This window comes from Xanthomonas sp. 10-10, from assembly GCF_040182365.1.
Classification (GTDB): Bacteria; Pseudomonadota; Gammaproteobacteria; order Xanthomonadales; family Xanthomonadaceae; genus Xanthomonas; species Xanthomonas arboricola_F.
The window spans coordinates 2,588,133-3,049,505 of sequence record NZ_CP144460.1 but is presented as its reverse complement, the minus strand read 5'-3'; the positions used below and the strand labels follow the sequence as shown (position 1 = coordinate 3,049,505).

Below are 461,373 nucleotides of genomic sequence, written 5' to 3'. Positions count from 1 at the left end.
GGGCAACGCAGGCATCCTGCAACAGGCACAGCACGCAGGCCGGTTTGGCGCGTGTGCACAGCGTGGCGCCGAAATCCATCTGTGCCTGCGTGTAGTCGGCCAGGCGGCCGTCGGGTACATGCGCGACATGCGTTGCCGCCAGCTGCCACAGCTGCTTTTCGACGGCCGGCAGGCCGGGGTAGCCGGCAATGCCGTGGAAGCGCGTCATGACGCGTTTGACGTTGCCATCCATGATGGGAAAACGGTCGTTCCACGCCTGGCTCAGGATCGCACCGGCGGTGCTGCGGCCGATGCCGGGCAGCGCGAGCAGTGCATCGAGGTCGCGCGGCAGCTCGCCATCGTGCAAGGCGACGCATTGCTTGGCGGCCGCATGCAGATTGCGTGCGCGTGCGTAGTAACCCAGCCCTGCCCAGTGGGCCATCACCGTGTCGTTGTCGGCTGCCGCCAGGTCGGCAAGTGTCGGGAAGCGTGCGACAAACTTCTGGAAGTAGGGAATGACCACTGCAACCTGGGTCTGCTGCAGCATGATTTCCGACAGCCAGACCCGATACGGCGCCCGTGGATGTTGCCAGGGCAGATCGTGACGCCCGTGGCCGTCGAACCAGTGCAGCAACGGGGCGACGAAAGCGTCGACGGATGAAGTGGCGAGATCTGCGGGCATGAGGTCTGCTGGCGGTGAAGGAGGGCGGTGCAAGGCACAAGCGCATTGGTGCGGTGGCGAGCTCAGTGCAGTGGAAACGCCATGCCCACCCGGCACTGCCGGCAGAACAAGCCTGCATCACCAGCCCAATGCGGGGACCGAGGTACATGGGAGTCAGACACCGCCACACCGCTGCACTGCGTTGCACGTAGCGAGGCGGGCATGCCGTGCGCGAACTCCAGCACGCGTTTGGCGCGCAACCAGCCGTGCGGCACCTGCGGCACCGTGCAGCCGGCCTGCCACGCGCTTGCGTACAGGGGCTGCAGATGCGGGCAGGCGTCAGCCACTCAGCTGCCCAAGGCGTCCGGCAGCAAGGCGTCGACGAAGGCGACCGGGTCGAACACGCGCAGATCTTCCGGGCGTTCGCCGATGCCGGCAAACCGGATCGGAATGTTGAACTCGCGCGCCAGTGCGAAGACCACGCCGCCCTTGGCGGTGCCATCGAGCTTGGTCACCACCAGGCCGGTGACGCCGACGGCGGCATGGAACTGGCGCAGCTGCGAAATGGCGTTCTGGCCGGTGGTGCCGTCGATGACCATCAGCACTTCGTGCGGTGCGGCGGGGTCGATCTTGCCGAGCACGCGGCGGATCTTGCCCAGCTCGTTCATCAGCCCGGTCTGGGTATGCAGGCGGCCGGCGGTGTCGGCGATCAGCACATCCGTACCGCGCGCCTTGGCGGCCTGCAGCGCATCGAAGGCCACCGAGGCGGCATCGGCGTTCTGCCCTTGCGCGATCACCGCCACGCCATTGCGATCGCCCCAGGCCTGCAGCTGCGCCACCGCGGCGGCGCGGAAGGTGTCGCCGGCGGCCAGCATCAGGCTATTGCCCTCATCCTTGAAGCGCTTGGCCAGCTTGCCGATGGTGGTGGTCTTGCCGACGCCGTTGACGCCGACGGTGAGCACCACGAACGGCTTGACCGAGCGGTCGATCACCAGCGGTTGTGACACCGGCTGCAGCAACGCGATGAGATCGGTGCGCAGCGCCTTGAACATGGCCTGCGCGTCGACGAATTCGCGCGACTTCATGCGCTTGCGCAGGCCTTCGATCAAGGCGGTGGTGGCGCCGATGCCGACGTCGGCGGTGATCAGCGCGGTTTCGATCTCGTCGAGCAGATCGTCGTCGAGCTTGGGGTTGCGCGAAAACAGGCCGCCGAAGCTGCGTGCGAAGGTGCTGTTGCGCAGCCGCTCGCGCCAGCCCGGTTTGCCGGCGGGTGCGGCAGGTAGTGCGTCGTGCTGGCCGACGATGCTGTCGGTGTCCTGCGTCGCAGGCGTCGGGCTGCCGACGATGACCGGTGCGGTCACGGTCGGTGTCGCGCTTGCCGCAGGGACTGCGGCGGGCGGAGTGGGCGCGGTCGGCGTTGCGGCAGGCGGCACCACCACCACCGGCGGGGCGGCGACCGGCGCGGCAGTCACCGGTGCCGGCGCCGACGGCGTGGTCGCCTGCGATGGCGTTGCAGGGTGCATGGGGGGAGCGACAGGCGTCGTCGGTGCGCCCTGAGGCTGCACAACGACGGGCGCCACCACCACCGGGGTGGGTGCGGTGGGCGCGGCAGCCGGGGCCGGGTCCGGCAATGCCTGCAACGCAGACGGCGCGGCAGGTGTGGGTGCGGCGGGCGCGCTCGGCACGGCGGCGATGCTCTGCGCCTGGCCGGTACGGGCTGCAATGTCGCGTGCAAGCGTATCGGCCGGTGCCGCCGGTGCGGCGGTTTCCGCTGCCGGGGCAGGCGTCATGGGCGGCGCTGCGGCAGGCACTGTGCCGGACTGCGCAGGCGGCGTGGACTCGACCGGCGCTGCGGGCGTGGCGGCCGAGGGTGCGGTGGGGAATGCGGCTGCCAGTTCTTCCAGGCTATAGCGCGAGGTGCGCGAGCTGTCGGGCGCGGTGGGCTTGTTGCGGCGGAAAAAACTGGCCATTGGCAACGCAGTAGGGGAAACCCGGAATTCTACCATCCGGGTCCCGGATCACCTTGACGCGTCTTTCAGCGATGCACTGCTCCAGGGCGACCGGAACGCACTGCGAGGGCGCTCCCAATCCTGCCGAATTCGGCATTTGTGCCAGCTATGTGTCAGCGTCCGATTGCAGCGTCCAACCAGCTCTTCACAGCTGACCCTTGAGCGCACGGTAATCGCGCGGGGTCATGCCGACGGTGGCCTTGAACTGGCGGGCGAACGCGCTCTGGTCGGCGAACCCGCAGCGTTGGCCGATGCTGGCGATGCTGTCGTCGCCGTACAGCAGGCGCATGGCCGACTCGATGCGCAGCTTGGTCAGCAGTTGCTGCGGGGTGACCTGGAACACGCGACGGAAGTGCCGCTCCAGCTGCGCGACCGAGAGCCCGGCAAGATCGGCCAGCGCCTGCACGCGCAGGTTGTCGCCGAAGTTGGACTGCATGTGTTCCATGACCTGGCTCAGCCGCTCATACGCCGAATGCCGGCTATCGGGCTGACCCAGATCGCGCGAAATACCCACCACACCAATCACCTCGTTGGCCTCGCACAGCGGGCGTTTGAAGGTCAGGCACCAGCCCGGCAAGCGGTTGGGATACAGATGCACCTCCAGCTGGTTGTCGATGAGCTCGCCCTGCAGTACGCGGCGGTCCTGCATCATGTAGCTGCCGCCCAGCGGCAACGGAAACACTTCCAGCGGCGAGCGGCCGATGATCTCGCTGCGCAGCTTGCGCCCGAGCCGCCGTACCAGGGTGAGGTTGCAATGGGTGTAGCGGCCCTCGCTGTCCTTGATGAAGAACACCACGTCCGGCAGTGCATCGAACAGCGTCTGCATTTCCAGTGCGGGAAGGTTGAGGTCCATCAGGGTCATGGTAGCGATCACGATTTGACGGCTGCACGGTGGTGCAACCCAGGCTTGATCCTAGCGTAAACGCGCGGCCGTGAAGCGGGTTGGCGATTGTGCAGATTTCCGCATTTTCACTTCGCATTGAACGCTAGTCGTCCGCGGGCCGGCAATGGGAGCATGAGCCATGCACACCATCGACGTCATCGACTCCCATACGGCCGGCGAACCCACCCGCGTGGTCCTGGCCGGCTTCCCCGATCTGGGCGATGGCGACCTGGCGCATTGCCGCGAACGCTTCCGCCAGGACTTCGACCACTGGCGCAGCGCGGTCGCCTGCGAGCCGCGCGGCTCGGACACCATGGTCGGCGCCTTGCTGTTGCCGGCGCGCGACCCTGCCGCCTGCACCGGGGTGATCTTCTTCAACAACGTCGGCTACCTGGGCATGTGCGGCCACGGCACCATCGGGGTGGTGCGCACGCTGGCCGAACTGGGGCGCATCGCGCCGGGCCAGCACCGTATCGAAACCCCGGTGGGCACCGTTGGGGTGGAACTGGCCGACGATGGCACGGTGTCGGTGGACAACGTCGAGAGTTACCGCGCGGCCGCCGGTGTGGAAGTGGACGTGCCCGGCCACGGCCGGGTGCGCGGCGATGTGGCCTGGGGCGGCAACTGGTTCTTCATCACCGAGCAGGCGCCGTGTGCGCTCGACCTGGCGCATCAGCGCGAGCTCACCGCCTATACCGAAGCGATCCGGCTGGCGCTGGAAGCGGCCGGGATCACGGGTGAGGCGGGTGGCGAAATCGACCATATCGAAGTCAATGGCGCCGCCCCGGACGGCAGCGGCGTGGCGCGCAACTTCGTGCTATGCCCCGGGCTGGCGTACGACCGTTCGCCCTGCGGCACCGGCACCAGCGCCAAGCTGGCCTGCCTGGCCGCAGACGGCAAGCTGGGCGAAGGCGAGCGCTGGGTGCAGCAAGGCATTCTGGGCAGCGCGTTCGAGGGTAGCTATCGCCTGAGCGGCCGCGGCATCGCGCCACGCATCAGCGGGCAGGCGTACATCACCGCGCGCTCGCAGCTGATCGTCGATCCGGCCGATCCGTTCGCCTGGGGCATCGTGGCCTGATGCAGGCGTCGCCGCCCGCGCCGGATGCGTTGGCTGCGCCGTCGAACGGTTCGGCGGCGGCTGCACCGCATCGCGCTGCCGGTGCGGGTTGCAAGCCATCTGCCGCCTCCACGCGACGCAGCTACGACCTGATCGTGATCGGTGCCGGCATCGTCGGCGCTGCCTGTGCCGAAGCCGCGGCAGGCGAGGGCCTGCGTGTGGCGATCGTCGAGCCGGGACCGATCGGCGGCGGTTCGACCGCCGCGGCGATGGGGCATCTGGTGGCGATGGACGACGATCCGGCCGAGCTGGCGCTATCGGCGTATTCGCTGCGCTTGTGGGAGCGCTTCGCGCAGTTGAGCGAGGCCGAATTCAGTCGCTGCGGCACGCTGTGGGTGGCGCGCGATGCGCGCGAACTGGCGGCGGTGCCGGCCAAGATCGCGCGGCTGGCGGCGGCCGACCTGCACGCAGAAGCCATCGATGCGCAGCAGTTGTATGCCCTGGAGCCGCAGCTGGTGGCCGGGCTGGCCGGCGGCATGCGGGTGCCCAACGAGGCGGTGGTGTATCCGCCGCGGGTGGCGCGCCACCTGGTGGGCCTGGCCTGCAAGGCCGGTGCGCAGCTGTTTGCCGGCCGTCGGGTGACGCAACTGCAAACCCGGGGCGTGTGCCTGGACGATGGCCAGCTGCTGTCCGGGCCGGTGCTGGTCGCCAGCGGTGTCGCCTTGCCGGGGTTGCTGCCCGAGCTGGCGTTGCGCCCGCGCAAGGGCCATCTGGTCATCACCGACCGGCATCCCGGTTTGATCCGGCATCAATTGCTGGAGCTGGGCTATGCCGATTCGGCGCATGGGGCCGACACCACCAGCGTGGCCTTCAATGTGCAGCCGCGGCCGACCGGGCAGATCCTGATCGGCTCCTCGCGCCAGTTCGGCGAACACGATCGCGCGCTGTCGATGCCGGTGCTGCAGCGGATGCTGCAGCGGGCATTTGCGTATCTGCCGGTGTTGCGCGAGCTGCAGGCGATCCGGGTGTGGACGGGTCTGCGTCCGGCCACCCCGGACGGGCGCCCGTATCTCGGGGCGGTGCCCGGCCGGGCCGATGTGTGGGTGGCAGCGGGGCATGAAGGGCTGGGGGTCACCACGGCGCTGGGGAGCGCACGGGTGATCGTGGATAGCCTGCTCGGGCGCACGCCGGCCATCGACCCGGCGCCGTATGCCCCGGCGCGCGCCGTGCAGGGGGCCGTGGCATGAGCGCCATGGTCCGCCTGTACGTGGATGCGCAGCCGGTGGACGTGCCCGCCGGCGCCAGCGTGGCAGCCGCGTTGGCGCAGGCGACGCTGCAGTTTCGCCAGTCCAGCAGCGGTCAGCCGCGGGCACCGTTATGCGGCATGGGCGTGTGCTTCGAATGCCGCGTCCGCATCGACGGCGTTGCGCAGCAACGCGCATGCCTGGTGGATGTGCACGAGGGCATGCAGGTGCGTACCGATGGCTGAGCGCGTGCTGCATTTCGATGTGCTGGTGATCGGCGCCGGACCGGCCGGTCTGGCGGCGGCGCAGGCCGCCGCCGGCCATGGCGCGCGCGTGGGCGTGGTGGACATGCAGCCGCGCGCGGGCGGGCAGGTATGGCGCAGCGACGTGCACCACGGTGCGCCGGCCGATGCGCGTGCGCTGCTGCGGCAGGTGCAGGGCAATGCCGCAATCAGCCTGCTGACCCGCACGCAGATCCTGCTTGCCCAGCCAGGCTGGCTCTTGGCCGATGGCCCGGATGGCGCGCTGCAACTGCATTATGCCGCGCTGGTGCTGGCCACCGGCGCACGCGAATTGCTGTTGCCGTTTCCGGGCTGGACCTTGCCCGGCGTTACCGGCGCAGGCGCGGCGCAGGCGCTGGCCAAACAAGGCTGGCCATTGCGCGGCAAGCGGGTGCTGGTGGCCGGCAGCGGGCCGTTGCTGCTGGCCAGTGCGGCCACCTTGCAGCGACATGGCGCGCAGGTGCTCGGCATCCACGAGCAGACCGGCGCTGCAGCGTTGCGTACCTTCGCTGCGCAGTTGTGGCGCTGGCCAGGCAAGGCTGCGCAGGCGGTGGCGCTGCGGCTGCAATTGCATCGCGTTGCCTATCGCGCCGGCAGCGTGGTGGTGGCCGCCTATGGCGATACGCAGCTGCGCGAGGTCGAGATCGACGGCCCTGCCGGGCGTACCCGCGTGGCCTGCGATCAGCTCGCCGTGGGGTACGGGCTGGTGCCGAATGTCGAACTGGCGCAGTTGCTGGGTTGCCAGTTGGAGCCGTGCGGTGCGCATCAGCAGGTGCAGGTCGATGCGTTGCTGCGCACCAGTGTCGTGCAGATCTTCGCAGCCGGCGAAGCCTGCGGCATCGGCGGGCGCGATTGCGCGCTGGTCGAAGGTGCGATGGCCGGGCACATGGCCGCCGGCGCACCCGATCATGCACTGCGGCTGCAGCCGCGTCGGCGCGCCGTTCGCGCGTTTGCGCAGCTGCTGCAACAGCAGTTCGCGCTGCATCCACGCATCCGCGCGCTGGCGCAACCGGACACGCTGGTCTGCCGCTGCGAAGACGTGCCGCTGGGCGCGCTGGACGCGTTCGACGATGCTCGCGATGCCAAGCTGGCCTCGCGCTGCGGCATGGGCGCCTGTCAGGGCCGCATCTGCGGCAGCGCACTGGCCGAACTCGGCCGTTGCCCGCCCGATCTTTCCACCGACGCCGGCCGCCGGCCGCCGTTGTTCCCGGTCCGCCTCGCGGCGCTGGCCGACTCGTTCACTTCCGACTCGCAAGGGAATCATCCATGAGCATCGCTACGTTCTGGCACGGCGTGTTGCCGGCCATCACCACCCCGTTCACCGCCTCCGGTGAGATCGATCACGACTTCCTCGGCAAGCACGCCAACCAGCTGGTGGATGCCGGCTGCACCGCGATCGTGCCGTTGGGCTCGTTGGGCGAAGCGGCCACCCTGAGCGTGGACGACAAGCTGGCGATCCTGCGCACCCTGGTCGCTGCCTTGAACGGCCGCGTGCCGGTGGTGCCGGGCATCGCCAGCCTGGCGACCGGCGAAGCGGTGGCGCTGGCCAAGGCCGCCAAGGAGATCGGATGCGGCGGCTTGATGGTGCTGCCGCCCTACGTCTACTCCACCGACTGGCGCGAGATGGGCGCGCACGTGCGCGCGGTGATCGGCGCGACCGATCTGCCGGTGATCCTGTACAACAACCCGGTCGCCTACAAGACCGATTTCGGCCCGGCGCAGATCGCCGAGCTGGCGGCCGAATTCCCCAACCTGCAGGCGGTAAAGGAATCTTCAGGCGATGTGCGCCGTTTCGCGGCGTTGCAGGAATTGCTGGGCGATCGGCTGGCGCTGCTGGTCGGCATGGACGATGCCATCGTCGAAGGCCTGAGCATGGGCGCCAAGGGCTGGATCGCCGGCCTGGTCAACGCCTATCCCGCTGAATCGGTACGGCTGTTCGAGCTGGCACGCGATGGCGGTTACCCGGCCGCCAAGGAGTTGTACAACTGGTTCCTGCCGCTGCTGCGCCTGGATACCGTGCCCACCTTCGTGCAGCTGATCAAACTGGTGCAGGCAAAGGTCGGCCTGGGGAGCGAGCATGTGCGCGCACCGCGGCTGGTGGTGGCCGGCGCCGAGCGCGAGGCTGCGCTCAAGGTGATCGACCATGCGATCGCCACCGCGCCTACGTTGTCCTGATCACGCAGGCACCATGACGCTGCGCGACACGCCGATCTGTCAGCGTGTCGCGCAACCACGTCGCCGTGTGCGCAGCGACGTGCGCTGATCGATGCGGATGTCGCGTTTGCTGCGGCATCCGCATCGGCCCCTTGGTCGGCCGCTGTCGCATGCTGCGCGCAGGCCGATTCCATGCAATGAAGGTGCCGCAATGAACGAGACGATCCAACCCATTCTGCTGGCCGGCCAATGGCAGCCCAGCCATGCTGCGACGGGCAGTTTCCGCGCCGCCAACCCGGCGACGGGCGAGCCGATCGGGCCGCTGTTTCCGGTCAGCAGTGCCGAGGACATCGAAACCGCGCTCACCGCCGCGCAAGCGGTCGCCGCCGAGCTGGCTGCCGCACCGGTCGAGCGTATTGCCGCGTTTCTGGACGCTTACGCCGATGCGCTGGATGCCGATGCCGACACCCTGGTCGCACTCGCGCATGCAGAAACCGCATTGCCAGCGCCCACGCGCCTGCGCGGCAACGAGCTGCCGCGCACCAGCGGCCAGTTGCGCCAGGCCGCAAACGCGGTGCGCAGCTACAGCTGGACCACCCCCATCATCGACAGCGGCGCCGATCTGCGCTCGCATCTGGCGCCGCTGGGCAAACCGGTGCTGGTGTTTGGCCCCAACAATTTCCCGTTCGCGTTCAATGCGATCGCCGGCAGCGATTTCGCCTCGGCCATTGCCGCGCGCAACCCGGTGATCGCCAAGGCGCACCCGCTGCATCCGGCCACCAGCCAGCGCATGGCGCAGCTTGCGCATACAGCCTTGCTTGCGGCGGGCCTGCCGGCAGCGGCAGTGCAGTTGCTGTATCACTTCGACAACGCGGTCGGCGTTCGGCTGGCTGGCGATGCGCGCCTGGGCGCGATCGGGTTTACCGGTAGCCGCGCGGGCGGCCTGGCGTTGAAGGCTGCTGCCGATGCGGCTGGCGTGCCGTTCTATGCCGAGCTATCGAGTGTCAACCCGGTGTTCCTGTTGCCGGGCGCACTGGCCGAGCGCGGCGAAGCCCTGGCGCAGGAATTTTTTGCCTCATGCACCTTGGGCAGCGGCCAGTTCTGCACCAATCCCGGCGTGGTGGTGGTGCCGCACGGAACGGCGGGCGATGCATTCGTCGCGGCCACCAAGGCGCATTTCGAAGCGGCCCTGCCGATGGTGCTGTTCTCGGCCGCAGGGGTGGATGGCGTGCAACGTGGCGTGGCGAGCTTGCGCGCCGCCGGCGCGGCGGTGCTGGCGGGGGGGCACACCGGCGAGGACGGCTACCGCTATGCGCCAACCTTGCTGAGCGTGGAGGCACCGGCGTTTCTGGCTAATCCACACGCGCTGCAGACCGAGGCATTCGGCCCGGTGAGCCTGCTGGTGCGTGCGCAGGACGGCGCGCAGATGGCGCAGCTGGCCGCCGCATTCGAAGGCAACCTGACCGGCACGCTGTATCGCGCCGTCGACGGCAGCGACGATGCGGCATGGCAGGCCATCGCCCCCGCGCTGCGTGCGCGGGTGGGGCGGTTGATCAACAGCAAGATGCCGACCGGCGTGGCGGTGAGCGCGGCGCAAAACCACGGTGGCCCGTTCCCGAGCACCGGGCATCCGGGATTCACCGCAGTGGGCATGCCGGGCGCGATCCGCCGCTTTGCCGCCTTGCACAGCTACGACGCCGTGCCCGATGCCTTGCTGCCGCCGGAACTGCGCCAGCGCAATCCGGGCGGCGTCGCGCGGCTGGTCGATGGGCAGTGGAGCACGGCCGATCTTGGAGCGGGCACATGAGCGCGCAGATCGGTGGCCTGTCGCTGGAACAGGCGCATGCGCAACTGGTGCCGTGGGCGCAGCGCGCCGCGCCGATCGCTGCGGCCGAGTACGCGCAGCGCATCGAACGCGCACGTGCGCTGATGCGCGCGCACGGCGTGGATGCGTTGTTGATCGGCGCCGGCACCTCATTACGGTATTTCACCGGCGTGCCATGGGGCGCCAGCGAGCGGCTGGTCGCCGCGTTGCTGACCCTGCAGGGCGACCCGGTGCTGCTCTGCCCGGCATTCGAGGAAGGCTCGCTGGACGCGGTGCTGCAGGTTCCGGTGGCCAAATACCTGTGGGAAGAACACGAAGACCCCTACGCGCTGGTGGTGCAGGCGATGGACGATCGCCATGCGCACGCACTGGCGCTGGACCCGGGCATCGCCTTCGCCGTGCATACCGGTTTGCGTGCGCATCTGGGCACGGCCATCCGCGATGCCGGCGCCATCATCGACGGCTGCCGCATGTGCAAGTCGCCGGCCGAACTGGCGCTGATGCAGCAGGCCTGCGACATGACCTTGCTGGTGCAGCGGCTGGCCGCCGGCATCGCGCACGAGGGGATCGGCACCGATCAGCTGGTGCGCTTCATCGATCAGGCGCATCGCGCGCTGGGCGCGGACAACGGCTCGACCTTCTGCATCGTGCAGTTCGGCCATGCCACCGCCTTCCCGCACGGCATCCCCGGCGTGCAGCATCTGCGCGAAGGCGAGCTGGTGCTGATCGACACCGGCTGCACCGTGCAGGGCTACCACTCCGATATCACCCGCACCTGGAGCTACGGCACGCCCAACGACGCGCAACGGCGCATCTGGGACCTGGAGCAGGCCGCGCAGGCGGCGGCGTTTGCGGCGATCCGCCCAGGCCTGGCCTGCGAGGCAGTGGACCAGGCCGCGCGCACGGTGCTGGAGGCGGCCGGGCTCGGCCCCGATTATCGTTTGCCCGGCCTGCCGCATCGCACCGGCCATGGCTGCGGCCTGGCGATCCATGAAGCGCCGTACCTGGTGCGCGGCAATGCGCAGCCGCTGCGGCCGGGCATGTGCGCCAGCAACGAGCCGATGATCGTGGTGCCCGGCGAGTTCGGCGTGCGCCTGGAAGACCACTTTCATGTCACCGATGCCGGCGCGCAGTGGTTTACGCCACCGTCGCCGGCGATCGATCAACCGTTTGCGTGAACCTGTATGGCCCCACGCACCCGTAGGAGCGCACCCGGGCGCGACGGGCTTTATCGATAACGCCTCTCGCGCGCCAGCGCGCTCCTACGGCCGCCATTGCATCTTGGAGCAACTGCATGAACCACCTGCGTCCTGTCGCCATCGGCCTGCTGGCCGCCGCCTTGTTCACTGCCTGCAAGCCGGCGCCGCCGGCAACGGAAACGGCGGTGGCGGCCACCTCCGCGCCGACCGGCGAACAGGCCGCCACAGCCTTCGATGCGCTGCTGGACAAACAGTGGCAATACCAGCTGCAGCACAACCCCGAGTTCGCCAGCATCATCGGCGACAAGCGCTATAACGACCGCTGGAGCGATTACTCGCTGGAGGCAGTACAGGCCGACCGCAGCGCCACCGCCGAGCTGCTCAAGCAATTCGAAGCGATCGACAGCAAGACGCTGGACGCGCAACGCCAGCTCAGCCTGCAGATGATGCTCGGCCAGTTGCGCGACAAGCTCGAAGGCATCGACCTGAAAACCTATGCGATGCCGCTGGAGCCGATCGGCGGCGTCCAGCTGGGGCTGGCCGGCTACGGCGATGCGTTTCCGTTCGAAAACCCCAAGGACTACCAGGATTACATCAAGCGCCTGCAGACGATTCCGACGGTGATCGATCAGGTGATCGCGGTGTCGCGGCAGGGTGCGAAGGAGGGACTGGTGCAACCGCGGTACCTGCTGGAGCGCCTGCCCGAGCAGATCGACAAGATCGCCGCACTGACCGGCGAGCAGAGCCCGTTCGCTTCGCCGCTGAAAAAGCTCGATGCCGCCGTGCCGGCCGATCAACGCGCTGCGCTGCGCACGCAGCTGCTTGCGGCGATCGAGCAACAGGTGCGTCCGGCCTACGCCAGGCTGGCGGCGTTCGTGCGCGACGAATACGCCGCTCAAGGCCGCAGTTCCGAAGGCATCTGGTCGCTGCCCGACGGCGAACGCCGCTATCGCTACGCCATTCATACCCAGACCACCACCGACATGGCGCCGGAGCAGATCCATCAGATCGGCCTGCAGGAAGTGGCGCGTATCGAAGGCGAGATGGCGGTGATTGCCAAGGCGCAGGGCTTTGCAGACCTGGCCAGCTTCCGCAAGGCGGTGGACACCGACAAGCGCCACTTCGCCAGCTCCGGCGAACAGATCCTGCAGCAGTACCGCCAGTACATCGCCGCGATGGAGCCGGAGTTGCCCAAGCTGTTCGGCCATCTGCCCAAGACCGCGCTGGAGGTACAGGCGATGCCGGCGTTCCGGCGGGCTGCGCCCGGCGCCGAATACTGGCAAAGCAATCCGGAAGGCACCAAGCCGGCGATCGTGAAGGTCAACACCAGCGACTACGCCAGCCGCACGCTGGTCAACATCGAAACCACTGCCTATCACGAGGGCGTGCCCGGCCATCACCTGCAGATCTCGCTTGCGCAGACGCTGCCGTTGCCGCCGTTCCGCCAGCAGGCCGGCTACAACGCCTATATCGAAGGCTGGGCGCTGTACGCCGAACGCCTGGGCAAGGAGATCGGTTTCTTCAAGGACCCGTACAACGACTACGGCCGGCTGTCCGGCGAGTTGCTGCGCGCCAATCGGCTGGTGCTCGATACCGGCGTGCATTACAAGCGCTGGAATCGCCAGCAGATGGTGGATTTCTTCCACGCCCATCCATCCGACGATGAGCCCAGCATCCAGTCCGAAACCGATCGCTACATCGTCTGGCCGGGGCAGGCGCTGGGTTACAAACTGGGGCAGCTGCAGATCCTGGCACTGCGTGCGGAGGCGGAAAAAGAACTCGGCGACCGCTTCGATGTGCGCGCCTTCCACGATGCGGTGCTTGGCGGCGGCGCAATGCCGCTGGCGATGCTGCAGCAGCGCGTGCGCCAGTGGATCGCGCAGGCCAAGGCGGCGCCGGAGGCACGCGGATGAAGACCAGCAGCGTCTGGCGCGCGAGCGCATTGAGTGTGTTGATCGCTGCCAGCCTGGGCGGCACCGCAGTGCAGGCGCAGGCCGCAGCGCCCGCAGCCACTGCGCAAGACAGTGCAGCGGCACGCTTCAAGGCGCTGTACACGCGCGAATGGCGCTGGCGCCAGGCGCAGCTCTCCGGCGCGGTGGACGAAGACAATCAGGCCACGCAGGGGCAGCAGGCCGATCATCTGCCCAAGGTGGACGTGGCCACGCAAAACCTGCGCACCGCTTACTGGCAAAAGGCCTTGGCCGAGCTGGATGCGATTCCGGCAGCGCAGTTGCCGGCCGAAGATCAGGTGAGCTACCAGGTGTACCGCCAGCAACTGCAGGTGCTGCTGGATCAGCAACGCTTTCGCGCCTGGGAAATGCCGTTCAACAGCGACTCGGCGTTCTGGAGCGACCTGGGCTTCAGTGCCGAAGCCAAGCTGCGCACGCGCGAGGACTACCAGCGTTATCTGACGATGCTGGCCGATATCCCGCGTTACTTCGCCGAGCACACCGACAATATGCGTGCCGGTCTTGCGCGGGGATTCAGCCAACCCAAGGTCACGCTGACCGGGCGCGATGCGTCCATCGCCGATGTGGCGCAGGCCAAGGGCGAGGCCAATGCGTTCTACGCGCCGTTCAAACAGATGCCGGCGACGCTGCCCGCCGATGTGCAGGCGCAGTTGCGGCAGCAGGCAGTGCAGACCATCGACGCGCAGGTGGTGCCGGCCTATGCGCGATTGCTGGACTTCATCCGCACCGAGTACCAGCCGCGCGCACGTCCCACGCTTGCCGGTGAGGCCTTGCCAGATGGCCAGGCCTATTACCGCGCGCAGATCCGCGAATTCACCACGCTGGACCTGAGCCCCGAGCAGATCCACCAGATCGGCCTGGAAGAAGTCGCCAAGCTGCGCAAGCAGATGGATGCCACCATCGCCGAGAGCGGCTTCAAGCCGCCGGCCGGGCAGGCGGTGTTTCCGGCGTTCCTGCACTTTCTGCGGACCGACCCGCAGTTTTATGCCAAGACGCCGGAAGAGCTGCTCAAGCAGGCCGCGTGGATCGCCAAGCGGGTGGATGCCAAGGTGGGCGATTACATCGGCCGCCTGCCGCGCCGGCGTTTTGCGATCAAGCCGGTGCCACCGGAACTGGCGCCGTTCTACACCGGTGGCCGTGGCGGTCCGGGCATCTACCTGGTCAACACCTACAACCTGCCATCGCGGCCGTTCTACAACCTCACTGCGTTGACCTTGCACGAATCCTCGCCCGGCCACGCGCTGCAGATGCCGCTGGCCGCAGAAACGCGGGGGCTGCCGGAGTTTCGCCGCTACGCCTACATCTCCGCCTACGGCGAAGGCTGGGCGCTGTATTCGGAGTACCTGGGGCAGGAAATGGGCATGTACGACACGCCCTACGACCGCTTCGGCTATCTCACCTACCAGATGTGGCGCGCGTGCCGGCTGGTGATCGACACCGGCATCCACCACAAGGGCTGGACGCGCGAACAGGCGCAAGCCTATCTGCGCGACAACACCGCGCTGAGCGAGCACGAAGTCACCACCGAGGTGGACCGCTATATCGCCTGGCCCGGGCAGGCGCTGTCGTATTACCTGGGCGAGTTGAAGATCCTGGAGCTGCGCCGCAAGGCCGAAGCGGCGTTGGACGAAAAATTCGACCTGCGCCATTTCCACGATGCGGTGCTGCAGACCGGCTCGGTGCCTCTGCCGGTGCTGGAGGCGCGTATTGATCGCTTCATCGCCGATGGCGGCGTGTCGCCGTATCCGGAGGACGCTGCGGCAGATACGGCCGATGCAGGGGCAGGGGCCGCTGCCGATGATTGAGTTCCTCCACGCCTGTCTTCACCCAGGTGCCAGGCGCGTCTGGCTGTTGCCGGCATGCGCCCGCCTGCGCAAGACCACCGTGCAGTGCTGAGCACAGTGCAAACCCATTGACCGCCACACCGCACGCACGACCACGCCATCTTCCGCAGCACGCGCACTTTCCATTCGTTCGGGGCCAGCTATGACCACACACGGTGCGACCACGCAAGGCAAGTTCCACAAGCGACTGAGCCTGACCGACCTGACCTTCATCGGCCTGGGTTCCATCTTCGGCTCGGGGTGGTTGTTTTCCGCAAGCCATGTGTCTTCTATCGCCGGCCCGGCCGGCATCCTGTCGTGGATACTTGGCGGCATTGCGGTGTTGTTGCTGGGGCTGGTGTATTGCGAACTCGGTGCCGCGCTGCCGCGCGCCGGCGGGGTGGTGCGCTATCCGGAGTATTCGCACGGTGGCTTGCTGGGTTCGTTGACCGGCTTCATCACCCTGATCGCGTTTTCCAGCCTGATTGCGATCGAAGTGGAAGCGGCGCGGCAATATGCGGCGGCGTGGTTCCCGTGGCTGAGTCAGCCAGGCAGCAGTCATCCCAGCGTCTGGGGCTGGTTGGTGCAATTGGCCTTGCTGTTGCTGTTCTTCGTGCTGAACTACTTCAGCGTCAAGAAGTTTGCGCTGGCCAACAACATCGTCAGCATCTTCAAGTTTCTGGTGCCGATCCTGGTGATCGTGCTGCTGATGAAGCACTTCAATCCCGGCAATCTCACCGTGCACGGGTTTGCGCCGTCGGGCATGGCCGGGGTGGAAGCGGCGATCTCGGCAGGCGGCATCATCTTTGCGTACCTGGGGCTGACGCCGATCGTGTCGGTGGCCAGCGAGGTGCGCGACCCGCAGCGCAATATTCCCATCGCGCTGATCCTGTCGGTGGCGCTGTCCACGGTGATCTACGTGCTGCTGCAACTGGCCTTTCTGGGCAGCATCCCGGCGGCGCAACTGGCGCAGGGCTGGAGCGGTATCGACAAGGCGTTTTCGTTGCCGTACCACGACATCGCACTTGCCCTTGGAATGGCGTGGCTGGCGGCGCTGGTGATCTGCGATGCGATGGTTTCGCCCAGCGGCACCGGCAACATCTACATGAATGCCACGCCGCGCGTGGTGTATGGCTGGGCGCGCAGCGGCGGGTTCCTGCCGGTGCTGACGCGGGTGGATCCGCAATCGGGGATCCCGCGTCCGGCGTTGTGGCTGAGCCTGGGCCTCTCGATCTTCTGGACGCTGCCGTTCCCGTCATGGGAGACGCTGATCGGTGTGGTGTCGGCGGCCCTGGTGCTGAGCTATGCGGTGGCGCCGGTGACGGTGGCTGCGTTACGTCGCAGCGCGCCGGACTTGCCGCGGCCTTTCTTCGTGCGCGGGCTGAGCGTGCTGGGGCCGCTGTCGTTCATGGTGGCCGCGTTGATCGTGTACTGGTCCACCTGGCCGACCTTGTCGTGGCTGCTTGGCCTGCAAGTGCTCGCCTTTGTCCTGTACGTGCTGTATCGGCTGCCAGCGCGCGAGGGCAGGGCGCGCTTGCTGCGGCAGGTGCGCGCGTCGTTGTGGTTGATCGTGTTCTTCGTGCTGGTGATGGCGGTGTCCTGGGCCGGTACGTTCGGCGGGCACGGCTGGATCGCGCATCCGTTCGATACGCTGAGCGTGGCGGTGATTGCGTTCTTCATCTATCACTGGGGCGCACGCAGCGGCCTGCGCAGCGATGAACTGGCATTGGAAGAAGACGATGGCGAATGAGGCGCGGCGTGCTGCACGGGTCAGGCAGGCGGCGCGCGTCGTGGCCGCATGCATGCTGTGGCTCACGGCCAATGCGCAAGCCGCGCCAACGGTGGCCGACTACCAACGCTCGCTCGGCCTGCGCGCGCACTGGAGCACGCTGACCGAAAACGTCGCCTGGCCGGCGCAATGGCAGGACGACGGCACGTTCTATTACCGCAAGACCGTACCCGGCGGATTTGCCTTCGTCCGCGTAGATGTGGCCACGCTGCACAAGCAACCGGCCTTCGACCAGGCGCGCGTGGCGCAGGCGCTGCAGGCCGCTACCGGCACCGCCTATGCGGCGTTGGCGTTGCCGTTCGAGCGGTTTGCTTACTCGCAGGAAGGCGCGCGCGAAGACGGCGCGATCGTGTTCGCCATCGACGATGCTCCCTGGCGCTGCACGTTGACCACGTATCAGTGCGCGCCCGATGCCCCCAGCCGGCAGCCGCAGCTGCCGCAGCGACCGCGCGGCTTCGGCGTGGTGCGCGACCCGGACGTGGCGGCCGATACCACCCCGCGCCGCTCGCCCGACGGGCAGTGGGAGACGCTGGCCGACGGCTGGAACCTGATCGTGCGCCGGGTGGCCGATGGCCGACTCGTGCAGCGCACCGACGATGGCCGCGCCGAGGATTATTTCGATCCGGACAGCATTGCCTGGTCGCCCGATTCGCAACAGCTGGCGGTGTATCGGGTGCGGCCGGGCACTGCGCGCCGGGTGACGCGTGTGGAGGCCGCGCCGGCCGGACGCCTTCAGCCGGTGGTGCATACCCAGCTGTATCCCAAGCCGGGCGATGCGGTGGATGTGGAACGGCCGGTGCTGCTGGCGATGAATGGCACGCGGCGCGTGGTGGACAACGCGCTGTTTGCCACGCCGTATTCGTTGTCGCCGCTGCAATGGCGGGCAGATGGGCGCAGCGTGAGCTTTGAGTATGTGCAGCGCGGCTTTCAGCACATGCGCGTGATTGCGGTGGATGCCCGCAGCGGGCGGGCGCATGTGGCCGTGGCCGAAGACGCGCGTACCTTCGTGTATGCGGACCGCAGCTTTCGTCACGATGTGGACGCGCATGGCAACGAGATCGTGTGGATCTCCGAGCGCGATGGCTGGCGGCATCTGTATCTGTTCGATGGACGCAGTGGCAAGCCCAGGCGCCAACTGACCCGCGGACCCTGGGTGGTGCGCGATGTGCTGAAGGTCGACGATGCACAGCGCCGCATCTGGTTCACTGCCAGCGGCATGGATGCGGGCAAGGACCCGTACTACCGGCAGCTCTACAGCGTGGATTTCGATGGGCGGAACCTTCACCGATTGACCACCACCGATGCCGATCACGATGTGGCCATTGCAGACGATGGGCGGCATTACGTCGATGTCTATTCGCGCCCGGACCTGCCGCCGGTGATGGAGCTGCATGCCATCGATGGCCGGCTGTTGCAGCAGGTGGAGCGCGGCAACATCGAGCGCTTGCTTGCCGCCGGCTGGCGTGCGCCGGAAACCTTCGTTGCCAAGGGCCGCGACGGCAGCACCGACATCTGGGGCATGGTGGTGCGGCCGCGCGATTACGACCCGCGCAAAAAGTATCCGGTGATCGAAAACATCTACGCCGGCCCGCACGACTCCTTCGTGCCGAAGACGTTCTGGCCGTTCGGCTATCACTCCGGCGGCGACAAGCAGATCGGCATGCAGGCGCAGGCCGATCTCGGCTTTATCGTGGTGATGATCGACGGCATGGGCACCGCCAACCGTTCCAAGGCCTTTCATGACGTGGCGTGGAAGAACCTGGGCGATTCCGGCTTTCCCGATCGTATCGCCTGGCATCGTGCGCTCGCTGCAAGGGACCCGTCCTACGACATCAGCCGGGTCGGCATCTACGGTGCGTCGGCTGGCGGGCAGAGCACCTTGGGCGCGCTGGAACGTCACCCGGACTTCTACAAGGTGGGCGTGGCGTTTGCCGGGTGCTACGACAACCGCATGGACAAGATCAGCTGGAACGAGCAGTGGATGGGCTGGCCGGTGGACGCCAGCTATGCCGCTGCCTCGGGCGTGGTGAACGCGGCCAGGCTGCAGGGCGACCTGCTGCTGATCGTCGGCGAGCAGGACAGCAACGTGGATCCGGCGTCCACCGCGCAGGTGGTGGACGCCCTGGTCAAGGCCGGCAAGGACTTCGACCTGCTCAATGTGCCGGGCGGCGAACATTCGGTGGGCCGCTCCAGCGGGCCGATCGACTACGTGCAGCGTCGCCAGTACGACTTCTTCGTGCGCCACCTGCTTGGGCAGCCCACGCCGCACTGGAATTCATCCGCCCCGGAGGCTCGCTGATGCTGTTTTCCCGTTTATTCACCTTGCGCCGGCGTGACCGCGCGGTTGTCTGCCTGTTTGTGCTGTCGCTGCTGACAGCCGCGATGGCACCGGCAGCGTGCGCAGAAGAAATGCCGCGCTTCGTCAGCCAGAACGGCCGCCACGCGGTCTTCGTCGATGGGGCGCCGTACACCATCCTGGCCGCGCAGCTGCACAACTCCAGTGCGTGGCCGGCGGTGCTGCCCAAGGCGCTGGACGAGGTGGTGGCGCTGCATGCCAACACCGTGGAAGCGCCGGTGTACTGGGAGCAGTTCGAGCCGGCGCCGGGCCGCTTCGACACCACCAATGTGGATGCGTTGATCGCCGGCGCACGCAAGCGCGGCCTGCGCGTGGCCTTGCTGTGGTTCGGCAGCTGGAAGAACGGCCAGATGCATTACGTGCCGGAGTGGATCAAGCGCGACGACGCCACCTACCCGCGCATGCGCGATGCCAATGGCGAGCCGGTGGATGTGCTGTCGCCGCATGTGGATGCCAACGTGCAGGCCGATGCGCGTGCGTTCACCGCGTTGATGCAGCATCTGCGCAAGGTCGATGGCGAGCGCCACACGGTGATCCTGGTGCAGGTGGAAAACGAGCCCGGCGCGATCGGCACGGTGCGCGACCATGGCCCGGCCGGCGAGGCGGCATTCGCGCATCCGGTACCTGCCGCGATCGCGCAGGCGCTGGGCAAGCCGCAGGGCAGCTGGCAGCAGGTGTTCGGTGCCGAGGCGGCAGAAGCCTTCAACGCGCATGCCACCGCCGCGTATATCGAACAGGTGGCCGCGGCCGGCAAGCGTGCGTATCCGCTGCCGCTCTACGTGAACACCTGGCTGCGCTACAAGGGCAAGCGTTATCCGGGCATGGATTACCCGTCCGGCGGCGCCACGGTGAATGTGTTCGCGCTTTGGCGTGCGGCCACCCCGTCGATCGACTTCATTGGCACCGACATCTACACCAGCGATTACAACGAATACACCAAGGTCATCGGCCAGTACGCGCGGCCGGACAACCCGGCCTGGGTGTCGGAGACCGGCTTCGAGGCGGCGACGGCGCCATACCTGTTTCATGTACTGGGGCAGGGCGGGGTGGGCTTCTCGATCTTCGGCATGGATGGCAACCCGGACAGCGAGGCCAATCGGGCCGCCACCGCCGCGCATGCGGCCAACTTCCAGTTGCTGGCGCCGTTGCAGCGCGTGTTGGCGCAGGCCGCATTCGAAGGCCGCCTGCAAGGCGTGGCCGAGCAGCCTGGCATGCCGCAGCGCACGCTGCGCTTTGGCGATTGGCAGGCCAAGGTGTCGTTCGGGGCGCCGATGTGGGGCGATGCGCCGGCGATCCTGCCCGGCAACGACGACCACGCCGGGCGGCTGCTGGTGGCGCAGCTGGGGCCGGAGGAGTTTCTGGTCACCGGCATGGCCGCGCGCATTGAATTTTTCCGCGAGGCGGCCGATACCCGTCATGGACAACTGTTGCGGGTGGAGCAGGGGCGGTATGTGGACGGGCGCTGGCAGGTGGAAAAACAGCTCAACGGCGACCAGACCGACTACGGGCTCAACTTCGGCCGCGGTGGTTCCACCAGTCCCGAACCGGTGGTGTTGCGGGTGCGGGTCGGAACCTATTGACGGATGCAGGCGCTGCGGCGACTTCGTTCGTAGGTTTGCCAGCATGCCCTTGCCCGCAGTGCCTCACTCCATTGAATTGCCCGCGGTCCCTCACTCACTTGCGTAACGGAGCCACCATGAGCATCAGCAGCATCGCCAGTTCCGGAATGCAGGTCGCCGCGCTGCGTCAGCAGGTGGCCGCCAGCAATGTCGCCCGTCAACCGGTGGACGGCAGCCCGCGTCAGTCCGTGACCGCCAGCACGCAGGCCAATGGCGGTGTGGCGGCCAGCGTGGTCGATGCCGCGTCCGATCCGTCGGCGCCGGTCACCGATCTGGTCGACGGGCTGTCGGCGCGCAACGATTTCCAGGCCAATGCCACTGTATTGCGGCGCTCCGACCAGATGCTGGGCAGCTTGCTGGACGTGCTGACCTGAGCAGCTGGATGGGACAAACGCCGGTTGTCGATCTGGTGCTTGGGGTACACGGCCGGCGAGCTAGTCCCGCCTGGTGACACCTGGGTAGATGCACGCTCTGCATGTCTGAGTCAGCAGATTGATGGCTGCTGCTGATGCGGGTATCGAGAAACGACTCAATAGTGCGCTTGTCTTGTCTGCGGACGAAAGGACAATGCGGATAGCCTGCAAACGTAGAGCGGCTGATCTGTCACTTGGCTGCAGGGCCCTTGCCCGCCCACCATCGCGGGACACGCCGTGAATCCGTCCATGGAGGCTCTTACGCGGCATCCATGCCGCGTAAGGTCCCGCGACGGTGGGCGGGCAAGGACCAGTCGAGAGGGTCGGTGTGCATGGTTTTCAGTAAAGCAGCCAGCAAACTGTCTGGCGCGGTGTCCTCGCCGCACCGAGCTGTTGATTCAAACATCCGAGCGGGGCCAAACAACGCCACCATTCCAGGTCTCGACTGCGTTGTGGGTTGCGTATCGAGGGCTTGGAAGTGCGGATGGATCAGCGGTAGAGCAGTCGATCTGGTGCTTGGCTGCCGGGCCCTTGCCCGCCCACCATCGCGGGACACGCTGCAAGTACGTCCATGTAAGCTCTTACGCGGCATCCATGCCGCGTAAGGTCCCGCGACGGTGAGCGGGCAAGGACCAGTCACGATGGTCGGCGTGCATGGTTTCCAACAAGGTAGCCAAGCGACTCTTAGCTGCGGTGTCCTGCTGGTTGTGGGACCGTGTGGCGGCATGGATGCCGCCACACAGCCCCCAGGGACGGTTTCACGGCGTGTCCCGCGAGCGGCGAGAGCACCGCGCCCTCGACGCACCGAGCTGTTGATTCAAACATCCGAGCGCGGCCAAACAACGCCACCATTGCAGGTCTCGACTGCGTTGTGGGTTGTGTATCGAGGGCTTGGAAGTGCGGACGGATGAGCGGTAGAGCAGTCGATCTGGCGCTTGGCTGCCGGGCCCTTGTCCGCCCACCGCCACGGGACACGCTGCTCCCGCAAGCGGCGAGGGCGTCGCACGCTCGACCGACCAGGTGCTTGATTCAGGGCGTCACGCTGAAGTCGTTGTACGCACTGCCGGTCACTTCCCGTCGGTGCCCAGCACCTTCTCCGCGTCGACAATATCCACGCCCTGCAGTTGCCCCAGCAGATTGTCTAACCAGGGCTTGTGCATGGCGCCGACGACTGCCAGCACGCGCGCACCGGGTTGCTCGGCAAAGCTGGCGCGGACATTCGACACCATGCGCAGGTTGCGGATCTCCCAGCCGGATACATAGCGATAGCCGTAGTGTTGCGGCGAGTTTTCGCTCAATGCGGCGCGAAAATCCACCGCAATCGCCAACTGCTGACTGGCCGGCAGGTTGATTGCGCGATAGAGCTCCAGCAACTTGCCTTCGCTGGCAAGTTGGTCTTCGCGCTCACGCATGGCCTGCGCACGCGGCGCAGCTTTGTCCCACGCGGCCTGGATCGCCTTGCCATAGGCGACAGGGTCACCCAGGTCCACGTTGTCGCCGGTGTGATCGTCCACCGGGTAGACGCGCTGCAGGCCAAGGCGTGCCGCCAGGCGTGCAGCAATCTGCTGACTTTCGTTTGGGCGTTTCTCTGCGCTGCGCAGCTGTGCCACCAGCGCGACATCCAACCCGTCGCCGGCCCGCTGCTCGGCCTGCGCAAGCTGCAACCACTGCACCAACGCAGACGCCGGATCGCCCGAGGCCAGGAACAGCGCGGTGAGTTGTCGGCGTTGCGCCGCTGTGGGCACGCGCGGCCAGGTCTTGAGCATTGCACGCACCTTGCCGATGGCGGCGGGAGCATCCAGCCCGGTCGCGTGCGCTGCCTCGCTGGTGTCCGGGCAATAGCTTGCAGTGTCCTCGGGCAGATACACCGCAGGATGCCGTCGCATCAGGTCGCAGGTTTCCCCGGACAGGTTTTCGATGGTGATGATGGTCGGCTTGTAGGCCGCCAACCGGTCCAGCACCGGTTGCAGCCGTGCTGTACTGATGTCGCTACCGGCGGGCAACTGCGACAGGTGCACGCTGCCGAGGACCAGCACCTGGGTGCGTGGCGCGGCCATCTCGGCATCCAGCTGCGACAGGTCCACCTGCGCTTGCGCGATACCGGGTGCGATGAGCGCCAGCAACGCGATGCACAATCGGCGGGAGTGCAGCAACGTGGTCGACATGGATGCTGTAGCAGGACGCGACGCTGCCGCGTCGACGCGGTTCGACTTGCGGGGTGCTCGGGGCTGCATGACGGTCCTTGCGGGTAATCGTATTTGCGCCGCCGCAGGCCCACCCTGCGGCAGTAAACGGGCAGGAAGTGTGGCCGATACCGCCGCACCGAACCCGGCCGGAAAGTCATGCAGCCAAATGGCAGGGATGGCGCGGTCGCATCCTTCGGTCGTGCCTGCCCGGTGCCGGAGCATCCACCGCGGCTTGCTTCAAGCACCGTGTGCAACAGCTCGGTGGCTACGTCAGGCAAGTCTGGATGACTTGCTCCCAACCACGTGCCGACTGGTAGTGCGTCGTGCATCGCGCATGTGGGCGAACGGCAACGCAGCACACGCTGTTTGCAGTGACCGCCAAGGTCGATTCATCGCCGGCAGGCAGGATCGATGCGCCATGCAATGCAGTACGAACTCAGCGGCTGTGCGGCATTGAGAGATGCCGGTGAGCCCATCAACGCAGCCGGTCCAGCGGCGTCCATGCACGCCTCAGACCATGTGACTGAGGCCAACGTTGCCCGCATGCCGCAAGGTCGTAGCAGGCACCCCGGTACCCGCCAACGGCTTGGTCGGTATGCAGATTTCCGCACCTGCGTCGGAGCGCTGCCACAAGACGTCGCGGGCGCGGGCGCGCAGGATGCGTCAAGACCATTCAAGGGCGCGACGATGGACCGGAGAACCTTTCTGCGGCAGGGCATGGCAGCGACCGCGGCCGTGGGTGCAGGCGCGGCGCTGGCGGGTCATGCGGTGTCGGCCAACGTGGCCGCATCGCCCGCAGCATTGCGACCGCGGCTGGAGGCCTTGCCTTCAGCCGCGCACGTGGCCAGCAAGCTGTGCAGTTTTGAACACCTGCAGCAGCAGTGGAGCGTCTACGAGCATCTCGACGACCCGCAGGGCCAGCTCACGCTGTGGACCGATAGCGGCATGCTGCGCCTGGACAAATACACCGAAGCCGCCTATCCGGCTGCAGCGGCCCCGTACTTCGGCATGCCGCTGGCACAGGTGGCGATGGCCGATGCCGACCTGCTCGCCGACCGCCTGCTGCGCGATGGCGACCCGGACGAGGCGCAGGTGCGCGATGTCGCGCCGCCGCCGGCCTCGCTGCTCGATCCCAAGGACAATGGTGGCCGCTGGCCGTGGACCACCTTCGTCGGCACGCGCGAAAGCCTGGACACGATGCCGATCCTGCCCAACGGCCGTAGCCGCACTTCGCGGCCGGAACATGCCTTCACCGAACTTGGCGAAGACGCGCTGATCAAACGGCGCGAAGAAGGCATGTTGGGCGGCTGGATGCCGGCGGTGCGCAAGGTGATGCGTCGCGAAGGCGAGGCCGATGCCTGGTACGACGTGCTGGTATTTGCCGATGTGCGTGCCAGCGACCGCTTCGTGGTGCAGACCTGGCACCGCACGATGCACGTGCGCGGTGGCGAGATCGTGGGCGTGCACTACACGCACAGCTATCCCGCGTTCGCACCGTCGCGCAAGCCCGCCACTGCCGAACAGTTCTACGCGGCGTTGCTCGATTTCGCCGCGTATTGGCAGCAGGCCATGGAGGGCACGGTGCAGGCGCAACTCCCCGATGCCAGCTGGAACGCCATGGCGCAGTTCGCCTTCGCGCGCGAACTGGTGGTGCGCCCGGGTGGCGACTACCCGAAGTACGGTGCGGTGGAGCGCGACTATTACGGCAACGAGTACGACGGCTTCCAGGACACCTTTACCAGCTCGCTCTACGCCAATCTGGAATGGGGCCGTTTTGCCCAGGCCGCTGCGGTGCTGGACAACTATTTCGATGCGTTCGTGCAGGACGACGGCCTGCCGAACATGCGTGGGCCGGAGGTGGGGCAATTCGGCCTGACCTTGTCGCTGTTGGCGCGCTACCTGCGCTACACCGGCGATGCGGCGCGCTTGCGTCGATTGCTGCCCAAGATCGCGGCCACTGCGCAGGTGTTGTGCACGTTGCACGACCAGGCCTTGGCGTTGCCGCGCAACGCGCATGGTCACGGCTTGTTGCATGGCTGGAACGAATCCGATGCCTGCCTGTTCCCCGATCCGTCGCTGTGGTGGAAGCCGTACTACGCCAACAGCGCGCTGACCATTCGCGGGTGGGAAGACATCGCGCAGGTCTGGGGCACGCTGGGTGGCGATGCGGCGGTGGCAACGCAATGGCAGCGCCGCGCAAAGCAACTGCGCACACGGCTGCACGCCAGCCTGCGCGCCAATGTACGGCGCGATATGTCGCCACCGTATGTCGGCCCGTTGCCGGGCACCCGACTGACGTTTCGCCAATCGTTGCTGCAGGAAAAACCCAGCGAGCAGCAGTGGCCGCATCGCGCCTATGCCGAGTTGCTGCAGGCCGATGTGCTGCCCGACGATCTGGCTCACCTGGTGATCGACTGCCTGCGCGGCCATGGCGGCACCAGCATCGGCGTGGTGGCCAACATCGCGCCACCGGAGCCGGGCAGCCGCGATCTGCTGGGCTTCATTTCCTACGGGTATGCGCAGCAGCTGTTGCGCCTGGATCGCATCGAAGAGTATCTGTTGTTCGTCTACGCGCACCGGTACCAGGTGCATACGCGTGGCAGTTGGACGGCAGGCGAGGTCAGCGGTATCACCGGTGGCATGCCGCTGTTCTGCATGCCGGCGCAGATGACCATCCCGCTGCTGTTGCGCTGGATGCTGGTCAGCGACGATAGCGCGGGCGAGCAATTGTTTCTGGCGCGCGCCGTGCCGCGTGCATGGCTGGCTAGCGGCGAAGCGGTGGGCATGACGGCGGCACCGACGCGCTGGGGTGCCGTCACGCTGCGCTTGCGCACCGATACCACCGCACGCCGCATCGATGCCCAGGTGCAACTGCCCGAGCGCGCTCCAGAGCGCACCTGGCTGACGCTGCGCGCGCCAGCCGGTACGCGGCTGCAACGCGTGCTGGTCGATGGCCAACCAGCCCGTCTGCAGGGCCCGCATGCGGATCGGGTTGGGTTGTCGCACAGCGCTGCAGCGGTGCAGGTGCAGGTGCAGGCTTGGTACGGGTGATGCACGGCGTTGCCGTGCCGACATCCAGGCGCGGCGCTTGCTGAGTGCGGCGCTCGGCATCGAATGCCGGATCCTGCGCGGTCAGTAACAAGGTTACTTTTCATGGTGTCTGCAGGGGGCATGCCATAACGCTCGCCCTGTAGCGATCGATACCGCCACTGCGCTGCCATCAGGCGCGCATGGTCGATCCGGCAGTTGTCGGTTATAAGCGACAACCGCTTGCCCTGCGTCGCCGCGCTTTATGTCGACAGTGTGGCAAAAGCACGTGAATTTCCGCACGCGTGCCGGATAAATTCGTCAAGACGCTGGCGCGTCGTTGCTGCAAGATTTTTTTGCGTGGCTTGCGCTGCATTGGTTACGTGCTCTCAGGGGGAGAGCAGCAGCATCGTCGTCCTGCCTTGCCGGTTGCCGCGTCGCGCGGCAATTCACTGATGTCGTCCGTGTCGTGATTCGTCTCTGGTCTTGCGCTGCTGCAGTGCGGCGTGACCGTGCGCGCAGGTTGCCGTTTTCCCCTAAAGCACAAGGAATTCCGATGTCGCCACGCCGCTCCGCCCTGTTGTCGCAGTGCCGTGTCTCCAGGCGTCGTCCGTTGATCGATGCGATCGTGCTGGTCTTGTCCATCGCTACCGCGCCGGCGTTCGCGCAGCAAGTCGGCCAGACCGACGACGATGCCACCCAGACGCTGGACCGCGTCAATGTCACCGGCACCCACCTGCGTCGCGTGGATGCGGAAACCGCCAGCCCGGTCATCGTGATCGACCGCCAGCGCATCGAAGACAGCGGGCAAAACACGCTCGGCCAGTTGCTGCAGCAGCTCCCGGCGATGTCCGGCTTCATGCCGGGCCCGGCGCTCAACTCCGGCTTCAGCCATGGCCGCGCGCTGGTGTCGCTGCGCAACCTGGGACCCGAGCGCACCCTGGTGCTGGTCAACGGCCATCGCATGGCCGGGCCGGCCAGCAGCGTGGCGTCCGCACCGGGCGTGGATGTCAACGCGATCCCGGTGGCGATGGTGGAGCGGGTGGAGGTGCTCACCGACGGTGCCTCGTCGGTGTATGGCTCCGATGCGATCGGCGGGGTGGTCAACATCATCCTCAAGGACAAGTACGACGGCTTTGCGGCGACGGCCGATTACGCGCAGAGCACGCACGGCGATGCCAACAGCCGCACGCTGGGCGTGGAGTGGGGCAAGACCTGGGACCGCGGCGGGCTGATCGTGGGGCTCTCGCAAAACTCGATGAACCCGGTGTTCAACGGCGACCGCCGCTACGCCGCCAAGTTGGTGGAGTTCTTCAACGGGCAGGTCAGCGAGGTCCGCGGCGGCAATACCCGTGCATTCCTCAACGATGGGCGTCGCGTGACGCCGGCCGACGGGGTGCCGCCCGGCCCGGTCGACCAAACCGCGTTCCGCCCCTACGATCCGGCGACCGACAGCTACAACGCCTACGACGGGCAGTATCTGATCACGCCGATCAAGCGCACCAACGCGTCCTTGCACGGCAGCTTCGACATCACCCCGGACATCCAGGCATACACCGACGTGTTCTGGACGCGCAGCAAGACCACCTCGCAGCTGCCTGCGTTCGGCATGGAAATGGAGGGGGCGGTCGACAATTACTACAACCCGTTCGGCGATCAGCTAGACCGCTACGTGCTGCGCTCCACCCAGGCCAACACGCGCGTCTATACCGCCACGATGTTCCAGACCAACATCGTGGCCGGCCTGCGTGGGCGCGTGCAAGGCACCAGTTGGCAGTGGGATGCGGCGGCGGGGTATGCACGCTACAAGGACACGCTGGTGCGCACCGGTTTCTCCATCACCTCGGCATTGAACAACGCCACCGGTGCCTCGTTCCTGGACAGCGATGGTGTGGTCAAGTGCGGCACGCCCGGCGCAGTGATCGCCGGCTGCACGCCGATCAACATCTTCAACCCCAACGACCCGGCCACCATCGCCGCGCTGCGCGGCACCCAGCGGCCGGTGGACCTGATCGACGAGAGCCAGATGCGGTTTGTCGACATCAGCGCCAACGGCGATCTGTTCAAGCTTCCTGCCGGCGCGGTGCAGGCAGCGGTGGGTCTGGTCTATCGCAGCAACAAATTCGCGCAGGGCACCAGCAGCGAGGTGGCCGCCGCCGACGCCGATGGCAACTGCGATTACAACGATGGCTGCATCCTCAAGCAAGGACGCGACGAATCGGTGCGCGAGGCCTACGCCGAGTTGTTGGTGCCGTTGCTCAAGGACGTGCCGTTTGCCAGCAGCTTGAATCTCAATCTGGGCTCGCGTTATTCCAAATACGATGCCTGGGGCAACACGACCAATAGCAAGGTGGCAATCGAGTGGCGGCCGATCGCCAATCTGCTGGTGCGCGCCACCGGCTCGCAGGTCTTCCGCGCCCCCGCGCTGGGCGATCTGTACGGCTCGCCCTATAACGCGGTGATCGACACCACCGGCGATTTCGAGGACCCCTGCAACGGCTATGCCGGCGCTGCACCCAATCCGGCCTGCGCCAACGTGCCCAACGATGGCAGCTTCAGCAACACTGCGCAGTTCAACGTGGTGACCTCCGGCGCCAACAATGTCGGCTTTCAGCTCAAGCCCGAGCGTGGCCGCTCCTACAACGTGGGGGCGGTGTACGACCCGGACCAGGTGCGCGGCCTGTCGCTCAACGTGGACAGCTGGCGCGTGCTGCTGGAGGACATGCTGACCGGCGTGAGCCTGCAGCAAGTGGTCAGCGATTGTTTCGAAGGGCGAGAAGCAGCGTTTTGTCCGCTGATCCAGCGCGATGCGACCGGGCAGCTGACGCGCGTGTCGGTACCGTTCGCCTATAACACCGGCAAGGTCGATATTCGCGGCTACGATGCCGGCATCCACTACACGCTGCCCGGCACGGCGTGGGGCAGTTTCGCTGCCGGTCTGGATGCGACGTTCTTTTCCGATTATCGCTTCGCTGGCGATGCGCACAATTACGTCGGCGAAAATTCCAGCTGGGGCAACATGCCGCGCTGGCGCGCGGTGGCCAATCTTGCCTGGGACCAGGGGCCGTGGCACGCGAGCTGGAGCACCCGTTACCTGGGCCACACCGTCAACGGAAGCCAGTACGAGGATTTCTGCCTGGATACCAATGCCGACGGCAGCTGCCGCTATTTCCGGATCGGCTCGATGGTCTATCACGATGCGTCGCTGAGCCGAAAGCTGGAAACCCTGCACAGCACGCTGGCGATGGGCGTGGACAACCTGGGCAATCGCGCGCCGCCGCGGTTCTACAGCTACTCCAACGCCGCCAATACCGATGCCACGACCTACGACACCCTGGGACGCTCGTTCTGGGCGCGGCTGCGGGTGGAATTTTGAGCAGGATGGGAGCTGCATCCCGAGCGTGCTGGAAGGCGAGCAGTGCTGCTGTCGTGCGCGAGGCCGAGCGCAGGCAGTGGCCCTGCGGCAAGCGCTTGTGGATGCCTCGCCCGACATCCGGCCAGCGTGGGAGTACGCGCGACTTTAGCCGGGGCCGTCGTCGCCACATCGGGCCTGAGGTTGCATGCCCAGGACCCTGCGCAAGCAGGGCCTGGCAGGTGGTCATCGCCCGGGCGTGGTGGTTAGCGCAGCTTTCCCAACGACAGGCCAATCAGTTGCCCAGCGCCTTCTACGAAGCCATTGCATGCGCACGTTGCGTGTGTTGATGTCGTTGTGCCGCAACGGGCGCGGCATGCGTGCGGGTTTGGCCGGGTTGCTCTGGGCCGGCGCGGTGGCAGGGATGGCGGTGGCGATCGCAAAGCCGGCACAAGACGCGCCCATGGCTGTCGCCAATGCGGACATCGGCTACCCGCATTTCCGTGGGCTGGCGCATCCGGTGCCCGACAGCGGCGTGGCCTTCGCACCCGGTGGGCAACTTGCCAGGATCTACGCTGCCGATCTCGCGCGAGGGGCAGGGCAGGCTGCGGGCAACGATTTCTGGATCGACCGCATGCTGGTGCGCGAAGGCACCGGCGGCGGCTACGATGACAAGAACGATTGGCTGTTCACCCGTGGCCGCGCGGCCTTTCTGGCCACGCACAAGCCCGAGATTCCCGGCTTCGTCGGCCAGGTCGCGTACTGGCATGCCGCCGACTACGACGCCTTGTTGCGCATCCTCTCCACGCAAGGCGACCGTGCAGTGCAGTGGACCGAGCGCCCGCAACAGCGCCGCCAGACGCCCAGCTACTTCAGCACCGTGTTCGAGGATGCTGCGGCAGGCGTACGGATGCATCTGGTCAAGTACATCACCGAGCAGAACGTGGCGGTGGCCAGCATCGTGCTGTCCAGCCTGGACGGCGCGGCGCATACGCTGTCGGTGCAGGCGCTCTCGCCGCTGGCCCCGCATGCCGATGGCACGGAGCTGACCGGCGCGTTCGATGCCTACAACGCCATCACCACGGTGTTTGCGCGCCTGTCCGGCGATGGCTTCCGGGTGGACGGCAACCAGCTGGTACGCGAGGTGGCGGTGCCTGCCAGCGGCCAGGCGCCGGCGCTGAAGCTGCAACTGGGCCTGCTCACGCACGAACTGCCGCAGGCGCAGGCCGAGTACACCCGCATCGCCGCGCAGTCGCCGCAACAGGCCTACCAACAGCACGTCGCCAGCTACAACCGCTGGTGGGTGGACAACGTGCCGTATCTGGACACGCCAGAGCAGAACATCACCAAGAGCCTGTTCTATCGCTGGTGGGTGCTGCGCTTCAACTTTCTCGATGCCAACGTGCCGGGCAACGACTACCAGTTTCCGGTCGCCATCGAGGGCGTGCTGGGCTACAACAACGCCATCGTGCTGACCACCGGGATGTTCCTGGACGATCTGAAATACCTGCGCGACCCGAGCTACGCCTACGGCAGCTGGCTCAGCGCAGGCGAGACCGCGGGCGGCGGCAAGTACACCGACAACCCCGGTTCGCCGGAAAACTGGTCCAACTCCTACGCGCAATACATCACCGCCGCTGCCTGGCGCTCGATGCAGCTGCATGGCGGCCCGCGCGCACTGGCCGCAAAGCTGGCCCGCTATGGCAGCGGCGATGTGGACGGCGTACTGGCTGCCTACGATCTCAACCACAACGGCCTGATCGAATACGACTGGGCAGCGATGACCGGCAACGATGCCGATGCAGTGTCGTTCGACTGGGCGGCCAAGCACGGCGAAATCCGCATGGATCGCACCGAAAGCGCCTATGTGTACGCCAATGCGCAGGCCGCGGCGCAGGCAGCGCAACTGGCCGGCGACAGCGCAACCGCGCAGCGCATGCAGGCGACCGCACAACGCATCCGCCAGGCGGTGCTGGACGTGTTGTGGCAGGACCACAGCGACAGCGCCGACTCGGTGGGCTTGCACGGCGAGCTGCTCAAGCATCGCCAGGCGAAAGGGCCGCGCCTGCCGGTGGACTGGAAGGAAACCAACAACTATTACCCTTTCAGCGTGGGCCTGATGCCCAAGCAGGGGGAGCCGGACTACGACCCCAAGTATGCGCGCGCATTGCGGCTGTTCGCCGATGCAGCGCATTACCCGCTGTTTCCGTTCTATACCGCCAACCAGGTCGATCTGCAGGCGCGCGGCAGCGGCGCCGATTCGGGCAGTAACAACTTTTCCACCATCAACGCCACCGTGGCGTTCCGCCTGTTCGGCGAGGCGCTGCGCGATTACCCCAGCCCGTTCCTGAGCGCGCGCAGCTACCGCAAGCTGCTGTACTGGAATGCATGGGCGCCCTATATCGACGGCGACAACCGCTACCCGGACCAGAACGAATTCTGGGCCAGGGGCAGTGCCGGCGATGGCGGCAAGATCGGGTACCGCTCGTGGATTCACCACACCCAGCTGGGGGCGACCAACTTCACGATGATCGAGGACGCGATGGGCCTGCGCCCACGCAACGACGACAGGATCGAGCTGTATCCCATCGACATCGGCTGGGACCATTTCGCCGCCGACAACCTGCGCTACCGCGATCGCAATCTGAGCATCGTCTGGGACCGCGACGGGCGCCATTACAACGGCAGGGCCGCGCAGGGCTATAGCGTGTATCTGGATGGCACGCTGGCGTTTCGCGTGGACCGGCTTGCGCATGTGATCTACGACCCGGCCAGCGGGCAGGTGAGCGCAGCGCCGGACGCGGTCAATGGCAACGGCGCGGCGCAGGTGCTGGATGCGCACCCGGCGCAACTGGCGTCGATGGCGCAGGTGCCGATCGCTGCCGATTCGCGCCTTGCCCGACTGCTGGGCAAGGCCGGCGTGGATGCGACGCTGCCGGCCACCGCCACCATGAATCTCGCAGAAGGCGCACAGGTCACCGCCAGTTTTGCCACCCCAGGGTTTGCCGCTACTGCGGCGGTGGATGGCAGTACCGCGAATACCCCGTTCTGGGGCACCGCCGGTTCGCCGTCTGCCAGCGACTGGATCGCGCTGGACCTGGGCCAGCCGCGGCAGGTGGATCAGGTGGTGCTGTATTTCTATCGCAGCTCCGCCCCGGCAGGCGTGCAGCATGGTTTTCCGTCGGGCACCCATCCCGGCTACGCCGCGCCATGGATCTATGCCGTGCAATACCAGGACGGCGCCGGCAACTGGAAGACCGTTCCCGGGCAGGTGCGCGATGCGGCGATCGCCGTGGGCAACCGCAACCGGGTGCGCTTTCCGGCGCTGCGTGCGCAGGCGCTGCGCGTGGTGGTGACCCATGCCGGCAGTGCACGCACCGGCATCAAGGAACTCCAGGTCTTCGACAGTGGCCTGGCCGCGCCTGCGGTTGCCGGCAATGCACCGCCGCAGGTGCAGGCATGGCAGCTGGACGATCCCGGTGCCGATGGCGCGGTGATGGTGAACGGCCGGGTGGGCGATGACGGCTTGCCCAACGGCGCGTTGCAGGTGCGCTGGCAGATGCTGCAAGGCCCGCAGGGTGGCGATGCGGTGTTCGAAGATCCTGCCGCAGTGCATACGGCGGTGCGCTTCACGCGTCCGGGTGCGTACACGGTGCGGCTGGCGGCCAACGACGGTGCGTTGGACGGCCACGCCGACGTGCAGCTGCTCGTGCCCGCGGCGCCAGTGCTGCAGAGCGTGGCCCTGCACGTGCTGGCCACGGTCAGCGCGCAACTGACCGGCTCGCAGTACCGCGTGCAGGCGCTCAACGACGGGTTCGTTCCCGCAGCGGGCAGCCAGCCGAAGGGCAGCCGGCGCTGGGGCAGTTACGGGAGCGAACAACCGGCCACGCTCTGGCTGCAGTACCAGTGGCCGCGGCCGGTGCGGCTGTCGTCCAGCACGCTGTACTTCTGGAACGACCAGCCCCGCGGCGGGGTGGCCGCACCCGCCAGCTGGACGTTGCAGGCACTGCACGACGGCCGCTGGCAGGACATCGTCGCCGACGGCGGCTACCCGATTGCCGCCGCTGTCAGCGGTGCCGCCAGCACCGCCCGCTTTGCGCCGGTGGTCGCCACCGCGGTGCGTGCGGTGCTCGCCACCCAGCCCGGCGCCGACGGGCGCATGCCCATCGGCGTAGACGAATGGCAGGTGCACTCGGAGTTGCCCACGCGCGTGGAAGCGATCGACCTGCGTACCGCGCCCGGCCAGCTGCCGGTGTTCCCGCCGCAGGTCGATGCCTTCTTCGCCGATGGCAGCGTGCTGCCGGTGGCGGTGCAGTGGCCGGAGTTGGCGGTCGAGCGGTTGGGCAGCGAGGGTACGGTGGAGGTGCAGGGGCTGGTGGAGGGGGTGGTTCCGGTCAAGGCCATGGTCTGGGTACGCGCCACGCCGCCGGGGCAGATCAACACCGTGCAGGCCTTGCCCGAGGTGAGCGCAGTGGCCGGGCAGGCGCCCACGCTGCCGGGCTTTGTGAGCGTGCAATACAACGACGGCTCGCGCGAGCGCCTGCCGGTGCAATGGCCGGTGCTGGCGCCGGCGCGTTACGCGCAACCCGGGCAGATCGGCCTGACCGGCACCGCGCAAGGGCGTGCGCCCACCGGGGCGGTGTCGGTTCCCCTCAAGGTGCAGATCAAGCCAGCCAGCACGCCGACCCGGCGCCAGGGATCGACCCGGTGATCGGCAGCCTGGCGCGCACCTTGGCGCTGGCCGGCGCGTTGTGGTTGGCCGCCTTGGCCGCCTATGCGGTGCCGCCGCGGGGTGTGCCGCTGCATGCGCCGGGCAACCCGATCCTCGCCGATGGCAGCACCTATTCGGCCGACCCAGCGCCGTTGGTGGCCGATGGCAAGCTGTACATCCTGGCCGGGCGCGACACCGCGCCACCGGATCGCAACGCCTTCGTCATGCCCGGCTGGCAGATGTTCGTCAGCAGCGACCCGGCCAGCGGCCAGTGGACGCATTACCGTGATCTGCTGCGCCCGCAACAGGTGTTCGCCTGGGCCGACCAGCGCCATGCCTACGCAGCGCAGATCGTGCGCGGGCCGGATGGCCGCTATTACCTGTATGCGCCGGTGCAGCAGCGCAACGCATCCAGTCCGGATCCCTTCGCGATCGGCGTGGCGGTGGCCGACAGCCCGCTCGGCCCGTGGACCGATGCGCATCCGCAAGGGCCGGTGGTGTCGCAGTCGGTGCCCAACCGCAACACCATCCAGAACATCGACCCCACGGTGCTGGTCGACGACGATGGCCGCGTGTATCTGTACTGGGGCACCTTCGGTGCGTTGTTCGGGGTGGAGCTGGAGCGCGACATGGTGAGCTTCAAGGGCACGCCTGTCGCGGTGGACACGCTCAAGGGCTATTTCGAAGCGCCATGGCTGTTCAAGCGCAACGGTGTCTATTACCTGGCCTACGCGGCCAACACTGCCGGCCGCGCGTCGGCGTGTACGCCCACGCTGTATCACGCGTGCATCGCCTATGCGAGCGCACCCACGCCGCTGGGGCCGTGGACCTATCGCGGCATCGTGCTGCCGCCGGTGTCCTCGACCACCTCGCATCCGGGCATCGTCGCCTTCAAGGGGCAGTGGTATCTGGTCTATCACACCGCCGATGCGCGTGGCGGCGGGCATTTCCGCCGCAGCGTGGCGATCGATCCGCTGCAGTGGGACGACAGCACCCAGCCGGCCGGCATCCGCACCGTCATCCCGAGCCGGCGCACGCAGCCAGCGCTGCCGCCACAGCGCAATCAGGCGCCATCCGCCGTGGCCACCGCCTCCAACGGCCCGGATATTCCGCTGCAGTATTGGATGGCCGCGCTCAACGATGGGGTGGTCAAGGCCAATCCGCTGCCGCCGCAGCTGTGGGGCAGCTGGACGCCCGACAATCCGCCACGGCACTGGCTCCAGTACAGCTGGGCGCAGCCGGTCACGCTGGACAGCAGCCGCGTGATGTTCTGGGCCGATCACCCGGCCGGCGCGCAGGTCGGTGTGGCGCCGCCGGCGCGCTGGCACCTGGAATACCGCCAGGGCGGGCAATGGCATCCGGTGCAGACGCGCGAGCGCTACGGCACCCGCACCGATCGCTACCAGGCGGTGTCGTTTGCGGCAGTCAGCACGCGCTGCGTGCGCCTGCTGATGGATGCCTCCGGTCAACCCGGCAGTTACGCCGCGCTGGCCGTGCAGGAGTGGGAAGTGCTGGCACCGCACCCGCAACCTTTGCCGGCTGCCGGCGACACCGACAGCAGCCGCTGCGATGCGCCGTGAGCGTCGTGACCCAACCAGAATGAGGCCTGTCGTGCGTACGATCCCCGCGTTGTCCCTCCGTTGCCGCGCGCTGTTGCGGCTTGTCGTCGTGCGCTGGCCGTTGCAGTTGGCGTTGGCTGCCGCATCGGTCATGCCGGCGGCTGCAACATCCGCGCCTGCATCCGCAGCGATGCCCGCTGCCGCAGCGACCTCGTCAGCCAGTCCTACCACCGCAGCCGCAGCGGCTCCCACTGTCGCGGACTACACGCGTGCGCTCGGCCTGTCGCAGCACTACGCCGCGCTGGTCGAGCATGCGCCCAGTGCGCCGACCTGGGTCGATGCCGGGCGCTTCCTTTATAGGCGCGGGGTTGCGCGCAGCGGTCGGCCGCCGGCCATCGAGTACCGCATGGTGGAGGCCGCCAGCGGCCGCAATACGCTGGCCTTCGACCATGCACGCCTGGCGGCGGCACTGACCCAGGCCGGCGCGCAGAAGGTGGATGCGGCAGCGCTGGCGCTGCAGGCACCAACCCTGCAGCAGGACCGTCTGGCGTTCCAGCTCGCCGACGTCGGCTGGCAGTGCACGTTGTCGCGTTATTCCTGCGTGCATCTGCACGACCGCGATGCGCCGCCGGAGTCGATGGATATGCGGCTTCCGCTCAAACAGGGCGAGCGCGATGCCAAGCTGTCGCCGGATGGACGCTGGCGTGCCTGGGTGGAGCAGGCCAACGTGGTGATCGCCCCGGCGAGCGGCGGCGAGCGCAGCGTGCTCAGTCGCGATGGCAGTGCGCAGGACTACTACGCGCTGGACAGCCTGGTGTGGTCGCCGGATTCGCAGCATCTGGCCGCCTATCGGGTCAAGGCGCCACCGCCGCGCATGGTCTACTACATCGAATCGGCACCGGCCGATCAGGTGCAGCCCAAGTTGCACCAGCAGGTCTATCCCAAGCCCGGCGATGTGTTGCCGGTGATGCAGCCGGTACTGTTCGACATCGCCACGCGCGCGGCGCATCCGGTGGCGATGACCCTGCTGCCCGATGCCTTCAGCTTGAGCGAGATGGTGTGGTGGAAGGACAGCCGCGGTCTCACCTTCGAGTACAACGCACGCGGGCATCAGCTGTACCGTGTCATCGAGGTGGATGCACGCAGCGCCGCCGCGCGCACGCTGATCGAAGAAACCTCGCCTACCTTCATCGAATATTCCGAGCTCAGCGGCGAGCACGAGGACGGCGGCAAGCATGCGCGGCGCGATCTGGCCGATGGCGCGCAGATCGTATGGGCCTCCGAGCGCGATGGCTGGGAGCATCTGTATCTGTACGACGGCCGCACCGGCGCAGTGGTCCGCCAGGTCACGCGTGGCGACTGGGTGGTGCGCAAGCTCGATCGCATCGACGAGACAGCCGGGCAGCTGTACTTCAGCGCCTCCGGCATGCAGCCCGGCGAAGATCCGTATTATCGCCACGCCTATCGCATCGGCCTGGACGGTAGCGGTCTCACGGCGTTGACGCCGCAGCAGGCCGACCATGCCGTGCAGTACTCGCCAGACGGAACGTGGTTGCTGGATATGTACTCGCGCGTGGATCTGGGGCCGGTGCTCGAGCTGCGGCGCAACGTCGACGGCAGCGTGGCACGCACCATCGAGCGCACCGATCTGAGCCGCCTGCTGGCGGCCGGTTGGCAGGCGCCGTTGCCGTTCCATACCACCGGGCGCGATGGCAAGACCGAGATCTGGGGGGTGATCCATCGCCCGCAACAGCTGGATCCGCAGCAGCGCTACCGCGTGGTCGAAGACATCTATGCCGGCCCGCAAGGCTCCTTCGTGCCGAAGGGTTTCACCACGGCGGTGCCTTCGCTGACCGCGCTGGGCTTTGCGGTGGCGCAGATCGATGGCATGGGTACCAACAATCGCGCGCGCGCTTTCCACGACGTGGCCTGGCGCAACCTCAAGGATGCCGGCCTGCCGGATCGCATCGCCTGGCACAAGGCCGCTGCCGCGCAGTATCCGTGGTACGCCATCAATGGCGGCGTCGGCATCTACGGCACCTCGGCTGGCGGCCAGAATGCCTTGGGCGCGTTGCTGTTCCATCCTGAGTTCTATGTGGCGGGCGTGGCCAACTCCGGTTGTCACGACAACCGCATGGACAAGATCTGGTGGAACGAACAATGGATGGGCTGGCCGGTGGGGCCGTGGTATGCCGAATCGTCCAACGTGGAAAACGCCGCGCGCCTGCAAGGGCATTTGCTGCTGGTCACCGGCGACATGGACATGAATGTCGATCCCGCCAGCACCTTCCAGGTGGCCGATCGCCTGATCAAGGCCGGCAAGGAGTTCGACCTGCTGGTGGTGCCCGGTGGCGACCATGGCGCCGGTGGCGAGTATGGCCGCCGGCGCCTGCTGGATTTCTTCATGCGCTGGATGCAGCAGGCACCGACGCCGGAGTGGAATCGCACATCGTCCACCCTATCGGTCACACAGCCGCCAGCGTGATCGCACGCGCGTGTCACGGTCAGCGGGGCCGGTGCAGGCAGCGAGCGCAGCTTCATTTCAAAGGCCGCCATTCCGGCGAGTCCCGTTGGAGAACCTCATGCAGCATCGAACACGCGGCATCGTCAGAGCGATTCTTGCAACCGTCTTATCGGCGGCACTCCCCGGCATTGCCGCAGCCGCGGAGGCTGTGGGGTGCCAGTCGCTGTCCAACGACGCTCCCTGGGGCGCCGCCCAGCCATTGCGTACCTGGACGCCGGTCCGCAGTTCGGCGGCATTGAATGCGGTCGGCGCTGCCGACGGGGCGCCGTTTCAGGCCAGATTGATCACTGCGTTCGGCGAGGATTCGGCGGTGTCGGTGCGATCGGTGGTGCTCGAGTACCCCGATGGTTGCCGACGGCGGTATCAACTGCTCTCGTTCGCCGCGTCCGACCGGCAATACGTCGCCACCGTCGCCAAGGCGCATCCGGCGCGGGTGGATCGACGCACGTATCTGACCAAGGCCGAACCGGACACCATTACCGCCGCGATGCTGGCGACTGGATCCGCGAAGAGATACGAAACGCAGCACTTCGCATTCTGGTACGGAGTGAATACGGCCGCGGAGAGTTATCGCGATGTGGCCACGCGCGGCGTCGCGTGGACAACTTTCGTTACCCGGAGCGCCGCCTGGTTCGAAAAGGTCTGGCAGATGAATGCCGACCTGCTCGGCGCACCGATGCCCTATGCGGCAGCGACGGCGCCCAAACGTATCAATGTCTACCTGTGCGGCACCGGGCTGCCGTATGCGCAGGGCGGCGATCTCACTGAATGCGGTGCCAGTGGAGGGCAGGCGATCGGTATCTCGTCCTGGGCGCTTGGGTACGGCTCGCATTCGGTCGCGCATGAGTTCATGCACACCTTGCAGTACTACAGTGGCGGCTACCGCAATTTGCAGGCCGCCGGCTGGTTCTGGGAAACCCATGCCAACTGGAGCGCGTTTCAGACCGCGCGGATGGACGATTCTGCAGTGGCGTACTACCAGTCGAACCTGGAGAACGGACCGCTCTTTCCGGAGAGCCGCTATGGTGCGCATCCATTGTTGATGTTTCTGGCCGAAACCGATGCAACCCGCTCGCTGGTCTGGGAGATGTGGCTGAAAAATCAGCGCAATGCCGCTGGCGATACCCTGGAGCTGCCGATTCAGACAGTGGTTCGCCTCGGCCAGCAACAGGGCGTGTTTCCGCAGGGTTTTCGTTCGTTTGCAGATTCCATCGGGCGCTATGGCGCTCGGCTTGCCGCATTCGATTTCGTCAGCCAGAAGGCCTTGCTCGACATCAGCAAGGATCGTGCGGCCGCCAAGCGCTATGTACCGTTGAAGGCATTGGCCACGCGCGGCCGCTATGCCTCCTCACCGGAGCGGCCATTGAACATCTATGGCACCCACGTCATTCCGCTGACCCCGCAGACTGGAGCAAAGGCGATCAGCGTGAGCCTGCAGGGAAAGACCGTGGCTGATCAGGCTGCGTGGCGCTTCACCCTGGTCAGCCTGGATGCGCAGTCCCATCCCACGTACGCACCGCTGGGCGCAGTGGACGGCACGGCGAAGAGCGCGGTGACCTTGACGCTGCCTGCCGGCAGCACGCAGACCTATCTGGTCGTGACTGCCACGCCGTATCGCTACAGCGTTGTGCCGACCGCCGTCGAACAGCTGGCAGGCAAGAGGCCGTTGCAGTTTCCGTACGAAGTCAGCATCACCGGGGCCACGCCGCTAGCGGGCCTGGCCACCACCTGCTACGCCTATGCAGGAACCGATGGGCTGGATCAGAACTGGAATACCAACGGACATCGCACCGATGACAAGCCGTGCAGATGAGGCGCTGATCTTTCGGCAGTGAGCGTACCCGACGGCAGGTTCAGCGTCTGGATCTGCCGCCGGGGCGGACGATGGCCAACGCGACGATGCCAACACCTGTGGGGTGAGTGCAGGTGTCGCTGCGACGCCGCCGTGTAAGCGCGATATGCCGCTATGAGCACCCCATGATTGTCTGGCGCGGGCAGGGTTTCTGCAGTCGCTCGCGGTCTGGCGGCAGGCGGCATCTGCATGCAGTCATGCTGCAGCGATGTGTCCGCGCACGCCAGTGCGCATGCCAACCATGCTGTTTTCCGCATGCACTGTCGCCAAATGCGACAAGACGCGGCGCGTGCGCACAGGCACATTGTGACCAGCTGATGAAACTGGAGCGCATGGGCGCCTCCATTAACGAACCAACCTCCATCTGACGACGCGTGGTGACGCGATCGATGCCGATCGCGTGCGTCGCCGGGTGTCTGCGTCTGCGTTGTCGTCATGGCGAAGCATCTCGCCGTGGCTGTTTCCGCCTTCGATGTTTCCCGCACTGGTGCATGCCGGTACGGACGTGTGTTGCCCGTCGGTTACCCGCTTTTTTTTAATCAGGAGCCTTGCATGTCGATGTTGTCGCTGCCCATCCATCGCCGTCCCGTCACGGGGCCGCGCCCGCTGCGCAGCACGCTTGCCGCCGCGCTGGTCGTGGCGCTTTCCGTAGGCACGGTGGTTCCCGCGCTGGCGCAGCAAGCCGGCAACGGCGATGCAACGCAGACGCTCGACAGCGTTGTGGTCACCGGCTCGCGCCTGCGCCGCGTGGATACCGAAACCGCCAATCCGGTGGTCACGGTCAGCCAGGAACAGATCGCGGCGACCGGCAAGGCGACGGTGGGCGATCTGTTGCAGGAACTGCCATCGATCGCCGGCAACGCCACCAATCCCTACACCAACAACGGCGGCGGCACCGGGGCCTCGGCGATTTCGCTGCGCGGCCTGGGCGAAAAGCGCACCCTGGTGCTGGTCAACGGCATCCGCCTGGCCTACAACGACGTCAACGCCATTCCGTCCAGCATGATCGAGCGCATCGAGGTGCTCAGCGATGGCGCCTCGGCGGTGTACGGCTCCGATGCCATCGGTGGCGTGGTCAACTTCATCCTGCGCACGCACTTCGATGGCGTGCAGTTCAGCAGCGACTTCGGCACCAGCAGCGAGCGCGACGGCAATCGTCGCAACTTCGCCCTTACCGCCGGCAAGACCTGGGAGCGCGGCAGCCTGATCGGTGGGCTGTCGTATCACAACATCGACCCGGTCTCGGCCGGTGCGCGCGACTATTCGAAGGATGCGCTGGCGCTGACCGATGGCGTGCCGGTGAAGCAGGGCTCGTCTGCCACCCCGACCGGCACGGTCAACTTCAACGATGGCTCGGATCAATCCAATCAGCTCCGGCAGGTCAACGGCTGCGCGCGCGTCACGCTCAATGGCGGCGTCAGCGGCCGCGCGGGCCCTGGCGATTTCCACTGTTACAACGCCAGCGCCGACTCCTACAACTACCAGCCGTTCAACCTGCTGCAGACCCCGCAAAAGCGCACCAATGCCTTCCTGCTGGGTACGTTCCGCTTCAGCGACAGCGTCGAGGGTTACCTCAACACCTGGTTCAGTAAAACCGAGTCGGCCTCGATCATCGCGCCGATCCCGATCTTCTCCAACGGCGACAACATCCTGGTGTCGTCGCAGAGTTACTACAACCCGTTCGGGGTCAACTTCGGCACCGATCGCACCACGGGTACCTCGTACAACGACCTCAACACGCGCGCCACGGTGCTCGGCAACCGCAGTTATCAATACAACACCTACAACTTCCAGATCAGCCCCGGCCTGCGTGGCCGCTTCGGCGACAGTTCCTGGCAGTGGGATGCAAACTTCAACTACGGCAAGGTCAAGCAGAAGTCGATCAACAACGGCTTCCTGGACTATGCCGCGTTCAACCAGGCCATCGGGCCGTCGTTTCTGGACAGCGATGGTGTGGTCAAGTGCGGTAGCGCGGGCGCGGCGATTGCAGGGTGCACACCGCTGAACTTCTTCAACCTCAACGACAGCTCCAACCTGGCCACGTTGCAGGGCATGGTGGTCAACCCGATCGTGACCAGCGTGTACACGGTCAAGCAATTCGAAGCCAACGCCAACGGCACGTTGTTCGAACTGCCGGCTGGCGCGGCGAGCCTGGCGGCCGGGCTTTCGTATCGCAAGGAGCGCTCGACGACGGCGTCGGATGCGCTGTGGACCGGCGACGAGAACGGCCTGTGCGGGGTGATCGAGTACTGTTCGTCCACACTGAGCGGCAGCTTCGACGTCAAGGAAGCGTACGCCGAAGCGTTGTTCCCGCTGCTCAAGGAGCTGCCTGGCATCAACGCGCTCAATATCACCCTGGGCACGCGTTTTTCCGATTACAGCTCGGTGGGCAGCAAGACCAACAGCAAGGTGTCGCTGGAGTATCGGCCGATCGAAAACCTGCTGGTGCGCGGCACCGTCTCGCAGGTGTTCCGCGCGCCCAACATCAATGAACTGTATGCCGGTGTCGCAGGCGATGCAGCCACCGTCAACGACCCCTGCAACGGCTACACCGGCGGCAACAACGTCGCCTGCGCCAATGTGCCCACCGACGGCAGCTACCAGCAATCGGACGGGCAGGTGTCGGGCAAGGTGTCCGGCGCGGCAGTGGCCGGCTACCAGCTCAAGCCGGAAACCGGCAAGTCGTACGACGTGGGCCTGGTCTATGACCCGCAGTGGATCGACGGCCTGTCGATCAGCGCCGACTGGTGGCGCATCGATCTGGAAGACACCATCACCACCGTCTCCGCGCAAACCGTGCTCAACCAGTGCTACGCGAACTCGGCAAGCGCGTTCTGCGCGTTGATCCATCGCAACGGTAACGGCACCATCAATTACATCGCCGAGCCCACCGTCAACCTGGGCAAGCTGTGGGCCAAGGGCATGGACTTCAATCTGACCTACCGGTTGCCGTCCACGCCATGGGGCAACATCACCGCCGGCCTCAACGGCACCTATCTCACCCGCTACGACGTGCTGCCCGACACCACCGACCCCAGCTCGGTCACCATCCACAATGTCGGCCGCTACACGCAGGCGTACGGCAACTTCCCGCGCTGGCGCGCGCTGGGGACGGTGAGTTGGGCCTTGGACGACTGGAGCGCCACCTGGCGCATCCGCTATGTCGGCCACACCGCCATCGGCAATTCGGATCCGGACCAGAGCCTGTCGGCCGATTCCAGCACGCCGACAGTGGTGCGCAACATCGGTGCGTACGTCTACAACAACCTGCAGCTCGGCTACAACGTGGAGCCCTGGCATACGCGCTTCGAGGTGGGCGTGGACAATATCGCCAACAAGCAGCCGCCGTTGTATTACTCCAACAACGTGGGCAATGCGAACACCGATGTAGCGACCTACGATCTGCTCGGCCGGTTCTACTGGGCGCGTGCAACGGTGAAGTTTTGAGTGCGGCCATGGCGCCACCGCTGCCCGATCGCACTGCTGCTCTCCGATCCGGCCGGGCGGCAGCAGACCACGTCACCGACTGCTTTGCAGTGCGAGTGTCGGCCTGTGCTGTAACCGCGCGCGCAGTCCGCAAGCAGCGGCAGGAGCTAAGCTGAGCCCATGACAGAGCCATCCCGCACCGAGCGCGTCACCGATCACACCTTGTCCCTGTCGCGGCGGCGCTTTCTGGCCTGGAGCAGTCTGGCAGTGGCTGCGGGCTTCCTGCGCTTCCCCGCCGATGCCAGCGCCGCCCAGCCTGGCCGCATGCGCGCGGTGCCGCTGGCCCAGGTGCGCCTGACGCCGTCGCTGTTCCTGGATGCGCTCGACACCAATCGCCGCTACCTGATGCGGCTGCAGCCGGACCGGCTATTGCACAACTTCGTGCTGTACGCCGGTCTCGACCCCAAGGCGCCTGCCTATGGCGGTTGGGAAGCGGACACCATCGCAGGCCATACGCTGGGCCACTATCTCAGTGCGTTGGCCTTGATGCATGCGCAAACCGGCGATGCGCAATGCGCCACGCGTGCCGCTTATCTGGTGAGCGAGCTGGCGCGTTGCCAGGCACATGGAGGCGATGGTTATGTGGCCGGCTTCACCCGCAAGAACGCCGCAGGCAAGATCGAAAGCGGGCGTGCGGTCTTCGATGAACTCAAGCGCGGCAAGATCGACCCCGCACCGTTCTATCTCAATGGCAGCTGGGCGCCGCTGTACACCTGGCACAAGCTGTTTGCCGGCCTGCTGGACGTGCATGCGCATTGCGACAATGCACAGGCGCTGCAGGTGGCGGTGGGGCTGGCCGGTTATCTGCAAGGCATTTTTGCGGCGTTGGACGGTGCGCAGCTGCAGAAGGTGCTGTCCTGCGAATTCGGTGGCCTCAACGAATCGTTCGTCGAGTTGCATGTGCAAACCGGCGATGCGCAGTGGTTGGCACTGGCGCAGCGCCTGCATCATCACGCCGTGCTCGACCCGCTGATCGCCCAGCGCGACGAACTGGTGCACCAGCATTCCAATACCAATATTCCCAAACTGATCGGCCTGGCACGCGAGTACGAAGTCACCGGCGATGCCGCATCCGGCGCGGCCGCGCGCTTCTTCTGGCACACCGTCACCGACCACCACACCTACGTGATCGGCGGCAACGGCGACCGCGAGTACTTCCAGCAGCCGGACAGCATTTCAAAGTTTCTCACCGAGCAGACCTGCGAGCACTGCGCCAGCTACAACATGCTCAAGCTCACCCGGCATCTGTATCATTGGGGGCCGCAGGCTGCATATTTCGACTATTACGAACGCACGCTGCTCAACCACGTGATGGCGCAGCAGCATCCGCGCACCGGCATGTTCACCTACATGACACCGCTGCTGGCCGGCGAAGCGCGCGGCTGGTCCACACCGTTCGACGATTTCTGGTGCTGCGTCGGCAGCGGCATGGAGGCGCATGCGCAGTTCGGCGACTCCATCTACTGGGAAGACGGGCAGGGCGTCTACGTCAATCTGTATGTGCCCTCCACGGTGCGCGATGCAGCCGGGTTTGCGCTAAGCCTGCGCAGCACGCTGCCCGAACAGGGCCAGGTCACACTGCAGATCGCCGCAGCGCCCGCAACGGCGCGTACCCTTGCGCTGCGCGTGCCTGGCTGGGCCGGCGCGTTCACCTTGCAGGTCAATGGTCAGCTGCAGAACCTGCAACCGATGGATGGGTATTTGCGCATCGAACGGGTATGGGCCGCTGGCGACACCGTGTCCCTGCAGCTGGAGATGCCGCTGCGCCTGGAACCCACAGCGGACGATCCGGCATGGGTCGCGATCATGCGCGGCCCGCTGGTGCTGGCGGCCGACCTCGGCGATGCCGCAACGCCGTGGAGCAACAAGACCCCGGCGCTGATCGGTGGTGACGATATTCTGCAACGCCTGCGGCCGCTGCCGGCGCACGGCCACTACGCCTATGCCGATGGCGCCCAGCAATGGCAATTTTCCCCGTTCTATGCCCAGTTCGATCGCCGCAGCGCCGTCTACCTGGAGCACCGCGACGCCTCCGCCTGGCAACAACGCCAGGCCGAGCTGGCGGCGGCGGATGCGGCGCAACGCGCACTCGACGCGCGTGCCCTGGATCGCATCGCCCTGGGCGAGGAAGCATCGGAAAAGGCGCACGCCCTCACCAGCGACAGCTCCTATGCACTGAGCTACCGCCGCCGCGCCGGCCGCGACGCCCGCACCGGTGGTTTCATTGCCTTCACCCTGCGCAACACCGCTAAGGCCCGCATTCTGCGCCTACGCTACTGGGGCGACGAAACCCGCCGCCGCTTCCGCATCCTCGCCGACGGCGAACTCATCGCCAACGAACGCCTGGACGGCAACCGCGGCCTGGACTTCGTCGATGTGGATTACGCCTTGCCCGCAGCGGTGGCAGGCCGCGCCACCCTGCAGATCCGCATCGAACCGGAGACCGGCTACTCGGCAGGGCCGGCGTTCGGGTGTTGGGTGTTGGCGTCGGTGTGAGCGTTGGGGCGAGTGCCCCCGGGGTGCAACGAGATTCTTGCGATGTATCAAAAAACAGGTTGCCAACAACTAAACAAATCCTAGAAGTGTGCAGAAAAATCAAGCGAGAAATCAGCCGCACTCTCTTCTTTTTACAGGAAAAAGAGGGGCTGTTTTTTTGGGGGTGGCTTAAAGCCTATTTTGTAATTTAATTTACTATTTTGTTATTAATTTTTCTAGCCTTTAATGCTTTCTATGAAATTGATATCATTGTTAAATTGAACGACAATGACGTCAGTTTCCAGGCATATGCAAAAGAACACCGAATCAGAGCTCTGAGGGGCAGGTGTTGCGGCTAATTTTATGACTTGGGTTACTTTATATCCACTTATTGCATTCAAAATATCATCCATGATGCGAAATGAAAAATAGTTCTGAAGCTTATTAGTTTCTTCGGCATTTCCGTAGCGAAAGTCTCTAACAAGGAACGGTCTAATCTCAACTTCAAGGTCGCGAAGTCCGTTTTGAAGAACTTGAATATTTGAAAACTCCAGATCAGGAAGCCAGCTGAAGTGGTCTCTAATGGCGGCTTCACAGGATTTTTCATCCTTCAGTGGAGCAATAAAGGCATAGGCTGAATAGTCTCTGATGTTGCCGCTGTAGGTTGCTATTCCTGAAAGAAATCCGTCCAATCTAGAAACGCTTTTTTCAATATCTAATTCGCGCATTTTTTATCCTGGGCAATTGCCGCCACAAATGTTCCTATACGATGACTCAAGTTTTGCAAGAGCCGCTGATAATATTGCAATTCGTGTGGAGTGTCCTTTATAACTTGCGGAGCGCGGATTCAAGTCAGTTCGCCTCCACGAAATTTGTGCCCGCAACACTCTAGTTGCATGAGCGAGCTTTCTACATGCTTCGTCACCGCCGAACGGATCTGGAGTAAAGTAAGGGGCCGCGTTTTCTTGGTAGTGATCATAGGGGGCTGGGCCAGCGGCAAGTCCGCTTTCAGACAACGCTCCAAGCTGCTCATCTAACCAGTTTCCAGCAGACTGTGCTGCCCTTTGGTATGCACCGGTGACGTAGCAGGTGCCAACTTCCATCGTGGCTCCAACAAGCGCACAACCACCCCAGCCAATTCCAGGTATTAAGCATGCGCCAGCGGCAACTGGATTTTGGCCAGTTGGGTCCATCAAACTCAAAGGTTGCCCGGCAACATAACCATAAATATTGATGCCACCTTCTAGCCCAATCGGATCACTCTGCCCATACCGTCCAGTAGCCGCCTCGTAGTCACGGAAGTAATTCTGATTCCATCCACTCGCTGCATCAAACCGCTGCCCCGGAAACCGCATATCCAGCACCAACGCTGCACCATCGCCATCCGGGTCCTGATTCGGCGCGGTGTTGCCGAAGGCTTCGCCCTTCAAGCTCCACGTCCACACCGCCACATCGCGGGTGGGGTCGGTCACCACGCGCGGGCTGCCCAGGTGGTCCGGTTCGATGTAGTGCAGCGTGTTGGCGTTGGCCAGCAGGCCGACCGGCAAATCGTCTAGCCAGATCGCCTGCTGCTTGGCCGCGCCATTGGTGTCGTAGTCGCCCAGCCAGTGGCCGGCTTCATCGTAAAGCATGTAGGTGTTGGTGGTGCCGAGGAAGCGGCGCACCTGCTCGCCTTTACCGTTGTAGCGGTAGTTCATCACCAGCACGCCTGCACGCTTGACCATGCTCATGCGGCCAGATGAGTCGTAGGGGAACTCCCGCGCCTTGCCACCGATGCTCAGCGTATTGCCCGTTTTGTCGTAGGTGCGCGCCACGCCAGCTACTGTACTCAGGCGATGATTGGTCGTTGGATAGGTGTAAGCGTGTGTCACGCTGCCGACCTTGGCGCTGAGGCGATTGCCGGTGGCGTCATAGCTATAAAGGCGCACGCACTCACCAGCGATAGCTCCTACGCACTGAGCTACCGCCGCCGCGCCGGCCGCGACGCTCGCATCGGTGGTCTCATCGCCTTCACCCTGCGCAACACCGCCCAGTCCCGCATCCTGCGCCTGCGTTACTGGGGCGACGAAACCCGCCGCCGCTTCCGCATCCTCGCCGACGGCGAACTCATCTCCAACGAACGCCTCGACGGCAACCGCGGCCTGGACTTCGTCGATGTGGATTACGCCTTGCCCGCAGCAGTGGCCGGCCGTACCACCTTGCAGATCCGCATCGAACCGGAGACCGGCTACTCGGCCGGGCCGGCGTTTGGGTGTTGGGTGTTGGCGTCAGCGCGGTGAGATTGCCGGCCGGCTCAAAGCCAAAGCCGATCTCCAGCCCGCCTGGTCGGGTGTCCTGGATGGGCTGCGAGCGGTAATCCAGATGATAGAGGCGGGCGAGTGTGCGGCCATTGCCATAGGTGTAGGCGGCCACAGGGCCGAGCCCAGAAAAACCTGCCGCGTGCCGCCGGCGGTGGTGACGCCCACTTCTGCGGTCTCACCTTGGGCATTGCGAACATAGTCCACCGCTGCACCATCGGGATAGGTTGGCCGGCTTGGTGTAGGCGTAGCGCAGCACAAAAACGCCTTGCCGTTGGTGGTCTGCACCTTGAGCTTCAGATCGAAGAAGCGTCGTAGCAGTAGTCAATGCTGCTGCTGCCGTCCTGCATTGGGCCAGGCGGTAGATGGGGTGGGTCTCGCCGCTGGCGCAGGTGGTCTGGCTGAATTGTTAGGTGTAGATGCTGGTTGTCGGATGGTCCACGTAGTCAGCTTGCCCAGGGCATTGGGGCTGCATGAGATATTCCCCACAGCTTTTTCCTTTATCTTTATCCTGGTGAAATTTTAAAACCAATTACTTTCTTCCCGCGGACTTTCAATTATCTTTATAAGCTCGTCGTGCTTTCTGGTGTATTTCATTGTTGCGAACGTCCCCATATAGGTCATCGCACCAGATTCAGGGCTGGCGGAGAATATAAAAAAATTATCATTTTTTGGACGCGCTCCAATTTTCCCCAGAAATACCTGGATATCAAGTATCTGCGAAAGTTTTGCTCGTGGACTTGCTAGAATCACAGTTTTGCGAGCGCAATGCTTAAAAAAAACTTCGAATGAATCTCGCCCCTTGACAAGGTGCTCATTCACTTTCATGACTTCAATATTTTTAACTAGGTCAAGTTCCACTATGACTAAATCCCGAGCATCGCAAGAGGTTGAAGCTGCAGCGTATGAAGTATGAAGAATCCCGGCGACCCCGATAGCTACAACAGCTAAGTGCCTCATTTTAGTCTCCTATGTAACGTAAGACGGTGGATCCTTCGGGGAACTGATCAACCCCGGCAGGTCCAACGTATATATCATGCGCCCCCATCGTAGTGACGCCGCCATTCACGCCTGGAACTACTATAGCAGTATGGCCTGTCGAATTTGGACCCGCATTTCTATTTGCTGCAATGTCCCCAGGCATGCGTTCTTCGTACTTGCCTAGTTGCCTCCAATTTGGAATATATCCTTTTGCCAGTTCGACGGCGGTAGCGCATCTATCTATCTGTTGGTCATTTTTACCTCTGATCGTAACAGTTGTTGGGGCTCCTGCATTCGAGGCCGCATCACAGACAAATGACGAGCATTTCCAGGAATTTGCAGGATATTGCGTAGACCTAGACTGGTAGAATCCGTAAGCAGTTGATCTTACATTTTGCATCGCCCAACTCGAGATGGCGTTACGCTTCTGTAAATTGGTTAAGCTTCCCTCCATAAGATCAAGCACATCAAATTTTTCAAGGGAGCTACTGCCAGCATATGAAAAAGTGCTAAGTCCGCCCAAAAGACCGATTGGGTCACTCTGCGCGTATCGCCCGGTAGCAGGGTCGTAATCCCGGAGGTAATTCTGATTTAAGCCACTGGCCGCATCAAACCGCTGCCCCGGAAACCGCATATCCAGCACCAACGCTGCACCATCGCTATCCGGATCCTGATTCGGCGCGGTGTTGCCGAAGGCTTCGCCCTTCAAGCTCCACGTCCACACTGCCACATCGCGGGTGGGGTCGATCACTACGCGCGGGCTGCCCAGGTGGTCCGGTTCGATGTAATGCAGCGTGTTGGCGTTGGCCAGCAGGCCGACCGGTAGGTCGTCCAGCCAGATCGCCTGCTGCTTGGGCACGCCATTGGTGTCGTAGTCACCGAGCCAGTGGCCGGCTTCATCGTAGAGCGTGTAGGTGTTGGTGGTGCCAAGGAAGCGGCGCACCTGCTCGCCTTTACCGTTGTAGCGATAATTCATCACCACCGCGCCTGCACGCTTGACCAAGCTCATGCGGCCGGATGCGTCGTAGGGGAACTCCCGCGCCTTGCCACCGATGCTCAGCGTATTGCCTGTCTTGTCGTAGGTGCGCGCCACGCCAGCTACTGCACTCAGGCGATGATTGGTCGTTGGATAGGTGTAAGCGTGTGTCACGCTGCCGACCTTGGCGCTGAGGCGATTGCCGGTGGCGTCATAGCTATAAAGGCGCACGCCCTCACCAGCGACAGCTCCTACGCACTGAGCTACCGCCGCCGCGCCGGCCGCGACGCCCGCACCGGCGGTTTCATTGCCTTCACCCTGCGCAACACCGCCCAGGCCCGCATCCTGCGCCTACGCTACTGGGGCGACGAAACCCGCCGCCGCTTCCGCATCCTCGCCGACGGCGAACTCATCGCCAACGAACGCCTCGACGGCAACCGCGGCCTGGACTTCGTCGATGTGGATTACGCCTTGCCCGCAGCAGTGGCCGGCCGTACCACCTTGCAGATCCGCATCGAACCGGAGACCGGCTATTCGGCCGGGCCGGCGTTCGGGTGTTGGGTGTTGGAGTCGGCTTGAATATTGCGCCGGCCTAAGCTCACGATGAGAGTGAGTCGTCCCCCGTCGGCGGCCCGACGCACGCGGTGCGGCATGTGGACGAGCCAATCGATTGGACGAGCCAATCGATGCACCTACGCCGCAGCAGCTTGGGCTATTCCATAGGAGCGCCACACATCCAGGCACGGGGTGGAACCAATGCATCACTTGCCTAGCGACTGTTCCCGAGCCCGTTCTATCTCCTGGCTGAGCACGCGCTTATTCTCGTCGGTATTGATCGAGCCAAGCCCGACGCCGTCTGCATTATCGACTGGAGCAGACATGCGGGCCTGTTTTTCCAGCTTGGGTAGACGCTTGGTCAGGTAGTAGCTGGGATGGTACGCGCTGACATCCTCCAGCGTGGCCGATCTGAGTTCCAGAAGTCGCTGTTCTCTGGCGCTTGCGGTAGACCCTTTGTATTCCCCGATGAAACGGTCTGCGACAATCAACTTCTTCGGGCTTTCAGGTTCTGTAACGATGCGCTCGCCCAGGCGATCCATGTTGGCGCCGTTGCTGCGGTAGGTCACCACGACCGGCTTTGCAGCGCTGGTCGTGATGACAATCATCGTGCTGAAAAACTGTCGTCCCGAGTAGTCGACCAGCGCAACAAGCTCCAACGTGCCGTCGTCATCAAGATCGATGAATTGCGCTTCTCCGACGGTTGCGGGGACGGTTTCGCCATCGGGATCGAGCCTGGCGATCAATGCTTCGGTCAATTTCGGCAAGTCGCGGGTTCCATTGAGTTCAGCCGATCGCGATGCTTGCCAAGTTACTGGGTCGCCGATATCCGAGCTCCATGCCGGAAACGAGGCCGCCGAAGCGGCGAGCAGTGCAAGTAGGAAACGATGGTTCATCATTGCAGTTCTGCCTTGTTGCATTGTCGCAGTCAGGTCAATTCAATTGTTTCGTGGACTGGCCATGTCGCGAGTACGGGTTGGCATGCCTGCTGCACTCACGGTGGTGGCTGGCGCGCGTTCAACGCTCTGGTGATGAATTTCAACTCGGTAAGTGATCTGTAACGCAGGTAAGGCGTCTGCCATAAGCCAGCATAGACATAAAAAAAGACCGGCGCATGCGCCGGTCTTGGTGTATCGCAAATGCGTCGTAAGCCTTAAGCCGACAGCTCCAGCAACAACTTGTTCAAGCGCTTCACATAGCCGGCCGGATCCTTGAGGCTATCGCCCGCCGCCAATGCGGCCTGGTCGAACAGCACCCGGCTCAGGTCGCCGAAGCGGTCCATGTCGGCTTCCGCATCCAGCTTTTCGATCAGCGGGTGGGCGGGGTTGAACTCGAACACCGGCTTGGTTTCCGGCACGGCCTGGCCGCTGGCTTCCAACAGCTGGCGCATCTGCAGGCCCAGGTCGCCCTGGCCGATGGCCAGGATTGCCGGGGAATCGGTCAGGCGGTGCGAGACGCGGACTTCGGCCACGTCGTCGCCCAGGGCGGCCTTGATCCGCGAGGCCAGGCCTTCCTTGGACTTGGCGACTTCTTCCTGCGCCTTCTTGTCTTCTTCCGAATCCAGCTTGCCCAAGTCCAGGTCGCCGCGTGCCACGTCCACAAACGACTTGCCGTCGAATTCGGTGAGATAGCTCATCAACCATTCGTCGATGCGGTCGGTGAGCAGCAACACTTCGATGCCCTTCTTGCGGAACACTTCCAGATGCGGGCTGTCCTTGATCTGCGCATAGCTTTCGCCGGTGAGGTAGTACAGCTTGTCCTGACCTTCGGCCAACCGACCGACGTAATCGGTCAGGCCCACGCTCTGCGCGCCGGTGGTGTCGTGCGTGGAAGAAAAGCGCAGCAGACCGGCGATCTTTTCGCGGTTTGCGTAATCTTCGGCCGGTCCTTCCTTCAACGCCTGGCCGAAGTTGCGCCAGAACGTGGCGTAGTCGTCCGGTTTGTCCTTGGCCAGCTTCTCCAGCATGTCCAGCGAGCGCTTGGTCAGTGCGGACTTCATCGAGTCCACCACCGGGCCCGATTGCAGGATTTCGCGCGAGACGTTGAGCGACAGGTCCGACGAATCCACCACGCCCTTGATGAAACGCAGGTACAGCGGCAGGAACTGCTCGGCCTGGTCCATGATGAAAACGCGCTGCACGTACAGCTTCAGGCCCTTGGCCGAATCGCGGTGATACAGGTCGAACGGGGCACGGCCTGGCACGAACAGCAGCGAGGTGTAGTCCAGCTTTCCTTCGACCTTGTTATGGCTCCACGCCAGCGGGTTGCCCGCGTCGTGCGCGACGTGCTTGTAGAACTCCTGATACTCCTCGTCCTTGATCTCGGACTTGGGGCGCGTCCACAGCGCGCTGGCGCGGTTCACCGATTCCCACTCCGGCTCGGCGGCCTTGTCGGCGTCTTCGCCGTAATGCTCCTTGCGCATTTCGATCGGCAGGCCGATGTGGTCGGAGTACTTCTTGAGGATGTTGCGCAGGGTCCAGCCGTCGGCGAAGGAGTCTTCGCCTTCCTTCAGCTGCAGCACGATGCGGGTGCCGCGCTCGGGCTTGTCGATGCTGGCGATTTCGAATTCGCCTTCGCCGCGCGAGGACCAATGCACGCCCTCGTTGGCGGGCAGGCCGGCGCGGCGCGAGTACACGTCCACCTGGTCGGCGACGATGAAGGCGCTGTAGAAACCGACGCCGAACTGGCCGATCAGGTTGGCGTCCTTCTTCTGGTCGCCGCTCAGGTGCTTGAGGAAGTCGGCGGTGCCGGACTTGGCGATGGTGCCCAGATGCGAGACCGCATCCTCGCGGCTCATGCCGATGCCGTTGTCGTCGATGGTGACGGTGCGCGCGTCCTTGTCGTAGTCGACGCGGATACGCAGCTCGCTGCCGCCTTCCAGCAGCTCGGGCTTGACCAAGGCTTCGAAGCGCAGCTTGTCGGCGGCGTCGGCAGCGTTGGAAACCAGCTCGCGCAGGAAGATTTCCTTGTTCGAGTACAACGAATGGATCATCAGCTGCAGCAGCTGCTTGACCTCGGTCTGGAAGCCCAGCGTCTGCTTGTCGGTGTCAACGGTCATTGGGGTCGTGCTCCATGGTGGTCCGGGCCGCACTGCGGCCGATGGCCTGGGGGATGAGGCCGTCGGCGGATTTTTTCAAGGCGTGCCCGCGCAAGATGTGGCGCGTGGGTGTCCGGTCAGGGCAGGGCGGGCATGTCGGCGGCAGCGGTATCATGGGCGGCCATCGCCTGCACTCCGAACCATGCTGCCACTCGTACCACCTGTACTCCCCCGTCGTCCGCCTGCCACAGGCGCGCTGCGATGAGCCGCCCGGCGCGGCCGGCGCCGCGTGGCGCGGAAGGGCAGGTGCGCATCGTGGGCGGGCGCTGGCGCAACACGCGGCTGGCGGTGCCCGACGCGCCGGGGCTGCGCCCCAGCAGCGACCGTGTGCGCGAAACTGTGTTCAACTGGTTGATGCCGCGCCTGCGCGGTGCGCGCGTGCTGGACCTGTTTGCCGGCTCCGGCGCGCTGGGGCTGGAATCGGTCTCGCGCGGGGCCGCGCATGCCACGTTGATCGAGCGCGACCCCGGCCTGGCGCAGCGGCTGCGCGAGCTGGTGACCAAGCTCGATGCGGCCGATCAGGTGCAGGTGCTGCAGGAGGACGCGCTGCGCTGGCTGGAGCGCGCGCCTGCGGCCCAGGCCGATATCGTGTTTGTCGACCCGCCGTTCGCCGCCGGCCTGTGGCCGAGCGTGCTCGAACGCCTGCCCGCGCATCTGGCCGCCGAGGCCTGGCTGTATCTGGAAGCGCCGGCCGACGCGGCGCTGCAGCTGCCGGCCGGCTGGCACCTGCACCGCGAGGGCGGCACCCGGCAGGTGCGCTATGCGCTGTATCGCCGGGCCGCTGCTACACTGAACGGCGATCCAGCCCCGGTAGTTTCCGTATGAGCGTGGCCAGCAGCCGCACCGCCGTCTATCCCGGTACCTTCGACCCGATCACCAACGGGCATATCGATCTGGTGAACCGCGCCGCGCCGTTGTTCGAGCGCGTGGTGGTGGGCGTGGCGTACAGCCCGTCCAAAGGCCCGGCCTTGCCGCTGGAAAAGCGCGTCGCGCTGGCGCAGGAAGCCCTGGCGGCGCACAAGAACGTGGAGGTGCGCGGCTTCGACACGCTGCTGGCGCACTTCGTGCGCGACATGAACGCCGGGGTGCTGCTGCGCGGCCTGCGTGCGGTGTCGGACTTCGAGTACGAATTCCAGATGGCCAGCATGAACCGCCATCTGATCCCGGAAGTGGAAACCCTGTTCCTCACCCCGGCCGAGCAATACAGCTTCATCTCGTCGTCGCTGGTGCGCGAAATCGCGCGGCTGGGCGGCGACGTCTCCGGCTTCGTGCCGGCCTCTGTGGTCGAAGCCTTGCGGCAGGTGCGCGAGTCCCGCGCGCAGGCCTGATCTCATCTGTCGTTCCATCACCACGCTTTTCAAAGGGAGGAGTTTCATGAAACACACCATGCGCGCTCTGGCGCTCGCTTCGATCGCCGCTCTGGCGGTCACCGCCTGCAAGAAGGAAGAGCCGGCGCCGACCGCCGCTGCCGCCCCGGCAGCGCTGAAGGCCCCGGCCAAGGACGACAACGCCGGCTGGAAGAAGTATCTGCAGGAAGTGGTCGGCCAGAACCTGGGCGCGACCACCAACAGCCCGTTCCTGTACTACTTGCCGCCGGAGTCCGATGCCGAGTTCGCCGGCAGCTACGAGCGTCAGCTGGAAAGCGTCAAGACCGCGCTGGCGCGTGGCGTGCAGCCGGGCAACATGCTGGCCTTCGGTTCGTCCGCATCCACCAAGATGGCCGACCTGATCGACGCCGCGTTCAAGGACGTGCAGCCGGATTCGATGAAGGGCGTGCGCGTGCTGTTCATCGGCGACGCCGCCGAGAATGCGCGCGTGCAGACCATCGTCCAGCCCAAGGGCGCGGAATACACCTTCGTTGAAGCCAAGTAATGCCGTACCAGGCCGGATGCGCGGGAGGGCGCAGCCGGCCGCCGTGTGCGGAGCCAGCAGCATGCTGACTTCGCACATCGCCGGAGCTGGCCGTGTCAGGCCGGTGTCCGACAGCGCCCACGGCGTTGTCCATTTGCTGATCATCTGCGCCGTGTGCGCCTGCCTGCAGCAGTACGTTGCGTTCCAGCGCCTGCAGTTGAATCGCGCTGCCTTGCATCGCATGGTGTTGTCGATATGTCGCTGAAAATCAACGAGCTCTGCGTCAACTGCGACGTCTGCGAACCGGCCTGCCCGAATCAGGCGATCTCGATGGGCGAGACCATCTACGTGATCGATCCGGCGCGTTGCACCGAGTGCGTGGGCCATTTCGACGAGGCGCAGTGCGTGGTGGTGTGCCCGGTCGAATGCATCGACCCGGATCCGGACATCCCGGAAACCCACGATCAATTGCTGGCCAAGCTCATGCAGCTGCAGCGCGATCATCCCGAACTGTACGAACAGGAGCCTCCCGTCCCGTGAGCACTTTGTCCCGACGTTTTTCGACACGCGGCCTGCTGTTGCTGGCCTTGGTGCTGGCGCCGCCGGCCTGGTCCGCCGACGGCGCCAAGCCGTCCGCCGGCGCAGCTGCGGCGGTCGCCGCGCATCCGCCCGGTGCGGCCGTGGCCAGCGGTCATGCCCTGGCCACCGATGCCGGCCTGCAGATCCTGCGCGAGGGCGGCAACGCGTTCGATGCGGCGATTGCGGTGTCGTCCACGCTGGCGGTGGTCGAGCCGATCAGCTCGGGGCTGGGCGGTGGCGGCTTCTTCCTGCTGCACGATGCCAAGACCGGCAAGGACGTGATGCTGGATGCGCGCGAATACGCGCCCGAATCGGCCACGCCGGAAAAATTCCTCAACAAGCAGGGCGAGCTCGACCGTGACCGCTCGGTCAACGGGCCGTGGTCGGCCGGTATTCCCGGGCTGCCCGCCGCGCTGGTGGAGCTGGCGGCCAAACACGGCCGGCTGCCGTTGAAGCAATCGCTGGCACCGTCGATCCGCATCGCCACCGAGGGCTTTCCGGTGTATGCGCGCATGGCCAAGGGCTACGCCTCGCGGCGCGAGGTGATGGAGCGCTATCCCGGCACGCGCGAGGTGTACTTGCGCGGCGGAAAACCGATTGCCGAAGGCGACCTCTTCAAGCAGCCCGAGCTGGCGCACACCTTGACGCTGCTCGGCGACAAGGGCTTCGATGGGTTCTACAAGGGCGAGACCGCCAAGAAGCTGATCGCCGGCGTCAAGCAGGCCGGTGGCCATTGGACCGCGGCGGAGCTGGCCGGTTATGCGGTCAAAGAGCGCGCGCCGATCCAGTTCAATTACCGCGGCTGGAAGATCACCACCGCGCCGCCGCCGTCGTCCGGCGGCATCGCGCTGGCTGCGATGCTGCAGATTCTGGAAGGCTGGGATCTGAGCAAGCTCGACGACGTGCATCGCACCCATCTGGTGGTGGAATCGATGCGCCGTGCCTACCGCGACCGCACGTTCTTCCTGGGCGACCCGGACTTTGTCGACGTGCCGCAGCGTGTGCTGACCAGCAAGGATTATGCGCAAGGCCTGCGTGCCACCATCAATCCGGAAAGGGCCACGCCCAGCGATCTGTTGTCGGGCAACCCCACGCCGCTGGAAGACGACGAGACCACCCACTTTTCCATCATCGATGGCGAAGGCAACCGCGTCGGCGCCACCCAGACCGTCAACCTGCTGTATGGCTCGGGCCTGATCCCCAAGGGCACCGGCGTGCTGCTCAACGACGAGATGGACGACTTTGCGCTCAAGCCGGGCACGCCGAATGCGTTCGGCGTGATGGGCTATGCCGCCAACGCGCCCAAGCCGGGCAAGCGCATGCTCAGCTCGATGACGCCCACCTTCATGGAATCGGCCGACAAGGCGGTCGTGCTGGGGACGCCGGGCGGCAGCCGCATCATCACCATGGTGCTGCTGGGCATCCTGGGTTACGACGCCGGGCTGGATGCGCAGGCGGTCAGCGCCTTGCCGCGCTATCACCATCAGTGGCTGCCGGACGTCATCGACGCCGAAACCGACGCGTTCTCGCCGCAGACCGCCAAGGGCCTGCAAGCGATGGGCCACGCGCTCAAGCTGCCGGGCGACACCGCCGAGGGCGGGCGCGGTTCCAGCCACGTGTGGGGCAACCTGCAGACCGTGGAATGGGACAAGCGCAGCAACGTGCTCAGCGGCGGCAGCGACCCGCGCAATCCGGTGGGCAAGGCAGAAGTGCAGTTGGCTGCACCGGCGCGATGAGTCCGTCCTGCCTGCTCCGTGCGCCGGAGCAGGCAAGCCGAAGCGGACGGCCGGACATGCCCTCTGCTGCGGTGGCGTCTTGTCAGCGGGGTCGGCTCGCGCGGCAGCGTTGCCAGCTGTTGCGCTGCGAAACGTCTCAGGCGCGTGCGTGCAAGGTGCTGGCCTGCGTTGGCGCGATGGCTTGCCCGTCGCGGCTTCGCCAGCATCAATGCGATTTGCCGCGGTGGCTTATGTCGATATTGGACTTGTCGCTGTGCGTCGATTTGGCGACCATCGTGGCATGACCATTTTCCAGACCTTGATTGCCGCCATGGTGATCGCATCGCCCATCGCCGCCTGTGCAGCCGATACCACCGGCACTGCCGGCACCGCAACGGCGACCGGCGCTGCCATCCACGTCAATCAGCTCGGCTATCTGCCCGGCTCAGCCAAGCTGGCGGTGGTCGGGTTGCCGCAGGGCGTGGCGCCGGGGGCGGACCGTTTCACGGTCGAAGATGCACAGGGCCGCAAGGTGCTGCAAGGCAGCTTGCTACCGCCAGCGCTGTGGTCGCCGGCTGGTCAGCAGGCGTGTGTGGCGGATTTCTCCAGCGTGCGTGCGCCGGGCACCTACCGGTTGAAGATCGACGGGCTGCCGGCCTCGGATGCATTTGTGATCGATGCGCGTGCGTATCAGCCGGTAGTCGATGCGTCGCTGAAGGCGTTCTACTACAACCGTGCCAGCACCGCGTTGCCGGCGCAGTTCGCCGGGCGTTACGCGCGTGCGGCCGGACATCCGGACACGCAGGTGCGCATCCATCCTTCCGCCGCGTCTGCCACGCGTCCGGCCGACAGCGTGATCAGCGCACCCAAGGGCTGGTACGACGCCGGCGATTACAACAAGTACATCGTCAATTCCGGCATCAGCACCTACACCTTGCTGGCGGCCTACGAGCACTACCCGGCGCTGTTCAACGCGCAGGCCCTGACCATCCCCAACGACGCGCCCGGCGTGCCCGGCATCCTTCAGGAAACCTGGTGGAACCTGGAATGGATGCTGGCCATGCAGGACCCGGCCGATGGCGGGGTGTACCACAAGCTCACCGACAAGCAGTTCGATGGACTGGTGATGCCGGCGCAGGCCGGGCAGCAGCGCTATGTGGTGATGAAGGCCACCGCGGCCACGCTGGATTTTGCGGCCGTGATGGCGGCCGCCAGCCGCGTCTATGCGCCGTTCGAAAAACAATATCCCGGGGTGTCGGCACGCATGTTGAAGGCCGCGCGCGCTGCCTGGAGCTGGGCGCAGCAACATCCGGACGTGATCTATCGCCAGCCCGACGACGTGCGCACCGGCGGTTATGACGATGCGCAGGTCGACGACGAGTTCGCGTGGGCGGCAGCGGAGCTGTATGTCACCACCGGCGAGGATGCTTTCTACGACGCGATGCTGGCGCGCAACGTGCCGGCCAGCGTACCTGGCTGGAGCAATGTGGGCGGGCTGGCGTGGATGTCGCTGGCCGCGCATCGCGACACGCTGACCGCGCATGCGGACCGTGTGCGCATCACGCGCGAGATCACCGGTCTGGCGCAGCAGTTGACCGACCAGTGGCAGGCGTCTCCGTGGCGCCTGGCCATGGCCGACAAGGATTTCGTATGGGGCAGCAATGCGTCCGTACTCAACCGCGCGATGATGCTGCTGCAGGGCTATCGGCTGACCCGGCAACAGGCGACGCTGGATGCCGCGCAATCGCACCTGGATTACATCCTGGGCCGCAATCCGCTGGGGCTATCGTTCGTCACCGGCGTGGGCCAGCGCACGCCGATGCATATCCATCATCGCCCATCGGAGGCCGACGGCATCGAGGCGCCGGTGCCGGGTTGGCTGGCCGGCGGCCCGCAACCGGGACAGCAGGACGCCAAGGACTGCAAGATGCCGTATCCGTCCAGATTGCCGGCGCTGTCGTACCTGGACGACACCTGCAGTTACGCGAGCAATGAAGTCGCCATCAACTGGAATGCGCCGCTGGTATATGTGAGTGCGGCAATCGAGGCGTTGACACCCTGAGGCAGGCTTCAGCGCGTCGACGCGGTTTTTCCTGCTCCCGTCGGGAGACGGTGGCGCATAGCGCCGGGTGAGGGTACGGCGTGTGCACGAACACTGACACACCGTCCCCTCACCCCAATGCCTCTCCTGTAGGAAAGGGGCTTGAAGCCGCCGATTCATCTGATCGGCGCGGTTGCAGCGCGGTCGGATAGTGCAGCGCGCATCGGCCTTGATCTGGACGCTTGGGGCGCTCATCTCAGCTGGGAAACTCACTTCAGCTGGAAAGCTCACTCCACCCGCGTACCAAAAATCCGGTCGCCGGCATCGCCCAGCCCGGGCAGGATGTAGCCCTTTTCGTTGAGATGATCGTCGATTGCGGCGGTATACACCTCCACGTCCGGATGCACCGCTTCCAGCGCTTTCAGGCCTTCCGGTGCGGCGACCAGGAAGATGCCCTTGATGCGCCGCGCACCGGCACGCTTGAGCATGTCGATGGTGGCGATCAACGTGCCGCCGGTGGCCAGCATCGGGTCCAGGATCAGTGCGTCGCGCTCTTCCAGGCGCCCGGTGAGGCGTTCGAAGTAGGGCACCGGCTGCAGGGTTTCTTCGTCGCGCTGCAGGCCGACCACACTCACGCGTGCGGCCGGAATCAGCGCCAGCACGCCGGGCAGCATGCCCAAGCCGGCACGCAGGATCGGCACCAGGGTGATCTTGGCACCGGCGATGCGCTGCACGTCGACCGGGCCGGCCCAGCCTTGTTGCACGTGCGATTCGGTGTCCAGATTGGCGGTGGCCTCGTAAGCCAGTAGCGTGCCCAGTTCGGTGACCAATTCGCGAAATCCCTTGGTGCTCAAGGCGGCATCGCGCAGCAGGCCGATTTTGTGCTGGACGAGAGGGTGGCGGACTTCGACGATTTTCATGGGCAGCGACAGGCGGGAGAGACGCACAGTGTGCCGCAGCCATGCGTTGCGCTGCCACACGTCCGGTGTGATCGCGCTTGCATATGTCATGTCGTTGAAACGTCGCAGACATAGTGTGCACACCCATTCTTAACCGATTGGGGAAGCACTCGTGTCCAACAAGACTCCGCTCTGCCTGGCGATCACGCTGACGCTGGCATCGGCCGGCTGGGGCCCGCGGGCACATGCGGCAGAGGCGGCGGCCGCATCCGGCGCGGCCAGCGGTGCGGCGGCCATTGATCTGGAACGTCTGGAGGTGCGCCCGCAGCTGGAAGCGCAGGAGCGCGCAGTCGATCTCAAGCGTGCGTCCGATGCCATCCAGGATGCCGTGGCCTCCGATGCGATGGGGCGTTACCCCGACAAGAATGTTGCAGAATCCTTGCAGCGCCTGCCCGGTGTCAGCGTCACCCGCGATCAGGGCGAGGGGCGTTTTGTGGTGATCCGCGGCCTGGATTCGTCGCTCAACAGCGTGACCATCGACGGCATGAGCATGGGCACGCCGGAAGACGGCACCCGCTCGGCGCCGCTGGACGTGATTCCGTCCGATTCCACCGAGCGCTTGAAGGTGGTGAAGTCGCCCACACCGGACATGCCGGGCGATTCGATCGGCGGCGCCATCCAGGTGGAATCCACCTCTGCGTTCGATCGAGACGGGCGCACCCTGCGCGGTTCGATCGAAGGCAGCCACCAGTCGCTGTCGGGCAAGACCAGCCCCAAGGGCGCGTTCAACTACAGCGACATCTACAACGGCACCTTCGGTGTGGCGGTGGGTGTGAACTATCAGGACCGCGAGTTCGAATCGGACAACACCGAAGTGGCGTACGACCGCTTCGACGGTGGCGCTGCCGACGACCTGTTCGCCGGCGAAGTACAGCGCCGCAAGTACTTCATCGAGCGCACCCGCATGGGCGCCAACCTCAATCTGGACTGGCGCCCGGACGCCGACAACCGCTACTACCTGCGCTCGCTGTACAGCCGTTTCGACGATGCCGAAACACGCCAGCGCACCATCTTCGGCCTGGGCGACGGTGAGGTCGGCGCCAACGGCGATGGCACCTACAACGTGGCCGATCTGCCGGCCGACAGCATCTCCAAGCGGGTGCGCTACCGCACCAAGAAGGAAGACAACACGGCGATCAGCTTTGGCGGCGAAAATCGCCTGAGCAGCGCCACCGTCGATTACAAGGTGGGCTACACCAAGACCACCGAGCGGGTGAACGATGAGATGGAAGCGCGCTTCAACTACGACGGCGACGACCTGTCGGCCAGCGTGGATCAGCGCAGCGGCATCCCGCGGTTGGGCTTCTCGGACAACCGATGGCAGAGCAACCAGGATTTCGTGTTCGACCGCTTCGTGCTGGCGCCCAAGACGGTGGATGATAGCGAGCACAGCGCGCAGGTCAATGTGCGTTTCGATGGCGAACATTCCAGCCTGAAGATGGGCGTGCTCGGTCGCTGGCGCGAACGCGATGTGGACGTCGACGAACAGGAGCTGCGGCGTGGTCCTGCGATCGATCTGAGCAGCTGGACCACCGCCGCACCGGAGCACCGCGGCGGTACGCTGGGCGAAAGCATCGGCTCGGACGGCATGCGCCGCTACTGGCGCGCGTCGGGCGGGTTGTACAGCGCACGGCCGCAGGATGTGGGCGGCAACCAGCAGGTCTCGCTGCAGGACGACTACACCGCAACCGAAGACGTGTTCGCCACCTATGCGATGGGCACCTGGGATATCGGTGCATTGCGCATGATTGCCGGCGTCCGCGTGGAGAACACCCAGTTCAACGCCACCGGCAACCAGGTCGACGTTGCCGAAAACGGCCGTACTGCGACGGTCACGCCGCGCGAGGCGTCCAGCAGCTACACCAACGTGCTGCCGGGCCTGCACCTGCGTTACGATAGCGGCAACGACTGGGTGTTGCGGTTTGCAGCCAACAAGACCTTGTCGCGCCCGTCGTTCGGCGATGTGTCGCCACGCGTGAGCATCAACCGCGGCGATGAGGAAGTGAGCATCGGCAACCCGGATCTCAACCCGTATCGCTCCACCAATCTGGATCTGTCGTTCGAAAAATACATCGGCAGCACCGGCCTGGTGTCGCTGGGCGTGTTCAACAAGTCGATCGACGATTACATCGTGCAGACCATCAGCACCACCGATGTCGAGTTCCCCGGTTTGCAGGTGACGCGCTCGATCAATGGCGACACCGCCAAGGTGCGCGGCGCCGAGTTCAATTGGCAGCAGACGCTGGACTTCCTGCCCGAAGGCTGGAATGGCTTGCTGGTCGGTGCCAGCGCCACCGCGCTGGACAGCGACTTCGACCCGGGCCTGAGCGATCGCGCCGGCGACGACTTCATGCTGCCGCGCTCGTCCAAGCGCATCTACAGCGGCCATCTGGGCTATGAAAAATACGGCTTCAGTGCGCGCGTGGCTGCGGTGTATCGCAGCGAGTACCTGGACACCATCGGCCAGAGCCGTGCGTACGATATCTATGTCGCCCCGCACACCCAGCTGGATGTCAGCATGAGTTATCAGTTCAACAGCCACATCAGCCTGTACCTGGAAGCGCAGAACCTGCTGGATGAGCCATTGGAGCTGTACCAGGGCGTGCCCTCGCGCACGCTGCAGAACGAAGAGTACGGCCGCACCTATGCGCTGGGCCTGAAGGTGGCGCTGTGATGCGGGCTGGCGGGCTGCTGCACTCCACAGTGTTTGCGAGCGCGTTGCTGCTGGCCGGGTGTGCGACCAAGCCTGTCGACCGCGAAGCCGACGAAGCGCTGCTCACCGACCCCACGCTGAGCGACGCGAAGGTTGCGCACGAAGTGGTGCCGGAAGCCTTCATCACCGCGCTGACGCCGTCCGACAATCTGGATTCGCCGGCCAGCTGGATCGCGCCCGATGGCAGCCGCTGGGTGATCGCCACGGCCAAGGCCACGCATGCGCTGGTGGTGTTCGACGGCGACAGCGGCAAGCGGCTGCGCGTGGTCGGCGGCAAGGGCAAGGCATTGGGCAAGCTGGACCGGCCCAACGGGATTTCGGTGGTCGACGATCTGGTCTTCGTGGTCGAGCGCGACAACCGCCGCGTGCAGGTGTTTTCGCTGCCGGATTTCAAACCGCTGACCGCGTTCGGCCAGGAAGACCTGCGCGAGCCTTACGGGCTATGGGTGCGCAAGCATGACGGCGGCTACGAGGTGGTGGTCAGCGACAACTACATGTCGCCGGCCAACAAGGATCAGCCGCCGCCGCTGGCCGAACTGGGCCAGCGTTTTCGTCGTTATCAGTTGAATGCGGCAGGGCAGGGCTGGCAGGCGCGGCTGACGCAGAGTTTTGGCGACACCACCGCCGCTGGCGCGGTGCGCATCGCCGAATCGGTGTTTGGCGATGAGGCCAATGCGCGGCTGCTGATTGCCGAAGAAGACGTGGCGGTGGGCACGCAGTTGCGCGAGTACGGCATGGACGGGCGCTACCGCGGGCGCGATGTCGGCGCCGGGCTGTTCAAGGCGCAGGCCGAGGGCTTGACCTTGCTGCAGTGCGCCGATGGCAGCGGCTACTGGATCGCCACCGATCAGTTCAAGGATCGCAGCGTGTTCCAGGTGTTCGATCGCAACACGCTGGCGCATGTGGGCGCCTTCGCCGGCCGCGTCACCGCCAATACCGATGGCGTGTGGCTGGATCAGCGTGGCGATGCGCGCTTCCCTGGCGGCGTGTTCTACGCGCTGCACGACGACCAGGCCGTGGCCGCTTTCGATTGGCGCGACATCGCAAGCACCCTGCGGTTGAAGGACTGCGCGCCATGAGCGTGGCGCGTGCAGCGTGTTATGCAGCGCTCCTGTCGATCGCACTGGCGGGTACCCAGGCGCTGGCTGGCGAGCGGGCGGCCGAGCCGAATACGCAGGTGCCGGCCGGTTCCACCCATTACGTGGCCGATGGCTTTCCGGACCGGATCGTCGCCACACCCGCACAGGACGCGGCGACCGGTTTCGCGGTGGCCTGGCGCACCGATGCCAGCGTCGATCAGCCGTGGCTGGAACTGGTGATTGCCGGCGATTCGCCCGACGTCGGTACGCCACGGCGCATCCGCGCCAGCACCGCCACGCTGAGCAGCGAAAACGGCAGCTCGCATCACCATCGTGCCGATATCGACGGCTTGCAGCCCGACACCTTGTACGCCTACCGCGTGCAGGGGCACGACACCTGGGGCGCATGGAACCACTTCCGCACCGCGGCCACGCCGCAGACACCGCTGACGCTGCTGTACTTCGGCGATACCCAGAACAAGAATCTCAGCCTGGTCTCGCGGGTGATCCGCCAGGCCTGGCGCTCGGCGCCGGACGCGCGTCTGGCGCTGTTTGCCGGCGATCTGGTCAGCGGCAAGGACGGCCAGGACGACAACGAATGGGCGGAATGGTTCGAAGCCGGGCGCTGGTTGCTGGAAGGCACCGCGGTGGCGCCGGCACCGGGCAATCACGAGTACCACGAAGAGGGCGAAGACACCCCGCAGGCCACCCGCACGCTTGGCAGCCACTGGCCGGTAACCTTCGCCCTGCCGCGTAACGGGCCCTCGGCCACGGCGCGCACCAGTTACTGGTTCGACTATCAGGGCGTGCGCATCGCCGTGCTCGATGGCACCTCGGTACTGGACCTGGGCACCGGGCCGGCGCAGGCGCAATGGCTGGACACGGTGCTGGCCGACAACCCGCACCCGTGGTCGATCGTGCTGATCCATCAGCCGTTCTTTTCGCCGCGCGCCGATCGCGAGAACGAAAAGCTGGTCGAACAGGTGCTGCCGGTGATCCGCCGGCACAAGGTGGATCTGGTGCTGCAAGGGCACGACCACACCTATGGCCGGCGCGGCGACCAGGCCGGGCAGGCCACGCCGGTGTTCGTGGTATCGGTCGCCGGGCCCAAGCAATACCGGCTTTCGGACATGGCCCGCAAGACCATGCGCCCGGTGGGTGAAGACACCCAGCTGTATCAGGTGCTGCGCATCGACGGCCAGCATCTGGTCTACGAATCGCGCACCGCCACCGGCCGCCTGTATGACGCCTTCGAGCTGCGGCGCGACGCGCACGGCGACAAACGACTGATCGAGCACCCGCAAGGGCGTATCGCACCACGCGATTGCCCGCGCGATGCCACGCTCAAGGGCCGTGCGGATCGTTGCTGGGAGTGAGCCGGGCAGGGCGCGGGAATGGGGGCAGCCAGCGATTGCGCACTCTCGAAGATGGCGGCGCTGCCCCGATGATGTGCAAGGCGCGAACCTTGCACAGGTACGCCTTGTGCTGCGATCTGACGGTTATCGCCGGGTCCCGATCACGCAAAGATGACAAAGCGGCGAAAGGTTGAATCGGCATCCGCCAAGATTTATGCGTCGTTGCAAAACTTCGCATCGCCATAGATTTTATGGATGGGGAGTGCGCTGCATGATCAGATACTGTGGATTACATCACGTCGATAGTGAGACTACGGTTGCTGCGGCCAAGTCGCCAGCCGAGTGACCCGCTCCAACGCGGTGCTGCGGTGACGGCTCTGGCTCCCCCAGCCCACCGAGTCGCCCCCCATGATTCCCCAACTCATTCACCTGACCGCACCCACTAAGCAGCTGCTGTGGGAGGAGCGCAGGGTTTGCGATCGCCTGCAGCGGTTGTTGCCCGGATGGACCTGTCACCTCTGGGACGATGCCGATAACTCGGAATTGATGCGACGTGCGTTTCCGCAGTTTGCGCAGCGCTACGAGCGCATCCGTTTTGGCGTGATGAAAGCCGACATCGCGCGCTGTGCATACATGCATGCGCATGGCGGTTTCTACTTCGACACCGACTACAAGCTACTGCGCCCGCTAGGTGCCGACGTGCTGTCGCAGCGATGCGTGCTGCCCATCGAGGAGGGCACGCCCGGCAACGACGACTTCAAGATCGGTAATGCCGTGTTCGGCTCCGAAGCGGGGCATCCGTTCTGGCGCGCGTTCATCGAGCACATCTTCAACGTGCATGCACCGGAGGCGCTGGAAGACCACCGCGAGATTCCGATGATCTCCGGCCCGCGCGGGCTCACTCGCTTCTACAACGCGCATGGCGGACAGTTCGCCGGCATCGTGTTCCCGCCGCGCAATGCCTTCCATCCAGATCGCACCTGGTTCGGGCTTGGCCATCGTGGCGGCCAGATCGCAGTCGGCTCGCACTTGTGCTGGGCATCGTGGCGCGGCAAATCGCCACACCGCGCAGTGAGCAATTACCTGCGCCGCAAGTTGAGTGCGGTGCCGATCTGATTGGTGCTTGTCCGTTGTGGCACGGCGACCGACGTGGGCGCATGCGGTGCAGGACGAGGGTGTTCAGCCAATCCAACAAGCATGTTGCTGGCGATTCATGCAAGCGAACGCTTGCACGCCGGTTTGGCTTCGCAGTGCGCCTTGTACTTATGCTGCAAGGCGCGGCGATCCAGATGAGATGCGCCTGGCCACGGCATGGCATCTGTCTGCATGCGGACGATGCCTTGCGCGACGCCCGCCGGTGCGGCTCAGGGTGTCAACCCAGACAGCACCGCGCGGGTGGCGCTCCAATACCCAAGCGGGCGCCGCGTCGGCGGCACCTGCGCGGCCGATGTACCGCCCGGCACGGATCAGGCCGCCTCGGCCTGCATCTGGCGCGGGCCTTCCTTCAAGGCGCGTGCGATCAGACCGACCAGCAGATCCAGCTCTTCTTCGTCCATCGCAAAGTGCGGCGTGAAGCGCAGCGAGTTCTCGCCGCCGTGGATCACGTTGACGCCGCGATGGCGCAGCCACTCCTCGGTGGAGCCGGCTCCGTAGCACTTGAACTGCGGCGCCAGTTCGCAGGAAAACAGCAGCCCGGTGCCTTGCACCTTGGTGATCAGGCCGCCCAGTTCCGCCTGCAGCGCCTGCAGCTTGGCAATCGCCTGCGCGCCGCGGGTGCGGATGTTGTCGCGCACTGCAGGCGTGAACAACGCCAGCGTGGCGCAGGCGACATCGAGCGCGCGCGGGTTGGTGGTCATGGTGTTGCCGTAGGTGCCCTTGCGGTACACCTGCGCGGCGTGCTCGGTGACGGCCAGCACCGACAACGGGTACTGGGCTGCGTTGAGCGCCTTGGAATAGGTCTCCAGATCCGGCGGGTCCAGCTGCTCGAAACCGGGGTAGTCCACCACCGACAGCACACCGTGCGCGCGCAACCCAGCCTGGATGGAATCCACCAGCAGCAGGCTGCCGTGCGAGCGGGTGAGCGCCCGTGCGGCGGCGTAGAACTCAGCCGGCAGGGCACGCCCCGGGTCGCCTTCGCCCATCACCGGCTCCAGGAACACCGCTTCGATAAACCAATGGTTATGCGCGGCCTCTTCGAAGGCGCGCTCCAGGGCGGCCACGTCATAGGGCGCGATCGCGATCACCGACGCTTCGTCGCGGTAGCTGGCCAGATACTTGGTGTAGGTCTTGCGGCTGGAGTCCGAATACAGCCCCGGTCGGTCGGTGCGGCCATGGAAGCTGCCCTTGACCACCAGGCGCTTGATGGTGGCCCCGGCGTGCCGCGCGCCCGGGTCGGTGTGCAGCTTGGCATTGGTATCGACGATGCGCGCAGCCAGGCCCACCGCTTCGGAGCCGGAGTTGAGGCACATGAAACGTGCGAACGGGCAGCCGCCGCGGCTGTGGCCGATCTCGGCGCGCAGGGCACGGTCCAGCCGGCGCTGCGCCAGGCTGGGCGTCATCACATTCGCCATCACCTGCGGGCGTGCCATCGCCTCCAGCACCGCTGCGGGGGTGTGGCCGAAGCCGAGCATGCCGTAGCCACCGGCGTCGTAGAGCACCGCGCCCTTGAGCGTGACCACCCACGGCCCGCGTGCGGCCAGCGCCACGTAGGGCGTCACCGCATCGTCGGCGTAGAAGTTGATGAAGCCATCCTGCACCGCGGCGATCTGGGCGTCTTCGTCCAGGTCGAGCAGGTCGGCGGCGTCTTCGCGCACCTGCGCGTATTCGGCGGAAGCGGCGTCGATGGCGTGGGCCAGGTCCGGGTGATTGGCGGCCAGACGCACGATGGCGGCATCGTCCAGGCCATCGGTCAGGCGGCGGCCGGCGTGGGCACGCAGCGGGGCGAGCGGGGCGAGGACGGACATGGCGCATCTCCTGCAGGTGACGTTGTCCTTCCTATTATCGGCAGACGATCGGCGTTTGGCAGCGTGAATCTGGGCACGATGTGCGGTATTTTCGTCGATTCGCCGAACCGGATGCGCATTGTGAAGATCACCCCGTCCGATGAACGCCTGTTGTCGCTGCTGCGCGAGGACGCGCGAGCGTCCACTGCCCAGATCGCACGCCGGCTCGGGCTGTCGCGCACCACGGTGCAAAGCCGCATCGAAAAGCTCGAACGCGATGGCGTGATCAGCGGCTACACCGTGCGCACCCACGACGACTACGAACATGGCCGCATCCGCGCCCACATCCTGATCACCGTGCTGCCCAAGAAGATGCCTGCGGTGGTCAAGGCCTTGCGCGACATCGCCGAGGTGCGCCTGCTGCATTCGGTCAGCGGCGCCTACGACCTGATCGCGCTGGGTGTGGTCGGCGGCGTCAACGAGATGGACGTGCTCACCGACGCGATCGGCGCGATCGACGGGGTGGAGCGCACCACGACCTCGATCATTTTGTCGACGAAGTTCGAGCGGTGAGGGGGGCCGGGATTCGGCATTGGGGATTGGGGATTCGTCAAAGCGGGCTGGCTTGGTTTCTACACGTTCCGGGCTGCGGATCCTGCTCTTGCCAATCCCGAATCCCGAATCCCGAATCCCGAATCCCGAATCCCGAATCCCGGCCACTAGGCCAAGTCTGTCGACGAAGTTTGCGCAGTGAGGAGACCGGGAATCGGCATTGGGCATCGGGGATTCGTCAAAGCAGGCCGGCTCCTGTCCTACACGTTACGGCCTACGGATCCTGCTCTTACGAATCCCGAATCCCGAATCCCCAATCCACCGCAGTTACACTACCCGGCTCCTTAGCCATCTAATCCCGCGGCCTTGAAGAAGTCCGATTTCAACTATGCGTTGCCCGACGAGCTGATCGCCCAGGCGCCGCTGGCCGAGCGTGCGGCCAGCCGCTTGCTGGTCGTTCCGCCGTCGCCGCAGGCATTCGCCGACCGCCAGGTCCGCGATCTGCCCGAACTGTTGCAGCCGGGCGATCTGTTGATCTTCAACGACACCCGCGTCATCCCGGCGCGGCTGTTCGGGCAGAAGGCCAGCGGTGGGCGGGTGGAAATCCTGATCGAGCGCCTGCTGGGTGAACGCGAGGCGCGGGTGCAGATCGGCGCCAGCAAGTCGCCCAAGGCCGGCAGCCTGATCGCGCTCGATGCCGGCGGCCAGGCCGAGGTGCTGGGGCGCGACGGCGAGTTCTATCTGCTGCGCTTCCAGATCCCGCTGCCGCTGGAGCAGTGGCTGCCCGAGGCCGGCCGCCTGCCGCTGCCGCCGTACATCCGGCGCGAGCCGGGGGGGGAAGACCGCGAGCGCTATCAGACGGTGTTTGCGCGCCAGGTCGGTGCGGTGGCCGCGCCGACCGCCGGCCTGCATTTCGACGAGCAGCTGCTGGCGCGCCTGCGCGAGCGCGGTGTCGAGTTCGGCCACGTCACGCTGCATGTCGGTGCCGGCACGTTTCAGCCGGTACGCGTGGATGCGCTCGACCAGCACGTGATGCACAAGGAGTGCCTCAATGTCGGTGCCGCGCTGGTCGAGCAGGTGCGCCGCACGCGTGCCCGCGGCGGCCGCGTCATCGCGGTGGGCACCACGGTGGTGCGCTCGCTGGAAAGCGCCTGGCGCACCACCGACGCCGCGCCCGAGGGCGAGTTGCTGCCGTTCGCCGGCGAAACCCAGATCTTCATCCTGCCCGGCTACCGCATCCGCAGTGTCGATGCGATGGTCACCAACTTCCATCTGCCCGAAAGCACGCTGCTGATGATGGTCTCGGCCTTCGCCGGACGCGAGCGCATTTTCGAGGCCTACCAGCACGCCATCGCGCAGCGCTATCGCTTCTTTTCGTACGGCGATGCGATGCTGTTGTGGGGCAGGGATTGGGGAGTGGGGATTGGGGATTCGTAACAGCACTCCGCTCGCCGCCTTTTCGCTTTTGCCAATCCCGAATCCCCAATTCCAAATCCCGGCCCCTCAATGTCCCGACTCCAGTTCCAGCTCCAAGCCACCGACGGCCACGCGCGCCGTGGCCGTCTGACCTTTCCGCGCGGCACGGTGGAGACCCCGGCGTTCATGCCAGTGGGCACCTATGGCTCGGTCAAGGGCATCCTGCCCGAGCAGATCCGCGCGCTGGGGGCGGAGATCATCCTGGGCAATACCTTCCATCTGTATCTGCGCCCGGGCCTGGATGTGATCGGCGACCATGGCGGCTTGCACGGGTTTGCGCGCTGGGATGGGCCGATCCTCACCGACTCCGGCGGGTTCCAGGTGTTCTCGCTGGCGCATCGCCGCAAGATCACCGAGCAGGGCGTGACCTTTTCCTCGCCCACCGACGGCGCACGGGTGTTCCTCGGGCCGGAAGAGAGCATGCAGATCCAGAAGGTGCTCGATTCGGACATCGTGATGATCTTCGACGAGTGCACGCCGTACCCGGCCACCGAAGAGGTGGCGCGGCGCTCGATGGAGCTGAGCCTGCGCTGGGCCCAGCGCTCGCGCGATGCGCACGACGGGTTGGGCAACGATGCGGCGCTGTTCGGCATCGTGCAGGGCGGGGTGCATCCGGACCTGCGCAGCCGCTCGCTGGACGGACTGCAGGGCATCGGTTTCGACGGTTATGCCATCGGCGGCCTGGCAGTGGGCGAGCCCGAGCACGAGCGCAACGCCATGCTCGAACACCTGCATCCACGGCTGCCGGCCGACCGCCCGCGCTACCTGATGGGCGTGGGCCGCCCGGAAGACCTGGTCGAAGGCGTGGCGCGTGGGGTGGACATGTTCGACTGCGTGATGCCCACCCGCAATGCGCGCAACGGCCACTATTTCACCTCGTTCGGCACCGTGCGCATCCGCAATGCCAAGTACGAGCGCGATCTGGACACCATCGAGCCCGGCTGCGGCTGCCACGCCTGCAGCAGTGGCTACACGCGTTCGTATCTGCGTCACCTGGACCGCTGCAACGAGATGCTGGCACCGATGCTGGGAACCCTGCACAACCTCTGGTACTACGAAAAACTGATGGCCGACCTGCGTGCGGCGATCGCGGCGGGAACCTTTGTGCAGTTCCGGCGGTCCTTCTATGCGGCACGCGGCGCCACCACGCCGCCGTTGCCGGGGGAAGCCAGCTGAGCCCTGCCGTCCATGCCCTCAGCGCGGACGGGGTGGAACCTGCGTGGCATAATTCCCGGCTGTTCCGCCCTGGCGGTACCTGAATAGCGAGTGGGCCCGTGAGGGCGTGCTGGCACCAAACTAGGATGCACTGAATGAATTTGCTCGATTTCCTGATCCCGGTCGCCCAGGCGCAGGCCACTGGCGGCGCACCGGCGCCCGGCCCGATGGGTAGCCTGTCTACCTTCGCGCTGCCGATCATCCTGATCGCGGTCATGTATTTCTTGATGATCCGCCCGCAGATGAAGCGTCAGAAGGAGCACAAGTCGCTGCTGGACAAGCTGGCGCGCGGCGATGAAGTCATCACTTCCGGCGGCGTCGCCGGCGTGATCACCGACATCGGCGACAACTTCATCACCGTGGAAGTAGCCGACAACGTCCGCATCCGCGTGCAGAAGAGCGCCGTGGGCCATGTGCTGCCGAAGGGCACGCTCAAGTCCGCCAGCTGAGTCGCGCCATCGGCATCGGGCACCGTCTGGCACTGCCGGCCGGTGCTCGAAAACGCCAGCGGCCGCTCGTACACTCCGCTGTCGTCGTGCTGCCGATGCGTGCTTGGGGCTGCTCAAGACGTCGCTGCACATGAACACCTGCAACACCACAACTGCGCGCACCGTCAGGCGGGCGCAGTCGGTGCACGAAGTCGGAACTCGCCCTTCGGGCGCTTTCGCTCCGCGTACTGCCCGTATCCACCGGATGACCGCTCGCGACGCTGTATCGGCCGCTTGAAGTCGTTCTCACTGCTAGGCGCGGCGCCGGGATGGTGCTGTGCGGGACTGTCGCAATGCTCGAATTTCCCCGCTGGAAGTATTTCCTGATCCTGCTGGTGCTGGCGGTCAGCGCGTTGTATGCGCTGCCCAACATCTACCAGAAAGACCCGTCCGTGCAGATCACCGCCAGCCGCGGTGCGCAGCTCGACGACGCATTGCGCAGCCGCATCGACGGTGAGCTCAAGGGTGCGGGCATCACGCCCAAGGCCGTCACCAAGGAAGGCGACAGTCTGATGGTGCGCCTGCCTTCGTTGCAGGCGCAGACCCGCGCCAACGACGTGCTGCGCCAGCAGCTGGGCGAGAACTACACGGTGGCGCTGAACCTGGCGTCCACCGTGCCGGAGTGGCTGGCCAAGCTGGGCGGCAAGCCGATGGTGCTGGGCCTGGACCTGGTCGGCGGCGTCCACTTCGCCATGCAGGTCGATCAGAAGGCCGCAGTGGAAAAGCGGATCGAAGGCTTTGCCGAAGACATCCGCACCACCTTGCGTGACAGTCGCATTGCCTATCGGGCGGTCGAGCGTCGCGGCGACAACAGCATCCAGGTCAGCCTGGGCGAGGGCGCCAGCGCCGACGCGGCGCGCACCGCGCTGGCCAAGGCGCAGCCGACGCTGACCTACGACGTCAGCGGCCAGAACATCGCAGTGAAGGTGCCCGAGGCCGAGCTCAAGCAGATCGCCAGCGGCGCGATCGAGCAGAACCTCACCACCTTGCGCAACCGCGTCAACGCGCTGGGCGTGTCCGAGCCGACCATCCAGCGCCAGGGCGAAGACCGCATCGTGGTCGAATTGCCCGGCTTGCAGGACACCGCCGAGGCCAAACGCCTGATCGGCGCCACCGCCTCGCTGGAATTCCGTGCGGTGGTCGAAGGCAATGCCGAAGACGCGGTGCGCAGCGGCAGCATTCCGCCGGAAGCCAAGGTCTACCGCGTGCGCGATACCGGCGCGCCGGTGCTGCTCAACAAGCGCGCGCTGGTGACCGGCGATCAGATGGTCAGCGCCAGCGTCAGTAACGACCAGAACGGCATGCCGGCGGTGTCGGTGACGCTCAACAACGTTGCCGGCCAGCGCATGCTCGACTACACCAGCGCCAACGTCGGCAAGCTGATGTCGGTGGTGTATATCGAGCGCATCCCCACCGTGACCATGGTCGACGGCAAGGAAGTGCGCAGCGTTCGGGTCAAGGAAGAAGCCCTGTCGCCGACCCGCATTGCCGGCGTGTTCGGCAAGAACTTCCAGACCACCGGTCTGGAGAAGGTGGAAGCGGAGAACCTGGCCAAGCTGCTGAAGTCCGGCTCGCTGGCTGCGCCGATGGATTTTGTCGAGGAATACGTGATCGGCCCGAGCCTGGGCGCGGAGAACGTGGAGCGTGGCGTCACTGCCGTGGTCTACTCGTTCCTGTTCACGCTGGTGTTCTTCACGATCTATTACCGCGTGTTCGGTGCGATCACCTCGGTGGCGCTGCTGTTCAACCTGCTGATCGTGGTGGCGGTGATGTCGCTGTTCGGCGCCACCATGACGCTGCCGGGTTTTGCCGGCCTTGCCCTGTCGGTGGGTCTGTCGGTGGACGCCAACGTGCTGATCAACGAGCGTATCCGCGAAGAATTGCGGCTGGGCGTGCCTGCCAAATCGGCAATTGCCGCAGGGTATGAAAAGGCCGGCGGCACCATCCTGGACGCCAACCTCACCGGTCTGATCGTGGCGGTGGCCTTGTACGCGTTCGGCACCGGCCCGTTGAAGGGCTTCGCGCTGACCATGATGATCGGTATCTTCGCCTCGATGTTCACCGCGATCACCGTGTCGCGTGCGCTGGCGGTGTTGATCTACGGCAGCCGCAAGAAGCTGAAGACCGTGGCTATTTGATGCGAGTCCCTCGCAAGAGCCCGTCTGTAACGCGAGTCCCTCGCAAGAGCCCGCACATCCATGTGCGGACTTCTTAGGAAGATCTTTCAATGAAAATTTTTCCGCTTCACCTGATTCCCAACGACACCAGGATCGACTTCATGCGCCCGCGCAAGCCGGTGCTGATCCTGATGCTGATCCTGGCGGTTGCGTCGGTCGGCATCATCGTCGGCAAGGGCTTCAATTACGCGCTGGAGTTCACTGGCGGCACGCTGGTGCAGACCAGCTTCCAGAAAACGGTGGACGTGGACCAGGTGCGCGAGCAGCTGTCCAGGGCCGGCTTCGAAAACGCCCAGGTGCAAAACGCCCGCGGCGGCAACGAAGTGATGATCCGTCTGCAGGCGCGCGAGCAGCACAATAACCGCGACGATGCGGCGCGCACCGTTGCCGAAGAAGTGCGCAAGGCCGTGAGCACCGAACAGAACCCGGCCACCGTGCAGCCGGGCGAATTCGTCGGACCGCAGGTTGGCAAGGACCTGGCCTTGAACGGCGTGTACGCCACGGTGTTCATGCTGGTGGGCTTTCTGATCTACATCGCCTTCCGCTTCGAGTGGAAATTTGCGGTGGTGGCCAGCCTGACGGCCTTGTTCGACTTGCTGGTGACGGTGGCCTTCGTATCGCTGACCGGTCGCGAGTTCGATCTGACCGTGCTGGCCGGCCTGTTGTCGGTGATGGGCTTTGCGATCAACGACATCATCGTGGTCTTCGACCGCGTGCGCGAAAACTTCCGTGCGCTGCGTGTGGAACCGCTGGAAGTGCTCAACCGTTCGATCAACCAGACGCTGTCGCGCACGATCATCACCGCGGTGATGTTCTTCCTCTCGGCATTGGCGCTGTACATGTACGGCGGCGAGTCGATGGAAGGCCTGGCCGAGACCCACATGATCGGCGCGGTGATCGTGGTGATCTCCTCGGTGATCGTGGCCGTGCCGATGCTGAGCATCGGCCCGTTTGCGGTGACCAAGCAGGATCTGCTGCCCAAGGCCAAGGACGTGGAGGCGCTGGCGCGTCGTCCTTGATCGGCTGGCAAAAGGTGTGACGAAAAAACCGCGCAGTGCGCGGTTTTTTCGTTTCTGGCGTTGGACCTTGTGACTGCACTGTTGTTCACCGTGACGCCACGACTCAAGATCGTGAACATTAGGGATTTCGCCGCATACGTGATGCCGATCGATACGCAATACGTTGCGGCAGAGAAACAACAGCGCCGCCAAACGCCTGGTTCTGTCTGCCCGCAGTCACCTGCGCATCGGTCACCAAGCGGGTGAGGAACGCCTCGACCTCCGCCTGGCCCATCTGCGCCGGATGGCGCTTGCCGCTGGCCAGGATGGAGTGCGGTATCCGGCTCGGATAGGCCTGCTTGGTGCGCAGGCTGTAGTGCCGAATCCGCAGGCGGTCGCGCACCCGATCGAGTAGCCGGAGCGGTGGAGATCCTGTTACGCCATTGTTTTGGGGGTGTATTTCATACGGCTGCTTCCTTGCTGGATAACACCGCAAGCATTCGCATGGTCGCGGCCGCTTACCATCGTGCAATCCGTTACCCCGGCTAGGATTTCCCCCGTTCACAAAGCGCTAGCGATCGAAGATACTCAGCGCAACGCCGCATTTCGGCGGTCCAATAGGTGTTAGGGGGCGGAATGGAGTCTCTCGCGATTCAAAGAACCATCGAGAAGTACTTCGGATCGACTACGGAGTGCTTAGGAGACTTGTCCGAGAAGAACCACATCGGGCAAGCGCTTGTGATTGCGTACTCAGCAGTCGATACATTTGGTCTCTTAGACGCACCACCAGCTCAAGTTTCTTCTAGTGGCAGTTCCTTCAAGGACTGGACTACCAAATACTTGCTTCCTCAGTGTGGCATCAACTTCACAGCGGTCGACTTCTGGGCTGCTCGGTGCGCCGTTCTACACACATCAACTTCAGAGTCAGACTTGTCGCGCGCAGGTCACGCCAAAGAGTTGGTTTACTACAATGGTGACAGCACGCACCCTGCTGCAATCGACTTCATCCAGAGAACTGCAAAAATCGAGAGCGGGCGCTATCTTGCGGTAAACATCGCAGATCTATTCATTGGCATTCTTGCAGCAATGAGCGCGTTCGCACCGGATCTACATATGAAGTGCGAGTCAAATCCTCAGATGGCAGCGCGACTTAGAAAGGTGTTGCAGCTCCACGCTTGGCCGTCCCCTAACAATTCATTCAAGCCGAACCCGCTTCGTGGGTCGGCTTAATTCAGTCGTTAGGCCGTGGTGGAGCGAATGCGTTGGTGGTTGCCGCTTCGGTGAGTTCGCAGGCATGCATGCGGTTGGCTCCGGACAGCAGTCATCACCGTTGCTGGTTGCGGTAAGTTCGGTGCTTCGCCTTGGCAAATCGTTCCCGCGCTGCGCTCGTTGCAGTTGGCTTCGGTGGCATCACACGCCACTGCATCGCTGGGCAAGCTCCGTCTCGCAAGCTGTGGCACACTCGGTCCAGGCGGCAGTGCTGGGGAGCATGGTTGCACCATCCAACCGTTGCGGCCACTCACTGCCTAACAACTCATTCAAGCCGAAGTTGCTTCGCAACTCGGCTTGATTCAAGCGTTAGCCTGCACAGGAGTGTTTCGTGGAAGTCACGATAAATTCGCTAATTGAGAATACCGTTGCGAACTATCTCGCATCCACGGTTGGCTATGAAAACTTCAGACCGCTAAGAGCTGGTGCGGACTTTGAGGTAAGAAAGGGGGGGCAGCGTTACATTCTTGAGATCAAGGCCAGGAAGCCTGGGGAAGCTCAACTCGTCAGTCTATTAAAGAATCTTTCCCGCCTCGACCTCAAAGGGGCGAAAATTGCCCTAATCACAACCAACAAATCAGAGGTAAATGACAAAGATCGAGAGCGCTTCTCGCTAAAAGCCTCCGCCATGGGATATGACGCGACTTGGATTGACCTTAGTGAACTTGCTGACTTTCTTGGCACTGAGCCCATGGGTGATCTTTCGTCACCAGAAACGATGTCGCGGGTCCAGACAAGATCCCTCATTAAGAGCGTTGAGAGGTACTCTGGATCTCCTATCGGGGTCTTGCCGTTTGATACAAAAGCAGACCAGCAACTATCCTCTTTGGCCAGACAGTTCAACCACCACAGCGTAGCTGATCTGTACCAAGAGCCCTCTTTGCTTGAAGAGAAGCTACGCTTAGGTAAGCGCGTTGAGCAGGTCACGGTAGTACTGACAGACATCGTCAACTTTTCAAGCCTTGTAACGGCATCTCGACCCGAAGACCTTCGGTCCGCTATGGAAAAGTACTATCGCTTAGCGCGGGAGGCAGTTTTTAGCCACGGCGGGATGCTCGATAAGTTTATCGGCGACGCAGTGCTAGCAGTATTTGGCTACCCGCAAGCAGGAGGCAGTGCCTCCACGAACGCGATCAAGTTTGGTAATGAGCTCATATCGATCGGACAAGAAGTCCTCTCGACTTGGCAAGATGACTTAAATGCCAACATCCCAACTGGCACGCGGGTTGGCATTGCCACTGGCGACATCTGGCCAATTAATATCGGCGCCGATCAGTTGGAGATCACCTTGTTAGGCGACACCATCAATCTTGCCGCTCGCCTTGAGAAGAATTGCTCCCACAACGGAGTCCTAATAGATAACAGGACGAAGACTAAAGCAGAGCGCGAGGGGCAGGATATTCTGGCCAAGTTCGCCATGGCAGAGCGGCTTCTGAACGCAAGTGAGGCAAAAGGCCAAGTATTCGATGTCCGGTGCTGGCAACTATCAGAAGGTGGCGGTGCAGGCTAAAAACTCATTCAAGCCGAAGCCGCTTCGCGGCTCGGCTTAATTCAGGCGTTAGTCCTCATGAAGCGATCAAAGGTGTCCGTTGGAGAAAAGCTAGCGCTTACGCTTTCTGCCATTGCGCTGCTTGTTTCCATGTGGTCCCTTGTTGAGAGTCGGAGGGCTTCAGTTCAATCGCGATGGTCCGCGTTTCGGAGCGACGCACTTGCAACACTTGAGGCTCATCGACGCACATACAGCGAAGTCACTTGCCTCTTCCAGGCAACAAATACGCGGCACGGACTTGAGGAGTTTGGAGGCTTCAAGTCCAATCTGGATAACCTTGTGAGCACCCTTCATAAGCTACGAGACGCTGATGAGGCCACACTGGCTGAGTTCGAGACACGTCTGGACGCAAGTCAATCGTCTTTTCGCAAGCTCAGAGACGCAGTTTCAGAATTCAAGACCCATCTCGCGCCCGATGAGCTCAGCAGGGCCAACTCAATCTGCGGCACTGAGGGCTAACAACTCATTCAAGCCGACGCCGCTCCGCGGCGCGGCTTAATTCAAGCGTTAGGCCATTAAAAAGTAGAATGCCGTGAGCGGATGTTTGTCCACTCACAGCATCGTTCGCATTACTCTTCGGCAACGATCGTGATGCCACGTTTAGTCACTTGAACTCGTGCTTTCTGGCCTACCCTAAAACCTGCCGCTTGCAACCAATCGCCGCTCAACCGTAAAAACGGAACTTGTCGTGGCTGGGTGCGACGCTCTATGTCTTTGTGCTGGCTTTGTCTTTGTGCTGGCTTTCGTAGTACTGATAGCCAATTGTCAAAAAGCGCGGCTTCGGCGCTGTGCGGTGTTGCTTAGCCATGATGGCATCCTTCGAGATTGTCCAATTTTCGCCTCCTGTTCAGAGAGGCGGCCGGGCGCTTGAACACCGCTCGAAGACGGCCCGCAGATTTCCCCTTTCGGGTGTTGTATAGCTGCGCGCCGCCCGGCCATAAAAACAATGGACAAAAAAAAACCGCATGGCTTTCGGGCGCGGTTGCCGCTTCGAGAAGGTGTGTTCAGCACCAGCTGACAACTTAGCCGGATGCGAGCTAGCGGTCAACTCGCAGGCACAGGCCTAACAATTCGTTCAAGCCGACCCCGCATCGTGGCGGTGCCAGGGTGCGATACGCTACGCTAGCATGCAGTCGCCGCCCCGCTGCGGGGCGGCTTAACTTAGGCGTTAGGTGCTATGGAAGATACTCATCTCCTCGGAGCTATGTACCTTGGTCACGCTGGAGCCTTTCGACACTGCATCAACGTGCTTCTCGCAGATATGGACAAAGACAAAAATGGCCTACCCGCAAAAATGGCCTGTCTTCCAGTCTATTACCTGGCTTCGCATGTGATTGAGCTTCTTCTAAAGGCTGCTTTGCTCAAACGCGACGTTACTTCGCAGGAACTTAAAGCGGCTGATACTAGGCACAACCTTGCAAAGCTTGCAGAAATGCTTTCCGGCCTCGTCACAATCAGCAGCCAAACTCGGGCGTTGATTACCACCCTCAGCGATCAGCACAAACGTCATTTTCTACGCTACGGCGGACCCACGGCATTACCTCACCCGGAATGGCTAATGGAGGGTCTAGATGAGATCCTGCAGCTTTGCGCAGTTTCTGGAACTTCTGGGGTCGCGCCTAACAATTCATTCAAGCCGAACCCGCCTCGCGGGTCGGCTTAACTCAGGCGTTAGATGCCGCAATTGAGAGAGCCATGTCTGATCCATCTGACCTCTTAGTACAAGCATTTCGCAAATTCCAGACGGCCGGATACGACATTACTGCTGCCAAGAACGGGCTGCATGGCTTTTGGGTTGAGCGCTCAGTAGAGGCTACAGTTGCGCACAGCGCTCTCGAGAGGGTAATGGTGTCTTCAAAGATGTGGGCACAAAAACACCCTTCGCTTAGCAATCCCTATCAAGATGTTGCGAGATTGTTTTCAGCTGGCGCAACTCTAGGTCGATGGGAGAACAACGTACTTGATGTATTCCTGCCTGATGGGCAAAAGTACGGCATGCCGTTAGCAAGCCTCATGCGTGCGGCATCTAACAATTCATTCAAGCCGAACCCGCTTCGCGGGTCGGCTTAATTCCGGTGTTAGGCAGACAAGGATAGACCATGGCAGACGAAGTTGATAAGCGGACAAAGCTGGCTCTTGATGCAATCCGAAAAGCGCATGGAACAGAGGCAGGCGAGTTCAGCACCACTATGTTCGTCGGGCACCACCTAGAAGAACTCCCTCAGGACTACTGGCAAGAGCACACCGGTACTGGCGCTCCGGATCCAGCTGCTGTACTCGGGCTACTTGAGCTCAAGTCCAACTGGGGCGAGGGTAATATTGAAAACTTTGACTTCTCACTCCCTGGGGACGTGACGGACTACGTTCTCTCTGTCCGCTTTGACGGCGCCGGAGAGATCGATGAAATTTCAATGGAGAGTTGATCGTGTTTCTGCCTAACAACTCAATCAAGCCGAAGCCGCTTCGCGGCTCGGCTTATTTCGGGCGTTAGGCCCATGATCGTTTCTTTCAAAGGTCCAACATTCTTTGTCCCTGAGGATGAGGATCGATTCTTCAACTGGCTATACTCGCTACCCGAGTACAAGAACATCCTTGGTGCGGGCACCACCTTGGACTTGGAGTTAGTCTCACCAGTCAGCGCTGACACAGTTCGGCAACTCCTGGTAGTCTTTAGGCGTTGGGGCGTCGACCCAAGCCCACTCACGTCCTTGAGGTCGGCAGAGACGGATAACTTCGTACTTTGGGATACTTGCCTCCAAGTGGCTTCGGCTGGAGCCTAACAATTCATTCAAGCCGAACCCGCTTCGCGGGTCGGCTTAACCCAGGTGTTAGGCGGCATGAACAGCAATCTCGTTCGTCTGATCTCAGACTATCAAACCGCCGTTCGTGAGGCCGTTGCGGTCATGCGCGATTCGGGCATAGAACTGCCTGCCTCTAATGCAGATTGGACGGCTAACGGCATCCCTCAGCGCGGCACGCTCAAAGGTGGCATTCCGTACTTCAAGCATGGCTACGGCTGCTCGGTCAGATTGCTTGGCGGGGCGGTGGACTTTGACTTCGGCGAGCGAGGAGAGATTGATGGATTTGACGTTTGGCTGCTGGCAAGCTTTGCCGGCCCAAGGCTGTCGGAGTACGGCTTCGCTAGTGAGGCTGCGCTCAATGATTGTTTCAAAGCAGAAGTGGCGGCTAGTTCGCTGGTGTACTCGGGGTACATCCTTCACTACATCGCGCATGCCGCCTAACAATTCATTCAAGCCGACGCCGCTTCGCGGCGCGGCTTAATTCAGGCGTTAGATTGCACATGGAAACAATCTCGTTCTCAGGCATTCCAACAGCAAATGCTGATGCATTGACGCGCGCATTCGAGCTCATTAAGAGTGGCAAAGAGAGCGGCGAGATTGACGAGGGTACGCTGCGCGAGGTGCTCGGGGAGCATATAAGGCAGTTCATAAGCGACCCAGAGCTTATTCAACACTTGCTAGAGAAGTGGCAGAAAGATCGAGGCACACCGCTACCTTAGGAGTTCGGCTCATGGGTGGATGCTCTAGCCGACCGTGGGCTACTGTTCCATTCGCTCATCCTAAATCCTGACGGGTCTGGACAACTGCACTTTGAGCAACTTGCTTGGCCTAGCGGTGGCCTAGAGGCTACTGAGGAAATCATCAAAGTCTTTGGCGGCCGAATTGTCTCGAGCAGTGCAATCTAACAATTCATTCAAGCCGAAGCCGCTTCGCGGCTCGGCTTAATTCAGGCGTTAGGCCGTATGCAGACACTTCTAAAACCTGTCGGCTCCGAGATCGAATGGCAAGTAGGTTCGGACGTTACCGAGATCAGCAACACCAGGTCCGGCCTGCGCATTGTTCTAGCCGCACAGAAAAGTATTGACCGCTATCTTGAGATCCACTTCCCCTTCGTCCGGGCATTCCAGGTCATGGATGAGGGAGACATGCTTGAGTATTGGCAGAATCCTCTCACTACGGGCCATGTTCTTTACAAGGTCGCCTCTGGGGGCTGGCGGGAGCGTGCCGCAGGCCAGTTCCTACACGTGACTGCGTCGTTAACCACTATGCAAGAATGGCTCATAGTCTCAGAGTGCCTCTGCATTTCGGTTATTTCAGCGTATGTGCCGCATGTCCGGGAGTTCGGTGACACGGCCTAACAATTCATTCAAGCTGAAGCCGCTTCGCGTCTCTGCTTAATTCAAGCGTTAGATTGCAATTGAGGATTCAATGCACTGGTACGTTTACCACAGTCAAAAATCCATGGGCCACGCTTATGCTGAGCTTGGTGCGTCCACTGTATTCAGCACCAAGAGCAAGCCAAAACTCTGTCATGGTGATGTTGTCTGGGTAATTGAAGGCAACACGGATATCCCAACTGGGTACGCTATCGCTGACTGCTTCAAGGTTGAAAGCACCGATCTTCCACCCTTCTCGGGGAGTTACTCTGACTTTAAACTCAAGGTCAACGGTGAGCAGTCTTTGTTTGGGGGCCGCCGTGCCTCTGGACAGTTCCACGCCCTGGTTCACAGAGCTCCGAGATCGGTTCATTACCAAGCAGCGCTTCTTCTGCGCCCTGACGGAACACCAGCACATACAAGATGGGCTTATTGCAACATCCGGGACTGCGATCTAACAATTCGTCCAAGCCGACACCGCTGCGCGGCTTGGCTTAACTCAGGTGTTAGGCCGCGGAGCAAATGCGTTGTCGGTTGCCGCTTCGGTGAGTTCGCAGGCGTGCATGCGGTTGGCTCCGGACAGCAGTCATCACCGTTGCTGGTTGCGGTAAGTTCGGTGCTTCGCCTTGGTACGTCGTTCCCGCGCTGCGCTCGGTGCACTTGGCCTCGGAGGCATCACGCGCCGCTGCATCGCTGGGTAAGCTCCATCCGGCAAGCTGTGGCACACTGGGTCCAGGCGGCAGTGCTGGGGAGCATGGTTGCGCCATCCAACCTTTGCGGCCACTCACTGCCTAACAACTCTTCAAGCCGAAGTTGCTTCGCAACTCGGCTTAATTCCAGCGTTAGGGCCCATACCAAACTTCAAGGAGAGTCCATTGAGCAGGCCGGTCATTCCAAACATGAGATTGTGGCCTCGCAACTTGAGTACATCTCAAGGCGGTGGGCTGTCCACATCCCAGTACGGCGGTATGTCGACTTCACAGTACGGTGGCATGTCTACATCGCAGTACGGCGGCATGTCCACGTCGCAGTATGGCGGCATGTCCACATCGCAGTACGGTGGCCTCTCCACCTCGCAGTATGGTGGCTTGTCCACTTCCCAGTACGGAGGCTTGTCGACCTCACAGTACGGCGGTCTATCTACTTCACAGTACGGCGGTCTATCCAGCTCTCAAGGCGGCGGCATGTCCACGTCTGCTACCAACGTGTACATGAGCAACATTCCGCCATGGCCTGTATTCCTCCGCGAGCTCGAGGCGCGCGGGTACCAGACTCAGGCTGACTTAATCCGGCAGCGTCTGCCAGATTTTCTGTGGCCCGAGAACTTCTTCCGCTAATGGGCCCTAACAATTCATTCAAGCCGAACCCGCTTCGCGGGTCGGCTTAATTCAGGCGTTAGACCGCTTAAGGAAATCTGATGCGTCTCTCGGAAAAGACATTAGAGTTGAACTTCTGCAAGGGCCTGCCAAGTGTTCTTGGACTTAACGTCTTTTGGCTGGGTCTAACGCAACAAGAAGAGAAGAAATTTGGCTTTGACCATTGCACGAGCGCTGGTGGAATGCTTCTCATCATTCAGATGAAGCGCTTCCACAAAACTTTAAAGAAAACTGGTGCCAGACGCTTTGATGCACCACACCACCAGATGCAAGCGTTGAAGAACATCGATCTGCTTCTGCAGTCAGCCGGCGTCCCTCGTTTCGTGGCTTACGCTGTCCCTGAGGCAAGCGACTCTTCCCACCTTTGTAACTTGGATTGTCCATCCACTTGCGTCAACTATCTTGATCTAGTCCACTTCCCTGCTGTTATCCCGCCAACCGGGCGCGCGAACAATCTGCACTACGTAGATGTGTTAGGGGCTAGCGCTCTTGTGCATTCCGACGAGTTCAGAGTCCAAGTCACGCGCGCCCCTGACCTTATGTCGAGTCTCCAGCAGTCCGAGAGGATTGGGGGCAGCCCTCTAGATCGTGACTTTCCACGCGAGCAACTAGAAGAGCTACTTCCCCGCTTAGGTCGCACCACCGCATTTGGGATCGCGGTCTAACAATTCATTCAAGCTGACACCGCTTCGCGGCGCGGCTTAATTCAAACGTTAGGCAGTGGTGGTTCATTACAGCTTCGGCATCCGCTGTCGCGTGATCTTGCGTGCCCAGCAACTGGCTTGCGCGGCCAGGTGGGCAGATAACGCCTCATTACGTGCGATTGCCAACCGAGTCGACGCAATGCGTTGCACTGCAGTCAAATGCAACGCACCCGCCACTCCCTTCAGGCAATGGTGGCGGTCAATCATGCGAGCAACGCGCGCAGCCTCTCTATGGGTCACAGATTCCAGTCGATCCGCATGCCCGCAATCAATGCATTCTTCAGATCGCTGGTGCGGGTGGGTTCGTTGAACTGGTCGGGGTTGATCACGTAGTGCAGGTTGGGAGCGATGCGCAGGCGCTTGGTGACCTGGATGCCGTAGCTGAGCTCCATCATGATCTGGTTGTCGGCCGGGGTGCCGGTTCCGCCGGCGGAGGCGCGCGCCAGGCGCAGGTTTTCGATGGCTTCGTCGCTGTACTTCTGCTGGGTGATCACAAACGCGATGTTGTCCTGCGGGCGGCTGGCGAAGGTGCCTTTCTGCACCAGGCCCAGTTGCACGAAGTGGTCTTCGATCGCCTGGCCGCCGGTGCTCTTGAGCATGGCGGCGAATACGGTCAGGCCGCGGGTGCCGGACGGGTCGGGGTTGGTGACCTGCTGCTCGAAGCGGCCGAACAGGCCCGAGCGGCCCTGCTTGTTTTCATAGCCCAGGCCGCTGAGGACGGCGGGGTTGCCGTTGCGGTCGCGTAGCGGGTCGGTGTAGTCGGAGTTGTCCTGCCAGCCGCCGAGTTCGTACATCGCCGCCAAGGTGCCGTCGCCGCCCTTGTTCTTGTAGCCGATGGCGTAGGGCACCACCACGCCGGTGGTGTCGTCGGTGCTCCACTTCAAACCGTGCTGGCCGTCCTGGGCCTGCACCGGGTTCACTTCATACGCGCCCACATGCACATAGACCTTGGGCGTGACCCAGGCGGTGGCGTGCGCGGCCCAGCTGGACACCGGCCAATAGGTGAAGTTGCTGGTGCGGAACACGAAGGTGGGGTTGCCGCAGGCCGAGTTGCCCTGGAAGTACTGGCACAGGTCCGAGCCGAGGAAGTGGATGTTGGCCACGCTGCGGCCGGCTTCCAGTTCCAGGCGGTCGTTGAACAGTTTTTGCAGTAGGGTGAAGTTGGCCAGGCGCGTGCCCTGGCCGCCGTAGATTTCCTGCACCGATGTGCTGTTGCCGATGCTGCTGTTGGCCAGGTTGGTGCCGTGGCGGTTGGTGACATAGAGCTTGACCGTGGCACCGTTCCAGCCGAACAGGCGGTCCATGTCGACATCGGTGCCGACCATCAGCTGGCCGGCGTAGGCGTCGCCGCTCTTACGACCACCGTCGATCATCGAGGCGGCTTCGCCGGTGTAACCCAGCTTGAGTTTGAAGGCATCGGCGGCCTCCTGTGCGTGGGCCAAGGGGGCCAGCGCCATGGCAAGCGACAGGCACAGCAGACGATGGGAAGCGCGGTGGGAGAGCAGGGCGGACATGGCAGGACTCCGAACAAAGAGGGTGCGCCCGAGATGGCGGACGCGACAGCAAGGGGATGGGCAAGCCGCTGGCGGCGCGCGATCAATGCGCGGCGCGGCGGTAACAGCAATCAGCGGTGACGCGCGTCCGGCGCGTCGGATGCGGCGGCAGATGCCTGCCACCGCGGGTTGGCTCAGGCGACGACGTCGGCCACCGGCTTCTTGAGCACGCGCAGGGCGATGGCGGTGACCACCACGCCGGCCAGCAAGGCCAGCACATACATCGCCAGATGGGTGACGGCATTGGGGATCAGCAGCACGAAGATGCCGCCGTGCGGCGCCTTCAGTTCGGCGCCGACCGACATCGAGATCGCACCGGCCACGGCCGAGCCGATCACCAGCGCCGGGATGGTGCGCAGCGGGTCGCGGGCGGCATACGGGATGGCACCCTCGGTGACGAAGGCCAGCCCGAGCACGCCGGCAGCGGTAGCCGAGCCGCGCTCTTCGACGGTGAAACGGTTGCGGAACACCCAGGTAGCCAGCGCGATACCCAGCGGCGGGGTCATGCCGGCGACCATGGCGGCGGCCATCGGGGTGTAGACCTGGCTGGCGATCAGGCCGGTGGAGAACGCATAGGCGGCCTTGTTGACCGGCCCGCCCATGTCGAAGGCCATCATGCCGCCAAGCAACAGGCCCAGCAGCAGCGCGCTGCTGCCCTGCATGCCGCGCAGCCAGGCGGTGAGCCAGGCCAGCAGGTCGGCGACCGGCTGGCCGAACACGTACATCATCGCCAGGCCGACCAGCAGCGTGCCCAGCACCGGCAGGATCAGCACCGGCTTGAGCCCTTCCAGGTTGCGCGGCAGGCGGATGTAGCGGTTGAGCGCGGCCACACCGTAGCCGGCGATGAAGCCCGCAATAATTCCGCCGAGGAAACCCGCATTGAGATTGGCCGCGACCAGCCCGCCGATCATGCCGGGCGCGATGCCGGGGCGGTCGGCAATGGAGTAGGCGATATAGCCGGCCAGCGCGGGCACCATCAGGGTGAAGCCGGCCTTGGCACCGATCTGGAACAGCGACCAGGCCAGCGTGCCCTGGTGCGCATCGTCGCCGGCATAGATGCCGCCAAGCGCGAATGCCAAGGCGATCAACAGGCCCCCGGCGGTGACGAAGGGCAGCATGAACGACACGCCGGTCATCAGGTGCTTGTAGGCGCCGGTGCGGCCGTTGCCCTTGCTTGCGGTCGTGCTGGCGGCGGTGCCGGTGGCCGGTGCCGCGCCGCCGTGCACGCCGGCCTCGGCCAGCGCCTTGTTGATCAGGGCCGGGCCGTCGTTGATGGCCGGCTTGGTGCCGCTCTTGAGCACGCGCTTGCCGGCGAAACGGGCCAGGTCCACTTCGCGGTCGGCGGCGATGATGACCACATCGGCCGCGCGGATTTCCTCGTCGGTCAATGCGTCCTGCGCACCCACCGAACCTTGCGTTTCCACGCGCATCTGGTGGCCAAGCTTCTTGGCGGCCTGCTGCAGGCCTTCGGCGGCCATGAAGGTGTGCGCGATGCCGGTGGGGCAGGAGGTGATCGCAACGATGCGCTTGCCGCCTGCGCCGGATGCGTCGGTCGCTGCCGGTGTGCTGGCTGGTGCGGTGGGGGCAGCGAGCTGGCTGACGGCGGCGACCGGATCGTCCAGCACCGCACCCAGGCTCAGGTGCAGCAGTTGCGCATCGCCGAAGCGAGCGGTGTCGGCATCGGCATCGCCGACGACCAGCACCTGCGCGGCGCCGCTGGTCAGCTCGGTCGGCAGCGCGCCGAGCACGCCCTGGTCGCTGCGGATTTCGATCGTCACGCTGCGTCCGGCGGCGGTGGCCGCGCGGCGCAGCGCTTCGGCCGCCAGGACGGCTTCGGTACTGCGTTCGCCGGCGGCGATGACCACGATGGAAGAGGACATGGCAAAACTCCTGCTGTATTGCGGTCGCCGGTGAGGCCGGCGGGGGAATTGGGGCGTTACGCGTACGGGTGACGCGTGCCGGGACGGCGGCGGTCGGAACGACGCGCGGAGACCTGCGTGGCGGTCGCCGCCTGGTGCAAGGCCGCGCTCACGACAGCGTCTCGATCACGACCTGGCTTGCAGCACGTCGCACGCCGTCGGCGCTGAGCCTGCGCGCGTCGCCGCTTTCCAGCCGGCACATCGAAAACGCCGTGGCCAGCCGTGCGCACTGCTCCAGATCGGTGGCCGTATCCAGCAGTGCGGCGGCCAGGCCGGCCACCATCGCATCGCCTGCGCCCACGCTGCTGCCCTGCGCCAGCCGCGGCGGACGCGCGATCAGTCGCTGGTCGCGCTGCACGAACAACGCACCGTCGGTGCCCATCGAAATCACCACCAGCTGGATGCCGCGCGCGAGCAGTTCGTGCGCAGCGGCGCTGAGCGCGGCGCGTCCGGTGAGCGGTCGGCCGGTCCAGGCTTCCAGTTCGTGGCGGTTCGGCTTGACCGCGTACGGCAGGGCCTCGCGGGCGGCGCCCAATGCGGCCACCAGCGGCGCACCGCTGGTATCGAGCAGGACGCGTGCGCCGGCGGCGCTGGCCTGCGCCTGCAGCTGCGCCCAGCTGTCGTCCGGCAGGCCGGCAGGCAGGCTGCCGGACAGCACCACCGGCAGGCCGGGGCGCAGCAGCGGGGCGAGTTGATCGGCCACGCCCTGCAGATGCGCGCTGCTTAGCTGCAGGCCGGGCAGGTTGATGTCGGTGGTGTCGTTGCTGCGCGCCTCCACCAGCTTGAGATTGGTGCGGGTTTCGCCGGCCACGCGCTGGCAGTGGTCGACGATGCCGCGCTCGCGGAACAGCGCTTCGAACACGCCGGCATTGCCGCCGCCGAGCACGCCGAGTGCGGCGACATCGGTGCCCCAATCGGCCAGGCAGGCAGCCACGTTGATGCCCTTGCCGCCGGCATCGTTGCGCACGCTGCTGGCGCGATGCACGGCGCCGGGGTGCAGGCTGTCGAGCCGGATGGTCTGGTCGATTGCCGGATTCAGCGTAACGGTGATGGCCTGCAGGCTCATGCCACGTCCCCGCGCTGCGCTTCCAGTGCGCGCACCTGCTCGGCGGTTTCGCAGTCCAGCGCCCGTTCTGCCAACTGCCGCAACTGGCCGATCGACGACGCGCGCAGGCGCGCTTTCACCGAGGGGATGTCGTTGGGCGTCATCGACAGTTCCTGCACGCCCAGGCCGGCCAACAGGCTGGCGCCGAACGCATCGCCGGCCAGGCCGCCGCACACGCCGACCCAGCGGTCGTGCTTGCGCGCGCCCTCGATCGTGCTGCGGATCATGCGCAGCACCGCCGGATGCAGGCTGTCGGCCTCGGCGGCCAGCTCCGGGTTCTGGCGGTCGATCGCCAGCACGTACTGGGTGAGGTCGTTGGTGCCGATCGAAAAGAAGTCCGCATGCCGCGCCAGCACGTCGGCCTGCGCGGCGGCGGCGGGCACTTCGATCATGATGCCGATCGGAACCTCGGGCGCGTCGAGTTCGGCGCGTAGGCGTTCACAGATCTCGCGCAAGGCGATCAGCTCCGGCACCGAGGTGATCATCGGGAACATGATCGACAGCCGCGCACCATCTTTTGCAGCGCGATAAAGCGCACGCAGTTGCGGTTCGAGCAGGTCGGGGCGACGCAGCAGCAGGCGCGCGCCACGCACGCCCAGGAACGGGTTTTCTTCGTGCGGCAGTTCCAGATGCGCCACCTGCTTGTCGCCGCCGATATCCAGCGCACGCACGATCAGCGGGCGGCCTTCCAGTGCCTGCGCCATCGCCAGGTAGGTGGCGTGTTGTTCGTCTTCGCTGGGCGTGCGGCCGCTTTCCAGGAACAGGAATTCGGTGCGCATCAGGCCGACGCCTTCGGCGCCCTGGGTGAGTGCCATCGCCACTTGGTCGGGCAGGTTGACGTTGGCGCCGATGTCGATGTGGTGGCCGTCGGTGGTTTCGGCCGGCAAGGCGCGCTGTGCGGCTTCGCGCTCGCGGATCGCCAGCTGCTCGGCAATATGCGTGCGGGCCGCGTCCAGATCCTGCGCGGACGGGTTGACGTACAGGCGCCCGCTGCTGCCGTCGATGATGGCGGTGGCGCCGTCCTCGATCTCCAGCAACTGGCCGCCAGCGGCGACCAGCGCCGGCAGTCCCAGGGTGCGCGACAGGATCGCGGTGTGCGAGGTCGGGCCGCCCTGCGCGGTGGCCAGGCCGAACACGCGTGCGGTGTCCAGGTTGGCGGTATCCGACGGCGACAGGTCGCTGGCGAGCAGGATGCAGGGTTGGTCGGGCAGGTCGGTGAGGCCGGCGCCCGCCGCAGACGGGTCGAGCTGGGCCAGCACGCGGCGGCCGACGTCGCGCAGGTCGGCCGCGCGCCCGGCCAGCACCGGGTTGCCCAGCGCCGCCAGGCCCGAGGCGATCTGTTCCACCGCCTGATGCCACGACCATGCCACACCGTGGCCTTCGACCATCAGCTGGCAGGTGCGGGTGATCAGGTCGGTGTCGTTGAGCAGCTCGGCCTGGGCCTTGAAGATCGCCGCGTCCGAAGCACCGAGCCGGCGCTGGGTGTCGTCCTGGATCGCCGCCAGCTGCTGGCGGGTGCGGGTCAGCGCGTCGTGCAGCAGCGCGCCGCCATCGCCCAGGCCGACCGGTTGATCGGCCACTTCGGTCTGCGCCGCGCGCAGCCGGTGCACGATGCCGATCGCCACGCCCGGGCTGGCGCCGATGCCGACGATGGCCGGCTGCGCCTGCGGCGGCGTCCAGCCCGCCACCGGCGCGGCGCGGCGTTGCGCGGCGCGTTCGGCATCGGCCTTTTCCTGCGCGGTCAGGCTGTCCATCACCGCGCGTAGGCGCTTGAGCAGGGCAGCGGCATCGGGGCCTTCGGCCGAGACGGTGATGCTGTCGCCGGCACGCAGGCCCAGCTGCAGCAGGCCGACCAGGCTCTTGGCATCGGCGGCCTGGTCGCCGGCGCGCACCTGCGCACGCGCCGAGAAGCCGCGTGCGGTCTCGGCCCAGCGGGTGGCGGGGCGGGCGTGCAGGCCGCTGGGGTAGGCGATGGTCCACGCGAAGGTTTCGGCCAGGTCGGTGGCCGGTGCGGCGCTGGTGTCCGGCGCGCGGTCGCCGGTGAGCGCGGCCACGATCACGCCGGGGTCGTCGGTGGTGAACAGCGCTTCCAGCTGCGCCGGGTCCTGGATCAGGCGGGTCAGCCGGCGCAGCAGGGTGATATGGGTGTCGGACTGGGCGGCGATGCCCACCACCAGCCGGGTGGTCTGGCCGGGATTCCACTCCACGCCCTCAGGCAGCTGCAGCACCGCAATCCCGTCGCGGCGCACCAGGTGACGGTCTTCGCCGACGCCGTGCGGGATCGCCAGGCCGTGACCGAGGAAGGTATTGGCCAGGCCTTCGCGGCGCCGCATGCTGGCGTCGTAGCCCGGCGCCACGCAGCCGGCGGCGACCAGCAACTGGGCGGCCTGGGCGATGGCATCGTCCTTGTCGCGGGCCTGCGCACGCAGACGGATGAGCTCGGGAGTGACGGGGGCAGGCGACGGAGAAGACAAGGCGGGCTCCGATTGGGGGATCAGGCTGGGAAGTATAGTGGGAACGTTCCCACGATCTAGGTCAATGTGCAGTGCACAAAATCCTTGTAGTGCTTTCGGGTTAGCATCGGAGTAGACACGGCGCCTAGGTCAGGTGCGCAAATGGAGCGGGAACGGTCCCAGTGAGTATCAGCATCAATGACGTGGCCCGGGTGGCCGGTGTGTCCAAGTCCACGGTCTCGCGCGCGTTGGGCACTGGCCCGGTGAGCGAGGAAGTGCGCGCCAAGGTCGAGGCGGCTGTGCGTCAGACCGGTTACCGCCCCAACCTGATGGCGCGGCGGCTGCGATCGCAGCAGTCCGGCATCCTGGGCGTGATCGTTGCCGACATCCGCAACCCGTACTTCACTGCCTTGATCCGAGCGGTGGAAGAGGTCGCTTACCGTGCCGGTATGCGCGTCACGCTGTGCAATACCGATGAAGATCCCGAGCGCGAGGCGCTATATCTGGAGCTGATGCAGGAAGAACGCATCACCGGACTGATCTTCGCTCCGACCCGGGTGACCGTGGGGCGGATGCATGAGCTGGCGCTGGATTACCCCACCGTGCTGGTCGATCGCGCCGGCCCCGGCAGCCGTTACGACAGCGTGGTGCTGGACAATGCGGCAGCGATGGGTGAGCTGGTCGCGCATCTGCAGGCGCAGGGGTATCGACGCATCGGCGGGTTGTTCGGCAGCACCAGCACCACCGCGGCCGAGCGTCGCGACGGCTATCTGGCCGCGATGCGTGCGCAGGGGCTGGAGCCTGACTACCGCGAAGTGGCGCCGACTGCCGAAGCAGCGATTGCCGAGCTAGGCCATTGGCTTGCCAGCGATCACCGCCCGGAAGCCATCGTCACCAGTAACAGCCTGCTGCTGATGGGCGCATTGAAAGCCGCGCGCACCGCCGGCCTGCGGTTGCCGCAGGATCTCGCCCTGGCGGGCTTCGATAACGAGCGCTGGACCGACCTGGTCGAGCCGGGCATCACCGTGGTGGAACAGCCGGTGGAGGACATGGGCCGCGCGGCGATGTCGCTGCTGCTGGAACGCCTGGGCAACCCGCAGCTGCCGATCCGCCGCATGGTGATGACCGGGCGTTGCGTGGTGCGTGGCTCCACAGGTGCACGCACGCGCATCTAGCTGACGATGTAGGAGCGCCCTTGGGCGCGATGGGATTTACCGGTAAGGCCCATCGCGCCCAAGGGCGCTCCTACAACGGCGTGGCGTTTGTCGTGGATCACGCTGTGCCGTTGGTCAACAGCCTGCACGTGAAGCGGGTCCTGCCCAAGCGCGGAATGTCACCAATCCCCGTCACGCCGTAGGAGCGCACCCGGGCGCAACAGGGCCTTGCCGATAGCCCGATCGCGATCGATGGAGCCCCGTCGCGCCCAGGTGCGCTCCTACAGTGGCGTTGCGCTCCGGCGTCAGTAGCGCATCTGTATTGCTACTCGCTTGCCAACCAACGCCGCGCACCGCCGCAGCGATCCGTAGGAGCGCACCCGGGCGCGACAGGGACTTGCCGATAGCGTGATCACGATCGATAAGGCCTGTCGCGCCCGGGTGCGCTCCTACGGGGTCCTTGGTGGGTGGCACAAAAAAGCCCCGGCACTGCCGGGGCTTTTGGTTTGCAACAAACGCCTTGGCTTAGCGATCCGGACGATGCGTACCCGAGTCGTTCTGTGCGGTCAGGTATTCCTTGGACTGTTCGTCCAGCTTGTCGCCCAGCATGCGCCGCACCACCACGAAGAACAGCGGGATGAAGATCACGCCGAGCACGGTGGCGAACACCATGCCGCCGATCACGCCGGTACCGATGGAGTGACGCGAGTTGGCGCCGGCACCGGTGGAAATCGCCAGCGGCAACACACCCAGGATGAAGGCGAACGAGGTCATCAGGATCGGGCGGAAGCGCAGGTGCGCCGCCTCCAGCGTCGCCTCGCGCAGGGTCTTGCCCGCCGCACGCTGCTCCACCGCAAATTCCACGATCAGGATCGCGTTCTTCGCCGCCAGGCCGATCACCGTGATCATGCCGATCTTGAAGTACAGATCGTTCGGCAGGCCACGCAGCATCGAGAACACGATCGCACCCAGCACGCCGATCGGCACCACCATCAGCACCGCCACCGGAATCGACCAGCTCTCATAGAGCGCGGCCAGGCACAGGAACACCACCACCACCGACAACGCCAGCAGCAGCGTCGCCGCATTACCGGCAATGATTTCCTGGTACGACATGCCGCTCCAGTCGAAGCCGAAGCCTGGCGGCAGATCGTTGTTGACGATCTCTTCCATCGCCGTCATCGCCTGGCCGGAGCTGCCGCCCGGGGCAGGGTTGCCGACGATGTTCACCGCCGAATAGCCGTTGTAGCGATTCAGCGCCGGCGAGGCGTAGGTCCATTCGGCCTTGACCACATTGCTCAGCGGAATCATGCCGGGCTGCCCGTCCGCACCGGTGGCGGTGCTGCTGGGAGTGAAGAAGTTGCGCAACGACTCGGGGCCGGTACGGAACTGATCGTCGGCACGGATGTTGACGCGCTTGATGCGGCCTTCGGAGAAGTAATCGTTGACATAGACCGGCGCCAGCATCAGCTGGATCGAGCTGTAGATGTCGCTGACTTCCAGGCCCATCGACTGCGCCTGCACGCGGTCCACATGCAACTGCAGCTGCGGCGAATTTTCCAGGCCGTTCGGGCGCACGCCCACCATGGTGTCGGCCTTTTGCGCCGCCTTGCCCAGCACGATGTTGCGCGCCTGGGTCAATGCTTCCTGGCCTGCGCCGGAACGGTCCTGCAGCCACATGTCGAAGCCGCCGAACTGGCCAAGGCCCTGCACGGTGGGCAGGTTGACCACGAAGATCTGCGCGCCCTTGATGCCGTAGAAGGCACCGTTGAGTTGCTGGATCAACTGCTCGGCAGTGACGTCGCGGTCTTCCCACGGCTTGAGCCGGATGAAGCCCATGCCGACGTTTTCGCCCGAGCCCAGGAAGCTGAAACCGGCGATCTGCAGCATGCCTTCCACCGCCGGCTGCTTTTCCAGCACCGCACGCATCTGCGCAAACGTTTCGTTGGTAAGGATCTTGGTGGCGCCCGGCGGCAGCTGCACGATGGCCACCGCAAACCCCTGGTCTTCTTCCGGCAGGAAGCTGCCCGGCATGCGGGTAAACAGGAAGCCGCACAGCACCACCAGCACCACGAACACGATCATCCACGGCGGCGAGCGCTTCAGCGTGTGACCCACCACGCCGACATAGCGATGCGCCAGCTTGTCGTAGTACTTGTCGAAGGTGCGGTAGACCCAGTTCTTCTTGTCCGAATGGGTGGGCTTGAGGAAGCTGGCGCACAACGCCGGGGTGAAGGTCAGCGCCAGGAACGCGGAGAAGCCCATCGACATGGCGATGGTCAGCGCGAACTGCTTGTAGATCGCACCGGAGGCACCGGGCTGCAGCGAGGAGGGGATGAACACCGCCGCCAGCACCACGGTGATGGCCACCACCGCACCGGTGATCTGGGTCATCGCCTTCTGCGTGGCGGCCTTCGGCTCCAGATGTTCCTCGCTCATGATGCGCTCGACGTTCTCGATCACCACGATCGCGTCGTCCACCACGATGCCGATCGCCAGCACCATCGCAAACAGCGTCAGCTGGTTGATGGTGAAGCCGATGGCGTACATGCCGAAGAACGTGCCCAGCAGCGCCACCGGAATCACCAGGGTCGGGATGACCGTGGCGCGGAAGTTCTGCAGGAACAGCAACATCACCAGGAACACCAGCACGATGGCTTCCACCAGCGTGTGCACCACTTCCTCGATGGAGATGCGCACGAAGGTGGTCGACTCGTACGGTGCAAACCAGGTCACGCCCTGCGGGAAGGTGGGCTGCAGCTCGTCGAGCTTGGCCCCGACCGCCTCGGACACGTTCAGTGCGTTGGCGCCCGGCAGCAGCTGGATGCCGAAGGCACCGGTGGGCTTGCCGTTGTACTGGGTGTCGAAGCCGTAGTTGCTCGGCCCCACGGTGACGCGCGCCACATCCTTCAGGCGCACGGTGGCACCGTTGTTGTCGGTGCGCAGGATGATGTTCTCGAACTCTTCCGGCGAGCTGAAGCGGCCTTCCGCCGACACCGTGGCGGTGAAACTGATGCCGTCCGGCGTGGGGTCGGCACCGACCGAGCCGGCCGCGAACTGCACGTTCTGGTTGCGCACCGCGGTCAGCACCTGGGTGGCCGACAGGTTGTAGCCCTGCAGCTTTTCCGGGTTCAACCAGATGTTCATCGCGTACTCGGCGCCGAACTGGTTGGTGCTGCCGACGCCGGGCACGCGCGAGATCTGCTCGAGCACGCGCGAGCCGACGATGTCGTTGAGCGCGTCGCGGTTGATCGACGGGTTGTCCGAACGCAGCGCGGCCACCATCAGGAAGCCGGCGTTGGCCTTGGCCACCACCACACCCTGCTGGGTGACTTCCGAGGGCAGGCGCGGCGTGGCCAGCGACACCTTGTTCTGCACCTGCACCTGCGCGATATCTGCGTCGGTGCCGGTTTCGAAGGTCAGCGTGATGGTCACGCGGCCGTTGGAGGCCGACGAGGAGTTGAAGTACAGCAGGTGGTCGATACCGGTGAGCTGCTGCTCGATGACCTGGGTCACCGCCTTTTCGGCGGTATCGGCACTGGCGCCGGGGAAGTTGGCGGTGACGGTGACCTGCGGCGGGGCGATCGTCGGGTACGACTCGATACCCAGATTCAGGATCGAGATCACGCCGGCAAGCGAGATCAGGATCGCCACCACCCAGGCAAAGATCGGGTGTTCGATAAAAAACTTAGGCATGTCCGGGTTCCGTCACTGCTGCTTGGACTGGGAGTCGGCCGGCTGCGCCGCCGCATCCTGCTTGGGCTGCTCCTGCGCTGCCGGTGCTGCGGCATCGGCAGCGTTGGCAGCCGGTGCGGCCTTGGCATCGCCGGCCTGGCCTGCGGCGGGCGCCGCGCCAGCTGCACCGGGCTGACCCGGCTGGGCGCCGGCGGCCGGCTTGTTCGGATCCCACGGCACGCCCTTGGCGGGCTGACCTTCCTTGGCCTTCTGCACGCCATCGACGATGACCTGGTCGCCCGGGGTGACGCCGCCGGTCACGATCCACTGGCCCTTCTGCTGGCCGTCGACGGTGAGGTTCTTGCGCACCACCTTGCCGTCCTTGCCCAGCACCAGCGCATAGGCGCCGGTGGCATCGCGCTGCAGCGCCTGCTGCGGCAGCAGGTAGGCGTTGTTGCGCTGGCCCAGGCTGGCCTTGAAGGTCACGAACGCGCCCGGCAGCAGCGCCAGTTCCGGGTTGGGCAGGGTCGCGCGCAGCGACACCGCGCCGGTGCTCGGGTCCACCGTCACCGCCGACACGTCCAGCGTACCGGGGTGCGGGTACAGGGTGCCGTTGCCCAGCTCCACGTTGATGGCGGACTTGCCGTCGCCGCTGAGCTGCACGTTGCCGCTGCTCTGCGCCTGGCGCAGCGCGGCGAGTTCTTCGCTACTCATCGCAAAATTGACGTACAACGGGTCGATCTGGTCCACCGTAGTCAGCAGGGTCGCTTCGCCGGAGCCGACCAGCGCGCCTTCGGTCACCCGCTGGATGCCGGCGCGGCCGGTGATCGGCGAGGTGACGCTGGCGAAGCTGAGCTGGATCCGGGCGGCCTGGACCGCGCCGCGCGCCTGCTGCACGCTGGCGCCGGAAGAGCGCTCGGTGGCTTCGGCGTTATCGATGTCGGCACGCGAGACGTACTGCTGCGGCGCCAGGCTGCGCGCGCGCTTGGCGGCGATCTGGGCGTTGGCGTAGGTCGCCTCGGCGGCGGCCAGCTGGCCCTGGGCCTGCAGCAACGAGGCACGCAGCGGCATGGGATCGATCTCGAACAGCGGCTGGCCTTCCTTGACGTCGGTGCCTTCGGTGTACAGGCGCTTGAGCAGCACCCCGTCCACGCGGGCACGCACGTCGGCCGAGCGGAACGCCGACAGGCGGCCCACCAGGTCGCGTTCCAGCGGCAGCGTCTGCGGTTTCATTTCCAGCACCGACACTTCCGGCGGCGGGGGCGCCTGCTGTTGTTCGGGCTTGCTGCAGGCAGCGAGCGCCACGGTGATGGCCAAGGCCAGGCCGAAGGTGCGGAGCGGGGCAATCATCAGGAGGAACTCCGTTAGGGTCTTGAAGAGAGAAGAGCAAGCGGGGCCGGCGCAGGCGCGGCATTGGCCGCGGCAAACGCCCGCAAAAAGGTCTCGACGGCGAACTGCGCCCACTGCTGCCTGGCGGCAAGGCCGGCGCGGTGGGGTACCTGGAAGCGTTGGCGATCGAAATCCAGGCCGACGATCATGCTGAGCAGCAGTTCGGCCATGAAGTGCGGATCGTCATGGCGCAGCTGGCCGGCGGCCATCGCTTGCTCAAAGCGATGCGCCAGGCGTTGCTGCATGCCGACGACGCCCTCATGGAAGATCTGCTGCGACTGATCGGGGAACCGGTGCGACTCGGCCTCCACCAAACGACAGGTCTGTAACACATCCGGGCTGTTGAGGCGGTCAAGATGGGCCAGTGCAAAGGCCAGCAGATCCTCGCGTAGATCGCCGGACACTGCGCCCAGCGGCACCGTGGCCAGGTGCACGTGGTCCTGAAGGACATCGCGCAGCAGATTCTCTTTACATCCGTAATAACTGTAGAGCGTCTGCTTGGAACAACCGGCGCGTTCGGCCACCGCGTCCATGCTCAGCCGCATTCCGCGCTCGGCAAGCAAGGTATGCACGGCAGCATGGATGCGGCGATCGCAGTCCGAACGCCGGGCAGCACGGGGGGAACGAGGGGTCATGGCGGTAGACTATACCGTCCAGTTTAGTTTTTAAACAGCCTTGACGATCGCAGTTTGGTCTGCGCAACGCCTTGTGTGCCAAGCATCGGGCCGGACTTTGCCGGATCTGGCGATCCAGCGACCCGCCAACCGGCCAAGCGTGTGGAAACTACAGAGCCATATTGCTTTGGCGCCGCTGTCGCGCCTGCTGGAGGCTCGGCATTTGCGCTATGCAGCAAGGCGTTGTCACGGTGCATCGGTACAATTCAGGTTTTCCACCGAGCATCCCAGCTCTCTCATGACAGCCAAGAAAGCCGCTTCGAAATCGTCCACGACGTCGGTCAAACCGGTCGCCGAACGTGCCGTCCCCGTGCTCGCCACCGAACCGCAGGCGGTCACCCTGGAGCCGGTGTTTGCCGCGTTGCGCAAGCGCTACCCGGCCGCCCGCCAGGCCGAAGTGCAGGCGTTCGCCGCCGACTTCTACCGGCGGATGGAAGAGGACGAGTTCCCGAACCATCCGCCGGAGCAGTGGGCGGCGCTGGCGGCCGACATGCTGGAATTTGCGCGCGTGCGCAAGGCCGGTACGGTCAATGTACGGGTGTTCAACCCCACCCTGAAGAGCCACGGCTACGAGTCGCCGCACACGCTGCTGCAGATCGTCAACGACGACATGCCGTTCCTGGTGGATTCGGTGAGCATGACCTTGTCGGACCTGGGCATCGGCGTGCATGTGCTCGGCCATCCGGTGCTGCGCATCGCGCGCGACAAGGCCGGCAAGCTGACCGCCGTGGGCGAGGGCAAGAGCGAGTCGCTGATGGTGCTGGAGATCGACCGTCAGCCCGCCGATGAGATGGCCAAGGTGGAAGCGGCGGTGCGCAAGGTGCTGGGCGAAGTGCGCGCCATCGTGCACGACTGGGCATCGATGCGCGAAAAGATGGTGATGCTGGCCGACGACCTGGCCACCCGCCGCCTGCCGATCGACGACATCAGCCGTCACGAAGCGCAGGAGTTCCTGCGCTGGGCCGCTGCCGACCATTTCACCTTCTTCGGCTACCGCGAATACCGCGTGGAAAAGCAGGATGGCCAGGACGTGCTGGCACCGGTGGAAGAAACCGGCCTGGGCCTGATGCGCGGCCACGACACCTCGCCGGCACGCCCGGTCACCACGCTGGCGGCACACGGCCTGAACGCCTCGTCCAAGCTCAAGGACGCGTTGATCCTGACCAAGACCAATGCGCGCTCGCGCGTGCACCGTGTTGGCTACATGGATTACATCGGCATCCTGGAATTCGACGCCAAGGGCCGCATCGTCGGCGAGCAGCGTTTCCTGGGCCTGTTCACCTCCAGCGCCTACAACCGCCGCCCGTGGGAAATTCCACTGGTGCGGCAGCGCCACGAATATGTGATGAGCAAGTCCGGGCTGACCCCGAGCAGCCACAGCGGCAAGGCGCTGCGGCACATCCTTGAGACGCTGCCGCGCGAGGAGCTGTTCCAGTCCAACGAGGAAGAGCTGTATCGCACCGCGATCGGCATTCTCGGCCTGCAGGAGCGCGTGCGCAGCCGCATGTTCCTGCGCCGCGACAAGTACAGCCGCTTCATCTCGGCGCTGGTGTACATCCCACGCGAGCGTTTCAACACCGATGTGCGTCTGCGCATCGAAGCCTTGTTGAAAGATGCGTTGCACGGCGAATACATCGACTCGTCGGTGGTGCTGGGCGAGTCGCCGCTGGCGCAGCTGCATTTGATCGTGCGGCCCAAGAGCGGCGAAGCGCTGGAATTCAATACCACCGAGCTCGAATCGCGGCTGGCGCATCTGCTGCGCAACTGGCGCGACGCCTTGCGCGAGGCGCTGGTGGCGCGGCATGGCGAAGCCAACGGCCTGCGCATGGCGGCCAATTTCGGCCGTGCGTTGCCGGCCGGCTATATCGAAGACTCCTCGATCGAATCGGCGGTGTCCGACGTCGAACATCTGGCAACCCTGGATGGCCCGGACGATCTGCATCTGAGCCTGCAGGAAATCCGCCGCGATGACGGTATGCGGCTGGATGCCGGCGAAGGCCTGCGTTTGAAGCTGTATCGCCAGCTCGACGACATCCCGTTGTCCGATGCGATGCCGATGATGGAAAACATGGGCTTGCGCGTGATCTCCGAGCGGCCGTATCGGCTGCAGGTAGGCGAGACGCCGGTGTATATCCAGGATTTCGAGGTCGAATCGACCGCCGGCAAGATCAATGCAGCAAGCGCCGATGCCAGCTTCGGCGAAGCGTTCGAGCGGATCTGGAATGGCGACGCCGAAAACGACGGCTTCAACCGTCTGATCCTGGCCGCCGGCCTGCACTGGCGCCAGGTCGCGCTGCTGCGCGGTTACTGCAAGTACCTGCTGCAGACCGCAGTACCGTTCTCGCAGGCCTATGTGGAAGCCACGTTCACCCGCTATCCGCTGCTGGCACGCCTGCTGGTGGAGCTGTTCGAAGCGCGCTTCGACCCGTCCACCGGCTCGGAAACCAAGGCGCAGATCTTCGCCGGCCAGGAGCGCCTGCGCGAAGAATTGTCCGCACTGGCAGGCAGCGACGAAGCCACGCTCAAGGCACTGGAGCCGGTGCTGGAAGCACGCGGCAGCGACCGCGCCGCGCAGCAGGAGGCCACCCGCGCCACCTTGCTCAAGTTGATGGACCGCGTGTCCAGCCTGGACGAAGACCGCATCCTGCGCAGCTTCATCGACGTGATCGATGCGACCTTGCGCACCAACTATTACCAGACCGACAAATACGGCAAGCACGGCCATTGCATCAGCTTCAAGCTGGATTCGGCACTGGTGCCGGACCTGCCCAAGCCGCGCCCGTACCGCGAGATTTTCGTCTACGGCCCGCGCGTGGAAGGTGTGCACCTGCGCTTTGGAGCGGTCGCGCGTGGCGGCCTGCGCTGGTCGGACCGACGCGAGGATTTCCGCACCGAGGTGCTGGGCCTGGTCAAGGCGCAGATGGTCAAGAACACGGTCATCGTGCCGGTCGGCGCCAAGGGCGGTTTCTACGTCAAGCGCTCGCCGGTGGGTGGCGACCGCGATGCGATCCAGGCCGAAGGCATCGCCTGCTACAAGCTGTTCATCCAGGGCCTGCTCGACATCACCGACAACATCGTCGGCGGCAAGCTCGTGCCGCCGCCGCAGGTGGTGCGCCATGACCAGGACGACCCGTATCTGGTGGTTGCCGCCGACAAGGGCACCGCCACGTTCTCCGACATCGCCAACGGGCTGGCGCTGGATCATGGCTTCTGGCTCGGCGATGCGTTCGCCTCCGGCGGCTCGGTGGGCTACGACCACAAGGGCATGGGCATCACCGCGCGCGGCGCGTGGGAATCGGTCAAGCGCCATTTCCGCGCGATGGGCCGCGATTGCCAGAGCCAGGATTTCAGCGTCGTCGGCATCGGCGACATGTCCGGCGACGTGTTCGGCAACGGCATGCTGCTTTCAAGGCATATCCGCCTGCTGGCCGCGTTCGATCACCGGCATATCTTCCTCGACCCGTCGCCGGATGCGGCTGCCTCGTTCGCCGAGCGCGAGCGCCTGTTCAAGCTGCCGCGTTCCAGCTGGGCCGATTACGATGCCAGGCTGATCAGCGCCGGCGGCGGCATCTATCCGCGTACGCTCAAGTCGATCGACATCAGCGCGCCGGTACGCGAGGCGCTTGGGCTGGAGTCCAACGTCAAGCAGCTTTCGCCCAACGAGCTGATGAATGCCATCCTCAAGGCGCCGGTGGACCTGTTCTGGAACGGCGGCATCGGCACCTATGTCAAGGCGTCCAGCGAGTCGCACGCCGATGTGGGCGACCGCGCCAACAACGGCCTGCGCGTCAATGGCGGCGAATTGCGCTGCAAGGTGGTGGGCGAGGGCGGCAACCTGGGCCTGACCCAGCTCGGCCGCATCGAAGCGGCGCAGACCGGCGTGTTGCTCAATACCGACTTCATCGACAACTCGGCCGGCGTGGACACCTCCGATCACGAGGTGAACATCAAGATCCTGCTCAACGACATGGTGCAGGCCAAGAAGCTCACCTACGACGCGCGCAACACACTGCTCGCATCGATGACCGACGAAGTGGCCGATCTGGTGCTGTGGGACAACTACCGCCAGAACCAGGCGATCAGCCTGATGGAGCGCATGAGCGTCAAGCGCCTGGGTTCCAAGCAGCACTTCATCCGCACGCTGGAGCTGCAGGGCCTGCTGGACCGCCAGATCGAGTTCCTGCCGTCCGATGCCGAACTCTCCGCACGCAAGGCGCGCGGGCAGGGCCTGACCCGGCCGGAGCTGTCGGTGCTGTTGTCGTACTCCAAGCTGGTGGCGTTCCAGCAGCTGCTGGAATCGGATATTCCCGAAGACCCGTACCTGTCCAAGGAATTGCAGCGCTACTTCCCGCAGCCGCTGCAGAAGAAGTACGCCGATGCGATGGAGCGCCATCGCCTCAAGCGCGAGATCATCGCCACTGCGGTCACCAACACCACCATCAACCGCATGGGCGCCACCTTCCTGATGCGCATGCAGGAAGACACCGGTCGCAGCATCGGCGAGGTCGCCAAGGCCTACACCATCAGCCGCGAAACGCTGGATGCGCGCGCGCTGTGGACGCAGATCGATGCGCTGGACGGCAAGGTGCCCGAGTCGGTGCAGATCGATGCACTGGAAGTGATCTGGCGCCTGCAACGCTCGTTCGTGCGTTGGTTGTTGCTGCGTCCGGGCCAGATGCCGGGCATCACTGCGGCGGTGGAGCGTTATCACGGCCCGTTCAACGATATCCGCGTGGCCTCGGGCGTGTTGTCGGATGCGCAGCGTCCGCAGTACGAAGGCAGCGTGAGGGAGTGGCAGGACAAGGGCCTGCCGCCGCAACTGGCGCAGCAACTGTGCGAGTTGCGTTATCTGGAACCGGCCTTCGACATCATCGAGACCGCGCGCACCCGCAAGCTCAAGCCGGTGGAAGTGTCCAAGGTGCATTTCCGCCTGGGCGATGCGCTGCGGCTGCCGTGGTTGTTCGAGCAGATCGACGCGCTCGAGGTCAACGGCCGCTGGCATGCAGTGGCACGTGGCGTGCTGCGCGACGAACTGGCCGCGCATCAGCGTGCGCTGGTGGGCCAGGTGCTGACCATGTCCGGCAGCAGTGCCGAGGACAAGGTGGCCAACTGGCTGGCGCGCGACGATTCTAGCCTGCGCTTCACCCTGGCCATGCTCGCCGACGTGGCCGAGCAGAAGACGCTGGACTATCCGACCGTCTCGGTGGCGGTGCAGCGGCTGGGCCAGTTGGCCGCGCACGGGGTGTGATTGCGTGCCGCGACGCGACGGTGGAGCGCTCGCTCTACCGTCGCGTTGTCGGTCAGCATGATGTTGTTGCCTGTGACGCAAAAGGCCGCCCGAGGGCGGCCTTTTGCGTCATTGCATGCGGACTGGTGCGGGTCATGAGTCGTGCAGCGCTGCGCGTGCATGGCCGATGCCGCAGGCGCGCAGCGCTGGCCATCGAGACCGGCGCTGCGTCAAAGTCGCTCAGGCCGCCGGTTGATAACGCTCTGCGGCATTGGCCTGCCGGATGTCCGACAACAACCCCTGGCGCGCGCCATCCAGTGCGTCCCAGCGTTCGGCCACGTGCAACGGCGGAATGGTGACCAGTTCGCGGCGATCGAAGCCGACCAGCGCGGCATCGACCAGTTCGCCAACGTCCATCAAGTCGCTGAGCGTGTTGATGTCGATACCGGCGCGCTCCCAGATCTCGGTGCGGGTGCCGGCCGGCAGGACAGCCTGTACGTACACGCCCTTGGCTCCAAGCTCCACGTGCAGGCCCTGCGACAGGAACAGCACGAAGGCCTTGGTGGCGCCATAGACGCTCATGCCGAATTCGGGCGCCAGCCCCACGACCGATCCGAGGTTGACGATGGCGCCGCTGCCGGATTGCGCAAAGCGCGGCGCAACGGCGGCGGAAAGGCGTGTCAACGCGGTGATGTTGAGTGCGATCAGGCGATCGATCGCCGTAGCGTCCTGCTGCACGATGCCGCCCGATTGCGCGATGCCGGCGTTGTTGACCAGGATCCCGATCAGCGCATCGTCGCGCAGGCGGGTTTCCACGGCAGTCAGGTCGGCGGGCTGGGTCAGGTCGGCCTGCAGCACATCGACGCTGACGCGGTGGCTGTCGCGCAGGCGCGCTGCCAGGGTGTCCAGGCGCTGCTTGTCGCGAGCGACCAGCACGAGGTTGTGGCCGCGTTGGGCGAAGCGCTCGGCATAGACCGCACCGATACCGGTGGAGGCGCCAGTGATGAGGACAGCGGGAAGTGTGGGCATGGAAGTTCCTTGCGGTTGGCCAGGGGCAGGTTGCCCATGGCGTGGGATCGAATGGCCGAACGTGGCGCCGTGGCAACGCGTGGAAGAAGCGCATCAAAGATTACGACCAAAATCTAAAATGTCAATGCTTTGATGATAGGTGACATCAAAGTATGCTGGAGCTCTCCCCAGCCCGAACACCCCACGGAGGGTCCAACGATGAAAGTGACCAAGGCACAGGCGCAGGCCAATCGCGCGCACGTCGTCGAAACAGCCTCGTTGCTGTTTCGCGAGCGCGGTTATGAAGGGATCGGCATCGCCGACTTGATGGCCGCTGCCGGGTTCACCCACGGTGGGTTCTACAAGCAGTTCCGCTCCAAGGCGGATCTGATGGCCGAGTCGGCCGCCTGCGGTCTGGCCAACATCGCCGCGCAGTCCGAGCACGTGGACAAGCCCGATTTCGTGAACTTCTATCTGTCGCGCGGGCATCGCGATAGCCCTGCCACCGGTTGCACGATGGCTGCGCTGGGCGCCGACGCCGCACGTCAGCCACAGGAAGTGCGCGAAGCGTTTGCTGTGGGGGTCGAAAACCTGTTGGCTGCGCTCGACCGCAGCGGCGCTGCGCCCGGCACTGCCGAGGCGACGCAGGAGCGCGCCAGCAACCTGGACATGATGGCGCACGCCATCGGCGCCATCGTGCTGTCGCGGTCGTGCCCGGACGATTCGCCACTGGCCGACGAAATCATTGCGGTGTGCCGCGACCGGGTGCTGTCGTCGTTGCAACCGTCCAACTAGCCGAGAGCGATCCATCAGCGCGCCGCGTATCGCGGGTTTGGCCGGTAAGGAGCGTTTGAGCAATACACACATGCCTGACACGCCACGTAACGCGAGAGCGTTCGTGCAGATCCCTCGGGAGCGTCATCTGCCTGGCGCGCCGCCGCTGCATCGCGAACCTGCAAACACGCAAACGACCCTGGCAAGCGTTGCAGGCGATCGACACCGTCCATTTCAGGCCGACGCGGGCACGCCTGCTGCCGCAACAACTCAAGAAGCCTTGCACCGCAATCGCCGCTGGATTCCGCACCGCTCAGCCATCTCACTCAGCCGCAGCGCGACGCCAACCGGTCACTCACCGCTATCAGGGGCGCCGTGATCGGCGGCGTTCATCCAGACAGGAGAAGACAATGACCTTCACTGCATTGCTCGCCACGCAAACCAACGACATCGTCGTGACCAAGCGCGTGCAGTTCGACGACGACGACCTCATGCCAGGCGAGGTGACGATCGCCGTCGAGTACTCGACCGTCAACTACAAGGATGCCTTGGCGATCACCGGACGTGGCCCGATCATTCGCCGCTTTCCGCTGATTCCCGGTATCGATCTTGCCGGTGTGGTCGACGCGTCCAGCTACCCCGGGATTGCGACGGGAGACCGGGTACTGGTCAATGGTTGGGGCCTGAGCCAGACCCATCACGGCGGCTATGCGCAAAAGGCGCGGCTGCCCGGCGACTGGCTGATCAAGATTCCAGCGGCGTTCTCCACCCACGATGCGATGGCGATCGGCACGGCCGGCTATACCGCCATGCTGGCGGTGATGGCGCTGGAGCACGGCGGGCTGACGCCCGAACGCGGCGACATCCTGGTCACCGGCGCAAATGGAGGCGCCGGTTCGGTGGCCATCGCCTTGCTGGCAGGGTTGGGGTATCGCGTGGTCGCTTCCACCGGCCGGCCGGAACAGGCCGCATATCTGCACAGCCTGGGCGCTGCCGAGGTCATCGACCGCAGCACTCTGTCCGAACCCGGCGCGCCGATCAGCAAGGAGCGCTGGGCAGGCGTGGTGGATGGGGTGGGCAGCCACACGCTGGCCAATGCGCTTGCGCAGACGCAGTACCGCGGCGTGGTGACCTCGTTCGGCATGGCACAAGGCGTTCAATTGCCCGCCTCGGTGCTGCCTTTCATCCTGCGCAACGTCACGCTGGCCGGCATCGATTCGGTCAACGCGCCGCAGGCGGTACGCCTGCAGGCGTGGTCGCGTCTGGCGCACGACCTGGAGCTGGGCAAGCTGGCATTGACCACCACGACCATCGCTCTGGCGGAGGTGGCGCAGACTGCCGCCCAGCTGCTGGACGGCAAGGTGAAGGGGCGCACGGTCGTGGATGTGAACGCATGAGCGCGCCAACTGCATCGCGTGCATTCCGCTACCTGGCCACGCTGTCGGCACTGTTGTTTTTTGCATTGGGCGCGGCCTGGCTGCTGGCGCCTGCAAGCATGCTCGCCAACTGGGGCGTCGCCTTCGACAGCGATGCGCTGGGCGTGGTCGGCCGACGCGCCGCGCCGATGTATGCGGCCATCGGCGTGATGCTGTTGCTGGTGCGCGCTGCGCCGCCATCGCCGGGGCGCAGCGCGGTGATTGCCGGCTTTGCCACCGCGTGCCTGTTGCTGGCAGTGTTGGGCGTGTCGGAATGGGCGGCCGGGCATGTCAACGCCGGTATCTTCCCGGCGGTTGCCATCGAAATCGCGTTTCCGCTGGCGTTTTTGCTGGTGACGCGTGCCGAAGCGGTGCAGCGACGCGCCAACCACGCGCGTTGATCGAGGCATGACGGCACCCGGTGGGTACCGTCATGCAATCGATGGGCATGCGCAGGTGCCATGGGTGGCTGACCCACGGTGCTGGGCACCCGGCAATCCAGGATGCTGGCGGAGTGCAGCAGCTGCGGAGGACGCGCGAAGGCCGGCTGACCGCACCGCAGCCCACCGTTTACGCAACAGCTGTGTCAGCCACGCGAAGCGCGGTGTCCGCTCATTTCCTGCCCGGCGTTCTTGTCGAAGCGCACATGCCACCAGGTGGCGCTGAGCGAAATCAGGCTGACCACGCAGAACGCGAGCGAAAAATCGCGTTGCGCCGGTTGGGTGTGATCGCCGGCCAGCATCGCCAGCTTGAGGATCATCGCGCCGGCGCACACGCCCACCGACAGCATCAGTTGCTGCAAGGTGGTGTACAGGCTGCTTGCGCGGCTCATGCGCGCGCCGGGCACGTTTTCGTAGGCGATGGTGTTGTAGGCGGCGAACTGGAACGACATGAAGGCGCCGCAGCACAGCAGCAGGCCGAACATCAGCGCCGGCGGCCAGTCGGGCCGGAACAGCGCACACACCATGTAGCCCAGGCTGGCGAGGATGCCGTTGCCGATCAGGCTGTTGCGGTAGCCGAAGCGGCGCAGCAATTGCGGAGTGACGCTGCGCATCAGCAACGCGCCGAGTGCGGTGGCCAGAATCAGCCGCCCGCTGTGTGCGGCGCTGAACCCGAAGCTGATCTGGAACAGCAACGGCAGCAGGAACGGGTGCGCCCCCTGGGTGATGCGCATCAGCGCACCGCCGATCACCGACAGCCGGAACGAGTCGATGCGCAGCAGGGTCAGATCCAGCAGCGGCGCCGGGTGGTGACGCGCATGCCACAGATAACCCACGGACGCGGCGGCGCCGATGGCCAGCAACCAGCTTGCCATGCCGATGCCGTCCTGCTGGCTGACCATTTCCAGGCCGAACAGCAGGCAGCCCAGCGCCGTGCCGCACAGCACGAAACCACGCAGGTCGAAACGTGCCGGCGCGGTTTCGGTGGGAATTTCCGGGATGAAACGGCGTACCAGCAAAAAGCCGGCAATGCCGATCGGCACGTTGATGTAGAAGATCCAGCGCCAATCCAGATACGACACGAAAAAGCCGCCCAGCGGCGGGCCCAGCATCGGGCCGATGAAGGCGGGGACGAGCGTCCATGCCATCGCCGACACCAGATGGCGGCGCTCCACGGTGCGCAGCAGGATCAGCCGTCCCAGCGGGGCCATCATCGCGCCGCCGGCGCCTTGCAGCACGCGTGCGGCCACCATGGTGGGCAGGCTGTCGGCCAGCGAACACAGGATCGAGCCACCCACGAACACCCAGATCGAGGCGCCGAACACGCGGCGCAGGCCGAAGCGGTCGGCGATGGCGCCGCTGGCCGGGATCAGCACCGCCAGCGCCAGCAGATAGCTGGTCATGGCGATGCTCATCGCCGGCGCGGCCACGCCGAAGTCGCGCGCCAGCGTCGGCAGCGCGGTCGCCAGCACCGTGGCGTCCATCTGCTCCATGAAGATGGCGCACGCCAGGATCAGCGAAATGATGCGGTAATCGGGATAACGCGGCGGCGTCACGCCGGCCTCGGACACGCTGGAAGACATCGGACTCTCGGTTGCCGGGCCGTGTCCACGGCACCTGACAGCGCTGGATCGGCCCGCGTCGCACGGTGTTGTGCGGCGCAACATATGCATTGTCCGCCGGTGTGGCGCGCGGTTCAAGCGCGTGTCGGCAACGCTGCGTGCGTTTGAGAGCGCGGTTGCACGCTGGCTGGCGGGCGAGCCGCTGGGTGGCGTAGGCACGGTGGGTCGGTCTTCAAGGGCTTGATGAAGCGCGCTGGATCGCTGGCTCTTTGTCGCCATGGTCCTGTTCTCAGCCGAAATGGAGCTGCCAGCGTTCGTCGTGCGGCAGCGTGTACGGCGAAGCGACCGTATTGCGTGAGGGCGATGTCGGGGGACGAGGGGGACGATGGTTGAGTCGTACCCTCATCCGGCGCTACGCGCCACCTTCTCCCGTGGGAGAAGGGAAGTGATGTGCATGCCGATCGTGGCTCGCTCGCGAGCACTCACCGCCCAGCATCTTGCACCATGTAACAAGCAGCAAGTACCAAGCAGCAAGTACTACGTACCACGCAATATGCAGCTTGAAGCGCTGGATCAGCGCTGCGCGCTCCGGCTGTCCCAGGCGTCCTTGATCTCCAGGATGCGTGGCAGGGCATTGCGGAAGTGCTGCACCAGGCGCGGTTCCAGTTGCTTGCCCGACATGCTTTCGAGCTTGCGCATTGCGTCTTCTACCGTCCACGGCGCCTTGTATGCGCGCCGTCCGCACAGTGCGTCGAAGACATCGGCCACTGCGATGATGCGGGCCGATTCCGGAATTGCCTCGCCGGCCAGGCCGCTGGGGTAGCCGCTGCCGTCCCAGCATTCGTGGTGATGCAGCGCGATTTCGGCGGCTAGCTGGAAAACCGGTCCACGGCCGTGCCGCAGCAGGTCGTGCCCGGCCTGCGGGTGCTGCCGCACCACCGAGCGTTCGTGTTCGTCCAGTGCGTCAGGCTTGTGCAGGATGCTGCCGGGCACGGCGATCTTGCCGGCGTCGTGCAGCGGCGCGGCATCCTGCAGTGTCTGCGCCTGTTGCGGCGACCAGCCGGCGGCTTCGGCCAGCACGCGTGCATACACCGCCATGCGCCAGATATGCGCGCCGGTGTCAGCGTCCTGACCCTGGCCTGCAGTGCCCAGCAGATGGATCGCATCGCGGTATTGCTGTGCCAGGCGCGCGTTTTCGGCCAGCCTGAGCTGGGTGTTGATGCGTGCCTTGAGCAGGGCCGGCGAGTATGGCTTGCTGACGTAATCGGCCGCGCCGGCGTCCAGCCCGGCACGCTCGTCGTGTTCGCTGTTGCGCGAGGTCACGAACAGGATCGGGATGGCATTGCTGGAGGGATGTTGTTTGAGCGTGCGTGCCACCGCGTAGCCATCCATGTCCGGTAGCTCGACGTCCAGCAGGATCAACGCAGGCGCATGCCGCGCCACCGCATCCAGCGCTTCGCCGCCGGTCTTGGCGAACACCAGCGGGAAGTCGTCACGCAACAGCTGGCGCAGGGTCGCCAGGTTGCTGGATTCGTCGTCGACACACAGCAGGGGACGGGACGGCATGGGAAGTCCTTGCCGACGGCACGCGAGATCGCCGTCAGCGTGGGTGGGTGGCCTGCCAGTCGTGCAGGGTGGCCTGGGCACGGCGGAAGTCGAAATCTTCCACGGCGCGTTGCAGTTCTTCCTGCAACGTCGGTGGCAGATGCGGCGCACACGTCAGCAGCGCCTGGTCGATCTTGTCGGCGTCGTCGGTGGACAGGGCGGCCTCCAGGATCTGCAGGCTGCTGGCGTCCAGTGCGACATCGTCTTCGTTGGCTGCTGCAGTGGCTTGGTCGTGTTGCAGAAAGGCGCCAATCGCCTCGGCGGTGCGGCGCATGACGTCCTTGAGCGCGATCAGCGACGCACTGATGTCGTGACCGTCTTCGATGCGCGTTTCCAGGTCGCTTGCCGCCCCGGCCAGTGCCGGCAGCGCCAGCGACCCCGCCGCACCGCGCAACTTGTGCGCCATTGCGCCGATGGCCGACAACTCGTTGCGGCGCAGGTGCTCGGCCGCGACCTCGGCCGGGTCCGGATTGTCGCGCAGCAGCTTGCTCAGGTAACGCGCATACGGCTCGCGCTCGCGCCACAGGCTGCGCGCGCGCGCAGCGTCCAGCAGCTCGGGGTCGTCGTGCTGCCACTCGGGGCCGTTGGCCAGGTCGGTTTCGTGCGGCAGCGAGGGAATGCGCTTGATCCCGGGATGCATGAAGTGACGAATGGCGGTGACCAGTTCCTCGACGTTGAATGGCTTGGCGATGAAACCGTTCATGCCTGCCTCCAGCGCTTTTTCCTGCTGCGGGCGGAACGCGCCGGCGGTCAACGCGATCACCGGCAGGCTGGCCAGGGCAGGGATCTGCCGTAGCCGCCGGGTGGCCTCGTAGCCATCCACCACCGGCATCTGCACATCCATTAACACCAGATGGAACAGATCCGGCGCGCGCTTGAGCGTGCTGACCGCCTGCTCGCCGTCGTGGGCGACGGTGACCATGGCGCCTTCGCCTTCGAGAATGCGCTGCGCCACTTCGCAGTTGATCTCGCTGTCGTCGACCAGCAACAGGTGCGTGCCTTCGAGCCGTCGGCTCACGAAGGTAGGCGTGACCGGGCGCGCGCCCGGGCGCTCGTCGACCAATTGCTCCACCAGGCGATGCAGTGCGGCGCTGGTCACCGGCTTGGTCATCACCGCGTCCAGATCCTGTTGTTCGGGATGCTGCTCCAGCAGCCGCCGCTCGTAGGCGGTGACCATCACGATCACCGGATGCGGGCCAGGGGCGGCACGTGCACGGATTTCGCGTGCGATCGCCACACCGTCGATGTCGGGCATGCGCCAGTCGAGCAGGAAGATGTCGTACGGCTCGCTGGCCTTTTCGATCGCCTGCAGCGCGGCCTGGCCGCTGGCCACTGCGTCCACGCGCCAGCCCAGGTCGGTGGTGATGCGCACCAGATTGCTGAGCGCGGCATCGTGGTCGTCGGCGATCAGCACGCGCGGCATCGCTTCCGGCGGCAGCGCAGGCAGGTCCTGCTGCGTCTTGGGTGGCGCGGCCTTTTCCAGGGTCACCACGAAATAGAACTCGCTGCCGCGGCCGGGCACGCTTTCCACTTCCAGCTCGCCGCCCATCAGTTCGATCAGGCGTCGGCTGATGGTCAGCCCCAGCCCGCTGCCGCCATAGCGCCGGCTGGTAGAGGTGTCGGCCTGCAGAAACGGCGAGAAGATCAGGCTCTGCTTTTCCTTGGAAATGCCGATGCCGGTGTCGCGCACCGAGAACAGCAGCTTGACCTTGTTCGGATCGCCGCTGGGGAAGCGTCGCACCGACAGCACCACTTCGCCCTGCTCGGTGAACTTGATCGCGTTGCCGACCAGATTGACCAGCACCTGGTTGATCCGCAGCGCATCGCCCAATAGCCAGCGGCTGTCGCGCGGCAACGGCTCGACGATCATCTCCACCGGTTTGGCGCTGAGCGAGGAGCGCATCAGGTCGGCGATGTTGTCGAACAACTGATTGAGATCGAACGGTGCGCGTTCCAGATCGATGCGCCCGGCCTCGATCTTGGAAAAGTCCAGGATGTCGTTGATGATTTCCAGCAAGGTACGTGCGGAGCGGTCGATCTTGGTGACCATGTCCTGCGCCGCGCCAGGCAGCTCGCTGCGCTGAAGCAGGTATAGCATGCCCAGGATGGCGTTCATCGGCGTGCGGATTTCGTGGCTCATGTTGGCCAGGAAATCGGACTTGGACTGATTGGCGCTCTTGGCCGCATCCATCGCCAGACGCAGCTGTTGTTCGTGCATCTTCTGCTCGGTGAGATCCACCGCAACGCCGAGGTAACCGATCACCTGATCGTTGTCGTCGCGCAGCGTGCTCAAGGTCAGCAGCACCGGCAGGCGGCGACCGTCGTGACCGACATAGGTCCATTCGCTGGTGTCGCTGCGGCCCAGGCTGGTGAGGGCGGCCACCGCTTCCAGCGTGTGCGCCACCGGCACCCCGGTCTGCTCGGACAGCAGGTGCGCGCGTTCCTGCAGTTCTTCCGGTTCGACGAACTGGCTGGCCTTGCGCCGGCCGATCACGTCCTCTGCGTGATAGCCGAGCAGCTTTTCTGCGGCGCGATTGAACAGCGTGACAAAACCGCTGGAATCGGTGGCGATGATGGCGTACCCGGCATGCGCCAGGATCGCGCGCTGCAGGACCGAGAACTTCACCAGTTCGCTGGTGCGCTCGGCCACCTGATGTTCGAGCGAGGCATTGAGGTCGAGGATGCGTTGATGCGAGCGCACCCGCTCGGAAATGTCGCGGAAAAAATGCGAGTGCCCGCTGAGCGTGCCATCCGGTTCGATGATCGGCGCCTTGCTCGCCAGCACATGCACGTGATGACCATCGCGGTGCCGCATGCTCTGCGCAGCCGAGGGATTGGCCGGGAACGCTTCATCGGCGTGGTCGATGCGCGGCATCGCATACGGTTGCGGCGACAGCAGCAGGGTCAGGTCCTGGTCGATCGCATCCTCGGCGGTGTAACCGAACATCGCTTCCGCGGCCGGATTCCAGTGCGTGATGCGGCCATCCGGGGTTTCGGCCACGATGGCTTCGCTGGAGTGGCTGACCAGTGCGGCCAGCTCCATCTGCTTGCGCAAGACTTCTTCGCGGCGCAGCCCGTTGCTGAAGTACAGCCCCAGCAACGCAGCAAACAAGGCGGACGCTGCCATGACCAGGCTGCCCACCAGCCACGGCGAGGTCTGATTGAGCGATGCCACAAAGCTGGCCGTGGGGTGGGCGGTGATGATCCAGGTGCGCCCATAGATGGGCAACTGTTGCACCACCGGCCGCCAGCGCGCGCTGGCGGCGGCCGGGGTGCCGCTGCGGTAGAAGTTGTGCGTGGGCTCGTTGCGGTCGGACAGGTCCAGCGCTACGTCGTCGCGTTCGCCCAGCGCGCTTTGCACCATCTGCTCGACGCTGAAAGGCGCGTACACCCAGCCGTTGGTGGCAGCCATGCGCTGCTGCGGCGTTTGCAACGGCATGCCTTCGCGATACACCGGCAACACCACCAGAAACCCGCTCTCGGTGGGGACGCGATAGCCCGAGAGCGAGATCGGCGAGGTCATGATCGGCTCGCCGCTGCGCGCGGCCTGCAATGCGGCGGCGCGGCGGCGGGGTTCTGACGCGATGTCCAGGCCGATGGGACGGTTACCCGAGGACTCCGGTTCGAAGTACAGCACGATGTAGCGCTCCCCATCCCACGGTGCCAGCACGCGGCGATGGATATCCGGCGCACCGTCGGCGCGCGCGGTCTGCAGAAACGCCTCTTCATCGGCAGGCGCAACCCGATGGATATAGCCATAGCCCAGTACGCCGGGAAACTCGCGTGCGTAATCGCGCGAACGGCTGTACAGGGTGAAGCGTTCTCGACTGATCACCCCGCTGCCGGCACCGATCACCGCGCCGCGGGCGCCGCGCAAGCCGTGCTCGAAGGTGTACATGCGTTCGCTGATGTTGCGCGCCAGGGCACGCACGACATACTGGAAGCGTTGCTCGCGCTCGAGCTCGTTATGCCGCTGCAGCCAGACACCGGTCACGATGGCGGCGATCAAACCTGCGGTAAGGATCAGCAGTGCGCTGATAAAGGCGCGGCGCCCGTATTTCCTGCGCAGATCCCAGCGGCCATTCGGCATTTTCGTTCCTTCGCCTTGCCTGTTGCGTGCCCAGTGTGCTGGCCGACGGCAACGTCGACCTCGTGGTACCGCCTGACGATCATCCGGCTGCGTGCAGTGTCCCCCAGTCGCTGCATGCCGGCCTGTTGGGCGATCAACGTCATTTCAATGCATCAGAACGATAGCCAGATCGATAATGCGTGAAGGGCAAGGCCGATCAATCCACCGACCAAGGTCCCATTGAAGCGAATGTATTGCAGATCGCGGCCCACACCCAATTCCAATTGTTCGACGAGGTGACGTTCGTCCCAACTTTTCACTGTCGATGCAATATGGTCGGTCACCGATGCACGCAGGCGCGTGGTGAGTTTGTCGGCTGCCTGCAGCATATGCTGGTTGAGTGCGTCACGCAGCGACGGATCCTGCGCCAAGGCCTGGCCGAGCGATTGCATGGAGCGCTCCATGTGCGCGGCCATCGACGAGTCCTCACGTGCCAGATCGTTGCGCAGCGCATCGCGGATCTCGCCCCACAGGCCCTGCACGTATTCCTGCAGCGCGGGATGTTCGATCGCACGTTGCTTGAGTTCTTCGACGCGCGCAGCCATGTCCGGCTCGTCGCGCAGGCGCGCGATGTAGCCTTGCAACCACGCTTCGTAGTCGAGCCTGATTGGATGCTCGGGCGTTTTGAGGATGTCCTGCAGTTCTTCGATGGCCGCCCGCGCCATGCGGTCGGCCAGGCTGTCGCCGATCTCCTCGATCGGCTTGACCCAGTTCACCGTGCCGACCAGCTTGGGCCACTCGCGGCGCGCATACCGCACGATCAACGCAGACGCGCGCGTCTTGACCTGCTCCTGGTCCAGCCATTCGCCCAGCCGCAGCAGCACTTCGTCCAGCAACTTCTGATGGCGCCCGTCGGTGGTCAGCAAGGCCAGCACATCGCCGACAGTGGCGGCGGCATTCCATTTGCGCAGGCGGTCGACCACGAAGCGCTGGATGGCGCGGCGTACCGCGGCTTCGTCCAGCAGCTCCAGCGCCTGCAACATCCAGCCGCGCGCCATCTGCGCGAGCATGCGCGCCTGCTCGGGCTTGGCCAGCCATTCGCCAAGGCGGGTGGCGGGGTCGAACACGCGCAGTTTTTCCATCAACGCGGCCGGGGCGAGGAATTGGTCGCGCACGAATACCGCCAACCCGTCGGCCAATCGTTCCTTGCCGCGCGGCAGGATGGCGGTGTGCGGGATCGGCAGCCCCATCGGGCGGCGAAACAGCGCCACCACCGCAAACCAGTCGGCCAATGCGCCGACGGTGGCCGCTTCGCAGAAGGCCGACACCCACGCCCAGATGCCTTGCTCGCCCATCAGGTGACTGACGACGAAGCCGGCGAACATCGCCAGCAGCAAGGCCACCGCCAGCAGCTTCATGCGCTGCAGCTGGGCGCGACGGGGATCGATGGGGCGGGGAGTGCCGAGACTGGGTTCCATCCCCGAAGTGTACCCAGTCGTTTGACCAGGGCATGTCCACGGCAGATGGCGCGGTCGCACGCGGTTGGTGGTGGCCGAGCATCCTGTGCCTGTGCTCCAGCTGCGCTCGCAACGGGGCGAGCAGGTATCTGTTGCCTTTGTAGGAGCGCACCCGGGCGCGAGGGGCTTTATCGGGACTGCCTGTCGCGCCCAGGTGCGCTCCTACGGGATGCGGTTGGCGGGAGGGGGCGCTCAGCCGCACAGGTGTAATCGCTGCGCTTGCAACGGAACGACCACGAGACTCTTGCCGTTGTAGGAGCGCACCCGGGCGCGAGGGGCTTTATCGGTACTGCCTATCGCGCCCAGGTGCGCTCCTACGGGATGCGGTTGGCGGGAGGGGGCGCTCAGCCGCACAGGTGTAATCGCTGCGCTTGCAACGGAACGACCACGAGACTCTTGCCGTTGTAGGAGCGCACCTGGGCGCGAGGGGCTTTATCGGGACTGCCTGTCGCGCCCAGGTGCGCTCCTCCGGGATGCGGTTGGCGGGCGGGGGCGTGCTCAGCCGCACAGATGTAATCGCTGCGCTTGCAACGGAGCGACCACGAGACTCTTGCCGTTGTAGGAGCGCACCTGGGAGCGAGGGGCTTTATCGGGACTGCCTGTCGCGCCCAGGTGCGCTCCCACGGGATGCGGTTGGCCGGTGGGCGCGCGCTCAGCCGCGCAGGCGCTCCAGCTGCGCCTGCAATGCCGTTACCTTGGCCTGCAACGCGGCGTTTTCGTTTTCCAGTTCGGTGACGCGGCGCTGCAAGGCCTTGACGTCGCGGCGCTCGGCTTCGCCGCCTTCGGCCTCGTCCGGCTTGGGCTTGCGCTTGGCGTCGCGCACGCGCTTGGCGGCCTGCTTGAGTTCGGCCTTGCCGGCCTGCGCGGCGGCGCGCTGTTCGTCTTCCGACAAGGTGGCCACGGCGGCCGCGGCGCTGATCGAGATCTCACCGGCCTTCACTGCCTGCACCACTTCCGGTGCGGCCTGTTTGTGGATGCGCTCGATCATCACCACCTGGTTGCTGCTCAGGCGCGCTTCGCGTGCCAGCTCGGCGCGGCTCACCGGGGTGGAGGTTTCCTCCCACGGTGGGCTGTCGGTGTCGTCGGCCACACGGGCCGCGCTGTCGTCCAGGCCGGTGTCGGCTTGTTCGGCGTCCACCACCGGCGCTTCGGCGGCGGCATCGGCGTCGCGCTGGCTGCGCTGGCGTGCGGCCAGGATCTCGCGCTTGCGCAGCGCCAGTACGCCGCGCTGGAAGTCCGACACGCTGCGCCGGCCAAGATGCTGTTCGATCATCCACAGGTGCACGTCCTGCATCGAGGTAAAGCGCGGGTTCTGCACGGTCTGGAACGGCAGCCCGTGCTTTTGACAGATGCCGTAGCGGTTGTGGCCGTCCACCAGTACATCGCCCCACAACACCAAGGCATCGCGACAGCCTTCGGCCAGCAGGCTGCGCTCCAGCGCCTCGTGCTCGTCGGGGGTCAGCGGGTCGATGTAGGCCTTGAGTTCTTCTTTGACAACGAGGTTCATGTGGCAACTGCGGGGGAGTACGGGGCCGGCATTGTAGAGAGCCTGCTCCGGCTTTGCGCGCTTGACGTGGTACCCGCGCCGTGACACGCGAGCGACGTCGGGCGCGGCCTCGACGCGCCGCGGTGGGGCTGGCCAGCAAATCGGCGCGTGTGCCGGGAGCCAGTGCGACGCGGCCATGCGGCCTCGATCAGTGACCGCCTGTCACCGGCTGCAGCGCACTCCTGCCGGCCGCCGCACTAGTCCACCTGGCGCAGGATGCCGGCCAGGATCTCGACCATCTGCCCGATCTGCTCGGCGGTGACGATCAACGGTGGCGACAGTGCGATCACATCGCCGGTGACGCGCACCAGCAGGCCGCCGTCGTGGAAGCAGCGCTCGAAGACCTCATAGCCGCGTGCGCCGGGCGCGCCATCGCGTGGCGCCAGCTCGATCGCACCGATCAGGCCGATGTTGCGGATATCGATCACGTGCGGCAGCCCGCGCAAGCTGTGCAGCGCGTCTTCCCACTGCGGCCCCAGCGTGATCGCACGCGAAAACAACCCTTCCTCGGCATAGGTGTCCAGGGTCGCAATCGCGGCCGCGCAGGCCAGCGGATGGCCGGAGTAGGTATAGCCATGAAACAACTCGATGGCGTTTTGCGGCCCGTGCATGAAGGCGTCATGGATCGCATCGGCCACCAGCACCGCGCCCATCGGCACCGTGCCGCTGGTCAGCCCTTTGGCGGCGGTGATGATGTCGGGCGTGACGCCGAAGCGCTGCGCGGCAAACGCCTCGCCCACGCGGCCGAAGCCGGTGATCACCTCGTCGAACACCAGGATGATGCCGTGGCGGTCGCAGATGGCGCGCAGCCGTTGCAGGTAGCCGTCCGGCGGCAGGATCACCCCGGCCGAGCCGGACACCGGTTCGACGAACACCGCGGCGATGGTGGAGGCGTCGTGCAGGGTGATCAGCCGCTCCAGGTCGTCGGCCAGTTCAGCGCCGTGCGCCGGCAGCCCCCGACAGTAGGCGTTGCGCTGCAGGTCCAGGGTGTGGCGCAGATGGTCGGTGCCGGCCAGCAGCGGGCCGAACCACTTACGGTTGTTGGGCAGCCCGCCGATCGACATGCCGCCGAAGCCGACCCCGTGGTACGCCTTCTCGCGGCCGATGAAACGGGTGCGCTGGCCTTCGCCGCGCAGGCGGTGGTAGGCCAGCACGATCTTCATCGCGCTATCCACCGCCTCCGAGCCGGAGTTGGTGAAGAACACATGGCCCAGGCCGGGCGGTGCGATGGCGGCCAGGCGTTGTGCCAGTTCGAACGGTAGCGGGGAGCCCATCTGGAAGGTCGGGGCGAAATCCAGCGTGCCGGCCTGTGCGCGAATCGCCGCCACGATGCGCTCGCGCGCATGTCCGGCATTGCAGCACCACAGGCCGGCGGTGCCATCCAGGATCTGCCGGCCGTCGACATCGCGGTAATGCATGCCCGCGGCGGAGGCGAGCAGGCGAGGACGCGCCTTGAACTGGCGGTTGGCGGTGAACGGCATCCAGAATGCATCCAGCTGCGGCGTCGCCGCCAGCGCGCCGGCGGTATCGTGCGAAGGGTGGTCGTGCATCGCGGTCTTCGTGACATGGATGCCACGACTCTACGGCAGCCTGTGCGGTGGCGGTCACCCTGGCCGACCGCGGCACCGCACCAGCCGGGCCGGGCGGGGCGCGCGATCTAGTCCATAAGAACTAGTCAATTAGTCGCAAGGCCTGCCGCTAACGTCAAGGAAGGCTTGCGTGGCGCGGCTGTGGCAGCGCGATGGAACGCTGCGAGGCGATGCCGAGCATTGCAATGACGCGAGGATCGCCGATGATGCGCCAGACCGGCGCCCGTCGGGGCTGATTGTTGTCGCCGGCCTGATCGCAGCACGCCACTCCATCGCAGCCGTCAATCGTATTCATCGCAGTTCATCGCACTTTTATTTGGGGGAAATGGGAATGACGCAAGGGTCCACCGTGGCGACAGCCAGCGGCGCTGACGCCGGTCTGCTGTCCAAGGAGCGCATCGTTGCGCGTCCGGGGTTCAATCGTTGGCTGGTGCCGCCGGCTGCATTGGCGATCCACCTGTGCATCGGCATGGCCTATGGCTTCAGTGTGTTCTGGCTGCCGTTGTCCAAGGCGCTGGGCATCACCGAGTCGATCGCGTGTCCGGCCGACATGGGCCTGTTCGCGCGCATGGTGGCGACCACCTGCGACTGGAAGATCAGCGAGCTGCAGTGGATGTACACGCTGTTCTTCGTGCTGCTGGGCTGTTCGGCGGCGATCTGGGGCGGCTGGCTGGAACGCGCCGGTCCGCGCAAGGCCGGCGTGGTCTCGGCGCTGTGCTGGTGCGGCGGCCTGGTGATCTCGGCAGCCGGCATCCACTTCCATCAGATCTGGATGCTGTGGCTGGGCTCGGGCGTGATCGGCGGCATCGGTCTGGGTCTGGGCTACATCTCGCCGGTGTCCACCCTGATCAAATGGTTCCCGGACCGCCGCGGCATGGCGACCGGCATGGCCATCATGGGCTTCGGTGGCGGCGCGATGATCGGCAGCCCGCTGGCCGATGCGCTGATGCGCCACTTCGCCACGCCGACCTCGGTGGGCGTGATGGAAACCTTCCTGGTGATGGCTGCGCTGTATTTCGTGTTCATGATGGCCGGCGCCTTCGGTTACCGCGTGCCGCCGAGCGGCTGGACGCCCGCCGGCTGGACCGCGCCGGTAGCCAGCAACAACGCCATGATCACCGCCAATCACGTGCACGTGAAAAAGGTCTGGGGCATCCCGCAGTTCTGGCTGTTGTGGGGCGTGTTGTGCCTGAACGTCTCGGCCGGTATCGGCGTGATCGGCATGTCCTCGCCGATGCTGCAGGAAGTGTTCGGCGGCCGCCTGATCGGCGTGGATATCGGCTTCGGCAGCCTGGATCCGACCCAGCTGGCCAGCATCGCGGCGATCGCGGCCGGCTTCACCGGCCTGCTCAGCCTGTTCAACATCGGCGGCCGTTTCTTCTGGGCCAGCATGTCCGACAAGCTCGGCCGCAAGAACACCTATACGCTGTTCTTCGTGCTGGGCATCTGCCTGTATGCGGCGGCGCCGTCGGCCGGTGGCGTGGGCGGCATTGCGCTGTTCGTGGGCATCTTCTGCATCATCCTGTCGATGTATGGCGGCGGCTTCGCCACCATTCCGGCGTATCTGGCCGACCTGTTCGGCACCCAGATGGTGGGCGCCATCCATGGCCGTCTGCTGACCGCCTGGGCCACCGCCGGCATCCTGGGCCCGGTGGTAGTGGGGTACATGCGCGAGTACCAGCTGGCGCACGGCAGCCCGCCGTCACAGGTCTACAACACCACCATGTACATCCTCGCCGGCATGCTCGTGCTCGGCCTGATCTGCAATCTGTTGGTGCGCCCGGTGGCCGCGCGTCATTTCATGACGCCGGAAGAACTGGCACGCGAAAAGCAGCTGGCGCACGAGAAGGTCGACCGCAGCGGGCATGCGGTGCTGCCGCCGGAACAGATGGCGCGCATCGGGCATGGCGGCAATCCCGCGCTGGTCGCGTTCGCTTGGCTGGCGGTCGGCATCCCGATGGCGTTCGGTATCTGGGTGACGCTGCAGAAAGCCTTCGTGCTGTTCCATTGAGGTGAGATGACCAGTCCGTCTTCCCGCGCAGTGCGCCCCGGTAGTGTGGTGCGCACGGTGGTGCGCCACCGTGGCGGTCGCGGTGCCACGGTGCAGGACATGGTGGCGGCCGAAATGCCGGTTGCCCTGATCTATAACCAGGTGCCGTTCGCGGTGATGATGGCCACGCCGGAGGACCTGGAGGATTTCGCGCTCGGCTTCTCATTGAGCGAGGGCATCGTTAACCATGCGCAGGACCTGCGCGTGGTCGCGGTGGAAACCTTTCTGGAAGGCGCTTCGTTGCAGATCGAAATCCCGCCCGAGCGCGCGGCCGCGTTGGATCAGCGGCGGCGCAACCTGGATGGACGCAGCGGTTGCGGCGTGTGCGGCAACGAATCGATCGAGGCGGTGCTGCGCGTGCCGCCGCGGCTGCAGTCGACGCTGCAGATCGATGCCGATGCATTGGCGCGTGCGCTGGACGCGTTGCATGCGCAGCAGCCGATTGCCGCGCAGACCGGCGCGGTGCATGCGGCCGGCTGGGCCGATGCGCACGGGGTGGTGCAGCTCGTGCGCGAAGACGTCGGGCGCCACAACGCCCTGGACAAATTGATCGGTGCATTGGCGCGCGCGCGCATCGATGCATCGCAAGGGTTTGCGGTGGTCACCAGCCGCGCCAGTTACGAAATGGCCATGAAAGCCGCGCAGGCCCGGATTCCGCTGCTGGCAGCGATTTCCGCGCCGACCGCGCTGGCGATCAACCTGGCCGACAGCGCGGGACTGACCCTGATCGGGTTTGCCCGCAATCACGATTGTGTCGTTTACAGCCATCCACAACGCCTGGATCTGGGCGTTGCCGTGGGAGAGCCCGCATGAGCAAGAAAACCATCAAGCAGTACGACAATCCCGCGGGCGGCTGGGGCGCATTGCGCTCGGTGGCCAAGCACCTGATGGAACAGGACATCGCGGTGCAGGGCGCCAAGACGCTGCTGCACGCCAACCAGCCGGACGGCTTCGATTGCCCGGGCTGCGCCTGGCCGGATCGCGACCATACCTCCACCTTCGAATTCTGCGAAAACGGCGCCAAGGCCGTGGCCGCTGAATCCACCGCGCGCCGCGCCGGGCCGGAACTGTTCGCCTCGCACAGCGTCAGCCTGTTGTCGCAGTACAGCGACTACTGGCTGGAAGGGCAGGGCCGGCTGACCCAGCCGATGCGCTACGACGCCGCCACCGACCACTACGTGCCGGTGAGCTGGGACGACGCGTTTGCGCAGATCGCCGGCCATCTCAACGGACTGGCGACGCCGGACGAGGCGATCTTCTACACGTCCGGGCGTACCAGCAACGAAGCGGCGTTTTTGTATCAATTGTTCGTGCGCGAATTCGGCACCAACAACTTCCCGGACTGCTCCAACATGTGCCACGAACCGTCCGGCACCGCGCTGCGTTCGCAGATCGGCGTGGGCAAGGGCACGGTGTCGCTGCACGATTTCGAACTGGCCGATGCCATCTTCATCTTCGGCCAGAATCCCGGCACCAATCACCCGCGCATGCTCGGCGAGTTGCGCCAGGCCTCCAAGCGCGGCGCGGCGATTGCGGCGTTCAATCCGCTGCGCGAGCGCGGGCTGGAGAAGTTCGCCGACCCGCAGGACAAGCTGGAGATGCTGCACAACGGCTCCACCCGCATCGCCTCGGATTATTTCCAGCTCAAGATCGGCGGCGACCTGGCGGCATTGAAGGGCATCATCAAGCATGTGCTGGAGCGCGATGCGCAGGCCCAGCGCGACGGCACGCCGCGTCTGCTGGATCTGGATTTCATCGCCGAGCACACTGCCAATTTCGAGGCATTCGCTGCCGATGTGCATGCAGAAAGCTGGAGCACCATCGTCGAAGAGTCCGGTCTGGACGAGGCGGCGCTGCGCAAGGCCGGCGAGATCTATCTGAAGGCCGAGCGCGTGATCGCCTGCTGGGGCATGGGCATCACCCAGCACAAGCACTCGGTGGCCACCATCCACATGATCACCAACCTGCTGCTGCTGCGCGGCCACCTGGGTCGTCCCGGCGCAGGCGTGTGCCCGGTGCGCGGGCACAGCAACGTGCAGGGCGACCGCACGATGATGATTTACGAAAAACCGCCGGCCGCATTCCTGGACAAGCTGCAGTCGGTGTTCGGCTTTGCGCCGCCACGCGAAGACGGCTTCGACACCGTCGGCGCGATCGAAGCGATGCTGGACGGGCGCGGCAAGGTGTTCTTCGCGATGGGCGGCAACTTTGCCGCCGCCACGCCGGATACCGACGCCACGCATCGTGCGCTGCGTAACTGCAAGCTCACCGTCCACGTCACCACCAAGCTCAATCGCAGCCATCTGGTACATGGACGCGATGCGCTGATCCTGCCGTGCCTGGGGCGTACCGAAATCGATATCCAGGACGCCGGCTCGCAGGGCGTGACGGTGGAAGACTCGATGAGCATGGTGCACCTGTCGGCCGGCATCAATCCGCCAGCCTCGCCGGACCTGCTGTCCGAGCCGGCGATCGTGGCGCGCATGGCCGAAGCCACCCTGGGGGCGCGCAGTGCGATCCGCTGGCGCTGGCTGGTGGGCGACTACGATCGCATCCGCGACCTGATCGCCCAGGTGTTCCCGGACTTTGCCGACTTCAACCAGCGCGTGCGCACGCCGGGCGGCTTCCGCCTGTCCAACACTGCGCGCGACCGCAACTGGATCACGCCCGAACAGCGTGCGGTGTTCAAATCGCATGCGGTGCCCACCGACAACCCGATCCATCGTGCGCGGCGTTCGCGTGGCGATCAGATGGTGTTTACGCTGGCCACCACGCGCTCGCACGACCAATACAACACCACCATCTACGGCCTGGACGACCGCTACCGCGGTGTGTTCGGCGAGCGCCGCGTGCTGTTCATCAATGGTGCCGACATCGCGGCACTGAACATGAAGGCCGGCGACTGGGTGGACCTGGAAAGCCTGTGCGAGGACGGCGTACGCCGCGAGGCGCGGCGTTTCCTGCTGGTGGACTACAACATCCCGCGTGGCTGCCTGGCGGCGTACTACCCGGAAACCAACGCGTTGGTGCCGCTGTCCAGCTTCGCCGACGAAGCGCGCACGCCCACCTCCAAGTCGATTCCGGTGATCGTGCTGCCGCATCGCGCCGAGACTGCCGATGCGGCGCCGCGCGATATCGGAGCGGTGCTTGTCCGCTGATCCACAGCTCACAGCACAGTTGCTCACCGCGCTGGCTGACACGCCCGACGGCGTGTCGCTGGCGCGGCTGTGCAAACAGCTAGGCGTGCGCATGAGCGTGCTGTTGCGAACACTGGCCTGGCTGGGCAGTGCCAGTCTGGATGGGCAGCCCGGTCCGGGCTGGATTCGGGTGGAAGACCGCAATGAGCGGCAATTTGCAGTGTTGACGTCCGCTGGGTTGGCAGCGCATGTGCAGCGCGGGATGGCGCCAGCGCCGAACGTCGACTAAGCAATGTGCTGGTTGCCCAGCCACCATCGTGGGATCGTTGGCGGCTAGGGTTGAAAGCTTGGTCAGTTGAAGGCGCGGTGCCCTCACCGCTTGCGGGACACGCCGTGAATCCGTCCGTGGAGGCTCGATGGCGGCATCCATGCCGCCAACGATCCCGCAAGCGGCGAGGACACCGCACCAGACAGTTGGCTGGCAGCTTTACTGAAAACCCTGCACACCGACCATCTTGACTGGCCCTTGCCCGCTCACCGTCGCGGGACCTTACGCGGCATGGATGCCGCGTAAGAGCTTACAAGGACGTACTTGCAGCGTGTCCTGCGATGGTGGGCGGGCAAGGGCCCTGCAGCAAAGTTACAGCGGTGAGGGCGCGGTGCCCTCGCCGCTCGCGGGACACGCCGTAAACCCGTCCATGGGGGCTCGATGGCGGCATCCATGCCGCCAACGGTCCCGCAATCGGCGAGGACATCGCGCCAGACAGTTTGCTGGCTGTTTTGTTGAAAGCCATGCATACCGACCATCTTGACCAGCTCTTGCCCGCCCACCGTCGCGGGACCTTACGCGGCATGGATGCCGCGTAAGAGCTTACAAGGACGTACTTGCAGCGTGTCCCGCGATGGTGGACGGGTGAAGGCCCTGCAGCAAACTCACAGCGTCGAGGGCGCGATGCCCTCACCGCTTGCGGGACACGCCGTGAATCCGTCCGTGGAGGCTCGATGGCGGCATCCATGCCGCCAACGGTCCCGCAATCGGCGAGGACATCGCGCCAGACAGTTTGCTGGCTGTTTTGTTGAAAGCCATGCATACCGACCCTCTCGACTGGTCCTTGCCCGCCCACCGTCGCGGGACCTTACGCGGCATGGATGCCGCGTAAGAGCTTACAAGGACGTACTTGCAGCGTGTCCTGCGATGGTGGGCGGGCAAGGGCCTTGCAGCCAAACCGCAGATCATCGGCTCTACAAGTGACCTATCTGCTTTGTATAAACGCCTCTTACGTGCGGCGGGTCCCGCGATGCTAGGCGGCAGACGAGGACCCTGCAGCCAGGTCGCAGACCATCCGCTTCGCAAGTGATCTATCCGCACTCCGATTACCCCCAAGACAACCGAGATCTCATTGCCTTGCTGTCGACAAAACAAGCGGTCACGTCTGTAACTTTTTGCAGGCAGGTTGGCCTGCGCAAACCACTGCTGTGATCTGCCAGAATCGGCCGTCTTGTCTTGTCTGGATGCCGATCAACGATGACTGCCGCCGCGCCGCTCGCCACACCCATCAATTCACCCGCGCGCGTGCTGTTCGCCAGCCTGATCGGCACCACCATCGAGTTCTTCGATTTCTACATCTATGCCACCGCTGCGGTGCTGGTGTTCCCGACCTTGTTCTTTCCTGCCGGCGACGGCAGTGCGGCGATGCTGCAGTCGCTGGCGACCTTTGCGGTGGCCTTCATCGCGCGTCCGGTGGGCTCGGCCGTCTTTGGCCACTTCGGCGATCGGGTAGGCCGCAAGGCCACCTTGGTGGCGGCGCTGTTGACCATGGGCCTGTCCACGGTCGCCATTGGTCTGTTGCCCGGCTATGCGCAGATCGGGGTCTGGGCTCCGCTGCTGCTGGCGCTGTGCCGGTTCGGTCAGGGGTTGGGCCTGGGCGGCGAGTGGGGCGGAGCGGTGTTGCTCGCCACCGAGAACGCACCGCCGGGCAAGCGCGTGTGGTACGGCATGTTTCCGCAGCTGGGTGCGCCGTTGGGCTTTCTGCTGTCCACCGGCACCTTCCTGGGGATGGGCGCGCTGCTGGACGATGCGGCCTTCATGCAATGGGGGTGGCGGGTGCCGTTTCTGGCCAGCGCCCTGTTGGTGATCACCGGCCTGTGGGTACGCCTGAGCATCACCGAAACGCCGGACTTTCAACAAGCCCTGGATCGCAAGACGCGCGTGCGGCTGCCGCTGGGTACCGTGATCTCGCAGCACTGGCCGGCGTTGATCATTGGCACGTTGGGCGCGTTCGCCACCTTCGTGCTGTTCTATCTGATGACCGTGTTCGCGTTGGGCTATGGCACAAAGACGCTGGGCTACGACAAGGAACAATTCCTGCTGCTGCAGATGGCCGGTATCGTGTTCTTTGCGCTGGGCATCCCGCTGTCGGCCAGGTTCGGCGATCGGCACGGCGCACCGTTGGCGATGATGCTGGCCAGCGTCGCCATCATTGCGTTCGGGCTGGCGTTTGCGCCGTTGTTCCAGGCCCATCACCCATTGCAGGTGTTGGCCTTCCTTGGGCTGGGCTTCTTCTTCATGGGGCTGACCTATGGTCCCTGCGGCACCTTGCTGGCGGAGTTGTATCCCACCGAGGTGCGCTACACCGGCGCGTCGTTGTCCTTCAATCTGGCCAGCATCCTTGGCGCGGCACCGGCGCCGTACGTGGCCACGCAATTGGCGGGACGCTACGGGGTGCAGGCGGTGGGTTACTACCTTGGCGCAGCCGCGGTGCTGAGCCTGCTCGCGCTGATGGTGGCGCGGCGTTCGCGTCGCTCGATGCTCTTCGATACGCGATTGCGGTAAGCGCGGGTGTCGGCCTGAGATGGTGGGTGATCGCTAACGCCTGGTCGCGCCCCGCTGCGTTCCTGCGGTGCTGGAGAAGACGCACTTTGAGCTGCGTCCAGGCCAGCGGCCTTGTTGGTGCGGGCGTGCGGCGCTCAGCTCGCCAGGCGCACCTGGTTGCGCCCGCCGGCCTTGGCCAGGTACAGATATTTGTCGGCTTCGTTCAACAGGTGGTGCAGCGACTGGTCGCCTTCGGTCGCGATGCACACGCCGATGCTCACCGTCATGCTCAGCGTGTCGTCGCCGATGCGCACACGTAGCGCACTGATGCTTTCGCGCAGGGCTTCGAAGTAGCTGGTGGCATTGGCTGCATCCAGCCCTGGCACCAGCAGGCAGAATTCTTCGCCCCCGAAACGCGCCACCAGGTCCTGCGGGCGGGCATGCCCGGACACCGATGCGGCCACCGCGCGCAACGCCTGGTCGCCGGCTTCGTGGCCCCAGGTGTCGTTGATGTGCTTGAAGTGGTCGATGTCCAGCATGGCCGCGGTCACCGTCTGGTCCTGCGACAGCAACTGCGGGATCACCCGCTGGCTCTGTTCCAGGAAATAACGCCGATTGGGCAGGCCGGTGAGGAAATCGCGGGTGGCCAGGTCCTGCAGCGTACCGATCAATTCCAGCTGGTCCACGTTCTGCGAGACGCGGCAGAAGAATTCTTCACGCGAGAACGGCTTGCGCAGGAAGTCGTTGGCGCCGTTCTTCAGGAAGCGCGGGATCAGCGACGAGTCGCTGTTGCCGGAAATGCCGATCACCGCAACCTTGTCGCGCGAGCGCAGCGCCCGCAACCGGCGGGTGAATTCCACGCCTTCCATGCCCGGCATTTCCTGGTCGACGATGGTCAGGCGGATGCCGGGGTCGCGTTCGATCGCTTCCAGGCCGGCGGCGCCGTCGGCGGCCAGCACCACGCGGTAGCCGTACATCGACAGCAGGGCGGCGGCATACGTGCGAGCAGACAAGGAATCGTCCACCACCAGCGCGCCGATACGGCGATTACGTTCAAGGCGCTGCACCAGCCAGGCCAGATATTCGATGCTGCCCGGTGCGTTTTTGAGCACGTAGTCGATGATCTGCTGCTGCAGCACGCGCTGGCGCAGATCCTCGTCGTACACGCCGCTGACCACCACGGTCGGCAGGTTGCGCGAGAGGAAGAACTCCACCACCTTGTCACGGTCGCCGTCGACCAGCACCAGGCCGGTCAGGACCAGGAACCAACCGTCTTCTTCGTCGAGCACGCGTGCGGCTTCGGCCAGGGTCGATACGACCGTGACCGGCAGTTCCACACGTTGCTCGATGGCTTCGCGCAGCATGCTGGTGAACGTGCGCGAGTTCTCCACCAGCAACACGCGTTGCGGCAGGACTGCGCTCTCACTATTGCGATGTAGGGTACCTGGGGACATCGGCTGGCCGTGTGGATCGAACCGTCAGATCAGCTAACGGCTCTGCTCGTCAAAACTTGAGCGCTTCGTCGCAGCTTGCGATTCTCCCGGTGGCGGTCACCACAGCGCATCGCGCAGGCGGTACCAGCTCATGGCCGCCACCAGCAGCGGGGTGCGCAGCCGCTGCCCGCCAGGGAACGGGCGGTGCGGGATACGTGCAAACACATCCAGTCGTTGGCTCTGGCCGGCGATGGCTTCGGCGATCACCTGGCCGGCCAGACCCGTGGCCGCCACGCCGTGGCCGGAGAAGCCCTGGGCGAAATACACATTCGGCGCGAGCCGCCCCCAATGCGGCGCGCGGTTGCGCGAGATGTCCACATAGCCGCCCCAGACGGTCTCCAGCTCCACATCGCGCAGCTGCGGGAAGACGGTGTGCATGCGCCGGGTCATCAGGCGCTGCAGGCCTGGTGGCGGGCGCGAGGAATAACTGGCACGCCCGCCGAACAGCAGCCGGTGATCGGCGCTGAGCCGGTAATAGTCCAGCGCCCAGTTGGTATCGGCCACCGCCATGTCGTTGCCGATCAGGGCACGCGCACGCGCCTGGCCCAGCGGCGGGGTGGCACCGACATAGGTGCCGACCGGCATGATGCGCTGCTCCAGCGGCGCGGCGATGCCGTGCAGCAGGGCGTTGCCGGCAATCACACCGAAGTCCGCGGTGACGCTGCCCTCGGCGGTGTGCATCGTCACCTGTGCACCAGCGTCCTGCCGGGTCACCGCCGCGTCCTCGAAGATGCGCACGCCGGCCGCCAGCGCCGCCCGCGCCAGGCCGAAGGCGTAGGCCAGCGGATGCAGATGGCCGCTGGCGGGGTCGAACATCGCACCCAGATACAGCGGGCTGTCCAGCATCTGGCGGGTGCGGGCGCGGTCCCACCACTCCAGCGGATAGTCGTAGCGCTCGGCCATGCGCACGATGCCGTGCTGCAGTGCCCGCACCTGGCGCGGCTTGAGCGGGACATGGGCATGACCATCGCGCCAGTCGCAGGCGATGGCATGGCGCGCGATGCGCTGGCGCAGCAGGCGCATGCCATCGCGCGAGAAATCGAACAGCAGCCGCGCATCTGCATCGCCGACCAGTGCTTCCAGGGTTTCCTGTTCGCAGCCGTAGCCGACGATGGCCTGGCCGCCGTTGCGACCGGAAGCGCCCCAGCCGATGCGCCGTGCCTCCAGCACGACGACCCGGTAGCCGGCTTCGGCCAGTACAAGCGCTGCGGTCAGGCCGGTATAGCCGGCACCGAGAATGCAGACGTCGGCGTGTTCGGCGCCGCGCAGGCGTGGCTGCGCGGGCAGGGCAGGTGCGCTGTGCGCGTACCAGCTGTCCGGATAGCCGCCAACCGCGGTGTCGGCATGCGGCAGCGGGTTGGCCGGGCTGCCCATCACACGGTCCGCAGATACCGGGCGTAATCGATGTCCGGCACCAACGCCTGATAGTCGAGCAGCTCGCGTTGCTTCTGCTGCCCGAACACATGCCGGAACTGTGTGCCCAACTGCGTGCCGATGAACTCGCTGGACACGAACGCATCGACCGCGCCCTGCCAGGTGCGTGGCTCGAAGACCTCTTGCGCATAGGCATTGCCGCTGATGGGCGGCGTGGGCTCGGCGGGTTGCTGCAGGCCATCCAGGATCGCCGCCAGCACCGCGGCCGCGGCCAGATACGGGTTGGCATCGGCGCCGGCGATGCGATGTTCGATACGCGTGTTGCGGGCATCGCTATGCGGGATACGCAGCGCCACGGTGCGGTTGTTGAAGCCCCAGCTGGCATCCAGCGGCACGAAGGCGTTGCTGACGAAGCGTCGGTAACTGTTGGCGTGCGGGGCAAACAACAGCAGCGACGCGTCTGCATGCCGTTGCAGCCCGGCAATGGCGTGGCGCAGGCTCTCGGCAGGCATCCGGGCCGGGCCGGCCAGCACGTTGTGCCCGTCGGCATCGAGCAGGCTGACATGCAGGTGCAGGCCGCTGCCAGCCTGCCCGGGAAAGGGCTTGGCCATGAAGCTGGCCAGCATGCGTTGCTGCTGTGCGATGGCCTTGATGGTGCGTTTGAGCAGGATCGCCTCGTCGCAGGCGGCCACCGCATCGGCGCGATGCTGCAGGTTGATCTCGAACTGGCCCGGTGCGTACTCGGCCACGGCAGTATCGGCGGGAATGCCTTGCTGGCGGCATGCAGCGGTGACCGCATCGGTAAAGCCACGGTGATCGTCCAGGTCCTGCAACGCATACACCTGCGTGCTGTCGCTGCGGATGCCGGTGACCGGGTCGCGCGGCGTCTGCGGGCGTCCCTGCGCATCGGGCACCGCATCGAACAGGTAGAACTCCAGCTCCACCGCCACCACCGGGGTCAGCCCGAGTGCGGCAAAGCCGTGCACCACCCGCTGCAATACTGCGCGCGGTGCGACCTCGAACAGGCTGCCGTCCGGCGTGTGCATCGCCAGCAGCAGCTGCGCCATGGGCTGCGGCGCCCACGGTACCGGGCGCAGCGAGCCGGGGATCGGCCGGCAGATGCGGTCGGCATCGCCGATGGCATAGCCAAGCCCGGTTTCTTCCACGGTGTTGCCGGTGATGTCGGTGGCGATCAGCGACATCGGCAGGCACACGCCATCGCGGTAGACCTTGTGCAGCGCATCGGCAGTGACGCGCTTGCCGCGCAGCACGCCGTTGGTGTCGGGCAACAACAGGTCGACGGAATGGCAGCCTGCGATGCGCGCCAGGGTGGCGGCATCGGCAGCGGGCAGCGATGCGACGGAAGTCTCGGAAGCCATGGGCACCACCTGCGAAGTCGCCGCCCAGCCTAGCAAAGCACGCGTGATCTTTTGCGGCCATGCAAGGGCGCGGCCGGTGGCAATGGCAGCAGCGGCGCGGTAAGTTCGAACGCATCTGCCGTTCAACGCACCGCATCGGGATGTCTGCATGGCTGTCGTACCGCTGGTCGGATTGCCGACCGATCGCATCGCGCAAGGGCCGCATCCGTTTCTGGCGGCCGGCGAAAAATACATCCGCGCGGTCGTGGACGCGGCCGGTGCCATGCCGGTGCTGCTGCCGAGCCTGCAGCCCAGCCTGGATGCCGGCGTGTGGCTGGATCGGCTGGACGGCGTGTTGCTGACCGGGGCGGTCAGCAATATCGAACCGCACCACTACAGCGACCAATCCAGCTGGGAGGGCAATCCGCACGATGCGGCGCGCGATGCCACCAGCCTGGGGCTGATTCCGCAGGCGCTGGCGCGCGGCCTGCCGGTGCTGGCGATCTGCCGTGGCCTGCAGGAGGTCAATGTCGCGCTTGGCGGGCGCCTGCATCAACGCGTACATGCGGTGCTAGGACTGGCCGACCATCGCGAAGACCGCAACGCGGCGCTGGAGGTGCAATACGGCCCCGCGCATCCGCTGCGGCTGCAGCCCGGCGGCTGGCTGGCCGGGATGAGCGACGGAGCCGAGGTGTGGGTCAATTCCCTGCACGGGCAGGGCATCGCCACGCTGGCCGATGGCCTGCTGGTCGAGGCGACCGCTCCCGATGGCCTGATCGAGGCCTTTCGCGGCCCGGGACCGGGATTCTTGCTCGCCGTGCAGTGGCATCCGGAATGGCATGTCACACAGCATCCGTTCTACCGTGCCATCTTCCAGTCCTTCGGCGAGGCCTGTCGCCGTTATGCCGCTCAGCGCGGTCAGTGAGGTTGTATGTCGATCCGCACACGTTCGCGCAAATCCACACCCAAGCAGCCGGAAAGCGCACTGCGCCGCTGGCTCAAGGACCGCCACATCACCGAGGTCGAATGCCTGGTGCCGGACATCACCGGCAATGCGCGCGGCAAGATCATTCCGGCAGACAAGTTCTCGCACGACTACGGCACGCGCTTGCCGGAAGGCATCTTCGCCACCACCGTCACCGGCGATTTCCCAGACGATTATTACGCGCTGACCTCGCCATCGGATTCGGACATGCATCTGCGCCCGGACGCGTCCACCGTGCGCATGGTGCCGTGGGCAGCCGATCCGACCGCGCAGGTCATCCACGATTGCTACACCAAGGATGGCCAGCCGCACGAGCTGGCACCGCGCAATGTGCTGCGTCGCGTGCTCGATGCGTATGCGCAGGTCAAGCTGCAACCGGTAGTGGCGCCGGAGCTGGAATTCTTTCTGGTGCAGAAGAACACTGATCCGGATTTCCCCTTGCTGCCGCCGGCCGGGCGCTCCGGACGCCCGGAAACCGCGCGGCAGTCGTACTCGATCGATGCGGTCAACGAGTTCGACCCGATCCTGGACCTGATGTACGACTACTGCGATGCGATGGAGCTGGACGTGGATACCTTGATCCACGAATCCGGCGCCGCGCAGCTGGAAGTCAATTTCACCCACGCCGATGCCTTGTCGCGCGCCGATCAGGTATTCCTGTTCAAGCGCACCATGCGCGAGGCCGCGTTGCGACACGGCGTCTATGCCACGTTTCTGGCCAAGCCGATGGAAACCGAGCCGGGCAGTGCGATGCATATCCACCAGAGCCTGCTGCATGCCGGCACCGGCAAGAACGTGTTCAGCGGCAAGCGCGAGGGCGGGTTCAGCGACACCTTCGCGCACTATCTGGGCGGGCTGCAGAAATACATTCCGCTGGCGATGGGGCTGCTGGCGCCCAACGTCAATTCGTACCGGCGGCTGATGTTCGGCGAAGTCTCGCCAAGCAATGTGCTGTGGGGCTTCGACAATCGTACCTGCGGGTTGCGGGTGCCGATCGATGCGCCGCAGAACATGCGGGTGGAAAGCCGGTTTGCCGGTTCCGATGCCAATCCGTATCTGGCGATGGCGGCGACCCTGGCCTGCGGGTTGCTGGGCATCCGCGAAAAGCTGGAGCCGACCGCGCCGATCAGCAGCAACGGCAAGGAGCAGGGCTACGATCTGCCGCGCTCCTTGGGCGAGGCGCTGGATGGGCTGGAGCGGTGCGATGCGTTGCAGGAGATGTTGGGGCGACGGTTTGTGCGGGCCTATATCTCGGTGAAGCGGAAGGAATATGAGACGTTCTTCCGGGTGATCAGCTCGTGGGAGCGCGAATTCCTGTTGTTGAATGTGTGAGCAACGTAGTCGAAGCCCGTGCCGGGCGTTTCCCTTCTCCCGCCGGGAAAAGGTGCCCGAAGGACGGATGAGGGTACGGCGCTGGGTGATGTTGAAGCGTGGCGTGGTTTGTGTGCTTGCGCGGTTCTGGGGGTTTAAAACAGAGCAGGGCTTCACCTCCGTTGGGATGTTCTGGATAGTTGAACCCAAAGCAGAGCTTTCACGCCCTTCGGGCGCGAGTTGCTTTTTCTTTGCTTGTGCAAAGAAAAAGTAACCAAAAAGAAAGCACACCCCGTCCTCGCGACCTGCGCGCCTTCGGCGCTGCGGGTGCGCAAGTCCGGCAGAAATTTTTGTAAGGGACATCCATGTCCCTTACAAAAACGTCGCGCATCCATGCGCGCCGCCCTGCGGGTTGTATCTGCCGGCCTTGCCGCTGCGGTATGGGGCCCCGGAAAAGCGCAAGCAAAGCAAGGCAAGGCAGGGCGAAGCAAGGCGAGGCAAGGCAAGCGCTGCAACGGGCGCAGCTCGAAGGTGCGGCGATGCCATACGCATGCCAGGCAGTGCCGGGCAGGAGGCCGGAAGCGTAGTCGAAATGTGCAGGCCACCTACGTCGTCAGACGTTTCCTTCTCCCATCGGGACATTGTCCTCCTTCATGGGGGAGAAGGTGCCCCCAAGGGCGGATGAGGGCGACGTCGGTGGCAGGGCAAGTTCTCGCGGCCCACCTGTCTGTCGGGCACGCAGGGGATTGGCAGGGCACTCTGCAGAGCCGTCCACGGTCCGGCAACAGGGCGTGGGTATGCTCCTGGTTCCTCATGCGTGGAGCAGGTCGTGGATTCTTCTGTGCTCAGGTCGTTGCAGCAGCTCGATGCCGCGCATCATCTGCATCCGTTCAACGACAACGCGGTCTTGGCGGGCAAGGGCACGCGCATCCTCACGCGCGGTGAGGGCGTGTATGTGTGGGATGCCGACGGCAACAAACTGCTGGATGCGTTCGGAGGGTTGTGGTGCGTCAATGTGGGGTATGGGCGTATCGAACTGGCGCAGGCCGCGGCGCGGCAGATGGAGCAGCTGGCCTACTACAACAGCTTTTTCCAGTGCACCACCGAGCCCACCATCCATCTGGCCGCCAAGCTGGCGGAGCTGACGCCGGGCGACTTGAATCATGCCTTTTTCGCCAATTCCGGATCGGAGGCCAACGACACCATCCTGCGCCTGGTGCGGCATTTCTGGGCGGTGCAGGGGCAGCCGCAGAAACAGGTCTTCATCGGTCGCCACAATGGCTATCACGGCACCACCATGGGCGGTGCCAGCCTGGGTGGCATGCAGGGCATGCACAAGCAGGGCGGGTTGCCGATACCGGGCATCGTGCATATCGAGCCGCCCAATCATTTCGGCGATGGCGGGGACATGGCGCCGGAGGACTACGGGCTGCTTGCCGCGCGCCGTCTGGAAGCCAGGATTCTCGAGATCGGTCCGGAAAACGTGGCGGCCTTCATCGGCGAACCCATCATGGGTGCGATCGGGGTGTACATCCCGCCGCGCAGTTATTGGCCGGAAATCCAGCGCATCTGCCGGCACTATGATGTGTTGCTGGTGGCCGATGAGGTGATCTGCGGGTTCGGACGTACCGGCGAATGGTTCGGCGCCGATTACTTCGGCTTCCAGCCCGATGTGATGACGCTGGCCAAGGGCATCACCTCCGGCTACATCCCGCTGGCGGCGGCGATGTTCAGCGATCGCGTGGCCGGGGTGCTCAAGCAGCAAGGCGGCGAATTGGCGCATGGCGGCACCTATGCCGGGCATCCGGTGTGCGCGGCGGTGGCGCTGGAGAATCTGCGCCTGCTGCAGGACGAAGGCATCGTGGACACCGCACGCACGCAGATCGCGCCGTATCTGGCGCAGCGCTGGGCCGAGCTGGGCGCGCATCGGCTGGTCGGTGAGGCGCGGATTGCGGGCCTGGTCGGGGCGCTGGAACTGGTGCCGGACAAGCGCCGGCGCGGCAGGTATTTCCCCGGGCGCGGACGGGTCGGCGCGATGTGTCGCGACTTCGCGCTGCGGCGGGGCCTGATCCTGCGCGCGACCTACGATGCGATGCTGCTGTCGCCGCCGTTGATCATCACCTGCGACCAGGTCGATGAGCTGTTCGACAAGGCCTGGGCGGCGTTGGACGATACCGCCCAGGCCTTGGGCAGGTAAGCCGTGGCGGCATGCCTTCGGCCCCAGGGCCGCGCAGCTGCCGTGCAGCAAGCGCCACCGACGGCAATGACCTTCGCCAATCACGACGCTGCAGCGCATCGCACCCGCGCACCGCCGCCCACACACCGCACGCTGTGCAAACCCGGGCGCGGTGGGTAGGCTGGGCGCAGACCGGCCGCGATGCCGGGCCGCCCCATCGCGCTGCCCTGGAGACCCACATGACGCTGCGACTGCTCGCACTGACCCTGTCCATCACCCTGTTCTCCGGCTGCGGCGGCGGTGGCGCCCCGGGCAAGGCCGAGGCGCAGGCCAAGGTGCTCAACGTCTACAACTACTCCGACTACATCGCAGAAGACACCATCCCCGCGTTCGAAAAGAGCACCGGCATCAAGGTCACCTACGACGTGTTCGATAGCGACGAGATGGTGGAAACCAAGTTGCTGGCCGGTGGCAGCGATTACGACGTGGTGGTGCCCACGCTCAACTTCTTCGGCCGGCAGATCCAGGCCGGTGTGTTCCTGCCATTGGACAAAAGCAAGATCCCGAATCTGGCCAATCTGGATCCTGACGTGATGCGCCGCATCGCCGCACAGGACCCCAACAATGCCTATGGCGTGCCGTACATGATCGGCACCACCGGCATCGGCTACAACGTCGACAAGCTCAAGGCGATCTTCGGCAGCACCGATGTCGCCAACAGCTGGGATCTGGTGTTCAAGCCAGAGAATCTGTCCAGGCTGAAGGATTGCGGTGTGACCATTCTGGACACGCCCTCGGACATGATCCCGATCGCGCTGAACTACCTGGGCCTGGACCCGCACAGCAGCGTGCCGGCCGAGATCGAGAAAGCCGCGGCGCTGATCAAGACCATCCGCCCGTACGTGCAGAACTTCCACTCCAGCCAATACGTCACCTCGTTGGCCAACGGCAATACCTGCCTGGCGGTGGGGTGGTCGGGCGACATCATCCAGGCGCGCGACCGTGCCAAGGAGGCCGGCAACAACGTCAATGTGGCCTACGCCATTCCGAAGGAAGGCGCGCCGCAATGGTTCGACATGCTGGCCATCCCCAAGGATGCCAAGCATCCTGACAACGCCTACGCCTTCATCAATTACCTGCTGAAGCCGGAGGTGGCCGCGGCCAACAGCAACTTCATCCACTACGCCAACCCGGTGCGCACCGCCACGCCGCTGGTGGATGCGGCGATCCGCAACGACCCCACCATCTACCCGCCGCCGGAGGTGACCGCCAAGATGTTCACCTATGCGATCAATTCGCCGGACGTCGATCGCCTGTACACGCGGCTGTGGACCGAGATCAAGACCGGCCGTTGAGACGGGGCGGGGCGACGATGCGGCGCAGGTGGCCGCATCTTCATCAATCGCCAATCATTGGCTGAGAGACTGCAAACCCGGTCGCGGCAGCGCGCAGCTGGGCCATCGTCATCGATTGCACTGCGAGCGCGTGCTGGCGCGCAGCACGCGGCTGGCCGACGTGAATCAACCGGCCGATAGCGCACGTCCGGCCAGCCTCAGCACCAGCTGACTGGGCTCGTCACGCAACCTGTACTGACGGGTTCAAATAATTGTATGGTTCTGCCGCTTTCGCCCTGCCGCTGATCCGGCATGCCGCCGCGCGCCTCGCCCACGACCTACAGGACGCTTCCTTTGAGCAACCAAGAAGACCGCCAGTCCAACGATGGCCGCAGCCAGGCCGCAGACGCGCACGACGACCAGGAGCAGAAGCCTTCACCCTTGAAGAACCCCAAGGTCAAGTGGACGCTGATCCTGGTGGGCGTGCTGGTGCTGGTCTTGCTGGTGGTCTGGCTGGCCTATTACCTGATCAAGGGCCGCTACATGCAGGACACCAACAACGCCTATCTGCAGGCCGATTCGGTGGCGGTGGCGCCGCGCGTCAGCGGCTACGTGACCCGGGTGATGGTGGGCGACAACCAGATCGTGGACGCCGGCCAGCCGTTGCTGCAGATCGATGACCGCACCTACCAGGCCACGCTGCAGCAGGCCGAGGCCGCGATCGCCGCGCGCCAGGCCGACATCGCTGCCGCCACGGCCAATGTGTCCGCGCAGGAATCGTCGCTGGTGCAGGCGCGCACCCAGGTCGCTGCCGCCGCTGCCAGCCTCACGTTCGCCCAGGCCGAGGTGAAGCGCTTCGCGCCGCTGGCGGCCTCCGGCGCGGACACGCACGAGCACCAGGAAAGCCTGCAGCACGACCTGGCCCGCGCCCGCGCCCAGTACGACGCCGCCCAGGCGCAGGCCAAGGCAGCGCAGAGTCAGATCCAGGCCAGCACCGCGCAACTGGAGCAGGCTCAGGCCGGCGTGAAGCAGGCCACCGCCGACGCCGACCAGGCCCGCATCGCGGTGGAAGACACCCGCCTGACCAGCCGTATCCACGGCCGCGTCGGCGACAAGACCGTGCAGGTTGGGCAGTTCCTGGCCGCAGGCACCCGCACCATGACCATCGTGCCGCAGGAATCGCTGTACCTGATCGCCAACTTCAAGGAAACCCAGGTCGGCCTGATGCGTCCCGGCCAGCCGGCCGAAATCGAGGTCGATGCGCTGTCCGGCGTGAAGCTGCACGGCAAGGTCGAAAGCCTCTCGCCCGGTACCGGCTCGCAGTTCGCGCTGTTGCCGCCGGAAAATGCCACCGGCAACTTCACCAAGGTGGTGCAGCGCGTGCCGGTGCGCATTCGTGTGCTGGCCGGCGAAGAGGCACGCAAGGTATTGGTGCCGGGCATGTCGGTGGAGGTGACGGTGGATACGCGCTCGGCCAAGGACGCCAAGCAGCGGGCCGAAGCAGAATCCGACCGCGTGCAGGAGCAGGAGCGCGCGCAGTGAGTGCAGCGGCAGCCACCGGCCAGAGCGCCGGCGGCAGCGCTGCCAGCGAAAAGGCCGAGCCGGGCGCCTGGCTGGCGGTGCTGGCCGGCACCATCGGCTCGTTCATGGCGACGCTGGATATCTCCATCGTCAACGCGGCGCTGCCCACCATCCAGGGCGAGGTCGGCGCCAGCGGTACCGAAGGCACCTGGATCTCCACCGCTTACCTGGTCGCCGAGATCATCATGATCCCGCTGACCGGCTGGTTCGTGCGCACGCTGGGCCTGCGCAACTTCCTGCTGATCTGCGCGGTGATGTTCACCGCGTTTTCGGTGGTGTGCGGGCTGTCGACCTCGTTGACGATGATGATCATCGGCCGCGTGGGGCAGGGCCTGGCCGGTGGCGCGCTGATTCCCACCGCGCTGACCATCGTTGCGACCCGGCTGCCGCCGAGCCAGCAGACCATGGGCACGGCCTTGTTCGGCATGACCGTGATCATGGGCCCGGTGATCGGCCCGCTGCTCGGCGGCTGGCTCACCGAGAACGTCAGCTGGCACTACGCGTTCTTCATCAACGTGCCGATCTGCGTGGGCCTGGTGGCCTTGCTGCTGCTCGGCCTGAAGCATGAAAAAGGCGACTGGGCCGGCCTGCTCAATGCGGACTGGCTGGGCATCTACGGCCTGACCGCCGGCCTGGGCGGGCTTACCGTGGTGCTGGAAGAAGGCCAGCGTGAGCGCTGGTTCGAATCCAGCGAGATCAACATGCTGAGCGTGATCGCCTTGAGCGGCTTCATCGCCCTGGTGATCGGCCAGTTCCGCAAGCGGCCGCCGGTGATTCACCTGTCGCTGCTGCTGCACCGCAGTTTCGGCGCAGTGTTCATCATGATCATGGCAGTGGGCATGATCCTGTTCGGCGTCATGTACATGATTCCGCAGTTCCTGGCGGTGATCTCCGGCTACAACACCGAGCAGGCCGGCTATGTGCTGCTGCTGTCGGGCCTGCCGACCGTGCTGCTGATGCCGATGATGCCCAAGCTGCTGGAGGTGGTGGACGTACGCATCCTGGTGATCGCCGGGCTGATCTGTTTTGCCGCGGCCTGTTTCGTCAACCTGTCGCTGACCGCCGACACCGTCGGCACGCATTTTGTCGCCGGGCAGTTGCTGCAGGGCTGCGGCCTGGCGCTGGCGATGATGTCGCTGAACCAGGCGGCCATCTCTTCGGTACCGCCGGAGCTGGCCGGCGATGCGTCAGGCCTGTTCAACGCCGGCCGCAACCTGGGCGGCTCGGTGGGGCTTGCGCTGATCTCCACCTTCCAGGAGCGCCGCATGACCTTCCACACCGAAACCATCGGCAGCGCGATCACCGCCAATGCGACACGCGCGCAGGAGTTTCTGTCCGGCCTGACCGCGCAGATGCAGGGCAGCGCCGGCGGCGAGGCGGCCATCCGCTCGGTTGCGCAGCTGGCGCGCCTGGTGCAGCAGCAGGCGCTGGTGATGACCTATAGCGACCTGTTCTGGATCTTCGGCGTGATCGTGGTCTGCACGATTCCGCTGGCCTTTTTGCTCAAGCCGTTACCCAAGGGGGCGCACCTTGCAATGCACTGATTCCATGCGCCTGGTCCGCATGCCGCTGGCGGCGGCGTTGAGCGCCGTGTTGCTCGGCGGCTGCATGCTCGGCCCCAACTACACCAAGGCACCGCCCGTGGCCGATGCGGCGATTCAGGCGCCCGCATTGCATCGCGCCGGTGGCGCCGACGTGGTTGCCGCCGCTCCGTTGAATCACTGGTGGGAGCAGCTCAACGATGCGCAGCTTACCCAGCTGGTGACCCAGGCCCTGGCCGACAGTCCCAACCTGCGTGCGGCGCAGGCACGGCTGCGCGCCAACCGTGCACTGGCCAGCCAGCGCCGTGCAGAGCGTCTGCCCAAGCTCAACGCGAGCGCGGTGTATGCGTATGCCGAGCCGCCGCAGACCATCGTCGACACGTTGGGCGGCTTGCAGAACGGTGAGAACGGCCAGCCACCGGCACAGGGCAGCGAGGCGCTGGATCTGGACAAGACCCAGATCTACAGCGCCGGCTTCGATGCCAGCTGGGAGCTGGACTTCTTTGGCCGCCGCCGTCGTGCCGCCGAAGGTGCGCTGGCGCAAGCGCAGGCCTCCGAAGCCGAGCTGGCCGATGCGCAGGTGCAACTGGCTGCCGAAGTGGGGCAGGTGTATCTGAACTACCGCGGGCTGCAGGCACGGCTGGCCATTGCCGATGCCAACCTGGACAAGATCGGCCAATCGCTGGCGCTGACCCGGCAGCGCCGCGAGCGCGGTGCGGCCTCGGACCTGCAGGTCGACCAGATCGCCACCCAGGTGCAGCAGCAGCAAGCCCAGCGCCTGCCGCTGGACATGCAGTTGCAGGAAGCGCTGGACCAGCTCGCCTTGATGGTCGGCCGCGAGCCGGGTGCGCTGGACGCGCAACTGGCTGCGGTGCGGCCGCTGCCGATGTTGCCCACCGACGTGCGCGTGGACGATGCCGGCGCGTTGATCCGCCGCCGCCCCGATGTGCGCAAGGCCGAGCGCGAGCTGGCGGCGTCCAGCGCGCAGATCGGCGAGGCGTTGAATGGCTATTTCCCGCAGGTGACCTTGCTGGGCGGCCTGAGCTGGGTCGCCGGCTCGCCCAGCGACTTCAACTCCGACGCGTTGACCACGCTGGCGGTGCCGATGCTGCGTTGGTCGATCTTCGATTTCGGCAAGACCCGCGCGCAGGTGGAGCAGGCGCGTGCCGGCAACGCCGGCCGCGAGGCGGCTTACGAGGGTGCGGTGCTGGCGGCGTTGCAGGACGCCAACTCCGCGCTGTCGCGTTTCGGCTCGGCGCGCAAGCAACTGGTGGTCGCACGCCAGGCCGAAGCGTCGGCCACGCGCTCGGCCGGGCTGATGCAACAACGGCGCGATGCCGGAGCGACGTCGTCGATCGATCTGCTCGACGTACAGCGCCAGCAACTGTCCGCGCAGGACGCCGCCGCGCAGGCGCAGGTGCAGCTGCTGGTCAATTATGTCGCGCTACAGAAGAGCCTGGGCCTGGGTTGGAGCCAGGCGCCGGAGCAGACGCGTTGAGTGCCGATTGTCGATGAAGCGCTCCAGTATGGATGCCTGCGCTCCCAAACCCATTGCCGCCCGTCCGTGATGGTTGCGCGTGCGGTCGACAGTGCGGTCTTTGGTCGCACGGATGCCGTCGGTTGATGGGGGGGCAGACGTCGCGTCAATCAGTGGTCGGGCCTGGACGTTGCTGGAGTCAACCACGCACGGACGATGACGACCTACATGCCGGTCTGCGCATCGCCATAGGCTCGGACGGCGTGCGGTTTGCATCCGGGCAGGCGGTTGATCAGACCAACTTCAGCGCTGGCTGCGCTTGATTGACTGGCATGCCCGTCGATGTCTGCGGCAATCGAGGCAGGGCACCAACGAGACAGTCACGTGCTCTTGCCGCAATGCCGCCTGACCGTCACTCTCAGCCGTAGACGCGCAGACCTGCACGCGCCCGGCAGCCGACACACGCTTTTGCCATCATGGCGCGCAGGCTCTGGCCCCGGAGTCTGCGCTCGCCGTCATCGAGAGGAACCATGTCACTGACCGACGCCCTGCCGCCCCTGTCCAGCCCTGCGGATGCCGGCTACCTGTCCATCAGCGAGGTCCGCAAGGAGTTCGATGGTTTTGTCGCGGTGGACGATGTCAGCCTGCAGATCCGCAAGGGCGAGATCTTCGCGTTGCTGGGCGGGTCGGGCAGCGGCAAATCCACCTTGCTGCGCTGTCTGGCCGGCTTCGAGCGACCCACCAAGGGGCGCATCGTGCTCGATGGCCAGCCGATCGACGCGCTGCCGCCGTACGAGCGTCCGATCAACATGATGTTCCAGTCCTACGCGCTGTTTCCGCACATGAGCGTGGAGCAGAACATCGCCTTCGGCCTGAAGCAGGAAGGCTTGGCGAAGGCCGCCATCGCCACGCGCGTCGGCGAGATGCTGGAGCTGGTGCAGCTGGGCGCGTTGGCCAGGCGCAAGCCGCATCAGCTCTCCGGCGGCCAGCAGCAGCGCGTTGCGCTCGCGCGCTCGCTGGCCAAGCGGCCCAAGCTGCTGCTGCTGGACGAACCGATGGGCGCGCTGGACAAGAAACTGCGCTCGCAGATGCAACTGGAACTGGTCAACATCATCGAAACCTCCGGCGTTACCTGCGTGATGGTCACCCACGACCAGGAAGAGGCGATGACCATGGCCACACGCATCGCGCTGATGGATCAGGGCTGGATCCAGCAAGTCGGCACGCCCGATGAAATCTACGAACAACCGGCCAATCGCTTTGCCGCCGAATTCATCGGCTCGGTCAATCTGGTCGACGCCGTCATCGCCGAAGACGCGCCCGACTACGTCACCTTGAAGACGCCGGCCTTCGACGCCCGTATCCGCATCGGCCACGGCATCACCGGGTTCGAAGGACAGGCGGTGGCGTTTGCGCTGCGCCCGGAAAAATTGTCCATCGGCAAGGATGAGCCGGCGCAGGCCTGCAACAAGGCGCAGGGCGTGATCGAAGATATCGCCTATTTCGGCAGCCATTCGGTCTACCACGTGCGCCTGCCCAGTGGGGTCAAGCTGATGGCCAACTTCGCCAATCGCCAGCGCTGGGCCAGCGAAGCGCTGACCTGGGGCGATGCGGTGTGGGTGGGGTGGGGCGAGGACGATGGCGTGGTGCTCACCGCATGAGACCGCGTCTTTTCCGTCGCGGCTTGCCGGGTGCGCGTTGGGGCGTGATCGCCGCGCCCTACCTGTGGCTGCTGGTGTTCTTCGCGATTCCGTTCCTGATCGTGCTGAAGATTTCGTTTGCCGAACGCGCCACTGCGATGCCGCCGTATACGCCGCTGTTCGCGTATGCGGCCGATGGCGCAGTCAGCGTCAAGCTGCATCTGGGCAATTACCTGGCACTGCTGCGCGACAGCCAGTACGTGGCCGCTTACCTGAGCTCGATCAGGATCGCGGCCATCTCCACCGCACTGGCGCTGCTGCTCGGCTATCCGATGGCGTATGTGATCGCGCGCCTGCCGCTGGCCACGCGCAACGTGGCGATGATGCTGGTGGTGCTGCCGTCGTGGACCTCGTTCCTGATTCGCGTCTACGCGTGGATCGGCATACTCGATGGCAACGGCCTGCTCAATCAGGCGCTGCTGGCACTGGGCGTGATCAAGCAGCCATTGCAGTTGCTGTATACGCCCATCGCCGCCTACATCGGCATCGTCTACTGCTATCTGCCCTTCATGGTGTTGCCGCTGTACGCCAATCTGGTCAAGCACGACAACCGCTTGCTGGAAGCGGCCTACGATCTGGGCGCGCGTCCGTGGCAGGCGTTTGTGCGCATCACCTTGCCGCTGTCGCGCAACGGCATCGTGGCAGGCTGCATGCTGGTGATGATCCCGGCGGTGGGCGAGTTCGTGATTCCCGAGATGCTGGGCGGCCCGAACACCTTGATGATCGGCCGCGTGCTGTGGGGCGAGTTCTTCAATAATCGCGATTGGCCGGTGGCTGCTGCAGTGGCCACCGTCATGCTGGTGCTGTTGCTCGCGCCGATCGTGATCTTCCACCGTTACCAGCAGCGCGAGCTGGAAGGGCGGCTGACATGATGCGCGCCTCGCGCGGTGGGCGCGTGCTGGGCGGCAGCGTGCTCGCGCTGGGGTTCGGCTTTTTGTATCTGCCGATCCTGTTGCTGATGGTGTACTCGTTCAATGCCTCGCGCCTGGCCACGGTATGGGGCGGATTTTCGACACGTTGGTATGGCGAGCTGCTGCGCGACCGCCAGTTGCTGGAGGCGGCCTGGGTCAGCCTGGAAGTCGCGTTCTGGACCGCCTGTGCGTCGACGGTGCTGGGCACGATGGCCGCGATGGCGATGGTGCGCATGCGACGGTTTCCCGGCAAGACGTTGTTCGGCGCGCTGATTACCGCACCGTTGGTGATGCCGGAGGTGATCATCGGCTTGTCGATCCTGTTGTTGCTGGTCTCGATGGGCGGCGTGCTCGGTATCGCCCCGCGCGGTGCGGTGGCGATCTGGGTGGCGCATGTCACCTTCACCGTCTCGTTCGTCACCGTGGTGATTTCCTCGCGTCTGCAGGAGCTGGATCGCTCGCTGGAAGAAGCCGCGATGGACCTGGGTGCCACCCCACTGAAGGTGTTCTTCCTGATCACCTTGCCGATCATTGCTCCCGCGCTGGCGTCAGGCTGGCTGCTCGCGTTCACGCTGTCGCTGGACGATGTGGTGATCGCCAGCTTCCTGGCCGGGCCCAGTTCCACCACGCTGCCGATCAAGGTGTTCTCCTCGGTGCGGCTGGGCATCAGCCCCAAGATCAACGCACTGGCCACGGTCATGGTGCTGGCGGTGTCGGTTGCCGCTGTCATCGGGTGGTGGCTGCTGGCACGCAGCGAAAAGCGCCGGCAGCGCGATGCGCAACTGGCGCAGCAAGCTATTCCCTGAGCGCGCGCCAGCGCCAGGCTGCCGATGAACCGCGGAGGCCCGCTGCCGGATAGACGCAAACGCTTGAGCCACCTACGTGTGCGAAGGCTGCACGTCGCGTCAGGCCGCTCGACGTGTCTGCTGGCCGATGCGCGCAACAATTCGATGTGCGGCTCTTACCTGGCTGGTGGCGTGTAACCGTTGTCCCAGGGCTCCGGTTTGGTCAGGTAGCACTGATATTCGGCCCGGATGTCATAGCCGTGTTGCTCGACTCGGGGTTGTTCGTCGGCGCGGTCCTTGCGGTCGTTCTTGTTGTCGTCCTTGGACTTTCGCTTATCTGGAAAGATCGTGACCAAGTTCGGCGACGACTGCGCGGTGATGAGTTGGCGGATGGCCGTGTCCGAGCACGCACGCAGTGCTTCGTCCTCGCAGGGTTGCGCGGGATCGGCCTGCAGGCTGGTGCAGCTCACAGTGACAAACCCGGCCGGGCCGGGACGCGGGCCACCCAACAGGTCCTGGAAGGCGGCGCATCCAGGCAGGCACGCGCTGCTGCCAAGTACAACCAGAACAATGAGATCCCTGCGCATCGTGGTGGTCTTCCATGAATGAATAGCTATGCCACTGCGCAATGCTAGAGCATCTTGCACCGTTGCACCGTTGCACCGTTGGACCGTTGGACCGTTGGAACAGGGCAGGGCGGTTTTCATGGCCTTGTCCGGAGTGTGATCCCCGCTGCTGTTCGTGCGCGGGCTGCGCGCTGGAGGTGCGGCATTGCGTCGCGGCGCCGGTAAACACAGCGTTGCACAGATTTCAGGGAGTTGTGACGCGGCTGCAACTTCCCGGCGACTAGCATGAGGGGTCTGTAACAGGAGACCATCATGTCCTACGACACCGTCAACCCGGCCAATGGCCAGGTCGAACACACCCAGCAGACGCTGGACGCCGCCGCCATCGAGGCGCGTCTTGCTGCTTCGGCCAAGGCGTTTCCGCAGTGGGCAGCGCTGCCCTTGGTCGAGCGCGGTGCACTGCTGCGCCGGGTCGGCGAAGAGTTGACCAAGCGGCGCGAGGATCTGCAGCGCATCATGACCGCCGAGATGGGCAAACTGCGCGGTGAGGCGCTGGCCGAGGTCGACAAGTGCGCGCAGGCCTGCGCGTATTACGCCGAGCATGCCGCCGCGTACCTGGCGCCGCGCGAGATTCCGACCGAAGCGCAGTCCAGCTATGTGCGTTACGAACCGCTGGGCTGCGTGTTTGCGGTGATGCCGTGGAATTTCCCGCTGTGGCAGGCGTTTCGCTTTCTTGCACCGGGTCTGATGGCCGGCAATGTGGCGCTGCTCAAGCATGCCAGCAACGTGCCGCGTTGCGCCGATGCAATGAAGCAGGTGCTCGATGCTGCCGGGATTCCGCCGGGTGTGTTCGACGTGCTGCATATCGACAATGATCAGGCCGCCGATGTGCTGCGCGATGACCGCATTGCCGCAGTCACGCTGACCGGCAGCGAACGTGCTGGCCGCTCGCTGGCCGCCAATGCCGGCGATCAGCTGAAGAAATGCGTGATGGAGCTGGGCGGTAGCGATGCTTTCGTGGTGCTGGAAGACGCCGACCTTGAGCACACCGTGCAATCGGCAGTGCAGTCGCGCTTCGACAACAGCGGGCAGACCTGCATCGCAGCCAAGCGCTTCATAGTGGTCGATGCCATCGCCGACCAGTTCATCGAACGCTTCGTCGCCGCTGCCTCCAAGCGCGTGCTCGGCGACCCGCAGCAGGAAGCCACCACGCTCGCACCGATGGCACGCGCCGACCTGCGCGACGAATTGCACAAGCAGGTGCAGGCCAGCGTGCAGAAGGGCGCCAAGGTATTGCTTGGCGGCGAACCAGTACCGGGCTCGCATGCGGGCTACCCGGCCACGATCCTCGACCAGGTCGCCCCCGGCATGCCGGCGTACGACGAAGAATTCTTCGGCCCGGTGGCCTCGATCATCCGCGTGGCCGACGAAGCCGACGCGGTACGCGTGGCCAACGACACCACCTTCGGCCTGGGCGGCAGCGTGTGGACCGCAGATGCCAAGCGCGGCGAACGCGTGGCGCAGCAACTGCAGTGCGGCGCCGCCTTCGTCAATTCGGTGGTCAAGAGCGATGTACGGCTGCCGTTCGGCGGCATCAAACGCTCAGGCTTTGGCCGCGAGCTCGCCGATCACGGCATCCACGAGTTCATGAACATCAAGACGATCTATGTGGCTTGAGGGCCGGGATTGGGGATTCGGGATTCGTAAGAGCAGGCCTTCCTTCTCCCCTCGGGAGAAGGTGCCCGAAGGGCGGATGAGGGCACGGGCAGCACACGATGATGCCGATGCCTTCAAATCAGCCAGTACAGAGCTGGCGCGCCCTTGCAGTGCGGGAACCTCAAGCAGTTCAGTGCCAAAACAACAATCAGCAGTCAGTAACCCGCTCTAACCAATCCCGAATCCCAACTCTCGAATCCCGGGCCGCAAAGCGGCCTAAAGCCACCGCGCCCGCTTGAACAGTCGATACAGCACCAGACACGAGGCCACCACACCGCCTACCAGCAACGGGTAGGCGTAGGGCTTGTCCAGTTCGGGCATGTGGGTGAAATTCATCCCGTACCAGCTGGTGATGAGCGTGGGCGCGGCGAGCAGGGCGGCCCAGGCGCCCAGGCGCTTGACGGTTTCGCCCTGTGCCAGCGTCACCATCGACAGGTTGACGCTCAAGGCGGTGCCCAGCATCTCGCGCAAGGTATCGATGGCATCGTTGATGCGCACGGCGTGATCGAGCACGTCGCGCAGGTAGATGCCGACCTCGTCATGGATCAGCGAGCCCGGATTGCGCTTGAGGTGCGACAACACGTCCTGCAGCGGGGCGACCACCAGGCGCATCTTGTTGAGTTCGCGCTTGAGCTCATACAGGCGCACCACGGTTTCGCGCTTGTAATTGTCGGCAAAGATGTCTTTTTCCAGGCCTTCCAGCGTGTCGCGGAACTCGTCCATGATCGGCAGATAGTTGTCGACCACAAAGTCCAGCACGCCGTACAGGCAGAACGACGCGCCCATGCGCAGCATCGCCGGTTCGCGTTCGACCCGGTGCCGCACCGGCGTGTAAGACAGCGACGCGCCGTGGCGCACGGTGAGCAAAAAGCGTGCGCCCAGAAACGCATGCGTTTCGCCGTAGCGGATGCGTTCGTTGACCAGTTGCGCGGTGTTGACCACCACGAACAACGAATTGCCGTAGCTCTCGGCCTTGGGGCGTTGATGCGCCTTGAGCGCATCCTCGATGGCCAGGTCGTGCAGGCCGAATTCCTCCTGCAGCTTGTGCAGCACCGACTCCTGCGGCTCGTACAAGCCAACCCAGACGAAGCCGTCCGGGCGCTGCAGCACATCGCTGATCTGCTCCAGGCTGATGTCGTGCCGCTTGCCGTCGCCGTCGTAGTAGGCGCAGGTGATGACGCAGGACGGGTTGTCTGGATGGCGACCGTGATTGTTCATGGGCGCATCCTGGATCAGCGCGTACGCAGCGACAAGTCGCGCGGCTGCAGAGCGATCGCGAGCGCGACATGGATCGGCAACAGCAGCATCACCCATTGCAGGTTGTCCTGCGCCTGGAATGAGAGCCAGTGAATGACCAGAGCCAGCAAAGCCCCGGCAGCCACCACCCAGCGCAGCCCATCGAACCAGCGTCCGGGCCGGAGACCACGCAGCGACTGCAGGCTGCCGATCAACAGCAACGCGCACAGCGGATTGACCAGCAACAGATTGCGATTGGCCCATGCGGACTGATGCGCTGTGAAGCCCCACAGATACACCAGCAAGCTGCCGCCGATGGCGCACAGTAGCCAGAATGGCAGCGCAAGGCCGGCCAGTAATCGGGGTTTGCGGCGCAGCGCCAGCATGCCGGCGGCAACGATCAGCCCGGTCAACAACCACGGCCACCAATGGCGCTGTTGTTCGGCAGGCTCCGGCGCGATGCGATGCGGCAGCAGCACCTGCGTGGCTTGCACCAAGGGGCGGCCGGCGCTGTTGTGCACCTGGGTCAGGCTGTCGGCCAAGCGCATCGGCACGAAGGCTTCTTCCCAGCGCGACAAGGGGCGATCGGCATACGGCCCCAGCCCCAGGTCGAAGCCCAGCCACATCCACGGGGCAGGGGAGGCCAGGCGCACCGCTTCGCTGCGGAAGGTATTGCCGCGCGAGCGCCCGGCCAGTTGCGACTTGAGCGCGCCGCCCATCGCACGGTCCAGGGTGTCGCGCACCATGGTGGCGCAGTTGGCTTCGAAATAATCGTAGTGATACCGGGCGTTTTCCGGCCGGCTGCGGACCGCCAACCCATCGGCAAGCGCGCGCGCCTGCTCCGGCGGCAGATCCAGCCACTGGATGCTGACGCCCCTGCCAACGTTGCGGTACTGCGACAGGTCTTCTTGCAGCGGCAGCGCCACCAGGTAGTACATCATTTCGCCACGCGCAAAGCGCGGCACGAAGTCCGGTTCGCTCGGGTCGAAGAAGCCGAAGTTGTACGAGGTGGCCTGCTGGGTGAGCGGGTCGACTACCACGATGGCGTCATGCCCGAAGCGTTCGAAGAACACCTCGCCCGGTTGCATGGTGACCACGCCGACGCGTGGTGGCGGTGCGCTGGTCGGCACAGCAGTGGGCAGAGCCTGCGCCGAGGCAAGCGGTGCCACCAGCAGTGTCAGCAGGAGCAGCGCCCAGCACGCGACCCATTGCCAGGCACCACGGCGGTAGCGCACCGTGGCGGAACGGCGTGCGAGGTTCAAGCGTCGTCCTGCGGGTCGGGCGGCAGGATGGTGACGTGGAAGGCGTGCACGCGGCGCGCGTCGGCCTTGGCCACGCGGAACGCAAACCGGCCCAGGGTCAGCTCTTCACCGGTCTCCGGCAGGTGCCCGATCGCATCGGTGACCAAACCACCGACGGTGTCGTACTCGTCGTCCGGGAACTCGGCGCCGAAGCGCTCGTTGAAGTCCTCGATCGGCGTCAGCGCATCGACCACGTAGCGGCCATCGGCCTGGATCGCGATCAGCGAATTTTCTTCTTCGGCATCGTCGTGCTCGTCGTCGATCTGGCCGACGATCTGCTCCAGCACGTCTTCGATGGTGACCAGGCCGGCGACGCCGCCGTACTCGTCCACCACGATCGCCATGTGGTTGCGCGACAGGCGAAATTCCTTGAGCAGCACGTTGAGCTTCTTGGACTCGGGGATCAGCACCGCCGGGCGCAGCAGCTCGCGCACGTTGCCGGGCCCGTTGTCGGCGACCACGCCGCGCAACAGGTCCTTGGCCAGCAGGATGCCGAGCACTTCGTCCTTGTTCTCGCCGTGCACCGGGAAGCGCGAATGGCCGGATTCGACCACCTGCTTCATCAGGTCGATGAAGCGCGCTTCCACCGGCAGCGAGACCATTTGCGAGCGTGAAATCATCACGTCGCCCACGGTGAGCTCTGACACGGAAATCGCGCCTTCCATCATGCGCAAGGTGTCGGCGGCGATGAGACCGTCTTGCTCGGCAGTCCGCAGCAGCGCGACCAGTTCGTCGCGGGTGTGGGGTTCGCCGGAGAAGGCCGCGCTCAGGCGTTCGAGCCAGCTGCGGCGTTTTTCGGAGGGTTCTGAGGTATGGCTACTGTCGTCTTCGGACATCGTGACGGGGAACGGCACCCGGCAAACCAGGCGTTAGGCTGCAGTCTAGCAGGAAGCCGGCAAGGCGCTGTGGATCCGCTGCCGGGCGCCGGGGTGTCAGGGCAGGTCCAGGCTATAGCCGCAGCCGACCACGGTCTTGCCCGGATGCGATTTGACGTTGGTCACGCTGAGCACGACCGATTCGATCATCGCCTCGCCGGTTTTCGGGTTGGTGGTGTCTTCGCTGACCAGCTCGCGGCCGTACATCACCTTGTCGGCGTTATCCACGCCCAGCTCCAGGTTCAGCTGTTTGGCCAGCGGGCGCGGGTCGGGCAGGTCCAGCAGCGCCATGATGCTGGCGCCGGAAAACGCGATATGCGTGGTGCTGTGGCCGAACACGCTGATCGGCGTGTTGAGCGTGTATTCGGTCATGAACAGGTTGGACTGATCCAGCGGCGTCCAGCCCAGCGCGACCGCCTTGAGCGGGTCGGCCAGCACCGGCGCCAGGGCATTGAAGTCGCCGATGCGCTGGCGGCATTCGATCAGCGCCGGCAGGTCCGGACGCACCGGCGCGGTCTGGGCAACAGCCGCCGACGGGCTCAGCAGCAGGACGCTCATGGCCAGCAACGCGCGCATCAGCGCTCCCCCGCATACGGGTCGTCGATGCCTAGATCGGCCAGGATCTCCCGCTCCAGTTGCTCCATGGCATCGGCCTCCTTGTCGTCTTCGTGGTCCCAGCCCAGCAGGTGCAAGGTGCCGTGCACGGTCAGATGCGCGTAATGCGACGCCAGCGATTTGCCCTGTTCGGCCGCCTCGCGCGCCACCACCGGCGCACAGATCACCAGATCGCCTAGCAGCGGCATCTTAATGCCCTTGGGCAAGCCTTCGGGCAGTTCGGCCGGGAAGCTCAGCACATTGGTGGCGTAATCCTTGCCGCGGTAATGATGATTGAGCGAGCAGCCTTCCTTCTCGTCGACCACGCGCACTGCCAGGTCGGCTTCGCGGATGCGCCCCTTCAGCGCCGCAGCCACCCACTTGCGAAAACTTACCGCCGACGGCAGGCCGGCGCGCGGCAACGCGTAACTGACGGCGACGTCGAGGCGGATGGGGCCTTTGGTCATGGCGATACCAGCATTGAGCTCAGACGGGAGCCACAGTATCGCGCGTGCGTTGCCTCACTGCGACTTCCACTCGCTGGGGTCATAGCCGATTTCGATCACCTCGGCTGTCTTGACCAGCTCTTCGATGCCGGCTTGCTTGGTCGAGCCGTGGCAATTGAAGCCCAGATGAGTCTTGATTTGGCGCGCCATCTCTACGGCGCCTTGATCGGGCGTCGCTTTGGCATCGAGGTGGACGGTCAGGTCCGCGCACCCGCCAACATTGCTGACCTGGATGGCAGGTACGAGCGCGCGCGCAGCCTGGTCGGCGAGTGCGTCGAACCTGGCCTGCGCGATTGCTTGCTGTGCTGCCGATACCCGCACCTTGATGTAGTACAGCTGCTTGTAGAACAGGTAGCCGTTGGACAGTAGCGGCATGCCGGACGACGACAGGTCCATGCTGAGCTGCAACTTTTCCCCAACGATGCGTTCGGCATCCGCGATGGCCGCGATCACCTTAGCATCCACTGCATTGGCCGGGATGTTTTTCGGGGCATCGTCGCTGGTCAATACGAACCTGCTCTGGTCCAGCTCGTCCAGCCGCGAATAAGTGCCTTGTGTGCGCGCCGCGGCGAGGTCCTTGCGAAAGGCGATCATGCCGTGCTCGATGGCCTCGGCTTGAGCGCGTTGCCCGGCTGGGTAAACGAACACATCGATATTCAATTCCGGATGCTCAGCCATCGCGTAATGGAATCCAGCCCCAGAGACCTTGGCTGCCGGGTTGTAGGAGCTGCGGGCGAGCGTAAATGGACCAACGTTCCTCGGCGCGGCCAGGTAACTGGTTTCGATGTAAGCGCGCGAGGCTGCCGGGGGCTCATCCGGCGCGGCCGATAACGCAACTGGAGCAACACCCAGCATGCAGGCGAAGAACAACACGCGACATCCGACCATGTGCACCTCCTGTGCAGAACAATGCCGCAAGTGTATCGCCGTGACGCGGCCGGTTGGTGTGTGGGGCTCGGTACCGCTGTAGACCAACCGGCGCGAGAGGCTGTGCGATGACCGCGCGCTACCTGAGGTTTCCCGGCTTGCCCTGCGTTGCACCGAGTCGTGCCGAGCAGGGTATCCGCGGTTACCTCCCACCAGCTTGCTTCATGCCGCAGGTTCGACAGGCTTTTCGGCCAGATCGCGCTTTTCATAAGCAGTGACGATGCGTTGCACCAGCGGGTGGCGTACCACGTCGCGCGCTTCGAAGAAGGTGAAGCTGGCGCCTTCCACGTCACGCAGCACCTCGATCGCATCGCGCAGGCCGGATTTGACGTGCTTGGGCAGGTCGATCTGGGTCAGGTCGCCGGTGACCACTGCGGTGGAGCCGAAGCCTAGCCGGGTCAGGAACATCTTCATCTGTTCGATGGTGGTGTTCTGCGCCTCGTCCAGGATCACGTACGCATCGTTCAGCGTGCGGCCGCGCATATACGCCAGCGGTGCGATCTCGATCACGTTGCGCTCCAGCAGCTTGATCACCTTTTCCACGCCCAGCATTTCGTATAGCGCGTCGTACAGCGGGCGCAGGTAGGGGTCCACCTTCTGGCTGAGGTCGCCGGGCAGGAAGCCGAGCTTTTCGCCGGCTTCCACTGCCGGGCGCACCAGGATCAGCCGTTGCACGCGCGATTCGTTCAAGGCTTCCACCGCGCTGGCCACCGCCAGGAAGGTCTTGCCGGTGCCGGCCGGGCCGATGCCGAAATTGATGTCGTGGGTGGTGATCGCGTGCAGGTACTTGGCCTGGTTGGCGCCACGGCCACGCACGGTGCCGCGCTTGACCTTGATCGCCACGTCCTGTGCCACATAGGAACGATCGACCACATGCTCGACATTGGCATCGTTCAGGCGCAGGTGGATCGCGTGGTTATCGAAGGTGGTGGAGGCGGCTTCGTCGTACAACGCGGTCAACAGCGTCTGCGCGGCGGTGATCGCCGGCTCCGGCCCGGTGATGCGGAAGATATTGCCGCGGTTGGCGATCTCCACGCCAAGCTTGAGTTCGATCTGGCGCAGGTGCGCGTCGAACGGGCCGGCCAGATTGGCCAGGCGCTCGGTGTCGTCGGGTTCCAGGGTGAAATCGCGGGAGGCAGGTGAGTTCATGGTCGGATCGGACAGCGCGCGCAGCGTCGGTAGGGCGGCAGGTGAGGGTAGCGCGCAGGATGTGATCCCACCAACATGCCGGGCGTCGCGGCGTGGTCGATACGGGGCGAGCAGCTTTTCCACAAGCGCTGTGGAGTCACGCATCACTAACCTGTGGATAGATTGCGTCAGCCCTACTGGCATAAGGTCTGATGGGTGAGTGGTGAAAAAGTCGCCACTGCGCGCAGGGTTGTCCACACGCGGTGTGGATCGAATTCGGCAAAGCCTGTGGGTAAGTGTCACCACGCCTTGCGCTGCAAGGTGTTGAACCTGTGTGGTGAATTTTTGATCACTGCCGCAACCAGGCCATGCGCTCCTGGCCACACGATGCAGTCGCTGCACAGGCAGCGTCGGATACGTGGGGCGGGGCCTTGCTGTTCTGCGGCAACACGGCTGCACTCCCGCGTGCATCGACCACCAGTCACCGTAGGCAGCGAGTGCACCGGGTTGCATCGACGCGGGCGCAACGCGTGTCAATGCATGGGTCGCACAGCGCGGCGCAGGCACGCACTACTCCGAGCAGCCTGCATGCAACGTTCAACCGTTGCGCACGAGGCATCACGCCTGCAGCGCAGGCACGACGTAGGTGCGCTGCGATCGCATCTTCAATGCAGCGCCGCACAGATGCGGCGCGTATGTCAGCTGGTGCTGTCGTCCAGCTGGATGCGGCCCCGCAGCGAGTTGCTCATCGCCTCGGTGATCAGTACATCCACAAACTGCCCGATCAGGCGCGGGCTGCCGGGGAAGTTCACCGGGCGCATGTTCTCGCTCTTGCCGGTCAGTTCGTTCGGGTCGCGGCGCGACGGGCCTTCCACCAGCACCCGCTGCACGCTGCCCACCATGGACTGCGAAATGGTCGCCGCATGTGCGCTGATATGCGCCTGCAAGCGGGCCAGGCGCGCCTGCTTGACCGCCTCGGGCGTGTCGTCTTCCAGATCCGCGGCCGGCGTGCCGGGGCGACGCGAATACACGAACGAAAAGCTCTGGTCAAAACCGACGTCTTCGATCAGTTTCATGGTCTTTTCGAAATCCGCTTCGGTCTCGCCGGGAAAGCCGACGATGAAGTCCGAGCTGATCGAGATATCCGGACGCACCGCGCGCAACTTGCGGATCTTGGACTTGAATTCCAGCGCGGTGTAGCCACGCTTCATCGCCGACAGGATGCGGTCGCTGCCGGCCTGCACCGGCAGATGCAGATAGTTGGCCAGCTGTGGCACATCGCGATACGCATCCACCAGCGAATCGGAAAATTCCAGCGGATGCGAGGTAGTGAAGCGAATGCGGCCGATGCCCTCGATCTGCGCGATGGTGCGGATCAACAGGCCCAGATCGGCGTACTGCGGCGCTTCACCCGCATCGGCGCCATACGCACCGCGATACGCGTTGACGTTCTGGCCCAGCAGGTTGATCTCGCGCACGCCTTGCGCTGCCAGTTGCGCCACTTCCACCAGCACATCCTCGAACGGGCGGCTGACTTCTTCGCCGCGCGTGTAGGGCACCACGCAGAACGAGCAGTACTTGGAGCAGCCTTCCATGATCGACACGAAGGCAGATGGACCATCGGCGCGCGGTTCGGGCAGGCGATCGAACTTCTCGATTTCCGGGAAGCTGATATCCACCTGCGACTTGCCGGACTGGCGCCGTGCACGGATCAGTTCCGGCAGGCGATGCAGGGTTTGCGGCCCGAACACCAGATCCACATACGGCGCACGCTTGACGATGGCCTCGCCTTCCTGCGAAGCCACGCAGCCACCCACGCCGATGATCACCGGCGTGCCGCCGGCCTTGGCCCGGCTTTCCTTGAGCAAGCGCCAGCGCCCCAGTTGGCTGAACACCTTTTCCTGCGCCTTTTCGCGGATGGAGCAGGTGTTGACCAGCACCACGTCGGCGTCTTCGGGGTTGTCGGTCAGCTCCAACCCTTCGGAGGCGGCAAGCACGTCGGCCATCTTGGCCGAATCGTACTCGTTCATCTGGCAACCGTGGGTCTTGATGTACAGCTTGCCGCGCACCACGGCAGGCGCCGCCGGGCGGGCGACCGGCAACGGCAGCAGGGCAGGGGCGCCCACGGCGGTGGCCGCAGACAGATCGGAAACGGATGTCCCGGGCATGGCGCTTATTCCAGGCGGGTGAGATAGCCGCCCAGTTTACCCGCTGATGCCCGTGCCTGCGCTGTCGGCTGCCTGCCCATCGATGGCGGTGGCACGCGCGACCGCCGGGCGGTCCGCCATCCGTGCGATGTAGGCGCGGGTCGGGGCTGGCGGGTCGATCAGGCCGAACTGCACCATCCATGCCAATGCGCCGCCCCACAGCACGTCGGCTGCACTGCAGCGCGGGCCCAGCAGGTAGTCGCCCTGCGCCAGCTGTGTGTAGACCACGTTCAATACGGTGTCGCAGTCCGCATAGGGCGAGAGCGAGCGCGGTGGGGGCGTGCGCTTGAGCGCAAGGTCGACGATCGCCGGCTCGAACGCCGCACCGTAGAAGGCCAGCCAGCGCAGGTAGCCGCCGCGGTCGGCATCGCCCGGCGCGGGCGACAGGCCGGCCTCGGGGTACAGCTCGGCCAGATACTGGTAGATGGCGCCCTGTTCGGTCACCACGCTGTCGCCGTGCACGATCGTCGGAATCTTGCCCATTGGGTTGATCGCAAGGAAGTCCGGCGCAAGCTGCTGCTCCTTTTCCAGATCGATGACCTGCAGGCTGTAGCTGGCGCGCAACTCCTCCAGCAGCACCAGGACACCGCGCGAGCGCGAACGGGGATTGTGGAACAGGGTGATATGGCGGTCGTCGGGCATGGCTGTCTCCTTGGGATCAGGTGGTGATGGGGCGGGTGCAGGGTCATTGCTGGTATGACGATCCTACGGAGCTATTGCGGACAGCTTCTGTCCGCAATACCGTCTGGGCATGGCCTCGACCGCTGCTCGTCTGTTGCGACTGCTTTCCTTGCTGCAAGGTGGGCGCAGCTGGCCGGGCGCTGCGCTTGCCGAGCGCCTGGAGGTCCACCCGCGCAGCCTGCGGCGCGATATCGAGCGGTTGCGCGAGCTCGGCTACCCGGTGCATGCGGCGCCGGGATCCGGCGGCGGTTACCGACTCGGGCAGGGGGCGGCCGCCTTGCCGCTGCTGTTCGAGGAGGAAGAGGCGCTGACCGTGGCGATCGCCTTGCGCGCGGCGGCGCCGGCCATCGCCGGCATGGATGCCGCCGCCGCCCGCGTGCTGGCAAAACTGGACCCGCTGCTGCCGCGGCGCAGCGGTCAACGCGCCAGCGCGGCGCACGCGGCCATGGCAAGCATGCCGATCGCCGAGCCGGGAACCCGGGTGGATGCGGCCTTGCTGGCCCAGCTTGCCGGCGCCTGTCGCGACCGCACCACGCTTCGGCTGGACTATCGGCGTCACTCTGGCGCGGCCATCACCCGCTGCGTCGAGCCGGCGCTGCTGGTCAACTACGGCCGGCGCTGGTACCTGCTGGCCTGGGACTGCGAACGACAGGACTGGCGCACGCTGCGCGCCGACCGTATCGATCTGGCGGTGCCCACCGGCGCCAGGTTCGAGGCCCGGGCGCTGCCGGAAGATCCGCTGCAACTGCTGCGCAAGGCCATCGGCGAAGCGCCGTTTCCGTGTCGTGCGCGGGTGCGGTTGCCTGGCACGCTGGAGATGCTGGCCGCGCAGGTTCCACCCTGGCTGGGTGCGCTGGAGGCAGACGGCGCTGACCACTGCTGGCTGGGGCTGGGCGCGCCGACCATGCCGGCGCTTGCCGCCAATCTGCTGCTGCTCGAGCTGCCCTTCGAGGCGATTACACCGGCCGCCATGCGGCAACCGCTGCTCGATGCGCTGGACGCCTTGCGGACGCGACTGCACCGGCCGTCGGCCTGAGCGCTACTGCCTCTTGGCAAGCCCGGGGCAAGCTGGGACACTCCGCCGCATGAAGGGGACGTCAAGATTGCTGGGGCTGTTGTTTGTCGCGTTGTCGGCTGCGCCGGCCAGCGCCGGCACGCTGTACAAGTGTGTCAGCGGCGACGGCATCACCAGCTACCTCAGTAAGCGCCAGAGCGGTGCGGCCTGCAGCGTCATCAGCAGCTTCACCCCCGAGCGCTCGGCCCGCCGTGTGCCAGTTGCGCCACTGCCTCCGGCAGCGGCAGTGTCCACCACGTCGGCCCGTTCCGTCGCCACGATCGACAGCGGTGCACCTGCCACCATCATCAGCCCGCCACCACGCCGCGCTGCCGGGACGGCTATGGCCGCGCCGCCTACGCTGCCGGTGGCAGAGCGTGCGACATCGATCATGCCCGCCGCTGCGCCGGCCGCTGCGGTCAACCCGCGCCGCGTGGTTAGCGGACAGGTCTACTCTTATATGAAGGACGGCGTGCGCCACTACACCAGCGCACGTCCGCGCCAGGTGGCCAGCATCGAAGGGCTGCGCACCATCCACTACAGCTTCATCGAGACCTGTTACGCCTGCGGCGCCAAGCCGGGCGTAAACTTCGGCGCAATCCGGCTCAACACCGCGGCCTATCAGCAGGAGATCGCGTCGGCGGCGCGCGAGTTCGGGGTCGAAGAGGCGATCGTGCGCGCCATCATCCATGCCGAGTCGGCATATAACCCGCTGGCGCTCAGTCGCGCCGGTGCGCAGGGTTTGATGCAGTTGATGCCGGGCACTGCGCGCCGCTTCGGCGTCAGCGATGCTTATGACGCATCGCAAAATATCCGCGGTGGCGTGCAATATCTTTCGTGGTTGCTGAAGCGCTTCAATGGCGACCTCACGCTAGCGGCCGCTGGCTACAACGCCGGCGAGGGGGCCGTGGATCGTTATGGCGGTGTGCCGCCTTACAGCGAGACCCAGCGCTATGTGCAACGCGTCGGCCTGCTGGCCGGCCGTTATCGCGGTCAAAGCACCACTGCCAACTGAGCAACGCGTTGGTCCCGGCGCTTGCAGATGCGGCATGCGGCGCTGTGGTGGCCACTCCATGAGGTCTTGTCATTCGCGTGGTCGCCAATGCTGCACATGCGTTGCGATGCCGCCGCTGCGTCATCCCCCCTCGAACGAATGCGCTGCGCGCGCGTACTGCGTCACAGCCACTGCATAAGCCATCGCGCTTGGCCTGCATCGTCCCAGGCGCCCGCACACATCGGCCATTGCATCGCACATGCCCGACTGCGTACATTGCATTGTCTGTGCATTAAGCGTTCCGCTACACTGCGGTCGATTCATCGCGGCTGGACCCCCCGCCAGCCGTTGGCAGCCTCACGCTACCTAATCAAGATCGGAGAGCCGGATGGCCAACGATGGGGTTAACGCACCTGCTGATATCGGGCGTCGCCGGTTTTTGACCGCGACGACGGCCGTGGTCGGTGCGGTCGGAGCAGGATTTGTTGCAGTTCCGTTCGTGAAGTCGTGGAATCCCAGTGCACGCGCCAAGTTGGCCGGCGCACCGGTGACCGCCGACATCAGCGCCTTGCAGGAAGGGCAACGGCTGGTTCTGGAATGGCGCGGTCAGCCGATCTGGATCGTCAAACGCTCCAAGGCGATGCTCGACGCATTGCCGTCGCTGGACGACCGGCTCAAGGACCCCAAGTCCGAGAACAAGGACCAACAGCCCGACTACGTGCTGAAGAACCCCGAGTACCGCTCGATCAAGTCCGATATCTCGGTGCTGGTCGGGCTGTGCACGCATCTGGGGTGCTCGCCGGAAATGGTGGCCGAAATCCGGCCCGAGCCCTACGACCCGCAGTGGAAGGGCGGCTACTTCTGTCCGTGCCATAAATCGCGCTTCGACATGTCCGGCCGCGTCTTCGACGGCGTGCCCGCACCGATCAATCTGCTGGTGCCCCCGCATCACTATGTGGACGACAACACCCTGGTGATCGGCGTCGATCCGGATGGTGCCGGTACGTCGGCCAAAAGCACGGGGGCTGCCTGATGAGCAATATCCTGGTTCGTACCGCCAACGGCGTGTTCGAGTGGGTCAACGAACGCGCACCCGGGCTGATGCCCACGTACCGCAAGCACATCAGCGAGTACTACGCGCCGAAGAACTTCAACCTCTGGTACTACTTCGGCTCGCTGGCCATCGTGGTGCTGGTGAATCAGATCGTCACCGGCATCTTCCTGACGATGCATTACAAGACCAGTGCGGCCGATGCGTTCGCGTCGGTCGAATACATCATGCGCGACGTGGAGTGGGGCTGGCTGATCCGCTACATGCACAGCACTGGCGCCTCGCTGTTCTTCATCGTGGTGTATCTGCACATGTTCCGCGGGCTGATGTACGGCAGTTACCAGAAGCCGCGCGAGCTGGTGTGGATCCTGGGCATGCTGATCTACCTGGTGCTGATGGCCGAAGCCTTCATGGGCTACGTGCTGCCGTGGGGCCAGATGTCGTTCTGGGGCGCGAAGGTCATCATCTCCCTGTTCGGCGCCATTCCGGTGATCGGCAACGGGCTGACCGAGTGGATCATGGGCGACTACCTGCCCGGCGATGCCACGCTCAACCGCTTCTTCGCGCTGCACGTGATCGCACTGCCGCTGGTGCTGTTGCTGCTGATCGTGCTGCACATCGGCGCACTGCACGAGGTGGGCTCCAACAATCCCGATGGCGTGGAGATCAAGAAGGGACCCAAGGGCAATCGCTGGGATGCGCACAAGCCCGCCGACGGCATTCCGTTCCATCCGTATTACACGGTGAAGGATCTGGTCGGTGTCGGCTTTTTGCTGCTGATCGCTGCCTTCATCATCTTCTTCGCCCCCGCGTTCGGCGGCCTGTTCCTGGAACACGACAACTTCACCGAGGCCAATCGACTGGTCACGCCCGAGCACATCAAACCGGTCTGGTACTACACCCCGTACTACGCGATGTTGCGCGTGGTGCCCAACAAGCTGGGCGGCGTGCTGGTGATGTTCTCGGCAATCGCCATCCTGTTCCTGGTGCCGTGGCTGGATCGCGCCAAGGTGCGGTCGGTGCGCTATCGCGGCTGGATCTCGAAGGTGGCGCTGGGCGTGCTGGTGGTGTGCTTCGTGTGGCTGGGTGTGATCGGCTCCGGGCCGGGCACCGACGCGCACGAGACCTACGTCGGGCGGGTGCTGACCTTCCTGTACTTCGCCTTCTTCATCACAATGCCGGTGTGGACCCGGCTGGACAAGACCAAGCCGGTACCGGAGCGGGTGACGACCCATGACTAAGCGCATCGTGATGTCATGGAAGTCGCGCGTGGCGGTTGTGCTCTGCGGACTGACACTGGCCCTTGGCGCAATGGCGGCCGAGGGCGGAAAGGTGCAGCAGGCCGGCAATGATCTGGGCGACCGCGCATCGCTGCAACGCGGCGCGCAGTTGTTCATGAACTACTGCTCCGGCTGCCACTCGTTGAAGTACCTGCGCTATTCGCGCATGGCCAGCGATCTGGGATTGAGCGAAGCCGAGGTCATGGCCAACCTCAACTTCACCGGGGCCAAGATCGGCGAGCATATCGAAGGCACCATGCCGCACGATGCGGCGACCAAGTGGTTCGGCAAGGCGCCGCCGGATCTGACCTTGATCGCGCGCGTCCGCGGCACCGACTGGGTCTATACCTATCTCAAGTCGTTCTATCTGGATCAGACCCGTCCGCTGGGCTGGAACAACCAGTTGTTCCCGAACGCATCCATGCCCAATCCGCTCTGGGAACTGCAAGGTCTGCAGCAGGCGCAATTCGGCCCGGCCGACAAGGCCACCGGCGACAAACCGGTGGAGGCACTGAAGCTTGGGCAGCCGGGACGACAAACGCCGGTGGAGTTCGATCAGACCGTGCGCGATATCGCCAACTTCCTCGAGTACGCGGGCGAACCGGCGGCGCTGAAACGGCAGAGCATGGGCGTGTGGGTGATCCTGTTCCTGGTGTTCCTCACCTTCATGGCGTACCTGCTGAAGAAGGAATACTGGAAGGACGTGCATTGATCGTGCTGTGAACCCGAGGCGGCCGCGCAATGCCGCGGCCGCCTAGGAGCAGCAGACTGGTCGCCCGGTGCATGCAAGCCCCGCGCAGGACCAGGGTGTATGCATGCTGCTTGCCGATTTCGAGCATGGGCCGCGTCTGTCGGCGGTCGTGCAGTCGTTGAGCGGCATGGACGCCGTTCAGGAGCCTACTTCGACGTACTTGCGGCGTGTCCCGCGATGGTGGGCGGGCAAGGGCCTTGCAGCAAACTCGCAGCGTCGAGGGCGCTGCGCCCTCACCGCTTGCGGGACACGCCGTGAACCCGTCCCTGGGGGCTCGGTGGCGGCATCCATGCCGCCACACGGTCCCGCAAGCGGCGAGGACACCGCACCAGACAGATTGGTCGGTGCTCATTCGAAAAGCCGTCTGTCGCGCGCTGCGCATCAGGCGTGGTGCCGATGCTTCACGATCGAACAAGGCGCACCCAGCACTGCTCTTACTTCGCGTACCGACCATCTCGACTGGTCCTTGCCCGCTCACCGTCGCGGGACCCTGAGCGGCATGGATGCCGCGCCGGAGCCTACAAGGACGTACTTGCGGCGTGTCCCGCGATGGTGGGCGGACAAGGGCCCTGCACAGAATCCGCAGATAAGCCGCGGACCTACTTGCCGATGATGCGTCAGCGCCGGCCGCGCCCGACATGGGAGGCGACAATATGGCTTGTTGGTGTTTTTGAGGCCCTATCACCCTTGGCTTTTGCGTGACGTGATTGCACACTCGAAGGACCGTGGTGACGGTCGGCGTTGGGCCGGCCGCGCCGATGCGGCCGGCGGATTCCGGTCGTCGGAGAGCCTTGAATGGCGACGAGTGTGCGTATGCGGAATACCTTGACTTTGTTTTCGTCCAACGACGACGTGTTGTGCCACCGGGTCCGTCTGGTCCTGGCGGCGAAAGGGGTGACCTACGACCTGGTGCCGGTCGACCCGCAAAACCCCCCGGAAGATCTGATCGATCTCAATCCCTATCATTCGGTGCCGACCCTGGTCGAGCGCGATCTGGTGCTGTACGCCGCATCGGTGGTCAGCGAGTATCTGGACGAGCGCTACCCGCATCCGCCGCTGATGCCGGTCGACCCGCTGTCGCGGGCGCGCCTTCGCCTTGCGATGCTGCGGATCGAACACGACTGGGTGCCGCAGGTGCAGGCGATCCAGCTCGGCAACAAGACCCAGGCCGAGGCCGGCCGCAAGCGCCTGAAGGAACTGCTCACCGCCTCGGTGCCGCTGTTCAAGGCCAGCAAGTTCTTCCTCAATCCGGAAATGAGTCTGGCCGATTGCGCGATGGCGCCGATCATCTGGCGACTGGATGCACTGGAGATCGGCCTGCCCAAGGATGGCAAGGCGATCGAGGACTACGGCAACCGGATCTTCCGCAATCCCGGTTTCATTCGCAGCCTCACCGAGCAGGAAAAAAAGCTGCGTGATTTGCCGGGCTGATGTGACGGCTGTATGCCAACAGACCGACGCCCCATCTCGTCGCCGCCGTTGCGGGCCATGTCCGGGTAAAATGACGTCATGAGCGAAGATTTCCCCCGCATGACCAGCCATCGCCCGTATCTGTTGCGGGCCTTGGTCGAATGGATCAACGACAACGGCATGACCCCGCACGTTCTGGTGGACGCAGGACTGCCCGGCGTGCAAGTACCGGCCAGTGCCGTCAAGGACGGCCGCGTGGTGTTGAACATCGCCGAGCGCGCCGTGGTCGGGCTGCAGGTCGACAATGAGAGCGTGAGTTTCACTGCGCGCTTCGGCGGTGTCAGCTATCCGGTGATGGTGCCGATGTCTGCCGTGCTGGCGGTCTACGCGCGCGAAACCGGGCAGGGCATGGCATTGCCGGACGACATCCCCGGTACCAGCAGCGAGCCGCCGGATCCCGGCGCACCGCCGCCTAGCGCGCCGACGCCCGACGAGCCGCCCGGCGGTGGCAAGCGCCCGCACCTGCGCGTGGTCAAGTAAGCGCGCACGGTGGCTGACAGCCGCGTTCCCGTGTGGGTGGAACGCGCCCGTCATGTCGATTGCAGTGCGCCGGATGCGTCCGGCGCAGTCGATTACCACTACGAGTACGACATTTATCGTTTCGTGCAAGGCAGGCGCTGTCTTGTCGCGCGCAGCTACGTCGATACGCCCGATGAAGCGCACTTTCTCAGCATCGAGATAAATGGCAGGTCGCGCCTGTTGAAGAAGGCCGACATGCTGCGCCCGCTGTGCCTGTTCGCACAGGCGCAGCTGCGTCGCGAGGGCAAGCAGCAGCTACGCTGGTTGAGCGGCCGGGGCAACGGATACGAGCCGGTGCCGGACGGCCCGGCAGCGGCCGGATCCGGGTGGATGGATGCACTTCGTCGGCTGATGGAGTGAGCCAAGGGCAACCGACGACGACAGCGCGCCTAAGAACGGCTGACACAGGACTGCGCTCGTCGCCACGCGGGCGGCGGCCGGAATCCTGTTCGGCAGCGTCACGCAGACCCTGCGGTTCCTGGCGCGTCGTCCACACCGGGCTGGCGACTGCTCACTGCGTCTGCCACCCGCTCTAAGCCGGCATCAGCCACAGACATCGGCACCTGCCAGATGCAGGTGCCAGCGCAGCCTGCTCACTCCAGCCGCTCATGCTCCGGATGCAGCGCCCGCACCGTCGCGACCTGCGGCCCGGTGAACGCAATCAACTGATCGCCGCGCAGCACCAGTTTGCCGCTGTGGCGATCGGCGCCATCGTAGGAATACTCGAAGCGGAACGTGCGCTCGAAGCCCAGCCAGCCATTGGGCAGTCTGCAGACGCGCAGATTGGTGGAATGCACGCTCTGGTCCAGCCACTGCACATCGGCCGCACGGCAGGCATTGCGGCCGAGGATGTCGGCACGTTCGGCTGCGGCACGCGACGAGTTCCAGAACGCGAACAGCGCTGCGCCGGCAATCATGAAGAGGATGAGGCTGGGCATGTCGCCAATGTGCCACGGCGTCGCCTGCCCGACAATCGCATGACGGCCGCTGTTCTCAATCAGCGTGCGGAGGAGGTCACCCCATGTTTCCGTGAATGTGCGTGAATGGGTTCACCAGCCTTGCCGACGCCGGCTTGCATCCGCGCCACAGAAGCGCCATCTGACAGTACATCTACGGGTTGAACGCATTTGGCCGGCCATCCGTTACTGACATCGCCCATGCATCCTGTTCTGCAGCATTTCCATCCCGTGGTCGCTGCGTGGTTCGCGCAGACCTTCGCTGCGCCCACGCCGGCGCAGGTTGCTGCGTGGCCGGCGATCCAGGCCGGCCGGCATACGCTGGTGGCCGCGCCCACCGGTTCGGGCAAGACGCTCACCGCGTTCCTTGCGGCGATCGATGCGCTGATCCGCGACGGGCTGGACAATGGCGGTGCGCTGCCCGACCAGACGCGGGTGGTGTATGTGTCGCCGTTGAAGGCGCTGTCCAACGACATCCATCTCAATCTGGAAGCGCCGCTGCAGGGCATCCGCACCGCCCTGGCTGCCGACGGCCTGCCGGATGTGGCAGTGCGCACGGCGGTCCGCACCGGCGATACGCCGCAGCGCGAGCGGGCTCAGGCGCGGCGGGTGCCGCCGCACATCCTGGTGACCACGCCCGAATCGTTGTACGTGTTGCTGGGCTCGGCATCCGGGCGCAGTGCGTTGCGGCATGTGCGCACGGTCATCGTCGATGAAATCCATGCGGTGGCGGCGGACAAGCGTGGCAGCCATCTGAGCCTGACGTTGGAGCGGCTGCAGCGACTTGCCGATCAGCCGATCACGCGGGTCGGTTTGTCGGCAACCCAGAAACCCATCGAAACCGTCGCGCAATTTCTGGTCGGCGTTGACGAAGACGGCGCGGCGCCGCCCTGCGAGATCGTCGATATCGGCTACACGCGTGAGCGCGATCTGGCGTTGGCGTTGCCGCCTACGCCGCTGAGCGTGGTGATGTCCAACGACCAATGGCTGCAGGTCTATGCCGACGTGGCCGCGCTAGCGCAGCAGCATCGCACCACACTGGTGTTCGTCAACACGCGGCGCATGGCCGAGCGTGCGGCGCGGCATCTGGGCGATCTATTGGGCAAGCAGCGCGTTGCCGCCCATCACGGCAGTCTGTCGCGCGAGACCCGTCTGCTGGCCGAGCAACGGCTCAAGGCAGGCGAACTCACCGTGCTGGTGGCCACCGCCTCGCTGGAGCTGGGCCTGGATATCGGCGACGTGGATCTGGTCTGCCAGCTCGGGTCGCCGCGCTCGATCGCCACCTTCCTGCAGCGCGCCGGCCGCTCCGGTCACAAGGTCGGCGGCACGCCGAAGGCGCGGCTGTTTCCGCAGACCCGCGACGAGCTGGTCGAATGCGCGGCATTGCTGGACGGCATCCGGCGTGGCGAACTGGATGCGCTGCGCATTCCAGTGGCGCCGGTGGATGTGCTTGCACAGCAGATCGTGGCTGAGGCGGCATGCGAAGACTGGGACGAGGACGCGCTGTTCGCATTGATGCGGCGCGCATGGCCGTTCGCTCAGTTGAGTCGCGCCACCTTCGACAGTGTGGTGCGCATGCTGTGCGAGGGTTTCAGCACGCGGCTGGGGCCGCGTGCCGGGTATCTGCATCGCGATGCGGTGCACCGGCGGCTGCATGCGCGCCGCGGTGCGCGCATGACCGCGCTGACCTCCGGCGGCACCATTCCCGAAACCGGCGACTACAGTGTGGTGCTGGAGCCGCAGGCCGAAAAGATCGGCACGGTGAACGAAGATTTTGCGGTCGAAAGTCTCACCGGCGACGTGTTCCAGCTCGGCAATGCCAGCTACCGCATCCTGCGTGTGGAGGCCGGGCGCGTGCGCGTGGAAGATGCCAAAGGCGCACCGCCGAATATCCCGTTCTGGTTGGGCGAAGCGCCTGGCCGCAGCGACGAGTTGTCGGCGGCGGTGTCGCGCCTGCGCGGCGAGATTGCTTCCCGACTCGACAATGCACCGCACCGGGCGGCACGCGATTGGCTATGCAGTGCGCTTGGCTGTTCTGCAGAATCAGCGCAGCAGTTGGTGGACTATCTGGCGCATGCCAGTGCGGCGCTGGGCGCCATGCCCACGCAGCAGTGCCTGGTGATGGAGCGATTCTTCGATGCCAGCGGCGGCACGCAACTGGTGATCCACTCGCCCTATGGGAGCCGCATCAATCGTGCCTGGGGGCTGGCACTGCGCAAGCGCTTCTGTCGCACCTTCAATTTCGAATTGCAGGCAGCCGCGACCGAGGATGCGATCGTGTTGTCGCTGTCCACCAGCCACAGTTTTGCGCTGGAAGAGGTTGGCCGCTACCTGCATTCGTCGTCGGCCGAACATGTACTGATCCAGGCGCTGCTGGATGCGCCATTGTTCGGCGTGCGCTGGCGCTGGAACGCCACCAATGCGATGGCGTTGCCGCGTTTCACCGGCGGCAACAAGGTCGCCCCGCAGTTGCAGCGGATGAAGTCCGAAGACCTGTTGGCGACCGTGTTTCCGGATCAGGTGGCCTGTGCGGAGAACCTGGTCGGCGAGCGCGAGGTGCCGGACCATCCGTTGGTCACGCAGACGCTGGACGATTGCCTGCACCAGGCGATGGACAGTGAAGGCTGGCTGCAGGTGTTGCGTGGGCTGGAATCGGGCGCCATCACCCTGGTGGCGCACGATCTGGCGGCGCCCTCTCCGCTGGCGGCGGAAGCCTTGAATGCGCGTCCGTACGCATTCCTGGACGACGCGCCGCTGGAAGAGCGCCGCACCCAGGCCGTGCAGAGCCGCCGCTACAGCCCGCAGAGCGGCGACGATCTTGGGCGGCTGGACCCATTGGCCATCGCGTCGGTGCGCGAGGAAGCCTGGCCGCAGCCCCGCGATGCCGAAGAGATGCACGAGGCCCTGGTCGGGCTGGGCGTGCTGCCGGTCGCCGAGGCGGCAGATGTGCAGTGGCAGGCATGGTTGAGCGTGCTTGCCGCCGATGGCCGCGCCAGCTGCCTGCTCATGCAAGGCGCGCCGGCGCTGTGGATCAGCGCCGAGCGCATCGATTGGTTCATGCGCCTGTATCCGCATGCAGCGGCGCAGCCGCCGTTGCAGGCACCGGATGACTGCCGCGTGGCCGACTGGGAGCGCGACTGGGCGGTGTGCGAGCTGTTGCGCGGGCGCCTGTCGGCGGTTGGCCCGGCGCAGGTGCCGGCATTGGCCGCCGCATTGCGCTTGCCCGAGGACGAAATCGCGCTGGCGTTGCTGACACTGCAGCGCGAGGGCTATGTCATGGCCGGCCAGTTCAGTGCGCACGCGCACTCGGAAGAGTGGTGCGAACGCCATCTGCTGGCGCGCATCCACCGCTACACGCTGGGGCGTCTGCGGCGCGAGATCGAGCCGGTGTCGCAGCGCGATTACGCGCGCTTCCTGTTCGAGTGGCAGCATCTGGACAGCGATAGCCGGGTTGCCGGACCGGACGCGTTGGCTGGCGTTGTCGGGCAACTGGAAGGTTTCGAAGCGCCGGCCGTGCTGTGGGAAAGCGAAGTGCTGCCGGCGCGTGTGCGCGACTATCAACCCGCGTGGCTGGACGAACTGTGCACCGCCGGACGTACCACGTGGGCGCGCCTGCGCCCCGGCGGCGGGCGCAGCGGCGCCGCGCTGCGGGCCACTCCGATCGTGCTGTTGCCACGCCGCGAGGCGCAGCGCTGGAGCGGGCTGGCACGCGCAGCAGACGACGCGCCGCTGGGGTCGCGCGCGCAGCGCGTGGTGGAGGTGCTGCAGCAGCAGGGCGCGTTGTTCTTCGACGAGATCGCCGATGCCGCACACCTGATGAGCACCGAACTGGAAGATGCCTTGAGCGAACTGGTGATGCGTGGCCGTGCGCATTGCGACAGTTATGCCGGACTGCGCGCGCTGCTGGTACCGGCGTCCAAGCGGCCGTCGGCGCTCTCGCGTCAGCGGCGGCGTAGCGGCGCCCTGGGTATCCGCGATGCCGGGCGCTGGGCGCCGGTGCGTACGCCGGCCGATCTGCCGCAGGCCGAAGCCGGCGAGCGGCATCAGGAGATGCTCGAACACGTTGCGCGCACGCTGCTACGCCGCTACGGCGTGGTGTGCTGGCGCTTGCTCGAACGCGAGGCGGCATGGTTGCCGCCCTGGCGCGAACTGCTGCGCATGTATCAACGCCTGGAAGCGCGCGGCGAAATCCGTGGCGGCCGCTTCATCGCCGGCCTGTCTGGCGAGCAGTTCGCGTTGCCGGATGCGATCGCGGCCTTGCGTCGCGTGCGCGCACAGGTGCCGCAGCAGCGCTGGGTGTGCGTGAGCGCAAGCGACCCGAGCAATCTGTTGGGCAGCATCCTGCCCGGCGAGCGCGTGGCGCGTGTGCCGGGCAATCGCGTCGCATCGCTAGATGGCCTGCCGATGGCGGTGTGGGTGGCTGATCGCTTCCAGCCGTTGCACGCGCTCACTGCCGAACAGGGCGAGCAGGCATTGCGCATCCTGCAACGCGGGCCGGGTGCGGCCGAGCTGACGCCGATGGAGCAGTGGCTGGCTCAGTCGCCTGTCAGCGCTGCCCGCGTGCCGGTCACGCGCGGGAGCGGACGCGACACATAGGCGCTGTCGGGCACCACCCAGCGCCATGGCTGATCGATGGCCTTGCGGATACCGATGCGCGGCGTCGCGAGCGGCACAGTCGGCGGCAGGGTGCCATCGTCCTCGATCCACAGCCGCGCGTCGGCATCGGTCAGGTCCAGCCCGTTGTCGGCCGCAGTTACGCCGAACGCCTGCGCCAGACGGCCGGGCCCGGTGGTCAGTGCCTTGGCCGGCGCCGTGCCGCGTGCAGCCTGCATGGCTTCCACCCCGGCCAACGGCTGCAGTGCGCGGATCAGCACAGCGTGCCCAGGCGCGCCCCCGCAGACCGCATTGATCGCCCAGTGCATGCCATAGATGAAATACACATACAGATGTCCGGGTGGACCGAACATCACCTGGGTGCGCGGGGTGATGCCGCGGAACGAATGGGCGGCGGGATCTTCGCTGCCGCAATAGGCCTCGACCTCGGTAATGCGGCCGCGGCGGCCATCGGCGCTGACCAGCACCTTGTTGAGCAGGCGCGGCGCAACCTGGCGCGCATCTTGGGTGTAGAACGCGCGGGGCAGGGTCCTGTACGGCATCGCGCCAGTCTAGCCACACGCTCGTGATGTCTCTGCGGACTGTCCCGGACGGTCCGTTAATCAGGGGTAGGGTTTTTCCGAACAAGCCAGGTCAGGAGCGCAAGCCCTGTCACAAAACCGCATATCCGTCTGCATAAATGGGCGCTGTACGAGGGGCTACATCTCAAGCGTGTTTCGCCATCGCCGATAGCTATCAACGATTGGTTAGACGAGTCCGCAGCGTGCGATCGGCACGCGCAGCACCGTCGATTGCCCATGCACCGCATGCAGCCCACGCATCACTCAAGAGAACTCCCCAATGTTAGGCAACTTCAAAATCGGAACCCGGCTGATCGTGGCGTTTCTGATCGTCTCGGCGATCGGCGCTTGCATCGGGTGGGTGGGCTATTCGAACTCTGGACGCATCAGCGACCTGTCGACCTCGCTGTACGAGCGCGAATTGCTGGGCCTGTCCAACGTCAAGGAAGCCAACATCAACCTGATCTATGCCGGCCGCGCGCGCGCCAACCTGCTGCTGGCCAGCAGCGCGGAAGAGCGCCAGTCGCATGTGCAGAACATCGACAAGTACACCGCCAAGGTGGTCGATTACATGACCCGTGCGCGCGGCAGCTTCCAGACCGAAGAGGGCAAGAACAAGCTCGCGCAGTTCGACCGCGCCTGGCAGAAGTATCTGGACGAGCGCGGCCGTTTCATCGAGGCCGCCAACCGTGAGGCCTTGCGCGAAGCCAATCCGGAACTGGCCGCGTTGTCGCGTGCGGTCCGCGCAAGCTCGGATGAGGTGGATAACCTGATGACGGACCTGAGCGGCCTGCGCGAGCGCAGCGCGGCCTCGGCCAACGCCGAAACCGGCGCCATCCACGCGCGCAGTTCCAAACTGCTGGTAGCCATCATCTGCGGCGGCGTGCTGCTCGGCGCGGTGCTTGGCGTGGTGATCAGCCGCAGCGTCACCGGCCCGATCCGGCGCGCCGTCACGGTCGCCAACGGCTTGTCCGAGGGCGATCTGACCATGCGCATCGACGTGCATGGTCGCGACGAGACCGCGCAGCTGCTCGAAGCCATGCGCACCATGGTGCAGAAGCTGTCGCAGGTGGTGGGCGAGGTCAATACCAGCGCCGAGACCCTGGCCAGCGCCTCCGAAGAAGTCAGCGCCACTGCGCAGTCGTTGTCGCAGGCCGCCAGCGAACAGGCGGCCGGCGTGGAAGAAACCAGCGCCTCGCTGGAGCAGATGACCGCATCGATCAGCCAAAACACCGAGAACGCCCGCATCACCGATGGCATGGCCACCCAGGCTGCCAGGGAAACCATCGAAGGTGGCGAAGCGGTGGTCGCCACCACCCAGGCGATGAAGCAGATCGCGCAGAAGATCGGCATCATCGACGACATCGCCTATCAGACCAATCTGCTGGCGCTCAATGCCGCCATCGAAGCGGCGCGTGCCGGCGAGCATGGCAAGGGATTTGCGGTGGTTGCCGCCGAAGTGCGCAAGCTGGCCGAACGCAGCCAGGTGGCCGCGCAGGAAATCGGCGAGGTGGCCAGTTCCAGTGTGGAGCTGGCCGACCGCGCCGGCCGCCTGCTCGACACCATCGTGCCCAGCATCAAGCGCACCTCGGATCTGGTGCAGGAAATTTCCGCCGCATCCGAAGAACAATCCTCGGGCGTGAGCCAGATCAACTCGGCGGTGGTGCAGTTGAGCCAGACCACCCAGCAGAACGCCAGCGCGTCCGAGGAGCTGGCCGCCACCGCCGAAGAAATGAGCGCGCAGGCCGAGCAGCTGCAGCAGAGCATGGCGTTCTTCCGCCTGGGCGGGCAGGGGCCTGCGAGCACGCCGCCCAAGCGCGGCAAGGCGGCGGTCGCACGCCCGGTACGTGCGACCGGTGCGCGCGGCTGGCGCAGCAATGCCGCACCGGCGTACGCGATGTCCGAGGGCCCGGACGAAGGCCAGTTCGCCCGCTTCTGAGAGACCGATCGATGACTGCACAGACCCCCGATGTGATGCCTGGCGACGCCGACGCGGCGGCCCAGTACCTGACCTTCCAGCTGGACGGCGAAACCTTCGCCACCAGCATTCTTGGCATTCGCGAAATCATCCAGTACCGCGCCCCGACGCCGGTGCCATCGATGCCGGCCTGCGTGCGCGGGGTGATCAACCTGCGCGGCGCAGTGGTGCCGGTGGTGGACCTGCAGGCGCGGCTCGGGCGTGCCGACAGCGCCATCAACAAGCGCAGCTGCATCGTGATCCTGGCCACCGAACAGGCGCAGGGACCGCAGGTGATCGGGGTGCTGGTCGATGCGGTCAACGCGGTGATCGAACTGGCCGATCAGGACATCGAAGCGGCGCCGGCCTTCGGCACGCATATCCGCCGCGACCTGCTGCGTGGCATGGGCAAGGTGGGCGAGCGCTTCGTGGTGCTGCTGGAGATGGAGCAGGTGCTACAGGTGGACGAGATTGCCGGCAACGCCGACGCGCTGGCTGCCTGAGGGTCGCGTGAGTCATGGCGCGCCATGCCGGTCGATTGAGCGTGCAGGCGACTGTCAGCGTGCAGGGAGCAGACTGCGCAGCGTGAGTCGCCTTGAGCCGTGACCGGGTCGCGTCGGTTGGGCAGCGTACGCAGGCAACAGGTCGCCCGTCGTTTTTCGCCCACGCAACTGGCGACGTACGGTGGCACTCTGGCTCAGATCTCCGAGGGCGCGTCGATGCACGCGTCACGCAGCTGCGTGTGTGGGCGGTCCGGCGTGCCTGGCGTGCGCCCACTGCCGCTCACTGCACGAAGTAAGGTTAGTTCAGGCAATGCAGCGCGAGCGGGTATCAGCCTTGCAGATGCCAGCCGCTGAACCGCTGCACGCGATTGCGTCCAGCGCAGATCGCGCCCTGCAGCGCATGCCGTGCACGTGCCAGCAAGGTGTTGCTGTCGAGCGTCTCGCCGGCGGGCACATCGACCACCCCGATGCTGACGGTCAGCGTACCGGTGGGCCAGCGTGCGGTCTCGACCGCCTGGCGGATGTCTTCGGCAGCCTGCATGGCAGCAGGCGCTGCCGCAGCCGGCAGCGCCACGCACAACCGATCGCAGTCGAGCCGCGCCACGATGGAGGCAGGCGGCAGCTGCGCTTCGACCAGTCTCGCTGCCTGCATCAGCGTCGCTTCCGCTGCGGCAACGCCGGCTTGCAGCTTGTGCCGCTTGAAGCCATCCAGATCGATCAGCAAACAGCCCAGCGACTGCTCCGACCCTGCGGCGCATGGGTCTTGCAGCATTTGCAAGCCATGCTCCAACCCTGCACGGTTCCAGAGACCGGTGAGCGTATCGCGCAACCCATCCAGCTCAACCAGCTCGGCCGCACGCCGTAATTCGATAGTGTCAACCACCTGCCGCGCCAGTGCCCGTAACGCATCGCGCTCGGCACCGGACAGCCGCCGCGGCGTGCGATCGAGCACGCACAAGGTACCCAGCGCAATGCCATCGGACGTCAGCAACGGGGCGCCGGCGTAGAAGCGGATCTGCGGCTCGCCGGTGACCAGCGCGTTGTTGACGAAGCGCGCATCCAGATGCGTGTCGGCCACTTCCATCAGCTGATCGGGCGCAAGGATGGCGTGGGCGCAGAACGACAGCGTGCGTGGCGTCTCGCTCGGCTGCATCCCAATTCTGGACTTGAACCACTGCCGCTGCGTGTCGACCAGCGAGATCAGCGCCATCGGCGTGCGGCATAGCGCAGCGGCATCGGCGGCCAGCGCGTCGTACTGCGGCTCGGGCGCGGTATCCAGCAGCCGGTAGGCGTGCAGCGTGGCCAGGCGCTCGTCTTCATTGGCCGGTGCGCGCGCACCCAGCAAGGCGCCAACGTCGCCCGGCAACAAGGTCGCGTGGATCAGGTGCAACGCGGGTGCGTCTGGAAGCTGCATGCAAGGCCTTTGCAACAAGCGCCGTCAAGGCGATCAAATGTCTGCATCAATGGTCGCTGCCATCGCGTGCGCCATCCCGTCAGTTGAAACGTCGGCTACCCCCGGCGGCCGACGTTTGAAGATCTTGCCACATCGGCAGGCGGCGGTAAGCGCTGGCGATTCCACTCCGACGCCGCAGTCCTGCCAGCCTCGGGCATGGCAGTCATTCGCCCTGGCCGGCATTGCCCTTGGGGCGGCGGCTGTGCTCGTCATGCACTTTCAGGTCTTCCTGGCCCGGACGCTGCTTGGCCGCCTCGTCCTGCTTGCGCGATTCCTGGCTGTCGGAAACGCCGCTGGCGTCGTCGCCGGCATTGTCGGGTTGGCGCTGTTGGTTGCTCATGGCGAAGGGTCCGCTGTGATGGAGAGGCGGACGTTAGCGCGCGCGATGTGATACCGGCGGCATGGCCTGCACCCCGGCCGTCCGGCTGGCTTGCATCGGCAGAAACGAAAGAGCCCCGGACGTGGATGTCCGAGGCTCTTGGTTTGATGCGGTGGTGGAGCGGAAGGGGATCGAACCCTCGACCTTCGCGATGCGAACGCGACGCTCTCCCAGCTGAGCTACCGCCCCACGTGCTTGGATTCTAACCACATGCCGCGCGGTTCGCCAATGCGGCCGGCAGCGGACCACGCCAACCGACGCACCAGCGCCAGGAATTACTCGCGCACCAGCGGGAACTTGAGGTCCGGGTTCTTGGCCTTCCATTCCTTGTACGACACCGAGCCTTCCCAGGCCGCGAAGGCCTTCGGGGTACGGCCACGGCCGGACCAGGTCTCGCCGGTGTGCGGCAGTTCGTACTTCGGCTTCACTTCGCTACGGCCGCTCTTGACCACTTCCTTGCGCGCAGAGGTGGCGCCCAGATACGCCGCGATATCGTTGCGCTGCTTGGTGTTGAAATGGCCGGCAAACTGCTCGAGCAGCGACACGATGGTGGCATGCGCAGAGGATGCCTCGCTCGCGCGCTCGGTTTTCTCCTGTTCTTCCAGCTTCTGCAGCTCGTCCAGCAGCTTGGCTTTGGCTTGCGCGATGGAATCCAGTTTCGAAGAAGTATTGCTCACAGAGGTATGGCCTCGGAATAAAGAGTGGAGACGCCGCCCTAGGGCGAGCGCCATTATGGCATGCGGCCCGGGGGAGACCGCTGCGTGTGCTGGTGCTTGCACGTGGCGTGAACAGCCTTTTCACAAGCGCTGCTCGGCCGCTTTCGCATTGTCGTTGCGGGCGCTGCCCAGCTTACACGCAGGCCAGCGACCCCGGCCATGAAGATACAGGAGCACGCAACGAGCGAGGACACGTGAAGCACCGGCTTACGCGCCTGCGATCGCTTTGTTGTCGACGGAATCGATGCGCTGCGGTTCCGGAGCAAGGCGCATGCGATGAACACTTGGGGACGGTGCGTCGGTCGCATTGCCGCTGCCGTGGTCGGAATGATCCAGGCTGCACCGTATCGATGGCTTCAGCTTGCGCGATGTGCCGGAGAAGTCGCGGCGTCGGCGCAAGGGCCCGGGGGCAGGGATCGATCGTCTTCAGCAAGACCTGGCCCGTTGGGCAAGGCAAGGATTGACCCGAACGCGTCGCCAGCAGCGCACCGCACCTGGGAACAGCCCGCATCGCTGCGGGCTGTTGTCGTCTGCGTTCGCCTCAGGCGGGGCTTATGGCGCCGTAGTGTCGGCCAGCAGCGGCATCAGCTGCGCTTCCAGCATCTGGCGACGCCACTGGCCCAGTGCGGCGGGCCAGCTGTGCTGCTCGATCAGGGTTTCCAGATGCCGGCGCGAGGCGAGCAGACCATCCGGTAAGCCAAGCTCGCGGCTGCGCTGCGCCACCGCATCCTGCAAGCGCCTGAGCACGGCCTTGTTGCCGTCGGTGGCGGCCTGCGCCAGCGGTGCGGCGTCTTCGTCGGGCAACGGCGTGTTGAGCGCGTCCCACACCGCATTGGCGAGCTTGCGTGGCGCCTTGGGAAACTTGTCGAACTGGCGCAGCAGGGCGTCCAGATCGGCCGGCGGAAACCGTGCCAGCTGGCTGGCCAGTTCGTTGTCCAGGATCCAGCTGCGCGGGCGGTCGCTCTGACGCGCCTGCAGGTCGCGCCAGCGCAATAGCCGCAGCAGCCGACGTTGCGCCGCCGGCTCCAGAAACTGTGCAGTGCGCAGGCTCACATGCGGCCAGCGCTCGCCGTCATCGTGCTCGACCGTGGCGAGCAGGCGCTCGGCGTCTTCGGCCAGCCAGCCCAGGCGATCCTGTTCGGTAAGGCGGGCGGTGAGCTCGTCGTGAATCGCGAACAGGTAACGCACATCATCGGCGGCGTATTCCAGTTGCGATGCCGACAGCGGGCGACGCATCCAGTCCGAGCGCGTCTCGCCCTTGCTCAGCAAGGTGCCGGTCACTTCCTGCACCAGCTTCTGGTAGCCCATGCCGCCGCCTATACCGGCCAGCGCGGCAGCGATCTGGGTGTCGAACAACGGACGCGGCAAGACGCCGCATGCGCACTTGAAGGTGACCAGGTCCTCGCTGGCGCTATGCATCACCTTGACGATGTCGGTGGCGGTCAACCACTCCTTGAGCGCTTCGTTCATGCCCGGGATCAGCGGGTCGATCAACAGGATCTCCTCGCCGATGGCCATCTGCACCAGCGCCAGTTGCGGCCAGTAGGTGCGTTCGCGAATGAACTCGGTATCCAGGCCAATGCGGGACGGACGCGATGCCTGCAGGCGTTCGCTCAGCTCGGAGGGGTGGGTGATCCAATGGGGCACGTGATTTCCGTCGACAGCGAGGTTTGCGCAGAACGCGCAGAATAGCCTAACGTCGCGATCGCCTGTCGTGCGGCAGAGCACTGGAAGGAGCAGGTGGTGGGCAAGTGCGGCAACCGGATCGCGGCGTGGGCATTGGTCGTGCTGAGCATATGCGCCTGTTCGCGTGCCCCCGCGCCGGCGCCTGCCGCTGCGCGACAGCCGGTAGCGCCCGCGCAAGCGAGCAAGCCGAATGTGTCCATCGGTGGCGAAGAATCCGCCGAGACGGTCGCGCAGTGGCAACCGCCGACGGTGGATCTGGGCGAGGAGCCAGTGGCGCAGGCACGCAAGCGCGCCGACCAGGCCTTGCAGGACGACCGCCTGTATCGCGATGCGGACGCTGCGATCCCGTTGTACCTGGCAATCGAACAACGCAGCGGCGGCAAGGATGCGGCCAGTCGGCGCGGCCTGGAACAGGCGCGCGCCCGCTTGATCGAACGCGGCCGGGCGCTGGTTGCACAGACCGATCGGCAGGACGATGCGCTCGAACAGGCGCGCGAGCTCGCCATCGTGGCCCTGGCGCTCGCACCCAAGGACCCGAAGGTGCGCGCCTTGCAGAGCGATGTGGAAACTGCGCAACGCGTGCTCGGTTTCAATCGCGCCGGTGAAGAAGACCTGCGCGGTGGTCGCCTGGGCGAAGACGGCAATGGCGCGCTGGCGAATTTTCGCGACGCCGCGCAGCTGGACCCGGACAACCCACGCACACGCCAGGGACTGGCTGCCGTGGAAAGCGGCCTGCTGGAACGTGCCGAACTGGCTGCCGACGCCGCCGATTTCATCGGCGCGCGCTATTGGCTGCAGATGGCCGGGCAGGTGCGCGACCGCGCGCCCACCATCGCCGACGCACGCGCGCGCATCGAGCGCACCCGGCGCGGGCAGATCGCGGCCTTGCACGATGCCGGGCTTCACGATCTGACCTCGCCGCGCGGGCTCAAGGCCGCAGGCGAGAAACTCGCCGAAGTGCTGCGCATTGCCGACCCCGGCGACCCGATGGCCGGCGATCTGCGGCGTCGCCTGGAATTGGCCACCCACTACGGCAGCTTCCGCCCCGGACAGGTCTTCACCGACGGGCTCAAGGTCGGTGGCCGCGGGCCGCAGATGATCGTGGTGCCGCATGGCGCGTTCCAGATGGGGGCGGGCGATGCCGAACCGGGCGCATCCGACACCGAGCGCCCGGCGCATTACGTGCGCTTTGCGCGCGGCTTCGCGCTCTCGATCACCGAGGTGACGGTGGCCGAGTTCCGTCAATTCGTCGAAGCCACCGGCGCGCGTCCTCGCGCCACCCGGCGCGGCCATTCAGTGGTGTACGACGAGCGCAGCGGCAATTTCATCCGCCGCAGCGGCGTGGACTGGCAGTCCGACTACAACGGCGCGCAGGCCGCGCCCAACAGCCCGGTCATGCATGTCAGCATCCGCGACGCCGAAGCCTATGCGTCATGGCTGTCCGAACAGACCGGACGTCATTACCACGTGCCCAGCGAGGCCGAGTTCGAGTACGCGGTGCGCGCCGGCACCACCGGGCGCTATCCCTGGGGCAATGCCGGCTCGCCACCGCGCGATGCGGGCAATTTCACCGGCGGCAACGACGTCTCGCGCAGCGGCCGGCACTGGAATAACGGCTTTGTCGGCTACGGCGATGGCTTCTGGGGCCCGGCACCGGTGGGCAGCTTCCGCGCCAACGCCTGGGGCCTGCACGACATGGGCGGCAACCTGAGCGAGTGGGTGGCCGATTGCTGGCACGCCAGTTACCGGCGGGCACCGGCCGATGGCGCGGCGTGGTTCAACCCGGGCTGCCGGCAGCGCATGATCCGTGGCGGCAGCTGGGCCAATTCGCCGCAGCAGACGCGTGCGGCCTGGCGGCAATCGCAGGACTCCGATACCACCAGTGCGCGCATCGGCTTCCGGCTGGCACGCGGGATCTAGGCGCGCGGGGTGCGGGGAATGTTGCGCCGGAGTGGCGCTGGATCGCATGGCTTAACCGCAGCGAACACTCGCCTGCTCCAGGCCGGAACCGTTGGCGCGGACCGAGGTCGAAGCGCCAGCGCTTCTGAAGGACTGCTGCGATGGGCATGGGGATCAAACTGTTTCGTTGGGTCGTGGCAATCCTGCTGATCGGCGGCAGTGGCTTCGCCGTGGCGCGGCATATGCAGGACGGCAACATCGCCGGGCATTACCGCTCGGTGGAAGTGGTCCGTCCGGAAGGCGCGCCCAAGGCAATGGTGGTGCTGTTGCCCGATAGCGGCCATCCGCAGCAGGCGCAGCAGCTGGCCGACATGCTGAGCAACGACGGCGCGCTGGTGGCAGTGATCGATACCGCCAGCTACCGCGAACGCGTGCGCTCGCACCGCGCCGCGTGCAGCTCGCTGGCCGACGACGCCGAGCGGCTGGGCAAGAAAGTGCTGCGTGCCGAACACGTGGATGCGTTCCTGCCGCCGGTGCTGGTGGGACAGGGCGATGGCGCCGTGCTGGCGCGTCAGGCTCTGGCGTCTGCGGCGCCGGACGTGCTCGGCGGCGCGGTGGTGGCCGACGCCGGCACCAAGGATGCGGGCCTGGCCTGTTCGCGCGATATGCCCGATGCCAACCAGGGCTTCCTGGACGATCTGGTCGACGATGCCAGCCCGATGCAGATTGCTGCAGCCACGCGCGGCCATTTCCAGGCAGCGCAGGCGCAGGGTCTTGGCGATCTGCCGCTGGTCGAAATGCGCGCACCCGGCAGCGACAGGCTGGTGTTGATGCTGTCCGGCGATGGCGGCTGGCGCGAGCTGGACAAGGGCATTGCCGCGCAGTTGCAGCAGCAGGGCGTGTCCGTCGTGGGCTGGAACAGCCTGCGCTACTTCTGGGCCAGCCGTACCCCGCAGCAGGTCGGCGCGGATCTGGACCGGGTGATCGCCACCTACCAGCAACGCTGGCATATCCATCACGTGGCGCTGGTCGGTTACTCGTTCGGCGCCGACGTGCTGCCGTTCGCCTATCCGGAAATCTCGCCTCAGCGGCGCGCCTCGGTACAGTTCGTCAGCCTGCTGGGGCTTGCCCACCAGGCCGACTTCAAGGTCCGTGTCGGCGGCTGGCTGGGCTGGCATAACGATGCCGAGCGCGATGTCGAGCCTGCGATCCAGTCGCTGGATGCGCAGCGTCTGCAGTGCATCTACGGCAGCGAAGAAAAAGACACGCTGTGCCCGGAGCTGCGTACGCGCGGCGTGGAAGTCGTGATGCGGCCCGGTGGGCATCACTTCGATCACGATCCGGTGGTGCTGGCCGGCGTGCTGATGCAGGGCTGGCAGCATGCGGTGCAGACGCCCAGGCCCAGCCGGGGGTGAGGGGCGACGCGATGCCAACGGCACACGAGACTCACTACTCACTGACGGGCAAGCGCTCGCTAGGTTTTTCAGCCGCTCTCAGTCATCGCCGCGTTCGACGCGCACCTGGATGCTGCCATCGGCCAGTTGCGCACGCAGGCGCTCGCCAGGCGTCACGTCGGCGGCGCTGCGCACCACGCCGCCATCGGCGGAGCGGGTCACGATGGCGTAACCGCGCGCCACGGTGGCGAGCGGGCTGACCGCTTCCAGCGAGCGCGCCAGCCCGCGCAATCGCAATTGATCGTGCTGCAGCCGCCGTTGCATGGCCGCCTGCGGGTGCAATGCGCGCAGCCGCTGCTGCAAACTGGCCAGATTGCGTTGCGGGTTGTGCGCCTGCAGGTGCGTCTGCCCGCGCTGCATGCGGGCCTGCAGACGTTCCAGCAGCTGGGTCATGCGCGCTCGCAACTGCCGGCCGGCCTCTTCCTGGCGGCGCTGCAGCAGCTGCAAGCGCGCTTGCGGGCTATGCGCACGCAAGCGCAATGCCAGCCGGTCGGCGCGTTGCATCGCATCGCCCAAGGCATGTTGCTGCAGCTGGGCGATGCGCGCGTGCGCGCGCCGCACCCGTGCCACCAGTTCGCGCTGGTCGGGCACCAGCAATTCGGCCGCCACCGACGGCGTCGGTGCACGCACGTCGGCGACAAAATCGCTCAGGCTGAAGTCGGTCTCGTGGCCGACCGCCGACACCACCGGCGTCTGCGCGGCGGCAATCGCACGCGCCAGGCGTTCGTCGTTGAACGCCCACAGATCCTCCAGCGAGCCGCCGCCACGGGTGATCAGGATGACGTCGTAGCGCCCGGAGGCATCGGCGCGCTGCAGCAGCGAGGTAACTTGCGCTGCGGCACTGTCGCCTTGCACCAGCGACGGCAATAGGTCCACTTCCAGCAGCGGGAAGCGCCGCGCCAGCACGCTGAGTACGTCGCGCACCGCTGCGCCGCTGGGCGAGGTGATCACCGCCAGCCGCCGCACGTGGGCAGGCAAGGGCTGCTTGCGCTCGGCATCGAACAGGCCTTCTGCCGCAAGCCGCGCGCGCAGTTCGTCGAAGGCCCGCCGTAACGCGCCTTCGCCGGCTTCCTCCATATGGTCGAGCACCAGCTGGTAGTCGCCGCGTGCCTCGTACAGGGTCAAACGGCCGCGTGCGAGCACGCGCAGGCCTTCGCGCGGTTGAAACTTCAACCAGGTGCTCTTGGGCTTGAACATCGCGCAGCGGATCTGCGCGCGCGCATCCTTGAGCGTGAAATACAGATGGCCCGAGGACGGGCGGGTGACGCTGCTCAGTTCGGCTTCCACCCACACCAGCGGGAAGCTTCCTTCCAGCAGGTCGCGCGCCAGCGTATTGAGCTGGCTGGGAGTGAGGATCTGTTGGTTGCGGTCGGCCATCGCGGCATTATCCCGTAGTGGCGCACGCCATGGGTGAGCACGTTGGTCTGTGCGTCAAAGACCGTGCTGTGCCAGTGCCCAGCCCACGTGTTCGCGCACCAGATCGGAGGCATCGTGGCGACGCGCTTCCAGTGCCGCCAATACCTCCGGCGTACCTGGCGCATTGCCAAGGCCCACGGCGATGTTACGCAGCCAGCGCGCGTGGCCGCTGCGGCGGATCGGGCTGCCTTCGGTACGGCGCAGGAACTCGGATTCGTCCCAGGCAAACAGCTGCGGCAGCGTCGCCACATCCAACTCGTTGCGGGCGCGGAAGTCGGCCTCGTCGGTGCGCTGGGCGAACTTGTTCCACGGGCAGATCAGCTGACAGTCGTCGCAGCCGAAGATGCGGTTGCCGATCGGCTTGCGCATGTCTTCGGGAATCGGGCCATCGTGCTCGATGGTGAGATAGGCGATGCAGCGGCGCGCATCCAGCCGATACGGCGCAATGATGGCCTGGGTCGGACAGATGTCGATACAGCGCGTGCAGGTGCCGCAGTGCGCAGTGGCGGGCGTGTCGATGGGCAATGGCAGATCGAGGTAGATCTCGCCCAGAAAGAACCAAGACCCGCCATTGCGGTCGATCAGGCAAGTGTGTTTGCCGATCCAGCCCAGCCCCGCGTTGCGCGCCAGCGCGCGCTCCAGCACCGGAGCGGAATCGACGAACACGCGGTAGCCGAACGCACCGATCTCGCCCTGGATGCGCTCGGCCAGTTTCTGCAGCCGGTTGCGCATCAACTTGTGGTAATCGCGGCCCAGTGCATAACGCGCCACGTACGCACGGGTGCCATCGTGCAAGGTCGTCCAGGCCTCGCTGTCGTCCTTGCGGCCGTAATCCATGCCCACCGACAACACCCGCAAGGTACCCGGCACCAGTTCCTGCGGGCGGGAGCGCTTGTCGCCGTGCTGGGCCATCCAGTGCATCGTTCCGTACAGGCCTTCTTCCAGCCAGCTGCGCAGGTGCGCCTCGTCTTCGCCCAGCTCGATGCCGGTGATGCCGCAGCGTTGAAAGCCCGCTTCGCGTGCAAGCGCACGGATGCGCGCGGCAGCGTCGGTGGGGTCGGGGCGGGTGACGGCGGCAGACATGGCGGCAAGTATAGAATTCCCGGCATGTACGCACCGCTCGCTCTTTACGACACCGCTGCCGCGCGCACGCTCGATGCGCAGGCCACCACGCTGCTGGGTGGCGATGGCTACACCTTGATGCAACGCGCCGGGCAGGCGGCCTGGCAATGGTTGCTGGAACGCTGGCCGCAGGCGCGCCGCATCGTGGTGGTGTGCGGCACCGGCAACAACGGCGGCGATGGCTACGTGCTGGCGCGGCTGGCGCAGCGGGCCGGGCGCCGAGTGTGCGTGGTGCATCTGCCCGAGTACGGCCCGGCCTCGGCGCTGTCCCAGCGCGCCTGCACCGACTATCTGGCGGTTGGCGGTGCGATCGAGCTGTTTCCATACGCGCTGGCGCAGGCCGATGTCGTCGTCGATGCGCTGTTCGGCATCGGCCTGAACCGCGCCCCGGATGCGCAGACTGCCGCGTTGATCGAGGCCATCAACGCGGCAGGCGCCCCGGTGCTGGCGCTGGATGTGCCCAGCGGGATCGATGCCGACCACGGCGTGGCGTTCGGGACCGCGGTGCGCGCGCATAGCACCTTGCAGTTCATCGTGCCGCACATTGGCCTGTATACCGGCGACGCACTGGACCATGCGGGCGAACGCGGCATCACCTCGCTGGACGTGCCGGCCGCCGCCTTCGATGGGCTACACCCGGCCGCACACGGTTGGGGCATCGATGCATTGGCCACGCAGTTGCGGCCGCGTCGGCGCAATACGCACAAGGGCGAATCGGGGCGGGTACTGTGCGTGGGCGGCAATCTCGGCAGCGGTGGCGCGATCATGCTGACCGCCGAAGCCGCCTTGCGCAGCGGCGCCGGGCTGGTGCAGGTCGCCACCCGTGCCGAACATGTCGCCCCGCTGCTGGCGCGCTGCCCCGAAGCCATGGTGCGCGCCACGCAGGCCGACGACGACATCGCCGCACTGGCCGGAGCCGCCGATGTCGTTGCGCTTGGGCCGGGACTGGGCCAGGACGACTGGGCACGGGCGTTGTGGCAGGGCGTGCTGGGGTCGGACAGCACCGTGGTCATCGATGCCGATGGCCTCAATCTGCTGGCGGCCACCGCCGCACCACGGCGCGGCCCGCGCGTACTGACACCGCATCCCGGCGAAGCAGGGCGGCTGCTGGGACTGCCCACCGCGCAGGTGCAGCGCGATCGCCTGGCCGCTGCCGCCGCGCTGGCCCAGCGCTTCGATGCGGTGGTGGTGCTCAAAGGGGCCGGCACGGTCGTGGCTGCCCCGCATGTGGTCCCGCGCATCATCGACGCCGGCAACCCCGGCATGGCCGTCGGCGGCATGGGCGACCTGCTGACCGGGGTGATCGCCGCATTGCTGGGGCAGGGCTGGTCAGCCTTCGATGCCGCCAGCCTTGGCGCGTTGCTGCACGGCTGTGCCGGCGATGCGGCCGCGCGCGATGGCGAGCGCGGCCTGTTGCCTACCGATCTGCTGCCGCAGCTGCGTCGCCTCGCCAATGCCGGAGCCGACGCATGAATCAGCTCGATGCACATCTTACCGACGCCGAGGCGACCGAAACGCTAGGCCGCGCCCTGGCAGCGGTACGGCCCGCCACGGCCATGGTCCAGCTGCATGGCGACCTGGGCGCGGGCAAATCCACGCTTGCGCGCGCGTTACTGCGCGCGCTTGGCGTCACCGGCCCGATCCGCAGCCCGACCTACACCCTGGTCGAGCGTTATCCGCTGAGCAGCGGCGACGAAGCCTGGCATCTGGATCTGTACCGCATCGGCAATGCCGGCGAGCTGGATTTCCTCGGCCTGGACGAGGGTAGTGCCAGTTTGTGGCTGGTCGAATGGCCGGAGCGCGGCGCAGGCATCCTGCCCCCGGTGGATCTGGATGTGGAACTGGCCGTGGATGGCGACGGGCGCAGCGTAAGGCTGCTGGCTCGCAGCCCTGCCGGACGCGACTGGCTGCATGCCGCGGCCCAACAGGCCGAGTTGCAGCCCCTTTTTGTCAGCGGACAAGAAGAATGAACGCCAGGTTACGGATTATTAAGGGAAATCACCTTGCAATTCACACAGTTGGATGATTGAATCCAGCGCCATGACACCGGGGATCCGACACTTCTGCGCTTCCGCCCTGACCGCCAGCCTCAGCCTGGCGGTTTTTGCTGCGTGGGCCGGCGAGATCAAGAGCGTCGGCGTCAGTACCGGCGCCACCGGCACGCGTGCAGAAATCCAGCTGGCCGGCAGCGGCGGGTTCAAGACGCTGACACTGGCCAACCCCAATCGCTTGGTGGTGGATTTCCCCGAGTCGGCAGCCGCACGTGGCTTGAAGTTGCCGCCGGCCAACGGCCTGGTCACCTCGGTGCGCACCGGGCAGCCGGTGCCGGGCACGTTCCGGGTGGTGTTCGAGCTGGCAAGCCCGGTTACCGCGCTCAAGCCGCAGATGCAGACGCTGGGCAGTGCTTCGACCCTTGTGATCGAGTGGCCGGGCGATCCGGCGCCTGCGGCTGCCACTTCCGTTGCGGCCAGTACGCCTGCCGCACTGCCGCCGCCACGTCCGCTCAACGCACAAGCCGAGGCCGCGCGTGCAACCGCTGCCCTGGCCGCATCGGCGCAACGTGCCTTGTCCGTGCCGTCAACACCGCCGCCGCCGTCAGCGCCGGCCGTCGTGCCTGCGGCGGCGATGCCGACGGTCACGCCCGCAGCCGTGCCAACCACGGTTGCCACCGGTGTGCCGACGCCACGCCCGGGAACGCCCGCTGCTGCCACGCAGGCGGCTGCGGTCGGCAATCCAGCCAATCGGGTCGCCGTGAATCCCGCCACGCCTGCGGCCGGTGCAACGTCCGCAGGCGGTGCATCCGCCGCTGCAATTTTGAATGGCGGCAGCACGCCGATGGCAGTTGCCGGCGCCGGCGCCGTGGTCTCCGGTACTGCGCCCGGCGCCGTTGCAGACGACGACCTGCCACCGCGCCCGGTGCTGCCCAGCGAGGCATCGCGCGTCAAGATGGCGCCGGGCATGCGGCCGTTGATCGTCGCCATCGATCCCGGCCACGGCGGCCAGGATCCGGGTGCGATGGGCCCGACCGGCAAGCGCGAAAAAGACGTGACCCTGGCGGTCGGCCGCGAACTGGCACGCCAGATCAACGCCACGCCCGGTATGAAGGCGTACCTGACCCGCGACACCGACGTGTTCATTCCATTACCGATGCGTGCGCAAAAGGCGCGAGCTGCGAAGGCCGACATCTTCATTTCCATCCATGCCGATGCTGCAGAAAATCGCAGTGCGACCGGTTCGTCGGTCTACGTGCTGTCGACCAAGGGCGCCTCATCGCAACGCGCGCGCTGGTTGGCCGATAAGGAAAACGCCGCCGACCTGGTCGGTGGCGTGCGTCTGCAACAGACCGAAAGCACGCTGGCCAATGTGCTGCTGGACCTGGCGCAGAGCGGCCACATGAAGGCCTCCGAGGATGCCGCCGGCCATGTGCTCGGTGGCCTCAAGCGCATCGGCAACAATCACAAGCCGCAGCTGGAACGCGCCAATTTCGCAGTGCTGCGCACCTCCGACATGCCGGCGATGCTGGTCGAAACCGCCTTCATCTCCAACCCGGATGAAGAACGCCGCCTGATCGACCCGGCCTACCAGCGCAAGATCGCCGCCGCCGTGCTGGATGGCATCGATACCTTCTTCACCCGTCAGCCGCCGCCGGGCACCTTGTTCGCCGCGCGCGCGCAGGCCGAGGCCGATGCCGTCGGCACCGTGGCCGGCGGCAGTCGCTGACCCGCTCGGCTATCATTCCGCACTGATTCCCTGAGCGACGGCGCCTGCGCGCCGCCGGATTGCCGTGCCGACGTTCGTCTTGCCTGCCACCCCCGACATCCACCCTGTTTTGCGCTGCCAGCGCTCAAGCGCGCGCTGATGGCGATCCGTCAGTTGCCCGAGATCCTGATCAACCAGATCGCTGCCGGCGAGGTCGTCGAGCGTCCCGCGTCGGTGGTCAAGGAACTGGTCGAAAACGCCCTCGATGCCGGTGCCACCCGCGTGGACATCGATCTGGAAGAGGGGGGCGTGCGCCTGATCCGCATCCGCGACAACGGCGGTGGCATTACGCCCGATGAGCTGCCGTTGGCGGTATCGCGGCATGCCACCAGCAAGATCGCCTCGCTGGACGATCTGGAAACCGTCGCCACGCTCGGCTTCCGCGGCGAAGCCTTGCCTTCGATCGCCTCGGTCAGCCGCTTTACGCTGATCTCGCGCCGGCACGATGCCGAACACGGCTCGGCGCTGCAGATCGAAGGCGGGCGGCTTGGCGAGGTGACACCGCACGCGCATGCGCCCGGTACCACGGTGGAAGTGCGCGAGTTGTTCTTCAACGTGCCGGCACGGCGCAAGTTTCTGCGTGCCGAGCGTACCGAGCTCGGGCATATCGAAGAGTGGCTGCGCTCGTTGGCATTGGCGCGCCCGGATGTGGAATTGCGCGTGGCGCACAACGGCAAACCGTCGCGCCGCTACAAGCCAGGCGATCTGTATTCGGATGCGCGGCTGGGCGAAACCTTGGGCGAGGACTTCGCGCGGCAGGCCTTGCGTGTGGATCACAGCGGCGCCGGCCTGCGGCTGCATGGCTGGGTCGCGCAACCGCATTACTCGCGGGCCAGTACCGACCAGCAATATCTCTACGTCAACGGCCGCTCGGTGCGCGATCGCAGCGTGGCGCATGCGGTCAAGATGGCCTACGGCGACGTGCTGTTCCATGGCCGCCAGCCTGCGTACGTGCTGTTTCTCGAGCTGGACCCGGCGCGCGTGGACGTCAACGTGCACCCGGCCAAGCACGAGGTGCGTTTCCGCGAAGCGCGGCTGATTCACGACTTCGTCTATCGCACCTTGCAGGATGCGCTGGCACAGACGCGCGCCGGCGCCACGCCCAACAGCATCGGCAGCGATGGCGCCGGCTACGCGGCTGCTGGCGGAATGGGCAACCTCGTTGGCGGCGGTTCCGCAACCCATGCCGGCGCATCCGGCAGTGGCGGCGGCTCGGGCAGCTACGCCAACTGGACGCCCTCGCAGACGCCATTGGGCCTGCGTGTGGACGAAGCGCGCGCAGCCTATAGCGCGTTGTATGCGCCGTCGTCGGGCCATGCGCAGCAGTCCGCCAGCGTGCCGCAGTTTTCCGGGGACGGTTTGCCAGCGACGGCCGAAGACAGCGGCGTGCCGCCACTGGGCTATGCGGTGGCGCAATTGCACGGCATCTACATCCTGGCCGAGAACGCCGAAGGCCTGATCGTGGTGGACATGCATGCCGCGCACGAACGCATCGGCTACGAGCGGCTCAAGAACGCCCACGACAGCATCGGCCTGCATGCGCAGCCGTTGCTGGTGCCGATGACGCTGGCAGTGGGTGAGCGCGAGGCCGACACCGCCGAACGCGAAGCCGAGACGCTGGCGAGCCTGGGCTTCGAGATCACCCGCGCCGGCCCGCAATCGCTGCACGTCCGCAGTATTCCGGCCTTGCTGGCCAATGCCGAGCCGGAGGCGTTGCTGCGCGATGTGCTTGGCGACCTGCGCGAGCACGGCCAGAGCCGCCGCATCGCCAGCGCGCGCGACGAACTGCTGTCGACCATGGCCTGCCACGGCGCGGTGCGCGCCAACCGTCGCCTCACCGTGCCGGAAATGAACGCCTTGCTGCGCGATATGGAAGCCACCGAGCGCTCGGGTCAGTGCAATCATGGCCGACCCACCTGGGCTCGGTTTACGCTGAGCGATATCGATCGTTGGTTTCTCAGGGGGCGGTGATGGCGGTGCACATGGGGAAGGGCTGGCTGCTCGGCATGCTGGTGGTAGCGACGCTGGCCGGATGTGGGCGCGATGCGCCGCCACCGGCCGCACCGGTTGCCTTGGACAAGACATTTCTGGCCGACAATGCCGCCTGGCGCGAAAGCCGGATCAACGAACTGCGCGCCCCCGATGGCTGGACCAGCCTGGTCGGTCTGCATTGGCTGTCGCTGAAGGCGCATTACATCGGCAGTAGCGCCGATAGCGGCATCCGGCTTGCGGTCGGGTCGCCGAAGATGGGCATGGTGTCCAGCGAGGGCGGGGCGGTGTGGTTCGTGCCCGAACGTGGCGCCGCGCTTACCGTGGGTGGCAAGCCGCTGGCTAGCAGGATCCGCTTCCAGTCCGATCGCGACCCGCAGCCCACGTTGATCCATTTCGACGATGGCAAGGGCGTGCTCAGCCTGATCCATCGCGGCGACCGATACGCACTGCGGGTCAAGCATGCCGACGCGCCATCGCGCAGCCAGTTCGCCGGGCTGGAGTACTGGCCGACAGATCCCTCCTGGCGCATCGACGCGCGCTACGTCCCCAACGATGTCGGCAAGACCATTCCGATCGTGGACATCGTCGGCATCAGCAGCGAGCAATCCAATGCCGGTGCCGTCGAATTCGAGCGCGACGGCAAGACCTATCGCCTGGAGACGATCGGCGAACCCGGGCGGCCGGCGTTCGTCGTGTTCGCCGACCGCACCAGTGGGCACGGCAGCTATCCGGCCGGGCGCTTCCTGGATCTGGACGTGCCGGATGCGTCCGGTCATGTCGTGGTGGACTTCAATCGCGCCTACAACCCGCCCTGCGCGTTTACCCCCTTTGCAACCTGCCCGTTGCCGCCGCCGGAAAACCGGATCGACCTGGCGGTTACGGCCGGCGAGAAAACCTACAAGGTGCCGCACTGACGTGATGAGGTGGACCCGGTGAGAGGTGATGCGATGAGCCTGCGCCTGCGCGCGCGTGTTGCCGCGTGGTGCGGCGGGGCGATGATCGGTCTGGCGCTGTGGGGTGGGGCGATGGCACCGGCCTGGGCGCGTGGTGCCGACCGGGCGCCTGCCGGCCCGCCGGTGCCGCTGCTGTGGAAGGTCGATGGCAAGGGCGGCACGCTCTACCTGCTGGGCTCGTTCCACGTGCTCAAACCCAGCGATTACCCGCTTTCCCCGGATGTGATGCAGGCATTCGCCAAGGCCGACCGTCTGCTGTTCGAGCTGCCGCCGGCCGATGCGCAATCGCCGCAGCTGGCCACCCGCATGCTGCAAGTGGCACGACGCACCGATGGTCGCACTCTGCAGGATGTGCTGGATGCAAAGACCTGGCAGGCACTCAGTGCCTACGCGCGCAAGTACGGCATGTCGATCGATGCCTTGCAGTCGCTCAAACCGTGGTTCGTCGCACTGTCGGTCAGCCTGGCCGAAATGACCCGGCAAGGCATGGAGCCGAACGCGGGCCTGGATCATTACCTGATGGATCAGGCGCAGGCCAGGGGCAAGCCCGCCGACGGCCTGGAGCGCGCCGAAGAACAGATCGCCCTGCTGGATGGCATGTCGCCCACCGAGCAGCATCAGCTGCTGGAAGAGGCGCTGGACGAGGCCGATACCACCGATCAGCTGCGTCGGCTGCATGCGGCCTGGCGCGATGGCGACGTGCACACGCTATCGACGCAGATGGCAGAAGACATGCGCCGCCAGTATCCGGCGCTGTATCAGGACATCAACGTCGAGCGCAATGCGCGTTGGGTGCCGCGGCTGGAAAAACAGCTGGGCAAGCACAGTGGAACCACCCTGGTGGTGGTGGGCGCCCTGCATCTTTTGGGCAACGACGGAGTCGTGGAGCGCTTGCGTGCGCGTGGCTACCACGTGCAGCGGATCTGCTCGGCCTGCGCGCAGCAGGCCGGCCACTAATCAAGCGTCTGGTCGCGCCTCCAGCCACGCAGGCTGGAAGGCGCGAGGAGCGAGCTCATCCGCGGTTGCGTGCCTTGCCGGTGGTGCTGCTTGATGCGCCACCGTGCGTGCCGGTGCCCATCGGGCCACTGCCCATGCTGCCGGCGCCAGGCGGCGTCGGCGGCGTGCCGGGGCCGCCCGGACGACCGAAACCGGCGCCGAAGTTGCGCTGGAATTCCTGCCACAACTCCAGGTTGCGCTCGGTGAGCTGGTTCATCATCGCCCACGGGGTCTGCCCGAGCAGGTTGCCCATCTGCTGGCGGAACTGCTGCTGCTGGTCCAGGAACACCTGCATGCTGCGTTCCAGGTAATTACCCATGAAGCCCTGCAGCGAGTCCCCGTAGAAGCGGATGATCTGGCTCAGCAACTGGGTGGAGAGCATCGGCTCGCCGTCCTGTTCGCGGTCGGCGATGATCTGCAGCAAGACGGCACGACTTAAATCTTCGCCACTCTTGGCATCGCGGACTTCGAACTCCTCGCCGTCGATGATCAACTGACGCACATCTTCGATGGTGATATAGCTGGAAATCTCGGTGTCGTAGAGACGGCGATTGGGATACTTCTTGATGATGCGAAGTCCGGCCATGGAACGTTCACTCACACTGATAGTGCGCGCAGGATGGCGCAGCGCAGCAGCGGTTGCAACAGCCAAACGGCCTTATTTGCTTAAGCGGACACATTAAAAATGTTGCGCAGCATGGTTTTTATCCAAAATCCATGCTGCACCGCAAAGTTGCAGCAAACGTTACCAGCCCATGTGGTGGCCACCGTTGATGTCCAGATTGGAGCCGGTGATCCAGGCAGCCTCTTCCGCCACCAGGAATGCCACCGCGTAGGCGATCTCTTCCGGGCGGCCCAGCCGGCCGGTGGGGATATCGGCCACGATCTTGGCGCGGACCTCTTCCGGCACCGCCATGACCATGTCGGTGGCCACGTAACCGGGCGAGACCGTGTTGACGGTGACCCCGAAGGCGGCGTTCTCGCGCGCCAGCGAAATGGTGAAGCCGTGCATGCCGGCCTTGGCCGCGGCGTAATTGGCCTGGCCGTACTGGCCCTTGAGCCCGTTGATGGAACTGATCTGGATGACCCGGCCCCAGCCGCGCTTGCGCATGCCTTCGATCACCGGGCGGGTGACGTTGAACACCGAATTGAGGTTGGTGTTGATGACGTCGTGCCACTGCTCGGCGGTCATGCGGTGGAAGGTGGTGTCGCGGGTGATGCCGGCATTGTTGACCAGGATCTCGATCGGCCCCAGCGAGGCCTCCACCTCCTCGACCAGGGCGCGCGCGTGCTCGGAGGAGGCCACATCGCCACGGAACAGGGCAAATGCGTAACCCTGCGCCTGCATGCGCTGCTGCCAGTCGCGCGCCTTTTCGTCGTTGCGGAAGTTGCTGGCCACCTTGTGGCCCTGGTCGGCCAGGCGCTTGCAGATGGCGGTACCGATACCGCCGGTGCCGCCGGTGACCAATGCGACGCGAGATGTCATGACGACTCCATTAAGCGGGGAAGGCCGGGGGATCGGGGTGCCGGCGCAGACGCCGCGCCCGGATGCCGGTGCTGGGTCGCAATTCTAGTCACGCCCGGGCTGCGATGCGCGCCCATCGCTGCCCAGGGTGGCGGTGCGCGGCAGCAGCTCGGGCGAAAAATGCTGCACGGCACGCCGCAGCAACGCATCGATGCCTGCCTGCTGCGGCAGGGCCGACGGCGGCTGGCCCAGCGCCTGCCAGGCGGCATGCAGCGCCGGCAACGGGTCGGTATCGTCCAGTGCGGGCGCGCCGTGCGATTTGGATAATTTGCGGCCATCGGCATCCAGGATCAGCGGCAGGTGCAGGTAGCGTGGCTGGGGCAAGTCCAGGGCGCGTTGCAGCAGGAGTTGGCGCGGGGTGGAGTCGAGCAGGTCCGCGCCGCGTACGACATCGGTGATGCCCTGCGCAGCATCGTCCACCACCACCGCCAACTGGTAAGCCCAGTAGCCATCGGCGCGACGCAGCACGACATCGCCGACGTCGGCGTAGACGTCCTGCCGTACGTGGCCTTGTAGCGCATCGTCGAAGCCGACCGGGTCCTGAGGCTGCACGCGCAGGCGCACCGCGCGCCGGTCGCCCAGCGCCGCCACGCAGGTGTGGTGGATACCGCCCATCCGGGCCAGATCGGCGCGACTGCAGCTGCATTCGAACGCCAGCCCGCTCACCAGCAGTGTGGCGATTGCGTCGTTGTAGTGCGCATCGCGGTCCGATTGCCGGATCACCGGCAGGTCGGATGTCAGCCCGAACGCGGCCAGGCTGCGCAGCTGGCGTTCGGACGCGTCCGGCTCGGCGCGTGGCGGGTCGATGTCCTCGATGCGCACGCACCACTGCCCACCGGCATGACGGGCGAGCAACCAACTGCCGAATGCCGCCAGCAGCGAGCCGAAGTGCAGGGGGCCGGTCGGGGAGGGCGCGAAGCGGCCGCGGTAGGGAGGCTGTGGCATAGACAGCTGAATCGTCGGTCAGGTGCTTGCTTGATTTCAAGCCGCGACGGCCGCAGATCCGCAGCAGGTCACCCCCGATGAGTGGAGCAAGCGCGTCATGTTCAACCGCATTTTCCTGTTCCTGCTGACCAACCTGGCGGTGTTGTTCCTCGCCAGCATTGTGATGTCGGTATTGGGCGTCAATTCCGCACAGATGAGCGGCCTGCTGGTGATGGGCGCCATTTTCGGTTTCGGCGGCGCGTTCGTCTCGTTGCTGCTGTCCAAGTTCATGGCCAAGCGCAGCACCGGCGCGCAGGTGATCACCGAGCCGCGCACACCGACCGAGCGCTGGTTGCTGGAGACGGTGCGGCGTCAGGCGCAGGCCGCCGGCATCGGCATGCCGGAAGTAGCGATCTACGAGGGCCCGGAAATCAATGCCTTCGCGACCGGCGCCAATCGCAACAATGCGTTGGTCGCGGTCTCCACCGGGCTGCTGCAGAACATGAGCCAGGACGAAGCCGAGGCAGTGCTCGGCCACGAGATCGCCCACGTCGCCAATGGCGACATGGTGACCATGGCGCTGCTGCAAGGTGTGTTGAATACCTTCGTGATCGTATTGGCGCGTGTGGTCGGCGGCGTCATCGACAGCGCCCTGTCGGGCAACCGCGAGGGCGGCCGCGGCTTTGCGTACTACATCATCGTGTTCGCGCTGGAGATGGTGCTCGGCATGTTCGCGACCATGATCGCGATGTGGTTCTCGCGCCGTCGCGAGTTCCGCGCCGACGCCGGTGGCGCGCAGCTGGCCGGACGCAACAAGATGATCGCCGCGCTGGAGCGGCTGTCGCTCAACCATGGCCAGAGCAGCTTGCCCTCGCAGGTGCAGGCGTTCGGCATCTCCGGTGGCGTCGGCGACGGCTTGCGTCGCCTGTTCCTGAGCCACCCGCCGCTGACCGAGCGCATCACCGCGCTGCGGGCGGCCAATGCTGCGGCACTGTAAGCGGCACCGCAAGATCGCGGCGGCTCCGTGTGATGCGGAAGCCGCTGCAGCAATCAGCATCGGTCATTGGTGCAATGGCTACAGGAGCGCGCCGCCCGGGTTCAGCCAAACAGTGCCCGCTGCATGGACTGGTCGGAAACCAGCCGACCAGGTATCGGGTTGAAAGACAACAAAGAACCCGCGCATTGCGGGTTTTTTGTTGTCCTGTGTGACCGGCTTTCGGTTGGATCAGCCGAATTCGTAGTTCATCAGCGGGCCGGTGGGTGCGACGAAATCTCCCTGCACATAATCCACGCCCGCGCTGAAGAAGCTGCTCATCGACTGCGCATCGGCCACGAATTCGGCCACGGTCAAAATGCCGGCAGGCTGCGCGCGCGAGGTGATTTCGCGGATCTTTTCCTGGCTCTCGCGGGCCGAGGCGACGTCGCCGGTGATGCCGCGGTCCAGTTTGAGGAAGGCCGGCTGGAAATGCGCGAGCAGCTGGAACGAATCCAGGCCCGAACCGAACTGCTCCAGCCCGACCTTGCAGCCCATCGCCGACACCGCCGCCAGAAACTGTTGCGCATTACGCAGATGCGTAAACACCTTCGATTCGGGCGTCTGCAACCACAGGCGCTCGCCCGGCACGCCGTACACCGCCAACTGCTCGCGGATGGTGTCGATCATCTGCGGGTCGGAGAACGAGTTCGGCCCGATGCGCACCAGCAGGTGCGTGGTGTGTCCCGCGCGTTGCCGCTCGCCGAGCTGACGGATGGCGCGCGCCACCACCCAGCGGTCGATTTCGGTGATCAGGTCGTGCTCTTCGGCGATGGCCATGAAGGCATTCGGCGACATCATCTCGCCGTTGCGATCCAGGCGCAGGAACGCCTGATACAGCTCCAGCGGCTCGCCCTGCAGATTGAGCACCGGCTGGTAATGCAGCAGGAACCCATCGCCGACCAGCGCCTCGCGCAGCTGCGCGACCCAACGCTCGATGCGCTCTTCCTCGGCCCGGTCGGCAGCGGCCGGGTCGTAGATGCTGACCGCGTTACCGCCGAGTTCGGCAGTGGTGCGCACCGCTTCGGTCCCGCGATTGAGCACCTGGCCGATGCTGGCGATCTTTTCGCCGATCTGCACGCCGCCAATGCTCACCGTGACCGTGGCCGAGCGCGAGCCGACGCTGAAAACATGCTGCGCGAATGCATCGCGCACCGTTTCCGCCAGCGCGTGGGTGCGTGCGTAGTTGCCGTCCAGCAACAGGGCAAAGCTGTGCTCGCCGAAGCGTGCAGCCACTACGCTCTCATCGACGATGCCGGCCACGTGCGCGGCCATGGCCGCGATCAAGGCGTCGGCCGAGTCCAGGCCGATCTCGGGAAGGATGCGGCTGTAGTGATCCGGCTCGATCAGCAGGAAGCCGGACTGGCCTTCGCTGCGGCCGGCGCGCGCCACCGCCTGTTCCAGCGCCACCATGAAGGTGGGACGGTTGAGCAGGCCGGTGACCTGGTCGCGCTGGCGCAGGTCTTCGACCTCGCGCGCCAGTTCCGGGTCGAACTCCTCGCGGCGGCGGAACACCACCTGGATGCATGGCTCGCCTTCATACGTGGCGGTGGCAAATTCCATCGTCGCCGGGAAGGTGTCGCCTTCCAGCCGGCGTGCGTCGACCTTGTACTGCGCCGGCGGTGGCTCGCCCTTGGCCATGGCCTTGAGCAGTTGCTTGAAGTCGTCCACGTATTGCGCGGCGATCATGTCCAGCAACGACACGCCCTCGACATCGTCGAACGACTCGAAGCCGAACATCTCCAGATAGGCCTCGTTGGCGCGGATATGCATGCCTTCGTGCACGTAGGCGATGGGGTCGCGCGAGGAGGCGATCAGCGCATCGCAGCGCCGCTCGGTTTCGCGCATCTGCGCTTCGATGCGGCGCAGGCCGCGACGCGCCTGCAGGTCGGCCCACTCCGAACGCACCAGGGCCAGCAGATGTTCCGGACGCTGGCGCAGCGCGATCGCACGGATACCATGCGCAGCGGCCTCGACCACTGCATTTTCCTCGATGCGCTCGGCCAGCAGGATGATCGGAATGTCCTTGCCGCTGCCGGCGATCTGCGCCTGTAGCGCGCTCATCGGCACCTGCTGGGCCTGGCCCTGGATGGCCAGATCGATCTGGCCCGACAGCATGCTGGCCAGTTCCTCCTGGTTTTGCGGCCGCGACGGACGTACCGCGATGCCGCCGTTGCGCAGCGCGGTGACGATGGTCTCGGCACTCTCCACGCTGTCATCGACGATCATCAGGCGGAGGGTGAGATCTTTGCCTTTTTGCATGCGCGGCTCCCTGGAGACGGGCTTTAATACACGAAGGGGTTTGGCACGTCCATGTGTGTGGATCATGCCGCATCCAGTGTGAGACGTGGCGCAAGTAATGGGCCGCCGGTGAACTCGCGCAGGGACGCGACCGGGCCTTGGTGCGTCGATCCTTGCGGATGCCACGGCAATCACGCTGCATTGCTCACTGCGTGCGCAGTCGGTGCTGCGCAATGCCATGCGGCGTGGTCAGGCTGCGCTGCCGGCGGCATGGCCCGATGCCCAGGCCCACTGGAAGTTGTATCCCCCAAGCCAGCCGGTGACGTCCAGCACTTCGCCGACGAAGTACAGGCCAGCCACCAGCCGCGACTCCATGGTCGCACTGGAGACCTGATTCGTATCGACACCGCCGAGGGTGACTTCAGCAGTGCGGTAGCCCTCGGTTCCGCTGGCGATCAGCGGGAAGGCAGAGAGCAGCTCGGCCGCGCCCTGCAACTGCGGCGGATCCAGCTGGCGCACCGGCTTGTCCGGCAACCACACCTCGCACAGGCGTTGCGCAAAGCGTCGCGGCAGCACATCGCCCAGCACATTGCGCAGCTCGGTGGCGCCGCGCTGCTGTTTCTGCTCGCGCAGCCACGCGCCCGCGTCGTGTCCCGGCAGCAGGTCGAGCCGCAAGTCGTCGCCAGGCTGCCAATACGAAGAGATCTGCAGGATCGCCGGCCCACTGACGCCGCGATGGGTGAGCAGCATGAAGTTGCGGAAGCTGGCGCCGTTGCAGTGCGCTTCCACCGGCAGGGCGAGACCGGACAGGTCCTGCAGACGTTCCTGATGTTTGCCGCTCAAGGTCAGCGGTACCAGCCCGGCGCGCGTCGGCAGCAGCGCATGGCCGAATTGTCTGGCCAGGGTGTAGCCGAAGCCGCTGGCGCCCATGCTGGGTATCGACAGCCCGCCGGTGGCGACGATCAGCGATTGCGCCTGCACGCGCCCCAGGCTGGTGTCGAGCGTGAAACCGTCGCTGTCGCGACGGACCGAGCGCACCTCGCACTGGGTGTGGATCTGCACCCCGGCCGCCTCGCACTCGTCCAGCAGCAGCCGCACGATCTGCTTGGACGAGATGTCGCAAAACAGCTGGCCCAGCTCTTTTTCGTGATACGCGATGCCATGGCGCTCCACCAGCTCGACGAAATCGCCCGGGCTGTAGCGCGCCAGCGCAGATTTGCAGAAATGGCGATTGGCGGAAATGAAGTTGCCCGGCGCGGTCCCGGTATTGGTGAAATTGCAGCGCCCGCCGCCCGACATCAGGATCTTCTTGCCGACCTTGTTGGCGTGGTCCAGCACCAGCACGTGACGGCCACGCCGGCCGGCGGTGAAGGCGCTCATCAGGCCGGCAGCCCCGGCACCGATGACCAGCACGTCGCACCGCATGTTCATTCGGCCGGCGCTTGTCGCACCATCGGGGTCAGGGTGACGCTGCCGTGGTCGGCCAGCATCTGCACTTCGCCGTCCTGGATGATCACATCAAAGCGCATGCCGCGCTGGATCAGCGCCCCCAGCGCTTCGGTGGCCTGGGAGTCGAGTTCGATCACGCGCAGGTTACGGTGCCGGCCCATGGCGTTGGCGTGCTTCTTCCACCAGGTCTCGGTAGCCTGACCGCCGTAGCCGATGACCACCGCTTCGCGCGAGCGGTTGCAGGCCTTGCGCACGCGGCTTTCATCGGGCTGGCCGAGGTCGATCCACAGGTCCGGGTCGCCGGTGTAGTCGCGCCGCCACAGGTCGGGCTCGTCGTCGTTGCTGAGACCGCGGCCGAATTCCAGGCGGTCATCGGCGAACAGGGCGAACGCGAGCAGGCGCACCATCAGGCGCTCGTCGGTTTCGGAAGGGTGTTGGGCCAGGGTCAGCGAATGGTTGGCGTAGTAGCCGCGGTCCATGTCGCTGATCTGGAGCTCCGCCCTGCGGACGGTGGCGGTGAGGGCCATCAGGATGCCAATTGCAAAGGGCGCTCATGATACGCGGCCGCCCCAGCTACGGCGCGTTACGTCTGCGCGCGCGGTTGCGCGGCCAGCCAGCGGTCCAGCTGGGCGGCGAAGGCCTGGCGATCGCGGGCATGCAGCGCCGCTGGCCCGCCGGTTGCGATGCCGGCACCGCGCAGCTCTTCCATGAAGCCCCGCACCGACAGGCGCTCGGCGATGGTGTTGCTGGTGAACGCTTCGCCGCGCGGCCCGACCGCCACGGCGCCTGCTTCCAGCGCGCGCGCAGCCAGCGGGATGTCCTGGGTCACCACCAGGTCGCCCGCGGCCACCCGTTCGGCGATCGCATCGTCGGCCGCGTCCGGGCCGCCGGGCACCTGCAGGGCGCGGACATGGGGCAGGGAAGGCGTACTGAGATAGTGGTTGGCGACCAGGGTCACGGCAATGCCGGTGCGCGCCGCGGCGCGGAACAGGATGTCGCGGATCACCGCAGGGCAGGCATCGGCATCGACCCAGATCTGTGCGCGTCTCGGTGTTGGAGGCGTATTCATCGAGTGATTGTGGATGGGGATGGGCCCGACAGACAGTCGGATTTGGCCTGACGGCAAAAGATTTGACGCAAGGTGTCGCTTTTTGCCGAAAACACGAGTACTGTGCACGCACTGTGTTTGCAAGGGTCACCGTGAATCGTGGCCTGGTGCAGCCGGATCGTTACAGATCTCGCTTCATCGTTCCGCTTTACCAACGCCTGCAACTCAGTCTCAGCTCCGGCTTTTCGGACGCTGCGATTTATCCATCTATAGTTCAGGAGTTAGTAAAATGTCAGATGCATCACGTCAGAGCGGTACCGTGAAGTGGTTCAACGATGCCAAGGGCTTCGGCTTCATCACCCCGGAAAGCGGCCCGGACCTGTTCGTGCACTTCCGTGCCATCCAGGGCACCGGCTTCAAGTCGCTGCAGGAAGGCCAGAAGGTCACCTTCGTCGCCGTGCAGGGCCAGAAGGGCATGCAGGCTGACCAGGTGCAGGCGGTCTAATCCGTCTGCAACCTTAGGGTTGCCAAAAACGCCGGTCGCGCAAGCGGCCGGCGTTTTTTATTGTCCGCTGCGTACCCCGTGCAGCGGGGCTTGTGTCATCGGAGATGGCTGGTCTTCTGCATCCAGGCCGTGGGTGATTTCTGCGGCCTGCCGAATTTTCGTCCCGGCGTCATCGACTACGTGGCACCGCCTGCAACAGACGCCGGCCCGCATGTGGAGCGTTGCTCGCCGCGAGCAGGCAAATGGCTGGGCCACTGCGCGGCGCACTACATCGCGGCCGCGGCACGGCTTGCGCACGGCAACGACGTCCGGATGGTTAGGATGACGCTTTCCGTGTGCGGCCGCTTGCCATGATCACTGTTCATCATCTCAACAACTCCCGTTCGCAGCGCGTGCTGTGGCTGCTCGAGGAGTTGGCACTGCCTTACCAGATCGTGCGCCACGAGCGCGATCCCAAGACCATGCTGGCCCCGGCGGAGTTGCGCGCGATCCACCCGCTTGGCAAGTCGCCGATCATTGTCGATGGCGACCTGACCATCGCCGAGTCGGGCGCCATCCTCGACTACCTGACCGAGCGCTACGACACCGAATGCGCGTTGTCGCCGCCTGCACGCCCCATCGACTCACCCGAACGTCAGCAGTTCCGCTACTGGATGCACTACGCCGAAGGCTCGGCGATGCCGCCGCTACTGATGACGCTGATCTTCGCTCGTATACGCAGCGCGCCGATGCCGTTCTTTGCCAAACCCATCGCGCGTGCCATCGTGGACAAGGCGATGTCGGGTTTTGTCGGCCCGCAGGTGAAGTTGCATCTGGACTGGATGGAACAGTCGCTGCAGGCCAACGCCTGGTTTGCCGGCGAACGCTTTACCGCTGCCGACATCCAGATGAGTTTTCCGGCGCAGGCTGCCGCCGCACGCGGCGGCGGGCTGGAGAGCTACCCGCAATTGCGCGCGTTCCTGGAGCGGATCGAGGCGCGCCCTGCGTACCAGGCTGCACTGAAGAAGGGTGGCCCCTATGCGCTGATGGGCCGCAATAGCAACGACTGATGCCAGGGGCGGCAACGGCATGACGTTGCCAGCCGCGTGCTTGCTGTACCGGCGGCGCCTGCTGAACCAGCAGGCTTGCCGAGGCAGCAGTTGCTCAGTGGCACATGACGTGCGCCAGCTCCACCTCAGGGTGCCTGGCACTGACGAAGGAAGTGCAGGGTGTCGCGCAGTTCCGGCGAGTCGGCCGGCGGCTTGCGGAAGGCGAGCACCAGACCCATGTGGCCGACTCCTGGGTAGAGCTTGACCTGTACGTTTTTGCCCTCGCCACGCATGGCCGAAGCCAGCGCGGTGCTGTTCTGTGGCTCAACGACGCGGTCGGCATCGCCATGCAACAACAGCATCGGCGGCTCGTTGCCGTCGACATGCAGGACCGGCTGCGACCTGGCCTGCTCGTCCTGCGAGGTGCCGAAGATCTGGACAAGTTCGGGGTCGGTCATTGGAAGAAAATCGTAGGGGCCGGCCAGGCCGACAAAGCCGCATAGCTGCTGGGGCCGAAGGCCTTGCGCCTGTAGCCAGCGGCCATCGGTCGCCAGCAGACCGGCGATATGGGCGCCGGCCGAATGCCCCATCACCGCCAGTCGCTTGGGGTCGCCGCCATATTCGCGCGCATGCCGGGCGCCCCATGCGGTCGCGCGGGCGGCGTCGGCCATGAAGCCTTCCAGCCCCACCTGCGGGTACTTGCGGTAGTCGGCCACCATTGCGACCACACCTTGACGGGCCAGGGCCTCACCCATCCAGCGATAGTTGGCGCGCTTGCCGCGTTTCCAGGTGCCGCCATAGAAGAACACCACCACTGGTGCACCCACCGCACCGCGTGGCTGGTAGACATCCAGGGCCAGGCCGTGCCCCGGATCGAACACCTGGTTGGGATGTTCGACGACGCCCTCGCGACTGGAGACGGCATTGATGCCGCCAAAAAACACGCTGCTGCAGGCCGTCAACGTGAGGGAGCCAAGCAGCAGGATGGCGGGACGGATCCAGCGGGAGGCGCGAAGAGGCATGGGCGATGTCGGTTGAGGGGAGAGGTGTGGAGCCAGGCGGCTAATGACGGGCGACGCGTGTTGAATCGTTCCGCCTCGTTCAGTCGTGGCATCCGCCAAGTGCGTCGCAGCTGCGGGAGCATGGCGATGGCGCTGCGTATTAGGGTTGATCTGTTGTCGCCAGCATGTGCAGGAGGAGCTCGCTTGGTGTCGGCATGCGAAGTGGAGAATACGAGGGGCCCGCCAGCGCGGATGCGGCGGCCGCCCATGCCAAGTTCACCGTCGCTGGCCTAGGCTTGGCGCATGACAGACCTGCATTTTGATAATCGCCTGCGCCAGCAGTTGCCCGGCGACCCGGAGCACGGGCCGCGCCGTCGCGAGGTCGGCGCGGCCTGGTCGTCGGTGTTGCCGACGCCGGTCGCCGCACCGCGCGTGATCGCTTACTCGCCGGAGATGGCGCAGCTGCTTGGGTTCGATGCGGCCGAGATTGCCGGCACACGCTTTGCCGAGGTCTTTGGCGGGAATGCGCTGTATCCGGGCATGCAGCCATGGGCAGTCAACTACGGTGGGCACCAGTTCGGCCATTGGGCCGGCCAACTGGGCGACGGCCGGGCGATTTCGCTGGGCGAAGCGGTCGGTGTGGATGGCGGGCGCCACGAATTGCAGCTCAAGGGGGCCGGCCCCACGCCGTATTCGCGCGGCGCCGATGGCCGGGCCGTGTTGCGTTCGTCGATTCGCGAATTCCTGTGCAGCGAAGCGATGCATCACCTGGGCGTGCCGACGACGCGTGCGCTGAGCCTGGTGACCACCGGCGATGCAGTGGTGCGCGACATGTTCTACGACGGCCGGCCGCAGCGGGAGCCGGGAGCGATCGTATGCCGGGTGGCGCCATCGTTCGTCCGTTTCGGTAATTTCGAATTGCCGAGCGTGCGCGGCGACATGGCGCTGCTGCGGCAATGGGCGGACTTCACCATCGCGCGCGATTTCCCCGAACTGCAAGGTACGGGCGAGGCGTTGTACGCAGCCTGGTTCGCGCAGGTCTGCGAACGCACGGCGGTGATGGTGGCGCACTGGATGCGGGTGGGCTTCGTGCACGGGGTGATGAATACCGACAACATGTCGATCCTGGGCCTGACCATCGACTACGGCCCGTATGGGTGGGTCGACGATTACGACCCGGACTGGACCCCGAACACCACCGACGCGCAGGGCCGCCGCTATCGCTTCGGCACCCAGCCGCAGGTGGCGTATTGGAACCTGGGCCGGCTGGCGCAGGCGCTGGCGCCGCTGTTCGCCGACGCCGCTGCCTTGCAACAGGGGCTGGATCGCTTTCGCGATACGTATCTGGCCTGCGACCGCAACGACACCGCCGCCAAGTTGGGGCTGGCCGAGTGCCGCGACGAGGACCTGCAACTGATCGATGCACTGCGCGCGCTGATGCGCGACGCGGAAATGGACATGACGCTGGCCTTCCGCGCCTTGCTCGACGTCACACCCGAGCATCCGGATCCGCAGTTGCTGCGCGATGCGTTCTACGACGACGACAAGCGCCAGGCGAATGCGCCGCAGCTGCACGATTGGCTGCAGCGCTATGCCCTCCGGTTGCAGCAGGACAGCTTGTCGCCGGAACAACGGCGCGAGCGGATGCGCCTGGCCAACCCGCGTTACGTGCTGCGCAATTACCTGGCGCAGCAGGCGATCGACAAGGCCGAGCAGGGCGATCCATCGGGCGTACAGGATTTGCTGGAGGTCATGCGCCGGCCGTATGACGACCAGCCAGGCAATGCCGCGTTCGCAGCCCGCCGGCCGGAGTGGGCGCGCGATCGCGCCGGGTGTTCGATGCTGTCCTGCAGTTCCTGACGCGCTCAGACGCACGGGCGCTGTAACTGCCGCGCCAAGGGCTGCGCAGCCTAGAATAGGGCTGTCCCCACTGGCAACGACGCCATCCCACCATGACAGACTGTACCCGCTGCGCCGGCAGCAACGCCTCCGGCCCCAATCACTGGTCGGAACGGATTCGCGACATTGGCGACTTTCCCAAGCCGGGGATCGTGTTCAAGGACATCACGCCGCTATTGTCCGACGGCCCGGATTTTGCCTCTGCGCTGGATGAAATGGCGCAGCCCTGGCGCACCACGCCGCTGGATGCGGTGCTGGGCATCGAGGCGCGCGGCTTCATCCTCGGGGCAGCCCTGGCACGCGAACTGCGTACCGGGTTCGTGCCGGTGCGCAAGCCGGGCAAGCTGCCCGGGCGGACGCTGATCCAGGAATATGCGCTGGAATACGGTACCGATCGCATCGAAATGCATGAAGACGCGCTGCCGCGCGGCGCGCGCGTGCTGATTGTCGACGACGTGCTGGCCACCGGCGGCACGCTGCGTGCCGCGCTGGCGCTGGCCGCACAGCTGGAGCTGGAGGTCGTCGGCGCGGCGGTGCTGGTCGAGCTGAAGGCGCTGCAGGGCCGCGAGAAATGGGCCAACGATGTGCCGCTGCTGGCGACCTTGGCTTACTGAGGTCGACCGACCGGCCGAGCGCGCTTTGCAGAAGATCGACGCGATCGGTGTTCGGACTGTGCCGCACGCACCTGCATCGCGGCTTTCCGCCATGCTCGGCTGCCTGCCAAGCGCTCATCGCTGGTGTGCGTTTGGTCGGTCTTGATCGTGGCTTGCGACAGGCGCTGGTTGCCGGTGCATGCAACGCCGTCACGCCAACAACGCCTGGCACGCGGCCGGCATTGCACCGGCCGCCTCGTGTGTAGCAAGACTCGCTGGACTCGACCAGCACCGCTGCAAGGTTCGTGCGCCCGCGCAGGCTGCGACTGTTGCTTAGAGCTTGCTGACCCGAAACCGGCGTCCCTTGATCTTGCCTGCGTGCAGGTGCGCCAGCGCCTTGGCGACATGCGCGCGGGCGATGGCGACATAGGAGCGGGTGGGGTAGATGGCGATCTTGCCGATCGCCGCGCCAGAGAGTCCGGCTTCGCCGGTCAATGCGCCGAGGATGTCGCCGGCACGCAGCTTGTCGGTCTTGCCACCGTCGATGCGCAAGGTCGTCATGGCCGCCTGCGGCAGCTGCGCCGGGCGGGCGGTGGCCAGCGGCGCACGCGACCACTTCAGCGGCTGGCCCTGTTCGGCCTCCAGTGCCTGCGCACGCGCCGCTTCACGCGGTGCCACCAGGCTCAGCGCCAGGCCGTGCTTGCCGGCGCGCGCGGTGCGGCCGATGCGATGCCGGTAGGTTTCGGTATCGGTGGGCAGCTCGTAGTTGACCACGGCCGACAGGTCTTCCACGTCCAGTCCGCGCGCGGCCACGTCGCTGGCCACCAGCACGTTGCAGCTGCGGTTGACGAAACGCACCAGCACTTCATCGCGGTCGCGTTGTTCCATGTCGCCATGCAACGCCAGCGCTGAGAAACCGAATTCCTGCAGCGAGCCGGCCACCTCGTCCACTTCCTTGCGGGTATTGCAGAACACCACGCTGGATTCGGGGTTGAAGCGCAGCAGCAGGCCGGCGACGGCCTTCTGCCGATAGGTCGGGTCGACCTCGAAGAACTGCTGGTCGATTTCCGGCGCGCTGTCGGCGCCTGCGACGGTGATTTCGATCGGGTCCTTCAGGATCTCGCGCGCCAGCGTGCGGATGATGTCCGGGAAGGTGGCCGAGAACAGCAGGCTCTGGCGGTGCTTGTCGCAGCGGCTGGCGATCTCGCGGATGGGTTCTTCGAAACCCATGTCGAGCATGCGGTCGGCCTCGTCCAGCACCAGCGTGCGGACCCCGCCCAGGTGCAGGGCGCGCTTGCGGGCCAGTTCCTGGATGCGGCCGGGCGTACCGACCACCACTTGCGGGTCATGTGCTTCCAGCGAGGCCAGTTGCGGGCCCAGCGGCATGCCGCCGGTGAGCACCACCAGCTTCATGTTGGGGATGCCGGTGGCCAGCTTGCGCAGTTGCTTGCCAACCTGGTCGGCCAGTTCGCGCGTGGGGCAGAGCACCAGCGCCTGCGCGCGGGTCAGCGCCGGGTCGAGCTTCTGCAGCAGGCCCAGCCCGAAGGCGGCGGTCTTGCCGCTGCCGGTCGGCGCCTGGGCGATGACGTCCAGCCCCTGCAGGATCGGCGGCAGGCTCTGCGCCTGGATGGGAGTAAGGACGGTGTAGCCAAGGGCGTCGATGCCGGGGGCCAGGGCCGGCGACAGCGGCAGCGCGGAGAATTCGTTCATGGCGCATTTTAGCGGGAATCGGGAGTAGGGAATCGGGAATCGCAACGGCGAAGGCTTTTTTCCATTCCCGATTCACCATTCCCGATTCCCGTACAATTGCGCCATGCCTTTAATCACTCTGCAAAGCGTCGACTACAGCGTCGGCGGCCCCTTGTTGCTGGAAAAAACCGACCTCACGATCGAGCCGGGCGAGCGTATCGCCCTGATCGGTCGCAACGGCGCCGGCAAATCGACCTTGATGAAATTGATCGCCGGCGAGCTCAAGCCCGATGACGGCGAAGTGCGCGTGCAGCAGGGCGTGCGCATTGCACGGCTGGAGCAGGAGGTGCCGCAGGGCACCGGCGGCAGCGTGTTCGATGTGGTCGCCGATGGGCTGGGCGAACTGGGCCACTGGCTGGCCGAATTCCACCAGCTCAGCCATGCCGAGGTGTTCGACGCCGACGCGTTCGGCAAGGTGCAGGCCAAGATCGACGCGGCCGAGGGCTGGGCGCTGGATCAGCGCGTCGGCGAGACGCTGACCAAGCTGGAACTGGACGGCGATGCGGAATTTGCGCGGCTGTCCGGCGGCATGAAGCGACGCGTGCTGCTGGCGCGCTCGCTGGTGTCCTCGCCGGATGTGCTGCTGCTGGACGAGCCGACCAACCATCTGGATATCGAAGCGATCGATTGGCTGGAGTCGTTCCTGAAAGGCTGGAACGGCAGCGTGCTGTTTGTGACCCATGACCGGCGCTTTTTGCGTGCGTTGGCCACCCGCATCGTCGAGATCGACCGTGGCCAGGTCACCAGCTGGCCGGGCGACTGGGCCAATTACGAGCGCCGCCGCGAAGAACGGCTCAATGCGCAGGCGCAGGAAAACGCGCGCTTCGACAAGATGCTGGCACAGGAAGAAATCTGGATCCGCCAGGGCATCAAGGCGCGGCGGACCCGCGACGAAGGCCGTGTGCGGCGTCTGGAGTCGATGCGCAACGAGCGCGTGCAGCGGCGCGATCTGACCGGCAATGTGCGCATGGAAGTCTCGCAGGGCGAGTCGTCCGGCAAGAAGGTGATCGAGGCCAAGGAGGTCGGCTTTGCGTTCGGCGCACGCACGATGGTCAAGGATTTTTCGACCATCATCCAGCGTGGCGATCGCATCGGCCTGATCGGCCCCAACGGCAGCGGCAAGACCACCTTGCTCAAGTTGCTGCTGGGCGACCTGCAGGCGCAGGAAGGCGAAATCCGCATCGGCACCAATCTGCAGATTGCGTATTTCGATCAGTACCGCTCGACCCTGCGCGAGGACTGGAGCGCCATCGAAAACGTGGCCGAAGGCCGCGATTTCCTGGAGATCAACGGCAAGCGCAAACATGTGCATGCGTATCTGCAGGACTTCCTGTTCACGCCCGAGCGCGCCCGCGCGCCGATCACCCGCCTGTCCGGTGGCGAGCGCAATCGCCTGCTGCTGGCGCGGCTGTTCGCGCAGCCGTCCAACCTGCTGGTGATGGACGAACCGACCAACGATCTGGACGTGGAGACGCTGGAGTTGCTGGAGGAGCTGCTGGGCGAGTACACCGGCACCTTGCTGCTGGTCAGCCATGACCGCGACTTCCTCGACAACGTGGTGACCTCGACGCTGGTGATGGAAGGCGATGGCCTGATCGGCGATTACGTCGGCGGTTACAGCGATTCGTTGCGCCAGCGGCGCACCCCGGCGCCCAACGCGATGGCGGTCGCCAAGGCCTCGGCGACTGCTGCAGCGACCACGCCCGTGGCAGTTGCGGCGGCAGCGGTGGATGCCGCGCCCAAGCGCAAGCTGAGCTACAAGGAGGCGCGCGAACTGGAGCAATTGCCTGGCTTGATCGAGACGCTGGAGCAGCAGGTTGCCGCGCTGACCGAGGCAATGAACGACCCGGGGTTCTATCAGCGCGACAGTGCGGCAATGACCGCGCACACCGCAGCCTTGAGCGACGCGCAGGCGCAGCTGGATGCGGCATACGCGCGCTGGAGCGAGCTGGAGTAGTCCGCCGGCGCGCTGTTGCGTGCCGGCCTTGGGTGTCGCGCTGCGCTGTTTGTTCGCGCAGGCATCGCTGCGTCCCTGCGGGCGATGACTACGCTTCGCAGGCCGCGCCTCATACCGTCATTTGCAAATTGCACTCAGCTACAAGCAAGCGACGCCGCGCATGCAGGTAACGCGTCTGTCATCTTCAGGCAGCAATGGTGAGCCGGCTCACTCAATCGCAAGCGCTGGCCGGCGCCACGAACGCTGCAAACGTCAGTCCGCGCGTGGCCCAGCTGGTGGCGGCTTCGTCCAGAATGTCCAGCAAGGTATCGCGCTCGCTCGGCGCTGCCTGCGCCAATGCCTCGGCGCCGTCGATCAATAGCGCGTAGCCGCGCGGGGAGGGCAGCCACGCCAGATCGCGCAGCGCATCGCTCAACGCATCCCAGTTGCGGCCGAAGCCGGCGGGGAAGTCCAGTTGGGTGGCCAGGCGCATCAACAGCATGCGCTTGTCGCTGCAGGTGGCCAGATCCACGCGCAGGATACGCAGGCCGGCATCGCGTGCCAGCGCAGCCATGGTGTCCAGATCGTCGGTGTCGGCTTGATAGACGCCCGATTGCTGCGGGTCGGACAGGTCCAGCGCAAAGTCGCCCGCGCTCATGGCGCCTGCTCCGGTGTCGGGCCCTGGAACGACTTGAAGCTCTGGTAATGATCGTCGCTGTAGTACCAGGTCTGCGGCGGGGTGCCGCCGGTAACGATGCGGCGTGCACCGCGGTCGGTGCTGCCAGGTGTGTCGACGGTGTATTCGCGGTAGTAGCCGCGCGGGCGCTCCGGCAGCCGGTGTTCGCGGTTGCCGAAGACGCCGCCATCCTGCGCATGCGGGAACGGCCCGCCGCGCTGGATCAGGACGATGGTGGCCATGGCTTCGATCGGCAGAAAGGCCGGCAAGTGCGGCACCTGACGCGCTGGCGGTGTGGCGGCGATCGGTGCGCTGAGCTGCGGCGCAAACTGCGGCTTGGGCGTCTGCAATGCCCGCATGCCCCACAAGCCGGCGACGAGCAGCACGATGGCGACGATCAGCAAAGCGGGCTTGCGCATGAAGACGTTCCGGGAGCGAAGAGTGTGCGGCAGAGCAAGTATGCCGTCGCGCGACTGTGTCGACTTTGAACGCGGCCGGGCGGCTGCGCGATTCACATCCAAGTAACCGGGGGCTGGTGCAAGGTGTGCAGCCAACAGGGCGCGGTCCCTGCTCGAATGGGATGAAGTTTCCCTGCCGCTGCCCTTGGTAAGCGCCGTCGGCGTCCTTACCATCTACCCCGCAACGCCCGGTCTTCGCCGGGCGGCAAGTCCAGGAGACACGCATGGCCTACACCCTTCCGCAGTTGCCCTACGCCTACGACGCGCTGGAACCGAACATCGATGCGCAGACGATGGAAATCCATCACACCAAGCATCACCAGACCTACATCAACAACGTCAACGCGGCGCTGGAAGGGACCGAATACGCCGACCTGCCGATCGACGAGCTGGTGTCCAAGCTGAAGAGCCTGCCGGAAAACCTGCAGGGCCCGGTGCGCAACAACGGTGGCGGCCACGCCAACCATTCGCTGTTCTGGACCGTGCTGTCGCCCAATGGCGGCGGTGGGCCCAAGGGCGAAGTTGCCAAGGCGATCGACAAGGACATCGGTGGTTTCGAGAAGTTCAAGGAAGCCTTCACCAAGGCCGCCGTCAGCCGCTTCGGCTCGGGCTGGGCATGGCTGAGCGTGACCCCGGACAAGAAGCTGGTGGTGGAAAGCACCGCCAATCAGGACAGCCCGTTGTTCGAGGGCAATACCCCGATCCTGGGCCTGGACGTGTGGGAACACGCGTACTACCTGAAGTATCAGAACCGTCGCCCGGAATACATCGGCGCGTTCTATAACGCAGTGAACTGGGAAGAAGTCGAGCGCCGCTACCACGCTGCGATCGCCTGAGTCCTGCGCGCAGGCTATGACACAAGAAGGCCGGGAGCGATCCCGGCCTTCTTTGTTTGCTGCGGTTTGTCGTGTAGGAGCGCACCTGGGCGCGACGAAGCCGTACCGATAAAGCCCCCGTCGCGCCCGGGTGCGCTCCTACGATTGCAAGGGAACCCATGAGCCTGGCGTCCAACTCGCGGGCGCAGCCGATGCTGACCCTGCAACGCAAGAAGGCCGGAATCGATCCCGGCCTTCTTCGGTTGCTGCGGTTTGTCGTGTAGGAGCGCACCTGGGCGCGACGAAGCCTTACCGATAAAGCCCCATCGCGCCCAGGTGCGCTCCTGCGTTTGCCTGCAGGCAATCAGAACTTGGCGTCGAACTCGCGGGCGTAGCCGGTGTTGACGATGACCTTCTGCAGCGCGTCGCTGATCTTGATGTTGCCGGCCACGATCTGCTGGGTTTCCGGGCCCATGTTGTCCATGCGCGGCGGAGTGGCGCCCTTGTAGTCGCAGACGCGGCCACCGGCCTCGCGTACCAGCAGCACGCCCGCGGCGATGTCCCAGGCTTTGACGCCGGCTTCGAAGTAGGCATCGGCGCGACCGCAGGCCACATACGCCAGGTCCAGCGCGGCTGAGCCGGTGCGGCGCACGTCTTCGGCCTGGACCAGCAGGGCATCGACGCACTTCAACTGCGCACTGATCCGTGCGCGCTCGCGCGGCGGGAAGCCGGTGTGGATCATTGCGCCGTCCAGATCCTTTCGCTCGGCGATGCGGATGCGGCGGTCGTTGAGCACGGCGCCGGCGCCGCGGCTGGCGGTGAAAAGCTCGTTGCGTAGCGGATCGAAGATCACCGCATCGGTAGGTTCGCCGTTTTCGACCAGGGCGATCGACACGCAGTAGTGCGGAAACCCACGCAGGTAGTTGCTGGTGCCATCGAGCGGGTCGATGACCCAGGTGTAACGGCCACTCTTGCCGCCCTGCACGCCGCCTTCTTCGCCAAACACGGCGTACTCGGGGTAACCGCGCTTGAGTTCCTTGATGATGACCTTCTCGGCATCGGCATCGACTTCGCTGGCGTAGTCCATGCGGCCCTTTTGCACCACGTTGAGTGCATCCAGCTTGTTGATACCGCGCAACAGCACATTGCCGGCGAGGCGGGCGGCTTTGACCATGACGGTGACGGCGGGTTTCTGCATGGTTAAAGCTCCCGTGAAGGCAGAATCGGAAATGGCGAAGGTAAAAGAGCGGTCCGGCGCGAAAGCCGGCCGCGCAGTTTACCATCTACGGCCGAACAGCTCCCCAATCTCCGTTCATGTCCGTCAGTCAGCGCATCCGTTTTGTTCTCGTCGGTACCCAGCATCCAGGCAACATCGGCGCCGCCGCGCGTGCGATGAAGACCATGGGTGTCTCGCGGCTGGTGTTGGTGGCCCCCGAGCGCGCGCTCGATGAAGACGCCTATCGGCGCTCGGCCGGTGCCGAGGACGTGCTGGGCAATGCGCCGCTGTTCGACACGCTCGGCGAGGCGGTGGCCGACTGCACGCTGGTGATCGGCTGCACTGCACGGGCGCGCCGTGTGGCGCTGGAAGAATTGCTGCCGGACGAAGGCGCGCAGCGCGCCCTGGCCAAGGCGGGCGAGCCGGCCGAGGTGGCGTTCGTGTTTGGCCGCGAGCGCACCGGCCTGACCAACGACGAATTGCAGCTCTGCCATGCGGCGGTACATATCCCGTCCGACCCGCAGTTCAGTTCGCTCAATCTGGCGGCGGCGGTGCAGGTGCTGGCCTATGAGGTGCGGCTGGCGCAATTGGCCGCCGGCGAGGCCAACCCCGTGCCGGTACCGGCCTCCGGCCTGCGCGACGGGCCGGCCAGCCATGCGCAGCTGGAAGGCATGTTCGGCCAGCTGGGCGAGACCCTGGACGAGATCGACTTCCACAAGGGCCGCGCGCCGGAGTCGGCGATGCGCAAGTTGCGGCGGTTGCTGCTGCGCGCGGAGATGACCGAGCAGGAGGTGCGGCTGATCCGCGGCATCCTGTCCGATGCGCAGCGCATGGCAATGCTGGCCAGGCGTGCCGGAAACTGACGTCTGTCACATCTTCAAAGATTCGGCTAGGCTGTCCGCGGCTCTAGGGGAGTGTCCGTTTTGCGCGGTCTACAATGGTGTCTGATTGCCTGCTGGCTGGTGGCCGGTGCAGGCTTGGCCGTGACGGCTGCGGCAGCGCCCTCCTCGGTACTGGTGCTCGGGCGGATCAGCGATGACCCCGCCACACATTACGATCAACTCAAACCGCTGCTGGACTACGTAGTGCCGCGCATGCGCGAGGTGGGCATCCGTCGGGGCGAAATCCTGATGGCGCCGGATGCGCGCCAGATGTCCAGTTACCTGCGGCGTGGCCGGGTCGACTGGGTCAGCGAGACCACCGGTGCGGCGATGCTGCTGGAGCGGCGCGGCGGCGTACATCCCTTGCTGATGACCGAGCGGGGCGGTGTGCGCGACTTCCATACGGTGTTTTTCGTGCGCCGCGACAGCCCGATCCGCTCGCTCACGCAACTGCGCGGGCATAGCCTGGCGTTGCAGAATGCATCGTCCACCAGCGGCTATCTGGTGCCGATGCTGGAGCTGATGCGCAACGGCATTGCCTGCGATGTGCTGCTGTCGCCGGACGACCCCCAGGTGCCTGGTTCGGTCGGCTATCTGATGGTCGGCTCCAAATTGAACATCGCCGCTTTCGTGCACAAGCGCCTGATCGATGCCGGGGCCTTCAGTAATCTCGATTGGGACGACGAGCGGCATCTGCCGCCGGTATTCAAACGCGATTTCCGCATCGTGTACCGCAGCGCGCCGGTGCCGCGGGCGGTGGAAATGGTGCGCTCCGGCATGGACCCGGCAGTGGAGCGCCGCCTTCGCGCGGTGTTGCTGCAGGCCGCCTCCGACCCGAAGGCCGCACCGGCGCTCAAACGTTTTTTCGGCACCACCGCGTTTTACCCGCTGGATAGCGAGAGTCGCAGGCGTCTGGATGCATTGAGCACCGGCCTGCAGCACGTCAGGAATGAAATGGAATGAGTCAGGTGCGCTTCGGGTTGCAGGCACGTTTCCTGTTGGTCATGGCGCTGACCCTGTTGCTCGTCGGCGCGATCCTGGCGTCGCTGTTGCAACGCCAGAGTGCGATGCAGCGCGAAGTGCGCGGGCTGAGCGCGCAGATCCTGCACGAGCTGTTCGATCGCAGCCTGCGCACCCGCGGCGAGACGCTGGCGACCGAGCTGGCCTCCGGGCTGGCCAACCCGCTGTATTACTCCGACCTGGGCGCGGTGGGGGCGCTGGTGCGCAATGCGTCGCGTCAGCAAGTGGTGACGTATGTGCTGGTGTTCGACCGGCGCGGCCTGCTGGTGCACGACGGCACGCCCAACCTGCAGCGCTACGGACAGCGCATGAACGACCCGCTCGCGGCCAGGGCGGTGGCGGCGCAGGCGATGTTGCTGCAATCCTCGCCCGAGGTGCTGGACGTGACGGTGCCGATCAAGGTCGGCGATCAGCGTATCGGCGGCGTGCGCGTGGGCATGTCGCGCGAGCGGGTGCGCAAGATCGAATCTGGCGCCAACCTGACCCTGGTCGAGAACCTCAATGCGATCGGCAAACGCGATCTGGGCTGGTTGCTGGTGCTGCTGGCCGCGCTGGTGGCGCTGGGCGTGCTGCTGGCGATCTATGTGCAGCGCACCCTGGTGGCGCCGGTGCGGTTGCTGGCTGCGGCCGCACGCCAGATCGAGCGTGGCGACTATGCCGTGCAACTGCCGCCGCATCCGCGCAACGACGAAATCGGCGAGCTGATTTCCGCCTTCGGCCGCATGAGCGAAAGCATCGCCCGGCACGACCGCGAAGTGCGTCATATGGCCTACACCGATGCGCTGACCGGGCTGACCAATCGCCTCGGTTTTCGCGAAGGACTGGACCACCTGCTCAACACCGCACGCAGCAGCAACAGCAAGCTGGCGTTGCTGTTCGCCGATATCGACGACTTCAAGCGCGTCAACGACACGCTAGGGCATGAGGCCGGCGACGAGGCCTTGCTGCAGTTCGCCAGCCGGATCAGTCGCGCGGTTTCCGCGCTGGGTGGCGACGATGCGATCCTGGCGCGCTTCGGCGGCGACGAGTTCGTGATCCTGCTGCAAAGCGGCGATGTCAGCCTGCTCGCCGCACAGCTGGCGGACCGCCTGGTGCACGAGTTGAGCCGCCCGTTGAACGTGCAGGGCCGTGAAGTGTTCCTGGGCACCTCGATCGGCATCACACTGTTTCCGGACGATGCCAACGATGCCACCGCGCTGTTGAAGAACGGCGACATCGCGATGTACCAGGCCAAGGTCGCCGGCAAGAACTGCCACCGCTTCTACAGCCGCGCGGCCGACCATGCGGTGGAGCGTCGCGTGCACATGGAGCACGAGCTGCGCGGTGCCTGGGAGCGCGACGAATTGCGGCTGGTGTATCAACCGATCTACCGCACCAGCGACCGCGTACTGGTGGGCGTGGAGGTGCTGCTGCGGTGGCAGCACCCGGCGCTGGGCACGATTGCGCCCTCTACCTTTATCGATATCGCCGAGCAGAGCGGGTTGATCGAGACGATCGGCCCCAAGGTGCTGCGCGCGGCCTGCCTGGAAGCGGCGCAATGGCCGGAAGTGGGCGAGGGCCTGTTCATTTCGGTCAATGTGTCGCCGCGCCAGCTGCGCAGCGGCGAACTGATCGACACCGTGGCCGAGTGCCTGGCCGAGTCCGGCTTGCCGGCCGCGCGGCTGCACCTGGAACTGACCGAGACGGCGGTGATCGGCGACGAGATGATGGCCGCCAGCCTGCTCGATCAGCTGCACCGCACCGGGGTGAAGGTGTGGCTGGACGACTTCGGTACCGGCTTCTCCGGTTTGAGCCATTTGCGCCAGGTGCCGGTGGACGGGGTCAAGATCGACAAGAGCTTCATCGCCGACCTGCAGCGCGACCCGGACGATCTGGCGCTGACCACCGCCATCATCAACATGGCCCATTCGCTGGGGATCACCGTGGTGGCCGAAGGCATCGAGCAGGAAGCGCAATTCAACCTGCTGCGCGAGCGCGGTTGCGACCTGGGGCAGGGGTACTGGTTCAGCAGGCCGTTGAGCCCGGCCGACATGGTCAAGCTGATCGCCGCGGGCTGAACAGCGTAGGAGCGCACCAGGGCGCGAAGGGGCTTTGTCGGTAAGGCTCCGTCGCGCCCGGGTGCGCTCCTACGGCAGGGTGCGTTGGGTCTGGGTGGTTGCCGTGGCCTTTCGTCGAGGATTTCGCGCGCGGCACGGTGCCCGATAACCCTGTAGGAGCGCGCCTGGGCGCGATGGGGCTTTATCGGTAAGGCTTCGTCGCGCCCTGGTGCGCTCCTACGAGAGAGTGCGTTGGGCGTTGGGGTTACAGCGGCCGTTTGCCGGTATCGCCGGGGATTTCGCGTACCAGGCGCGGGACCAGATAGCCGGACAGCCGCGTGGCCAGTTCCGCATGCAGGGCGCGTGCGCGGGCGTCGTCCACTTCGAAATGCGCCACGCCGGCTACGCGATCGAGCTGATGCAGGTAGTACGGCAGCACGCCGGCGGCGAAGCTGCGTTCGCTCAACGCGGCCAGCGCGTCCACGCTGTCGTTGACCCCGCGCAGCAACACCGCCTGATTGAGCAGTTGCACGCCGGCACCGCGCAATGCCTGCATGGCGGTGTCCACGTCGGCATCGAATTCGTTGGCATGGTTGGCGTGGATCACGAAGGCCACCGGCCACGGCAGGCTGCGCAGCCAGGCCAGCAAGGGCGCGTCCACGCGTGCGGGCAGTACCACCGGCAGGCGGCTATGGATGCGCAGCCGCTTGAGGTGCCCGATGGCGGCCAGGGCATCGGTGAGTTCGACCAGTTTGGGTGTGGCCAGCGACAGCGGGTCGCCGCCGGACAGCAGCACTTCGTCGATATCCGGGTCGGCAGCGATCGCCGCCACCGCCTCACGCCAGCCATCGCGCGCGGCGGTTTCTTCCGCATACGGGAAGTGGCGGCGGAAACAGTAGCGGCAATGCACCGCGCAACTGCCGGTGGCGATCAGCAGGGCGCGACCGCGGTATTTCTGGATCACCCCGGCGGCGGTCTTGGCGGCGGCATCGCCGACCGCATCCAGGCCGTAGCCCGGCACCGGCTGCATTTCTGCATCCAGCGGCAGTACCTGCCGCAGCAGCGGGTCGTGCAGGTCGCCGTGCCGCATCCGCGCCACGAATGCCTGCGGTACCCGTAGCGGGAACTGCGCGGCTGCGTCCGCGCTGATACCGGCCGCTTGCGCGTCCAGGCCCAGCAGTTCCAGCAACGTGCGCGGGTCGCGCACGGCGTCGCGCCACTGCTGCTGCCAACGCGGCGGCTGCAGGGCGGTGGGCGGGGATGGCTGTAAGGCGACGGGGGCTGCGGTTATCATGTGCGGTCACAAAACCAATGCCCGCCGGTTGCGGCGGGCGCCCCATTCTAATCCGACCGGCCACCGTGTGGCGGGTCGTGGTCTTATCGAGGAGCTGCACCATGGCCACTGTTGGCATGAACGACGTCAAGAACGGCATGAAGATCCTGGTCAACAACGAACCGGCGGTCATCACCGAGACCGAATACGTCAAGCCGGGCAAGGGCCAGGCCTTCACCCGCATGAAGTACCGCTTCATCAAGTCCGGCCGCGTGGTCGAAATGACCATGAAGGCCACCGACGACGTGGAAGTGGCCGACGTGGTCGATACCGACATGCGCTACCTGTACAGCGATGGCGAGTACTGGCACTTCATGGACCCGGAAACCTTCGAGCAGGTGCAGACCGACAAGGCCGGCATGGGCGGCGCCGACAAGTGGCTCAAGGGCGAGGAAGACTGCATCGTGACGCTGTGGAACGGCACGCCGATCTGGGTGCAGCCGCCGAACTTCGTCGAGCTGAAGATCACCGAGACCGACCCGGGCGTGCGCGGCGATACTTCCGGTGGCGGCGGCAAGCCGGCGACGCTGGAAACCGGCGCGGTGGTGCGCGTGCCGCTGTTCGTCAACCAGGACGAAATCATCAAGGTCGACACCCGCTCGGGCGAATACTCGGCGCGCGTCAAGTAAGACGATGCGTCCGGAACACTGGCCTGATCGAGCGGGACGCGGTGCCAGTGTCGTGTTGGGGCTGTGGGGTGCGCTGCTCGCGTGCCCGGCGTTTGCGCAATCGGCTGCCGCAACCTGCGACGCCGATGACGTGGCCGCCGTTGCGGCCATTGCGACGTCTGGCCGGGTGGGCGGCGCCGCAACTGCGCTGTCGGTCGACCGGGTGGTGGCCCAGAGCTGCAAGCCGTGGCCGAACGATGCGGCGATCCGGTTGGCGGCAATCGCATTTGCCGGCGATGCGGAGAGCGTGCCTGGCGAGCGCGACCTCGAGTTGCGCGTGGCCATGCTCGATGCCGCCAGCGGCAAGGTGCTGGCGTTCTACGCGCAGGCAATGGGCGAGGACGCCGCCTTTGAACTGGCTGCCGACAGCCTGCGCCTGGACACCGCGCGCTACGACCTGGCCAAGGGCGTGCGTGCGATCGGCGTGGTGGTGCGCAGTGCCGCGCGCGGGCCCAGCTGCCCGGATTTTTACAGCAACCAAGCATTGACCCTGCTGGTGCGCGAGGGGCGCAGCCTGCGCCCGGTGCTGCAACGCGATCTCTATGCGTGGCAACGTGTGAAAGGCGAGCCGTGCAGTCTGAGCAAGGGCGATGTGATCACCGAAGTGGCCAATCTGAGCGTGAGCATGGCGCCGCAGGTACATGCCGGCTATGCGGACATCGTGCTGACAGCCAACGTGTCTACCGTGGAGAGCGCCGCTGGCAGCGACACCGATACCGAACGCACCCGTCGCGTGCGCCAGGTGCTGCGCTACAACGGCCAGCGCTATGTGCCTGTGGCCGGTGGCGATCACAGCTGGCCGTTCGACAACTAACCTTTTATGGATCCGCTCATGACCAATGCCCCTCCCGAAGTCTGCGACCTGTTGATCGAAGCCGGTTACGTCGTGCCGATCGAGCCGCACGCGGTGGTGCTCGACGATCACGCGGTGGCGGTGCACAACGGCGTCATCGTGGCGATCCTGCCGACCGCCGAGGCGCGCCTGCGGTTTGCGCCGACGCAGACCGTGTCGCGCCCGGAGGCCGCCCTGATCCCGGGCCTGGTCAATGCGCATACGCATAACCCGATGACGCTGCTGCGTGGCGTTGCCGACGATCTGCCGCTGATGGTGTGGCTGCAGCAGCACATCTGGCCGGTGGAAGCGGCGGTGATCGGGCCGGAGTTCGTGGCCGACGGCACCACGTTGGCGATCGCCGAAATGCTGCGCGGCGGCACCACCTGCGTCAACGAAAACTACTTCTTTGCCGATGTGCAGGCCGCGGTCTACAAGCAACACGGTTTCCGTGCGCTGGTCGGCGCGGTGATCATCGATTTCCCCACTGCCTGGGCGTCGTCGGACGACGAATACTTCGCGCGGGCCGGCGAGCTGCACGACCAATGGCGCGACGATCCGTTGATCGGCACTGCGTTCGCACCGCATGCGCCGTACACGGTGAACGATGCCAACTTCGAGCGCGTGCGCATGCTTGCCGACCAGCTGGACATGCCGGTGCATCTGCACACGCATGAAACCGCGCAGGAAGTGGCCGATTCGGTCAAGCAATACGGCCAGCGCCCGCTGGCGCGCCTGGATCGGTTGGGCCTGGTCAACGATCGCCTGATTGCCGTGCACATGACCCAGCTCACCGATGCAGAAATCCATCTGTGCGCCGAACGCGGCGTCAGCGTGGTGCATTGCCCCGAGTCCAACCTCAAGCTCGCCTCGGGCTTTTGCCCGGCCTGCGCATTGCAGCGTGCCGGGGTGAACCTGGCCATCGGCACCGACGGCTGCGCCAGCAACAACGACCTGGACATGTTCAGCGAAAACCGAACCGCCGCGATCCTGGCCAAGGCCGTGGCCAACGATGCCACCGCGCTGGATGCGGCCACCACGCTGCGCGCAGCCACGCTGGGCGGCGCGCGCGCGCTGGGCTTCGGCGACAGGATCGGCTCGATCGAAGTCGGCAAGCAGGCCGATCTGGTCTGCGTGGATCTGTCTGCACTGGAGACACAACCGTTGCATCATGTGCTGTCGCAACTGATCTATGCCGCCGGCCGTCATCAGGTCACCGATGTGTGGATCGCCGGCAAGCCCAAGCTGGTGCAGCGCGAGCTGATCGACATGGATACCGCTGCCCTGGTCGCCAATGCGCGGCAATGGCGCGAACGCATCCGCACCGTCCGCGCCTGACCGCGCGTCATCGCATCACGGAGTTCCGCATGAATCCCACGACCCAATCCACCTCCAGCAATTTCCATCAGGCCGAGCTGGACAAATTCGCCGCGCTGGCCAACCGCTGGTGGGACGCCGATGGCCCGCAGAAGCCGCTGCATGCGCTCAACCCGGTGCGCCTTGGCTACGTGTCTGCGCGCCAGGAGCTGGCTGGCGCACGCGTACTGGATGTGGGCTGCGGCGGCGGCTTGCTCAGCGAGTCGATGGCGCGCCTGGGCGCGCAGGTCACGGCGATCGACCTGGCACCGGAGCTGGTGAAAGTCGCCCGGCTGCACAGCCTGGAATCGGGCGTGCAGGTGGATTACCGCGTGCAGTCGGTGGAAGACCTGGCGGCCGAGCAGCCGGGTAGCTTCGATGCGGTGACCTGCATGGAAATGCTCGAACACGTGCCGGACCCGACCGCGATCATCCGCGCCTGCGCCAGCCTGCTCAAGCCGGGCGGCAAGCTGTTCCTGTCCACGCTCAATCGCACGCCGGCCGCGTTCGCACTGGCGGTGGTCGGCGCCGAGTACATCGCGCGGCTGCTGCCCAAGGGCACGCATCACTACAAGGATTTCATCAAGCCGGCAGAACTTGCGGCCTGGTTGCGCAGCGCCGAGCTGCAGCTGCAAGACGTCAGCGGCATGGTGTACGAGCCGTGGCGCAATCGCGCGCGCTTGTCCTCGCGCACCGAGGTCAATTATCTGGCGTACGCGGTGAGGCCGTGACGAGCAGGGATTGGGGAGCCGGGATTTGGGATTGGCAACAGCGAGTGCGTGCTTGATGTCTGCCGAGTCCCACCGTCCCGATGGCGGCACACGACTGCAGAGCGACGGGGCGGCTGCGAGGTTTCCGCGCGCGGTGTTGTTCGATCTGGATGGCACCTTGCTGGATAGCGCGCCGGACATGCTGGCGACCGTCAACGCGATGCTGGCCGCGCGGGAGCGTGGGCCGGTGGCGCTGGAGCAGCTGCGGCCGGTGGTGTCCAAGGGCGCGCGTGCAATGTTGGGCGTGGCCTTCGCCGAGCTCGATGACGCGGCGCGCGCGGCGCTGGTGCCGGAATTCCTGAGCCGCTATGAAGCCTTGATCGGCACGCAGTCGCAGCTGTTCGATGGTGTTCAAGAGCTGCTGGTGCTACTGGAAAGCGCCGGCTGCATTTGGGGCATCGTCACCAACAAACCCGAATACCTGGCCCGGTTGATCCTGCCGCAACTGGGCTGGCAGCAGCGTTGCGCCGTGCTGATCGGCGGCGATACCTTGCCCGAGCGCAAGCCGCATCCGCTGCCATTGCTGACTGCGGCCGAGCGTATCGACGTTGCACCTGCGCAGTGCGTCTATGTGGGCGACGACGAGCGCGACATTCTTGCGGCACGCGCGGCGGGCATGCCGTCGATGGCGGTGTTGTGGGGCTATCGCCTGCATGACGACGTGCCGGAGCGCTGGCAGGCCGATGTGCTGGTAGACCAGCCGCAGCTGCTGTGGAACCCGGCGACGTGGCCGCAGACCTGATTCTTTTTGACTTTTTTCTGGACCCGCCATGAGCCAATCCAGCGCCCTCGACAGTTTTCTCGACAAGTGGCGAACCCGCTGGCCGGAATGGTCGGTTGCCGAGCCTTTCGTTCCCGAACCGCAGCGGCACCTGGCCGCGGCCTGGTTCGCCTTGCTGCAGGAATGGGAGGACATCATGAATATCGCCGGCGACCCGCTGCCGGCCGATGCCAAGCTGGCGTGGTGGCAGCAGGAACTGCGCGACTGGTCCGGTCAACGCTCGCGGCACCCGCTGGGGCGCGTGCTGGAGCCGGTGCGTGCGCCGTGGGCGCAGTTGGCCGAGACCTTGCCGGCGATGCAGGTGGCACGTGCGCAGCCGGCATCGCTGCAGCAGGCGCTGGATCAACTGCGTGGCTTTGCCGGGGCGGTGGTCGCTGTGGAAGCGGTGTTGTTTGCGCGCAGCCAGCCAAGCGATGCCAGTGCGGTGTCGGTGCAATGGCTGGACGCACGGCAACGCGTGGCCGGTGACAGCGCCGCGCCCGGCGGCGTCACCACGGTTGCCTGGCGCACGCAGCTGCTACGTGCGTGGCCACGCAAGCCGGCATTGGCACGGCCGCACCGGGTGTGGTCGCGCCTGGCACGGTTGCGTCTGCAGCGCGAACTGGGCGGCAAGGCAGCCTATCCGCCGCCGGTGCAGCAGCTGTGGCATAGCTGGCGCGCAGCTAGCGGCGCGGACTGAGCGCAAGCGAGACGGCCGCATGGCCGTACCGTGCAAGCGCACTGCTACGCCGCTGGCCGGATGCGGCGGTTGCAAGCCCGTTACATCGTTGGCTTGGGACCGATGGCTTGCTGCGACCGGCAGACCGCAGCAAGCGTTGCATCCGCATGTGACTGCCGTGGCGCTCGGCACTTGGGATTCAAATCGGCGAATCCGGCAGCACCGAGTGATAGGCAATGAAGGCGTCATTGCATTGCAGTGGCGTGCCCGGGCCGGGTTTGCCTTGTAGCTGCACATCGTTGGGCACCGATTCGGTCAGCTGATCGTAAAAGCTCACCGGCCCGCCCTTGAAGGTGAAGTGCGTCGCGCCCGGGTTGCTCGCAGGCCCGCCGAAATGCGGCTGCGCGAAGCTGACCTTGCCGCCTTCCAGCACGACATTGTCCAGCGAGATGGTGATCGGCCGGGTAGTGCCGGCGTCGCGATACCCATAGAAACTCAATTCGCCGCCACCGAAGGTGGTCGAACCCAGCGAATGCACGTGACTGAGCGAAATGCCGTTGAACTGCGGGGGCTTGTCGCGGGTGGCCGGGTTGGCGTAGTTGGCATCGAACACCAGCGGCCGCGCAACCCCGCGCATGCAGATGTTCTCGAAGCTGATGTCGTAGACCTGGCCGCCGCGGGAGGCATCGGACTTGATGCGCAGGCCATTGGCCGAGTAGGGATCGCGCTGCACATCGTTGGCGTTGAAGCCGTCGATGCTCAAGCCACGCACGGAGATATGGCGCATGCCCGAATCGGTTTCGCTGCCCAGCGAAAAACCATGGGTGTAGTAGAACTGGTTGTAGGCGAACAGCATGTTTTCCGAGGCGATGCTGCGCTTGCTGTTGGCGTGCGCCTTGATCGCCACACCGTCATCGCCGGTGCCGATATACGAGTACGCCAGAAGCACATTCTTCGACTGGCCCGGGTCGAAGCCATCGGTGTTCTTGGCAGTCTCCGGCGTGAAGCAGGTCGCGTGCGGATTGACGTCCGGGGTGCTGCCTGCCGGGCAGCGGTAGCCGGGACGCGAATAGACCAGGCTGGGCGCCAGAATCTTGATGCCCCACGCGGTCAGGCCCACCACGTTGTCGCTGATGACATGGAAATTGGGCGAGTTCTCCAGGGTGATGTCGTACAAGGTGACGTCGGTGCTGTCGTCGATCTGCAGCAGGCGCGGCACGTGCTGGCTCAAGCCCTGGGTGACGTTGAGATAGGCAAGATCCCACCAACTGGCCTTGCCGGCATTGGGCCCGGCAGTGAGCGTGCTGCCGCCACGGCCGTCGATCTTGCCGGCGCCGACAATGGCGCTGTTGGCGGTGTCGGAGAGATGGATCAGTGGACTACACGACTTGGCCTTGTCGCTGGTGGCGGTGCCGCAGCTGCCCAGGCCGTTGTCGTAGTCCTGCGGATTGCGCGAGCCGAACAAGGTGACCCCGCGGTCGATCCATAGCGTGACCCCGCTCTTGATGGTCAACGGCCCGCTGAGCACGCCGGATTCGCCGGCATCGCCGGGGACAAGATGCACTGCGCTGCCGGCAGGGCAATCGTCGATGGCTGCCTGCAGGCGCGCGGTATCGCGCTTGGAGTGGGCCGGGTCCTGATCCAGCGTGTCCAACGAACCGGCCACTGGCATCAGTGCGGCTTTTAGCGTGGCGCAGATCTGGGTCGGCAAGGTCGGCTGCCGGACCACGCCCCAACGGGTGGAGATGCTGTGCGCGGTGTCGGGCACATCCTGCCCGTGCGGCCGCGCTGCGCCGGCCTGCAAGCTTGTCATGCCGAACACGGCGAGCGTCAGTGCTGCGATGGCGGGAAAGGCGAAAGGAGATTGCATTGGGGGAGGGCTCCGATGGGGCGTGGCGACGGTGCGATCTGCGCGCAGAGGCGATACGTTGCATGACAGCCGTATGACCGTGCCTGGTACGCCGGGCATGCAGTGCAGGTATCGATGTTGCGATGTCGATTGCGCAAGGGAGCGGCAAGCCTGGTGCCTGATGTGGGCGGCCGACGTCGGAGGGGCGAACTCGACGCCGCGTCCCCGAAGTCACCCAATGCAGTGCCCATTTCGATAAAGTGTTGCCATCGCGCAAGCGGATGAGCGGTCAACACCATCGCCTGTCGACAGACCGCATCACGCGGATTGCCAACAGGCGATGGCTAGCGGTGCCAGGCCTAAATGTTGCTGCCAGGACGCTACAAAAAAACGCAGCTGTCGTGGCGATGGGTCAGTCGGCGGCCCCGGCCCCGGTATTGCCGTATTCGTAAAGGCGGTTTGCCGAATTGGTGCAGCCGCTGCTGCAATAGGGGCGGCTGGCGGTGGAGGCATTCCAGGGCGCGGTCTTGCGGATATGGCTGCCCAGGCTGGAGTCGCGCACCGTCACCTGGCCATTGGGCGAGGTGCCATTGACGTAAGCACCCAGATTGCTGACACCTTCGTCCCAGGCGCGGCCCAGATAGGTCTGGTTGTCGGGCGAACCGGAGCCGGCGACAAAGCGGCTGTTGATCGCCAGGAACCCATAGCTGCTGCCCGGGCGCGTGCTCGGCGCGAAGATATAGCCGCCACGACTGCTGCCCAGGCGCGTACCCGCAGAGCGGATCAGGGCGTTGTCGAACACGCCTATGCCCGATCCGAAGATGAAGTCGACATCGCCTTCGATCGTGCTGTTCTTGAAATAGGCGCGAATCACGTTGGCGGCATTGGTCGCACTGATCAGCAAGGTGTCCTGATTGCCAGTCACCAGCACGTCTTCGAAGCTGGCCTGGTCGCCACGCACCGCCAGGGCGACGGCCGACTGGTTGTTGTCCTGATAGGTCCCTTCGACATAGCTGTTGTGCACGCGCAGGTGGCGCGCCTGGAAGCCCGCTGCACGCACCGTCACGGTCGCGCTGTTGGAGGTGCCCACCGTGGTCGCCGACGCATTGCTGGCACAGGGGTGACTTGCCGTGCCAGCCGGCTTGGGCGTCGGGTTGGCGTTGTTGAAGCGGATGACGGTATCGGTGGCGTCGGTGCCCAGCCCGAACAGCGTCAGCGGCGGCGCGTTGGTCGGCACGCACACCAGTTCGGTATAGGTGCCGGCCTTGATACTGATGTAGCGGCGCGTGCTGCCGCCTGCTGCCACTGCCGCATCGACCGCCGACTGCACGGTGCGATAGCGCGTTGAGCCATCGGCGGCCACTGCATAGTCCGCGCTGAGCAAGGCGACGCCGGCGGTGGGGTTCCAGTTGTCGGTGACCAAGGCCGTGAGCGGCCCGGCCTTGGCCAGGGCCTTGGCGATCGTATAGCTGCCTGCTTCGCTGCTGGTGAGCTGCGGGCGTGAGGCGGTGCCGGTGAGTGCGGCCGCATTGGCGCTGACAAGACTGAGCAGTGCAGCGGCGATGCAGGTCGTGCGGATATGCGAGACGGACATGGTGTGGCGCTCTCTCGGAAAGGGACGCATCAGACACGTGGGATATCGCAGATGCAGGGCGCGGCGTGAACGTCGAGCGCGGTTGCCTGCGATGGAGCTTGCGCCACGGGCGTGTCGAAGTTCACCTCGCCTCGCATGTGGTGCAGGAGCGATGGTACTGCCGGGTTCGCTTGCGGGTGCCGATGGTGCCAAGCAATGTGCAGGATGTGCGCGGTGGTCACGCTTTGCATCGGGTGCAGGTCGCAACGCGCGCCATTGCGTCGCGTTGTCGACGTGGCTTTGGGTTGCCGCTGCATTGCACGCAGCGTCCTCACATGCCGTGGGCATGCGGCCTTCCAGACTCAGCGGCCCGCGTAATAACGCGTATGTCAGGAACCGAAATGACAGATCCCAAAGAACTGCAGGAAAAATTCTGGAAGGCCCTGAAATCCGATCGCACCGTTATGCTCGGCCTGGATGGCGTCGAAGATGGCCATGCGCGTCCGATGACCGCACAGATCGAAGGCGACAGCGGCGGCCCCATCTGGTTTTTCACCTCCAAGGACAATGCCTTGATCGCGATGCTGGGGCAGGGCCGTCGCGTCATCGGCGCCTTCAGCAGCAAGGGCCATGATTTGTTTGCCAGTATCAGCGGCTCGCTGATCGAGGACACCGATCCGGCCATGGTCGAGCGTTTGTGGAACCCGTACGTCGCAGCCTGGTACGAAGGCGGCAAGGAGGATCCCAAGTTGGCGTTGTTGCGTCTGGACGCCGACCACGCACAGATCTGGCTCAACGGGTCAAGCCTGCTCGCCGGCATCAAGGTGTTGTTCGGTGTGGACCCGAAGAAGGATTATCAAGACAAGGTGGCGGACGTCCCGCTGCGTTGATGTCCACGCGCACATGCGGCCTGCCTGGCCGCGTGTGTGCTGAGTTCCCTGCACGGTGGTCACCGACACCTGCCGACAACGCGCTAGCGTTCGCATGGCGTTGCAGGATTGGAGCGCTTGACGGAGCCGTCCGCACGATGTGCCAGGATGTGCCAGTCGATGCGTTGTTGCGCGCGCCCACGCGGCGCTGATCTGCGCTTCACCGGCACACAACAGCGGACGGCGCAATGATCGTCTGCCAAGGCACAGCGCGGCTGTGCCGCAGCGATCAGCCAGGAGACTGACATGCAGCAGATCGAAATCGGCCAGATGGTATTTTTGCGCGACGGCGAGGTTGGCGTTGGCGCGGTACGTGAGATTCGCAACGACGGTGCCGAGCTTGTGGTCAATATCGAGAACGGTGGCGATTTTGTGCTGCAGGCATCGGCGGTACGCGATGTGCATTCTGGTAAAGTGTTGCTGGATGTCGACCGGTTGCCCGAGAACGTGCGCAATGCATTGCGTCATGTGCATGACAGCGAGCTGCAGACCAGCACGTATGCCGCAAGCAATCCGCACGATGGCGCGCTGCCATAATCGTCATGCGCATCCATGAGCGGGTTGCCGTGGGCTGATGACGGATGTGCGAGATGGATGCGCTGCGAGATGGATGCGCCTTGCAATTGCCCATGCACTGCACGTTGCATCGCGGCCCGATCGCTCGGCTCGGCGGCCAGCGGGCATGGTGACTTCCGGGCGGCGCCAGACGTTGGGCTAAGGTTACCGTCGGACTCCACCACAGCGGGATCCGGCGTGAAACTCGCCAATTTATTCATCGCCTTGTCGCTTCTTGCCGCAGTCGACGCGGTTGCATCCGATTTGCCAACGACAATCCATGTCGGCGACATTGCGGTGACCGTCGATGGCAACCACCTGGAACTGGTTGCCGGCAGTTTCTCGGCCACGCTCTATCCCGAATGGACGACGCGTTTCTTTGCGATCGAGCGCGATATCCGCTTCGATTTCGAGACGAACGACGGTGTGCATCCAGCATCGCTGGCCGTTTACGACAACGGAGTCGTCAGTGAACCGGCGCTGCGCGAAAGATGACCGCACGCAGGCTGTCATCGGCCTGTCCGCATCCCCAGGATCGCAGGATGGCGTGTGATGCGTGACGCGGAGTACGCGCTCGGCTGGCTGCCTTGCTCATGACCGATTTCCATATCCGTCGGTCAGAATGTCACGCATCCGGCAACAGGAACGTGCGCGGAGCGGCATCGGCAGGCCCGGCAGACGGCAGCGCCGGTTGCTCTGCTTCATCCTTGAGTTGCACACCGGACAACTTGCGGCGGAACGATTCGCGCAACAGAAACGCAAGTTTATGCGTGGCGTCGGCGTAACTCAGTCCTTCGGCGCGGATATTGGAGATGCAGTTGCGGGCGGCATCGGTCAGGCCGACGCGTGGCGTGTAGGTGAGATACAGGCCGAGACTGTCTGGCGAACTCAGTCCCGGCCGCTCGCCGATCAGGACGATCACGGCGCGCGCGTTGAGCAGCTCGCCGACCTCGTCGCCAATGGCGACGCGTCCTTGTGCAACCAGCACCACCGGCGCCAACGACCAGTCTTCATGCGCGGCCAGGGCATCGATCTGTTCGAGCATGTTCGCCGCATGCCGATGCACGGCCAGCGCAGAGAGCCCGTCAGCGACCACCACCGCGACATCATGCCCGCCGCCATGAACGGCGGTGAGTCCGCGCAGATGCGTGGCAGCGTCGTCGGCCAGGCGACGGCCCAGATCCGGCCGTTGCAGATAGGTGTGCCGGTCCGCCGCAGCGCTGTGCAGCAGAACGCTGCGGCGCCCACGTTGTTCCAGCGCGGCCTGCAGTGGCGCCGGGTCGAATGCCAGATGCACCGCATCGCGCGCCTGCGCATGCGCCAGCTGAAAATCCAGATGGGCTGCGGTGGGCAGACTGGTACCGACCCGTCCGAGTGCGATGCGCGCAGGGGTGAGCTGGCGCAGTTGCGCCCAGGCATCGTGCGGGGAGTCTGTCCGCTCGCTCATTGCGGCGCCCCGCTGGGAAAGTGCGACAACGCGCGGCGAAATGCCGCGGGCACCTCGCTGCCCAGTGCAAACCGTCCATCCTCGTGCAATCGCAAAATGCCGTGCTGCTCCAGCCATTGCTCGAACTCGGGCGCCGCCCGCAGGCCAAGCGCCTGACGCGCGTACAGCGCATCGTGGAAAGAGGTCGTCTGGTAGTTCAGCATCACATCGTCCGAGCCGGGAATGCCCATGATGAAGTTGATGCCGGCGGTGCCGAGCAGGGTCAGCAAGACATCCATGTCGTCCTGGTCTGCTTCGGCATGGTTGGTGTAGCAGATATCGCACCCCATCGGCACGCCAAGCAATTTGCCGCAGAAGTGATCCTCCAACCCCGCACGAATGATCTGCTTGCCGTCGTAGAGATACTCCGGGCCGATGAAGCCGACCACGGTGTTCACCAGCAGCGGTTTGAACTGTCGGGCTACCGCATAGGCACGCACTTCGCAGGTTTGTTGATCCACGCCGTGATGCGCATTGGCCGACAGCGCGCTGCCCTGGCCGGTTTCGAAATACATCACGTTGTCGCCGACACCGCCGCGTCGCAGCGACACGCCCGCCTCATGGCCTTCCTGCAACAACGCCAGGTTGATGCCGAAGCTGGCATTGGCCGCCTCCGTGCCGGCGATGGACTGGAACACCAGATCCACCGGTACGCCGCGGTTGATGGCCTCGATGGTGGTGGTGATGTGGGCCAGCACGCACGACTGCGTGGGGATCTGGTAGCCGGTGATCACCGCATCGAGCATGCGCAACAACGCCGTGGTGGCCGCCAGGCTATCGCTTGCCGGATTGATGCCGATCACCGCATCGCCATTGCCGTACAACAGCCCGTCGAGCACGCTGGCGGCAATGCCGGTGGCGTCGTCGGTGGGGTGATTGGGCTGCAGGCGAGTGGACAGCCGCCCGCGCAACCCCAAGGTATTGCGAAAGCGCGTGACCACGCGGATCTTCTGCGCCACCAGGATCAGGTCCTGCACGCGCATCAGCTTGGACACGGCGGCCACCATTTCCGGAGTCAGTCCGGGTGCCAGTGCGGCCAGCGCGGCTTCGTCGGCCTGCGCGCTCAGCAGCCAATCGCGAAAGCCGCCGACGGTGAGGTGCGCGACAGCGGCGAATGCGTTGGCGTCGTGCTGGTCGACGATCAGCCGGGTGACTTCATCGCTTTCATACGGCACCACCGCTTCAGCGAGGAAATGGCGCAACGGCAGATCCGCCAGCGCCATCTGCGCCGCCACACGCTGTCGCTCCGAGTCGGCCGCAAGCCCGGCCAGTTGATCGCCCGAACGCGCCGGCGTTGCCTTGGCCAGCAGGGTCTTCAGATCGGCGAAGCGGAACTGCTGGCCGCCAACGGTGCAGGCAAAGCCGCTCATCTGCTGTTGGCCACAGTCGAGGCCTGGCTGCGCAGGCTCAGCACGCAACACAGCGCGCCGAACAGCAGCAGGCCGACGAAGATCAGCGCCACGATCGGGTTGAACCACACCATCGCCACCAGACAGACCAGCGCGAGCAACAGCGCAATCGCCGGCACCACCGGATACCCCGGCGCGCGGAAGCTACGCTCCAGGCCGGGCTCGCTGCGCCTTAGCTTGAACAAACTGAGCATGCTCATCACATACATCACGATGGCGCCGAACACCGACATGGTGATCATTGCCGCCGTCAGCGACATACCCTGAATCTTCACCACGCTGTCGCTGCAGATTGCGGCAATGCCGATGGCGCCGCCGGCCAGGATCGCGCGATGCGGCGTGCGAAACCGCGACAACGTCGCCAACCCATGCGGCAGAAAGCCGGCACGCGCCAGCGCGAAGAATTGCCGCGAATAGCCCAGGATGATGCCGTGGAAGCTGGCCACCAGGCCGAACAGGCCGATCCACACCAGCATATGCAGCCAGGTCGAACTAGTGCCAACCACCGCCTTCATCGCCTGCGGCAGTGGATCGTTGATGTTGGAGAGCTGGCGCCAGTCGCCCACGCCGCCGGCAAATACCATCACCCCCAGCGCCAACACCACCAGGGTGAGAATGCCGGCGATGTAGGCACGCGGGATCGTGCGCTTGGGGTCCTTGGCTTCCTCGGCGGCCATCGCCGCGCCTTCGATCGCCAGAAAGAACCAGATCGCAAAGGGGATCGCGGCAAAGATGCCGGAGATCGCCGCTGGGCCAAAGACGTCGCTGCCGGCCCAGCCATTGGCGGCGAAGCGCGCCACGCTGAAACCCGGTGCCACCACGCCCATGAACACCAGCAGTTCGATCACTGCCAGCAAGGTGACGATCAGCTCGAAGGTGGCCGCAATCGCCACGCCGACAATGTTCAAGCTCATGAAGATTACGTACGCGCCGATGGCTGCGATACGTGGGTCCAGCGTGGGGAACTGCACATTCAGATACGCACCGATCGCCATCGCGATGGCCGGCGGTGCAAAGACGAATTCGATCAACGTGGCCAGGCCTGCCAGCATCCCGCCATACGTCCCGAACGCGCGCAGGCTGTAGGCGAACGGCCCACCCGCATTCGGAATGGCGGTGGTCAGCTCGGTAAAGCTGAAGATGAAGCAGGTGTACATCACCGCAACCAGCACGGTGGTGACCAGAAATCCAAGCGTGCCGGCGGTGCCCCAGCCATAACTCCAACCGAAGTATTCGCCGGAGATCACCAGACCCACTGCAATGCCCCACAGCTGCCAGGTACCGAGTGTGGGCTTGAGTTGCTCGTTGCGCATGTCGCACATCTCCTGCAGTCGGGGGGAGGGGAGACGAAGCACGCCGGTTGCCGGGACTGGGCCGCGACACCAATCGACCATCGCTGGCTGACCGGTCGCTGTCATCGGCAATGATCGACGCTCTCCCGGTTATACCCCAAAGCCCGGCGACGGACACAAGCGCAGCGGGTAGGTGTGGCGGAACGTGGCGGCGTTCCGATCTTTATTAAGTTTCCCGATGCTTGACCTGCGGTTCCGGAGGGACAAGCGCAGCTCCCGGTTACCGGTTCCCGGTCTGGTCTTGTCTGCGAGTTCAGCATGTCTGCCTGTGCTTACACAGTGGCGCTGGCGTGTCATTGGCTCACGCTTTTAGTGCCGCATAGCTTCGCACGCGCAGCAAATCCATCCGATCAATCGACAAGTGGGTGGAATCGCTGACAGGTCGCCGTGCGGCCGCAATCGCTGAAAGCCCCTCTCCCTCTGGGAGAGGGTTGCGGTGAGGGTACGGTTGCTCAGTTAACCCACCGCCGCCGCACCCTCATCCGGCGCTACGCGCCACCTTCTCCCGAGGGGAGAAGGGAGAAGCTGCCCAACTGCATTTACTTTCCGCGCTCAAGCACCAGCAAGGGGTCGATGCGTATATCGAACCGCGCCGCAGAGAGCGTTGGCTGCCGGCATGGTTGCCGCGCCGGTGTTCTACGAGTCAGCAGATCAGCAGACCTACTTCCCGCGCTCAAGCACCAGCAAGGGGTCGATGCGTACATCGAACCAATTCATCCCCCAATGCAGATGCGGTCCGGTCGCCCGCCCCGTCGCTCCCACTGCGGCAATCACTTGGCCTTGTTCCACCCGATCGCCTACTTTGACGTCGATCCGCGACAGGTGCAGGAAATTGGAGCTGATGCCAAAGCCGTGATCGAGCAGCAGCGTGCCGCCGGTCAGATACAGATCCGGCGCTGCAAAGGTCACCACGCCGGCCGCCGGCGCCTTGACCGGCGTGCCGGTCGGTACGGCGATGTCCATGCCCGAGTGTCCCGCGCCCGGTTGACCGTTGTACACGCGCGCGTTGCCGAACCGGCCGCTGATACGGCCTTGCACTGGCCAGATGAATGGCTGCGCAAAATCGGTCCGTGCATCGTCGCGATCGCGCGCGGCGGTGACTTGCGCCTGCTCGCGTTTGATGCGCTCGGCAATGGCTGCAGGCGGGTTCACCGTCTTGGGTGGCACGCCATTGACGCGCTCGGTTGGCCAGTCGCGTGGCGTCACCGCGATGCTGCTGGTGCGCTGGGTGCCATCGGGCAGGGTGATGCGCACCTGCAGCGGGCCGGTGGCATCGCGGCCAATGCCGAACACCACGCTGCCGTAGCCGCTGACACGCAAGGTGCGCCCCGCATACTGCACGCTGCTGCCGGCAGGCACCTTGCCGATCACCATCGCCCCTTGCGACGCGCTGGCCGGGAACACCACGCCAGCCTCGTTTGTGGCCTGCGCCTGCACCGCACCCGCACTCAGCATGGCCGGCATCAGCGCCAGCCATGCACCGAGGAAGGCTGCGCGCATCAGCGGTCGAAGGTCAGGCGCTGGCCGGCGGCGCTGCCGACCAGCTGTTCGCCATCCCACACCTGCTGTCCGTTGACCCAGGTTGCGGCGATGCGCGAGCGGAAGGTGGTGCCTTCGAACGGCGACCAGCCGCATTTGGACAGCACCTGCTCGCGCTTCACCGTGAACGGGGTGTTGTCGATCATCACCAGATCGGCGAAGTAGCCTTCGCGCAGAAAGCCGCGCTCCTCCACATCGAACAGCTGCGCCGGCGCATGCGCGAACTTCTGCACGATGCGGGTGATCGGCAGCTTGCCCTCGTGCACCAGCTCCAGCGCGGCGACTAGCGCGTACTGCACCAGCGGCAGGCCGGAGGGCGCCTGCGCGTAGGGCTTTTGCTTCTCTTCCCAGGTATGCGGGGCGTGATCGGTGGCGAGCACGTCGATGACGTCTTCTGCCAGCGCTTCGATCAGGGCCAGGCGGTCGTCGGCGTCCTTGATCGCGGGGTTGCATTTGATCAGGTTGCCCAGCCGCGCGTAGTCGCTGCGGTCGAAGCGCAGAAAGTGGATGCAGGTCTCGGCGGTGATGCGCTTGCGCAGCTTGCCGTCGGCGTCCACCAGCGGGCCGGCTTCGAACAGCCCCAACTCGTCGGCGGTGGAGATATGCAGCACGTGCAGGCGGGTGTTGTGCTTGCGCGCCAGCGATACCGCCAGCTGCGAAGACTTCAGGCAGGCCTGCCGCGAACGGATGTCCGGGTGCATCTCCGGGGTCAACGCGTCGCCGTATTTTTCCTTGTACTGCGCCAGCGTCGCATCGATGGTCGGGGTGTCTTCGCAATGGGTGATGATCGGCGTCGGCGCGTCGCGGAAGATCGCGTCCAGCGTCTCGGGATTGTCGACCAGCATGTTGCCGGTGGAGGCGCCCATGAACACCTTGATGCCCGGAGCCGTCTTGGGGTCCAGCGATTGGATCGCGGCCAGGTTGTCGTTGCTGGCACCCATGTAGAAGCCGTAGTTGGCCCAGGCGCGCCCGGCGGCGGCATCGTACTTGGCCTGCAGTGCGGCCGCGTCCAGTGTGGGCGGGTTGGTGTTGGGCATGTCCATGAAGCTGGTCAGGCCGCCGGCCACCGCTGCGCCCGATTCGGTCGCGATATCGCCCTTGTGGGTCAGGCCCGGCTCGCGGAAATGCACCTGGTCGTCGATCATGCCCGGCAGCACCCAGCGCCCGGCCGCGTCCACCACGGTGTCGCCTGCATCCGGGGTGATCTTGCTGTCGATCTTGGCGATGCGACCGCCCTCGATCAGGAGATCGGCGTCGAACTCCTTGCCTTCATTGACCAGGCGGGCGTTGATGATGACGGTTCGGCTCATGGATGAGGTCCTTTGCAACTGCAGGAAGAAGAGGGGGAAGGGGCAGCGGAGGCGGGCGCGTCAGGCACCGGATCGAAGCCGCCCGGATGGAAGGGATGGCAGCGGCCCAGCCGGCGCGCGGCCATCCAGCTCCCGCGTAGCGGGCCGAAGCGGCCGATGGCGGTCATCGCATACTCCGAGCAACTGGGCGCAAAACGGCAGCGCGGCCCGAGCAGCGGGCTGATGAACAGCTTGTAGAAGCGCAACAGCGCGATGAGCAGGCGTCCGATCACTTGCCAATCATATGCCAGTTGCATTAATAGGTGGTTGCCGGGGGTCCGCGGGGTACGTTATAAAGGCCCGCTTTCCCGGGCCCCGGGGGAACCAAGGAAGAGCGTTTCGTGGCTGCTAAAAAACCTGCAAAAAAGGCCGTAGAGGCCGCCAAGAAGTCCGCCAAACCCGCTGCGAAGAAGGCAGCGGCGCCCGCTGCTGCAAAACCGGCCGCCAAGAAGGCGACGCTGGCTCCCAAGCAACCGGTTGCCAAGAAGGCAGCTGCGGCCAAGACCGTTGCCAAGCCGGCAGCGGCCTCCAAGACCGCAGCGACCAAGCCCGTGAAACCTGTCGCCAAGACCGCTGCCAAGCCGGCGGCGAGCAAGGCAGCTCCGGCTGCCGCCAAACCGGCTGCCAAGCCGGTGGCGTCCAAGTCCGTACCGAAGCCGGCCGCCAAGCCGGTTCCGGCCAAGTCAGTCCCGGTCAAGGCTGAGAAGCCCGCGCCCGCACCGGCCCCCAAGGCCGTCCCTGCGAAGCCGGCAAAGCCTGCGACCCCGCCACTTAAGAATCCCGTGCCCGTTTCGAAATCTTCCGCAAAAACGCCAACCAAAACCGAAGCCCCCGCCAAGCCCGCCGCGACCCGTCCGGTCGGCAAGGTGGCAGTGGCCGTGACTGCCAAGTCCTCCAGCCCGACGCCGAAGACCAAGTACAAGGTGGTCGACTACAAGATCGACGAGACCACCGGTCGTCCGATCCTCCCGCAGGGCTACAAGCCTTCGGCGGACGAGGAGTACATGAGCAAGCTGCAGCAGGAATACTTCCGTCAGCGTCTGCAGAGCTGGCGCAACGAGATGGTCGAGGAATCCAAGCAGACCATCGAAAACCTGCGCGAAGAAGTCCGCGATATCGGCGACGAAGCCGAACGCGCCACGCGTGAGACCGAGAATTCGCTGGAACTGCGCGCCCGCGACCGCGCCCGCAAGCTGATCTCCAAGATCGACAGCACGCTCAAGCGTCTGGAAGACGGCGATTACGGCTACTGCGTAGATACCGGCGAAGAGATCGGCCTGGACCGTCTGGACGCACGTCTGACTGCCGAGCGCACCATCGACGCCCAGGAGCGTTGGGAGCACCTGCAGAAGCAGCAGGGCGACTGATCGTCTTCCTCCGTTCGCATTGAAGACCCCCGCCATGTGCGGGGGTTTTTTGTGTGGCGGTGGGGTGCCGCAGGCCGTTGTGGTGGCGCGCCGTTGCAGGTGTCAGGTCACGCCGCGTCTTGCGTGGCCGCTTAATGCGGTTGCATCGACTGCCGCAACGCGAGCGCGCGCAAGCGGTGCAGGGACTGGCGGCATACGCAGCCCCCCTCGCCAGGCTTGGCTTGAGCGTCTGACAACACGTAGCAAGCACTGGGCATAGGCAACGGCGGCATGTGCAACCGTTGCCTGGCCTGGCCTGGCCTGGCCTGGAGCGGAGCGTCCGATAACGCGCACGTAGCCGTTGTCACAGGCACCGGCGGGATCTGCAACCGGGGTTGCCTCGCCAGACTAGGCTCGGGGCGTCCGGCAACACGTGGCGGGCAGTCATGGGCGGGCCTAGCCGCCGCGCGCATCACCCGCGCACGCGGTATCCGCTGCCGCGCCGAGCACCGACTGCGCCCGTCCTGCACTGCGCGCAGCCGTCTGGTGAGCTGCGCTTATTGCAGGTCGCGTAAATCCAGTTTGCGTAGCCGCGGGGCCTTCCAGGCCGTGGTCGCCACCACGCCCAGGGTGACGCAGCCGCCGATGACGACTGCCGGCACCAGCCCGACCAGCCGTGCCATGACGCCGTCGTAGAACGCGCCCAGTTCGTTGGACGAGCCGATGAAGATGCCGTTGATCGACGACACCCGGCCACGCATCGCGTCCGGTGTGGCGAGCTGCAGGATGGTTTGCCGTACTACCACCGATACGCCGTCGCACATGCCGTAGACCAGCAGGATCGCCGCCGACAGCCAGAAGTGCCGCGACAGGCCGAAGGCGATGGTGCACAGCCCGAAGCCGGCCACCGACAGCATAAGGATGCGTCCGGCATTGCGCTGCAGCGGGTGCCGCGCCAGCCACACACCGACCACGATCGAGCCAAGCGCCGGCGCACCGCGCAGGATGCCCAGGCCTTCGGGGCCGTAATGCAGGATTTCCTGGATGAAGGCGGGCAACATCGAGACCGCGCCGCCCAGCAACACCGAAAACATGTCCAACGCCATCGCGCCCAGCATGATCTGGTTGGAGAGCACGAACTGCGCACCTTCGGCAATGCTGCGGAAGATCGGTGCGCGCGGGCCGGCGTTGACCGGCTCGCTGACGCGCAACAGCGCCAGGGCCAGGATCGCCACCAGCGCCACGCCGGCGGCCACGCCATAGGCCAGTCCCTTGCCGCCCCAGCCGACCAGCACGCCGCCCAGTGCCGGGCCGATCACCATGCCGGCCTGGAAGGTGACGCTGCCGATGCTGGCGCCGCGTGCGAACGCTTCGCGCGGCAACGCACGCGCGAACAAGGCGTTGTAGACCGGCGACAGGAACGAGCGCGCCGCGCCGGTCAATGCGATGGCAGCGTAGATCGGCCATACGCCCTGGATGGGTAGCCAGCCCTGCGCGACTGCCATCAACAGCAGTGCCGTGGTCACCAGCCCCAGCACTGCGACCATGCCCAGGCGCCTGCGTGGCAGATGGTCGACCAGATAGCCGGCAAACGGCGCGATGCAGAAGAACGGCAGGATTTCGGCAAGGCCGATCAGCCCCAGCGACAGCGGATTGCGCGTGATCTCATAGATGTGCCATCCGACCGTGACTGCCACGACCTGATACGACAGCATCGCCGCGACGCGGTACAGCAACACCAGGCCGAAGCCAGGATGGGCGAACAGCGTGCGCAGCGAGTCGGTGGGCGAGGGCGTCGGCGTACTCACTGTTGTGCGCGGGCCGTTTCACGGATGAAGGCCAGCATGGCGGCCACCCCATTGCTGCGCGTTGGCGACAGGTGCTTGGCCAGGCCAATGCCGGCGATGTAGTCCGGTTCGGTGGCCAGGATTTCCTGCGCGCTACGCCCGGAATACACGCGCAGTGCGAGATAGATCAGCCCGGACACGATGGCCGAATCGCTGACGGCATGGAAGTCCAGCCGTTGCGCATTGCCTTCGGGCACGATCCACACCATCGACTGGCAGCCATGCAGGCGGTGTTCTTCGGTCTTCCACTGTTCCGGGAAGGTCGGCAGCTTGCGGCCCAGGTCGATCAGGTACTGGTAGCGCTCGGACCAGTCGCCGAAGAAGGAGAACTCCTCGGCGATCGCGGCCTGCGCATCGGTGGCGGTGGGTTCTAGCGGGAAGGGGGTGGTGGTCATCAAAATTCCAGAATCGGTCGCAAAAAATCCAGGGGCGTTCGGTCAAAGCCCCTCTCCCTCCGGGAGAGGGGTTGGGGTGAGGGTGCGGGCGAAGCCTGGCTGGAATTGGATGCGGGTGGCTTCGCCCATCTCAAAAAAAGCCATGCATGTGACTTCGCCCGTACCCTCATCCGCCCCTGTGGGGCACCTTCTCCCGACGGTCAGGCACGCTTCCAGCGCACGCCTTGCGGGGTGTCTTCCAGCACGATGCCTTCGTCGGCGAGCTGCTTGCGGATGGCGTCGGCGCGGGCGAAGTCCCTGGCTTTCTTGGCAGAATTGCGTTCTTCGACCAGCACGGTGATGCGCGCATCGTCGCCGGCATCGGTGCCGCGCGAGAACCAGGTGGCCGGGTCCTGCTGCAGCAGGCCCAGCGCCATTCCGGCCCCGAGCAGCTCGGCCTTGGCACGTTGCAATGCTGCAAGATTCTCCGCGCTGAGCCCATCGCCTGCGCCACCGGCCGGTGCGAGCTCCAGCAGCGCCCGGTTCGCATCCTTCGCAAGCTTTGCCAGCACCGCGAGCGCCAGCGGTGTGTTGAGGTCGTCGCTGAGCGCGTCTTCTATCTGCTCGGGAATCGTTGCCTGCGCTTGGATCGCCTTCAGGCTCCGCAAGGTTCCGTACAAGCCATCGAGCCGCTTGACCTGATCCTCGATCAGCGCATCCGACCAATCCAGCGGTTGCCGGTAATGCGCGCTCAATAGCGCAAGCCGCAGCGCTTCGGGCGGGTGCTTGGCGATCAGGTCGTGCACGGTCTCGATGTTGCCCAGCGACTTGCTCATCTTGGCGCCGCTGAAATTGAGCATGCCGTTGTGCAGCCAGAAGCGGGCGAAGGTGGCGCCGCCATGCGCGCATTCGCTTTGCGCGATTTCGTTTTCGTGATGCGGGAACTGCAGGTCCACGCCGCCGGCATGGATGTCGATGGTCGGGCCCAGGTGCGCGGCGGCCATCGCCGAGCATTCGATATGCCAGCCGGGGCGGCCGCGGCCCCACGGCGACTCCCAGCCGGGCAGCTCGTCGCTGGACGGCTTCCACAGCACGAAGTCGCCGGGGTCGCGCTTGTACGGCGCCACGTCCACGCGCGCACCGGCCAGCATTTCGTCGGGGTCGCGCCGCGACAGCTTGCCGTAACCGTCGAAACTGGCCACTGCAAACAGCACATGGCCTTCGGCGGCATAGGCATGGCCGCCCTCGATCAGCTGCTCGATCATCGCCACGATGTGCGGAATATGCGCGGTGGCCTCCGGTTCGATATCCGGCGGCACCACGCCGAGCGCGGCCATGTCCTGGCGATAGATCGCGGCGAAGCGGTCGGTGATGGTGGAGATCGGCACGCCCTGCGCCTGTGCGGCAGCGTTGATCTTGTCGTCCACGTCGGTGATGTTGCGTGCGTAGCGCAGCGCGCCATAGCGCCGCCGCAGCAGCGCGGCCAGCACGTCGAACACCACCGGGCCGCGGGCGTTGCCGATATGCGCGTAGTTGTAGACGGTAGGGCCGCACACATACAGGGTGGGGCAGGACGGATCGAGCGGCGCGAACGGTTCGACCCGCCGCGTCAGGTTGTTGTGCAGGCGCAGGCTCATCGGCATCTGAAAAAGGGTAACCGCGCGATTCTAGCCCCTTGCGGCAAGATGGCGAACCGGCACGCCGACACCCGCGACCGGATGGGCTGCGTTCAGCCCCGGAGATCGCAAGCTCCATACACTTACGTACTGCCTGGCTTCGCCCCTCCGGTCCTGATGCGACTTCTTCTGTTCCCCACGCTGTGTGTGCTGGCCTGGCAGGCATTGCCGGCACATGCGGCAGAGCCCGATGTCAAAAACCGGGTCGTCGTGATCGAAAACGTCAAGCTGGATTACGCGCAGGTGCTCAATGTCGAGCCGGTCTACCAGACCCTGCGCGCCACCCGCATCGAAGAACAGTGCGAGGCCGAACAGGCGACGCCGGTGCCGGTTGCCGCTGTCGAGGACGAGGGCCGCATCAACCGCATGGTCGATTCGGTCAAGGAAATGTTCTCGCGTCGGCCCGAGCCGGCGACGCCGGCGGCAGTGCCGCCCACCAGCACCCGCCGCAATTGCAAGGTCGTGGAAGTGCCGCGCGAGTTCCGGCGCCCGATCGCCTTCGACGTGGACTACGTCTACAAGGGCACCAAGTACCGCTCGCGGCTGCCGGAAGATCCGGGCAACCGGCTGCGCATCCGGGTGTCGGTGACCCCGTACATTCCCGACGCCATCGTCGCACCGCCGCGCTGAGGCGCATGGCGGTTGCGCCGTGCCCGCATGCATGCGAGGATTCGCGCCCTATGCAAGCAATCCCCTTTCAGCACGACATCAGCGCCGCCCGGATGGCCTCCGGCATGACCTCGCGTGCCCGCCGACCGGAATCCCACATTTTCGCTGGGTAACCGGGGCGTTTTGCTGTCCGTTCTGAAGACCCAGCCCACAGGCTGGGTTTTTTCGTTTTGGCGTCACAAAAGTTTCAACCGCAAGAAACGCGCATGTCGCGCACCCCGTCGCTCCTGGCGGACCACGCAGCAGAAGCACGCAGCAAAGGATCGATCGATGTCACTGAAGCACTTCTTGAACACCCAGGACTGGAGCCGCGCCGAACTGGACGCGCTGTTGACCCAGGCCGCGTTGTTCAAACGCAACAAGCTGGGAAGCGAGCTGAAGGGCAAGTCGATCGCGCTGGTGTTCTTCAACCCGTCCATGCGCACCCGCACCAGCTTCGAGCTGGGCGCGTTCCAGTTGGGTGGGCATGCGGTGGTGCTGCAGCCGGGCAAGGATGCCTGGCCGATCGAGTTCAACCTGGGCACGGTGATGGATGGCGACACCGAAGAGCACATCGCCGAAGTGGCGCGGGTGCTGGGCCGTTATGTCGATTTGATCGGTGTGCGCGCGTTTCCCAAGTTCGTCGACTGGTCCAAGGACCGCGAGGACCAGGTGCTCAAAAGCTTCGCGAAGTATTCGCCGGTGCCGGTGATCAACATGGAGACGATCACCCACCCGTGCCAGGAGCTGGCGCATGCGCTGGCCTTGCAGGAGCACTTCGGTACGCCGGATCTGCGCGGCAAGAAGTACGTGCTGACCTGGACCTATCACCCCAAGCCGCTCAACACTGCGGTGGCCAATTCCGCGCTGACCATCGCCACCCGCTTGGGCATGGACGTGACCCTGCTGTGCCCGACGCCGGACTACATCCTGGATCAGCGCTACATGGACTGGGCGGCGCAGAACGTGGCCGAAAGCGGCGGCTCGCTGCAGGTCAGCCATGACATCGACAGCGCCTACGCCGGCGCCGATGTCGTCTATGCCAAGAGCTGGGGCGCGCTGCCGTTCTTCGGCAACTGGGAGCCGGAAAAGCCGATCCGCGACCAGTACCAGCACTTCATCGTCGACGAACGCAAGATGGCGCTGACCAACAACGGCGTGTTCTCGCATTGCCTGCCGCTGCGTCGCAACGTCAAGGCCACCGACGCGGTGATGGATTCGCCCAACTGCATCGCCATCGATGAAGCCGAGAATCGCCTGCATGTGCAGAAGGCGATCATGGCGGCGCTCGCTTCGCAAGCGGGAATCGGTAATCGGGAATAGAGAATCGCAACAGCAAGAACGTTGATCCCCACTTTTACGTACCAAGGAAACAATGATGAGCACTGCTTCCACCATTCCCGATTCCCAACTCCCGATTCCCGGCGGCAAGAAGGACATCGTTCTCGCCTTCTCCGGTGGCCTGGACACCAGCTTCTGCATTCCGTATCTGCAGGAGCGTGGTTATGCGGTGCATACCGTGTTTGCCGATACCGGCGGTGTGGATGCCGAGGAGCGCGACTTCATCGAGAAGCGCGCCGCCGAACTGGGCGCCGCCAGCCATGTCACCGTCGATGGTGGCCCGGCGATCTGGGAAGGCTTCGTCAAGCCGTTCGTGTGGGCGGGCGAGGGCTACCAGGGCCAGTACCCGTTGCTGGTGTCGGACCGCTATCTGATCGTCGATGCCGCGCTCAAGCGCGCCGAAGAGCTGGGCACGCGCATCATTGCGCACGGCTGCACCGGCATGGGTAACGACCAGGTGCGTTTCGACCTGGCGGTGAAGGCGTTGGGCGATTACCAGATCGTCGCGCCGATCCGCGAGATCCAGAAGGAACACACCCAGACCCGCGCCTACGAGCAGAAGTACCTGGAAGCGCGCGGCTTCGGCGTGCGCGCCAAACAGCAGGCCTACACCATCAACGAGAATTTGCTGGGGCTGACCATGTCCGGCGGCGAAATCGACCGCTGGGAAGCGCCGGGCGAAGGGGCGCGTGGCTGGTGCGCCCCGCGCAGTGCGTGGCCGACCGAAGCGTTGACGGTGACCTTGAAGTTCGTCGAAGGCGAGGCGGTGGAGCTGGACGGCAAGCCGCTTCCGGGCGCCAAGATCCTGGCCAAGCTCAATACCTTGTTTGCCCAGTACGGCGTGGGCCGCGGCGTGTACACCGGCGACACCGTGATCGGCCTGAAGGGCCGCATCGTGTTCGAGGCGCCGGGCCTGATCTCGCTGCTTACCGCGCACCGTGCGCTGGAAGATGCGGTGCTGACCAAGCAGCAGAACCGCTTCAAGCCGGACGTGGCGCGCAAGTGGGTGGAGCTGGTGTACGAAGGCTTCTATCACGACCCGCTCAAGACCGACATCGAGGCGTTCCTGAAGTCCTCGCAGGCCAAGGTCAACGGCGAAGTGACGCTGGAAACCCGCGGCGGCCGCGTCGATGCGGTGGCGGTGCGCTCGCCGCACCTGCTCAACACCAAGGGCGCGACCTACGCGCAGTCGGCCGACTGGGGCGTGGAAGAGGCCGAAGGCTTCATCAAGCTGTTCGGGATGAGCTCGACGCTCTATGCGCAGGTCAACCGCTGAGACGACCGCCGCAGGCAGCCTATGTTCCTTCTCCCGCACGCGGGAGAAGGTGGCGCATAGCGCCGGATGAGGGCGACCTGCCGCATGCCCCATCTGCCCTCTCGGGCCGCTTCCCCTGCAGGCGTGGAAGCGGCTAGATGGGCGCTAGAAAGACCAACCACACGCGACCCGACGCAATAAGACGCGATCAATGACCACACTGCTCGACAACACACTGACGCATCTGCAGAAGCTGGTGTCCTTCGACACCCGCAATCCGCCGCGGGCGATCGCTGCCGAGGGCGGCATCTTCGACTACCTGCGCGCGCAGCTGCCCGGTTTCCAGGTCGAGGTGATCGACCACGGCGCCGGTGCAGTGAGCCTGTATGCTGTGCGCGGAACTCCCAGGTATCTGTTCAACGTGCATCTGGACACGGTGCCGGATTCGCCGCACTGGAGTGCCGATCCGCACGTGATGCGGCGTAACGAGGACCAGGTGATCGGTCTGGGGGTGTGCGATATCAAGGGCGCGGCGGCGGCGTTGGTGGCAGCGGCCAATGCCGGCGATGGCGATGCCGCGTTCCTGTTTTCCTCCGACGAAGAGGCCAACGACCCGCGCTGCATCGCTGCGTTTCTGGCGCGTGGTTTGCCCTACGAGGCGGTGCTGGTGGCCGAGCCGACCATGAGCGAGGCAGTGCTGGCGCATCGCGGCATCAGTTCGGTGCTGATGCGCTTTGCCGGCCGTGCCGGGCACGCATCGGGCAAGCAGGATCCGTCCGCCAGTGCCTTGCACCAGGCGATGCGCTGGGGCGGCAAGGCGCTGGACCATGTCGAGTCGCTGGCGCATGCGCGCTTCGGCGGCCTGACCGGTTTGCGCTTCAACATCGGCCGCGTCGACGGTGGCATCAAGGCCAACATGATCGCGCCGGCGGCGGAGCTACGGTTTGGCTTTCGTCCGCTGCCGTCGATGGACGTGGACGGCTTGCTGGCCACGTTTGCCGGCTTTGCCGATCCCGTGGCAGCGCATTTCGAAGAAACCTTTCGCGGGCCGAGCCTGCCGTCGGGTGACATCGCACGTGCGGAGGAACGCCGCCTGGCCGCACGCGATGTGGCCGATGCGCTGGACCTGCCGATCGGCAACGCGGTGGATTTCTGGACCGAAGCCTCGCTGTTTTCCGCCGGCGGCTATACCGCGCTGGTCTATGGCCCGGGCGATATCGCCCAGGCGCATACCGCCGACGAATTCGTGACGCTGGAGCAACTGCAGCGCTATGCCGACTCGGTACACCGCATCATCAACGGCGCGCACTGACGCCGCGTTCCGCGCCTGGCGCGGCCATTCCTCCTATCGATCACCGCAATGTCCCTCTCCGCACAGCCCCACAAACAGACCCGCCAGACCATCGTGCGCCTGCTTTCGAGCATGGCCAGCGCCAAGGAAATCAGCCAGTACCTCAAGCGTTTTTCGCAGCTGGACGCCAAGCGCTTTGCGGTGGTCAAGGTGGGCGGCGCGGTGCTGCGCGACGACCTGGACGCGCTGACCTCGTCGCTGTCGTTCCTGCAGGAGGTGGGCCTGACCCCGATCGTGCTGCATGGCGCCGGCCCGCAGCTGGATGCGGAGCTGTCTGCAGCGGGCATCGAAAAACAGACCGTCAACGGCTTGCGGGTGACGTCGCCGGAAGCGCTGGCGATCGTGCGCAAGGTGTTCCAGGCCTCCAACCTCAAGCTGGTGGAAGCGCTGCAGCAGAACGGTGCGCGTGCCACATCGATCACCGGCGGCGTGTTCGAAGCGCAGTATCTGGACCGTGACACCTATGGGCTGGTCGGCGAGGTCAAGGCGGTGAATCTGGCGCCGATCGAAGCCAGCCTGCAGGCCGGCTCGATCCCGGTGATCACCAGCCTGGGCGAAACGCCGAGTGGGCAGATCCTCAACGTCAATGCGGATTTCGCCGCCAACGAACTGGTGCAGGAGCTGCAGCCGTACAAGATCATCTTCCTCACCGGTACCGGCGGTTTGCTGGATGCCGACGGCAAGCTGATCGATTCGATCAACCTGTCCACCGAATACGATCATCTGATGCAGCAGCCGTGGATCAACGGCGGCATGCGGGTCAAGATCGAACAGATCAAGGATCTGCTCGACCGGCTGCCGCTGGAATCGTCGGTGTCGATCACCCGGCCGGCAGACCTGGCCAAAGAGTTGTTCACCCACAAGGGCTCGGGCACGCTGGTGCGGCGTGGCGAGCGCGTGTTACGCGCGACCTCCTGGGACGAACTGGATCTGCCTCGCCTGAAGTCGCTGATCGAATCCAGCTTCGGCCGCACGCTGGTGCCGGATTACTTCAGCAACACCAAGTTGTTGCGTGCCTATGTCAGCGAGAACTATCGCGCCGCGGTGATCCTCACCGACGAAGGCATGCTGGGTGCAAGCGCGCTGATCTATCTGGACAAGTTTGCCGTGCTCGACGATGCGCAGGGCGAGGGCCTGGGCCGCGCAGTGTGGAACGTGATGCGCGAGGAAACTCCGCAGCTGTTCTGGCGCTCGCGTCACAACAACCAGGTCAACATCTTCTACTACGCCGAATCCGACGGCTGCATCAAGCAGGAAAAGTGGAAGGTGTTCTGGTACGGGCTGGAGACTTTCGAGCAGATCCAGCACTGCGTGGCGCATTGTGCGACGCGCCAGCCGACGCTGCTGGGCTGAGCATAATGACGCCCATCGCCTTGCCCTCGGCCTGGAGCCAGATGCCCGTCTTGCGCGGGCAGCACGCAACCCTGGAGCCGCTGCAGCCAGCGCATGCCGATGGTCTGCGCGCGGCACTGGGCGACGGTGCGCTGTCGCACCTGTGGTACACCGGGGTGCCGGCACCGGCCCAGGTCGATGCCTACCTCGCGGCGGCAATGGCGGCCCGCGCCGAGGGCACGGCACTGCCGCTGGCGGTGCGCGATGCGGCCGGTGAGGTCGTCGGCTGCACACGCTATTACGGGCTGGATGCGACAGTGCCCAAGCTGTCGATCGGCTACACCTGGTACGCGCCGCGCGTGCAGCGCAGCGGCGTCAATACCGAAGCCAAGCTGATGCTGCTGCAGTACGCCTTCGAAACGCTGGGCTGCCTGAGCGTGGTGTTCGAGACCAGCTGGTTCAATCACACCTCGCGCGCGGCGATCGCGCGGCTGGGCGCAAAGCAGGACGGCGTACTGCGCAATCACACCCGCCACGCCGACGGTACGCCGCGCGATACCGTGATGTTCTCCATCATCGATACGGAATGGGCGGGGGTGAAACGCCACCTGCAGTTCCGCCTGGAAGCAAACGCATGAGTGCTCAAGCAACAACCATCGGCATCGTTGGCGCCCGCGGGCATACCGGTTCGGAATTGATCAAGCTGGTGGCGGCGCATCCGCACCTGCAGTTGGTGTTCGTGTCATCGCGCGAACTGGCCGGGCAGGCCGTGGCCGACCACAACGACGGGTATCGCGGCGATCTGCGGTTCGAAAGCCTGGACGCCGACGCGGTGGCCGCCAAGGCCGCCGACGTGGTGATCCTGGCGCTGCCCAACGGCAAGGCCGAGCCGTTCGTTGCCGCAATCGACGCGAGCCGGCCGCAGACGCTGCTGATCGATCTGTCGGCGGACTATCGTTTCGACCCGGCGTGGTATTACGGCTTGCCCGAGCTCACCCGTGGCAGGTATGCGGGGCAGCGCCGTATCAGCAACCCTGGCTGCTATGCCACCGCGATGCAGCTGGCGATCACCCCCTTGCTGGATCAGCTGGCCGGCCCGCCGCAATGCTTTGGCGTGTCCGGCTATTCCGGTGCGGGCACCACGCCGTCGGACAAGAACAACCCCGAGCTGCTCGCCGATAACCTGATGCCGTATGCGCTGACCAACCACATGCACGAGCGCGAAGTGTCGGCGCAGCTTGGCGTGCCGGTGGAGTTCATGCCGCACGTGGCGCCGCATTTCCGTGGCATCACCATGACCGTCAACCTGTGGCTGCAGCAAGCGCTGACACGCGAGCAGATCCAGGCGCGCTATGCGCAGCGGTATGCGGGCGAGCCGCTGGTCGAGCTTGTCGACGAGGCGCCGTGGGTGAGCCGCATTGCCGGCAAGCACGGCGTGCAGATCGGCGGCATCACCCTGGCGCCCGGCAACAAGCGGGTGGTGGTGGTGGCGACGCTGGACAACCTGCTCAAGGGCGCGGCGACCCAGGCGATGCAGAACCTCAACCTGGCATTGGGCTGGGACGAATTAACCGCGATTTGTTGATGCGAGTCCCTCGCAGAAGCCTGCACCGCCATGTGCGGGGATTCAAAGATGCGAGTCCCTCGCAGAAGCCCGCGCATCCATGTGCGGGGATTTAACCTGATGCTTTACTTCGAGACGCTTTCCGATGACCAATCTGTTGTGGCAAAAACCCGGTGTTGCGGTTGACGCCAAAATCCAGACCTTCCTGGCCGGCGACGATGTGATCCTGGATCGCGAGTTCTTCCTGCACGACATCGCGGCCAGCAAGGCGCATGCACAGGGGCTGCAGCACATCGGCATCCTGTCGTTGCAGGAGCTGGGCGGCCTGAGCGAACAACTCGATCTGTTGGCGGACGATTTCCGTAGCGGCGCATTCGTGCTCGATGCCCAGTACGAAGATTGCCATTCGGCGATCGAAGCACGCCTGACCGAGCGCCTGGGCGATGCCGGCCGCAAGATCCACACCGGACGCAGTCGCAACGATCAGATCCTGGTCGCAACGCGGCTATGGTTGAAGGACAAACTGCGGCGCGTGGCCGAGCTCAGCGGCGAGATCGCCAAGGTGGCGCTGGATCGCGCGCAGGCCGAAGCCGCGTTGCCGGTGCCGGGTTACACGCATATCCAGCGTGCGGTGGTGTCGTCGGCGGGCATGTGGTGGGCCGGCTGGGCAGAAGCGTTTATCGATAATGCCGTGCGCGCGACCGACACCTTGCACCTGGTGGACAGCAACCCGCTCGGCACCGCTGCCGGCTACGGCGTAAATCTGCCGCTGGACCGCGCGCACACCACCGCCGAGCTCGGTTTTGCACGTCTGCAGGTCTCGCCGATCTACGCGCAACTGTCGCGCGGCAAGTACGAGCTGGCCGCACTCGAGGCGCTTGGCAGCGCCACCCTGGACTTGCGGCGTATCGCCTGGGATCTGTCGCTGTTCACCAGCGGCGAATTCGCGTTTGTCGCGTTGCCGGCGCAGTACACCACCGGCAGCTCGATCATGCCCAACAAGCGCAACCCCGATGTCATCGAACTGATGCGCGCCACCCATGCCAGCGTGGCGGCCGCGCGGACCGAGATCGAACAGCTGCTGTCGCTGCCGTCCGGTTACCACCGCGATCTGCAGAGCAGCAAGGGCGCCATCGTGCACGGTTTCGGCCGTGGCCTGGCCGCGCTGGAACTGTTGCCGGCGCTGCTCGCCAATCTGGAATGGCGCCGGGACAAGCTGCATGCGGCGATCGACTCGGGCATGTACGCCACCGACGTGGCAGTGGAAGCGGCCGTGGCCGGCGTCCCGTTCCGCGATGCCTACAAGGCTGCAGCGGAAGCATCGGAAACCGCAGGGCAGGGGCGCACGCCGGAAGGCAGCCTGGCTGCACGTGTCTCGCCAGGTGCCGCAGCGGACCTGCAGCTGGACGTGCTGCGTGCCCGATGGGAGGCCCTGGTCTGATGGCCATGATCAGCACCGACACCGCCGAACATTACCCCTGGGGCGAAGCCAGCCACGGCTGGCACCTGTTGCGCGACCCCAACTTGAGCGTGCTCGAGGAACACATGCCGCCAGGCGCTGCAGAGTTGCGCCATCGGCATAGTCGCGCGCGGCATTTCTTCTATGTGCTGGCCGGCGAGGTGATGCTGCAGCTGGACGGCGCACAGCATGTGTTGCGCGTGGGGCAGGGCTTGCATGTGCCGCCCGGTTCCACCCATCAGATGCATAACCTGTCCGCGATGGAAGCGCGCTTCCTGGTGATTTCCACCCCGTTCGGTCGTAGCGAGGCAACACCCGACAAGGAGGCCGGCTGATGTCGATGCGCTATCTGGTGCTGGCGATGCGCAAACCGCACTTTCCGGCGGATGTGGTGGAGGCGCATCGCGCATTTCTCGATACGCTGCGGGCGGCCGGGCAGCTGGAACTGACCGGCGGCTTCAGCGACGGCAGCGGCGGCGCCTACGTGCTGGTCAACGTGGACAGCCTGGAGCAGGCGCAGCAGATCGTGGCACGCGATCCGCTGGTGCTGCGCGATGCCTCCACGCTGACCGTCCACGAATGGAAGACGCACTGAGCATTTCGCCACGATGACCACGCCTGCGAACACCTCGCCGTTCACCGAGCAAGCGCTGCCGCCGTGGCGGCGTGCGGTGCTCAAGGTCGGCAGCAGCCTGCTGGCCGCAGACGGTGGTGGCCTGTCGCCCCGCTTTGCGCTGGGCCTGGCGCAGTTCGTGTCGGCCAATCTGGCCGCCGGGCGGGAGCTGGTGATCGTGTCGTCGGGCGCGGTGGCGGCCGGCCGGGCAATCCTGCCCAAAGCTGCCGAGGCCGGCGCGCCGATCGCCGCGCGGCAGGCGCTGGCTGCGCTGGGGCAGGCGCAATTGATCGCGCTCTGGCAACGCTTTTTCGAGCGCCCGGTGGCGCAGGTGTTGCTGACCCACGACGACCTGCGCAACCGTCGCCGTTATCTCAATGCACGCGCTACCTTGGGCGAGTTGTTGCGGCTTGGCGCGCTGCCGGTGGTCAACGAAAACGACACCGTATCGGTGGACGAGCTCAAGCTGGGCGATAACGACAATCTGGCGGCGATCGTCGCCGCATTGGTCGATGCCGATGCCTTGTTCATCGCCACCGATATCGACGGCCTGTACAGCGCCGACCCGCGCAGCAACCCGTTGGCGCGGCCGCTCGACGATGTCCCCGATCTCACGCCGCAGGTGATGGCGATGGCCGGCGGCAGCGGCAGCAGCGTGGGCACCGGCGGCATGCGCACCAAGCTGGAAGCTGCCGCCAAGGCCGGCGCCGCGGGCATCGAGACCTATCTGTTCAATGGCCGCAGCAGCGAGGTGGTACGCGGGCTGGCGCAGGATCGCCTATGCGGGACGCGCATCCATGCCGCGCGCACGCGGATTGCGGCGCGCAAGTACTGGTTGCGGCATGCGCCGGTGGAAGCCGGTGCCATCCTGATCGATGCCGGCGCGGCGACCGCGCTGAGCGAGAAGGGCGCATCGTTGTTGCCTGGCGGCGTGGCCGGGGCCGAGGGCGACTTCAGGCGTGGCGACATGGTGGAGATCCGTCTGCGCGACGACAGCGGCGAGCGCTGCCTGGCGCGCGGCGTCAGCCAGTATTCGGCAGTGGATATCCGCCGTATTGCCTGCCGCCATTCGCGCGAGATCGAGTCCGTGCTCGGGTACAGCTATGGGGAGAACGTGGTGCATCGCGACGACCTGGTGGTGCTGTAGCGCATCGCAAGCGCGACGCGCTACCCATGCTCGTCCGGGAGCCAGCGCGTTGCACGCACGCGCCCTGATCCAGTCGTCTGCGCTGCGGCAGCGGCGCGCCGAGAGATCGTTGCAAGCGCGACCGCTTTGGCTCTCCGCGATGCTTTGCGCTACTTTCTGCTGCAGTCTCGACGGCCGAACGTTCCCACCATGTCCGAAATGAAAATGCTGGCCCTGCAGTGCCGGGAGGCCGCGCAGGTGCTCTCGCAACTTTCCGCGCAGGCCAAGCAGGATCTGCTCGACGCGATGGCTGCCGCACTGGAAGCCGATGCCGCGTTGATCCTTGCCGCAAACGCGCGCGATCTTGAAGCCGCTCGCGCCAAAGGCACCGGCACAGCCATGCTCGACCGGCTGGCGCTGGACCAGGTGCGCCTGGCCGGCATCGCGGCGGCATTGCGCGAGGTGGCGCAGTTGCCGGACCCGGTCGGTCAGGTCACACGCGACGACACGCGCCCCAACGGCATCCGCGTGCAGAAGGTGCGCGTGCCGCTGGGGGTGATTGCGATGATCTACGAGGCCCGTCCCAACGTCACCGCCGATGCGGCCGCGCTGTGCATCAAGGCCGGCAATGGCGTGATCCTGCGTGGCGGCTCCGAGGCGATCCATTCCAACACCGCAATTGCGCGCGCATTGCAGGGTGCATTGCGTGCGGCGGGTGTGCCGGAAGCGGCTTTGACGCTGGTCGAGGATCTGCGTCGCGAGACCATGCTGGAGCTGCTGCAGCTCAGCGACATCATCGACCTGGCGATTCCGCGTGGTGGGGAAGGGCTCATCCGCTTTGTCGCCGAACACGCGCGCGTGCCGGTGATCAAGCATTACAAGGGCGTGTGCCATCTGTTTGTGGATGCCTCGGCCGATGTGGAGCGTGCCGTGCGCCTGTTGGTCGACGGCAAGGCGAGCCGGCCATCGGCCTGCAATTCGCTGGAAACGCTGTTGGTGCATGCAGACATCGCCGAGCGCTTCCTGCCGCTGGCAGCCGCTGCGCTGCGTGCGCGCAACGTGGAGCTGCGTGGCGACGCGGCAACGCGTGCGATGGTGCCCGAGATCGCGCCTGCCAGCGACGACGACTATGCCGCAGAGTATCTGGATCTGATCCTGGCGATCCGAATCGTGCCGGATCTTGACACCGCACTGGCCCACATTCGCCAGTACGGCTCGGACCATACCGAAGTGATCGCCACCGAGGACGCCGCAAACGCCGAGCGTTTCGTGCATGCACTACGTTCGGCGGTGGTGATGGTCAACGCTTCCTCGCGCTTCTCCGATGGTGGCGAGCTCGGCCTGGGCGCGGAGATCGGTATCTCGACCACGCGCCTGCATTCGTATGGCCCGATGGGGTTGGAAGCGCTGACCGTGGAGCGCTTTGTGGTGCGTGGCGAAGGCCAGGTGCGTCACTGATCGGCACGCGGCCGACCAGGACCGTGGCGGCCCGCCAGCGATCCTTTGCCTGCTGAAGCAGCGCTGCCGCGCCCCTGGTGGTGGAGGCGTGGCGTCGCGAACTGACGCAGCCCTGCCTGCGCCATTGTCCGCAGCCACCGTGCGTGCAAACCGTGCCCACACCCCGCCGTATCCGCAGCCACTCAGCGCACGTCCAACCCGCCGACCACGACCTTTGACACTCCCCCGGCAGCCTGTGGCCTCACTACAGTCGTCGATTGCCCCGCCCGTTCCGGAGTCGTCGATGCGCCGCCTTGCTGTCTGCCTGCTCGCCACCGCCATTGCCGCCGCCACCGGCAGTGCCTTCGCCCAGACCTCGCCGATGACGCCGGACATCACCGGCAAGCCGTTCGTGGCAAGCGAGGCTGCCAACGACTACGTCAAGCGCGAGGTCATGATTCCGATGCGCGATGGCGTGAAGCTGCACACCGTGATCGTGGTGCCCAAGGGCGCACGCAACGCGCCGATGGTGCTGACGCGCACGCCATACGACGCCAGCGGCCGTAGCGAGCGCCTGGCCTCGCCGCATATGAAGGACCTGCTGCCGCCCGGCGACGACGTCTTCGTGGAAGGCGGCTACATCCGCGTGTTCCAGGACGTACGCGGCAAGTACGGCTCCGAGGGCGACTACGTGATGACCCGCCCGCTGCGCGGCGCGCTCAATCCCGGCGACGTGGACCACGCCACCGATGCGTGGGACACCATCGACTGGCTGGTCAAGAACGTGACCGAATCCAACGGCAAGGTCGGCATGATCGGCTCGTCCTACGAAGGCTTCACCGTGGTGATGGCACTGACCAACCCGCATCCGGCGTTGAAGGTGGCCGCGCCGGAAAGCCCGATGATCGATGGCTGGATGGGCGACGACTGGTTCAACTACGGCGCGTTCCGCCAGGTCAACTTCGACTACTTCACCGGCCAGCTCAGCAAGCGCGGCAAGGGCGCCGGCATCCCGCGCCAGGGGCAGGACGATTACAGCAATTTCCTGCAGGCCGGCTCGGCCGGGGACTTCGCCAAGGCCGCCGGGCTGGAGCAGTTGCCGTGGTGGCACAAGCTCACCGAACACGTGGCGTACGATGCGTTTTGGCAGGAGCAGGCGCTGGACAAGGTGATGGCGCGCACGCCGCTCAAGGTGCCCACGATGTGGCTGCAGGGGCTGTGGGACCAGGAAGACATGTGGGGCGCGATCCACAGCTACGCGGCGATGGAGCCGCGCGACAAGCGCAACACGCTCAACTATCTGGTGATGGGGCCATGGCGGCACAGCCAGGTGAACTACGACGGCAGCTCCCTGGGCGCATTGAATTTCGATGGCGACACCGCGCGTCAGTTTCGTCGCGATGTGCTGCGCCCGTTCTTCGATCAATACCTGGTCGATGGCGCGCCCAAGGCGAGCACGCCGCCGGTGTTCATCTACGACACCGGCGAGAACCGCTGGGATCGCCTGCAGTCCTGGCCGCGCAGTTGCGCCAAGGGCTGTGCGTCGGCGAGCAAACCGCTGTATCTGCAGGCCGGCGGCAAGCTGTCCTTCGACAAGCCCGCTGCAGGGCAGGGCGCGTTTGAAGAATACGTTTCCGATCCAGCCAAGCCGGTGCCGTTCGCACCGCGCCCGGTGGATTTTGCCGACCGCAGCATGTGGACCACCTGGCTGGTCCACGACCAACGCTTTGTGGACGGACGCCCGGATGTGCTGACCTTCGTCACCGAGCCGCTGACCGAGCCGTTGCAGATCGCCGGTGCGCCCGATGTGCATCTGCAGGCCTCCACCAGCGGCAGCGACAGCGACTGGGTGGTCAAGCTGATCGACGTGTACCCGGACGAGATGGCGTCCACCCCCAAGATGGGTGGCTACGAGTTGCCGGTCTCGCTGGCGATCTTCCGCGGCCGCTATCGCGAGAGTTTCAGCGCGCCCAAGCCGCTGGCGTCCAATCAGCCGCTGGCGTTCGAATTCGGCCTGCCCACCGCCAACCACACCTTCCAGAAAGGCCACCGGGTGATGGTGCAGGTGCAATCCAGCCTGTTCCCGCTCTACGACCGCAACCCGCAAACCTACGTGCCGAATATCTTCTTCGCCAAGCCGGGCGATTATCAAAAGGCTACCCAGCGCGTTTACGTGACGCCGGAGCAGCCCAGCTACATCAGTCTGCCGGTGCGTTGAGCCCACGGGCGCCGCGCGCCGGCGGCGCCCACACGTCTTCCAGCAACTGCGGGCGGCACACCACCCAGGCGGCGCCCAGCTGCACCACGATGCAGATCACCAGAAACACGAACGGCGAGCTCCAGCCGCCGCTGTGCGCATGCAGCCAGCCGAACAGAAACGGTCCCAGGCAACTCACCGCATAGCCCATGCCCTGCGAGAACCCGGAGAGCGCGGCCGACCCGGCGGCCGTGCGGCTGCGCTGGTTGACCAGCACCAGCGCCAGCGGGAAGGTGCTGGGCCCCAGGCCGAGCAAGGTCACCCACAGGATCGGCGCCGCCAGCGGTGCCCACCACAGCCCGGCGAAGGCAATCAGGTGGCAGGCCGCGCACAGCAACACGATCGGGAACGGGTTACGCATGCGCACTGCCAAGGCCGGCATGGTCAACGCGCCGACCATGCCGAGCGCGGCGAACAGCGCCACCATGGTGCCGCCGAACGCGGGCGAGGCGCCGGCTTCGCGCAGCAGCGTGGGCAGCCAGGTGAACATCGAATAGGTCACCAGCGAGGTCATGCCGAAGGTGATCGCCATGCTCCAGCCCAGGGCGGTGCGTGCGACCCGGCCTTCGGCTTCGGAGGTGGGCGTGACCGGTGCCGGTCCGGTGGCGCGCAGGCGGCCCTGGCTGGCCTGCACCAGCGCCCATGCCACCAGGGCCAGCAGCGCCGGCAACACCCACACCACCATCGAGCTGCGCCAGCCCAGCGCATCGGCCACCGGCACCGCCATCAACGCCGGCAGCAGGGTGCCGACCTGCAGCACGGTGATGTACAGCGTGCTGACCCGCCCCACGCGGTCGCCGAAGTAGCGTTTCACCAACGGCGGCAGCACCACATTCCCCATGCCCATGCCGGCCAGCGCCACCAGCGAACCGGTCAGCAGCCCGCCGGTGCCCGGCAGCAGTGGTCGCACCATCAGCCCCAGCGTGGCCAGCGCCATCGATACCAGTGCGGTGCGCAGCAGCCCGTAGCGACGCAGCACCGCAGGCGTTGCAACGCCGGTCAGCGCAAATGCGGCAGTGGGCAACATGCCGAGCGCGCCCATGGTCGGCGCCCCGAACCCGTATTCGCCGGCAATGCGTTCCAGCAACGGGGTCAACGACGTTACCGCCGTGCGCAAGTTGAAGGCGGACAACAAAATGGCGGCCAGCACCAGGGCGCGCCCACGCGATTGGGCGGACAAGGACGAGGCGGCAGTGACAACAGACATGACAGACCATCCGCACCGTGCACATCCGTGCGACGGCGCCTGAAAACACAAAACCGGCACGAGGCCGGTTTTGTGTTTTGAAACTGGTCGGGGAGACAGGATTCGAACCTGCGACCTCTACGTCCCGAACGTAGCGCTCTACCAGACTGAGCTACACCCCGAAGGAGCCGCGTATGTTACATAGGGAATGCGGAATCGGCAAGCATCCATCGCAATTATTTTTCCTGAGGCCGATGCGCACGCTCGGGCTCGCGCGCCTCGAACCACATGCCGTTGAGAACAGCGGCCAATGCCGCCAGACCGGTGCCGAGAATCCAGGCGAAGTACCACATCGTGTGTGCTCCTGAAAAACGTTGAGGAAGTGGGAAGGCGAGCGCAGCTGCGACGACATGCCGGCATCGCCGCAACCGCGTCAGCTAATACGCATTGGGATTGGCGGAGAGTTCGTCGGCAGTCACCTTGCCCCGGAGCACGCGATACACCCACGCCGTGTAGGCCAGCACGATCGGCATGAACACGGTGGTGGCCAGCAGCATGATCCACAGCGTGAGACGGCTGCTGGAAGCGTCCCATAGCGTCAGGCTGGCACTCGGTGCAGTGGAGGACGGCAGCAGGAACGGGAACAGCGCAAACCCCACGGTAAAGACGATGCCGATGATGGCGCTGCCCGAGGCGATGAACGCCAGCCCGCCGCGTCGTGCACGCAGCAGCACTGCGCTCATCCCAAGCCCGAGCAGGCCGACCAGCGGCGCCACCAAGGTGGCCGGCATGCTGCCGTAGTTGTATAGCCAGCCGCCGCTAGCCGTCAGTGCAGCGGTCTTGGCCAGCGGATTGGTCTGCGCATCGGTCGCCAGCACCGATGTCACGGCGTAGCCGGGCAGGCCAAACGCCACCCAGACGCCGGCTGCGGCAAACAATGCCACCGCACCCAGCGCGGCGAGGCTGCCGATACGCGCGGCGCGTTCGGCCACCGGTCCATCGGTCTTGAGCACCAGCATCGCCGCGCCGTGGGCGATCAGCATCGCCACGCTGAGCAGACCGGCGAGCAGCGCGAACGGCGTCAGCAGCCCGAACAGATTGCCGGTGTAGAAGATGCGCATGCTGTCGTCGAAATGGAACGGAACACCCAGTACGACATTGCCAACCGCCACGCCCATGATCAATGCCGGAACGAAACCGCCGACGAACAATGCCCAATCCCAACTGTTGCGCCAGCGTTGGTCCGTCAGTTTGCCGCGGAACTTGAAGCCGACCGGCCGCAGGATCAGCGCAAACAGAATCACGAACATCGCCAGATAGAATCCGGAAAAACTCACCGCATACAGTGGCGGGAACGCAGCGAAGATCGCGCCACCGCCCAGGATCAGCCATACCTGGTTGCCCTCCCAGACCGGGCCGACGGTGTTGATCACCAGACGACGTTCGGCATCGTTTTTCGCCACGAACGGCAGCAGCGCACCGACGCCCAGATCGAAGCCGCCCATCACCGCGTAACCGGACAGCAATACGCCAAGCAACAGCCACCAGATCACGCGCAATGTGGTGTAGTCGAGCAAGATGAAATCCATGGTGTCTCTCCTGGCTTACGGTGCGCCGCCGGCCAGTGCGCCGGTGCTCAATGGGGCATGGGGTGAGGACGCGTCGGGCGAGTCGCCGTTCGGTGACGGGCTGCGTTGCGTCGGCGGAAACAGCGCGTCCGGGCCCTTGCGGATCGTCTTCAGCGACAGCTTGATCGCGATCACCAGCAGCGTGGTGTACAGCGCGGTGAAGCCGACCAGGGTCAACACGATTTCATACAGATCCAGACCCGATGCGGCATAGAAGGTCGGCAGCACGCCTTCAACCGCCCACGGCTGGCGGCCGTACTCGGCCACGAACCAACCGCACTCGATGGCGATCCACGGCAGCGGCAGCGTCCACAACGCCAGGGTCAGGAACCAGCGCTTTTCCTGGAAGGTGTGCTTGCACGCGAACCAGAACGCAATGGCGAAGAAGGCGATGAGATACACGCCGATGCCTGCCATGATGCGGAACGTCCAGAACAGCGGGAGCACACGTGGCACCGTATCCATCGCCGCCTGCGCGATCTGCTCGGGCGTGGCATTGCCGATGTCGTCGCGATAGCGCTTGAGCAGCAGGCCGTGGCCAAGATCCTGCCAATGCGCATCGAAGATCTTGCGTGCTTCGAGATCGTCCTTGTTGGCGCGGATGCGTTGCAGCGCGCCGTAGGCGATCTGCCCGCCGCGGATGCGGTGTTCGGCACGGCCGACCAGTTCCAGGATGCCGGGAATCGGCTGATCCAGCGAACGCGTGGCGATCAGGCCCATCAGGTACGGAATCTTGATCGCGTAGTCGTTGCGATGGGTCTGCTGGTTGGGAATGCCGAACGCGGTGAAGTCGGCCGGCGCGGCTTCGGTCTCCCACATCGCTTCGATCGCGGCCAGCTTCATCTTCTGGTGTTCGTTGGCGGCGTAGCCGCTTTCGTCGCCGAGCACCACCACCGACAGCGACGACAACAGGCCGAAGGCTGCGGCCACCGCAAACGAGCGGCGCGCCATCTCGGTGTGCTTGCCGCGTAGCAGATAGAACGCGCTGATCGACATCACGAACACCGCACCGAGCACGTAGCCGGCGCTGACGGTATGCACGAACTTGGCCTGCGCCACCGGGTTGAACAGCACCGCCATGAAATCGACCACTTCCATGCGCATGGTGTCCGGGTTGAACACCGCGCCGGTCGGGTTCTGCATCCAGCCGTTGGCGATCAGGATCCACAGCGCAGAGAAGTTGCTGCCCAAGGCCACCAGCCAGGTGGTGATCAGGTGCTGCAGCTTGCTCAGGCGGTTCCAGCCCAGGAAGAACAGGCCCAGGAACGTCGCCTCCAGGAAGAACGCCATCAACCCTTCGATCGCCAGCGGCGCGCCGAAGATGTCGCCGACATAATGGCTGTAGTACGACCAGTTCATGCCGAACTCGAACTCCATCACGATGCCGGTGCCGACACCCATGGCGAAGTTGATGCCGAACAATACGCCCCAGAACATGGTCATGCGCCGCCAGATCGGCTTGCCGGTCATGACGTAGACGCTTTCCATGATGCCGAGCAGGAACGACAGGCCCATGGTCAGCGGCGGAAAGATGAAGTGGTACATCGCGGTGACTGCGAATTGCAGCCGCGACAGTTCGACAACTGTCGAGTCGATCATGGCGGGGTGGCCTGGTTGAGTATCGGTGAGGAACATGGCGGATCATCTGCCGCCGCCGCGCCGCGCGCGTTGATCCAAATCAATGCGGCCCCGCTCCGGTGCGGCACACTGTCCATCCCGCAGTGGGCAGTGGCGACTTACAATCGCCTGCGATGCAGCGCCTGAAGAGAGCCATGTGAGCCAGCCCAGCGTGCAAGTCAGCGAAACGCCCGCCCAGCGCCGTCAACGCGGCCAGTGGCTGGATGCGCTTGCCGCACCCGCTGCGCGTGCCCGTCGGCTGTCCGCTGTGGCGGTGGCGTTGTCTGGGGTGTTGTTGCTGGCGCAGTCGGCGGCCATCGCATGGTTGGTGCAAGCGGTACTGGTGCAGCACGTGGCCTTGGCGCAGTTACGCAACGTGGGCGTGGGGTTGCTGGTCGCGCTGCTCGGGCGTGCACTGCTCAACGGCTGTGCGCAATCGCTGACCGGCGAGGTGGCCGATGCGGCCAAGCAAGAATTGCGTGCCCGCATCGCGCGCCGTCTGGTGCAGCACGGCCCGCTCTGGCTACGCCGGCAACGCAGCGGCGAACTGGGCGAGTTGAGCCTGGCGCACACCGATGCGCTGGAAGGGTATTTCGTCGGCTATCAGCTGGCACGCACCGAGATCATGCTGGTGCCGCCGGTGATCCTGATTGCGGTGTTTTCGGTCGATTGGGTGGTGGGCCTGGTGCTGTTGCTCACCGCGCCGTTGATTCCATTTTTCATGATGCTGGTGGGATGGGGTGCGGAAGCTGCAGGTCGCGAGCAACTCGGCGAGCTGGCACGGATGGGCGGGCACTTTGCCGACCGTCTGAAGGGCCTGGGCTTGCTGCGGGTGTATGGCCGTGGCCAGGCCGAACTGGGCGGCATTGCCGCGGCGGCGGAGGGCGTGCGCGAGCGTTCGCTCAAGGTGCTGCGCATCGCGTTCCTGTCGTCCACGGTGCTGGAATTCTTCGCCTCGGTGAGCGTGGCGATCGTGGCCTTGTATTTCGGTTTGAGCTATCTGGGCATGCTCGACTTGCATGGGCTGCCGTCGCTGGGTGCGGGCATGTTCTGCCTGCTGCTGGCGCCGGAATTCTTTGCGCCGTTGCGGCGTCTGGCAGCGCATTACCACGACCGCGCCAACGCGCTGGCCGCAGTGACGGAGGCCGAGCGGTTGCTGGAAGGCTTCCCCGACGATGTTGATGGCAGTGCGCCGGACTCGGCGCTGTCGCAACACGCCCTGGAGCCTGCACAGGCGCATGCGCCGTTGCTGCAGGCACGTGCTCTGGCACTGCGTCCGGCCGGTGCGCCGCACACGGTGATCACGCAATTCTCGCTGGACCTGCAGCCCGGGCAGCGCGTGGCGGTGATCGGAGCCAGCGGTAGCGGCAAGAGCACCTTGCTGGAAGGGCTTGCCGGCTGGCTGCCAGCCGAAGCGGGCAGTGTAGTGCTGCGCCCGGGCACGCGTGTGGGCTATGCCACCCAGCGGCCGTACCTGTTTCACGGCAGCATTGCCGACAATCTGCGGCTGGCCGATCCGCAGGCCAGCAGCGCACGCCTGCACGCGGTGGCCGATGCCGCGCAGGTGCTGCGCTTCGCCGCGCAGTTGCCGGCCGGCCTGGACACGCTGATCGGCGAGCGCGGCTTCGGCCTGTCCGGTGGCGAAGCGCGGCGTGTGGCATTGGCGCGGCTGCTGCTGCGCGAGCCGGATCTGCTGCTACTGGACGAACCCACCGCGTTTCTCGATCCGGACACCGAAGCCGAATTGCTGCGCACGCTTGGCGTATTTGCACGTGGCCGCGCGGTGGTGCTGGCAACGCACAGCCCCGCGGTGATGCGCTGGGCCGATGTGGTGATCGATCTGCGTGGCACAACCGTGACGGCGAGCGCGCCATGAACGACACACGCCACGATCGGCTGAGCGGGGTGTTTCGCCGGCACGCCTGGCGGCTGTTGCTGTCTGCGCTGCTGGTGCTGGTTACCATGCTGGCCGGGGTTGGCCTGCTGAGCCTGTCCGGCAGCTTTCTCACGGCGGCGGCATTGGCTGGCGTTGCCGGCATGGGGGCCGGCTTCAATTTCTTCTCGCCTTCGGCCGGCATTCGTGCGTTGACGTTTGCGCGCATCGTGTCGCGCTATGGCGAAAAATTGATCGGCCACGATGCCACCTTGCGCATCGCCCGCGATCTGCGGGTGTGGTTCTTCCGTCGTGCGTTACCGCTGGCGCCGGGGCGGCTGTCGGCCACGCGCACCGGCGATCTGCTGGCGCGCCTGATGTCGGACATCGGCGAAGTCGATGGCCTGAGCGTGCGTGCGCTGGCGCCGCTGTCGGCGCTGCTCGGCATCTGGCTGGCCGGCGTGGTTGCCGCTGCCTTGATCTATCCGCCCGCGGCGCTGTTGTTGCTGGCGCTGGGTGGGTTGATCGGCGGGCTGGTGCCCTGGCAGGTCGCACGTGGCGGCGCGCAGCGCGAGCAGTTGCGTGCGCAGCACCGCACGGCATTGCGCACGCAGGCGTTCGAAGGCCTGGAAGGTGCGGCCGACCTGGCCGCGGTCGATGCGCAAGGCACCTGGCTGCATCGGCTTCACGCCACTGCGGCGGCCGTGGGGCAGGGCGACCGCCTGCAACGGCGTCGCCTGATCGCCGGCAACCTGCTGCACGCGGTCTGCGCTGCCTTCGGTCTGGCCGGCATGCTGTGGCTTGCGCTGCACGCCGCCGAGCGAGGGCTGATCGCAGCGGACATGGCTGCCGGCCTGGTGTTTCTGACCATGGCGCTGCTGGAGGTATGGGCCGGTGCCGGGCTTGCGTTGCAGTCGCTGCAAAGCGCGCGCGTCGCTGCCCGGCGCCTGCAGGTCATCGTCGATCAAGCCCCGTCGGTCGCCGATCCCGTGCAGGCCATCGACATGCCACGGACTGGCACGCTGCAACTGCAGCAGGTGTCGTTTGCGTGGCCCGGTGGCGTACGGCCGGTGCTGCACGCACTCGATTTGACCCTGGCGCCTGGCGAGCGCATCGCCATCAGTGGCGACAGCGGCAGCGGCAAGAGCACCTTGTCGGCATTGCTGCTGCGGCTATGGGATCCGCAGGCCGGGCAGGTGCGCTACGCCGGCATCGATCTGCGTCACTGCGCACAGGCGCAATGGCATCGCCGCATCGCCTGGCTGCCGCAGAACGCCCCGGTTTTTGCCGGCAGCGTGCGCGAGAATCTGGCCATCGGCGATGCCGCTGCCGACGATGCGGCGATGTGGCAGGCGTTGGAGCAGGTGCGCCTGCACGACTGGGCCCGCGCGCAACGTGGTCTGGACACCTGGGTGGGCGAAAACGGCGCTACGCTTTCCGCAGGCCAGGCACGTCGCCTCGCGCTGGCGCGCGCGCTGTTGCGCGATGCTCCCATCCTGCTGCTCGACGAACCCACCGACGGCCTGGACGTGGACACCGCCCACGCCTTGCTGCTGGATCTGGCCGCCGCACTCGGCGAGCGCAGCCTGGTGATGATCACCCACTACAGCGTGCCTGCCGGTGTGGTGCACCGGCATTACCGCATGCGTGATGGAACGCTGCAGCCGCTGGAGTGAGCGGCCTTCGCCATGGCTGGGTCCTGGAGCGACCAACAGAACGAAGCGCGCAGTCGTAAGGTGGGCGTGGATGGCGCGCTCATGACCGGGGGGACGCGTGGGCATGCCGTACCGAGCACCGGCCGCGCCTGTATCGCTGTTGCGCAGTCGAAGCGCAGGCATGGCGCGCCTCAGCGCGTCAGATACACCGCCCAGGCCAGGGCCGCGGCGTTTGCGAGCGCGCTGACCCAGAACGCGATCTGGAACGAGGTCTTGACGGTCTTGTGCCGGAACAGCGATTGCGCCAGCAGCGCGCCGGGCCAGCCACCGAGCAAGGCGATGGCATGCAGGGTGGCTTCCGGGGTGCGGCGCTGGCCGCGTGTGGCTGCGGTCTTGTCCAGCCGATAGGCGATCAGCGCGGCAATGCTGGTTGCCGCGTACCAGAGCGCAATCGCAGCCGGTAGCCGTTCTGCGAGCACCAGGCCGAGCATGCCGACCGCGAACAGGCCGGCCAGCAGCCGGCGCGGCAGTACGCTGCTGGCGGTCTGCGAGGGGCGTGATCTGGCTCTGGATGTGGCTCTGGACCTGGCAATCAGCAGGCGTCCAGAAAATCGCGGACCGCCGGGCCGAACCGTGCAAAATCCACCAGGAAGGCGTCGTGGCCCTGCGGCGAATCCAGGCCGATGAAACGGGCATCGGCGCCGCCGGCGCGCAGGCCATCGGCGATCTGTTCCTGTTGCTGCACCGGGAACAGGATGTCGGTGTTGGCGCCGATCGACAGCGCGCGTGCGATGCGGATGCGCGACAGGCCGGCCAGCACCTCGCCATCGCTGGAGCCCTGGCTTGCCGACGCAATGCCAACAGGCGCGCCGGGGCCGCGGGCGCCAGCCAATGGCGTCTGTGCGCCCGGAGTCGGCTCGGCGTAGTCGGCCAGATCGAACCAGTCCATCGAGCGGCTCAGGTACAGATAGCAGTTGGGATCGAAGAAGCGCACGAAGCGGCGCGCGTGGCCTTCCAGATAACTTTCGACCTGGAATTCCAGCCCGAACGGGTCGTCGTCGGCCTGTTCGGAATCCAAGCGTACGCGACCAAACCTGCCGTCCCATTCCAGCGCCGAGCGGTAGGTGATCACGCCAAGTTTGCGTGCCATGCGCATGCCCGATTCCGGGTAGCGCGTGTCGTCGTAGTGGCCGCCGTTCCAGTGCGGATCCAGCCGGATCGCTTCGCGCTGCAGCGAGCGGATGGCAATGGAAAACGGCAACGCCTGCGCGCTGCCGGAGATGTTGATGTGGCTGCGCGCGATGCCTTGGTGCCGCAGCAACAGCGCCAGTGCGGTCATGCCGCCCATCGAGTTACCGATCAGGCAGGCGAGCTGTTCGATGCCCAGTGCGCGCACCACATCGGCGGCGGCATCGGCCACGTCTTCGATCGACAGGTCCGGAAAGCGCAGCCGATAGCGCTCGCCGGTGGCCGGATCGATCGAGGCCGGCCCGGTCGAACCTTTGCAGCTGCCCAGCGAATTGACGCACACCACGAACCAGCGTTCGGTATCGATCGGCTTGCCCGGCCCCAGCATCGCCTCCCACCAACCCGGCTCGGGGTTGGCCTGATTTGCGGCCGCATGCGCGTTGGGCGACAAGCCGGTGACGATCAGCACCGTGTTGTTGCGATCGGCAGCCAGCGTGCCCCAGGTTTCGTAAGCCACACGAGCCTGATGCAGCTCACCACCGCGCTTCATCGGAAACGGCGAAGGCAGGGAGTGGTATAGCGTGCCAGGGGGAATGAATTCGGTCATGCCGCAATTCTATCCGGCGTGGCGGTGGGCGGCATGGTGAATCGGGATGGGGACTCGGTTTGAGCCCTTGCGTTAGGTGATGTCACCTTTTAACGCTGTTGATCTGCGGCTTTGCTGCAGGGCCCTTGCCCGCCCACCATCGCAGGACACGCTGCAAGTACGGCCTTGTAAGCTACTTGGCGGCATCCATACCGCCAAAGGTCCCGCGACGGTGGGCGGGCAAGGACCAGTCGAGTTGATCGGTGCGCAAAGTTTCGGTGCGCAAAGTTTCAGCACAGCAGACCGCAAACCGCACGATGCGGTGGTTTCGTTTTTCAACAAAACCACCAGCCAACTGTCTGGTGCGGTGTCCTCGCCGGTTGCGGGACCGTTGGCGGCATGGATGCCGCCATCGAGCCCCCATGGACGGGTTCACGGCGTGTCCCGCGAGCGGCGAGGGCACCGCGCCCTCGAGGTCTTCGCGCCCGCTGCAGGGCCCTTGCCCGCCCACCATCGCGGGACACGCTGCAAGTACGTCCCTGTAAGCTCCGTGGCGGCATCCATGCCGCCAAGGGTCCCGCGACGGTGAGCGGACAAGGACCAATCGAGTTGATCGGTGCGTGAAGTTTCAGCACAGCAACCCGCAACCCGCAAACCGCACGAGGCGGTGGTTTCGTTCTTCAACAAAACCACCAGCCAACTGTCTGGTGCGGTGTCCTCGCCGATTGCGGGACCGTTGGCGGCATGGATGCCGCCATCGAGCCCCCATGGACGGGTTCACGGCGTGTCCCGCGAGCGGCGAGGGCACCGCGCCCTCGAGGTCTTCGCGCCCGCTGCAGGGCCCTTGCCCGGACCATCGCAGGACACATTCGACCAAACCTGCCTTGCGCTTGCTCGCTGCGTTTGGTTGGCGCTCTTCGTCCGTTGCCCCCCAGGCATTGCAACGCAGGCTGGCGAGCAATCAGCGGCCGATGACCAGGTCCACTGGCATGCCTGCCGACAGTTCAACCATCACCGGCACGCTCTCGACATCATCTGCCTGACGCATTGCGTTGCCACTGCGCGATAGCCGTGCAAGCACCTGCACCTTTTCCAGCGACGACAGCGCGCGCGTCGGCATCGGGCTGTCGCCATCGTCCAGGGTGATGGTCAACGGGAGCTCGCTCAGCGCGTGTTTTTCCACTGCCACCGGCATCGGGGTGTCTGCAGCGCGTGCGATGACGAAGACGCTGGTATCGCCGGGCAATCCGGCGCGCTTGGCGAATGCGGCATCCAGCGTCACCCGCACCTGGATGCGTTTGCCGCTGGCTGCATTGGTGGCAGGCGCAGCCGGTGCCTTGATCGGTTCCAGTTTGGCCTCCTGTCGCGCAGCATTGAGCTGCTCGAGCAGGCCGGGCCGGGTGGCGGCGTCGACCACGCTCAGCAGCGGTTCCCAGGTCTCGCTGGCCTTGGCCGGCTGGCCGGCCTGACGCTGCACCACGCCGAGAAACCAGCGTGCGCGTTGATGGTCAGGCTGCACCGCCAGCGCGTGTTCGAGCAGGCGCATGGCCTGCGGGTCCGGTCGCCCGCTGTCGTCGGCGAGCATGCGCGACTGCGCGGCCGCTACCAGCACGTCCGGCTCGTCCGGGCGCAGCGCCACCGCACGCGCAAACGCGTCGCTGGCCTCGGCGAATTTCTGCTGGCTGGACAGCGAGCGCCCCAACAGCACCCAGCCTTCGGCCTGGTCGGGGTTACGCGCCAGGGCGCTGCGCAGTTGCACGATTGCCTCGTCCAGGGTGCGTGGCGTGGCCGGGCGGTCGGCCACCTGCTCGATCGCCGACGGCGTGCCGACCAGCCAGTACAGCGACGCGCTTGCGGCAAGCAACAGCAGCGCCACACTGGCCGCCAGGCCGCGCGTCTGGCGCCACAGCGGGCGCAGCGCCACGCCGAAGGCGAGCAGCGCGATCACGGCAACCGCCAGGACGAAGCCGACCATCACCACTCCTGCTCATCGGCGGGCAACGCGGGCGCGGCAGCGCTGCGTCGACGCACCACCAAGACAACCGCGCCGGCCCCCAGCAACAACACCAGCAGCGGGCCGAACCACAGCAGCCAGGTGCGCGATTCCACCTGCGGGCGATACAGCACGAACTCGCCATAGCGGGAGACCAGGAACTGGCGGATCTGCGCATCGCTGCGGCCTTCGTGCATCAAGGCCAGGACCTCGCGGCGCAGGTCCTGCGCGATCTGCGCGTTGGAGTCGGCCAGCGACTGGTTCTGGCACTGCACGCAACGCAGCTCGGCAGTCAGCGCGTGGAAGCGCGCTTCTTCGGCCGCAGAGCGATATTGCAGCGGCGCCGGGTCGCCGACCGGCTGGGCCAGGGCCAGCCAGGGCAACAGCAGCAGCGTCAGCAGCCAAGTGCGCTTCATGGGCTGGCGTGCAGGTCCGGGGCGGCGGTGGGCGAGCGCTCGATCTTGCTCAGCATCGGAATCAGCTGGGTGTCGATGATGGATTGGGTGAGCATGCCGCTGTATTTCCAGCGCACCACGCCGCGCCCGTCGACCAGGAAGGTTTCCGGTGCGGCAGCGATGCCGAAATCGATCGCGGTGCGCCCGTCTTTGTCGGCCACCACCAACAGATACGGATTGCCCAGTTGTTCCAGCCAGCGCAGCGCATCGGCTTGCTCGTCCTTCCAGTTGTAGCCGATCACGCGCACGCGCTTGGTCAGCGCAAAGCGGCTCAGCACCGGGTGTTCTTCGCGGCAGGCCGGGCACCAGCTGCCCCACACGTTGATGATGTACGGGGCGCCGCGCAGCTCGCGCGCATGCACCACGATGCTGGGGTCGTGCAGCAGCGGCAGCGCGAACGCCGGCGCCGGCTTGCCGATCAGCGCCGAGGGCAGGGCATCGCGATCGTCCTGACCGGAGCGCACCACCGCGTAGACCAGCAGCGCTGCGAGTGCGAGCAGCAGCACGATGGCGCCCACGAGGACCGCAGTGGGCAGGCGGGGCGAACGTGACTCAACCATCTTGGATCTCCGGAGAACGACGAAAACGCCGGTCGGCCGCGGTGACCAGGCCACCGAGCGCCATCAGCAGCGCCCCCAGCCAGATCCAGCGCACGAACGGTTTGAGGTGGACGCGCACCGCCCAGGCCTGGTTGCCCAGCGGTTCGCCAAGGGCGACATACAGGTCGCCGAACGGGCCGGGGCGGATCGCCGCCTCGGTCAGGGTCTGTCCGCCGCTGGCATAGCGGCGTTTTTCCGCATGCAGCAGGCCGACCGGCGCATCGTCCTTGAACACCTGCAGATTGGCGCGGTCTGAAACGTAATTGGGCCCGCGCAGTTCTTCCACGGTATCGAAGTGCAGCGCGTAGCGGCCGATCTGCACCTGCTGGCCCGGCGCCAATGCGACCTCGCGTTGCAGGCTCAGCGACTCCACCAGCAAGGCGCCGGCCAGAAACACCGCAACGCCCATATGCGCCAGCACCATGCCCAGCATTTCTGCAGTGAACTTGCGCCCCTTGGCCGCGCGACGGGTCCACAGGAAGCGTGCCGTGCCAAGCAGTACCCACACCGCACCGGCCACGCCGATCGCGGTTTTCAGCTGGCCTTGCGGCGCCATCAACCAGGCCAGCGCGCCTGCGGCAAGCGCCAGGCCTGCCCACGGTGCCAGCAGCGCCAGCGACCGCGAGGCCTGCTCACGCTGCCAGCGCGTGAGCGGGCCGAACGGCAGCAATGCCACCAGCGGTGCCATCAACACCACGAACAAGGTCCCGAAGTAGGGCGGCCCAACCGACAGCTTGCCCAGGCCAAGCGCATCGGCCAGCAAGGGGTACAGCGTGCCCAGCAGCACCATCGCGCAGGCGCAGGTCAGCAGGAGATTGTTCAACAGCAGCAAGGTTTCGCGCGAGCTGCCGGCAAAGGCGCGTCGCGGGTCGTTGCTGGCGGACATGCCCGGCGCGCGGATGGCGTACAGCAGCAATGCGCCGCCCACCACCACCAGCAGGAACACCAGGATGAACAGCCCGCGCGACGGGTCGGCGGCAAACGAATGCACGCTGGTCAGCACGCCCGAGCGCACCAGAAAGGTTCCCAGCAACGACAACGCAAATGCGGCAATGGCCAGCAGCAAGGTCCAGCTGGCAAAGCTGCCGCGTTTTTCGGTGACCGCCTGCGAATGCAGCAACGCGGTGCCGACCAGCCACGGCATGAAGCTGGCGTTTTCCACCGGGTCCCAGAACCACCAGCCGCCCCAGCCCAGTTCGTAATACGCCCACCAGCTGCCGAGCGCGATGCCGACGGTGAGCATCGCCCAGGCCACGTTGGTCCACGGCCGTGTCCAGCGCAGCCAGCGCGCATCCATGCGGCCTTCCAGCAGCGCGGCGATGGCGAAGGCGAACGGCACCGCAAAGCCGACGTAGCCGCAATACAGCATCGGCGGATGGATGATCAGCCCCGGGTCCTGCAATAGCGGATTGAGGTCGGCGCCTTCCAGCGGCACCGGCAGCAGCCGCGCGAACGGATTGGAGGTGAACAGCAAAAACGCCAGGAAGCCGATGCTGATCAGTGCCATCACCCCCAGCACGCGCGCGACCACCTGCGCCGGCAACTGCCGCGACCACAGCGCCACCGCGCCGGTCCACAGCGCCAGCACCAGCGTCCACAGCAGCAGCGATCCTTCGTGCGCACCCCAGACCGCCGAGTAGCGGTAGATCACCGGCAACAGGCTGTTGGAATTCTCGGCGACATAGCGCACCGAAAAATCCTGCACCAAAAACGCATGCGTCAGCAGCGCGAAGGCCGCAGCGATCAGGCCAAGCTGCACCAACGCCGCCGGGCGCGCCACCGCCATCCAGCTGTCGCGCCCGCGCTGCGCGCCGGCCAGCGGCAATGCGGCCTGCATCAACGCGACCAGCAAGGCCAGCACCAGCAGAAAGGTACCGAGCTCAGGCAGCATGCAGAACTCGCGGTTGGCAGCAGGGCATCGCAGCGCATTGCCGGGAGCCGGCCATCAAGCGCCGGAGAGGGCCGGGCACAGGGGCGTTGGCGGAACACGGGTTTCCCGTCGCCGCGCCGCGCCCACTGTTGGAACCCGCCGGTCCTGTCGTCGTGTCACGTTCTTTGGTCAGCGCGCCCGCGCAGCGACGTGCTGCCTGGCGGAGCCGGAGCGAGAGTAACAACGGCCGGCAAGCCGCCGCCACGGTACGATCCGCGCCGCTGCGTTGAGGCTCCATTGCCTGCGTCTGCCGGTCTTCATGTCGGCCGCCATCGCTTCGGACCGTCACTGCATCACCTTGCCCGGGGCCACCTGATGCTTGCGATGCGCGCTGCCCATCTTGTCGGCCACTTCCTTCGGCATATAGGTCTCATCGTGCTTGGCCAGCACGTCTTCGGCCACGAACACGCCTTGCTGCATGCGGCCGGTGGCGACCACGGCCTGACCTTCGCGGAACAGGTCAGGCAGGATGCGGTCATAGCGCACCGCCAGCTGCGCATCGCCATCGGTAACGCGGAACTGCGCTTCCAGCGAGCCGGAAGCGCGTTTGAACGAGCCTTTCTCGACCATGCCGCCAAGCCGGAAGCGGGCATGGTCGCCGGCGTCGCCGCGCAGTACCTCCGACGGCGTGTACAGATACGCCACATTGCGCTGCAGGGCCATCGCCACCAGCGCGGTCGCCAGCCCGGCGGCCAGCACCAACGCCAGCACCAGCCATAGCCGGCGGCGACGTTGCGGGTTCATCGGCTCAGCTCCGCATCGCTGGGCACGCTGCGCTTGCGCTCGCGCAGGCGGCGCGCCTGCGCGATCTTCAGGGCGCGACGCACCTGCCAGCGGCCGGCGATCAGGTCCCACAGCAGCACCAGCACGAACACCGCGTAAGCGGCGATCACGTAAGGCAGATAGCTCATGCCGCGCCCTCGGCATCGCGCACGATCCAGGCCTTGCCGGCCTCGCGGCGCAGGTTGTCGGCGCGCGCGCGGGTGAGCAGCGACCCGGCGAACCAGAACTTGGTGCCGATCACCATCAACCACAGCGGCAGCAGCATGCTGGCATCGATGGTGGATGGGCCGAGCAGACGAATGCTCTGGCCCTGATGCAACGAGTTCCACCACACCACCGAGTAGCGGATCACCGGCAGCAGCGCCACGCCGACGATCGCCAGCAACGCCGCCGCACGTGCCGCCTGGCGACGGTCGTCGATGGCCTGGTACAGACCGATCACGCCCAGATACAGGAACAGCAGGATCAGCTCGGTGGTCAGCCGCGGGTCCCAGTCCCACCAGGCGCCCCACATCGGCTTGCCCCAGATGCTGCCGGTCAGCAGTGTGATCACGGTGAACGCCGCGCCGATCGGTGCGCAGGCCATCGCCAGGATCTCGCACACCTTGATGCGCCAGATCAGCGCGATCCCCGCATACACCGCCATCAACCCGAACACGAACAAGCTCATCCACGCGCTCGGCACATGGATATACAGAATGCGGAAGCTGTCGCCCTGCTGGTAATCGGCCGGCACTGCAAACAGCGCCTGCCACATGCCTGCGCCCAGCAACACTGCGGCCAGCGCGTAGCACCAAGGCGCCCAGCGCGCGGTAAATCGGTCGAAGATCGGAGGTGAGGCGACTTGATGGAACCAGCGGACGACGACGTTCATGCGATGGCGATGGCTCTTGGCATGGCGATGGCTTCTTGCATGGAGACTGCTCTCGGTACGACACCGCCGTACGACCTACGGTGTCCCATCAACGGCGCATCTGCAACATCGATCAGCTGAGCGAAATCCGGATCGCCGCCGCTGCCGCCAACGGTGCCAGCACGATACCGATCACCAACCCGGCGCCCAACAACAACAACGCACCCACCGCATCCTGTCCTTGCCCGCTGGCCGCAACGCTGCCGGCGCCGAACACCAGCACCGGCACATACAGCGGCAGCGCCAGCAACGCCACGAGAATACCAGAGCGTTTCATCGTCACCGTCAGTGCCGCAACCACGGCGCCGAGCAGACTCAATAAAGGTGTGCCCAGCGCCAACGATGCCAGCAGCACCGGTAGTTGGTCATGTGGCAGGTGCAGCAATTCGCCCAGCAACGGTGTCACTGCGATCAACGGCAGCGCGCTGGTCGCCCAATGCAGCAGCACCCGCACGGCGATCAACCACGCCAGCGGCACCGGTGCCAGCAACCATTGCTCCATCGAGCCGTCTTCCACGTCGCTGCGGAACAGCGCGTCCAGCGACAACAGGCCGGCCAGCAGCACCGACAGCCACAGCACCGCCGGTGCCGCCTGCGCCAGCAGGTCGGGGCGGCCGCCCAGGCCCAGCGCAAACAACACCACGATCAACAACGCGAACAATGCCGGCTGCAGGGCGTCGCTGCGACGGCGCCACAGCAATTGCAGATCGCGGCGCAGCAGCGCGCGCGCGGCCTGAAGCAACGAGGGTTGTGGCGACGGCGTGCTCATGCCGCAGCCTCCAGGGTGAGCATGCGGGTGCGCACCGGCGGGGCCGCATAGGCGCCATGGGTGGTGACCAGCGCCGCGCCACCACCGCGCAGATGCGCGGAGATCATCCGGTTGACCAGGGTGATGCCATCCAGGTCGAGGTTGGCATAGGGTTCGTCCAGCAGCCACAACGGCGCAGGCGACAGCCACAGTCGCGCCAGCGCCAGACGCTTGCGCTGCCCGGCCGACAACTGCCGCACCAGGGCATCTTCGTAGCCGGCCAGCCCGACGATCGCCAGCGCGCTGCCGGGCATCTGCTTGGCACGCCGTCCATGCAGTCCACACAGGAAATGCAGGTTCTCCAGGGTGCTCAGATCGGCCTTCAGGCCGGGCAGATGCCCCAGGTAGGCCATGAAGCGGCTGCGGTCGCCGCGCCGGGCGGTCTTGCCGTCGATCTGGATCTGGCCCTGTTCCACATGCAGCAGGCCGGCCAGCACCCGCAGCAAGGTGGTCTTGCCGGCGCCGTTGTCGCCCTGCACGAGCAGGGCTTCGCCGGCATCGACATGGAAATCCAGCGGGCCGAAGACCGGCTCTTCGTTGCGGCTGAAAGCCAGCGCGCGCGCCGCCAGCAGCGGAGGCGCAGTGTGCAGCGGTTCGATCATCGGCGCAGCGGGCTCCCGTCGCAGGACGGCATAAGGAAGGGCGGGCAGGGCGCGCATTGTAGCGACGATGGCCGCGGCACGGGCGCGCTTCAGCGGCGCGATGTGTCCGGGAACGCTGTTTTGCGCCGGGCCTGGCGCACCCGCGCGGCCGCTTTGCGTACACTCGCGGTCCCCGATTGCTGACCGGACAGGCGCGATGCCCCTCACGACCAAGCTGCCCAAGGTGGGCACCACCATCTTCACCGTCATGTCGCAACTGGCGGCCGAGCACGGCGCGGTCAACCTGGGCCAGGGCTTCCCCGATTTCGCGGTGCCGCAGCGCCTGGTCGATGAACTGGAGGCGGCCATGCGCGCCGGCCACAACCAGTACCCGCCGATGACCGGCGTGGCGGCCCTGCGCCAGGCCATCGCCGGCAAGGCGCAGCGCTGCTACGGCGCGCAGGTCGATGCCGACAGCGAGATCACCGTCACCAGCGGTGCCACCGAGGCGATCTTCAATGCCATTCACGCGGTGGTGCGCGCGGGCGAAGAGGTCATCGTGCTGGACCCGGCCTACGACTGCTACGAGCCGGCAATCGATCTGGCCGGCGCGCGCGCGATCCATGTGGCGCTGCACCCGCAGACTTTCGCCGTGGACTGGGACGCGCTGCGCGCGGCGATCACGCCCAAGACGCGCCTGCTGATGATCAACTCGCCGCATAACCCGTCCGGCGCGATGCTCTCGGCCGCCGACCTGCAGACGCTGACCGAACTGCTGCGTGGCACCGATATCTTCCTGCTCTCTGACGAGGTCTACGAACACATCGTGTTCGACGGCCACCGCCACGAATCGGTGCTGCGCTGGCCGGAATTGCGCGAGCGCGCGTTCGTGATTTCCAGCTTCGGCAAGACCTATCACTGCACCGGCTGGAAGATTGGCTACGCCATCGCGCCGCCGGCACTGAGCGGCGAATTCCGCAAGGTGCACCAGTACAACACCTTTACCAGCTTCGGCCCGGCCCAGCATGCGTTCGCTGCGATGATCCGCGACGAGCCCGAGCACGACGAGCAACTTGGCGCGTTCTATCAGGCCAAGCGCGACCGTTTCCGCGAGCAGTTGCTGACCACGCGCCTGAAGCCGTTGCCGGTGCCCGGCGGGTATTTCCAGCTGGTGGATTACTCGGCGATCAGCGATCTGCCCGACACCGAATTCGTGAAGTGGCTGACGGTGGAGAAGGGCGTGGCCGCGATTCCGCTGTCGCCGTTCTACGAGACCGCGCCGCAAGGGCAACGACTGGCACGGCTGTGCTTCGCCAAGAACGATGCAACCTTGGATGCGGCGATCGCGCGGTTGCAGAAGCTCTGAACAGCTGGGATTCGGGAATGGGGATTCGGGAATCGTAAGAGCGGTTGGTCGCTTTTCGATCCGAATCTGCACTTGGCCCGATGACATAACGTGCTCACCAAACCGCTGTCCGATTCCCGATTCCCGATTCCCGAGCCTTCAATGCACGACCTTCGCATCTCCTTGATCCAAGGCGACACCCGCTGGCACGATCCGGCTGGCAATCGCGATTACTACGGCGCATTGCTGCAGCCGTTGGCCGGGCAGACCGATCTGGTGATCCTGCCGGAGACCTTCACCAGCGGGTTCTCCAACGACGCCATCGACAAGGCCGAGGACATGGACGGGCCGACCGTGGCCTGGGTGCGTGCGCAGGCGGCGCGGCTGGGTGCTGCCGTCACCGGTAGCGTGCAATTGCGCACGCCCGAAGGCGTATTCAACCGGCTGCTGTGGGCCACGCCGGACGGAGCGCTGCAGTATTACGACAAGCGCCATCTGTTCCGCTTCGGCAACGAGCATCTGCGTTATGCGGCCGGGCGCGATCGCCTGTGCGTGGAATGGAAGGGCTGGCGGATCAATCCGCAGGTCTGCTACGACCTGCGGTTCCCGGTGTTCTGCCGCAACCGCTTCGATGTCGAGCGGCCGGGTCAGCTGGATTTCGACCTGCAATTGTTCGTCGCCAACTGGCCGTCTGCACGCGCATATGCCTGGAAAACGCTGCTGCGCGCGCGCGCGATCGAAAACCTGTGCTTCGTGGCGGCGGTCAACCGCGTCGGCGTGGATGGCAATCAGCTGCACTACGCCGGCGATAGCGCGGTGATCGATTTTCTCGGCCAGCCGCAGGTGGAAATCCGCGAGCAGCCGCAAGTGGTCACCACCACCCTCAGCGCTGCGGCCCTGGCCGAGCATCGCGCACGCTTCCCGGCAATGCTGGATGCCGATGCCTTTGAGATCAGGGATTAGAGATTGGGGATTAGGGATTGGTGCAAGCAGGCAAGGCATAACTTTCCGCTCACCCGCCGTTGCCAATCCCCAATCCCAAATCCCCAATCCCGGCTACTCACCCAGCTTGATCTCGTAGATCTTCGGCCAACGCTTGCCGGTGACGAACAGTCGATCGTGCTTGGCGTCGTAGGCGATGCCGTTGAGTACATCGTTGCTGGAATCGGTAAGCGTGTCGGCATCGGGCACCAGCGCCTTCAAATCGATCCAGCCGATCACCTTGCCGTTGGCCGGGTCGATCCGCGCGATGCGGGTCGTGAGCCAGACATTGGCCCACAGCTCGCCCTTGACCCATTCCAGTTCGTTGAGATTGTCCAACGGCTTGCCGCGGGCGGTGACCTTGATGGTGCCGGTCTGCTGCAGCGTTTGCGGGTCCAGCCGGCGGATGCGGGAAGTGCCATCGCTCATGTACAGGCTGCGCTCGTCGCTGGTCAACGCCCAGCCTTCGCCGGCATAGGCGAAGTGCGAGCGCGGTGTCAGCGTGGCCAGGTCGTAGACGAAGCCTTGCTGGTTGCGCCAGGTCAACTGGATCAGCCGGTCGCCCCAGGCCACGATGCCTTCGCCGTAGTAGGGCGCGGGGGTATTGGCTTGCTGCAGCACGCGGCCGGTCTCCAGCTCGACCTTGCGCACGCTGGACTGGCCCAGTTCGCCGGTGCTCTCATACAGGTACCCATCGAGATAGAACAGGCCCTCGGTAAAGGCGGCGGTGTCGTGCGGATAACTGTTGACGACGGTGTAGCCCCGGGTCGGAATCGTGTCGCTGCAATGCGCGAGCGAAGGCAGCAGCAGGGCGGCGAAGAAGAGTCTGTGGGCGATGTGTGACATGCACGAATGATCCCATGCCGGCGCTGCTTCTGCAGCGCGCTGCCATACGCGCGCCGGAATAATCATTCGCTGAACGCGGGTTGGAGAGCTGTCGTGACCTTGTCGCGGCTGCTACGTCGGCGCTGCTAGTCTCGCGCCACGTCCACCACCGGCTACGCACACATGATCAAGTCACTGTCTCTTTTCGCCCTGCTCGGCGCGGCAACGCTGGCGCCGCAGGCGCAGGCCGCCGGCAACATCGATTGCCAGCTGAAGTTCAACCTGTCCGGGTGGTCGGTGTTCTACAAGACCGCCAGCGGCACCGGCACCATCACCTGCGATAACGGCGCGGTCATTCCGGTCAAGATCTCCAGCAAGGGTGGCGGCCTGACCGTTGGCAAATCCAAGATCACCGGCGGCCGCGGTTCGTTCTCCGGCGCTTACAGCCTGAATGATCTGTTCGGCACCTACGCCGCTGCCGAGGCGCATGCCGGCGTGGTCAAGTCCAGTACCGCGCAGGTGGTCACCAAGGGTGATATCTCGCTGGCCCTGGCGGGTACGGGCGAGGGCGTCGATCTGGGCATCAACGTCGGTAACTTCGTCATCGAACGCCGCAAGTAAGCGCAGCCGGTAGCCTGCTGCGCTTGATGTCAGATGGGCGCGACAGCTACCTGCGCGGCATCTGAGCTGCGTGTCTTCGCGCCATCCGTGCGCGTCTGATGACCGATGGTTTGCGGTGTGCCTTGCGCCAGTTCACGCGCTTGCGCATCGTGCCAGTGGCGCGTGGCGTTCGACTGCTGCCTGCGTCGCTGCGATGGGCCTGGCGAATCGGACCCCCGTCGCGTGGATGCGAGGTCATCGTTGCTTCACTGCCGCTGCAATCGAAATCGTCGCTTCACTGCCGCTGCAATTGAACATGACGCGCAGCGCCATTGAGTGCATAAACAAAAACGGCCCTTTGCAGGGCCGTTTTCTTATTGCGCGTGCCGCCTCTTAGCGGCCGCGATTGCCGCCGCCTGGCGGACGACGGTTGCCGCCGCCCGGCGGGCGCCCACCCGGGCCGCCTGCGCCACGCGGTGCGCCACCCGGGCCACCGGGACCGCGATTGCCGCCCGGACCACGGCTACCACCCGGGCCGCCGGCGCGTGCACCGGTCGGGCGACCTGCTGGACGCGCCGCGCCATACGGGCTGAAGCCCGGATTGGCATGATCGGACGGAAAGCTCGGTGCATTGCCCGGATGCCCGTACGGATGCTTGCGCTGACCCTGGCCCTGCGACTGGCCCTGTCCGCCACCGGCACCGCCGCGCCCGGGGCCACCTGCGCCGGGACGTGCATTGCCTGGGCCGCCGGCACCTGGACGCGCGCCACCCGGACCCTTCTTGGCATAAGGACGCGCCTGGCCGGTGCCGGGGCCGCTGGGGCCGGCATTGCGGTGACCGCTGGGGCCGGTGCTCACGCCATCGGGCACATACCAGCTACGGAACGCGGCCGGGTTGCCGTCCGGCAACGAGCGGTCCCCCTTGGCCGGGCCGCGCTGCTTGAACGGGCGCTGCTGCGACTGCTTGGCGGCCGCTTCGCCGCTGACGGTGAGGCCGCCCTTGAAGCCGCCGGGCTTGCCGCGACCGCGGCCGCCACGATCCTCGCGCAGGTTGTCGAAGCGACGCAGCTCGCGGCCTTCATCGGCGCCGGAAGTCTGGCCGTTGACGTAGGCGTTGCTGCGCCCATCGCGCGAGACGTGCACGGTCGACTTGGCAGCGCGACGCTGGCCGATCACCGGCTGCAGCGTCAATGCCGACGGCGCGCCTTCTTCGAGCTTGAGTTCGGCGCGCAGGGCGTCGACCTTGTCCTGCGCCACTTCCACCGACTGCCCACGCAGCAGTTCGCGCGGCAACGAGATCTTGCCGTAGCGGCTGCGCTTGAGGCGACTGACCTGGCAGCCCTGCGATTCCCACAGGCGGCGCACTTCGCGGTTGCGGCCTTCCTTGACCACCACGCGGAACCAGTCGTGCGAATCGGTGCCGCCGATGCGCTCGATCTCGTCGAACTTGGCGCCGCCGTCTTCCAGCAGCACACCGCGCGACAGGCGCTCGATGATGGCGTCGGAGACCTTTTCCTCGCCTTCCGGGGCGCGCATGCGCACCACGTATTCGCGTTCGACCTCGTAGGAGGGGTGCATCATCGCGTTGGCCAGCTCACCGTCGGTGGTCAGCAACAACAGACCGGTGGTGTTGATGTCCAGGCGGCCGATGGCGATCCAGCGCGAACCCTTCAGTGCCGGCAGCGACTCGAACACGGTCGGGCGGCCTTCTGGATCTTCGCGGGTGGTCACTTCGCCTTCGGGCTTGTTGTAGATCAGCACGCGCGAAGGTTCGGTCAGCGCGCTGGCCACGAAACTGCGGCCATCCAGCTCGATCTTGTCGCCGCTGCGCACCGACATGCCGGTCTGCGCGACGGCGCCATTGACCTTGATCAGGCCATCGGCAATACGTTGCTCGAGCGCGCGGCGCGAGCCCAGGCCGGCCTGGGCCAGCACCTTGTGCAGGCGCTCTTCCAGCTTGGGCGCTTCGGGCGCGCTGTCGCGCTTGAGGGAAAGCTTGTTCAACGACAGCTTGCGGGGGGTGTCACTCATGTGTCTGGCTCCGGCCGACGCGCTCTGGGTCGGCCTCTGGGTCGGAATCGGCTTCGTCAACAGCCACGGTCGTCGTCGCGACGGCGTTGTCTTCGTCTTCGTTCACTGCATCCGCGCGCGTTCCCGGCGCGGTGTCGGGGTCGCCCTCACGGGCGTCGTCTGGGTCCAGCGTGTTCGGGTCCTGCGCCGAGACAGGCTCGGGGTGTTGCGTTGTCTGCTTACGCGACGCATCCGTGCTGGCATCGTCATCGGCCGCGTCGGCGTGGTGTTCGTTTTCTTCGTCGACTGCAGTTGCGGTGCCGGCAGCCTGACCGTCGACATCGACATCCATCTCGGCATCGACGTGCGTTGCATCATCGGTGTCGCTGGTTGCGTCGGGCGTGCTGTCCGCTGCTGGCAAAACGTCCGCATCGCGGCGTTCCGGCGCATCGTCGCTCGGGTCGGCATCCGCGCCAACATCCGCCTCCGAGTGCACGCCGGCTGCCGCGTCGGTCGCTGCACCAGCGCCCTCCGCATCCGCCAGCTCCGCATCCGCATCCGGACCCGCTTCGGCAAGCTCCGCATCCATCGCCGCCGATGCCGGCACCGCGCCATCCAGTTGCCCGTCGCGATCCAGCGGCAGCTGCGGTTCCAGCTCGGCAATGTCCTTCAACTCAGACAATGGCGGCAGCTCGTCCAATCGCTTGAGCCCGAAGTAATCCAGGAAGCCCTTGGTGGTGCCGAACAGCGCCGGCTTGCCTGGCACGTCGCGGTGGCCCACCACGCGGATCCACTCGCGTTCTTCCAGTGCCTGGATGATGTTGCTGCTGACCGCCACGCCGCGCACCTGTTCGATCTCGCCGCGGGTGATCGGCTGGCGGTAGGCGATCAGCGCCAGGGTCTCCAGCGTGGCGCGGGTGTACTTGGTGCGGCGTTCGGTCCACAGACGGGCGACCCAGCCGTGCACATCGGCCTTGACCTGGAAACGGAACCCCGAGGCCACCTCGACCAGCTCCACGCCGCGCTCCGTGCAACCCTCGCGCAGCAGTTCCAGCGCGCGCTCGACGCTGCCGGGCGGCGCCGGCTCTTCTTCGGGAAACAGCCCCTGCAGCTGCGCCAGCGTCAACGGCTGGCTGCTGGCCAACAGGGCGGCTTCGATAATGCGGGTGATCAGCGCTTGATCCATTCGGTGATCGGCTTCAGATAGGTTCGTTGGCAGCGTCGCTGTCATCGAATTCGCTGGAGAATTGCAGCGGCGCATTGGTATTGCCCAACGCCAGCGACTTCACGTAGATCGGCGCCAGCGGCGCTTCCTGCACGATGTCCAGCAACTGCTCCTTGGCCAATTCGAGTAGCGCCAGGAAGGTGACCAGCACGCCGAGCTTGCCTTCTTCGGCAGTGAACAGCGATTCGAAACGGTAGAACTTGCCGTCGTCCAGGCGGCTCAGCACATCACCCATGCGCTGGCGCACGCTCAGCGCCTCGCGCTTGATCGCATGGCCGGTGAACAGCTCGGCGCGCTTGAGCACGTCGTACAGGGCCATCAGCATTTCTTTCAGTTCCACCGGTGGCGGCAGCTTGACCGCGGCGCGCTCGGGCAGATGCGCCTGCACCGGGGCGCTGTCGCGGCCCATGCGGGGCAGGGTGTCCAGGTCTTCGGCGGCCTGCTTGAAACGCTCGTATTCCTGCAGACGGCGCACCAGCTCTGCGCGCGGGTCTTCTTCTTCGCCGTCCTGGCTGGGTGGGCGCGGCAACAGCATGCGCGATTTGATCTCGGCCAGGATCGCGGCCATCACCAGATATTCGGCCGCCAGTTCGAAGCGCAGCTCCTGCATCACATTGATGTAGTCCACGTATTGCCGGGTGATCTCGGCCACGGGGATATCCAGGATGTCCAGGTTCTGGCGGCGGATCAGGTAAAGCAACAAGTCGAGCGGACCTTCGAACGCGTCCAGAATCACTTCCAGCGCATCCGGCGGGATATACAGATCCTGGGGGATCTGCAGTACCGGTTGCCCATGCACCACCGCCAGCGGCATTTCCTGCTGCTGTGGATGAGCGCTTGTGGCTGGCGGAGTCGCGACGTGCGCGAGTTCGGAATTCATCAGGTCGACATCGGGTCTTACGGTCGCCGGCCGCGGTCTTAAGCCGCGCCTGCAGGGCTTTGCCTTGAGTTATTGCGATCAATGTCGTGCCTGCTTCGGCACGATCCCACAAATTCACATCCGCCGGTCCGCATATCATCAGGCGCCGCGTGGCAGGCGGCGACGGAATAGCGAGGAGGTCGTCTACGCGAGCCGGCGGTGGGCAGCGATTCGGTCGTCGAATGAGGCATGGGGCCTGGGCCGACGGGCCGCTGCGTCCGGTTGCGTGTGCAGTAGCGCCAAGGGTAATGCGTGCGCGGGGGCGGTGTCCAGCGCTGACGCGGCTAGAATCTCGGCGGTGATCTTCAAGTCCTGGATGAGGTGGCATGTGTGGTACGTAATCGAAGGGTATGACGGGGCCGATGCACTGGCCGCGCGGCAGCAGGCGCGACCGGCGCATCTGGCGCGCCTGCAGGCGCTGGCTGCGGCAGGGCGGTTGCTGGTGGCAGGCCCGTGCCCGGCCATCGATGCCGAAGATCCGGGTCCGGCCGGTTTCAGCGGCAGTGTGGTGATTGCCGAGTTCGACGCCTTGCAGGACGCACGCGCCTGGGCCGATGCCGACCCCTATGTGGCCGCCGGCGTTTACGTGCGCACGGACGTCCGGCCGTTCCGCAGGGTCTTGCCATGAGCCGGGTCGAGCGGATTCGCCAAGCGTTGCAAGCGGCATTGGCGCCGACCGAGCTGGAGGTGGTGGACGACAGCCATCGGCATGCCGGCCACGCCGGCGCCCGCGACGGCCGCGGCCATTTCAATGTGCGCGTGGTCAGCGCCGTCTTCGCCGGCAAGCCGCCGCTGGCGCGTCACCGCGCGGTCTACGCCGCGGTGGGAGAGATGATGCAGACCGACATTCACGCCTTGTCGATCGAGGCGATCGCGCCGGGCGAGGCTGGGTAGGCCAATCCGACAGACCGCTGTCGTAGGAGCGCACCTGGGCGCGACGGGCCTTACCGGTAAAGCCGTCGCGCCCCGGTGCGCTCCTGCGCAGGAGGACATTGCAAAGTTGGGCAGCGCCGGAGCGACCGACCGATTGGCAAGCCATCCTCCGCTCCCGATCCATGAGCAGGCCCAGCCATCCCCAACCGTGATCGCCGTTCACCTTCGTTTGTGGAGACGTGGGTGCGGGTTTGTTGCGTCGCAGCACATTCATTCACGCATTCATCACTTGCAGATGCTTGATCTGTAAGCGTTTTCACGGGTGTGAAGATGGGGGTTTACGCCTGCTTATGAAAACGCTTACAGTCCGCGCCAGTTTTGGGAAGTCGGTCGCGGAGGGCGACACGAATGGCCAAGGGTGCGGTCACCATCAAAGATGTCGCTCGGGAAGCGCAGGTCTCTGTCGCCACCGTGTCGCGTGCGCTCAATGGGCACGACAACGTTGCCGGGCCGGTGCGTCAGCAGGTCATGGACGTGGCCGAACGGCTGCGCTACAGCCCGCATGCGGCAGCCCGTAGCCTGAGCAGCCGGCGGTCGCAGACCCTGGGCGTGGTGCTGCCTGACCTGTACGGCGAATTCTTTTCCGAGTTGATCCGCGGCATCGACGGCGCGGCGCGCGCTGCCGGCCAGCACCTGCTGGTGTCCAGCTATCACGGCGACCCGGAAGCCCAGGGCAGGGCGCTGCGGTCGATGCGCGGGCGCGTCGACGGCCTGCTGGTGCTCTCTCCGTATGCCGAGCAGCCGGGATTTCTCACCGACAACCTGCCGCAGGCGCTGCCCACCGTGCTGATCAATGCCCATCTGCCCGGCGCCGGTTATCCGGTGCTGAGCATCGATGACCATGCCGGCGCCATGGCCATGACCGAGCACCTGTTGGGTGCGGGCCACCGGCGCATCGCCTTCATCGGCGGGCCTTCGCTCAATTTCGATGCGCGCGAACGCCTGCGCGGTTTCCGCGACGCGATTGCCGGATTCGGCGACCAGGCGCAGGGAATCGAGTATGCCGGCGACTTCGACGAAGCCTCCGGGCATCGCGCCGGGCTGGCGATGCTGGCCGCCGGCGCATTGCCCGATGCGGTGTTCGCCGCCAACGACATGACCGCGCTCGGCTGCCTGTACGCGTTTGCGCAGGCCGAGGTGTCGGTACCTGGCGATGTGGCATTGGCAGGGTTCGACGACATTCCGCTGGCGCGCTTCGTCCACCCGGCGCTGACCACGATGCGGGTCAGCATCGCGCGTCTGGGCGAACAGGCGATGACCCGATTGATGCGGCTGGTGGAACTGCCCGGCCATGACGACGGTAGCCGCCAACTGCTGACGCCCGAGCTGGTGATACGGACTTCCTGCGGCGCCGGCGAGTCCGGCCCCTGACTTTCGCGGACGTTCTGTCCGCTCCCGCTGCTCCCCCGCAGCGGTCGTTCCTGCTGGTTTGCAACACCACAACAACAATCTGTACCGATCCCTGGAGGGACCAATGCGCCACCACCACCCCCATTCCGCCCGCCCGTCGCGCAAGCTGCTCAGCTGTGCTCTGGCCAGCTGCCTGCTGCTGGGCGCCGCGCCTGCATTTGCGCAGAGCACTGCCGCGACCATCCGCGGCCAGGTCAGCGTCGACTCCGCTCCCGCCGCCCAGGCGCAGGTGACGGCCACCAACTTGGCGACCGGCCTGACCCGCACCGTACAGGTCAGCAACGGCGGTTATTCGGTCGGCGGTCTGCCGCCGGGCTCGTACCGCATCGACGTCACCGCCAATGGTCAGACCAGCTCGCAGAATGTGACCGTGCAGGTCGGCCAGACGGCGACCTTGAACCTGGGCGTCGGCGGCGAGCCGGCCACGGCCGAAGCTGGTAACGCCACCACGCTGGACGCGGTGCAGGTCAAGGCGCCGCCGGTGCTGGTGGAAACGCGCACCTCCGAGAACGCCACGTACATCTCCAACGTGCAGATCCAGAACCTGCCGCGTGCCACGCGCAACTTCCTGGAACTGGCCGACACCGTGCCGAACGTGCAGTTCACCCGCGATGCCAACGGCACCACCAAGGTCCGTTCGGGCGCCACCTCGGCCGAAGGCACCAACGTCTATATCGACGGCGTGAGCCAGAAGAACTACGTGCTCACCGGCGGCGTCAGCGGCCAGGACTCCAGCCGCGGCAACCCGTTCCCGCAGTCGGCGATCGGCGAATACAAGGTCATCACCTCAAACTACAAGGCCGAGTTCGACCAGGTCAGCGGCGCGGCCATCGTGGCCTCGTCCAAGTCCGGCACCAACGATTTCCACGGCAGCTTCTTCTGGGACACCAGCAACGACGGCTGGCGCGAAGAGAGCCCGCTGGAGAAGAAGGCCGGCGTGCGCGACGACTTCGAGGAGACCCAGTACGGCGCCACCTTCAGCGGCCCGATCCTCAAGGACAAGGCGCATTTCTTCATCGCCTATGAGGCCAAGGAATACACCACCCCCAACGTGGTGATCCCCGGTTCGATCTATTCCGACCGCGTCGACCAGTTGCCTGCGCAGCTGCAGCCGCTGGTTGCCACCTACAGCACCCCGTTCAAGGAAGACCTGTACTTCGGCAAGATCGACTGGACCATCGGCGAGAACAACCTGTTCGAGCTGAGTGGCAAGTACCGCAAGGAAGACGAGCTCAACGATGTCGGCGGCACCTCGACCCTCGAGCACGGCAGCATCAACGGCCAGGAAGAAAAGCGCGCCAACCTGCGTTGGCAGTACAGCGGTGCCAACTTCCTCAACGAAGCCAACCTCAGCTACGAGAGCGCGTTCTGGAACCAGGCGCCGATCAACAACGGCACCGGTTATGTGCTGAGTTATGCGCCAGTGCGCGGAATCGAGGACGAAGTGCTGTCCGCGGGCGCCGGCAGCAGCTTCCAGCGCAAGGGGCAGAAGGGCTGGACCTTCCAGGACGACCTGACCTTGAACAGCCTGGAATGGCACGGCGCGCACACCGTCAAGATGGGCGTGAAGTTCAAGAGCATCGATCTGGATTCGACCCAGTTCAATCCGGCCAACCCGCAGTACTACTACAACATCCTCGGCGATCTCGAAACGCCGTACCGGGTGCGCTTCGGTGCGCCGCTGGTCGAAGGTGGTGGTTCGGTGGTGTCCAATAACAAGCAGTACGGCATCTATCTGCAGGACGACTGGGAGGTCAACGAGCACTGGACCCTGAACCTGGGCGTGCGCTACGACTACGAAGAAACCCCTGCGTTCCTGGACTTCGTCACGCCGTCCGATGTAGCCGGTGCGTTGCAGAACTGGCCGAACCTGCAGAATGCCAACTACGACATCAACAACTTCATCAGCACCGGCAACAACCGCAAGGCGTTCAAGAATGCCTGGCAGCCGCGTCTTGGTGCCTCGTACGACCTGTTTGGCGACCAGGCCCACGTGATCTACGGCGGTGCCGGCCGTGCCTACGACCGCAACATCTTCGATTACCTGGCGCTCGAACAGCTCAACAATTCGTTCAAGTCCTATAGCTACTACTTCACCAACCCCAACGCCCAGAACGGCCAGGCCTGCCTGGGCGACCCGTGCACCGCATGGAATCCGGCCTACAACACCCAGGAAGGGCTCGATGCACTGGCGGCGACCAGCGCTGGCGGCGGCGGGCGGGAAATCTATCTGATCGACAACAACATCAAGACCCCGTACTCCGACCAATTCAGCATCGGCATGCGCAACATGGTGCCGCTATGGGGCCAGGACTGGTTCACCGACGTGACCCTGAGCCGCATCGAAAGCCACGACGGTTTCGCGTTCGTGCGCGGTAACCGTCTGCCGGACGGCTCGTTCTTCCTGCCGGGTACCACCTCCGGTTCGCCGAACGACGGCCCGGACGGCTATAGCGCGATCGTGCTGGGCACGAATGGCGTGGAGACCCGCAACAACCAGCTGGCCCTGCAGGTCGAAAAGCCCTTCGATGAGGAATCCGGTTGGGGCCTGACCGTGGCCTACACCTATTCCGATGCCAAGGAGAACCGCCAGTTCGGCGAGCACTACGCGCTGGATCGCGAGCGCGTCCAGGACTACGGCTGGCGCGAGGCCGGTGGCATCGCCAAGAACCGTCTGGTGGTCACCGGCATCTACGAGCTGCCGTACGAGGTCAAGCTGTCCGGCAAGCTGTCGCTGGCCAGCCAGACCGCGCGCTACGGGCAGAACTGCGTGGCCGGCAACGACCAGTGCTACATCGTCCAGTTCAAGCCGGACGGCACGCTGGGCTACAAGGAGTTCAGCATTGCGGCCAATAAAGAATGGGATACCGGCGGCGGTGTCAAATTCAACGTCCGTGCGGATATCCTCAACGTGTTCAATTGGGTGAACTACGCCGACTTTAACGGCGAGACCGGGACACTCGGTGACTTGAACACGGCTTACGGCACGCCAACCGGCGTGCTGGCATCGCCGATGCGGACCTTCCGGCTGGCCTTTGGCCTGAACTGGTGAGGACCCGACCGCCCTGGCGCAGGCCAGGGCGGTCGAACTCGGCGCTTGGATAGGGTAGGTTGGCGTGCGGGATGTAATCGATTACACAAGTGGGGGGCGGATGAACAGGGGCAACACATCGCGGTGGTTGATCGTTCCATTCATGCTGGGAGCGCTGTTGCTGGCGTCCTGCAAGCAGGCCGAGGAGCCCAAGGTCGCTGAAAAAAAGGCACCCGTAAAAGTGATCCTGATCGAAGCGCAAATCCCCCCCAAGCCGGTCAAACCGCCGTTGCCGCCCCTGTTTTCGGACATCGAGCGACGCACCTTCCAGTTCTTCTGGGACACCACCAACGAACTCAACGGACTGGCGCCGGATCGATTTCCATCGCGTCCGTTCGCCAGCATTGCCTCGGTGGGGTTTGCGCTGACCGCGTATCCGATCGGCATCGAAAATGGCTGGGTCAGCCGCAATCAGGCGATCGATCGCACCCTGACCACGCTGAAATTCTTCCGCGATGCGCCCATGGGGCCGCAGCGGACCGGTAGGGCCGGCTACAAGGGCTTCTACTATCACTTTCTGGATATGCAGCAGGGCAACCGCTACGACAGCTGGGTCGAGCTGTCGAGCGTGGACACCGCGCTGCTGATGATGGGCGTGTTGTTCACCCAGTCGTATTACGACGGCGACGACCCGCGCGAAAAAGAAATCCGCCAGATCGCCGACACGCTGTACAAGCGCGTGGACTGGCGCTGGCTGCAGCAACGCGCACCACTGATCTCGATGGGCTGGTTCCCCGAGAGCGGCTTCATCGACCACGACTGGATGGGATACAACGAAGCGATGATGCTGTACATCCTCGCGCTGGGCTCACCTACCCATGGCGTGGACCCGGAGGCGTGGACCAGCTGGACGCGGACCTACAACAACGACTGGGGCGTCTACCAGGGGCAGGAGTACCTGTCCTTCGGCCCGCTGTTCGGCCACCAGTACAGCCATGTCTGGATCGACTTCCGCGATATCCAGGACCAGTACATGCGCGAACGCGGCATCGACTATTTCCTCAACAGCCGCCGCGCCACCCTGGCCCAGCGCGACTACGCCATCGACAACCCGATGAAGTGGAAGGACTACGGCGAGAACGTCTGGGGCCTGACCGCTGGCGACGGCCCGCAGAACACCAGCCAGGAATATCGTGGCGAGCAGCGCCAGTTCCGCCACTACTCCTCGCGCGGCGCCGGCCTGCGTGAGAACTTCGACGACGGCACCATCGTGCCATCGGCGGCGATCTCCTCGATCGTATTCGCCCCGGAAGTAGTGATCCCGGCCACCGAAGAGATGCACAAGCGCTATGGCGACTTCCTGTATTCCAGCTACGGCTTCCTGGATTCGTTCAACCCCAGCTTCAACTACGACATCCCGCTCAAGACCGGGCGCATGGTGCCGGACCGCGGCTGGGTGGCCAGCGACTACATCGCCATCGACCAGGGCCCGATCCTGGCGATGATCGCCAACTACCAGAACGAATTCGTCTGGACGGTGATGAAGAAGAACCCCTACATCCGCGCCGGTCTGGAACGCGCCGGCTTCACCGGCGGCTGGCTCACCCCCGAGGGCGAGCCGCAGCCGTTGCCGCAAAAGGACGAGCAGAAGGCCGCCGCACGCTCGCTGGGCATGGCCGAATCGCGTGCCGCCGCCGCCCAGGCCCAGCAAGACCCCTCGCAACGCCAAAAACCCGAGTAATCCGTGCGCCTTTTGAAACTGTTGATGTTGGCCGCCGCCCTGTGTGCAGGTGCGGCGGGATGTGACCGCTCCGATCCCGCCAAGACCACCGTGCGCTTCTGGGCCATGGGCAAGGAGGCCGAAGTGGTTGCCGAACTGGTGGCCGACTTCGAGAAGCAGAACCCGGACATCCAGGTCGATGTGCAGAACATCCCGATGACGGCGGCGCACGAGAAACTGCTGACCGCCTTCGCCGCCGACGGCTTGCCGGACGTGTGCCAACTCGGCAACACCTGGCTGCCGGAGTTCGCCCTGCTGGATACGCTGGAGCCGATGCAGCCATACGTGGCGCGGTCCAGCATCGTCGACCCGCAGGATTATTTCCCCGGCGTGTGGGACACCAATCTGGTCGATGGCACCCTGTATGGCGTGCCGTGGTATGTGGACACCCGGCTGCTGTTCTATCGCAAGGATCTGCTGCGCGAGGCCGGTTACAACGAAATGCCCAAGACCTGGGCCGAGATGGAACAGGTGATGGCAGCGATCAAGCGCAAGGTCGGCCCGGACCGCTACGCCATCCTGATGCCGCTCAACGAGTTCGAGCAGCAGCTGTCGTTCGCGCTGCAGCAGGACGACCGCCTGCTGCGCGACCACGACAATTACGGCAACTTCCGCGGCGAAGGCTTCCGCAAGGCGCTGGGCTTCTACGACACCATGTACCAGAACGGATGGGCGCCGAAGGTGTCCGAGACCCAGGTCTCCAACGTCTGGTACGAATTCTTCAACGGTTACTACGCGTTCTACTTGTCCGGCCCGTGGAACGTGCGCGAGTTCAAGCTGCGCCAGCCGCCGGGCATGGAAGGCAAGTGGGGCACCGCGCCGCTGCCGGGACCCAACGGCCTGGGCGCGGGCATTGCCGGCGGCTCCAGCCTGGTGATCTTCAAGTCGTCGCAACACAAGGATGCCAGCTGGAAGCTGATCGAATACCTGTCGCAGCCCACGGTACAGGCGCGCTTCCACGCCATCATCGGCGACCTGCCGCCGCGTCGTAGCACCTGGAAGCTGCCATCGCTGGCCAACGACGAACTGGCGCACGCCTTCGGCGATCAGCTGGAGCGGGTCAAGGCCACGCCCAAGGTGCTGGAGTGGGAGCGCATCGTGCAGGAAATGCGCCTGGTGACCGAGCGCGTGGTGCGCGGCGGTCAATCGCACGAGGCCGCCGTGCAGGAACTGGACAAACGCGTGGACGAGATACTGGCCAAGCGCCGCTGGATCTTCGAACAGGAGGGCGGGCATGTCGGCCCCGCTGGTGAATCCACTGCACCTGCTGGTGGGTCAGACGCACGACCAGACGCACCACCAGCCGCGACGCCAGCCGCAGCAGCGGACAAGGAGGCGGCACGATGATGAAGCGCAATTCCGTCGCCGGCTGGGTATTCGCAGCCCCGTCGATCCTGGTGCTGGGCATGTTCTTCGGCGTGCCGGTGTTCGCCGCGCTGGTGCTCAGCGTCACCGACTTCGACCTGTACGCATTGGCCGACAGCAGCCACCTGCGCTTCGTCGGCCTGGGCAATTACATCGATCTGCTGCAGACGCCGCTGTTCTGGAAGTCGTTGTGGAACACCACCTACTTCGTGTTGCTGGGTGTGCCGATGTCGATCGGCGTGTCGCTCGGTGCGGCCTTGCTGCTCAACGCCAAGGCCTCGCGCTTCAAGGCGCTGTTCCGCACCGCCTTGTTCGCGCCGGTGGTGACCACGCTGGTGGCGGTGGCGGTGATCTGGCGCTACCTGTTCCACATCAAGTACGGCCTGGTGAACTTCGGCCTGAGCCATCTGGGCATCGCCCCCATCGACTGGCTGGGCGATCCGCGCTGGGCCATGCCCACCATCATGCTGTTCGCGGTATGGAAGAACTTCGGCTACAACATGGTGATCTTCCTGGCCGGGCTGCAGGCGATTCCGCAGGACCTGTATGAGGCTGCGCGCATCGATGGCGCCTCACGCTGGAAGCAGTTCCTGCATATCACCCTGCCGATGCTCGGCCCGGTGCTGATGGTGGTCGGGGTGATCACCATCTCCGGCTATTTCCAGCTGTTTGCCGAGCCCTACGTGATGACCCGCGGCGACCCGCTGCAGAGCACCGTCAGCGTGCTGTATTTCATGTTCGAGGAAGGCTTCAAGTGGTGGAACCTCGGCCGCGCGTCGGCGGTGGCGTTCCTGTTGTTCCTGATCATCCTGGCGGTGACCACCGTGATGCTGCGCTTCGGCCGCAAGAAGGACCTGATATGAGTCGTGATGTCGGCGAATCGCGCTGGAACGGCGTGCTGATCAACGGCGGCTTGCTGGTGCTGGCCTTGATCAGCCTGGCGCCGCTGCTATGGATGCTGTCGGTGTCGTTCATGCCCACTGGCGAAGCCAGCCGGTTTCCGCCGCCGATGCTGCCGTCGGCGTTCACCACCGCCAACTACCACGAGCTGTTCGCGCGCACCGGCATGGCGCGCAACTTCGCCAACAGCCTGCTGGTGTCCGGGCTGATCACGTTGGGCTCGCTGCTGATCAACACCATGGCCGGCTATGCCTTCGCCAAGCTGCAGTTCGTCGGCCGCGAGCGCATCTTCAAGATCCTGATGGCGGCGTTGGTGATTCCGGCACAGGTGGCGATGCTGCCGCTGTTCCTGCTGATGAAGCAGCTGCACCTGGTCAACAACATCGGCGGGGTGGTGGTGCCGGCACTGGCCACCGTGTTCGGCATCTTCCTGGTGCGCCAGTACGCGCGCAGCATTCCCGACGAGTTGATCGAGGCCGCCCGCATCGACGGCGCCAGCGAGATGCGGATCTTCTTCCAGATCGTGCTGCCGATGCTCAAGCCGGTGCTGGTCACCCTGACCATCTTCACCTTCATGGGCTCGTGGAACGATTTCATGTGGCCGCTGATCGTGTTGACCGATCAGGAGCAATACACCTTGCCGGTGGCGCTGGCGGCGTTGTCGCGCGAGCACATCATGGACGTGGAATTGATGATGGCCGGCGCGGTGGTGACGGTGATTCCGGTGCTGCTATTGTTCCTGGCGCTGCAGCGTTACTACATCCAAGGTCTTCTGCTGGGGAGTGTGAAGGGGTGAAACCAGTGTTCCTGCGACTGTGTGCCATGGCCGCTTTCGTCACGTCTGCGGGCGCGGCGCAGGCGCAGGAGCGCGTGCTCGACGGCTTCAACGACATCGGCGCCTGGCGTCTGGTGGTATCCAACCAGGTCAGCGGCTCGCTGCGCCCGGTGGCAACGCCCTCCGGTGGGCATGCGCTGTGCCTGGATTACAACTTCAACGGCGTGTCCGGCTACGTCGGCATCCGCCGCACACTGCCGCTCGACTACCCCGAGAACTATCGCATCGGGTTTTCGCTGCGTGGCGAATCGCCGTCCAACGATCTGCAGCTCAAGCTGATCGATGCCAGCGGCGACAACGTGTGGTGGGTCAACCGGCCGGGCTTCAATTTCCCGAAGAACTGGACCACCTTCAACTACCGCAAGCGCAACATCGAAAAGGCCTGGGGACCGGGTGCGGACAAGCAGCTGCGCAGCAGCGCCGATGTCGAGTTCACCATCTACAACAAGGTCGGCGGCAAGGGCACGGTGTGCTTCGACCGCCTGACGCTCACCCCATTGCCGCCGGAAGACACCTCGCCGCTCAAGGCCGAGGCGATCACCGACACGGCGCCGGCGTTGGAACAACGCCTGGCCGATGGCAAGCCCGACACCTTCTGGCTCAGCGGCGCGGTGAAGCAACAGACCGTCACGCTGGATCTGGGCAAGGTGCGCGAATTCGGGGGCGCGGTGGTGCAGTGGGTGCCCGGCCTGCAGGCCTCGCAGTACGCAGTGCGTGCATCGGCCGATGGCCGCAGCTGGCGCGATCTGCGCACCGTCACCGCCGGCGCCGGTGGGACCGACTGGCTGGCACTGCCGGACACCGAAGCGCGCTACCTGCGTTTCGACCTGAAGGACGGCCCGAACTGGCGCTACGGCATCAAAGAGGTCCAGCTGCAGCCGCTGGCATTTGCGGCAACGCCCAACGACTTCATCAAATCGCTGGCCGGTCAGTTGCCGCGCGGCAGTTATCCACGGGGGTTTTCCGGCGAGCAGCCGTACTGGACCATCCTGGGTCTGGATGGCGGCACCGAGCAGGGCCTGATCGGCGAGGACGGCGCGGTGGAAGTGGGCAAGGGCGGCTTCAGCATCGAGCCGTTCGTGGTCACCGGCGGCAAAGTATTGCACTGGTCCGACGTCAGCAGCGAGCAAAGCCTGCAGGACGATTACCTGCCGATCCCCAGCGTCGACTGGCATCACGACCTGATGAACCTGCGCGTCACCGCGTTCGTGCAGGGCACCCCGGATCAGGCGCAACTGGTCGCACGCTATCAGCTGCACAACACCGGCAAGCAGGCGCGCGACTTCACCCTGGCGTTGGCAGTGCGGCCGTTCCAGGTCAACCCGCCGGCGCAGTTCCTCAATACCCTGGGTGGCGTCAGCCGGATCGAACAACTGGCGGTGGACGGCGCGCAGGTCAGCGTTAACGGCAAGCCGCGCGTGTTCGCCGTGCAGCGGCCGGATGCCGGCTTTGCCAGCGCCTTCGATAGCGGTATGGATGTCAGCCATCTCACCGCCGCCACGCCGCCCACCGTCACCCAGGTCAAGGACGAAACCGGCCTGGCGTCGGGCGTGCTGATGTATCGCTGGACGCTGGAACCCGGCCAGAAACGTGAAGTGGCCTTGGTGATTCCGCAGACCGGTGCTGCGCAACTTCCGGCCGGCTTCGATGCCGAGCAGGCGCAGCGGCAGGTGGCCCAGCAATGGCGTGGCAAGCTCGATCGCGTGCGCATCAGCGTGCCGGCCGAGGGCAAGCCGGTGGTCGATACGCTGCGTACCGCGCTGGCGCACATGCTGATCTCGCGCATCGGTCCGCGTCTGCAGCCGGGCACACGCTCGTACTCGCGCAGCTGGATCCGCGACGGCGCAATGATCTCCGAAGGCCTGCTGCGGCTCGGCCGCGAAGACGTGGTGCGCGACTACGTCGACTGGTTTGCGCCGTATCAGTTTGCCGACGGCATGGTGCCGTGCTGCGTGGACGACCGCGGCAGCGACCCGGTGCCGGAAAACGACAGCCATGGCGAGCTGATCTACAACATCGCCGAGTACTACCGCTACACCGGCGACAGGTCGTTCCTGGAGAAGATGTGGCCGCATGTCGCCGGTGCCTTCGACTACATGGAAAAGCTGCGCGCCAGCGAGCGCACCGAAGACAACTTCATGCGCAACCCGGCCTTCTACGGAATGATGCCGGTGTCGATCAGCCATGAGGGCTATTCGGCCAAGCCAGTGCATTCGTACTGGGACAACTTCTGGGCACTGCGAGGTTACAAGGACGCCACCCTGCTGGCCGGCGCCCTCGACAGGCCGGAGGACGTCACCCGTTTCAGCGCTGCCCGCGACGAGTTCAGCGGCGACCTGATCGCCTCGCTGGGTGCGGCGGTGCGTGAGCACAAGCTCGATTTCCTGCCCGGTTCGGCCGAGCTCGGCGATTTCGATGCGACCTCGACCACCATCGCGCTGACGCCGGGAGGCGAGCAGCAGCGCCTGCCGCAGGACCTGCTGGCCAACACCTTCGAACGCTATTGGAAAGAGTTCTCCGACCGTCGCGACGGCAAGCGCGAGTGGAAGGACTACACCCCGTACGAGTGGCGCAACGTCGCCGCGTTCGTGCGGCTGGGCTGGCGCGAGCGCGCCTGGGACGCGACCGCATTCTTCTTCAAGGATCGCGCACCGCAGCCCTGGAATCAGTGGGCCGAGGTGGTCTCTCGCACGCCGCGCACGCCGTTCTTCGTCGGCGACCTGCCGCATGCCTGGGTGGCATCGGATTTCGTCCGTTCGGTATTGGACATGTTCGCGTACATGCGCGAGTCGGATCAGAGCATCGTGATCGCCGCCGGCACGCCGACGCGCTGGTTCGAAGGCAAGGGCATCGGCATTGCCGAATTGCGCACCCCGTACGGCCGCCTCAACTACACCTTGCAGCGCACCGAAAAGCAGCTGTCGCTGCAGTTGCAACCCGGCCTGCTGATGCCGCCAGGTGGCGTGGTGTTTGTCTGGCCGTATCAGGGCGAACCCGGCAAGGCCAGTGTCAACGGCGAAACCGTGGATTGGCAAAATGGCGAGCTGCGGATCCAGCAGATGCCGGCCACCGTGCAGATCGATGTGCCCGGCGCGGTGCGGCGGGCAGAGCGCGCCACGCAATGACGCCTGCGCCTTGGCCGGGACGGGCAGGGCCGCAAAGGCGCTGCGCCAGCCTGGGTGCCGTCGTCGTCGCACTGGCGGTGTGCTGCGCACACGCGCAGGCAGGCCAGCGGCGTCAAGCTGGGCCATCGACCGCTGCGGTGCAGTCAAGGCAGGGCGGCGCTACGGCTGCCGGCGACCGGGCAGGGCGGGCAGTTTCAGTCCCGTCTGCGCGTGGACTGACCCTGGTCACGCTCAACCTGCATCACGATCGCGAAGACTGGCCCGCGCGCCGCGCCTACATCGCCAAGGAACTCAAGCAACTGGCGCCGGATGTCATCGCCTTGCAGGAGGCCATCGAGCGGCGCGGCAGCGTGGAAAACCAGGCTGCCTGGCTGGCGCGCAAGCTGGGGTACGAGGTGATCTTCGCCTCGGTCGATCCTGCCGGCGCCCCCAAGCGCTACGGCAATGCGTTACTGAGCCGGCGCAAGGTGCTGGCGCGGCATCAGCGCCTGCTGCAACCGCTGGACGACTACCGGGTTGCCGCGCACCTGCAGGTGGACATGGATGGCCAGCCGGTCAATGTCTACGTCACCCATCTCAACGAACGCGCCGATGCGCGCGGTACCGCAACGCGCACGCGCCAGGTCGGGGACCTGCTCGACTTCATTGCTGCCACCAGCGCGCAGGCGCCGGTGGTGATCGCCGGGGATTTCAATACTGCCGCCGACGCGCTGGATCTGGAGGCGCTACGCAAAGGCTATGGCGACAGCTATGGCAGCGTGCACCGCAACAGCGATGCCTCGGTCAGCACCTTGAATCTGCATGTCTTCGACACGCCGGCGCGGATCGACCATGTCTTCTTCCAGCAGAACCGCCTGCTCGCCCGCGAGGCCCGCATCCTGTTCGACACGCCTTACGCCGAGGGCCGCTGGGCATCGGATCACTACGGTGTGTGGGTACGCTTGCAGCTGGCGCCCGATCAGCCAGCTGCCCCGTAACGCCATCGTCGTAGGAGCGCACCCGGGCGCGACTCGCACTATCGATAACGCCCGTCGCGCCCAGGTGCGCTCCTACGTTGCGTCGATGGACCACAGGGTTTTCAATCACCCATGCAGGCGATTGAAGATCTGCACGCCGGCCAGCCACACCCCGGCCATGCTGCCGAAGTTGGTCAGTAGAAACGTCAGCACCACCCGCGACACGCGATTGCGATACCAGCCGCGCAGGGTCTGCGCATCGTCGCGCAGCGACAGGAAATCCCCATAAGCCGGCTTGCGCATATGCACTTCGACCAACGCCGCGAAGGCACCGGTCGGTACGCTCAGCCGGAACGGCTTGAACGGTGCAACCAGTGCTGCGGTCAGGATGCTCAGCGGGTGGCTGCCGGCCAGCAGGCAGCCTAGCGCGGCCAGGCCGCCGGTGTACATCGCCCACTGCAGCAACAGGTCGGTGCCCATGCTCAGGCCGCCGCGCCAGAAGCCGATGCCGATGCCGGTAATGATCACCGCCAGGATGCCCAGCGTGATCCAGGGAACGCGCTTGCGCTGCTGCACGTATTCCAGCGACTCGCGCAGCGGGCCGGGCGCATCGGTGTCCTGTTCCAGATGCCGCGCAAGCCCGGCCAGATGTCCGGCGCCGACGACCGCCAGCACTTCGTGCTGACCGGCACCGGCTTCCTCGCGCAGGCGCGTGGCCATGTAGCGATCGCGCTCGGCAATCACCGTCTCGTACAGCTCCGGGCTCTCGCTGGCGAAGTCGCCGAAGCTTGCCTCCAGCATGTCGCCCTGCTTGAGCTTCTCGATTTCCTCTTCGCCCACCTCGTCGGCCGCAAACAGGCCGCCGAGCAGGCCGCCAGCCAGTTTCATCTTGCCGAAGAATCCCAACCGCCCGGACGCACGCTTGAAGGTCAGCCCGACTTCGCGATCGATCAGGTGCACCGGCAGTCCCTGCGCACGCGCCAGATTCACCGCTTCCTTCAATTCCGCGCCCGGCTCGATGCCGAGCTGTTTGGCCAGCCGGCGCTGATAGGCGGCCAATGCCAGGTTGGCGGCAAACAAGGCCACGCGCCCCTTGCGGATCACCTGCACCAGATCCAGCCGGGCCAGTGCGTCCGGGTCGCTGAGCGCCTGCAGCCGTTGCGCGTCCAGTTCCACCGCTACCGCATCGTAGCGGCCGCTGCCGATCGCCCGCTGCACCGCGGCGACGCTCGCCAGCGAGACGTGGGCAGTCCCCAGCAAGGTGTAGCGCACGCCGTCGCGTTCGACGATGCGGTGCGGCTGGCCGGACAGTGCATCGTCCAGAAGGTGGGGAGTCTGCTCGGTCATGGGGTCATTCATCAGAAGGGGGGACGGTGTCGCCTGGGCCGAGCGCGCGTTGCATCTGCACGCCGTCCAGCCAGCGATCCTGTTTGCGGCCGATACCGGTGAACACTCCGACCGTGCGAAATCCAAAACGTTCATGCAGCCGCAGCGATGCCTGGTTACCGGCATCGCCGATCACCGCAATCATTTGCCGATCGCCACGCTGCTCGCAGCGTGCGATCAGCTCGCCCAGCAGCGCCTTGCCGATCCCGCGGCCCTGCATGTCGGCAGCGAGATAGATCGAATTCTCCACCGTCCAGCGATAGCCCGCACGTGCGCGATAGGCGCTGGCGTAGGCGTAGCCGACAACGGCGCCATCATGTTCTGCCACCAGATACGGGTAACCGGCATCCACGATCGCGCGCATGCGCGCATGCATTTCCGCGCTCGACGGCGCGCTGTATTCGTAGGTGTTGAACCCGGCGATCTGCTCCGCATAGATCGCGGTGATCGCCGGGATGTCCGCATCGCGGACTGCACGCAGCTCGACGGGCATGCGATCAGTCGATGTAACGCTTGAGCAGGTCGCCATACGCGTCGATGCGACGGTCGCGCAGGAACGGCCAGATGCGCCGCACATGCTCGCTGCGCTGCAGATCGACATCGCAGATCAGCACGGTCGGGTCCTGGCCGGCTTCGGCGATGAACTCGCCTTGCGGCCCCAGCACATGGCTGTTGCCCCAGAACTGGATGCCGGACGCGCCCAGCGGCGAGGGCTCATGGCCGACGCGGTTGCACGACAGCACCGGCACGCCATTGGCAACCGCATGCCCACGATGGCTCAGGATCCACGCATCGCGCTGACGCTCCTGCTCGGGTTGCTGGTCGTCCGGATCCCAGCCGATCGCGGTGGGGTAGAGCAGTAGTTCCGCACCGGCCAGCGCCATCAGGCGCGCGGCCTCCGGATACCACTGGTCCCAGCACACCAGCACGCCCAGGCGGCCCACCGAGGTGTCGATCGGCGTGAAGCCCAGATCGCCCGGCGTGAAATAGAACTTCTCGTAGAAGCCCGGGTCGTCGGGGATGTGCATCTTGCGGTACTTGCCGAGCAGGCGGCCGTCCTTTTCGAACACCACTGCTGTGTTGTGATACAGGCCGGCGGCACGGCGCTCGAACAACGAGGCGACCAGCACCACGCCGTGCTGTCTGGCCAGCGCACTCAGGCGCTCGGTGCTCGGGCCGGGGATTGGCTCGGCCAGATCGAATTCGTCCACCGACTCGTGCTGACAGAAATATGCGCCGTTATGCAGCTCCTGCAGCAGCACCAGCTTGGCGCCCTGTGCGGCGGCTTCGGCCACGCGCGATTCGATGATGGCCAGGTTGGCCTCGGCGTCGCCGTGGTTGCGCTCCTGAATCAGCGCGACAGAAAGAACGTGACCGGACATGGCATCTCATCCTGCAAAGGTGCGCACTAAGGTAGCGCGCCATGGCATAACACCGGCCTGCCGGCCGGAACAAGAAACGACGCAGCGTGTGCAGCCGCGTCAAACGCAACGCCTAGGCGGCGAGCAGGCCGGCCGGCAGCTGCATGGTCAGACAATGCAGGCTGCCGTTCTGCCAGATCAGCGCACGGCACGGCACCGGCACGATTTCGTGCTGCGGAAACGCTTCGGCCAGCACTGCCTGCGCGGTCGCATCGGCCTTGTCGCCATACGCCGGCATCAGCACCGCGCCATTGACGATCAGGAAGTTGGCATACGACGCGGCCAGGCGACGGCCCTGATCCAGGATCGGCTCGGCCCACGGCAGCACGAACAGGCGGTACGGCTGGCCGTCGGCGGTGCGCAGCGCTGCCAGCTCGTTGCCCATCGCCTGCAGTTCGGCGTAGTGCGAATCGCCCGGAACATCGCAGCCCTGGTAGACGATTGCATCCGGGCCGGCAAAGCGCGCCAGCGTATCGATATGCGCGTCGGTGTCGTCGCCCTCGAGGTAGCCATGGTCCAGCCACAGCACCCGATCCTGCGACAGCCATGCAGCAAGATCGCTGCTCAGCGACTCACGGGTGCGCTGCGGGTGACGTTCGTGCAGGCAGGTCCAGGTAGTGAGCAGGGTGCCGGCGCCGTCGGTCTCGATCGCACCACCTTCCAGCGCAAAATCCACCGTCTGCACCGGGGCGGGCACGAAGACCTGTGCCGCTTCCAGCGAGCTCACCAATTGGTCGTCCAGGCCGGCCTCGAACTTGCCGCCCCAGCCGGTGAAGCGGAAGTCCATCAGGCGGAAGCCGCCATCCTGGCGCAGCGTGATCGGGCCGGAATCGCGCAGCCAGGTGTCGTTGTAGGCGGCGATCACGAACCGCACGCGTGTCATGTCCACCCGCGCCGAACGCAGCCGCGCTTCGGCATAGATCTGCAGATCGTCATCGGCCACGCAGATGACCACCGGTTCGAAGCGGGAGATCGCGGTGACCAGCGCGATGTAGGTCTCTTCCACATCTGCCAGGCGCTCGGCCCAATCGGTACCGGCATGCGGCCACGCAAGCAGCACGGCGGATTGGGGTTCCCACTCGGCGGGAAAGCGAAGACGGTCGGTCATGCCAGGCAATACTCATCTTGGTGTCCGGACAGCGGCCCGGACGTTCATCGATACCCCGCACCCGAGTGCAGGCTCTTGCGATCCTGGCGCAGGTTGCCGCGCCAGGCATTGATGCAGATTCGCAGCAACGCATGTCCGAGTGCTGACGGACCAGCTACGTTGTGATGCGACGCATTGGGCCGGACCTGCAGCGCGATGTCTGCAAACTGGCCGAGGTGATCTCAAGTCCTACTTGATCGGCGGCTTCGGCCCGATCTCGTTGGCGTCGGCCTGGTTGGCCACCACATCGATCACCTTGCTTTTTTCGAAGTACACGGTGAATGCCGGATACACCCAGCGGTGGATCGTCGGCCACTGGCGCTTCTGACCGCCGCGCGGGTCGAGCTTTTCCTGCGGCGCACCGTAGCGGCCTTCGACCTGGCTCATGCTGTCGCCACGCAGGGGCAGGGCGGCGGCGGGCTTTTGCTGTGCACGATCGACCAGCAGCGTTTCGGCAGACGCGGCGGCACTGATCCCCATCAGCGCGATCAGCGGCAGGACTAACAAACGGTTGCGCATGTCATCTACTCCCCAGTGGACAAGATTCGGACGGTGATTACAGCAAAAAACCACAGCAGGCGTCGGCGCGGTGCATACCGATCGGCGGCCGCGTCAGCGTGTGGCCGCAGGCCGCGTCTCAACGCGCCAGGGACGGCGGCGCATCAGGCATCGGCCAAGAAAAAACCGCCCGGAGGCGGCTTTCTCGGGTCTGGCACGCGCAGCAATTACTTAGCGCTGACGCGCCTTGAAACGCGGGTTCGACTTGCAGATCACGAAGACCTTGCCGCGGCGGCGGACCACCTTGCAGTCGCGGTGACGGGTCTTCGCAGACTTCAGGGAGGACAGGACTTTCATGGCACACCTCGGCGTAAACGGTTGGGTTCGATGGAAGAGTGCGCGCGATCGAGGCTGCACCCGGAATTAAGCCGGCAATTCTAACCGGCTTTTCGTCGTGCTTTCAAGTGGTTGCATCGCAATCGCTGCGAGCGGCGCTACACTATCGCCTGATGACCTTCCGGAAACATGAATGACCGACCTCTCGCCCGTCCTCACCATCGATGGTCCCTCCGGCGCCGGCAAGGGCACGGTCAGCCGCATCGTGGCTGCCCGGCTGGGCTGGCACTACCTCGATTCGGGCGCACTCTACCGCGCGGTGGGCGTGGCGGCGAGCTGGGCCGATCTGGATGTCTCCGACCCGGCCGCGCTGGTGCGCTGCACCTTCGACACCAGGGTCGAGTTCGACGATGCGGGCGAGGCGGGGCTGCGGGTGCTGGTCAATGGCGTGGATGCGACCGGCGAACTGCGCCTGGAAACCACCGGCGCCCTGGCCTCGGCGATTGCGGCGATTCCCGAGGTGCGCAGCGCGCTGAAGGAGCGCCAACGCGCATTCAGGCGCGCTCCCGGCCTGGTCGCCGATGGGCGCGACATGGGGACGGTGATCTTCCCGGATGCCGCATTTAAGGTTTTCCTGACCGCCAGTGCCGAAGAACGTGCGGGCCGTCGCCATAAACAGTTGATGGAAAAGGGTGTTTCGGTTATCTTTGACGACCTGCTGCGCGAGATCATGGCCCGAGATGCCAGAGATGCCCAGCGGGTGGTGGCGCCATTGCGGCCGGCCGAAGACGCCGTGCTGATCGATACCAGCGGCATAGGGATCGAGGATGTCGTCCAGCGTGTGGTCGGGGTGTTGTCCGCCCGCACGTCGTCGTAAGCGTTCCGCAAGCGGGCAGGTCCCGCCGACCGTAAGGCGTTCCAAGGCTCCGTCGCGCATCCTGCGTGGCGGTTCTACTACTTCTAAACCGACTCGTTGTTGGGGTCGACCAACAGGCTGGGCGGTCCGTCTCTGTCGCAACCCGACGACCGGCGCCCGTGTGTTCAACTGAGTAAAATCCAAATGACAGAATCTTTTGCTGAACTGTTCGAAGCCAGTCAAGCCAATCTGGCGAAGCTGAAGCCGGGCTCCATCGTCACCGGTACCGTCGTGGAAGTGCGCGGCGACGTGGTGGTGATCAACGCTGGCCTGAAGTCCGAAGGCATCGTGCCGATCGAGCAGTTCCGTAACGACGCTGGCGAGATCGATGTGGGTGTGGGCGACCAGGTCAAGGTTGCGCTGGACTCGATCGAAAACGGCTTTGGCGAGACCGTGTTGTCGCGCGAGAAGGCCAAGCGCGCAATGGTCTGGGACGAGCTGGAAGAAGCGTTGGAAAAGAACGAAACCATCACCGGCCGCATCAGTGGCAAGGTCAAGGGTGGTTTCACCGTGGACATCAAGGATGTCCGCGCGTTCCTGCCCGGTTCGCTGGTGGATGTGCGCCCGGTGCGCGACCCGGCTTACCTGGAAGGCAAGGAACTCGAGTTCAAGCTGATCAAGCTGGACCGCAAGCGCAACAACGTGGTGGTCTCGCGTCGTGCCGTGGTCGAGAGCGAGCACTCGGAAGAGCGCGAGCAGCTGATGGACAAGCTGCAGGAAGGCGCGATCCTGAAGGGTGTCGTCAAGAACCTGACCGATTACGGCGCGTTCGTGGACCTGGGCGGTATCGACGGCCTGCTGCACATCACCGACATGGCCTGGAAGCGCGTGCGCCATCCGTCCGAAGTCGTCAACGTCGGCGACGAGCTGGACGTGCGCGTGCTGAAGTTCGATCGCGAGCGTAACCGCGTCAGCCTCGGCCTGAAGCAGCTGGGCGAAGATCCGTGGGACAACATCGCCCGTCGTTACCCGGCCAACAGCCGCGTGTTCGGCAAGGTCTCCAACGTCACCGATTACGGCGCATTCGTCGAGATCGAGCCGGGCGTCGAAGGTCTGGTGCACGTCTCCGAGATGGATTGGACCAACAAGAACGTCAACCCGTCCAAGGTTGTGCAGGTTGGTGACGAAGTCGAGGTGATGGTGCTGGATGTCGACGAGGAGCGTCGCCGCATCTCGCTGGGCATGAAGCAGGTTGCCGCCAATCCGTGGGAAACCTTCGCTGCGACCCACAAGAAGAACGACAAGGTGTCCGGTCAGATCAAGTCGATCACCGACTTCGGCATCTTCATCGGTCTGGACGGCGGCATCGACGGTCTGGTGCACCTGTCCGACATCAGCTGGAACACCACCGGCGAAGATGTCGTGCGCAACTACAAGAAGGGCGACACGCTGGAAGCCGTTGTGCTGGCAGTGGACCCGGAGCGCGAGCGCATCAGCCTGGGCGTCAAGCAGCTGGAGCAGGACCCGTTCGGTCAGTACATGGCGTCCAACCCGAAGGGTTCCAAGGTCGAAGGCGTTGTGCGTGAAGTGGATGCCAAGGGCGCCACGATCGACCTGGCCGACGGCATCGAAGGCTACGTCGCTGCACGCGATATCGCCAACGAGCGCGTCGACGATGCGACCCAGCACCTGAAGGTCGGCGACAAGATCGAAGCCAAGTTTGTGGGCATGGACCGCAAGGGCCGCACCCTGCAGCTGTCGATCAAGGCCAAGGACGATGCCGAAATGCGCGAAACGCTGGAGGAATACCAGTCCTCCGCTGCGTCGGGCGGCATGACTCAGCTGGGCGCTCTGCTGCGTGCACAGTTGAACAGCAACAAGTCCGAGTAAGCGCGTAGCGCTCGCAAGAGCGTGATGGATCGGCCCGGGCTTGCCCGGGCCGATTCCGATGTGTCAGTCGAAAAAAGCAAGTTCCCATGACCAAGTCCGAATTGATTGAAATCCTGGCGCGACGCCAAGCGCATCTGAAGTCGGACGACGTGGATCTGGCGGTGAAGTCACTGCTGGAAATGATGGGGCAGGCGCTCTCCGATGGTGATCGGATCGAAATCCGCGGGTTCGGCAGCTTTTCGCTGCATTACCGTCCGCCACGTCTGGGCCGCAATCCCAAGACCGGAGAATCGGTTGCGCTGCCAGGCAAGCATGTTCCGCATTTCAAGCCGGGCAAGGAATTGCGCGAGCGTGTCAGCTCCGTGGTCCCGGTCGATCTGGCCGATGCCGCCGAGTGACGACGGCTCTAGCGCTGCGTTTATGTCGGCTCGGTTAAGCTAGGCGCCTTCCCGACGGAGTCGCGCGATGAAGGTGTTTCGCTTGCTGGTGATGCTGGCTTTCCTGTTGGTCGGCCTGATCATCGGTGCGGTCAATTCCCAGGACATCACTCTCGATTTCCTGTTTTCCAGTGTCCACACCAGTTCCGGGGTGGCGATCATCGTCGCGCTGCTGCTCGGTGTGTTGATCGGTGCCGGCATGGTGCTGGTCAGTGTAGTCATTCCTCTCTATTCCAAGCTGCGTCAGGCCAACAAGGCTGCTGCGGTCAGCCGCGCCGATGCAAGGCCCGTCACGCCTGCCGCAGTCGAGCCGCGCCCTCTCGATGGACTCTAAGCACGTATGGACTTCCTGACCGAGTGGTTCTGGTTTTTCCTGTTTTTACCGCTGGCAGCGCTCAGTGGCTGGATCGTCGGCCGCCGCGGTGGTCAGCGTCATGGCGATACCCAGGTCAGTCGACTGTCCAGCACCTATTTCCGTGGTCTGAACTACCTGCTCAACGAGCAGCCGGACAAGGCGATCGAGCTGTTTTTGCATATCGCCGAGCTGGATAAGGAAACCTTCGAGACCCAGGTCGCGCTGGGTCACCTGTTCCGCCGCCGCGGTGAGGTCGATCGTGCCATCCGGCTGCACCAGGGGCTGGTGCAGCGCGCCGACCTGACCGACCAGCAGCGCGTGCAGGCCTTGCTGGCGCTGGGCGAGGACTACATGAAGTCTGGCCTGCTGGATCGCGCCGAAACGGTCTTTACCGAGCTTGCGCAGCTGGATCAGCGTGCGCCGCAGGCCCTGCGTCACCTGATCGGGATCTACCAGGCCGAGCGCGACTGGGAAAAGGCGATCGACAACGCCACCCGCTACGAAGAAGTCACCGGCGAGCCGATGGGCAAGCTGATCTCGCAGTTCGAATGCGAACTGGCCGATCGATACCGTGGCCTGGGCAAGGCCGACGAAGCCTTGCAGGCGATTGCGCGTGCGTACCAGGCCGACGGCACGTCCGTGCGCGCCGGCATCCTGGAGGGGCGTATCGAAGCCGAGCGCGGCCATGACGAGGCCGCCGTGCGCGCCTTCGAGCGTGCCGCACGCCACGATCCGGAATACCTGCCGGAAATCATTCCTGCCTTGATGGCCGCCTATCGGCGGGTGGGCGACATCGCCGGTGCACGCAATTTCCTGTCGGAGATGACCGAGCACTATCGCGGTATCGCGCCGGTGCTGGCGCTGACCCAGTTGATGGAAGCGCAGGATGGGGTTGCGCCCGCACTGGCCTATCTCGGTCGTCAGCTCAAGGACCGGCCATCGGTGCGCGGCGAGTCGGCGCTGATCGATCTGACGCTTGCCGAAGGCAGTGATCCGGTGGGCACCTTGAACGATCTCAAGCACATCACCGATCAGCTGTTGGTGCGTAACCCCAGCTACCGCTGCACCCGTTGCGGGTTCGGGGCAAAGACTCATCATTGGCAATGCCCGAGCTGCAAGGAGTGGGGCACCGTCAAGCCGCTGTTGAACTACGCGGTGGTGTAAGGCGTGTCTTTGTCTTTTCGGCAGTGTGCATTGGGTCCACTGGACGCTGGGGTGGTGCGCCTTCGCAGCCTGCGTCGGTGGCGATCACACTGTGTCGTAGATTGCAGGGTCGTAGATCGCAGGTCCGCGGATGTGCAGATGCAGCCGCGAACCCTACGCCTTGGTTTGCCCGTCAACTTCATGCTTGGCCGGGCCGGCTTGCCGCCGTGCTGCTTTTCTGTGGCTGCATCGCACATGCGTCGATCCCGTGCCTGTGGTTCCCGAAGCGGTGATCGGCGCTGATGCCTCACATCTGGCTCTGGTGCGCCTTGCACGTGAGCGTTGCGGCGCTGGGAACGTGGCTGCTGCGCCGTTATGCCTTGCATCGTCGTCTGCTCGATGAACCCGGTGAGCGACGCAGCCATGTGGTCGCCACCCCGCGCGGCGGCGGCATGGCGATCGTCGCTGCAATTCTGTCGGGGTGCGTGGCGGCCAGCCTGCTGTGGCCGGCGGCGCGCATGGTGGTCGGCTGGTTCGCGATCGGCTTGATCCTGGTGGCGGGCGTGGGTTGGTGGGACGACCATCGGCCGTTGTCGGCCAGGCTGCGGTTTGCGATCCATCTGGCCGCCTCCGCGTCGCTTGGTGCGCTGGTCATTTATTCCACAGGCAACGTCGTGGACGGCATTCTCAGCGCGGTGGCGTCGGTGGTGTTGATCAACGTCTGGAACTTCATGGACGGCATCAACGGACTGGCCGCCACGCAGGCCGCGCTGGCTGCGCTGGCCTTCGCGTTGGTGGCTCCGGCGGGTTGGTCGTTGGCCGGCCTGGCGGTGGCGGCAGCATGCCTGGGGTTTGTTCCGTTCAATTTTCCGCGCGCGCGCATCTTCCTGGGCGACGGTGGCAGCGGTGCGCTTGGCTATGTGCTGGCTGCGTTGCTTGCCCTGAGCGTGGCGGGCGGGCAGATGAGCTGGTGGATCGGCTGGTTGCCGCTGACGGCGTTCCTTGTCGACGCCGGCTTCACGCTGCTGTCTCGCATGCTCGCCGGGCAGCGTTGGTGGGAGCCTCACGCCCAGCACGTCTATCAGCGTCTGGCGCGCCGGCTTGGGACGCACGTTCCGGTAACCGCCGTTTATTTCGCTTTCAGCCTCGCTGCCGTCTGCTTGTCTGTGTTACTTCGTCATGATGTGTTCGGTCAGCAAGTCTGGGCGGCAGTTGTGTGGGGCCTGGGTGCGAGTGCCAGCTGGTATTTTCTGCGCGATGGATTGCGCAATTCCTGAATAATGGATTCTTATGATTTCCTGGCGTGACCGTTTGACCAAGGCGCTGCCGCAAGTGGCAGTCGTGTTACACGACCTTTTGATGGTCTGGGTGTGCTGGCAGCTGCTGCATGCGGGCCGCTACTCGATGTTGCGCGAGGCGCCGGATCTTCCGCTGTGGGACTGGCGCACCGCCGTGGTCCTGGTGGCACAGGGCCTGGTGTTCTGGAAGATGGGGCTGTACCGCGGGCTGTGGCGCTTCGCGTCGGTGCCCGACCTGTGGAATATCTTCAAGTCGAGCTTTCTCGGCCTGGTGGCGATCGTATTGGCGCTGTCGTACGACCGCCTGGACGGCGTGCCGTTGTCGGTTCTGGTGGTCTATCCGTTTGCGCTGTCTGCGCTGCTGGGGACGCCACGCCTGCTGTATCGCGCCTGGAAGGACTACCAGATTGCGCACTCCGGAGATGCGGCGCAACGCGTGCTGATCCTGGGCGCCGGGCGGGCTGCCGAAGGTCTGGTGCGCGACCTTCGCCGCACCGGCACCTTCGTTCCGGTCGGCTTTCTGGACGATGCCAACAACCTGCATGGCGCAAAGATTCAGGGCCTCAACGTGCTGGGCAATCTGGATCAGGCCGCGTCGATCGCGAAAGAGACCGCCGCCAAGCTGCTGGTGATCGCGATCCCGTCGCTCGATGCATCCGGCATGCAGCGCGTGGTGGCGATCTGCGAGAGTACCGGACTGCCGTTCCGGATGGTGCCCAAGCTGATCAATGTGCTGGAAGGCCGCTCGCTGCCCGGCGAATTGAAGGAAGTCGCCATCGAGGACCTGCTCAATCGCAAGCCGGTGACGCCGGACTGGCGCCTGATCCGCGACTGGCTGACCAACAAGACCGTGATGGTGACCGGTGCCGGCGGGTCGATCGGCTCGGAGGTCTGCCGTCAGTGCGCGCGCCATGGGGCGCGCCGCATCGTGCTGCTGGAAATCGACGAGCTGGCGCTGTTGACCATCGATTCGGACCTGCGTCGGTTGTTTCCGGATATCGAAGTGGTACGGGTGCTCGGCGATTGCGGCGATCCGGCCGTGGTGGCGCACGCATTGAATACCGCGGCCCCTGACGCGGTGTTTCATGCCGCCGCGTACAAGCAGGTGCCCTTGCTGGAAGAGCAGCTGCGCGAGGCCGTGCGCAACAATGTGCTGGCGACCGAGAACGTGGCGCGTGCCTGTCAGCGTGCACGCATCGAAACGTTCGTGTTCATTTCCACTGACAAGGCGGTCGAGCCGGTCAACGTGCTGGGCGCTAGCAAGCGCTACGCGGAGATGATCTGCCAGAGTCTTGACGCGCGTGATGCGCCAACGCGCTTCATCACCGTGCGCTTCGGCAATGTGCTGGATTCGGCCGGTAGCGTGGTGCCGCTGTTCCGCGAGCAGATCCGCCAGGGTGGCCCGGTCACCGTGACGCATCCGGATGTGACGCGCTACTTCATGACCATCCCCGAGGCCTGCCAGTTGGTGATCCAGGCAGCTGCCTCGGCCTCGCATGGCGCGATCTATACGCTGGACATGGGCGAGCCGGTGCCGATCCGGCTGCTTGCCGAGCAGATGATCCGTCTTGCCGGCAAGCAGCCGGGCAAGGATGTGGCGATTCTCTACACCGGTCTGCGTCCGGGCGAGAAGCTGCACGAGACGCTGTTCTACTCCGACGAAGACTACCGCCCGACCGCGCATCCCAAGATCCTGGAAGCCGGCGTGCGTGAGTTCTCGCACGAGCAGGTGCTGCAGCTGGTGACGCGTCTGCGCGAGGCGGTTAATCGCTATGACATCAAGGCAATGGAGACTGTGCTGGGCAGCCTGATGCCGGATTTTGCGGCTGCTCGACGGAAAGTCGACGCGCGATCTGATACGGTCGTTCCATTCCCCGCACGTGAGGTCAGAAGACTGTAATGAGCCAGCGTATTCGCAAGGCCGTATTCCCCGTCGCAGGTCTTGGGACCCGCTTTCTTCCGGCGACCAAGACGGTGCCGAAGGAAATGCTGCCAATCATCGACAAACCATTGATCCAGTACGCCGTCGACGAGGCCATCCAGGCCGGCTGCGATACGTTGATCTTCGTGACCAATCGCTACAAGCACTCGATCGCCGACTACTTCGACAAGGCCTACGAGCTGGAGCAGAAGCTCGAACGTGCGGGCAAGCTGGAGCAGCTGGAGCTGGTGCGGCATGCGCTGCCGGAAGGGGTGCGCGCCATTTTCGTGACGCAAGCCGAGGCGCTGGGTCTGGGTCATGCGGTGTTGTGTGCCAAGGCCGTGGTCGGCGATGAGCCGTTTGCGGTGCTGTTGCCGGACGATCTGATGTGGAACCGTGGCGACGCCGCGCTGACCCAGATGGCCGATGTGGCCGAAGCATCCGGTGGCAGCGTCATCGCCGTGGAAGACGTGCCGCACGACAAGACCGCCAGCTACGGCATCGTGTCCACCGACGCATTCGACGGCCGTAAGGGTCGCATCAATGCGATCGTCGAAAAGCCCAAGCCCGAAGTGGCCCCGAGCAATCTGGCCGTGGTCGGTCGCTATGTGCTCAGCCCGAAGATTTTCGAGTTGCTCGAAGCCACCGGTGCAGGTGCCGGCGGCGAGATCCAGCTGACCGATGCCATTGCCGAGTTGTTGAAGAAAGAGCAGGTCGACGCGTTCCGTTTCGAAGGCCGTCGTTTCGATTGCGGCGCGCACATCGGTTTGATCGAGGCGACCGTCCACTTTGCGCTCGAGCATGAGAAGCATGGTGGGCCGGCGAAGGAAATCCTGCGCAACGCATTGGCCCAGGCCGACGCGCGCGGCTGATTGCGCCACGAATGCTTCATCACGAACGACGCCAACTGGCGTCGTTCGTCGTTTTGGCGCCCCGATCACGGGGGGTGAGGCTTCGTGGAAACGTCGGCATCCGGGCTGGCCGGTGCAACAAGCAAGCAGATGCAAGGCGTCGGCGCGTGCGTGTCGTTAGAATCCAGGCATGAGCCAATCTGCGCACGCCAGTGAACTGATCAACGTTGTCGCTCTGCTGGGCGCTGCGGTTGTTGCTATCCCGCTCTTTCGCCGGTTGGGCCTGGGCTCGGTGCTTGGCTATCTGGCAGCGGGGCTGGCGATCGGGCCCTTCGGACTGGGCCTGTTCGACGACCCGCAGGCGATCCTGCATGTCGCCGAATTGGGCGTGGTGATGTTCCTGTTCGTGATCGGGCTGGAGATGCGGCCGTCGCATCTGTGGAGCCTGCGCAAGGAAATCTTCGGCCTGGGCACCGTGCAGATCTGCCTGTGCGCACTGGTGCTGACCGGTATCGGGATGTTGCTGGGTTTTCCGCCACCGGTCGCCTTCGTGGCCGCGTCCGGTTTCGTGCTGACCTCGACGGCGGTGGTGATGCAGTTGCTGGCCGAGCGCGGCGACGTGGCCTTGCCCTCCGGGCAGAAGATCGTGGCGATCCTGTTGTTCGAGGACCTGCTGATCGTCCCGTTGCTGGCGATCGTGGCCTGGATGGGTTCCAGTGGCGACCCGCAGGCCGCGTCGCAGCGCTGGCACGACATCGGCATCGGCCTGGCCTGCATCGTCGGCCTGCTGGTTGCCGGGCGCTGGCTGCTCAATCCGCTGTTCCGGGTCCTGGCTGCGTCCAAGGCGCGCGAGGTGATGACGGCCGCGGCGCTGCTGGTGGTGTTGGGCGCGGCGCTGCTAATGCAGGTAGGCGGGTTGTCGATGGCGATGGGCGCTTTCCTCGCCGGGGTGCTGTTGTCCGAATCCACCTTCCGTCATCAGATCGAAGCTGATATCGAGCCGTTCCGCGGCATCCTGCTGGGCCTGTTCTTCCTGGGTGTGGGCATGAGCCTGGACCTGCGCGTGGTCGCAGCCGACTGGCGGCTCATCCTCGTCGGCGTGTTGGCGCTGATGGTGGGCAAGGCGATCTGCATCTATGCGGTGGCGCGGGTGATGGGCAGCGATCATCGCCAGGCAATGGACCGTGGTGTGCTGATGGCGCAGGGTGGCGAGTTCGCCTTTGTGTTGTTTGCCGCGGCCTCGGCATCGGGCGTGATCGATGCGCAGATCGATGCCACTCTCACTGCCATCGTGGTGCTGTCGATGGCGCTGACGCCGTTGTTCGTCCTGGTGCAGCGGCGTTTGACGCCCGCGCCGGAGGTGTCGCTGGAGGGAGTGGAAGCGGCCAACGGTCAGACCGGCAGCGTGCTGGTCATCGGCTTCGGCCGCTTCGGCCAGGTGGCCAGCCAGTCGCTGCTGGCGCGCGACGTGGACGTGACCATCATCGATAACGACATCGAGATGATCCAGAGCGCAGAAGAGTTCGGTTTCAAGATCTATTACGGCGACGGCACGCGGCTCGATGTGCTGCACGCCTCCGGCGCGCACAGTGCGCGCGCAATCGCGGTATGCATCGACGATCGCGAAGCGGCCAACCGCATCGTCGAGCTGGCGACCCGCGAGTTTCCGCATGCGCGCCTGCTGGTGCGTTCGTTCGATCGTGAGCATTCGCTGCAACTGATCGCGGCCGGTGTGGATTACCAGATCCGCGAAACCTTCGAGTCGGCGGTGACCTTCGGCCAGATGGCGCTGGTCGAGCTGGGCGTGGATGAGGACGAGGCCGGCACGATCGCACGCGAGATCCGCCGCCGCGATGCGGAGCGGCTGGAGCTGGAAATCGCCGCGGGGAATGTCCGTGCCGGGGCAGGGTTGATGTTCGGCAACATCACGCCGACGGTGCCCAAGCCTACGCCGTTTACGCCGCCGCGCCGGGAGAGCCGGTCGCTCAACCGCGATGCGTTGCCGCAGGCCAGTGCAGAGACCGCAGCAGAGACCAACCGCGGCTGACAACACCTCGCAATCGTCAGGTGGGTGTGGGGGCTGCGCGGGAACCGGCTGTGCGGGCGTATGAACCTGGCGTGCGGTAGTGCAGTTGCTTGGTGCTTGTTGGAGTGGCCCGATGGTGATGTCGAGTCGTCGGGCGCGCGGTGCCCTTACCGCGCCAGGACCTTGGTCGGTGACCACGTAACAGCCACGTCAACAGCTGGCGGCACTCCAGCTCACTGCGATGAATCGTCAGCAGTCAGACGACTGCACTCATGCTTGCTTGCAACCATGCACAGCGATCATCTCGATTGGCTCTTGCCCACCTGCCGCCCCGGGACCTTATGCGGGATGGGTGCCGCATAAGAGCCTCCACGGATGGATTCACGGCGTGTCCCGCGGCGGTAGGCGGGCAAGGGGCCTGCAGCCAGTGCGCAGATCATGTGCTCTGCACTACGTCTACCCACGACGTCCGACTTTCCCAAACAACCAACGTCTCCAGCTCCTGACGTGATCGACAAGACATTGCCTACAGCAAGCAGTCAGGTGAGGCCGTGCACTCAACACCAAGTCACCCCCAGCCACGGCTGCGAACCGCCTCAAGGAGCAGCGCAGCCGCCCGATGGCGCGCAGGTTCGAGACAGGCGCAGCGGACGCGTAGCAGTCACGCCAGCCGCGCGTCCCGACCAACGATCAGCCGTGTTTGCGCTGGGCCGCAGCGAATGCTTCGAGCTGTTCGGCAGTGGCGTCTTTCTGGTGCTGCTGCTTCCACTGCGCGAACGGCATGCCGTAGACCGCCTCGCGTGCCTGCTCCTTGCTCATCGGCTGGCCCTGTGCCTCGGCCGCTTCGCGGTACCAGTCGCCCAGGCAGTTGCGGCAGAAGCCGGCCAGGATCATCAGGTCGATGTTCTGCACATCGGTGCGCTGCTGGTTGAGATGCTGCAGCAAGCGGCGGAATGCGGCCGCTTCGATGGCGGTGGTGGTCGAATCGGTGGGCGAGGTGGTGTCGGTCATGACGGAATCGGGGACAATAGACGGCCTTCGACTCTACACCTGACGCCCCATGACCGCTTCCGCGCCAGCTGCCTCCGCTTCGGCCCGCCTTCTCGATGGTCGCCGCATTGCCGAGGACCTGCTCGACGGGCTGAAGCTGCGCGTGGATGCGCGCGTGGCGGCGGGCAAGGCGCGGCCCGGGTTGGCGGTCGTCCTGGTGGGCGGCGACCCGGCGTCGTCGGTGTATGTGCGCAACAAGCGGCGCGCGGCGGAAAAAGTGGGTATCGCAGCGTTCGATTACGACCTGCCGCACGGCACCAGCGAGGCCGAGCTGGCGGCCCTGATCGACGAACTCAACACCGATCCCAAGATCCACGGAATCCTGATCCAGCTGCCGCTGCCGGGGATTCCCGATGCCAATCGGCTGATCCAACGGATCGATCCGCGCAAGGATGTGGATGGCTTCCATCCGCAAAATGTGGGGCATCTGGCGTTGCGCGAATTCGGCCTGCGCCCGTGCACGCCGCGCGGCATCGTGACCTTGCTCGCGCATACCGATCAACCGGTGCGTGGACGCAACGCGACCATTGTTGGCGTGAGCAATCACGTCGGCCGGCCGATGGGGCTGGAACTGTTGATCGCCGGTTGCACGGTCACCAGCTGCCACAAGTTCACCCCGGCCGATGTGCTGGAGGCCAGCGTGCGCAATGCCGACATTCTGGTGGTGGCCGTGGGCCGCCCCGGGCTGATTCCCGGCGAGTGGGTCAAGCCGGGTGCGGTGGTGATCGATGTCGGCATCAACCGCCTGGAAGACGGACGCCTGGTTGGCGATGTCGGCTTCGATGCGGCAGCAAGGCGCGCGGCCTGGATCACCCCGGTGCCGGGCGGGGTGGGGCCGATGACGGTGGCCACGCTGATGCAGAACACCATCGAGGCCGCTGATGCGGCCGGGATTGGGGATTAGGGATTGGGGATTCGTTAAAGGCGACGGCCAAGCGCATGCGTCGGCCGATCCGGATTGCGTGCGGGATCGGCGGGCCATCGGCATCCTGACGAACGGCGGGGCGGTGCAGGGCGGCGTCTTTGCCACTCCCGACCCCAGACTCCCCAATTGCGGCCCTAATGCGTTAAAATGCCGCGCTTCCCCAAACTCGGGTCCGCCGATGCTCCGCATCCAGGCTGAAGCTCTCACCTACGACGACGTTTCGCTCGTCCCCGCTCATTCGATCGTCCTGCCCAAGGATGTCAGCCTGGAAACCCGGCTGACCCGCGATCTGCGTCTGAAACTGCCGATCCTGTCGGCCGCGATGGACACGGTGACCGAACACCGCCTGGCCGTGGCCATGGCGCAGCTGGGCGGCATCGGCATCATCCACAAGAACCTGACCCCGGCGCAGCAGGCTGCCGAAGTGGCCAAGGTCAAGAAGTTCGAGTCCGGCGTGATTACCGAGCCGTTCACGGTGAGCCCGGATACCACAATCGGCGAAGTGATCGCGCTGACGCGCGCACGCAACATCTCCGGCGTGCCGGTGGTGGACGGCAGCGAACTGGTCGGCATCGTGACCAGCCGCGACATGCGCTTCGAAAAGAAGCTCGACGATCCGGTCCGTCACATCATGACCAAGAAGGATCGCCTGATCACCGTGCGCGAAGGCGCCAGCGATGAGGAAGTGCTGGAGCTGCTACACCGCAACCGCATCGAAAAGATCCTGGTGGTGAACGACAGCTTCGAGCTGCGCGGCCTGATCACGGTCAAGGATATCCAGAAGAAGACCGACAACCCCAACGCCGCCAAGGATGCCGCCACGCGGCTGCTGGTCGGCGCGGCCGTGGGTGTTGGCGGCGATACCGAACAGCGGATCGAACTGCTGGCCGCTGCCGGCGTCGACGTGGTCATCGTCGATACCGCGCACGGTCATTCGCAGGGCGTGATCGACCGTGTGGCCTGGGTCAAGAAGACCTATCCGCACCTGCAGGTGATCGGCGGCAACATCGTCACCGGCGATGCCGCGCTGGCCTTGATGGATGCCGGCGCCGATGCGGTCAAGGTCGGCGTGGGCCCGGGCTCGATCTGCACCACGCGCGTGGTCGCAGGCGTCGGCGTGCCGCAGATCACCGCGGTGGACATGGTGGCCGAAGCGTTGCAGGACCGCATTCCGTTGATCGCCGATGGCGGCATCCGCTATTCCGGCGATATCGGCAAGGCGCTGGTCGCCGGTGCGTCCACGGTGATGGTCGGCGGCCTGCTGGCCGGTACCGAAGAGGCGCCGGGCGAAGTCGAGCTGTTCCAGGGCCGCAGCTACAAGAGCTACCGCGGCATGGGCAGCCTGGGCGCGATGGAGAAGGGGTCCAAGGACCGCTATTTCCAGGACGCTTCCGACGCCGACAAACTGGTTCCGGAAGGCATCGAAGGGCGCGTGCCGTACCGCGGCCCGGTCGGCGGCATCATCCATCAGCTCATCGGTGGTCTGCGCGCGACCATGGGCTATGTGGGCTGCGCCACCATCGAAGACATGCGCACCAAGCCGAAGTTCGTCAAGATCACCGGCGCCGGTCAGCGCGAAAGCCATGTGCACGACGTGCAGATCACTAAAGAGCCGCCGAACTATCGCGCTGGATGATCGGGAATGGGGAATCGCGAATCGGGAATCGTAAAAGCCCGGCGGTTCCTCGTCCGATAGCGGCTGGCGCCGCGTTTGCTGTTGCGATTCCCCAATCCCGATTCTCGATTCCCGGCTCTCAATGACCAGCATCCATAACGACAAGATCCTCATCCTCGATTTCGGCGCGCAGTACACGCAGTTGATCGCGCGGCGCATTCGCGAAATCGGTGTGTACTGCGAGATCTGGGCCTGGGATCACGATCCGTCCGAGATTGCCGGCTTCGGTGCCAAAGGCATCATTCTGTCTGGTGGCCCGGAGTCGACCACCTTGCCGGGCGCGCCGGTGGCGCCGCAGGAAGTGTTCGACAGCGGCTTGCCGGTGTTCGGTATCTGTTACGGCATGCAGACCCTGGCTGCGCAGCTGGGCGGCGCCACCGAAGCGGCCGATCAACGCGAATTCGGCCATGCGGAGGTGGATGTCGTCGCGGCCGATGCGCTGTTCTCCGGCCTGACCGACCATGCGGGCGCATCGCGGTTGAACGTGTGGATGAGCCATGGCGACCACGTGTCGCAAGTGCCGCCCGGCTTCACCATTACTGCCGTGACCGACCGCATTCCGGTGGCGGCGATGTCCAATGAGGACAAGCGCTGGTACGGCGTGCAGTTCCACCCCGAGGTCACCCACACGCTGCAGGGCCAGACCTTGCTGCGTCGCTTCGTGGTCGATGTCTGCGGCTGCCAGACGCTGTGGACCGCCGCCAACATCATCGACGACCAGATTGCGCGCGTGCGCGCGCAGGTCGGCGACGACGAAGTGATCCTGGGTTTGTCCGGCGGTGTGGATTCGTCGGTGGTCGCTGCATTGCTGCACAAGGCGATCAGCGACAAGCTGACCTGCGTGTTCGTCGATACCGGCCTGCTGCGCTGGCAGGAAGGCGACCAGGTGATGGCGATGTTTGCCGAGCACATGGGCGTCAAGGTGATTCGCGTCAACGCGGCCGACCGCTATTTCGCCAAGCTCGAAGGCGTGAGCGACCCGGAAGCCAAGCGCAAGATCATCGGCAACCTGTTCGTGGACATCTTCGATGAAGAGTCCAACAAGCTGGCCAATGCCAAGTGGCTGGCGCAGGGCACGATCTACCCGGACGTGATCGAGTCGGCCGGCAGCAAGACCGGCAAGGCGCACGTGATCAAGAGCCACCACAACGTGGGCGGCTTGCCGGAACACATGAAGCTGGGCCTGGTCGAACCGCTGCGCGAACTGTTCAAGGACGAAGTGCGTCGCCTCGGTGTGGAACTGGGCCTGCCCCGCACCATGGTCTATCGCCATCCGTTCCCGGGCCCGGGCCTGGGCGTGCGCATCCTGGGCGAAGTGAAGCGCGAATACGCCGAGCTGCTGGCCAAGGCCGATGCGATCTTCATCGACGAACTGCGCAAGGCCGACCTGTACGACAAGACCAGCCAGGCGTTTGCGGTGTTCCTGCCGGTCAAGTCGGTCGGCGTGGTCGGCGATGCACGCGCCTACGAGTGGGTGATCGCGCTGCGTGCGGTGGAGACCATCGACTTCATGACCGCGCACTGGGCGCACCTGCCGTACGATTTCCTCGGCACGGTGAGCAACCGCATCATCAACGAACTGCGCGGCGTCTCGCGCGTGGTCTACGACATCTCCGGCAAGCCGCCGGCGACGATCGAGTGGGAGTGAGACTGGTCCTTCGGGCGGGTTATCGCAGACTATCGAAAAATCCTCGTAACGTATTGTTTTAAAAAAGTACGTCACCAGAGCTAGTGGTGGCTATCACCGGTTAGAGCATGGATCGCCTGTATGGCGCAGCCGAACTGCGGCAAGCCGGTGATGGCAGCGGATTGAGCGCACCGATGGTGTAGCGTGGAGGAACTATCCATTAGCCAGAACGACACTCCCGACCTTGCTGCCCACAGGCTGCCAAGGTCGGGCAGGGGGCTGTGGCGGCCTCTCGCTGATGCTAGCTCGCGAAAACTTGCTCGACGCCAACAATCTTTCAGCGCCGGAGCGCTTCTGATCGACATTCCGGTGGGCGTGCATACTGAAGTGGCGCCGTGGCGCTGAAGGCATGCAATGGTGCAGTGCCTGAGAAATATAGAAGAGTCCCGCGCGCCGGTTTGCAGCTGCGCGCTAATTGCCTTGCGTCACAGATTGCCTCTTGCTGACCATACAGCCATATTTTTCCACAAGGCGGTAATGGCAAGATAAATCCTTATCGGCACAGAGAATTGCATTGGATGTTCGCCGCAAAGCGAAATCAAGATGCCGTTCGCGCACGCATAAGGGACGTATGGTTTCTATCCATGTGGATGGCGAAGATAAGACTGCGAAGATCAGTGATTGGGTGATTTGCTGGAGCGACAAGTACAAAGCCCTGCAACTGGTTTGTCATTACCCTTCAAAAAAAACCTACACCCGCCCACTTGGCAACTGTCGCGTTTCTCCAACGCGCGAGTTGGGCGCGATGTTACTGACAAAACCAGGTAGCACGATCGTCAAGCCCATCTCCAAGGTGACGATCTATGACGAACGGTATGCGGTCGTGCACTATCCGGGCACCAATAGGCCCTACGTCTATAAGATGGAAGGTATCGGTCTTGTCGCGCCAACGGCGATAAAAGATACGCCGATCTTCCATTACTTCTCAGTCGTGGCGAATGCCCGGCGCGATAGCGCGAAATCCGAGACTGACCGCAAAATCGCTGCAAATGTCGTGCACCAATTGGGAAAACTGCCCGCCAGTGCCGACACTGCCTTGCAGGCCTATTGCACGGGGCGTAACGGCGTACTAGCGGCAGGTCAGGGGCTGATCTATCCGTTCGGGTTGAACGAGAGCCAGCTTGCGGCGGTCGAGCAGGCGTTTCGTGCGCAGGTAAGCGTCATCGAGGGCCCACCAGGGACCGGCAAGACCCAGACCATCCTCAACATCCTCGCCAATATCCTGCTGCGTGGGCAGACGGTGGCGGTACTGTCCAACAACAATGCGGCGGTGGAAAACGTCTACGAGAAGCTGGAGAAGTGCGGCCTGGGTCACCTGGTCGCCAAGCTCGGTAACCAGAACAACCGCAAGGACTTCTTCGCCGATCTAGCGCCGTGGCCATCCATCGAATCCGAGCCTGCGCCGTCGTTGGAGGAAGTCCAGGTCCTGCTCGACCGCGTGAAACAGCACTTACACGATCGCAATCGGGTGGCGCAACTGCAGGTCGAGCTAGACGAGCTGACCGTCGAGCGGCGCTATCTGCAGCAGTGGCAAGCAGAAAGCGGTGTGCAGGTGACCGTCTCGCTGGACAAGTACGGACTGTCGCCGCCCAAGACCACGGATCTGATGGCCTACCTGGCCCATCTCGGTGAGCAGCGCATCCGCCTCAAAGATCGCATCGAGCTGCTGTTCAAGTTCAAGATTTTCCGCACCAAGCCGTTCACCGATGGCGATGCGCGCCTGAGCGTTTTCCATGCCCTGCAGATGCACTATTACGACAAGGCGTCACGAGACAAGGAAGCGGAGTTGCAGAAGTGCCGCGACTCGCTGGCACTGGCTGATTTCGATGTTTCGCTGGAGACGTTGAAGGCGGCATCGATGCGTCACCTGAAGCAACATCTGCAAGCTCAGGTGCGGTCTTCGGACAGCTTCGATGCCAACACGTACCGGCATCAACAACAGTTCGATGCCTTTCTGCGGCGTTTCCCGATTCTGGGCAGCGGTACGCACTCCCTTGTCAATTCGATCGCGTCTGGCGCAATCCTCGATTATGTGATCATCGACGAGGCTTCATTGCAGGACATTGTGCCGGGCATCCTACCTCTGGGCTGCGCAAAGAACCTGATCGTCGTCGGCGATAACCGCCAGTTGGCGCACATTCCGGTTGCTCTCGGCCTGCCTGCGCCCGCCGCTGCCTACGATTGCGAGCGATACAGTTTGCTCGATTCGTGCATCAATGTATTCGGGGCTGCGATACCCAGGACGCTGTTGAAAGAGCACTATCGCTGCCACCCCAGGATCATCCAGTTCTGCAACCAGCAGTTCTACGACAATGCACTGGTACCAATGACCGAAGATAAAGGTGAGTCGCCTCTACGCCTGGTGGTGACTGCCAGGGGGAACCATACCCGCAACAACACCAACCTCAGGGAGCTGGATTCCCTGCTCAAGTTGCTTGACGACGAGGGCGAGCCCGTCGGGATGGACCGCGACGGCCGTGGCTTCATCGCCCCGTTCCGAGCGCAGGTTGATCTCTCGGGTACCTGCTTGCCGGAGGATTTCGTCAAGGACACCGTGCACAAGTTCCAGGGCCGGGAGTGCGACGAGATCGTGTTCTCCACCGTGCTGGACAAGAAGCGCTACAACCAGCAACGCGAGCGGCTGGATTTCGTTGACGACCCGCACATGGTCAACGTAGCGGTGTCGCGAGCCAGGCACCGCTTCACCTTGGTGACGGGCGACGAAGTGTTCACCGGCAACAACGGCCAGATCGCGGCTCTGATGCGCTACGTCAGCTATTACGCGCAGGACGAGCAGATTGTGCGTGCGCCGGTGGTGTCGGCCTTCGATCTGCTGTATCGCGAGTACGACCACTCCCTTGCGCGCTTGAACGCGCGCTTGAGGCCGGAGGACTCGCGCTACAAGTCCGAACAGATCGCGGCGCAGTTGCTGCGCGAAGCGCTTTCCGCATCGGTATACCGGTCGTTGATGTACCACGATCAGATCAAGCTGGATCAGGTCGCATCGCCGAGTAATCCGGATTTAACGCAGCGCGAACGAGCCTTCATGGCACGTGCCAGCTGCGACTTCGTCATCTATTTCAAGGTGGGCAAGGTGCCTTTAGGGGTGATCGAGGTCGATGGTGGTTCCCATGACCGGCCAGAACAGGCGGCGCGGGACGCGTTGAAGAACGGAATTCTGGCGAAAAGTGGCATCCCCATCCTTCGCCTAAGCACGATCAAGAGCGGCATCGCAGAAAGTATCGGCGACTTCATCGCTCAATGGGCGGCTGCACCGCGCAGCGCATAGGGCGGGACGCGCCGTGTCCGAGCAGTTGGCCGTATCTCAATCCTGCGCAATCAGTGCACAAGCCGCCGACGCGGTGCCTGGTCTGTAATACCCGCAGATCTCCTGCTCAAGTATTACTTTTTCGAAGGAGACAGTGATGGGTGAAGTAGTGGACGAGGACTAGATCAGCATTGGATGGTTTGGTGCACCGCCGGCAGCTTGGCCTCGCCTTAGCGCAGCTTGGCCAGCGCTACACGCGCATCGGCCATGAACTTCTGCGCTTCCTGCGGCGTGGAAAGATTGGCGCCGAGCTGGCTGAGCACCTGCTCGATATCGCTGGAGGCTTCCCAGGCTTCATCGCACAACATGCCGGCGATGGGGCCGAGATAGTTCAGTGCGACTTTTTCCAGCGCCTGGCGAACCGCTTCGTCCGGCGCTGCGCCGTTGCCGGCAGACGCCGGTGCGGGCGTTGTGGGTGCCGCGCTGGCTGCGGCAGGTGCCGGCACCGGAGCGGTGGCGACCGGCGCACGCACCGGGGCCGGCGCACCGCCCAGATCCTGCTCGAAGCCGCCCATTAACCACTGGCGCGAGTCTTCGCTCAGCAAGGATGGCTTGCCCAGGCCGGCGCCGGGGTCGGTCTGGAAGCGGGCCTTCGCGGCCCCGACCATGGTGAGGCGTTGCACCGCCTCGTCATTGCGCAGCATGCGGAAGACCACTTCTTCGATCTGCCCGGCATTGAGGCGGACGATGCAGGAATGGTTTTCTTCGGTGACGACAAACAGAAAGCCGGACGCCTTCTTCAGTGCCAGCGCCCTGAGCTCGCGCAGGACCTCGATCAGCGGACGGAATTCATTGGACATGGCGTCTTCCTTGCATCATCTGGTACGAAATCGGGCGGAGCGGCTCAGCGTTTGCTGAGGCGCTCCATGGCCAACCGGACGCTGTTGGACAGGCGGGAGATGGCACGCGCCAGGGTACCAATTTCATCCTTGAGGTTGACCTCTTCGATGGTGTGGTTCCACTTGCCCAGGCTCAGTTCTTCGGCCACGGTGGTCAGATGCTGGATGGGGCGCAGCACGCGGTTCCAGATCAGGGCCCACTGCAGGCCAAGCAACAGGGCGCAGACCAGCAGGCCGATGCCGGCGATCCACAGCGACTGGCGCACGATCACGCCATTGACGTCGCTCTTGGGATAGGCCGAGACCAGGGTGAAGCCCCAGTCGGGCACTTCCTGCTTGGTCACGACCCAGTCGTCCGGGCTGTCCTTGACGATGCGCTCGATGGTGGCGGTGTCGGTGGTGGCACCGGTGGTGGACTGGAAGCGCAGCTTGTTCTTGCTGTCGAACACGGCGATGAAGCCGGAATCGAGCACGCGACGGCTGCTGACCACGTTTTCCAGGGCCTGGGTGTCGGCCTTGTAGCCGACGTACCAGGCGCCGATGACACGCTTGTCGTTGCCGGCAAAGATCGGCTCATAGCCGGTGACGTACGGGTTGCCGAGGATGTCGACCACGCCGTAGAAGCTCTCGCCGTTGCGCAGCTTGGCGGCAGCCTGGCCGTTGGGGTCGAGCACGGTGCCGATGGCGCGGCTGCCGTCGTCCTTCTTGACGTTGGTGGAAATGCGTACGAACTCATCGCCGGTACGCGAGAACAAGGTCGCGGTGCCTTCGTGAATGGCGGTGACGTCGTCCAGCATGGTGAAGGCGTTTGCCTGCGGGCGCTGGCCCAGCAGCAGGTCGTTGGCGTTGCGGTCGGCGACGCGGATTTCGCTGCCGATGCTCGGGGCGCCCTGCGCATTGGCTTCCTTGCGCAACTGGCGCATCGAGGAATTGACGCGGTCGAGCATCATCGAGCGGGTGACGGCGAACAAGGTCTGCAAGGACACCGACTGGCGCTCGATCGCGTCGCCGGTCTCGAACTTGACCCGGTTCGCTTCGGTAATGGCCAGAATGACCGTGAGGGCCACCACCACGACCAGCACCAAGGCCAGCACCGGCAACAGCAGGCGCACCCGCAAAGAGTGACGAAGCATCGCAATTCCCCTGAACGCGTTTAGTGATTGAATCGAGTGCCGCCGCAGCGCTGTGCGGCGGTCGGACCTAGCCGTTATCGGCTGTCAGACAAGATGCTGAAGCGGCCCCCATGCCGCTTGGCGGGGCATAAGATAGCTCAAGCCGATCGATTTGACAGTGCGTGTCGATCGCCTTGTGCGCCTTGCGTTCAAGAATGGTGGACCGGGTTACAGAGTTGGCGCTGGCGAGCGTGGTGGGCAGCGGGGTGGGGGAGTCCTCCATGGGGCGATCCATCGCGGCGCCATGGGTGAGCCGGCCGATGCGCGGGGTGCGTCTTGGCATCCCGCCTGCCCTTGCCGTGCTACCGCAATGACCGGATGAAGCGGCGATTGAAGAGCGACCGACGCTTGCGACCTACCAGGTTGCAGGCGGCTCAGGTTTCCAGCGACAGGATTCCCCGGCGCAGGGCAACGGTGACTGCGTGGGTGCGATCGCGCACGCCGAGCTTGGCCAGGATGTTCTTCATATGCGCCTTGACCGTCTCTTCGGAAATGCTCAAGGCGTTGCCGATCTGCTTGTTGGAGCAGCCGGTGGCCACCAGGCTCAGTACCTCCGTCTCGCGGGCGGATAGTGCGTCGTCGAGCACGTGGGCGGCGATGTTTTCGGCCACCGATGCCGGCACATGCCGCCGCTGGCCGCGGCGTACGTCGCGGATGGTGTCGACCAGCTCGCGGCGCAGCGCGCTCTTCAGCAGGTAGCCGCAGGCGCCGGCCTGCAGTGCGCGCACCGCACGCACATCGCCGGTATAGGTGGTCAACACGATGACCTTGGCGGCGGGGTCGACACGGCGGATGCGCTGGATGGCTTCGACGCCATCCACGCGCGGCATCTGCAGATCCATCAGCACCACGTCCGGGCGCAGGCTGGCGTAGCAGGCCACGGCCTGTTCGCCGTCCTCGGCTTCGCCGACCACACGCATGTCGTGTTCGGCGGCGAGCATGGCGCTGAGACCGTCGCGCAGCAGCGGATGATCGTCTACCACCAGCACGTCGGTCGGTTTGACCATCTCAGCCATTGGAGCTCTCCGTGGATCGTGCAGGTCGAAATCGCCACCACCAGCGCGGTGGCGTCGCATAGGCGGTGCGGGCCGGAAGCGTGATCTGGATTGCGGTGCCGCTGCCTGGACGCGACCACAACTGCATCTTGGCGCCGATGCGTTTGGCGCGTTCCTGCATGCCGGTCAGCCCCCAGTGCCCGGTGCGCGCATGCCCATGCAGCACGTCCGGATCCAGGCCGCAGCCATCGTCGCGGATGCGCAGCACGAAGTCACGTGAACCGTAACGCAGTTCCAGCGCGATGCGCGTGGCGTCGGCATGGCGATCGGCATTGGCCAATGCTTCGCGGCCAAGCTGGAACACTTCGTCGGCCACCAGCGGGCGCAGCGCCACCGGGCGTCCTTCCACCGACACCTGCAGGTCGGCCGACGCCGGTGGCATGCTGGCCTCGCGTGCGCGCTGCAGTGCGGCGGCCAGATCCTGGCGCAGCGAATAACTGTCGCGCAGGCCGTTGACGCGGTCGCGGCCTTCGACCAGCGCATTCTCGGCCAGGTCGACCGCCTGTTCGAGCTCCAGCCGGCGCGGGTCGTCCTGCGGCAACGAGCGGCTGGCGGCATGCAGCCGCAGGATCAGCCCCTGGGTGCCCTGCAACAAGGTGTCGTGCAGCTCGCGCGCGATGCGTTCGCGTTCGCGGTAGCGCTCTTCCAGTCGTGCACGCAGGCGTCCGGCAACATGCCGGGTGCGCATGCGCCACAGCATCGCAAGCGTTAGCAGCAGGGCGAGCGCGACGCACACCTTGAACTGCCAGGTCTGCACGAAGGCCGCTTCGATGACGAAGTCCAGGGTGTCGCCGCGCGCGTTCCATACGCCATCGTTGTTGGCGGCGGCAATGCGGAAGCGGTAACGGCCGGGCGCGAGGTTGGTATAGAACGCCTCGTTACGGTTGCCGGCGTCCTGCCATTGCGCGTCCACGCCCTCCAGCCGGTAGCGGAAGCGCACGCGTTCCGGCCGGGTCAGGCTCACAGCGTCGTAGCCGATGCGCAGGCGGTGCGTCCACCTGGGCAGGCGCAGCCCGGCGGTGCGCGGGTAGGGGCGGTCGTTGGCGACCACGTCGGTGATGGAGACTTCCGGCGCGGTGGGGTTGCGGTAGGTCTGTTCGGGGTCCAGCCAGGCCAGGCCCTGGTTGGTGGTGAACCACAACAGGCCGTCGTCGGCGGCGATGGCCGTGGGGACCGGTGTGGCCTGCTGGGCGACACCGGGCAACCCGTCCATGATGTCGTACAGGCGCAGCGCCGGGCTGACCACGCCCGATTGCACGCTGCGCAGCAGCGCAGGTTGAGCGATCTGCACCACGCCGCGGTTGCCGTTCAACCACAGCGTGCCGTGCCGGTCCTGCACGATGCCGGTGATGCCTTGCAGGAGCGGATTGGTCTGATCGGCCACTTGCCGGAACCGGCCGTCGGCGCCCAGCGCCGCCAGCCCGGTTTCGCCGGCGACCAGCGTGAGCGATGGGCCTTGCCAGATGGCGGTGATCGGCCCCACCGACAGGCCATCTTCTGTGCTGTAGCGCGTCACCTGCCGGCCCTGCAGCAGGCGCACATCGCCCTTGATGGTGCCCACCCACACGCCGCCATCGCGCGTGCTGGCGAGCACCGTGCACGGGCTGTCCTGCAGAGTGGGCAGCGGCTGCCAGGCGTTGCCGTCGAAAGCGTAGGGGCCGCCGGCATCCGGGCAGACCCAGGGATGGTTGCGGTTGTCCACGACGAAGGCGCGGATGGCGCCGGTCGGCAGGCCGAGCGGCAGCGCCACCGGTTGCACGCGGCCGACCTGCAGACGTAGCAAGGCATGCTCGCCGAGCACCCAGCCATTGGCGGTCGCCGGCACATCCAGGATGTGGTGGGACGCACCATGCTGCAAGCCTTCGAGGCGATCGCGGCTCAAGGCCAGCAGCCGGCCATCGCGCAGGCTGGCCAGGAGCGGCCGTGCGGCGGTGCCCGGGGCGGGATTGAAGGTCGCCACCGCCATCGCCTGGCCCGGCAGCAAGGACGCCAGGGGCAGCAACGCGCGATGCCGGAACCGGTTGAGGCCCAGATTGGTGCCGGCCCACAGATTGCCTTCGCGGTCTTCGAGCAAGGGGCCGGCAGTGGCGGAGGTCAGGCCTTGTACGGTTCCGAAGCGTTCCAGCACCGGCGTGGGCGATGTGGGCAAGGCGATACGGAACAGACCATGCGCCGCGTAGTCGCTGCCCCATAGCGCGCCATCGCGCATGAACCGGATGCGCCGCGCGAACAGCCCGGGAAATTGCAGCCGGGCACGGGCCGCGGCGGGCAGCACGTCGCCATGCGCATCGGTCAACGCAAACACGCCGCGGTACGGGTCTGCAACCCAGATCGCTCCGTCCGGACTTTCGGCCATGGTGACGTAGAGGCCTACCTGCTGGCCGCTGGGTTCGAAGCGTTTGGCGCCAGGCCGCAACGACAGAATCTGGGTGCCGTCGCTGACCCAGAGCGTGCCGCGCACATCGCGCAGCAGCCAATGCGCGCGCTCGGCGGTGTAGCCCCAGTCGGCGCCTGCACGCTGCCAGCGTTGTCCATCGAACCAGCACAAACCGCCATCGATGGCGGCCCACCAGCGCCCACTTCCATCGTGCTCGATGCGGAACACCATGCCGGCAGGCACGTCCCTGCCCGGGCTGAAGTGCGTCAGGTGACCGTCGGCAAGGCGATCGATGCCGGCGTTGAAGTAGCCGATCCAGGCGGTGTCGTCCGGCGCCAGCGCAAGCGCGGTCATGTTGTGCGATGCATAGGCCTCGCCATCCGGCGCCGCCTGCCGCGCGAAACGGTCACCATCGAACTGAAACAGCCCAAATCCGGTCGCCAGCCACAATGGCCCGGCATCGGCTTGCTGGATATCCCAGATATCTGCCGGTGCGCCGCGCTCGGTGCTCCAGGCGGTGTGGTGGAATTGCAGCAGCCCAGCACGCGTTGCGGCGATGCCTTCGGCATACACGGGGGTGCAAGGCCACCCGTAACTGCACAGCACAACGATCACCGCTGCGCACAGGCGCCAGAGCAGGTGGAGGCGGATGGGGGGCTCGCGCGGCATTGCAGCATTGTCGGGCGAGATCGGGGCCAAGCACCACCACCTCTTTCGGGGGAGGCAGGTCGGGCAGGAAATCGGCTACGCATGGATCGTCATGTGGCGTGGGGTGCGTGCGTGTCGCTGCGATGCGGTGAGCGCTGAGCCGGATGCCATCGGTTGGCTGCAGCAGCGATGACGCTGCCTTGTAGCGTGTCGTGCCATGCGCTGGCGTTCGCTTGGTTTGCGTGTCGTGCGGATGCCGACCTGGACACTGCAAGGCGCGACAGAAACAACCGCGCGGTCTCGCCGCTGCGTTGGCCTGCATGCGCGGGCGCATGCCATGGCGATGCACGCATGCGATCCCATGCGTGCTTGTCGCAGCACGCATGCTGCTCACCCGAAAGAGTGAGCGATCGGCCTCACCATCAGGGGTGGGGCGATCGGCATGTTCGCCCCACCATGGCGTCATTCCCCGCCGGAGACGCCGCATGGCACGTCTGACTGCCGCTGGTCGCCCCGATCTGCATGCAGGCAACGCCACCAACGCACCGCATGCCCCACGCGCACGTGCCGTGGCAAGAGCGCTGCAGTACATCGATACGCATCTGTACGAGCCCATCGGCGTGACGCAACTGGCCGGCGCTGCCTGCATGAGCCGCTTCCATTTTGCGCGCGTGTTTCGCGATGCGCTGGGCGCCAGCCCGATGGAGTACTTGCGGCGTCGTCGCCTCGAACGCGCGCAGGCGATGTTGCGCGAAGGCCGCCACACCATCAGCCAGATCGCCACCGATCTGTGCTTCTTCGATCAAAGCCATTTCGTGCGCAGCTTCCGCAATGCCACCGGCTGCACGCCGGCGCGCTTTGCCGCGCAAGTGGCCAACGCCCCCTGCGCCGCGCGCACCGCACCGCGTGCGCATCGGCACGCCGCTGGTTCTTTTTCATCCTCCCTGGAGCATCACGTATGACCACCGCCACCGCCGTCCCCGGTCAGTCTCTGTTGTCGCCCGGCGATCACGCGTTGATCCTGATCGACCACCAATCGCAGATGGCGTTCGCCACGCATACCATCGACATCTCGGCGCTGCGCAACAACGTGTCGCTGATTGCCAAGGGCGCCAAGGGCTTCAAGGTGCCGGTGATTCTGACTACCGTCGCAGAGAAATCGTTCTCCGGCCCGTTGTTTCCCGAGCTGCCGGAGATCTTTGCCGGCGAGCCGGTGTTCGACCGCACCAGCATGAATGCCTGGGAAGACCAGGGCGTGATCGATCGCGTCAACGCCATCGGCAAGCAGCGTCTGGTGATTGCAGGGCTGTGGACCAGCGTGTGCATCGTCGGCCCGACGCTGTCGGCGATCGAACAGGGGTTCGAGGTCTACGTCATCACCGATGCCTGCGGCGATGTCAGCGACGAAGCGCACGAGCGCGCGGTGACGCGGATGGTGCAGGCCGGCGCCGCGCCCATCACCAGTGTGCAGTACCTGCTGGAATTGCAGCGCGACTGGGCCCGCAGCGACACCTACGACCTCACCACCGGCATCGCGCGTGCGCATGCGGGCGGCTACGGCATCGGCATTCAGTACGCCAAGACCATGTTCGGCGCGCAGGAAGGCGGGCATTGAACGCATCGGTACCACGCAGCAGCGCCGGTCTTGCATCGGCATTGCTGATGCTACGCATTGCCGGCGGCGGCTTCCTGCTGCCGCATGGTCTGGGCAAGTTGCTGGGATGGTTCGGTGGACCGGGACTGGCTGGATTTGCTGCTGAATTACAGCAATTCGGGTTTCCGTCCGCACCGCCGCTGCCGTTGCTGCTGGCCTTGGTACAGACGCTCTCGGGGCTGGCGGTGCTGCTGGGTCTATGGACGCGCGTCAGTGCCGCGCTGGCGGCCGTGTTCATCGCCACCACCGTCGTGGTGGCCGTGCCCAATGGCTGGTTCTGGATGCACGGTGGCATGGAATATCCGCTGATGTGGCTGTTGCTGTTGCTGGCCCTGACCGCCGCCGGCGGTGGCGCATGGTCGCTGGATGGGCTGCGCAGGCGTGGTGCCGCATGAGCAGTGCACCGAAGGATCACGATGCCGGGCGGCGCCTGTGGATGCAGGGCGCCGCCGCCGGTCTTGCGTTGGGCGCCTTGCCCGGCGCTTCGTCTGCTTCAAGGAAGTCTGAGATGGTCGATCTTGTCGTTCGCAATGCACGCATCACCACGCTCGATCCGCGTCAGCCCAGCGCCACCGCCATAGCAGTGGCCGATGGACGCATCGTGGCGGTGGGCGACGACGCGCAGATCATGGCGCTGGCAGCTGGCGCCAGCAGCATCGATGCGCAAGGCCGGCGCCTGTTGCCTGGCCTCAACGACAGCCACACCCATCTGATTCGCGGCGGGCTCAATTACAACTTGGAGCTGCGCTGGGATGGCGTGCGCTCGCTTGCCGATGCGATGGCGATGTTGAAGGCGCAGGTCGACCGCACGCCAGCGCCGCAATGGGTACGTGTGGTCGGTGGATTCACCGCACATCAGTTCGTCGAAAAGCGCTTGCCGACCCTGGACGAGATCAATGCACTCGCACCGGAGACACCGGTATTTTTGCTGCATCTGTACGACCGCGCCCTGCTCAACCGCGCGGCCTTGCGCGCCTGTGGCTACGACAAGGCCACTGCCGATCCGCCCGGCGGGCGCATCGAGCGCGACAAGCTGGGCAACCCCACCGGCCTGCTGCTGGCCAAGCCCAATGCGCTGATTCTCTACGCCAGCCTGGCCAAGGGCCCGCGTCTGCCGTTGGAGTATCAGGCCAATTCCACCCGCCATTTCATGCGCGAACTCAACCGGCTGGGTATCACCTCGGTGATCGATGCCGGCGGTGGTTTCCAGAATTATCCGGAGGACTACCAGGTCATCGAGCAGTTGCATGCGGCCGACCAGTTGAGCGTGCGCATCGCCTACAACCTGTTCACCCAGAACAAGGGCAGGGAAGTCGACGACTTCCGTGGCTGGACCGAGATGCTGCCGGTGCGCAAGGGCGACGATCTGTTGCGGCACAACGGGGCAGGTGAAATGCTGGTGTTCTCGGCGGCGGATTTCGAGCAGTTCAGCGAGCCGCGCCCGGAGCTGCCGCCGGAACTGGAGCCCGAGCTGGAGCAGGTGGTGCGGTTGCTGGTCGAGAAGCGTTGGCCATTCCGTATCCATGCCACCTACGACGAAAGCATCGCGCGCATTCTCGATGTCTACGAAAAGGTCAATGCCGACATTCCCTTCGATGGCCTGCATTGGTTCATCGACCACGCCGAAACCATCACGCCACGCAATATCGACCGCATCGGCGCCTTGAACGGCGGCATCGCCGTGCAGCACCGCATGGCCTATCAGGGCGAAGCGTTTGTCCAGCGCTATGGCGTACAGGCTGCGCGGCACACGCCACCGGTGCGCCGCATGTTGGCGGCCGGCGTACCGGTGGGCGCCGGCACCGATGCGACGCGCGTGGCCAGTTACAACCCGTGGGTGGCGCTGTCGTGGCTGGTCACCGGACGCACCGTGGGCGGCCTGGCGTTGTACGGCGAAGAGAACCTGCTCGACCGCGAGCAGGCGTTGCGGCTGTGGACGCAGGGCAGCGCGTGGTTCTCCGGCGATGAGAGCCACAAGGGCACGCTGGCGGCGGGGCAACTGGCCGATTTCATCGTGTTGTCGGACGATTACTTCCGCGTCGACGATGCCGCCATTGCCGACATCACCAGCGTGCTGACCGTGCTGGGTGGTCGCATCGTCCATGGCGATGGCGACTTCGCCGCGCTGGCGCCCACCTTGCCGCCGGCGATGCCGGACTGGTCGCCGGTCAATCGTTTCGGCGGCTATCACGTGGGTGGTGCGGTCAGCGGGCTTGCCAGCGCCACGCACGTGCATGGTCATGGCTGTCGCGCGCACGGGCCGCATGGACATGCAGCGCAGCATGCTGCGCCCAGCGATGATTTGCGCGGCTTCTGGGGTGGGTTGGGTTGCGCGTGTTTCGCGTTTTGAGATCGACCCCGTAGCGATGCGCCTGCCGGCGCATCCTGGCCCGTCACCTTGTTTGTTTCACCCCGTTCACTGGAGCCTTGCCGCGATGACTTCTTCTGCCGCACCCGCCGATAGCGGTGCCTGGGCGCCGCTGCGCGAGCCGATCTTTCGTGCGTTATGGCTGGCCATTTTAGGCAGCAACATCGGCACCTGGATCAACGATGTCGCCGCGTCCTGGGTCATGGCCGAACAGACCGGCTCGCCGTTGATGGTGGCGGCGGTGCAGTCGGCCACCACCTTGCCGGTGGTGTTGTTCGCACTGGTGGCGGGCACGCTGGCCGACATCGTCGACCGCCGCCGCTACCTGATGCTCACCCAGGGCTGGATGTTGCTGGTGGCCGCGGCGTTGGCCTTGCTATCGCATTTGCAGTTGCTCACCCCGTGGGTACTGGTGGCATTGACCTTTGCGATGGGCATGGGCGCGGCAATGGCGATGCCTGCGCAGGCGGCAATCGTGTCGGAGCTGGTGCCGCGGCCGATGCTGGCCTCGGCGGTGGCGCTCAATTCGATCGGCATGAACATCGCCCGCTCGATCGGCCCTGCGGTTGGCGGTTTGATCGTGGCGCAATTCGGGCCGCCGTGGGCATTTTTGCTCAACGGCGTGACCTTCGGCCTGATGCTGCTGGTGTTGTGGCGTTGGCGTCGCGATGCGCACGTCTCTGCCTTGCCGCCGGAGAGCTTCGGCGCGGGCCTGCGTGCCGGTCTGCGCTACGCCGCACGCGCCGGGCGCTTGCAGGCGGTGCTGATCAAGGCCGCCGGGTTCTTCCTGTTCGCCAGCGCGTTGACCGCATTGCTGCCATTGGTGGTCCGTCGCGACATGCAGTTGGGCGCCGGTAGCTACGGCATCTTGCTGGGCTGCATCGGCATCGGTGCGATCAGTGGCGCATTGCTGTTGCCACGCCTGCGTGCGCGCTACGACCGCGACCTGGTGGTGTTTGTGGCCACCATCGTGTGCGCAGCCTCGTTGCTGGGGCTGGCATTGTCGCGTCAGATCGGAGTGCTGTGCGTGGTGATGGTGGTCAACGGCCTGGCCTGGATCAGCGTGCTGTCGTCCTTGCAGATCGCCGCGCAAACGGCGGTGCCTGCCTGGGTGCGCGCACGTGCGTTGTCGCTGTACATCGTGGTGTTTTCTGCGGGTATGGCGGCCGGCTCGCTGGTCTGGGGCGCGTTGGCGCAGCGCACCTCGATCGCGACCGCCCTGCAGATTGCCGCCGTTGGTGCGGTGATCGCGGCGCTGCTGGTCAAGCGCGCACGCATTGCCGGCACCGAACAGCTGGACCTCGCCCCCGGCGGGCACTGGCCTGTGCCGGCGCAATCGGATGCGGTCGAGCACGATCGCGGCCCGGTGCTGGTGACGGTCGAATACCGCATCGCTGCCGACGCGCGCATGACCTTCCTGCAGCTGATGACGCAACTGGGCAACGCGCGGCGTCGTGATGGTGCGGTGGTCTGGGGTATCGCCGAAGACGCGGCAACACCCGGCGTGCAGCTGGAATATTTCATCGTCGCCTCGTGGCTGGAACATCTGCGCCAGCACGAGCGCGTCACCGGCGACGACCGCCAGCTGCAGGAGCAGATCCGCGCACTGCATCAAGGCGAGCGCGCGCCGGTGGTGCGCCACTTCGTCGGTGGCGGCGGTGTGGCGGTGCCGCCGCATGCGCATGCGGATATCTGAGAACCTCGACACCGCGACGCTCCCGATCGGCCCGGCGCTGAAATGGACGTCGCTTTCGGCTGCCAGATCGGCCGTGCCTGCCGCGCGTGAGGGCGGTTGCCGGCGCTGGCAACGGCTTGCGCAGGCGCAGTGCTGGAGCGCCTGCTGGCCAAACGGACAGGGCGCAACCTGCTTGCTGGCGGCGGCCGATCGGCCGCACGGTCGGCCAGGGCAGGGCGCGTGTCTTTCACCGGTCGGCGTATCGCTCGCGTTGCTGATCGATATCGGCTGCCGGCTGCCTGACCTGCCATTGCTGGCACCGCCACGGCTGAGCGTCGCGTTGCTGGTGGTCGCGCTGCGTGGCGGTTTCTTCCGGGTACTGGCTGCTGCGCTGACCGGTGGCTGGCCAGTCCATGCCTGGAGCTGGTCCGTTGCGCCTTGTTGCGACCATGCCGCGAAGCTGCACCGTTGCCACACCACTTGCTGGTTCGACATCTTGCGAGCACGGCACGGACCCGCATCGCGCCTGCACGAGGCGCATTGATGCCCGGCACGGGCGCCACTGGCAACAAGCCATCGACGCTGAGGCCGCCAGCCTGATCGCAACGCATTCCCGCGCACCAAAGCGAAAGGCCGGCTCTCACGAGCCGGCCTTTGCCTGACGCGGTGAAGCAAGAATCAGCTCTTGGCGAAGGCCAGCAGATCCTTGTTGAACTGATCGGCGTGGGTGACGGTCAAGCCATGCGGCGCGCCAGCGTAGATCTTCAGCTCGGCGTTGCTGATGATCTTGGCCGACAACTTGCCCGACGCATCGATCGGCACGATCTGGTCGTCGTCGCCATGCACCACCAGCGCCGGCACATCGATCTTCTTCAGGTCGGCGGTGTAATCGACCTCGGAGAATTCCTTGATGCAGTCGTACTGACCCTTGTGGCCTCCCAGCATGCCTTGCAGCCAGAACGAATCGCGCATGCCCTGGGTGACCTTGTTGCCGTCACGGTTGGCACCGAAGAACGGCGTGGTCAGGTCCTGATAGAACTGCGAACGGTCCTTGGCCACGCCATCGCGGATGCCGTCGAACACGCTCATCGGCAGGCCGCCCGGATTGGTCGGGCTCTTGACCATCTGCGGCGGCACCGCACCGACCAGCACCACCTTGGCCACGCGCTTGCTGCCATGGCGGCCAACGTAATGCGCCACTTCGCCACCGCCGGTGGAATGGCCGACCAGGATCGCGTCCTTCAGGTCCAGCGCGTCGATCACTGCAGCCAGGTCGTCTGCATAGGTGTCCATATCGTTACCGTCCCAGGTCTGCGAGGAGCGGCCATGGCTGCGGCGGTCGTGCGCGATCACGCGATAGCCGTGCTGACCCATGAACAGCATTTGCGGGTCCCAGGCATCGGCGCTGAGCGGCCAACCATGTGCGAAGACGACCGGTTGGCCCTTGCCCCAATCCTTGTAGAAGATGTTGGCGCCGTCGGGGCGTTTGACGAAATTGGACATCGGGTTGACTCCGTGAGTGGACGAGTGGGACGGGGTGGCAGCGGGGGCGCGTGCGGGAGCAGCGGCAGTGGCGAGCGCTGGCAATGACAACGCTGCCACGGCGACCGTGCCGGTGATGAGAAAACTGCGGCGTCCGGCGTCGGCCGGATGCGCCTCGAACGGATCCATAAATACTCCTGGGGGCGAGGGGCATGCAGCCCGGCAATGGCACGATGCGATCGCATCGCGCTTGCATGGGCCTGCGCCACGCATCGCGAGCAGGCCACGGGCGTGCCGGTGCATGCGAGCAGTAGACCGCCTGCGTTGCAGCGCAGATTGCATCTGCGTGCGCTCTACAGCGGTTATCCCCCGTGTTGCAGATCAGCTCGTTCGGTGCAGTCGATGCGCCGTTGTGGATCTTTCCGGACATCCACCTCGCATGAACGCAGTGCGGCGCTGATCAAAGCCTCAGCGTGCATCGCCGACTGGCTCTGCAGCGCGCGCCGATGCCGTGTCCCATCGACCATGCCGGTTATGCCCGCCACTCAGTGCAGTGCAGTGTCCCACAGCAGCTTGCCGTTCAAGACAATGATCACCGCCGCGATCACCCAGGCCATGCGTACCAGCCAGGCCGGCGCCACCAGCACGCCCATCAGGGTTCGGTCCGAGACAAAGCGCACCAGCGGAATCACCGCAAACGGCAACTGCATCGATAGCACCACCTGGCTCAACACCAACAGCCGCGCAGTGCCTGCCTCGCCGTATAACCAGGTCACCACCACCACCGGCACGATGGCGATGCCACGGGTGAGCAAGCGGCGCACCCACGGCGGCAAGCGCAATTGCAGGAAGCCTTCCATCACGATCTGTCCGGCCAACGTCGCGGTGACCGTCGAGTTGACCCCGGAGGCGAGCAGGGCGATCGCAAACAGGGTCGAGGCCAGCCCCACGCCCAGCATCGGCGCGAGCAAGGCATGCGCCTGTTCGATTTCCTGCACGTCGGTGCGGCCCTGCGCATGGAACACCGCTGCCGCCAGGATCAGGATCGACGCGTTGATGAACAACGCAAACATCAGCGCCACGGTGCTGTCGGTGACTGCCCAGCGCAGTGCCGAGCGACGTCCATCGTCGGTGCGCGGGTAGGCGCGCGTCTGCACGATCGACGAATGCAGGTACAGGTTATGCGGCATCACGGTGGCGCCGATGATGCCGATGGCCAGATACAGCGCCTGCGGATCGGTGACTACTTGCGCACGCGGAATGAAGCCGCCCAGCACGGCGGCGATCGGCGGTGCCGCCAGCGCGATCTGGATGCCGAAGCACACGAAGATGATCAGCAGCAACGCCATCACAAACGCTTCCAGTGCACGGAAGCCGCGATTCATCAGCAACAGCACCAGCACCACATCGATCGCGGTGATGATCGCGCCCATGGTGAGCGGAATACCGAACAACAACTTCAACGCGATCGCGGTGCCGATCACTTCGGCAAGATCGCAGGCGACGATCGCCAGCTCGCACAGCCCCCATAGCGCCAGGTTCACGCCACGCGGGTAGCGCGCGCGGCAGGCCTGCGCCAGATCCAGCCCGGTGGCGATGCCCAGCCGCGCCGACAGGCTCTGCAACACGATCGCCATGACATTGGACAGCAGGATCACCGACAGCAGCAGATAGCCGAACTGCGAGCCGCCGGCCAGATCGGTCGCCCAGTTGCCCGGATCCATGTAGCCCACCGACACCATGTAGCCCGGGCCCAGAAAGGCCAGCAGACGGAACCACCAATGGCCGTTCCTGGGCACGGCCACGCTGGCGTGGTGGTCGCCCAGCCCGCCGTTGGTGGAGGCAGGAGAGCGCACAGGGGAAAGCGTATCGGCGGACATGCAGGGGAGGCAGCGAGGGCGGTGGAATGGATGATATAGCAAGTGCTATGCTATTGAGCATTGGCAAACTCAATCGTATTGATCGGCCGCGTGCTTCACACTACGCACCCGGCACCGATGCCGGACGCGACGACGAGGATGCGGGTGGGCAAGAGCGAAAAGCTGGCGGCGGCTACGCCGTCCCTGATCGATGCGCAGGTGCATATGGAGAGCTTCCGTCAGGTGCGCGAAGCGCGCCGCGCCGAGCTGGTCGAGGACTATGTGGAGCTGATCTCCGATCTATTGGTCGACGGCGGCGAGGCGCGCCAGGTCGACATCGCCGCGCGCCTGGGCGTGGCGCAGCCCACCGTGGCCAAGATGCTCAAGCGCCTGGTACGCGACGGCTGGGTGGTGCAGCGCCCGTACCGCGGCGTGTTCCTGACCCCGGCCGGCGAGGCATTGGCAGCCTCCAGCCGCCAGCGGCATCAGATCGTCGAGCGCTTCCTGCTCGCACTGGGCATCGACGAAGCCACCGCACGTCGCGATGCCGAAGGCATCGAACACCATGTCAGCGAGGCCACCGTTGCCGCGTTCGCCGCGTTTCTCGATCGCCAGGGCGGTCCGGCGACGTGAGTGCGCCGGTCGCACCGCTGGTCGATACGTCGCAGGCGGCCATCGATACGCAGTGGATGCAGCACGCCCTGCAGCTGGCCGAGCGTGCCGAACGCGACTATGACGAAATCCCGGTCGGGGCGGTGCTGATCGACACCGATGGCAACGTGCTGGGCGAGGGCTGGAACTACAACATCGCCAGTCACGACCCCAGCGCGCATGCCGAGATCGTGGCCATGCGCGAAGGCGGGCGCCGCCTGGCCAATCACCGCCTGATCGGCTGCACGCTCTACGTCACGCTGGAGCCGTGCGCGATGTGCGCCATGGCCATGATCCATGCACGTATCGCCCGCGTGGTGTTCGCCGCCAGCGACCCCAAGACCGGCGCCTGCGGCAGTGTCTTCGACCTGTTGGCCGACCCGCGTCACAACCATCGCGTGCAGGTGGCGGGCGGCGTGCTGGCGGCAGAGGCGAGCCTGCGGCTGACCAATTATTTTCGCGCCAAGCGTGGCAAGCCGCCGCTCGTGCCCTGAGCGGCACGGCCGCGGTATGATGCGCGCCCTTTCAGTACCCCGGCCGGCAACGGCCTCCACAGGACGGTGATATGGCAGACAACGTTGCGGGCAACGACCGACTGATCTGGATCGATCTGGAAATGACCGGCCTGGATACCGATCGCGATTCGATCATCGAGATCGCCACCATCGTGACCGATGCGCAGTTAAACGTGCTTGCCGAAGGGCCGGAACTGGCCATCGCCCACCCGCTGGCCACCCTGGAAGCGATGGACGAGTGGAACCGCAACCAGCACCGTCGTTCCGGCCTGTGGCAACGCGTGCTCGACAGCCAGGTCACCCATGCGCAGGCCGAAGCGCAGACGGTGGCGTTTCTGGGCGAGTGGATCCGCGCCGGCGCCTCGCCGATGTGCGGCAACTCGATCTGCCAGGACCGCCGCTTCCTGCACCGCCAGATGTCGCGCCTGGAGCGTTATTTCCACTACCGCAATCTCGACGTGTCCACCATCAAGGAATTGGCGCGCCGCTGGGCACCGACGGTGGCAAATGGTTTTGCCAAGAGCTCGGCGCACACCGCGCTGAGCGATGTGCGCGATTCCATCGACGAACTGCGTCACTACCGCCAGTTCATGGGTGCGCTCGGCGGCGATACCGAGGCCGGCGCGCAGGGGTGATCCTGCTGCAGGACGCAGTGCATCTGGCGCACCCAGACTCGATCGCGCCCATGCCAAGGCCGCCGTCGAAATCGCAGCAGCAGCACAGCGCGCGGTGACGCAACACAAAAGGCCGCATCCTTCGATGCGGCCTTTTGCTCTTTACAGGTGACCTGGACGCTCAGCGCGCCAACGGCGGCCCCTTGGTGAGATCGCCATCGTCCGCGATGCCCTTGCGCAACAGATCCCCGATCGGCTTGCCGTCGGCATCGTGGTGATACACGTGCAGGTCGCGCTGCGGATACGGAATGTTGAGCCCGTTCTCCAGCAGCTGGTTGCGGATCTGTTCCAGCGTGGTGCTCTTGGCCGCGCCGAAATTGCCGTTGGTCGCATATGCGAACAACATCAGATCCACCGTGCTTTCGCCCAGGTTGGTGACCTGCACGAACGGTGCCGGCGACTGCAGGATGTTCGGATTGTCCTTGGCGATCTGCAGCAACAGCTGCTGGGCTTTCTTCAGGTCATCGCCGTAGCCCACGCCCACGGTCACTTCCAGGCGACGGTTGGGCAGGGTGCTGTAGTTGACGATGGGCGCGGTGGTGATGGTGCTGTTGGGCAGGGTGATCATGCGTTCGTCGAAGCTACGCAGCCGGGTCTGGAAGATCCGGATCTCGTCCACGATGCCTTCCTGGCCGGCGATCACCACGTGGTCGCCGTCGCGCATCGGCCGCAGCACGATCAGCATCACACCTGCTGCGATGTTGGACAGCGAATCCTTCAACGCCAGACCGACCGCCAGGCCTGCCGCACCGAGCACCGCAATCAACGAGGTTGGCGGTACGCCGATCTTGCTCAGCGCACTGACGAACACCAGGACCAGCAGCAATGCGTAGACCACATTGCGCAGGAAGTTGGTCAGCGTGATCTCGATGCGGGCGCGGGTCAAAGCGCGGTGCAGCCATTGGCTGAGCTGCTTTGCCAGCCACATGCCCACGACCAGAATGACAAGCGCAACTCCCCAGTTCAGCAGGATTTGCGCCCAGTCGACCTTATCCCAGCCCGTCGGTTGCTTCGGGACAGCGACTACCGTCTTGGTGGTTGCTGCAGCAGCTCCCGCTGCTGCCGCCAGTACCGCACCCAACATACCCATCAGCCCTCGCTCTTCAGCTTGGCCAGACGCAGCCAGGTATCGACCACGGTGTCAGGATTCAGCGACACCGACTCGATCCCTTCCTGCATCAGCCACTCGGCCAGCTCTGGGTGATCCGACGGCCCCTGGCCGCAGATGCCCACATACTTGCCCTTGGCGCGCGCCGACTTGATCGCCATCGACAGCAGCTTCTTGACCGCCGGATTCCGCTCGTCGAACAGGTGCGCCACGATCGACGAATCGCGGTCCAGGCCCAGGGTCAGCTGGGTCAGGTCGTTGGAGCCGATCGAGAAACCGTCGAAGATCTCCAGGAACTCGTCGGCCAACAACGCATTGGACGGCAGCTCGCACATCATGATGATCTTCAGGCCGTTCTCGCCCTGCTTGAGCCCGTTCTGCTCAAGCACCTCGATCACCTTGCGGCCTTCTTCCAGCGTACGCACGAACGGGATCATCACCCAGAGGTTGTCCAGGCCCATCTCGTTGCGCACCTTCAGCACCGCCTTGCACTCCAGCGCGAAGGCCTTGGTGAAGGACGGATCGACATAGCGGCTGGCGCCACGGAAGCCGATCATCGGGTTCTCTTCATGCGGCTCGTAGCGCGAACCGCCGATCAAGTTGGCGTACTCGTTGGACTTGAAGTCCGACAGACGCACGATCACCGTGTTCGGCGCCACCGAGGCGGTCAGCGTGGCGATGCCCTCGGCCAGGCGGTTGACGTAGAAGCTCACCGGGTCGCCATAGCCGGCGGTCTTGGCGTCGATCTTCTTGCGGACGTCGGCGTCCTGCTTGTCGTATTCCAGCAGCGCGTTGGGATGGATGCCGATATGCGCGGCGATGATCATTTCCAGACGCGCCAGGCCGATGCCGGCGTTGGGCAGCTGGCCGAAGTCGAACGCGCGCTCCGGGTTGGCCACGTTCATCATGATCTTGAGCGGGGCAGGCGGCATGTTGCCCAGGTCGGTGGTGGTGCGCTCGAACGGCAGCAGGCCGTCGTAGATGAAGCCGGTGTCGCCTTCGGCGCAGCTGACCGTCACTTCCTGGCCGTCGCTGATTACATCGGTGGCGTTGCCCGAGCCGACCACGGCCGGCACGCCGAGTTCGCGCGCGATGATCGCCGCGTGGCAGGTGCGGCCGCCACGGTTGGTGACGATGGCCGAGGCACGCTTCATCACCGGCTCCCAATCGGGGTCGGTCATGTCGGCGATCAACACGTCGCCGGCCTGCACGCGATTCATGTCGTCCAGCGAGCGCACCACCCGCGCCACGCCGCTGCCGATCTTGGCGCCGACCGCACGGCCCTCGACCAGGATCTTGGCGTCCTTGGCTTCCAGCGAGAAACGCTCGATCTGGGTGGCATGGCTGCGCGACTTCACGGTTTCCGGGCGCGCCTGCACGATGAACAGCTTGCCGCTCACGCCATCCTTGGCCCACTCGATATCCATCGGGCGGCCGTAATGCTTTTCGATCACCAGCGCCTGCTTGGAGAGCTCCTGCACGTCTTCGTCGCTGATCGAGAAGGTGCTGCGCAGCTCCACCGGTGTGTCTTCGGTACGCACGCGCTCGCCGGGCACATCCGAGTACACCATGCGGATCGCCTTGCTACCGAGCGAGCGGCGCAGGATCGCCGGCTTGCCTGCAGTGAGCGTGGGCTTGTAGACATAGAACTCGTCCGGATTGACCGCGCCCTGCACGACCATCTCGCCCAGGCCGAAGCTGGAGGTGACAAACACCACGTCGCGGAAGCCCGATTCGGTGTCCAGCGTGAACAACACGCCGGCCGCGCCCACGCCCGAGCGCACCATCAACTGCACGCCGGCCGACAGGAACACGTCTTCGTGCTTGAAGCCGTGGTGCACGCGATAGGCGATCGCGCGATCGTTGTAGAGGCTGGCGAACACTTCCTTGACCTTGTGCACGACATCGTCGGCGCCGGTCACGTTGAGGAAGGTTTCCTGCTGGCCGGCGAACGAGGCGTACGGCAGGTCTTCTGCAGTGGCAGAAGAACGCACGGCCACCGCGACGTCGCCGCCGCCATTTTCTGCGCACAACTGCTCGTAGGCGGTGCGGATGTCGCGGTCCAGTTCCGGCTGCAGCGGTGCATCGATCACCCAGCCGCGGATTTCCTTGCCGGCCGCGGTGAGTGCGGTGACGTCTTCGACGTCCAGCGTTGCGAGCTTGTCGAAAATGCGCTTGGACAGATCGTTGTGCGCGATGAAGTCCTTGAACGCTTCGGCAGTGGTCGCATATCCACCGGGAACCGAAACGCCCAGCCCGGCCAGGTTGCCGATCATCTCGCCGAGCGAGGAGTTCTTACCGCCTACGCGGGCCAGGTCGGCCAGGCGTAGCTCATGCAACCACAGGATATTCTCGTTCAAGCGCGATGCTCCGTAAGGCCATCGCCCGAGCGGGCTGAATGGCCGCGACCGTAGGAAGAAGCCGCTATGATGCAGTGCACAGCGGAGCCTGCACAAGCATGAACCCGTAACTTTTGGACACCAGTTCAAAGAGGTGGTCTTGATGTCAACAATTCGGCCGGTGTTTTACGTCTCCGATGGAACCGGTATCACCGCTGAAACGATTGGGCATAGCCTGCTCACCCAGTTCAGCGGATTCAACTTCGTCACCGACCGCATGTCGTTCATTGACGATGCAGAAAAAGCGCGCGACGCCGCGATGCGGGTGCGCGCTGCCGGCGAGCGTTACCAGGTGCGTCCGGTGGTGGTCAATTCCTGCGTCGATCCGCAGCTGAGCATGATCCTGGCCGAAAGCGGTGCGCTGATGCTGGATGTGTTTGCGCCCTTCATCGAGCCGCTGGAGCGCGAGCTCAACGCGCCGCGGCACTCGCGCGTGGGCCGCGCGCACGGCATGGTCGATTTCGAGACCTATCATCGCCGCATCAATGCAATGAACTTCGCGTTGAGCCACGACGACGGCATTGCGCTCAACTACGACGAGGCCGATGTGATTCTGGTAGCGGTATCGCGTGCAGGCAAGACGCCAACGTGCATCTATCTGGCCTTGCATTACGGCATCCGCGCCGCCAACTATCCGTTGACCGAAGAAGATCTGGAAAACGAACGCCTGCCGCCGCGCTTGCGCAACTACCGCAACAAGTTGTTCGGCCTGACCATCGACCCGGAGCGTCTGCAGCAGATCCGCCAGGAGCGTCGTGCCAACTCGCGCTACAGCGCGGCCGAGACCTGCCGACGCGAGGTTGCAACTGCCGAGCGCATGTTCCAGATGGAGCGCATTCCCACGCTCAGCACCACCAACACGTCGATCGAAGAAATCTCCAGCAAGGTGTTGTCGACCCTGGGGCTGCAGCGCGAGATGTTCTGAGCCCGGATTGGCGCGGCGGGCTTGCGGGCTGGGCAAGGGGTTGGGCAACCGGGCGGCGTCCACCATCCGGGTGCTGCCGCGACGCCGCTGACGGCTTGCTGGCAGTGCGAGGGAAATCAAGCGGGCGGGGCAGTACTCCGCCAAGGTAGGCCTGTCATTGGGCTCTCGTCAATGCTGCCCGTGCGGCAGCGCAGCGTGTAGGATCGGTGCATGGCCCAAGCATTGAGCAAACTCGAAATCATCCCCCGTCTGAGCCGTTTTGGCTGGCTGATGGGGTTGTACGCAGAAAACTTCCAGCATCTCACCCGCCTGTTTGCGCCGGCAGATCTGGCGCCTGGGTCGTATGTGTCGTCGATCGGCGATGGGCTGAACCTGCGGCTGGACGTGATCGAATGCCATCGCTACACCGTCGAGCTGCGCCTGACCTACGACCTGTGCGATCCGGTGACCGGTGAGCCGGACCCGTCTGCATATGTGCGTCTGTACCGCGATGCACGCCAGGCCGAGACCACCCATTGCTACGTGGGCCGTCGCTGGCAGGACGTGATGGGCATGTTTCCGCCGCCGGCCGAGCTGATCAGCCACCGCATGCGCATGAATACCTTCCTGGGCAAGTGGCTGGAATACCTGGCCGAACGCGGCCACGGAGTTGCCACCTTGCGGCTGGATACCGACTACGTGGCGCCGCCGCGGCCCAGCGCGCAGGCAATTGTCGGTTAAGCGCACTCAGTGGCGGGTGCCTGCGCATCATCAGCGAGCGCGGCCGTTGGCTAGGGGGGGCAAGTCGTCTGCAAGCGGGTCGGGCCTGGCCCGCGCCAAGCGCAGCCGATGCATATGTGCCACGACCGCACATCGGCCGGTCGCTGCCTGCGCCACGCGGGATGCGTGGCATCGGTCATACTGATGCGCTTCGTTGCAGATCGCGCGCCATGCCCTATACCCCGATTGTCGCCACGCTTGGCTACCTGTTGTCGCCGGACGGCACGCAGGTGCTGATGATCCACCGCAATGCTCGCCCCGGCGATCAACACCTGGGCAAGTACAACGGGCTCGGCGGCAAGGTGGAGCCGGACGAAGACGTGCTGGCCTGCATGCGGCGCGAGATCCGCGAAGAAGCCGGCGTGGAGTGCGGCGACATGCAATTGCGCGGCACCATCAGCTGGCCCGGGTTCGGCAAGCAGGGCGAGGATTGGTTGGGGTTCGTGTTCCTGATCCGCAGCTTCGACGGCACCCCGCAAACCTCCAATCCGGAAGGTACGCTGGAATGGGTGCCGCTTGCGCAGATGGACCAGGTGCCGATGTGGGAGGGCGACCGCAACTTCCTGCCGCTGGTGTTCGATGGCGACCCGCGCCCCTTCCATGGGGTGATGCCGTATCGCGACGGGCGCATGCAATCGTGGAGCTATTCGCGGGTCTGATCGATTGCCGTTGGGCTGTCCTGCACGGCCGCCACGCGTCGGGCCGCCGGCATGTAACGTCGCGCTCGCCGGGCTCACCGGTGCCGTCGGCGATCTTCGTCATCAGCAAGGCGCGATTGCCCGCACAGTTTTCCACATGCCCTGTGGATGGACGCTGCGCAAGTCTGTGGACAAGTGCGCAGCCCCCTTGCGGCGCAACGCGCTTGCGCTGGCTGGTCAAAATTTCGCCAGTGCGTTTATTGGGCGGTCCAGCCGCCATCGATGGCGATGGATTGCCCGGTGATGTTGCGGGCCGCATGCGACATCAGGAACGCTACCGTGCCGGCCAGCTCGTCGTACTCGATGAAGGCGCCCTTGGGCATCGGCTTGAGCATGACATCGCGGATCACCGCCTCTTCGGCAATGCCACGCGTGCGCGCCTGGTCGGCGATCTGGCGCTCCACCAACGGCGTGCGCACATAGCTGGGGCAGAGCGTGTTGACGGTGATGTCGCAGTCGGCGGTTTCCAGCGCGATCACCTTGGACAGGCCGACCAGGCCATGCTTGGCGGCCACATACGCGCTCTTGTAGGGGCTGGCGACCAGCGAATGGATGCTGCCGACGTTGACGATACGGCCATAGCCTGCCGCGCGCATGCCCGGCAGCACTGCACGGCTGAGCCGAGCCGCACCGGTCAGCATGACCTCGACCAGCAGCGCCCAACGCTGCATCGGGAAGTCTTCCAGCGCAGCCACCTGCTGCAGGCCGGCGTTGTTCACCAGCACCTGCGGGGGCTGCGAGGCGCTGGACAGCGCACGCGCGATGCTGTCGTCGTCGGTGACATCCAGCACAAGGGCCTCGGCCGAGCCGCCCGCGTTCCGTATGCGCTGGGCCGTGTGCCCGGCAGCGGTCTGGTCCATGTCGCTGACCAGCAGATGGTGGCCGTCGCTTGCCAGGTGGGTGGCGATGCCGGCGCCAATGCCGCTGCCCGCGCCGGTGATCAGGATGCTGCGCATCGGGAGTCCTTCTCTGTGATGCGCGGCCAGGAGCGGCCACGCTGATCGCCAGCCTAGCGGACGAGGGCGAAACGGTCGCCTGCATGGCGCGCGCGCGTTACCCTTTGCGCCTCGCTCCGATCAGGTTCCGCATGAAACGCCATTTTTCGATGCTGCGCGATTTCCAACTTGCGGACTGGTTCACGCTCGCCAACGCCTTCTGCGGGACCGGGGCGGTTTTCGCCGCGATGCGGTTCCTGCAGGAAGGACACCGGGGCGACCTGTTGCTGGGCATGGCGTTGATTCCGCTGGCATTCGTCTTCGACGCGCTGGACGGGCACGTCGCGCGTTGGCGCAAGGCGTCCTCCACCCTTGGCCGTGAGCTGGATTCGCTGGCCGACGTGATCTCCTTCGGCGTGGCGCCGGCGGCGCTTGGTTACGCCTGCGGCATGCGTGGCGGCTGGGACTGGCTGGTCCTGAGCTATTTCGTCTGCTGCGGCGTGAGCCGGCTGGCGCGCTACAACGTGACCGCCGAAGAGATCGCCGGCGAGGCCGACAAGGTGCCGTACTTCGAAGGCACGCCGATTCCGACCAGTCTGGTGCTGGTGATCCTGCTCGCGGTCGCCGCCAGCACCGGCCACATCGGCCAATCCCTGTGGTGGGGCCAGTGGCAGCTCGGGCCATGGCAGTTCCATCCGTTGGTGCTGCTGTTCGCCATCTCCGGCTCGCTGATGATCAGCAAGACGTTGCGGATTCCCAAACCCTGAGCGGCACGCCTGGTCTCACGCGGTAGGATGGCTCGGTGGATCGTCACAGGAGGGCATGATGGCTAGCAGCGGTTCGGACAACGGCAATGTCGAGGACAAGGCTCGCCAGTATTGGGCCGCCTGGGGAGACGCCATGCGCCACGGCCAGTCCGGGTCCGCCGCGCAGCCACCGCCGGCGCCCGGCGGCGACGCCCCGCAGGACTGGCGCAAGGCGGTGGACTGGTGGTCGCAGTTGCTGCCCACCCAGGCCGCGCCGCAGGCGCAGGAAGCCATCGATCGCTTTCGGACCCAGGCTGGCGGCTGGTTCGGCACCATGCAACAGGTGGCCGGGCAGTTCGCGGGCCGCGATACCTCCGCCAATGAAGTCTCCGATGCCTGGCGGCGTGCGGTGCAAGGGCAGGGCGAACAACTGATGCAGTGGACGCTGGGCTCGCTGCGCGGCGGCGGCCCGGGTGGCTTCGACCCGTGGTTGCAGGAGGCGGCACAGACCCTGGGCAAATGGCGCGAGGAAAACGCGCCGTGGCTGGACATGCCAGCCTTCGGCTTGAACCGCAATCATCAGGCGCGCCTGCAGAAACTGGCGCGCGCGCAACAGGACTATCAGGCGCAGTCGCAGGCCTATGGCGAGCAACTCAAGGCCGCGATCGAGCAGGCCTTCACCCGGTTCACCACCAAGTTGAGCGAGCACGAAAGCAGCGGCAGCCAGCTGACCAGCGCGCGCGCCCTGTTCGATCTGTGGATCGAGGCGGCCGAAGAATCCTATGCCGATGTCGCGTTGTCGGATCAGTTCCGCGACGTGTACGGCGGTTTCGCCAACGCGCATATGCGCTTGCGCGCGGCCTTGCAGGAGGAAGTAGAGCAACTCAGCGAGCGCTTCGGGATGCCGACGCGCTCGGAGATGGATGCCGCCCATCGCCGTATCGCAGAACTGGAGCGCGCGGTGCGACGGATGCTGCGTACCGCCGCCGCCAGCACCCGGACGGCGGGCAAGCCTGCCGACGCCACCCCGGACGAGCCGCAGGCCGCGCGCCCGCCAAGGCGCGCAGCGGCGCCCAAATCCGCCGCTGCGCGCAAGCCGGCCGCTGCAACCGATGCAGCAAAGACGACCGCCCCCAGGAAACCTGCGGCCAGAAAGCCCGCGACAGCGAAAGCCACATCGAAACCCTCGTCCGGCAAGGCGTCCGCCGGTAAGCCGGTCGCACGCCCGCCACGTGGAGCCAAGGCATGAAAGGGCCGTTGGGATTCAGCGCCGAAGACCTGATGCAGGAAACCCTGTCGCTGCAACGCAAGCTGCGCGAAGGCCTGAAACTGCTGCCCGGTGTGGAAGACGTCGACTACGGGGTGACCGAGCGCGAGGAAATCTGGCGCGACGGCAAGGTGGTGTTGTATCGCTTTGTCGGCGAGCAGGCGCCGGTGGCCAAGACGCCGCTGCTGATCGTGTATGCGTTGGTCAATCGCCCGTACATGGTGGATCTGCAGGCCGATCGATCGCTGGTCAAGGGCCTGCTGAGTCACGGCCAGGACGTGTATGTGCTGGACTGGGGCTACCCGGATCGCTCCGAGCGCTACCTCACGCTCGAAGACTATCTGCTGCGCTACATCGATGGCGCGGTGGACCACCTGCGTGCGCAATCGGGGCTGGATGCGGTGGACGTGCTGGGCATCTGCCAGGGCGGCACCTTTTCGCTGTGCTACGCCGCGCTGCAACGGCACAAGGTGCGCAACCTGATCACCATGGTGACGCCGGTGGATTTCCACACGCCCGACAACATGCTGTCCAACTGGGCGCGCATGGTCGATGTGGATCTGTTCGTGGACACCATGGGCAACGTGCCGGCCGATCTGATGAACGCCAGTTACCTGATGCTCAAGCCGTTCCGGCTCAACCTGCAGAAATACGTCGGCTTGCTCGACATCCTCGACGACAAGCAGGCGCTGGAGGACTTCTTGCGCATGGAAAAGTGGATCTTCGATTCGCCGGATCTGGCGGGCGAGGCGTTCCGCGAATTCGTGACGTTGTTCTACCAGCGCAACGGGCTGGTCACCGGCCAGGTGAGCATCGGCGGGCAGGCGGTGGATCTGCAGGACGTGGACATGCCGGTGCTCAACATCTACGCCGAACACGACCATCTGGTGCCGCCCGATGCCTCGCGTGCACTGCGTGGGCTGGTTGGCAGCGACGACTACAGCGAGCTGAGTTTTCGCGGCGGGCACATCGGGATCTACGTGTCCGGACGTGCCCAGCGAGAGGTGCCGGTGGCGATCCATCGCTGGTTGCAGGAGCGCGACCGCAGCGCCTGACGCGCCGCGTGCAACCGCCGATCCGTGTGCGATCGCCGCCCATCACGGCCCGCTGCCGCGCGGTTTTTTAGACTGCGCGCTACGTTTCGAGGAGCCTTCCCATGGCCACCACTGCACTGTCCCGCTCCCTCAATGACCGCATGATCGCCGGCGTCGTCGGCGGCATCGCGCGCCGTCTCGGTTGGAGCTCAACGCTGCTGCGCATCCTGTTCGTGATCGTCTCGATCGCCTCGGCTGCGTTTCCCGGCATCCTGGTCTACCTGATCCTGTGGCTGCTGATCCCCAATCAGGCCGACTGAGCCGGTTGCGGCAGGCACGATCGGCATGGCTGCTGCTGGGCGCGTTGTGGACGCTGCCCAACACCGTGCTTGGCCTGTTGATCGGTGCGGTCGGCAGTTGTTTTGGCGCGCGTCCGCGCTGGTCGGGCCACGAGCTTGCGCTTGTTTTTCATGGCTGGCCCTGGGGGCCGGGCGGGGCGATGACGCTGGGCAATGTGATCCTGCTCAAGGGCGCATCGCTGGATCTGCAATGCAGCACCTATGCGCACGCGGCGGGCCGCTGCGAGCATCCGCCGGTGCGCCTGGGCGATCACGAGCGCGCACATGTCTATCAATACATGCTGCTCGGGCCGCTGTTCCTGCCGGTGTATCTGATCTGCGGCGGCATCCATGTGCGCAATCCGCTGGAGCGGGCGGCCGACGCTTATGCAATGCACGGCCGCGGTTGGTGGCCGTGGTGGTCTTAGGCACTGCAATGGATCTGCAGTGGCTGACAACGCTTCCGCCCTCACCGCCAGGCCTGCGCCCATCCTGGTCATGAGCGCACCATCCATACCCGCCTGCCGACTGCTCGCGATCTGTGTCAGTCCCTCGTGGTGACAGCCACACACTCAGCGGCTGCGCTGCAAGACGGCATCCCCTCTCAACCCAATCGCGAAAATCCGAACAGTTCCGACAACGGGTGCGGCTTTCCTTCCAGTTGCGCACGCAGCAAGCCGGCGCCGATTGCGCTGTAGGTGATGCCGTTGCCGCCGTAGGCCATCGCGAACGATACGCGTGGGCCTTGCTCGGCATGCGTGCCGAAGAAGGGCAGGCCGTCGGCGGTTTCGGCAAACGTGCCGCCCCACGAAAACACCGGGCGTAGACGCGCGTCCGGCATGGTCTTGCCGATCTTTTTCAGCAGCGTCTTCAGTTTGCCCTGCACGCGCGCATCGCGGCGTGCGGGGATGTCCACGTTGTCGTCTTCGCCACCGGCCACCACACGGCCATCGGGGGTGCTGCGCATGTACAGATACGGGCGTGCGGTCTCCCACATCATGGTGTGCTTGAGCGCGCCGATCTCGCTGTCGTGCAGCGGGTCGGTCACGAAGGCATAGCTGCTGCGATTGCGTGCCACGCGCTGCGACAGCCACTGCTGGTTGCCATAGCCTGCAGCCAGGATCACGTGCTTGGCGTGCAGCACGACGCCATCGCGCGTGCGTAATCGGACGTGTTGATCGTGCGGGATGATGGCGGCGATGGTGGTGCGATCAAAGATGCGTGCGCCGTATTGCTCGCACTCGGCAAACAGGCGGTAGCAGAGGCGATACGGGTCGACGCTGGCGGCAAGGCGGCTGAGGATTGCGCCGTCCGAGCGCACGCCGTAATCGTGCCATAACGCCTCGCGGTCGACCCATTCCACCGGCAGCCGATGCGTCTGGCGTGCGTCGAGCTCGTCACGCAGGTCGCTCAGGTCGCGTGCACGGCTGGCGTAATACAGGCTGTCCTGGCGGGTGAAATCGCAACCGCCAACGCTGTCGCACAGATCCTGCAGATCGACGATGGCCTGCGCGCAGGCGCCATAGGCAAGCGCGGCAGCCGGCATGCCATGCTGTTTGGCCAGGTCGATCAGTGGCGTATCGATTTCATACTGCAGCAGCGCCGTGCTGGCCGAGGTACTGCCCCAGCCGATTTCGCGTTGTTCGACCACCACCACTTCATGGCCATTGCGCAGCAGTTCGTGCGCGATCAGCGCCGCGGTCACTCCGCCGCCCACGATCACCACCTCGCTGTGGATGTCTTGCTCCAGGCGTGGATAGGCACGCATCAATCCGTTTCGGATCGACCAGAACGGGTAGCCACTTTTGAGGTCCATGCGATGTCGTGAGAACTGGGGATCGCGATTGGACAGCCGAGTGCGGTGAAGTCGCCGTGAGGCGAGCCTTGCCTGGAGGCCGTCACCAAACCGCAAACAGCCGGCGTTAACGTGCGTGGAAAGCTCCTCACGGCGCGCTCGTTATGCTCGCGCCCCAACGCAGCAACTGCAACAAGAGGGTGTGGCATGTCGATTGTCCTGTACGTCGGTGGCAGCAAAGATGGCGACAAGGGCGTTGTGCCTTACGGGTTCAGCAAGTCGCGGGCGATGACCGACGCCGGCCCGGAGGTGTATGTGGAACGGATGGTGCCGCTGAAGGACGTCGGCAAGATCCGCGTCATGGCACTGGAATCCCTGCACGAAAGCATTCTGGTCGAACGCGCCGCCACCCATTACGCGCACCGCGCCAGCTGAGCGCGGCGGCATAGGTTTACGACGGCGCTGTCAACGGGTTTCCGTGACGGGCCCGCACTGCGAAAATGCTTTTTTTCAGTGAAGCGGTTCATGCCGCGCCGTCATGCACGATAGCCAGCTTGCCCAGCAGATTGCTCGCACCATCGCCGATGAGATCGGTGCCCAACCCGCCCAGGCGCGCGCCGCCATCGCCCTCCTCGACGAAGGCGCCAGCGTGCCGTTCATCGCCCGCTACCGAAAGGAAGTCACTGGCGGCCTGGACGATACCCAGCTCCGTAACCTGGAAACGCGCCTGACCTATCTGCGCGAGCTGGAAGACCGCCGCGCGGCGATCCTGTCCAGCATTGGCGAGCAGGGCAAACTCAGCGACGAACTACGCAACGAGATCGCCGCTGCCGACACCAAGTCGCGGCTGGAAGACCTGTATCTGCCCTACAAGCCCAAGCGCCGCACGCGCGCGCAGATCGCGCGTGAAGCCGGGCTGGAGCCGTTGGCCGATGGCTTGCTGGCCGATCCGACGCAGACACCGGACGTCGCCGCTGCCGCATTCATCGACGCCGACAAGGGTGTGGCAGACGGCAAGGCTGCGCTGGAGGGCGCGCGCGCGATCCTGATGGAGCGCTGGGGCGAAGATGCCGCGCTGGTCGGCGAACTGCGCAGCTGGCTCAACGACAACGGGGTAATCCGCGCGCGCGTGGCCGAGGGCAAGGAAGAGGCCGGGGCCAAGTACCGCGATTACTTCGACCATGCCGAGTCGCTGGCAAAGATTCCCTCGCACCGGTTGCTGGCGCTGTTTCGCGCGCGCCGCGAGGAGTTTCTGTACCTGGATCTGGACCCGGGTACCGATGCCGAAGCCGGGCATCAGTACGCCGAAGGCCGCGTGGCGCGCAGCGCCGGCATTTCCAACCAGGGCCGCCCGGCCGACCGCTGGTTGCTGGACGCCTGCCGGCTGACCTGGCGCGCCAAGCTGCACATGCACCTGCTGCTGGACCTGTTCAACCAGGCGCGCGAAAAAGCCGAGGCCGAGGCAATTGCCGTGTTCGGCGACAACCTCAAGGACCTGATGCTGGCCGCGCCCGCCGGTCCACGCGTGGTGCTGGGACTGGATCCGGGCATCCGCACCGGCTGCAAGATCGCCGTGGTCGATGCCACCGGCAAGCTGGTGGCCACCGAGACGATCTATCCGCATGAGCCCAAGCGGCAGTGGGACCAGTCGCTGCAGACCATCAAGAAATTGTGCATGCAGCACAACGTGGAGCTGATCGCGATCGGCAACGGCACCGCCAGCCGCGAGACCGACAAACTGGCCGGCGAGGCGATTGCGTTGTGCGGGGCGACCAAGTTGCAGAAGGTCGTGGTCAGCGAGGCGGGTGCGTCGGTGTATTCGGCGTCCGAGTTTGCCGCCAAGGAATTTCCCGAGCTGGATGTCTCGCTGCGCGGCGCGGTGTCCATCGCGCGGCGCCTGCAGGACCCGCTGGCCGAGCTGGTCAAGATCGAGCCCAAGGCGATCGGCGTGGGCCAGTACCAGCACGACGTGGATCAGTACCGCCTGGCCAAGGCGCTGGAGGCGCGGGTGGAAGACTGCGTCAACGCGGTTGGCGTTTACGTCAACACTGCTTCGGCGGCGCTGCTGTCGCGCGTGTCCGGCCTGTCCGGCACGGTGGCGGAGAATATCGTGCGCCATCGCGACGACAACGGCCCGTTCAAGCGCCGCAAGGACCTGCTGAAGGTGCCGCGTCTGGGCGACAAGACCTTCGAACAATGCGCCGGTTTCCTGCGCATCGCCGATGGCGACGAGCCGCTGGACGTGTCGGCAGTGCATCCAGAAGCCTATCCGGTGGTGGAGCGCATCGTGGCCAACACCGGCAAGCCGATCAAGGCGTTGCTGGGCGACGGCAGCTTCCTGCGCGGCCTCAAGCCGGAGCTGTTCACCGACGAACAGTTCGGCGTACCGACCGTGCGCGACATCCTCAAGGAGCTGGAAAAACCCGGCCGCGACCCGCGCCCGGAGTTCAAGGCCGCGCAGTTTGCCGAAGGCATCGAGGACATCAAGCACCTCAAGCCGGGCATGGTGCTGGAAGGTGTGGTGAGCAACGTGGCCGCGTTCGGCGCCTTCGTCGATATCGGCGTGCACCAGGATGGGCTGGTGCATATCTCGGCGTTGTCGGACACATTCGTCAAGGATCCGCGCGATGTGGTCAAGGCCGGCGACATCGTCAAGGTCAAGGTGCTGGAAGTGGACGTGGCGCGCAAGCGCATCGCACTGACCTGCCGTCTGTCCGACACGCCGCCGGCGGCCGATGGCGCGGCGCAGTCGCGCGATACGCGCGGCAATGGCGGGCCGGGGCAGGGCCGTCGCGACGGTGGTGGTGGTGGACGTGGACCGGCGCAGGGCAACAGCAAGCCGCGCACCACCGCTCCCCCGGCCGATAACGCACTGGCTGCCGCATTCGCCCGCGCCAAGCGCACCTGAGTCATGCTGCCTTGCGTGACGACTGGCTTGAAGTGATGGGGCAGCAACGTTGCAGATCAGTCGTGAGCGGCTGATGTGCAACGTGACTGCAGGGGCCTTGCCCGCCCACCATCGCGGGACACACGTCCCTGTGACTTGCCTGCCCAGCATTACATCCACGAGTGGCAACTCTGGCAACCGTTCGGGCGACACAGGGGAGAAACCGGCGGGGGCACCCAGCTACACGACGATCGGTAACGATCCAGGTGCTCACAGTGACCTACGCCGGCTCTCGACACCCAAACGCCAGAATCCGAGCAGATAAGGCTCTTCTGCGGCATCCATGTCGCATAAGGTCCCGCGACGGTGGGCGGGCTAAGGACCAGTCGAGATGATCTGTGCGCATTGTTTTCAATAACGCGACCAGCCAACTCGTTGCTGCGGTGTCCCGCGAGCGGCGAGGGCACCGCACCCTCGACGACCTGCGCTTTTGACTGCATCCAACGAGCGACGCTACTACTCGAATGACGTTGTGCACATGCAGCCTGCAATGCAGTCGGGCGGCAATTGAAACGTGCCGGCTGCCAGGCGGTGCGCTCCCGCAAGACAGTGTGCACTCGCGATCAGGGCGTTGGCCTTCGTCCTTCTCCCTGCCTGCATTCTTTTTGTCAGCCGCTGTCGGGCGATCTCACGCCGCTCACGGTACCGCACGCATCGGCACCACCAAGCCTTCGATCAGATCGACCAGTCCGGGCGGCTCCACCGGCTTGCCCATATGCGCATCGAAACCGGCCGCCACCGCACGGTCGCGGTCTTCTTCGTGCACGTAGGCAGTCAGTGCGATTGCCGGGATATGCCGCGGCAGATCGGCGCGACCGGCGCGCACGCTGCGGATCAGATCGTAACCATCGCGCAGCGGCATCGCGATGTCGCTGACCAGCACGTCGAAGGCCGCAGCGGCCAGACAGTGTTCGGCCGCATCCACCGAGCCGGCCGCCTGCACCTGTGCGCCGGCAAGTAACAGAAACTGCAGCACCGCCTCGCGCGAATCCTGATCGTCGTCGACCAGCAGCACCCGCACGCCGTCCAGCCGCCCATGGCAATCGGCCGGAAGCGGCCCATGCTGGCTCGAATCCACCGATTGCGGGCGCAGGCCACTGACCCCATGCTGGAACGGCAGCACGATGGTGAATGTCGCCCCCTTGCCTTCACCGGCACTGGAGGCGCCAAGGCTGCCGCCGTGCAGATCCACCAACTGGCGAGAAATCGACAACCCCAGCCCGAGGCCGCCAACCCGGCGTGTGGTGCCGGCATCTGCCTGCCGAAACCGATCGAACACGTGCGGCAGGAAGTCCGGCGCAATGCCGATCCCGCTGTCCTGCACGCATAGCCGCAGACGCCCGTCCTCCACATCCAGGCCCACGCGCACGCTGCCACCGGGTGCGGTGAACTTGAGCGCATTGCTGAGCAGGTTGGTGAGCACCTGCTGCACGCGCCCGGCATCGCCAAAGAACCACAGCTCGCTACCAGCCGGTGCGTCCAGTTCCAACGCGATGTCGCGCGCCAGTGCGGCCGGCTGCATCAGTTCCACGGTGCTGTGCGCCAATCCGGCAATGTCGAAATGCGCGGACTGCAGACGAATCTTGCCGGACAGGATCGCGCTCATGTCCAGCAGGTCGTCGATGATCTGCGTCTGCGCACGCGCGCTCCGCTCGATGATGACCAGGCCCTTTGCCAGATTCTCCGGCGCGAAGCTCTGCGACTGCATCAGTCGCGACCACCCCAAAATCGCGTTGAGCGGCGTGCGCAATTCGTGGCTGAGCGTGGCCAGGAATTCGTCCTTGACCCGGCTGGCGTGTTCGGCCTGACCGCGCGCAGCGGTTTCCGCCTGCAGCGACAGCTTGAGCTTGGCATCTACGCGCGTGCGTTCGATCACGATGCCGGCCAGGTGTGATGCAGAGCGTGCCATCGCCTGTTCGCGCAGCGACGGCAGATATGGGCGGTCGTAGTAGATATTGAGCGTGCCCAACACCTGACCATCGCTGGACAAGATCGGCGTCACGCAGCACGCCACGATGCCCAGCATCGCCGACACCGCATGATGAGGGCCGAAACTTGGCTCGGCCTGGAGATCGGCGCAGATGACCTGCCGGCCAAGATGCGCGGCGCGCGAGCAGGGCGGGCCACCCGGACCGATCGGGACCGGCTCGAAGTTGCCGTGATACGCGATTGGAAAGTGCGGCGCCGAGCCGAAGCTCAAGGTGTGCCGCACTTCGTCCAGCACCATCACCGAGCAATACAGGCCGATCTCACCGCGCGCCTCCACGCTCAATGCAATCGCATCCAGCACCACCGGCAACGGCGCGCCGGTGGTGATCAGGCTCAGGATCGCGCGGTCGGACGCGGTGGCATCTTCGATATGCTTGCGTTCGGAGATATCGGTGAGCGAGCCGATATGCCCGAGAAAACGCCCATCGCTGGCGAAATGCGGCGAGGCGGTATCGATGCACCAGCGGTACTGCCCGTCGTGGCGGCGCACGCGGTACTCGGCCAGGAATTCGCCGCGCCGTTCCAGTGCCTGTTCGAACGCCAGCCGTACGCGCCCGGCATCGTCCGGGTGCATCACGTCCCACCAGCCCTGATCCAGCGCCTGGTCTTCGGCTTGTCCGGTGAAGTGGTACCAGCGCGGGTTCCAGTACACGCAGGCGCCTTGCGCATCGGACATCCAGATCATGGCCGGCACCGTCTCGCACAGCGCACGGAAGCGGATTTCGCTCTCGCGCAATTGCTGCTCGAAGGTGCGGCGATCGTGGATGTCGGTATAGGTGCCGATCCATTCGCTGATGCGGCCGTCGTCGCCACGAACGGGCAGGGCGCGTGCCAGATGCCAACGCGCCTGGCCGTCGTACCGCAGCAATTCGCATTCGATCTCGTAGGCACGGGTGTCGAGCAGTGCGTCCTGCCACGTTTTCACAGACAACCGCAGGCCATCGGCGGTGTGGGCCCGATGCCACGCCGCACTCTCGTTGTTGGCCGGATCCAGCCCGGTGTACTCGTACCAGCGTTGATTGAAGTAGTGCGGCTGCCCATCCGGTCCGGCGATGAAGATGATCTGCGGCAAGGTGTCGGCAAGCCGACGCAGACGCGCTTCGTTGGCCGCCAGTTGCTGCTGCGCCTTGGCCCGCTGCATCGACTCCCAGCAGCGTGCCGCCACCAGCCGCACCAGCTCGATCTCGCTCGACAACCAGCGTCGCGGTGCGCGTTGATGCACCCCGATCGCCGCGACCAGACGGCCATGTTTATGCAGTGGTATCGCCAACGATGCGCGCAGGCCGGAGTGGCGATACTGCTCGGCCACATAGTCCGGCGCACCCGGTGCCATCGCATCGGTGGTGAACCAGGGCCGGTTTGCCAGCAGTGCATCGCGCAGACCTTGGGCCACTTCCATCGGAAAGTCGCCTTGCAGGCTCGGCATGGCCTGCACATGGTCGCTGATGACACGCATGATGCTGCCGTCTTCGGTCGCCAGTCCGAATGCGCAGCGGTTGGCCTGCAGATGTTCACCCAGCAGGCGCACGCTGGTGTCGATGACGTGCCGTGGGTCGGAGACGTGTTGCAAAGCGTCTTCGAGCATCAGCAGAAAACTGTCACGCCCTTCCACGCGCCGCTGCGCGGTGACATCAAAGCCGTGCACCAGGATCGCATCGACGCGGCCGTCGCTGTCGCGCATCGGCTGGTACAGAAAGTCCACGAAGGTTTCGTCGAGCATGCTGCCGGGTGTGCGCTGCAGATAGGCCGTCATCGATTCGCCGATGAAGGGCCGGCCGCTACGACGCACCTCGTCGAGCAGGCCGAGATAGCCTTGATCGGCGATCTCCGGCATCGCCTCCAGCAAGGGGCGGCCCAGCAATGGGCGCTCGCCGACAAGATCGTGGAAGCGTTGGTTGACGCTCTCGATGATGTAGTCGGGCCCCCGCAGCACCGCCATGAAGGCCGGCGATTGGTCGAGCGCTGGTGGCGCTGCAAGCGACACTGCAGCGCTACGCCACTCGGGCGCACTGCGTGCGGACGCAGTGGCCACATACAACGCACCTACCTGCTGGCCGGCATCCAGGATCGGACTGCACGACCATGTCGACAGATTCAATGCAGTGCCTGCGCCGGCAGGCGGGTTGCCAGGGCTGTCGCTTGTCGTCAGCTCGGCAAGCGGCTGGCCGAATGCAGCAGGGTGCCGTGGGCCGAACGAAGCGATGCAGGCGTCGTTATAGATGCAGTGTGCGTGCTCGCCCCAGACCAGCAGCATCGGGTGCGCTGCGTGCAGGCACACCGACAGCGCGGTGCGCAGTGCCTGACTGCTGCAGAGCAGTGGGTCGGCCACGCATGCCGATGCCCTGACCAATGCTGCGGTTTCGCTCGTCTGCGGTAACAGACCGGCAAACGGCGAGGCGGCATTCTCCATCCAGCAACCACCTGCAAATCTTCGATGCCTGATTCTAGTGACAACCGCTCAGCTGGCAACTGCAGCCGACACCCGGTCAGAGGGCGACCAGGCAACCAGGGACGGTTAGCTGCTGGCGCCGCTCAGCTGCCGCGCACGCGACAGCGCACCGACAAGTTCTTCGGACAGATAGGGCTTGGTCAGAATGACGCCGCGTTCGAAGCCGCTGGGAATGCTGCCGCTGGCAACGCCGGTTGCCAGTACAAAGGGAATGCCGCGCTCTGACAGCAGGCGGGCAACCGGCTCGCTGGTCTGGCCATTGCCCAGGCGATAGTCCAGCACGGCGATATCCGGCGCATCGTCCTGAATCAACTGCAGCGCGTCCTGCACCTCGCCGACAGGACCGACCACAGCCGCACCGGCGTGGACAAGCTGCAACTCGAGCAGCATGGCATTCATGTCATCGTTTTCGACCACGAGTACCCGAACTCCACGCAACACCGACATTGCTTACTCCTTCACCAAGTCGGCCAGTATATCGGGGCTGGTCGGTCACGGCGCTGCCGATGCCGCTTGCACCTGAATTCGTCAGGAGCGTCCTGACACTGTTCGTTTCATTCGCAAGCCGCTATACTGCGCGGCCACGCCGAAGTGGCGGAATCGGTAGACGCAGCGGACTCAAAATCCGCCGCCCTTAAAAGCGTGTGGGTTCGAGTCCCACCTTCGGCACCAAGATGTTGCAGTAATAGCAAAGCCCTTCCGGCGCAATCCGGAGGGGCTTTTTGCTGTATGCCGGCTTGCCGTGCAGGCGAGCGCTTTCACCCGGTCGCGAAGTGCGCGACGAGTACTGGTGAAGCGTCCGTCCGTAGCGGGCGGCATCAACGCTGCCCCATTGCGCAGGCGTCGTTGCGTTGTCTGTCGTCGATATCGATCCATCGTCTGGTGGCAGTCGTCATGCCTCACCGAACCAAGTTTTCGCTGCGCGCAGCTGCGGTACCGGATGGCGTTGCAGGCACGCAGTCATCACGCCCGGTGCGTACCGTGGAGGTCTCTTTCAAGCGGATGGCCCTAATGGATTTCGATTCTTCGCAGCAGTTGCGCATTCTTCGCGACATCCACGACACCAAGCCGGTATCCGACGAGGAGGGCAACTGGGCGGTACGTGCGGGCTATGCCACGCAAGCCGAGGACGGAGATATCGATCTGACCCACGAGGGTCGCAAGGCGTTGGACGACGGGCAGGCCTGAGCGTGCTGGATGGTGATGAGCATGCGCGTGTCGCATGCACGCACCCAGCCGCACTTGCAGGGGTTGAATAACCCGCTTCAGCCGAACGCTGTCTTGCGTATGCTGTGAACAGCAATGCATAAAAAAACCCCGGCAAAGCCGGGGTTTTTGGATGATTGGCGTCCCCACGGGGATTCGAACCCCGGTGTCCACCGTGAAAGGGTGGTGTCCTAGGCCTCTAGACGATGGGGACGCGTATCAAAACTCGTTGTCCATTCCAGACGGCCTAATGTCTGAAGTGGTGGAGCCAGGCGGGATCGAACCGCCGACCTCCTGCATGCCATGCAGGCGCTCTCCCAGCTGAGCTATGGCCCCGCGTTGCTGCGAGCCGGCAATCATAGCGAACTCATCGTCGTTTGCAAAGCGATGTCGCAACTTTTTTCGTACGGGGTGAGCCTCGCTGACGCGGCTTCTGAGGTGTCTGCGCCTGGATGAGGAGAGACGGCGAGCACTCCTTGCGCGTTCGAGCACCGCAATGGGCGTATACGAGTGCATGCGACCGCGCCGGCACTTTGGCGAAACGCCCTGCGCGCCAGGGTTGCGATTCGCCGGGCGTGGGTATTCGTGGCAAGGCGTGCTGCACATCATGCAGCGCGTCCTTGCCGGTGCGGGCTGCATTCAACAGGTGCGATGGCCGGGCGCGACTTCGGCCACCCGCCGCGCTTCACGGCAAAAGTGTGTGCCAACTGCATGACTTCTTCGTCAGTGCAACCCGCGAACTTGCCTGTCTTTTTACGAATGCATCCAGGCGTATCGCTGTGTTGGTCGTGATGCGAGGTGTCGCAATCATGAGGCTTTGCGCGACACCGGGCAGGGGGGGGGGCGACCCATGTGCGTGCCGGCCAGGCATCATGCAAAGAAAAAACCCCGGCAAAGCCGGGGTTTTTGGATGATTGGCGTCCCCACGGGGATTCGAACCCCGGTGTCCACCGTGAAAGGGTGGTGTCCTAGGCCTCTAGACGATGGGGACGCAGATCAAAACCTGAGTTGTCATTTCAGACGGCCTAATGTCTGAAGTGGTGGAGCCAGGCGGGATCGAACCGCCGACCTCCTGCATGCCATGCAGGCGCTCTCCCAGCTGAGCTATGGCCCCACGAAACTGAGAACGAAATGATAGCGACCTGTTAATGTTCGCGCAAGCGCTTTTTCATTCCGGTTGAGACGGCGCGTGCGCTCGGCAGCGCTGCCTGCCACTTACTTGACGCCATGCAGATCGCGCAGCTGCGTCGGCCGAGCGCCGAAGTAGGCGGCGAGGTCAGCGATGTCCTGATCGCTCAATGCGGTGGCCTGCGCAGTCATCAGCGGGTGCTGGCGATCGCCGCTGCGATAGGCCTGCAGCGCATGCGCAAGATAGTCGCCGTACTGGCCGCCGAGCTTGGGATAGCTGGGGTCGATCGGTGCATTGCCATCGGCACCATGGCAATCCACGCAGCTCTGGCCGGTAGCCTTGCCCTTGGCATGCGCGAGTTTGTCGCCGGCGTCGGCGCGACCGGTGGGCAGGCCGGCAGAGGAGCCAGAGCCGTGTTCGCCGCTGGCATGGCCGGCATCGCCGGCGGAGTGATCGGTGGATTCGACCTGGGATTGGGAACAGGCCGCCATCATCAGGGCAGCGACCAGGACGATGGCTAGACGCGGAGCGTGCAGGGCGTTCGGCATGTGGGCGCTTACTTGAGGGTGGACAGGAAGGCGGAGATGTCGGCGATGTCCTGCTCGGAGAAACTCTGCGCCTGCGCCTGCATGGTCGGGTGTTTGCGCTTGCCCTGGCGGTACTCGGTCAATGCCTGGGTCAGATACTGACTGGACTGGCCGCCGATCTTGGGCACGCGGTAACTGGGATAGGCGTTCTTGTAGCCGGTCACGCCGTGGCAGCCCTGGCAGGTATACGCCAGCAGACGGCCATTGGAGGGATTGCCGGTCGGGGCTGCGGGCGCGGAGGCAGCAGGTGCGGCGGCAGGCGCCGGCGTGGCCGGGACTGCTGGCGTGACTGACGGTGTCGCTGATGCGCCCCCAAACGGCAGGAAGACGACCAGAGCGAGACAAGCGGCGAGCGGCTGCGGGCGCATGGTTTCGTATCCGGAAGACTGATTGAGCGTCCGCACGTGGGGGCGTGACGGAACCGGACCGAGTATGCCTGCGATTTGGCGTGGCGCAAACGGGGTGAATACGCGAAGTTGAACAGACCATGACCTTTGGCGCATTGGCGACATGCATGTTCGGGTGGTCTACTTGCCTACAACACCTGTTCACGCATCCACTAGGACACGACGATGTCGCCACTCTTCTTCTTGCCCGGCCGCAGCGGAATCTGCGCCGCAGTATTGATCTCCACCAGCCTGCTGTTGGGCGGCTGCAAGACCGGCGATGGAGAGGCCAAGGCCGCAGAAGAAAAAAAGGCCGTGGACGCGGTGCCGGTGGAAACCGCCAAGGCAGCACGTCGCGCAGTAGCCGCTAGCTATACGGGTACCGCCGCGCTGGAGCCGCGCGCCGAGGCGCAGGTGGTGGCCAAGACGTCCGGCGTGGCATTGGCGGTGATGGTGGAAGAAGGCCAGAAGGTGTCGGCCGGCCAGGCGCTGGTGCGACTGGACCCGGACCGCGCGCATCTGGCCGTCGCACAGAGCGAAGCGCAGCTGCGCAAGCTGGAAAACAGCTACCGCCGTGCGACGCAACTGGTCGGCCAGCAGCTGGTGAGCGCGGCCGATGTGGACCAGCTCAAGTTCGATGTGGAAAACAGCCGTGCGCAGCATCGCCTGGCATCGCTGGAGCTGTCCTACACCACGGTGCAGGCGCCGATTTCCGGCGTGATCGCCTCGCGTTCGATCAAGACCGGCAACTTCGTGCAGATCAATACACCGATCTTTCGCATCGTCGACGACTCGCAGCTGGAAGCCACGCTCAACGTGCCCGAACGCGAACTGGCGACATTGAAATCCGGCCAGCCGGTGACCCTGCTGGCCGATGCGCTGCCGGGCCAGCAGTTCATGGGCAAGGTGGATCGCATTGCGCCGGTGGTGGATTCGGGGAGCGGGACGTTCCGCGTGGTGTGTGCGTTCGGCAAGGGCGCCGAGTCGCTGCAGCCCGGCATGTTCGGGCGCATCCGCATCGATTACGACCAGCGCAAGGATGCCCTGGTGATCCCGCGTCTGGCGTTGCTGGACGACGGTGAGCCGGCGGTATTCGTGGTGCGCAATGGCAAGGCAGCGCGGGTGCCGGTGAAACTCGGTTACGCCGAAGGCCCGTGGCTGGAAGTGCGGCAGGGCCTGAAGGAAGGCGACCAGGTGGTGACCGCCGGCAAGGTGGCGCTGCGCGACGGCACTGCGGTGCAGGTCATCGGCCAGCCCGACCGCAAGCCGGTGGCGGCTGCGGCGCCGGCAACCGGCAGTGATGGGAAGCGCTCATGAGCGATCACGGCAACCCGCACGGACCCGTGCATGACCCGCATGCGCCATTGCCCGGCGGTGGCGGGCTGGTGGTCTTCGCCACACGACGGCGGGTGACCATCGCGATGATCACCGTGACCATGCTGTTGTTCGGCCTGATCGCACTGCGCAGCCTCAAGGTCAATCTGCTGCCGGATCTGAGCTATCCCACGCTGACCGTGCGCACCGAATACACCGGCGCAGCGCCGGCGGAAATCGAAACGCTGGTGACCGAGCCGGTGGAAGAAGCCGTTGGCGTGGTCAAGAACCTGCGCAAGCTCAAGTCGATCTCGCGCACCGGGCAAAGCGATGTGGTGCTGGAATTCGCCTGGGGCACCAACATGGACCAGGCCAGCCTGGAAGTGCGCGACAAGATGGAAGCGCTGTCGCTGCCGCTGGAAACCAAGCCGCCGGTGCTGCTGCGCTTCAATCCCTCCACCGAACCGATCATGCGCCTTGCGTTGTCGCCCAAACAGGCGCCGGCCTCCGACAACGATGCGATCCGTCAGCTCACCGGCCTGCGCCGCTATGCCGACGAAGACCTGAAAAAGAAGCTCGAACCGGTGGCCGGCGTGGCGGCGGTCAAGGTCGGCGGTGGCCTGGAAGACGAGATCCAGGTGGATATCGATCAGCAAAAACTCGCACAGCTCAACCTGCCGATCGACAACGTGATCACCCGGCTCAAGGAAGAGAACGTCAACATCTCCGGCGGCCGGCTGGAAGAAGGTTCGCAGCGCTACCTGGTGCGAACGGTCAACCAGTTCGTGGATCTGGACGAGATCCGCAACATGCTGGTCACCACGCAGAGCAGCAGCGGCAGCGCGGCGCAGGCGGCGATGCAGCAGATGTATGCGATTGCCGCGTCCACCGGTTCGCAGGCGGCATTAGCTGCGGCGGCCGAAGTGCAGAGCACCTCGTCGGCGTCCAGCAGCAGCATCGCCGGCGGCATGCCGGTGCGGCTGAAGGATGTGGCCGACGTGCGGCAGGGCTACAAGGAGCGCGAGGCGATCATCCGCCTGGGCGGCAAGGAGGCGGTGGAGCTGGCGATCTACAAGGAAGGCGACGCCAACACCGTCTCCACCGCCGCTGCGCTGCGCAAGCGGCTGGAGCAGTTGAAGGCGAGCTTGCCCGGCGATGTGGAGATCACCACCATCGAGGACCAGTCGCACTTCATCGAGCACGCGATCAGCGACGTCAAGAAGGATGCGGTAATCGGCGGCGTGCTGGCGATCGTGATCATCTTCCTGTTCCTGCGCGATGGCTGGAGCACCTTCGTGATCAGCCTGTCGCTGCCGGTGTCGATCATCACCACGTTCTTCTTCATGGGCCAGTTGGGCCTGAGTCTCAACGTGATGTCGCTGGGTGGGCTGGCGCTGGCCACCGGCCTGGTGGTGGACGATTCGATCGTGGTGCTGGAAAGCATCGCCAAGGCGCGCGAACGTGGCTTGAGCGTGCTGGATGCGGCGATCGCCGGCACCCGCGAAGTCAGCATGGCGGTGATGGCGTCCACCTTGACCACGATCGCGGTGTTCCTGCCGCTGGTGTTCGTGGAGGGCATCGCCGGGCAGCTGTTCCGCGACCAGGCGATGACCGTGGCGATCGCGATCGCGATCTCGCTGGTGGTGTCGATGACGCTGATCCCGATGCTGAGTTCGCTCAAGGGCGCTCCGCCGATGGCGTTCCCGGATGAGCCAGGCCATCCGGACTGGAAGCCCGAACAACGCTGGCTCAAGCCGGTGGCTGCCGGTCGGCGCGGTGCGGGCGCAAGCGTGCGCTATGCGTTCTTCGGTGCAGCGTGGGCAGTGGTCAAGCTATGGCGTGGCCTCGCGCGGGTGGTGTCGCCGGTGATGCGCAAGGCCAGCGACCTGGCGATGGCGCCGTACGGCCGTGCCGAACGCGGCTATCTGGCGATGCTGCCGGCGGCGTTGCGGCGGCCCGGTCTGGTACTGGGACTGGCGGCGGCGGCGTTTGTCGGCACTGTGTTGCTGGTGCCGATGCTGGGCGCGGACCTGATCCCGCAGCTGGCGCAGGATCGCTTCGAAATGACGGTGAAGCTGCCATCCGGCACGCCGTTGGCGCAGACCGATGCCTTGGTGCGCGAGTTGCAGCTGGCGCACGACAAGGACCCGGGCATCGCCTCGTTGTATGGCGTGAGCGGCAGTGGTACGCGGTTGGATGCCAACCCCACCGAAAGCGGGGAGAACATCGGCAAGCTCACCGTGGTGATGGCTGGCGGCGGGAGCCCGGAAGTGGAAGCGGCGGCGACGCAGCGGTTGCGCAGCAGCATGGTCGGGCATCCCGGCGCGCAGGTGGATTTCGCACGGCCGGCGTTGTTCAGCTTCTCCACGCCGCTGGAAGTGGAATTGCGCGGGCAGGATCTGGGCGAGCTGGAGCGTGCAGGGCAAAAACTGGCCGCGATGCTGCGCGCCAATGGACACTACGCCGACGTCAAGTCGACGGTGGAAGAGGGCTTTCCGGAAATCCAGATCCGCTTCGATCAGGAGCGCGCCGGTGCGCTGGGGCTGACCACGCGCCAGATCGCCGATGTCATCGTCAAGAAGGTGCGTGGCGATGTCGCCACGCGCTACAGCTTCCGTGATCGCAAGATCGATGTGCTGGTGCGTGCGCAGCACAGCGACCGTGCGAGCGTGGATGCGATTCGCCAGCTGATCGTCAATCCGGGCAGCAGCCGGCCGGTACGTCTGGCTGCGGTGGCCGAGGTGCTGGCGACGACCGGCCCGAGCGAGATCCATCGCGCCGATCAGACCCGCGTGGCCATCGTGTCGGCCAGCCTGAAGGACATCGACCTGGGCGGTGCGGTGCGCGAAGTGGAGACGCTGGTGCGCAAGGACCCGTTGGCTGCGGGTGTGGGCATGCATATCGGCGGGCAGGGCGAGGAGCTGGCGCAGTCGGTGAAGTCGCTGCTGTTCGCGTTCGGGCTGGCGATCTTCCTGGTCTATCTGGTGATGGCGTCGCAGTTCGAATCGCTGCTGCATCCGTTCGTCATCCTGTTCACCATTCCGCTGGCGATGGTGGGCGCGGTGCTGGCGCTGCTGATGACCGGCAAGCCGGTGTCGGTGGTGGTGTTCATCGGCTTGATCCTGCTGGTGGGCCTGGTGACCAAGAACGCCATCATCCTGATCGACAAGGTCAACCAGTTGCGCGAAGAGGGCGTGCCCAAGCGCGAGGCGCTGATCGAGGGGGCACGTTCGCGTTTGCGGCCGATCATCATGACCACGCTGTGCACCCTGTTCGGCTTCCTGCCGCTGGCGGTGGCGATGGGCGAGGGCGCTGAGGTGCGTGCACCGATGGCGATCACCGTGATCGGCGGCTTGCTGGTGTCCACGCTGCTGACGCTGCTGGTGATCCCGGTGGTGTACGACCTGCTGGATCGCCGCGCCGATGCCTACTACCTGGAGCGCGGGCGGCGCATGGCGCGGCAGCAGGCGCAGGCACACCAGACCACCGACGGGCTGGAGGCGCTATGAGCGTTGCGGCTTTCAGCATTCGTCGTCCGGTCACCACCATCATGTGCTTCGTGTCGCTGGTGGTGGTGGGCTTGATCGCCGCCTTCCGATTGCCGTTGGAGGCGCTGCCGGATATCTCGGCGCCGTTCCTGTTCGTGCAGTTGCCGTATACCGGCTCCACCCCGGACGAGGTGGAGCGCAACCTGGTGCGGCCGGCCGAAGAAGCCTTGGCCACGATGACCGGCATCAAGCGCATGCGCTCCACCGCTACCGCCGACGGCGCCAACATCTTTATCGAGTTCTCCGACTGGGACCGCGATATCGCCATCGCCGCATCGGATGCCCGCGAGCGGCTGGATGCCATTCGCGACGATTTTCCGGACGATCTGCAGCGCTTCCATATCTTCAAGTGGTCCAGCAGCGACGAGCCGGTGCTCAAGGTGCGCCTGGCCAGCCAGACCGACCTGACCGGTGCGTACGACATGCTCGACCGCGAGTTCAAGCGGCGCATCGAACGCATTCCCGGCGTGGCGAAGGTCGAAATTTCCGGGGCTCCGCCCAACGAGGTGGAGATCGCCATCGCGCCGGATCGCCTGACCGCGCACGATCTCAGCCTCAATGACCTGAGCGAGCGGCTGGGCAAGCTCAATTTCTCGGTGTCCGCCGGGCAGATCGACGACAACGGGCAGCGCATCCGCGTGCAGCCGATCGGCGAGTTGCGCGATCTGCAGGAGCTGCGTGAGCTCGTACTCAATGCCAAGGGCTTGCGCCTGGGCGATATTGCGCAGGTACGCCTCAAGCCCACGCGCATGAACTACGGGCGGCGGCTGGACGGGCGCCCGGCGATCGGCCTGGATGTCTACAAGGAGCGCAGTGCCAATCTGGTGGAAGTGTCCAAGGCTGCGCTGAAAGAGGTCGAAGACATTCGCGCCGAGCCTGCGATGCGCGACGTGCAGATCAAGGTGATCGACAACCAGGGCAAGGCGGTGACCTCGTCGCTGGCCGAACTGGCCGAAGCCGGCGCGGTGGGCCTGTTGTTGTCGATCACGGTGTTGTTCTTCTTCCTGCGCCACTGGCCATCGACGCTGATGGTGACGCTGGCGATCCCGATCTGCTTTGCGATCACGCTGGGCTTCATGTATTTCGTCGGCGTCACGCTCAACATCCTGACCATGATGGGCTTGTTGCTGGCGGTCGGCATGCTGGTGGACAACGCGGTGGTGGTGGTGGAAAGCATCTACCAGGAACGCGAGCGCATGCCCGGGCAGCCGCAACTGGCGGCGCTGCTCGGCACCCGCAGCGTGGCGATCGCGCTCAGCGCCGGCACCTTGTGCCATTGCATCGTCTTCGTGCCGAACCTGTTCGGCGAGACAAACAACATCTCCATCTTCATGGCGCAGATCGCGATCACCATTTCGGTGTCGCTGTTGGCGTCGTGGCTGGTGGCGATCAGCCTGATCCCGATGCTGTCCGCGCGCATGAAGACGCCGCCCATGGTGACTTCCGACCATGGCGTGATCGCCAGACTGCAACGCCGCTATGCGCGGGTACTGGCGTGGACGCTGGCCCATCGCGGCTGGAGCGTGACCGGCATCATCCTGGTGAGCGCCATCAGCCTGGTGCCGATGAAGCTGACCAATGTGGACATGTTCGGCGGCGATGGGGGCAACGAGGCCTTCATCCAGTATCAGTGGAAAGGCTCCTACACCCGTGAGCAGTTGGGCGAAGAGATCGGCCGTGTGGAAAATTATCTCGAAGCCAATCGCGCCAAATACCACATCACGCAGATCTATTCGTGGTTCAGCGAAGTGGAAGGCAGCAATACGGTGGTGACCTTCGACGCGAGCAAGGTGAAGAATCTGCCGCCGTTGCTGGAAAAGATTCGCAAGGAACTGCCGCGCTCTGCGCGCGCCGACTACAGCATTGGCAACCAGGGCGATGGCGGCAGCGGCAACCAGGGCGTGCAGGTGCAGTTGGTTGGCGATTCCACCGAAGCGCTCAAGTCGCTGGCCGACGACGTCATTCCGCTGCTGGCGCAACGCAAGGAGTTGCGCGACGTGCATGTGGATACCGGCGACCGCACCAGCGAGCTGGCGATTCGGGTAGACCGCGAACGCGCGGCTGCATTCGGCTTCAGTGCGGAGCAGGTGGCCAGTTTCGTGGGTCTGGCATTGCGCGGTACGCCGTTGCGCGAATTCCGTCGTGGCGACAATGAAGTGCCGGTGTGGGTGCGTTTTGCCGGCGCCGAGCAAAGCAAGCCCGAAGACCTGGCCGGCTTCACCGTGCGCACAAAAGATGGCCGCAGCGTGCCGTTGCTGAGCCTGGTGGACGTGCAGATTCGCCCGGCCGCCACCCAGATCGGGCGTACCAATCGTCAGACCACATTGACCATCAAGGCCAATCTGGCCGAAAAAGTCACCGTGCCGGAAGCACGTGCGGCGATGGAAAAGCCGCTCAAGGCGATGAGTTTCCCGGCCGGCTACAGCTACACCTTCGACGGCGGCGATTACCAGAACGACGGCGAAGCGATGGGCCAGATGGCATTCAATCTGATAATCGCGTTGGTGATGATCTACGTGGTGATGGCGGCGGTGTTCGAGTCGCTGCTGTTCCCGGCAGCCATCATGAGCGGCGTGCTGTTTTCGATCTTTGGCGTGTTCTGGCTGTTCTGGATCACCGGCACCTCGTTCGGCATCATGTCCTTCATCGGCATCCTGGTGCTGATGGGCGTGGTGGTGAACAACGGCATCGTGATGATCGAGCACATCAACAATTTGCGTCGCCGTGGCATGGGCCGCACGCAGGCGCTGGTGGAAGGCTCACGCGAGCGCTTGCGCCCGATCATGATGACGATGGGAACCGCGATCCTGGCGATGGTGCCGATCTCGCTGACCAGCACCACGATGTTCAGCGACGGCCCGCCGTACTTCCCGATGGCGCGCGCCATCGCCGGCGGCCTGGCGTTTTCCACGGTGGTGAGCCTGCTGTTTCTGCCGACGATCTACGCGATTCTCGACGACATGAGCAGCGGCGCAGCAGCGCTGGTACGACGTGCGCGCGGGGTGCCGCACACGTCCCCGGCGAGCGCAGCGCTGGAGTCTTGATCATTCAGCCTGGCTGAAGTTTGTCGCGGTGCGCCGACGGCGCCGCTGTCACGTCGTGCTCGGGCCTTGAACCTCATGAGCCGCCTGACGCCCCTCTCCCGCCGGAGCGAGGAGGCACAGCGTGGGCGCCATGGGCACGCGTGTCTTGGAGCGCCCGCGCCGCAAGCGCGGGCCGGGGCGCGGAGCGGGGGTTGGGGGAAAGGGTACGGGTTCTCCGGGCACTGCCAATCATCCGGCTGTTATTCGCTGGCTTCGGTGAGAGCGACAGCGCGTCCGGGGATCGGCTCCTCGGCTCGGTCAGACATCCTGTCTGACTCGCCGCCGCGGCACGTCCATGTGCCGCTCTCCGCCAATCCCCGGCCACGCTGCCGCCCCGGCGAGTCGTTGCCGTGACTTTGAGCGACGAACAACGACAGCCGATTCAGTGCTCGATTTGGTACATGCCAATCATCCGCCAGGTTCGCTGCACGTCTTCTGGGCCTTCGACTTCGCAGCTCTCAGATAAACCGCCCTGACGCCAACCACTTAGAAGCACACGGTTTCTACTACTCTCTCAATCCGCCGCCTTCAAGAGGGATGCGAAGAGGCCTTTGCCTCGATAGCCGAGGCAACGATCAAAGCCTAGGTCGAGCATGCCCTGCGGCGATCTCTGCTCTCCGTTCCGCCAACACAGGAACATTCGAAGAGTGGTCCGCGGGCGCCGGGGCAGGACCTTACACGACAAGGCGCGTGTAAGAGCCCCCATGGATGGGTTCACGGCGTGTCCTGCCCCGGCGCCCGCGGGCCGCTCCCACGCACAAGATCAAGGCGTCAGCGAATCAGGCTTGCTCAGCCAAATTCAAAGCGTAACCAGACTGCGCTTTTACTCAATCACCTGAAAGCGCTGGCCAACCAGGCTTTCCTCAGCCAACCAGCGTTTTGTCACCAAATCAGCTTTCCAACGCAGCTCGGCTTTTCAACTCGCTGGATGCGGCGCTCAGAAATCAGCCCGCACGCACCTGCCGCACGATCGCCGCCGCCTTGGCCGAGCTTTCCTTGACCTTGTCCCACTGACCCTGTGCCAGCCAGTCCTTGGGCACCATCCACGAGCCGCCGATGCAGACCACGTTCGGCTGCGACAGAAACTCCGCCGCGTTGGCTTCGCTGATGCCGCCGGTGGGGCAGAGCTTGAGGTCGGACAACGGGCCGGCCAGGCCCTTGAGCATTTGCAGACCACCCACGGCGGTGGCCGGGAACAGCTTGCAGACCCGGAAGCCCAGGCCCATCAGGGTCAGTAGTTCGGTCGGGGTGGCCGCGCCGGGCACGGCCGGGATTGGCGCATCGGCCAGCAGCCGCGCCAGCGGTGCCGGCGTGCCCGGGGTGACCAGGAAGTCCGCACCGGCATCCACCGACTGACGCAGCTGCAGCTCGCTCAGCACGGTGCCGGCGCCGATCACGATGTTGGGCAGCTCGCGCTTGAGCATGGCCAGCGCTTCCAGCGCGATCGGGGTGCGCAGGGTCAGTTCGATCGCGGGCAGGCCGCCTTCGAGTAGCGCATCGGCGACGCGGCGCGCCTGGTCCAGCGTGTCCACGGTGACCACCGGCAGGATGCCGGCGTCGCGCAGCAGCTTTTCGGCGGTGTTCTGGGTCTGGGCAATCGTCATTGCAACTCCGTTAGACGGCGACCGTCGGGGCGGCCGCTGAGAGGGAAAAGGGTCAGGCGTCCTTGGACTCGTGTGGCGCAGCGGCTGCAGCAGCATCCGCGCCGAGTTCGTACTCGGCGTCGTAGCTCCACAGCGCACCGTCCGGATGGGTCGGGCCGCATGAAATCGAGATGGCGCCCTGGTCGGCCGGGCCGACGACCTGGCGGTTGATCGCAAACAGGTTGCGGCCAAGGTCGTTGCCGGCCACGGCGGTGTTCGGGGCAACCTCGCGCGATGCCCATTCCTCGGCCGAGACCAGCACTTCCAGCGTGCCGGCTTCGCCGTCCAGGCGCACCATGTCGCCTTCGCGGACGCGCCCGATCGGGCCGCCACGCGCGGCTTCCGGCGTCATGTGGATTGCGGCGGGGAACTTGCCCGAGGCACCGGACAAGCGGCCGTCGGTAACCAGCGCCACGCGGCGGCCCTGGTTCTGCAGCAGGCCGAGCAACGGGGCCATCGAGTGCAGCTCGGGCATGCCGTTGGCGCGCGGGCCCTGGTAACGCAGCACCACCACGAAATCGTGCGGCAACACGCCGGCCGCATGCAGCTTGTTGAGCACCTGCGGGGTGTCGATCACCACCGCAGGCGCTTCGATCTTGCGGTGCTGCGGCTTGACCGCCGACAGCTTGATCAGCGAGCGCCCCAGGTTGCCGCGCAGCAGGCGCAGGCCGCCTTGCGATTCGAATGCATCGCCGACCGGTCGCGCCACGCTGTCGTCGGCGGTCGTCGCTGTACCTGGCACATAGGTGACCTTGCCGTCCTGCAGGCGTGGCTCGTTGACGTAGGCACGCATGCCGCCTTCGACCACGGTCGGCAGATCGTCGTGCATGTAGCCGGCGTCCATCAGCTCGCGGAACACGAACGCGGTGCCGCCTGCGGCCTGGAAGCGGTTTACGTCGGCCTCGCCATTGGGGTAGATGCGGGTCAGCAGCGGCACGGTCTGCGAGATCAGATCCATGTCGTCCCAGGTCAGCACGATGCCGGCCGCACGCGCCACTGCGATCCAGTGAATCGTGTGGTTGGTCGAGCCGCCGGTCGCCATCAGCGCGACCACGGCATTGACGATGGCGCGCTCGTCGATCAGGCGGCCGAACGGGCGGAAGTCATTGCCCAGCGCCGAGATCGCCAGGGCCCGTGCGGTGCCCTCGCGGGTCAGCGCATCGCGCAGCGGCAATTCCGGGTTGACGAACGAGGCGCCGGGCAACTGCACGCCCATCGCTTCGAGCAGCACCTGGTTGGAATTGGCAGTGCCGTAGAAGGTGCAGGTGCCGGCAGAGTGGTACGACGACGACTCGGCCTCCAGCAACTCCGCGCGCGTGGCTTCGCCGGCGGCATAGCGCTCGCGCACTTCGGCCTTTTGCTTGTTCGGGATGCCCGGCGTCATCGGGCCGGCCGGCATGAAGATCGCCGGCAGATGGCCGAACGCCAGCGCGCCGATCAACAGGCCAGGCACGATCTTGTCGCACACGCCCAGGTACACCACGCTGTCGAACATGTCGTGGCTGAGCCCGATCGCTGCAGCCTGGGCGATGTTGTCGCGCGAGAACAACGACAGCTCCATGCCCGCGCGGCCCTGGGTGACGCCGTCGCACATCGCCGGCACACCGCCGGCCACTTGCGCGGTGGCGCCGAGCGTACGCGCGGCATCGCGAATCAGTTGCGGGTAATGCTCGAACGGCTGATGCGCCGACAGCATGTCGTTGTAGGCGGTGATGATGCCCAGATTGGGGGTGGCCGCACCGCGCAGGCGCGATTTGTCGGTCGGCTCGGAGGCCGCAAAGCCGTGCGCAAGATTGCCGCAGCTCAGACGGCTACGGAACGGACCCTCACGCAGGGCGGCATCGAGACCGGCCAGATACGCCGCGCGCGACGGCGCGCTGCGCTTGCGGATACGGTCGGTGACAGCTTGGATGTTCGGATGCAGGCTCATTGGCTACCGGCTATGAGAAACGGGGAAGGTAATCACGCTGTTCTTTTCTCAGATACCCGCACATGGATGTGCGGGCTCTTGCGAGGGACTCGCATGTTTGAATTCCCGCACATGGATGTACGGGCTGTTGCGAGGGATTCGCACAACAATCGGCTGTTGCGAGGGATGCGCATTCAAGAGCACCAATGCACCCGCAGACGCGGACCGGGCTGCTGGAGCGCAACGCGAATCGGGTACTCGCCGATGTCTTCGCCGGCGAGCGCGGCTTGCAGCACGTCGAGCTTCTGCTTGCCGCGCAACAGCAGCAGGCGCGTAGGGACAGCGGCGAGCCCGGCAGGTGTCAGCGTGATCCGCAGCGGCCACTGGTTCGCGCCTGGGCAACCGGTCGCGTCCAGCGACGCATACGGCTGTGGGCTGGCCAGCGCCTTGGGCAGATCGGTCGAACCGGGGAACAACGAAGCAGTGTGTCCGTCGCCGCCCATTCCCAGCACCGCCAGGCAAGCCGGCTCGGCATGCGTGGCCTGCAGGTTGGCGGTGTGCACGCACTCGGGCAATTGCTTGCCGGGGCGCACCAACGGGATGAAGGTCGCAGCCGGCGCATGGGTCAGGAAGCTGTGGTTGACCAGCCAGGCATTGCTGTCCTGATCCTGCGGCGAGAGCCAGCGCTCATCGACCAGGCCCACTTCCACCCGCGACCAATCCAGCGGGCGATGGGCCAGCGATTCATAGACTGGCGCCGGCGTGGTGCCGCCGGAGAGCAACATGCGGGCCTGCCCGCGGCGCGAGATTTCCTGTTCCAGCAGATCGGCCATCTCGCTGGCGACCGCTTCGGTCCATTCGGCCGGGTCTTCGTAGCGCACCAGTGTGATGCGCGGGTTGTCCTGCAGGTTCATCGCTGCTCTCCCGGATGCTGACGCTGCGCATCCACCGCATACGCTGCCGCGCCCAGCAGGCCGGCATGCGGATGCATGACCGCCAGCGACGGCACCCGCGACATGATCGCGGAGAACCTGCCCTTGTGCTCGAAACGCTGGCGAAAGCCCGAATGCTGCAGCGAATCCAGCACCTTGGGCACCAGCCCGCCGGTGAGGAACACGCCATCCCAGGCGCCCTGCATCAACACCATGTCGCCGGCGATCGCGCCGAAGATGGCGCAGAACAGATCGATGGTGCGCGCCGAGCGCGGGTCGCCTGCAGCAGCGCGTGCGGTGATGTCCTTGGGCTCCAGCGGGCCCGGGTCGATGCCGGCGATCTCGCTCAATGCGCGGTGGATGTTGACCAGGCCGGGGCCGCAGATCAGCCGCTCGTTGGACACCCGGCCGAACTGCTCGGAGAGGATTTCCAGCACACGGATTTCTTCCGGCGTACCGGGAGGAAAGCTGACGTGGCCACCTTCGGTCTCCAGCGGAAAACAGCGCCCGTTGCGGATGATCAGCCCGCCTACGCCCAGGCCGGTGCCGGGGCCGATCACGCCGTAGTTGCGCGGTTGATCGATCGGCGCCGGGCGCCAGCTGGCGCCGCCCACCTGCACCACGTCCTGCGGGCGCAGCAGGCTGATCGCCATGGCCTGCGCGGCAAAATCGTTGATCAGGTGCAGGGTGCTGAAACCGAGCATGCTGGCGGTGCGCGTGCGCGAGATCACCCACGGATGGTTGGTGATGCGCGCTTCGTCGCCATCGACGCGGCCGGCGACGGCGAACACGCCCTGGGTGGCCTGCACGCCGATCTGGTCGAGGTAATACCGCGCGGCCTCGCCGAGCGAAGCGAACTCCACCACCGCGAACTCACGCGAGGTGTCGTCCAGCAGCGGCACCGAGGCGTCGACATCGGCCAGCGCGAAGCGTGCGTTGGTTCCGCCGATATCGGCAACCAGCACCGGCTTGGAAGGAGCGGTCATGCGTTGTTTCCCTGTGCGTCGGTGGCAGGAGGCAGGAACGCTGCGGCGGTGTCCGGGCCCCAGCTACCGGCGGGGTAGGGCTGCAGCGGCAATTGCGCCGCGGCCCAGGCGTCGCTGACGCTGTCGATCCAGGACCAGGCTGCCTTGACCTCGTCGTCGCGTACGAACAGCGCCGGGTTGCCGTTGAAGGCATCCACGAACAGGCGCTCGTAGGCGATGCGCCGGTGCAGGCCGGTCGGCACCGACAATTCCAGTTCCAGCGGCTGCAGCTCGATCGCACCCCATTCCGGGCCGGCCAGGCTGCTCATCAGGCCGAGCTCGATGTTTTCCTGCGGTTGCAGCTGGAAGGTCAGCCGGTTGGGCACTGCGTTCTGCCGGTCCGGGCGCTCGAACAACCAATGCGTCACCGGCTTGAGCGTCACCACGATACGGGTGGAACGCTCGGCCAGGCGCTTGCCGGTGCACAGATGGAACGGCACCCCGGCCCAGCGCCAGTTGTCGATATGCGCGGTCACCGCGACGAAGGTTTCCACGTCGCTGCCTTCCGGCGGGTGGTAGGCCTGCGCCGGCTGGCCATTGATGGTGCCGGCGGTGTAGCGGCCGCGCACGCTGTCATGGGCAGCATGCTCGGCGGTCATCGGACGCAGCGCACGCAGCACCTTGACCTTTTCGTCGCGGATGCGGTCGGCATCCAGCGCGGCCGGCGGCTCCATCGCCACCAGACACAGCAGCTGCAGGATATGGCTCTGCACCATGTCGCGCAGCGCGCCGGAGCGGGCGTAATAGGCATCGCGCCCGTCGACCCCTTCGCTTTCGGCAACCAGGATCTGCACCGACTCGATATAGGTGCGGTTCCAGACCGCCTCGAGCAGCGTATTGCCGAAGCGCAGCGCGATCAGGTTCTGCACCGCCGCCTTGCCCAGGTAATGGTCCAGACGGAATACGCGGTCTTCGTCGATCAGCGCGCCGATCGACTGCAGGATCTCGCGGGCGCTGTCCGAGTCGTGGCCGATCGGCTTCTCCAGCATCAGCCGGTGCGGTGCGGCCAGCGCGCCACCCAGGGCCAGACCCTGGCAGGTGCTGATGTAAAGCCCCGGCGGGATCGCCAGGTAGCTTACGATCTGGCGGGACGCAAGCTCGCGGACCGCATCGGCCACCGATTCGGCATTGCGCAGGTCCACCGAGCGGTAGTCCACGCGCTGCAGCAGGGTCTGGATCTGCTCCGGGGTGGCAATCGGCAGCGCTTCGGTCAGGCGGGGACGCAGCACTTCACGGAAGGCCTCGGTATCGTGCGGCGACAATGCCAGCGCGCGGATACGGAAGTCCTCCGGCAGCAGGCCGTCGACGAACAGGCGCAGCAGGGAGGGGAAGAGATAGCGCTGGGCGAGGTCGCCGGTGGCGCCGAACAGGATCAGGGTGTTGTGCATGGACCGAGTTTCAGATTCTGGGGACATCGTTATCAGCGGCTTGTCGGAAAGGCGCCGGATACCCGGCGGTCGGTACGTCTGTTCCTGGGCGACACTTGCGTGCGCGCAGCGGGGGATGGACGCTGACGCCCAATCCCCGATTGTTGCAGCAACTGGTGGTCAGCGGTTAGCGCCTGGGCGGCATACCTGCACATGCGTGGCGGAATGCCCGCCCGCGCGGCGCAGGTAACGTGGCCGGAAACAGCGGCGTGGGTCGGTAGCGGCATGGTTCCTCCGAGATCGATGTTGCCATGTGAAAACGATTACATGTCAGAATAAACCAATGCATTCGTTTGCAGGGGATTTCCTCGCAGACGGGTCGGTCGTCATTGCCATCGGGAGGGCCGAGGGCAGGGCGCATACAACACGTTGAGGCCGAACGATGGCGAAAGTGCAGTTGGAAGGTGTCCGCAAGGTCTATGAAAACGGCCAGGTGGCGGTGCAGGGCGCAAGCTTCGAGGTGGCCGATGGCGAGCTGATGGTGCTGGTCGGACCGTCAGGCTGCGGCAAGTCGACCTTGCTGCGCATGATCGCAGGGCTCGAGGACATCAGCGCGGGCACGCTCAAGATCGGCGAGCGCGTGGTCAACGACGTGGCACCGAAGGACCGCGACATCGCCATGGTGTTCCAGAGCTATGCGCTGTATCCGCACATGACCGTGGCGGAAAATCTGGCCTTCGGCCTCAAGCTGCGTGGTCACCCCAAGCAGGTCATCGCCGAGCGCGTCAATAACGCCGCCGAGCTGCTGGGCCTGACCCCGATGCTCGACAAGCTGCCCAAGGCGATGTCCGGCGGCCAGCGCCAGCGCGTGGCGCTGGGGCGGGCGATGGTGCGCGAATCGTCGGTGTTCCTGCTCGACGAACCGCTGTCCAATCTGGACGCCAAGTTGCGCCACAGCGTGCGCACCGAGATCGCACAGCTGCACCGCAAGCTCGGCACCACCATGATCTACGTCACCCACGACCAGGTCGAAGCGATGACGCTGGGCCAGCGCATCGTGGTGCTCAAGGACGGCGTGATCCAGCAGATCGACAGCCCGATGGCGCTGTACGATCGTCCGGCCAACCTGTTTGTCGCCGGTTTCCTGGGCAGCCCGGCGATGAATGTGCTGCAGGGTCGGCTGGATGAGCAGGACGGCCTGCATCTGGCGATGGCCGACGGCTGGCGGGTGCCGCTGGGCGCCGCACGCGTCGATCGCCGCTGGTTCGGCCAGGACGTCATTGTCGGTGTGCGCCCCGAGCATCTGCAGCCGTCCAGCGATGCGCACCTGGGTTTCGATGCGCAGGTGGAGGTCATCGAGCCGGTCGGCAACGAGATCTTCCTCAATCTCGATCGCGGTGGGCAGCCGCTGGTGATCCGCGTGGCGCCGCAGGCGCTGCCGGCGGTCGGGCAACCGCTGCGCCTGGTATTGCGCAGCGACGCGTTGCATTTCTTCGACCCGGCAACCGGGCAGCGGCTGGAGCCGGCTTAACGCTCCAGCCCGGGAACGATCGCGCGCGGGTGCGCGGCCTGCGCGCCCACGTTGAGGGCGATAGCCGCGTCCACGGCCAAGTCCAGTGGCAACACCGCCAGTGCCAGATCGCCGGCAACGCTGACCACTGTGCCGATGGCGGTACCGTCCAGTTCGACGCTATCGCCTGCCTGGGCGGCCTCTCCAGTCTCCACGAGCTGCAACGCACGCTTGGCCTTGCCCAGGAAATGCGTGCGCGCAACGATCTCCTGACCCGGGTAACAGCCCTTCTTGACGCTGAAAGCCTGTAGGCGGTCCAGTGCCAGTTGCTGCGGGGTCCATTGTTCGCGCTGCGCATCCGGCAGCCGAACCAGGCCCAGTTGCAGATCCGCACGGCGCCATTGCACGTCCATGTTGGGCAATTCGATAGTCGCTGCCAATGCGTGGTCGCTGATGAGCAAGAGCGTGCGCGGCAAGCCGGCGCTGCCCATATCCAGCGCGACACGCTGCGTTCCGATATCGGCCTGCGCGCCTCGCGCGTGCTCGGGCGCCTGGAAGCGGCCATACGCCACAAGCGCGACGGCGTTGATTTTCAGCTTGCGCCGGAACACGAAGCGTCCGAGCTGCGCGGCGATCTCGCCGGCGTTGCCGTCAGGCAACAGCATCAGCACGCTGGTGTCGTCCTCACGCAGGAGTGCGAAGATGGCGATCACGCGCCCCTTCGCCGTCAACCACGCGTTCCACTGCCACTGCCCGATCGCCAGCGCCTGCACGTCATTGGCGAATTGGGCATGCGCAAACGCCACTGCATCCGCGCCGACGAGTCGGACGTATTGCATATCGTGCAGGGAGCCAAAACCCTGTGGAATAAGATTCAGGTTGTCAGCCATGGATGGGGAGGACTAAAATCGCAACGTTGTGAGACCACTATGATAGGCCATCCAACCCCCACCCCAGCGCAGGATTCCGAGACGCAGCCTTCCCCTCAGGAGCATATTCCCGAGAAGAAGCCACTGCCGAAGGAGATTGGTGGACGCGACGGCCCCGAGCCAACGCGCTACGGCGACTGGGAAAAAAATGGACGCTGCATCGATTTTTGAGCAGCGTCTAGCCACAGCGGCCTAGTGCCGCCCAGCCGAGAAAACGAGCCCAGCGAATGGCGATCCGCGAACGTCCCACTTCTCCACATCTGCAGGTATATCGCTGGCAGATCCAGATGGCGACCTCGATCCTGCATCGAGCCACCGGCGTCATCCTTTCCGGAGGCGCGCTGGTCATCGCCGTCTCGCTGCTGTTGCTGATGCTCGGTGAGGACCACTGGAATTGCCTCACCCAGCATCTGGGTGCCTGGTACGGCCAGTTGTTCCTGTTCGCCTGGTCATGGGCCTTCACCTATCACCTGTCCAACGGCATCCGTCATATCGTCCAGGATTTCGGCCGCGGCTTCAGCATTCCCGCCTTCATCCGCAGCAGCTGGACGTCGGTGATCGCCAGCCTGGTGCTGACCGCTGCGATCTGGGCGTATGTCCTCACTGGAGCTTCCGCATGAGCCGCTATCGCACCCCGTTGAAGAACGTACGCGGGCTGGGCGCGGCCAAGACCGGCACCGAACATTTCGTGATGCAGCGGCTGACCGCGACCGCCTTGGTCGTGCTGGCGATCTGGTTCGTGGCGTTCGTGCTGAGCCTGCTCGGTTCCGACTACATGACGGCAGTCACCGCAGTGTCCAAGCCATGGAACTCCGTATTGCTGGTCGGTTTCCTGGTGGCGATGTTCTGGCACGCGCAGCTTGGCCTGCAGGTCGTGCTCGAGGACTACATCCACAATTCGTTGCTGGCGCTGGCGTTGCAGACGACGGTGAAGTTCATCGCCGTGCTTGGCGCGATCGTCAGCATTTTCGCAGTGGCGCGCATCGCGCTGGGCGGTGCCTGAGTCATCGGGCACACAGAACAGGAATCCAGATTAGATGTCCGCTTACAAGATCACTGAACACAAGTACGACATGGTCGTGGTGGGTGCCGGCGGCGCCGGCCTGCGTGCCACGTTCGGCTTGGCCCAGAAAGGCCTGCAGACGGTCTGCCTGACCAAGGTCTTCCCGACCCGGTCGCACACCGTCGCAGCGCAGGGCGGTATTTCCGCCGCGCTCGGCAACATGGGCGAAGACGATTGGCGCTACCACTTCTACGACACCATCAAGGGCTCCGATTGGCTGGGCGACCAGGACGCGATCGAGTACATGTGCCGCGAAGCGATTCCGGCCATCATCGAGCTGGAACACTACGGCGTGCCGTTCTCGCGCACCGAAGAGGGCAAGATCTACCAGCGCCCGTTCGGTGGCATGACCACCAAGTACGGCGAAGGCCCGTCGGCGCAGCGCACCTGCGCGGCAGCCGACCGTACCGGCCACGCGATGCTGCACACGCTGTATCAGCAGTCGCTGGCGCACAACGCGCGCTTCATGATCGAGTACTTCGCGCTGGACCTGATCTTCGACGAAGAAGGTGTCTGCCGTGGCGTGCTGGCCCTGGACATGGCCGAAGGCTCGCTGCATCTGTTCCGCGCACACGGCGTGGTGCTGGCCACCGGCGGTTACGGCCGTGCCTACTTCAGCGCCACCTCCGCGCACACCTGTACCGGTGATGGCGGCGGCCTGGTGATGCGTGCCGGCCTGCCGGTGCAGGACATGGAGTTCGTGCAGTTCCATCCCACCGGCATCTACGGTGCGGGCTGCCTGATCACCGAGGGCGTACGCGGCGAAGGCGGCATTCTGCGCAACAGCAACGGCGAGCGCTTCATGGAGCGCTATGCACCGCATTACAAGGATCTGGCATCGCGCGATGTGGTGTCGCGTTCGATGACGGTGGAGATCCGCGAAGGCCGCGGTGTCGGCGAGCACAAGGATCACATCCTGCTCGACCTGACCCACCTCGGCCCGGAAGTCATCAACGAAAAGCTGCCCGGCATCGCCGAAAGCGCCCACATCTTTGCCGGTGTGGACGTGACCAAGCAGCCGATCCCGGTGCTGCCGACGGTGCACTACAACATGGGCGGCATTCCGACCAATTTCTACGGCGAAGTGGTGCGCAAGCAGGGCGACGACCCGGATGCGGTGGTGCCTGGCCTGTACGCGATCGGCGAAGCCGCCTGCGTGTCGGTGCACGGTGCCAACCGCCTGGGTTCCAACTCGCTGCTGGATCTGGTGGTGTTCGGCCGTGCGGTGGCAAACCGCTGCGCCGAGACGGTCAAGCCCAACCAGCCGCACAAGAACCTGCCGGCCGATGCCTGCGACAAGGCACTGGGGCTGCTGGACAAGTTGCGCTATGCCAACGGCTCCACGCCGACCTCGGTGATCCGCGACAACATGCAGCGCACCATGCAGTCCGACGCCGCAGTGTTCCGCACCAGCAAGACCTTGAAGGAAGGCGTGGACAAGATGGCCGAGATCTTCGCCACCTTCGAAGACGTCAAGGTGTCCGACCGCTCGCTGGTCTGGAACTCGGATCTGATCGAGACCTACGAATTGAACAACCTGCTGCTCAACGCAGTGGCGACGATCAATTCGGCCGAGCAGCGCAAGGAAAGCCGCGGCGCGCATTCGCACGAGGACTTCCCGGACCGCGACGACGTCAACTGGCAGAAGCACACGCTGGTCACCGTCGACGACAAGGGCAAGTGCGAGTTCGAGTATCGCCCGGTGCACATGTATACGCTGAGCAAGGACGTGGACGTCGTCCCGCCGAAGCCGCGCGTTTACTGATCGATGCGCATGCAAGGCTCCCTCGCTGTAACGAAGCCGGTCGCCGGGTTGTCCTGGCGCCGCGGCAGGTGCTTGCAGCGGCCGGAGCGTTTGACCACGCAGGAGCAGCGCCGGCAACAGGCCGGCCGCTGTACCGCCGCTTCGGTGGCGGCATCCATCGTCTTTACCTTCATGCGCACGGTGCGGCTGTCGTTCGCACCGCGCACCGCCTGAGCCAACGAGAGCAGCTATGGCAGAGTTCACCCTCCCCAAGAATTCAAAGATCGGCAAGGGTAAGCATTACCCTGCGCAGGGCGCCAAGAACACGCGCACCTTCAAGGTCTACCGCTGGGATCCGGATGGCGACGCCAACCCGCGCACCGATAGCTATGAGATCGATCTCGACAAGTGCGGCCCGATGGTGCTGGACGCACTGATCAAGATCAAGAACGAGATCGACCCGACATTGGCGTTCCGTCGTTCGTGCCGCGAGGGCATCTGCGGCTCGTGCGCGATGAACATCGACGGCACCAATACGCTGGCCTGCACCAAGGCGATCGATGCCTGCGGCAAGGCCGAAGTGCCGATCTACCCGCTGCCACATATGGATGTGATCAAGGATCTGGTTCCGGATCTGACCCACTTCTATGCGCAGTACGCGTCGATCAAGCCGTGGATCCGCACCCAGACCCCGCCGCCGCCGGATCGCGAGCGCCTGCAGTCGCCGGAAGACCGCCGTAAGCTCGATGGCCTGTACGAGTGCATCCTGTGCGCGTGCTGCTCGACCAGCTGCCCGAGCTACTGGTGGAATGGCGAGCGTTACCTGGGTCCGGCAATCCTGCTGCAGGCGTACCGCTGGATCATCGACTCGCGCGACGAGGACACCGGTGCGCGGCTGGACGATCTTGAGGACCCGTTCAAGTTGTATCGCTGCCACACCATCATGAACTGCGCACGGACCTGCCCGAAGGGCCTGAATCCTGCGCTGGCGATCGCCGAGATCAAGAAATTGATGATGGCCCGTCGCGCCTGATCGCAAGGCGCCGATATCTCGCATGGGCGGGATGTGGTTCGCAGCGGCACCGGCCTCATGGTCAGGTGCCGCTGTCGTTTTCGCCCCCGCCGCAGGGCGGGGTGGAGATAGGAATGGACGAACAGACCTTGTTGAAAAAGCTGCGCTGGCGTTGCCGGCGCGGCATGCGCGAACTGGATCAGCTGTTCGGGCGCTATCTGGATCAGCGCTGGGCGCAGGCTTCCGAGGCCGAGCGCGCGGTTTTCCTACAGCTGCTGGATTGCGAAGACGATAAGTTGTGGCGCTGGTTCATGGGTTACGAGGCTTGCCCGGATGTCGCCAACGCCGCACTCATCGCCGATATCCGCGCCTTGCCGGCTTGAGTGGCGGCCTTCGCGCGGGCTTGTTTGCGCACTGAGCCTTCTCGCAGTGCTGGCGTTGTGCGCCATCTGGCGCAGCGGCATGCCGGCCTGGCTGGCTGTGGTCCTGTCCATCGTTGCGTCGGCTTCGGTCGGCAGGTCGCACTGGCGGCTGTTGCGTTCGCCAGTGCGGCAACTGGTCGTTCCGTGGGGCGAGAGCCCCGCCAGCATTGACGGCACGCAGGTGCAGAACCTGCAGATCGCCTGGCGCGGACCGATTGCGGTGGTGGCGTGGACAGGTCCGGATGCGCGCCGCGAACGCCTGCATTTCTGGCCGGATACCCTGCCTGCAGCGCAACGACGTGAACTGCGTCTGGCCGCGCAGGCACATGCGATTTCGTCCGGGCGGCCGCAAGTGGCACCATAGCGTCCCTTTCCCGGTTGAACCGCATGTTCAAACCTATCCCGGTTGCCATCGGCTTGCGCTACCTGCGTGCCAAGCGGCGCAATGGCTTCATCTCCTTTATCTCGATGGCATCGATCCTGGGCATCGCCCTGGGCGTCACCGTGCTGATCACCACGCTGGCAGTGATGAGCGGTTTTCAAAAGGAAATCCGCGACCGTCTGCTGCAGATGGCGGCGCATGCCACTGTCAGCGCCGAAGGCGCGCCGATGCGCGATTGGCAGCATGCGGTCGAGGTCGCCATGGCCGACCCGCGCGTTGCCGGCGCCGCACCGTATATCGAAACCGAATCGCTGCTGCAGGGCCCACGCAAGCAGCCGGCCATCGTCCGTGGCATCGTTCCGGCCGAAGAGAACAAGGTGTCCGTGCTGGCCAAGAAGATGCAGCAGGGCTCGGTCGACAGCCTGACTCCGGGCTCCTACAACATCGTCATCGGCAAGGAGCTGGCGATCTGGCTGGGCGTGGATGTGGGCGACAGCGTCGTCGTATTGCTCAGCGATACCCAGGCCACGCCATTGGGCGCGATGCCGCGGCTCAAGCGCTTCACCGTCAGCGGGATTTTCGAAGCCGGCTACAACGAGATCGATCGCGGCCTGGCGGTGGTCAACATGCAGGATCTGGGGCGGGTGTTGCGCATGGATGGCGTCACCGGCGTGCGGCTGCGGCTCCACGACATGGATCAGGCCTGGAACGTCGCGCGCGATCTGGCGTTGAAGTTGCACGGCCCGTACCGGGTGAGCGACTGGACCCAGGAAAACGCCAATCTCTATCACTCGTTGAAGATGGAAAAGACCGTGATGGGCATCCTGCTGTCGCTGATCGTGGCGATGGGTGCGTTCAACCTGGTGTCTTCGCAGGTCATGCTGGTCACCGACAAGCAGGCCGACATCGCGATTCTGCGCACGCTGGGCCTGTCGCCCGGCGGGGTGATGCAGGTGTTCATGGTGCAGGGCTCGTTGATCGGTTTCATGGGCACGATCATGGGGGTGATCGGCGGTATCGTGCTGACCCTCAATCTGGAGCGCATCCTCGGCCTGATCGAGACGATCTTCAGCGTCAAGCTGCTGCCGGAAGACGTGTACTACATCACCGGCCTGCCGACCGACATGCAGACCCAGGACGTGGTGGTGATCACCGTGGTGGCGCTGGTGATGAGTTTCCTGGCGACCTTGTACCCGGCATGGCGCGCCTCGCGTACCCAGCCGGCGGAGGCGCTGCGTTATGAATGAGATCAGGGAATCGGAAATCGGCAATCGGGAATCGGTCGTGCAGAAGCCAAACCAAGCAGAGTCAGTGATTCGGGCCGAGGGTCTGGGCAAGACCTATGCCGAAGGCAAGATGCGCACGCCGGTGTTCGACGGTCTGGATCTGTCGGTGGCAACCGGCGAAACGGTCGCGATCGTCGGCGCGTCCGGCGCGGGCAAGAGCACCTTGCTGCATCTGCTTGGCGGGCTGGACATTCCAACCTCGGGCGAGGTGTATGTCGCAGGACAGCGCATGTCGGCGCTGTCCGATGGCGAGCGCGGCAGGCTGCGAAACCAGGCATTGGGCTTCGTGTACCAGTTCCATCATCTGCTGCCGGAATTCACCGCGCTGGAAAACGTGATGATGCCGGTGCTGCTGTCGGGCAAGGATGTGGCGGTGGCGCGTGGGCAGGCATTGCAGTTGCTGGAATCGGTCGGGCTCGGCCATCGTATCGAGCACAAGCCCAGCGAACTGTCGGGCGGCGAGCGTCAGCGCTGTGCGGTGGCGCGTGCACTGGTGAACAAGCCGGGATGCGTGCTGGGCGACGAGCCCACCGGCAATCTCGACGACAAGACCGCCGGCACGGTGTTCGAACTGATGCTGGAACTCAACCGCGCGCAGCGTACCAGCCTGGTATTGGTCACTCACGACCGCAGCCTGGCGCGTCGCCTGGATCGGGTGCTGGAGCTGCATCAAGGCAAGTTGCGCGAGCTGGCGCCCTCGGCCTTGTGAGTGCCTGCGACGCGATCGGGTTGTCGGTCGCCTCGCGCAATAAAACGCATCTCTCGCGCCATCGCGCTGCGTGCAGGATGCGCAGCGCGGCAGCTCGGTGCGTCGCCGCCGTGGTGTAATCCCGGTGCGCAGCTCCAGGGCCAGCGGACGCAACGTGGCGAGCCGTTGCCAGACCGAGCATTGGCTGCGTCCCACCGGCGGTGAGCACACGCGGTTTGTCGGGCGGCTCTAAACCTCTTTGCTCCACGCTTATTCACATCGCTGCAGGCCGGTGCGACCTGCAGCGACGCATTGGCTGCGGTCAGGGAATGATGCGAAGTGCCCGCAACCGGGTGAACAGCTCGAAGAACGAAGCGCGGCTGTCGTAGAAGTCCAGAAAACCCAGTTCGCGACTCTTGGTCATGTCGTTGACGCACTCGATCTCGCGGCCCAGGTCGGCATCGGTGTGCCACCACGAGGCCAGGCGATTGACGTCCGACTCGACCAGATTGTGCTGCGCGGCCAGCTCGGCCCACAGCGCTGGTGCGGTCTCGGTCAGGCGCGCTTCCAGTGGCTGCGGCGTGTCGGGGCAGGGGGGGGCATCGAGGTCGAAGAACGCCGCGATCTCGCCCCACATCCAGCGCCAGCGGAACACATCGCCATTGACGGTGTTGAAGGCCTGGTTGCGCGCTGCCGGGCTCAGACCCGCCCAGGCCAGCTGACGGCCAAGCAGGCCAGCGTCGGTCAGGTCGGTGAGGCTGTTCCACTGCGCTTGCGAGCCCGGGAACACGAATGGCTGCCCGGTGTGTTTGCACAGCGAGGCGTAGACCGCCAGCGTCACGCCCATGTTCATCGCATTGCTGCCGTTGGCCATGCCGATCATGGTGTGCGAGCGATGCACGCTCCACCCAAAGCCGTGCCGCTCGGCGTGCGCGAACAGCAGGTCTTCGAGCGTGTAGTAGAAGTTTTCGCCCGGCTGGCGTGGCTCGCTCTCGCGGAACGGCGTTTCGGCCTTGCCGCTACCGTAGTTCTCGAAGGCGCCCAGGTAATGCTTGGTGCCGGTGACCAGCGCCATGTGCTGCAGCGGCGCGGCGCTCAAGGCATCGCACAGGTGCCGCATCATTGCGCCATTGGCCTCGACGTTCTCGCGTTCGGTGTCGCGACGCGTCCAGGTACAGAAAAACACGTGGGTGATCGGCAGGCCACGCAACGCGTTGTTGGTGCTGTCGGCGTCCAGCAGATCGGCGGCGACGGGAATGACGCCGTCGTGCTGCAGCGGGCGGCGCGCCAGGCCGTAAACGGTCCAGCCATCGGCGACCAGCACGTTGGCCAGGTTGTAGCCGGAGATGCCGGTCACGCCGACAATCAATGCAATGCCTTTACGCATGTGGGGGAACTCCTCAAAAACAGCGTCGAACATAGTCGCTCGCTCATGAAATCGGGGCGAATGCGGCGCCGTGCGATCTGTTGGGGTGATCTGGCGATTGTTGCATCGGCCACGTTTCATCGTTCTACGCGGTTTTTTCGTGCGGCTCGACCGAGGGGATGCGCGGGGGACGATCGAGCTGACCGCCAGCTTCATCGCTGAGGCTCCTGGCCGAAACCCGTTGGCAGCGTTGAGCATGCGCATCGAATCGCGGCAGGCCGGCAACGCGCTACAGCAGATGCGGTCTCTTCTGACCGTGTTGTACGCAAACCACCGCTGCCTCCAACCCACCGGCTGGTTTAGCGTTGCTCTTTGGATCAGGATGATCGGGATTGAGCGGCAACATGGATGTGTCAGGTCACGCAGCCCCGTCGCCGCGGCTTGCATCGGCAGTGCCGGTCGCAGGCGCGTTGCTGCTGGGCGTGGTCGTTTGTGCATGGTCGCCGGCGCTGTTGCCGCAGGCGCTGTATGCCGCCTGTCTGTTTGCTGGCGTGCTCGGCACTGCGCTCACCCTGTGGCTGCGTCCGCGGCCAGCGTGGTGGATGCTGGCACTTGCAACGGCGACGGCAGGCTTCGGGCTGACTGGCTGGCAAGTGGCCGAGACCTTGCAGTCGCAATTGCCGCCACGTGACGAAGCGCGCGAGATCAGCGTTCGCGGCCGCATCGTCGGGCTGCCGGTGGCCGAGCAACGGCGTACGCGGTTCCAGTTGCGCGTCGATCACGATCGAGCGCAGCCGGTGGCCCTGCGCGGCAAACTGTTGCAACTGGCCTGGTACGACGCCTTCGGTGCCGACCAGATCGGCCCGCGCGCCGCGCTGCGGGCGGGGGCACATTGGCAACTGCAGCTCAAGCTGCGTGCACCGCGCGGTCTGCGCAACCCGGGTGGGTTCGATGCCGAACGTCAGGCGTTGGCGCAGCGCATCGTCGCCACCGGGTATGTACGCGACCTCGGCGCTGCGCGCGAGGTTGTCGCTCCGCGTGGCGTGGATGCCTGGCGCGACCGGATGTCGCTGCGGATTGCCGCGCAGGTCTCCGGCCCTTCTGCGCCTTACCTGCGCGCACTTGCACTGGGCGACACGCGTGGACTGGACGATGCGGCATGGGCGACCCTGCGCGCGACCGGGCTGAGCCATCTGATCGCCATCTCCGGATTCCATGTCGGCCTGGTTGCCGCGTTCTTTGCACTGATGGTGGCCGGGCTGTGGCGATGGTGGCCGGGTCTGGGTCTGGTGATGCCACGCGTGCATGCCGCAGCCATCGCCGCGCTGCTCGGCGCCGCTGCGTACGCGGTGGTTGCAGGATTGGCGCTGCCCACGGTGCGCACCGTGCTGATGATCGCCGTCGTGGCACTTGCGCGGGTTGCGCGGCGACGCGCCACAACGGCGCAGATTCTTGCGCTGGCGCTGCTTGCAGTGCTGGCATGGGACCCATTGAGCGTGCTGGTGGCAGGCTTCTGGCTCAGTTTTGCCGGCGTCGCCTGGCTGGTGTGGTGCCTGCCCGCAGATGACCGCAGCCTCCTGCGCGGCTTCCTGTCTGCGCAGACCGTCGCCACCGTCGGCTTGCTGCCACTGACGGTCAGCTTGTTCGGGCAGGCATCGCTGGTGGGGCCGTTGGCCAATCTTGTCGCCATTCCCTGGTGGACCTTTGTCGTGGTGCCGCTGTGCCTGCTGGGAACAGCGCTTGAAGCGCTGCATGCCGGTGCGGGCGTCTGGGCATGGCAATTGGCCGGCTGGTGCTTCACGTTGACCTGGCCGGGGTTCGTCTGGCTTGGGCAGACCACGGTGGCGTTGTGGTGGGTGCCCGAATCCGACGCGATTGCGCTGATTGCAGCGTTGCTGGGCGCCTTCTGGCTATTGCTGCCGCGAGGCACGCCGGGCAAGGCCGTTGCGATGCTGCTGTGGCTGCCGTTGCTATGGCCGGATCGTGCCTTGCCCGGCGCTGGCGAAGCCGACCTGCAGGTGTTGGATGTCGGGCAGGGTCTGGCAGTGCTGGTGCGCACGCAGCGGCATGCGCTGCTGTTCGACACCGGCCCCGCAGTGCGCGATGGGTTCGATGCCGGCGAGCGCGTGGTGCTGCCCGCCCTGCGTGCGCTCGGGGTGCGTCAGCTGGATGCGCTGGTGCTCAGTCATGCCGACGCCGACCATGCCGGCGGATACGCAGCGGTGAGCGCGGGTCTGCCGGTCGCGATGACGGCTGCACCGCCAGGGGCGCCGCTGGATGTCAGCTCGCGCTGCCAGGCCGGCCGTCAGTGGGAGTGGGATGGCGTGCGCTTTCGCTTTCTGCATCCAGCTGCGGATTTTCCGTATCTGCGCAACCAATCCAGCTGCGTGCTGCGGGTCGAGACGCTGCACGCCAGTGCGCTGTTGCCGGGCGACATCGACGAGCTCATCGAGCGTCGACTGATGCGCGAGCAGGTTGCGGGGCTGCGTGCCGAGGTGGTGGTGGTACCGCATCACGGCAGCGCAGACGGCTCGCACGCCGCTTTCATTGCCGCCACCGGAGCGCAGCTGGCGCTGGTCTCCTCCGGGTATGGCAACCGTTTTGGCCATCCCCGCGCACAGGTGGTTCAGCGCTGGACGGGCAGCGGGGCCGAATTGCTCGACACTGCCCAGTCCGGTGCGATCAGGGTATGGCTGGGGGCGGACAGCCTGCAGCTGCGCGAGCGACGACGCTGGCAGCCGCGTCTTTGGGATGCTGCGGAACGGCGGCGGTCGACTGCTATCCTATCGGCCAGCGAATAGGCGGCCGCGTTGCCGGAGGAATCGAATCGTGTTGGAGCTGGTCAAGGCGGGCGGTTGGCCGATGGTGCCGTTGCTGTTGCTGGGTGTGATCGCCCTTGCGATCGTACTGGAGCGTCTGTGGGCCTTGCGCCGTAACGAAGTGACGCCGCCGGGGCTGGGCGAAGAAGTCCGTAACTGGGCCGCGCGCGGCACGCTGGATCCCACCCACATCGAGTCGCTGCGGCGCAATTCGCCGCTGGGCGCGCTGCTGGCGGCGGCGCTGGATGTGCGCGGTCGTCCGCGCGATTTGGTGCGTGAACGCATCGAAGATACCGGTCGCCATGTGGTGCACCGCATGGAGCGCTACCTGAACGCGCTGGGCACCATCGCCTCGGCCGGTCCGCTGCTGGGGTTGCTCGGCACGGTGGTCGGCATGATCCAGATGTTCCTGGGCATCCTCGATCACGGCGTGGGCGATGTGAACCAGCTGGCCGGCGGCATCGGCAAGGCGCTGGTGTGCACCGCCACCGGCATGATCATCGCAGTGCCCGCGTTGATGGCGCATCGCTTCTTCAAGGGGCGCATTGCCGGCTACATCATCGAGATGGAACAGGAAGCCACGCTGTTGCTGGACACCATGGATGGCCGCGCGGCGCCTGTGGCGGCGGCAGCGTCCGGCAGCAAGCCTGCCATGGCGAAGGGCTGACGGATGCGCATCGGCAGCGACCGAAGCCAGGACGAGCCGCATATCGACCTGGTGCCATTGATTGACGTCATTCTCGTCCTCATCATCTTCTTCGTGGTGACCACGACCTTCGACGCACGCTCCACGCTGCAGCTGCAATTGCCAACTGCCAGCGACCAGAACACCAGCGCGCCGCCGCGCTCGCTCAGCGTGCTGGTCAATGCCGACGGGCATTACTTCATCAACGACCAGGAAGTCCTGCGCGCAGATGTGGAGTCGCTGAAGCAGACCATCGCCCAGATCGCCGGCGACGACCGCGAGCAGACGGTGCTGATGCGTGCCGATGCGCGTACGCCGTATCAGGCCGTTGTCACCGCGCAGGATGCGTTGGGGCAGCTCGGCTTCCGGCGTATCGCCATTGCGACCGCGCCCCAGACCGGCACTGCCGGCAAGACAAGCAAGAACGGAACCCGCCAGTGACCACCATCAACGACCGCCCGGCGCCAGTCTCGTCCTGGCGCACGTACCGTCGCCTGTTGGGCTTCGCCAAGCCGTATCGGCTGTTGCTGATCGCCGCGCTGATTGCCGCGTTGGTCGAAGCGGCAGGCACCACCGGCTTCCTGGCGTTGATGAAGCCGATCACCGACGAGACCTTTATTTACAAGAACGCCGAAGTCAGCCGCTGGCTGCCGGTGCAGATCATCCTGCTGTTTGTGGTGCGTGGCGTTGCCGGCTATATCACCGACATGGCGATGGGCAAATCCGCGCGCAGCATTGCGCGCGATCTGCGCGTCAAGGTGATGTCCAAGTATCTGCGTCTGCCGGGCTCGCGCTTCGATTCCGAGCCGGTGCCATCGATGTTGATACGCCTGGGTTCGGATTCCGATCAAGTCGCACAGGCCGCGGTGGATGCGGTCAAGGTGATGATCCAGCAGTCGCTGCAGGTGATCGGCGCACTGGCGCTGATGCTGTGGCATAGCTGGCAGGTCACGCTCACCATCGTGGTACTGGCACCGGTGCTGGCCTGGGTGATGGACAAGGTGGCGCGGCGCTATAGGCGCATCAGCCATAGCATCCAGGAGAGCGGTGCGCACCTGTTGCAGGCCGCCGACCAGACCTTGTCCAGTCACCAGGAGGTCAAGATCTACGGGGCCCAGCAGACCGAAATGGAGCGCTACGGGGCGCTGGCCGACCGCAACCTGCGCCTGGCGATGAAGGTCGAATCCACCCGCGGCATTTCCACCGCCACCGTGCAGATGATCGGCGCGATCGGGCTGTCGGCGCTGCTGTTCGTGGCCGGTGCGCAGGCCTTGGCCGGGCGCCTGACCGCGGGCGACTTCGTGGTGTTGATGACTTCGATGCTGACGATCATTCCAGGCCTCAAGCAGCTCACCAATGTGCAGAACATGGTCCAGCGCGGCCTGGCCTCGGCCGAGCGCCTGTTCTCGGTGCTCGACAGCCCGGACGAGCCGGATCAGGGCGCGGAGCCCTTGACCCGCGCGAAAGGCCTGATCGAGTTCCGCGATGTCACCGCCCGCTACCCAGGCCAGGTGAATCCGGCGCTGGCCGATGTCAGTTTTGTCGCGCAACCCGGCACAGTGACCGCGATCGTCGGCCGCTCCGGCAGCGGCAAATCCAGCCTGATCAAACTGATTCCGCGTTTTTATGAAGCCGAGGCCGGGCAGATCCTGCTCGATGGGCGTCCGGTACAGGCGTATGCCTTGGCGGACCTGCGTCGCCAGATCGCGCTGGTTGGCCAGCAGGTCATGCTGTTCGACGGCAGCATCGCCGACAACGTCGCCTATGGCGAAATGCGCACCGCAGATGCCGGCCAACTGGAGCGCGCGATCCTGGGCGCCAATGCGATGGAGTTCGTGGCGCAACTGCCCGAGGGCTTGCAATCGCACGTCGGCACCAAGGGCGGGCGGCTGTCCGGCGGGCAGCGGCAGCGTCTTGCGATCGCGCGTGCGATGCTCAAGGATGCGCCGATCCTGATCCTGGACGAAGCCACCGCCGCGCTGGACAACGAGTCGGAGCGACTGGTGCAGGACGCCTTGCACAAACTGATGCCGGACCGCACCACGCTGGTGATCGCGCACCGGCTGTCCACCATCGAGCATGCCGACCAGGTGCTGGTGATGGATCAGGGCCGCATCGTCGAGCGTGGTACCCACACCGAATTGCTGGCGCAGGGCGGGTTGTATTCGCACCTGCACGGCATGCAGTTTCGCGAACGGCAGGCATGAGCAAGCATGGCGCCCGTACGCCGGGCTATTGGTACGACAACGCGCCGATTCCGCTGCCTGCACGCGTACTGGCACCGATCTATGGCGCGGCCATCGCGCTGCGGCGTAGCCTGTATCGCCGCGGTTGGCGTAAACGGCATGGCGTGCCGGTGCCGGTGATCGTGGTCGGCAACGTCACGGCGGGGGGCACCGGCAAGACCCCCCTGACCATCGCACTGGTGTCCAAGCTGCAGGAAGCCGGCTGGACACCTGGCGTTGCCAGCCGTGGCTATGGCCGCGACGACTCCGGCACTGCACGATGGGTGGACGCAGACACGGCGGTGGCGCTCGGTGGCGACGAGCCGGTGTTGATCGCCTGGAAAACCGGCGCACGCGTGCGTGTGGACAGCGATCGCGTGGCCGCTGCGCGCGCGCTGGTCGAGGCCGGTTGCGACATCATCGTCTGCGATGACGGCTTGCAGCATTATCGGCTGGCACGCGACGTGGAAATCGAGGTGGTCGACGGTCAGCGCCGCTACGGCAATGGCCGCCTGCTACCGGCCGGGCCGCTGCGCGAACCGGCCGCACGCGCGCGCGATTGCGATTTCCGCGTGGTCAATCTCGGGCAGGCCAGCGCCACCACTGCCGCACAGACCACGGATGATGCCGGTTTCGGCGAATGGCAGATGCGCCTGAGCATCGACAGCGTGCAGCCCATGGACGGCAAACGGGCGCAACCACTGAGCATGCTGGCCGGGCAGCGCGTGCATGCCGTGGCAGGTATCGCGCACCCCGAACGCTTCTTCGCCATGTTGCGTGCGCGCGGCATCGGCGTGGTGCCGCATGCGTTTCCCGATCATCACGTGTACCGCGCTGCAGATTTCAGTTTCGGCAGTCGCCTGCCGGTGTTGATGACCGAAAAGGACGCAGTGAAGTGCCGTCCTTTCGCCGATGAGTGGCTGTACAGCGTGCCGCTCAAGGCGGAGTTGCCGGCTGCATTCTGGGTGAGCCTGCTGGATCGGTTGGACAAGTTAGCCAGCCGGCAGGGCGTTTGATCCTGGCCGCTTGTTGCGCGTGCATGTGCTGCCTGCGCACGTCTCGGTTGCACGTCATCCTGGAGGCTGGCTGGATGCGGGATACCGCTTTACGCCGGGTCGCAATCGGTTTGCAGAGACACTCCGCCGGCGCGCCTGGCGCCGCTACATCGACGACCTCAGCGTTCTCGTACAGTCGCGCCAGCGACAGCCGCTACACGGCACAGGCGCCATGCTGTGCCACTGCAACTGTTGCGATCCGTCGCAACGTCGCGATCGACACGCAATGCTGCCGATCCAGGAACGCCACACCTGCTCGACCGTCCGGCCGCTCCAACACCCTTGCTGCAGAGAACGCGACCCCATGACCAACAACCCGTCTGCCGATTTCGTCGTCGCCATTCCGGCGCGTTATGCATCCACCCGTCTGCCGGGCAAGCCGCTGCAGTTGATCGGCGACCGCCCGATGATTCAGCACGTGGCCGAGCGGGCACTGGCCGCAGGCGCGCGCGAGGTCTGGGTGGCAACCGATGATGTACGGATTGCCGACGCGATCGAGGCAATGCCTGGCGTGCACGTCGCGATGACCGGCAGCGACCATGTTTCCGGCACAGATCGCCTGGCCGAATGCGCGCGTATCGCCGGCTGGGACGCCGATGTGTGCGTGGTGAATCTGCAGGGCGACGAACCGTTTGCGCCGGCTGCGGGTATTCGCGCGGTCGCTGAGCTGCTACTGCGCTCAGGCGCGGAGATGGCGACGCTGGCCGCGCAGGTGGAGAGCGCACACGATCTGTTCGACCCCAATGTGGTCAAGCTGGTGCGCAGCGCCGGCGGGCACGCGCTGTATTTCAGCCGCGCGCCGATCCCCTGGCATCGCGACAGCTTCGCCAGCCAGCGCGACCGCTTGCCCGAGCACGGCCAATGGCTGCGCCATATCGGCATCTACGCCTATCGCGCCGGATTCCTGCAGCAATTCGCGGCGATGCCGCCCGGCCTGCTGGAGCGGATCGAATCGCTGGAACAGCTGCGCGCGATGGAAGCCGGTCATCGCATCGCCGTTGCGCTGACGCCCGAGCAGTTTCCGCCGGGCATCGATACGCCGGACGATCTGGCCCGGGCACAAGTGCGCGTGGCATCGGCATGAAGGTCCTGATCGTGTGCCTGGGCAATATCTGCCGCTCGCCGATGGGCGAGGGTGCCTTGCGCGCACGGCTGCACGAGGCACGCCTGTCGCGACGCATCGAGGTCGACTCGGCCGGCACCGGCGACTGGCACGCCGGCGATCCGCCAGACCCGCGTGCCATCGGTTGCGCGCGCGGCCATGGGGTGGATATCTCCGGCCTGCGCGCACGGCAGGTGCGCCAGGAGGATTTCGAACACTTCGACTGGCTGCTGTGCGCAGACGGCAACAATCTGCGCGATCTGCAGCGTCTGGCGCCGGCAGCGCGACGCGACAAGGTCGCCCTGTGGTTGCCGTGGGCCGGCGTGGACGCGCGTGACGAAATACCCGACCCGTACACCGGCGGCAGCAAGGAGTTCGAGCAGGTCTGGCAGCTGGTCGATACCGCGGCGCGACAGACGGTCGCCAGACTCACCCGCGGCTAATCACGCTTGGGCATAATTACGCCATGACTGCCCAGCTCACCCAGGAACTGCCGGAATTTCCCACCTGGCTCAATGCCAGGCCATCCACCTTGCAGGAGCATCGCGGCCGCGCGCTCGTGCTGGCGTTCGTCAATGCCAGCTCGGTGTGGTGCGCAGAGCGTCTTGCCGAGCTGGCGCAGTGGCAGGCGCGCAGCCCCGGGCGGCTGCAGGTGATCGTGGTGCAGACGCCGCGTTTCGATAGCGAACGCCTGCCGCAACGCTCGCTCAAGCAACTGCGCGGGCATGGCGTCAGTGCACCGATCCTGCTCGACAAGGACTGGGAAACCTGGCGCCGCTTCGGTATCGAATCCTGGCCCACGCTGGTCCTGCTGGATGCCTATGGCCGCGAGCGCCAGCGTCTGGTGGGCGTCACCGGTGATCTGGACAAGGCCCTGGCCGCATTGTGCGAAGGCCAGCAACCGCCCTCCGACGCCGACCTGCAGGGCATCGCGGAGCGCGAACCCGAGCCGCGGCTGGCGCTGCGTTTTCCGACCGGGCTGGCCGCCACCGAAGACCGTCTGTATATCGCCGATACCGGGCATCACCGCGTGCTCGAATGCACGCACGGCGGCCGGGTGTTGCGGCAATTCGGCCACGGCAATGCCGATCTCATCGATGGCGGTACCGGCGAGGCGGCTTTTCGTCGCCCGCAGGGTCTGGCGCTGGAGCGCGATCAGCTGTACGTCGCCGACACCGGCAACCACGCGCTGCGGCGCATCAACCTGCGCAGCGGGCAGGTGGACACCTTGTGCGGTACCGGCCGCTCGGGCGAGCCGGTCGAGGGGCCGCTGGCGTTCGCCGGTGCGTCCGCCTTGAACTATCCGCAAGGCCTGGCCATTGCCGACAACCAGGTGTTGATCGCCATGGCCGGCGACAACCGGATCTGGAGTTACGACCTGGGGCGCGCCGCACTGAGCGCACGTGCCGGCACCGGCGCCCTCGAAATCCGCGATGGTAGCGGCCACCTCGCCGCATTCGCCCAGCCGGCCGGCTTGGCAGCCGTGCAGCAGGTCGCCTACGTCTGCGACGGGTTGGGTTCGTCGATTCGCACCATGCAGTTGCGCGGCGACCTGGTGCAGACACTGGTGGGCGGGCAGGGCATCTGGCAGTTCGGCGACGAAGACGGGCCACGCGGCACCGCACGCCTGCAGTTTCCGCAAGCCATCGCACTGGCGGCCGATTCGCCGCTGCTGTGGATTGCCGACACCGGTAACGGCCGCCTGCGTTGTCTGCGCCTGGGCGGCGGCGAACTGACCACGGTCGAGCTGCCGCGCCGTCTGCACGGCCCGGCAGGGTTGGCGGTTGCCGCCGGCGCAGTCTGGATTGCCGAAACCGACGCCCACGCCGTCTTGCGCTACGACCTTGCCAGCGGCGCACTGAGCGATGTTGCGATAGAAGAATGAGCGCAAGGCCCAAAGCCGACTTCGATGGAAAGGCGTTTGCTGCGCAGCTGAGCACCGCACCCGGCGTTTATCGCATGTATGCGGCCGACGACACCTTGCTCTACGTCGGCAAGGCCGGTGCGTTGCGCAAGCGTGTCGGCAGCTATTTCAACGGTACGCCAAAGAACGCGCGGCTGACCTCGATGCTGTCGCAGGTCGCGCGCATGGACGTCACCGTGACCCGCAGCGAGGCCGAGGCGTTGCTGCTGGAAAACCAGCTGATCAAATCCTTGTCGCCGCGCTACAACGTGTCGTTGCGCGACGACAAGAGTTACCCGTATGTGCTGCTGACGCGCGAAGACTGGCCGCGTATCGCCCTGCACCGCGGCCCGCGTGCGGTGCAGGGGCGCTATTTCGGCCCCTACACCGGCGTGACCGGCGTGCGCGAAGCGCTGAGCCTGATGCACAAGCTGTTCAAGCTGCGCAGTTGCGAAGACAGCGTGTTTCGCAACCGCTCGCGGCCCTGCCTGCAGTACCAGATCGGCCGCTGCAGCGGCCCGTGCGTGGATCTGGTGGCCGCGCCCGATTACGCCGAGTCGGTACGCCGCGCCACCATGTTCCTCGAAGGCAAGAGCGATCAGCTCGGCGAAGAGATCATGCAATCGATGCAGCAGGCCAGCGAAGCGCTCGAATTCGAGCGCGCCGCGCGTCTGCGCGATCTGCTGTCGTCGCTGCGCGGCATGCAGAACCGCCAGTACGTCGACGGCCGCGCCGCCGACCTGGACGTGCTGGCCTGCGCCACCCAGTCCAGTCAGGCCTGCGTGCTGCTGCTGAGTTTCCGCGACGGCCGCAATCTGGGTACGCGGTCGTTCTTTCCCAAGACCAACGGCGAAGACAGCGCCGACGAAATCCTGGCTGCGTTCGTCTCGCAGTACTACGCCGAACACTCGCCGCCGCGCGAGATCTTGCTGGATCGCGACATCCCCGATGCCGAACTGATCGAGGCTGCGCTCAGCGCCGCCGCCGAGCACAAGGTGGCGTTGAAGTGGAACGTGCGCGGCGAGCGTGCCGGCTACCTGCTGCTGGCCACGCGCAACGCGCAGCTGACCCTGGTCACCGAGCTCACCAGCCAGAGCGCACAGCACGCACGCAGCGAAGCGCTGCGCGAGATGCTGGGCCTGCCCGAGCAGGTCAAGCGCGTGGAGTGCTTCGACATCAGTCACACCATGGGCGAAGCCACGGTCGCGTCGTGTGTCGTGTTCGACGCCAGCGGCCCGGTACGCGGCCAATATCGCCGCTTCAATATTTCCGGCATTACGCCGGGCGACGATTACGCGGCGATGCACCAGGCGATCGAGCGTCGGTTTCGACGTGCAGTGGAAGAAAACGGCGTCCTCCCCGATGTGCTGCTGATCGACGGCGGTGCCGGTCAGCTGGCGCAGGCGCAGGCTGCGCTGGCCGACCTGGGCGTGGAGAACGTCGTGCTGGTCGGCGTGGCCAAGGGCGAGGAGCGCAGGGCAGGGCACGAGGCGCTGATCATGGCCGATGGCCGCGAGTTGCGACCGGGCGCTGCATCGCCGGCACTGCAATTCATCCAGCAGGTGCGTGACGAAGCGCACCGCTTTGCGATCACCGGACACCGCGGGCGCCGCCAGAAAGCGCGCATGACCAGCAAGCTCGAGGACATTCCCGGCATCGGCCCGCGACGCCGCGCGAGCCTGCTCAAGCATTTCGGCGGCCTGGTCGGTCTCAAGGCGGCCGGCGAAGCCGAGATTGCGCGGGTAGACGGGGTCAATGCCGCACTTGCCGCACGAATCTACGCTAACCTGCATGGGCTGGCGCTCCCCGATGCGCCAGGCGAGTCGAGCCCGTAATGAAGTTGACCATCCCCACGTGGCTGACACTGCTGCGGATCCTGATGATCCCGGTGTTGGTCGTGGTGTTCTACCTGCCCTACACCTGGACGAACTTTGCCTCCGCCGGTGTGTTCGCGCTGGCCGCCATCACCGATTGGCTGGATGGCTGGGTTGCGCGGCGGTATCACCAGTATTCCGCATTCGGCGCGTTCCTCGATCCGGTCGCCGACAAATTGATGGTCGCAGTCGCCCTGTTTCTTATCGTACAGGGCCATCCCACGCCGTGGATGGCGTTCTGGGCGGCGGTCATCGTGGGCCGCGAGATCGCAGTGTCCGCATTGCGTGAGTGGATGGCGGAGATCGGCCAGCGCGCCAAGGTGCGCGTTGCAGCGATCGGCAAGATCAAGACCACCGCGCAGATGGTCGCGCTGCTTTGCCTGCTGTATTCGGTCACTCCCGGGCAGATGCCCACGCACGAAATCTGGTTGGGCAATCTGATCTTCCGTGCCGGCTATTGGACATTGGCGATCGCCGCACTGCTGACCTTGTGGTCCGGTTTTCAGTATCTGCAGGCAGCATGGCCAAGTCTGCGCGCTGACGAAAAAGCGGCGATCAGCAACAAGCCGAAAAAAATCGAAAGCAACAGTTGACAGCTATCCTGTTCGCTGTAGAATTTCGCCTCCCAAGCGGGAATAGCTCAGTTGGTAGAGCGCAACCTTGCCAAGGTTGAGGTCGCGAGTTCGAGTCTCGTTTCCCGCTCCAGATTTAGACAAGGCCCCCTGTCCGAGGTCTCGTTGTTTCAAGGCAGGATGCCTTGGGTTTGATGTTTCGGCCTGGTGGTAGAGTGGTTATGCAGCGGACTGCAAATCCGCGTACGCCGGTTCAATTCCGGCCCAGGCCTCCATACTGCAGTCGCTTTTTTCGCATCGGCAACGATGGCGGGACTAGCGCAACGAAGTGACAAGCTGTACAATTTAGTTTCACGCGGGAATAGCTCAGTTGGTAGAGCGCAACCTTGCCAAGGTTGAGGTCGCGAGTTCGAGTCTCGTTTCCCGCTCCAAATTCAGACCCCGGATATCCCGCGATATCCGGGGTCTTTGTTTTCCGTCATAGGAAGCTTTCTCCGGCGAGCATGCTGTCGTTGAACGTGGCTTGTGGCTGAGCAAGCTCTCTGCATGACGCCAGAGCCGAGAGCTCCCATGCAGATCCGCAAGCTTGTGCACGTGGCGGCGGTGTCTGCCATGCAGTGGACCAGACGCGCGCCGTGGCCTCGCGCCACTCTGCGTGCTGTGCACCAGCGATCGGGCCAGCGGGGGTGGCGAATCGAAGTTCTTGGCCCTACAGACTCCTCATTCGGCGGCAACTGGTGTTGCAGCAGCGGAGCTGTTCGCCGCACCGCCAATGCCATGCGCTCGAACGCAGTCAGCCTCTCGTCTGCCTGCCCGAGTTTGGAGCGCCCTGTGTGGACTGCCGTGTCGTGAGGCGCCTGCAAGAGCATTTCGCAGACAAGCACTAAGATGGAAGCCGCGGGCAGGTTTCAGTCCGTAGACCATGCGCCACCGCTTGCCTGCGCAGTGGACATTGCACGCGCCGCCGTGATTGCAGGTGGTGGTGTTGCTCGCGGACATGCCGACTGCATGAGTGGCAGGAAAGCGTCCTCAAAGACGCCATGTCATCGCATCTGGCAATGGATTTTCGTGCCAGCGTGTGCCCGGGGCGGGGGTCGAACCCGCATAGCCTTGCAGCTGAGGGATTTTAAGTCCCTTGCGTCTACCAATTTCGCCACCCGGGCATTGCGATAGCGTGCCTGATTGCGCGGCGATTGTGAATCTTCAGGCGACGATTCTTCCCAAGGCCCGGACATGCCGCGTGCGCTATGCTGCCGCCGCACAGCCGCGCGGTACCCACTGCGCGCGACCCAAAGGAACCGCATGTCCGGCAACACGCTTCTCCCACTGCTGCATTCGCGCATTGCCGTCATCGGGCTCGGCTACGTGGGCCTGCCGTTGGCAGTAGCGTTTGGCCAGCACCGCGACACCCTGGGTTTCGATATCGATGCGCAGCGGGTCGCGCAACTGCGCGACGGTCACGATGCCACATTGGAATTGGACGATGCCGAACTAGCGGCCGCAACACAGTTGCGCTACAGCGCAACTGTGGCTGACCTGGCGAGCTGCAGCATCTTCATCGTCACCGTGCCGACCCCGATCGACAGCTTCGAGCAGCCGGACCTGGAGCCGTTGCGCAGCGCCACGACCCTGATTGCCGCCGCGCTCAAGCCCGGCGATCTGGTGATCTACGAATCCACCGTGTACCCGGGTACCACCGAGGAAGTCTGCGTGCCGCTGCTCGAGGCTGCCTCCGGCCTGCGCTTCAACGAAGACTTTTTCTGCGGCTACAGCCCCGAGCGCGTCAACCCCGGCGATCGTCAGCGACGGCTGCGCGATATTCGCAAGATCACTTCCGGCTCGACGCCGCAGGCTGCAGAGACGGTCGATGCGCTGTATGCCGGCATCATCACGGCGGGCACGTGGCGCGCGTCGTCGATGCGCGTGGCCGAAGCGGCCAAGGTGGTCGAAAACATCCAGCGCGACGTCAATATCGCCTTGGTCAACGAGCTGGCGCTGATCTTCGACAAGCTCGGAATCGACACGCTCGATGTGCTCGAAGCCGCCGGCACCAAGTGGAATTTCCTGCCGTTCCGGCCTGGCCTGGTCGGCGGCCATTGCATCGGCGTGGACCCGTACTATCTGATGCACAAATCCGAAAGCGTGGGTTACCACCCGGACCTGATCCATACCGCGCGCCAGGTCAACAACCGCGTCGGCCGGCATGTCGCCGAGCGCGTCTGCGGCATGTTGGCGCTACGCGGCGTCACGCTGGCGCAGGCGCGGGTGTTGGTGCTGGGTGCCACCTTCAAGGAAAACTGCCCGGACCTGCGCAATAGCCGTGCGCTGGAGTTGGTGCAGCTGTTGCAGGCGGCCGGCGTGCAGGTCGATACCTGCGACCCGTGGGCAGACCCGGAAGAAGCCTTACAGCATGGCGGCGTGCAGCTATGCGAGGCGCCGGACGAGGGCGCCTACGATGCGGTCGTGTTGGCAGTGGCGCACGCGCAGTATCGCGATTACGACGTAGCGCGCATCGCTGCGCTCGGCAAGCCGGGCTCGGTGGTGTACGACGTCAAGTCGGTGTGGCCGCGCGCGGCTGTCAGCGATCGGCTGTGACGCGATCGTGCCGACGGTGCAGCCAGTCGACGGCGCCAAGCGCGGCGCGTCGTCCGCTGGCAAAACATGCGGTCAACAGATAGCCGCCGGTTGGCGCTTCCCAGTCGAGCATTTCGCCGGCACAGAACACCCCAGGTTGCGCGCGCGCCATCAGCTGCGCGTCCAGCGCTTCCAGTCGCACGCCACCGGCAGAACTGATTGCCTCGGCGAGCGGGCGGGGCCTGAGCAGGCGCAGCGGCAGGTGCTTGAGCGTGCGTGCAACCAGCGCAAGATCGTCGCCGGCCTGCTTGCCCAGGTGCTCGTACAGTAGCGCGGCCTTGACCCCTTCGATGCCGACCTGGCGACGCAACTGCTCGCTGAAACTGCGCCCCTTGCGCGGCAGGGACAAGTCGGCGCTTATCCGTTCAAGGGTCCGTCCCGGCACGAGATCCAGGCCGAGCTCCGCGTGGCCATCGACATCGATCTGGTGGCGCAACTCGGCGGCGATTGCATAGATCAGGCTGCCTTCGATGCCGGTGTCGGTCGCGACGCATTCGCCCTGCAATGCATGCTGCACGCCGGCGCCATCGCGCCAGTGTGCGACGACCGGCTTGAGCGGCGCGCCTGCATGCCGTTGCACAAAATGCGCGCTCCAGTCGATATCGAAACCGCAGTTGGCGGGCACCAGCGGGGCGACGGCGATGCCGCGTTGCTGCAGCGTTGCCTGCCATCGGCCATCCGAGCCAAGCTGCGGCCAACTGCCGCCACCCAGCGCCAGCACCACCGCATCGGCATGACAGGCGATGTCGCCTGCAGCCGTTGCGAACCGCAGTACGCCGTCGTCGCTCCAGCCCAGCCAGCGATGCTGCACATGGAAGTCGACACCCTGGTCCTTGAGTCTGCGCACCCAGCCGCGCAGCAGCGGCGCAGCCTTGCGATCGATCGGGAACACACGCCCCGAGCTGCCGACATAGGTCTCCACGCCCAGGTCGCGTGCCCATCCGCGCAAGGCGTCGGCATCGAAGTCTTGCAGCCACGATGCCACCGCCGAGGTGCGCTCGCGGTAGCGCTGGGCGAACAACGGCATCGGATCGGAATGGGTGAGATTCAGCCCGCCCTTGCCGGCGATCAGGAACTTGCGCCCCACCGAGCCCTTGGCCTCGTACAGATCGACCGCAATCCCGGCAGCGCATGCCACTTCAGCGGCCATGAGCCCCGCAGGTCCGCCGCCAATCACCGCCAGTCGCGGTCTGTTCGTGTCCATCATTGCTCAGGCACTCAGCGTGGCTGAACGCCGAGCAGTTCCACGTCGAACACCAACGATGCGCCGGGCGGAATCACGCCCCCTGCGCCATTGTCGCCATAACCGTAGTCGGGCGGGATCATCAAGGTGCGCTTTCCGCCTACACGCATGCCGGCAACGCCATCGTCCCAGCCGCGGATCACCTGATGCCCGCCCAGCACGAACTGGAAGGGTTCTGCGCGATCGAGCGAGCTGTCGAATTTCTTGCCGTGCTTGTCGGCAGCTTTTTCGTCGTATAGCCAGCCGCTGTAGTGCACGGTGACCATCGTACCCGGCGTGGCTTCAGCGCCGGTGCCGACGGTGCGGTCGATCTGCTCGAAGCTGGCAATGGTGCCGCCGGACGGCGGCAGGGCAGGTGCGCAGCTGACAAGCAACAGCGCGGCACAGAGCGTCAACAGAAGGCGCATGGAGTGATCCATCAAGGAAGGCGGCCATTATTGCATCTGGGTCCCGTTATCATCGCGCCATGGCCAAGCTGCTGCTCAATCTGCGTAATGTTCCCGACGACGAAGCCGAGGAGGTGCGGGCGCTGCTGCGCGAGCACCTGGTGCAGATCTACGAAACCCGGCCCAGCAACTGGGGCATTTCCGCAGGCGGCATCTGGCTCGGCGACGATGCCGACTATCCGCGCGCCAGGGCGGTGCTGGATGCGTATCAGGCCCAGCGTGGCGCGCTGGCGCGGGCGCAGCGGCAGGAAGCGATCGCCGCGGGCACTGCAGAGACCTTTGTTGCATTGCTGCGCAGGCGACCGGTGTTCGTGATCGTCACGCTGGTGGGGATGCTGATCGTCGCATCGTTGGTGTTGTTGCCATTTCTGTTGCTGCGTGGCTGACGGCGCACCGCGCCGTGACCGATGATGGGATCGGGGCTGAATCGAGATATCCCTTGCCCCGGGGGCCTTGAGGCAGCGCGGTCGCTCTCACTCCCCGCAGGGCGATGGATCATCCGGCAGGCGCTCGCTACCCGGCGTCGGGCGCCTTAAAATACCCGGATGATCACCAATACTGCGGCGTACCAATTTGTCGCCATCCACGACCCGCAGCAGCTGGCCGACAACGTGCTGCTGCACGCCGAACAGCAGTCGCTGAAGGGCTCTGTGCTGGTGGCCGAAGAGGGCATCAATCTCTTTCTGGCGGGCGAAGCCGAGCGGATCGGCGCGTTTTATCGCTGGCTGCAGGGCGACCCACGTTTTTCGCAGATGCGCATCAAGTACAGCCAGAGCGCGCAGCAGCCGTTTGCGCGGCTCAAGGTCAAGGTCAAGCCGGAGATCATCAGCTTCCGTCGCGACGATGCATCGCCGCTGCAAGGCCGCGCGCCGACAGTGACGCCTGCGGTGTTGCGCGAGTGGATTCGCAACGGGCGGGATGACCGGGGCCGCCCGCTGGTGTTGCTCGATACGCGCAACGCGCAGGAAGTGGCCTATGGCACGTTTCAGGGAGCGCTGACCCTGCCGATCGACAAGTTCACCGAGTTGCCCGCAGCACTTGAAACGCATCGCGCTGCATTGGCCGATGCCACGGTGGTGAGTTTTTGCACCGGCGGTATCCGTTGCGAGAAGGCGGCACTGTGGATGCAGGCCGATGGCATGGATAACGTCCTTCAGCTGGAAGGCGGGATCCTGGGCTATTTCGAAGAAGTCGGCGGCGAAGGCTACGACGGCCGCTGTTTCGTCTTCGATGAGCGCGTCGCACTCGATCCTGCGCTGCGTCCGCTGGTGGACGATGCGCGGACCGCCGAACCGGGAAAAGTCTGACCGGGCGCGACTGCATTGCCCGATGCAGCCGGTCTTGCAGGCGCTTGCATCATGCGACCACACTGCAGTGGCACATCGCGCAAAGCCAGCAGTGCTACACGCGAAAAAAGTGAGCTTTTCGCTCTAACTTGAATGTAATACGTCGCATCAAGCTTGCCCTGAATTATTCACGGAGCTAGGCTGCACCAGCCAGCCGCACAGCGAGGACAACAAGGATGACCATCAGAGTTTTTCTGATCGACGATCATGCACTCGTGCGTACCGGCATGAAGATGATCCTGTCCAAGGAAGTGGACGTCGATGTCGTGGGTGAGGCGGAGAGCGGCGAAGCGGCATTGCCGCAGATTCGTCAGCTCAAGCCGGATATCGTGCTGTGCGACCTGCATCTGCCCGGCGTCAGTGGGCTGGAAATCACCGAGCGCATCGTCAAGGGCGATTACGGCACGCGCGTGATCATCGTGTCGGTGCTGGAAGATGGTCCGCTGCCCAAGCGCCTGCTCGAAGCAGGCGCTTCCGGATATGTCGGCAAAGGCGGCGACGCACATGAGCTGTTACGCGCGGTACGCGAGGTTGCATTGGGGCGGCGCTACCTGGGCAACACGATTGCGCAGAATCTTGCGCTGTCCAATCTGGAAGGCGGTAGCTCGCCATTCGACGCGTTGTCGCCGCGCGAACTGGAGGTCGCCTTGTTGCTGACCCAAGGCCTGCGACAGGAAGACATCGCCAAGCGCCTGAATCTCAGTGCCAAGACGATCAATACGCACAAGGCGCGCTTGTTCGAAAAAGTCGGTATCCAGGACAACATCGCGCTGGCGCGCCTGGCCAATCAATACGGCCTGACCGACCCCGCTCGCACGATGTAGCGCTTTCCAGTCCCTGCATGCACCTTTGCGTGTTGCTTGAATATGGCTGAGCGATCTGTAGGGACCCGACCGCCCATTGGCGAACCTCCATACTTCTGCAGGTCGGCCAGTGCTGCTAGCGAGCAATGGCTGGCAGTCCTCAGACACCTGAGGCGGCGCATGGACGGGAGGATGTGTGCGAGTGGCGTGCGTCGCGCCTCACAGAGCATGCCAGCGTGCCGAGCCTGTCGCCGGCATAGGCACCTGCAACGAACGGGACCGACCTCGTGAGTACCCAGCAATCGACACGGCGTCGATTGGTCGCGCGGTCCTGGATTGCATCCAGGCGCTTCGCTGCTGTCGTGGTCAATCGCGCATAAAAACAAAGCGGCCCGAGGGCCGCCGTGTTTGACGCAGCTCTGGCCCAGGCATTCCGGGCCAGCGGAGAGGCGTTGCAACGATCAGTGATCGTTGCGCGGCTTGTCGGCGTCGTCTTCCTGCACGGATGCACCGCCGGCGTCAGCAGACGGTGCTGCAGGCTTGACCGCTTCGGAGACGACCACGGCCGGCTTCGGCACGCCGGTTGTTGCCTGTTCCTGCACAGGGGCGGGTGCCTGCGGCGCTGCGGGCGGCGACTGCTCTGCAGCCTTGTGCGGTACCGGTGCTACGGCCGCCGAGGGAGCAGGTGCGGTGTCGGGCTTGGGAGCCAACGCGTCCAGCATGGTCGTCTGCACCGGCGCATACGGCTTGCGTACCGGAGCGGCTGGCGCCTCGTCCGATGCTGCGGCAGCCTGCGTCACCGAGGTAGTGGACGTCACGGTGACGTCTGCAGCAGGCTTGGCCGCATTGGACGGCTCGGCATCAGGCACCTTGGCAGTGACCACGGTGGCCTGTGGGGCCGACGGTGCCGTTGCTGCAGGCGCCTGCTGCCCAGCAACAGACGTTGCTGCTGCGGGCTTCACAGGCTCGCTATGCACTGCAGGCGTTGCAGCGATAGCCGGAACACTACGCGCCTGCGAATCGGCCGGCGGTACTGCAGCCGCAGTGTCGGTCGTTGCCTTCGGCACGGACTTGGTCTGCGTGTCGGTGGGCGTTTCGGCCGACGACACGCTCGGTGCGATCGGCTCGACTGGCTTGGTGACCGCGACCGGGGTGGCCGCTGCCGCTTCAGTGGTTGCCGTAGAGGTTGCAGCAGGTACGGCTGCCCCCGCGTGGTTGCCCGAGGTCGATGCAGTAGCAGCCGGCGCGACCTGTGACGTTGCGTCAGCAGTCGAGGCTTGCTTGACCACCGGTGCAGTTGCAGCCTCTGCAGCATTGGCTGGCGACGACGTGACCGCCGGAGCTGCAACTGTCGGCTGTGCCGCCGGGGTGGCTGCTACCTTCGCATCACCGCCTGCCTGAGCCGATGCGGCGGCAGCCGTTGCAGATGCCTGCTGTTCGAACGACGGTGCGGCGTTGGAGACCGGTGCGGTCGTCGACGTCGTTCCGCTGTCGGACTGCGTTTCTGCGCGTTCCTTCGGCACCGGGCGCGGTTTCACCGCTGCGGCAGCATTGGCCTCGGGCTTGATGCGGGCGGCCGGAGCCGGCGCATCATCGTCGAAGTCGAACTCCGGCTGGCCTGCACGCGGAGCGGCCGATGCAGCGTTCTGCGTGGCTGCATCGTCGCCCTCGTTGTCGCCATCGAGATCGCCGTCCGCATCACCGTCCAGATCGTCCGTTTCCAGACCATCGACGCTGCTGCCGCCTTCGCCGTTTGCACCGGCGCCACGACGACGCCGACGACCGCCACGACGACCGCGACGACGACGGCTTCCACCTTCGCCATTGGCCGCATCGTCGCCCGACGCGTCCTGGGTCTGGCCATCGGCACTCGCGTCGGTGCCGCGATCGGCAGTTGACTCGCTCACCACGACGTCGATCGGGTGGGCCTGCTTGGCTTCGTTCGCAATGGTCTGCGTGTCGGTCGCTGCAGCGGTGTCGGCAATGGCTGCGACGACCGTCGACGTGGTTGCGGTTGCTGCGGTCGATGTCAGGGTCTGCGCCGAAGCGGTGCCCTCATCCTGACGCGCGGGGCGCGGCTGCCGCTCGGACGGCACACCGTCCTGCTGCGCAGGCGCACGTGGTGGACGCGGCGTCTGGTTCTGCTGCTTGGGCTTTTGCTGCTGTTGTTGTTGCTTCGGTGCCTGCGCTTCGTTGCGCGGCGGCTTGGGCACCTGCACCTGTTGCTGGGCCTGCGCGCCAGCTTGTGCGGCCTGGCCGTTCTGGCCGTTGGCCGGCTGGCGGCGCTCATCGCGACGCTCCTTGTTGGCGCCGTTGCCATTGCCGCCATTGCCGCGCTGCTGGTTGCCGCCGTTGCCGTTACGGGCATCGCGACCATCGCGACGTTGGCCGCCACGCTCGCCACGCTCATTGCGATTGTTGCGGCCTGCATCGTTCGGACGCGCACGCGGGGTCGACTCGGCTGCAGGGGCGACCGGCTCGACGCCACCGAAGATGCGCTTCAGCCAGCCGACCACGCCGGTGACCGGTGCCGGAATCGGCACGGTGACGACCGGCGCAGGCGCCGGAGTCGGCGCAACCGGGGCAGGGGTCTCTTCACGCACCGGAGCCGGCTGGCTCGGCTTGATCGAGGTGACCGCAGGCGCTGCCGGAATGTTCAACTGCGCCTTGGTCAGCGCATGCACCGGCAACTTGCGCGGGGTGCCGCGCTGATAGCTCGGCTTGCCGCTGTCTTCGCCCAACTCGTTCTCGCGCAGGCGCGTGACTTCGTAGTGCGGCGTGTGCAGCTGTTCGTCGGCGACGATGATGATCGGCGAGGCGTGGCGATTTTCGATTTCGCGCAGCGCGCTGCGCTTTTCGTTGAGCAAATAGTTGGCGATCTCCACCGGGGCCTGTACCAGCACCTGTCCGGTGTTTTCCTTCATGGCGTGCTCTTCGGCCACGCGGATGATCGACAGCGACAGCGATTCGACGCTGCGCATGCGGCCATGGCCATCGCAACGCGGGCACACGATCTGGCTGGATTCGCCCAGGCTCGGACGCAGGCGCTGGCGGCTCATTTCCATCAGGCCGAAGCGCGAGATGCGGCCCAGCTGCACGCGTGCGCGGTCGTACTTGAGCGCGTTCTGCAGCTTGTTCTCCACTTCGCGCTGGTGCTTGGACGAGGCCATGTCGATGAAGTCGATCACCACCAGGCCGCCCAGGTCGCGCAGGCGCAGCTGGCGCGCGACTTCTTCGGCCGCTTCCAGGTTGGTCTGGAACGCGGTTTCCTCGATATCGCTGCCCTTGGTGGCGCGCGAGGAGTTCACGTCGACCGCCGTCAACGCTTCGGTCTGATCGACCACGATCGAGCCACCCGACGGCAGGCGCACGTTGCGCTCGTAGGCGCCTTCGATCTGCGATTCGATCTGGAAGCGGTTGAACAGCGGAATGTCGTCGGTGTAGTGCTTGAGCTTGCGCAGGCTCTGCGGCATGACCTGCTTCATGAATTCCTGCGCGTCGGCGTACAGCTCCGGCGTATCGACCAGGATCTCGCCGACGTCGGCGCGCAGGTAATCGCGCAATGCGCGGATGATCAGGCGCGATTCTTGGTAGATCAGGAACGCGGCCGGCTTGCTCAGCGCTGCCTCGGCGATCGCCTTCCAGGTCTGCAGCAGGTAATCCAGATCCCACTGCAGCTCTTCGGCGTCACGGCCGACACCGGCGGTGCGGATGATCACGCCCATGTCGTCGGGGATATCGAGCTTGTCCAGCGCTTCCTTCAGCGCGGCGCGGTCTTCGCCTTCGATCCGGCGCGAGACGCCACCGGCGCTCGGCGAATTGGGCATCAGCACCATGTAGCGGCCGGCCAGCGAAATGAACGTGGTCAGGGCGGCGCCCTTGTTGCCACGCTCTTCCTTGTCGACCTGCACCACGATTTCCTGGCCTTCGCGCAGCAGCTCGCGAATGGTCGACTTGTTGTGGTCGACGCCGGCCTGGAAATAATCGCGGGAGATTTCCTTCAACGGCAGGAAGCCATGGCGCTCGGCGCCATAGTCCACGAACGCCGCCTCCAGAGAGGGCTCGAGCCGGGTGATACGGCCCTTGTAGATATTGGACTTCTTTTGTTCCTTGGACGGCTGTTCGATGTCGATGTCGTACAGGGTCTGGCCGTCCACAATCGCCACGCGCAGTTCTTCTGCCTGCGTTGCGTTGATCAGCATTCGCTTCATTGTTGCGTTCCTCACGCGCTCTACCGCGCGGAACGCCGTGACGTTTCGCCTCTGGAACAGCTTGTCGGCCCTTCGCGCAACGCGCGGACAGGCCTGACCAGGGTTTCCAGCGCTGCAACACCACGGCAGGCCGCGGGAGCGCTTGTCTTTAAGTTTTATAGGTGTTTCAGGGCCGGCAGCCGCGTCCGGACGGACCGGGACAGCGCACGGGACATGTTCAGCGCAACGGTCAAAAACCGCTGGCGATGGCCGGGCAGGCCGGTGAGCCGCTAACATGGCCGCCCCGGGGGCGGTGGTCGCGCACTGTGCCGGAATCATCGGAAGGCAGGCTTCTGGCCAATCAACTTCCAACGAAATCAAACCCTTATCTCGCTCGCCGAGTGTAACAGAATAAAGAGCCGGATGACCGACCCCCAGCCCCCCAAGCCGCCTGCCGACCGTGTGGGCGTGCGCATTCTCAAAGTTCCGGAAGACCGCGCTGGGCAGCGGCTGGACAATTTCCTGCTGGGACAGCTGAAGGGGGCGCCACGCAGCCTGATCTACAAGCTGGTCCGCAGCGGCCAGGTGCGGGTGAATGGCGGGCGTGCCAAGGCCGAGCGCAAGCTCGAAGGCGGCGAGGAAGTGCGTATTCCCCCGGTGCGCGTCAACGAGGAAGGCGACAAGGCTGCGCCGCCGTCCTCGTTCCTGGCGCGGCTGGAAGCGGCGATCGTGTTCGAGGACGCGCGCCTGCTGGCGCTCAACAAGCCATCCGGTGTGGCCAGTCATGGCGGCAGCGGCATCAGCTTTGGCGCGATCGAGACCTTGCGCGCACTCCGCCCGAACCAGACCCTGGAACTGGTGCACCGGCTCGATCGCGATACATCCGGCCTATTGATCGTGGCCAAGAAGCGCTCGGCGCTGACCGAGTTGCAGGCGCTGATGCGCGAGGACGACCGCGTCGAGGGGCGCGGCATTACCAAGCGCTACCTGACCTTGCTGGTGGGGCGGATGCCGGACGGCGTGATGACGGTGGACGCGCCGCTGCACATCGGCCTGCGCCAGGGCGGCGAGCGGCATGTGCAGGTCAATGCGATCGGCAAGCCGTCGCTGAGCCACTTCAAATTGCTCGAACGACGCGGCGGGCACTCGTATTGCGAAGTCCGCATCGAAACCGGCCGCACCCACCAGATTCGCGTGCATGCACAGCATCTGGGTCACCCGGTGGCCGGCGACGATAAATATGGCGAGGCCGAGGTCAACAAGCGCCTACGTGACCAACTCGGGCTGAAGCGGCTGTTCCTGCATGCGGCCTCGCTGGAATTTGCTTTGGATGCGGGCAAGGCACCTTACGTGCTGAGCGCGCCACTGGCTCCGGAGCTGGCCGAGGCGCTGGATCGGCTGGGGCGTTGACACAGTCATCACCGACTGCGCGGACTTTTTGCTTCAAGTGTCTGGCGCGTGATGACCATCGCTTGATGGGACGTGGCCGGCGCGGTCGTCTCGTCTTGGCGAGATCCCCAGCGCAGTGACCGTCACAGCTGGCCACTGCGCCGAAGGCCTGTCTGTCAGTGAGGTTTAGCTATCGTGGTGGTGGTCGCGATGCTGCGGTGCCTGCGCATGTGCAGGCGGTCGCTGCGTGCGCATTTGAGCCGGGTGGGCGGGAGCAGGGCGCGAAGGTGAAAAGAACACCAGGCGTTGCGTGTGCTGCTGCGGCTGTGGCTGCGTGATCGCCCGTGGCTGTTCGCGCGGCAGCAGTGGCTGCACACGTTCCATCTGTTGCGGCGGCGCCCAGGCCGCTTGCTGACGTGACGCAGTCCGTTGCTGCGCATGTATCTGTTGAATCGCCATCTGCGTCGCCTCTGGCGCACGAGGAGGGACATTGCGTGGAGCGTGGCTGGCAAAGGCATCATGCGCAGTGAGTGCTGGGGGTGCTTGACGGGGCTGCTGGAACGTCGGGATGCGTGCTGCAACGCTGGTCTGGTGCACCTGCTGCAATTGTGCGATTCGCTCCTGTGCAACCACTGGCGCGGACATGCGTATGGCCGGACGCGCGCCCGAGGCAGGCACGGATGCAGGAAGGTTCGGTGCGCGTAACGTCGCCTGAGCCTGAGCCGACGCTGCAGCATGCGTTGCCACCGGACGGCCGGGCTGCAGCATCTGCCGCTCAAAATGCGGCACCGACAGATGCGCATAGTTGGGCGACCGTGGAGCGTTGGCGGGCAAGGGCGCCATGAGATTGGGGTGCTGCAAATTTGTGAGCGACTGCGCACCTGCCGTCGCGGCAGTCGGCAAGGCTGCGCGGTTGGGTACCAGTGCTGTCGGCGCCACTGCGGGGACGGGCGCAGATGCCGCAGCGCTAGTGGCTGCATACCGAAGATCCTGCCGCAAGTACGAGCGGGCGTCGATATAGGTGCTGCGGTTGTTGTTGATGATGGTGGTGCGCGGTGCATAGACGTGGTGCTGGTACACCACGTAATGCGGTGCGGCCGGCGGCGCGTTCCAGTCCACGCCCCAGCTGTTCCAGCCCCAGCGGTGCCACGCCGGTGCCGGTGCGGCCCAGCCGAACCACCCGTGGCGGTGCTCCAGCGCGCTGCCCACCAGCACGCCGATGCCAAACGACACCACCCCGGTGGTGACCACATCTCCCTGGTCGTACCAGCGCTCCGGGCGATAGCGATAGTCGCGATAGACATCGACCGGCGTGCCGTAGACCACGCCCGGGTCGTAGCGCGGCACATACACCACGTCCGGAAGTGCCGGTTCGATGGTGATGACTTGCGACGGCGGGGCGACACGTCCGCCGTCCAGGATCGGGGTGACGACGACATGCCGCGCCACCTGGACCTGCTGTTGCGGCGTGCTGCGCAAATGGCCGCTGGCCTGAGCGCGCTGGCGCATGATTTGCACCGCATTGAGAACATCATTGGGGTCGTGCGCGTACGCATCGCCCAGGGCGCGTGTCCAGTCGAGATTACCGGCCAGCTGGTCCACTACATCGGGGAAGGCGGTCAATGCCTTGATGCTGGGATCCCACGGTTGCGACACGGTGGCCTGAGCGCGGTCGGCAGCCGTCAAGCTGCGATTGCTGTGCAGCCAATCCTGTGCGGTAAGGACCTGATCCGGGTAAACCGACGCCGCCAGGGTCTGGGCCAACAGCTTGTCGGGAAACAGGGCGATCGGCGCAACCAGCCGATAGAGCTGATCGGCCGTCGGCGGGCTGTAAGCCGTCGCGATGGAGGCGGGCGGTTGGACGGTAGCTGTCGCGGTGGCTGACGGTGCGGTGCGTTGGCAGCCGATCAATGCCAACGCGCCGCTGGATGCGATTGCCAGCGCCCAGCCAAGACGCCCCTGTGACCCTGTGCGTTGCATACGGCACCTCGCTGTGTGCGCGTTGATGACGCGCGTACGATGCGCCGCACTCAGTGTCTGGAAGCTTTCTGAAATTGCGCCAGCAATGGCTTGGCAGGGCCGCATTCAGCGCGGCTGCGCGAGGACGGATTACACGGCTGCAGGGTGTGCGCAAAACCGCCCTTGCGTCGCAACGCCCGGGCACCGGCAGACGCATGCATCACCCCGCCCCAGCGTGGGTCCGGGCCATGTCTGGATACCGTGTATGGATACAGACAGCCTCAGCGCTCGACGCTGGCGATACCGGCCGTGGCACGCAATCGGCACACCACGCCTCAAGGCGCCGCGAAGCGGAACAGCACCAGGCTGATCGCCAAGGTGCCCATGCCCGAAACCAAACCGTAGACGGTTTCATGGCCTTTCGCGTAGCGCTTGGCCGCCGGCAGCAGTTCGTCCAGTGCCAGGAACACCATCACGCCGGAGATCAGCCCGAACACCGTGCCGAACACAGCCTCTGACAACACGTTGGACAAGGCCAGATAGCCGATGCCGGCACCGATCGGTTCGGCAAGGCCGCTCAGCAGGCTGGCACCGAAGGCATACAACTTGTTGCGCGTGGCGAAGTACACCGGCACCGCGATCGCGATGCCTTCGGGAATGTTGTGGATGGCGATGGCAAACGCCAGTGGCATGCCCACAGCCGGGCTTTCCAGCGTGGCGAAGAACGTCGCCAGTCCCTCGGGAAAATTGTGTGCAGTGATCGCGATGGCGGTCATCAGGCCGACGCGGCGGATGTAGGCGCGGTTGTCATCGCGGAACAGCGGGTCGTCGGTGGACAGGCTCTGGTGCGGATTGGGTACCAGGCGGTCGATCACCATGATCAACAGCATGCCGCCCAGAAAGGTCAGCGTGCCAAAGGTAAAGCCCAGCTTGTCGTTGTAGGCGTTGGAAAACGCAGCGATCGACTTGTTGAGGATCTCCGACAACGAGACGTACACCATCGCGCCACCGGCAAATGCCAGCCCGAACGCCAACAGGCGCGGGTTGGGTTTTTTGGCGAACACCACCATCAGGCTGCCGAGGCCGGTGGCGAGTCCCGCGGCCAGCGTGACTGCCAGCGCGATCCAGACGTTGTGTGATGACACCTCAAGCATGCGACGCGACGACCTCGTGGAATGGGAGCGATCTTGCGGTCGTCAGCTCAATCACGCGACCACTGGCGGCAGCAGGATGGCCATGCCGGGATGACGAGGGCGTGGTCTCGAAGGCGACCGCGTGTTCAGGCGCAACCACCGACCAGTGCGACCAGTGCGACCGGGGTCGATCAGCGGCGCATCGCGGCGGCGAGCGGCTTGCCCGCCGTCGCTCACAGCCACAACGGCGCGCTGACGATTACGCTCAGCCGCCGCGGCGTGCGCGTTCTTCGATGGCGAAGCATTCGTCCGGACGCGGTACCGGCGGCTTGAAGGCGACCGGCACCTGGATGGTCTGCGGCACCGCCTGGCCGTTGCGGGTGGCCGCCTTGAACTTCCATTCGCGCACGCGCTTTTGTGCGGCCTCGTCCAGCACCGGCTGGCCACTGCTCTGGGTCACCGCCACATCGGTAGGAGTGCCTTCGGTACCGACGACGACCCTGAGCACGGTGGTGCCACCGACCCCGGCGCAGGCCAGCTCCGGTGCGTACTCCGGCGGCGGCGTCTTCACTGCGGCCAGTTCGGTGGGGGCCACCGCCGGCGCGGAAGCCTGTTGCGGCGACTTGCCACAGCCGCTGAGGCCGGCCGCCAGGCACAGGCCGGCGAGGGCGGCGCGAGAAATGGTCATGCAGTGACTCCCAGATCGTAGAGTTGCGCGGTCTTGGCCGCGCAGATGAAGTCGTTTTCGCTCAGCCCGCCCACATCGTGGGTGGAATAACGCACCACCACCCGGTCGTAGTGCACGCCCAGGTCGGGGTGGTGATCCTCGCGATGGGCAATCCAGGCCAGCGCATTGACGAAGGCGAGGGTGCGGTAATAGTCCGCAAAGCGGAACGTGCGCGTGATGGCCGTGCCGGCCTCGGCCAGCTCCCAGCCGGGTACCTGCGGCAGCAGCTCGGCCAGGCGGGCCTCGCCAAGCTTGTGGTCGCTGCCCTTGCGCGGAAGGCAATGGGCCTGCTCCAGGGGAATCAGATCGGTCATGACGGTCTCGCAGGGGTGGCGGACGGCGCACCCACCAGGATCACGGTGTTCCATGAGCGAGGGCGCTTTGAGCGGTAGAATAACCCGCATGATCCAGATATCCGACAAAGCCCAAACCTATTTCCGCAAGCTCATCGAACGCGAAGGCGTGCCCGGCATGGGCGTGCGCCTGAGTGCGGTGGACCCGGGCACCCCTCGCGCGGACGCCAGGCTCGAGTTCGCAGAGCCTGCGGACCTGAGCGGCGACGAGTGGGCCATCGACTGCGACGGCTTCACGTTATATGTGGCCGCAGCCAGCGTGCCGTGGGTGGATGGTGCCGAGATCGACTACGTCACCCAGTCCACCGGCAACCAGCAACTGACCATCAAGGCGCCCAAGATCAAGGGCGAAGCGCCGGCCGATTCGGCGTCGATGGTGGAGCGCGTGCGCTGGGTGGTGGAAAACGAGATCAACCCGCAGCTGGCCTCGCACGGTGGACGTGTGGCCGTGCAGGAAGTTTCGGCCGACGGGGTGGTGCTGCTGCGCTTTGGCGGTGGCTGTCACGGCTGCGGCATGGCCGATGTCACGCTGAAGCAGGGCATCGAAAAGACATTGATGGGACGCGTGCCCGGCGTGATCGCAGTCCGCGATGCCACCGACCACGCCACCGGCGACGCGCCCTACATTCCGCGCGACAGCGCGGCCTGATTCCGCGTCACCGGTGACAACGGCTGCCGATCTGCTGCAGGCGCTGCGCGCGCGCATGCCGGGCAAGCTCATTCTGGATCGGCGCACCGGCCTGCCGTATGGCTGGGCCATCTGGATGCGCAATCGCGACGACGCGGTGGCACCGTTCAACGACGACCAGGTGATGGATGTGCTGTTGGCACGTCCGTCCGTCGCGCAAAGCGAAGCTGCCGCAGCGCTATTGACGCCGTTCCAGGCATTTCGCAGCCTGTGGTGGCAGCACTGGGAGCCGCGCCCGACCGATCAGCGGCGCCAGCACTGGCTTGCGATGCTGGGCAGTTTGCTGATCCATCTCGGCTTCATTGCGCTGCTGATCTGGGTAGTCAGCGTGCGCTGGGCGCCGGACGACACCAAACCCGGCGAGGAATCGCGCGTGCGCATGACCTTTATCGGCGACGGCGCGGCGGAGCAGGGGGGCGGGCAGGCAGAACCTTCTGCGGCAGCACAGGCGGCGTCTGCCGACGCGGCTGCCGCGCAGCAGGCCGGTGCGGCGCCTGGAGAGCGGTCAGAGCCGACCACACCCTCGTCGGCACCGCCGCCTGCTGCTGCGGCGCCAGTCGACGCCACCAGCACTGCGCAGGCCCAGGACATCGCTCCCGAGCCGGTCCCCGCCGCTGCCAGCGAGCCGGTGACACCCGACGTACCGCAAGTGACGGTGCAGGTACCGCCGGTGACCATCGAATCGCCGCTGCAGGTGACCGACACTGCGGTCGCCACCAACGAATTCGTGGTTCCTCCACCTCCCAGCATTACCGTGGCGCCCCGGGCGATGACGCCGACGGCGCCGCAGGTTGAGGTGCGTCAACGCGAGATCCAGACGGTGACCGATCGGCCGCAGCTGCGCGAGTTGCAGCGTCCGGCTGCAGCCGTGGCCGTGCGACCTACCGACGCGCCTGCGGTGCGCGAGCGCGAAGTCGTGGTGCCGGACCGGCCGCAGGTTGCGGCACCGGTGATGCGTCCGAGGGAAGTCACTCCAAGCGTGCGTATGCCCGAGGTGGCAGTGCGCACAACGGAGTTGCCCAACGTGCCGGATCCAGTGCCGACGCCGACGCCGGCGCCGGCGCCCATCGCGCCGTCCACGCCGGCTGCTGCAGCGACTGCCGCATCGCCCACGTCGGCAGCGAACGCTACTGTTCCGCAGCCGCCATCTGCTGCTTCCGTGTCGCAGACAGCGGCGTCCCCGGCAAAATCCCAGCAGTCCAGCGACAGCACTGCTGCAGCCTCTTCGCCCTCCAGGCCGGCCTCCAATCCCGCCGCCGGTCCAGCGCCTGCGGACCGGAGCGGCGGTTGGGACGTCGCTGCCAATGCCGACGACTGGAGCAAATCCGACCGCAACCGTCGGGGGGAGACCACAGGCGGCAACGGCCAGCGCGATGGCGTGTTCAACAGCGACGGCAGCGTGCGGGTGGCGGGAGCGGGCGAGGCCGGCACGGGAGCCGGCGATCGCGGGCCGCCCGGCAGCGACACCGACACCTGGACCCGCGACCAGATCGCCCAGGGCGGCACCTGGCTCAAGCGTCCGCCGTACGGCTATACGCCGACTTCGCTGGACAAGTACTGGATGCCGAACCAGTCGCTGTTGCAGGAATGGGTGCGCCGCGGCCTGAAGAAGATCGAGATCCCGATTCCTGGCACCACCACCAAGATCAGCTGCGTGGTGTCGCTGCTGCAGTTCGGCGGCGGCTGCGGCCTGAGCGACCCCAACCTCAACGATCAACCCGCCACCGCCAGGCCGCCGCCGGATGTGCCGTTCAAGCGCGAGTTGCAGGAAGACAACGGAGCGGTGCGGTGATGGCGAATGATCGCCTTGCCGGATGGCCGGCATCGACGACGGCCTGAGAGAGCAGGGCACTGTTCTTGCGCACTGCCGGTGACGTGCGGTGATGGTCTTGGTCCCGCAGCACACTGCATCGGCCGCGCAATCGTCGTGGCACAGCATGCGCGGTGAACCCGCGCGTGCAGCGTAAACCGCACTCACGTTGTCGCGATGGCTTCGCGAACGAAGTGCTCGTAGGTCCGCAGCGGGCGACCCAGGATGGCTTCCAGGTTCTGCGTAGCGTTGTCATCCGCCCGCATGCCAATGGTCTGGATACCGGCCAGCATCAGGCGCAGGTCGTAGGCCAGCCATGAGGGGCTGTATGCCGCCATTTGCGCTTCGAAGGCCGCCACATCGTCGCCGGCGTAGGCGATCTCGCGTCCGAGGACCGCGCTCCAGATCTGCGCTGCAGACGCGCCTGTGACGGCCTGCGGGCCAACCAGATCGAGCGTGAGGCGCGGTAGTGGGCCGGTAGCGCGGTCGCGTCGCAGCAACTCGGCTACGGCGATGTCGGCGATATCGCGGGCATCGATCATGGCCACACCTGCTGCGCCGATCGGCATTGGATAGATGCCGTAGTCCTGAATGGTTTGCCGGATCAGGCTGTCGTTCTGCATGAAGTAGGCAGGACGCAAAATCGTGGCCGGAATATCCAGGCTTTCGATCATGCGTTCGACAGTGTGCTTGCCGGTGAAGTGGGGCACGTTGGTGTACTTGTCGGCATGAATCACCGACAGATACACGATGCGCTCGATCCCGGCTTCCTGGGCCAGATTCAAGGCGATCAACGCCTGCGTCACTTCGTCGGGGGTAACGGCGTTCAACAGGAACAGGGTGCGCACCGATGCCAGTGCCGCGCGCATCGAGCCCACATCGGTAAGGTCGGCGACGACCTCGGTGATCCCCTTGGGGAAGTTGCGTTTGCCCGGCTGGCGAACCAGCGCCGTAACCTGTGCACCTGCAGTGGCCAGGCCTTCGGTGACCAACGAACCGACGGTGCCGGTGGCACCGATAACGAGAATGCTCATGGTGAATCTCCTGCTGTAAATGAAGGACGAACAGTGCGGATGCGCTGCTGGGGAGTTGCCGGCGCATCGCGTTGGCGTTGCGGTGAACAGACTCTATGTTGTTGCGAATCCGATACGAAGACTCCAGAATTCAGACACCCGGTTTCAAATGTGAAACACCATGGATCTGAATGCCCTGATCGATTTTTCGCTGGTCGCCGCAAACCAGGGCCTGGGCAAGGCCAGCCGTGCCAGTGGTCGGTCGAAGGCGACGTTGTCGCGCCGTATCGCCGAACTTGAGGAACAACTCGGCGTGCGGCTTGTGGAGCGAAGCGCACGCGGGCTCAGGCTGACCGAAGCCGGGCAGGTGCTGATGGATCGCACCGAAGCACCTTTGAACGAAGTGGCCGAGGCGATGGCAGCTGCACGTGAGGGACTGTCCACGCCGCGCGGCAGGTTGCGGGTGGCGGCGCCAGTCCTGTTTTCGCAACTGGCGATGGGGCGGCTTGGTGCCGAGTTCTGTGCCGCCTATCCGGAGATCACGCTGGAGGTGGTGGCCGAAGACCGCATCGTCGACCTGGTCGAAGAGCAGTTCGATGCGGCCATCCGGATCAATCCCGATCCGGATAGCCGCCTGGTCGGCAGGTGCTTCGCGAAGGATCGGCTGGTTGTCGTGGCAGCACCAAGCATCGCAATGCCGTGCGCTGGCGCAGTGACACAGGTGCCCGGTGTGGTGACGACGAATTTCCAGCCGACCACCTGGTCGCTCGACGGCGGCCGCCTGATGCTCGAGCCCATACCGAAGCTTCGGTTCTCCTCGCTATTGATGGTGCGCGATGCGGTCGTTGCCGGCGCCGGCGTGGCGCTGATTCCACAGTCGATTGCAGGCACTCAACTTGCACGCGGCGCGTTGGTGCAATGGGGAACGATCCCGGGCATGGAGCCATCGCTTTGGGTCTTGCATACCTCCAGGCGACTGGCTGCACCGAAGGTGCGGGCCTTCGTCGATTTCATGTGCGCCCGATATCCGGATGCGGCATTGGTGCTGGATGCGTAGACAGGGCAACGTCCATGGGGCAGGGTAGTTGCGACGTGCATTGCCCGAATTCTCGCTGCCGATTCATGCGTTTGACGTGTACCGCATGCCCGCCAAATCAATAACGGTTGGCTGGTATCAGCAGCTTCAATGAAAGCGATGACCGGACCGATTGAACCCGGCCGCCGCTAGCCAACGCAGCGGCCAATACGCGCGCGCTACACTCGTGAGCCGTTGAAGGAACGAGGTGCACCGTGATGTTTGAAGGGATTCGCGCACAGTTACGACGCATAGCGCCCGACATCGCCAACGCGCTGCTGCCTCCGGCCAGCGAAGTACAACTTGCCGCCCTGGAATCGGCGCTTGGCCAACCAGTGCCCGCGGACCTGGCAGCGTTGTACCGCGAAAGCGCGGGACTGGACCCCGATGCAACAGCCAACTTTGCGCGCGCATTTTCATTGATGAGCGTGGATGGATGAGCGTGGATGAAGTGCTGGATGCCGTGAAGCGCGATCAGAACACCGAATCCGTCGCAGCGCGCTTTGCGGACCAAGGAATTCGGCCGGTGATGACGATGGGCCGGCAGCGCATTGTCATCGGGACCGATTTTGCCCGATGCCACCTGTGTGTCGACCTGATTCCAGAGGTTGGCGGTACTCCTGGGCAAATTGTCTTTCTCGACAGCGAGCATGCTGTTGCGTTGCTGCTGGCGCCCTCGATGAGCGAATTTGCCCAAGAATTCGAGAGCGACCTGGCCGAAGGCAGATACACGCTGGCAGCCGATGCACTGGAAGACGGCGTGCAGTGGTTGCACGCGACACACGAGATCGATGTCTGCAACTGGTACAGCTCACCGACGTGGGCTTATGTGGGGCGGTTGGTGGGTGAAGTTTCTTAGCCTTCTGTGGCCTGGCTCTGGATGTGTTCTGACATAATATACATTATGCGAAATCGAGCGTTGACGCTACTGTGCGCTCTAGCGGCCTGTCTGTCTTTTTTTTAAGGCGCCTGGGTGCTCTCCGCACCAGTCATCGCAACACGGGCGCTTGCTCTAAAAGATCGTCGACTCGCTTAGAGAGCTGCTCCTCACCAATTAACGTAGATCCCCTACAATTCACCGAACGCAACCACGGAAAAGACAGAACCCTGTCTGTGAGGCCGAGGCGTTCCGTGCCAATCGCTAACAAGTTTCAAGGAGACAGACAGATGCAGGAATTGAAGGCACGTACCCCTCTCAACCGCGCGATCGACTGCACGCGTCGCTGGTCCGTGCTTGCCCTGAGCGTGATGCTGACGGCATGCCAAGCTCCGCACACGGAATCGGCTGCGATTTCGGAGCCGCAAGCGGCGAGCGCACCAGCGGCCACGACTAAAACCCCTGCCCCGTCGCAGGCTTCTGCACCGGAGGCGGTAGTCTCTGCCGCCGAACAGGACGCGTCACCGAAAACGGCTGCCGATGCACCCGTCACCGACGAGGAAGGAAATCCTTATCGGCCGGATGATTCGTACAATCGGGCCAACCTGCGCCCAGAGTTCAAGAAGTGCGCGGCCGCCAGCGATGCGGTGATATCGGCGATGCAGGCATGCGCAGACGAAGAATTCCTTTGGCAGCAGAAACGTATGCGTGCTGCGTTCGGTGCCATTGCCAACGGCCCGGACGGAGAATTCAAGGACAAAGTGGCGGACGAGCAGGACGCCTACATGCGTGACACCAACCGCTACTGCCGTTTTGATCCAGCCACCCAGGGCCAGGGGCAGATGTTGGACGCTCAGTCCTGTCGCATCAACCGTTACGCCAATCGTGCCGATGCACTTGAGGCGTTGATTTCGAAGTAACCCTACCAACCTATCGCAAACCTATAAACCCTATCGCAAAGGAGTGCAGAAAATGGATGTAGTTGATCAAGCGAAGCAGAAGATGGACAGCTGGCATATTGGCCAGACCTCGGCGCATCGTGAATCCGGCGGGCGTGGTCCAGGTACCGTGTCGACCGGCGTGGGCGATCATGGCGGTATCTCGTATGGCACCTACCAGTTCTCGACCAACACGGGTGGTGCTGCGGAGTACGTCGCGGCGTCAGCGTACCGCAGCCGGTTCGCCGGCCTACAGCCAGGCACTCCGGAGTTTGGTGCGAAGTGGCAGGAAGTGGCGGCTGCTGATCCTGCAGGTTTCGCCAAGGACCAGCATGACTTCATTCAGACCCTTTACTACGACAAGCAGATGCAGCGCTTGCAGGAGGTGGGCATTGACCTGTCCGGCCGCGGCGCGGCAGTTCAGGATGCGCTGTGGAGCACGTCGGTCCAGTACCGGGATCTGACCCGTTCGGTGTTTCAGACAGGGCTCAAGGAGGCCTACGGAGAAAACTACAACCTTGCACAGCTGACTGACGAGCAGATCATCCGCGCCGCGCAGGACTACAAGGTCGGCCACATCGAGACCAACTTCAAGAGTTCCCCTGACTGGTGGCCAGGGCTGCGCGATCGTGCGGTCTCTGAGAAGGGCGATCTGGTGGCACTGGCGCGTTACGACGCAGTCAATCGCAATCCTGAGCCGTATCGGGGCAAGGACTACCAGCAAGCATTCGGTGAGCAAGAACCGCAGCAGTCGCGCGGCCGTGCGCGTGCCAACCCCATGGCCGACGGAATGCTGGTGTCGGGTGAGCGTGGCGCTGAGGTGGAAGCGCTGCAGAACAAGCTGATCCAGTCCGGTTACACCGGCAAGGACGGCCAGCCGCTGTCGCCCGACAAGCACTACGGGTCCAACACCGAGTACGCCGTGCGCGAGTTCCAGAAAGCCAACGGCCTGACAGAGGACGGCAAGGCTGGCAAAGACACGCTTGATGCGCTGGACAATGCAGTGCGCCAGCAGGGCAATGCAGGGCCGGCTCCAGTTGTACCTGCTGAGCACGTCGCGCCCGCGCCTACCGTACCGGCCGCGCCCGTGCAGGAGCAGACTGCCCCAGCCCGTGACCTGGCCCGCGGAGAGCGCATCCAGGTGATCGAGCCGATGGGGAGCGCCGACAACAAGACTAATCGGACCATCCCACATGGCACCTCTGGCGATGAGGCGTTCCGAGATCTGCAGATTCACCATCCCAAGGCCAACCACGAGGCCGTGCGCACGGGTAATGCTGCCCTGGCAGACCGCCATTCGGAAATGATTGGCGGGGAGTTGGAAACCGTCCGCAACACTGGCGACCGCAATGGCATTCCGCTTGTGCATAAAGACTTGATCCTCACCGACCAGGAGGGCTTGCGCGACGTGATGATCCCGAATCCAGTCGCTGGCTATGTGGAAGTCAATGAGAACAAGTGGAACTCCATCAGCATCTGGAGCCATCCGGCGGGTCACCCGGAGCGCGAACTGCTCGGCCAGGTGCTGCATGGTGAGCGCGGTAGCTCGCCATACAAGTCCGGCGACTATGTCGAGTACGGTGCACCGTTGATCAAGCAATCCGACGCTGGTTCGCCGGGTGCGGTGCATGCCCATATAGAGCTGGAGCCGGACCAGTACCGCAAATACCTGGGCGACATGCTCAACGACCGTCTGACCCTGGACCGTAATGCGCCCACCCGGACAGTGCCTTCGCAGAACGCCATGGCCGACGGCATGCTCACCAAGACCGAGCGCGGCGATGAGGTCAAGGCAATGCAGGAAAAACTGGCCGGTCTTGGCTATCAAGGCAAGGACGGCAAGCCGCTCTCCACCACCGGCTACTTCGGAGATGACACCTTCGCGGCGGTCCAGGCATTCCAACGTGCCAATGGGATGAACGACGACGGCAAAGCCGGCAACAAGACGCTTGCTGCATTGGACGCTATGGTCGCGGAGAAGCAGCAGCCCAAGGCCGAGCCAAGCATGCGTGATGCATCGAACCTTGACAACGCACGCTTCGAGCAGGCGGTCGGCAAGCTGCAGATCATGGAAAAGCAGCGTGCGCAAGCCGGCATGCGTCCGGTATTCACCGACGATGAGCAAATCGAGCGTGCAGCGGGTCAGCTGGTGGTCGCAAGCAAGGCCGCCGGAATGGACCGAATTGATTCTGTGGTCGCTCGACTGGACGGCTCCGGCGTGTTCGCGGTGCAGGGTGAGATGACCGACCCGGCTGCACGCCGCGCTTTGGTCGAACACAGCCAGGCGATCTCGCAGACCGTGGAGGCCAGCACCCGCCAAGCGGAGCAGGCCAATACGCAGTCTCAGAATCAGCAGAGCCAGAACCAGCATCGCGAGCAGGAACAGAATCGCGCACGCGGAATGTAAGCCGCAGCGAGCTGCCGGTGGCCGCTAATGCGCTACCGGCAGGCCGCAACGCCCTTGCGGGTGGCAGACCTCGCGTTCGGCACGTCCCCAGCGAAGTGCTGTTTCGGGTGACATTGGGCTGAGTGCTACCTCATTGTTCGACGTCGATCACTGGCTGAGCCATACGCATCGTCTGGGTGACTGGATCTCCACCTGCTCGATGGATGGCCATATCCATTATTTCGATGGCGTCTGTTGGCAAACACTGCAGACCTCGGCAGAAGATGGCCTCAACGCCGTGTTCGTCGCCAGCCAGGGGAGTATCTATGCCGCCGCGCTGGACGGTTACATCCGCCTGATCGAGAGCCATCGCGGGCAGATCGTTTCAGCGGTGGGCGGCAAGCGCCTCAATGCGCTGCACGGCTTTGCCAGCCATTGCCCATATGCCGTCGGCGATGGCCCCTGCTCTTGCTCCATCACGAATCTGCTCTCTCTCTCCGGCTCGCTCGCCAATCCGACAAATCAGGCGCTGGCTGAAGCGACATGCCGCCTCACACCAGATCACGATAGTCCTGCAGGATCACCATCACCAGCTGGCTGCGCGAGCGCACGTCGAGTTTGTTGAACAGCTGTTGGAACGTCGCCTTGATGGCGCTTTCCGAACTGCCCAGCTGGCGGGCGATCAACTTGTTGGACTGCCCGCGCAACAGGCCGCGCAGCACTTCGCGCTCGCGGTCGGTGAAACTGGGTCGGCTTTCGTGGGTGCCCTGGGCCACCAGCGATTGCAGATACCGTTGGTCGATCAGCACCCGGCCCATTGCCACGGCGTGGATGCTGTCGATCAGTTCATCCGTGGAAACGTCCTTGCGGCAGATGCCGGAGACGCCAAGCCGGATCAAGGCCAGTGCGTCGCGTTCGGACAGGCCGGCGGTGACGACCAGTGTGGCCGGGCGGCGTGCCTGCTCGGCCTGGCGCCGCATGTAGTCCAGCGCGTTGTACTCGCCCATGTCGTAGTCGAGGATGACCACGTCCGGCATCAGCGATGCGATCTGCACGATGGCCTGCGCCAAGGTGCCGGATTGCCCCACCACCTCGAAGCGGGCATCGGCACCGAGCAGGCGCAGCAGGCCCTCGCGGAACAAGGTGTGGTCGTCCAGCAGATAAAGCCGCACCGGTGCACGCCGTGACTCATCCATCCAGCGCCTCCGCATAGGGGGCATGTGCCAGCGGCAGATGCAGCTCGAAACATGCGCCCTGCCCGCCCGGCGCATAGCGCAGCAGGCCGCCTTGGTTGGCCATCAGCGCACGCGAGATGTACAGGCCCAGCCCGGAGCCGTCGCTGTCGCTGCGGAACGGCTGGAACAGGCGGCCCGGCTCGGAGATGCCGGTGCCGGTATCGCGCACGCTCAGCACGGCGCGCTGCTGTTCCAGGCGTGCACTGACGATCAACTGGCGGCGTTGCGGCGGCAGCGCCTGCACCGCACGCAGCGAATTACGCGCCAGATTGAGCAACACCTGCAGCAACGCATGGCGGTCGCCATGCACCGATGGGAAGTCGGCGGGGATCTGGATGACCAGCTGGCCGTCGACGTCATCCCAGTCCGAGCGAATGATCACGTCCAGTTCGCTGCACAGCGTCTGCAGCCGCGTTTCATGCGCCTCGTCGGGCAGCTGCCGACGCAGGTTGAAGGACGCCAGTTCCATCAATGCCGCCACCAGGCTGCGCAGTGCGGCCAGGTCCGGATCTTCGCCGATGGCCGGATGCCGCGCCAGGTTGGAGGTGACCACGCCGGCAGCAGAACACAGGTTGCGGATCTCGTGCGACACCGCGCCGGCCAGCAGGCGATTGTTCTTGAGCACATCGTCGAAGTGCGCCGATTCGCGCGCGCGCACTTCCTCGCTGGTGTCGACCAGGATCGCGGCCAGGTGGCGCTCGGCGCTGTCTTCGTAGACCGAGAACCAGGTGGTGGCCGGGAAGCGGGTTCCATCGCTGCGGCAGCCCCAGGTGCTGGCGGAGGTGCGCATGCCATCCAGATTGGCGCTCATGCTCAGCGCATCGTCCAGCAACGGCAGGAACTCGCGCACCGCGCGGCCTTCCAGCCCGCCCTCCTCGGCCATGTCCAGGATCTCGTGCGCGGCGCGGTTGGCCGCCACGATGCGGCCGTCGCCGGCCACGGTCAGCAATGCCGCCGGGCTGCTCTCGGCGAGCAGCCGCAATTGCCGCTCCAGCCGTCGGCGCAGCCGCTGCTCGGCGCGCAGTTGCACGTAGTGGGCCAGGATCACCCGGCGGGTGCGGCTGATTTCGGCCACGAGCAGGCCGCAGCCGGCATAGGCAATCGTCGCCATGAAGAAGCGCAGCGCCTGTTCGACCAGGGTTTCGTCGGTCACGAACAAGCCGCGCAACACCGCGCAGGCAATCGCGGCGATGACGATGTCGCGCCGCGACAGCACCGTGGCCGCCAATACCACCGGCAGGATGTACAGCAGCCCCAGCGAGACGCCCAGGTGCGAGTACCACTCCGCCCACACCAGTGATGCCAGCATCGCCAGCGAGGCCCACAGCGTCGGGCCGCGATTGAGCTTGACCACCTGCCCGCGCCACTTGAACGGCAGTCTCAATCTGTCCATTGCCTACCCCTGCACTTGCGCTGCAATGCCGCTCCTCTCTCGCTGTGGTTGATGCCACAGCATCGTGGCCAGGCGTGCGGATTTCACCCTATCGAAAGATAGCCCGCGCGCATCGTTCGGACGGTGCGTGCACTGTCCAACGCTGGCGCAAGGATGGCAGACACGACCGTGGAGGCTGGGTGTAATGGCCCTACCCCACGTTGATGTCGCCTTCCCCATGATCACCCGCGATACGTTTCCGTTGCGACGCATCTGGCCCAAGACCTACAAGCGCCTGCTGGTGTTGCTGGCGTTCGATTGCGCCGTGGCCGTGCTCTACACTTTTTTCGGCTGGCAGTGGCTGTCGATCGAAGCCTTGCCGCTGGCCCAGCTCGGCTCGGCGCTCACCATCTTCCTGGCGTTCCGCGCCAATGCGGCCTATGGCCGCTGGTGGGAGGCGCGCCAACTCTGGGGCTCGCTGGTGAACACCTCGCGCGCCATCGCACGCCAGGCGTTGACCGCGCTGGATGTGAATCCGGCCGACCCGCGCCAGGCCGCACTGCGCGACGACATCGTGGTGCATCAGGTCGCCTTCGTGCATGCCTTGCGCTGCCATCTGCGCCGGCAGAACCCGTTTCCCGAGTTGGCCGGCCTGCTCGGCCAGGCACGCGCCGACGAGCTGCGCGGCTACGTCAACATTCCCAATGCGCTGACCCTGCGGCTGGGCGAACAACTGCAACAGGCGCGCGACTGGGGGATGCTCGACAGCCTGCGCTGGTCGTCGCTGGACGCCAACCTCACCACGCTGGCCAACATCCAGGGCGCCTGCGAACGCATCAAGAACACCCCGCTGCCACGGCAGTTCTCTTCGCTGCCGCGCACGCTGGTGAACATGTATTGCTGGCTGGTGCCGCTGGGCCTGATCGCCGGCATGGGCCTGGCCATGCCGATCGCCTCGGTGCTGATCAGCTTCACCCTGATCGCCATCGACAGCGCCAGCAGCGCCATCGAAGACCCGTTCGAGAACACCGTGCACGACACCCCGATGACCGCGCTGTCGCGCGGCATCGAACTGACCCTGCGCGAGATGCTGGGCCAGCGCGTACCGCTGCGCGAGGTGCGCGCCATCGACGGTTTCATCTACTGACCACGGAGCCAGCCATGCAGACCACCCCCACCCACCTGATCTTCGCCACCAACTTTTCCGAAACCTGCCATGCCGCGATCCCGACCGTGGCGCAACTGGTGGACCGCCTGCGCGCGCGCCTGACCATCCTGCACGTGCACGCCAAGGGCAAGCGCACACAGGCCCAGCAGTCGCTGGATTCCTTCTTTGCCGAGGCGTCCAACTACCCGGGCTGCGAGCGCGCCCTCGCCGGTGGCCCTGCCGCCGCCGGCATCGTCTCGTTCTGCCGCAGCCGCGACGACGCGCTGCTGATCATGCCGCCGTCCGAGCGTACCGGCCTGCCGCGCCCGTTGCATGTCTCGCTGCGCGCGCGCGTGCTGCAGCGCGTGGCCACGCCCATGCTCACCCTGCCCTATGCCGATGCGATCCCGCGCGACGGCGCCGTCGGCGGCCATGTCGCCTGCTGGATCACCGGCCGCGAAACCAGCCTGGAATCGCTGCGCGATGCCGCCGCCCTGGCACGCCGTCGCGGCGCCGACCTGCACCTGCTGCATGTGGTGCCGGAGGTCAGCGAAGGGCTGCTGGTGGACAGCCTGTTCAACGACAAGCCGCTGAGCGAAGGCGCAGCCAGCAACTGGCTCAGCGATCTGGTCCAGCAGCTGCCCGACGATGACGACCTGCGCGTGCGCATCCACGTCGCGGTCGGCAATCCGCGCCGCGAAATCGCCGGCCTGCTCAAGCGCGCCTGCGCCGATGTGCTGGTGGTCGAACACGACGCCCTCGTGCGCCGCGGCGTCTGGCGCTCTTCGCTGCAATCGGCACTGGCCAAAACCCCGTGCGTGCTGATCTGCCTGCCACCGCCGCACCTGCGCCGCCCGATCCTCGGCGCCGGCAGCGACCGTGCACCCACAACGCGCAGCCGCAGTGCGGCGACGCAGCGGCTGCGTGCCTGAGGGAGCGCGCGGCGGGGCAGCGGCAGTCGGACGGCTGCCCCGGCATCCAGTGATTCCCCGTCGCCTCCGCCTCCGGCAACGATGAGCAAACCGCAATTCGGCCCCTGCTGCTTCATAAACTCGTACTGTCACTGGGCAGCAAGGAGATACAAAGCCTGCCGGTGACAACGGCCTGGCCGAGCCAGGCAGCCTGGAGGACTTCCTGTCCGACACACGTGCACGGGGCCTCATGTTTTAGGCGGCTTCATGCGATGCCTCGTCTGTACGCCAACTCCAGAAATTCCGTCATTGGGTGCGCCAAAATCGGGGGATTTGTTCTGCGGGCAGTATGGCAACGACCCGCCGCTCGCTTGGCTGCTGGAACGATTTCTGCTTGAACCTGCCAGCTTTTCGCCGGCACCGTACCGGGTGTTTTCAGAAGACCGCAGCGATCGTTCCGGCGGAGAGCGAACCAGCGTGGACTGCGTGGTGGGTACCACCAACGTACGGGCCTGTAGAGCGATGGATAGCGGCTGCAATCGGATCCAGTACGGCGGCAGTACCCAGCCGGGCACTGGGAGAGGCTCCCAGAACCAACCCAGACACACGATCATGCGGATGCGGGGTGAGCGGCTGTCCGTCGCGCTCTCAAGACATGCGGCGCTACCGTGGTAGCGCCGCCCGGCTCAGCCAGCGATGGTAAACACCGAGCCCGAATCCACGCGCACGCCGGCCCCGTTGATGAAGCTGGCGCGCTCCGAACACAGGAACGCGACCACCGCGGCCACTTCTTCCGGGCGGCCGCGTCGCTTGAGCACCATGCCGGGACGCTCCTCGTCCAGGAATGACGAGATCGCTTCTTCGACACTGGTTCCGTTCTCCTGCGCGCGTTTTTGCATCATCTTGTCGGTCATCGGCGTTGCGATGAAGGCAGGCGAGACGGTGTTGACCAACACATTGTCGGCGCCGTAGGCCTTGGAGAGCCCCTTGGCCAGGCTGAGGATGCCGGCCTTGGAGGCGCAATAGGCCAGTTCATCGACGTAGGGCTGCACCGCATCCTCGGAGGCGAACAGCACGATCCGTCCCCACTGCTTGCGACGCATCGCGGGAATGGCCTGGCGGCACATGCGCACCGCGCCCATCAGGTTGATGTCCAGTGTTTCCAGCCAGCCTGCATCGCTGACCTCCAGGAAATCGCCGGTGGCGCCGGTGACGCCGGCTGCATTGATGTAGATGTCCGGCTCACCCAGTTGTTCGCGCACCTGGTTCCAGATGGCGGTGACATCCTGTTCCCGCGTCACGTCGCCTTCGATGGCGATGATCTCTCCCAGGCCGGACAACTCGGCCAGTGCCTGGTCGAGTGTGCCGTCGGGAAGATCGGTGATCGCCACGCGCACGCCCGCTTCGAGCAGCTGGCGTGCGGTTTCCTTGCCCATGCCGGAGTCGCCGCCGCTGATGAGGGCGATGCGCTGGTTGATTCCGAGATCCATGTTGAACTCCTGGTCGTTGAATAAGGTTGCGGCGCAGGCGCTGCTAGCGCGCAAGGAAACGTTCTGCGGTACGTAGCCCGAGCGCCATTTGCGTCAGCGCCGGATTGGCCGCCAGTGCACTGGGAAAAATCGAGTTGTCGCAGATGTAGAGGTTTGGTAGATCGAAGGCGCGGCCACCGGGATCGACAACGGCCTGCGCGGGATCGGTGCCCATTCGGCAAGTACCGAGCGTGTGCGCCGAACGTGCAGCCGCGAAGATATTGCGGGCACCAGCCGCTTGCCAGATCGCTTGAAGCAATGCGCGCGCGTGGGCGTCGATGGCCTGCTCGTTCGGCCCGTAACTGAAATCGATGCGCGCCTTGCGCTGGCCGAACGCATCCCGTTCGTCCGACAGGACCAGGCGATTGGCATCGTGCGGCAGGCATTCGCCATTGATGCCGATACCGGCCAGGCGGTTGTAGCGCAGCATGGTGTCGACCAGTTCCCTGCCCCACAGGCCGGCACCGCGCGCCAAGGTGTTCGCCAGCGTGATCGGCTGTACGCCCAGGCTCTGCACCAGATAGCCGCCGACGAAGTCGGCATTGGCCGGGCGCAGCATGTCCTCGGTCATCAGCGAGGACGGGTATCCCCGATTCATGCGCATGTCTGCGTCGAACTCACCCCACACCTGGGTTGCCACATGCGCCATGAAATTGCGCCCCACCTGCCCGCTGGAGTTGGCCAGCCCCAGATTGAGCAACAGGCGCGGCGTCTCCACCCCGCCCGCGCAAAGGAAGACGGTGCTGCAACGCTGGCGATACTCCTGCCCATGCTGGCGGTAGATCACCGCGGTGAGCGCACCGCGGCCATCGCGTTCCAGATCGATCACGCGGCTGTCGCTGCGCAGTTGCGCGCCATGCGCCCTGGCCAGAGGAAGCCAGGTGGTATCCACGCTGACCTTGGCGGCGTTGCTGCAGCCCTGATGGCAGGCGCCGCAGTTGTTGCAGGCTGCGCGTTGGCCCCAATGCGGCTGTTGGTGGGGCCTGGTGACCAACGCGGCGGGTGCATCGGCCGCCCGGATGCCGAGGGCGCGGCAACCGCGCTCCATGGCCGCGGCCGACGCATTGCGTTGCGGTGGCGGATACACATAGCTGCGCGCGGGGTCCCATGGATAATGCGCAGGTCCGGAGACGCCGATAAACGTCTCTACACGACGAATGTAAGACAGCAACTCCTCGTATGGGATGGGCCAATCGGCGCCATGGCCGCTCTGGTTCAGAAGGCTGAGATCGCGCCTGTCCGGCCGCGGGCAGAAGGCGCCCCAATGCAGGGTGGAACCGCCTAGCCCGGAACCCGAATTGTTCGGTCCGAACGCAGTCGGCGTCTGCCCACCGCTCAGACGCTCATCCATCCAGTAGATGCCGGTGGTCAATTCGTCGGGGATGTGGGACTGCGGCGTGAACGCCGCGCCCGCCTCCAGCACGACCACCGAAACGCCGGCCTGCGCGAGCCGCGCCGCCAGGGGGCCACCGCCAGCACCGCTGCCGATCACGACGGCATCGACAACATCCTGTGTGCCAGCAGCCTTCATCGGTCGGCTCCGGAGGCGTGGAGTTGCCAGGACTCATGCCGATCCGCTGCGGTCTCTGCGTAACCCAGGCTCTCGGTGCCGGCAGCGCCAACGGCGAACCCGTCGTAGCCCAGCGCTGCCATCGTGGCGGGCAGGCTGGTCCAGATGCGGACCGTCTCGGCACGCACGTCCTCGAACCAATGCGCCAGCTGGGCGGCATCCAGGCCATGCGCTGAGGTGTCGCCCAGCGCCGCCTGCGCAATGTCCTGCAGCCAGTGGTCCTGGCTGTCTACCGACAGGTCGGCAAAGCCGCCGGCCAGCGCATCGAGCGCATCCAGCCCAAGCGGTATTGCCAGGCGATCTTCCGGCAGGTCAGCATGCCGCCAGCCATCGCCCGCACCGTCTGCGAGCTGCACGTCGATGCGCCGCGCAATCTGCCGCGCGTCGCCTTCGCCATCCAGGACGCGTGCGACCACCGCTGCCAGCACTGCCAGCTGGTGCGGGTTCAACACGCCCTCGGCCGTGGCAGGCGGACCTGCGTGCCGCGCGAGCAGCGTCGCCCGCATGCGCGGTGCGACGCGCTCGGAGTTGAGCAGCGCAACGAAGGCTTCGGGCAGGCAGTTCTGCACGCAGCGGTCCACATGCGCCGCGATCAACTGCGCCAGCTCCTGCGGCTGCTCATAAGGGATCAGATGCGCGGCATCGGCCACAACGGCAAGCTGCGCATGCGCATAGTGCGGCGCATTCAAGCGCTGTTGCGCGGCCTCGCCCAGGTCGCCATCCTGGTCACCGGCGACGATCACTGCCGGCACGCCAATGCATCCGGCCTGCGCGCGGACGTCTTCCCGACTGCCGTGTGTGAGCCACGCAATCCATGCGCTGGGCGCGGTGCGCAGGACATCGTTGATCGCCATCGCCCTGGGCCCGTCAGGCAGCGTCGAGGCGCAGTTGGCCTCCACGAACTGTACGGCCTCGGCACGTGTGGGCTGACCCGTTTCGAACCAGGCAAGCATCGTGCGTCGTCGCGACTCTTCCATGGGTTCGGGTGCCGGTGGCGAGGCGGCAACCAGCACCATGCCTGCCAGACCGGCCAGGCCTGCCACACCATCGCGCGCCCGCGCTGCCGTCAAGGTAGCGATCTTTCCACCCATGCTGTGCCCGATCGCGAACCAGCATGGCGGCTGTCGATTGATGACTTCAGCGCTGAACCAGTCGACGAGCGCATTCGTGTCGAAGTGGTCCAGCGGAGCCGCATCGCCAAACCCCGGGATGTCCAAGGCAACACAGTCGAAGCGATCACCTAGCTGCGCGATGACACTGCTCCACGCATGCCGGCTGCCTCCGAGGGCATGCAGAAAGAACAGCGTTGGCTTGATCATGTGACACCTTGATCCGTCGGTCCGGCATGGTGGCGCACGCTTCGTCCACGCCTCGTGCAGATGAGGTCGAAGGCCGGTCAGTAACGGGAGGCGTTGGTTGGTGGAATACCGTCGTTCGACGCAGGCTATGCAAAGGCGCAGAAGCATTCCGCGTCGCTTGTCCGGCAAGGCAGTAGCCTTGCAGTCGCCACGGCAACCAGAGCCAGTTGCGCCCGACGGCATCCGCTGAGCAAACCACGGAAGTGCGGCGTTGCCGCCGGCATCGCCCTCTTAGAGACAACGCCTCCTGCCTGCGTCACCAGCTATGCAGGCACCCAGGGCGAGACTTCCAGCTGCTTCAGGAAATCCGAGAACCCGCCAAGCGCACGTGCATGCCTGCGCGCACTGGTCCACACCACCGAGCGTGGCGACCACGCGATCGACGCCTTGATTGCCTGCAGCGCGTGGACCAGCGCGACATCTTCGCTGCAGGTCAGTGCGGAGAATCCGCCGCATTGTTGATACAGCGCGGTGCTCACCCCCAGGTTTGCGCCGTGAATGCGCCCATGGCCTTCGCCGGTCGCCTGGCTCTGTTCGAATCTGCGGCGTACCTCATCGGAATAGTCCAGCCAATCTTCCACCTCCACCACGCCGCAGAACACGCCGGTGCCTGCCCTGCGTTGTTCCAGCAGCCAATCGGCCGGAACACGCGAGTCGGCATCGGTGACGGCCAACCAGTCGGCGCCCAGCGCAATTGCCTGGGATGCGGCTGCGGCGCGCGCAATGCCTACGCCGCCTGGCGTGGGGACGTCGACCACGCGCGCGCCGAATGCCAGCGCCAGCTCGGCGGTGGCATCGGTGCAGCGGTCCACCGCGACGATCACTTCCACTGCCTCCTGCAGCTCGGGATGCGAGGCGGCGCGCAAGACCGATGTGAGACACGCGGCCATGCACTCGGCCTCGTTATGCGCGGGAATGATGACGGCGATCACCGCAGGCCTTCCTGCTGTGCCACCGAGAGCGGCTGCGCTGTCCAAGCTTCCAACAAGAAATCGCTGTCTTCGTAGCGATAACTCAGCGGCAAGCCGAGCAAGCGGGCGATGCAGGCGTGGACCGCGATTCCATCTTGTTGTGCCTGTTCGAACGGATGCTTCCAGTGGCAGGCCACCAACAATCCGTCCGGCGTGAGCGCCAGCTGGAGACGCGCGACCAGATCGTCGAGATCGGCGGCGGCGAAATAGTAGCCAACCTCACTCAGCACGATCAGGTCGAAACTTCCCACCGGCCACTGCTGCGGATGGCAGGCTTGCACGATCTCCACGTTGCTTCGCTCACCCACGCGCTGTCTGGCTTGTTCCACCGCAGCTTCCGACATGTCGGTCGCCAGCAAACGCTCGCAGCGGGCGGCGAGCCCGCGTGTGGCCTCGCCGTTGGAACATCCCAGTTCCCATCCACGTGCAAATCCCATCCGAGGCAGCGTTGCCAGCAGAATGTCGCGTTTGCGTTTTTCGTACCAACGCGTCCCGTAACCGAAAGGATCGTGCCGTTGGTAGATGCTGTCGAAATATTCTGCGTTGGCCTGGGCGTTCATGGGAGATAGACCTCAAAGTCGCGCTGAAACCTGGCCAGCGCCCAATCGGGAAGGATGGGGTTGGCCAGCGCGGGCGTGACGCGGCCGGTCTGCGTCTTGAACGCTGCCATTGCCTGCACCTTTGCAGCGTGTGCAGCGGGCGCAAGCTGAAGACGCGTGGCCGCTGACAGCATCTGACTCTGGTCCGGGTTGTCCCAATGCCACGCCCACACCGGGAACTGGATCAACTGCGCTCCGCAGCGTGCAGCTGCGTTGCTCGCGGCATCTGCACACGCTTCGTGGTCGGGGTGGCCGTCGCGCGCATACGTAACGAGCACCGCATCGCCGGGTTGCAGGAGATCGGCGATCTGTGCACCGAGAGCGATGACCCGCGCGCGCACCTGGCCATCTCCCGCATCCAGCCTGACGATGTTGGACGGGGCGATGCCCAGGCATGCCAGCGCAGCACGCAACTCGTCGCGACGCGCTGCCGCCAGCCGGGCCGGTGCCCATGCGTCGTCCAGCGGATAGGCTGCTTCACCGTCGGTGACGGAAACGATCAGCACCTGCCTCCCGGCTGCAATGGCCATCGCAAGCAGACCGCCACATCCCAGCACCTCGTCATCCGGATGCGGAGAGATCACTACAACACGTGTGGCGGCGCCCAGTAGCTGGTCGAGGCTGGTGATGGGCAGCTCAATCAACTGCTGCGATGCGCGCCAGCGCGCTTCGCTGACGCCTCGACCTTCGATGTGCTCGCCTCTCACGGCAGCCATGGATTGCCCTCGCGCGCGTGCAGCTGTTCACCGAGCCACTGCTCGTCCTTCTCGCCGTGGGATTGGCGGATGAAGGCGGCCAGGTCTGCACACCGTTGCGCATGCTCGGCATCGCAACACAACGATACGGGCCCCAATGCCAATGCAGCGCGTTCGATCACGTCCCGGCAGACGCGGTCCATCAAGCTACGCAAGCGAGTAACTGCGAACCGATGGCTTTCGGCTGGAGCGTTGTCGATCGTATCCGCCAGGTCCTGCAGCATCAGTCGCGCGCCCGTCAGCTGCTCGTCGATGGCGCCCAGGTGTGCTGCGGAAAAAGGATTGTGCATTGCCCTTGGCGAACGGCGGACCTGCTCGGCAATGGCCGTGGCGGCGCCATACCAGCAGGCAGCGATGCCCGCCCCGCCGTGCCAAAAGCCCGGCCGCTGCAGGTAGAAGTCCGGCTCACCCAGCAACCTTGCCGGCGCACCTGCAAAATGGCCGCTGCCGGTCGGAATGCCGACCATGCCGGGGCCGTGCCACTGACTAGCGTCCAGCGCAAAGTGGGGGCGCGTGAGTGTCACCGCGGCAAGCGGATGCTGATCGCCGCTGCCGACAGTCACCAATGCATGCGTCACCACGTCCAAGTCGGCGCTGCACCACGGTTTGATACCAGATACAGTGCACGAGTCCGCTTCGTACGTCGCGGTGTCGTGCGGCCCCCCTGCTGCCCACACTGCCCAGACAGCTCCATTCGAAGGCAACGGCTGACCGGCCTCGGAAAAGATGGACAACGCGTCGTAATGCGCTTCCAGCACCTTGGCAAGCGGCAAGCTCTCGGCACCCAGCTTGCTCAATGCCAGCCAACGTGCGCGCGTATTTCCTGCACCGGGATTTGGTAGTTGCGGAATCGAGCGCAATTGCGCATGCACGCGTTGCGCGAGCGCGGAATTCGAAGAGGTCGAGGAGATGCCCGGCAGATCATCCCGGGCCAAGGCTGATTGATACATAAGCCAACCTAGACGATGGTTCGTCAATCCCAAGTGAGTCAGATATCCAATTCCCTCACGTGCAGGGCACGTTGACTCCACCGTGTGCGACGCGGCCCCGACCGGGATCGGCACCAATGCATCTGCACCGACCTTCCGGCCGAATCGCAGCGCTCGCATGTCGGCGCGCGAGAAGCCTCTGGTTCATGGCCCGCTTCCAGAGACAAGTTGTGCGTATGAGCTCGCCACAAAAGATGCTGCCCGATCCAGCAAGGCGAGCTGCGGGGCCAACTGGCGGTCGACCTGAGTGATCGATGCGAGCATGAACTAAACAGTGACCACAGCGTTGCAACGGCGATTGCGTCAGACGATGGAACCGGACTCGGCCGTTCTTGACCCCAGTCGTCGACATTCGACGCTGCTGCGTTCGACCGCGACGCACTGCGGGTGCGCCACGGCAGCGACGAGGAAAACGCACACATCATCGGTGCCATGTTCCGCTACGAGCGCCGGCCTCTCCCGCCCATCATGCATGCCCTGCCCGAGGTCATTCGCATTCCCCAAGATGCCGGTCGGGTACCGGAATGGCTGGCGCAACTCTCGCACTCTGATGGTCGAAGCGCGCCACGCGCAGGCCGGTGCGACGCTGATGGTGTCGCGGATCATCGACTTGATGGTCATCCGCGTGCTGCGCAGTTGGGCCGAATTGGAGCCGCTGCACGCACGCTGGCTGGGCAGCCCGGCAAGCGCTCGTATCGGCCGTGCGCTCGCGGCTATCCATGCCGATGCCTACCGCCGCTGGAGCGTGGATGACCTCGCCCGTTGCGCGGGCATGTCGCGGTCGGCATTTGCCGCGCAGTTCGCCGAGATCGCGGGCGAGCCACCAATGCGCTACATCGCACGTTGGAGGCTGACGGTGGCCGACGAACTGATCCGCTCCGGTGGCATCAGCGTTGGCGATGCAGCACGCCGTGTCGGATACGATTCCGAAGCTGGCTTCAGCCGCGCATTCAAAGCCTTGTTTGGCCACGCGCCGAATGCGGCCAAACCTCCCGCAACGGCATCGCGCTAGATGCACCACACCGCACCAGCGATGGCGCCGCCGCCTTCGGCTCTCAAGCCGATGGGACGGAGCTGCGGAAGCGCTCGCGGTAATCGCCCGGTGCCACACCCAGCAAGCGCACGAAGGCACGACGCAGGGTCTGTTCGTCGGACAGACCGGTCAGCGCCGCAATGCGCTTGATCGGCAACGTGCCGGACTCCAGCAGGCGACGCGCGGCCTCCAGACGCAGCGTTTCCACTGCCTTGGCCGGCGTGACGCCACACTTGCTGCGGTAGACGCGAGCGAAGGTGCGCGGCGACATGTTCATGCGGCCGGCCAGCACGTCCACCCGCAGATCCTCATGCAGATGGGCCGCCATCCAGCCGTGCAATTCTGCGAAATCGCCGCCGGTGCTGGCCTGCGCCGACAGCGGCGCACTGAACTGCGACTGCCCGCCCGAGCGCTTGACGAACACGACCAGCTGTCTGGCCACATCGATGGCAAGCCGGTGTCCGTGATCGTCCTCGATCAATGCAAGCGTCAGGTCGATCCCGGCCGTGACACCTGCCGAGGACCACACGTTACCGTCGCGAACGAAAATTCGGTCGGCATCGACCTGTACGCCAGGATGCAGATTCGATAGCCGCGCTGCCCAGTCCCAGTGCGTTGCGGCGCGCCGCCCTTCCAGCTGCCCAGCAGCGGCCAGCAGGAACGCACCCGTGCAGATCGAGCACAACCGGCGCACGGTCGGGCCACGCGCCGCCACCCACGCCACCAGACCTGCAGAGGCTTGGTACACGTCACCGCGGCACCCGCCGGGTGCCATCAGCGTATCGATCGGGGTGTTCTCCAGGCTGGCCAATGCCACAGAGACGATCTGCAGCCCGGCGCTGGTGGTCACCAGGCCGCCGTGCTCGGATGCGACGGTCATCGTGTAGCGCAGTCTCCCGTCGGCCAGCGGCCGGCACTGATTGGCGGTGTGCAGCGCCTGGACCGGCCCGGTGAGATCGAGCACGTTCATCTGGTCGTGGGCGAGCAGCACAACGTGACGCGATGGGGAAGAGTCGGACATGGACGCCTTGTGCAGTCAATGCGGGAAATCGGGATATTCGAACGCCAGCGCGACGCCCCTGGCCGTCGCACGACCGTATCGCTGCATGATGCCATCGAGCGCAGTGTCCAGCGCCGCCACCGGCGCCAGATCGGCAGCGATCAGCAGCGGAGCGGCAGTCCCCGCCTTAAGCGCCCGATCGGGCAGGATGCGCAGTCCGTGACGTGTCACAAACGGCTCGCCAGTGGCAGACACGAGTGAGGCCTGGCTGCGGCCCGTCGTTGAGTACGCATCGATCGTCAACGCAAGGGCACCCTCATCGATTCCCGCCCTGCCCAGTACGTCGACCTGGTCGCGGCCGTGCAACCAAGGGTTGGTGTAGAGCACTTTTGCCAGTGGCACCGCCGTCGTGCCCAACCGCGGCGAAAAGACATCGCTGTCATGCTGCGCCGACCACGCCACGGCACCGACGCCCTGGGCGACGTTCCGCGCCGTCTCAGGCCCGCTGATGGCCTCCACGAGCGCGATGGACGCGGGGATGGCGGCGCTGACGCCAGCGGTCGATATCCAGTTTCCATCGGCAACATAGCGTCGATTCGGCGTCCAGCGTATCGCCGGATATTGCCGTGTCCGCGCCGCGCCGGTCGACCAATGCGCGGTGGCGCGCCGCCCATCGAACATCCCTATCTGCGCGGCGACCAGGGCGCCGTTGCAGATGGTGACGATCGTGGCGCCCTGCCGGGACTGCCGCTTCAGCCACGCAAGCAGGCGCGGCGTGGATGCCTGCGCCGGCACGATGATGTAGTCGGCGCCCAGTGGATGGGTCGCATCGAATTGCGCCACCGTGGTATCGGTCGCGATCCGGAACCCGGGCCTGCCAAGATCGGTGAATGTGGAAAGCGGCCCCGCGTCGAGCGTCACCGCCGATACGTCCATCGTGCCAGCGCGGGACAGGATCGCGAAAGGCACCAGGAAATCGCTGATTTCCACGCCTGCGTTCTCTCCCACCACCGCAATCACTGCGCGCGAGCGGTTGGGACGCGCCCGATAGGCGGGGATCGACATATCTTCTGTGGGTGACGCTCTCGATGTCCCGGCTGCAGGTGGCGTCGCCTTCGATGGCGGCCCAGCGCACCCGGCTAGTACCACGCATGCAGCCAACGCGGTGTGCCGAACCAATCCAGAGAAGGTGCCGGTTGCCATGTGCTGCCGTAGATGGGTGGAGTGCGGGCATTCTTCGCCCGCCACCCTGCGGCAACAATGCCGCTGTTGCGTCATTTCCTGCCATGTGTCGGTGCCGATCTGCGATGCCGGTGGTGTCGCCCGATCCGGCCTGCGGTCCAGGACGCATGCTGGCGACGCGCCGTGCGACGTGTGCACATGCATCCCCCGATCGAGTCATCGGACCCTGCCCCGACGCGGTGTTCTTGATTGAACGCGATACGTCCAGCATGGACGGCACCGCTGGCGCCACGCGACGCCATGACCCAGCGATTCCCTATCCAGAGAGGTCGCGTCCATGACGATGTCTGAGTTGCCGGGCCAGAGCGGGACGCTCGCGGCCGGTGCACTGCGCTCGCATCGCGACCAGGCAAGTTGGCTGGCGGCGATTCGAACACGTCATCGACTGCAGATGTGCGCGAAGCGTGTTTCAAACAGGAGAGTCGCACGATGAAGCCCTATTTGCTCTCGCTCGGCGCCGGCCTGCTGGTCGGCGTGATCTACAGTCTGCTCAACGTGCGCTCGCCAGCGCCACCGGTCATTGCGTTGGTCGGTTTGCTTGGCATCCTGATCGGTGAGCAATTGCCGCCTCTTGTACGCCAGCTGACAACGCGCAGCCAGGCCGAAGCCTCGTGGATCGGCCATCAGGTCAAGCCGCATATGTTTGGGCATCTGCCCGCAGGCAAACGCACATCGACGGATGCACCGCAAGCGCCATCGCCGCCACCCGCGCAAACCGACGGGGGCGATACGTAAGCGCACCTGTCTATCCGGCCTGATGGTGCATGCCGCCTGCGCAGCCCCGGCTGCGTTGCCGGCCGGAGCCTTGCTGCGACGGCGCGTCGATCGGTCGATTGTTCCCTGTGGCGATGCGCCGCGAGCTACCGAACGGATCGCCGGCTTGATCAACCAAACACGACACCACACGCGGCGTGTAGCAAGTGGCGTCCCGGGTCAAACGGCGTACAAGAACGCTTCGCGTGCAGATGCCTCCTTGCAGCGATGGCATCGATTACCCATGGCCGGCAATGCCGTCGCTCCACCTTTCCCGAAGGAACTTCCATGCGTCCGTTACTTTCCCTGAGCCTGTCCGCTGCGCTGGTGTTGAGCGCGATCCTCCCGGTCCTTGCCGATGCCGCAGCACCAGTGTCGGTGGGTCCGCAATACGACACCACGCACGTCTATGTGGCACCTGCCGATGTGGATGCGTTCGCGCACAGCTTCGCCGCAACCTTCGGCGGGCAGAGCACGCGCCAGGTGATCGCCACAGTCACGCCGACGCCCAGCAGTACCAGCTCGCAGTTGGTGCAGACGCCGGCAGGCACCGTGTCGTTGTTCGGATTCCGCACACCGGTGCCCCACCCCTTCGGCAGCGAGCGCACCGGCTACCTGGTGACCGACATGCAGCAGGCCATCGCGGCCGCACGCGCTGCCGGAGCGGAGGTGCTGGTTGCACCGTTCAAGGATCCGATCGGCATGGATGCGGTGATTGCCTGGCCGGGCGGCGTCAGCATGCAGCTGTACTGGCACGACAGCGCGCCGCATTACCCACCGCTGGCGACGATTCCGGAGAACCGCGTCTACGTCTCGCCCGATCGCGCCGATGCGTTTGTCAAAGCCTGGCTGAGGTTTTCGCATGGCAAGCTGCTGCACGATGACCGTCATGCGGACGCAACGCTTATCGGCCGGCCTGGCGCCACGTACCGCAGCATCGTCATCAGCTCCGGCTTCGGTGCGCTGCAGGTGCTGGTGACCGACGGCCACCTGCCCTATCCGTATGGGCACGAGCTCACCGGGTACGCCGTCGACGACCTTGCGGCAACGCTCGCCCGCGCCACCGCTTCCGGCGCAAAGGTGTTGGTGCCTGCCGTGACAGCATCGGGTCGACAGTCGGCGATGGTGGAATTTCCCGGTGGATATGTCGCCGAGCTGCACGCCGAACTCCACTCCTGATTGCATATGTCGTTACGCTTCACACTGCCCCTGGTGTTGCTGCTGTGCCCGTGCGCCGATGCATGGGCACAGGCTTCCGTCGATGCCATTGCCGCCACACCGCTGCGTCCTGCCATCAAGTCCAACCGCTGGCAGGAAGACTGGTCGCTACTTGCCGATCCGGCGCTGCGCACGCACCCGTTCGATCGCCTCAAATATGTGCCGCTTGGCGATGTGGGCTACGCTTCGTTCGGCATCAACCTGCGCGAACGCTTCGAAAGCAACCGCACGCCAGCGTTGGGGATCGGACGCGAGAGCGACAGCTATCTGTTGCACCGGCTGCAGGCGCACCTGGATGTGCGGGTCGGCGAGCACCTGCAGCTGTTCACCCAACTGGAAGACGTCCGCGCAGTGGACAAACGCCGCACCGGCCCGGCCGATGCCAACCGCGTCGACCTGCGCATGGCCTTCCTCGCCTACACCGCGCCGCTGGGCACTGGCCAGATCAGGCTGCGCGTGGGCCGGCAGGAGTTTGCCTTCGACCTGCAGCGATTCGTCTCGCTGCGCGATGGCCCGAATGTGCGCCAGTCCTTCGATGCGGTGTGGGTCAACTACGAGACCGGCCCATGGCGCTGGATTGCGTTTGTCAGCCAGCCGGTGCAGTACGCCGATGTCCATAGTTTCGACGATCTCTCCAACCGACATCTGCGCCTTGCTACCGTGCGCGTCGAACGCCACGTCCTGGGCAGCGACGAACTGTCGCTGTATTACGCGCGCTATCGGCAGGACGACGCCAGCTTTCTCGATGCCGCCGGCAACGGGCGACGCGACATCCTCGATGCCCGCTTCGCAGGTGTACACACCGGCCTGGACTGGGATATCGAAGCGATGGGGCAACGTGGAAAGGTCGGCAACAGCCGCGCGCGTGCCTGGGCGCTCGGCCTCAAGGCGGGCTACACCCTGCAGGACACTTTGCTGATGCCACGTCTGGGGCTGCAGATCGATACCGCTTCCGGCGATCGACATCCGGGCGATGGACGGCTTGGAACCTTCAACCCGCTGTTTCCGAACGGCGCGTACATCAACCTGGCGGGCTACACCGGCTACAGCAACCTGCTGCAGGTCAAACCGATGCTCACCCTGCGGCCCACTACGCGCCTGAGTGTCACTGCCGCGTTGGGCCTGTTATGGCGGCAGAGCACTGCCGACGCCGTTTATGTGCAGCCGGATATCCCGCTGGCCGGCACGGCAGGCACCGGCACTCACTGGACGGGCCGCTATCTGCAGCTGCGCGGTGACTGGGAGCTCAATGCACAGCTGCAGACCGCCATCGAAGCAGTCCATTACCAGGCGGGTGACACCGTGCGTGCCGCCGGTGGCCACGACAGCAACTACGTTGGCTGCGAGATGAAGTTCATGTGGTAGCTGGCGCTGGATCGCCCGCGGCCGCGCCGAGACTGTCGATGACCAGGACGGCATGGCGAACGGATGCGCGCGTGCGGCTGAAGCATCTTTGCGTCGATAGACGCAAAGGTGAATGAATGCAAAGCACCGCTGCCCCGTTGATGCCCACATTTTTATGGCAACGCGCTTGCGCAAGCGATCGCGCCTGGGCTCCTTCCCTCTCGCACGGCATACAGGGGGGTTAGCCTGGACGCGCCGTACCAACGTAGAGTTGTCCGTGCCACCTTTTGATATATATCTTCCACCTTGGAACCGAGAGGAATGGAGAATCGATGATATGAGTTACTCCGTTCAAACCGTCGCAGTCCGTTCCAAAATCGTCTATGACTTCCACGATCTGGTCTACGGCTATGACTTGGCATCGCATCGTCATGGCGTTCGACTAGTTATCGGTTCGCGCCAAAGGCGCTGGCCGCGGGTGGTGGTGTCTCAGCACCAAGCATGCAGTAGACGCTGCGGATAGTGGGCGACTGCCGGTAGTGGCTGCTGCGGTCTGGGCCAATCTATCGCTTGAACGTAGCCGAGGTGCTAATCATGTCGCAACGACGCTGGCGGCCTTGCCAACAGCCTTGCATGTGCCTGCTTCTTCCTTGATAGCCAAGGCTTTGTCCAGCTCTGCGCCGCCCTACTCAGCGTACTCCGATCGCAACCAGCGGGTAGCAATCGCGACCGCAAGCATGGCGGCGGCAACGAGCATCAGTGCGGCTGTCAGCCCCCAACCGTGGGCGGCGAAGCCGATCAAGGCGGGGCCGGCCAGGACGCCGGCGTAACCCAATGTCGTCATCGCGGTGATCGCCAGGCCCTCGGGCATGGCACGCTGTTGACCGGCCATCGAAAACAATGCCGGCGCGATATTGGCGCATCCCAGTCCGATCAGTGCATAGCCCGATAGCGAGAGCTGCCACCAGGGCATCAGTACTGCAATCAGAAAGCCCAGGCATGCAGCCAGTCCACCTAGCATGATGGATCGGACGCGGCCCACGCGCTGCACCAATGCATCGCCAAACAGCCGCGTGGCAGTCATGGTCAATGCAAAGACCACATAGCCTGCGCCGGCCACGGCGGTATCGACACTGCGAACCTGCGTCAGGAAGACCGCGCTCCAATCCAGGATGGTGCCTTCGGCGAGAAACACGACAAACGCCAGCATGCCGATCAACAAGACGCCACCCCGCGGCCAGGCCAGCAGCGGGCCTGGCTGAGTGCCCTGCTCCGCTCTCCAATGCGGGGCAGCCAGCGCAGCGACGAGCACGATGCTGAGCATGCCGATCATCGAAGCGATCGGCGGTGCGATGCCCAGGCTGAGCAGCACCGTCATCAGCAAGGCGCCGGCAAGGCCGCCGATGCTGTAGAAGGCGTGGAAGCCGGACATCATCACCTTGCCGCTCTCTCGCTCGACCGCGACTGCCTGCATGTTCATCGTGCAGTCCATCGCGCCAACCGCGGCGCCGAACAGAAACAACACCGCGCCCAATGCCGCTGCCGATTGCATTGCGCTCAAGAACGGCAATGCTACGCACATCATGGCAACAGTGGCCAGCATCACGCGCCTGCAGCCCGCGCGTGACGCCCACACCCCGGCGACGGGCATCGCCAGCAGCGATCCGGCACCCAGGCACAGCAGGACCAGTCCAAGCCTCGCTTCGTCCAATGCCGATTGGTGCTTGGCGAAGGGAACCAGCGGCGCCCAGATCGACACGGCGAATCCGGGAATGAAGAATGCGGCGCGGGTTGCGTGCTGTTGCGCACGGTGGGAAACACGAGAAGTCATCGATGATCCAACTGCAAAGACATCGCCTGCCGAGCACGGACGGCGCAAGAAGCGACCAAGAACGACGGCGAATCGTGGTCAGGTCGCCGTGACTGCGCACTCGGCAGCGCAGTGTCCGCGTGGCATGGCTCGCACCTCGCACCTCGCACCGGCCGCTTCCGCCCGGCGATGACCGCCGTCTTTTTTTTGGGCTGCGCCAGGCGCTCAGGACAGATCGTGCAAGTCCTTGTCCAGCACCGGGCCAAGCATCCAGTCGGAGAAGTGGACCTTCAAGCCCTCGCGTTCTGGCGTGCAGGTCATCGGCCCCACCAGATAGCGAGCAGCGACCGGGAATGGGCATAGCCGCACCAGCGGCCAGTAGTTGCCGTCCTTGGACGCTTGCAAACGCAGTACGCCCTTGTCGACGGTGGCGCGGATCCAGAAGTCCGACGGATCGGCTTCGTAAGGACCTGTCGCCCAATCCGACTTGCCATCGGTAAGAACGCTGCTGAGCATCGCGCGGCCGTCGCTGAGCTCGATGCCCGCCTTGACCCACTGGCGCTCATTGACGCGGATCATCAGGCCGGCCTGATCGTAGAGTTGCTCGAATTTGGCGCGGACGCGCAGCTGGCAGGTAAACGCTGCCGGCGCCGCGATGCCGAGAAAGTGCCCACTATCTCGGGTGAACCCGTAATGGGTCTCGCGCCAGAAGTCGGTACCCTTGTCGGTCACCACCTCCAATACATTGCCGTCCACACTGCGGTGCGATTTGGGCTCGTTCAACCATTGTCCTGGCTTCCAGCTGCTTGATGGCGCCGCGCCGGCACCGGTTGCCATGACCACGCCACCAGCGGCCAAGCCGCCCAGTGTCGCCCTGCGCGCGATATCGACCTGGTGTTTTTCCGAACCCGTCATACGTATTCCTCGTGACGAAAAGTCAAGGCTCTTCGATGCTTTCTCACAATCATCGCAAAGCCGTTAGCGTCAATTTGTACATCCGTACCAATTGGCAAGTCAACTCTGGATTACCATCGCCTGGTCGATACGTGCGCGAACACAGATGAGCGGCAGGACCTGGCAGCAAGACCCACATCGAAAAGAACACATCGAGCAGGCCACCTTGCAGGTGGTCATCGACCATGGCGTGGCCGGGACGACCTTTCGCAAGGTTGCCGAACAAGCGCAGGTGCCGTTGGGCGCGACCACCTACTACTTCGGTTCCATGCACGAGCTGCTGATCGCGGCATTCACCCGCTTCTCGCAGGAGGTGTCGAAAAACTTCGCTGCCGAGATCCGCGCTGCGAACAACCGCGATCAGGCCTGCGATGCGGTGGTGAACATCATCTTTGCCGACAGCACCGCCTCGCCGCGGATCCTGCTGCTGAGCTACGAGCTGTACGCGTTTGCGCGCCGCCACCCGGAGATGACGGCGATCATGGAGCAATGGATGGCACGCAGTCGCGCGGCGCTGGAGCTGCATTTTTCCAAGCCCGCTGCCAGTGCCATCGATGCCTTGATCGAAGGGATGACGATCCATCGCTCGGTGGTGCGCATGACCAAGAAAAGCGTGCGCAATGCGGTGGGACAGCTGGCCTTGCTGTAATGCATGCTGGGCGCGGTCCTGTTGGGCAATGGGCGTAACAGGCCATCGCCTGCATGACGACAGACGGATCGTTTGCACACCAAGCCATCAGGTGATGTGCTGCGGATGTGGCTGTCGCTCGTCGACCAATGCATGCGTGGCCCAAAGCTATCCAGCATTCTTTTACATTCAAATCGCCATGACCAACCCATAGGCCGTGCTTGAGCTATCTCTCGCTGTTCGCACTGTCGTTGATTGCCGCCACCCTGCTCCCTGCGCAGTCAGAGGCGGCATTGGTTGCGCTGCTGCTCGATGGCGGTTCGGTCGTGGGGCTTGTGGCCGCCGCGAGCGTGGGGAACGTGCTGGGCTCGCTGATCAATTGGTGGATCGGGCGCGAACTGGTGCGTTTTCAGGGGCGACGCTGGTTTCCGGTGACGCCTCAGGCCCTGGCACGCGCGCAAGCCTGGTATGGCAGTTACGGCAAATGGTCCCTGCTCTTGAGCTGGATGCCGATCATCGGCGACCCGCTGACGCTGGCGGCCGGGGTCATGCGTGAGCCGCTGCGTGTCTTCCTGCCGTTGGTGGTGGTCGCCAAGACCACACGTTACGGTGTGCTCGCGTGGGCAACGCTGACGCTTGTGCGGTAACGGCAGGCAGGTGAAGCCTGCCGGACGTGCAACGCACATGACGCGGCGCGCCATGGATGCGCATGGCCGCGCACGGGTTCTTAACGTGGCATGCCTATGCTTGCGACGCGCCGCAGCCCATCTGCTGCGCATCCAGGGACATTGCACAATGGACATTGCAAAGGAGATCGTATGAAGAAGCTGCACAGCATGCTGCTCGCCGGGTGCCTGCTTGGCCTGAGCACCCAGGCCTGGGCGGAGGTGGCCAACCTGACCAATAGTGCCGATGGCGCCAACCGCGATGCCGGTATCGCAGCGGTGAAGAAGAAACTTCAGGATGCCTGCACCTCACGTCAGGGCAAGGTCGACATGGCCTCGTTCGAGGTGGTGTTCGAAAAAACCAGCACCAATCCCGACGTTCCCAAACCGTATTACGTGGACGGCAAGATCAAATGCGATCTACCGTGATCGCCAGACACGCGTAGCGCGCCTTACCGCGGCGCCGCATGCATGATGCAAGGCCCCGCAGATGCGGGGCTTTGCATGTGTGGCGCCGGGATGCAGGTGGTGCGTTGCAGTCGCCGTCGTTGCTGGATCGGCACATCGCTCTGTAGTGTCGCCGTCAACGCCGCGCTGCACCTGCTGCAGGGCATAGAGTTGCGCGCGCAAGACAGGTACGCTGCCGGTCTATTAAACGACAGGATGTTCTCATGGGTCTGATCCAGGCGGTGGTGGGTACGGTCAGCGGCGTCTTGGCCGACCAGTGGAAGGATTTCTACACCGTACCGACGGGCCTGCCGGCCACGGCGGCGCTGTTTGCGGCGGTTGCGCAGGGCAGCAACGCCGGGCGTGGTGCCAACACCGCAACACCGATCAATCGCATGCGTTCGAGCGCGAAACCAAGATCGATGCCAAGCCGGTGAGCGGTACCGACATCAAGGTCGATACGATCATCGGCACGCGCAACGCGCAGATCGCCGGCGACAATGTGTCTGCCTACCGCACCCGGGTGCGACGCGAGAGCGATTGACTGGTGACATCCGCGTTGCCTTCGGTTGCCGGGAGTGCAGGCAGTCCGACTGACGCGATGCGGCAGTGTCGTTGCGGTGCAGCGCAAGCATCAGGCACCAGGCGGCCTAAGTTGTATCGGCTGCGCTGTCGCTGCCACGGGTGATGCGCTTCAAGCCACGGCGGCGCTGACCGCCGCTGCCTGCAGCTGCGCGCGCGCCAGGTCCAGCGTTGTCATGATCTGCACCACTTCGTCGAGCGGATGCAGCGGCGACTCGCGACGGCCTTCTCCGATGTAGCGTGCGGCCGCGTTGGCCTGCCATGACAGCCCGTCGTAGCCCTGAATGCCGGTCGGGTCTGTCCATTCGACAGGCGTACCGGCGTCATCGTTGCTGCCGATCCGCAGCCTGGACGGATTGTGGAAGTCCCCGGCCAGGTCGATGCGCCCTTCGGTGCCGGCGACGTAGGCCATCGAACTGCTGCGCGCGACGATGGAGCTGATCAAGGTCGACTGCGCCTGCGAGCGATGCGACAGCACGACAGTGGAAAAGGCATCCACGCCGGTGTCGGTGAGTTCGCCGACGGCAGCGATCGCGGTGGGCGCGGACAGGATCATCGAGGAAAACTGCACGGCGTAGACGCCCAGATCCAGCAGCGCGCCACCGCCAAGGTCGGGCCGTCGTTGCCGATGCGCGGGGTCGCTGGGCCCACGCTGGCTCAGGTCGGCAAACACCTGGCGCACATGGCCAAGCGCGCCGTCGGCAAGCAATTTGCGGATCACCGAGGTGTGCGGGAGGTAGCGGGTCCACATCGCTTCCATCAGGAACAGACCGCGTGCACGCGCTTGCTGTACCAGCAGGCGCGCGTCGTCGGCGCAGGTGGTGATCGGCTTTTCGATCAGCACATGCTTGCCCGCACGTAGCGCAAGCAGGCCGTGCTCCAGATGCTCGCTATGCGGCGTGGCGACGTAGACGATATCGACGTTCGGGTCTTCCACCAACGCCTGATAGCTGTCGTACGCACGCTTGATCGCCCATGCCTTCGCAAACGCGTTCGCACGCTCCCCGCTACGCGAAGCAACTGCCACCGCGCGTTGCTGGGTATTGTTGCGTAACGCACGCACGAAGGCGGTTGCAATCGCGCCCGGCCCCAGCACGCCCCAGCGCAGGGATGGCTCGCCTTGGCCAGGCACGAACAGATCGGGCTCGGGAACGTGGAGCAGTGGCATGGGGTCGCCGCGTTGTCGTGGAGCGGTCGATGCTAGCAAACCACGCGTTTCGATCGGCGCGGCATGGCGGCTCAGGCACGGGACTGCAACCCCGCGCAGCGAACACGGCCGGTGCGCGTGCCGCATTGTGTGCATCTCATGCCCGGCCTACCGATCCGGTTCCCCGCCTAGCGGGCGGCAGGCCGCCAACCGGCATTGAGCGCATCCTGCACCGAACAGAAATAGCGCTCGCCCTTCTCGGTCGAGATGCTGGTACGCGCGTAATCGCGTTGACCGGGCATGTGAAAGATCTTGCTGCCCTTGCCCGAAATGTTGCCCTTGATGACGCACCCACCTGGCACCGCTGCCGATACAGTTGCCGACGCGCGCGCAGCAATCTGCTGGCGCTTGTTGCGGCGGTACTCGGCAGGCTGCTTGAAGGTTCCCTGCCAGAGATTGCGTTTTTGCTGCTGTGCGATGCGCTCATCGGCGATGAACGCGGTGGCGTATTGGCGATACGCCACCGCCCAGCCGTTGCGCACCATCCAGCCGTTGACCGATTGCCCTTGTACAAAGCAGTCGGCAACCAGACGCCCGTAACGGTCGGTATCGGTTTGCCGACAATGCACGGTCTTGTCCATCAGGTAACCGTCCAGCGCCGCCGCGGAACGACGACCGCAAGGCCACGCAACGCCATCCGCGCCATTGCACTGCTGTGCGCTTTCCGGCGCATCGATTCCCCGTAACCGGATGCGCTTGTGCGCCACGGTAATGGTATCGCCGTCGGTGACGGCGGCCCGACCGACAAGCTCTGCTGCGCTGGCAGGCAGAACGAGCGCGACACCAACAACACCCCACACCCATCTGAACAACATCGACAACAACGTCCCTTGGCGATCGGTAGAAGTCGTCCATGCGTTCTTCCCGTGTATGCACCCTCAGCCGGATGGCCTTGCCCGGCGCTGTCCTGACGCCAGACGTCCACGCGGCAGTGCCGACGCAGGGCCGGCACTGTATGCGAATGCGGTGGGGATGGCTATCTCCTGCAGGTTGCGCGCGACGATCAACTGGCGACGCACTACATCGCAGTGTGCGACTCATCCGCAGGCATGGCGTGCATGGCGCGCACGCCACCTGCCTCGCGTTGTTGCGCGCGCGCCCTGCCCTGCTGGGCGCACGGCCAGGCATCTGGCTGTCTGGCCGCCTTGCGTATCACGACAACAAAAGAAAACCCGCCCGACGCATGATGCACGCGGGCGGTTCTCGCATTGCGGCTTACTGTGGCGTAGCTGCGGTTGCGGTTGCGGCTGCTTCGGGCGTCACGCGCCAGATGATGTTGGCCAGGTCGTCGGCTACGATCAACGCGCCGCGCGGATCGACAGTGACACCGACCGGGCGGCCGCGCGTCTTGCCGTCATCGCCATGGAAACCGGAGACGAAGTCGATCGGCTGACCCGCCGGGCGACCGTCGCGGAACGGTACGAACACCACCTTGTAGCCCACTGGCGGGTCGCGGTTCCAGCTGCCGTGCTCGCCGACGAATGCGCCGTCGGCAAACTTCGCGCCCATCACCGGCGACGAGAACGCCACGCCCAGCGCGGCCACATGCGAGCCCAGCGCGTAGTCGGGTGTGATTGCAGAGGCCACTTTCTGCGGATCCTGCGGCATCACCCGTTCGTCGACGTTTTTGCCCCAATAGCTGTAAGGCCAGCCGTAGAAGCCGCCTTCGCGGACCGAGGTCAGATAGTCCGGCACCAGGTTCGGGCCGATTTCATCGCGCTCGTTGACCACTGCCCATAACGCACCGGTGCCGGGCTGGATGGCCAATGCAGTGGGATTACGCAGGCCGGTGGCGTATGGCTTGTGCGCGCCGGTTGCCGCGTCCACCTGCCAGACCTGCGCACGATCGACCTCGGCGACCATGCCGCGCTCGGTGATGTTGCTATTGGAGCCGATCGCCACATACAGGTAGCGACCATCCGCACTGGCGGTAAGCGCCTTGGTCCAGTGGTGATTGATGGCCGATGGCAGATCGGTCACCTTGCTCGGTGCGCCGCTGGCCTTGGTCTGGCCCTCGCGATAGTCGAAGCGCAGCAGCGCGTCCTGATTGGCGACATACAGCGCGTTGCCGATCAGCGCAAGCCCGTAGGGCGCATTGAGCTTGTCGGCAAAGACCGTCTTCATTTCATAGGTGCCATCGCCGTCGGCATCGCGCAACAAGGTGAGGCGATTGCCGCTCTTGGCCTTGGACGTGCCCTTGGCCTTGATCGGGCCTGCGATGATGTCCTTGGGCTTGAGGTTTGGTGCAGAGCCGCCGCGGCCTTCGGCCACCAGGATGTCGCCATTCGGCAGCACCAGCGTCTGGCGCGGAATGCCGAGGTCGGTCGCGATGGCGGTGATGCGATACCCCGCCGGCACGGTCGGCTTGCGGTCGCCCCATGCGGTGGGCTCGGCGATCGTCATGTCGGGCAGTACCCCGCGATCCGGGGCCGGCAATTCCGGCGTGGCGCCGTGCTGATCGAGCTCGGGCGCCTTGCCGCAGGCGGCCAATGCTGCGGCAAGGACGGAGACTGCAAGCACATGTGTGTAGCGGCTCATCGTGCACCTCCCATGCGCAGACCAGACAATCCCGCCCAGGTGGCGACCAAAGCGAACAGCGTGGCGATTGCTGACAGCGTCAAAGCCGCCGGCATGATGGCCCAGGCATCGCGCGCGTGATGCAGCGCATCGAAGAATCCGACGATCCAGGTGGCCACCAATGCGAGTACATAAATGACGTTGCGGCTGCCGCGCACAAGCCCGACGATGGCGGCCACAAGCGCGAAGGTGGTCACCACCATGGCCCCCACCAACAGCCAGGACGCGAAGTTGGCCCATTGGATCTGGTAGCTGCTCCAGTAGGCGTAGTCGCTCCATAGCGCACCAAGGAACAAAGGCCACACGCCGCCGAGCACGGCTGCATGGAATGGATGGATGGCCCAGCGGCGGGGCGAAACGACAGCTGCATTCATGGCGGACTCGTTGGGGCAATGGCGAAACGTGCCCCGATGCTGCCAGCTGGCGTGTGACGAGCAGGACGATTTCGCGTGCACCGCCCCTGCCCATGCCATGAACGCACTGTTGCACGCGCCGGGTCGTTGCGCGGTTGCGCCTGGCAATGCTCAAAGGCCAGCTGGCACCCTCATGCTGTCGGCATCCATCAATAATCACTCGCGCAGTTCGACCAGACACCTCGCCGCTCATCCCGCCACACGACCACTGAACCGGCACACCGACCACAGGTCATGGAGTGCTCGGTGCAGCGAACACGCGCTCTTAGGCTGGCCATATCCACTCAGGGAGCAGGCAGATGAAGACGATCGGAGCAGTGCTGCTGGCAGCGGTATTGAGCGCAGCCGGGGTAGCGCGTGCTGCACCACCTGTCGCGGCTGCGCCCGCCACCACAGAATTGGCACGCGAGGCGGTGGCGTCTTGGGTCTGCGCAGAGCGCTGCGCACTTACGTGCTGCAAACCGCTGGATGGTCCGTTGCCTGTCTAATCGTGGGCTGCCATCGCCCCGCTTGCAGAGAGTGTCGGCGCATCAAACGATCTCGGCGCATCACACCGTTACCGCCACGCGGTAATGAGCGCACCTCATAACTGCATGCGGTACACGCGGCTGGAACGGCGAGGCGGATACGGCATGCTGGCGCCATGTCCTGTCCAGACGCATCGCGGTGCGTGCATGGCCCATCGCGCAGCCGCCCAGGCCTGCGGCTATCGCATCACTCAAGGAGATAACGCTTGGATTTCAGCGCAGCGACCCCTAGATCTGTATCTGACAGACCGACCACTTCGGTGCGTCGGCCTCACGTGCTCGCGCGCCTCGTGGCCAGCGTCCTTGGCGCGGTCGCTGTCTGTGTGGTTGCCCCCTCCCCCGCGGCAACACCTTCCCCGGAGTCCATCGGTATGCCCATCTCGGAAAGTCTGTTGCCCCGACAGCAAGCCATCGCACCGATTGCCGCGTTTGCGGCGACCGGCGATATCGGCCGTTTGACCACCGCATTGGAGGCAGGCTTGGACACCGGGCTGACCATCAACGAATGCAAGGAAGTGCTGGTACAGGTCTACGCCTATGCCGGCTTTCCGCGCAGCCTCAATGCGCTGTCGGCACTGATGCAGGTGGTTCAAGCGCGGCAACAGCGCGGCCTTGCCGACACGCAGGGCGAGCTGCCGGGCCCGGTGCCGACCGGCCCGGAACTGCTTGCGTTGGGCACCGCCAATCAAACGCAGCTGGTGGGGGCGGCGGTGTCTGGGCCGCTGTTCGAGTTCGCACCGGCCATCGATGCCTATTTGAAGACGCATCTGTTCGGCGACATTTTCGCGCGCGACAACCTCGATTGGGTCAGCCGCGAGCTGGCAACGGTGAGCATGCTCGCAGCGCTGGAGGGGGTGGACTCGCAACTGCAGTCGCATCTGAAGATCAGCATGAACATCGGTGTGAGCAGCGCGCAGCTCAATGCGCTGGCGCAGGTGCTGGATACACGGGTAGGTGCGGCCGCCGGCACCCGTGCCAAGGCCGCCTTGGCCAAGACGCAGTGAGAATGCCGATCCGCTGATGCAGCCGCCGGGAGGGCGATTCGCCCGATGCGCTGCTGCGTGGCTGGGAGCGACCTGACCACGTGAAATCGCCGCTGCTGCATGCGTGCTTGCCTGCTGAATCAGTACCGGCCTGTCGACTATGAACGCCCACGCCCACACCTGCGGAAAGTGCGGGCACCGGGCCGGCCTCCACGCCGTGCCGTGCATGACGACTGGCGGCCCTGGCTGAGCAGATCGCTCAAACCTGATAGCCGCGACTCACCGCCTTGCGCGATACGTCTGAGGCTGCGGTTACCGGCGTCCACACCAAGCGGGCTGAACCTCTGCAGGCTTCGGACGCTGGCTATGCGAAAAGCTTGTTCGCACCGCCCTCCCCCTCTCGCATTCGCCCAAGAACCTAAAGGGGTTGCAAGATCGGATAATTAAATAACGCCCAGATCATCCTGGGCGTCCCAGAAGGCGACGACCTTGAGAAAATCCTCAAAAAATAAACTAAATTATTCAAATCATTCATTTTCGTCGCAACCGATTGCGCAATCAGCGCCGTTAGACGTCGAATTTCGCACAATCGGACGAGGCCGCTCGGCGCTGTGAGAGGACGTTTTTATCGCAATGACATCGGGGGACAATTTCGCCTGGACCGTTTAAACCATCGTCGCCTTCAAAATTATTCAAAATCACGCTGCTTACAGCAGAGTCCGTTAGGGCGCCTAACTTCCGGTTGAATTCGCCACAAGGCGTGAGGGATTTACCCACATCTTCGACGTGATTCCCCGATTACCCACGCTCTTCATCGCATTTAGGATTGCCGCCCTCTGCGAAATGTGACTGACTATTGTTGCGTTCGGTCCGACAATTTTCCGTGTTTTGATTTGTTAGCCGCCTATTAGGCTGATATCGCTATGGGGTGAATCGGCGCTGCCTATCGCATGATCTTTTTCTCTGAATAGCAACTGTCCATTCAGACTTTAGAGTTAATGGCTAGCGCCGTTAAACAAACCGCAGGCACACGGCAAGTGCATCAACGTATTTGCCGAGTACTTCGTCAGCGCAACTCCGAGGGGACGGACCGCTGTGGTTTGAAGTGAATAACACGTGAAATTAAACGCCTTCGTTGGTGACCGCCAGCGCTGGGACCTTCTGCGCCAAATTTCAGAATCAGCGGTAGCGGCGCGCCTACAACGGAATCGACCACGCTTATGAATCGCTCGCTACTTGCAACCACCATCGCCTCCTGTCTTGTCCTGACCGCATGTGGCGGCGGTGGCGGTGGCGGCAACGTCCGCAGTGAGCCGCCGCAGAGTACGGTGATTGCGCCGGCACCTACGCCGACCGCGCCGACCACTCCGGGCACCACCTCCGATCCGCTGCCCAAGACCGCGCCGGTTCCGACACCTGCGCCTGCCCGTTATCAAGGCGTCGGCAGCAATCTGCTGGTGCCGATCAATGCCGATCTGGCGCAGCAGGCCGGTGCCCGCGGCCAGGGCGTGAAGCTGGCGGTGCTGGACGACAACCTGATGCCGAGTTACGCGCCGATTGCCGGCAAGGTCGATGGCTTCACCGACTACACCGCCAGCCCGGGTACGCCCGAGTCGTCGTCCAACGCGCTGCGCGGCCATGGCACCATCGTCTCGGCGCTGGCGTTGGGCTCGGCGCAGGACGGCTTTGCCGGTGGCGTCGCTCCGGATGCGGACCTGTTCTATGCGCGGATCTGCGCAGAGAATTCCTGCGGTACCCAGCAGGCCCGCCGCGCGGCGGTGGATCTGGCCGCCTCCGGCGTGCGCATCGCCAATCTGTCGCTGGGCGCCTCGTATGCCGACGCCGCCAGCAGCGCCAATGCGGCAGCCGCCTGGCGATTTGCGCTGACGCCGCTGGTGCAGGCAGACGCGCTGATCGTCGCCTCGACCGGCAACGAAGGCGCCGCCGAAGCCTCGTATCCGGCGGCGACGCCGGTGCAGGAAGCCAGCGTGCGCAACAACTGGCTGGCGGTGGGCGCGATCAATGTCGACAGTGCCGGCAATGCGGCCGGTCTGACCAGCTATTCCAACCATTGTGGCGCCGCTGCGCAATGGTGCCTGGTGGCACCGGGCAGCTTCACCGCTCCGGCGCTGGCCGGCACCGAATTGCAGGGCCAGATCGCCGGCACCTCGTTCTCCACCGCTGCGGTCAGCGGCGTCGCGGCGCAGGTTCTGGGCGTGTATCCGTGGATGAGCGCCTCCAACCTGCAACAGACCCTGCTGACCACCGCTACCGACCTGGGCGACCCGGGCGTGGATGCGCTGTATGGCTGGGGCCTGGTCAACGCGGCCAAGGCGATCAAGGGCCCGGGCCAGTTTGCCAGCAACTGGTCCGCCACCGTGGGTGCAGGCTACGACAGCACCTTCAGCAACGACATTTCAGGCAGCGGCAGCCTGACCAAGAATGGCAGCGGCAAACTCACCCTGAGCGGCAACAACACCTATACCGGCGGCACCACGATTACTGACGGCGTACTGGCGCTGTCCGGCAGCCTGCGCTCGGATCTTGTGGTGGCCAACTCGGCCACCTTCGAGTCGCGCGGCGGCGTGATCAACGGCGGCTACAGCCTGGTCAACAGCACCGGCACCACCGCCATCGAATTGGGCAAGGGGTTGACCGTCACAGGCTTGGCCAGCCTGAAGGGCAATCTGCTGTTGCTGCCGGAAGCGTCCGGCTACAGCGTCGGCAGCAGCGAGAAGATCGTAAGGGCCGGTGTCCTGCAGGGCACGTTCGACCGCGTGCAGTACGCCAACAATTTCTTTTGGACCGCATCGCTTTCCTACGACCCGACCACTGTCACCGCAACCCTGACCCGCAATGCGTCGGCCGCCAGTGCGCAGGCCGCGGGTGCGCCGCAGGCCGTGGTCAACGGCGCTGCCCAGGCTGATGCGCTGGTCAAGGTGCTGGACACCCGCGTGGCATCCGGCGACACCGCAAATTTGGGTGGTCTGATCAGCGCCACCGGCTCGCTGCTGGCGGCATCCAATGCGCAGGTTGCCGCATCGCTGCCGACCCTGGCCGGCCAGGTGCACGGTATCGAGCGCACGCTGGGCTTCCAGTCGGCACTCAACGATGCGCGTGTTGCTGCCGATCGCCTGCCCTACCTGGCCGACACCACCACGCTGACCACCTGGATGCAGGGCAGCTACCTGGATGGCGATCTGAGCCGCAGCGGGTTTGCATCGGCCGACTACACCCAGCAGGCCACCACCTTCGGTGTGGATGTGCCGGTCGGCAGTGTCGGCACGGTGGTGGGCGCTGCGGTGACCTCCGGTCAGGACCGCGCGCACATCGATGCTTCGGCCAGCCGTCTGCGCTCGGACCGTTACGCAATGACCGCGTACCTGTACCAGCCGATCGGCCAGGCGTACCTGTCGGGCATCGGTTCGTATGGCATGAGCAATGTGGAGACCGAGCGCAACGTGCAGGCCGGCAGCGTCGGCGAGCGCTTGCAGGACCGTCGCCACGACACCAACTGGTCGCTGCGCGCGGAGGTCGGCCTGCTGCCGCATGCCGGGCTGTCGCCCTTCGTTGCCGCAGGTGTGGTCAGCCAGACCCAGGATGCCTTCAGCGAAGCCTCGGTGACCGGTCTGGGCCTGAGCGCCGGCAGCGATACCTTGCGCGCGGGGTATGCCGAGGCGGGCGTGCGCGGCCATCTGGCACACGGCAAGTGGGGCTTCGATGGTCTGGTCGCCTACCGCTCGTTGCTGGGCAACCCCAACGCCGACTTCAGCGCCTGGTTCACCGGCTTGCCGGAAGCGCGCTTCAACGTGGCCGGGACGCCGGTGTCCAGGCAGGCCGTGCGCGCCTCGGTCGGCGTGCGGTACCAGGTCAACGACGCGTTCTCGCTGTACGGCAATGTGGGCGCCGAGCGTGGACGTTCCGATTCCAACAGCATCAACGCCAATGTCGGTCTACGCTGGCAGTTCTGATCCAGCGCTGGCGGCGGTTGCGCGACGGCATCCGCCAGCCGCGTAACGCCAGCGACTGCGAAGGCCCCGGCATGCCGGGGCCTTCATCCGTCTCGGTGCGCATCTGGCCGAGCGGATCGGCAAAAGAGCCCCGGCGTGCCGGGGCTTTGTCGTTGACTGCGGGGAGCCGATCAGAAACTCCAGCCCCAGGTCACCTGTCCGCCGTAGGCGGTCTGTCCATCGCCGCTGAGTCCTTGCAACGACAGCGACATGCGGCTGTTGGGCGACGTGATCAGGCTGACGCCCAACTCGCCGATGGCCGCATTCCTGGCCAGCGTGACGCTTTGCACCGAGAACTCCGAGCCGGTGCCGATGAAGCCCGCCGATCGCTGCACCGCGCGATCGCCAAACGCGTGGCGCCAGCCCGCCGAGGCATAGAGTGCGGCCTGCTGACCAAGCTCCCAACGTCCGCGCACACCCAGGGTAGTGGTGGTGAATTCGTCCTTGGCGCTGTCGACCGACAACCCGGAGATCCCGCCGCGCTCAGTGAACCCGTCGGTCTTGAGATGGGTGTAGTCGGCGGCAATGAACGGGCTGTACACCGCATTGCCGGTACGCAGATTCCACGACGCTTCCAGCGACACCGTCACGGCAGTGGCGTCGTATTGGCTGGTGAGCCGTTCCTCGAGCACGCCGGGCAGCACGACCCGGCGCGCGCCGTCCACGCTGTAGTCCGCATAGTCCACCGCGCCCTGCAGCGAGAATGCGGACCAATCGGCCTGGCCATACACACCGACATGCGTGCCGTCGATGTCGGAGCGGTCGCCCCACTCGCGCGACCAGCTTTCGATGTCCTGGCTGCCCACCGCCACACCGAGCACGCTGCGCTCGCCGATGCGGCGTTCTGCACCGGCCATGATGCCGTTGTCTTCGCGGCGTACCGAAACCGCGTTGGCATCGCCGTCGACGCGATTGGGCAGGCTACGCCCGGTGATCCATACGGTGGTGTCACCGATGCGGGTGTCCTGGCTGTCGCCGCGCAGATGGCTGCCGATGCCGCTGTTGAGAAAGCGGCTGTCCAGCATGGCGGTCGCGGTGCTGGCATGGCTTTCGCCCGACAGCGACGCGAAGGCGGTGGCGACTGCCTGCGCGTCGTCCGGCAGACGCACGACGGCCTGATACACCGGGCTATCGATCGACAGGCCGTCGACCGCAGCGGCAGCGGACTGCTGGTTGGGCGTGGTCACCGTATCCACCATGCCGACGGTGTTGCGCCCCAGCGACACCGACAACCCCGTTGCGCTGGTGCTGACGTCGGGATCGATAAACGCGTAATCGGAGAAGACGTTGGTGAATTGCCCGGTGAGTCCCCCAGCAGCGTTGATCACCGGAATCTCGGTGAACAATGGCAGGTCGGCCGCACGTACCAACACCAATGAGCTGCCCGGCGCCAGCGTGGCCGCGCCGCCTACCGTTACCGGCGTCACCACACCGCCCGTGCCGGACGTGACCTGCACCGTGGAGCCGGGGCCGATGGTGGCGTTGCCGCCCACATTGATCGTGCCGGTGGTGCCGCCGATGGCCAGGGTACCGCCGGTCGTGGTCAGGCTGCCGATGCTGCCGCTGCCGGTCAGCGTACCGCCCGGCCCCACCGTCACAGGCCCGCCGATCGCGGCGCCCGGGTTGGCCGGGTTGCCGACGCTCAAGGTGCCCGCCGTGATGGCGGTCGGGCCGGTGAAGCCGCTGCTGTCTGCAGTGACCAGCAGGGTGCCGATGCCGTCCTTGAGCAGGCTACCGGTGCCCGACAGCGTACCTGCGTAGGTGCCGCTGGCGTTCTGCGCGAACACCAGCGCGCTGTTGTTTGCGATGTTGCCCTGCAGGCTGTCGGTGTCGCCGATCAGGGTACCCGCGTTGATGGTGGTGCCACCGAGATACCCGTTGACGCCATCCAGCGTGACCGCACCGCTGCCGTCCTTGATCAGCGCACCGCTGCCGGCGATGTTGCCGGTAAAGCTGCCGTCGCCGGCCTGATCGAAGACCAGCACACCGTTGTCGAGAATGTTGCCTTGCAGGCTGGTGGTGGTGCCCTGCAGCGTGCCGTCGGCAATGGCGGTGCCGCCGCTATAAGTGTTGGCACCGGCCAGCGTGAGCACGCCGGCACCTTGTTTCACCACGCTACCGGCGCCGCTGACGATGCCGGTAAAGGTGCCATCGGCAGACTGGTCGAAGACCAGCGTGGCGTTGTTCACCACATCGCCCTGCAGGCTGGTGGTCGTGCCGATCAAGCTGCCGGCACTCACCAGCGTGCCGCCGGCATAGCTGTTGGCACCGGTCAGTTGCAGTGCGCCGCTGCCGGCCTTCTCCAGCGAGCCGGTCCCGCTGACCACACCGGCATACACCCCGCCGGTGGCCTGGTTGAACACCAGTGCCGCATTGTTGACGATGTCGCCCTGCACGCTGGTGCTGTCGCCGATCAAGCTGCCCGCCGCAATCGTGGTGCCGCCGCTGTAGCCATTGGCACCGTTGAGCAACAGCGCGCCTGCACCGTCCTTGACCACGTTGCCGGTGCCGGTGATCGAACCGCTGAACACGCCATCGGCTGCCTGGTTGAACGCCACGGTGGCGTTGTCGACGATCGCGCCCTGCAAGCTGCCGCTATTGCCCGCCAGCGTGCCGGCACTGACGGTGGTGCCGCCGGTATAGCTGTTGCTGCCGTCCAGCGTCAGCGTGCCGGTATTGGTCTTGATCAGCGCGCCGTTGCCGCCGATGGCACCCGACAAGGTCAGATCGGCCGGGTTGTCGACGGTGAGCGCTGCGCCCAGGTTGACCGTATTGCCCAGCGCGGCGGCGATCGCATTGCTGAGCACCGAAGCGCCGGTCACCGACAACGTGCCGCTGCCCAAGGCCGTGCTGCTGCCCACCGCCAGCGTGCCGGCATTCAACACGGTGCCGCCCGCGTAGCTGTTGTTGCCGTCGAGCGTCAGCGTGGTGGCGCCGTTCTTGATCAGGCTGCCCGCACCGCTGACCGGGCCGGACACGCTCAGGTCGTTGCTGCCAAGCAGATTCAACGCGCCATTCACCACCACCGCGTTGCCCAGCGCCAGTGCCTGGTTGCTATCGAGGCTGGTGCCGGCCGCTGCGGTCAACGTGCCGGTGCCCAGCGCTTGCGCATCGCCCAGCACCAGCGTGCCGCCATCGAGCAAGGTGCCGCCGGTGTAGCTGTTGGCTGCGTCGAGCACCAAGGTGCCGGTGTCGAGTTTCTGCAGTGCGCCTGCGCCGCCGATGGCGACATCGATCGTGCCGGTTACACCAGGGTCGACGCGGATGATGGTGTTGGCGGCATTGGCGCTCAACGCACCGGCACCGCCGTCGCTCAGCACATAGCCATCGGTGACGAACTGCATGCCGGTGATGCCCTGGGTGCCTTGCACGGCCACGGTACCGGCAGTGCCGGCGAATACTGCGAAGCTGTTCTGCCAGGTATCGTTGGTCAGGCCGTCGATCGCTGTCCAGTTGGTGCCGCCGGCCGTCCATGCAGCGCTGCCGCCATCGATGGCGCCGTTGGCGACGGTTTGCGCACCATCCCAGAACTGCACGTTGCTGCCCGGCGCCAGCACCACCACGTTGATCTGTTGTGCCAGTGCGGTCTGCAGCGTCAGCTGGGTCGGGTCCACGGTGCCGGGCAGCGTGCCGATGCCCAGGCCGTTGTCGGTCAACGCACCGCTGTAGTCGATCAGGCGATACACACCGGTACCGAAGCCGCCGATGTCGGTGATGTTGAGCGTGCCGTCCAGCGTGAGGTCGCCGTTGACCGCCAGCACGCCGGTCTGGCTCGGGATGCCCAGGAATGCATCGAGCGTGGCGTTGGGCGCCATGCTCAAGCTGCCGGTGGTGAGCAATGCGCCACTGCTCACCACCAGACGGCCGCCATCGTTGACGTTGACCGCCGCATCGACCAGGCCGCTGCCGCTCAAGCTGCCGCCGGCACCAACGCTCAGGCCGCCAGCACTGGCCAGCGTGCCATCCACATCCAGCGTGCCGCCGAGGATCTGCGTGGTGCCGCCCAGCGCGCTGGTACCGGTGAGCTGCAGCGTGCCGGTGCCCACCTTGTCCAGGTTGCCGGCGCCGCTCAGACTACCCGCAAAGGTGCTGCCGACGTTGTTGACGCCCAGCTGCAGCGTGTTGCCCCCGAGGATGTCGACCGCACCCTGCCCGGTCACCGCGCCCAGCGCTGCACTGCTGCCCAACGACAGCCCCGCACCTGCGGCGACATCCACCGCGCTGGCGGCCCCCAGGTTGCCGGTGGCGGAGGTGGCAAGCACACCCGCCTGCACCGCCACCGGGCCGCTGAAGCTGTTGGCGCCGGACAAGGTCAAGGTACCCAGACCGGTCTTGGTGAGCGCACCGGCACCACTGAGCGTGCCGGTTAGTGCCAGATCCGCAGCGCTGGCGATGGTCAGGTCCGCACCCAGGTTGACGCCGTTGCCCAGCGCCAGCGCGATGGCATTGCTCAAGGTGGAATTGCCCAGCACCGACAGGCTGCCGACACCCAGGGCGGTGTTGCCGCCCACCGCCAGCGTGCCGGCGTTCAACACGGTGCCGCCCGCGTAGCTGTTGCTGCCATCGAGCGTCAGCGTGGTCGTACCGTTCTTGATCAAGCCGCCCGCACCGCTGACCGGGCCGGACACGCTCAGGTCGTTGCTGCCAACCAGAGTCAGTGCGCCATTCACCACCACCGCATTGCCCAACACCACTGCCTGATTGTTATCGAGGCTGGTGCCGGCCGCGGCGGTCAATGCGCCGGTGCCAAGTGCCTGCGCATCCCCAAGCACCAGCGTGCCGCCACTGAGCGCGGTGCCGCCGGTATAGCTGTTGGCTGCGTCGAGCACCAAGGTGCCGGTGTCGAGTTTCTCTACGCCACCGATGCCGGCGATGGCGACATCGATCGTGGCGGTGGCCCCCGGGTCGACGCGGATTGCGGTGAGCGGGCTGGCCACCGCCAGCGTGCCCGCACCGGCATCGTTCAACAGGTAGCCATCGCTCGCAAACTGCAGCCCGCCGATGTTTTGCGTGCCCTGCACGCCGACGCTGCCGGCAGTGCCGGAGAACACGGCAAAATCGCCCTGCCAGGTGCTGTTGGCCGAGCCGTCCTGGCCGGTCCAGTTGGTGGCAGCGCCCCACACGCCCGAGCCGCCATCGACGCTACCGTTGGCCGTGGTCTGCACGCCGTCCCAGAACTGCACGATGCTGCCCGGCGCCGTCACCACCAGGTTGATCTGCTGGCCGATCGCGGTCTGCAATGCCAGTTGGCTGATATCGACGCTGCCGGGAATGCTGCCGAACAGCATGCCGTTGTTGGTCAACACGCCGGTGTAATCGATCAACCGATACACGCCGGAGCCGAAGCCGCCGATGTCGATGACATTGAGCGTGCCGTCGAGGGTGAGATTGCCGTTGACCGCAAGCAGGCGCGTGTTGCTGGGCGCCGCAAGCGACACGTCCATCAAGGCGCCCGGTGCCAACGTCAGCCCGCCCATGCTGAGCGAGGAACCGCTGCTCAACGCCAGCCGGCCGCCATTGCCGATGGTCACATCGCTGCCGATGCTGCCACTGGGGCCGGTACCGGTGAGCGTGCCGCCAGCGAGCACATTCAACGCGCTCGTGCCCAGGCTGCCCACCACGTCCAGGGTGCCGCCGCTCACCTGGGTGGCGCCGCCGATCACGCTGGAGCCGAGCAGGTTCACGGTGCCGGCGCCGACCTTGTCCAGATTGCCGCCACCGCCCAGGCTGCCGGCGAAGTTGCCGCTGCCCAACTGCAGGGTGGCACCGGCATCGGTATCGACGCCACCCGCACCGGTGAGTGCGTTGATCAATCCGCCGTTGGTCAGGTTCAAGGATGCGCCGGCTGCCACATCGACGTTGCTTGCATTGCCGAGCGATGCGGCGGTGCTGGCCACCACGGTGCCGGCCTGGATCGCCAGCGGGCCGGTGTAGGTATTGCCGCCGCTCAGCGTCAAGGTGCCGAGGCCGGTCTTGGTCAGCGCGCCCGCGCCGCTGATGGTACCGCTGGCCAGCATGTCGGCCGCGTTGTCGAAGGTAAGCGCCGCAGACAGATCGATGCCATTGCTCAAGGCCACCGCGATGGCATTGCTCAGCGCCGAATCGCCGGTAACCGACAAGCTGCCGGTACCGAGCGCGTTGTCGGCCCCCACCGCAATCGTGCCGGCGTTGAGCGTGGTGCCGCCGCTATAGCTGTTGCTGCCATTGAGCGACACGGTGGTGGTGCCGTCCTTGACCAGGCTTCCGGTGCCGCTGATGGTGCCGTTCAAGGCCAGGTCGTTGCTGCCGATCAGCGAGAGCTGGCTGTTCAATTGCACGCTATTGCCGACCGCAAGCGCGGTGTTGGCATCCAGTTCGCTAGCGCCACCGACCAACAGTCCGCCCACGCCCAAGGCTGCAGCGTTGCCAAGCACCAGGCGGCCGGCATCCAGGGTGACCCCGCCACTGAAGGTATTGGCATTGCCCAGGGTCAGTGTTGCCGTGCCCTGCTTGACGAGGCTGCCGGCGCCGCTGATCACGCCGTCCAGCGCGATGTCCTGCGTACCGGGCAACGTCAGCGCTCCGTTCAAGGCAAGTGCATTGGCCAACGCCACGGACGTGGTGGCATCGAGCGTCGTGCCGCCTGCAGCGGTGAGCGTGCCGGTCCCCAATGCCGTGTTGCTGCCGACCACTAACCCGCCCGCTTGCAGCTGCAACCCGCCGCCCCAGCTGTTGTTGCCTGTGAGCGTGAGCGTCTGCGTACCGCTCTTGATCAGGCTGCCCGCGCCATCGATCACGCCATCGAGCGTGAGCGCCTGGCCGTCGATGCCGAGCGCACCATTGAGCGTGACGGCGTTCTGCAGGCTTGCAGCGATCGCGGCACTGAGCAGCGTGCCGTCGGCCGCAATGAGCGCACCGCTACCCAGCGCCGTGTCACTGCCGACGATCAGCGACCCCGCATCCAACAGCGTGCCGCCGGCATAGGCATTGTTGCCGGCCAGCGTCAACGCAGCGGTGCCCTGCTTGATCAGGCTGCCGGCTCCGCTCACCGTGCCGGTCAAGCCCAGCGCGTTGTTGCCGGTCAGCGACAGCGCACCGTTCAAGACGACGTCATTGCCCAGCGTCGCTGCGGTGGTCGCCTGCAACTGGGTGCCGTTGGCAGCGGTCAACGTACCGCTTCCCAGGGCCGCGCCGCTGTCGATCAGCAATGCGCCCGCATTGAGATCCACGCCGCCGGTAAAGGTGTTTGCGCCGGCCAGCGTCAGTGCAGCAGCACCGTTTTTTACCAGGCCGCCCGCCCCGCTGATGCCTCCATTGAGCACCAGGTCCTGGCTGCCTCCGAGCGATAGATCGGCATTCAACACCACGTCGTTGGCGAGCACGCGTGCCGCGGTGCCATCGAGCTGGCCGCCGGCAACGGTGAGGCTGCCTGTGCCCAGTGCGGCATCGCTGCCCAATACCAGGCTGCCCGCAGTCAACAGCGTGCCACCGGTGTAGGTGTTGTTTCCGGTCAGGGTCAGGCTGGCGGGGCCGAGTTTGTCCA

The 461,373-nt window shown here is 65.4% G+C and carries 355 protein-coding genes, 11 tRNA genes and 16 pseudogenes (2 of these 382 running past the window's edge); 222 read left to right on the top strand and 160 right to left on the bottom strand.

All coding sequences use genetic code 11. The features are described 5' to 3' along the window. The 3 genes from mutY to VZ068_RS12790 form a co-directional block, all read right to left on the bottom strand. Positions 1-661: the 5' portion of an A/G-specific adenine glycosylase gene (gene mutY, locus VZ068_RS12800; RefSeq protein WP_349655523.1), read on the bottom strand. It extends 413 nt beyond the left edge of the window; 661 of the gene's 1,074 nt are visible here — the first part of the coding sequence; its start codon is at positions 659-661; its stop codon lies off the left edge, out of view. Positions 662-987: 326 nt separating this feature from the next. Then, the gene (ftsY, locus tag VZ068_RS12795; RefSeq protein ID WP_349655522.1) at positions 988-2,610 is read right to left on the bottom strand and encodes a signal recognition particle-docking protein FtsY; all 1,623 of its coding nucleotides are present in this window, start codon (positions 2,608-2,610) and stop codon (positions 988-990) included. 184 nt (positions 2,611-2,794) lie between these two features. Next, a complete protein-coding gene (locus VZ068_RS12790) occupies positions 2,795-3,511 on the bottom strand; it encodes an AraC family transcriptional regulator (RefSeq protein WP_259150850.1) in 717 nt (238 codons plus the stop codon). Between the two features lie 160 nt (positions 3,512-3,671). Here VZ068_RS12790 and VZ068_RS12785 point away from each other — a divergent pair, with 160 nt between their 5' ends. The 13 genes from VZ068_RS12785 (at position 3,672) to VZ068_RS12725 (ending at position 21,223) form a co-directional block, all read left to right on the top strand. Then, a complete protein-coding gene (locus VZ068_RS12785; RefSeq protein ID WP_349655521.1) occupies positions 3,672-4,610 on the top strand; it encodes a proline racemase family protein in 939 nt (312 codons plus the stop codon). Then, positions 4,610-5,836, top strand: a complete 1,227-nt coding sequence (locus VZ068_RS12780) for an FAD-dependent oxidoreductase (protein WP_349655520.1) — start codon at positions 4,610-4,612, stop codon at positions 5,834-5,836. Before VZ068_RS12785 ends, VZ068_RS12780 begins: the two co-directional genes overlap by 1 nt. After that, positions 5,833-6,078 carry a 2Fe-2S iron-sulfur cluster-binding protein gene (locus VZ068_RS12775; RefSeq protein WP_349655519.1) on the top strand — a complete coding sequence of 82 codons (246 nt, stop codon included), beginning with the start codon at positions 5,833-5,835 and terminating at the stop codon, positions 6,076-6,078. Before VZ068_RS12780 ends, VZ068_RS12775 begins: the two co-directional genes overlap by 4 nt. Then, entirely contained in the window at positions 6,071-7,384 is a 1,314-nt protein-coding gene (locus tag VZ068_RS12770; RefSeq protein ID WP_349655518.1) for an FAD/NAD(P)-binding oxidoreductase, read from the top strand. Before VZ068_RS12775 ends, VZ068_RS12770 begins: the two co-directional genes overlap by 8 nt. After that, entirely contained in the window at positions 7,381-8,289 is a 909-nt protein-coding gene (locus tag VZ068_RS12765; RefSeq protein WP_259150839.1) for a dihydrodipicolinate synthase family protein, read from the top strand. The genes VZ068_RS12770 and VZ068_RS12765 overlap by 4 nt, the downstream gene beginning before the upstream one ends. Before the next feature lie 190 nt (positions 8,290-8,479). Next, a complete protein-coding gene (locus tag VZ068_RS12760; protein ID WP_349655517.1) occupies positions 8,480-10,075 on the top strand; it encodes an aldehyde dehydrogenase family protein in 1,596 nt (531 codons plus the stop codon). Further along, positions 10,072-11,271 carry a Xaa-Pro peptidase family protein gene (locus VZ068_RS12755; RefSeq protein WP_349655516.1) on the top strand — a complete coding sequence of 400 codons (1,200 nt, stop codon included), beginning with the start codon at positions 10,072-10,074 and terminating at the stop codon, positions 11,269-11,271. Before VZ068_RS12760 ends, VZ068_RS12755 begins: the two co-directional genes overlap by 4 nt. Positions 11,272-11,387: 116 nt before the next feature. Next, a complete protein-coding gene (locus VZ068_RS12750; protein WP_349655515.1) occupies positions 11,388-13,205 on the top strand; it encodes a DUF885 family protein in 1,818 nt (605 codons plus the stop codon). After that, positions 13,202-15,067 (top strand): DUF885 family protein, encoded by a 1,866-nt coding sequence (locus VZ068_RS12745; protein WP_349655514.1) that lies wholly within the window; start codon positions 13,202-13,204, stop codon positions 15,065-15,067. The genes VZ068_RS12750 and VZ068_RS12745 overlap by 4 nt, the downstream gene beginning before the upstream one ends. 181 nt (positions 15,068-15,248) lie before the next feature. Then, the gene (locus VZ068_RS12740; protein WP_349655513.1) at positions 15,249-16,835 is read left to right on the top strand and encodes an APC family permease; all 1,587 of its coding nucleotides are present in this window, start codon (positions 15,249-15,251) and stop codon (positions 16,833-16,835) included. Continuing rightward, positions 16,825-19,173: a DPP IV N-terminal domain-containing protein gene (locus tag VZ068_RS12735; protein ID WP_349655512.1), complete on the top strand. Its 2,349-nt coding sequence runs from the start codon at positions 16,825-16,827 to the stop codon at positions 19,171-19,173. Before VZ068_RS12740 ends, VZ068_RS12735 begins: the two co-directional genes overlap by 11 nt. Then, the gene (locus tag VZ068_RS12730) at positions 19,170-20,810 is read left to right on the top strand and encodes a DUF5597 domain-containing protein (protein ID WP_349657706.1); all 1,641 of its coding nucleotides are present in this window, start codon (positions 19,170-19,172) and stop codon (positions 20,808-20,810) included. The genes VZ068_RS12735 and VZ068_RS12730 overlap by 4 nt, the downstream gene beginning before the upstream one ends. A 116-nt stretch (positions 20,811-20,926) precedes the next feature. Then, positions 20,927-21,223, top strand: a complete 297-nt coding sequence (locus tag VZ068_RS12725) for a hypothetical protein (protein ID WP_259160883.1) — start codon at positions 20,927-20,929, stop codon at positions 21,221-21,223. Positions 21,224-22,329: 1,106 nt separating this feature from the next. Here the strand turns inward: VZ068_RS12725 and VZ068_RS12720 are convergent. Beyond that, entirely contained in the window at positions 22,330-23,427 is a 1,098-nt protein-coding gene (locus tag VZ068_RS12720; RefSeq protein WP_349655511.1) for a DUF5694 domain-containing protein, read from the bottom strand. A 708-nt stretch (positions 23,428-24,135) separates the two neighbouring features. Here VZ068_RS12720 and VZ068_RS12715 point away from each other — a divergent pair. From VZ068_RS12715 to VZ068_RS12680, 8 genes are all read left to right on the top strand, one after another. Further along, positions 24,136-26,499 carry a Tat pathway signal protein gene (locus tag VZ068_RS12715; RefSeq protein WP_349655510.1) on the top strand — a complete coding sequence of 788 codons (2,364 nt, stop codon included), beginning with the start codon at positions 24,136-24,138 and terminating at the stop codon, positions 26,497-26,499. A gap of 532 nt (positions 26,500-27,031) precedes the next feature. Next, positions 27,032-29,851: a TonB-dependent receptor gene (locus VZ068_RS12710; protein WP_349655509.1), complete on the top strand. Its 2,820-nt coding sequence runs from the start codon at positions 27,032-27,034 to the stop codon at positions 29,849-29,851. A gap of 352 nt (positions 29,852-30,203) precedes the next feature. Further along, positions 30,204-34,538 (top strand): Ig-like domain-containing protein, encoded by a 4,335-nt coding sequence (locus VZ068_RS12705; protein WP_349657705.1) that lies wholly within the window; start codon positions 30,204-30,206, stop codon positions 34,536-34,538. Then, complete coding sequence (locus VZ068_RS12700; protein WP_349655508.1) at positions 34,535-36,118, top strand: family 43 glycosylhydrolase; 1,584 nt, start codon at positions 34,535-34,537, stop codon at positions 36,116-36,118. Before VZ068_RS12705 ends, VZ068_RS12700 begins: the two co-directional genes overlap by 4 nt. A 169-nt stretch (positions 36,119-36,287) precedes the next feature. Further along, entirely contained in the window at positions 36,288-38,582 is a 2,295-nt protein-coding gene (locus tag VZ068_RS12695) for a DPP IV N-terminal domain-containing protein (protein WP_349657704.1), read from the top strand. Continuing rightward, positions 38,473-40,434, top strand: a complete 1,962-nt coding sequence (locus VZ068_RS12690; protein ID WP_349655507.1) for a DUF6055 domain-containing protein — start codon at positions 38,473-38,475, stop codon at positions 40,432-40,434. Before VZ068_RS12695 ends, VZ068_RS12690 begins: the two co-directional genes overlap by 110 nt. A gap of 591 nt (positions 40,435-41,025) precedes the next feature. After that, positions 41,026-43,920: a TonB-dependent receptor gene (locus tag VZ068_RS12685; RefSeq protein ID WP_349655506.1), complete on the top strand. Its 2,895-nt coding sequence runs from the start codon at positions 41,026-41,028 to the stop codon at positions 43,918-43,920. 159 nt (positions 43,921-44,079) lie between these two features. After that, entirely contained in the window at positions 44,080-46,455 is a 2,376-nt protein-coding gene (locus tag VZ068_RS12680; protein ID WP_349655505.1) for a glycoside hydrolase family 127 protein, read from the top strand. Between the two features lie 215 nt (positions 46,456-46,670). Here the strand turns inward: VZ068_RS12680 and VZ068_RS12675 are convergent, their stop codons facing one another. Together VZ068_RS12675 and VZ068_RS12670 are read right to left on the bottom strand one after the other, a co-directional pair. Then, entirely contained in the window at positions 46,671-47,162 is a 492-nt protein-coding gene (locus VZ068_RS12675) for a hypothetical protein (protein WP_349655504.1), read from the bottom strand. A 3-nt stretch (positions 47,163-47,165) separates the two neighbouring features. Further along, positions 47,166-48,353 (bottom strand): annotated as a pseudogene (locus tag VZ068_RS12670) (RHS repeat-associated core domain-containing protein); the annotation flags it as partial. On the opposite strand from VZ068_RS12670, the pseudogene VZ068_RS12665 reads away from it, so the two are divergent. Next, a pseudogene (locus VZ068_RS12665) lies at positions 48,303-48,713 on the top strand (DUF6805 domain-containing protein); the annotation flags it as partial. The pseudogenes VZ068_RS12670 and VZ068_RS12665 sit on opposite strands and share 51 nt — an antisense overlap. Here the strand turns inward: VZ068_RS12665 and VZ068_RS12660 are convergent. From VZ068_RS12660 to VZ068_RS12650, 3 genes and pseudogenes are all read right to left on the bottom strand, one after another. Continuing rightward, positions 48,697-49,223, bottom strand: a pseudogene (locus tag VZ068_RS12660) (RHS repeat protein); the annotation flags it as partial. The pseudogenes VZ068_RS12665 and VZ068_RS12660 overlap by 17 nt on opposite strands. Positions 49,224-49,253: 30 nt before the next feature. Further along, positions 49,254-49,691 carry a hypothetical protein gene (locus VZ068_RS12655; RefSeq protein WP_349655503.1) on the bottom strand — a complete coding sequence of 146 codons (438 nt, stop codon included), beginning with the start codon at positions 49,689-49,691 and terminating at the stop codon, positions 49,254-49,256. A gap of 505 nt (positions 49,692-50,196) precedes the next feature. After that, positions 50,197-50,910 (bottom strand): annotated as a pseudogene (locus VZ068_RS12650) (RHS repeat-associated core domain-containing protein); the annotation flags it as partial. Here VZ068_RS12650 and VZ068_RS12645 point away from each other — a divergent pair. Further along, positions 50,860-51,267, top strand: a pseudogene (locus tag VZ068_RS12645) (DUF6805 domain-containing protein); the annotation flags it as partial. The pseudogenes VZ068_RS12650 and VZ068_RS12645 sit on opposite strands and share 51 nt — an antisense overlap. A 182-nt stretch (positions 51,268-51,449) precedes the next feature. Here the strand turns inward: VZ068_RS12645 and VZ068_RS12640 are convergent. Both VZ068_RS12640 and htpG read right to left on the bottom strand, forming a co-directional pair. Further along, positions 51,450-52,142 carry a hypothetical protein gene (locus VZ068_RS12640; RefSeq protein WP_349655502.1) on the bottom strand — a complete coding sequence of 231 codons (693 nt, stop codon included), beginning with the start codon at positions 52,140-52,142 and terminating at the stop codon, positions 51,450-51,452. A gap of 254 nt (positions 52,143-52,396) precedes the next feature. Continuing rightward, entirely contained in the window at positions 52,397-54,301 is a 1,905-nt protein-coding gene (gene htpG, locus VZ068_RS12635) for a molecular chaperone HtpG (RefSeq protein ID WP_349655501.1), read from the bottom strand. Positions 54,302-54,541: 240 nt separating this feature from the next. On the opposite strand from htpG, the gene rsmD reads away from it, so the two are divergent. From rsmD to VZ068_RS12600, 7 genes are all read left to right on the top strand, one after another. Next, positions 54,542-55,165: a 16S rRNA (guanine(966)-N(2))-methyltransferase RsmD gene (gene rsmD / locus VZ068_RS12630; RefSeq protein WP_259160859.1), complete on the top strand. Its 624-nt coding sequence runs from the start codon at positions 54,542-54,544 to the stop codon at positions 55,163-55,165. Then, entirely contained in the window at positions 55,162-55,668 is a 507-nt protein-coding gene (gene coaD / locus VZ068_RS12625) for a pantetheine-phosphate adenylyltransferase (RefSeq protein WP_259150798.1), read from the top strand. The genes rsmD and coaD overlap by 4 nt, the downstream gene beginning before the upstream one ends. Before the next feature lie 46 nt (positions 55,669-55,714). Then, complete coding sequence (locus tag VZ068_RS12620) at positions 55,715-56,212, top strand: hypothetical protein (protein ID WP_055851674.1); 498 nt, start codon at positions 55,715-55,717, stop codon at positions 56,210-56,212. Between the two features lie 61 nt (positions 56,213-56,273). Then, positions 56,274-56,456, top strand: coding sequence for a hypothetical protein (locus tag VZ068_RS12615; protein WP_349655500.1), 183 nt, complete (start codon positions 56,274-56,276; stop codon positions 56,454-56,456). Beyond that, a complete protein-coding gene (locus VZ068_RS12610; RefSeq protein WP_104612443.1) occupies positions 56,447-56,731 on the top strand; it encodes a YfhL family 4Fe-4S dicluster ferredoxin in 285 nt (94 codons plus the stop codon). Before VZ068_RS12615 ends, VZ068_RS12610 begins: the two co-directional genes overlap by 10 nt. Further along, complete coding sequence (gene ggt, locus VZ068_RS12605) at positions 56,728-58,506, top strand: gamma-glutamyltransferase (protein ID WP_349655499.1); 1,779 nt, start codon at positions 56,728-56,730, stop codon at positions 58,504-58,506. The genes VZ068_RS12610 and ggt overlap by 4 nt, the downstream gene beginning before the upstream one ends. A gap of 280 nt (positions 58,507-58,786) precedes the next feature. Next, complete coding sequence (locus tag VZ068_RS12600; RefSeq protein ID WP_349655498.1) at positions 58,787-60,547, top strand: glycoside hydrolase family 9 protein; 1,761 nt, start codon at positions 58,787-58,789, stop codon at positions 60,545-60,547. 266 nt (positions 60,548-60,813) lie between these two features. Here VZ068_RS12600 and upp read toward each other — a convergent pair whose 3' ends face one another. Further along, positions 60,814-61,446: a uracil phosphoribosyltransferase gene (upp, locus tag VZ068_RS12595; protein WP_055852279.1), complete on the bottom strand. Its 633-nt coding sequence runs from the start codon at positions 61,444-61,446 to the stop codon at positions 60,814-60,816. Positions 61,447-61,597: 151 nt separating this feature from the next. Here upp and VZ068_RS12590 point away from each other — a divergent pair, with 151 nt between their 5' ends. The 4 genes from VZ068_RS12590 to VZ068_RS12575 all read left to right on the top strand — a co-directional run bounded on the left by VZ068_RS12590 (position 61,598) and on the right by VZ068_RS12575 (position 67,748). Next, complete coding sequence (locus VZ068_RS12590; RefSeq protein WP_349655497.1) at positions 61,598-64,159, top strand: TonB-dependent receptor; 2,562 nt, start codon at positions 61,598-61,600, stop codon at positions 64,157-64,159. Next, positions 64,159-65,277 (top strand): phytase, encoded by a 1,119-nt coding sequence (locus VZ068_RS12585; RefSeq protein ID WP_349655496.1) that lies wholly within the window; start codon positions 64,159-64,161, stop codon positions 65,275-65,277. Before VZ068_RS12590 ends, VZ068_RS12585 begins: the two co-directional genes overlap by 1 nt. After that, positions 65,274-66,653, top strand: coding sequence for a metallophosphoesterase family protein (locus VZ068_RS12580; RefSeq protein ID WP_349655495.1), 1,380 nt, complete (start codon positions 65,274-65,276; stop codon positions 66,651-66,653). The genes VZ068_RS12585 and VZ068_RS12580 overlap by 4 nt, the downstream gene beginning before the upstream one ends. Before the next feature lie 387 nt (positions 66,654-67,040). After that, a complete protein-coding gene (locus VZ068_RS12575; RefSeq protein ID WP_259150787.1) occupies positions 67,041-67,748 on the top strand; it encodes a glycosyltransferase in 708 nt (235 codons plus the stop codon). Positions 67,749-68,098: 350 nt separating this feature from the next. Here VZ068_RS12575 and VZ068_RS12570 read toward each other — a convergent pair whose 3' ends face one another. Next, on the bottom strand, positions 68,099-69,595 hold the full coding sequence (locus tag VZ068_RS12570; protein ID WP_259150785.1) for an aminotransferase class III-fold pyridoxal phosphate-dependent enzyme: 1,497 nt from the start codon (positions 69,593-69,595) through the stop codon (positions 68,099-68,101). Positions 69,596-69,715: 120 nt separating this feature from the next. Here VZ068_RS12570 and VZ068_RS12565 point away from each other — a divergent pair, with 120 nt between their 5' ends. The 6 genes from VZ068_RS12565 (at position 69,716) to secF (ending at position 76,501) form a co-directional block, all read left to right on the top strand. Next, entirely contained in the window at positions 69,716-70,147 is a 432-nt protein-coding gene (locus VZ068_RS12565; RefSeq protein ID WP_259150784.1) for an Lrp/AsnC family transcriptional regulator, read from the top strand. A 345-nt stretch (positions 70,148-70,492) separates the two neighbouring features. After that, positions 70,493-71,563 carry a tRNA preQ1(34) S-adenosylmethionine ribosyltransferase-isomerase QueA gene (gene queA, locus VZ068_RS12560; RefSeq protein WP_349655494.1) on the top strand — a complete coding sequence of 357 codons (1,071 nt, stop codon included), beginning with the start codon at positions 70,493-70,495 and terminating at the stop codon, positions 71,561-71,563. 69 nt (positions 71,564-71,632) lie between these two features. Next, complete coding sequence (gene tgt, locus VZ068_RS12555; RefSeq protein WP_259150781.1) at positions 71,633-72,778, top strand: tRNA guanosine(34) transglycosylase Tgt; 1,146 nt, start codon at positions 71,633-71,635, stop codon at positions 72,776-72,778. A 134-nt stretch (positions 72,779-72,912) separates the two neighbouring features. Beyond that, positions 72,913-73,266, top strand: a complete 354-nt coding sequence (gene yajC / locus VZ068_RS12550) for a preprotein translocase subunit YajC (protein ID WP_228419225.1) — start codon at positions 72,913-72,915, stop codon at positions 73,264-73,266. A gap of 332 nt (positions 73,267-73,598) precedes the next feature. Beyond that, positions 73,599-75,443 carry a protein translocase subunit SecD gene (secD, locus tag VZ068_RS12545; protein WP_228419226.1) on the top strand — a complete coding sequence of 615 codons (1,845 nt, stop codon included), beginning with the start codon at positions 73,599-73,601 and terminating at the stop codon, positions 75,441-75,443. 89 nt (positions 75,444-75,532) lie between these two features. Beyond that, entirely contained in the window at positions 75,533-76,501 is a 969-nt protein-coding gene (gene secF, locus VZ068_RS12540) for a protein translocase subunit SecF (protein ID WP_228419227.1), read from the top strand. Positions 76,502-76,651: 150 nt separating this feature from the next. Here secF and VZ068_RS12535 read toward each other — a convergent pair. After that, a pseudogene (locus VZ068_RS12535) lies at positions 76,652-76,940 on the bottom strand (phage integrase N-terminal SAM-like domain-containing protein); the annotation flags it as partial. Between the two features lie 1,140 nt (positions 76,941-78,080). On the opposite strand from VZ068_RS12535, the gene VZ068_RS12530 reads away from it, so the two are divergent. Beyond that, a complete protein-coding gene (locus VZ068_RS12530; RefSeq protein ID WP_349655493.1) occupies positions 78,081-79,259 on the top strand; it encodes an adenylate/guanylate cyclase domain-containing protein in 1,179 nt (392 codons plus the stop codon). 608 nt (positions 79,260-79,867) lie between these two features. Here the strand turns inward: VZ068_RS12530 and VZ068_RS12525 are convergent. Beyond that, a complete protein-coding gene (locus VZ068_RS12525) occupies positions 79,868-79,951 on the bottom strand; it encodes a hypothetical protein (protein ID WP_349657703.1) in 84 nt (27 codons plus the stop codon). A 524-nt stretch (positions 79,952-80,475) separates the two neighbouring features. On the opposite strand from VZ068_RS12525, the gene VZ068_RS12520 reads away from it, so the two are divergent. The 6 genes from VZ068_RS12520 to VZ068_RS12495 all read left to right on the top strand — a co-directional run bounded on the left by VZ068_RS12520 (position 80,476) and on the right by VZ068_RS12495 (position 83,457). Further along, positions 80,476-80,961, top strand: a complete 486-nt coding sequence (locus tag VZ068_RS12520) for a hypothetical protein (RefSeq protein WP_349655492.1) — start codon at positions 80,476-80,478, stop codon at positions 80,959-80,961. 32 nt (positions 80,962-80,993) lie between these two features. After that, positions 80,994-81,368, top strand: coding sequence for a hypothetical protein (locus tag VZ068_RS12515; RefSeq protein WP_349655491.1), 375 nt, complete (start codon positions 80,994-80,996; stop codon positions 81,366-81,368). Between the two features lie 29 nt (positions 81,369-81,397). Beyond that, positions 81,398-81,721 carry a DUF2004 domain-containing protein gene (locus VZ068_RS12510; RefSeq protein WP_349655490.1) on the top strand — a complete coding sequence of 108 codons (324 nt, stop codon included), beginning with the start codon at positions 81,398-81,400 and terminating at the stop codon, positions 81,719-81,721. A 414-nt stretch (positions 81,722-82,135) separates the two neighbouring features. Next, complete coding sequence (locus VZ068_RS12505) at positions 82,136-82,540, top strand: hypothetical protein (protein WP_349655489.1); 405 nt, start codon at positions 82,136-82,138, stop codon at positions 82,538-82,540. Between the two features lie 59 nt (positions 82,541-82,599). Beyond that, entirely contained in the window at positions 82,600-82,818 is a 219-nt protein-coding gene (locus tag VZ068_RS12500) for a hypothetical protein (protein ID WP_349655488.1), read from the top strand. Between the two features lie 243 nt (positions 82,819-83,061). Continuing rightward, the gene (locus tag VZ068_RS12495) at positions 83,062-83,457 is read left to right on the top strand and encodes a hypothetical protein (protein ID WP_349655487.1); all 396 of its coding nucleotides are present in this window, start codon (positions 83,062-83,064) and stop codon (positions 83,455-83,457) included. Between the two features lie 67 nt (positions 83,458-83,524). Here the strand turns inward: VZ068_RS12495 and VZ068_RS12490 are convergent, their stop codons facing one another. Next, positions 83,525-83,815, bottom strand: coding sequence for a hypothetical protein (locus tag VZ068_RS12490; RefSeq protein ID WP_349655486.1), 291 nt, complete (start codon positions 83,813-83,815; stop codon positions 83,525-83,527). 1,077 nt (positions 83,816-84,892) lie between these two features. Between VZ068_RS12490 and VZ068_RS12485 the strand changes: the two genes are divergently transcribed. Then, a complete protein-coding gene (locus VZ068_RS12485; RefSeq protein WP_349655485.1) occupies positions 84,893-85,516 on the top strand; it encodes a hypothetical protein in 624 nt (207 codons plus the stop codon). Between the two features lie 275 nt (positions 85,517-85,791). Here VZ068_RS12485 and VZ068_RS12480 read toward each other — a convergent pair whose 3' ends face one another. The 4 genes from VZ068_RS12480 to ptsP form a co-directional block, all read right to left on the bottom strand. Continuing rightward, entirely contained in the window at positions 85,792-87,069 is a 1,278-nt protein-coding gene (locus VZ068_RS12480) for a carbohydrate porin (protein ID WP_349655484.1), read from the bottom strand. A gap of 173 nt (positions 87,070-87,242) precedes the next feature. Continuing rightward, a complete protein-coding gene (locus VZ068_RS12475; protein WP_349655483.1) occupies positions 87,243-88,988 on the bottom strand; it encodes a fructose-specific PTS transporter subunit EIIC in 1,746 nt (581 codons plus the stop codon). 148 nt (positions 88,989-89,136) lie between these two features. Then, entirely contained in the window at positions 89,137-90,093 is a 957-nt protein-coding gene (gene pfkB, locus VZ068_RS12470) for a 1-phosphofructokinase (RefSeq protein WP_349655482.1), read from the bottom strand. Continuing rightward, positions 90,090-92,606: a phosphoenolpyruvate--protein phosphotransferase gene (gene ptsP, locus VZ068_RS12465; protein ID WP_349655481.1), complete on the bottom strand. Its 2,517-nt coding sequence runs from the start codon at positions 92,604-92,606 to the stop codon at positions 90,090-90,092. Before ptsP ends, pfkB begins: the two co-directional genes overlap by 4 nt. Positions 92,607-92,767: 161 nt before the next feature. Between ptsP and VZ068_RS12460 the strand changes: the two genes are divergently transcribed. Further along, positions 92,768-93,760, top strand: a complete 993-nt coding sequence (locus VZ068_RS12460; RefSeq protein WP_259160824.1) for a LacI family DNA-binding transcriptional regulator — start codon at positions 92,768-92,770, stop codon at positions 93,758-93,760. Between the two features lie 504 nt (positions 93,761-94,264). Here VZ068_RS12460 and VZ068_RS12455 read toward each other — a convergent pair. The 3 genes from VZ068_RS12455 to VZ068_RS12445 are packed head-to-tail and all read right to left on the bottom strand — an operon-like array spanning position 94,265 to position 99,438. Further along, positions 94,265-97,435, bottom strand: a complete 3,171-nt coding sequence (locus tag VZ068_RS12455; RefSeq protein ID WP_349655480.1) for a multidrug efflux RND transporter permease subunit — start codon at positions 97,433-97,435, stop codon at positions 94,265-94,267. 12 nt (positions 97,436-97,447) lie between these two features. After that, positions 97,448-98,764, bottom strand: a complete 1,317-nt coding sequence (locus tag VZ068_RS12450; RefSeq protein ID WP_259160822.1) for an efflux RND transporter periplasmic adaptor subunit — start codon at positions 98,762-98,764, stop codon at positions 97,448-97,450. A gap of 14 nt (positions 98,765-98,778) precedes the next feature. After that, positions 98,779-99,438: a TetR/AcrR family transcriptional regulator gene (locus tag VZ068_RS12445; protein ID WP_259150753.1), complete on the bottom strand. Its 660-nt coding sequence runs from the start codon at positions 99,436-99,438 to the stop codon at positions 98,779-98,781. 277 nt (positions 99,439-99,715) lie between these two features. On the opposite strand from VZ068_RS12445, the gene VZ068_RS12440 reads away from it, so the two are divergent. After that, positions 99,716-104,725, top strand: coding sequence for an NAD-glutamate dehydrogenase domain-containing protein (locus VZ068_RS12440; RefSeq protein ID WP_349655479.1), 5,010 nt, complete (start codon positions 99,716-99,718; stop codon positions 104,723-104,725). A 219-nt stretch (positions 104,726-104,944) separates the two neighbouring features. Here VZ068_RS12440 and VZ068_RS12435 read toward each other — a convergent pair whose 3' ends face one another. Further along, the gene (locus VZ068_RS12435) at positions 104,945-105,733 is read right to left on the bottom strand and encodes an SDR family oxidoreductase (RefSeq protein ID WP_259160820.1); all 789 of its coding nucleotides are present in this window, start codon (positions 105,731-105,733) and stop codon (positions 104,945-104,947) included. Between the two features lie 198 nt (positions 105,734-105,931). Here VZ068_RS12435 and VZ068_RS12430 point away from each other — a divergent pair, with 198 nt between their 5' ends. From VZ068_RS12430 to VZ068_RS12420, 3 genes are all read left to right on the top strand, one after another. Beyond that, the gene (locus tag VZ068_RS12430; protein WP_259160819.1) at positions 105,932-106,507 is read left to right on the top strand and encodes a TetR/AcrR family transcriptional regulator; all 576 of its coding nucleotides are present in this window, start codon (positions 105,932-105,934) and stop codon (positions 106,505-106,507) included. Between the two features lie 389 nt (positions 106,508-106,896). After that, positions 106,897-107,883 carry an MDR family oxidoreductase gene (locus tag VZ068_RS12425; RefSeq protein ID WP_349655478.1) on the top strand — a complete coding sequence of 329 codons (987 nt, stop codon included), beginning with the start codon at positions 106,897-106,899 and terminating at the stop codon, positions 107,881-107,883. Then, entirely contained in the window at positions 107,880-108,302 is a 423-nt protein-coding gene (locus VZ068_RS12420) for a hypothetical protein (RefSeq protein WP_349655477.1), read from the top strand. Before VZ068_RS12425 ends, VZ068_RS12420 begins: the two co-directional genes overlap by 4 nt. A 185-nt stretch (positions 108,303-108,487) precedes the next feature. Here the strand turns inward: VZ068_RS12420 and VZ068_RS12415 are convergent, their stop codons facing one another. From VZ068_RS12415 to VZ068_RS12385, 7 genes are all read right to left on the bottom strand, one after another. Further along, positions 108,488-109,924, bottom strand: coding sequence for a DHA2 family efflux MFS transporter permease subunit (locus VZ068_RS12415; RefSeq protein ID WP_259160817.1), 1,437 nt, complete (start codon positions 109,922-109,924; stop codon positions 108,488-108,490). A gap of 552 nt (positions 109,925-110,476) precedes the next feature. Then, positions 110,477-111,469: an HD domain-containing phosphohydrolase gene (locus VZ068_RS12410; protein ID WP_259150746.1), complete on the bottom strand. Its 993-nt coding sequence runs from the start codon at positions 111,467-111,469 to the stop codon at positions 110,477-110,479. A 34-nt stretch (positions 111,470-111,503) separates the two neighbouring features. Further along, positions 111,504-115,598 (bottom strand): CHASE domain-containing protein, encoded by a 4,095-nt coding sequence (locus VZ068_RS12405; protein WP_349655476.1) that lies wholly within the window; start codon positions 115,596-115,598, stop codon positions 111,504-111,506. Between the two features lie 152 nt (positions 115,599-115,750). Next, the gene (locus VZ068_RS12400) at positions 115,751-117,055 is read right to left on the bottom strand and encodes a DUF445 family protein (protein ID WP_259160813.1); all 1,305 of its coding nucleotides are present in this window, start codon (positions 117,053-117,055) and stop codon (positions 115,751-115,753) included. Between the two features lie 691 nt (positions 117,056-117,746). Next, a complete protein-coding gene (locus VZ068_RS12395) occupies positions 117,747-118,601 on the bottom strand; it encodes a plasmid replication/partition related protein (protein WP_259160812.1) in 855 nt (284 codons plus the stop codon). A gap of 236 nt (positions 118,602-118,837) precedes the next feature. Continuing rightward, on the bottom strand, positions 118,838-120,190 hold the full coding sequence (locus VZ068_RS12390; protein WP_349655475.1) for an aspartate aminotransferase family protein: 1,353 nt from the start codon (positions 120,188-120,190) through the stop codon (positions 118,838-118,840). Between the two features lie 154 nt (positions 120,191-120,344). After that, complete coding sequence (locus VZ068_RS12385; protein WP_349655474.1) at positions 120,345-120,524, bottom strand: hypothetical protein; 180 nt, start codon at positions 120,522-120,524, stop codon at positions 120,345-120,347. 36 nt (positions 120,525-120,560) lie between these two features. On the opposite strand from VZ068_RS12385, the gene VZ068_RS12380 reads away from it, so the two are divergent. The 4 genes from VZ068_RS12380 to VZ068_RS12365 are packed head-to-tail and all read left to right on the top strand — an operon-like array spanning position 120,561 to position 125,705. Continuing rightward, on the top strand, positions 120,561-122,240 hold the full coding sequence (locus tag VZ068_RS12380) for an OFA family MFS transporter (RefSeq protein WP_259160809.1): 1,680 nt from the start codon (positions 120,561-120,563) through the stop codon (positions 122,238-122,240). A 6-nt stretch (positions 122,241-122,246) separates the two neighbouring features. Further along, on the top strand, positions 122,247-123,092 hold the full coding sequence (gene fdhD / locus VZ068_RS12375) for a formate dehydrogenase accessory sulfurtransferase FdhD (RefSeq protein ID WP_349655473.1): 846 nt from the start codon (positions 122,247-122,249) through the stop codon (positions 123,090-123,092). Next, positions 123,089-125,437, top strand: a complete 2,349-nt coding sequence (locus tag VZ068_RS12370) for an FdhF/YdeP family oxidoreductase (protein ID WP_349655472.1) — start codon at positions 123,089-123,091, stop codon at positions 125,435-125,437. The genes fdhD and VZ068_RS12370 overlap by 4 nt, the downstream gene beginning before the upstream one ends. After that, positions 125,427-125,705 carry a hypothetical protein gene (locus VZ068_RS12365; protein WP_349655471.1) on the top strand — a complete coding sequence of 93 codons (279 nt, stop codon included), beginning with the start codon at positions 125,427-125,429 and terminating at the stop codon, positions 125,703-125,705. Before VZ068_RS12370 ends, VZ068_RS12365 begins: the two co-directional genes overlap by 11 nt. Positions 125,706-126,066: 361 nt before the next feature. On the opposite strand, the pseudogene VZ068_RS12360 reads toward VZ068_RS12365, so the two are convergent. Further along, a pseudogene (locus VZ068_RS12360) lies at positions 126,067-126,307 on the bottom strand (hypothetical protein); the annotation flags it as partial. 634 nt (positions 126,308-126,941) lie between these two features. Between VZ068_RS12360 and VZ068_RS12355 the strand changes: the two are divergent. Continuing rightward, positions 126,942-128,249 carry an MFS transporter gene (locus VZ068_RS12355; RefSeq protein ID WP_259150729.1) on the top strand — a complete coding sequence of 436 codons (1,308 nt, stop codon included), beginning with the start codon at positions 126,942-126,944 and terminating at the stop codon, positions 128,247-128,249. Between the two features lie 134 nt (positions 128,250-128,383). Here VZ068_RS12355 and VZ068_RS12350 read toward each other — a convergent pair whose 3' ends face one another. From VZ068_RS12350 to VZ068_RS12340, 3 genes are all read right to left on the bottom strand, one after another. Further along, entirely contained in the window at positions 128,384-129,682 is a 1,299-nt protein-coding gene (locus VZ068_RS12350; protein WP_259150727.1) for a diguanylate cyclase, read from the bottom strand. A gap of 96 nt (positions 129,683-129,778) precedes the next feature. Further along, positions 129,779-131,095 carry an FAD-binding oxidoreductase gene (locus VZ068_RS12345; RefSeq protein ID WP_349655470.1) on the bottom strand — a complete coding sequence of 439 codons (1,317 nt, stop codon included), beginning with the start codon at positions 131,093-131,095 and terminating at the stop codon, positions 129,779-129,781. Continuing rightward, positions 131,095-132,474: a glutamine synthetase family protein gene (locus VZ068_RS12340; protein ID WP_349655469.1), complete on the bottom strand. Its 1,380-nt coding sequence runs from the start codon at positions 132,472-132,474 to the stop codon at positions 131,095-131,097. The genes VZ068_RS12345 and VZ068_RS12340 overlap by 1 nt, the downstream gene beginning before the upstream one ends. Positions 132,475-132,622: 148 nt before the next feature. On the opposite strand from VZ068_RS12340, the gene VZ068_RS12335 reads away from it, so the two are divergent. From VZ068_RS12335 to VZ068_RS12290, 10 genes are all read left to right on the top strand, one after another. After that, entirely contained in the window at positions 132,623-133,378 is a 756-nt protein-coding gene (locus VZ068_RS12335) for a gamma-glutamyl-gamma-aminobutyrate hydrolase family protein (protein WP_349655468.1), read from the top strand. 6 nt (positions 133,379-133,384) lie between these two features. Next, on the top strand, positions 133,385-134,770 hold the full coding sequence (locus VZ068_RS12330; RefSeq protein WP_259160794.1) for a glutamine synthetase family protein: 1,386 nt from the start codon (positions 133,385-133,387) through the stop codon (positions 134,768-134,770). A gap of 808 nt (positions 134,771-135,578) precedes the next feature. Then, positions 135,579-136,946, top strand: a complete 1,368-nt coding sequence (locus VZ068_RS12325; RefSeq protein WP_349655467.1) for an aspartate aminotransferase family protein — start codon at positions 135,579-135,581, stop codon at positions 136,944-136,946. 218 nt (positions 136,947-137,164) lie between these two features. Beyond that, positions 137,165-138,280: a polyamine ABC transporter substrate-binding protein gene (locus VZ068_RS12320; protein ID WP_349655466.1), complete on the top strand. Its 1,116-nt coding sequence runs from the start codon at positions 137,165-137,167 to the stop codon at positions 138,278-138,280. A gap of 333 nt (positions 138,281-138,613) precedes the next feature. Continuing rightward, complete coding sequence (locus tag VZ068_RS12315; RefSeq protein WP_259150713.1) at positions 138,614-139,801, top strand: HlyD family secretion protein; 1,188 nt, start codon at positions 138,614-138,616, stop codon at positions 139,799-139,801. Continuing rightward, a complete protein-coding gene (locus VZ068_RS12310; RefSeq protein WP_259160790.1) occupies positions 139,798-141,384 on the top strand; it encodes an MDR family MFS transporter in 1,587 nt (528 codons plus the stop codon). The genes VZ068_RS12315 and VZ068_RS12310 overlap by 4 nt, the downstream gene beginning before the upstream one ends. A gap of 4 nt (positions 141,385-141,388) precedes the next feature. Then, positions 141,389-142,879, top strand: coding sequence for an efflux transporter outer membrane subunit (locus VZ068_RS12305; RefSeq protein WP_349655465.1), 1,491 nt, complete (start codon positions 141,389-141,391; stop codon positions 142,877-142,879). 509 nt (positions 142,880-143,388) lie between these two features. Then, the gene (gene potA, locus VZ068_RS12300) at positions 143,389-144,519 is read left to right on the top strand and encodes a polyamine ABC transporter ATP-binding protein (RefSeq protein WP_349655464.1); all 1,131 of its coding nucleotides are present in this window, start codon (positions 143,389-143,391) and stop codon (positions 144,517-144,519) included. Then, positions 144,516-145,430 (top strand): ABC transporter permease subunit, encoded by a 915-nt coding sequence (locus VZ068_RS12295; protein ID WP_259150705.1) that lies wholly within the window; start codon positions 144,516-144,518, stop codon positions 145,428-145,430. Before potA ends, VZ068_RS12295 begins: the two co-directional genes overlap by 4 nt. Next, the gene (locus VZ068_RS12290; RefSeq protein ID WP_259160784.1) at positions 145,427-146,275 is read left to right on the top strand and encodes an ABC transporter permease subunit; all 849 of its coding nucleotides are present in this window, start codon (positions 145,427-145,429) and stop codon (positions 146,273-146,275) included. The genes VZ068_RS12295 and VZ068_RS12290 overlap by 4 nt, the downstream gene beginning before the upstream one ends. A 155-nt stretch (positions 146,276-146,430) precedes the next feature. Here VZ068_RS12290 and VZ068_RS12285 read toward each other — a convergent pair whose 3' ends face one another. Beyond that, the gene (locus tag VZ068_RS12285; RefSeq protein ID WP_349655463.1) at positions 146,431-146,961 is read right to left on the bottom strand and encodes a hypothetical protein; all 531 of its coding nucleotides are present in this window, start codon (positions 146,959-146,961) and stop codon (positions 146,431-146,433) included. Positions 146,962-147,132: 171 nt separating this feature from the next. Here VZ068_RS12285 and VZ068_RS12280 point away from each other — a divergent pair, with 171 nt between their 5' ends. Beyond that, positions 147,133-148,497 (top strand): NAD-dependent succinate-semialdehyde dehydrogenase, encoded by a 1,365-nt coding sequence (locus VZ068_RS12280; RefSeq protein ID WP_349655462.1) that lies wholly within the window; start codon positions 147,133-147,135, stop codon positions 148,495-148,497. A 255-nt stretch (positions 148,498-148,752) separates the two neighbouring features. Here the strand turns inward: VZ068_RS12280 and VZ068_RS12275 are convergent, their stop codons facing one another. The 9 genes from VZ068_RS12275 to VZ068_RS12235 form a co-directional block, all read right to left on the bottom strand. Continuing rightward, the gene (locus VZ068_RS12275; protein ID WP_259150701.1) at positions 148,753-149,754 is read right to left on the bottom strand and encodes a magnesium and cobalt transport protein CorA; all 1,002 of its coding nucleotides are present in this window, start codon (positions 149,752-149,754) and stop codon (positions 148,753-148,755) included. Between the two features lie 14 nt (positions 149,755-149,768). Continuing rightward, positions 149,769-151,034 carry a DUF4105 domain-containing protein gene (locus VZ068_RS12270; protein WP_349655461.1) on the bottom strand — a complete coding sequence of 422 codons (1,266 nt, stop codon included), beginning with the start codon at positions 151,032-151,034 and terminating at the stop codon, positions 149,769-149,771. Next, complete coding sequence (locus tag VZ068_RS12265) at positions 151,031-151,909, bottom strand: transporter associated domain-containing protein (RefSeq protein ID WP_005989773.1); 879 nt, start codon at positions 151,907-151,909, stop codon at positions 151,031-151,033. Before VZ068_RS12265 ends, VZ068_RS12270 begins: the two co-directional genes overlap by 4 nt. 96 nt (positions 151,910-152,005) lie before the next feature. After that, entirely contained in the window at positions 152,006-152,524 is a 519-nt protein-coding gene (locus tag VZ068_RS12260; protein WP_349655460.1) for a hypothetical protein, read from the bottom strand. Then, entirely contained in the window at positions 152,524-153,009 is a 486-nt protein-coding gene (gene ybeY / locus VZ068_RS12255; RefSeq protein ID WP_046964885.1) for an rRNA maturation RNase YbeY, read from the bottom strand. The genes VZ068_RS12260 and ybeY overlap by 1 nt, the downstream gene beginning before the upstream one ends. Positions 153,010-153,063: 54 nt before the next feature. Continuing rightward, on the bottom strand, positions 153,064-153,726 hold the full coding sequence (locus tag VZ068_RS12250; RefSeq protein WP_349657702.1) for a hypothetical protein: 663 nt from the start codon (positions 153,724-153,726) through the stop codon (positions 153,064-153,066). A gap of 411 nt (positions 153,727-154,137) precedes the next feature. Then, positions 154,138-155,124, bottom strand: coding sequence for a PhoH family protein (locus tag VZ068_RS12245; RefSeq protein WP_349655459.1), 987 nt, complete (start codon positions 155,122-155,124; stop codon positions 154,138-154,140). 677 nt (positions 155,125-155,801) lie between these two features. After that, a complete protein-coding gene (miaB, locus tag VZ068_RS12240; protein WP_349655458.1) occupies positions 155,802-157,271 on the bottom strand; it encodes a tRNA (N6-isopentenyl adenosine(37)-C2)-methylthiotransferase MiaB in 1,470 nt (489 codons plus the stop codon). 36 nt (positions 157,272-157,307) lie between these two features. Next, positions 157,308-157,952 (bottom strand): glutathione S-transferase family protein, encoded by a 645-nt coding sequence (locus tag VZ068_RS12235; protein WP_349655457.1) that lies wholly within the window; start codon positions 157,950-157,952, stop codon positions 157,308-157,310. Between the two features lie 109 nt (positions 157,953-158,061). Between VZ068_RS12235 and VZ068_RS12230 the strand changes: the two genes are divergently transcribed. The 5 genes from VZ068_RS12230 to VZ068_RS12210 all read left to right on the top strand — a co-directional run bounded on the left by VZ068_RS12230 (position 158,062) and on the right by VZ068_RS12210 (position 163,082). Then, positions 158,062-159,027, top strand: a complete 966-nt coding sequence (locus VZ068_RS12230; protein ID WP_349655456.1) for a WYL domain-containing protein — start codon at positions 158,062-158,064, stop codon at positions 159,025-159,027. Between the two features lie 49 nt (positions 159,028-159,076). Continuing rightward, a complete protein-coding gene (locus VZ068_RS12225) occupies positions 159,077-160,060 on the top strand; it encodes a lytic transglycosylase domain-containing protein (protein WP_349655455.1) in 984 nt (327 codons plus the stop codon). A 367-nt stretch (positions 160,061-160,427) separates the two neighbouring features. Continuing rightward, the gene (petA, locus tag VZ068_RS12220; protein WP_259150681.1) at positions 160,428-161,072 is read left to right on the top strand and encodes a ubiquinol-cytochrome c reductase iron-sulfur subunit; all 645 of its coding nucleotides are present in this window, start codon (positions 160,428-160,430) and stop codon (positions 161,070-161,072) included. After that, complete coding sequence (locus tag VZ068_RS12215) at positions 161,072-162,331, top strand: cytochrome bc complex cytochrome b subunit (protein ID WP_259150680.1); 1,260 nt, start codon at positions 161,072-161,074, stop codon at positions 162,329-162,331. Before petA ends, VZ068_RS12215 begins: the two co-directional genes overlap by 1 nt. Next, positions 162,324-163,082, top strand: coding sequence for a cytochrome c1 (locus VZ068_RS12210; protein WP_349655454.1), 759 nt, complete (start codon positions 162,324-162,326; stop codon positions 163,080-163,082). The genes VZ068_RS12215 and VZ068_RS12210 overlap by 8 nt, the downstream gene beginning before the upstream one ends. Before the next feature lie 272 nt (positions 163,083-163,354). Here VZ068_RS12210 and VZ068_RS12205 read toward each other — a convergent pair. Further along, positions 163,355-163,626, bottom strand: a pseudogene (locus VZ068_RS12205) (hypothetical protein). A 290-nt stretch (positions 163,627-163,916) separates the two neighbouring features. Between VZ068_RS12205 and VZ068_RS12200 the strand changes: the two are divergent. The 3 genes from VZ068_RS12200 to VZ068_RS12190 all read left to right on the top strand — a co-directional run bounded on the left by VZ068_RS12200 (position 163,917) and on the right by VZ068_RS12190 (position 165,470). After that, positions 163,917-164,552 (top strand): glutathione S-transferase N-terminal domain-containing protein, encoded by a 636-nt coding sequence (locus VZ068_RS12200; RefSeq protein WP_039407816.1) that lies wholly within the window; start codon positions 163,917-163,919, stop codon positions 164,550-164,552. Positions 164,553-164,630: 78 nt separating this feature from the next. Then, complete coding sequence (locus VZ068_RS12195; protein ID WP_349655453.1) at positions 164,631-165,071, top strand: ClpXP protease specificity-enhancing factor; 441 nt, start codon at positions 164,631-164,633, stop codon at positions 165,069-165,071. A gap of 30 nt (positions 165,072-165,101) precedes the next feature. Next, a complete protein-coding gene (locus VZ068_RS12190; protein WP_349657701.1) occupies positions 165,102-165,470 on the top strand; it encodes a hypothetical protein in 369 nt (122 codons plus the stop codon). Between the two features lie 233 nt (positions 165,471-165,703). On the opposite strand, the gene VZ068_RS12185 is transcribed toward VZ068_RS12190, so the two are convergent. Beyond that, a complete protein-coding gene (locus VZ068_RS12185) occupies positions 165,704-166,048 on the bottom strand; it encodes a DUF3301 domain-containing protein (protein WP_115046748.1) in 345 nt (114 codons plus the stop codon). A 219-nt stretch (positions 166,049-166,267) separates the two neighbouring features. Between VZ068_RS12185 and VZ068_RS12180 the strand changes: the two genes are divergently transcribed. After that, positions 166,268-170,662 carry a DEAD/DEAH box helicase gene (locus tag VZ068_RS12180; protein WP_349655452.1) on the top strand — a complete coding sequence of 1,465 codons (4,395 nt, stop codon included), beginning with the start codon at positions 166,268-166,270 and terminating at the stop codon, positions 170,660-170,662. Here VZ068_RS12180 and VZ068_RS12175 read toward each other — a convergent pair. Further along, complete coding sequence (locus VZ068_RS12175) at positions 170,602-171,222, bottom strand: DNA-3-methyladenine glycosylase (RefSeq protein ID WP_349655451.1); 621 nt, start codon at positions 171,220-171,222, stop codon at positions 170,602-170,604. The genes VZ068_RS12180 and VZ068_RS12175 overlap by 61 nt on opposite strands. A gap of 298 nt (positions 171,223-171,520) precedes the next feature. On the opposite strand from VZ068_RS12175, the gene VZ068_RS12170 reads away from it, so the two are divergent. Beyond that, on the top strand, positions 171,521-173,179 hold the full coding sequence (locus tag VZ068_RS12170) for a methyl-accepting chemotaxis protein (protein ID WP_349655450.1): 1,659 nt from the start codon (positions 171,521-171,523) through the stop codon (positions 173,177-173,179). 11 nt (positions 173,180-173,190) lie between these two features. Next, a complete protein-coding gene (locus VZ068_RS12165; protein WP_259150672.1) occupies positions 173,191-173,700 on the top strand; it encodes a chemotaxis protein CheW in 510 nt (169 codons plus the stop codon). A gap of 328 nt (positions 173,701-174,028) precedes the next feature. Here VZ068_RS12165 and VZ068_RS12160 read toward each other — a convergent pair whose 3' ends face one another. From VZ068_RS12160 to VZ068_RS12145, 4 genes are all read right to left on the bottom strand, one after another. Next, complete coding sequence (locus VZ068_RS12160) at positions 174,029-175,114, bottom strand: diguanylate cyclase (RefSeq protein ID WP_259160756.1); 1,086 nt, start codon at positions 175,112-175,114, stop codon at positions 174,029-174,031. Positions 175,115-175,316: 202 nt separating this feature from the next. Continuing rightward, positions 175,317-175,493 carry a hypothetical protein gene (locus VZ068_RS12155; protein ID WP_259150666.1) on the bottom strand — a complete coding sequence of 59 codons (177 nt, stop codon included), beginning with the start codon at positions 175,491-175,493 and terminating at the stop codon, positions 175,317-175,319. Between the two features lie 152 nt (positions 175,494-175,645). Beyond that, positions 175,646-175,721 (bottom strand) — tRNA-Ala (locus tag VZ068_RS12150). Positions 175,722-175,807: 86 nt separating this feature from the next. Further along, on the bottom strand, positions 175,808-176,209 hold the full coding sequence (locus VZ068_RS12145) for an H-NS family nucleoid-associated regulatory protein (RefSeq protein WP_046963655.1): 402 nt from the start codon (positions 176,207-176,209) through the stop codon (positions 175,808-175,810). A 331-nt stretch (positions 176,210-176,540) separates the two neighbouring features. On the opposite strand from VZ068_RS12145, the pseudogene VZ068_RS12140 reads away from it, so the two are divergent. After that, a pseudogene (locus VZ068_RS12140) lies at positions 176,541-176,705 on the top strand (DNA polymerase LigD); the annotation flags it as partial. Between the two features lie 95 nt (positions 176,706-176,800). Here VZ068_RS12140 and rnd read toward each other — a convergent pair. Continuing rightward, positions 176,801-177,895 carry a ribonuclease D gene (gene rnd / locus VZ068_RS12135; protein ID WP_349655449.1) on the bottom strand — a complete coding sequence of 365 codons (1,095 nt, stop codon included), beginning with the start codon at positions 177,893-177,895 and terminating at the stop codon, positions 176,801-176,803. Between the two features lie 93 nt (positions 177,896-177,988). Between rnd and VZ068_RS12130 the strand changes: the two genes are divergently transcribed. Both VZ068_RS12130 and VZ068_RS12125 read left to right on the top strand, forming a co-directional pair. Further along, positions 177,989-179,854, top strand: a complete 1,866-nt coding sequence (locus VZ068_RS12130; protein WP_349655448.1) for an SUMF1/EgtB/PvdO family nonheme iron enzyme — start codon at positions 177,989-177,991, stop codon at positions 179,852-179,854. Positions 179,855-179,994: 140 nt separating this feature from the next. Next, positions 179,995-181,248 (top strand): AcvB/VirJ family lysyl-phosphatidylglycerol hydrolase, encoded by a 1,254-nt coding sequence (locus VZ068_RS12125; RefSeq protein WP_349655447.1) that lies wholly within the window; start codon positions 179,995-179,997, stop codon positions 181,246-181,248. A gap of 78 nt (positions 181,249-181,326) precedes the next feature. On the opposite strand, the gene xseA is transcribed toward VZ068_RS12125, so the two are convergent. Further along, the gene (xseA, locus tag VZ068_RS12120) at positions 181,327-182,664 is read right to left on the bottom strand and encodes an exodeoxyribonuclease VII large subunit (RefSeq protein ID WP_349655446.1); all 1,338 of its coding nucleotides are present in this window, start codon (positions 182,662-182,664) and stop codon (positions 181,327-181,329) included. A gap of 54 nt (positions 182,665-182,718) precedes the next feature. Beyond that, positions 182,719-183,786, bottom strand: a complete 1,068-nt coding sequence (queG, locus tag VZ068_RS12115) for a tRNA epoxyqueuosine(34) reductase QueG (RefSeq protein WP_349655445.1) — start codon at positions 183,784-183,786, stop codon at positions 182,719-182,721. Positions 183,787-183,810: 24 nt separating this feature from the next. Here queG and VZ068_RS12110 point away from each other — a divergent pair, with 24 nt between their 5' ends. From VZ068_RS12110 to VZ068_RS12085, 6 genes are all read left to right on the top strand, one after another. Beyond that, positions 183,811-185,298 (top strand): NAD(P)H-hydrate dehydratase, encoded by a 1,488-nt coding sequence (locus tag VZ068_RS12110; protein ID WP_349655444.1) that lies wholly within the window; start codon positions 183,811-183,813, stop codon positions 185,296-185,298. Beyond that, entirely contained in the window at positions 185,295-185,795 is a 501-nt protein-coding gene (gene tsaE, locus VZ068_RS12105) for a tRNA (adenosine(37)-N6)-threonylcarbamoyltransferase complex ATPase subunit type 1 TsaE (protein ID WP_349655443.1), read from the top strand. Before VZ068_RS12110 ends, tsaE begins: the two co-directional genes overlap by 4 nt. A gap of 70 nt (positions 185,796-185,865) precedes the next feature. Beyond that, positions 185,866-187,545: an N-acetylmuramoyl-L-alanine amidase gene (locus VZ068_RS12100; RefSeq protein ID WP_349655442.1), complete on the top strand. Its 1,680-nt coding sequence runs from the start codon at positions 185,866-185,868 to the stop codon at positions 187,543-187,545. Positions 187,546-187,683: 138 nt separating this feature from the next. Continuing rightward, the gene (gene mutL, locus VZ068_RS12095) at positions 187,684-189,555 is read left to right on the top strand and encodes a DNA mismatch repair endonuclease MutL (RefSeq protein WP_349655441.1); all 1,872 of its coding nucleotides are present in this window, start codon (positions 187,684-187,686) and stop codon (positions 189,553-189,555) included. Continuing rightward, on the top strand, positions 189,555-190,490 hold the full coding sequence (locus VZ068_RS12090) for a DUF1684 domain-containing protein (RefSeq protein WP_349657700.1): 936 nt from the start codon (positions 189,555-189,557) through the stop codon (positions 190,488-190,490). The genes mutL and VZ068_RS12090 overlap by 1 nt, the downstream gene beginning before the upstream one ends. Positions 190,491-190,523: 33 nt before the next feature. Continuing rightward, positions 190,524-191,486 carry a TraB/GumN family protein gene (locus VZ068_RS12085; RefSeq protein ID WP_349655440.1) on the top strand — a complete coding sequence of 321 codons (963 nt, stop codon included), beginning with the start codon at positions 190,524-190,526 and terminating at the stop codon, positions 191,484-191,486. 55 nt (positions 191,487-191,541) lie between these two features. On the opposite strand, the gene phaR is transcribed toward VZ068_RS12085, so the two are convergent. From phaR to gluQRS, 3 genes are all read right to left on the bottom strand, one after another. Further along, positions 191,542-192,111, bottom strand: coding sequence for a polyhydroxyalkanoate synthesis repressor PhaR (gene phaR / locus VZ068_RS12080; protein ID WP_259150650.1), 570 nt, complete (start codon positions 192,109-192,111; stop codon positions 191,542-191,544). Between the two features lie 159 nt (positions 192,112-192,270). Beyond that, a complete protein-coding gene (locus VZ068_RS12075) occupies positions 192,271-193,011 on the bottom strand; it encodes a beta-ketoacyl-ACP reductase (RefSeq protein ID WP_259150649.1) in 741 nt (246 codons plus the stop codon). An 84-nt stretch (positions 193,012-193,095) separates the two neighbouring features. Continuing rightward, positions 193,096-193,995 carry a tRNA glutamyl-Q(34) synthetase GluQRS gene (gluQRS, locus tag VZ068_RS12070; protein WP_349655439.1) on the bottom strand — a complete coding sequence of 300 codons (900 nt, stop codon included), beginning with the start codon at positions 193,993-193,995 and terminating at the stop codon, positions 193,096-193,098. 97 nt (positions 193,996-194,092) lie between these two features. Between gluQRS and htpX the strand changes: the two genes are divergently transcribed. Beyond that, positions 194,093-194,971 (top strand): protease HtpX, encoded by an 879-nt coding sequence (gene htpX / locus VZ068_RS12065; protein WP_349655438.1) that lies wholly within the window; start codon positions 194,093-194,095, stop codon positions 194,969-194,971. 228 nt (positions 194,972-195,199) lie between these two features. Here the strand turns inward: htpX and VZ068_RS12060 are convergent, their stop codons facing one another. The 4 genes from VZ068_RS12060 to VZ068_RS12045 form a co-directional block, all read right to left on the bottom strand. Beyond that, the gene (locus tag VZ068_RS12060) at positions 195,200-197,269 is read right to left on the bottom strand and encodes an EAL domain-containing protein (RefSeq protein WP_259150646.1); all 2,070 of its coding nucleotides are present in this window, start codon (positions 197,267-197,269) and stop codon (positions 195,200-195,202) included. A gap of 228 nt (positions 197,270-197,497) precedes the next feature. After that, positions 197,498-198,679, bottom strand: coding sequence for an NAD(P)/FAD-dependent oxidoreductase (locus VZ068_RS12055; protein WP_349655437.1), 1,182 nt, complete (start codon positions 198,677-198,679; stop codon positions 197,498-197,500). Continuing rightward, a complete protein-coding gene (locus VZ068_RS12050) occupies positions 198,676-199,224 on the bottom strand; it encodes a YaeQ family protein (protein WP_014503075.1) in 549 nt (182 codons plus the stop codon). Before VZ068_RS12050 ends, VZ068_RS12055 begins: the two co-directional genes overlap by 4 nt. Positions 199,225-199,280: 56 nt before the next feature. Continuing rightward, positions 199,281-199,766, bottom strand: coding sequence for a YaiI/YqxD family protein (locus VZ068_RS12045; protein WP_349655436.1), 486 nt, complete (start codon positions 199,764-199,766; stop codon positions 199,281-199,283). A 268-nt stretch (positions 199,767-200,034) separates the two neighbouring features. Here VZ068_RS12045 and VZ068_RS12040 point away from each other — a divergent pair, with 268 nt between their 5' ends. Both VZ068_RS12040 and VZ068_RS12035 read left to right on the top strand, forming a co-directional pair. After that, positions 200,035-200,250 (top strand): cold-shock protein, encoded by a 216-nt coding sequence (locus VZ068_RS12040; protein ID WP_005923176.1) that lies wholly within the window; start codon positions 200,035-200,037, stop codon positions 200,248-200,250. Between the two features lie 350 nt (positions 200,251-200,600). Then, a complete protein-coding gene (locus VZ068_RS12035) occupies positions 200,601-201,299 on the top strand; it encodes a glutathione S-transferase (protein WP_259150641.1) in 699 nt (232 codons plus the stop codon). A 125-nt stretch (positions 201,300-201,424) separates the two neighbouring features. Here the strand turns inward: VZ068_RS12035 and VZ068_RS12030 are convergent, their stop codons facing one another. Further along, a complete protein-coding gene (locus tag VZ068_RS12030; RefSeq protein WP_349655435.1) occupies positions 201,425-202,300 on the bottom strand; it encodes an alpha/beta hydrolase in 876 nt (291 codons plus the stop codon). Between the two features lie 282 nt (positions 202,301-202,582). Here VZ068_RS12030 and VZ068_RS12025 point away from each other — a divergent pair, with 282 nt between their 5' ends. After that, positions 202,583-204,139 (top strand): protein adenylyltransferase SelO, encoded by a 1,557-nt coding sequence (locus VZ068_RS12025; RefSeq protein ID WP_349655434.1) that lies wholly within the window; start codon positions 202,583-202,585, stop codon positions 204,137-204,139. 92 nt (positions 204,140-204,231) lie between these two features. Then, positions 204,232-204,792, top strand: a complete 561-nt coding sequence (locus VZ068_RS12020; RefSeq protein ID WP_259150638.1) for an adenine phosphoribosyltransferase — start codon at positions 204,232-204,234, stop codon at positions 204,790-204,792. Positions 204,793-205,104: 312 nt separating this feature from the next. Here the strand turns inward: VZ068_RS12020 and dbpA are convergent, their stop codons facing one another. Then, complete coding sequence (dbpA, locus tag VZ068_RS12015; RefSeq protein ID WP_349655433.1) at positions 205,105-206,481, bottom strand: ATP-dependent RNA helicase DbpA; 1,377 nt, start codon at positions 206,479-206,481, stop codon at positions 205,105-205,107. Between the two features lie 103 nt (positions 206,482-206,584). Here dbpA and VZ068_RS12010 point away from each other — a divergent pair, with 103 nt between their 5' ends. Beyond that, positions 206,585-208,477, top strand: a complete 1,893-nt coding sequence (locus VZ068_RS12010; protein WP_259150636.1) for an ATP-binding cassette domain-containing protein — start codon at positions 206,585-206,587, stop codon at positions 208,475-208,477. Between the two features lie 211 nt (positions 208,478-208,688). On the opposite strand, the gene VZ068_RS12005 is transcribed toward VZ068_RS12010, so the two are convergent. Then, positions 208,689-209,114, bottom strand: a complete 426-nt coding sequence (locus VZ068_RS12005) for a barstar family protein (protein ID WP_259160717.1) — start codon at positions 209,112-209,114, stop codon at positions 208,689-208,691. Next, entirely contained in the window at positions 209,111-209,551 is a 441-nt protein-coding gene (locus VZ068_RS12000; RefSeq protein WP_349655432.1) for a ribonuclease, read from the bottom strand. Before VZ068_RS12000 ends, VZ068_RS12005 begins: the two co-directional genes overlap by 4 nt. A gap of 263 nt (positions 209,552-209,814) precedes the next feature. Between VZ068_RS12000 and VZ068_RS11995 the strand changes: the two genes are divergently transcribed. Further along, positions 209,815-210,426 (top strand): superoxide dismutase, encoded by a 612-nt coding sequence (locus tag VZ068_RS11995; protein ID WP_349655431.1) that lies wholly within the window; start codon positions 209,815-209,817, stop codon positions 210,424-210,426. A 343-nt stretch (positions 210,427-210,769) separates the two neighbouring features. On the opposite strand, the gene VZ068_RS11990 is transcribed toward VZ068_RS11995, so the two are convergent. Then, entirely contained in the window at positions 210,770-211,603 is an 834-nt protein-coding gene (locus tag VZ068_RS11990) for an inositol monophosphatase family protein (protein ID WP_046963628.1), read from the bottom strand. A 116-nt stretch (positions 211,604-211,719) separates the two neighbouring features. Here VZ068_RS11990 and VZ068_RS11985 point away from each other — a divergent pair, with 116 nt between their 5' ends. From VZ068_RS11985 to VZ068_RS11975, 3 genes are read left to right on the top strand one after another with little or no spacing between them, the layout of a single operon-like run. Next, positions 211,720-212,484, top strand: a complete 765-nt coding sequence (locus VZ068_RS11985) for an RNA methyltransferase (RefSeq protein ID WP_349655430.1) — start codon at positions 211,720-211,722, stop codon at positions 212,482-212,484. A 51-nt stretch (positions 212,485-212,535) separates the two neighbouring features. Beyond that, the gene (locus tag VZ068_RS11980; protein WP_259160708.1) at positions 212,536-213,465 is read left to right on the top strand and encodes a phosphate/phosphite/phosphonate ABC transporter substrate-binding protein; all 930 of its coding nucleotides are present in this window, start codon (positions 212,536-212,538) and stop codon (positions 213,463-213,465) included. Beyond that, a complete protein-coding gene (locus VZ068_RS11975) occupies positions 213,462-215,579 on the top strand; it encodes an EAL domain-containing protein (RefSeq protein ID WP_349655429.1) in 2,118 nt (705 codons plus the stop codon). Before VZ068_RS11980 ends, VZ068_RS11975 begins: the two co-directional genes overlap by 4 nt. A 244-nt stretch (positions 215,580-215,823) precedes the next feature. Here VZ068_RS11975 and epmB read toward each other — a convergent pair whose 3' ends face one another. After that, entirely contained in the window at positions 215,824-216,852 is a 1,029-nt protein-coding gene (epmB, locus tag VZ068_RS11970; protein ID WP_349655428.1) for an EF-P beta-lysylation protein EpmB, read from the bottom strand. A gap of 101 nt (positions 216,853-216,953) precedes the next feature. Here epmB and efp point away from each other — a divergent pair, with 101 nt between their 5' ends. Genes efp through VZ068_RS11940 form a run of 6 tightly spaced genes read left to right on the top strand, consistent with a single transcriptional unit; the run spans position 216,954 to position 221,977 of the window. Beyond that, positions 216,954-217,520 carry an elongation factor P gene (efp, locus tag VZ068_RS11965; RefSeq protein ID WP_007962665.1) on the top strand — a complete coding sequence of 189 codons (567 nt, stop codon included), beginning with the start codon at positions 216,954-216,956 and terminating at the stop codon, positions 217,518-217,520. Positions 217,521-217,524: 4 nt separating this feature from the next. Then, positions 217,525-218,373, top strand: coding sequence for a hypothetical protein (locus tag VZ068_RS11960; protein ID WP_349655427.1), 849 nt, complete (start codon positions 217,525-217,527; stop codon positions 218,371-218,373). An 18-nt stretch (positions 218,374-218,391) separates the two neighbouring features. After that, positions 218,392-219,729: a TRZ/ATZ family hydrolase gene (locus VZ068_RS11955; RefSeq protein WP_349655426.1), complete on the top strand. Its 1,338-nt coding sequence runs from the start codon at positions 218,392-218,394 to the stop codon at positions 219,727-219,729. Between the two features lie 29 nt (positions 219,730-219,758). Beyond that, positions 219,759-220,478, top strand: a complete 720-nt coding sequence (gene ubiG / locus VZ068_RS11950; RefSeq protein ID WP_259150625.1) for a bifunctional 2-polyprenyl-6-hydroxyphenol methylase/3-demethylubiquinol 3-O-methyltransferase UbiG — start codon at positions 219,759-219,761, stop codon at positions 220,476-220,478. A 55-nt stretch (positions 220,479-220,533) separates the two neighbouring features. Continuing rightward, entirely contained in the window at positions 220,534-221,259 is a 726-nt protein-coding gene (locus VZ068_RS11945; RefSeq protein ID WP_349655425.1) for a phosphoglycolate phosphatase, read from the top strand. Between the two features lie 28 nt (positions 221,260-221,287). Continuing rightward, positions 221,288-221,977 carry a phytoene/squalene synthase family protein gene (locus VZ068_RS11940; protein ID WP_349655424.1) on the top strand — a complete coding sequence of 230 codons (690 nt, stop codon included), beginning with the start codon at positions 221,288-221,290 and terminating at the stop codon, positions 221,975-221,977. Positions 221,978-222,155: 178 nt separating this feature from the next. Here the strand turns inward: VZ068_RS11940 and VZ068_RS11935 are convergent, their stop codons facing one another. Both VZ068_RS11935 and VZ068_RS11930 read right to left on the bottom strand, forming a co-directional pair. Beyond that, on the bottom strand, positions 222,156-223,826 hold the full coding sequence (locus VZ068_RS11935; protein WP_349655423.1) for a glycoside hydrolase family 28 protein: 1,671 nt from the start codon (positions 223,824-223,826) through the stop codon (positions 222,156-222,158). A 391-nt stretch (positions 223,827-224,217) separates the two neighbouring features. Then, complete coding sequence (locus VZ068_RS11930) at positions 224,218-225,357, bottom strand: putative acyl-CoA thioester hydrolase (RefSeq protein ID WP_349657699.1); 1,140 nt, start codon at positions 225,355-225,357, stop codon at positions 224,218-224,220. Between the two features lie 407 nt (positions 225,358-225,764). On the opposite strand from VZ068_RS11930, the gene VZ068_RS11925 reads away from it, so the two are divergent. The 3 genes from VZ068_RS11925 to VZ068_RS11915 all read left to right on the top strand — a co-directional run bounded on the left by VZ068_RS11925 (position 225,765) and on the right by VZ068_RS11915 (position 227,357). Further along, positions 225,765-226,268 (top strand): pyridoxamine 5'-phosphate oxidase family protein, encoded by a 504-nt coding sequence (locus VZ068_RS11925; protein WP_349657698.1) that lies wholly within the window; start codon positions 225,765-225,767, stop codon positions 226,266-226,268. 285 nt (positions 226,269-226,553) lie between these two features. Beyond that, the gene (locus VZ068_RS11920) at positions 226,554-226,844 is read left to right on the top strand and encodes a hypothetical protein (RefSeq protein ID WP_349655422.1); all 291 of its coding nucleotides are present in this window, start codon (positions 226,554-226,556) and stop codon (positions 226,842-226,844) included. A gap of 216 nt (positions 226,845-227,060) precedes the next feature. Continuing rightward, positions 227,061-227,357 carry a hypothetical protein gene (locus VZ068_RS11915; protein ID WP_349655421.1) on the top strand — a complete coding sequence of 99 codons (297 nt, stop codon included), beginning with the start codon at positions 227,061-227,063 and terminating at the stop codon, positions 227,355-227,357. Between the two features lie 130 nt (positions 227,358-227,487). Here the strand turns inward: VZ068_RS11915 and eutC are convergent, their stop codons facing one another. The 6 genes from eutC to yidD all read right to left on the bottom strand — a co-directional run bounded on the left by eutC (position 227,488) and on the right by yidD (position 234,254). Beyond that, a complete protein-coding gene (eutC, locus tag VZ068_RS11910; RefSeq protein ID WP_349655420.1) occupies positions 227,488-228,309 on the bottom strand; it encodes an ethanolamine ammonia-lyase subunit EutC in 822 nt (273 codons plus the stop codon). Then, positions 228,306-229,718, bottom strand: coding sequence for an ethanolamine ammonia-lyase subunit EutB (locus tag VZ068_RS11905; RefSeq protein WP_349655419.1), 1,413 nt, complete (start codon positions 229,716-229,718; stop codon positions 228,306-228,308). Before VZ068_RS11905 ends, eutC begins: the two co-directional genes overlap by 4 nt. Beyond that, on the bottom strand, positions 229,715-231,079 hold the full coding sequence (gene eat, locus VZ068_RS11900; RefSeq protein ID WP_259163734.1) for an ethanolamine permease: 1,365 nt from the start codon (positions 231,077-231,079) through the stop codon (positions 229,715-229,717). The genes VZ068_RS11905 and eat overlap by 4 nt, the downstream gene beginning before the upstream one ends. A gap of 690 nt (positions 231,080-231,769) precedes the next feature. Further along, positions 231,770-232,609 (bottom strand): M23 family metallopeptidase, encoded by an 840-nt coding sequence (locus VZ068_RS11895; RefSeq protein WP_259150617.1) that lies wholly within the window; start codon positions 232,607-232,609, stop codon positions 231,770-231,772. Beyond that, complete coding sequence (locus VZ068_RS11890) at positions 232,609-233,958, bottom strand: dihydroorotase (RefSeq protein WP_349655418.1); 1,350 nt, start codon at positions 233,956-233,958, stop codon at positions 232,609-232,611. The genes VZ068_RS11895 and VZ068_RS11890 overlap by 1 nt, the downstream gene beginning before the upstream one ends. After that, positions 233,955-234,254 carry a membrane protein insertion efficiency factor YidD gene (gene yidD, locus VZ068_RS11885; protein WP_349655417.1) on the bottom strand — a complete coding sequence of 100 codons (300 nt, stop codon included), beginning with the start codon at positions 234,252-234,254 and terminating at the stop codon, positions 233,955-233,957. The genes VZ068_RS11890 and yidD overlap by 4 nt, the downstream gene beginning before the upstream one ends. Before the next feature lie 84 nt (positions 234,255-234,338). On the opposite strand from yidD, the gene dksA reads away from it, so the two are divergent. After that, entirely contained in the window at positions 234,339-235,364 is a 1,026-nt protein-coding gene (dksA, locus tag VZ068_RS11880) for an RNA polymerase-binding protein DksA (protein WP_349655416.1), read from the top strand. A 536-nt stretch (positions 235,365-235,900) separates the two neighbouring features. On the opposite strand, the gene VZ068_RS11875 is transcribed toward dksA, so the two are convergent. The 3 genes from VZ068_RS11875 to cysS all read right to left on the bottom strand — a co-directional run bounded on the left by VZ068_RS11875 (position 235,901) and on the right by cysS (position 239,201). Further along, entirely contained in the window at positions 235,901-237,151 is a 1,251-nt protein-coding gene (locus tag VZ068_RS11875; protein WP_259150613.1) for an MFS transporter, read from the bottom strand. After that, positions 237,148-237,585, bottom strand: a complete 438-nt coding sequence (locus VZ068_RS11870; RefSeq protein ID WP_259160688.1) for a SufE family protein — start codon at positions 237,583-237,585, stop codon at positions 237,148-237,150. Before VZ068_RS11870 ends, VZ068_RS11875 begins: the two co-directional genes overlap by 4 nt. A 200-nt stretch (positions 237,586-237,785) precedes the next feature. Continuing rightward, the gene (gene cysS, locus VZ068_RS11865) at positions 237,786-239,201 is read right to left on the bottom strand and encodes a cysteine--tRNA ligase (protein ID WP_349655415.1); all 1,416 of its coding nucleotides are present in this window, start codon (positions 239,199-239,201) and stop codon (positions 237,786-237,788) included. Between the two features lie 156 nt (positions 239,202-239,357). On the opposite strand from cysS, the gene VZ068_RS11860 reads away from it, so the two are divergent. The 13 genes from VZ068_RS11860 (at position 239,358) to VZ068_RS11800 (ending at position 253,584) form a co-directional block, all read left to right on the top strand. Next, complete coding sequence (locus VZ068_RS11860; protein WP_259150610.1) at positions 239,358-239,870, top strand: hypothetical protein; 513 nt, start codon at positions 239,358-239,360, stop codon at positions 239,868-239,870. A gap of 309 nt (positions 239,871-240,179) precedes the next feature. Further along, positions 240,180-241,211: an N-acetylornithine carbamoyltransferase gene (locus VZ068_RS11855; RefSeq protein WP_259160684.1), complete on the top strand. Its 1,032-nt coding sequence runs from the start codon at positions 240,180-240,182 to the stop codon at positions 241,209-241,211. Between the two features lie 52 nt (positions 241,212-241,263). Then, positions 241,264-242,505, top strand: a complete 1,242-nt coding sequence (locus VZ068_RS11850) for an argininosuccinate synthase (RefSeq protein WP_259160682.1) — start codon at positions 241,264-241,266, stop codon at positions 242,503-242,505. A 190-nt stretch (positions 242,506-242,695) separates the two neighbouring features. Beyond that, entirely contained in the window at positions 242,696-243,796 is a 1,101-nt protein-coding gene (locus VZ068_RS11845; RefSeq protein WP_349655414.1) for an acetylornithine deacetylase, read from the top strand. Positions 243,797-243,844: 48 nt separating this feature from the next. Then, entirely contained in the window at positions 243,845-245,188 is a 1,344-nt protein-coding gene (locus tag VZ068_RS11840; protein WP_349655413.1) for an acetylglutamate kinase, read from the top strand. Between the two features lie 5 nt (positions 245,189-245,193). Then, positions 245,194-245,805, top strand: coding sequence for a GNAT family protein (locus VZ068_RS11835; RefSeq protein WP_349655412.1), 612 nt, complete (start codon positions 245,194-245,196; stop codon positions 245,803-245,805). Beyond that, positions 245,802-246,752, top strand: coding sequence for an N-acetyl-gamma-glutamyl-phosphate reductase (gene argC / locus VZ068_RS11830; RefSeq protein ID WP_259160677.1), 951 nt, complete (start codon positions 245,802-245,804; stop codon positions 246,750-246,752). The genes VZ068_RS11835 and argC overlap by 4 nt, the downstream gene beginning before the upstream one ends. Before the next feature lie 124 nt (positions 246,753-246,876). Beyond that, entirely contained in the window at positions 246,877-248,172 is a 1,296-nt protein-coding gene (locus VZ068_RS11825; protein ID WP_259160675.1) for an argininosuccinate lyase, read from the top strand. Then, the gene (locus VZ068_RS11820; protein ID WP_259150600.1) at positions 248,172-248,525 is read left to right on the top strand and encodes a cupin domain-containing protein; all 354 of its coding nucleotides are present in this window, start codon (positions 248,172-248,174) and stop codon (positions 248,523-248,525) included. The genes VZ068_RS11825 and VZ068_RS11820 overlap by 1 nt, the downstream gene beginning before the upstream one ends. Next, a complete protein-coding gene (locus VZ068_RS11815; RefSeq protein WP_259150599.1) occupies positions 248,525-248,785 on the top strand; it encodes a YciI family protein in 261 nt (86 codons plus the stop codon). Before VZ068_RS11820 ends, VZ068_RS11815 begins: the two co-directional genes overlap by 1 nt. Before the next feature lie 13 nt (positions 248,786-248,798). Next, complete coding sequence (gene proB / locus VZ068_RS11810) at positions 248,799-249,950, top strand: glutamate 5-kinase (protein WP_259150598.1); 1,152 nt, start codon at positions 248,799-248,801, stop codon at positions 249,948-249,950. Between the two features lie 189 nt (positions 249,951-250,139). Next, positions 250,140-251,387, top strand: a complete 1,248-nt coding sequence (locus VZ068_RS11805) for a glutamate-5-semialdehyde dehydrogenase (RefSeq protein WP_349655411.1) — start codon at positions 250,140-250,142, stop codon at positions 251,385-251,387. A gap of 283 nt (positions 251,388-251,670) precedes the next feature. Further along, positions 251,671-253,584 (top strand): CocE/NonD family hydrolase, encoded by a 1,914-nt coding sequence (locus tag VZ068_RS11800; protein ID WP_349655410.1) that lies wholly within the window; start codon positions 251,671-251,673, stop codon positions 253,582-253,584. Here VZ068_RS11800 and VZ068_RS11795 read toward each other — a convergent pair. From VZ068_RS11795 to VZ068_RS11775, 5 genes are all read right to left on the bottom strand, one after another. Then, entirely contained in the window at positions 253,565-254,830 is a 1,266-nt protein-coding gene (locus VZ068_RS11795; RefSeq protein ID WP_349655409.1) for an MFS transporter, read from the bottom strand. The genes VZ068_RS11800 and VZ068_RS11795 overlap by 20 nt on opposite strands. A gap of 84 nt (positions 254,831-254,914) precedes the next feature. After that, positions 254,915-254,991: transfer RNA gene (locus VZ068_RS11790), tRNA-Pro, on the bottom strand. A gap of 54 nt (positions 254,992-255,045) precedes the next feature. Next, on the bottom strand, positions 255,046-255,162 hold the full coding sequence (gene cydX / locus VZ068_RS11785; protein ID WP_055852095.1) for a cytochrome bd-I oxidase subunit CydX: 117 nt from the start codon (positions 255,160-255,162) through the stop codon (positions 255,046-255,048). 84 nt (positions 255,163-255,246) lie between these two features. Continuing rightward, a complete protein-coding gene (gene cydB / locus VZ068_RS11780) occupies positions 255,247-256,398 on the bottom strand; it encodes a cytochrome d ubiquinol oxidase subunit II (RefSeq protein ID WP_349655408.1) in 1,152 nt (383 codons plus the stop codon). A gap of 15 nt (positions 256,399-256,413) precedes the next feature. Then, a complete protein-coding gene (locus VZ068_RS11775) occupies positions 256,414-258,036 on the bottom strand; it encodes a cytochrome ubiquinol oxidase subunit I (RefSeq protein ID WP_349655407.1) in 1,623 nt (540 codons plus the stop codon). Between the two features lie 82 nt (positions 258,037-258,118). On the opposite strand from VZ068_RS11775, the gene cydD reads away from it, so the two are divergent. Continuing rightward, positions 258,119-259,930, top strand: coding sequence for a thiol reductant ABC exporter subunit CydD (cydD, locus tag VZ068_RS11770; RefSeq protein ID WP_349655406.1), 1,812 nt, complete (start codon positions 258,119-258,121; stop codon positions 259,928-259,930). Next, positions 259,927-261,603, top strand: coding sequence for a thiol reductant ABC exporter subunit CydC (gene cydC / locus VZ068_RS11765; protein ID WP_349655405.1), 1,677 nt, complete (start codon positions 259,927-259,929; stop codon positions 261,601-261,603). Before cydD ends, cydC begins: the two co-directional genes overlap by 4 nt. A 170-nt stretch (positions 261,604-261,773) precedes the next feature. On the opposite strand, the gene VZ068_RS11760 is transcribed toward cydC, so the two are convergent. From VZ068_RS11760 to ccmA, 11 genes are all read right to left on the bottom strand, one after another. Then, on the bottom strand, positions 261,774-262,073 hold the full coding sequence (locus VZ068_RS11760) for a DUF1294 domain-containing protein (RefSeq protein WP_259150586.1): 300 nt from the start codon (positions 262,071-262,073) through the stop codon (positions 261,774-261,776). A 101-nt stretch (positions 262,074-262,174) separates the two neighbouring features. Continuing rightward, positions 262,175-263,377 (bottom strand): homoserine O-acetyltransferase, encoded by a 1,203-nt coding sequence (locus tag VZ068_RS11755; protein ID WP_349655404.1) that lies wholly within the window; start codon positions 263,375-263,377, stop codon positions 262,175-262,177. A gap of 940 nt (positions 263,378-264,317) precedes the next feature. Beyond that, positions 264,318-265,331 carry a tetratricopeptide repeat protein gene (locus tag VZ068_RS11750; protein ID WP_349655403.1) on the bottom strand — a complete coding sequence of 338 codons (1,014 nt, stop codon included), beginning with the start codon at positions 265,329-265,331 and terminating at the stop codon, positions 264,318-264,320. Continuing rightward, positions 265,331-265,765: a cytochrome c-type biogenesis protein gene (locus tag VZ068_RS11745; protein WP_349655402.1), complete on the bottom strand. Its 435-nt coding sequence runs from the start codon at positions 265,763-265,765 to the stop codon at positions 265,331-265,333. The genes VZ068_RS11750 and VZ068_RS11745 overlap by 1 nt, the downstream gene beginning before the upstream one ends. Then, a complete protein-coding gene (locus tag VZ068_RS11740; RefSeq protein WP_349655401.1) occupies positions 265,762-266,364 on the bottom strand; it encodes a DsbE family thiol:disulfide interchange protein in 603 nt (200 codons plus the stop codon). The genes VZ068_RS11745 and VZ068_RS11740 overlap by 4 nt, the downstream gene beginning before the upstream one ends. Then, positions 266,357-268,294 (bottom strand): heme lyase CcmF/NrfE family subunit, encoded by a 1,938-nt coding sequence (locus VZ068_RS11735; protein WP_349655400.1) that lies wholly within the window; start codon positions 268,292-268,294, stop codon positions 266,357-266,359. Before VZ068_RS11735 ends, VZ068_RS11740 begins: the two co-directional genes overlap by 8 nt. Positions 268,295-268,618: 324 nt before the next feature. After that, the gene (gene ccmE, locus VZ068_RS11730) at positions 268,619-269,077 is read right to left on the bottom strand and encodes a cytochrome c maturation protein CcmE (protein ID WP_259148721.1); all 459 of its coding nucleotides are present in this window, start codon (positions 269,075-269,077) and stop codon (positions 268,619-268,621) included. After that, positions 269,074-269,244: a heme exporter protein CcmD gene (locus VZ068_RS11725; protein WP_259148723.1), complete on the bottom strand. Its 171-nt coding sequence runs from the start codon at positions 269,242-269,244 to the stop codon at positions 269,074-269,076. Before VZ068_RS11725 ends, ccmE begins: the two co-directional genes overlap by 4 nt. Further along, positions 269,241-269,990 (bottom strand): heme ABC transporter permease CcmC, encoded by a 750-nt coding sequence (gene ccmC, locus VZ068_RS11720; protein ID WP_259148726.1) that lies wholly within the window; start codon positions 269,988-269,990, stop codon positions 269,241-269,243. The genes VZ068_RS11725 and ccmC overlap by 4 nt, the downstream gene beginning before the upstream one ends. 112 nt (positions 269,991-270,102) lie before the next feature. Continuing rightward, positions 270,103-270,798, bottom strand: coding sequence for a heme exporter protein CcmB (gene ccmB, locus VZ068_RS11715; protein ID WP_039420296.1), 696 nt, complete (start codon positions 270,796-270,798; stop codon positions 270,103-270,105). Beyond that, entirely contained in the window at positions 270,795-271,439 is a 645-nt protein-coding gene (ccmA, locus tag VZ068_RS11710) for a heme ABC exporter ATP-binding protein CcmA (RefSeq protein WP_046962697.1), read from the bottom strand. The genes ccmB and ccmA overlap by 4 nt, the downstream gene beginning before the upstream one ends. A gap of 196 nt (positions 271,440-271,635) precedes the next feature. Between ccmA and VZ068_RS11705 the strand changes: the two genes are divergently transcribed. Both VZ068_RS11705 and VZ068_RS11700 read left to right on the top strand, forming a co-directional pair. Then, positions 271,636-272,784 (top strand): pyridoxal phosphate-dependent aminotransferase, encoded by a 1,149-nt coding sequence (locus VZ068_RS11705; RefSeq protein WP_259148733.1) that lies wholly within the window; start codon positions 271,636-271,638, stop codon positions 272,782-272,784. Between the two features lie 141 nt (positions 272,785-272,925). Continuing rightward, positions 272,926-273,726, top strand: a complete 801-nt coding sequence (locus VZ068_RS11700) for an amidohydrolase (RefSeq protein WP_259148735.1) — start codon at positions 272,926-272,928, stop codon at positions 273,724-273,726. 93 nt (positions 273,727-273,819) lie between these two features. On the opposite strand, the gene VZ068_RS11695 is transcribed toward VZ068_RS11700, so the two are convergent. Beyond that, positions 273,820-274,590 carry a glutaminyl-peptide cyclotransferase gene (locus tag VZ068_RS11695; protein ID WP_259148736.1) on the bottom strand — a complete coding sequence of 257 codons (771 nt, stop codon included), beginning with the start codon at positions 274,588-274,590 and terminating at the stop codon, positions 273,820-273,822. 162 nt (positions 274,591-274,752) lie between these two features. Between VZ068_RS11695 and VZ068_RS11690 the strand changes: the two genes are divergently transcribed. Then, positions 274,753-275,190 (top strand): hypothetical protein, encoded by a 438-nt coding sequence (locus VZ068_RS11690; RefSeq protein ID WP_046962693.1) that lies wholly within the window; start codon positions 274,753-274,755, stop codon positions 275,188-275,190. A 372-nt stretch (positions 275,191-275,562) separates the two neighbouring features. Here the strand turns inward: VZ068_RS11690 and VZ068_RS11685 are convergent, their stop codons facing one another. The 3 genes from VZ068_RS11685 to VZ068_RS11675 are packed head-to-tail and all read right to left on the bottom strand — an operon-like array spanning position 275,563 to position 279,284. Continuing rightward, positions 275,563-277,200 carry a pseudouridine synthase gene (locus VZ068_RS11685; protein ID WP_349655399.1) on the bottom strand — a complete coding sequence of 546 codons (1,638 nt, stop codon included), beginning with the start codon at positions 277,198-277,200 and terminating at the stop codon, positions 275,563-275,565. Further along, entirely contained in the window at positions 277,193-278,440 is a 1,248-nt protein-coding gene (gene scpB / locus VZ068_RS11680; RefSeq protein WP_349655398.1) for an SMC-Scp complex subunit ScpB, read from the bottom strand. Before scpB ends, VZ068_RS11685 begins: the two co-directional genes overlap by 8 nt. Continuing rightward, complete coding sequence (locus VZ068_RS11675; RefSeq protein WP_349655397.1) at positions 278,379-279,284, bottom strand: ScpA family protein; 906 nt, start codon at positions 279,282-279,284, stop codon at positions 278,379-278,381. The genes scpB and VZ068_RS11675 overlap by 62 nt, the downstream gene beginning before the upstream one ends. Positions 279,285-279,651: 367 nt before the next feature. On the opposite strand from VZ068_RS11675, the gene VZ068_RS11670 reads away from it, so the two are divergent. From VZ068_RS11670 to VZ068_RS11625, 10 genes are all read left to right on the top strand, one after another. Next, positions 279,652-279,951, top strand: coding sequence for a YciI family protein (locus VZ068_RS11670; RefSeq protein ID WP_046962706.1), 300 nt, complete (start codon positions 279,652-279,654; stop codon positions 279,949-279,951). Continuing rightward, positions 279,948-280,217, top strand: coding sequence for a BolA family protein (locus VZ068_RS11665; RefSeq protein ID WP_349655396.1), 270 nt, complete (start codon positions 279,948-279,950; stop codon positions 280,215-280,217). The genes VZ068_RS11670 and VZ068_RS11665 overlap by 4 nt, the downstream gene beginning before the upstream one ends. A gap of 387 nt (positions 280,218-280,604) precedes the next feature. Next, positions 280,605-281,627 carry a LacI family DNA-binding transcriptional regulator gene (locus VZ068_RS11660; RefSeq protein ID WP_349655395.1) on the top strand — a complete coding sequence of 341 codons (1,023 nt, stop codon included), beginning with the start codon at positions 280,605-280,607 and terminating at the stop codon, positions 281,625-281,627. 103 nt (positions 281,628-281,730) lie between these two features. Beyond that, positions 281,731-284,718 carry a TonB-dependent receptor gene (locus VZ068_RS11655; RefSeq protein ID WP_349655394.1) on the top strand — a complete coding sequence of 996 codons (2,988 nt, stop codon included), beginning with the start codon at positions 281,731-281,733 and terminating at the stop codon, positions 284,716-284,718. A 100-nt stretch (positions 284,719-284,818) separates the two neighbouring features. Beyond that, positions 284,819-286,438 carry a glucoamylase family protein gene (locus VZ068_RS11650; RefSeq protein WP_259148744.1) on the top strand — a complete coding sequence of 540 codons (1,620 nt, stop codon included), beginning with the start codon at positions 284,819-284,821 and terminating at the stop codon, positions 286,436-286,438. A 3-nt stretch (positions 286,439-286,441) separates the two neighbouring features. Next, a complete protein-coding gene (locus VZ068_RS11645; RefSeq protein ID WP_349655393.1) occupies positions 286,442-287,824 on the top strand; it encodes a sugar ABC transporter substrate-binding protein in 1,383 nt (460 codons plus the stop codon). After that, entirely contained in the window at positions 287,821-288,705 is an 885-nt protein-coding gene (locus tag VZ068_RS11640; RefSeq protein ID WP_011258869.1) for a sugar ABC transporter permease, read from the top strand. Before VZ068_RS11645 ends, VZ068_RS11640 begins: the two co-directional genes overlap by 4 nt. Next, on the top strand, positions 288,702-289,538 hold the full coding sequence (locus VZ068_RS11635) for a carbohydrate ABC transporter permease (RefSeq protein WP_259167774.1): 837 nt from the start codon (positions 288,702-288,704) through the stop codon (positions 289,536-289,538). The genes VZ068_RS11640 and VZ068_RS11635 overlap by 4 nt, the downstream gene beginning before the upstream one ends. Positions 289,539-289,564: 26 nt before the next feature. After that, positions 289,565-292,702 carry a discoidin domain-containing protein gene (locus VZ068_RS11630; RefSeq protein ID WP_349655392.1) on the top strand — a complete coding sequence of 1,046 codons (3,138 nt, stop codon included), beginning with the start codon at positions 289,565-289,567 and terminating at the stop codon, positions 292,700-292,702. 50 nt (positions 292,703-292,752) lie between these two features. Beyond that, entirely contained in the window at positions 292,753-293,679 is a 927-nt protein-coding gene (locus tag VZ068_RS11625) for an endonuclease/exonuclease/phosphatase family protein (RefSeq protein ID WP_349657697.1), read from the top strand. A gap of 105 nt (positions 293,680-293,784) precedes the next feature. Here the strand turns inward: VZ068_RS11625 and VZ068_RS11620 are convergent, their stop codons facing one another. From VZ068_RS11620 to ykgO, 6 genes are all read right to left on the bottom strand, one after another. After that, the gene (locus tag VZ068_RS11620) at positions 293,785-295,005 is read right to left on the bottom strand and encodes a TraB/GumN family protein (protein ID WP_259148754.1); all 1,221 of its coding nucleotides are present in this window, start codon (positions 295,003-295,005) and stop codon (positions 293,785-293,787) included. 4 nt (positions 295,006-295,009) lie between these two features. After that, positions 295,010-295,537: an N-acetyltransferase family protein gene (locus tag VZ068_RS11615; RefSeq protein ID WP_349655391.1), complete on the bottom strand. Its 528-nt coding sequence runs from the start codon at positions 295,535-295,537 to the stop codon at positions 295,010-295,012. A 4-nt stretch (positions 295,538-295,541) separates the two neighbouring features. Beyond that, positions 295,542-296,426 (bottom strand): carbon-nitrogen hydrolase, encoded by an 885-nt coding sequence (locus tag VZ068_RS11610; protein WP_259148758.1) that lies wholly within the window; start codon positions 296,424-296,426, stop codon positions 295,542-295,544. 112 nt (positions 296,427-296,538) lie between these two features. Continuing rightward, the gene (locus tag VZ068_RS11605; RefSeq protein WP_259167779.1) at positions 296,539-297,573 is read right to left on the bottom strand and encodes an agmatine deiminase family protein; all 1,035 of its coding nucleotides are present in this window, start codon (positions 297,571-297,573) and stop codon (positions 296,539-296,541) included. Between the two features lie 228 nt (positions 297,574-297,801). Then, complete coding sequence (locus VZ068_RS11600) at positions 297,802-298,131, bottom strand: hypothetical protein (protein WP_259148761.1); 330 nt, start codon at positions 298,129-298,131, stop codon at positions 297,802-297,804. Positions 298,132-298,341: 210 nt separating this feature from the next. Continuing rightward, a complete protein-coding gene (gene ykgO, locus VZ068_RS11595; protein ID WP_005913193.1) occupies positions 298,342-298,467 on the bottom strand; it encodes a type B 50S ribosomal protein L36 in 126 nt (41 codons plus the stop codon). A gap of 172 nt (positions 298,468-298,639) precedes the next feature. On the opposite strand from ykgO, the gene cmk reads away from it, so the two are divergent. The 9 genes from cmk (at position 298,640) to VZ068_RS11550 (ending at position 309,244) form a co-directional block, all read left to right on the top strand. Continuing rightward, positions 298,640-299,323, top strand: coding sequence for a (d)CMP kinase (gene cmk / locus VZ068_RS11590; protein ID WP_046962677.1), 684 nt, complete (start codon positions 298,640-298,642; stop codon positions 299,321-299,323). Between the two features lie 183 nt (positions 299,324-299,506). After that, entirely contained in the window at positions 299,507-301,192 is a 1,686-nt protein-coding gene (rpsA, locus tag VZ068_RS11585) for a 30S ribosomal protein S1 (RefSeq protein ID WP_016903550.1), read from the top strand. Positions 301,193-301,278: 86 nt separating this feature from the next. Beyond that, entirely contained in the window at positions 301,279-301,590 is a 312-nt protein-coding gene (locus tag VZ068_RS11580) for an integration host factor subunit beta (protein ID WP_046962676.1), read from the top strand. A 67-nt stretch (positions 301,591-301,657) separates the two neighbouring features. Further along, positions 301,658-301,963: a LapA family protein gene (locus tag VZ068_RS11575; RefSeq protein ID WP_349655390.1), complete on the top strand. Its 306-nt coding sequence runs from the start codon at positions 301,658-301,660 to the stop codon at positions 301,961-301,963. 6 nt (positions 301,964-301,969) lie between these two features. Next, positions 301,970-303,148: a lipopolysaccharide assembly protein LapB gene (gene lapB / locus VZ068_RS11570; protein ID WP_039409755.1), complete on the top strand. Its 1,179-nt coding sequence runs from the start codon at positions 301,970-301,972 to the stop codon at positions 303,146-303,148. A gap of 281 nt (positions 303,149-303,429) precedes the next feature. After that, positions 303,430-304,404 carry a glycosyltransferase family 4 protein gene (locus VZ068_RS11565; RefSeq protein WP_349655389.1) on the top strand — a complete coding sequence of 325 codons (975 nt, stop codon included), beginning with the start codon at positions 303,430-303,432 and terminating at the stop codon, positions 304,402-304,404. 13 nt (positions 304,405-304,417) lie between these two features. Further along, positions 304,418-306,325 (top strand): nucleoside-diphosphate sugar epimerase/dehydratase, encoded by a 1,908-nt coding sequence (locus tag VZ068_RS11560; protein ID WP_259149161.1) that lies wholly within the window; start codon positions 304,418-304,420, stop codon positions 306,323-306,325. Then, the gene (gene galU / locus VZ068_RS11555) at positions 306,325-307,218 is read left to right on the top strand and encodes a UTP--glucose-1-phosphate uridylyltransferase GalU (protein ID WP_046962674.1); all 894 of its coding nucleotides are present in this window, start codon (positions 306,325-306,327) and stop codon (positions 307,216-307,218) included. The genes VZ068_RS11560 and galU overlap by 1 nt, the downstream gene beginning before the upstream one ends. 169 nt (positions 307,219-307,387) lie before the next feature. After that, positions 307,388-309,244, top strand: a complete 1,857-nt coding sequence (locus VZ068_RS11550; protein WP_349655388.1) for a monovalent cation:proton antiporter-2 (CPA2) family protein — start codon at positions 307,388-307,390, stop codon at positions 309,242-309,244. A 669-nt stretch (positions 309,245-309,913) separates the two neighbouring features. Here the strand turns inward: VZ068_RS11550 and VZ068_RS11545 are convergent. Continuing rightward, on the bottom strand, positions 309,914-310,234 hold the full coding sequence (locus tag VZ068_RS11545) for a DUF1244 domain-containing protein (RefSeq protein WP_259167787.1): 321 nt from the start codon (positions 310,232-310,234) through the stop codon (positions 309,914-309,916). A gap of 49 nt (positions 310,235-310,283) precedes the next feature. Here VZ068_RS11545 and folD point away from each other — a divergent pair, with 49 nt between their 5' ends. The 4 genes from folD (at position 310,284) to VZ068_RS11525 (ending at position 317,849) form a co-directional block, all read left to right on the top strand. Beyond that, positions 310,284-311,177 carry a bifunctional methylenetetrahydrofolate dehydrogenase/methenyltetrahydrofolate cyclohydrolase FolD gene (folD, locus tag VZ068_RS11540; RefSeq protein WP_259167789.1) on the top strand — a complete coding sequence of 298 codons (894 nt, stop codon included), beginning with the start codon at positions 310,284-310,286 and terminating at the stop codon, positions 311,175-311,177. Between the two features lie 199 nt (positions 311,178-311,376). Next, a complete protein-coding gene (gene guaB, locus VZ068_RS11535) occupies positions 311,377-312,834 on the top strand; it encodes an IMP dehydrogenase (RefSeq protein ID WP_259149173.1) in 1,458 nt (485 codons plus the stop codon). A gap of 121 nt (positions 312,835-312,955) precedes the next feature. Further along, positions 312,956-314,521, top strand: coding sequence for a glutamine-hydrolyzing GMP synthase (gene guaA, locus VZ068_RS11530; RefSeq protein ID WP_349655387.1), 1,566 nt, complete (start codon positions 312,956-312,958; stop codon positions 314,519-314,521). A gap of 610 nt (positions 314,522-315,131) precedes the next feature. Continuing rightward, a complete protein-coding gene (locus VZ068_RS11525) occupies positions 315,132-317,849 on the top strand; it encodes an AAA domain-containing protein (RefSeq protein ID WP_349655386.1) in 2,718 nt (905 codons plus the stop codon). Positions 317,850-318,058: 209 nt separating this feature from the next. On the opposite strand, the gene VZ068_RS11520 is transcribed toward VZ068_RS11525, so the two are convergent. The 4 genes from VZ068_RS11520 to VZ068_RS11505 form a co-directional block, all read right to left on the bottom strand. After that, positions 318,059-318,688, bottom strand: a complete 630-nt coding sequence (locus VZ068_RS11520) for a hypothetical protein (protein ID WP_349655385.1) — start codon at positions 318,686-318,688, stop codon at positions 318,059-318,061. 44 nt (positions 318,689-318,732) lie between these two features. Then, positions 318,733-319,860 carry a Cache 3/Cache 2 fusion domain-containing protein gene (locus VZ068_RS11515; RefSeq protein WP_259149184.1) on the bottom strand — a complete coding sequence of 376 codons (1,128 nt, stop codon included), beginning with the start codon at positions 319,858-319,860 and terminating at the stop codon, positions 318,733-318,735. A 413-nt stretch (positions 319,861-320,273) separates the two neighbouring features. Next, positions 320,274-320,915: a response regulator transcription factor gene (locus VZ068_RS11510; protein ID WP_024939195.1), complete on the bottom strand. Its 642-nt coding sequence runs from the start codon at positions 320,913-320,915 to the stop codon at positions 320,274-320,276. Continuing rightward, complete coding sequence (locus VZ068_RS11505; protein ID WP_349655384.1) at positions 320,908-324,000, bottom strand: triple tyrosine motif-containing protein; 3,093 nt, start codon at positions 323,998-324,000, stop codon at positions 320,908-320,910. The genes VZ068_RS11510 and VZ068_RS11505 overlap by 8 nt, the downstream gene beginning before the upstream one ends. Before the next feature lie 464 nt (positions 324,001-324,464). On the opposite strand from VZ068_RS11505, the pseudogene VZ068_RS11500 reads away from it, so the two are divergent. From VZ068_RS11500 to VZ068_RS11475, 6 genes and pseudogenes are all read left to right on the top strand, one after another. Then, positions 324,465-324,854: pseudogene (locus VZ068_RS11500) on the top strand (AraC family transcriptional regulator); the annotation flags it as partial. A gap of 83 nt (positions 324,855-324,937) precedes the next feature. Continuing rightward, on the top strand, positions 324,938-325,594 hold the full coding sequence (locus VZ068_RS11495) for a hydrolase (protein WP_259149191.1): 657 nt from the start codon (positions 324,938-324,940) through the stop codon (positions 325,592-325,594). Further along, entirely contained in the window at positions 325,591-326,028 is a 438-nt protein-coding gene (locus VZ068_RS11490; RefSeq protein WP_259149192.1) for a DoxX family protein, read from the top strand. Before VZ068_RS11495 ends, VZ068_RS11490 begins: the two co-directional genes overlap by 4 nt. 113 nt (positions 326,029-326,141) lie before the next feature. After that, positions 326,142-327,983, top strand: a complete 1,842-nt coding sequence (locus VZ068_RS11485; RefSeq protein WP_349657696.1) for an amidohydrolase — start codon at positions 326,142-326,144, stop codon at positions 327,981-327,983. Between the two features lie 85 nt (positions 327,984-328,068). Beyond that, on the top strand, positions 328,069-329,697 hold the full coding sequence (locus tag VZ068_RS11480) for an MFS transporter (RefSeq protein WP_349655383.1): 1,629 nt from the start codon (positions 328,069-328,071) through the stop codon (positions 329,695-329,697). 250 nt (positions 329,698-329,947) lie between these two features. Then, positions 329,948-330,046: pseudogene (locus VZ068_RS11475) on the top strand (xapx domain-containing protein); the annotation flags it as partial. Positions 330,047-330,354: 308 nt separating this feature from the next. Here the strand turns inward: VZ068_RS11475 and VZ068_RS11470 are convergent. Together VZ068_RS11470 and VZ068_RS11465 are read right to left on the bottom strand one after the other, a co-directional pair. Continuing rightward, entirely contained in the window at positions 330,355-331,179 is an 825-nt protein-coding gene (locus tag VZ068_RS11470; RefSeq protein ID WP_259152438.1) for an alpha/beta hydrolase, read from the bottom strand. Positions 331,180-331,703: 524 nt separating this feature from the next. Next, positions 331,704-333,038 carry an Nramp family divalent metal transporter gene (locus VZ068_RS11465; protein WP_349655382.1) on the bottom strand — a complete coding sequence of 445 codons (1,335 nt, stop codon included), beginning with the start codon at positions 333,036-333,038 and terminating at the stop codon, positions 331,704-331,706. Positions 333,039-333,182: 144 nt separating this feature from the next. On the opposite strand from VZ068_RS11465, the gene mntR reads away from it, so the two are divergent. From mntR to orn, 3 genes are all read left to right on the top strand, one after another. Continuing rightward, complete coding sequence (gene mntR / locus VZ068_RS11460; protein ID WP_259149199.1) at positions 333,183-333,650, top strand: manganese-binding transcriptional regulator MntR; 468 nt, start codon at positions 333,183-333,185, stop codon at positions 333,648-333,650. A gap of 56 nt (positions 333,651-333,706) precedes the next feature. Then, positions 333,707-334,162 carry a tRNA adenosine(34) deaminase TadA gene (gene tadA / locus VZ068_RS11455; protein ID WP_349657695.1) on the top strand — a complete coding sequence of 152 codons (456 nt, stop codon included), beginning with the start codon at positions 333,707-333,709 and terminating at the stop codon, positions 334,160-334,162. 71 nt (positions 334,163-334,233) lie between these two features. Beyond that, complete coding sequence (gene orn, locus VZ068_RS11450) at positions 334,234-334,818, top strand: oligoribonuclease (protein WP_005995404.1); 585 nt, start codon at positions 334,234-334,236, stop codon at positions 334,816-334,818. A 160-nt stretch (positions 334,819-334,978) separates the two neighbouring features. On the opposite strand, the gene VZ068_RS11445 is transcribed toward orn, so the two are convergent. Next, positions 334,979-335,947 carry a mechanosensitive ion channel domain-containing protein gene (locus VZ068_RS11445; RefSeq protein ID WP_259167812.1) on the bottom strand — a complete coding sequence of 323 codons (969 nt, stop codon included), beginning with the start codon at positions 335,945-335,947 and terminating at the stop codon, positions 334,979-334,981. Then, positions 335,947-338,325, bottom strand: coding sequence for a phosphoenolpyruvate synthase (gene ppsA, locus VZ068_RS11440; RefSeq protein ID WP_349655381.1), 2,379 nt, complete (start codon positions 338,323-338,325; stop codon positions 335,947-335,949). Before ppsA ends, VZ068_RS11445 begins: the two co-directional genes overlap by 1 nt. A 142-nt stretch (positions 338,326-338,467) precedes the next feature. On the opposite strand from ppsA, the gene VZ068_RS11435 reads away from it, so the two are divergent. The 3 genes from VZ068_RS11435 (at position 338,468) to VZ068_RS11425 (ending at position 340,707) form a co-directional block, all read left to right on the top strand. After that, complete coding sequence (locus VZ068_RS11435) at positions 338,468-339,289, top strand: pyruvate, water dikinase regulatory protein (RefSeq protein WP_005995409.1); 822 nt, start codon at positions 338,468-338,470, stop codon at positions 339,287-339,289. 210 nt (positions 339,290-339,499) lie between these two features. Beyond that, positions 339,500-340,009: a DUF1249 domain-containing protein gene (locus tag VZ068_RS11430; RefSeq protein WP_046964107.1), complete on the top strand. Its 510-nt coding sequence runs from the start codon at positions 339,500-339,502 to the stop codon at positions 340,007-340,009. Positions 340,010-340,218: 209 nt separating this feature from the next. Then, the gene (locus VZ068_RS11425) at positions 340,219-340,707 is read left to right on the top strand and encodes an 8-oxo-dGTP diphosphatase (protein ID WP_046964106.1); all 489 of its coding nucleotides are present in this window, start codon (positions 340,219-340,221) and stop codon (positions 340,705-340,707) included. 236 nt (positions 340,708-340,943) lie between these two features. On the opposite strand, the gene VZ068_RS11420 is transcribed toward VZ068_RS11425, so the two are convergent. Continuing rightward, positions 340,944-341,702, bottom strand: a complete 759-nt coding sequence (locus tag VZ068_RS11420) for a 3-hydroxybutyrate dehydrogenase (protein WP_259167821.1) — start codon at positions 341,700-341,702, stop codon at positions 340,944-340,946. A gap of 83 nt (positions 341,703-341,785) precedes the next feature. On the opposite strand from VZ068_RS11420, the gene VZ068_RS11415 reads away from it, so the two are divergent. The 5 genes from VZ068_RS11415 to VZ068_RS11395 all read left to right on the top strand — a co-directional run bounded on the left by VZ068_RS11415 (position 341,786) and on the right by VZ068_RS11395 (position 345,494). Then, complete coding sequence (locus VZ068_RS11415; protein WP_349655380.1) at positions 341,786-342,448, top strand: CDP-alcohol phosphatidyltransferase family protein; 663 nt, start codon at positions 341,786-341,788, stop codon at positions 342,446-342,448. 55 nt (positions 342,449-342,503) lie between these two features. Next, positions 342,504-343,676: a class III poly(R)-hydroxyalkanoic acid synthase subunit PhaE gene (gene phaE / locus VZ068_RS11410; RefSeq protein WP_349655379.1), complete on the top strand. Its 1,173-nt coding sequence runs from the start codon at positions 342,504-342,506 to the stop codon at positions 343,674-343,676. After that, entirely contained in the window at positions 343,673-344,749 is a 1,077-nt protein-coding gene (locus VZ068_RS11405; protein ID WP_259167827.1) for a class III poly(R)-hydroxyalkanoic acid synthase subunit PhaC, read from the top strand. The genes phaE and VZ068_RS11405 overlap by 4 nt, the downstream gene beginning before the upstream one ends. A gap of 101 nt (positions 344,750-344,850) precedes the next feature. Further along, on the top strand, positions 344,851-345,048 hold the full coding sequence (locus VZ068_RS11400; protein ID WP_259149222.1) for a PspC domain-containing protein: 198 nt from the start codon (positions 344,851-344,853) through the stop codon (positions 345,046-345,048). Between the two features lie 5 nt (positions 345,049-345,053). Beyond that, a complete protein-coding gene (locus tag VZ068_RS11395) occupies positions 345,054-345,494 on the top strand; it encodes a hypothetical protein (RefSeq protein ID WP_259167828.1) in 441 nt (146 codons plus the stop codon). 176 nt (positions 345,495-345,670) lie between these two features. On the opposite strand, the gene VZ068_RS11390 is transcribed toward VZ068_RS11395, so the two are convergent. Continuing rightward, positions 345,671-346,882 carry an FAD-dependent oxidoreductase gene (locus tag VZ068_RS11390; protein WP_349655378.1) on the bottom strand — a complete coding sequence of 404 codons (1,212 nt, stop codon included), beginning with the start codon at positions 346,880-346,882 and terminating at the stop codon, positions 345,671-345,673. 186 nt (positions 346,883-347,068) lie between these two features. Between VZ068_RS11390 and VZ068_RS11385 the strand changes: the two genes are divergently transcribed. Both VZ068_RS11385 and VZ068_RS11380 read left to right on the top strand, forming a co-directional pair. Then, complete coding sequence (locus tag VZ068_RS11385) at positions 347,069-347,296, top strand: hypothetical protein (RefSeq protein WP_259149227.1); 228 nt, start codon at positions 347,069-347,071, stop codon at positions 347,294-347,296. 103 nt (positions 347,297-347,399) lie between these two features. After that, positions 347,400-349,769: a Tex family protein gene (locus VZ068_RS11380; protein ID WP_349655377.1), complete on the top strand. Its 2,370-nt coding sequence runs from the start codon at positions 347,400-347,402 to the stop codon at positions 349,767-349,769. Between the two features lie 676 nt (positions 349,770-350,445). Here VZ068_RS11380 and VZ068_RS11375 read toward each other — a convergent pair. From VZ068_RS11375 to VZ068_RS11360, 4 genes and pseudogenes are all read right to left on the bottom strand, one after another. Continuing rightward, positions 350,446-353,478, bottom strand: a complete 3,033-nt coding sequence (locus VZ068_RS11375) for a PAS domain S-box protein (protein ID WP_349657694.1) — start codon at positions 353,476-353,478, stop codon at positions 350,446-350,448. Then, positions 353,470-353,736: pseudogene (locus VZ068_RS11370) on the bottom strand (hybrid sensor histidine kinase/response regulator); the annotation flags it as partial. The pseudogene VZ068_RS11370 and the gene VZ068_RS11375, both read right to left, overlap by 9 nt. Before the next feature lie 90 nt (positions 353,737-353,826). After that, positions 353,827-354,207 (bottom strand): annotated as a pseudogene (locus VZ068_RS11365) (histidine kinase); the annotation flags it as partial. 105 nt (positions 354,208-354,312) lie between these two features. After that, positions 354,313-354,693, bottom strand: coding sequence for a response regulator (locus tag VZ068_RS11360; protein WP_046964096.1), 381 nt, complete (start codon positions 354,691-354,693; stop codon positions 354,313-354,315). Positions 354,694-354,831: 138 nt separating this feature from the next. Between VZ068_RS11360 and VZ068_RS11355 the strand changes: the two genes are divergently transcribed. Then, positions 354,832-354,918: transfer RNA gene (locus VZ068_RS11355), tRNA-Leu, on the top strand. Positions 354,919-355,257: 339 nt separating this feature from the next. Continuing rightward, entirely contained in the window at positions 355,258-355,434 is a 177-nt protein-coding gene (locus VZ068_RS11350; RefSeq protein ID WP_259167834.1) for a hypothetical protein, read from the top strand. A 156-nt stretch (positions 355,435-355,590) separates the two neighbouring features. Here the strand turns inward: VZ068_RS11350 and VZ068_RS11345 are convergent. The 6 genes from VZ068_RS11345 to VZ068_RS11320 all read right to left on the bottom strand — a co-directional run bounded on the left by VZ068_RS11345 (position 355,591) and on the right by VZ068_RS11320 (position 357,536). Continuing rightward, positions 355,591-355,666: transfer RNA gene (locus VZ068_RS11345), tRNA-Glu, on the bottom strand. A gap of 46 nt (positions 355,667-355,712) precedes the next feature. Next, positions 355,713-355,788, bottom strand: a tRNA-Ala gene (locus VZ068_RS11340). A gap of 579 nt (positions 355,789-356,367) precedes the next feature. Then, positions 356,368-356,443: transfer RNA gene (locus tag VZ068_RS11335), tRNA-Glu, on the bottom strand. Between the two features lie 47 nt (positions 356,444-356,490). After that, positions 356,491-356,566 (bottom strand) — tRNA-Ala (locus tag VZ068_RS11330). A gap of 101 nt (positions 356,567-356,667) precedes the next feature. Further along, positions 356,668-357,129 carry a cytochrome c gene (locus tag VZ068_RS11325; protein ID WP_005995424.1) on the bottom strand — a complete coding sequence of 154 codons (462 nt, stop codon included), beginning with the start codon at positions 357,127-357,129 and terminating at the stop codon, positions 356,668-356,670. Positions 357,130-357,137: 8 nt separating this feature from the next. Next, positions 357,138-357,536, bottom strand: a complete 399-nt coding sequence (locus VZ068_RS11320; RefSeq protein ID WP_259167835.1) for a cytochrome c — start codon at positions 357,534-357,536, stop codon at positions 357,138-357,140. A 204-nt stretch (positions 357,537-357,740) separates the two neighbouring features. Between VZ068_RS11320 and VZ068_RS11315 the strand changes: the two genes are divergently transcribed. The 3 genes from VZ068_RS11315 to VZ068_RS11305 are packed head-to-tail and all read left to right on the top strand — an operon-like array spanning position 357,741 to position 365,460. Then, positions 357,741-358,871 (top strand): efflux RND transporter periplasmic adaptor subunit, encoded by a 1,131-nt coding sequence (locus VZ068_RS11315; protein WP_349655376.1) that lies wholly within the window; start codon positions 357,741-357,743, stop codon positions 358,869-358,871. Continuing rightward, positions 358,868-362,377, top strand: coding sequence for an efflux RND transporter permease subunit (locus VZ068_RS11310; RefSeq protein WP_349655375.1), 3,510 nt, complete (start codon positions 358,868-358,870; stop codon positions 362,375-362,377). Before VZ068_RS11315 ends, VZ068_RS11310 begins: the two co-directional genes overlap by 4 nt. Next, positions 362,374-365,460, top strand: a complete 3,087-nt coding sequence (locus VZ068_RS11305; RefSeq protein WP_349655374.1) for an efflux RND transporter permease subunit — start codon at positions 362,374-362,376, stop codon at positions 365,458-365,460. The genes VZ068_RS11310 and VZ068_RS11305 overlap by 4 nt, the downstream gene beginning before the upstream one ends. 983 nt (positions 365,461-366,443) lie before the next feature. On the opposite strand, the gene VZ068_RS11300 is transcribed toward VZ068_RS11305, so the two are convergent. From VZ068_RS11300 to zwf, 5 genes are all read right to left on the bottom strand, one after another. Next, positions 366,444-367,103, bottom strand: coding sequence for a bifunctional 4-hydroxy-2-oxoglutarate aldolase/2-dehydro-3-deoxy-phosphogluconate aldolase (locus VZ068_RS11300; protein WP_259149247.1), 660 nt, complete (start codon positions 367,101-367,103; stop codon positions 366,444-366,446). A 52-nt stretch (positions 367,104-367,155) separates the two neighbouring features. After that, positions 367,156-369,072, bottom strand: a complete 1,917-nt coding sequence (gene edd / locus VZ068_RS11295) for a phosphogluconate dehydratase (protein WP_259149249.1) — start codon at positions 369,070-369,072, stop codon at positions 367,156-367,158. Positions 369,073-369,245: 173 nt separating this feature from the next. Further along, positions 369,246-369,965, bottom strand: a complete 720-nt coding sequence (gene pgl / locus VZ068_RS11290; RefSeq protein WP_259149250.1) for a 6-phosphogluconolactonase — start codon at positions 369,963-369,965, stop codon at positions 369,246-369,248. Continuing rightward, the gene (gene glk / locus VZ068_RS11285) at positions 369,962-370,969 is read right to left on the bottom strand and encodes a glucokinase (RefSeq protein WP_046964087.1); all 1,008 of its coding nucleotides are present in this window, start codon (positions 370,967-370,969) and stop codon (positions 369,962-369,964) included. Before glk ends, pgl begins: the two co-directional genes overlap by 4 nt. Continuing rightward, positions 370,966-372,396 (bottom strand): glucose-6-phosphate dehydrogenase, encoded by a 1,431-nt coding sequence (gene zwf / locus VZ068_RS11280; protein WP_349655373.1) that lies wholly within the window; start codon positions 372,394-372,396, stop codon positions 370,966-370,968. Before zwf ends, glk begins: the two co-directional genes overlap by 4 nt. A 421-nt stretch (positions 372,397-372,817) precedes the next feature. On the opposite strand from zwf, the gene ugpC reads away from it, so the two are divergent. Beyond that, the gene (ugpC, locus tag VZ068_RS11275) at positions 372,818-373,906 is read left to right on the top strand and encodes a sn-glycerol-3-phosphate ABC transporter ATP-binding protein UgpC (RefSeq protein ID WP_349655372.1); all 1,089 of its coding nucleotides are present in this window, start codon (positions 372,818-372,820) and stop codon (positions 373,904-373,906) included. On the opposite strand, the gene VZ068_RS11270 is transcribed toward ugpC, so the two are convergent. Beyond that, positions 373,903-374,775, bottom strand: a complete 873-nt coding sequence (locus VZ068_RS11270) for a folate-binding protein (RefSeq protein WP_349655371.1) — start codon at positions 374,773-374,775, stop codon at positions 373,903-373,905. The genes ugpC and VZ068_RS11270 overlap by 4 nt on opposite strands. On the opposite strand from VZ068_RS11270, the gene VZ068_RS11265 reads away from it, so the two are divergent. From VZ068_RS11265 to lolD, 10 genes are all read left to right on the top strand, one after another. Then, positions 374,677-374,985, top strand: coding sequence for a DUF1674 domain-containing protein (locus tag VZ068_RS11265; RefSeq protein WP_349655370.1), 309 nt, complete (start codon positions 374,677-374,679; stop codon positions 374,983-374,985). The two genes, VZ068_RS11270 and VZ068_RS11265, sit on opposite strands and share 99 nt — an antisense overlap. Before the next feature lie 56 nt (positions 374,986-375,041). After that, positions 375,042-375,434 carry a succinate dehydrogenase, cytochrome b556 subunit gene (gene sdhC / locus VZ068_RS11260; RefSeq protein ID WP_104615640.1) on the top strand — a complete coding sequence of 131 codons (393 nt, stop codon included), beginning with the start codon at positions 375,042-375,044 and terminating at the stop codon, positions 375,432-375,434. Next, complete coding sequence (sdhD, locus tag VZ068_RS11255; protein WP_349655369.1) at positions 375,431-375,817, top strand: succinate dehydrogenase, hydrophobic membrane anchor protein; 387 nt, start codon at positions 375,431-375,433, stop codon at positions 375,815-375,817. The genes sdhC and sdhD overlap by 4 nt, the downstream gene beginning before the upstream one ends. A gap of 34 nt (positions 375,818-375,851) precedes the next feature. Beyond that, positions 375,852-377,642 (top strand): succinate dehydrogenase flavoprotein subunit, encoded by a 1,791-nt coding sequence (gene sdhA, locus VZ068_RS11250; RefSeq protein WP_349655368.1) that lies wholly within the window; start codon positions 375,852-375,854, stop codon positions 377,640-377,642. Positions 377,643-377,645: 3 nt separating this feature from the next. Beyond that, positions 377,646-377,855, top strand: a complete 210-nt coding sequence (locus VZ068_RS11245; protein WP_259149274.1) for a hypothetical protein — start codon at positions 377,646-377,648, stop codon at positions 377,853-377,855. 16 nt (positions 377,856-377,871) lie between these two features. Next, complete coding sequence (locus VZ068_RS11240; protein WP_046964080.1) at positions 377,872-378,654, top strand: succinate dehydrogenase iron-sulfur subunit; 783 nt, start codon at positions 377,872-377,874, stop codon at positions 378,652-378,654. A 113-nt stretch (positions 378,655-378,767) separates the two neighbouring features. Next, positions 378,768-379,016, top strand: coding sequence for a succinate dehydrogenase assembly factor 2 (locus VZ068_RS11235; protein ID WP_259149276.1), 249 nt, complete (start codon positions 378,768-378,770; stop codon positions 379,014-379,016). Next, positions 378,967-379,419: a protein YgfX gene (locus tag VZ068_RS11230; protein ID WP_259167858.1), complete on the top strand. Its 453-nt coding sequence runs from the start codon at positions 378,967-378,969 to the stop codon at positions 379,417-379,419. Before VZ068_RS11235 ends, VZ068_RS11230 begins: the two co-directional genes overlap by 50 nt. Positions 379,420-379,442: 23 nt before the next feature. Further along, on the top strand, positions 379,443-380,684 hold the full coding sequence (locus tag VZ068_RS11225; protein ID WP_259149279.1) for a lipoprotein-releasing ABC transporter permease subunit: 1,242 nt from the start codon (positions 379,443-379,445) through the stop codon (positions 380,682-380,684). Beyond that, positions 380,677-381,432: a lipoprotein-releasing ABC transporter ATP-binding protein LolD gene (lolD, locus tag VZ068_RS11220; RefSeq protein ID WP_349655367.1), complete on the top strand. Its 756-nt coding sequence runs from the start codon at positions 380,677-380,679 to the stop codon at positions 381,430-381,432. Before VZ068_RS11225 ends, lolD begins: the two co-directional genes overlap by 8 nt. Positions 381,433-381,733: 301 nt before the next feature. On the opposite strand, the gene VZ068_RS11215 is transcribed toward lolD, so the two are convergent. Continuing rightward, positions 381,734-382,798 carry an SDR family oxidoreductase gene (locus tag VZ068_RS11215; RefSeq protein ID WP_349655366.1) on the bottom strand — a complete coding sequence of 355 codons (1,065 nt, stop codon included), beginning with the start codon at positions 382,796-382,798 and terminating at the stop codon, positions 381,734-381,736. A gap of 383 nt (positions 382,799-383,181) precedes the next feature. Between VZ068_RS11215 and VZ068_RS11210 the strand changes: the two are divergent. From VZ068_RS11210 to VZ068_RS11150, 13 genes and pseudogenes are all read left to right on the top strand, one after another. Further along, positions 383,182-385,713: pseudogene (locus VZ068_RS11210) on the top strand (DNA internalization-related competence protein ComEC/Rec2). After that, positions 385,607-386,263 (top strand): MotA/TolQ/ExbB proton channel family protein, encoded by a 657-nt coding sequence (locus tag VZ068_RS11205; RefSeq protein WP_349655365.1) that lies wholly within the window; start codon positions 385,607-385,609, stop codon positions 386,261-386,263. The pseudogene VZ068_RS11210 and the gene VZ068_RS11205 overlap by 107 nt, the downstream one beginning before the upstream one ends. Before the next feature lie 3 nt (positions 386,264-386,266). Then, positions 386,267-386,722, top strand: coding sequence for a biopolymer transporter ExbD (locus tag VZ068_RS11200; protein WP_046964075.1), 456 nt, complete (start codon positions 386,267-386,269; stop codon positions 386,720-386,722). After that, positions 386,719-388,488 (top strand): lipid A export permease/ATP-binding protein MsbA, encoded by a 1,770-nt coding sequence (msbA, locus tag VZ068_RS11195; RefSeq protein ID WP_259167867.1) that lies wholly within the window; start codon positions 386,719-386,721, stop codon positions 388,486-388,488. Before VZ068_RS11200 ends, msbA begins: the two co-directional genes overlap by 4 nt. Next, the gene (gene lpxK, locus VZ068_RS11190) at positions 388,485-389,522 is read left to right on the top strand and encodes a tetraacyldisaccharide 4'-kinase (protein WP_259167868.1); all 1,038 of its coding nucleotides are present in this window, start codon (positions 388,485-388,487) and stop codon (positions 389,520-389,522) included. Before msbA ends, lpxK begins: the two co-directional genes overlap by 4 nt. Before the next feature lie 343 nt (positions 389,523-389,865). Further along, positions 389,866-390,645: a 3-deoxy-manno-octulosonate cytidylyltransferase gene (gene kdsB / locus VZ068_RS11185; RefSeq protein ID WP_349655364.1), complete on the top strand. Its 780-nt coding sequence runs from the start codon at positions 389,866-389,868 to the stop codon at positions 390,643-390,645. Beyond that, entirely contained in the window at positions 390,642-391,106 is a 465-nt protein-coding gene (locus VZ068_RS11180) for a low molecular weight protein-tyrosine-phosphatase (RefSeq protein ID WP_259149297.1), read from the top strand. Before kdsB ends, VZ068_RS11180 begins: the two co-directional genes overlap by 4 nt. A gap of 23 nt (positions 391,107-391,129) precedes the next feature. Next, complete coding sequence (locus tag VZ068_RS11175) at positions 391,130-392,548, top strand: hypothetical protein (RefSeq protein WP_259167872.1); 1,419 nt, start codon at positions 391,130-391,132, stop codon at positions 392,546-392,548. Further along, entirely contained in the window at positions 392,545-394,401 is a 1,857-nt protein-coding gene (gene uvrC, locus VZ068_RS11170; protein ID WP_349655363.1) for an excinuclease ABC subunit UvrC, read from the top strand. The genes VZ068_RS11175 and uvrC overlap by 4 nt, the downstream gene beginning before the upstream one ends. Then, on the top strand, positions 394,401-395,033 hold the full coding sequence (gene pgsA / locus VZ068_RS11165) for a CDP-diacylglycerol--glycerol-3-phosphate 3-phosphatidyltransferase (protein WP_046964068.1): 633 nt from the start codon (positions 394,401-394,403) through the stop codon (positions 395,031-395,033). Before uvrC ends, pgsA begins: the two co-directional genes overlap by 1 nt. Positions 395,034-395,069: 36 nt before the next feature. After that, a tRNA-Gly gene (locus VZ068_RS11160) sits at positions 395,070-395,145 on the top strand. A gap of 68 nt (positions 395,146-395,213) precedes the next feature. Further along, a tRNA-Cys gene (locus tag VZ068_RS11155) sits at positions 395,214-395,287 on the top strand. 80 nt (positions 395,288-395,367) lie between these two features. After that, positions 395,368-395,443, top strand: a tRNA-Gly gene (locus VZ068_RS11150). A gap of 648 nt (positions 395,444-396,091) precedes the next feature. Here VZ068_RS11150 and VZ068_RS11145 read toward each other — a convergent pair. Beyond that, positions 396,092-396,175 (bottom strand) — tRNA-Leu (locus tag VZ068_RS11145). Between the two features lie 139 nt (positions 396,176-396,314). Between VZ068_RS11145 and VZ068_RS11140 the strand changes: the two genes are divergently transcribed. After that, complete coding sequence (locus tag VZ068_RS11140) at positions 396,315-397,607, top strand: nucleotide sugar dehydrogenase (RefSeq protein ID WP_349655362.1); 1,293 nt, start codon at positions 396,315-396,317, stop codon at positions 397,605-397,607. Here VZ068_RS11140 and VZ068_RS11135 read toward each other — a convergent pair. Both VZ068_RS11135 and VZ068_RS11130 read right to left on the bottom strand, forming a co-directional pair. Further along, positions 397,591-398,853: a TIGR03862 family flavoprotein gene (locus VZ068_RS11135; protein ID WP_349655361.1), complete on the bottom strand. Its 1,263-nt coding sequence runs from the start codon at positions 398,851-398,853 to the stop codon at positions 397,591-397,593. The two genes, VZ068_RS11140 and VZ068_RS11135, sit on opposite strands and share 17 nt — an antisense overlap. An 11-nt stretch (positions 398,854-398,864) precedes the next feature. Beyond that, the gene (locus tag VZ068_RS11130; RefSeq protein WP_349655360.1) at positions 398,865-399,296 is read right to left on the bottom strand and encodes an FKBP-type peptidyl-prolyl cis-trans isomerase; all 432 of its coding nucleotides are present in this window, start codon (positions 399,294-399,296) and stop codon (positions 398,865-398,867) included. Positions 399,297-399,355: 59 nt separating this feature from the next. Between VZ068_RS11130 and VZ068_RS11125 the strand changes: the two genes are divergently transcribed. From VZ068_RS11125 to VZ068_RS11115, 3 genes are all read left to right on the top strand, one after another. Further along, positions 399,356-399,721, top strand: a complete 366-nt coding sequence (locus tag VZ068_RS11125; protein WP_349655359.1) for a DUF6164 family protein — start codon at positions 399,356-399,358, stop codon at positions 399,719-399,721. A gap of 159 nt (positions 399,722-399,880) precedes the next feature. Further along, complete coding sequence (locus VZ068_RS11120; protein ID WP_349655358.1) at positions 399,881-400,642, top strand: sulfurtransferase; 762 nt, start codon at positions 399,881-399,883, stop codon at positions 400,640-400,642. Between the two features lie 215 nt (positions 400,643-400,857). Beyond that, positions 400,858-401,505, top strand: a complete 648-nt coding sequence (locus tag VZ068_RS11115; RefSeq protein ID WP_104615660.1) for a response regulator — start codon at positions 400,858-400,860, stop codon at positions 401,503-401,505. Positions 401,506-401,945: 440 nt separating this feature from the next. Here VZ068_RS11115 and VZ068_RS11110 read toward each other — a convergent pair whose 3' ends face one another. Beyond that, entirely contained in the window at positions 401,946-405,686 is a 3,741-nt protein-coding gene (locus VZ068_RS11110; RefSeq protein ID WP_349657693.1) for an Rne/Rng family ribonuclease, read from the bottom strand. A gap of 411 nt (positions 405,687-406,097) precedes the next feature. Between VZ068_RS11110 and VZ068_RS11105 the strand changes: the two genes are divergently transcribed. After that, positions 406,098-407,084, top strand: coding sequence for an RluA family pseudouridine synthase (locus VZ068_RS11105; RefSeq protein ID WP_349655357.1), 987 nt, complete (start codon positions 406,098-406,100; stop codon positions 407,082-407,084). A 165-nt stretch (positions 407,085-407,249) separates the two neighbouring features. Here VZ068_RS11105 and VZ068_RS11100 read toward each other — a convergent pair whose 3' ends face one another. The 4 genes from VZ068_RS11100 to VZ068_RS11085 all read right to left on the bottom strand — a co-directional run bounded on the left by VZ068_RS11100 (position 407,250) and on the right by VZ068_RS11085 (position 411,196). Beyond that, a complete protein-coding gene (locus VZ068_RS11100) occupies positions 407,250-409,043 on the bottom strand; it encodes a DUF3300 domain-containing protein (protein ID WP_349657692.1) in 1,794 nt (597 codons plus the stop codon). 314 nt (positions 409,044-409,357) lie between these two features. Then, positions 409,358-410,176 (bottom strand): zinc transporter ZupT, encoded by an 819-nt coding sequence (gene zupT / locus VZ068_RS11095; protein WP_046963587.1) that lies wholly within the window; start codon positions 410,174-410,176, stop codon positions 409,358-409,360. A gap of 244 nt (positions 410,177-410,420) precedes the next feature. Then, entirely contained in the window at positions 410,421-410,843 is a 423-nt protein-coding gene (locus VZ068_RS11090; RefSeq protein WP_259149340.1) for an energy transducer TonB, read from the bottom strand. Continuing rightward, positions 410,840-411,196 carry a 4a-hydroxytetrahydrobiopterin dehydratase gene (locus VZ068_RS11085; RefSeq protein ID WP_259149342.1) on the bottom strand — a complete coding sequence of 119 codons (357 nt, stop codon included), beginning with the start codon at positions 411,194-411,196 and terminating at the stop codon, positions 410,840-410,842. Before VZ068_RS11085 ends, VZ068_RS11090 begins: the two co-directional genes overlap by 4 nt. Before the next feature lie 88 nt (positions 411,197-411,284). On the opposite strand from VZ068_RS11085, the gene VZ068_RS11080 reads away from it, so the two are divergent. Both VZ068_RS11080 and VZ068_RS11075 read left to right on the top strand, forming a co-directional pair. Continuing rightward, positions 411,285-411,884, top strand: coding sequence for an NfuA family Fe-S biogenesis protein (locus VZ068_RS11080; RefSeq protein ID WP_228324774.1), 600 nt, complete (start codon positions 411,285-411,287; stop codon positions 411,882-411,884). Positions 411,885-411,897: 13 nt separating this feature from the next. Further along, entirely contained in the window at positions 411,898-413,715 is a 1,818-nt protein-coding gene (locus tag VZ068_RS11075) for a transmembrane repetitive protein (protein WP_349655356.1), read from the top strand. A gap of 182 nt (positions 413,716-413,897) precedes the next feature. Here VZ068_RS11075 and VZ068_RS11070 read toward each other — a convergent pair whose 3' ends face one another. Beyond that, positions 413,898-414,767 (bottom strand): NmrA/HSCARG family protein, encoded by an 870-nt coding sequence (locus VZ068_RS11070; protein WP_349655355.1) that lies wholly within the window; start codon positions 414,765-414,767, stop codon positions 413,898-413,900. Between the two features lie 160 nt (positions 414,768-414,927). On the opposite strand from VZ068_RS11070, the gene VZ068_RS11065 reads away from it, so the two are divergent. From VZ068_RS11065 to VZ068_RS11045, 5 genes are all read left to right on the top strand, one after another. Beyond that, a complete protein-coding gene (locus VZ068_RS11065) occupies positions 414,928-415,803 on the top strand; it encodes a LysR family transcriptional regulator (RefSeq protein ID WP_259149346.1) in 876 nt (291 codons plus the stop codon). Between the two features lie 454 nt (positions 415,804-416,257). Continuing rightward, positions 416,258-416,680, top strand: a complete 423-nt coding sequence (locus tag VZ068_RS11060; protein WP_349655354.1) for a hypothetical protein — start codon at positions 416,258-416,260, stop codon at positions 416,678-416,680. A gap of 308 nt (positions 416,681-416,988) precedes the next feature. Beyond that, positions 416,989-417,618 carry a lysozyme inhibitor LprI family protein gene (locus tag VZ068_RS11055; protein WP_349655353.1) on the top strand — a complete coding sequence of 210 codons (630 nt, stop codon included), beginning with the start codon at positions 416,989-416,991 and terminating at the stop codon, positions 417,616-417,618. Between the two features lie 52 nt (positions 417,619-417,670). Next, positions 417,671-420,043 (top strand): peptidoglycan-binding domain-containing protein, encoded by a 2,373-nt coding sequence (locus VZ068_RS11050; protein WP_349655352.1) that lies wholly within the window; start codon positions 417,671-417,673, stop codon positions 420,041-420,043. Between the two features lie 133 nt (positions 420,044-420,176). Beyond that, positions 420,177-420,647, top strand: a complete 471-nt coding sequence (locus VZ068_RS11045) for a hypothetical protein (RefSeq protein ID WP_349655351.1) — start codon at positions 420,177-420,179, stop codon at positions 420,645-420,647. Here VZ068_RS11045 and VZ068_RS11040 read toward each other — a convergent pair. Together VZ068_RS11040 and VZ068_RS11035 are read right to left on the bottom strand one after the other, a co-directional pair. Further along, positions 420,574-421,218 carry a response regulator transcription factor gene (locus VZ068_RS11040; protein WP_349655350.1) on the bottom strand — a complete coding sequence of 215 codons (645 nt, stop codon included), beginning with the start codon at positions 421,216-421,218 and terminating at the stop codon, positions 420,574-420,576. The two genes, VZ068_RS11045 and VZ068_RS11040, sit on opposite strands and share 74 nt — an antisense overlap. Further along, positions 421,211-422,650, bottom strand: coding sequence for a PAS domain-containing sensor histidine kinase (locus VZ068_RS11035; protein ID WP_349655349.1), 1,440 nt, complete (start codon positions 422,648-422,650; stop codon positions 421,211-421,213). Before VZ068_RS11035 ends, VZ068_RS11040 begins: the two co-directional genes overlap by 8 nt. A gap of 184 nt (positions 422,651-422,834) precedes the next feature. Here VZ068_RS11035 and VZ068_RS11030 point away from each other — a divergent pair, with 184 nt between their 5' ends. Both VZ068_RS11030 and VZ068_RS11025 read left to right on the top strand, forming a co-directional pair. Then, positions 422,835-423,776: a bestrophin family ion channel gene (locus VZ068_RS11030; protein WP_349655348.1), complete on the top strand. Its 942-nt coding sequence runs from the start codon at positions 422,835-422,837 to the stop codon at positions 423,774-423,776. A gap of 14 nt (positions 423,777-423,790) precedes the next feature. After that, entirely contained in the window at positions 423,791-424,708 is a 918-nt protein-coding gene (locus tag VZ068_RS11025) for a universal stress protein (RefSeq protein WP_349655347.1), read from the top strand. Between the two features lie 665 nt (positions 424,709-425,373). Here the strand turns inward: VZ068_RS11025 and VZ068_RS11020 are convergent. The 7 genes from VZ068_RS11020 to VZ068_RS10990 form a co-directional block, all read right to left on the bottom strand. Further along, positions 425,374-426,177, bottom strand: coding sequence for an SDR family oxidoreductase (locus tag VZ068_RS11020; RefSeq protein ID WP_259149396.1), 804 nt, complete (start codon positions 426,175-426,177; stop codon positions 425,374-425,376). A gap of 43 nt (positions 426,178-426,220) precedes the next feature. Continuing rightward, complete coding sequence (locus VZ068_RS11015) at positions 426,221-427,747, bottom strand: GMC family oxidoreductase (protein WP_349655346.1); 1,527 nt, start codon at positions 427,745-427,747, stop codon at positions 426,221-426,223. Continuing rightward, positions 427,744-429,105, bottom strand: a complete 1,362-nt coding sequence (locus VZ068_RS11010; protein WP_349657691.1) for an alpha/beta fold hydrolase — start codon at positions 429,103-429,105, stop codon at positions 427,744-427,746. The genes VZ068_RS11015 and VZ068_RS11010 overlap by 4 nt, the downstream gene beginning before the upstream one ends. A gap of 302 nt (positions 429,106-429,407) precedes the next feature. Then, a complete protein-coding gene (locus tag VZ068_RS11005) occupies positions 429,408-430,076 on the bottom strand; it encodes a glycosyltransferase (RefSeq protein WP_259149400.1) in 669 nt (222 codons plus the stop codon). Further along, complete coding sequence (locus tag VZ068_RS11000; RefSeq protein ID WP_259149401.1) at positions 430,073-430,675, bottom strand: class I SAM-dependent methyltransferase; 603 nt, start codon at positions 430,673-430,675, stop codon at positions 430,073-430,075. The genes VZ068_RS11005 and VZ068_RS11000 overlap by 4 nt, the downstream gene beginning before the upstream one ends. Further along, entirely contained in the window at positions 430,672-431,430 is a 759-nt protein-coding gene (locus tag VZ068_RS10995) for a PIG-L family deacetylase (protein WP_349655345.1), read from the bottom strand. Before VZ068_RS10995 ends, VZ068_RS11000 begins: the two co-directional genes overlap by 4 nt. Further along, positions 431,418-431,936: a dehydrogenase gene (locus VZ068_RS10990; RefSeq protein ID WP_349657690.1), complete on the bottom strand. Its 519-nt coding sequence runs from the start codon at positions 431,934-431,936 to the stop codon at positions 431,418-431,420. Before VZ068_RS10990 ends, VZ068_RS10995 begins: the two co-directional genes overlap by 13 nt. 873 nt (positions 431,937-432,809) lie before the next feature. Here VZ068_RS10990 and VZ068_RS10985 point away from each other — a divergent pair. Next, positions 432,810-433,470: pseudogene (locus tag VZ068_RS10985) on the top strand (AraC family transcriptional regulator); the annotation flags it as partial. Between the two features lie 43 nt (positions 433,471-433,513). Here the strand turns inward: VZ068_RS10985 and VZ068_RS10980 are convergent. Together VZ068_RS10980 and VZ068_RS10975 are read right to left on the bottom strand one after the other, a co-directional pair. Continuing rightward, on the bottom strand, positions 433,514-434,512 hold the full coding sequence (locus VZ068_RS10980; RefSeq protein ID WP_349655344.1) for a GlxA family transcriptional regulator: 999 nt from the start codon (positions 434,510-434,512) through the stop codon (positions 433,514-433,516). A 15-nt stretch (positions 434,513-434,527) separates the two neighbouring features. Continuing rightward, complete coding sequence (locus tag VZ068_RS10975) at positions 434,528-435,556, bottom strand: DJ-1/PfpI family protein (protein WP_349655343.1); 1,029 nt, start codon at positions 435,554-435,556, stop codon at positions 434,528-434,530. A gap of 606 nt (positions 435,557-436,162) precedes the next feature. On the opposite strand from VZ068_RS10975, the gene VZ068_RS10970 reads away from it, so the two are divergent. The 3 genes from VZ068_RS10970 to VZ068_RS10960 all read left to right on the top strand — a co-directional run bounded on the left by VZ068_RS10970 (position 436,163) and on the right by VZ068_RS10960 (position 439,069). Further along, positions 436,163-436,468, top strand: a complete 306-nt coding sequence (locus VZ068_RS10970) for a XapX domain-containing protein (RefSeq protein WP_259149405.1) — start codon at positions 436,163-436,165, stop codon at positions 436,466-436,468. A gap of 306 nt (positions 436,469-436,774) precedes the next feature. Then, positions 436,775-437,665, top strand: coding sequence for a glyoxalase (locus VZ068_RS10965; protein ID WP_349655342.1), 891 nt, complete (start codon positions 436,775-436,777; stop codon positions 437,663-437,665). A 6-nt stretch (positions 437,666-437,671) separates the two neighbouring features. Beyond that, on the top strand, positions 437,672-439,069 hold the full coding sequence (locus tag VZ068_RS10960) for an alginate export family protein (RefSeq protein WP_349655341.1): 1,398 nt from the start codon (positions 437,672-437,674) through the stop codon (positions 439,067-439,069). 664 nt (positions 439,070-439,733) lie between these two features. Here VZ068_RS10960 and VZ068_RS10955 read toward each other — a convergent pair. Further along, entirely contained in the window at positions 439,734-440,879 is a 1,146-nt protein-coding gene (locus VZ068_RS10955) for an MFS transporter (protein ID WP_349655340.1), read from the bottom strand. 204 nt (positions 440,880-441,083) lie between these two features. Further along, the gene (locus VZ068_RS10950) at positions 441,084-441,695 is read right to left on the bottom strand and encodes a DUF1349 domain-containing protein (protein WP_349657689.1); all 612 of its coding nucleotides are present in this window, start codon (positions 441,693-441,695) and stop codon (positions 441,084-441,086) included. A gap of 223 nt (positions 441,696-441,918) precedes the next feature. Between VZ068_RS10950 and VZ068_RS10945 the strand changes: the two genes are divergently transcribed. The 4 genes and pseudogenes from VZ068_RS10945 to VZ068_RS10930 all read left to right on the top strand — a co-directional run. Further along, the gene (locus VZ068_RS10945; RefSeq protein ID WP_259167950.1) at positions 441,919-442,461 is read left to right on the top strand and encodes a TetR family transcriptional regulator; all 543 of its coding nucleotides are present in this window, start codon (positions 441,919-441,921) and stop codon (positions 442,459-442,461) included. Between the two features lie 200 nt (positions 442,462-442,661). Next, complete coding sequence (locus VZ068_RS10940) at positions 442,662-443,087, top strand: YqaA family protein (RefSeq protein ID WP_349655339.1); 426 nt, start codon at positions 442,662-442,664, stop codon at positions 443,085-443,087. Between the two features lie 171 nt (positions 443,088-443,258). Continuing rightward, positions 443,259-443,534, top strand: a complete 276-nt coding sequence (locus VZ068_RS10935) for a hypothetical protein (RefSeq protein ID WP_259167954.1) — start codon at positions 443,259-443,261, stop codon at positions 443,532-443,534. Positions 443,535-443,776: 242 nt separating this feature from the next. Next, a pseudogene (locus VZ068_RS10930) lies at positions 443,777-443,932 on the top strand (SPFH domain-containing protein); the annotation flags it as partial. Between the two features lie 314 nt (positions 443,933-444,246). On the opposite strand, the gene VZ068_RS10925 reads toward VZ068_RS10930, so the two are convergent. From VZ068_RS10925 to VZ068_RS10910, 4 genes are all read right to left on the bottom strand, one after another. Next, positions 444,247-445,302, bottom strand: a complete 1,056-nt coding sequence (locus tag VZ068_RS10925) for a Gfo/Idh/MocA family oxidoreductase (RefSeq protein WP_349655338.1) — start codon at positions 445,300-445,302, stop codon at positions 444,247-444,249. 167 nt (positions 445,303-445,469) lie between these two features. After that, complete coding sequence (locus VZ068_RS10920; RefSeq protein ID WP_349655337.1) at positions 445,470-446,156, bottom strand: thermonuclease family protein; 687 nt, start codon at positions 446,154-446,156, stop codon at positions 445,470-445,472. A gap of 400 nt (positions 446,157-446,556) precedes the next feature. Further along, positions 446,557-447,879: a sorbosone dehydrogenase family protein gene (locus VZ068_RS10915; RefSeq protein WP_349655336.1), complete on the bottom strand. Its 1,323-nt coding sequence runs from the start codon at positions 447,877-447,879 to the stop codon at positions 446,557-446,559. After that, positions 447,876-448,292, bottom strand: coding sequence for a hypothetical protein (locus tag VZ068_RS10910; protein WP_349655335.1), 417 nt, complete (start codon positions 448,290-448,292; stop codon positions 447,876-447,878). Before VZ068_RS10910 ends, VZ068_RS10915 begins: the two co-directional genes overlap by 4 nt. Before the next feature lie 958 nt (positions 448,293-449,250). On the opposite strand from VZ068_RS10910, the gene VZ068_RS10905 reads away from it, so the two are divergent. Both VZ068_RS10905 and VZ068_RS10900 read left to right on the top strand, forming a co-directional pair. Continuing rightward, positions 449,251-449,862, top strand: a complete 612-nt coding sequence (locus VZ068_RS10905; RefSeq protein ID WP_349655334.1) for a carboxymuconolactone decarboxylase family protein — start codon at positions 449,251-449,253, stop codon at positions 449,860-449,862. A gap of 1,199 nt (positions 449,863-451,061) precedes the next feature. After that, a complete protein-coding gene (locus VZ068_RS10900) occupies positions 451,062-453,812 on the top strand; it encodes a S8 family serine peptidase (RefSeq protein ID WP_349655333.1) in 2,751 nt (916 codons plus the stop codon). 170 nt (positions 453,813-453,982) lie between these two features. Here VZ068_RS10900 and VZ068_RS10895 read toward each other — a convergent pair whose 3' ends face one another. Next, positions 453,983-461,373, bottom strand: partial view of an autotransporter-associated beta strand repeat-containing protein gene (locus VZ068_RS10895; protein ID WP_349655332.1) — the 3' portion only. Its footprint extends 2,809 nt past the window's final position; the window shows 7,391 of its 10,200 coding nt (coding positions 2,810-10,200); the start codon falls outside the window, past its right edge — the gene reads right to left on this strand; the stop codon is at positions 453,983-453,985.

Bases quoted from the DNA above. Each gene is read 5' to 3' on its own strand.
- ftsY (WP_349655522.1), bottom strand. From the start codon at position 2,610: ATGGCCAGTTTTTTCCGCCGCAACAAGCCCACCGCGCCCGACAGCTCG.
- VZ068_RS12790 (WP_259150850.1), bottom strand. From the start codon at position 3,511: ATGACCCTGATGGACCTCAACCTTCCCGCACTGGAAATGCAGACGCTG.
- VZ068_RS12785 (WP_349655521.1), top strand. From the start codon at position 3,672: ATGCACACCATCGACGTCATCGACTCCCATACGGCCGGCGAACCCACC.
- VZ068_RS12780 (WP_349655520.1), top strand. From the start codon at position 4,610: ATGCAGGCGTCGCCGCCCGCGCCGGATGCGTTGGCTGCGCCGTCGAAC.
- VZ068_RS12775 (WP_349655519.1), top strand. From the start codon at position 5,833: ATGAGCGCCATGGTCCGCCTGTACGTGGATGCGCAGCCGGTGGACGTG.
- VZ068_RS12770 (WP_349655518.1), top strand. From the start codon at position 6,071: ATGGCTGAGCGCGTGCTGCATTTCGATGTGCTGGTGATCGGCGCCGGA.
- VZ068_RS12765 (WP_259150839.1), top strand. From the start codon at position 7,381: ATGAGCATCGCTACGTTCTGGCACGGCGTGTTGCCGGCCATCACCACC.
- VZ068_RS12760 (WP_349655517.1), top strand. From the start codon at position 8,480: ATGAACGAGACGATCCAACCCATTCTGCTGGCCGGCCAATGGCAGCCC.
- VZ068_RS12755 (WP_349655516.1), top strand. From the start codon at position 10,072: ATGAGCGCGCAGATCGGTGGCCTGTCGCTGGAACAGGCGCATGCGCAA.
- VZ068_RS12750 (WP_349655515.1), top strand. From the start codon at position 11,388: ATGAACCACCTGCGTCCTGTCGCCATCGGCCTGCTGGCCGCCGCCTTG.
- VZ068_RS12745 (WP_349655514.1), top strand. From the start codon at position 13,202: ATGAAGACCAGCAGCGTCTGGCGCGCGAGCGCATTGAGTGTGTTGATC.
- VZ068_RS12740 (WP_349655513.1), top strand. From the start codon at position 15,249: ATGACCACACACGGTGCGACCACGCAAGGCAAGTTCCACAAGCGACTG.
- VZ068_RS12735 (WP_349655512.1), top strand. From the start codon at position 16,825: ATGGCGAATGAGGCGCGGCGTGCTGCACGGGTCAGGCAGGCGGCGCGC.
- VZ068_RS12725 (WP_259160883.1), top strand. From the start codon at position 20,927: ATGAGCATCAGCAGCATCGCCAGTTCCGGAATGCAGGTCGCCGCGCTG.
- VZ068_RS12720 (WP_349655511.1), bottom strand. From the start codon at position 23,427: ATGTCGACCACGTTGCTGCACTCCCGCCGATTGTGCATCGCGTTGCTG.
- VZ068_RS12715 (WP_349655510.1), top strand. From the start codon at position 24,136: ATGGACCGGAGAACCTTTCTGCGGCAGGGCATGGCAGCGACCGCGGCC.
- VZ068_RS12710 (WP_349655509.1), top strand. From the start codon at position 27,032: ATGTCGCCACGCCGCTCCGCCCTGTTGTCGCAGTGCCGTGTCTCCAGG.
- VZ068_RS12705 (WP_349657705.1), top strand. From the start codon at position 30,204: ATGCGTGCGGGTTTGGCCGGGTTGCTCTGGGCCGGCGCGGTGGCAGGG.
- VZ068_RS12695 (WP_349657704.1), top strand. From the start codon at position 36,288: ATGCCCGCTGCCGCAGCGACCTCGTCAGCCAGTCCTACCACCGCAGCC.
- VZ068_RS12690 (WP_349655507.1), top strand. From the start codon at position 38,473: ATGGCCGCCGGCGCCTGCTGGATTTCTTCATGCGCTGGATGCAGCAGG.
- VZ068_RS12685 (WP_349655506.1), top strand. From the start codon at position 41,026: ATGTCGATGTTGTCGCTGCCCATCCATCGCCGTCCCGTCACGGGGCCG.
- VZ068_RS12680 (WP_349655505.1), top strand. From the start codon at position 44,080: ATGACAGAGCCATCCCGCACCGAGCGCGTCACCGATCACACCTTGTCC.
- VZ068_RS12675 (WP_349655504.1), bottom strand. From the start codon at position 47,162: ATGCGCGAATTAGATATTGAAAAAAGCGTTTCTAGATTGGACGGATTT.
- VZ068_RS12655 (WP_349655503.1), bottom strand. From the start codon at position 49,691: ATGAGGCACTTAGCTGTTGTAGCTATCGGGGTCGCCGGGATTCTTCAT.
- VZ068_RS12640 (WP_349655502.1), bottom strand. From the start codon at position 52,142: ATGATGAACCATCGTTTCCTACTTGCACTGCTCGCCGCTTCGGCGGCC.
- htpG (WP_349655501.1), bottom strand. From the start codon at position 54,301: ATGACCGTTGACACCGACAAGCAGACGCTGGGCTTCCAGACCGAGGTC.
- rsmD (WP_259160859.1), top strand. From the start codon at position 54,542: ATGAGCCGCCCGGCGCGGCCGGCGCCGCGTGGCGCGGAAGGGCAGGTG.
- coaD (WP_259150798.1), top strand. From the start codon at position 55,162: ATGAGCGTGGCCAGCAGCCGCACCGCCGTCTATCCCGGTACCTTCGAC.
- VZ068_RS12620 (WP_055851674.1), top strand. From the start codon at position 55,715: ATGAAACACACCATGCGCGCTCTGGCGCTCGCTTCGATCGCCGCTCTG.
- VZ068_RS12615 (WP_349655500.1), top strand. From the start codon at position 56,274: ATGCTGACTTCGCACATCGCCGGAGCTGGCCGTGTCAGGCCGGTGTCC.
- VZ068_RS12610 (WP_104612443.1), top strand. From the start codon at position 56,447: ATGTCGCTGAAAATCAACGAGCTCTGCGTCAACTGCGACGTCTGCGAA.
- VZ068_RS12600 (WP_349655498.1), top strand. From the start codon at position 58,787: ATGACCATTTTCCAGACCTTGATTGCCGCCATGGTGATCGCATCGCCC.
- upp (WP_055852279.1), bottom strand. From the start codon at position 61,446: ATGAAAATCGTCGAAGTCCGCCACCCTCTCGTCCAGCACAAAATCGGC.
- VZ068_RS12585 (WP_349655496.1), top strand. From the start codon at position 64,159: ATGCGGGCTGGCGGGCTGCTGCACTCCACAGTGTTTGCGAGCGCGTTG.
- VZ068_RS12580 (WP_349655495.1), top strand. From the start codon at position 65,274: ATGAGCGTGGCGCGTGCAGCGTGTTATGCAGCGCTCCTGTCGATCGCA.
- VZ068_RS12575 (WP_259150787.1), top strand. From the start codon at position 67,041: ATGATTCCCCAACTCATTCACCTGACCGCACCCACTAAGCAGCTGCTG.
- VZ068_RS12570 (WP_259150785.1), bottom strand. From the start codon at position 69,595: ATGTCCGTCCTCGCCCCGCTCGCCCCGCTGCGTGCCCACGCCGGCCGC.
- tgt (WP_259150781.1), top strand. From the start codon at position 71,633: ATGTCCCGACTCCAGTTCCAGCTCCAAGCCACCGACGGCCACGCGCGC.
- yajC (WP_228419225.1), top strand. From the start codon at position 72,913: ATGAATTTGCTCGATTTCCTGATCCCGGTCGCCCAGGCGCAGGCCACT.
- secD (WP_228419226.1), top strand. From the start codon at position 73,599: ATGCTCGAATTTCCCCGCTGGAAGTATTTCCTGATCCTGCTGGTGCTG.
- secF (WP_228419227.1), top strand. From the start codon at position 75,533: ATGAAAATTTTTCCGCTTCACCTGATTCCCAACGACACCAGGATCGAC.
- VZ068_RS12520 (WP_349655492.1), top strand. From the start codon at position 80,476: ATGGAAGATACTCATCTCCTCGGAGCTATGTACCTTGGTCACGCTGGA.
- VZ068_RS12515 (WP_349655491.1), top strand. From the start codon at position 80,994: ATGTCTGATCCATCTGACCTCTTAGTACAAGCATTTCGCAAATTCCAG.
- VZ068_RS12510 (WP_349655490.1), top strand. From the start codon at position 81,398: ATGGCAGACGAAGTTGATAAGCGGACAAAGCTGGCTCTTGATGCAATC.
- VZ068_RS12505 (WP_349655489.1), top strand. From the start codon at position 82,136: ATGAACAGCAATCTCGTTCGTCTGATCTCAGACTATCAAACCGCCGTT.
- VZ068_RS12500 (WP_349655488.1), top strand. From the start codon at position 82,600: ATGGAAACAATCTCGTTCTCAGGCATTCCAACAGCAAATGCTGATGCA.
- VZ068_RS12495 (WP_349655487.1), top strand. From the start codon at position 83,062: ATGCAGACACTTCTAAAACCTGTCGGCTCCGAGATCGAATGGCAAGTA.
- VZ068_RS12485 (WP_349655485.1), top strand. From the start codon at position 84,893: ATGCGTCTCTCGGAAAAGACATTAGAGTTGAACTTCTGCAAGGGCCTG.
- VZ068_RS12480 (WP_349655484.1), bottom strand. From the start codon at position 87,069: ATGTCCGCCCTGCTCTCCCACCGCGCTTCCCATCGTCTGCTGTGCCTG.
- VZ068_RS12475 (WP_349655483.1), bottom strand. From the start codon at position 88,988: ATGTCCTCTTCCATCGTGGTCATCGCCGCCGGCGAACGCAGTACCGAA.
- pfkB (WP_349655482.1), bottom strand. From the start codon at position 90,093: ATGAGCCTGCAGGCCATCACCGTTACGCTGAATCCGGCAATCGACCAG.
- VZ068_RS12455 (WP_349655480.1), bottom strand. From the start codon at position 97,435: ATGCCTAAGTTTTTTATCGAACACCCGATCTTTGCCTGGGTGGTGGCG.
- VZ068_RS12450 (WP_259160822.1), bottom strand. From the start codon at position 98,764: ATGATTGCCCCGCTCCGCACCTTCGGCCTGGCCTTGGCCATCACCGTG.
- VZ068_RS12445 (WP_259150753.1), bottom strand. From the start codon at position 99,438: ATGACCCCTCGTTCCCCCCGTGCTGCCCGGCGTTCGGACTGCGATCGC.
- VZ068_RS12440 (WP_349655479.1), top strand. From the start codon at position 99,716: ATGACAGCCAAGAAAGCCGCTTCGAAATCGTCCACGACGTCGGTCAAA.
- VZ068_RS12435 (WP_259160820.1), bottom strand. From the start codon at position 105,733: ATGCCCACACTTCCCGCTGTCCTCATCACTGGCGCCTCCACCGGTATC.
- VZ068_RS12430 (WP_259160819.1), top strand. From the start codon at position 105,932: ATGAAAGTGACCAAGGCACAGGCGCAGGCCAATCGCGCGCACGTCGTC.
- VZ068_RS12425 (WP_349655478.1), top strand. From the start codon at position 106,897: ATGACCTTCACTGCATTGCTCGCCACGCAAACCAACGACATCGTCGTG.
- VZ068_RS12420 (WP_349655477.1), top strand. From the start codon at position 107,880: ATGAGCGCGCCAACTGCATCGCGTGCATTCCGCTACCTGGCCACGCTG.
- VZ068_RS12415 (WP_259160817.1), bottom strand. From the start codon at position 109,924: ATGTCTTCCAGCGTGTCCGAGGCCGGCGTGACGCCGCCGCGTTATCCC.
- VZ068_RS12410 (WP_259150746.1), bottom strand. From the start codon at position 111,469: ATGCCGTCCCGTCCCCTGCTGTGTGTCGACGACGAATCCAGCAACCTG.
- VZ068_RS12405 (WP_349655476.1), bottom strand. From the start codon at position 115,598: ATGCCGAATGGCCGCTGGGATCTGCGCAGGAAATACGGGCGCCGCGCC.
- VZ068_RS12400 (WP_259160813.1), bottom strand. From the start codon at position 117,055: ATGGAACCCAGTCTCGGCACTCCCCGCCCCATCGATCCCCGTCGCGCC.
- VZ068_RS12395 (WP_259160812.1), bottom strand. From the start codon at position 118,601: ATGAACCTCGTTGTCAAAGAAGAACTCAAGGCCTACATCGACCCGCTG.
- VZ068_RS12390 (WP_349655475.1), bottom strand. From the start codon at position 120,190: ATGCACGACCACCCTTCGCACGATACCGCCGGCGCGCTGGCGGCGACG.
- VZ068_RS12385 (WP_349655474.1), bottom strand. From the start codon at position 120,524: ATGAATACGATTGACGGCTGCGATGGAGTGGCGTGCTGCGATCAGGCC.
- VZ068_RS12380 (WP_259160809.1), top strand. From the start codon at position 120,561: ATGACGCAAGGGTCCACCGTGGCGACAGCCAGCGGCGCTGACGCCGGT.
- fdhD (WP_349655473.1), top strand. From the start codon at position 122,247: ATGACCAGTCCGTCTTCCCGCGCAGTGCGCCCCGGTAGTGTGGTGCGC.
- VZ068_RS12370 (WP_349655472.1), top strand. From the start codon at position 123,089: ATGAGCAAGAAAACCATCAAGCAGTACGACAATCCCGCGGGCGGCTGG.
- VZ068_RS12355 (WP_259150729.1), top strand. From the start codon at position 126,942: ATGACTGCCGCCGCGCCGCTCGCCACACCCATCAATTCACCCGCGCGC.
- VZ068_RS12350 (WP_259150727.1), bottom strand. From the start codon at position 129,682: ATGTCCCCAGGTACCCTACATCGCAATAGTGAGAGCGCAGTCCTGCCG.
- VZ068_RS12345 (WP_349655470.1), bottom strand. From the start codon at position 131,095: ATGGGCAGCCCGGCCAACCCGCTGCCGCATGCCGACACCGCGGTTGGC.
- VZ068_RS12340 (WP_349655469.1), bottom strand. From the start codon at position 132,474: ATGGCTTCCGAGACTTCCGTCGCATCGCTGCCCGCTGCCGATGCCGCC.
- VZ068_RS12335 (WP_349655468.1), top strand. From the start codon at position 132,623: ATGGCTGTCGTACCGCTGGTCGGATTGCCGACCGATCGCATCGCGCAA.
- VZ068_RS12330 (WP_259160794.1), top strand. From the start codon at position 133,385: ATGTCGATCCGCACACGTTCGCGCAAATCCACACCCAAGCAGCCGGAA.
- VZ068_RS12320 (WP_349655466.1), top strand. From the start codon at position 137,165: ATGACGCTGCGACTGCTCGCACTGACCCTGTCCATCACCCTGTTCTCC.
- VZ068_RS12305 (WP_349655465.1), top strand. From the start codon at position 141,389: ATGCGCCTGGTCCGCATGCCGCTGGCGGCGGCGTTGAGCGCCGTGTTG.
- potA (WP_349655464.1), top strand. From the start codon at position 143,389: ATGTCACTGACCGACGCCCTGCCGCCCCTGTCCAGCCCTGCGGATGCC.
- VZ068_RS12295 (WP_259150705.1), top strand. From the start codon at position 144,516: ATGAGACCGCGTCTTTTCCGTCGCGGCTTGCCGGGTGCGCGTTGGGGC.
- VZ068_RS12290 (WP_259160784.1), top strand. From the start codon at position 145,427: ATGATGCGCGCCTCGCGCGGTGGGCGCGTGCTGGGCGGCAGCGTGCTC.
- VZ068_RS12285 (WP_349655463.1), bottom strand. From the start codon at position 146,961: ATGAAAACCGCCCTGCCCTGTTCCAACGGTCCAACGGTCCAACGGTGC.
- VZ068_RS12280 (WP_349655462.1), top strand. From the start codon at position 147,133: ATGTCCTACGACACCGTCAACCCGGCCAATGGCCAGGTCGAACACACC.
- VZ068_RS12275 (WP_259150701.1), bottom strand. From the start codon at position 149,754: ATGAACAATCACGGTCGCCATCCAGACAACCCGTCCTGCGTCATCACC.
- VZ068_RS12265 (WP_005989773.1), bottom strand. From the start codon at position 151,909: ATGTCCGAAGACGACAGTAGCCATACCTCAGAACCCTCCGAAAAACGC.
- VZ068_RS12260 (WP_349655460.1), bottom strand. From the start codon at position 152,524: ATGCGCGCGTTGCTGGCCATGAGCGTCCTGCTGCTGAGCCCGTCGGCG.
- ybeY (WP_046964885.1), bottom strand. From the start codon at position 153,009: ATGACCAAAGGCCCCATCCGCCTCGACGTCGCCGTCAGTTACGCGTTG.
- VZ068_RS12250 (WP_349657702.1), bottom strand. From the start codon at position 153,726: ATGGCTGAGCATCCGGAATTGAATATCGATGTGTTCGTTTACCCAGCC.
- VZ068_RS12245 (WP_349655459.1), bottom strand. From the start codon at position 155,124: ATGAACTCACCTGCCTCCCGCGATTTCACCCTGGAACCCGACGACACC.
- miaB (WP_349655458.1), bottom strand. From the start codon at position 157,271: ATGCCCGGGACATCCGTTTCCGATCTGTCTGCGGCCACCGCCGTGGGC.
- VZ068_RS12235 (WP_349655457.1), bottom strand. From the start codon at position 157,952: ATGCCCGACGACCGCCATATCACCCTGTTCCACAATCCCCGTTCGCGC.
- VZ068_RS12230 (WP_349655456.1), top strand. From the start codon at position 158,062: ATGGCCTCGACCGCTGCTCGTCTGTTGCGACTGCTTTCCTTGCTGCAA.
- VZ068_RS12225 (WP_349655455.1), top strand. From the start codon at position 159,077: ATGAAGGGGACGTCAAGATTGCTGGGGCTGTTGTTTGTCGCGTTGTCG.
- petA (WP_259150681.1), top strand. From the start codon at position 160,428: ATGGCCAACGATGGGGTTAACGCACCTGCTGATATCGGGCGTCGCCGG.
- VZ068_RS12215 (WP_259150680.1), top strand. From the start codon at position 161,072: ATGAGCAATATCCTGGTTCGTACCGCCAACGGCGTGTTCGAGTGGGTC.
- VZ068_RS12210 (WP_349655454.1), top strand. From the start codon at position 162,324: ATGACTAAGCGCATCGTGATGTCATGGAAGTCGCGCGTGGCGGTTGTG.
- VZ068_RS12200 (WP_039407816.1), top strand. From the start codon at position 163,917: ATGGCGACGAGTGTGCGTATGCGGAATACCTTGACTTTGTTTTCGTCC.
- VZ068_RS12195 (WP_349655453.1), top strand. From the start codon at position 164,631: ATGAGCGAAGATTTCCCCCGCATGACCAGCCATCGCCCGTATCTGTTG.
- VZ068_RS12185 (WP_115046748.1), bottom strand. From the start codon at position 166,048: ATGCCCAGCCTCATCCTCTTCATGATTGCCGGCGCAGCGCTGTTCGCG.
- VZ068_RS12180 (WP_349655452.1), top strand. From the start codon at position 166,268: ATGCATCCTGTTCTGCAGCATTTCCATCCCGTGGTCGCTGCGTGGTTC.
- VZ068_RS12175 (WP_349655451.1), bottom strand. From the start codon at position 171,222: ATGCCGTACAGGACCCTGCCCCGCGCGTTCTACACCCAAGATGCGCGC.
- VZ068_RS12170 (WP_349655450.1), top strand. From the start codon at position 171,521: ATGTTAGGCAACTTCAAAATCGGAACCCGGCTGATCGTGGCGTTTCTG.
- VZ068_RS12165 (WP_259150672.1), top strand. From the start codon at position 173,191: ATGACTGCACAGACCCCCGATGTGATGCCTGGCGACGCCGACGCGGCG.
- VZ068_RS12160 (WP_259160756.1), bottom strand. From the start codon at position 175,114: ATGCAGCTTCCAGACGCACCCGCGTTGCACCTGATCCACGCGACCTTG.
- VZ068_RS12155 (WP_259150666.1), bottom strand. From the start codon at position 175,493: ATGAGCAACCAACAGCGCCAACCCGACAATGCCGGCGACGACGCCAGC.
- VZ068_RS12125 (WP_349655447.1), top strand. From the start codon at position 179,995: ATGGGCATGGGGATCAAACTGTTTCGTTGGGTCGTGGCAATCCTGCTG.
- xseA (WP_349655446.1), bottom strand. From the start codon at position 182,664: ATGGCCGACCGCAACCAACAGATCCTCACTCCCAGCCAGCTCAATACG.
- queG (WP_349655445.1), bottom strand. From the start codon at position 183,786: ATGTCTGCCGCCGTCACCCGCCCCGACCCCACCGACGCTGCCGCGCGC.
- VZ068_RS12110 (WP_349655444.1), top strand. From the start codon at position 183,811: ATGTACGCACCGCTCGCTCTTTACGACACCGCTGCCGCGCGCACGCTC.
- tsaE (WP_349655443.1), top strand. From the start codon at position 185,295: ATGAATCAGCTCGATGCACATCTTACCGACGCCGAGGCGACCGAAACG.
- VZ068_RS12100 (WP_349655442.1), top strand. From the start codon at position 185,866: ATGACACCGGGGATCCGACACTTCTGCGCTTCCGCCCTGACCGCCAGC.
- mutL (WP_349655441.1), top strand. From the start codon at position 187,684: ATGGCGATCCGTCAGTTGCCCGAGATCCTGATCAACCAGATCGCTGCC.
- VZ068_RS12090 (WP_349657700.1), top strand. From the start codon at position 189,555: ATGGCGGTGCACATGGGGAAGGGCTGGCTGCTCGGCATGCTGGTGGTA.
- VZ068_RS12085 (WP_349655440.1), top strand. From the start codon at position 190,524: ATGAGCCTGCGCCTGCGCGCGCGTGTTGCCGCGTGGTGCGGCGGGGCG.
- phaR (WP_259150650.1), bottom strand. From the start codon at position 192,111: ATGGCCGGACTTCGCATCATCAAGAAGTATCCCAATCGCCGTCTCTAC.
- VZ068_RS12075 (WP_259150649.1), bottom strand. From the start codon at position 193,011: ATGACATCTCGCGTCGCATTGGTCACCGGCGGCACCGGCGGTATCGGT.
- gluQRS (WP_349655439.1), bottom strand. From the start codon at position 193,995: ATGCCACAGCCTCCCTACCGCGGCCGCTTCGCGCCCTCCCCGACCGGC.
- htpX (WP_349655438.1), top strand. From the start codon at position 194,093: ATGTTCAACCGCATTTTCCTGTTCCTGCTGACCAACCTGGCGGTGTTG.
- VZ068_RS12060 (WP_259150646.1), bottom strand. From the start codon at position 197,269: ATGCAAAAAGGCAAAGATCTCACCCTCCGCCTGATGATCGTCGATGAC.
- VZ068_RS12055 (WP_349655437.1), bottom strand. From the start codon at position 198,679: ATGAACATGCGGTGCGACGTGCTGGTCATCGGTGCCGGGGCTGCCGGC.
- VZ068_RS12050 (WP_014503075.1), bottom strand. From the start codon at position 199,224: ATGGCCCTCACCGCCACCGTCCGCAGGGCGGAGCTCCAGATCAGCGAC.
- VZ068_RS12045 (WP_349655436.1), bottom strand. From the start codon at position 199,766: ATGAATACGCCTCCAACACCGAGACGCGCACAGATCTGGGTCGATGCC.
- VZ068_RS12040 (WP_005923176.1), top strand. From the start codon at position 200,035: ATGTCAGATGCATCACGTCAGAGCGGTACCGTGAAGTGGTTCAACGAT.
- VZ068_RS12035 (WP_259150641.1), top strand. From the start codon at position 200,601: ATGATCACTGTTCATCATCTCAACAACTCCCGTTCGCAGCGCGTGCTG.
- VZ068_RS12030 (WP_349655435.1), bottom strand. From the start codon at position 202,300: ATGCCTCTTCGCGCCTCCCGCTGGATCCGTCCCGCCATCCTGCTGCTT.
- VZ068_RS12025 (WP_349655434.1), top strand. From the start codon at position 202,583: ATGACAGACCTGCATTTTGATAATCGCCTGCGCCAGCAGTTGCCCGGC.
- VZ068_RS12020 (WP_259150638.1), top strand. From the start codon at position 204,232: ATGACAGACTGTACCCGCTGCGCCGGCAGCAACGCCTCCGGCCCCAAT.
- dbpA (WP_349655433.1), bottom strand. From the start codon at position 206,481: ATGAACGAATTCTCCGCGCTGCCGCTGTCGCCGGCCCTGGCCCCCGGC.
- VZ068_RS12010 (WP_259150636.1), top strand. From the start codon at position 206,585: ATGCCTTTAATCACTCTGCAAAGCGTCGACTACAGCGTCGGCGGCCCC.
- VZ068_RS12005 (WP_259160717.1), bottom strand. From the start codon at position 209,114: ATGAGCGCGGGCGACTTTGCGCTGGACCTGTCCGACCCGCAGCAATCG.
- VZ068_RS12000 (WP_349655432.1), bottom strand. From the start codon at position 209,551: ATGCGCAAGCCCGCTTTGCTGATCGTCGCCATCGTGCTGCTCGTCGCC.
- VZ068_RS11995 (WP_349655431.1), top strand. From the start codon at position 209,815: ATGGCCTACACCCTTCCGCAGTTGCCCTACGCCTACGACGCGCTGGAA.
- VZ068_RS11990 (WP_046963628.1), bottom strand. From the start codon at position 211,603: ATGCAGAAACCCGCCGTCACCGTCATGGTCAAAGCCGCCCGCCTCGCC.
- VZ068_RS11985 (WP_349655430.1), top strand. From the start codon at position 211,720: ATGTCCGTCAGTCAGCGCATCCGTTTTGTTCTCGTCGGTACCCAGCAT.
- VZ068_RS11975 (WP_349655429.1), top strand. From the start codon at position 213,462: ATGAGTCAGGTGCGCTTCGGGTTGCAGGCACGTTTCCTGTTGGTCATG.
- epmB (WP_349655428.1), bottom strand. From the start codon at position 216,852: ATGATAACCGCAGCCCCCGTCGCCTTACAGCCATCCCCGCCCACCGCC.
- efp (WP_007962665.1), top strand. From the start codon at position 216,954: ATGGCCACTGTTGGCATGAACGACGTCAAGAACGGCATGAAGATCCTG.
- VZ068_RS11960 (WP_349655427.1), top strand. From the start codon at position 217,525: ATGCGTCCGGAACACTGGCCTGATCGAGCGGGACGCGGTGCCAGTGTC.
- VZ068_RS11955 (WP_349655426.1), top strand. From the start codon at position 218,392: ATGACCAATGCCCCTCCCGAAGTCTGCGACCTGTTGATCGAAGCCGGT.
- ubiG (WP_259150625.1), top strand. From the start codon at position 219,759: ATGAATCCCACGACCCAATCCACCTCCAGCAATTTCCATCAGGCCGAG.
- VZ068_RS11945 (WP_349655425.1), top strand. From the start codon at position 220,534: ATGTCTGCCGAGTCCCACCGTCCCGATGGCGGCACACGACTGCAGAGC.
- VZ068_RS11940 (WP_349655424.1), top strand. From the start codon at position 221,288: ATGAGCCAATCCAGCGCCCTCGACAGTTTTCTCGACAAGTGGCGAACC.
- VZ068_RS11935 (WP_349655423.1), bottom strand. From the start codon at position 223,826: ATGCAATCTCCTTTCGCCTTTCCCGCCATCGCAGCACTGACGCTCGCC.
- VZ068_RS11925 (WP_349657698.1), top strand. From the start codon at position 225,765: ATGTCAGGAACCGAAATGACAGATCCCAAAGAACTGCAGGAAAAATTC.
- VZ068_RS11920 (WP_349655422.1), top strand. From the start codon at position 226,554: ATGCAGCAGATCGAAATCGGCCAGATGGTATTTTTGCGCGACGGCGAG.
- eutC (WP_349655420.1), bottom strand. From the start codon at position 228,309: ATGAGCGAGCGGACAGACTCCCCGCACGATGCCTGGGCGCAACTGCGC.
- VZ068_RS11905 (WP_349655419.1), bottom strand. From the start codon at position 229,718: ATGAGCGGCTTTGCCTGCACCGTTGGCGGCCAGCAGTTCCGCTTCGCC.
- eat (WP_259163734.1), bottom strand. From the start codon at position 231,079: ATGTGCGACATGCGCAACGAGCAACTCAAGCCCACACTCGGTACCTGG.
- VZ068_RS11895 (WP_259150617.1), bottom strand. From the start codon at position 232,609: ATGCGCGCAGCCTTCCTCGGTGCATGGCTGGCGCTGATGCCGGCCATG.
- VZ068_RS11890 (WP_349655418.1), bottom strand. From the start codon at position 233,958: ATGAGCCGAACCGTCATCATCAACGCCCGCCTGGTCAATGAAGGCAAG.
- yidD (WP_349655417.1), bottom strand. From the start codon at position 234,254: ATGCAACTGGCATATGATTGGCAAGTGATCGGACGCCTGCTCATCGCG.
- VZ068_RS11870 (WP_259160688.1), bottom strand. From the start codon at position 237,585: ATGACCACCACCCCCTTCCCGCTAGAACCCACCGCCACCGATGCGCAG.
- cysS (WP_349655415.1), bottom strand. From the start codon at position 239,201: ATGAGCCTGCGCCTGCACAACAACCTGACGCGGCGGGTCGAACCGTTC.
- VZ068_RS11860 (WP_259150610.1), top strand. From the start codon at position 239,358: ATGCGACTTCTTCTGTTCCCCACGCTGTGTGTGCTGGCCTGGCAGGCA.
- VZ068_RS11855 (WP_259160684.1), top strand. From the start codon at position 240,180: ATGTCACTGAAGCACTTCTTGAACACCCAGGACTGGAGCCGCGCCGAA.
- VZ068_RS11850 (WP_259160682.1), top strand. From the start codon at position 241,264: ATGATGAGCACTGCTTCCACCATTCCCGATTCCCAACTCCCGATTCCC.
- VZ068_RS11845 (WP_349655414.1), top strand. From the start codon at position 242,696: ATGACCACACTGCTCGACAACACACTGACGCATCTGCAGAAGCTGGTG.
- VZ068_RS11840 (WP_349655413.1), top strand. From the start codon at position 243,845: ATGTCCCTCTCCGCACAGCCCCACAAACAGACCCGCCAGACCATCGTG.
- VZ068_RS11835 (WP_349655412.1), top strand. From the start codon at position 245,194: ATGACGCCCATCGCCTTGCCCTCGGCCTGGAGCCAGATGCCCGTCTTG.
- argC (WP_259160677.1), top strand. From the start codon at position 245,802: ATGAGTGCTCAAGCAACAACCATCGGCATCGTTGGCGCCCGCGGGCAT.
- VZ068_RS11825 (WP_259160675.1), top strand. From the start codon at position 246,877: ATGACCAATCTGTTGTGGCAAAAACCCGGTGTTGCGGTTGACGCCAAA.
- VZ068_RS11820 (WP_259150600.1), top strand. From the start codon at position 248,172: ATGGCCATGATCAGCACCGACACCGCCGAACATTACCCCTGGGGCGAA.
- VZ068_RS11815 (WP_259150599.1), top strand. From the start codon at position 248,525: ATGTCGATGCGCTATCTGGTGCTGGCGATGCGCAAACCGCACTTTCCG.
- proB (WP_259150598.1), top strand. From the start codon at position 248,799: ATGACCACGCCTGCGAACACCTCGCCGTTCACCGAGCAAGCGCTGCCG.
- VZ068_RS11805 (WP_349655411.1), top strand. From the start codon at position 250,140: ATGTCCGAAATGAAAATGCTGGCCCTGCAGTGCCGGGAGGCCGCGCAG.
- VZ068_RS11800 (WP_349655410.1), top strand. From the start codon at position 251,671: ATGCGCCGCCTTGCTGTCTGCCTGCTCGCCACCGCCATTGCCGCCGCC.
- VZ068_RS11795 (WP_349655409.1), bottom strand. From the start codon at position 254,830: ATGTCTGTTGTCACTGCCGCCTCGTCCTTGTCCGCCCAATCGCGTGGG.
- cydX (WP_055852095.1), bottom strand. From the start codon at position 255,162: ATGTGGTACTTCGCCTGGATTCTCGGCACCGGTCTGGCGGCATTGGCC.
- cydB (WP_349655408.1), bottom strand. From the start codon at position 256,398: ATGGATTTCATCTTGCTCGACTACACCACATTGCGCGTGATCTGGTGG.
- VZ068_RS11775 (WP_349655407.1), bottom strand. From the start codon at position 258,036: ATGATCGACTCGACAGTTGTCGAACTGTCGCGGCTGCAATTCGCAGTC.
- cydD (WP_349655406.1), top strand. From the start codon at position 258,119: ATGCGGCCCCGCTCCGGTGCGGCACACTGTCCATCCCGCAGTGGGCAG.
- cydC (WP_349655405.1), top strand. From the start codon at position 259,927: ATGAACGACACACGCCACGATCGGCTGAGCGGGGTGTTTCGCCGGCAC.
- VZ068_RS11760 (WP_259150586.1), bottom strand. From the start codon at position 262,073: ATGCTCGGCCTGGTGCTCGCAGAACGGCTACCGGCTGCGATTGCGCTC.
- VZ068_RS11755 (WP_349655404.1), bottom strand. From the start codon at position 263,377: ATGACCGAATTCATTCCCCCTGGCACGCTATACCACTCCCTGCCTTCG.
- VZ068_RS11750 (WP_349655403.1), bottom strand. From the start codon at position 265,331: ATGGTCGGCTTCGTCCTGGCGGTTGCCGTGATCGCGCTGCTCGCCTTC.
- VZ068_RS11745 (WP_349655402.1), bottom strand. From the start codon at position 265,765: ATGAAGCGCACTTGGCTGCTGACGCTGCTGCTGTTGCCCTGGCTGGCC.
- VZ068_RS11740 (WP_349655401.1), bottom strand. From the start codon at position 266,364: ATGGTTGAGTCACGTTCGCCCCGCCTGCCCACTGCGGTCCTCGTGGGC.
- VZ068_RS11735 (WP_349655400.1), bottom strand. From the start codon at position 268,294: ATGCTGCCTGAGCTCGGTACCTTTCTGCTGGTGCTGGCCTTGCTGGTC.
- ccmE (WP_259148721.1), bottom strand. From the start codon at position 269,077: ATGAACCCGCAACGTCGCCGCCGGCTATGGCTGGTGCTGGCGTTGGTG.
- VZ068_RS11725 (WP_259148723.1), bottom strand. From the start codon at position 269,244: ATGAGCTATCTGCCTTACGTGATCGCCGCTTACGCGGTGTTCGTGCTG.
- ccmC (WP_259148726.1), bottom strand. From the start codon at position 269,990: ATGAACGTCGTCGTCCGCTGGTTCCATCAAGTCGCCTCACCTCCGATC.
- ccmB (WP_039420296.1), bottom strand. From the start codon at position 270,798: ATGAGCACGCCGTCGCCACAACCCTCGTTGCTTCAGGCCGCGCGCGCG.
- ccmA (WP_046962697.1), bottom strand. From the start codon at position 271,439: ATGATCGAACCGCTGCACACTGCGCCTCCGCTGCTGGCGGCGCGCGCG.
- VZ068_RS11705 (WP_259148733.1), top strand. From the start codon at position 271,636: ATGCCCCTCACGACCAAGCTGCCCAAGGTGGGCACCACCATCTTCACC.
- VZ068_RS11700 (WP_259148735.1), top strand. From the start codon at position 272,926: ATGCACGACCTTCGCATCTCCTTGATCCAAGGCGACACCCGCTGGCAC.
- VZ068_RS11695 (WP_259148736.1), bottom strand. From the start codon at position 274,590: ATGTCACACATCGCCCACAGACTCTTCTTCGCCGCCCTGCTGCTGCCT.
- VZ068_RS11690 (WP_046962693.1), top strand. From the start codon at position 274,753: ATGATCAAGTCACTGTCTCTTTTCGCCCTGCTCGGCGCGGCAACGCTG.
- VZ068_RS11685 (WP_349655399.1), bottom strand. From the start codon at position 277,200: ATGAGTGACACCCCCCGCAAGCTGTCGTTGAACAAGCTTTCCCTCAAG.
- scpB (WP_349655398.1), bottom strand. From the start codon at position 278,440: ATGCGCCGCTGCAATTCTCCAGCGAATTCGATGACAGCGACGCTGCCA.
- VZ068_RS11675 (WP_349655397.1), bottom strand. From the start codon at position 279,284: ATGAATTCCGAACTCGCGCACGTCGCGACTCCGCCAGCCACAAGCGCT.
- VZ068_RS11665 (WP_349655396.1), top strand. From the start codon at position 279,948: ATGAGCCGGGTCGAGCGGATTCGCCAAGCGTTGCAAGCGGCATTGGCG.
- VZ068_RS11660 (WP_349655395.1), top strand. From the start codon at position 280,605: ATGGCCAAGGGTGCGGTCACCATCAAAGATGTCGCTCGGGAAGCGCAG.
- VZ068_RS11655 (WP_349655394.1), top strand. From the start codon at position 281,731: ATGCGCCACCACCACCCCCATTCCGCCCGCCCGTCGCGCAAGCTGCTC.
- VZ068_RS11650 (WP_259148744.1), top strand. From the start codon at position 284,819: ATGAACAGGGGCAACACATCGCGGTGGTTGATCGTTCCATTCATGCTG.
- VZ068_RS11640 (WP_011258869.1), top strand. From the start codon at position 287,821: ATGATGAAGCGCAATTCCGTCGCCGGCTGGGTATTCGCAGCCCCGTCG.
- VZ068_RS11635 (WP_259167774.1), top strand. From the start codon at position 288,702: ATGAGTCGTGATGTCGGCGAATCGCGCTGGAACGGCGTGCTGATCAAC.
- VZ068_RS11630 (WP_349655392.1), top strand. From the start codon at position 289,565: ATGGCCGCTTTCGTCACGTCTGCGGGCGCGGCGCAGGCGCAGGAGCGC.
- VZ068_RS11620 (WP_259148754.1), bottom strand. From the start codon at position 295,005: ATGACCGAGCAGACTCCCCACCTTCTGGACGATGCACTGTCCGGCCAG.
- VZ068_RS11615 (WP_349655391.1), bottom strand. From the start codon at position 295,537: ATGCCCGTCGAGCTGCGTGCAGTCCGCGATGCGGACATCCCGGCGATC.
- VZ068_RS11610 (WP_259148758.1), bottom strand. From the start codon at position 296,426: ATGTCCGGTCACGTTCTTTCTGTCGCGCTGATTCAGGAGCGCAACCAC.
- VZ068_RS11605 (WP_259167779.1), bottom strand. From the start codon at position 297,573: ATGACCGACCGTCTTCGCTTTCCCGCCGAGTGGGAACCCCAATCCGCC.
- VZ068_RS11600 (WP_259148761.1), bottom strand. From the start codon at position 298,131: ATGCGCAACCGTTTGTTAGTCCTGCCGCTGATCGCGCTGATGGGGATC.
- ykgO (WP_005913193.1), bottom strand. From the start codon at position 298,467: ATGAAAGTCCTGTCCTCCCTGAAGTCTGCGAAGACCCGTCACCGCGAC.
- cmk (WP_046962677.1), top strand. From the start codon at position 298,640: ATGACCGACCTCTCGCCCGTCCTCACCATCGATGGTCCCTCCGGCGCC.
- rpsA (WP_016903550.1), top strand. From the start codon at position 299,507: ATGACAGAATCTTTTGCTGAACTGTTCGAAGCCAGTCAAGCCAATCTG.
- VZ068_RS11580 (WP_046962676.1), top strand. From the start codon at position 301,279: ATGACCAAGTCCGAATTGATTGAAATCCTGGCGCGACGCCAAGCGCAT.
- VZ068_RS11575 (WP_349655390.1), top strand. From the start codon at position 301,658: ATGAAGGTGTTTCGCTTGCTGGTGATGCTGGCTTTCCTGTTGGTCGGC.
- lapB (WP_039409755.1), top strand. From the start codon at position 301,970: ATGGACTTCCTGACCGAGTGGTTCTGGTTTTTCCTGTTTTTACCGCTG.
- VZ068_RS11565 (WP_349655389.1), top strand. From the start codon at position 303,430: ATGCCTCACATCTGGCTCTGGTGCGCCTTGCACGTGAGCGTTGCGGCG.
- VZ068_RS11560 (WP_259149161.1), top strand. From the start codon at position 304,418: ATGATTTCCTGGCGTGACCGTTTGACCAAGGCGCTGCCGCAAGTGGCA.
- galU (WP_046962674.1), top strand. From the start codon at position 306,325: ATGAGCCAGCGTATTCGCAAGGCCGTATTCCCCGTCGCAGGTCTTGGG.
- VZ068_RS11550 (WP_349655388.1), top strand. From the start codon at position 307,388: ATGAGCCAATCTGCGCACGCCAGTGAACTGATCAACGTTGTCGCTCTG.
- VZ068_RS11545 (WP_259167787.1), bottom strand. From the start codon at position 310,234: ATGACCGACACCACCTCGCCCACCGATTCGACCACCACCGCCATCGAA.
- folD (WP_259167789.1), top strand. From the start codon at position 310,284: ATGACCGCTTCCGCGCCAGCTGCCTCCGCTTCGGCCCGCCTTCTCGAT.
- guaB (WP_259149173.1), top strand. From the start codon at position 311,377: ATGCTCCGCATCCAGGCTGAAGCTCTCACCTACGACGACGTTTCGCTC.
- guaA (WP_349655387.1), top strand. From the start codon at position 312,956: ATGACCAGCATCCATAACGACAAGATCCTCATCCTCGATTTCGGCGCG.
- VZ068_RS11525 (WP_349655386.1), top strand. From the start codon at position 315,132: ATGGTTTCTATCCATGTGGATGGCGAAGATAAGACTGCGAAGATCAGT.
- VZ068_RS11520 (WP_349655385.1), bottom strand. From the start codon at position 318,688: ATGTCCAATGAATTCCGTCCGCTGATCGAGGTCCTGCGCGAGCTCAGG.
- VZ068_RS11515 (WP_259149184.1), bottom strand. From the start codon at position 319,860: ATGCTTCGTCACTCTTTGCGGGTGCGCCTGCTGTTGCCGGTGCTGGCC.
- VZ068_RS11510 (WP_024939195.1), bottom strand. From the start codon at position 320,915: ATGGCTGAGATGGTCAAACCGACCGACGTGCTGGTGGTAGACGATCAT.
- VZ068_RS11505 (WP_349655384.1), bottom strand. From the start codon at position 324,000: ATGCCGCGCGAGCCCCCCATCCGCCTCCACCTGCTCTGGCGCCTGTGC.
- VZ068_RS11495 (WP_259149191.1), top strand. From the start codon at position 324,938: ATGACCACCGCCACCGCCGTCCCCGGTCAGTCTCTGTTGTCGCCCGGC.
- VZ068_RS11485 (WP_349657696.1), top strand. From the start codon at position 326,142: ATGGTCGATCTTGTCGTTCGCAATGCACGCATCACCACGCTCGATCCG.
- VZ068_RS11480 (WP_349655383.1), top strand. From the start codon at position 328,069: ATGACTTCTTCTGCCGCACCCGCCGATAGCGGTGCCTGGGCGCCGCTG.
- VZ068_RS11470 (WP_259152438.1), bottom strand. From the start codon at position 331,179: ATGTCCAATTTCGTCAAACGCCCCGACGGCGCCAACATCTTCTACAAG.
- VZ068_RS11465 (WP_349655382.1), bottom strand. From the start codon at position 333,038: ATGTCCGCCGATACGCTTTCCCCTGTGCGCTCTCCTGCCTCCACCAAC.
- tadA (WP_349657695.1), top strand. From the start codon at position 333,707: ATGCAGCACGCCCTGCAGCTGGCCGAGCGTGCCGAACGCGACTATGAC.
- orn (WP_005995404.1), top strand. From the start codon at position 334,234: ATGGCAGACAACGTTGCGGGCAACGACCGACTGATCTGGATCGATCTG.
- VZ068_RS11445 (WP_259167812.1), bottom strand. From the start codon at position 335,947: ATGGGTATGTTGGGTGCGGTACTGGCGGCAGCAGCGGGAGCTGCTGCA.
- VZ068_RS11435 (WP_005995409.1), top strand. From the start codon at position 338,468: ATGTCAACAATTCGGCCGGTGTTTTACGTCTCCGATGGAACCGGTATC.
- VZ068_RS11430 (WP_046964107.1), top strand. From the start codon at position 339,500: ATGGCCCAAGCATTGAGCAAACTCGAAATCATCCCCCGTCTGAGCCGT.
- VZ068_RS11425 (WP_046964106.1), top strand. From the start codon at position 340,219: ATGCCCTATACCCCGATTGTCGCCACGCTTGGCTACCTGTTGTCGCCG.
- VZ068_RS11420 (WP_259167821.1), bottom strand. From the start codon at position 341,702: ATGCGCAGCATCCTGATCACCGGCGCGGGCAGCGGCATTGGCGCCGGC.
- VZ068_RS11415 (WP_349655380.1), top strand. From the start codon at position 341,786: ATGGCGCGCGCGCGTTACCCTTTGCGCCTCGCTCCGATCAGGTTCCGC.
- phaE (WP_349655379.1), top strand. From the start codon at position 342,504: ATGATGGCTAGCAGCGGTTCGGACAACGGCAATGTCGAGGACAAGGCT.
- VZ068_RS11405 (WP_259167827.1), top strand. From the start codon at position 343,673: ATGAAAGGGCCGTTGGGATTCAGCGCCGAAGACCTGATGCAGGAAACC.
- VZ068_RS11400 (WP_259149222.1), top strand. From the start codon at position 344,851: ATGGCCACCACTGCACTGTCCCGCTCCCTCAATGACCGCATGATCGCC.
- VZ068_RS11390 (WP_349655378.1), bottom strand. From the start codon at position 346,882: ATGGACCTCAAAAGTGGCTACCCGTTCTGGTCGATCCGAAACGGATTG.
- VZ068_RS11385 (WP_259149227.1), top strand. From the start codon at position 347,069: ATGTCGATTGTCCTGTACGTCGGTGGCAGCAAAGATGGCGACAAGGGC.
- VZ068_RS11380 (WP_349655377.1), top strand. From the start codon at position 347,400: ATGCACGATAGCCAGCTTGCCCAGCAGATTGCTCGCACCATCGCCGAT.
- VZ068_RS11375 (WP_349657694.1), bottom strand. From the start codon at position 353,478: ATGCGCGACAGCGACGGCCGCGTCGATGCGATCCTGGTGCACGGCTTT.
- VZ068_RS11360 (WP_046964096.1), bottom strand. From the start codon at position 354,693: ATGTCGGTGTTGCGTGGAGTTCGGGTACTCGTGGTCGAAAACGATGAC.
- VZ068_RS11350 (WP_259167834.1), top strand. From the start codon at position 355,258: ATGGATTTCGATTCTTCGCAGCAGTTGCGCATTCTTCGCGACATCCAC.
- VZ068_RS11325 (WP_005995424.1), bottom strand. From the start codon at position 357,129: ATGCCGAACGCCCTGCACGCTCCGCGTCTAGCCATCGTCCTGGTCGCT.
- VZ068_RS11320 (WP_259167835.1), bottom strand. From the start codon at position 357,536: ATGCGCCCGCAGCCGCTCGCCGCTTGTCTCGCTCTGGTCGTCTTCCTG.
- VZ068_RS11315 (WP_349655376.1), top strand. From the start codon at position 357,741: ATGTCGCCACTCTTCTTCTTGCCCGGCCGCAGCGGAATCTGCGCCGCA.
- VZ068_RS11310 (WP_349655375.1), top strand. From the start codon at position 358,868: ATGAGCGATCACGGCAACCCGCACGGACCCGTGCATGACCCGCATGCG.
- VZ068_RS11305 (WP_349655374.1), top strand. From the start codon at position 362,374: ATGAGCGTTGCGGCTTTCAGCATTCGTCGTCCGGTCACCACCATCATG.
- VZ068_RS11300 (WP_259149247.1), bottom strand. From the start codon at position 367,103: ATGACGATTGCCCAGACCCAGAACACCGCCGAAAAGCTGCTGCGCGAC.
- edd (WP_259149249.1), bottom strand. From the start codon at position 369,072: ATGAGCCTGCATCCGAACATCCAAGCTGTCACCGACCGTATCCGCAAG.
- pgl (WP_259149250.1), bottom strand. From the start codon at position 369,965: ATGAACCTGCAGGACAACCCGCGCATCACACTGGTGCGCTACGAAGAC.
- glk (WP_046964087.1), bottom strand. From the start codon at position 370,969: ATGACCGCTCCTTCCAAGCCGGTGCTGGTTGCCGATATCGGCGGAACC.
- zwf (WP_349655373.1), bottom strand. From the start codon at position 372,396: ATGCACAACACCCTGATCCTGTTCGGCGCCACCGGCGACCTCGCCCAG.
- ugpC (WP_349655372.1), top strand. From the start codon at position 372,818: ATGGCGAAAGTGCAGTTGGAAGGTGTCCGCAAGGTCTATGAAAACGGC.
- VZ068_RS11265 (WP_349655370.1), top strand. From the start codon at position 374,677: ATGCGCAAACGCCACTGCATCCGCGCCGACGAGTCGGACGTATTGCAT.
- VZ068_RS11270 (WP_349655371.1), bottom strand. From the start codon at position 374,775: ATGGCTGACAACCTGAATCTTATTCCACAGGGTTTTGGCTCCCTGCAC.
- sdhC (WP_104615640.1), top strand. From the start codon at position 375,042: ATGGCGATCCGCGAACGTCCCACTTCTCCACATCTGCAGGTATATCGC.
- sdhD (WP_349655369.1), top strand. From the start codon at position 375,431: ATGAGCCGCTATCGCACCCCGTTGAAGAACGTACGCGGGCTGGGCGCG.
- sdhA (WP_349655368.1), top strand. From the start codon at position 375,852: ATGTCCGCTTACAAGATCACTGAACACAAGTACGACATGGTCGTGGTG.
- VZ068_RS11245 (WP_259149274.1), top strand. From the start codon at position 377,646: ATGCGCATGCAAGGCTCCCTCGCTGTAACGAAGCCGGTCGCCGGGTTG.
- VZ068_RS11240 (WP_046964080.1), top strand. From the start codon at position 377,872: ATGGCAGAGTTCACCCTCCCCAAGAATTCAAAGATCGGCAAGGGTAAG.
- VZ068_RS11235 (WP_259149276.1), top strand. From the start codon at position 378,768: ATGGACGAACAGACCTTGTTGAAAAAGCTGCGCTGGCGTTGCCGGCGC.
- VZ068_RS11230 (WP_259167858.1), top strand. From the start codon at position 378,967: ATGTCGCCAACGCCGCACTCATCGCCGATATCCGCGCCTTGCCGGCTT.
- VZ068_RS11225 (WP_259149279.1), top strand. From the start codon at position 379,443: ATGTTCAAACCTATCCCGGTTGCCATCGGCTTGCGCTACCTGCGTGCC.
- lolD (WP_349655367.1), top strand. From the start codon at position 380,677: ATGAATGAGATCAGGGAATCGGAAATCGGCAATCGGGAATCGGTCGTG.
- VZ068_RS11215 (WP_349655366.1), bottom strand. From the start codon at position 382,798: ATGCGTAAAGGCATTGCATTGATTGTCGGCGTGACCGGCATCTCCGGC.
- VZ068_RS11200 (WP_046964075.1), top strand. From the start codon at position 386,267: ATGCGCATCGGCAGCGACCGAAGCCAGGACGAGCCGCATATCGACCTG.
- lpxK (WP_259167868.1), top strand. From the start codon at position 388,485: ATGAGCAAGCATGGCGCCCGTACGCCGGGCTATTGGTACGACAACGCG.
- kdsB (WP_349655364.1), top strand. From the start codon at position 389,866: ATGACCAACAACCCGTCTGCCGATTTCGTCGTCGCCATTCCGGCGCGT.
- VZ068_RS11180 (WP_259149297.1), top strand. From the start codon at position 390,642: ATGAAGGTCCTGATCGTGTGCCTGGGCAATATCTGCCGCTCGCCGATG.
- VZ068_RS11175 (WP_259167872.1), top strand. From the start codon at position 391,130: ATGACTGCCCAGCTCACCCAGGAACTGCCGGAATTTCCCACCTGGCTC.
- uvrC (WP_349655363.1), top strand. From the start codon at position 392,545: ATGAGCGCAAGGCCCAAAGCCGACTTCGATGGAAAGGCGTTTGCTGCG.
- pgsA (WP_046964068.1), top strand. From the start codon at position 394,401: ATGAAGTTGACCATCCCCACGTGGCTGACACTGCTGCGGATCCTGATG.
- VZ068_RS11140 (WP_349655362.1), top strand. From the start codon at position 396,315: ATGTCCGGCAACACGCTTCTCCCACTGCTGCATTCGCGCATTGCCGTC.
- VZ068_RS11135 (WP_349655361.1), bottom strand. From the start codon at position 398,853: ATGATGGACACGAACAGACCGCGACTGGCGGTGATTGGCGGCGGACCT.
- VZ068_RS11130 (WP_349655360.1), bottom strand. From the start codon at position 399,296: ATGCGCCTTCTGTTGACGCTCTGTGCCGCGCTGTTGCTTGTCAGCTGC.
- VZ068_RS11125 (WP_349655359.1), top strand. From the start codon at position 399,356: ATGGCCAAGCTGCTGCTCAATCTGCGTAATGTTCCCGACGACGAAGCC.
- VZ068_RS11120 (WP_349655358.1), top strand. From the start codon at position 399,881: ATGATCACCAATACTGCGGCGTACCAATTTGTCGCCATCCACGACCCG.
- VZ068_RS11115 (WP_104615660.1), top strand. From the start codon at position 400,858: ATGACCATCAGAGTTTTTCTGATCGACGATCATGCACTCGTGCGTACC.
- VZ068_RS11110 (WP_349657693.1), bottom strand. From the start codon at position 405,686: ATGCTGATCAACGCAACGCAGGCAGAAGAACTGCGCGTGGCGATTGTG.
- VZ068_RS11105 (WP_349655357.1), top strand. From the start codon at position 406,098: ATGACCGACCCCCAGCCCCCCAAGCCGCCTGCCGACCGTGTGGGCGTG.
- VZ068_RS11100 (WP_349657692.1), bottom strand. From the start codon at position 409,043: ATGCAACGCACAGGGTCACAGGGGCGTCTTGGCTGGGCGCTGGCAATC.
- zupT (WP_046963587.1), bottom strand. From the start codon at position 410,176: ATGCTTGAGGTGTCATCACACAACGTCTGGATCGCGCTGGCAGTCACG.
- VZ068_RS11090 (WP_259149340.1), bottom strand. From the start codon at position 410,843: ATGACCATTTCTCGCGCCGCCCTCGCCGGCCTGTGCCTGGCGGCCGGC.
- VZ068_RS11085 (WP_259149342.1), bottom strand. From the start codon at position 411,196: ATGACCGATCTGATTCCCCTGGAGCAGGCCCATTGCCTTCCGCGCAAG.
- VZ068_RS11080 (WP_228324774.1), top strand. From the start codon at position 411,285: ATGATCCAGATATCCGACAAAGCCCAAACCTATTTCCGCAAGCTCATC.
- VZ068_RS11070 (WP_349655355.1), bottom strand. From the start codon at position 414,767: ATGAGCATTCTCGTTATCGGTGCCACCGGCACCGTCGGTTCGTTGGTC.
- VZ068_RS11065 (WP_259149346.1), top strand. From the start codon at position 414,928: ATGGATCTGAATGCCCTGATCGATTTTTCGCTGGTCGCCGCAAACCAG.
- VZ068_RS11060 (WP_349655354.1), top strand. From the start codon at position 416,258: ATGAGCGTGGATGAAGTGCTGGATGCCGTGAAGCGCGATCAGAACACC.
- VZ068_RS11055 (WP_349655353.1), top strand. From the start codon at position 416,989: ATGCAGGAATTGAAGGCACGTACCCCTCTCAACCGCGCGATCGACTGC.
- VZ068_RS11050 (WP_349655352.1), top strand. From the start codon at position 417,671: ATGGATGTAGTTGATCAAGCGAAGCAGAAGATGGACAGCTGGCATATT.
- VZ068_RS11040 (WP_349655350.1), bottom strand. From the start codon at position 421,218: ATGGATGAGTCACGGCGTGCACCGGTGCGGCTTTATCTGCTGGACGAC.
- VZ068_RS11035 (WP_349655349.1), bottom strand. From the start codon at position 422,650: ATGGACAGATTGAGACTGCCGTTCAAGTGGCGCGGGCAGGTGGTCAAG.
- VZ068_RS11030 (WP_349655348.1), top strand. From the start codon at position 422,835: ATGGCCCTACCCCACGTTGATGTCGCCTTCCCCATGATCACCCGCGAT.
- VZ068_RS11025 (WP_349655347.1), top strand. From the start codon at position 423,791: ATGCAGACCACCCCCACCCACCTGATCTTCGCCACCAACTTTTCCGAA.
- VZ068_RS11020 (WP_259149396.1), bottom strand. From the start codon at position 426,177: ATGGATCTCGGAATCAACCAGCGCATCGCCCTCATCAGCGGCGGCGAC.
- VZ068_RS11015 (WP_349655346.1), bottom strand. From the start codon at position 427,747: ATGAAGGCTGCTGGCACACAGGATGTTGTCGATGCCGTCGTGATCGGC.
- VZ068_RS11010 (WP_349657691.1), bottom strand. From the start codon at position 429,105: ATGATCAAGCCAACGCTGTTCTTTCTGCATGCCCTCGGAGGCAGCCGG.
- VZ068_RS11000 (WP_259149401.1), bottom strand. From the start codon at position 430,675: ATGAACGCCCAGGCCAACGCAGAATATTTCGACAGCATCTACCAACGG.
- VZ068_RS10995 (WP_349655345.1), bottom strand. From the start codon at position 431,430: ATGGCTGCCGTGAGAGGCGAGCACATCGAAGGTCGAGGCGTCAGCGAA.
- VZ068_RS10990 (WP_349657690.1), bottom strand. From the start codon at position 431,936: ATGGTCGGCATTCCGACCGGCAGCGGCCATTTTGCAGGTGCGCCGGCA.
- VZ068_RS10980 (WP_349655344.1), bottom strand. From the start codon at position 434,512: ATGTCCGACTCTTCCCCATCGCGTCACGTTGTGCTGCTCGCCCACGAC.
- VZ068_RS10975 (WP_349655343.1), bottom strand. From the start codon at position 435,556: ATGTCGATCCCCGCCTATCGGGCGCGTCCCAACCGCTCGCGCGCAGTG.
- VZ068_RS10970 (WP_259149405.1), top strand. From the start codon at position 436,163: ATGAAGCCCTATTTGCTCTCGCTCGGCGCCGGCCTGCTGGTCGGCGTG.
- VZ068_RS10965 (WP_349655342.1), top strand. From the start codon at position 436,775: ATGCGTCCGTTACTTTCCCTGAGCCTGTCCGCTGCGCTGGTGTTGAGC.
- VZ068_RS10960 (WP_349655341.1), top strand. From the start codon at position 437,672: ATGTCGTTACGCTTCACACTGCCCCTGGTGTTGCTGCTGTGCCCGTGC.
- VZ068_RS10955 (WP_349655340.1), bottom strand. From the start codon at position 440,879: ATGACTTCTCGTGTTTCCCACCGTGCGCAACAGCACGCAACCCGCGCC.
- VZ068_RS10950 (WP_349657689.1), bottom strand. From the start codon at position 441,695: ATGGCAACCGGTGCCGGCGCGGCGCCATCAAGCAGCTGGAAGCCAGGA.
- VZ068_RS10945 (WP_259167950.1), top strand. From the start codon at position 441,919: ATGAGCGGCAGGACCTGGCAGCAAGACCCACATCGAAAAGAACACATC.
- VZ068_RS10935 (WP_259167954.1), top strand. From the start codon at position 443,259: ATGAAGAAGCTGCACAGCATGCTGCTCGCCGGGTGCCTGCTTGGCCTG.
- VZ068_RS10925 (WP_349655338.1), bottom strand. From the start codon at position 445,302: ATGCCACTGCTCCACGTTCCCGAGCCCGATCTGTTCGTGCCTGGCCAA.
- VZ068_RS10920 (WP_349655337.1), bottom strand. From the start codon at position 446,156: ATGTTGTTCAGATGGGTGTGGGGTGTTGTTGGTGTCGCGCTCGTTCTG.
- VZ068_RS10915 (WP_349655336.1), bottom strand. From the start codon at position 447,879: ATGAGCCGCTACACACATGTGCTTGCAGTCTCCGTCCTTGCCGCAGCA.
- VZ068_RS10910 (WP_349655335.1), bottom strand. From the start codon at position 448,292: ATGAATGCAGCTGTCGTTTCGCCCCGCCGCTGGGCCATCCATCCATTC.
- VZ068_RS10900 (WP_349655333.1), top strand. From the start codon at position 451,062: ATGAATCGCTCGCTACTTGCAACCACCATCGCCTCCTGTCTTGTCCTG.